At 67.7% G+C, this 450,799-nt stretch carries 428 protein-coding genes, 3 tRNA genes, 2 pseudogenes and 3 riboswitches (2 of these 436 running past the window's edge); of the genes and pseudogenes, 255 read left to right on the top strand and 178 right to left on the bottom strand.

Going from position 1 to position 450,799, the window contains the following annotated elements; genetic code table 11:
• Positions 1 to 1,286, bottom strand: the 5' portion of a protein-coding gene (gene pabB / locus J3367_RS07280; protein ID WP_024349441.1) for an aminodeoxychorismate synthase component I. The gene continues 118 nt to the left of window position 1, outside the view; the window shows 1,286 of its 1,404 coding nt (coding positions 1-1,286); the start codon lies at positions 1,284 to 1,286; the stop codon falls past the left edge of the window.
• A gap of 161 nt (positions 1,287 to 1,447) precedes the next feature.
• Between pabB and J3367_RS07285 the strand changes: the two genes are divergently transcribed.
• From J3367_RS07285 to J3367_RS07295, 3 genes are all read left to right on the top strand, one after another.
• On the top strand, positions 1,448 to 1,741 hold the full coding sequence (locus J3367_RS07285) for a hypothetical protein (RefSeq protein ID WP_024349442.1): 294 nt from the start codon (positions 1,448 to 1,450) through the stop codon (positions 1,739 to 1,741).
• A gap of 114 nt (positions 1,742 to 1,855) precedes the next feature.
• On the top strand, positions 1,856 to 3,124 hold the full coding sequence (locus J3367_RS07290) for an NAD(P)/FAD-dependent oxidoreductase (RefSeq protein ID WP_024349443.1): 1,269 nt from the start codon (positions 1,856 to 1,858) through the stop codon (positions 3,122 to 3,124).
• Positions 3,125 to 3,143: 19 nt separating this feature from the next.
• Complete coding sequence (locus tag J3367_RS07295) at positions 3,144 to 4,145, top strand: 4-hydroxyproline epimerase (protein WP_024349444.1); 1,002 nt, start codon at positions 3,144 to 3,146, stop codon at positions 4,143 to 4,145.
• 73 nt (positions 4,146 to 4,218) lie between these two features.
• Here the strand turns inward: J3367_RS07295 and J3367_RS07300 are convergent, their stop codons facing one another.
• Positions 4,219 to 4,713 carry a ferritin-like domain-containing protein gene (locus J3367_RS07300; RefSeq protein ID WP_024349445.1) on the bottom strand — a complete coding sequence of 165 codons (495 nt, stop codon included), beginning with the start codon at positions 4,711 to 4,713 and terminating at the stop codon, positions 4,219 to 4,221.
• Between the two features lie 210 nt (positions 4,714 to 4,923).
• Here J3367_RS07300 and J3367_RS07305 point away from each other — a divergent pair, with 210 nt between their 5' ends.
• Positions 4,924 to 6,279, top strand: a complete 1,356-nt coding sequence (locus J3367_RS07305; RefSeq protein WP_024349446.1) for an ActS/PrrB/RegB family redox-sensitive histidine kinase — start codon at positions 4,924 to 4,926, stop codon at positions 6,277 to 6,279.
• A 134-nt stretch (positions 6,280 to 6,413) separates the two neighbouring features.
• Positions 6,414 to 6,989 carry an ActR/PrrA/RegA family redox response regulator transcription factor gene (locus tag J3367_RS07310; RefSeq protein WP_051141517.1) on the top strand — a complete coding sequence of 192 codons (576 nt, stop codon included), beginning with the start codon at positions 6,414 to 6,416 and terminating at the stop codon, positions 6,987 to 6,989.
• 21 nt (positions 6,990 to 7,010) lie between these two features.
• On the opposite strand, the gene J3367_RS07315 is transcribed toward J3367_RS07310, so the two are convergent.
• Complete coding sequence (locus J3367_RS07315; protein WP_188075199.1) at positions 7,011 to 7,520, bottom strand: MmcB family DNA repair protein; 510 nt, start codon at positions 7,518 to 7,520, stop codon at positions 7,011 to 7,013.
• A 121-nt stretch (positions 7,521 to 7,641) separates the two neighbouring features.
• Entirely contained in the window at positions 7,642 to 8,040 is a 399-nt protein-coding gene (gene cueR / locus J3367_RS07320) for a Cu(I)-responsive transcriptional regulator (RefSeq protein WP_009211101.1), read from the bottom strand.
• 234 nt (positions 8,041 to 8,274) lie between these two features.
• Between cueR and J3367_RS07325 the strand changes: the two genes are divergently transcribed.
• Complete coding sequence (locus J3367_RS07325; RefSeq protein WP_024349449.1) at positions 8,275 to 9,012, top strand: L,D-transpeptidase; 738 nt, start codon at positions 8,275 to 8,277, stop codon at positions 9,010 to 9,012.
• Between the two features lie 140 nt (positions 9,013 to 9,152).
• On the opposite strand, the gene J3367_RS07330 is transcribed toward J3367_RS07325, so the two are convergent.
• The 3 genes from J3367_RS07330 to J3367_RS07340 all read right to left on the bottom strand — a co-directional run bounded on the left by J3367_RS07330 (position 9,153) and on the right by J3367_RS07340 (position 10,810).
• The gene (locus J3367_RS07330; RefSeq protein WP_024349450.1) at positions 9,153 to 9,827 is read right to left on the bottom strand and encodes a ceramidase domain-containing protein; all 675 of its coding nucleotides are present in this window, start codon (positions 9,825 to 9,827) and stop codon (positions 9,153 to 9,155) included.
• Positions 9,828 to 9,848: 21 nt separating this feature from the next.
• Positions 9,849 to 10,259 (bottom strand): VOC family protein, encoded by a 411-nt coding sequence (locus tag J3367_RS07335; RefSeq protein WP_024349451.1) that lies wholly within the window; start codon positions 10,257 to 10,259, stop codon positions 9,849 to 9,851.
• A gap of 107 nt (positions 10,260 to 10,366) precedes the next feature.
• The gene (locus J3367_RS07340) at positions 10,367 to 10,810 is read right to left on the bottom strand and encodes a YqaA family protein (protein ID WP_024349452.1); all 444 of its coding nucleotides are present in this window, start codon (positions 10,808 to 10,810) and stop codon (positions 10,367 to 10,369) included.
• A 168-nt stretch (positions 10,811 to 10,978) separates the two neighbouring features.
• On the opposite strand from J3367_RS07340, the gene J3367_RS07345 reads away from it, so the two are divergent.
• The 8 genes from J3367_RS07345 (at position 10,979) to J3367_RS07380 (ending at position 18,014) form a co-directional block, all read left to right on the top strand.
• Positions 10,979 to 11,410, top strand: coding sequence for a DUF2852 domain-containing protein (locus J3367_RS07345; protein ID WP_024349453.1), 432 nt, complete (start codon positions 10,979 to 10,981; stop codon positions 11,408 to 11,410).
• A 144-nt stretch (positions 11,411 to 11,554) separates the two neighbouring features.
• Positions 11,555 to 12,307 (top strand): M48 family metallopeptidase, encoded by a 753-nt coding sequence (locus J3367_RS07350; RefSeq protein WP_029702782.1) that lies wholly within the window; start codon positions 11,555 to 11,557, stop codon positions 12,305 to 12,307.
• 89 nt (positions 12,308 to 12,396) lie between these two features.
• The gene (locus J3367_RS07355) at positions 12,397 to 13,083 is read left to right on the top strand and encodes a phosphoribosylanthranilate isomerase (RefSeq protein WP_024349455.1); all 687 of its coding nucleotides are present in this window, start codon (positions 12,397 to 12,399) and stop codon (positions 13,081 to 13,083) included.
• Positions 13,080 to 14,300, top strand: a complete 1,221-nt coding sequence (gene trpB, locus J3367_RS07360) for a tryptophan synthase subunit beta (protein ID WP_024349456.1) — start codon at positions 13,080 to 13,082, stop codon at positions 14,298 to 14,300. Before J3367_RS07355 ends, trpB begins: the two co-directional genes overlap by 4 nt.
• A 99-nt stretch (positions 14,301 to 14,399) precedes the next feature.
• Positions 14,400 to 14,720 carry a divalent-cation tolerance protein CutA gene (cutA, locus tag J3367_RS07365; RefSeq protein WP_024349457.1) on the top strand — a complete coding sequence of 107 codons (321 nt, stop codon included), beginning with the start codon at positions 14,400 to 14,402 and terminating at the stop codon, positions 14,718 to 14,720.
• 1 nt (position 14,721) lies between these two features.
• Positions 14,722 to 15,555, top strand: coding sequence for a tryptophan synthase subunit alpha (trpA, locus tag J3367_RS07370; protein WP_024349458.1), 834 nt, complete (start codon positions 14,722 to 14,724; stop codon positions 15,553 to 15,555).
• A gap of 135 nt (positions 15,556 to 15,690) precedes the next feature.
• Positions 15,691 to 16,635, top strand: coding sequence for an acetyl-CoA carboxylase, carboxyltransferase subunit beta (gene accD / locus J3367_RS07375; RefSeq protein ID WP_024349459.1), 945 nt, complete (start codon positions 15,691 to 15,693; stop codon positions 16,633 to 16,635).
• A gap of 44 nt (positions 16,636 to 16,679) precedes the next feature.
• On the top strand, positions 16,680 to 18,014 hold the full coding sequence (locus J3367_RS07380) for a bifunctional folylpolyglutamate synthase/dihydrofolate synthase (RefSeq protein WP_024349460.1): 1,335 nt from the start codon (positions 16,680 to 16,682) through the stop codon (positions 18,012 to 18,014).
• A gap of 95 nt (positions 18,015 to 18,109) precedes the next feature.
• Here J3367_RS07380 and trxA read toward each other — a convergent pair whose 3' ends face one another.
• The 8 genes from trxA to ahcY form a co-directional block, all read right to left on the bottom strand.
• Entirely contained in the window at positions 18,110 to 18,430 is a 321-nt protein-coding gene (gene trxA / locus J3367_RS07385) for a thioredoxin (RefSeq protein ID WP_009211089.1), read from the bottom strand.
• A gap of 54 nt (positions 18,431 to 18,484) precedes the next feature.
• Positions 18,485 to 22,114, bottom strand: a complete 3,630-nt coding sequence (gene addA, locus J3367_RS07390) for a double-strand break repair helicase AddA (RefSeq protein ID WP_024349461.1) — start codon at positions 22,112 to 22,114, stop codon at positions 18,485 to 18,487.
• The gene (addB, locus tag J3367_RS07395) at positions 22,111 to 25,242 is read right to left on the bottom strand and encodes a double-strand break repair protein AddB (RefSeq protein WP_024349462.1); all 3,132 of its coding nucleotides are present in this window, start codon (positions 25,240 to 25,242) and stop codon (positions 22,111 to 22,113) included. Before addB ends, addA begins: the two co-directional genes overlap by 4 nt.
• Positions 25,243 to 25,370: 128 nt before the next feature.
• On the bottom strand, positions 25,371 to 27,236 hold the full coding sequence (locus tag J3367_RS07400; RefSeq protein WP_029702785.1) for a putative bifunctional diguanylate cyclase/phosphodiesterase: 1,866 nt from the start codon (positions 27,234 to 27,236) through the stop codon (positions 25,371 to 25,373).
• A 153-nt stretch (positions 27,237 to 27,389) separates the two neighbouring features.
• A complete protein-coding gene (locus J3367_RS07405) occupies positions 27,390 to 28,133 on the bottom strand; it encodes a nucleotidyltransferase family protein (protein ID WP_024349464.1) in 744 nt (247 codons plus the stop codon).
• 17 nt (positions 28,134 to 28,150) lie between these two features.
• Positions 28,151 to 29,719 carry a tRNA (adenosine(37)-N6)-threonylcarbamoyltransferase complex ATPase subunit type 1 TsaE gene (gene tsaE, locus J3367_RS07410; protein WP_081651827.1) on the bottom strand — a complete coding sequence of 523 codons (1,569 nt, stop codon included), beginning with the start codon at positions 29,717 to 29,719 and terminating at the stop codon, positions 28,151 to 28,153.
• Positions 29,716 to 32,310, bottom strand: coding sequence for a PAS domain-containing sensor histidine kinase (locus J3367_RS07415; RefSeq protein WP_244495360.1), 2,595 nt, complete (start codon positions 32,308 to 32,310; stop codon positions 29,716 to 29,718). Before J3367_RS07415 ends, tsaE begins: the two co-directional genes overlap by 4 nt.
• Positions 32,311 to 32,702: 392 nt before the next feature.
• On the bottom strand, positions 32,703 to 34,103 hold the full coding sequence (gene ahcY, locus J3367_RS07420; protein WP_024349467.1) for an adenosylhomocysteinase: 1,401 nt from the start codon (positions 34,101 to 34,103) through the stop codon (positions 32,703 to 32,705).
• Positions 34,104 to 34,304: 201 nt separating this feature from the next.
• Here ahcY and J3367_RS07425 point away from each other — a divergent pair, with 201 nt between their 5' ends.
• Positions 34,305 to 36,128 (top strand): hypothetical protein, encoded by a 1,824-nt coding sequence (locus J3367_RS07425; protein ID WP_155898397.1) that lies wholly within the window; start codon positions 34,305 to 34,307, stop codon positions 36,126 to 36,128.
• 21 nt (positions 36,129 to 36,149) lie between these two features.
• On the opposite strand, the gene J3367_RS07430 is transcribed toward J3367_RS07425, so the two are convergent.
• The 6 genes from J3367_RS07430 to J3367_RS07455 all read right to left on the bottom strand — a co-directional run bounded on the left by J3367_RS07430 (position 36,150) and on the right by J3367_RS07455 (position 40,870).
• Entirely contained in the window at positions 36,150 to 36,437 is a 288-nt protein-coding gene (locus tag J3367_RS07430) for an HPr family phosphocarrier protein (RefSeq protein WP_024349469.1), read from the bottom strand.
• 68 nt (positions 36,438 to 36,505) lie between these two features.
• Entirely contained in the window at positions 36,506 to 36,907 is a 402-nt protein-coding gene (locus tag J3367_RS07435; RefSeq protein WP_009211079.1) for a PTS sugar transporter subunit IIA, read from the bottom strand.
• 187 nt (positions 36,908 to 37,094) lie between these two features.
• Positions 37,095 to 37,553: an HPr kinase/phosphorylase gene (locus tag J3367_RS07440; protein WP_024349470.1), complete on the bottom strand. Its 459-nt coding sequence runs from the start codon at positions 37,551 to 37,553 to the stop codon at positions 37,095 to 37,097.
• Positions 37,550 to 39,373: a sensor histidine kinase gene (locus tag J3367_RS07445; protein WP_024349471.1), complete on the bottom strand. Its 1,824-nt coding sequence runs from the start codon at positions 39,371 to 39,373 to the stop codon at positions 37,550 to 37,552. Before J3367_RS07445 ends, J3367_RS07440 begins: the two co-directional genes overlap by 4 nt.
• 19 nt (positions 39,374 to 39,392) lie before the next feature.
• Positions 39,393 to 40,094 carry a response regulator transcription factor gene (locus tag J3367_RS07450; protein ID WP_009211076.1) on the bottom strand — a complete coding sequence of 234 codons (702 nt, stop codon included), beginning with the start codon at positions 40,092 to 40,094 and terminating at the stop codon, positions 39,393 to 39,395.
• A gap of 296 nt (positions 40,095 to 40,390) precedes the next feature.
• Positions 40,391 to 40,870 (bottom strand): pyridoxamine 5'-phosphate oxidase family protein, encoded by a 480-nt coding sequence (locus tag J3367_RS07455; RefSeq protein WP_024349473.1) that lies wholly within the window; start codon positions 40,868 to 40,870, stop codon positions 40,391 to 40,393.
• Between the two features lie 363 nt (positions 40,871 to 41,233).
• Here J3367_RS07455 and J3367_RS07460 point away from each other — a divergent pair, with 363 nt between their 5' ends.
• The 6 genes from J3367_RS07460 (at position 41,234) to J3367_RS07485 (ending at position 45,864) form a co-directional block, all read left to right on the top strand.
• Complete coding sequence (locus J3367_RS07460) at positions 41,234 to 42,844, top strand: phosphoenolpyruvate carboxykinase (protein WP_187389933.1); 1,611 nt, start codon at positions 41,234 to 41,236, stop codon at positions 42,842 to 42,844.
• 158 nt (positions 42,845 to 43,002) lie between these two features.
• Complete coding sequence (gene arfB, locus J3367_RS07465) at positions 43,003 to 43,437, top strand: alternative ribosome rescue aminoacyl-tRNA hydrolase ArfB (RefSeq protein ID WP_009211073.1); 435 nt, start codon at positions 43,003 to 43,005, stop codon at positions 43,435 to 43,437.
• A gap of 171 nt (positions 43,438 to 43,608) precedes the next feature.
• Positions 43,609 to 44,181, top strand: a complete 573-nt coding sequence (locus tag J3367_RS07470) for a fasciclin domain-containing protein (RefSeq protein ID WP_009211072.1) — start codon at positions 43,609 to 43,611, stop codon at positions 44,179 to 44,181.
• Positions 44,182 to 44,405: 224 nt separating this feature from the next.
• The gene (msrB, locus tag J3367_RS07475) at positions 44,406 to 44,912 is read left to right on the top strand and encodes a peptide-methionine (R)-S-oxide reductase MsrB (protein WP_024349476.1); all 507 of its coding nucleotides are present in this window, start codon (positions 44,406 to 44,408) and stop codon (positions 44,910 to 44,912) included.
• Between the two features lie 224 nt (positions 44,913 to 45,136).
• Positions 45,137 to 45,571, top strand: coding sequence for an Hsp20 family protein (locus J3367_RS07480; RefSeq protein WP_024349477.1), 435 nt, complete (start codon positions 45,137 to 45,139; stop codon positions 45,569 to 45,571).
• A gap of 38 nt (positions 45,572 to 45,609) precedes the next feature.
• The gene (locus tag J3367_RS07485) at positions 45,610 to 45,864 is read left to right on the top strand and encodes a DUF1150 family protein (RefSeq protein ID WP_024349478.1); all 255 of its coding nucleotides are present in this window, start codon (positions 45,610 to 45,612) and stop codon (positions 45,862 to 45,864) included.
• A 92-nt stretch (positions 45,865 to 45,956) separates the two neighbouring features.
• Here J3367_RS07485 and ptsN read toward each other — a convergent pair whose 3' ends face one another.
• The 6 genes from ptsN to lptC form a co-directional block, all read right to left on the bottom strand.
• The gene (ptsN, locus tag J3367_RS07490; protein WP_009211069.1) at positions 45,957 to 46,421 is read right to left on the bottom strand and encodes a PTS IIA-like nitrogen regulatory protein PtsN; all 465 of its coding nucleotides are present in this window, start codon (positions 46,419 to 46,421) and stop codon (positions 45,957 to 45,959) included.
• Positions 46,422 to 46,480: 59 nt separating this feature from the next.
• Complete coding sequence (gene hpf, locus J3367_RS07495) at positions 46,481 to 47,056, bottom strand: ribosome hibernation-promoting factor, HPF/YfiA family (RefSeq protein ID WP_024349479.1); 576 nt, start codon at positions 47,054 to 47,056, stop codon at positions 46,481 to 46,483.
• 250 nt (positions 47,057 to 47,306) lie between these two features.
• A complete protein-coding gene (gene rpoN, locus J3367_RS07500) occupies positions 47,307 to 48,818 on the bottom strand; it encodes an RNA polymerase factor sigma-54 (RefSeq protein WP_024349480.1) in 1,512 nt (503 codons plus the stop codon).
• Positions 48,819 to 49,080: 262 nt separating this feature from the next.
• Complete coding sequence (gene lptB, locus J3367_RS07505; RefSeq protein WP_024349481.1) at positions 49,081 to 49,839, bottom strand: LPS export ABC transporter ATP-binding protein; 759 nt, start codon at positions 49,837 to 49,839, stop codon at positions 49,081 to 49,083.
• A 95-nt stretch (positions 49,840 to 49,934) separates the two neighbouring features.
• Entirely contained in the window at positions 49,935 to 50,552 is a 618-nt protein-coding gene (locus J3367_RS07510; RefSeq protein WP_024349482.1) for an LptA/OstA family protein, read from the bottom strand.
• A gap of 3 nt (positions 50,553 to 50,555) precedes the next feature.
• Positions 50,556 to 51,338 (bottom strand): LPS export ABC transporter periplasmic protein LptC, encoded by a 783-nt coding sequence (gene lptC / locus J3367_RS07515; protein ID WP_029702790.1) that lies wholly within the window; start codon positions 51,336 to 51,338, stop codon positions 50,556 to 50,558.
• Between the two features lie 239 nt (positions 51,339 to 51,577).
• Between lptC and sppA the strand changes: the two genes are divergently transcribed.
• The 3 genes from sppA (at position 51,578) to J3367_RS07530 (ending at position 53,564) form a co-directional block, all read left to right on the top strand.
• Positions 51,578 to 52,555 (top strand): signal peptide peptidase SppA, encoded by a 978-nt coding sequence (gene sppA / locus J3367_RS07520; RefSeq protein ID WP_024349484.1) that lies wholly within the window; start codon positions 51,578 to 51,580, stop codon positions 52,553 to 52,555.
• Between the two features lie 97 nt (positions 52,556 to 52,652).
• On the top strand, positions 52,653 to 52,934 hold the full coding sequence (locus J3367_RS07525; protein ID WP_009211062.1) for an integration host factor subunit beta: 282 nt from the start codon (positions 52,653 to 52,655) through the stop codon (positions 52,932 to 52,934).
• A gap of 261 nt (positions 52,935 to 53,195) precedes the next feature.
• A complete protein-coding gene (locus J3367_RS07530) occupies positions 53,196 to 53,564 on the top strand; it encodes a lipopolysaccharide assembly protein LapA domain-containing protein (protein ID WP_051141518.1) in 369 nt (122 codons plus the stop codon).
• Between the two features lie 83 nt (positions 53,565 to 53,647).
• On the opposite strand, the gene J3367_RS07535 is transcribed toward J3367_RS07530, so the two are convergent.
• Positions 53,648 to 54,124 carry an SRPBCC family protein gene (locus J3367_RS07535; protein ID WP_009211061.1) on the bottom strand — a complete coding sequence of 159 codons (477 nt, stop codon included), beginning with the start codon at positions 54,122 to 54,124 and terminating at the stop codon, positions 53,648 to 53,650.
• Positions 54,125 to 54,286: 162 nt separating this feature from the next.
• On the opposite strand from J3367_RS07535, the gene J3367_RS07540 reads away from it, so the two are divergent.
• From J3367_RS07540 to J3367_RS07560, 5 genes are all read left to right on the top strand, one after another.
• Complete coding sequence (locus tag J3367_RS07540; protein ID WP_024349486.1) at positions 54,287 to 55,372, top strand: class I SAM-dependent methyltransferase; 1,086 nt, start codon at positions 54,287 to 54,289, stop codon at positions 55,370 to 55,372.
• Entirely contained in the window at positions 55,365 to 56,240 is an 876-nt protein-coding gene (locus J3367_RS07545; protein WP_024349487.1) for a TrmH family RNA methyltransferase, read from the top strand. Before J3367_RS07540 ends, J3367_RS07545 begins: the two co-directional genes overlap by 8 nt.
• On the top strand, positions 56,237 to 56,743 hold the full coding sequence (lspA, locus tag J3367_RS07550; RefSeq protein ID WP_024349488.1) for a signal peptidase II: 507 nt from the start codon (positions 56,237 to 56,239) through the stop codon (positions 56,741 to 56,743). The genes J3367_RS07545 and lspA overlap by 4 nt, the downstream gene beginning before the upstream one ends.
• A gap of 69 nt (positions 56,744 to 56,812) precedes the next feature.
• Positions 56,813 to 57,805: an MDR family oxidoreductase gene (locus J3367_RS07555; protein WP_024349489.1), complete on the top strand. Its 993-nt coding sequence runs from the start codon at positions 56,813 to 56,815 to the stop codon at positions 57,803 to 57,805.
• A gap of 219 nt (positions 57,806 to 58,024) precedes the next feature.
• Positions 58,025 to 58,951, top strand: coding sequence for a GNAT family N-acetyltransferase (locus tag J3367_RS07560; protein ID WP_024349490.1), 927 nt, complete (start codon positions 58,025 to 58,027; stop codon positions 58,949 to 58,951).
• A 51-nt stretch (positions 58,952 to 59,002) separates the two neighbouring features.
• Here the strand turns inward: J3367_RS07560 and J3367_RS07565 are convergent, their stop codons facing one another.
• Positions 59,003 to 59,284: a hypothetical protein gene (locus tag J3367_RS07565; RefSeq protein WP_024349491.1), complete on the bottom strand. Its 282-nt coding sequence runs from the start codon at positions 59,282 to 59,284 to the stop codon at positions 59,003 to 59,005.
• A gap of 283 nt (positions 59,285 to 59,567) precedes the next feature.
• Complete coding sequence (locus J3367_RS07570; RefSeq protein ID WP_024349492.1) at positions 59,568 to 61,847, bottom strand: NADP-dependent malic enzyme; 2,280 nt, start codon at positions 61,845 to 61,847, stop codon at positions 59,568 to 59,570.
• Between the two features lie 166 nt (positions 61,848 to 62,013).
• Between J3367_RS07570 and mutS the strand changes: the two genes are divergently transcribed.
• The 28 genes and pseudogenes from mutS to J3367_RS07710 all read left to right on the top strand — a co-directional run bounded on the left by mutS (position 62,014) and on the right by J3367_RS07710 (position 97,189).
• Positions 62,014 to 64,713, top strand: a complete 2,700-nt coding sequence (gene mutS / locus J3367_RS07575) for a DNA mismatch repair protein MutS (protein ID WP_051141519.1) — start codon at positions 62,014 to 62,016, stop codon at positions 64,711 to 64,713.
• Between the two features lie 292 nt (positions 64,714 to 65,005).
• Entirely contained in the window at positions 65,006 to 65,425 is a 420-nt protein-coding gene (locus J3367_RS07580) for a hypothetical protein (protein WP_024349494.1), read from the top strand.
• A gap of 281 nt (positions 65,426 to 65,706) precedes the next feature.
• Positions 65,707 to 66,003, top strand: a complete 297-nt coding sequence (locus tag J3367_RS07585) for a hypothetical protein (protein WP_024349495.1) — start codon at positions 65,707 to 65,709, stop codon at positions 66,001 to 66,003.
• A 188-nt stretch (positions 66,004 to 66,191) separates the two neighbouring features.
• Entirely contained in the window at positions 66,192 to 69,050 is a 2,859-nt protein-coding gene (locus J3367_RS07590) for a [protein-PII] uridylyltransferase (RefSeq protein WP_244495362.1), read from the top strand.
• Positions 69,047 to 70,672, top strand: a complete 1,626-nt coding sequence (murJ, locus tag J3367_RS07595; protein WP_024349497.1) for a murein biosynthesis integral membrane protein MurJ — start codon at positions 69,047 to 69,049, stop codon at positions 70,670 to 70,672. The genes J3367_RS07590 and murJ overlap by 4 nt, the downstream gene beginning before the upstream one ends.
• Positions 70,673 to 70,761: 89 nt before the next feature.
• On the top strand, positions 70,762 to 71,829 hold the full coding sequence (gene trpS, locus J3367_RS07600; protein ID WP_024349498.1) for a tryptophan--tRNA ligase: 1,068 nt from the start codon (positions 70,762 to 70,764) through the stop codon (positions 71,827 to 71,829).
• A gap of 84 nt (positions 71,830 to 71,913) precedes the next feature.
• Complete coding sequence (locus tag J3367_RS07605; protein ID WP_024349499.1) at positions 71,914 to 72,405, top strand: universal stress protein; 492 nt, start codon at positions 71,914 to 71,916, stop codon at positions 72,403 to 72,405.
• Between the two features lie 138 nt (positions 72,406 to 72,543).
• Positions 72,544 to 73,119, top strand: coding sequence for a NifU family protein (locus tag J3367_RS07610; RefSeq protein ID WP_024349500.1), 576 nt, complete (start codon positions 72,544 to 72,546; stop codon positions 73,117 to 73,119).
• 30 nt (positions 73,120 to 73,149) lie between these two features.
• Positions 73,150 to 73,860, top strand: a complete 711-nt coding sequence (gene tsaB / locus J3367_RS07615; protein ID WP_029702794.1) for a tRNA (adenosine(37)-N6)-threonylcarbamoyltransferase complex dimerization subunit type 1 TsaB — start codon at positions 73,150 to 73,152, stop codon at positions 73,858 to 73,860.
• A 93-nt stretch (positions 73,861 to 73,953) separates the two neighbouring features.
• Positions 73,954 to 74,478, top strand: a complete 525-nt coding sequence (locus J3367_RS07620) for a GNAT family N-acetyltransferase (protein ID WP_024349502.1) — start codon at positions 73,954 to 73,956, stop codon at positions 74,476 to 74,478.
• Positions 74,479 to 74,535: 57 nt separating this feature from the next.
• On the top strand, positions 74,536 to 75,408 hold the full coding sequence (locus J3367_RS07625) for a lysophospholipid acyltransferase family protein (RefSeq protein ID WP_024349503.1): 873 nt from the start codon (positions 74,536 to 74,538) through the stop codon (positions 75,406 to 75,408).
• 57 nt (positions 75,409 to 75,465) lie between these two features.
• A complete protein-coding gene (miaB, locus tag J3367_RS07630; protein ID WP_024349504.1) occupies positions 75,466 to 76,917 on the top strand; it encodes a tRNA (N6-isopentenyl adenosine(37)-C2)-methylthiotransferase MiaB in 1,452 nt (483 codons plus the stop codon).
• Positions 76,918 to 76,961: 44 nt separating this feature from the next.
• A complete protein-coding gene (locus tag J3367_RS07635) occupies positions 76,962 to 77,960 on the top strand; it encodes a PhoH family protein (RefSeq protein WP_024349505.1) in 999 nt (332 codons plus the stop codon).
• Entirely contained in the window at positions 77,960 to 78,571 is a 612-nt protein-coding gene (gene ybeY / locus J3367_RS07640; protein WP_024349506.1) for an rRNA maturation RNase YbeY, read from the top strand. The genes J3367_RS07635 and ybeY overlap by 1 nt, the downstream gene beginning before the upstream one ends.
• A complete protein-coding gene (locus tag J3367_RS07645) occupies positions 78,543 to 79,607 on the top strand; it encodes a hemolysin family protein (protein ID WP_024349507.1) in 1,065 nt (354 codons plus the stop codon). Before ybeY ends, J3367_RS07645 begins: the two co-directional genes overlap by 29 nt.
• Before the next feature lie 209 nt (positions 79,608 to 79,816).
• Positions 79,817 to 81,412 (top strand): apolipoprotein N-acyltransferase, encoded by a 1,596-nt coding sequence (gene lnt, locus J3367_RS07650; protein ID WP_421460823.1) that lies wholly within the window; start codon positions 79,817 to 79,819, stop codon positions 81,410 to 81,412.
• Between the two features lie 149 nt (positions 81,413 to 81,561).
• Positions 81,562 to 81,981: a helix-turn-helix domain-containing protein gene (locus tag J3367_RS07655; protein WP_009211039.1), complete on the top strand. Its 420-nt coding sequence runs from the start codon at positions 81,562 to 81,564 to the stop codon at positions 81,979 to 81,981.
• A 184-nt stretch (positions 81,982 to 82,165) separates the two neighbouring features.
• On the top strand, positions 82,166 to 83,422 hold the full coding sequence (gene metK / locus J3367_RS07660) for a methionine adenosyltransferase (protein WP_024349509.1): 1,257 nt from the start codon (positions 82,166 to 82,168) through the stop codon (positions 83,420 to 83,422).
• Positions 83,423 to 83,425: 3 nt separating this feature from the next.
• The gene (gene trmB / locus J3367_RS07665; RefSeq protein ID WP_024349510.1) at positions 83,426 to 84,127 is read left to right on the top strand and encodes a tRNA (guanine(46)-N(7))-methyltransferase TrmB; all 702 of its coding nucleotides are present in this window, start codon (positions 83,426 to 83,428) and stop codon (positions 84,125 to 84,127) included.
• A 245-nt stretch (positions 84,128 to 84,372) separates the two neighbouring features.
• Entirely contained in the window at positions 84,373 to 84,981 is a 609-nt protein-coding gene (rimP, locus tag J3367_RS07670; RefSeq protein WP_024349511.1) for a ribosome maturation factor RimP, read from the top strand.
• A gap of 188 nt (positions 84,982 to 85,169) precedes the next feature.
• On the top strand, positions 85,170 to 86,780 hold the full coding sequence (nusA, locus tag J3367_RS07675; RefSeq protein WP_421460605.1) for a transcription termination factor NusA: 1,611 nt from the start codon (positions 85,170 to 85,172) through the stop codon (positions 86,778 to 86,780).
• A gap of 25 nt (positions 86,781 to 86,805) precedes the next feature.
• Positions 86,806 to 87,438, top strand: a pseudogene (locus J3367_RS07680) (RNA-binding protein); the annotation flags it as partial.
• A 129-nt stretch (positions 87,439 to 87,567) separates the two neighbouring features.
• Complete coding sequence (infB, locus tag J3367_RS07685) at positions 87,568 to 90,669, top strand: translation initiation factor IF-2 (RefSeq protein ID WP_024349514.1); 3,102 nt, start codon at positions 87,568 to 87,570, stop codon at positions 90,667 to 90,669.
• A 132-nt stretch (positions 90,670 to 90,801) separates the two neighbouring features.
• On the top strand, positions 90,802 to 91,215 hold the full coding sequence (rbfA, locus tag J3367_RS07690; RefSeq protein ID WP_024349515.1) for a 30S ribosome-binding factor RbfA: 414 nt from the start codon (positions 90,802 to 90,804) through the stop codon (positions 91,213 to 91,215).
• The gene (gene truB, locus J3367_RS07695; RefSeq protein ID WP_024349516.1) at positions 91,215 to 92,201 is read left to right on the top strand and encodes a tRNA pseudouridine(55) synthase TruB; all 987 of its coding nucleotides are present in this window, start codon (positions 91,215 to 91,217) and stop codon (positions 92,199 to 92,201) included. Before rbfA ends, truB begins: the two co-directional genes overlap by 1 nt.
• Before the next feature lie 172 nt (positions 92,202 to 92,373).
• Positions 92,374 to 93,408, top strand: a complete 1,035-nt coding sequence (gene corA / locus J3367_RS07700; RefSeq protein WP_421460610.1) for a magnesium/cobalt transporter CorA — start codon at positions 92,374 to 92,376, stop codon at positions 93,406 to 93,408.
• Positions 93,409 to 93,410: 2 nt separating this feature from the next.
• Entirely contained in the window at positions 93,411 to 94,340 is a 930-nt protein-coding gene (locus tag J3367_RS07705) for an alpha/beta hydrolase (protein ID WP_024349518.1), read from the top strand.
• A 626-nt stretch (positions 94,341 to 94,966) separates the two neighbouring features.
• Positions 94,967 to 97,189 carry an ATP-binding protein gene (locus J3367_RS07710; RefSeq protein WP_421460614.1) on the top strand — a complete coding sequence of 741 codons (2,223 nt, stop codon included), beginning with the start codon at positions 94,967 to 94,969 and terminating at the stop codon, positions 97,187 to 97,189.
• Positions 97,190 to 97,386: 197 nt separating this feature from the next.
• On the opposite strand, the gene J3367_RS07715 is transcribed toward J3367_RS07710, so the two are convergent.
• Both J3367_RS07715 and J3367_RS07720 read right to left on the bottom strand, forming a co-directional pair.
• Complete coding sequence (locus J3367_RS07715; protein WP_024349520.1) at positions 97,387 to 98,277, bottom strand: hypothetical protein; 891 nt, start codon at positions 98,275 to 98,277, stop codon at positions 97,387 to 97,389.
• A complete protein-coding gene (locus J3367_RS07720; RefSeq protein ID WP_421460618.1) occupies positions 98,278 to 99,396 on the bottom strand; it encodes a GNAT family N-acetyltransferase in 1,119 nt (372 codons plus the stop codon).
• Positions 99,397 to 99,607: 211 nt separating this feature from the next.
• Here J3367_RS07720 and rpsO point away from each other — a divergent pair, with 211 nt between their 5' ends.
• A complete protein-coding gene (gene rpsO, locus J3367_RS07725; protein WP_276324913.1) occupies positions 99,608 to 99,961 on the top strand; it encodes a 30S ribosomal protein S15 in 354 nt (117 codons plus the stop codon).
• A 298-nt stretch (positions 99,962 to 100,259) separates the two neighbouring features.
• Positions 100,260 to 102,392 carry a polyribonucleotide nucleotidyltransferase gene (gene pnp, locus J3367_RS07730; RefSeq protein ID WP_024349522.1) on the top strand — a complete coding sequence of 711 codons (2,133 nt, stop codon included), beginning with the start codon at positions 100,260 to 100,262 and terminating at the stop codon, positions 102,390 to 102,392.
• 103 nt (positions 102,393 to 102,495) lie between these two features.
• Here the strand turns inward: pnp and J3367_RS07735 are convergent, their stop codons facing one another.
• On the bottom strand, positions 102,496 to 102,792 hold the full coding sequence (locus J3367_RS07735; RefSeq protein ID WP_024349523.1) for a hypothetical protein: 297 nt from the start codon (positions 102,790 to 102,792) through the stop codon (positions 102,496 to 102,498).
• A 106-nt stretch (positions 102,793 to 102,898) separates the two neighbouring features.
• Here J3367_RS07735 and J3367_RS07740 point away from each other — a divergent pair, with 106 nt between their 5' ends.
• The 6 genes from J3367_RS07740 to J3367_RS07765 all read left to right on the top strand — a co-directional run bounded on the left by J3367_RS07740 (position 102,899) and on the right by J3367_RS07765 (position 107,448).
• Entirely contained in the window at positions 102,899 to 103,792 is an 894-nt protein-coding gene (locus J3367_RS07740) for a LysR substrate-binding domain-containing protein (protein WP_024349524.1), read from the top strand.
• A 125-nt stretch (positions 103,793 to 103,917) separates the two neighbouring features.
• The gene (locus J3367_RS07745; RefSeq protein WP_024349525.1) at positions 103,918 to 104,430 is read left to right on the top strand and encodes a DUF2937 family protein; all 513 of its coding nucleotides are present in this window, start codon (positions 103,918 to 103,920) and stop codon (positions 104,428 to 104,430) included.
• 60 nt (positions 104,431 to 104,490) lie between these two features.
• A riboswitch (TPP riboswitch) is annotated at positions 104,491 to 104,616 on the top strand.
• A gap of 150 nt (positions 104,617 to 104,766) precedes the next feature.
• Positions 104,767 to 105,744: a glycine oxidase ThiO gene (gene thiO, locus J3367_RS07750; RefSeq protein WP_024349526.1), complete on the top strand. Its 978-nt coding sequence runs from the start codon at positions 104,767 to 104,769 to the stop codon at positions 105,742 to 105,744.
• A complete protein-coding gene (thiS, locus tag J3367_RS07755; protein ID WP_024349527.1) occupies positions 105,741 to 105,938 on the top strand; it encodes a sulfur carrier protein ThiS in 198 nt (65 codons plus the stop codon). Before thiO ends, thiS begins: the two co-directional genes overlap by 4 nt.
• Positions 105,939 to 105,982: 44 nt before the next feature.
• Positions 105,983 to 106,780, top strand: coding sequence for a thiazole synthase (locus J3367_RS07760; RefSeq protein ID WP_024349528.1), 798 nt, complete (start codon positions 105,983 to 105,985; stop codon positions 106,778 to 106,780).
• Between the two features lie 59 nt (positions 106,781 to 106,839).
• The gene (locus tag J3367_RS07765) at positions 106,840 to 107,448 is read left to right on the top strand and encodes a thiamine phosphate synthase (RefSeq protein WP_024349529.1); all 609 of its coding nucleotides are present in this window, start codon (positions 106,840 to 106,842) and stop codon (positions 107,446 to 107,448) included.
• Positions 107,449 to 107,475: 27 nt separating this feature from the next.
• Here the strand turns inward: J3367_RS07765 and fabI are convergent, their stop codons facing one another.
• From fabI to fabA, 3 genes are read right to left on the bottom strand one after another with little or no spacing between them, the layout of a single operon-like run.
• Positions 107,476 to 108,321: an enoyl-ACP reductase FabI gene (gene fabI, locus J3367_RS07770; RefSeq protein WP_024349530.1), complete on the bottom strand. Its 846-nt coding sequence runs from the start codon at positions 108,319 to 108,321 to the stop codon at positions 107,476 to 107,478.
• A gap of 13 nt (positions 108,322 to 108,334) precedes the next feature.
• On the bottom strand, positions 108,335 to 109,552 hold the full coding sequence (fabB, locus tag J3367_RS07775; RefSeq protein WP_024349531.1) for a beta-ketoacyl-ACP synthase I: 1,218 nt from the start codon (positions 109,550 to 109,552) through the stop codon (positions 108,335 to 108,337).
• A gap of 37 nt (positions 109,553 to 109,589) precedes the next feature.
• Positions 109,590 to 110,120 carry a 3-hydroxyacyl-[acyl-carrier-protein] dehydratase FabA gene (gene fabA, locus J3367_RS07780; protein ID WP_024349532.1) on the bottom strand — a complete coding sequence of 177 codons (531 nt, stop codon included), beginning with the start codon at positions 110,118 to 110,120 and terminating at the stop codon, positions 109,590 to 109,592.
• 252 nt (positions 110,121 to 110,372) lie between these two features.
• Between fabA and J3367_RS07785 the strand changes: the two genes are divergently transcribed.
• Both J3367_RS07785 and irrA read left to right on the top strand, forming a co-directional pair.
• Positions 110,373 to 110,840 (top strand): hypothetical protein, encoded by a 468-nt coding sequence (locus tag J3367_RS07785; RefSeq protein WP_024349533.1) that lies wholly within the window; start codon positions 110,373 to 110,375, stop codon positions 110,838 to 110,840.
• Between the two features lie 142 nt (positions 110,841 to 110,982).
• Positions 110,983 to 111,429: an iron response transcriptional regulator IrrA gene (irrA, locus tag J3367_RS07790; protein WP_009211012.1), complete on the top strand. Its 447-nt coding sequence runs from the start codon at positions 110,983 to 110,985 to the stop codon at positions 111,427 to 111,429.
• Between the two features lie 115 nt (positions 111,430 to 111,544).
• Here the strand turns inward: irrA and J3367_RS07795 are convergent, their stop codons facing one another.
• Positions 111,545 to 112,090, bottom strand: coding sequence for an SH3 domain-containing protein (locus tag J3367_RS07795; RefSeq protein WP_024349534.1), 546 nt, complete (start codon positions 112,088 to 112,090; stop codon positions 111,545 to 111,547).
• 193 nt (positions 112,091 to 112,283) lie between these two features.
• Between J3367_RS07795 and J3367_RS07800 the strand changes: the two genes are divergently transcribed.
• From J3367_RS07800 to J3367_RS07815, 4 genes are all read left to right on the top strand, one after another.
• Positions 112,284 to 113,285, top strand: a complete 1,002-nt coding sequence (locus J3367_RS07800; protein ID WP_024349535.1) for a 2-hydroxyacid dehydrogenase — start codon at positions 112,284 to 112,286, stop codon at positions 113,283 to 113,285.
• 141 nt (positions 113,286 to 113,426) lie between these two features.
• Positions 113,427 to 115,253 (top strand): NAD(P)/FAD-dependent oxidoreductase, encoded by a 1,827-nt coding sequence (locus tag J3367_RS07805; protein ID WP_024349536.1) that lies wholly within the window; start codon positions 113,427 to 113,429, stop codon positions 115,251 to 115,253.
• A 135-nt stretch (positions 115,254 to 115,388) separates the two neighbouring features.
• Complete coding sequence (locus J3367_RS07810; RefSeq protein WP_024349537.1) at positions 115,389 to 115,559, top strand: DUF1328 domain-containing protein; 171 nt, start codon at positions 115,389 to 115,391, stop codon at positions 115,557 to 115,559.
• Between the two features lie 185 nt (positions 115,560 to 115,744).
• Positions 115,745 to 117,139, top strand: coding sequence for a uracil-xanthine permease family protein (locus J3367_RS07815; RefSeq protein WP_421460627.1), 1,395 nt, complete (start codon positions 115,745 to 115,747; stop codon positions 117,137 to 117,139).
• Positions 117,140 to 117,160: 21 nt separating this feature from the next.
• Here the strand turns inward: J3367_RS07815 and J3367_RS07820 are convergent, their stop codons facing one another.
• The 7 genes from J3367_RS07820 to mutM all read right to left on the bottom strand — a co-directional run bounded on the left by J3367_RS07820 (position 117,161) and on the right by mutM (position 124,579).
• Positions 117,161 to 117,925, bottom strand: a complete 765-nt coding sequence (locus J3367_RS07820) for a molybdopterin-synthase adenylyltransferase MoeB (protein ID WP_029702802.1) — start codon at positions 117,923 to 117,925, stop codon at positions 117,161 to 117,163.
• A complete protein-coding gene (gene recF / locus J3367_RS07825) occupies positions 117,922 to 119,145 on the bottom strand; it encodes a DNA replication/repair protein RecF (RefSeq protein WP_024349540.1) in 1,224 nt (407 codons plus the stop codon). Before recF ends, J3367_RS07820 begins: the two co-directional genes overlap by 4 nt.
• 14 nt (positions 119,146 to 119,159) lie before the next feature.
• Positions 119,160 to 120,284: a DNA polymerase III subunit beta gene (dnaN, locus tag J3367_RS07830; RefSeq protein WP_024349541.1), complete on the bottom strand. Its 1,125-nt coding sequence runs from the start codon at positions 120,282 to 120,284 to the stop codon at positions 119,160 to 119,162.
• Positions 120,285 to 120,460: 176 nt separating this feature from the next.
• The gene (dnaA, locus tag J3367_RS07835; protein WP_373279270.1) at positions 120,461 to 122,044 is read right to left on the bottom strand and encodes a chromosomal replication initiator protein DnaA; all 1,584 of its coding nucleotides are present in this window, start codon (positions 122,042 to 122,044) and stop codon (positions 120,461 to 120,463) included.
• Complete coding sequence (locus J3367_RS07840; RefSeq protein ID WP_024349543.1) at positions 122,044 to 122,478, bottom strand: rhodanese-like domain-containing protein; 435 nt, start codon at positions 122,476 to 122,478, stop codon at positions 122,044 to 122,046. The genes dnaA and J3367_RS07840 overlap by 1 nt, the downstream gene beginning before the upstream one ends.
• A gap of 712 nt (positions 122,479 to 123,190) precedes the next feature.
• A complete protein-coding gene (rpsT, locus tag J3367_RS07845) occupies positions 123,191 to 123,460 on the bottom strand; it encodes a 30S ribosomal protein S20 (RefSeq protein WP_024349544.1) in 270 nt (89 codons plus the stop codon).
• A 225-nt stretch (positions 123,461 to 123,685) separates the two neighbouring features.
• A complete protein-coding gene (gene mutM, locus J3367_RS07850; RefSeq protein ID WP_024349545.1) occupies positions 123,686 to 124,579 on the bottom strand; it encodes a bifunctional DNA-formamidopyrimidine glycosylase/DNA-(apurinic or apyrimidinic site) lyase in 894 nt (297 codons plus the stop codon).
• A gap of 144 nt (positions 124,580 to 124,723) precedes the next feature.
• Between mutM and ubiE the strand changes: the two genes are divergently transcribed.
• From ubiE to dut, 4 genes are all read left to right on the top strand, one after another.
• The gene (gene ubiE, locus J3367_RS07855; protein WP_024349546.1) at positions 124,724 to 125,503 is read left to right on the top strand and encodes a bifunctional demethylmenaquinone methyltransferase/2-methoxy-6-polyprenyl-1,4-benzoquinol methylase UbiE; all 780 of its coding nucleotides are present in this window, start codon (positions 124,724 to 124,726) and stop codon (positions 125,501 to 125,503) included.
• A gap of 21 nt (positions 125,504 to 125,524) precedes the next feature.
• Complete coding sequence (gene ubiB / locus J3367_RS07860; protein ID WP_024349547.1) at positions 125,525 to 127,111, top strand: 2-polyprenylphenol 6-hydroxylase; 1,587 nt, start codon at positions 125,525 to 125,527, stop codon at positions 127,109 to 127,111.
• 142 nt (positions 127,112 to 127,253) lie between these two features.
• Positions 127,254 to 128,471: a bifunctional phosphopantothenoylcysteine decarboxylase/phosphopantothenate--cysteine ligase CoaBC gene (coaBC, locus tag J3367_RS07865; RefSeq protein WP_024349548.1), complete on the top strand. Its 1,218-nt coding sequence runs from the start codon at positions 127,254 to 127,256 to the stop codon at positions 128,469 to 128,471.
• Positions 128,468 to 128,920, top strand: coding sequence for a dUTP diphosphatase (dut, locus tag J3367_RS07870; protein ID WP_024349549.1), 453 nt, complete (start codon positions 128,468 to 128,470; stop codon positions 128,918 to 128,920). Before coaBC ends, dut begins: the two co-directional genes overlap by 4 nt.
• Positions 128,921 to 128,936: 16 nt before the next feature.
• Here the strand turns inward: dut and J3367_RS07875 are convergent, their stop codons facing one another.
• A complete protein-coding gene (locus J3367_RS07875) occupies positions 128,937 to 129,758 on the bottom strand; it encodes a GGDEF domain-containing protein (RefSeq protein ID WP_024349550.1) in 822 nt (273 codons plus the stop codon).
• 256 nt (positions 129,759 to 130,014) lie between these two features.
• Here J3367_RS07875 and cysK point away from each other — a divergent pair, with 256 nt between their 5' ends.
• Together cysK and J3367_RS07885 are read left to right on the top strand one after the other, a co-directional pair.
• Entirely contained in the window at positions 130,015 to 131,016 is a 1,002-nt protein-coding gene (cysK, locus tag J3367_RS07880; protein ID WP_024349551.1) for a cysteine synthase A, read from the top strand.
• 40 nt (positions 131,017 to 131,056) lie between these two features.
• On the top strand, positions 131,057 to 131,611 hold the full coding sequence (locus J3367_RS07885) for a DUF6653 family protein (protein WP_024349552.1): 555 nt from the start codon (positions 131,057 to 131,059) through the stop codon (positions 131,609 to 131,611).
• Positions 131,612 to 131,688: 77 nt separating this feature from the next.
• On the opposite strand, the gene rpsU is transcribed toward J3367_RS07885, so the two are convergent.
• The 5 genes from rpsU to J3367_RS07910 form a co-directional block, all read right to left on the bottom strand.
• Complete coding sequence (gene rpsU / locus J3367_RS07890; RefSeq protein ID WP_024349553.1) at positions 131,689 to 132,012, bottom strand: 30S ribosomal protein S21; 324 nt, start codon at positions 132,010 to 132,012, stop codon at positions 131,689 to 131,691.
• 109 nt (positions 132,013 to 132,121) lie between these two features.
• Positions 132,122 to 132,370 (bottom strand): hypothetical protein, encoded by a 249-nt coding sequence (locus tag J3367_RS07895; RefSeq protein WP_024349554.1) that lies wholly within the window; start codon positions 132,368 to 132,370, stop codon positions 132,122 to 132,124.
• Between the two features lie 98 nt (positions 132,371 to 132,468).
• Positions 132,469 to 132,681, bottom strand: a complete 213-nt coding sequence (locus tag J3367_RS07900) for a cold-shock protein (protein WP_024349555.1) — start codon at positions 132,679 to 132,681, stop codon at positions 132,469 to 132,471.
• A gap of 375 nt (positions 132,682 to 133,056) precedes the next feature.
• On the bottom strand, positions 133,057 to 134,478 hold the full coding sequence (locus J3367_RS07905; protein ID WP_024349556.1) for a cytochrome P450: 1,422 nt from the start codon (positions 134,476 to 134,478) through the stop codon (positions 133,057 to 133,059).
• A 141-nt stretch (positions 134,479 to 134,619) separates the two neighbouring features.
• On the bottom strand, positions 134,620 to 135,057 hold the full coding sequence (locus tag J3367_RS07910) for an acyl-CoA thioesterase (RefSeq protein ID WP_024349557.1): 438 nt from the start codon (positions 135,055 to 135,057) through the stop codon (positions 134,620 to 134,622).
• A gap of 213 nt (positions 135,058 to 135,270) precedes the next feature.
• Between J3367_RS07910 and gyrB the strand changes: the two genes are divergently transcribed.
• The 6 genes from gyrB (at position 135,271) to gndA (ending at position 142,119) form a co-directional block, all read left to right on the top strand.
• Positions 135,271 to 137,706, top strand: coding sequence for a DNA topoisomerase (ATP-hydrolyzing) subunit B (gyrB, locus tag J3367_RS07915; RefSeq protein WP_024349558.1), 2,436 nt, complete (start codon positions 135,271 to 135,273; stop codon positions 137,704 to 137,706).
• A 170-nt stretch (positions 137,707 to 137,876) separates the two neighbouring features.
• Positions 137,877 to 138,353: a GreA/GreB family elongation factor gene (locus tag J3367_RS07920; RefSeq protein WP_024349559.1), complete on the top strand. Its 477-nt coding sequence runs from the start codon at positions 137,877 to 137,879 to the stop codon at positions 138,351 to 138,353.
• 147 nt (positions 138,354 to 138,500) lie between these two features.
• Complete coding sequence (locus J3367_RS07925; protein ID WP_081651831.1) at positions 138,501 to 138,659, top strand: DUF3563 family protein; 159 nt, start codon at positions 138,501 to 138,503, stop codon at positions 138,657 to 138,659.
• 263 nt (positions 138,660 to 138,922) lie between these two features.
• The gene (locus J3367_RS07930; RefSeq protein ID WP_009210988.1) at positions 138,923 to 139,849 is read left to right on the top strand and encodes an ABC transporter ATP-binding protein; all 927 of its coding nucleotides are present in this window, start codon (positions 138,923 to 138,925) and stop codon (positions 139,847 to 139,849) included.
• On the top strand, positions 139,846 to 140,607 hold the full coding sequence (locus J3367_RS07935; protein WP_024349560.1) for an ABC transporter permease: 762 nt from the start codon (positions 139,846 to 139,848) through the stop codon (positions 140,605 to 140,607). Before J3367_RS07930 ends, J3367_RS07935 begins: the two co-directional genes overlap by 4 nt.
• 87 nt (positions 140,608 to 140,694) lie before the next feature.
• Entirely contained in the window at positions 140,695 to 142,119 is a 1,425-nt protein-coding gene (gndA, locus tag J3367_RS07940) for an NADP-dependent phosphogluconate dehydrogenase (RefSeq protein ID WP_024349561.1), read from the top strand.
• Positions 142,120 to 142,125: 6 nt separating this feature from the next.
• Here the strand turns inward: gndA and J3367_RS07945 are convergent, their stop codons facing one another.
• The 6 genes from J3367_RS07945 to J3367_RS07970 all read right to left on the bottom strand — a co-directional run bounded on the left by J3367_RS07945 (position 142,126) and on the right by J3367_RS07970 (position 146,425).
• The gene (locus J3367_RS07945; RefSeq protein ID WP_024349562.1) at positions 142,126 to 143,433 is read right to left on the bottom strand and encodes an arsenic transporter; all 1,308 of its coding nucleotides are present in this window, start codon (positions 143,431 to 143,433) and stop codon (positions 142,126 to 142,128) included.
• A 31-nt stretch (positions 143,434 to 143,464) separates the two neighbouring features.
• Complete coding sequence (gene arsH / locus J3367_RS07950; protein ID WP_024349563.1) at positions 143,465 to 144,196, bottom strand: arsenical resistance protein ArsH; 732 nt, start codon at positions 144,194 to 144,196, stop codon at positions 143,465 to 143,467.
• A complete protein-coding gene (gene arsC, locus J3367_RS07955) occupies positions 144,186 to 144,611 on the bottom strand; it encodes an arsenate reductase (glutaredoxin) (RefSeq protein ID WP_024349564.1) in 426 nt (141 codons plus the stop codon). Before arsC ends, arsH begins: the two co-directional genes overlap by 11 nt.
• The gene (locus J3367_RS07960; RefSeq protein ID WP_024349565.1) at positions 144,608 to 145,147 is read right to left on the bottom strand and encodes an arsenate reductase ArsC; all 540 of its coding nucleotides are present in this window, start codon (positions 145,145 to 145,147) and stop codon (positions 144,608 to 144,610) included. The genes arsC and J3367_RS07960 overlap by 4 nt, the downstream gene beginning before the upstream one ends.
• Positions 145,144 to 145,494 carry an ArsR/SmtB family transcription factor gene (locus J3367_RS07965; protein WP_009210981.1) on the bottom strand — a complete coding sequence of 117 codons (351 nt, stop codon included), beginning with the start codon at positions 145,492 to 145,494 and terminating at the stop codon, positions 145,144 to 145,146. Before J3367_RS07965 ends, J3367_RS07960 begins: the two co-directional genes overlap by 4 nt.
• 112 nt (positions 145,495 to 145,606) lie before the next feature.
• Positions 145,607 to 146,425: a potassium channel family protein gene (locus J3367_RS07970; RefSeq protein ID WP_024349566.1), complete on the bottom strand. Its 819-nt coding sequence runs from the start codon at positions 146,423 to 146,425 to the stop codon at positions 145,607 to 145,609.
• A gap of 97 nt (positions 146,426 to 146,522) precedes the next feature.
• Here J3367_RS07970 and J3367_RS07975 point away from each other — a divergent pair, with 97 nt between their 5' ends.
• Positions 146,523 to 146,810 carry a SelT/SelW/SelH family protein gene (locus tag J3367_RS07975; RefSeq protein ID WP_024349567.1) on the top strand — a complete coding sequence of 96 codons (288 nt, stop codon included), beginning with the start codon at positions 146,523 to 146,525 and terminating at the stop codon, positions 146,808 to 146,810.
• Positions 146,811 to 146,859: 49 nt separating this feature from the next.
• Here J3367_RS07975 and J3367_RS07980 read toward each other — a convergent pair whose 3' ends face one another.
• Both J3367_RS07980 and J3367_RS07985 read right to left on the bottom strand, forming a co-directional pair.
• Complete coding sequence (locus J3367_RS07980) at positions 146,860 to 147,225, bottom strand: DUF427 domain-containing protein (protein ID WP_051141521.1); 366 nt, start codon at positions 147,223 to 147,225, stop codon at positions 146,860 to 146,862.
• A 128-nt stretch (positions 147,226 to 147,353) separates the two neighbouring features.
• Complete coding sequence (locus J3367_RS07985) at positions 147,354 to 147,785, bottom strand: glyoxalase superfamily protein (RefSeq protein WP_024349569.1); 432 nt, start codon at positions 147,783 to 147,785, stop codon at positions 147,354 to 147,356.
• Positions 147,786 to 148,076: 291 nt separating this feature from the next.
• Between J3367_RS07985 and betB the strand changes: the two genes are divergently transcribed.
• The 3 genes from betB to J3367_RS08000 all read left to right on the top strand — a co-directional run bounded on the left by betB (position 148,077) and on the right by J3367_RS08000 (position 150,937).
• Positions 148,077 to 149,540: a betaine-aldehyde dehydrogenase gene (gene betB / locus J3367_RS07990; protein ID WP_024349570.1), complete on the top strand. Its 1,464-nt coding sequence runs from the start codon at positions 148,077 to 148,079 to the stop codon at positions 149,538 to 149,540.
• 144 nt (positions 149,541 to 149,684) lie between these two features.
• On the top strand, positions 149,685 to 150,212 hold the full coding sequence (locus tag J3367_RS07995) for a sigma-70 family RNA polymerase sigma factor (protein WP_244495365.1): 528 nt from the start codon (positions 149,685 to 149,687) through the stop codon (positions 150,210 to 150,212).
• On the top strand, positions 150,209 to 150,937 hold the full coding sequence (locus tag J3367_RS08000; protein ID WP_024349572.1) for an anti-sigma factor: 729 nt from the start codon (positions 150,209 to 150,211) through the stop codon (positions 150,935 to 150,937). Before J3367_RS07995 ends, J3367_RS08000 begins: the two co-directional genes overlap by 4 nt.
• A 148-nt stretch (positions 150,938 to 151,085) precedes the next feature.
• On the opposite strand, the gene J3367_RS08005 is transcribed toward J3367_RS08000, so the two are convergent.
• Positions 151,086 to 153,308, bottom strand: coding sequence for a methyl-accepting chemotaxis protein (locus tag J3367_RS08005; RefSeq protein ID WP_029702810.1), 2,223 nt, complete (start codon positions 153,306 to 153,308; stop codon positions 151,086 to 151,088).
• A 237-nt stretch (positions 153,309 to 153,545) separates the two neighbouring features.
• Between J3367_RS08005 and J3367_RS08010 the strand changes: the two genes are divergently transcribed.
• The 9 genes from J3367_RS08010 to yacG all read left to right on the top strand — a co-directional run bounded on the left by J3367_RS08010 (position 153,546) and on the right by yacG (position 161,605).
• Positions 153,546 to 153,704: a hypothetical protein gene (locus J3367_RS08010; RefSeq protein WP_169513616.1), complete on the top strand. Its 159-nt coding sequence runs from the start codon at positions 153,546 to 153,548 to the stop codon at positions 153,702 to 153,704.
• A gap of 63 nt (positions 153,705 to 153,767) precedes the next feature.
• Positions 153,768 to 155,054, top strand: a complete 1,287-nt coding sequence (locus J3367_RS08015) for a 3-methyl-2-oxobutanoate dehydrogenase (2-methylpropanoyl-transferring) subunit alpha (protein ID WP_373279268.1) — start codon at positions 153,768 to 153,770, stop codon at positions 155,052 to 155,054.
• 69 nt (positions 155,055 to 155,123) lie between these two features.
• Complete coding sequence (locus J3367_RS08020; RefSeq protein ID WP_024349575.1) at positions 155,124 to 156,137, top strand: alpha-ketoacid dehydrogenase subunit beta; 1,014 nt, start codon at positions 155,124 to 155,126, stop codon at positions 156,135 to 156,137.
• A gap of 2 nt (positions 156,138 to 156,139) precedes the next feature.
• Positions 156,140 to 157,531, top strand: coding sequence for a dihydrolipoamide acetyltransferase family protein (locus J3367_RS08025; RefSeq protein WP_024349576.1), 1,392 nt, complete (start codon positions 156,140 to 156,142; stop codon positions 157,529 to 157,531).
• Positions 157,528 to 158,925: a dihydrolipoyl dehydrogenase gene (lpdA, locus tag J3367_RS08030; RefSeq protein WP_024349577.1), complete on the top strand. Its 1,398-nt coding sequence runs from the start codon at positions 157,528 to 157,530 to the stop codon at positions 158,923 to 158,925. Before J3367_RS08025 ends, lpdA begins: the two co-directional genes overlap by 4 nt.
• A 101-nt stretch (positions 158,926 to 159,026) precedes the next feature.
• A complete protein-coding gene (gene murA / locus J3367_RS08035) occupies positions 159,027 to 160,319 on the top strand; it encodes a UDP-N-acetylglucosamine 1-carboxyvinyltransferase (RefSeq protein ID WP_024349578.1) in 1,293 nt (430 codons plus the stop codon).
• A 204-nt stretch (positions 160,320 to 160,523) separates the two neighbouring features.
• Positions 160,524 to 160,742, top strand: coding sequence for a translation initiation factor IF-1 (gene infA / locus J3367_RS08040; protein ID WP_024349579.1), 219 nt, complete (start codon positions 160,524 to 160,526; stop codon positions 160,740 to 160,742).
• Positions 160,743 to 160,754: 12 nt separating this feature from the next.
• On the top strand, positions 160,755 to 161,405 hold the full coding sequence (locus J3367_RS08045) for a Maf-like protein (RefSeq protein WP_029702811.1): 651 nt from the start codon (positions 160,755 to 160,757) through the stop codon (positions 161,403 to 161,405).
• Positions 161,402 to 161,605, top strand: a complete 204-nt coding sequence (gene yacG, locus J3367_RS08050; RefSeq protein WP_024349581.1) for a DNA gyrase inhibitor YacG — start codon at positions 161,402 to 161,404, stop codon at positions 161,603 to 161,605. Before J3367_RS08045 ends, yacG begins: the two co-directional genes overlap by 4 nt.
• A 57-nt stretch (positions 161,606 to 161,662) precedes the next feature.
• On the opposite strand, the gene J3367_RS08055 is transcribed toward yacG, so the two are convergent.
• Together J3367_RS08055 and J3367_RS08060 are read right to left on the bottom strand one after the other, a co-directional pair.
• Positions 161,663 to 162,229, bottom strand: coding sequence for a transglutaminase-like cysteine peptidase (locus tag J3367_RS08055; RefSeq protein WP_244495366.1), 567 nt, complete (start codon positions 162,227 to 162,229; stop codon positions 161,663 to 161,665).
• A 351-nt stretch (positions 162,230 to 162,580) separates the two neighbouring features.
• Complete coding sequence (locus J3367_RS08060) at positions 162,581 to 163,381, bottom strand: alpha/beta fold hydrolase (RefSeq protein WP_024349583.1); 801 nt, start codon at positions 163,379 to 163,381, stop codon at positions 162,581 to 162,583.
• Between the two features lie 238 nt (positions 163,382 to 163,619).
• On the opposite strand from J3367_RS08060, the gene infC reads away from it, so the two are divergent.
• Positions 163,620 to 164,159, top strand: a complete 540-nt coding sequence (infC, locus tag J3367_RS08065; RefSeq protein ID WP_024349584.1) for a translation initiation factor IF-3 — start codon at positions 163,620 to 163,622, stop codon at positions 164,157 to 164,159.
• A 113-nt stretch (positions 164,160 to 164,272) separates the two neighbouring features.
• On the opposite strand, the gene J3367_RS08070 is transcribed toward infC, so the two are convergent.
• Entirely contained in the window at positions 164,273 to 165,175 is a 903-nt protein-coding gene (locus J3367_RS08070) for a hypothetical protein (RefSeq protein WP_421460652.1), read from the bottom strand.
• A gap of 346 nt (positions 165,176 to 165,521) precedes the next feature.
• Here J3367_RS08070 and rpmI point away from each other — a divergent pair, with 346 nt between their 5' ends.
• From rpmI to pheT, 5 genes are all read left to right on the top strand, one after another.
• The gene (rpmI, locus tag J3367_RS08075) at positions 165,522 to 165,722 is read left to right on the top strand and encodes a 50S ribosomal protein L35 (protein WP_009210962.1); all 201 of its coding nucleotides are present in this window, start codon (positions 165,522 to 165,524) and stop codon (positions 165,720 to 165,722) included.
• A gap of 38 nt (positions 165,723 to 165,760) precedes the next feature.
• Positions 165,761 to 166,180 (top strand): 50S ribosomal protein L20, encoded by a 420-nt coding sequence (gene rplT, locus J3367_RS08080; protein WP_009210961.1) that lies wholly within the window; start codon positions 165,761 to 165,763, stop codon positions 166,178 to 166,180.
• A 157-nt stretch (positions 166,181 to 166,337) separates the two neighbouring features.
• Positions 166,338 to 167,423, top strand: a complete 1,086-nt coding sequence (pheS, locus tag J3367_RS08085; RefSeq protein WP_024349586.1) for a phenylalanine--tRNA ligase subunit alpha — start codon at positions 166,338 to 166,340, stop codon at positions 167,421 to 167,423.
• 85 nt (positions 167,424 to 167,508) lie between these two features.
• Positions 167,509 to 167,922, top strand: coding sequence for a hypothetical protein (locus J3367_RS08090; protein ID WP_024349587.1), 414 nt, complete (start codon positions 167,509 to 167,511; stop codon positions 167,920 to 167,922).
• A gap of 120 nt (positions 167,923 to 168,042) precedes the next feature.
• Positions 168,043 to 170,457 (top strand): phenylalanine--tRNA ligase subunit beta, encoded by a 2,415-nt coding sequence (gene pheT / locus J3367_RS08095; protein ID WP_024349588.1) that lies wholly within the window; start codon positions 168,043 to 168,045, stop codon positions 170,455 to 170,457.
• A gap of 313 nt (positions 170,458 to 170,770) precedes the next feature.
• On the opposite strand, the gene J3367_RS08100 is transcribed toward pheT, so the two are convergent.
• From J3367_RS08100 to J3367_RS08110, 3 genes are all read right to left on the bottom strand, one after another.
• Positions 170,771 to 171,373 carry a class I SAM-dependent methyltransferase gene (locus tag J3367_RS08100; protein WP_024349589.1) on the bottom strand — a complete coding sequence of 201 codons (603 nt, stop codon included), beginning with the start codon at positions 171,371 to 171,373 and terminating at the stop codon, positions 170,771 to 170,773.
• A 7-nt stretch (positions 171,374 to 171,380) separates the two neighbouring features.
• Complete coding sequence (locus J3367_RS08105) at positions 171,381 to 172,913, bottom strand: YifB family Mg chelatase-like AAA ATPase (protein ID WP_024349590.1); 1,533 nt, start codon at positions 172,911 to 172,913, stop codon at positions 171,381 to 171,383.
• Between the two features lie 190 nt (positions 172,914 to 173,103).
• A complete protein-coding gene (locus J3367_RS08110) occupies positions 173,104 to 174,486 on the bottom strand; it encodes a hypothetical protein (RefSeq protein ID WP_029702813.1) in 1,383 nt (460 codons plus the stop codon).
• A gap of 175 nt (positions 174,487 to 174,661) precedes the next feature.
• Here J3367_RS08110 and J3367_RS08115 point away from each other — a divergent pair, with 175 nt between their 5' ends.
• Positions 174,662 to 175,549, top strand: a complete 888-nt coding sequence (locus J3367_RS08115; protein WP_024349592.1) for a rhodanese-related sulfurtransferase — start codon at positions 174,662 to 174,664, stop codon at positions 175,547 to 175,549.
• A 15-nt stretch (positions 175,550 to 175,564) separates the two neighbouring features.
• Here the strand turns inward: J3367_RS08115 and pobA are convergent, their stop codons facing one another.
• The 6 genes from pobA to pcaC are packed head-to-tail and all read right to left on the bottom strand — an operon-like array spanning position 175,565 to position 180,152.
• The gene (pobA, locus tag J3367_RS08120; RefSeq protein ID WP_024349593.1) at positions 175,565 to 176,746 is read right to left on the bottom strand and encodes a 4-hydroxybenzoate 3-monooxygenase; all 1,182 of its coding nucleotides are present in this window, start codon (positions 176,744 to 176,746) and stop codon (positions 175,565 to 175,567) included.
• The gene (locus tag J3367_RS08125; protein ID WP_024349594.1) at positions 176,743 to 177,525 is read right to left on the bottom strand and encodes a CoA-transferase subunit beta; all 783 of its coding nucleotides are present in this window, start codon (positions 177,523 to 177,525) and stop codon (positions 176,743 to 176,745) included. Before J3367_RS08125 ends, pobA begins: the two co-directional genes overlap by 4 nt.
• On the bottom strand, positions 177,525 to 178,382 hold the full coding sequence (locus J3367_RS08130) for a CoA transferase subunit A (RefSeq protein ID WP_024349595.1): 858 nt from the start codon (positions 178,380 to 178,382) through the stop codon (positions 177,525 to 177,527). Before J3367_RS08130 ends, J3367_RS08125 begins: the two co-directional genes overlap by 1 nt.
• 17 nt (positions 178,383 to 178,399) lie before the next feature.
• Complete coding sequence (gene pcaG, locus J3367_RS08135) at positions 178,400 to 179,026, bottom strand: protocatechuate 3,4-dioxygenase subunit alpha (RefSeq protein WP_024349596.1); 627 nt, start codon at positions 179,024 to 179,026, stop codon at positions 178,400 to 178,402.
• On the bottom strand, positions 179,026 to 179,748 hold the full coding sequence (pcaH, locus tag J3367_RS08140; protein ID WP_009210950.1) for a protocatechuate 3,4-dioxygenase subunit beta: 723 nt from the start codon (positions 179,746 to 179,748) through the stop codon (positions 179,026 to 179,028). Before pcaH ends, pcaG begins: the two co-directional genes overlap by 1 nt.
• The gene (gene pcaC / locus J3367_RS08145; protein ID WP_024349597.1) at positions 179,745 to 180,152 is read right to left on the bottom strand and encodes a 4-carboxymuconolactone decarboxylase; all 408 of its coding nucleotides are present in this window, start codon (positions 180,150 to 180,152) and stop codon (positions 179,745 to 179,747) included. Before pcaC ends, pcaH begins: the two co-directional genes overlap by 4 nt.
• Positions 180,153 to 180,250: 98 nt before the next feature.
• Here pcaC and pcaQ point away from each other — a divergent pair, with 98 nt between their 5' ends.
• Complete coding sequence (pcaQ, locus tag J3367_RS08150; RefSeq protein WP_024349598.1) at positions 180,251 to 181,174, top strand: pca operon transcription factor PcaQ; 924 nt, start codon at positions 180,251 to 180,253, stop codon at positions 181,172 to 181,174.
• A gap of 117 nt (positions 181,175 to 181,291) precedes the next feature.
• A complete protein-coding gene (locus tag J3367_RS08155) occupies positions 181,292 to 181,906 on the top strand; it encodes a hypothetical protein (protein WP_024349599.1) in 615 nt (204 codons plus the stop codon).
• Here J3367_RS08155 and J3367_RS08160 read toward each other — a convergent pair.
• The 4 genes from J3367_RS08160 to queF form a co-directional block, all read right to left on the bottom strand.
• Complete coding sequence (locus J3367_RS08160) at positions 181,887 to 182,306, bottom strand: hypothetical protein (RefSeq protein WP_024349600.1); 420 nt, start codon at positions 182,304 to 182,306, stop codon at positions 181,887 to 181,889. The genes J3367_RS08155 and J3367_RS08160 overlap by 20 nt on opposite strands.
• Positions 182,307 to 182,378: 72 nt before the next feature.
• A complete protein-coding gene (locus J3367_RS08165; RefSeq protein WP_024349601.1) occupies positions 182,379 to 182,684 on the bottom strand; it encodes a hypothetical protein in 306 nt (101 codons plus the stop codon).
• A gap of 300 nt (positions 182,685 to 182,984) precedes the next feature.
• On the bottom strand, positions 182,985 to 184,112 hold the full coding sequence (gene ribB / locus J3367_RS08170) for a 3,4-dihydroxy-2-butanone-4-phosphate synthase (protein ID WP_024349602.1): 1,128 nt from the start codon (positions 184,110 to 184,112) through the stop codon (positions 182,985 to 182,987).
• A gap of 165 nt (positions 184,113 to 184,277) precedes the next feature.
• Entirely contained in the window at positions 184,278 to 184,739 is a 462-nt protein-coding gene (queF, locus tag J3367_RS08175; protein ID WP_024349603.1) for a preQ(1) synthase, read from the bottom strand.
• A 108-nt stretch (positions 184,740 to 184,847) separates the two neighbouring features.
• Between queF and J3367_RS08180 the strand changes: the two genes are divergently transcribed.
• From J3367_RS08180 to J3367_RS08190, 3 genes are all read left to right on the top strand, one after another.
• Positions 184,848 to 185,732, top strand: coding sequence for a LysR family transcriptional regulator (locus tag J3367_RS08180; RefSeq protein ID WP_024349604.1), 885 nt, complete (start codon positions 184,848 to 184,850; stop codon positions 185,730 to 185,732).
• Between the two features lie 106 nt (positions 185,733 to 185,838).
• The gene (gene fdhD / locus J3367_RS08185) at positions 185,839 to 186,699 is read left to right on the top strand and encodes a formate dehydrogenase accessory sulfurtransferase FdhD (protein WP_035694634.1); all 861 of its coding nucleotides are present in this window, start codon (positions 185,839 to 185,841) and stop codon (positions 186,697 to 186,699) included.
• Between the two features lie 94 nt (positions 186,700 to 186,793).
• Positions 186,794 to 187,654, top strand: coding sequence for a polysaccharide deacetylase family protein (locus J3367_RS08190; protein WP_024349606.1), 861 nt, complete (start codon positions 186,794 to 186,796; stop codon positions 187,652 to 187,654).
• 21 nt (positions 187,655 to 187,675) lie between these two features.
• On the opposite strand, the gene J3367_RS08195 is transcribed toward J3367_RS08190, so the two are convergent.
• The 10 genes from J3367_RS08195 to J3367_RS08240 all read right to left on the bottom strand — a co-directional run bounded on the left by J3367_RS08195 (position 187,676) and on the right by J3367_RS08240 (position 197,857).
• Entirely contained in the window at positions 187,676 to 188,110 is a 435-nt protein-coding gene (locus J3367_RS08195; protein ID WP_155898402.1) for a hypothetical protein, read from the bottom strand.
• Positions 188,111 to 188,213: 103 nt separating this feature from the next.
• A complete protein-coding gene (locus J3367_RS08200; protein WP_024349608.1) occupies positions 188,214 to 189,368 on the bottom strand; it encodes an osmoprotectant NAGGN system M42 family peptidase in 1,155 nt (384 codons plus the stop codon).
• The gene (gene ngg / locus J3367_RS08205; RefSeq protein WP_024349609.1) at positions 189,368 to 191,179 is read right to left on the bottom strand and encodes an N-acetylglutaminylglutamine synthetase; all 1,812 of its coding nucleotides are present in this window, start codon (positions 191,177 to 191,179) and stop codon (positions 189,368 to 189,370) included. The genes J3367_RS08200 and ngg overlap by 1 nt, the downstream gene beginning before the upstream one ends.
• A 7-nt stretch (positions 191,180 to 191,186) precedes the next feature.
• Entirely contained in the window at positions 191,187 to 192,962 is a 1,776-nt protein-coding gene (locus J3367_RS08210) for an N-acetylglutaminylglutamine amidotransferase (protein WP_024349610.1), read from the bottom strand.
• A 156-nt stretch (positions 192,963 to 193,118) separates the two neighbouring features.
• Positions 193,119 to 194,165, bottom strand: coding sequence for an alcohol dehydrogenase catalytic domain-containing protein (locus tag J3367_RS08215; protein WP_024349611.1), 1,047 nt, complete (start codon positions 194,163 to 194,165; stop codon positions 193,119 to 193,121).
• A 78-nt stretch (positions 194,166 to 194,243) separates the two neighbouring features.
• Complete coding sequence (locus J3367_RS08220; protein WP_024349612.1) at positions 194,244 to 195,212, bottom strand: NADPH:quinone oxidoreductase family protein; 969 nt, start codon at positions 195,210 to 195,212, stop codon at positions 194,244 to 194,246.
• A gap of 81 nt (positions 195,213 to 195,293) precedes the next feature.
• Positions 195,294 to 195,509, bottom strand: a complete 216-nt coding sequence (brnA, locus tag J3367_RS08225; protein ID WP_024349613.1) for a type II toxin-antitoxin system BrnA family antitoxin — start codon at positions 195,507 to 195,509, stop codon at positions 195,294 to 195,296.
• Positions 195,496 to 195,759, bottom strand: coding sequence for a BrnT family toxin (locus J3367_RS08230; RefSeq protein WP_024349614.1), 264 nt, complete (start codon positions 195,757 to 195,759; stop codon positions 195,496 to 195,498). The genes brnA and J3367_RS08230 overlap by 14 nt, the downstream gene beginning before the upstream one ends.
• Before the next feature lie 92 nt (positions 195,760 to 195,851).
• Positions 195,852 to 197,081, bottom strand: a complete 1,230-nt coding sequence (locus J3367_RS08235) for an acyl-CoA dehydrogenase family protein (protein ID WP_051141541.1) — start codon at positions 197,079 to 197,081, stop codon at positions 195,852 to 195,854.
• 17 nt (positions 197,082 to 197,098) lie between these two features.
• Positions 197,099 to 197,857: a TetR/AcrR family transcriptional regulator gene (locus J3367_RS08240; RefSeq protein WP_024349616.1), complete on the bottom strand. Its 759-nt coding sequence runs from the start codon at positions 197,855 to 197,857 to the stop codon at positions 197,099 to 197,101.
• A 117-nt stretch (positions 197,858 to 197,974) separates the two neighbouring features.
• On the opposite strand from J3367_RS08240, the gene J3367_RS08245 reads away from it, so the two are divergent.
• From J3367_RS08245 to J3367_RS08280, 8 genes are all read left to right on the top strand, one after another.
• Positions 197,975 to 198,793 carry an SDR family oxidoreductase gene (locus J3367_RS08245; protein ID WP_421460828.1) on the top strand — a complete coding sequence of 273 codons (819 nt, stop codon included), beginning with the start codon at positions 197,975 to 197,977 and terminating at the stop codon, positions 198,791 to 198,793.
• Positions 198,794 to 198,849: 56 nt separating this feature from the next.
• Entirely contained in the window at positions 198,850 to 199,305 is a 456-nt protein-coding gene (locus J3367_RS08250) for a MaoC family dehydratase (RefSeq protein ID WP_035694700.1), read from the top strand.
• Positions 199,306 to 199,355: 50 nt separating this feature from the next.
• Positions 199,356 to 200,558 (top strand): acetyl-CoA C-acyltransferase, encoded by a 1,203-nt coding sequence (locus J3367_RS08255; protein ID WP_024349619.1) that lies wholly within the window; start codon positions 199,356 to 199,358, stop codon positions 200,556 to 200,558.
• A 10-nt stretch (positions 200,559 to 200,568) separates the two neighbouring features.
• Positions 200,569 to 201,615, top strand: a complete 1,047-nt coding sequence (locus J3367_RS08260; RefSeq protein ID WP_024349620.1) for a phosphotransferase — start codon at positions 200,569 to 200,571, stop codon at positions 201,613 to 201,615.
• The gene (locus tag J3367_RS08265) at positions 201,615 to 202,400 is read left to right on the top strand and encodes an SDR family NAD(P)-dependent oxidoreductase (protein ID WP_024349621.1); all 786 of its coding nucleotides are present in this window, start codon (positions 201,615 to 201,617) and stop codon (positions 202,398 to 202,400) included. Before J3367_RS08260 ends, J3367_RS08265 begins: the two co-directional genes overlap by 1 nt.
• An 83-nt stretch (positions 202,401 to 202,483) precedes the next feature.
• The gene (locus J3367_RS08270; RefSeq protein ID WP_024349622.1) at positions 202,484 to 203,041 is read left to right on the top strand and encodes a thioredoxin family protein; all 558 of its coding nucleotides are present in this window, start codon (positions 202,484 to 202,486) and stop codon (positions 203,039 to 203,041) included.
• Entirely contained in the window at positions 203,041 to 203,727 is a 687-nt protein-coding gene (gene gph / locus J3367_RS08275; RefSeq protein WP_051141522.1) for a phosphoglycolate phosphatase, read from the top strand. The genes J3367_RS08270 and gph overlap by 1 nt, the downstream gene beginning before the upstream one ends.
• 274 nt (positions 203,728 to 204,001) lie before the next feature.
• The gene (locus J3367_RS08280) at positions 204,002 to 204,361 is read left to right on the top strand and encodes a DUF2934 domain-containing protein (protein ID WP_051141523.1); all 360 of its coding nucleotides are present in this window, start codon (positions 204,002 to 204,004) and stop codon (positions 204,359 to 204,361) included.
• Positions 204,362 to 204,499: 138 nt separating this feature from the next.
• Here J3367_RS08280 and J3367_RS08285 read toward each other — a convergent pair whose 3' ends face one another.
• The 3 genes from J3367_RS08285 to J3367_RS08295 all read right to left on the bottom strand — a co-directional run bounded on the left by J3367_RS08285 (position 204,500) and on the right by J3367_RS08295 (position 207,074).
• Positions 204,500 to 205,666, bottom strand: coding sequence for a diguanylate cyclase domain-containing protein (locus J3367_RS08285; protein WP_421460672.1), 1,167 nt, complete (start codon positions 205,664 to 205,666; stop codon positions 204,500 to 204,502).
• A gap of 233 nt (positions 205,667 to 205,899) precedes the next feature.
• Positions 205,900 to 205,975 (bottom strand) — tRNA-Thr (locus tag J3367_RS08290).
• A gap of 142 nt (positions 205,976 to 206,117) precedes the next feature.
• On the bottom strand, positions 206,118 to 207,074 hold the full coding sequence (locus tag J3367_RS08295) for an NAD(P)H-dependent flavin oxidoreductase (RefSeq protein WP_024349667.1): 957 nt from the start codon (positions 207,072 to 207,074) through the stop codon (positions 206,118 to 206,120).
• Positions 207,075 to 207,270: 196 nt separating this feature from the next.
• On the opposite strand from J3367_RS08295, the gene J3367_RS08300 reads away from it, so the two are divergent.
• From J3367_RS08300 to J3367_RS08310, 3 genes are all read left to right on the top strand, one after another.
• Entirely contained in the window at positions 207,271 to 208,074 is an 804-nt protein-coding gene (locus tag J3367_RS08300) for an exonuclease domain-containing protein (protein ID WP_024349668.1), read from the top strand.
• A gap of 100 nt (positions 208,075 to 208,174) precedes the next feature.
• The gene (locus J3367_RS08305) at positions 208,175 to 209,851 is read left to right on the top strand and encodes a cisplatin damage response ATP-dependent DNA ligase (protein ID WP_024349669.1); all 1,677 of its coding nucleotides are present in this window, start codon (positions 208,175 to 208,177) and stop codon (positions 209,849 to 209,851) included.
• Between the two features lie 114 nt (positions 209,852 to 209,965).
• Positions 209,966 to 210,235, top strand: a complete 270-nt coding sequence (locus J3367_RS08310) for a DUF6460 domain-containing protein (RefSeq protein WP_024349670.1) — start codon at positions 209,966 to 209,968, stop codon at positions 210,233 to 210,235.
• 103 nt (positions 210,236 to 210,338) lie between these two features.
• Here J3367_RS08310 and J3367_RS08315 read toward each other — a convergent pair whose 3' ends face one another.
• Both J3367_RS08315 and J3367_RS08320 read right to left on the bottom strand, forming a co-directional pair.
• Entirely contained in the window at positions 210,339 to 210,806 is a 468-nt protein-coding gene (locus J3367_RS08315) for a hypothetical protein (protein WP_421460674.1), read from the bottom strand.
• Between the two features lie 118 nt (positions 210,807 to 210,924).
• Positions 210,925 to 211,827: a histone deacetylase gene (locus J3367_RS08320; protein ID WP_024349672.1), complete on the bottom strand. Its 903-nt coding sequence runs from the start codon at positions 211,825 to 211,827 to the stop codon at positions 210,925 to 210,927.
• Positions 211,828 to 211,923: 96 nt separating this feature from the next.
• On the opposite strand from J3367_RS08320, the gene J3367_RS08325 reads away from it, so the two are divergent.
• The 3 genes from J3367_RS08325 to J3367_RS08335 all read left to right on the top strand — a co-directional run bounded on the left by J3367_RS08325 (position 211,924) and on the right by J3367_RS08335 (position 215,037).
• The gene (locus J3367_RS08325) at positions 211,924 to 213,345 is read left to right on the top strand and encodes an MATE family efflux transporter (protein ID WP_051141542.1); all 1,422 of its coding nucleotides are present in this window, start codon (positions 211,924 to 211,926) and stop codon (positions 213,343 to 213,345) included.
• Positions 213,346 to 213,475: 130 nt separating this feature from the next.
• On the top strand, positions 213,476 to 214,597 hold the full coding sequence (locus J3367_RS08330; protein ID WP_024349674.1) for a PAS domain-containing protein: 1,122 nt from the start codon (positions 213,476 to 213,478) through the stop codon (positions 214,595 to 214,597).
• A gap of 2 nt (positions 214,598 to 214,599) precedes the next feature.
• Positions 214,600 to 215,037: a response regulator gene (locus J3367_RS08335; protein ID WP_024349675.1), complete on the top strand. Its 438-nt coding sequence runs from the start codon at positions 214,600 to 214,602 to the stop codon at positions 215,035 to 215,037.
• A gap of 38 nt (positions 215,038 to 215,075) precedes the next feature.
• On the opposite strand, the gene J3367_RS08340 is transcribed toward J3367_RS08335, so the two are convergent.
• Both J3367_RS08340 and J3367_RS08345 read right to left on the bottom strand, forming a co-directional pair.
• Positions 215,076 to 216,173, bottom strand: a complete 1,098-nt coding sequence (locus J3367_RS08340; RefSeq protein ID WP_024349676.1) for a quinone-dependent dihydroorotate dehydrogenase — start codon at positions 216,171 to 216,173, stop codon at positions 215,076 to 215,078.
• On the bottom strand, positions 216,170 to 216,517 hold the full coding sequence (locus J3367_RS08345) for a DUF952 domain-containing protein (protein WP_024349677.1): 348 nt from the start codon (positions 216,515 to 216,517) through the stop codon (positions 216,170 to 216,172). Before J3367_RS08345 ends, J3367_RS08340 begins: the two co-directional genes overlap by 4 nt.
• A 143-nt stretch (positions 216,518 to 216,660) precedes the next feature.
• Between J3367_RS08345 and J3367_RS08350 the strand changes: the two genes are divergently transcribed.
• Complete coding sequence (locus J3367_RS08350; RefSeq protein ID WP_421460677.1) at positions 216,661 to 217,116, top strand: hypothetical protein; 456 nt, start codon at positions 216,661 to 216,663, stop codon at positions 217,114 to 217,116.
• A gap of 26 nt (positions 217,117 to 217,142) precedes the next feature.
• On the opposite strand, the gene J3367_RS08355 is transcribed toward J3367_RS08350, so the two are convergent.
• Positions 217,143 to 218,123, bottom strand: a complete 981-nt coding sequence (locus J3367_RS08355; RefSeq protein ID WP_029702830.1) for an alpha/beta hydrolase — start codon at positions 218,121 to 218,123, stop codon at positions 217,143 to 217,145.
• A 110-nt stretch (positions 218,124 to 218,233) separates the two neighbouring features.
• On the opposite strand from J3367_RS08355, the gene J3367_RS08360 reads away from it, so the two are divergent.
• Both J3367_RS08360 and J3367_RS08365 read left to right on the top strand, forming a co-directional pair.
• Entirely contained in the window at positions 218,234 to 218,656 is a 423-nt protein-coding gene (locus J3367_RS08360) for a secondary thiamine-phosphate synthase enzyme YjbQ (protein ID WP_024349680.1), read from the top strand.
• Between the two features lie 117 nt (positions 218,657 to 218,773).
• Positions 218,774 to 219,430 carry a response regulator gene (locus J3367_RS08365; RefSeq protein WP_024349681.1) on the top strand — a complete coding sequence of 219 codons (657 nt, stop codon included), beginning with the start codon at positions 218,774 to 218,776 and terminating at the stop codon, positions 219,428 to 219,430.
• A gap of 65 nt (positions 219,431 to 219,495) precedes the next feature.
• On the opposite strand, the gene J3367_RS08370 is transcribed toward J3367_RS08365, so the two are convergent.
• Positions 219,496 to 222,969: an ATP-binding protein gene (locus J3367_RS08370; RefSeq protein WP_421460679.1), complete on the bottom strand. Its 3,474-nt coding sequence runs from the start codon at positions 222,967 to 222,969 to the stop codon at positions 219,496 to 219,498.
• A gap of 228 nt (positions 222,970 to 223,197) precedes the next feature.
• Here J3367_RS08370 and mscL point away from each other — a divergent pair, with 228 nt between their 5' ends.
• The 3 genes from mscL to J3367_RS08385 all read left to right on the top strand — a co-directional run bounded on the left by mscL (position 223,198) and on the right by J3367_RS08385 (position 226,033).
• Complete coding sequence (mscL, locus tag J3367_RS08375; protein WP_024349683.1) at positions 223,198 to 223,635, top strand: large conductance mechanosensitive channel protein MscL; 438 nt, start codon at positions 223,198 to 223,200, stop codon at positions 223,633 to 223,635.
• Positions 223,636 to 223,766: 131 nt separating this feature from the next.
• A complete protein-coding gene (locus J3367_RS08380) occupies positions 223,767 to 224,936 on the top strand; it encodes a pyridoxal phosphate-dependent aminotransferase (protein WP_024349684.1) in 1,170 nt (389 codons plus the stop codon).
• A complete protein-coding gene (locus J3367_RS08385) occupies positions 224,933 to 226,033 on the top strand; it encodes an AbrB family transcriptional regulator (RefSeq protein WP_024349685.1) in 1,101 nt (366 codons plus the stop codon). The genes J3367_RS08380 and J3367_RS08385 overlap by 4 nt, the downstream gene beginning before the upstream one ends.
• Here the strand turns inward: J3367_RS08385 and J3367_RS08390 are convergent.
• From J3367_RS08390 to J3367_RS08405, 4 genes are all read right to left on the bottom strand, one after another.
• A complete protein-coding gene (locus J3367_RS08390) occupies positions 226,001 to 226,378 on the bottom strand; it encodes a cupin domain-containing protein (protein ID WP_024349686.1) in 378 nt (125 codons plus the stop codon). The two genes, J3367_RS08385 and J3367_RS08390, sit on opposite strands and share 33 nt — an antisense overlap.
• Positions 226,379 to 226,441: 63 nt before the next feature.
• The gene (gene hemA, locus J3367_RS08395; RefSeq protein ID WP_024349687.1) at positions 226,442 to 227,719 is read right to left on the bottom strand and encodes a 5-aminolevulinate synthase; all 1,278 of its coding nucleotides are present in this window, start codon (positions 227,717 to 227,719) and stop codon (positions 226,442 to 226,444) included.
• 273 nt (positions 227,720 to 227,992) lie between these two features.
• Positions 227,993 to 228,169, bottom strand: coding sequence for a hypothetical protein (locus J3367_RS08400; protein ID WP_169513617.1), 177 nt, complete (start codon positions 228,167 to 228,169; stop codon positions 227,993 to 227,995).
• Positions 228,170 to 228,255: 86 nt separating this feature from the next.
• Positions 228,256 to 229,182 (bottom strand): NAD-dependent epimerase/dehydratase family protein, encoded by a 927-nt coding sequence (locus J3367_RS08405; RefSeq protein ID WP_024349688.1) that lies wholly within the window; start codon positions 229,180 to 229,182, stop codon positions 228,256 to 228,258.
• Between the two features lie 118 nt (positions 229,183 to 229,300).
• Between J3367_RS08405 and J3367_RS08410 the strand changes: the two genes are divergently transcribed.
• From J3367_RS08410 to J3367_RS08420, 3 genes are all read left to right on the top strand, one after another.
• Positions 229,301 to 229,855 (top strand): sugar transferase, encoded by a 555-nt coding sequence (locus J3367_RS08410; protein WP_421460683.1) that lies wholly within the window; start codon positions 229,301 to 229,303, stop codon positions 229,853 to 229,855.
• A 113-nt stretch (positions 229,856 to 229,968) separates the two neighbouring features.
• Entirely contained in the window at positions 229,969 to 231,285 is a 1,317-nt protein-coding gene (locus J3367_RS08415) for an NAD(P)H-dependent oxidoreductase (RefSeq protein ID WP_024349690.1), read from the top strand.
• Complete coding sequence (locus J3367_RS08420; RefSeq protein ID WP_162142649.1) at positions 231,266 to 232,012, top strand: endonuclease/exonuclease/phosphatase family protein; 747 nt, start codon at positions 231,266 to 231,268, stop codon at positions 232,010 to 232,012. The genes J3367_RS08415 and J3367_RS08420 overlap by 20 nt, the downstream gene beginning before the upstream one ends.
• Before the next feature lie 10 nt (positions 232,013 to 232,022).
• Here J3367_RS08420 and J3367_RS08425 read toward each other — a convergent pair whose 3' ends face one another.
• The 3 genes from J3367_RS08425 to J3367_RS08435 form a co-directional block, all read right to left on the bottom strand.
• Positions 232,023 to 232,463, bottom strand: coding sequence for a MarR family winged helix-turn-helix transcriptional regulator (locus tag J3367_RS08425; RefSeq protein WP_024349692.1), 441 nt, complete (start codon positions 232,461 to 232,463; stop codon positions 232,023 to 232,025).
• 341 nt (positions 232,464 to 232,804) lie between these two features.
• Positions 232,805 to 233,530 (bottom strand): class I SAM-dependent methyltransferase, encoded by a 726-nt coding sequence (locus J3367_RS08430; RefSeq protein ID WP_029702836.1) that lies wholly within the window; start codon positions 233,528 to 233,530, stop codon positions 232,805 to 232,807.
• Positions 233,531 to 233,640: 110 nt separating this feature from the next.
• Entirely contained in the window at positions 233,641 to 234,318 is a 678-nt protein-coding gene (locus tag J3367_RS08435) for a glutathione S-transferase family protein (protein WP_024349694.1), read from the bottom strand.
• Between the two features lie 257 nt (positions 234,319 to 234,575).
• Here J3367_RS08435 and pncB point away from each other — a divergent pair, with 257 nt between their 5' ends.
• Positions 234,576 to 235,880 (top strand): nicotinate phosphoribosyltransferase, encoded by a 1,305-nt coding sequence (gene pncB / locus J3367_RS08440; protein WP_024349695.1) that lies wholly within the window; start codon positions 234,576 to 234,578, stop codon positions 235,878 to 235,880.
• Positions 235,881 to 236,028: 148 nt separating this feature from the next.
• On the opposite strand, the gene J3367_RS08445 is transcribed toward pncB, so the two are convergent.
• Positions 236,029 to 236,925, bottom strand: a complete 897-nt coding sequence (locus tag J3367_RS08445) for a LysR family transcriptional regulator (protein ID WP_024349696.1) — start codon at positions 236,923 to 236,925, stop codon at positions 236,029 to 236,031.
• Positions 236,926 to 237,028: 103 nt separating this feature from the next.
• Between J3367_RS08445 and J3367_RS08450 the strand changes: the two genes are divergently transcribed.
• The 3 genes from J3367_RS08450 (at position 237,029) to J3367_RS08460 (ending at position 239,548) form a co-directional block, all read left to right on the top strand.
• Entirely contained in the window at positions 237,029 to 237,526 is a 498-nt protein-coding gene (locus tag J3367_RS08450; protein WP_024349697.1) for a lactoylglutathione lyase family protein, read from the top strand.
• Between the two features lie 288 nt (positions 237,527 to 237,814).
• Entirely contained in the window at positions 237,815 to 238,846 is a 1,032-nt protein-coding gene (locus J3367_RS08455) for an NADP-dependent oxidoreductase (protein WP_421460687.1), read from the top strand.
• Positions 238,847 to 238,873: 27 nt separating this feature from the next.
• A complete protein-coding gene (locus J3367_RS08460) occupies positions 238,874 to 239,548 on the top strand; it encodes a type 1 glutamine amidotransferase domain-containing protein (protein ID WP_024349699.1) in 675 nt (224 codons plus the stop codon).
• Between the two features lie 119 nt (positions 239,549 to 239,667).
• Here J3367_RS08460 and J3367_RS08465 read toward each other — a convergent pair whose 3' ends face one another.
• The gene (locus tag J3367_RS08465) at positions 239,668 to 241,452 is read right to left on the bottom strand and encodes an adenylate/guanylate cyclase domain-containing protein (RefSeq protein WP_024349700.1); all 1,785 of its coding nucleotides are present in this window, start codon (positions 241,450 to 241,452) and stop codon (positions 239,668 to 239,670) included.
• 130 nt (positions 241,453 to 241,582) lie between these two features.
• On the bottom strand, positions 241,583 to 243,349 hold the full coding sequence (ggt, locus tag J3367_RS08470) for a gamma-glutamyltransferase (RefSeq protein ID WP_024349701.1): 1,767 nt from the start codon (positions 243,347 to 243,349) through the stop codon (positions 241,583 to 241,585).
• Positions 243,350 to 243,629: 280 nt separating this feature from the next.
• Between ggt and J3367_RS08475 the strand changes: the two genes are divergently transcribed.
• Together J3367_RS08475 and J3367_RS08480 are read left to right on the top strand one after the other, a co-directional pair.
• A complete protein-coding gene (locus J3367_RS08475; RefSeq protein WP_169513618.1) occupies positions 243,630 to 244,124 on the top strand; it encodes a BrnT family toxin in 495 nt (164 codons plus the stop codon).
• The gene (locus J3367_RS08480) at positions 244,075 to 244,365 is read left to right on the top strand and encodes a BrnA antitoxin family protein (RefSeq protein WP_024349703.1); all 291 of its coding nucleotides are present in this window, start codon (positions 244,075 to 244,077) and stop codon (positions 244,363 to 244,365) included. Before J3367_RS08475 ends, J3367_RS08480 begins: the two co-directional genes overlap by 50 nt.
• Before the next feature lie 5 nt (positions 244,366 to 244,370).
• On the opposite strand, the gene J3367_RS08485 is transcribed toward J3367_RS08480, so the two are convergent.
• Together J3367_RS08485 and pimC are read right to left on the bottom strand one after the other, a co-directional pair.
• Positions 244,371 to 245,519, bottom strand: a complete 1,149-nt coding sequence (locus J3367_RS08485; RefSeq protein ID WP_024349704.1) for an acyl-CoA dehydrogenase family protein — start codon at positions 245,517 to 245,519, stop codon at positions 244,371 to 244,373.
• Positions 245,520 to 245,620: 101 nt separating this feature from the next.
• On the bottom strand, positions 245,621 to 246,826 hold the full coding sequence (gene pimC / locus J3367_RS08490) for a pimeloyl-CoA dehydrogenase large subunit (RefSeq protein ID WP_024349705.1): 1,206 nt from the start codon (positions 246,824 to 246,826) through the stop codon (positions 245,621 to 245,623).
• 273 nt (positions 246,827 to 247,099) lie between these two features.
• Here pimC and J3367_RS08495 point away from each other — a divergent pair, with 273 nt between their 5' ends.
• The 6 genes from J3367_RS08495 (at position 247,100) to J3367_RS08520 (ending at position 252,471) form a co-directional block, all read left to right on the top strand.
• Complete coding sequence (locus tag J3367_RS08495) at positions 247,100 to 249,175, top strand: 3-hydroxyacyl-CoA dehydrogenase NAD-binding domain-containing protein (RefSeq protein WP_024349706.1); 2,076 nt, start codon at positions 247,100 to 247,102, stop codon at positions 249,173 to 249,175.
• Positions 249,176 to 249,257: 82 nt separating this feature from the next.
• Positions 249,258 to 250,004 (top strand): IclR family transcriptional regulator, encoded by a 747-nt coding sequence (locus tag J3367_RS08500; protein ID WP_244495371.1) that lies wholly within the window; start codon positions 249,258 to 249,260, stop codon positions 250,002 to 250,004.
• Positions 250,005 to 250,160: 156 nt separating this feature from the next.
• Positions 250,161 to 250,700, top strand: a complete 540-nt coding sequence (locus tag J3367_RS08505) for an SRPBCC family protein (protein ID WP_029702838.1) — start codon at positions 250,161 to 250,163, stop codon at positions 250,698 to 250,700.
• Positions 250,700 to 251,662, top strand: coding sequence for a beta-propeller fold lactonase family protein (locus J3367_RS08510; protein WP_024349709.1), 963 nt, complete (start codon positions 250,700 to 250,702; stop codon positions 251,660 to 251,662). Before J3367_RS08505 ends, J3367_RS08510 begins: the two co-directional genes overlap by 1 nt.
• A gap of 57 nt (positions 251,663 to 251,719) precedes the next feature.
• Entirely contained in the window at positions 251,720 to 251,881 is a 162-nt protein-coding gene (locus J3367_RS08515; RefSeq protein WP_085931402.1) for a hypothetical protein, read from the top strand.
• 143 nt (positions 251,882 to 252,024) lie between these two features.
• Positions 252,025 to 252,471 carry a hypothetical protein gene (locus J3367_RS08520; RefSeq protein ID WP_024349710.1) on the top strand — a complete coding sequence of 149 codons (447 nt, stop codon included), beginning with the start codon at positions 252,025 to 252,027 and terminating at the stop codon, positions 252,469 to 252,471.
• Between the two features lie 76 nt (positions 252,472 to 252,547).
• Here J3367_RS08520 and J3367_RS08525 read toward each other — a convergent pair whose 3' ends face one another.
• A complete protein-coding gene (locus J3367_RS08525) occupies positions 252,548 to 253,438 on the bottom strand; it encodes a quinoprotein dehydrogenase-associated SoxYZ-like carrier (protein ID WP_024349711.1) in 891 nt (296 codons plus the stop codon).
• 121 nt (positions 253,439 to 253,559) lie between these two features.
• On the bottom strand, positions 253,560 to 254,528 hold the full coding sequence (locus J3367_RS08530) for a quinoprotein relay system zinc metallohydrolase 2 (RefSeq protein ID WP_421460693.1): 969 nt from the start codon (positions 254,526 to 254,528) through the stop codon (positions 253,560 to 253,562).
• Positions 254,529 to 255,175: 647 nt separating this feature from the next.
• Here J3367_RS08530 and J3367_RS08535 point away from each other — a divergent pair.
• From J3367_RS08535 to J3367_RS08550, 4 genes are all read left to right on the top strand, one after another.
• The gene (locus tag J3367_RS08535) at positions 255,176 to 257,023 is read left to right on the top strand and encodes a methanol/ethanol family PQQ-dependent dehydrogenase (RefSeq protein WP_029702842.1); all 1,848 of its coding nucleotides are present in this window, start codon (positions 255,176 to 255,178) and stop codon (positions 257,021 to 257,023) included.
• Positions 257,024 to 257,203: 180 nt separating this feature from the next.
• Positions 257,204 to 257,938, top strand: coding sequence for a c-type cytochrome (locus J3367_RS08540; RefSeq protein WP_024349714.1), 735 nt, complete (start codon positions 257,204 to 257,206; stop codon positions 257,936 to 257,938).
• A gap of 3 nt (positions 257,939 to 257,941) precedes the next feature.
• Positions 257,942 to 258,904 carry a substrate-binding domain-containing protein gene (locus tag J3367_RS08545; protein WP_024349715.1) on the top strand — a complete coding sequence of 321 codons (963 nt, stop codon included), beginning with the start codon at positions 257,942 to 257,944 and terminating at the stop codon, positions 258,902 to 258,904.
• Positions 258,905 to 258,921: 17 nt separating this feature from the next.
• Positions 258,922 to 259,524, top strand: a complete 603-nt coding sequence (locus J3367_RS08550) for a rhodanese-like domain-containing protein (protein WP_155898412.1) — start codon at positions 258,922 to 258,924, stop codon at positions 259,522 to 259,524.
• Between the two features lie 36 nt (positions 259,525 to 259,560).
• On the opposite strand, the gene J3367_RS08555 is transcribed toward J3367_RS08550, so the two are convergent.
• The 4 genes from J3367_RS08555 to J3367_RS08570 form a co-directional block, all read right to left on the bottom strand.
• Positions 259,561 to 259,737 carry a hypothetical protein gene (locus J3367_RS08555; RefSeq protein WP_169513619.1) on the bottom strand — a complete coding sequence of 59 codons (177 nt, stop codon included), beginning with the start codon at positions 259,735 to 259,737 and terminating at the stop codon, positions 259,561 to 259,563.
• Between the two features lie 96 nt (positions 259,738 to 259,833).
• Positions 259,834 to 260,463, bottom strand: coding sequence for a response regulator transcription factor (locus J3367_RS08560; RefSeq protein ID WP_009210883.1), 630 nt, complete (start codon positions 260,461 to 260,463; stop codon positions 259,834 to 259,836).
• Positions 260,460 to 261,824 carry a sensor histidine kinase gene (locus J3367_RS08565; protein WP_024349717.1) on the bottom strand — a complete coding sequence of 455 codons (1,365 nt, stop codon included), beginning with the start codon at positions 261,822 to 261,824 and terminating at the stop codon, positions 260,460 to 260,462. Before J3367_RS08565 ends, J3367_RS08560 begins: the two co-directional genes overlap by 4 nt.
• A 127-nt stretch (positions 261,825 to 261,951) precedes the next feature.
• Positions 261,952 to 263,148 carry an ABC transporter substrate-binding protein gene (locus J3367_RS08570; RefSeq protein ID WP_051141545.1) on the bottom strand — a complete coding sequence of 399 codons (1,197 nt, stop codon included), beginning with the start codon at positions 263,146 to 263,148 and terminating at the stop codon, positions 261,952 to 261,954.
• Positions 263,149 to 263,340: 192 nt separating this feature from the next.
• Between J3367_RS08570 and J3367_RS08575 the strand changes: the two genes are divergently transcribed.
• The 8 genes from J3367_RS08575 (at position 263,341) to J3367_RS08610 (ending at position 271,683) form a co-directional block, all read left to right on the top strand.
• Complete coding sequence (locus J3367_RS08575; protein ID WP_244495372.1) at positions 263,341 to 263,889, top strand: DUF3280 domain-containing protein; 549 nt, start codon at positions 263,341 to 263,343, stop codon at positions 263,887 to 263,889.
• Positions 263,886 to 264,950, top strand: coding sequence for a (5-formylfuran-3-yl)methyl phosphate synthase (locus J3367_RS08580; RefSeq protein WP_024349720.1), 1,065 nt, complete (start codon positions 263,886 to 263,888; stop codon positions 264,948 to 264,950). The genes J3367_RS08575 and J3367_RS08580 overlap by 4 nt, the downstream gene beginning before the upstream one ends.
• Positions 264,951 to 265,051: 101 nt before the next feature.
• On the top strand, positions 265,052 to 265,693 hold the full coding sequence (locus J3367_RS08585; protein ID WP_035694729.1) for an amino acid kinase: 642 nt from the start codon (positions 265,052 to 265,054) through the stop codon (positions 265,691 to 265,693).
• Between the two features lie 91 nt (positions 265,694 to 265,784).
• Positions 265,785 to 267,191, top strand: a complete 1,407-nt coding sequence (locus J3367_RS08590; protein ID WP_421460697.1) for a DUF6513 domain-containing protein — start codon at positions 265,785 to 265,787, stop codon at positions 267,189 to 267,191.
• A gap of 34 nt (positions 267,192 to 267,225) precedes the next feature.
• Positions 267,226 to 267,801: a DUF447 domain-containing protein gene (locus tag J3367_RS08595; protein WP_024349723.1), complete on the top strand. Its 576-nt coding sequence runs from the start codon at positions 267,226 to 267,228 to the stop codon at positions 267,799 to 267,801.
• Between the two features lie 122 nt (positions 267,802 to 267,923).
• A complete protein-coding gene (locus tag J3367_RS08600) occupies positions 267,924 to 268,478 on the top strand; it encodes a 2Fe-2S iron-sulfur cluster-binding protein (RefSeq protein ID WP_370192659.1) in 555 nt (184 codons plus the stop codon).
• Positions 268,475 to 269,449 (top strand): FAD binding domain-containing protein, encoded by a 975-nt coding sequence (locus J3367_RS08605; protein WP_024349725.1) that lies wholly within the window; start codon positions 268,475 to 268,477, stop codon positions 269,447 to 269,449. The genes J3367_RS08600 and J3367_RS08605 overlap by 4 nt, the downstream gene beginning before the upstream one ends.
• Positions 269,446 to 271,683: a xanthine dehydrogenase family protein molybdopterin-binding subunit gene (locus J3367_RS08610; protein ID WP_081651841.1), complete on the top strand. Its 2,238-nt coding sequence runs from the start codon at positions 269,446 to 269,448 to the stop codon at positions 271,681 to 271,683. Before J3367_RS08605 ends, J3367_RS08610 begins: the two co-directional genes overlap by 4 nt.
• A gap of 66 nt (positions 271,684 to 271,749) precedes the next feature.
• Here J3367_RS08610 and J3367_RS08615 read toward each other — a convergent pair whose 3' ends face one another.
• On the bottom strand, positions 271,750 to 272,778 hold the full coding sequence (locus J3367_RS08615) for a hydantoinase/oxoprolinase family protein (RefSeq protein ID WP_024349727.1): 1,029 nt from the start codon (positions 272,776 to 272,778) through the stop codon (positions 271,750 to 271,752).
• A gap of 73 nt (positions 272,779 to 272,851) precedes the next feature.
• Here J3367_RS08615 and J3367_RS08620 point away from each other — a divergent pair, with 73 nt between their 5' ends.
• Positions 272,852 to 273,547, top strand: a complete 696-nt coding sequence (locus tag J3367_RS08620; protein WP_024349728.1) for a HisA/HisF-related TIM barrel protein — start codon at positions 272,852 to 272,854, stop codon at positions 273,545 to 273,547.
• 198 nt (positions 273,548 to 273,745) lie between these two features.
• Here J3367_RS08620 and fae read toward each other — a convergent pair whose 3' ends face one another.
• The 7 genes from fae to J3367_RS08655 form a co-directional block, all read right to left on the bottom strand.
• Positions 273,746 to 274,255, bottom strand: a complete 510-nt coding sequence (gene fae, locus J3367_RS08625; RefSeq protein ID WP_009210870.1) for a formaldehyde-activating enzyme — start codon at positions 274,253 to 274,255, stop codon at positions 273,746 to 273,748.
• Between the two features lie 238 nt (positions 274,256 to 274,493).
• Positions 274,494 to 275,354, bottom strand: coding sequence for a triphosphoribosyl-dephospho-CoA synthase (locus J3367_RS08630; RefSeq protein ID WP_024349729.1), 861 nt, complete (start codon positions 275,352 to 275,354; stop codon positions 274,494 to 274,496).
• Complete coding sequence (locus J3367_RS08635) at positions 275,351 to 276,307, bottom strand: RimK family alpha-L-glutamate ligase (protein WP_029702846.1); 957 nt, start codon at positions 276,305 to 276,307, stop codon at positions 275,351 to 275,353. Before J3367_RS08635 ends, J3367_RS08630 begins: the two co-directional genes overlap by 4 nt.
• Positions 276,300 to 277,271: a methenyltetrahydromethanopterin cyclohydrolase gene (gene mch, locus J3367_RS08640; RefSeq protein WP_024349731.1), complete on the bottom strand. Its 972-nt coding sequence runs from the start codon at positions 277,269 to 277,271 to the stop codon at positions 276,300 to 276,302. The genes J3367_RS08635 and mch overlap by 8 nt, the downstream gene beginning before the upstream one ends.
• On the bottom strand, positions 277,268 to 278,386 hold the full coding sequence (locus J3367_RS08645; protein WP_024349732.1) for an ATP-grasp domain-containing protein: 1,119 nt from the start codon (positions 278,384 to 278,386) through the stop codon (positions 277,268 to 277,270). Before J3367_RS08645 ends, mch begins: the two co-directional genes overlap by 4 nt.
• A gap of 4 nt (positions 278,387 to 278,390) precedes the next feature.
• Positions 278,391 to 279,287, bottom strand: coding sequence for an NAD(P)-dependent methylenetetrahydromethanopterin dehydrogenase (locus tag J3367_RS08650; protein ID WP_024349733.1), 897 nt, complete (start codon positions 279,285 to 279,287; stop codon positions 278,391 to 278,393).
• Between the two features lie 69 nt (positions 279,288 to 279,356).
• Entirely contained in the window at positions 279,357 to 280,328 is a 972-nt protein-coding gene (locus J3367_RS08655; RefSeq protein WP_024349734.1) for a beta-ribofuranosylaminobenzene 5'-phosphate synthase family protein, read from the bottom strand.
• A 79-nt stretch (positions 280,329 to 280,407) separates the two neighbouring features.
• Here J3367_RS08655 and J3367_RS08660 point away from each other — a divergent pair, with 79 nt between their 5' ends.
• From J3367_RS08660 to J3367_RS08725, 14 genes are all read left to right on the top strand, one after another.
• On the top strand, positions 280,408 to 280,779 hold the full coding sequence (locus J3367_RS08660; RefSeq protein ID WP_024349735.1) for a 4a-hydroxytetrahydrobiopterin dehydratase: 372 nt from the start codon (positions 280,408 to 280,410) through the stop codon (positions 280,777 to 280,779).
• A gap of 121 nt (positions 280,780 to 280,900) precedes the next feature.
• Entirely contained in the window at positions 280,901 to 281,992 is a 1,092-nt protein-coding gene (locus tag J3367_RS08665) for a hypothetical protein (protein WP_024349736.1), read from the top strand.
• Between the two features lie 25 nt (positions 281,993 to 282,017).
• On the top strand, positions 282,018 to 283,658 hold the full coding sequence (locus J3367_RS08670; protein ID WP_024349737.1) for a formylmethanofuran dehydrogenase subunit A: 1,641 nt from the start codon (positions 282,018 to 282,020) through the stop codon (positions 283,656 to 283,658).
• Positions 283,659 to 283,681: 23 nt separating this feature from the next.
• Positions 283,682 to 284,581, top strand: coding sequence for a formylmethanofuran--tetrahydromethanopterin N-formyltransferase (gene fhcD, locus J3367_RS08675; protein ID WP_024349738.1), 900 nt, complete (start codon positions 283,682 to 283,684; stop codon positions 284,579 to 284,581).
• The gene (locus J3367_RS08680) at positions 284,578 to 285,387 is read left to right on the top strand and encodes a formylmethanofuran dehydrogenase subunit C (protein ID WP_421460701.1); all 810 of its coding nucleotides are present in this window, start codon (positions 284,578 to 284,580) and stop codon (positions 285,385 to 285,387) included. Before fhcD ends, J3367_RS08680 begins: the two co-directional genes overlap by 4 nt.
• 168 nt (positions 285,388 to 285,555) lie before the next feature.
• The gene (locus J3367_RS08685; protein WP_024349740.1) at positions 285,556 to 285,762 is read left to right on the top strand and encodes a hypothetical protein; all 207 of its coding nucleotides are present in this window, start codon (positions 285,556 to 285,558) and stop codon (positions 285,760 to 285,762) included.
• A gap of 238 nt (positions 285,763 to 286,000) precedes the next feature.
• On the top strand, positions 286,001 to 287,314 hold the full coding sequence (urtA, locus tag J3367_RS08690; RefSeq protein WP_024349741.1) for an urea ABC transporter substrate-binding protein: 1,314 nt from the start codon (positions 286,001 to 286,003) through the stop codon (positions 287,312 to 287,314).
• Positions 287,315 to 287,407: 93 nt separating this feature from the next.
• Positions 287,408 to 289,054 carry an urea ABC transporter permease subunit UrtB gene (gene urtB, locus J3367_RS08695; RefSeq protein WP_029702849.1) on the top strand — a complete coding sequence of 549 codons (1,647 nt, stop codon included), beginning with the start codon at positions 287,408 to 287,410 and terminating at the stop codon, positions 289,052 to 289,054.
• A complete protein-coding gene (gene urtC, locus J3367_RS08700; RefSeq protein WP_024349743.1) occupies positions 289,051 to 290,214 on the top strand; it encodes an urea ABC transporter permease subunit UrtC in 1,164 nt (387 codons plus the stop codon). The genes urtB and urtC overlap by 4 nt, the downstream gene beginning before the upstream one ends.
• A gap of 14 nt (positions 290,215 to 290,228) precedes the next feature.
• Positions 290,229 to 291,128, top strand: a complete 900-nt coding sequence (urtD, locus tag J3367_RS08705) for an urea ABC transporter ATP-binding protein UrtD (RefSeq protein ID WP_421460832.1) — start codon at positions 290,229 to 290,231, stop codon at positions 291,126 to 291,128.
• A 117-nt stretch (positions 291,129 to 291,245) separates the two neighbouring features.
• Complete coding sequence (gene urtE / locus J3367_RS08710; protein ID WP_024349745.1) at positions 291,246 to 291,941, top strand: urea ABC transporter ATP-binding subunit UrtE; 696 nt, start codon at positions 291,246 to 291,248, stop codon at positions 291,939 to 291,941.
• A 129-nt stretch (positions 291,942 to 292,070) separates the two neighbouring features.
• Positions 292,071 to 292,526: a YbjN domain-containing protein gene (locus J3367_RS08715; protein WP_024349746.1), complete on the top strand. Its 456-nt coding sequence runs from the start codon at positions 292,071 to 292,073 to the stop codon at positions 292,524 to 292,526.
• A 192-nt stretch (positions 292,527 to 292,718) separates the two neighbouring features.
• On the top strand, positions 292,719 to 293,561 hold the full coding sequence (locus J3367_RS08720) for an urease accessory protein UreD (protein WP_024349747.1): 843 nt from the start codon (positions 292,719 to 292,721) through the stop codon (positions 293,559 to 293,561).
• A gap of 22 nt (positions 293,562 to 293,583) precedes the next feature.
• Positions 293,584 to 293,886: an urease subunit gamma gene (locus J3367_RS08725; RefSeq protein WP_009210852.1), complete on the top strand. Its 303-nt coding sequence runs from the start codon at positions 293,584 to 293,586 to the stop codon at positions 293,884 to 293,886.
• A gap of 45 nt (positions 293,887 to 293,931) precedes the next feature.
• Here the strand turns inward: J3367_RS08725 and J3367_RS08730 are convergent, their stop codons facing one another.
• A complete protein-coding gene (locus tag J3367_RS08730) occupies positions 293,932 to 294,195 on the bottom strand; it encodes a hypothetical protein (protein WP_024349748.1) in 264 nt (87 codons plus the stop codon).
• Between the two features lie 394 nt (positions 294,196 to 294,589).
• Here J3367_RS08730 and J3367_RS08735 point away from each other — a divergent pair, with 394 nt between their 5' ends.
• The 5 genes from J3367_RS08735 (at position 294,590) to J3367_RS08755 (ending at position 297,037) form a co-directional block, all read left to right on the top strand.
• Positions 294,590 to 295,165: a HupE/UreJ family protein gene (locus J3367_RS08735; RefSeq protein ID WP_024349749.1), complete on the top strand. Its 576-nt coding sequence runs from the start codon at positions 294,590 to 294,592 to the stop codon at positions 295,163 to 295,165.
• Positions 295,166 to 295,246: 81 nt separating this feature from the next.
• Complete coding sequence (locus tag J3367_RS08740) at positions 295,247 to 295,369, top strand: hypothetical protein (RefSeq protein WP_266102048.1); 123 nt, start codon at positions 295,247 to 295,249, stop codon at positions 295,367 to 295,369.
• Positions 295,366 to 295,671, top strand: coding sequence for an urease subunit beta (locus J3367_RS08745; RefSeq protein WP_024349750.1), 306 nt, complete (start codon positions 295,366 to 295,368; stop codon positions 295,669 to 295,671). Before J3367_RS08740 ends, J3367_RS08745 begins: the two co-directional genes overlap by 4 nt.
• Positions 295,672 to 295,793: 122 nt before the next feature.
• Entirely contained in the window at positions 295,794 to 296,627 is an 834-nt protein-coding gene (locus J3367_RS08750) for a cyclase family protein (protein WP_024349751.1), read from the top strand.
• An 11-nt stretch (positions 296,628 to 296,638) separates the two neighbouring features.
• Entirely contained in the window at positions 296,639 to 297,037 is a 399-nt protein-coding gene (locus J3367_RS08755) for a carboxymuconolactone decarboxylase family protein (protein ID WP_024349752.1), read from the top strand.
• Positions 297,038 to 297,064: 27 nt separating this feature from the next.
• On the opposite strand, the gene J3367_RS08760 is transcribed toward J3367_RS08755, so the two are convergent.
• Together J3367_RS08760 and J3367_RS08765 are read right to left on the bottom strand one after the other, a co-directional pair.
• Entirely contained in the window at positions 297,065 to 297,607 is a 543-nt protein-coding gene (locus tag J3367_RS08760; RefSeq protein ID WP_024349753.1) for a hypothetical protein, read from the bottom strand.
• A gap of 116 nt (positions 297,608 to 297,723) precedes the next feature.
• Positions 297,724 to 298,134 carry a hypothetical protein gene (locus J3367_RS08765; protein ID WP_024349754.1) on the bottom strand — a complete coding sequence of 137 codons (411 nt, stop codon included), beginning with the start codon at positions 298,132 to 298,134 and terminating at the stop codon, positions 297,724 to 297,726.
• Between the two features lie 188 nt (positions 298,135 to 298,322).
• On the opposite strand from J3367_RS08765, the gene ureC reads away from it, so the two are divergent.
• Both ureC and J3367_RS08775 read left to right on the top strand, forming a co-directional pair.
• Positions 298,323 to 300,035, top strand: coding sequence for an urease subunit alpha (ureC, locus tag J3367_RS08770; protein WP_024349755.1), 1,713 nt, complete (start codon positions 298,323 to 298,325; stop codon positions 300,033 to 300,035).
• 68 nt (positions 300,036 to 300,103) lie between these two features.
• Complete coding sequence (locus J3367_RS08775; protein ID WP_024349756.1) at positions 300,104 to 300,511, top strand: MliC family protein; 408 nt, start codon at positions 300,104 to 300,106, stop codon at positions 300,509 to 300,511.
• A 13-nt stretch (positions 300,512 to 300,524) separates the two neighbouring features.
• On the opposite strand, the gene J3367_RS08780 is transcribed toward J3367_RS08775, so the two are convergent.
• The gene (locus J3367_RS08780) at positions 300,525 to 301,157 is read right to left on the bottom strand and encodes a hypothetical protein (RefSeq protein ID WP_024349757.1); all 633 of its coding nucleotides are present in this window, start codon (positions 301,155 to 301,157) and stop codon (positions 300,525 to 300,527) included.
• A 140-nt stretch (positions 301,158 to 301,297) separates the two neighbouring features.
• On the opposite strand from J3367_RS08780, the gene J3367_RS08785 reads away from it, so the two are divergent.
• The 4 genes from J3367_RS08785 to J3367_RS08800 are packed head-to-tail and all read left to right on the top strand — an operon-like array spanning position 301,298 to position 304,441.
• The gene (locus tag J3367_RS08785; RefSeq protein WP_024349758.1) at positions 301,298 to 301,762 is read left to right on the top strand and encodes an urease accessory protein UreE; all 465 of its coding nucleotides are present in this window, start codon (positions 301,298 to 301,300) and stop codon (positions 301,760 to 301,762) included.
• Positions 301,759 to 302,478 carry an urease accessory protein UreF gene (locus tag J3367_RS08790; protein ID WP_373279272.1) on the top strand — a complete coding sequence of 240 codons (720 nt, stop codon included), beginning with the start codon at positions 301,759 to 301,761 and terminating at the stop codon, positions 302,476 to 302,478. The genes J3367_RS08785 and J3367_RS08790 overlap by 4 nt, the downstream gene beginning before the upstream one ends.
• Positions 302,475 to 303,107, top strand: a complete 633-nt coding sequence (gene ureG / locus J3367_RS08795) for an urease accessory protein UreG (RefSeq protein WP_024349760.1) — start codon at positions 302,475 to 302,477, stop codon at positions 303,105 to 303,107. The genes J3367_RS08790 and ureG overlap by 4 nt, the downstream gene beginning before the upstream one ends.
• Positions 303,104 to 304,441: an 8-oxoguanine deaminase gene (locus tag J3367_RS08800; protein ID WP_024349761.1), complete on the top strand. Its 1,338-nt coding sequence runs from the start codon at positions 303,104 to 303,106 to the stop codon at positions 304,439 to 304,441. The genes ureG and J3367_RS08800 overlap by 4 nt, the downstream gene beginning before the upstream one ends.
• Positions 304,442 to 304,480: 39 nt before the next feature.
• Here the strand turns inward: J3367_RS08800 and J3367_RS08805 are convergent, their stop codons facing one another.
• From J3367_RS08805 to J3367_RS08825, 5 genes are all read right to left on the bottom strand, one after another.
• Entirely contained in the window at positions 304,481 to 307,111 is a 2,631-nt protein-coding gene (locus J3367_RS08805) for a glucose/quinate/shikimate family membrane-bound PQQ-dependent dehydrogenase (protein ID WP_024349762.1), read from the bottom strand.
• A 180-nt stretch (positions 307,112 to 307,291) separates the two neighbouring features.
• Positions 307,292 to 307,798, bottom strand: coding sequence for an ureidoglycolate lyase (locus J3367_RS08810; protein ID WP_024349763.1), 507 nt, complete (start codon positions 307,796 to 307,798; stop codon positions 307,292 to 307,294).
• The gene (gene alc / locus J3367_RS08815; protein WP_024349764.1) at positions 307,795 to 308,817 is read right to left on the bottom strand and encodes an allantoicase; all 1,023 of its coding nucleotides are present in this window, start codon (positions 308,815 to 308,817) and stop codon (positions 307,795 to 307,797) included. Before alc ends, J3367_RS08810 begins: the two co-directional genes overlap by 4 nt.
• On the bottom strand, positions 308,814 to 310,259 hold the full coding sequence (puuE, locus tag J3367_RS08820) for an allantoinase PuuE (RefSeq protein ID WP_024349765.1): 1,446 nt from the start codon (positions 310,257 to 310,259) through the stop codon (positions 308,814 to 308,816). Before puuE ends, alc begins: the two co-directional genes overlap by 4 nt.
• Positions 310,260 to 310,338: 79 nt before the next feature.
• Complete coding sequence (locus J3367_RS08825; RefSeq protein WP_024349766.1) at positions 310,339 to 311,013, bottom strand: HAD family hydrolase; 675 nt, start codon at positions 311,011 to 311,013, stop codon at positions 310,339 to 310,341.
• Between the two features lie 170 nt (positions 311,014 to 311,183).
• Here J3367_RS08825 and uraH point away from each other — a divergent pair, with 170 nt between their 5' ends.
• From uraH to thiD, 15 genes are all read left to right on the top strand, one after another.
• Positions 311,184 to 311,552 (top strand): hydroxyisourate hydrolase, encoded by a 369-nt coding sequence (gene uraH, locus J3367_RS08830; RefSeq protein WP_024349767.1) that lies wholly within the window; start codon positions 311,184 to 311,186, stop codon positions 311,550 to 311,552.
• The gene (gene xdhA / locus J3367_RS08835; RefSeq protein ID WP_024349768.1) at positions 311,552 to 313,054 is read left to right on the top strand and encodes a xanthine dehydrogenase small subunit; all 1,503 of its coding nucleotides are present in this window, start codon (positions 311,552 to 311,554) and stop codon (positions 313,052 to 313,054) included. Before uraH ends, xdhA begins: the two co-directional genes overlap by 1 nt.
• On the top strand, positions 313,051 to 315,477 hold the full coding sequence (xdhB, locus tag J3367_RS08840) for a xanthine dehydrogenase molybdopterin binding subunit (protein WP_029702855.1): 2,427 nt from the start codon (positions 313,051 to 313,053) through the stop codon (positions 315,475 to 315,477). The genes xdhA and xdhB overlap by 4 nt, the downstream gene beginning before the upstream one ends.
• On the top strand, positions 315,474 to 316,349 hold the full coding sequence (gene xdhC / locus J3367_RS08845) for a xanthine dehydrogenase accessory protein XdhC (RefSeq protein WP_024349770.1): 876 nt from the start codon (positions 315,474 to 315,476) through the stop codon (positions 316,347 to 316,349). The genes xdhB and xdhC overlap by 4 nt, the downstream gene beginning before the upstream one ends.
• Positions 316,350 to 316,360: 11 nt before the next feature.
• Complete coding sequence (locus tag J3367_RS08850) at positions 316,361 to 317,902, top strand: ABC transporter ATP-binding protein (RefSeq protein ID WP_024349771.1); 1,542 nt, start codon at positions 316,361 to 316,363, stop codon at positions 317,900 to 317,902.
• A complete protein-coding gene (locus tag J3367_RS08855; RefSeq protein ID WP_009210829.1) occupies positions 317,902 to 319,032 on the top strand; it encodes an ABC transporter permease in 1,131 nt (376 codons plus the stop codon). The genes J3367_RS08850 and J3367_RS08855 overlap by 1 nt, the downstream gene beginning before the upstream one ends.
• Positions 319,029 to 319,955 (top strand): ABC transporter permease, encoded by a 927-nt coding sequence (locus J3367_RS08860; RefSeq protein WP_421460709.1) that lies wholly within the window; start codon positions 319,029 to 319,031, stop codon positions 319,953 to 319,955. The genes J3367_RS08855 and J3367_RS08860 overlap by 4 nt, the downstream gene beginning before the upstream one ends.
• 31 nt (positions 319,956 to 319,986) lie before the next feature.
• A complete protein-coding gene (locus tag J3367_RS08865) occupies positions 319,987 to 321,075 on the top strand; it encodes a BMP family ABC transporter substrate-binding protein (protein WP_024349773.1) in 1,089 nt (362 codons plus the stop codon).
• 114 nt (positions 321,076 to 321,189) lie between these two features.
• On the top strand, positions 321,190 to 322,452 hold the full coding sequence (locus tag J3367_RS08870; protein ID WP_024349774.1) for a urate hydroxylase PuuD: 1,263 nt from the start codon (positions 321,190 to 321,192) through the stop codon (positions 322,450 to 322,452).
• A complete protein-coding gene (gene guaD / locus J3367_RS08875) occupies positions 322,449 to 323,840 on the top strand; it encodes a guanine deaminase (RefSeq protein WP_024349775.1) in 1,392 nt (463 codons plus the stop codon). Before J3367_RS08870 ends, guaD begins: the two co-directional genes overlap by 4 nt.
• A gap of 142 nt (positions 323,841 to 323,982) precedes the next feature.
• On the top strand, positions 323,983 to 324,831 hold the full coding sequence (locus tag J3367_RS08880; RefSeq protein ID WP_024349776.1) for a fumarylacetoacetate hydrolase family protein: 849 nt from the start codon (positions 323,983 to 323,985) through the stop codon (positions 324,829 to 324,831).
• A gap of 214 nt (positions 324,832 to 325,045) precedes the next feature.
• The gene (locus J3367_RS08885; RefSeq protein WP_244495375.1) at positions 325,046 to 327,085 is read left to right on the top strand and encodes an alpha-1,4-glucan--maltose-1-phosphate maltosyltransferase; all 2,040 of its coding nucleotides are present in this window, start codon (positions 325,046 to 325,048) and stop codon (positions 327,083 to 327,085) included.
• 28 nt (positions 327,086 to 327,113) lie between these two features.
• On the top strand, positions 327,114 to 330,437 hold the full coding sequence (gene treS / locus J3367_RS08890; protein WP_024349778.1) for a maltose alpha-D-glucosyltransferase: 3,324 nt from the start codon (positions 327,114 to 327,116) through the stop codon (positions 330,435 to 330,437).
• The gene (gene glgB / locus J3367_RS08895; protein WP_024349779.1) at positions 330,434 to 332,662 is read left to right on the top strand and encodes a 1,4-alpha-glucan branching protein GlgB; all 2,229 of its coding nucleotides are present in this window, start codon (positions 330,434 to 330,436) and stop codon (positions 332,660 to 332,662) included. Before treS ends, glgB begins: the two co-directional genes overlap by 4 nt.
• An 84-nt stretch (positions 332,663 to 332,746) precedes the next feature.
• Positions 332,747 to 332,845: riboswitch (TPP riboswitch) on the top strand.
• 43 nt (positions 332,846 to 332,888) lie between these two features.
• Positions 332,889 to 333,701, top strand: a complete 813-nt coding sequence (gene thiD / locus J3367_RS08900; protein WP_029702856.1) for a bifunctional hydroxymethylpyrimidine kinase/phosphomethylpyrimidine kinase — start codon at positions 332,889 to 332,891, stop codon at positions 333,699 to 333,701.
• Between the two features lie 13 nt (positions 333,702 to 333,714).
• Here the strand turns inward: thiD and J3367_RS08905 are convergent, their stop codons facing one another.
• The 3 genes from J3367_RS08905 to J3367_RS08915 form a co-directional block, all read right to left on the bottom strand.
• Positions 333,715 to 334,902, bottom strand: coding sequence for a GGDEF domain-containing protein (locus J3367_RS08905; protein ID WP_081651845.1), 1,188 nt, complete (start codon positions 334,900 to 334,902; stop codon positions 333,715 to 333,717).
• A 92-nt stretch (positions 334,903 to 334,994) separates the two neighbouring features.
• Positions 334,995 to 335,891, bottom strand: coding sequence for a transglutaminase family protein (locus tag J3367_RS08910; RefSeq protein ID WP_421460712.1), 897 nt, complete (start codon positions 335,889 to 335,891; stop codon positions 334,995 to 334,997).
• Positions 335,888 to 338,281 carry a circularly permuted type 2 ATP-grasp protein gene (locus tag J3367_RS08915; protein ID WP_024349783.1) on the bottom strand — a complete coding sequence of 798 codons (2,394 nt, stop codon included), beginning with the start codon at positions 338,279 to 338,281 and terminating at the stop codon, positions 335,888 to 335,890. The genes J3367_RS08910 and J3367_RS08915 overlap by 4 nt, the downstream gene beginning before the upstream one ends.
• 75 nt (positions 338,282 to 338,356) lie before the next feature.
• Between J3367_RS08915 and J3367_RS08920 the strand changes: the two genes are divergently transcribed.
• Positions 338,357 to 339,145: an ion transporter gene (locus tag J3367_RS08920; protein WP_024349784.1), complete on the top strand. Its 789-nt coding sequence runs from the start codon at positions 338,357 to 338,359 to the stop codon at positions 339,143 to 339,145.
• Positions 339,146 to 339,215: 70 nt separating this feature from the next.
• Here J3367_RS08920 and J3367_RS08925 read toward each other — a convergent pair whose 3' ends face one another.
• Positions 339,216 to 342,617 carry a DUF2126 domain-containing protein gene (locus J3367_RS08925; RefSeq protein ID WP_421460713.1) on the bottom strand — a complete coding sequence of 1,134 codons (3,402 nt, stop codon included), beginning with the start codon at positions 342,615 to 342,617 and terminating at the stop codon, positions 339,216 to 339,218.
• Between the two features lie 223 nt (positions 342,618 to 342,840).
• On the opposite strand from J3367_RS08925, the gene J3367_RS08930 reads away from it, so the two are divergent.
• The 7 genes from J3367_RS08930 (at position 342,841) to J3367_RS08960 (ending at position 354,816) form a co-directional block, all read left to right on the top strand.
• Positions 342,841 to 343,938 (top strand): zinc-binding metallopeptidase family protein, encoded by a 1,098-nt coding sequence (locus tag J3367_RS08930; protein WP_024349786.1) that lies wholly within the window; start codon positions 342,841 to 342,843, stop codon positions 343,936 to 343,938.
• 197 nt (positions 343,939 to 344,135) lie between these two features.
• The gene (gene treZ, locus J3367_RS08935; RefSeq protein ID WP_024349787.1) at positions 344,136 to 346,016 is read left to right on the top strand and encodes a malto-oligosyltrehalose trehalohydrolase; all 1,881 of its coding nucleotides are present in this window, start codon (positions 344,136 to 344,138) and stop codon (positions 346,014 to 346,016) included.
• The gene (malQ, locus tag J3367_RS08940) at positions 346,013 to 347,869 is read left to right on the top strand and encodes a 4-alpha-glucanotransferase (RefSeq protein ID WP_024349788.1); all 1,857 of its coding nucleotides are present in this window, start codon (positions 346,013 to 346,015) and stop codon (positions 347,867 to 347,869) included. The genes treZ and malQ overlap by 4 nt, the downstream gene beginning before the upstream one ends.
• Positions 347,869 to 350,577, top strand: coding sequence for a malto-oligosyltrehalose synthase (treY, locus tag J3367_RS08945; protein WP_024349789.1), 2,709 nt, complete (start codon positions 347,869 to 347,871; stop codon positions 350,575 to 350,577). The genes malQ and treY overlap by 1 nt, the downstream gene beginning before the upstream one ends.
• Positions 350,578 to 350,658: 81 nt before the next feature.
• Complete coding sequence (locus tag J3367_RS08950; RefSeq protein ID WP_024349790.1) at positions 350,659 to 351,444, top strand: ThuA domain-containing protein; 786 nt, start codon at positions 350,659 to 350,661, stop codon at positions 351,442 to 351,444.
• Positions 351,441 to 352,532, top strand: a complete 1,092-nt coding sequence (locus J3367_RS08955; protein ID WP_024349791.1) for a Gfo/Idh/MocA family protein — start codon at positions 351,441 to 351,443, stop codon at positions 352,530 to 352,532. The genes J3367_RS08950 and J3367_RS08955 overlap by 4 nt, the downstream gene beginning before the upstream one ends.
• A gap of 136 nt (positions 352,533 to 352,668) precedes the next feature.
• Positions 352,669 to 354,816 carry a DUF1217 domain-containing protein gene (locus J3367_RS08960; RefSeq protein WP_024349792.1) on the top strand — a complete coding sequence of 716 codons (2,148 nt, stop codon included), beginning with the start codon at positions 352,669 to 352,671 and terminating at the stop codon, positions 354,814 to 354,816.
• 135 nt (positions 354,817 to 354,951) lie between these two features.
• Here the strand turns inward: J3367_RS08960 and J3367_RS08965 are convergent, their stop codons facing one another.
• From J3367_RS08965 to J3367_RS08980, 4 genes are all read right to left on the bottom strand, one after another.
• On the bottom strand, positions 354,952 to 355,305 hold the full coding sequence (locus J3367_RS08965; RefSeq protein WP_228239353.1) for a PepSY domain-containing protein: 354 nt from the start codon (positions 355,303 to 355,305) through the stop codon (positions 354,952 to 354,954).
• Positions 355,306 to 355,492: 187 nt separating this feature from the next.
• Positions 355,493 to 356,218, bottom strand: a complete 726-nt coding sequence (gene phbB / locus J3367_RS08970; RefSeq protein ID WP_024349794.1) for an acetoacetyl-CoA reductase — start codon at positions 356,216 to 356,218, stop codon at positions 355,493 to 355,495.
• An 18-nt stretch (positions 356,219 to 356,236) separates the two neighbouring features.
• A complete protein-coding gene (locus J3367_RS08975; RefSeq protein ID WP_024349795.1) occupies positions 356,237 to 357,139 on the bottom strand; it encodes a patatin-like phospholipase family protein in 903 nt (300 codons plus the stop codon).
• Between the two features lie 27 nt (positions 357,140 to 357,166).
• The gene (locus tag J3367_RS08980; RefSeq protein WP_024349796.1) at positions 357,167 to 358,351 is read right to left on the bottom strand and encodes an acetyl-CoA C-acetyltransferase; all 1,185 of its coding nucleotides are present in this window, start codon (positions 358,349 to 358,351) and stop codon (positions 357,167 to 357,169) included.
• Positions 358,352 to 358,644: 293 nt separating this feature from the next.
• Here J3367_RS08980 and phaR point away from each other — a divergent pair, with 293 nt between their 5' ends.
• Positions 358,645 to 359,274, top strand: coding sequence for a polyhydroxyalkanoate synthesis repressor PhaR (phaR, locus tag J3367_RS08985; protein WP_024349797.1), 630 nt, complete (start codon positions 358,645 to 358,647; stop codon positions 359,272 to 359,274).
• Positions 359,275 to 359,429: 155 nt separating this feature from the next.
• Here phaR and rpmF read toward each other — a convergent pair whose 3' ends face one another.
• Together rpmF and mtgA are read right to left on the bottom strand one after the other, a co-directional pair.
• The gene (gene rpmF / locus J3367_RS08990; protein WP_024349798.1) at positions 359,430 to 359,615 is read right to left on the bottom strand and encodes a 50S ribosomal protein L32; all 186 of its coding nucleotides are present in this window, start codon (positions 359,613 to 359,615) and stop codon (positions 359,430 to 359,432) included.
• Between the two features lie 223 nt (positions 359,616 to 359,838).
• A complete protein-coding gene (mtgA, locus tag J3367_RS08995; protein WP_024349799.1) occupies positions 359,839 to 360,519 on the bottom strand; it encodes a monofunctional biosynthetic peptidoglycan transglycosylase in 681 nt (226 codons plus the stop codon).
• 226 nt (positions 360,520 to 360,745) lie between these two features.
• Between mtgA and J3367_RS09000 the strand changes: the two genes are divergently transcribed.
• The 4 genes from J3367_RS09000 (at position 360,746) to J3367_RS09015 (ending at position 367,553) form a co-directional block, all read left to right on the top strand.
• On the top strand, positions 360,746 to 361,648 hold the full coding sequence (locus J3367_RS09000) for a polyprenyl synthetase family protein (protein WP_024349800.1): 903 nt from the start codon (positions 360,746 to 360,748) through the stop codon (positions 361,646 to 361,648).
• A 204-nt stretch (positions 361,649 to 361,852) separates the two neighbouring features.
• Positions 361,853 to 365,317, top strand: coding sequence for a pyruvate carboxylase (pyc, locus tag J3367_RS09005; protein WP_024349801.1), 3,465 nt, complete (start codon positions 361,853 to 361,855; stop codon positions 365,315 to 365,317).
• 151 nt (positions 365,318 to 365,468) lie between these two features.
• Positions 365,469 to 366,245, top strand: a complete 777-nt coding sequence (locus J3367_RS09010) for a DeoR/GlpR family DNA-binding transcription regulator (RefSeq protein WP_024349802.1) — start codon at positions 365,469 to 365,471, stop codon at positions 366,243 to 366,245.
• A gap of 51 nt (positions 366,246 to 366,296) precedes the next feature.
• Positions 366,297 to 367,553, top strand: a complete 1,257-nt coding sequence (locus J3367_RS09015; protein ID WP_421460718.1) for an MFS transporter — start codon at positions 366,297 to 366,299, stop codon at positions 367,551 to 367,553.
• A gap of 42 nt (positions 367,554 to 367,595) precedes the next feature.
• Here the strand turns inward: J3367_RS09015 and J3367_RS09020 are convergent, their stop codons facing one another.
• Positions 367,596 to 367,754, bottom strand: a complete 159-nt coding sequence (locus J3367_RS09020; RefSeq protein ID WP_035694650.1) for a DUF3309 family protein — start codon at positions 367,752 to 367,754, stop codon at positions 367,596 to 367,598.
• 91 nt (positions 367,755 to 367,845) lie between these two features.
• Positions 367,846 to 368,019, bottom strand: coding sequence for a DUF3309 family protein (locus tag J3367_RS09025; RefSeq protein WP_035694651.1), 174 nt, complete (start codon positions 368,017 to 368,019; stop codon positions 367,846 to 367,848).
• A 200-nt stretch (positions 368,020 to 368,219) separates the two neighbouring features.
• Here J3367_RS09025 and ispG point away from each other — a divergent pair, with 200 nt between their 5' ends.
• Entirely contained in the window at positions 368,220 to 369,494 is a 1,275-nt protein-coding gene (gene ispG / locus J3367_RS09030; protein ID WP_024349804.1) for a flavodoxin-dependent (E)-4-hydroxy-3-methylbut-2-enyl-diphosphate synthase, read from the top strand.
• A gap of 48 nt (positions 369,495 to 369,542) precedes the next feature.
• A complete protein-coding gene (locus J3367_RS09035; protein WP_024349805.1) occupies positions 369,543 to 370,517 on the top strand; it encodes a lytic transglycosylase domain-containing protein in 975 nt (324 codons plus the stop codon).
• Positions 370,518 to 370,527: 10 nt separating this feature from the next.
• On the opposite strand, the gene J3367_RS09040 is transcribed toward J3367_RS09035, so the two are convergent.
• Positions 370,528 to 371,412, bottom strand: a complete 885-nt coding sequence (locus J3367_RS09040) for a DMT family transporter (RefSeq protein WP_024349806.1) — start codon at positions 371,410 to 371,412, stop codon at positions 370,528 to 370,530.
• Between the two features lie 360 nt (positions 371,413 to 371,772).
• Between J3367_RS09040 and J3367_RS09045 the strand changes: the two genes are divergently transcribed.
• Together J3367_RS09045 and J3367_RS09050 are read left to right on the top strand one after the other, a co-directional pair.
• On the top strand, positions 371,773 to 375,048 hold the full coding sequence (locus tag J3367_RS09045; RefSeq protein ID WP_024349807.1) for a helicase-related protein: 3,276 nt from the start codon (positions 371,773 to 371,775) through the stop codon (positions 375,046 to 375,048).
• Between the two features lie 16 nt (positions 375,049 to 375,064).
• Positions 375,065 to 375,469 carry an RNA-binding S4 domain-containing protein gene (locus tag J3367_RS09050; RefSeq protein WP_029702864.1) on the top strand — a complete coding sequence of 135 codons (405 nt, stop codon included), beginning with the start codon at positions 375,065 to 375,067 and terminating at the stop codon, positions 375,467 to 375,469.
• A gap of 34 nt (positions 375,470 to 375,503) precedes the next feature.
• Here J3367_RS09050 and fdxA read toward each other — a convergent pair whose 3' ends face one another.
• Positions 375,504 to 375,842: a ferredoxin FdxA gene (fdxA, locus tag J3367_RS09055; protein WP_024349809.1), complete on the bottom strand. Its 339-nt coding sequence runs from the start codon at positions 375,840 to 375,842 to the stop codon at positions 375,504 to 375,506.
• Positions 375,843 to 376,332: 490 nt separating this feature from the next.
• Between fdxA and cysG the strand changes: the two genes are divergently transcribed.
• Positions 376,333 to 377,775 (top strand): siroheme synthase CysG, encoded by a 1,443-nt coding sequence (cysG, locus tag J3367_RS09060; protein WP_024349810.1) that lies wholly within the window; start codon positions 376,333 to 376,335, stop codon positions 377,773 to 377,775.
• A gap of 36 nt (positions 377,776 to 377,811) precedes the next feature.
• Here cysG and J3367_RS09065 read toward each other — a convergent pair whose 3' ends face one another.
• Entirely contained in the window at positions 377,812 to 378,285 is a 474-nt protein-coding gene (locus J3367_RS09065; protein ID WP_009210791.1) for an Lrp/AsnC family transcriptional regulator, read from the bottom strand.
• 132 nt (positions 378,286 to 378,417) lie between these two features.
• Here J3367_RS09065 and ald point away from each other — a divergent pair, with 132 nt between their 5' ends.
• Entirely contained in the window at positions 378,418 to 379,533 is a 1,116-nt protein-coding gene (gene ald, locus J3367_RS09070; protein ID WP_024349812.1) for an alanine dehydrogenase, read from the top strand.
• A gap of 93 nt (positions 379,534 to 379,626) precedes the next feature.
• On the opposite strand, the gene J3367_RS09075 is transcribed toward ald, so the two are convergent.
• The 3 genes from J3367_RS09075 to J3367_RS09085 all read right to left on the bottom strand — a co-directional run bounded on the left by J3367_RS09075 (position 379,627) and on the right by J3367_RS09085 (position 380,592).
• On the bottom strand, positions 379,627 to 379,908 hold the full coding sequence (locus J3367_RS09075; protein WP_024349813.1) for a hypothetical protein: 282 nt from the start codon (positions 379,906 to 379,908) through the stop codon (positions 379,627 to 379,629).
• Positions 379,909 to 379,964: 56 nt separating this feature from the next.
• The gene (locus tag J3367_RS09080; protein ID WP_169513620.1) at positions 379,965 to 380,132 is read right to left on the bottom strand and encodes a hypothetical protein; all 168 of its coding nucleotides are present in this window, start codon (positions 380,130 to 380,132) and stop codon (positions 379,965 to 379,967) included.
• Positions 380,133 to 380,259: 127 nt separating this feature from the next.
• Positions 380,260 to 380,592: a YkgJ family cysteine cluster protein gene (locus J3367_RS09085; protein ID WP_024349814.1), complete on the bottom strand. Its 333-nt coding sequence runs from the start codon at positions 380,590 to 380,592 to the stop codon at positions 380,260 to 380,262.
• A gap of 164 nt (positions 380,593 to 380,756) precedes the next feature.
• On the opposite strand from J3367_RS09085, the gene J3367_RS09090 reads away from it, so the two are divergent.
• Positions 380,757 to 382,520, top strand: a complete 1,764-nt coding sequence (locus J3367_RS09090; RefSeq protein ID WP_421460723.1) for a pilus assembly protein TadG-related protein — start codon at positions 380,757 to 380,759, stop codon at positions 382,518 to 382,520.
• Positions 382,521 to 382,548: 28 nt separating this feature from the next.
• On the opposite strand, the gene J3367_RS09095 is transcribed toward J3367_RS09090, so the two are convergent.
• Positions 382,549 to 382,956 (bottom strand): hypothetical protein, encoded by a 408-nt coding sequence (locus J3367_RS09095; RefSeq protein WP_024349816.1) that lies wholly within the window; start codon positions 382,954 to 382,956, stop codon positions 382,549 to 382,551.
• A gap of 203 nt (positions 382,957 to 383,159) precedes the next feature.
• On the opposite strand from J3367_RS09095, the gene J3367_RS09100 reads away from it, so the two are divergent.
• On the top strand, positions 383,160 to 384,242 hold the full coding sequence (locus J3367_RS09100; RefSeq protein WP_244495376.1) for a GGDEF domain-containing protein: 1,083 nt from the start codon (positions 383,160 to 383,162) through the stop codon (positions 384,240 to 384,242).
• Positions 384,243 to 385,371: 1,129 nt separating this feature from the next.
• Here the strand turns inward: J3367_RS09100 and J3367_RS09105 are convergent.
• Both J3367_RS09105 and J3367_RS09110 read right to left on the bottom strand, forming a co-directional pair.
• A tRNA-Arg gene (locus J3367_RS09105) sits at positions 385,372 to 385,448 on the bottom strand.
• A gap of 76 nt (positions 385,449 to 385,524) precedes the next feature.
• Complete coding sequence (locus tag J3367_RS09110) at positions 385,525 to 386,166, bottom strand: thiamine diphosphokinase (RefSeq protein WP_024349819.1); 642 nt, start codon at positions 386,164 to 386,166, stop codon at positions 385,525 to 385,527.
• A gap of 211 nt (positions 386,167 to 386,377) precedes the next feature.
• Positions 386,378 to 386,474, top strand: a riboswitch (TPP riboswitch).
• A gap of 50 nt (positions 386,475 to 386,524) precedes the next feature.
• Here J3367_RS09110 and thiB point away from each other — a divergent pair.
• From thiB to J3367_RS09130, 4 genes are all read left to right on the top strand, one after another.
• Positions 386,525 to 387,559: a thiamine ABC transporter substrate binding subunit gene (gene thiB, locus J3367_RS09115; protein ID WP_024349820.1), complete on the top strand. Its 1,035-nt coding sequence runs from the start codon at positions 386,525 to 386,527 to the stop codon at positions 387,557 to 387,559.
• 30 nt (positions 387,560 to 387,589) lie between these two features.
• Positions 387,590 to 389,218 carry a thiamine/thiamine pyrophosphate ABC transporter permease gene (thiP, locus tag J3367_RS09120; protein WP_024349821.1) on the top strand — a complete coding sequence of 543 codons (1,629 nt, stop codon included), beginning with the start codon at positions 387,590 to 387,592 and terminating at the stop codon, positions 389,216 to 389,218.
• A complete protein-coding gene (gene thiQ / locus J3367_RS09125; protein ID WP_024349822.1) occupies positions 389,215 to 389,949 on the top strand; it encodes a thiamine ABC transporter ATP-binding protein in 735 nt (244 codons plus the stop codon). The genes thiP and thiQ overlap by 4 nt, the downstream gene beginning before the upstream one ends.
• Positions 389,950 to 390,162: 213 nt before the next feature.
• The gene (locus tag J3367_RS09130; RefSeq protein ID WP_051141551.1) at positions 390,163 to 391,686 is read left to right on the top strand and encodes a M48 family metalloprotease; all 1,524 of its coding nucleotides are present in this window, start codon (positions 390,163 to 390,165) and stop codon (positions 391,684 to 391,686) included.
• An 88-nt stretch (positions 391,687 to 391,774) separates the two neighbouring features.
• Here the strand turns inward: J3367_RS09130 and J3367_RS09135 are convergent, their stop codons facing one another.
• The 3 genes from J3367_RS09135 to J3367_RS09145 form a co-directional block, all read right to left on the bottom strand.
• Positions 391,775 to 392,644, bottom strand: a complete 870-nt coding sequence (locus J3367_RS09135) for an RNA polymerase factor sigma-32 (protein WP_009210780.1) — start codon at positions 392,642 to 392,644, stop codon at positions 391,775 to 391,777.
• Between the two features lie 352 nt (positions 392,645 to 392,996).
• Positions 392,997 to 393,614 carry a CarD family transcriptional regulator gene (locus J3367_RS09140; RefSeq protein ID WP_024349824.1) on the bottom strand — a complete coding sequence of 206 codons (618 nt, stop codon included), beginning with the start codon at positions 393,612 to 393,614 and terminating at the stop codon, positions 392,997 to 392,999.
• A gap of 428 nt (positions 393,615 to 394,042) precedes the next feature.
• Positions 394,043 to 394,948: a Crp/Fnr family transcriptional regulator gene (locus tag J3367_RS09145; RefSeq protein WP_244495377.1), complete on the bottom strand. Its 906-nt coding sequence runs from the start codon at positions 394,946 to 394,948 to the stop codon at positions 394,043 to 394,045.
• 174 nt (positions 394,949 to 395,122) lie between these two features.
• Here J3367_RS09145 and J3367_RS09150 point away from each other — a divergent pair, with 174 nt between their 5' ends.
• Positions 395,123 to 396,223 (top strand): GGDEF domain-containing protein, encoded by a 1,101-nt coding sequence (locus tag J3367_RS09150; protein WP_155898414.1) that lies wholly within the window; start codon positions 395,123 to 395,125, stop codon positions 396,221 to 396,223.
• Between the two features lie 43 nt (positions 396,224 to 396,266).
• Here J3367_RS09150 and J3367_RS09155 read toward each other — a convergent pair whose 3' ends face one another.
• Positions 396,267 to 397,436 (bottom strand): M20 aminoacylase family protein, encoded by a 1,170-nt coding sequence (locus J3367_RS09155; protein WP_024349827.1) that lies wholly within the window; start codon positions 397,434 to 397,436, stop codon positions 396,267 to 396,269.
• 311 nt (positions 397,437 to 397,747) lie between these two features.
• Here J3367_RS09155 and J3367_RS09160 point away from each other — a divergent pair, with 311 nt between their 5' ends.
• The 4 genes from J3367_RS09160 (at position 397,748) to J3367_RS09175 (ending at position 402,297) form a co-directional block, all read left to right on the top strand.
• Entirely contained in the window at positions 397,748 to 399,040 is a 1,293-nt protein-coding gene (locus J3367_RS09160; protein WP_244495378.1) for a D-alanyl-D-alanine carboxypeptidase family protein, read from the top strand.
• Between the two features lie 71 nt (positions 399,041 to 399,111).
• Positions 399,112 to 400,203 carry a CobW family GTP-binding protein gene (locus tag J3367_RS09165; RefSeq protein WP_421460835.1) on the top strand — a complete coding sequence of 364 codons (1,092 nt, stop codon included), beginning with the start codon at positions 399,112 to 399,114 and terminating at the stop codon, positions 400,201 to 400,203.
• A gap of 136 nt (positions 400,204 to 400,339) precedes the next feature.
• The gene (locus tag J3367_RS09170; RefSeq protein WP_024349830.1) at positions 400,340 to 400,891 is read left to right on the top strand and encodes a DUF924 family protein; all 552 of its coding nucleotides are present in this window, start codon (positions 400,340 to 400,342) and stop codon (positions 400,889 to 400,891) included.
• A gap of 128 nt (positions 400,892 to 401,019) precedes the next feature.
• Positions 401,020 to 402,297 (top strand): GNAT family N-acetyltransferase, encoded by a 1,278-nt coding sequence (locus J3367_RS09175; RefSeq protein ID WP_024349831.1) that lies wholly within the window; start codon positions 401,020 to 401,022, stop codon positions 402,295 to 402,297.
• Between the two features lie 7 nt (positions 402,298 to 402,304).
• Here J3367_RS09175 and J3367_RS09180 read toward each other — a convergent pair whose 3' ends face one another.
• Positions 402,305 to 403,957 carry an AMP-binding protein gene (locus tag J3367_RS09180; RefSeq protein ID WP_421460729.1) on the bottom strand — a complete coding sequence of 551 codons (1,653 nt, stop codon included), beginning with the start codon at positions 403,955 to 403,957 and terminating at the stop codon, positions 402,305 to 402,307.
• A gap of 26 nt (positions 403,958 to 403,983) precedes the next feature.
• Positions 403,984 to 404,068, bottom strand: a tRNA-Leu gene (locus J3367_RS09185).
• A 154-nt stretch (positions 404,069 to 404,222) separates the two neighbouring features.
• Here J3367_RS09185 and J3367_RS09190 point away from each other — a divergent pair.
• From J3367_RS09190 to J3367_RS09200, 3 genes are read left to right on the top strand one after another with little or no spacing between them, the layout of a single operon-like run.
• Positions 404,223 to 404,804, top strand: a complete 582-nt coding sequence (locus tag J3367_RS09190) for a YqaA family protein (RefSeq protein ID WP_024349833.1) — start codon at positions 404,223 to 404,225, stop codon at positions 404,802 to 404,804.
• An 11-nt stretch (positions 404,805 to 404,815) separates the two neighbouring features.
• Positions 404,816 to 405,349, top strand: a complete 534-nt coding sequence (locus tag J3367_RS09195; protein ID WP_009210769.1) for a disulfide bond formation protein B — start codon at positions 404,816 to 404,818, stop codon at positions 405,347 to 405,349.
• 46 nt (positions 405,350 to 405,395) lie between these two features.
• A complete protein-coding gene (locus J3367_RS09200; RefSeq protein WP_024349834.1) occupies positions 405,396 to 406,301 on the top strand; it encodes an AEC family transporter in 906 nt (301 codons plus the stop codon).
• Here J3367_RS09200 and J3367_RS09205 read toward each other — a convergent pair.
• The 3 genes from J3367_RS09205 to J3367_RS09215 form a co-directional block, all read right to left on the bottom strand.
• Positions 406,294 to 407,508 (bottom strand): DUF3095 domain-containing protein, encoded by a 1,215-nt coding sequence (locus tag J3367_RS09205; RefSeq protein WP_024349835.1) that lies wholly within the window; start codon positions 407,506 to 407,508, stop codon positions 406,294 to 406,296. The two genes, J3367_RS09200 and J3367_RS09205, sit on opposite strands and share 8 nt — an antisense overlap.
• A gap of 167 nt (positions 407,509 to 407,675) precedes the next feature.
• Positions 407,676 to 408,236, bottom strand: coding sequence for an HNH endonuclease (locus tag J3367_RS09210; protein ID WP_009210766.1), 561 nt, complete (start codon positions 408,234 to 408,236; stop codon positions 407,676 to 407,678).
• Positions 408,237 to 408,414: 178 nt separating this feature from the next.
• On the bottom strand, positions 408,415 to 409,086 hold the full coding sequence (locus J3367_RS09215) for a DNA-3-methyladenine glycosylase family protein (protein ID WP_155898415.1): 672 nt from the start codon (positions 409,084 to 409,086) through the stop codon (positions 408,415 to 408,417).
• A gap of 74 nt (positions 409,087 to 409,160) precedes the next feature.
• Here J3367_RS09215 and gluQRS point away from each other — a divergent pair, with 74 nt between their 5' ends.
• From gluQRS to J3367_RS09230, 3 genes are all read left to right on the top strand, one after another.
• Positions 409,161 to 410,093 (top strand): tRNA glutamyl-Q(34) synthetase GluQRS, encoded by a 933-nt coding sequence (gluQRS, locus tag J3367_RS09220; protein WP_024349837.1) that lies wholly within the window; start codon positions 409,161 to 409,163, stop codon positions 410,091 to 410,093.
• Positions 410,094 to 410,259: 166 nt separating this feature from the next.
• Positions 410,260 to 411,150, top strand: coding sequence for a DMT family transporter (locus J3367_RS09225; RefSeq protein WP_024349838.1), 891 nt, complete (start codon positions 410,260 to 410,262; stop codon positions 411,148 to 411,150).
• Positions 411,151 to 411,313: 163 nt separating this feature from the next.
• On the top strand, positions 411,314 to 411,502 hold the full coding sequence (locus tag J3367_RS09230) for a twin transmembrane helix small protein (RefSeq protein ID WP_024349839.1): 189 nt from the start codon (positions 411,314 to 411,316) through the stop codon (positions 411,500 to 411,502).
• Between the two features lie 484 nt (positions 411,503 to 411,986).
• On the opposite strand, the gene J3367_RS09235 is transcribed toward J3367_RS09230, so the two are convergent.
• A complete protein-coding gene (locus J3367_RS09235) occupies positions 411,987 to 414,272 on the bottom strand; it encodes a restriction endonuclease (protein WP_421460734.1) in 2,286 nt (761 codons plus the stop codon).
• Between the two features lie 295 nt (positions 414,273 to 414,567).
• Between J3367_RS09235 and J3367_RS09240 the strand changes: the two genes are divergently transcribed.
• The 5 genes from J3367_RS09240 (at position 414,568) to J3367_RS09260 (ending at position 419,053) form a co-directional block, all read left to right on the top strand.
• Positions 414,568 to 415,140 carry a cob(I)yrinic acid a,c-diamide adenosyltransferase gene (locus J3367_RS09240; RefSeq protein ID WP_024349842.1) on the top strand — a complete coding sequence of 191 codons (573 nt, stop codon included), beginning with the start codon at positions 414,568 to 414,570 and terminating at the stop codon, positions 415,138 to 415,140.
• A gap of 251 nt (positions 415,141 to 415,391) precedes the next feature.
• Positions 415,392 to 416,129 carry a rhomboid family intramembrane serine protease gene (locus J3367_RS09245; protein ID WP_024349843.1) on the top strand — a complete coding sequence of 246 codons (738 nt, stop codon included), beginning with the start codon at positions 415,392 to 415,394 and terminating at the stop codon, positions 416,127 to 416,129.
• Positions 416,130 to 416,329: 200 nt separating this feature from the next.
• Positions 416,330 to 417,079, top strand: coding sequence for an electron transfer flavoprotein subunit beta/FixA family protein (locus J3367_RS09250; RefSeq protein WP_024349844.1), 750 nt, complete (start codon positions 416,330 to 416,332; stop codon positions 417,077 to 417,079).
• Between the two features lie 83 nt (positions 417,080 to 417,162).
• A complete protein-coding gene (locus J3367_RS09255) occupies positions 417,163 to 418,092 on the top strand; it encodes an electron transfer flavoprotein subunit alpha/FixB family protein (RefSeq protein WP_024349845.1) in 930 nt (309 codons plus the stop codon).
• Positions 418,093 to 418,171: 79 nt separating this feature from the next.
• On the top strand, positions 418,172 to 419,053 hold the full coding sequence (locus J3367_RS09260) for a 3-hydroxybutyryl-CoA dehydrogenase (protein WP_024349846.1): 882 nt from the start codon (positions 418,172 to 418,174) through the stop codon (positions 419,051 to 419,053).
• Positions 419,054 to 419,062: 9 nt separating this feature from the next.
• On the opposite strand, the gene J3367_RS09265 is transcribed toward J3367_RS09260, so the two are convergent.
• The 5 genes and pseudogenes from J3367_RS09265 to J3367_RS09285 form a co-directional block, all read right to left on the bottom strand.
• Complete coding sequence (locus J3367_RS09265; protein ID WP_024349847.1) at positions 419,063 to 419,320, bottom strand: AbrB/MazE/SpoVT family DNA-binding domain-containing protein; 258 nt, start codon at positions 419,318 to 419,320, stop codon at positions 419,063 to 419,065.
• A gap of 157 nt (positions 419,321 to 419,477) precedes the next feature.
• Positions 419,478 to 419,681 (bottom strand): hypothetical protein, encoded by a 204-nt coding sequence (locus J3367_RS09270; protein ID WP_024349848.1) that lies wholly within the window; start codon positions 419,679 to 419,681, stop codon positions 419,478 to 419,480.
• Between the two features lie 479 nt (positions 419,682 to 420,160).
• The gene (locus tag J3367_RS09275; RefSeq protein WP_024349849.1) at positions 420,161 to 420,439 is read right to left on the bottom strand and encodes a hypothetical protein; all 279 of its coding nucleotides are present in this window, start codon (positions 420,437 to 420,439) and stop codon (positions 420,161 to 420,163) included.
• 89 nt (positions 420,440 to 420,528) lie between these two features.
• Positions 420,529 to 420,689, bottom strand: a pseudogene (locus J3367_RS09280) (TlpA family protein disulfide reductase); the annotation flags it as partial.
• 50 nt (positions 420,690 to 420,739) lie between these two features.
• Positions 420,740 to 421,648, bottom strand: coding sequence for a LysR family transcriptional regulator (locus J3367_RS09285; RefSeq protein WP_024349850.1), 909 nt, complete (start codon positions 421,646 to 421,648; stop codon positions 420,740 to 420,742).
• 99 nt (positions 421,649 to 421,747) lie between these two features.
• On the opposite strand from J3367_RS09285, the gene J3367_RS09290 reads away from it, so the two are divergent.
• Positions 421,748 to 422,935 (top strand): MFS transporter, encoded by a 1,188-nt coding sequence (locus J3367_RS09290; protein WP_024349851.1) that lies wholly within the window; start codon positions 421,748 to 421,750, stop codon positions 422,933 to 422,935.
• Positions 422,936 to 422,974: 39 nt separating this feature from the next.
• Here J3367_RS09290 and tlpA read toward each other — a convergent pair whose 3' ends face one another.
• Positions 422,975 to 423,646, bottom strand: a complete 672-nt coding sequence (gene tlpA / locus J3367_RS09295) for a thiol:disulfide interchange protein TlpA (protein ID WP_024349852.1) — start codon at positions 423,644 to 423,646, stop codon at positions 422,975 to 422,977.
• Positions 423,647 to 423,672: 26 nt separating this feature from the next.
• Between tlpA and argH the strand changes: the two genes are divergently transcribed.
• From argH to J3367_RS09315, 4 genes are all read left to right on the top strand, one after another.
• Complete coding sequence (gene argH / locus J3367_RS09300) at positions 423,673 to 425,094, top strand: argininosuccinate lyase (protein ID WP_024349853.1); 1,422 nt, start codon at positions 423,673 to 423,675, stop codon at positions 425,092 to 425,094.
• 88 nt (positions 425,095 to 425,182) lie between these two features.
• Positions 425,183 to 425,485, top strand: a complete 303-nt coding sequence (locus tag J3367_RS09305) for a hypothetical protein (protein WP_024349854.1) — start codon at positions 425,183 to 425,185, stop codon at positions 425,483 to 425,485.
• 39 nt (positions 425,486 to 425,524) lie between these two features.
• On the top strand, positions 425,525 to 426,799 hold the full coding sequence (gene lysA, locus J3367_RS09310; protein WP_024349855.1) for a diaminopimelate decarboxylase: 1,275 nt from the start codon (positions 425,525 to 425,527) through the stop codon (positions 426,797 to 426,799).
• Between the two features lie 94 nt (positions 426,800 to 426,893).
• The gene (locus J3367_RS09315; RefSeq protein WP_024349856.1) at positions 426,894 to 429,503 is read left to right on the top strand and encodes a TIGR02302 family protein; all 2,610 of its coding nucleotides are present in this window, start codon (positions 426,894 to 426,896) and stop codon (positions 429,501 to 429,503) included.
• Positions 429,504 to 429,607: 104 nt separating this feature from the next.
• On the opposite strand, the gene J3367_RS09320 is transcribed toward J3367_RS09315, so the two are convergent.
• From J3367_RS09320 to J3367_RS09330, 3 genes are all read right to left on the bottom strand, one after another.
• Positions 429,608 to 430,036, bottom strand: coding sequence for a response regulator (locus J3367_RS09320; RefSeq protein WP_024349857.1), 429 nt, complete (start codon positions 430,034 to 430,036; stop codon positions 429,608 to 429,610).
• 151 nt (positions 430,037 to 430,187) lie between these two features.
• Positions 430,188 to 430,724 carry a hypoxanthine phosphoribosyltransferase gene (gene hpt / locus J3367_RS09325; protein WP_421460741.1) on the bottom strand — a complete coding sequence of 179 codons (537 nt, stop codon included), beginning with the start codon at positions 430,722 to 430,724 and terminating at the stop codon, positions 430,188 to 430,190.
• The gene (locus J3367_RS09330; RefSeq protein ID WP_024349858.1) at positions 430,721 to 431,473 is read right to left on the bottom strand and encodes a hypothetical protein; all 753 of its coding nucleotides are present in this window, start codon (positions 431,471 to 431,473) and stop codon (positions 430,721 to 430,723) included. Before J3367_RS09330 ends, hpt begins: the two co-directional genes overlap by 4 nt.
• Positions 431,474 to 431,643: 170 nt before the next feature.
• Here J3367_RS09330 and ftsE point away from each other — a divergent pair, with 170 nt between their 5' ends.
• From ftsE to J3367_RS09350, 4 genes are all read left to right on the top strand, one after another.
• Positions 431,644 to 432,303 carry a cell division ATP-binding protein FtsE gene (gene ftsE / locus J3367_RS09335; RefSeq protein ID WP_024349859.1) on the top strand — a complete coding sequence of 220 codons (660 nt, stop codon included), beginning with the start codon at positions 431,644 to 431,646 and terminating at the stop codon, positions 432,301 to 432,303.
• Positions 432,296 to 433,285, top strand: coding sequence for a cell division protein FtsX (locus J3367_RS09340; RefSeq protein ID WP_024349860.1), 990 nt, complete (start codon positions 432,296 to 432,298; stop codon positions 433,283 to 433,285). Before ftsE ends, J3367_RS09340 begins: the two co-directional genes overlap by 8 nt.
• A gap of 88 nt (positions 433,286 to 433,373) precedes the next feature.
• Complete coding sequence (locus J3367_RS09345) at positions 433,374 to 434,108, top strand: YdcF family protein (RefSeq protein ID WP_009210742.1); 735 nt, start codon at positions 433,374 to 433,376, stop codon at positions 434,106 to 434,108.
• 121 nt (positions 434,109 to 434,229) lie between these two features.
• Positions 434,230 to 434,991: a lysophospholipid acyltransferase family protein gene (locus J3367_RS09350; protein WP_024349861.1), complete on the top strand. Its 762-nt coding sequence runs from the start codon at positions 434,230 to 434,232 to the stop codon at positions 434,989 to 434,991.
• Positions 434,992 to 435,007: 16 nt separating this feature from the next.
• Here the strand turns inward: J3367_RS09350 and J3367_RS09355 are convergent, their stop codons facing one another.
• The gene (locus J3367_RS09355; RefSeq protein ID WP_081651870.1) at positions 435,008 to 435,586 is read right to left on the bottom strand and encodes a gamma-glutamylcyclotransferase; all 579 of its coding nucleotides are present in this window, start codon (positions 435,584 to 435,586) and stop codon (positions 435,008 to 435,010) included.
• On the opposite strand from J3367_RS09355, the gene J3367_RS09360 reads away from it, so the two are divergent.
• Positions 435,585 to 436,604 (top strand): DUF2125 domain-containing protein, encoded by a 1,020-nt coding sequence (locus J3367_RS09360; RefSeq protein WP_024349863.1) that lies wholly within the window; start codon positions 435,585 to 435,587, stop codon positions 436,602 to 436,604. The two genes, J3367_RS09355 and J3367_RS09360, sit on opposite strands and share 2 nt — an antisense overlap.
• On the opposite strand, the gene J3367_RS09365 is transcribed toward J3367_RS09360, so the two are convergent.
• From J3367_RS09365 to pheA, 3 genes are all read right to left on the bottom strand, one after another.
• Complete coding sequence (locus J3367_RS09365; RefSeq protein WP_024349864.1) at positions 436,605 to 437,561, bottom strand: prephenate/arogenate dehydrogenase family protein; 957 nt, start codon at positions 437,559 to 437,561, stop codon at positions 436,605 to 436,607.
• Positions 437,558 to 438,655, bottom strand: coding sequence for a histidinol-phosphate transaminase (gene hisC / locus J3367_RS09370; protein ID WP_029702876.1), 1,098 nt, complete (start codon positions 438,653 to 438,655; stop codon positions 437,558 to 437,560). The genes J3367_RS09365 and hisC overlap by 4 nt, the downstream gene beginning before the upstream one ends.
• 164 nt (positions 438,656 to 438,819) lie before the next feature.
• Positions 438,820 to 439,617, bottom strand: a complete 798-nt coding sequence (pheA, locus tag J3367_RS09375) for a chorismate mutase (RefSeq protein WP_024349866.1) — start codon at positions 439,615 to 439,617, stop codon at positions 438,820 to 438,822.
• A 256-nt stretch (positions 439,618 to 439,873) separates the two neighbouring features.
• Here pheA and metX point away from each other — a divergent pair, with 256 nt between their 5' ends.
• The 3 genes from metX to J3367_RS09390 are packed head-to-tail and all read left to right on the top strand — an operon-like array spanning position 439,874 to position 442,427.
• On the top strand, positions 439,874 to 441,055 hold the full coding sequence (gene metX, locus J3367_RS09380; RefSeq protein WP_024349867.1) for a homoserine O-acetyltransferase MetX: 1,182 nt from the start codon (positions 439,874 to 439,876) through the stop codon (positions 441,053 to 441,055).
• 2 nt (positions 441,056 to 441,057) lie between these two features.
• Complete coding sequence (metW, locus tag J3367_RS09385; RefSeq protein WP_155898416.1) at positions 441,058 to 441,711, top strand: methionine biosynthesis protein MetW; 654 nt, start codon at positions 441,058 to 441,060, stop codon at positions 441,709 to 441,711.
• Positions 441,712 to 441,758: 47 nt separating this feature from the next.
• Positions 441,759 to 442,427, top strand: coding sequence for a YoaK family protein (locus J3367_RS09390; RefSeq protein WP_024349869.1), 669 nt, complete (start codon positions 441,759 to 441,761; stop codon positions 442,425 to 442,427).
• A gap of 65 nt (positions 442,428 to 442,492) precedes the next feature.
• Here J3367_RS09390 and J3367_RS09395 read toward each other — a convergent pair whose 3' ends face one another.
• The gene (locus tag J3367_RS09395; protein WP_024349870.1) at positions 442,493 to 443,542 is read right to left on the bottom strand and encodes an alpha/beta hydrolase family protein; all 1,050 of its coding nucleotides are present in this window, start codon (positions 443,540 to 443,542) and stop codon (positions 442,493 to 442,495) included.
• Positions 443,543 to 443,676: 134 nt separating this feature from the next.
• Between J3367_RS09395 and J3367_RS09400 the strand changes: the two genes are divergently transcribed.
• Positions 443,677 to 444,717, top strand: coding sequence for a helix-turn-helix domain-containing protein (locus J3367_RS09400; protein ID WP_024349871.1), 1,041 nt, complete (start codon positions 443,677 to 443,679; stop codon positions 444,715 to 444,717).
• An 18-nt stretch (positions 444,718 to 444,735) separates the two neighbouring features.
• Here the strand turns inward: J3367_RS09400 and J3367_RS09405 are convergent, their stop codons facing one another.
• On the bottom strand, positions 444,736 to 445,617 hold the full coding sequence (locus J3367_RS09405) for a class I SAM-dependent methyltransferase (RefSeq protein ID WP_024349872.1): 882 nt from the start codon (positions 445,615 to 445,617) through the stop codon (positions 444,736 to 444,738).
• 56 nt (positions 445,618 to 445,673) lie between these two features.
• Between J3367_RS09405 and gloB the strand changes: the two genes are divergently transcribed.
• Both gloB and J3367_RS09415 read left to right on the top strand, forming a co-directional pair.
• Complete coding sequence (gloB, locus tag J3367_RS09410; protein ID WP_421460747.1) at positions 445,674 to 446,444, top strand: hydroxyacylglutathione hydrolase; 771 nt, start codon at positions 445,674 to 445,676, stop codon at positions 446,442 to 446,444.
• Complete coding sequence (locus J3367_RS09415; RefSeq protein ID WP_024349874.1) at positions 446,444 to 446,896, top strand: cupin domain-containing protein; 453 nt, start codon at positions 446,444 to 446,446, stop codon at positions 446,894 to 446,896. The genes gloB and J3367_RS09415 overlap by 1 nt, the downstream gene beginning before the upstream one ends.
• Here J3367_RS09415 and J3367_RS09420 read toward each other — a convergent pair.
• Both J3367_RS09420 and J3367_RS09425 read right to left on the bottom strand, forming a co-directional pair.
• Positions 446,893 to 447,777 (bottom strand): DMT family transporter, encoded by an 885-nt coding sequence (locus tag J3367_RS09420; protein WP_024349875.1) that lies wholly within the window; start codon positions 447,775 to 447,777, stop codon positions 446,893 to 446,895. The genes J3367_RS09415 and J3367_RS09420 overlap by 4 nt on opposite strands.
• A 131-nt stretch (positions 447,778 to 447,908) precedes the next feature.
• Positions 447,909 to 448,691, bottom strand: coding sequence for a DUF3108 domain-containing protein (locus tag J3367_RS09425; RefSeq protein WP_024349876.1), 783 nt, complete (start codon positions 448,689 to 448,691; stop codon positions 447,909 to 447,911).
• A 232-nt stretch (positions 448,692 to 448,923) separates the two neighbouring features.
• Here J3367_RS09425 and rpmB point away from each other — a divergent pair, with 232 nt between their 5' ends.
• Positions 448,924 to 449,220: a 50S ribosomal protein L28 gene (gene rpmB / locus J3367_RS09430; protein ID WP_009210727.1), complete on the top strand. Its 297-nt coding sequence runs from the start codon at positions 448,924 to 448,926 to the stop codon at positions 449,218 to 449,220.
• 108 nt (positions 449,221 to 449,328) lie between these two features.
• A complete protein-coding gene (locus tag J3367_RS09435; RefSeq protein ID WP_024349877.1) occupies positions 449,329 to 450,021 on the top strand; it encodes a queuosine precursor transporter in 693 nt (230 codons plus the stop codon).
• A gap of 6 nt (positions 450,022 to 450,027) precedes the next feature.
• Here the strand turns inward: J3367_RS09435 and J3367_RS09440 are convergent, their stop codons facing one another.
• A protein-coding gene (locus J3367_RS09440) for an esterase-like activity of phytase family protein (protein ID WP_024349878.1) crosses the window boundary here: on the bottom strand, positions 450,028 to 450,799 show its 3' portion. Its footprint extends 251 nt past the window's final position; 772 of the gene's 1,023 nt are visible here — the last part of the coding sequence; its start codon lies beyond the right edge, outside the window; it ends in the stop codon at positions 450,028 to 450,030.

The following is a 450,799-nucleotide window of genomic DNA, read 5'->3' on the forward strand; positions in this document are numbered from 1 at the left end:
CCGCCACCGGCCGACAGCCGCGCCGTGCCGGCCTCGAAGCTGACGGTGCGGATGGCGATGTTGAGGTCCATCGCCCCGTCGAAGCCGAGATAGCCGATGGCGCCGCAATAGGGGCCACGGGCGGTGTTCTCGATCTCGGTGATGATGTCCATGGCCCGGATTTTCGGCGCGCCGGTGATCGAGCCGCCCGGAAAGGTCGCCGCAATGAGGTCGCCGGCGGACCGGCCCGGCCGAAGTGTTCCGGTCACCACCGAAACGAGGTGATGGACCGAAGCATAGCTTTCGAGGCCGCACAGCACCGGCACCTCCACGGATTCGGCCGTGCAGACGCGGGAGATGTCGTTGCGCAGGAGATCGACGATCATGACGTTCTCGGCCCGGTCCTTCTCCGAGGCCAGCAACGCCTCTGCCAGGGCGCGGTCTTCCTCCGGGTCAGCGGAGCGCTTCGCCGTGCCCTTGATCGGGCGGGTTTCCACCGTGTCACCGTCGCGTTTCAGGAAGCGCTCCGGCGAGGAGGACGCGATGGCGAGGCCCTCATGCTCCAGATAGGCGCCGAAGGGCGCGGCATTGGTCCGGCGCAGCCGCAGATAAAGGGCGAAGGGATCGAAGGCGTCGGGGAGCCCGGCGGTGAAGGTCTGGGCGACATTGGCCTGGTAGATGTCGCCGGCCAGGATGTAGTCGCGCACCTTCTGGATCGCCGCCCGGTAGTCGTCGGCAAAGAAATTGGAGCGCCAGTCGAGGCCGCCCGGCCGTGCGCCTGTGCCGAGCGCCGGCGCCTCGGTCTCCAGCGCGGCCCGGAAGCGGGCGATGCGCGCCCGGGCCGGGGCGTCGTCGCTTTCGCCGGCCCGGCGCGCGCCGATCACGAAGGCGCGGTCGGCTTCGTGGTCGAAGGCGAGAACCGTATCGTAGAGATCGAAGCGCAGGCTGGGCTTGGCTGGGTCGAGATCGGCCGGCGCGGCGAGCGTTTCCAGATGCCGGGCGAATTCGTAACCGATGAAGCCGATGGCACCGCCCTGGAAAGGCGGCAGATCGGGATGCGTTTCCTGGCGATGCGCGGCGAGGACCGCGTCGAGTGCCGCCAGGGGCGGGCCGTCGAGGCGGTGCCCATCGAGCATCGCACCGCCCGCATCCACCGTGAACGCGGCGAAGGGCGCGGCGGCGACATAGGAATAGCGCCCCAGCGTTTCGTGGCGCATGGCGCTGTCGAGAAACGCCAGGCCGCCGAGGGACCTCAGCCGGGCCGCTGCGATCTGCGGCGCAAGGGGAGCGATCTCGTCATACACCATCCCCGGCAGATGCCCTGATCTCCGGCGCGCCGTCAAACCGGTTTCGCGGCCTCGACCCGGCCGCCCTGTCGCAGCTCGTCCGGCTTCGGACCGGGCCACTGGCGCGGCGGCCCATCGGCGCCATCTATCCGGCCAGCTTGCCTCTGATTCGGAGATCCAGGATGCGATCCGCCCTTCTTCTGGTTGCCGTCCTTGCCGGCATTGCCGGCTGCAACAGCACCGCCCCCTATCCCAACGGCTCGCCCATCGTCGGCGCGCGGGTGTCGGCCAATGAGAACCCCCGCGGTTCCGAAGCCTTCTGCCGCCAGTATGCCCGTCAGACCGCCGGCAACAGCTACGAGAACCGCATCGATCGCGGGGAGGACGGGTTCGGCGTGCGCGCGCTGACCCGCCAGCGGGCGCTCGACCAGGGCGAGGCCGCCTATCGCCGCTGCCGGGCCGGCCGCACGGACTGACAACGGTCGCGCCGCCGTCCCGACGGAACGGCGTGTGGAGGCCGTCCGCCGCGCCCCTTGTGCATCGGTCGTTCTTGCGGCATCGCTGCGAGGAACCAGTGGCGGGGACAGGCGATGGCGTCCACCAGTGACGGCAGGACAATCGACGCGGATGTCGCGATCGTCGGCGCGGGCATCGTCGGCATCACCGCCGCCTTCGCCCTGCAGGAGCGCGGGCAAAGCGTCGTCCTGATCGAGCGGGGCGAGGTCGCCCACGGCGCCAGCTTCGGCAATGCCGGGGCCTTCGCGTTCAGCGACGTCATGCCGCTGGCCTCGCCAGGCATCCTGCGCAAGGCACCGCGCTGGCTGCTCGATCCGCTGGGTCCCTTGAGCGTGCCGCCGGCCTATCTGCCGACCATTGCGCCGTGGCTGTTCCGGTTCTGGCGCGCCAGCCGGCCCGCCGCCTTCGCGACCAGCTTCGCCGCCCAGGTGGCGATGATGGAACTGGCGAGCACCGAGACCCGCCGGCTGATCGCGGCGGCAGGGCTCGACGCGATGCTGCGCTCCGACGGTGCGCTGGAACTCTACGAAAGCCGCGCCGAGTTCGAGGCGTCGCTGGAGGCCTGGCAGGCGCGCGAGGCCGCCGGCATCGCCTGTCGCCATCTGGACGCCGCCGGCATCGCGCAATTGCAACCGGGCCTGTCGCCGCGCTTCACCCACGGGACCTTCGTGCCCGGATGGCAGTCGATCGCCGATCCCTATGATTATGCCAAGGCATTGGCCGACCGCGTCGCCGAGCGGGGCGGGCGGATCGTCCACGCCGAGGTGCGTGGCCTGGCGCCGGCCCGCGACGCGGTGTGCCTGAAGCTGGCGGGCGGGTCGGACCTTCTGGCACGACATGCCATCGTTGCGGGCGGCGCATGGTCGAAGCCGCTGGCAGCCGCCCTCGGCGACACCCTGCCGCTGGAGACCGAGCGGGGCTACAACACCACCCTGCCGCCGGGCGCCTTCGACCTGAAGCGGCAACTGACCTTTCCCGGCCACGGCTTCGTGGTAAGCCGGCTGACATCCGGCATCCGGGTGGGCGGCGCCGTCGAGCTCGGCGGCCTGCACCGCCCGCCGGACTATCGCCGGTCGGCGACCATGCTGGAGAAGGCGAAACGCTTCCTGCCCGCACTCGACATCACGGGCGGCCGGCAGTGGATGGGGTTTCGGCCGTCCATGCCGGACTCGCTCCCGGTCATCGGTCCCGCGTCCACGACCGACCGCGTGTTCTATGCCTTCGGCCACGGCCATCTCGGCCTGACCCAGTCGGCGGCGACGGCGCGTATTCTCGCCGATCTCGTCACCGGCACGCCGGCGCCGATCAATCTCGCGGCGTTCTCGCCACGCCGTTTCGCCTGACCTGCCACCGGAGATCCACATGGCACGCCACAGCTTCTTCTGCCTCGACGGTCACACCTGCGGAAATCCCGTCCGCCTCGTTGCCGGCGGCGGCCCATTCCTCGACGGGGCGACGATGATCGAGAAGCGGGCGCATTTCATGGCCGAATACGACTGGATCCGCACCGGGCTGATGTTCGAGCCGCGCGGCCACGACATGATGTCCGGCGCGATCCTCTACCCGCCGACCCGCGACGATTGCGACGTGGCCGTGCTCTACATCGAGACCTCCGGCTGCCTGCCCATGTGCGGCCACGGCACCATCGGCACGGTGACCATGGCGCTGGAGCACGGGCTCGTCCGGCCGAAGGAGCCCGGGATCCTGCGGCTCGACACGCCGGCCGGCGTGGTCACCTGCCGCTATCGCAAGGAGAACGGCTTCGTCGAGGAGGTCCGGCTGACCAATGTGCCGGCCTTCCTGCACGCTGAAGGCATCGCGGTGGACTGCCCCGGTCTCGGCGCGCTCACGGTCGACATCGCCTATGGCGGCAATTTCTACGCCATCGTCGATCCGCAGCCGAACTTCCGCGACATGGCCGACTTCACCGCTTCCCAGCTTGTCGCCCTGTCCGGCCCCTTACGCGCGGCGCTGAACGACGCCCATGAGTTCGTGCACCCGGAGACCCCGGCGATCCGCGGCCTGCGCCATGTGCTGTGGGCCGGCGAGCCGACGATGGAGGGGGCCACGGCCCGCAATGCGGTGTTCTATGGCGACAAGGCGATCGACCGCAGCCCCTGCGGTACCGGCACGTCGGCGCGCATGGCGCAATGGGCGGCCAAGGGGCGCCTCGCGCCCGGCGACGACTTCGTCCACGAGAGCATCATCGGCTCGCTGTTCCACGGCCGGGTCGAAGCCGCGGCCGAGATCGGTGGCAAGTCGGCGATCGTGCCGTCCATCGCCGGCTGGGCGCGGCTGACCGGCATCAACACGATCTTCATCGACGACCGCGACCCGTTCCGGCACGGTTTCCAGGTGCTGTAGGCTGAAGCGCCGCACGAAAAAGACCGCCGGCGCGGATGCGCCGACGGCCCTGATACCGGCTCTGTCGCGATGCTTACGCGGCGGCCTTGTTGATGCCGCCGGTGGCGATCTGCGTCATCGTCTTGTCACCGTGATAGGTGGCGTCCAGGCACTTCTGCAGCTTCTGGGCATCATCCTTCAGGTCGAGACGCTTGGCGAAGGCTTCCAGGCAGCCATAGCCGGCGATCGCGTAATGGGCCATGCGCTGATACTGGGTGATGATCATCGCATCGCGGGCGTCGGGATCGGTGATGTCCTCCTCGATGCCGTGCGAACGGGCTTCCTTGACGAGGCCTTCCATGCCCTTGCAGAATTCTCCCGAGGGATCGGCGCCATGGGCGGTGATGATCTCCTTCAGCGTGGCGATGCCGTCCTCGATGCCGGCGACGCCGGCGTCCAGCGCGCTCTTCAGGTCGCCGTCGGTGGCGACGCCGGCGAGCTCGCGGGTGACCTTGGCGGACTGGTTGCAGGCGCTGTGAATGTCCTGCAGCTGATCGATATAGATGTCCTTGAGATTGGCGAGAGCCATGATGCGTCCCTTCCGTCTTGATCCTGTGCGCCTTGGCGCTTCGGGACGGTAAAGGGCAAAGGACGGCCGGGTGTTCCATGACGGGAACCGGCGCGGCACTTGGTCCCGGCTGCCCGGACACCCCGCGCGGCTTTGACCACTTTCGGCGATGCGGATGACGGGCTAGACGGTAAGTCTCCGATTTCCTTTCAAGAATAGTTGAAGCCGATCATGGACCAGGCGACCCGTTCCAGTTTCGACCTCCGCCTGCCGGCCTTCGTGACCATGATGCGCGAGAGCCAGCGGCTGCGCCTGGCGACGCTGGTGCGGCTGCGCTGGCTTTCCGTCGCCGGCCAGACCGCGGCCTGCGTCTTCGTGGCCTGGGGGCTGTGGTGGCCGTTTCCGATCGGCACCTGCCTTGCGCTGATCGCCGCCTCTGTGGCGCTGAACATCTATCTGTCGATCAGCTTCCCGGCGAGCCGGCGGCTGTCCTCGACGGCGGCGGCCGGCGTGCTGACCTTCGACATCCTGCAGCCGACGGGCCTCCTGTTCCTCACCGGCGGCATCGAGAACCCATTCACGGTGTTCCTCGTGGTGCCCTCGATCATCGCCTCGGCGACGCAGCCGCCGCTGACGACGGTGGGGGTGGGGCTCCTGGCGGTGGTCTGCACGACGGCGCTGGCCTTCTTCCACATGCCGGTGCCCTGGCCCCACGGCATGTCGCTGGAACTGCCGATCTCCTATGTCGGCGGCCTGTGGTTCGCGATCGTCACGACCCTCGTCTTCTCCTCGATCTACATCTACCGCGTGGCGGCGGAATCGCGGGCGCTCGCCGATGCGCTGAGCGCCACCGAACTCGTCCTGCAGCGCGAGCAGCATCTGTCGGCGCTCGACGGGCTGGCCGCCGCCGCCGCCCATGAGCTCGGCACGCCGCTCGCCACCATCGCCCTCGTCGCCAAGGAAATGGGTCGTTCGGTGCCGGCCGACGATCCGCAGCGCGAGGACGTGGATCTGCTGGTCGAGCAATCGGAGCGCTGCCGCACGATCCTGCGCCAGCTCAGCTCCCTGTCCTCGTCCAGCGAGACCCATCTGGCACGTCTGTCAGTGATGTCGCTGATCGACGAGGTGGCCGAGCCGCACCGCAATTTCGGTGTCGCGCTGAAGGTCGAGACGGTCGAGCGCGACGGCGCCGAGCCGGTCGCCCGCCGCAATGCCGGCATCGTCTACGGCCTCGGCAACATCGTCGAGAACGCGGTGGACTTTGCCGATGGCGAGGTGATCATCCGCGCCGGCTGGAGCGAGAGCCAGGTCTATATCGAGGTGCTGGACGACGGGCCGGGCTTTGCGCCCGAAATCCTCGACCGGATCGGCGACCCTTACATGTCGGACCGCGATTCGACGGAGCGCAATACCGGCGGCGGTCTCGGCCTCGGCCTGTTCATCGCCAAGACGCTGCTCGAACGCTCGGGCGCCTCGATCAGTTTCGCCAACCGGGCAAGCCGCGGCCGCGTCGCCAATGGCGCGGTGGTGGTGATCTCCTGGCCGCGGGACGTCTTCCTGTCGAACCGGCCCGCCAATCGCGACTGACGCAGCGGCAGAGCAGAGGCAGCGAACGCCGGATGCGTACTTCGGTCGCATGCCGATTGCCGGTTCTGGCGGGTGCAAGCCGTTGAAGGCGTCTGCCCGGCGCTCCATTTCCCGGACAAAGGAAAGGAACGCCGATGTTGACCGAAACTGTAGGGACTGCTCCTGAGCAGTCGTTTCTGCCGCAGGGTGATCGATCGCTGCTTCTGGTCGATGACGACCGCCCGTTCCTGCAGCGCATGAGCCGGGCGCTCGAGCAGCGCGGTTTCGATGTGGTGACCGCCGAAAGCGTCGAGGAAGGGCTTGCCGCCCTGAAACGCTCGGCACCGGCCTGCGCCGTCGTCGACATGCGGCTGGCCGACGGCAATGGGCTCGACGTGATCGAGGCGCTGCAGCGGGCCCGCGAGGATGCCCGGGTCGTGGTGCTGACCGGCTACGGCAACATCGCCACCGCCGTGACCGCCGTGAAGCTTGGCGCCATCGACTATCTCGCCAAGCCCGCCGATGCCGACGAAGTGATCGCCGCGCTCAGCCGCAAGGCGGGTGACCGCGCCGCGCCGCCGGAGAATCCGATGTCGGCCGACCGGGTCCGCTGGGAGCATATCCAGCGCGTCTATGAATTGTGCGATCGCAACGTCTCCGAGACTGCCCGCCGGCTGTCGATGCACCGCCGGACCCTGCAGCGGATCCTCGCCAAGCGCGCACCGCGCTGAGGTCGCACCCCGCGGCGGCGGTCAGTCCGCCTCCGTCTCTCCCGCCATCCCGGTCATGAACGGATTGGCCGCCCATTCCGCCTGTACCAGGCGGTCGGCGGCCAACCGCGCGAAACGCAGCGTCATCGCTTTTCGCGTGGCTGGCGCGATCCGGTCTTCCGGCGCTTCGCGCAGGATTTCGGCGCCGTAGCCATCCGACACGATCAGCCCGCAGCTTTCGGGAAAGATGTCCGCCGGCACGCCGGGATGGGTGGCGAAGAACAGCCGGTCGCAATGCTGCAGATAATCCGGCCACTTCCGGTCCACCCGGAAATCCTCGATCGAGGTCTTGATCTCGATGATGGTGATCTCGCCCTTTTCCGACAGGCAGACGAGGTCGGCCCGGCGGCCGGACGCCAGCGCCATTTCCGGCAGCAGCGACACCTTGCGCGCCAGCATCAGGCGCTGCACGCCCCGGCGCACCATCATGGCGCGCTCGGACTGGCGGCCGTCGACCAGCGGGTCGACGCGGAAGGGGGATACGATCGGCATGGTCGAGACCTAGCCGAGCCGCGGCGCTTTCGGCAAGCAAAAACGCGAACAAACCAGAAACGCGGCAGAACGTCGCAACCGCGCGCCGCGGTACCGATACGCCGACGATGCGAAGGCGTGGTCAGCGGCCGGTGCGGTCCCCGGAGATCTCCTCGAGGATCGGGCAGTCCGGGCCGTCGTCGCCGTGGCAGCGCTCGCTGAGATCGGCGAGGGCGCGTTTCAGCGATTGCAGCTCGGCGATCTTGCGGTCGATCTCGGCCATGCGGGAACTGGCCATGGACTTCACGTCCTCGCTGCGCCGCCCCTCGTCCTCGTAGAGCGAGATCAGCCGCCGCGCTTCCTCGATGGTGAAGCCGAGCGAGCGCGAGCGCTGGAGGAACCGCAGGAGATGCACATCGCGATCGCCGTAATTGCGATAGCCGTTGATGGCCCGGGAGGGTTTGACCAGCCCGACTTCCTCGTAATAGCGGATCGTCTTGGGGGGGAGGCCGGACAGCCGGGCCGCCTCTCCGATGTTCATCAAAAAGCCCTCGTAGCTCAGGTTGCGAACGTCCCAGAGTGCGCCTGAGATGTCGCGGCGGCCGCCGCCGTCAACTGTCACCAAGCGGCAACAAAGCCTTCGTTAACCAACACCGTGCTTCCATCCCGTATTGCCTGACGGATGGACGCGGACTAACGAGGAGACGGCTACAGATGGTCGGCGCTCCTCCGGTGCGCGGTTCGTTCGGCGAACTGATCCCATCCCACCCCGAACATGGCATTTTCGATGACGAGCAAACGTTCCCTTCTCCTTGGTGCTGCGGTCCTTTCGCTGGCCGTGGCTGCCGGTTGCGCGAGTAACCAGCGCGCATCGTTGGCGCCGTCCGGGGTCTCTGCCTACACCGCACCGACCAACCTGCCGAACGAAGGCAGCCTCGGCGCCACTTCGGCGCTCGGCTATTCGGCCGTCGTCGATGACGGCTATGCGCTGCCGGCGATTCCGACCGAGAAGATCGATCCGCAGTATCTGCGCCAGCGCGTGTCCTTCCCGGAAGGCCGCGAATACGAGCTGGGCACGGTCGTGGTCGATACGCCGAACCGCTTCCTCTACGTGGTCGAGGCCGACGGCATGGCGATGCGCTACGGCATCGGTGTCGGCCGCGCCGGCTTCTCCTGGGCTGGCGACGCCAACATCCGCGCCAAGCGCTCCTGGCCGAAATGGTTTCCGCCGGCCGAGATGATCGACCGCAAGCCGGATCTCGAGCCCTATCGCGACGGCATGGAGCCCGGCCTGACCAATCCGCTCGGCGCCCGCGCGCTGTATCTCTACCAGAACGGCAAGGACACGCTGTTCCGCCTGCACGGCACGCCGGAATGGTGGACCATCGGCACCGCCGCCTCGTCGGGCTGCATCCGTCTGATGAACCAGGACATCATCGACCTGTACGAGCGCGTTCCGATGGATGCGCGCGTCGTGGTCAAGCAGGGCAAGGAGCGCCTCGCCGCTCGCTGAGCAGAGGCGCTGTCTCCGGCGATCTGTCGCCGGACACCAGTTTACAGGGCGGGGGACCGCCAGGGCCGGATGCTTCGGGGGAGGCGTCCGGCCTTTTTTTGTCCTGCGTTATCGAGCTGGATGATCGATCCCGCCGCGCCTCAGCCTGCGCTCGCTCTTGCGGCCTCGGTCTCCGGTTGGCGGCCTCTCAAGGCGGCGGCTAGCAGCAGTCCCAGGGTCACCGCGTTGAGCACATGCCAGAGGAAGTGCGTGCCGAGCGGCCAGTCCGCACAGAGCGGGGCGTCCGCCATGCGCAGGCCCAGCGAGAGGGCAAAGACCGTTCCCGCCGCAAGAACCGCGGGACCTGCGCGGTGGCCGGCCGCGAGCAGGTAGCCGCCGATGCCGAGCATGGCGAGAAGCGCTGGCACGTAGCCCGCCGAGGATCCGACCATTCCTGCGAAGAGCGGCTCCGAGAGGATCGAGGCGCCCAGGAAGGCGGCCGTGCCGAGGCCCGCCGCCCAGCGGCCGAGCCCGACGAGGCGATGCAGCGCCAGGAAGAAATAGGCGTAGATGAACAGCGCGATCGGCAGGACGTCGGCAAGGCTCGACCAGCGGTTGGCGAAGGTGTGGAACAGGAACGAGCCGATGCCGATGATGGCGACGAGGCCGGCGAGCAGGCACACCGGCCGGTCCCGTCCGCCGGCCCGGCGCCACAGCGCGAAGCCGGCTGCGGCCGCGACGAGGAAGGCGAGATTCGAGATCGCGTTTAGCGGCTCGGCCCAGAAGCCGGCTCCCAGTCGCTCGCAATAGGCGTCGATCGGTTGCGTCCAGTCCATGACCGCGCCGTTGCGCCGGGGCTACTGTCCGGTGCGCCAGGGATCGTAGGTGCCGAAGTTCCAGAGTTGGCCCTCCGGATCGCGGCAGGCGAATTCCTTCGAGCCGTAGCTCTTCTCCTGCAGATCCACGACGATGGTCGCGCCGGCCGCCTGCACCGCCTCGTAGAGATGGTCGACATCCTTGACGACGAGATAGGGGCTCTGGGACACGGGCGCGCCGGCCTTCGCCGTGGTCTGCAAGGCGCCGAACGCGTCGTCCCGGGCGTCGCCGACCATCACCATGCCGTCGCCATGGACGAGTTCGGCATGCAGGATACTGCCGTCTGTATCCTCGTGGACGGCGTGGCGGCTGAAGCCGAGTGTATCGCAGAGCCAGGTGATCATCTTGCGGCAATTCTCGTAGCGAATGGTGGGAATGACGGTCGATGGCATCGCGGCTCCTCCCTTGCGACGAGGATAGCATCGTAATCGCGTTTCGCGATCCGGGTCATCAAAACTTCACACCCCTCGACGCGATGCCGCGGCCGAGCGCTCCGGTGTCAGAGCCCGGGCCAGGCGAGCGTTGCGCCGGCGACCACCGCGTAGCGGGCGAACTTGCCGATCGCGACGAGGATGGTGAAGCGCAGGAGCGGCACCCGCAGCACGCCGGCGATCACCGTCAGCGCGTCGCCGCCGAGCGGCCACCACGCAAGCAGCAGCGTCCAGACGCCGTAGCGGTTGAAGAACCCCGTGGCCCTGTCGAGATGGCGCGGCGGCACCGGAAACCATCGGCGGTCGGCATAGTGCAGGAGGAAGCGGCCGCACACCCAGTTGACCACCGAGCCGAGCGTGTTGCCGACACCGGCGACGACGACCAGCAGCCAGGGCTCGCCGATGCCTTCGGCAAGCAGCGCGACCAGCACGATCTCCGAGGCGCCGGGCAGGAGCGTCGCGGCGAGGAAGGCACTCCAGAACAGGCCCGCACAGGCGGCGAACAGCGTCATCGCGGGGCCGCCGGGCGAACCGAAAAACGCTCGCACCGGCCAATTTTCGCGCGCGGGAGATTGAACGCCGTTTCGCCAGTCACCATGTTGTGGATACTGCAGCAAGACATGTCGAAGCCCCCGCGATGCCTCAGCGTCGCGGCCATTTTCGAAAGGAACGTGACTGCGATGACTTCGCGAGCTTTGATTCGTCCGGCATGGACGCCGGCCACGATTGCCCTGATGGTTGGCGGTTTCATGATCTTCTGGCCTCTCGGCCTGGCGATGCTGGCCTACATCCTCTGGGGTGACCGTTTGGACGGCTTCAAGCGGGACGTCAATGAGACGACGGACCGCCTGTTCGGCGGCCTGAAGCGCGCCGGCGGGGGCAGCCCCTTCGGCGCCCCGCGGACCGGCAATGTCGCCTTCGACGACTGGCGGGAGAAGGAACTCAGCCGCCTCGACGAGGAGCGCCGCCGCCTGCACGAGGCCGAGGCCGAATTCGCCGCCTATGCGCGCGAACTGCGCCGGGCCAAGGACCAGCAGGAGTTCGACCGCTTCATGGCCGAGCGCGGCAAGCGCCGCGACGATGGCCCGGTGGTCGACGGCCAGCCGGCCTGACTGTGACGACGGCGCCCGGCCTGGGGCCGGGCACCCATGAAAAAGGCGGCGGCGTCCCCCGGGCGTCGCCGTTTTTCGTGTCTTGAGGGTGTAGACTGCGATTCGAACGGCGGCGTATCGCCGCCCATCCCTATCCGGCTGCCGATGTCCTTCCTCTTTCCCCATGCCAAGCCGCGCGTCTCGGCGATCCCCGAACGGCTCGATCTCGCCGGCGGCCCGGTCGCCGTGACGGTCCGGCGCAACCCCCGCGCCAAGCGCATGATCCTGCGGCTGGCCCCCGGCGCCTCGGGCGTTGTGGTGACCGCGCCGCGCCAGGTGTCGGGCCGGGCGATCGCCGAATTCCTGGAGCGTCATCGCGGCTGGGTCGAGGAGCGCGTGGCGCGGGCGCCGGGGCAGGTGGTCGTCGCCGACGGCGCGACCATTCCGTTTCGCGGCGGCACGCTGCGCCTCGTGTCGGCGCCGGAGCGCCGGGCGTCGCGCTTCGAGACGGTCGATGGGGAGGCGTGCCTGGTGGTCGGCGGCGCGCCGGAGCACTTCGTGCGCCGTGTCGTCGATACGCTGAAGCGCGAGGCGCGGCAGGATCTGCAGGCGGCGGTGGATCGCCATGCGGCGACTGTCGGCCTGCGTCCGCGTTCGATGGCGCTGAAGGACACCCGCAGCCGCTGGGGCTCCTGCACCATTGACCGGCGACTGGCCTTTTCCTGGCGCATCGTCATGGCGCCGCCGGAGGTGCTCGACTATCTCGCCGCCCATGAGGTGGCGCATTTTCGCGAGATGAACCACGGCGCGTCGTTCTGGGCGCTCTGCCGCGAGCTCTGCCCGGGCATGGACCACGGCCGCGACTGGCTGAAGCGCCACGGGGCGGGCCTCCACGCCATCGATTGTTCCGGCGCCTGACCCGCGGTTTTGCCGCATCCTTTACAGGCCGGGGCGAGAGGCGCGATAAGGGCGCCAAGAGTGCGATCCGACCTTCGGGAGTACGGCTTTTGCGAGCCTTCGACGTCAAGATCTGCGGACTGTCCACGCCCGAGACCCTCGCGGTGGCGCTGGAGCGTGGCGCAAGCCATGTCGGCTTCGTGCATTTCGCGAAAAGCCCGCGGCATATGGACGTGGAGCCGATGGCCGACCTCGTCGCAAAGGTCGAAGGCCGCGCCGAGACCGTGATCGTCACCGTCGATCCCGATGATGCGCTGCTTGACCGTTTCGCCAGCGACGTGAAGCCGGATTGGCTGCAGCTGCATGGCCGCGAGACGCCGGAGCGGGTGCGCGACATCCAGGCGCGCACCGGGCTGAAGGTGATGAAGGCGCTGCCGATTTCTGCCGCCGAGGATCTCGCCGCGGTCGCGCCCTATGCCGGCGTCGCCGACCGCATCCTGCTCGATTCCAAGCGCCCCAAGGGCTCCGATCTGCCGGGAGGAAACGGCGTCTCCTTCGACTGGACGCTGCTTTCGGCCGCCGGGTCGGGCCTTGACCCGCAAATGGCCTATATGCTCTCCGGAGGGATCGACGCCGACAACGTCGCCGAGGCCGTCAGGATCGCCGATCCGTCCGGCATCGACGTGTCGTCGGGCGTCGAGAGCGCCCCCGGCGTCAAGGATGCCGGCCGCATGCACAGCTTCTTCGATGCGCTGGATCGCCTGGGCGAGCCGGCGAGAAAGGCACGAGTCTCGTGAACCAGCCGCTGACCCCGAATTCCTTCCGCGCCGGCCCCGACGAGGAAGGCCGCTTCGGCATCTTCGGCGGCCGCTTCGTCGCCGAAACGCTGATGCCGCTGATCCTCGACCTGCAGGAAGCCTGGGAGACGGCCCGCGTCGATCCGGCGTTCAAGGCCGAGCTAGACGGGCTGAACACCCATTACACCGGACGGCCGTCGCCGCTCTATTTCGCCGAGCGGCTGACCGAGAAGCTCGGCGGCGCCAAGATCTACTTCAAGCGCGACGAGCTGAACCACACCGGCTCGCACAAGATCAACAACTGCCTCGGCCAGATCCTGCTCGCCCGCAAGATGGGCAAGACCCGGATCATCGCCGAGACCGGCGCCGGCCAGCATGGCGTGGCGACCGCCACGGTCTGCGCCCGCTTCGGCCTGCCCTGCGTCATCTACATGGGCGCGACCGACGTCGAGCGGCAGTCGCCCAACGTCTTCCGCATGAAGCTTCTCGGCGCCGAGATCGTGCCGGTCACCGCCGGCCACGGTACGCTGAAGGACGCCATGAACGAGGCGCTGCGCGACTGGGTGACGAATGTCGATTCCACCTATTACCTGATCGGCACCGCCGCCGGCCCGCATCCCTATCCGGAGCTGGTGCGCGAGTTCCAGTCGGTGATCGGCAAGGAAACCCGCGAGCAGATGATGGCCGCCGAAGGGCGCCTGCCGGACATGCTGGTGGCGGCCGTCGGCGGCGGCTCCAACGCCATCGGCCTGTTCCATCCGTTCCTCGACGACAAGGATGTCGCCATCGTCGGCGTCGAGGCGGGCGGCAAGGGCCTTGAGGGCGAGGAGCATTGTGCCTCGCTGACCGCAGGCTCCCCCGGCGTTCTCCACGGCAACCGCACCTATCTGCTCCAGGACGATGACGGCCAGATCAAGGAAGGCCATTCGATCTCGGCCGGCCTCGACTATCCGGGCATCGGGCCGGAGCATTCCTGGCTGAAGGATTCAGGCCGGGTCGAATATGTGCCGATCATGGATACCGAAGCGCTCGAGGCTTTCCAGCTCCTGACCCGCACCGAGGGCATCATCCCGGCGCTGGAGCCGGCCCATGCGCTGGCCGAAGTGGTCAAGCGCGCCCCGACCATGGGCAAGGACCAGATCATCGTTATGAATCTCTGCGGGCGCGGCGACAAGGACGTCTTCACCGCCGCCAAGCATCTCGGGGTCGAGCTCTAGACTGCCGGATGGGCCGCAGCGATTGGCGGCCCGGGAAGCGGAATGTCCGAAAAACCAAGCTGACAACGCTGGAGAAGCCAGCGAGCGAAGCGAGCCTGCATGACCGACATCGTCGAAATCCACGTCACCTGCCCGTCGCTCGATGAAGCGCGGGAACTGTCGCATGTCCTGATCGACGGTCGCTTTGCGGCCTGCGTCAATATCGGCAAGGAAGTCGACAGCCGCTATGTCTGGCAGGGCAGCAAGGAGCGCCACGACGAGTGGCCGCTGACGATCAAGACCACGGCGGACCGGTTCGACGCCTGCGCGGCGGCGATCCGCGAACACCATCCCTATGACACGCCCGCGATCTTCGGCTTCAAGGTCGATCACGTGGACGCGGCGACCGCAGACTGGGTCGCCGAGGTGACGAAAGCCTGACATGACGACACGCATCGAAGACCGGTTCCGCGCGCTGAAGGAAGAGGGTCGCCCCGCCTTCGTGACCTTCGTCATGGCCGGCGATCCCGACCACGAGACGGCGCTGGAGATCGCCCGGGCGCTGCCGGCGGCCGGCGCCGACATCATCGAACTCGGCATGCCCTTCTCCGATCCCATGGCCGACGGGCCGGCGATCCAGAAGGCCGGTCTGCGGGCGCTGCAGGCGGGCGCCAGCCTGAAGAAGACCCTGTCGCTGGTCCGCGCCTTCCGCGAGGGCGACCAGACGACGCCGATCGTGCTGATGGGCTATTTCAACCCGATCTACATCTACGGCGTCGAGGCCTTCGTCGCCGATGCGCTGGAGGCCGGCGTCGACGGGCTGATCGTCGTCGATCTGCCCCCGGAGATGGATGACGAGCTCTGCCTGCCGGCGCTCGACAAGGGACTGAACTTCATCCGCCTGGCCACCCCGACGACTGACGACAAGCGCCTGCCGGCAGTGCTGAAGAACACCTCCGGCTTCGTCTATTACGTCTCGATCACCGGCATCACCGGCTCGGCCGCTCCCGATGCGGACAAGGTCGCCGCCGCGGTCGGCCGCATCAAGAAGCACACCGACCTGCCGGTCTGCGTCGGCTTCGGCGTCACCTCTGCCGACCAGGCGCGCGAGATCGGCAAGGGCGCCGACGGCGTCGTCGTCGGCTCGGCGATCGTCAAGGCGATCGAGCAGTCGTTGGAGAACGGCCGCGCCACCGCCCGCACGGTGAGCGACGTGCGCGACCTCGTCGGCGAGATCGCCGGCGGCGTGCGTGCCGCCCATCTTGCCAAGTCCTGAGCGGGCGACCATGTCCGGGGCGTGACGCGTCCCGTCGACGGGGATGCGTGACCGCCTAATTCCTGCGGCAGCGATTGCGCTGCCGCCCCTCGCCGGCACCGGCTGCCGGACCGATTTTGCCACGGGACAAGTGCCTTGAACTGGATCACCAACTACGTTCGCCCGAAGATCTCGAGCCTCCTCGCCACGCGCGAAGTGCCCGAAAACCTCTGGATCAAATGTCCAGAGACCGGCGAGATGGTCTTCCACAAGGATCTGGAAGCCAATCAGTGGGTGGTGCCGTCCTCCGGCTTCCACATGCGCATCCGGGCACGCGACCGGCTGAAGGCGTTCTTCGATGACGGCGCCTTCGAGACGATCGAACTGCCGAAGGTCGCGGTCGATCCGCTGAAGTTCCGCGACTCCAAGCGCTATGTCGACCGGCTGAAGGAATACAAGGCGAAGGCCGAGATGGACGACGCCGTGCTGGCGGCGCGCGGCAGCCTCGAGGGCGTGCCGGTGATGGCCATCGTCCAGGATTTCGCCTTCATGGGCGGCTCGCTCGGCATGGCCGCCGGCGAGGCGATCATCAAGGGCTTCGAGACCGCCATCGCCGAGCGACGCCCGGTGGTACTGTTCGCGGCCTCCGGCGGCGCGCGCATGCAGGAGGGCATCCTGTCGCTGATGCAGCTGCCGCGCACCACGGTGGCGGTTGAGATGCTCAAGGAGGCGGGACTGCCCTATATGGTCGTCCTGACCAATCCGACGGCCGGCGGCGTGTCGGCTTCCTATGCGATGCTGGGCGATGTCCACATTGCCGAGCCGGGCGCGGTGATCGGTTTTGCCGGCGCCCGCGTCATCGAGCAGACGATCCGCGAAAAGCTGCCCGAGGGCTTCCAGCGCGCCGAGTATCTGATGGCCCATGGCATGGTCGACATGGTCGTGCATCGCCACGAATTGCGCCCGACCATCGCCAATCTCCTGAAGCTGCTGACCAGGCAGCCGGCCGAGGCCGTCGAGGAGGAGGCGGTCGTGGCCGAGCCGGTCGAGGCCATGGGGTCCGAGCCAGTCCAGGCGCCGGAATCGCAGGCCGCGGGCTGAGCGACCTTTTTGCATCGCTCCCCGCACTGGCGTAATTCTTTCCGATGACAACGACCTCGCTGGCCGCCGCCGAAATCGACGCCCTGATGCTGAAGCATCCGAAGGGCTTCGACCTGTCGCTCGACCGCATCCGCCGGCTTCTGACCGAACTCGGTGAGCCGCAGCGCAAGCTGCCGCCTCAGATCCACATTGCCGGCACCAACGGCAAGGGCTCCGTCACGGCGTTCTGCCGGGCCATTCTGGAGGCCGACGGGCAGGCGGTCCACGCCCATACCTCGCCGCATCTCGTCAACTGGCACGAGCGCTACCGCATCGGCCGCAAGGGCGAGCCCGGGGCCCTGGTCGACGACGCGATGCTGGCCGAGGCCGTGGCCCGCGCGGCGAAGGCCAATGCCGGTGCGCCGATCACCGTATTCGAGATTCTCACCGCGGTGACGTTCCTGCTGTTTTCGGAAAATCCCGCCGACGCGGTGCTTCTGGAAGTCGGGCTGGGCGGTCGCTTCGACGCCACCAACGTCATCGAGAGGCCGGCCGTCACGGTCATCACCGCGATCTCGCTCGATCACCAGTCCTATCTCGGCGACCGCGTGGAACTGATCGCGGCGGAGAAGGGCGGCATCATCAAGCGCGGCGTGCCGGTGGTGCTGGGCCAGCAGAACGAGTCGATCGCGCTGGAAGTGCTGACCTCCATGGCCGACCGCGCCGGGGCGCCGCTGCTGGTCTACGGCCAGGACTTCTTCGCCTACGAGGAACATGGACGGCTGGTCTATCAGGACGAATCCGGCCTGCTCGACCTGCCGATGCCGCGACTGCCGGGACGCCATCAGCTGACCAATGCCGCGACCGCCATCGCCGCTTTGCGCCATGGGGGCTTCGCGCCGGCCGACAAGGCGATCGAGGCGGGTCTTTCCCATGTCGAATGGCCGGGACGGATGCAGCAGATCGCCTCGGGTCCGCTCTACCGGGCGGCGTTTCCGGGCTCCGAGCTGTGGCTCGACGGCGGCCACAATCCCGGTGCGGGCGCCGCCATCGCCGAGACGCTGGCCGATCTGGAGGAGCGGGTCTCGCGGCCGCTGTTCCTCATCGTCGGAATGATCAACACCAAGGATCCGACCGGCTTCTTCGCATCCTTTGCCGGCATTGCGCGGCATGTCTTCACCGTGCCCGTCGGCTCGTCGGACGCGGGCATCGACCCCGACGATCTGGCCGAGGCGGCGATCGACGCGGGTCTCGACGCCGAGCCCTGCGACAGTGTCGAGGAGGCGATCCGGCTGGTCTCCAGCAGCTGGGACGACAGCCGCGCGCCGCGCTTCCTGATCTGCGGTTCGCTCTACCTGGTCGGCGACGTGCTCTCCAGCAGCGGTCTCGCCCCGCGCTGAACTCCTGCGTGCTTTAAGGCCATCACAAGAAAAAGGCCCGGGCGATCGACCCGGGCCTTTTCAATTCATCGCGATGACGCTGGACGCTGAGCCGTTCAGGCAGCGCCCTTGTTGATCCAGTCGACGAGCTTCGACTTGGACTGCGCGCCGACCATCGTGTCGGCATGCTCGCCATTCTTGAAGATCATCAGCGTCGGGATCGAACGCACGCCGAACTGGGCGGCGATGTCCGGGTTCTCGTCGATATTCACCTTGGCGATCCGGACATTATCCATCTCGTTGGAGATTTCCTCGAGGCTTGGCGCGATCATCTTGCAGGGCCCGCACCACTCGGCCCAGAAATCGACGACGACGGGCTTGTCGCTGCCGAGGACGTCGGTCTGGAAATTGCTGGTGTCGATCTTTGTCGTGGCCATGGTCGGCTCCTAAATCCTGTTCGTCTCGTTACGTAGAAGTCGCTTGGCGCCAAATCAAGCGACGGCGCCGTTCTCTTGACGCTCCGTTGCCGATTGGGTGGACGCCCGGCGGCGCGCGACCGCTTGCTCCATCACTGCTTCCGACAGGGCGATCAGCCGCGGCGCTTCGGTGAACAGCAGCGCCGCCTCGATCGGCCGGTCCGGATAGAGCGGCTTCAGCATCTCGCGGTAGAGCGCCAGCTGCATGATGTAGGCCGGCGACACCTCCGCCAGCGAGGCGGGCGGTGGCCGGTTGGTCTTGTAGTCGACGATCAGCACCCGCGTTGCGGTGACCGCGAGACGGTCGATCGTGCCGTTGACGCGGTAGCTGCGGCCCGCAAGCGTGATCTCGCCGGCGACCGGCACCTCGGCCCGGCTGCCGGCGGCGAAGATCGGGGCGAAGGCCGGATCGTCCATGACGGCCAGCGCCGAGGCCACCAGCGCATCGTGATCGCCCGGACGCATCTCCGGCGCGGCCGTCGCCAGATAGCGCCGTGCGGCCGCCTCTCGTGCGTCCGCGGCCATCTCCGGCAAGACCTGCAGGAGCTTGTGGACCGCAAGGCCGCGCCGGATGGCGAAGGACGGATCGCCCGTCTGGCTGAGCACCGGCGAGACGAAGGCCGGGGCGGCCTCGGGCGGGATCGCGTCGTCTTCGGCGATCTCGGTGCCCTCGCCGGCAGAGGACGGCGACAGCGGCCGCGGCGGCAGGATTTCCGGCGGCAGCGGCGACAGATCGAGCGGCGCGGGCGCGTCGGGCTGCGGCTGGATCGCGGCAGCCAGCTTGTCGCCCCTCCCGGCCGCGCCGAAGCGCCAGGCGATGGTCGCGCCGTCGGAGTCGGTCACCGGCTGGCACTCTGCCGACAGGGCAAGTTGGGCCCGCTGCAGCCAGGAATTCTCGTTCGGGCCGCGCACGCCCGAGACGCCGCACACGACCAGCCGGTCGGCGGCGCGGGTCATGCCGACATAGAGCAGCCGGCGATACTCCTCCTCGGCCCGCGCCTTCTCCGCCTCCTTGAGGGCGGCGATGGCGTCGTTCTCCAGATCCTTGGCGGCACGCCACAGGAAGCCCGGCGACATGCCGGGCACGAGACCGGGCATGTCGGGCCATTCCATCAGTCGGGCGCCATGGGCGTGGCTGAACGGGGCCGAACCGGGATCGACGAGGAAGACGACCGGCGCCTCCAGCCCCTTGGAGGCGTGGGTGGTCATGATCCGCACCTCGCCGCGGCCCTGCTCCATCTCGCGTTTGATCGAGGGCGGGGCGGCGGCCAGCCGCGCGAGGAAGGCGTCGAGGCCGGGCTCGCCCGCTTCCTCGTCGGCCAGCGCCAGATCGAGGAAGGCATCGATCACCTCGCCGGAATCCGAGCCGAGCCGGCGCGTCAGCCGGGCCCGTCCCCCCTCGGGGCCGAGAATGCGGGCATAGAAGGCGAAGATGGTCTCGAAGCCCGAACGGGCACGCAATTCGTCGAGCCGCGTCAGCGCGTAGCGGCATTTGGCCAGAAACGCCTCGGTCGTTTCGTCGGGCACGAATTCCGGCACGCGGGCGAGACCCTCCGGCCCGCAGATCCGCCGCAGGCCGAGCGACAGCGGCTCATGGCGCTCGCGGGACAGGGCCAGCCCCATGAGGTCGTCGTCGGTGAAATCGAAGAAGGGGGACTTCAGGACGGCGGCGAAGGACAGATCGTCCTCGAAATTGGCCACCGTCCGGCCGAGCGCCATCAGGTCCTTCACCGCGATATGGTCGGTGATGACCAGCCGGTCGGCGCCGGCGACCGGGATGCCGGCGTCGCGCAGCGCCTTGGCCATGGCGGCGACGAAGCCGGAGCGCTTGCGCACCAGGACGATGACGTCACCCGCCGCAAGCGGGCGCACCTCGCCCTTGTGGGCGATGGGGTCGCCGATCCAGTCGCCGATCTGGGCGGCGATCCGCCGTGCCAGCCGGTTGGCCGGGGAATTGGCCGGCTCGTAGTCGATTGCCTGCAGCCAGTCGCGCGACTGCGGCTGCTCCTCGGCCTGGTAGACCGGCCAGATCTCTACGAGGCCCGGCGCCTCGCCCCGCGCGGTTTGGTGCGCCGGCGGCTCGTCGCCCGACGACAGGCCCTTGCGGTTCTCGGCGTCGGCAAAGACGGTGTCCACCGCCCGCAGGACGTCGGCGGCGGTGCGGAAGGACTGGGTCAGCCGCACCTCTTCGAAACGCGCCTCGGCGGCCTCGGCACGCTGCCGCATGGCCCGCTGCTCGTCGGCGAACATGCGCGGCGAGGCGCCCTGGAAGGAGTAGATCGACTGCTTCTCGTCGCCGACGGCGAAGACCGTGCGGGTGACGTCGCGGGCTCCGGCCCCGGCGAAGAACTCCTCTACCAGCTGGCGCATCACCTGCCATTGCCGCGGACTGGTGTCCTGCGCCTCGTCGATCAGCACATGATCGATGCCCTGGTCGAGCTTGTAATGGACCCAGGCGGAGGCGGCCGAGCGGGTCAGGAGCTCGGCGGTCCGCACGATCAGATCCTCGAAATCCAGCCGCCCGCGCCGGCGCTTGAGGATGGCGTAGTCGCGCTCGAAGGCGTCGGCGATCACCAGCGCCGCGGCGCTGGCGCGGAACAGCCGCAGGCTGGCCAGGCGCTCGTCGATCGCCTGGACGTGGTCGGCCAGCTGCTGCAGCCGCTCGGGGAAGTCGGGCAGGGCGTCGGCCACCGCCTTGGTGGCTACGCTCGATGGCTTGTAGGGCGTGCCCTTGGCCGTCAGGCACAGCGCCTTCAACGCGGCGAGCCGCGCGTCGGGCGTCCCGGCGTCCCGGAGGGCCTGCAGGCGGTCGTGGAACTTGGCGTCGGTCGGCTTGGAACTGGCGGCGGCAAGGCTCATGGCGCTGTCGCAGAAGGCCGAGTCGAAGCCGGGCGCATCGTCTGCCGCAGCGACGATCGCGGCCTCGTCCTCGCCGGGCTCCAGCCCGAGGGCGTGGCGCAGAAGCGCGACCGCCGCATCGATCCCGCCGGCCTCGTCGAGATGCCGCCGTATGGCGTCGCGCCGGTTGACGATTTCGCCGATGAGCTGGTCGAGGCCCCATTCGCCGGCCAGCGTGAGGGCCGAGGCAAAGGCCTCCGCCAGCGCCGAGGCGGCTTCGCCCGGTGCCTTCCGCGCCGCGCCGGTAATCAGCAGGCGGCGGGCTTCGGCCAGCAACGCCATGCTCTCGGCGTCGTCCAGAACCTCGAAATGCCCCGGAACGTTCGCTTCCAGCGGAAACTGGTGGAGGATCGCCTCGCAGAAGGCGTGGATGGTCTGGATCTTCAGCCCGCCCGGCGTCTCCAGCGCTTCCGCGAAAAGCCGGCGCGCGACGATCATCCGCTCCGGCGTAGGCGGCCTGTCGTCGAGCCGTGCGATCTCCGCCGCGAGATCGGCATCCTCGGCGGTCGCCCATTTCGCCAGCCGTGCAAAGACGCGGCCCGACATTTCGGCCGCGGCCGCCTTGGTGTAGGTCAGGCAGAGGATCTTCGACGGCTCCACCTTCGACAGGAGCAGCCGCACGACGCGTTCGGTCAGGACATGGGTCTTGCCGGAGCCGGCATTGGCCGACACGAAGACCGAGCGCTCCGGATCGGCGGCGATGGCCTGCAGCCGCGTCGTTTCGGCAATGCCGGTAAAGCCGCTCATGCCGCGCTCCCTTCGCTGCCGTCGCCGCCCTCGTCGGCGCCAATCGACCATTCCTGCGCCCGGGCCAGATGATCGTAGGCGCCGGAGAAATCGCCGGCGACAAAGGGCCGTGTGCGCGAGCGGAACGGGGTCGCCGCGTTGCGGAAATTCGCCACCAGGCCGCGGAACTTGGACAGGGCTTCATCGCTGAGCGCGTCGGGATCGACGGGCTCGCCCTTGCGGCCGCCGTCGCTGGCGAGATGGTCCTCATAGAGCGTGCGTTCGCGCAGGCGGACATAGACGAGGTCGGAAATCGCCGAGGCGGTGCCGGCGTCGGCAAAGGCGCCGAGCTTGGCCATGGCGCCTTCCAGCGGCAGCTGCGGGGCCAGCAGCGCGCGGGCCTGCGAGACCGAGGGCGTCGTGCCGGTCTTGAAGTCGAGAATCTCGGTCGAGCCGTCGGTCATGACGTCGACGCGGTCAGCCCGGCCGCGCAGCGTCGTCGCCAGGTCGGTGAAGTCGTAAGCGCCGCCGATCTCGGCATGGCGCGCGGCCACACGGGACCCGCGCTCGCGCTCCCAGGCAATGAAGTTGGCGCACAGCGCTTCGGCGCGCGGCCACCACACCGCCTCGATGTCCGGCGGCAGCATCTCCTCGTCGAAGCGCTCGCGGGCGATGGCGAGGATCTCCGCTTCGGCATCGCCCGCGTCGGGATCGTGGCCACGCTGGACGAAGCGGCCGAGAATGTCGTGGAAGAGATTGCCGCGTTCGGCGGCGTGCGGATCGCGCATCAGCTCGGGCAGCGGTTCGAGATTCATGATCTTGCGGGCATGGATCGCGTAGGGATCGCGGATCAGCGTCTCGACGTCGGTAATCGAATAGGAGGTCGGCCGGCGCTCCAGTGGCGGGCGCGGCTCGGGGCGGGCCGCGCGAATGTCCGGTCCGGCATCGGCGGGCGCGTCGTCGAGCCGGCGGGCATGGTCGAGATAGGTCTGGCCGGCGGCCCGCAGGTGGGCCGTGCCGTCCTCGCCGGCCAGCGTCGTCAGCCGTTGCAGCCAGCGCGAGGCGATCGCCGGGGCGCCGCCGGCCCGCCGCGAACGGGTGATGACGACCTTGCGGGCGCCCATCGCCATCCAGAAATCGTGGGCGGCCAGGCCGATGCGTCGCTCCGGCGGGTCGAGGGCGATCTCGCGGCGCATCAGCCGCGACAGGAAGGCGCCGCTCCTGGTGCCGCCGGGCCATGTGCCTTCGTTGAGGCCGCCAAGGATCGCCATGTCGACGCTCTGCAGCCGCGCCTCCAGCGTGCCCCAGACGAAGGCCCGGGCGGAGAGGCCGCCGCGCGGCTTGACCGTGACGCCGGCGACCAGCGCGTCGATGACGTCGCCGAGTTCGCGGGACGCGAAGCCAAAGCCGGTGTCGGGCGCCCGCACGATGTCGCTCAGGAACTCGACCATCGCCCGGCCGGCCTCCTCGGCATAGACCTCGGAGGCGTCCCCGTCGGCATCCGCCGCCACGGCTTCGAGACAGCGTGTCAGCGCAGTCGCATAGGCCGCGATCTCGCGTTCGGTCCCGTCGCGCAGGGCCGACAGCGGCTCCAATGCGACCTCCAGACGGTCGGCCATGGTCTGGGCCAGTTCGCGCTCGGCCTCGGGCAGGATGCGGACAGGCCGCGGCATGTGGGTCGCGGTTTCCAGCGTCCTGCGCCGCTCGGCGACGATGGTCCCGAGGCGGGCGCCGTCGGGAATGCCGACCGAACCGCGCAGGGCCAGCATCTCGATGGCGCGGGCGGCGCGGCGGGCCTCGGCGGCCGGCATGCCGAGCCGGGTCAGCGGATGCTTCAGAAGCGCGATCAGCGCGATCGGATCGCCCGGCTGCAGGGCAACGGCGGCGAGGGTGGTCAGCAGCGTGCCGGGCGGCGTGGCCGCCAGCGGCCGGCCGCCGGAATCATTGGCGGCGATGCCGAAGCGCGCGAGTTCCGAGACGACCCGGCGGGCGAGATTGCGGTCCGGGGTGATCAGCGCCGTCGTCGCATCCGGATCGGCCAGCGCCGCGCGCATCGCGCAGGCGATCGCGAGGGCCTCCTCGCGTTCGTCGTTCGCCTCGACGAGAGCGAGGCCGTCCAGGGCCTCTGCGCCGTGATCGCGCGCCGTCTCGCGCCAGCGATGGGTGGTTTCGGCCGGGCGCAGCGCATCGGCGACGAAGGCCTCGCGGGCGGTGAGGACAGGCTCTTCGTTCGGGGCCAGATGCGACACCGCCTCCGGTGGCAGGGCGAAGCGGGCAAGGATGGTCTTCAGGCCGTATTGCGGATGGCCGGGCGCCGAGATCGCCCCCTCGCGAGAGATTGCGGCGAAGGCCTCCGGATCGAGATGCCGGTCGAGACCGGGCAGCACCAGGGCGCCATGCTCGAGATGGGCGATGGCGTGCATCAGTTCGATGGTCGCGGGGGCGGTGGCGGTGGAACCGGCGAGGATCACCGGGCCGGTGCCGGGATCGCGCCGCAGCCGCTCGCCCTCGGCCCGCAACCAGACATTCTTGGCCGTCGCCTCGCTGACCCGGCCGGCCTCGGCCAGCGCCTGCGGCCAGGTCTCCGTGACGATCGACAGGAAGGTGACGGTGAGCTGCCACCAGTCGGACAGGGCATCGGGAGCAAGGCCGGCGAGCTTGCCGAGGCTGGTGCCCTCGGTCTCGACCTCGTCGAGCAGCGCGCCGAGATCGGCGGCGAGCCACAGCGCGTCGGCGGCGGAGGCCGGCAACACGGCCTCTTCGCCGATCAGCGCCTCGAATTCACGGCCGCGCGTGACCGAGCGCCATTGCCGGGCGAGGCGCGCGAGCTGCAGACGCCGTTCCAGTTCGCCCATGGTCGGTTCCAGCGACGGCCGCTCGCCCTCGGGCGCGAACTGGCTGGCCTCGTCGCTTTCGCCAATCGGCCGAATGGCCGGAAGAATGGCGCTGCCGGTACCCAGAAGCCGGGCGAATTCGCCGGCGAGCGCGCGCGCGGCGCGTCGGGTCGGCACGTAGATCGTCGCGCCGGCCAAGGCCATTGGATCTCCCGTGTAGCGGAAGGACGGCACGATGCGACCCTCGAGCAGGCCTTCGGCAAGCGTGGCAAGGAAGGGCCGTCCCGGCGGGATCGAAAACAGGTTGGCGGTCATGGACCGAGTCTAGGCCAAGCCCTGACGATTCGCACGGGCCAGTTGCCGGCGCGGCGCGAATACGCGTGGGAATTCGCAGCGGGGCGAGCGGCGTTCGCGGCGGTTCCTTGCGGCGCGTGGTGCCCGCTTCAGGACGCCTCGGCCCAGCCCTTCGCGACGACCGGCGATTGCGACTGGCGCTGGGCGAAGAGCTGCAAGAGGTCGGTGGTGCTGTTGAAATCGGCGGGGCGGGCGAAATGGTAGCCTTGGCCGAGAACATAGCCGAGCTCGTTCAGCCGTTCGGCCTGCCCGGCATTCTCGATCCCCTCGGCCACGACCCGCATCCCCAGCTTGTTGGCGATGCCCATCAGCCCCTCGACGATCGCGCTGCTCGGCGCATCGGTGAGCATCTGGTCAACGAAGGAGCGGTCGATCTTGATGATGTCGACGGGCAGCTTGAGCAGGTGGGTGAGGGAGGCAAAGCCGGTGCCGAAATCGTCCAGCGAGACAAGGATGCCGAGGTTGCGAAGCCGCGCCAGGCTTTTGGCGACATCCTCGCCGAGCCCGTCGAGGAAGACGTTCTCGGTCACCTCGACGACGAGGTGATGATACGGCACGCCGGCCGCCTTGAAGGGAGCGAGGAACCGCGCTTCCAGATCGCCGGATTCGAAATCGGCCGGGGCGAGATTGATGCCGACATGCTGGATCGGCAGGCCGCGGGCGATCCACGTCGCCAGATCGCGGGCGATCTGCGCGAACATGCGCTCGCTGATGCGCGAGGCGACCTTGTTGTCGGAGAAGGCCGCCGAGAAGGCGCCCGCGGCGACGATCCGCCCATCGGGCATGACCATGCGCGCCAGCGCTTCGAGACCGACGATCTCGGCCGTGTCGAGCCGGACGACGGGCTGGTAGTAGGTCAGGATCCGGTCTTCAGACAGCGCCTGGTCCACCTCGCGGATGGTTTCGACCCGCTGCATGATCGTCGTCCGCAAGCCGGCGTCGAAGGCGACGTAGCTGCCGCGGTTGGTCTCCTTGGCATGGTAGAGCGCGAAATCGGCGTTCTGCCGCAGCGTTTCGGCGTCGCTTCCGTCCGGACCGTAGACGACGCCGCCGAGCGTCACCTGCGGCACCATCATGTTGCCGTTGCACTCGAAGGGCGCGCTCATGCGCTGGCGGATCGTATGGGCGATCTGCGCGAGTTCGTCATGGTCCCGGCAGCGATCGCAGACCACCGCGAACTCGTCGCCGCTTAGCCGGTAGGCGGCACTGACGCCCGCGGAGTCGCTGTCACGCAGGCGCTGGGCGACCTCGCGGATCAGCCGATCGCCGACCATGTGGCCCATGGAATCGTTGATCGACTTCAGATGGTCGATATCGACGAGGATCAGCGCAAAGCTCGGCGCGGCGCCGAGCGCCAGCGTGGTGATCGCCTCGTCGAAACAGCGGCGGTTGGGCAGGTTCGTCAGCTGGTCGAAATAGGCAAGGTGATGGTTGTGCTGCTGCATCTGCGTGTGGGCGATGGAGATCGTGCACAAATGCACGCAGGCATCGACGATCTGGCGCTCGAACGCGCTCGGTCCGCGCTGGACCGGATAATAGAAGGCGAAGGTCGCGGCCACGCGGCCGGAGGAATCCGAGATCGGGCTCGACCAGCAGGCCCTCAGGCCCAGCGGCAGGGCAAGCCGGGCAAAGCTGGACCAGAGCGGATCGGTGGCGATGTCGGTGACCTCGACCGGCTCGCCCCTGAACGCAGCGCTGCCGCAGGAGCCGACGCCGGGCCCGATCTCCAGGCCGTTCAGCGCCTTGCAGTAATGCGCCGGCAGCGACGGAGCGGCCAGCGAGTGCAGCCGGCGGTTCTCATCGACGAGGAGAATGGAGCAGGTCACGCCGGGCGCCAGACTCTCGACGCGCGTGCACAGCAGATTGGCGATGACGTCGAATTGCGAACCCAGGGCAATCGCCTCGAGGATTTCGGTCTGCAACTGCTGCAGCGCGAAATGACCGTCTGTCCGCATCGAGTCCACCCGTCCTGTGCTCAGACAGCACACTGCGGGCCGGTGCGTTAGAAAAGGCTCAACGGCAGACCTCGCAATGCAAACACAAATAAGTGTTCAGCGAGGCGATCTGTTTGTTTTGCAACGGTAAACCGCTGATGACTGCGCACGTTGTCAGGCGGCGGCGCTGGCGATGAAGGCGGCCTCCGCAAGCGGGATGGCGCCGGGCGTTCCGACCGTGATCCACAGGCCGCCGAGCCTTACGCCATAGAGGCGGTCGGCGTCGATCAGATCGTCGAAAACGCGGTTCAGCGAGAATTTCTCCGGCTTCATGCCGGCGAAGATCTCGGGCTTCATGATCGCGACGCCGGCATAGATGAAGGGCGACATGTCGCGCTCCTCGACGCGGGTCAGCCGGCCCTCGACATCCATGACGAAATCGCCCTTGCCGTCGTAGCCGGTGGCCTGCTGCATGTCGGCGATCAGCAGCGACATGTCCATGCGCGCCGGGTTCCACAGATGCGCCATCAGGTCGAGATTGTCGCGGTAGCCGTCGATCCAGAACGTGTCGGAATTGATCACGTAGAAGGGCTCGGATCCGAGCTCCGGCAGGGCCTTGACGATGCCGCCGCCCGAATCCAGCAACTCGTCCTGCTCGTCGGAGACGATGATCTCCATGTCCTTGCGCTTGCGCAGATGCGCCCGCATCAGATCGGCCATGTAATGCACGTTGACGACGACGCGCTCGACGCCGTTGCGGGCCAGCGCGTCGAGCCCGTAATCGATCAGCGCCTTGCCCCGGATCTCGACGAGGGGCTTGGGAATGGTCGAGGTGATCGGCCGCATGCGCTTGCCGAGGCCGGCGGCCAGAACCATGGCGGTCTTGGGCTTGAAGGACGGGGTGGTCGACAGGGTCATGCGGCTCTTGTCCGGGCTCAAAGGGGGCGCTGCGTCGGTGCCTCGTCGAGGACGCCCCAGTCTTGGTACAGATCGCGCAGGGCTGTCAGGGACGGGTGGTCGAGCGTGCGCGCCAGATAGGCTTTAATCCGTGGGATGTGACGGAGATATTGCGGCTTGCCATCGCGTTCCAGCAATCGCACGAAAATACCGAGGATCTTGGATCCGCGCTGGGCCGCCATGATGGCATAGGCGCGCTCGAAACCGGCTGCGTCGAAACCCGCGTCTCCGGCGCGCAGCGAGAGATAGTGCGCGGTGAGCCGCGCCTCGAGTTCGGCCGGTACGTCGACGCGGGCATCCTGCGCCAGGGAGGCGAGATCGTAGGCGGCCGGGCCGATCAGCGCGTCCTGGAAGTCGATGAGCCCGATCCGGGCGAGACCCTCTTCAGCCGGGCGCCAGATGATGTTTGGCGAATGGAAGTCGCGCAGCACCAGACTGGTCTCGGCGCTGTCCAGCGCATCGAAGAGGCCGTTCCAGATCTGCGCGAAGCGCGCCGTCTCGTCGGGACTGGCCGATCGATGCCGGGCGTGGGGCAGATACCAGTCGGGCAGGAGGTCGACTTCCATGCGCATGGCACGGCGATCATAGGGTGGCACCGTGTGACGAACGCCAACCGTCACCGGCATGACCGGGTCCCAGCGGGTCCCGTGCAGGGCAGCGAGCGCGGCTGCCGCAGCCTCGTAGCGTTCGGGGACCGGATGCCCATCGGCGTCGAGCAGGGTCTCGCTACCCAGATGCTCGATCAGCAGGAGGCCGGCGTCCAGATCGGCACGGTGGATCCGCGGCGCCGCGAAGCCCACAGCGGACAGCGCATTGGCCACGGCCACGAAAGGCGCCACGTCCTCGGCGAGATGGGCGATGCGGCTGTAGGGCAGGCCGTCGCGGATGGGCGGGCCGTCGGGCTGGCGCGGAGCGTCCATGACCACCAGCGTCTCGCCGTCCCTGTCCACCGTCTCGTAGCGGCGGCTGGAGGCATCGCCGCTGAAGCGGCGGCGGGGCTGTTCGGCGCAGCCGGCTTCGGCGAGGAAGCTGCGGATTGCCAGCGAACGCAGGATGCGGGGCGCCGCCTCGGCATCGGCGCTCACATGGGCGGTCCGGCCGCCGCCGGGGGCATTGTCCAGCGTGACTGTCACCGAGGCCGCGGCCAGCGCCGACGGCGCGTTCTGCGGCCATTCGACGAAGACGATGCCGTCCCGCGCCATCTCCTCGAAGCCGAGCTCGTCCAGTTCGTCGTCGCCCGACAGGCGGTAGAGATCGAGATGCGCCGCCGGCGGGCTCGTCTCGTAGGGCTGCACCAGCGTGTAGGTCGGCGACGGCACCTCGAGCTCCGGGTCGTCGGCCAGGGTGCGGATCGCGGCGCGTGCCAGCGTCGACTTGCCGGCGCCCAGATCACCGATCAACGCGACCACGTCGCCCGCCGCCAGCGCCAGCGCCAGGTCGCCGCCGAGCCGCAGCGTGGCGGCTTCGTCGGCAAGCGGAATACGGGCGATCTCCACGAGCGCGTCCGGCGCGTCGCTCGCGATCGTTGCCGGGCGTGTGGCGCTCATTCGGCGGCGTCCTCGAAGGCCTGATCGTCGCCATCGTGGCGCAGCGGGGCGGCCGGGTCGAGCGGGAAGTCGCAGATCACCGTCGTTCCCTCGTCCGGCGCGGACTGGATGCAGATCGTGCCGCGATGCAGTTCGACGAAGCTCTTGACGATGGACAGGCCCAGCCCGGCGCCGGAATGGCGCCCGCCGGCCGGATTGGATTCGAAGCGCTCGAAGACCCGGTCGATCTGGTCCGCCGGAATGCCGGGGCCGCGATCGGTGACGGCAAAGGAGATGGCGCGTGGGCCGCGGGTGGCGACGACGTCGACGGCGGTCCCGGCCGGTGCGAAATTCGCCGCGTTCGACAGGAGGTTGAAGAGGATCTGGGTGAGCCGGTGGCTGTCGGCCATGAAGGTCTCGCCGGCCTTGTCGAGGTCGATCCGCAGCGTGACCTCGGCCTCCTCCAGCCGCTCCCTGATGCCGTCGGCCGCGTGCTCGACGGTGCTGACGATGTCCACTTCGGACAGGTCGAGCTCCATGATGCCGGCATCGACCGTGGCGAGGTCCAGAATGTCGTTGACGATGGTCAGGAGCGAGCTGGTGGAGACGGCGATGTAGTCGAGATACTCGCTCTGGCGTTCGTTGAGCGGCCCGGTCTCAGTGGAGCGCAGCAGCGCCGAGAAGCCGATGATGTTGGTCAGCGGCGAACGCAGCTCGTAGTTCACGTGCTGGACGAAGTCGTTCTTGATCTGGTTGGCCTGTTCCAGGGCCTCGTTCTTCTCGCGCAGCATCCGTTCGGCCTGACGCGCGTCGGAGATGTCGGAGAAGGTCAGCATGGTCTGGCCGTTGGGCAGCGGCACGATGGCGAAGGCGATGGTGCGGCCGGAGGACAGGGTCATCTCGCCGGTCTCGGTATCGCGGCGGGTTTCGTCGAAGGCGGTGACCGACTGGCAGAACAGCGGCCAGCCGCCGACGGCGGACGCCGTGCCATCGGTGTCGGCGGAGGAGATCGTGCGGCGGATCGCGACGCTGGCGAGATCCGACAGGGTGTGGATGCGCGGCCGCGACAGGAGATAGTCCGGCTTGAGCCCGAACAGCTCGGCGAAGGACGGGTTGGACAGCCGCAGGCGACCATCGCTGCCGAACACCGCGACGGCCTCCGACAGATAGTCGATGGTCTCGCGCTGCAGCTGGACCGTGGCCTTCACCTGGCTTTCCAGATCGAGCTTCTCGGTGATGTCCTCGAAGATCCAGGTGGCGCCGCCCTGGGGCTGCGGCGTGGCGATGACGCGCAGCGTGCGGGCATCGGCGAGGTGCCACATCGTCTCGGTCGGCTCGGTCGCCCGGTAGGCGGCGAGGTCCTGGTCCTGGATCTCGCTGCGGAACAGCTTCTCCACCGGCAGGATGCCGCGGGTGCGCAGATGGTCGAGCAGCGCCAGATGGTCGGGCTCCGATTCCAGATAGGAATTGGTCAGGTCGAACAGGCGCTGGAAGGCGGCGTTGTGATAGGTGAGGCGCGTCTTGTCGTCGAAGCGAGCGACCGCCGTGGTCAGCTGGTCGAGGGTCTCGGACTGGCTGTTGATCGTCTGGCGCAGCTCCATGCGGACCTGCTCGGTCTCCGACACGTCGATGGCAAGGCCGGCCGAGCCGAGCGGGCCGGTGGCTTCCACCACCGCGAAATTGCGGCGGTCGGCCGCGACCACGGTCGAGAGCTTGTCGGAGAAGACGGCCTGTTCCGACAGGCGCGCGGCGATCGTCAGGCGATCCTGCTCCGACAGGAACTCCACCTGCCGCTCCAGCGTGTCGGCAGCTTCCTTTGCGTCGACCGAAGCTGCATAGGCGTTGTTCACCCAGCCGAGGCGGCCGTTGCGGTCGCGCAGCCAGACCGGGATCGGCGCGGCATTGAACAGATTCTGCATCGTCTCGATCATCGCGAGCGCATCGGCGCTGGCGATCTCGGCCTCGCGGACGCGCTCGCGCAGGCCCTCCAGGGCGACGAAGCGGACGACGGCAAGGCCGCCGATGGTCTTGCCCGAGGCTTCGATCAGGCGGCCATGGGGCAGGTCGATCTCGATGCTGAAGGGCTCGGCGTCATGGCGCAGCGCGGTGATGGCGGTCTGCAGCCGCAGCGCGACGTCGGCGGCCATCCAGTCGCCGAAGGACAGGAAGCGCTTTTCCTCGACCGGGGCGCCGGCAGGACCGGGCAGGGCACCGAGGATTTCCGGTGCGCCGGGGCCGGAATAGACCAGAAGCCGCTCTTCGCCGGCGGTCAGGAGCATGGTGCGGGCTTCGGCCTCGGCCCGGCTTTCGGCGAGGCTGGCGCGCAGCATGTCGTTCTCTGTGGCGGTCGCGGCGCGCTGGCGGATCAGAAAGACCGCGCTCAGCATCGAGGCGCCGATCAGCATGGCGACGAGGGCCAGGTAGAGAATGTCGGCCGGTCCCAGCATGGTATCGACGCCGCCCGCCAGCGACAGGAGCTGGGCCGAGGCCGGCGTGGGAGCCAGTGCCAGGATTGCGAGGCCGGAGCCGATGGCCCGCCGCCGGGATGGCGATGCGGGTGTGTGCGCGTGCCGGTCTGCCGTTGCGGTACGGCGCCCGTCGCAAGAATCCATTCGTGTCCGGAAAGCGCCGCCGCGCCCGGATCCACACCCCTCGTTCATTCCGTCAGTCCCCGTTCGTGTCAGCCAGCGTATCCCGGCGTCCTTGTCCCGGCCGCAGGCGCCATACCGCACGCACCGCCGCTGCCGGTGGCCCGGAATGGCAGTGCGAATGTCGGATTCGCAGTCAGCCGGGGCCGAAGCCAGAACACCGGAAGTGCCCTGACGAGACGCAAAGAAACGCTGACGCAGCGACCGGTCCACCCACCGGCAGCCGCGATTCGGACATAGTAGCCACTGCGGAATCCTGCGCAATCCACAACAACGCGGCGGGCGGAAAAGAAAAACCGCCGGGACGGCTTGCGCCCCGGCGGTTCGTCTGATTCGGGCCCGGTGTCCGGACGGGATCAGTAGCGGTAATGCTCGGGCTTGTATGGGCCCTGCTGTTCCACGCCGATGTAGGAGGCCTGCTCGGCGGACAGCTCGCTCAGCCTTGCGCCAAGCTTGGCGAGATGCAGACGGGCAACACGCTCGTCGAGATGCTTCGGCAGGACATAGACCTCGTTGCCGTACTTCTCGCCCTTGGTGAACAGCTCGATCTGCGCCAGCACCTGGTTGGTGAAGGACGCCGACATCACGAAGGACGGGTGGCCGGTGGCGTTGCCGAGGTTCAGCAGACGGCCTTCCGACAGCAGCAGCATGCGGTTGCCCTTGGCGAACTCGATCATGTCGACCTGCGGCTTGATGTTCGTCCACTTGAGATTCTTCAGCGCGTCGATCTGAATCTCGTTGTCGAAGTGGCCGATGTTGCCGACGATCGCCATGTCCTTCATCTCGCGCATGTGCTCGATGCGGATGACGTCCTTGTTGCCGGTCGTCGTGATGAAGATGTCGGCGCTGGAGACGACGTCCTCGAGCTGAACGACCTCGAAGCCGTCCATAGCGGCCTGCAGCGCGCAGATCGGGTCGACTTCCGTGACCTTCACGCGGGCGCCGGCGCCCTGCAGCGAGGCGGCCGAGCCCTTGCCGACGTCACCGTAACCGCAGACGACGGCGACCTTGCCAGCCATCATCACGTCGGTGGCGCGACGGATGCCGTCGACCAGCGATTCCTTGCAGCCATACTTGTTGTCGAACTTCGACTTGGTGACCGAGTCGTTGACGTTGATCGCCGGGAAGGGCAGCAGGCCCTTCTTCTGCAGCTGGTACAGGCGGTTGACGCCCGTCGTGGTCTCTTCGGTCACGCCCTTGATGGCGTCGCGCTGCTTGGTGAAGAAGCCCGGGGTGGCGGCCATGCGCTTCTTGATCTGCGCGAAGAGGATCTGCTCCTCCTCGTTGCCCGGGTTGGACAGCACGTCCTCGCCGGCTTCGGCGCGGGCGCCGAGCAGGATGTACATCGTGGCGTCGCCGCCATCGTCGAGGATCATGTTGGACGGCTCACCATCCGGCCACTGGAAGATGGCGTCGGTGTAGGTCCAGTATTCCTCGAGGCTCTCGCCCTTGATGGCGAAGACCGGGATGCCGGCCTCGGCGATCGCCGCGGCGGCATGGTCCTGGGTCGAGAAGATGTTGCAGGAAGCCCAGCGCAGGTCGGCGCCGAGATCGCGCAGCGTCTCGATGAGGACGGCGGTCTGGATCGTCATGTGGAGCGAGCCGGTGATGCGCGCGCCCTTGAGCGGCTTGTCGTTGCCGAACTCCTCGCGGCAGGCCATCAGGCCCGGCATCTCGGTCTCGGCGATGTCGAGTTCCTTGCGGCCGTAGGCGGCGAGGGAGATATCCTTGACAACGTAATCCTGTGCGTTGGCCATGTGCAATCCATTCGTACGGTGGGAAATTGGGTGGTCGGCCGGGGTTTCCCCCGGTCGCATTAGCAGCGATCTACCAGTCTTGCGCCTTTCGGACAAGGGGACATAAACATTTGCTTATGTCTTGATTGGATGCGCCGCGCTTTGCCCGCGCCGGTTTTGGGGATAGCCTGCCGCGGCAATGCGCGGGAGGAGGAGACGGTGATGGGCCTGAGGTGTGGCATGCTGGCTGCGGGCCTGTGCGGGCTCCTTGTGGCGAACGGCCCCGCCGAGGCGGCCGGTGGCAGCGAGGGCGCGCTTGCGGGCAGCCTGTTCGAGTTCGCGCTGCCCTATTCGCCCTATCTGTTCGACCTCGCCCTCTATGCGGGCCGGGGCGTCGCCGAGATTACCTACGACGCGCGCCGTTACGACGATGTGACACAGGCGCTGATCGTGACCGGTCTGAAGATCCGCCGTGACGATTTCACCGCGGAAATCGGCCAGATGCGCCTGTCGGCCGAACAGGCGGTCTATGAATCCGTCGCCGTCGACACACGCGCCCTGCCGCTCGACCCGCCCGTGCGGGCTGTCCTGCAGCAGCTCGTCCGGGAAGTCCTGACCGGCGACATCGTCGTGGCCGGCCGCACCGACGTCGCGGCAGCCGACTACGACCTGCAGGCGTCGGTCGCGATCGACGGCGTGGGAACCCTCGACCTGTCCGCCGACCTTCGCGGCTTCCACATCCTCCTACCCCTGGACGACTTCGAGGGGGGCACGGGAAGCGACGATCCGGTGCTGGCAGGCCGCCTGCAATCGGCGGAAGCGAGCTTTACCGACGCCGGGCTGGTGGAGGCGCTCTACCATGTCGTCGGCGCGATGCAGGGCATGACCGCCGATCAGGCCCGCGGCACCGCCGGCATGATGGCCGGCATCGGCGTCGCGGCGGTGTTTGCCGACATGCCGGGTGCGCCCGATCCGCAGCTGCAGGCCATGGCCCGCGAGTGGTCGGCAAGCGTGCAGGCGTTCCTGGCAAAGCCGGACCGGCTGAGCCTGCGGCTGCAGCCCGCCGCGCCCTTCGATCTCGCCCGCCTGACCGGGGATGCACCGGTGGGCGCCGCCGAGATCGTGGCGCTCGCACCGTCGGTCGCCGCCGGGCCGGCGCCGGCCATCGCGCTCCTCGATCCCGATACCCTCGTGTCGGGACCCGATGCGGACCTCGCCGCGGTGCTGACGACGGCTGACGCTCTGATCGCCGGCCGCGGCGTGCCACAGGACATCGTGCGGGCGGTGACGATCCTCCTGCCGGCGGTGGAAAAGGATAACCGGGCGGCCATCGGGCTCCTCGCCCGTGCGCTGGCACTGAACCCGCGCGTCGCGATTCCGCAGGACGGACTGCGCGGTGCCTATGTGGCGCTGCTGCTGGCGCGGGCCGACGGGATCGCCATCGCCGACGACAGTCTCGCGGCGGTCCAGGGGCGTCTCAGCCCGGAAGAGGTGGCAGCCGCCGAGGACGATGCACAGCTGCGCTGGCGCCGGACGCCCGCCGGCGAAGCCCGTCACGCGGCGGAAGTCGCCGCCTTCGGCCAGCGTGACTGGGCGGCGATCCGGCGGCTGGCCTTCGGCTACTATGAAGGCATCGAGACGCCGCGCAACGGCATGCGTGCCTATGGCTGGGCGACCATCGCGGCGGCCGGCGGCGACCGCATTGCCGCGGGCCTGCGTGACGATCTCGTGGCGGCGGTGAATTCCGGCCGCTTCATCCTGCCGATGGAGCGCGCCAAGGCCGCCACCGCCGATCTGTGGAAGCTGCTGATTGCCGAGGCACCAGATGCCGCAGGCGCCGAACCGGCGCCGGACAGCGGCGAAGCGACCGGGACGGAGGGCGCGGAGATGCCCGCTGCTCCCCCGGAGGCCGGTCAGGCCGGAAACGGAGACGCTGAAGAAGGCAGCACGGGCGAAGAGGGCACGAACGCTGTCCCCAGGCCGGACACCCGCGAGGAAGACACAGCCGCGAGCGCGCCCGGCAACGCAGTGCCGCCGGCCGACTGACCGGGCGCAGGGGCAACGCGGCTAGCTGTCCTCGCCGAAACGGTTGGCGACGAGGTTCTCGATCGCATCGAGCGCGGCGTCCGCGTCATTGCCGGTGGCGGCGACCTCGATGGTCGTGCCCTTGCTGGCCGCCAGCATCATCAGCCCCATGATCGACTGGCCGCCGACGGTCATGCCGTCGCGCGAGATCGTCAGCTCGGCATCGAACGCCTCGGCCGTCTGCACGAAACGCGCCGAGGCGCGGGCATGCAGGCCGCGCTTGTTGACGATGGTCAGGGTGCGGGGTGGCGGGGTGGCGGACCGGGTCATCAGGCTGGGCCTGCCGGCATCGGCCGGGGCAGGGCAATTGGTATCGCTCGGAGTGCCGGCATTGGTGCTCACTTGCCGCTCAGCACCCGGCTGGCGACGTTGATGTATTTGCGGCCGGCTTCCTGCGCCTCGACGAGGGCGACCGCCAGCGGTTTTTCCTCGCGCACACTGGCCAGCTTGATCAGCATCGGCAGGTTGACGCCGGCCAGGACGTCGACGCGATTGCCGTCCATGACGGAGATGGCGAGGTTGGAGGGCGTTCCACCGAACATGTCGGTGAGAATGATCACGCCGGCGCCGCGTTCCGCCCGGGCGACGGCCTCGACGATATCGACGCGTCGCTGCTCCATGTCGTCCTCGGGGCCGATCGAGATTGTCTCGAAGGCGTCCTGCGGGCCGACGACGTGCTCGACCGCGTGACGGAATTCATCGGCAAGCCGGCCATGGGTCACGAGTACCAGACCGATCATACGCCGTCCCTCACGCTAGTCTGGCCCGGCATCGCGGCGGCCTCCCTGAACTGCTGGGCCGTTCGGCCGCATATCTGCTGCGGGAGATGCGGCAAAGCCGACCTCCACGGGCGCGCATCCTCGCCATCCTTCGGCGGATACGCAAGTTAAATGATCACGCGCTGCGTACTTGCCGGTCACCATTGTCTCAGACGTCGTTGACGGGCGGTGAAAGCACCAGCGAGGCAAGGATGTCGGCGCCGAAACCGGCCTCGCGTGCCGGCAGTTCCACCCGCCGGATCGCCTGCCCGAGAATCTCGGCCGTCCGGGGCTCCGGCAACCGTTCGATGCCGGCCGGATCGACCAGATCGACGACGAGGCCGAGGCGGGCGGAGGCCGCGAAAGGCTCCCGCAGGATGCCGATGCCGGAGACCTCGATCAGCCCGGCGAGCGTGGCCGGCGCCGACATCGAGACGGCGTTGCCGCCTTCCTGTGCGACGACGACGCGGTCGTCGGCCACCAGCAGCGCTTCGAGGTTCAACGCACTGCAGCGGCGCAAAGTCGACAGCGCCAGGGAGGACTTGCCGCTGCGCGCCGGGCCGCGGATCAGAATGCCGAGATCGCCGATCCGGATCGCGCAGCCGTGGAGATTGGCCGGTTCGCTCATTCGGCCGGGAAGGACACGATGAACCGCGCACCCGCGACGCCGTTCGGCGCGTCGCTGTCGGCGATGTTCTCCGCCCGGATCGTCCCGCCATGGGCTTCGACGATCTGCCGGCTGATCGACAGGCCGAGGCCTGAATTCTGGCCGAAGGCCTCGGCCGAGGGCCGGTCGGTATAGAAGCGCTCGAAGATCCGGTCGATGATCTCGGCCTGGATGCCGGGGCCGTTGTCCTCGACCACAATGACGACGCGGCTGTTGCGGCGGCGCAGGAGGACGTCGATGCGGCCGTTGGTTTCGGGGACGAAGGAGCGGGCGTTCTCGATCAGGTTGGTGAAGACCTGGCTCAGCCGCAGATCGTGGCCGGTCACCACGTAGCCGTCCTTGATCGAGCCGGGCAGCGCCTGCTTGTCGAAGGTGATCGAGACCTGCCGGTCGGGCTTGGACTGGCTGCGGGCGCCCTCCACCACGGCGCGCAGGAGCTGGGAGAGGTCAACCTTGCTGGCGATCTGGCGGGCGAGCTCCGCATCGAGGCGCGAGGCGTCCGAAATGTCGGTGATCAGCCGGTCGAGCCGGCGCACATCGTGCTGGATGATGTCGAGCAGGCGCTCGCGCGAGGCGTCGGTGCGGGCCAGCGGCAGCGTCTCGACGGCGCTCCGCAACGAGGTCAGCGGGTTCTTCAGCTCGTGGCTGACATCGGCGGCGAAGGTCTCGATCGCGTCCATCCGGGCATAGAGCGAATTGGTCATGTCGCGCAGCGCGGTGGCCAGATTGCCGACCTCGTCGGCACGGTCGCCGAAATCGGGGATCGCGGTGCGTTCGTTGACGCCGCGCCGCACCCGGATCGCGGCCGCCGACAGCCGCCGCAATGGTGTCGCAATGGTCGAGGCGAGCAGGATCGACAGGACGATGGTCACCAGCGAGGCGACGGCGAAGGTCCGCACGATGGCGGTCCGCTCGGCCTGCACGATCTTGTCGATGTCGCCGCCCTGGGTGGACAGCATCAGAACGCCGAGCACCGCCCGGAAGCGCTGGATCGGCACGGCGACGGAGACGATGAGCTCGCCGCCCTCGGTCGCCCGCACCACCGTGGCCGGGCCGCCGGTCAGGGCGTTCATCACCTCCGGATAGGCGGCGCCCGAGCCGCCCGGCGTCTCGCGATAGACCGGCAGGTCGCGGCGCTGGAACAATTGCTGGAACCAGTCGGCCAGCATCTCGCCGAAGCCGGGCTCCTCATCGACCGCGACCGGCGGCAGGTCGTAGCGCAGGATCTGGCCGCGCGAATACAGATGCCGGGAATCGAGGATGAGATTGGCGTCGCGGTCGTAAAGACGCGCCCGGGTGCGGGTCGGGGAGATCAATCGTCTGAGCAGCGGGGCGACCCGCTCCGGATTGATCGGAAAGTCGAGGCTGTCGGTGGAATCGGCACTCGGCGCCAGCGTGTCGCCGGCCTGGAGCTCCAGGAGACGCTCCGGATCGAGGGTGATCGAGTTGGTCTCCACCGTCGCCGACGAGGCGATGGCGCTGGCGATGATCTCGCCCTGGGTCAGGAGGCTCTCCACCCGGGCGTCGATCAGCCCGGCGCGGAACTGGTTGAGATACAGGATGCCCGAGACGAGGACGATCAGCGCGACGAGATTGAGGAAGACGATGCGCCGCGTCAGCGACGAGAAGATCGTGTGCCCGAGCAGCCAGCGCGTGCGGTAGAGCACCCGGCGGATGAACGGCAGCCGACGCAGGCGGCCGCGCACGATCGCCTCGCGCCGCCGTCGGTTGCGCCGCTCCGAACCGCCATCGCCGGCTTCTGTTTCGCTGATGGACACCATCGACCTTTCTAGGGCCCGCTCACGCTTCCCGGAAGCGGTAGCCGACCCCGTAGAGGGTCTCGATCATGTCGAAGTCGTCGTCGATCGCCTTGAACTTCTTGCGCAGCCGCTTGATGTGGCTGTCGATGGTGCGGTCGTCGACATAGACCTGCTCGTCATAGGCCGCGTCCATCAGGGCGTCACGGCTCTTCACCACGCCGGGCCGCTGGGCGAGGGAGTGCAGGATGAGGAACTCGGTGACGGTCAGCGTCACGGGATGGCCGGTCCAGGTGCAGGTGTGGCGTTCCTGGTCCATCACGAGCTGGCCCCGCTCCAGCGAGGATTCGGGCACCGGGCCGCCGGGCTTTGCCGCCTCGCGCGGCGCGCCGCGCCGCAGGATCGCCCGCACCCGCTCGACCAGCAGGCGCTGCGAGAACGGTTTGCGGATATAATCGTCGGCCCCCATCTTCAGGCCGAACAATTCGTCGATCTCCTCGTCCTTGGAGGTGAGGAAGATGACCGGAATATCGGATTTCTGGCGCAGGCGCCGCAGCAGCTCCATCCCGTCCATGCGCGGCATCTTGATGTCGAAGATGGCGAGATTCGGCGGTCGGGACTGCAGGCCCTCCAGCGCGGACGCGCCGTCGGTGTAGGTCTCGACCCGGTAGCCCTCATTCTCCAGCGCGATCGAGACCGACGCGAGAATGTTCCTGTCGTCGTCGACAAGGGCGATGGTTGGCATTGCGATCTTCTCCAGTTTCCGTCCCTCGCAGCGACGTGCGTGTCGCGAGAGGGGCTCGGCCGCGCCCGGCAGGATCACTGGTCGCGGCCGTCGAGGCAGATGTCCCTTCTGCTGATGCGTTCCGCAACAGGGAACGCGCCATCGGCAGCGCCAATCAGCGATAAATGTGGCGGGATTGGAAAATTACAAAGACGTAGCGGAAGTTTTCGGCCGGCCGGCATCCCGCGCGGCGGCTTCGTCCTGTGTCCGGCACCATCCCGGGGACCTGCCGGTCGCGGGGTGGTGGCTCGGCGGCTCTAGAGATCGACCTTGCGCTGCTCGCCGATCTGCGGCCGCTCCTTGCCGCCGACATAGGCCCTGGCGAACTCCCAGGCCTGAGTGATCTTGCTGGCTTTCACATCCCAGATTTCCGCCGAGTCCGGATCGACGACGAGAACGACCACGTCGGGATCGTTCTTGCCCTCCGGCAGCCACGCTTCGGCGGAGGCATCCCACAGATCGGCGACGAGCGACCGGTCGCCCACCACTTCCGCGCGTCCCGACAGCGACATGTACTGCCCATGCTTGGAGAAGGTGCAGGCGACATCGTCGTCGAGCGCGATCTCCTCGACTTTGTGAGTCATGCGCTCGGTCAGGAAATAGAGCTTCCGGTCGTCGCCGCGCAGGCGCAGCGCCATGGGGCGCGCCCGCATCCGGCCGCCGTCGCGCGTCACCACCATGCAGGTGTCGAAATTGCCGATCGTCTCCCAGAACTTGTCGGTGTCGCTGGTGGTCATGGCGTTCTCCTGTCGCATTCTTCCTGCACCGGAACCGGTGCTCTCCAATGGGACAATGCAGCGGACCGGGAAAGGTGCCAGCGCGATCGCGGCGGTCGCGCTGATCATGCGAGCCCGGAAGAGGCGTCCGGACGGACAGGTCCGCCATGCCGCCGCGACCGCGCCATGGCGCCGCTCTCCCGCCGCGATTTAAATCGATCATATCGGGAGGCGTCCGGATTTAATCGATTAAGTGACTGTTCTGATTGTCGATTTTCCGCCCGGAGGGCTTGCTTGTTGGAAGCCGCTGGGTAGTTAGTGGACGCGCGGCAAACATGGTGGGCGCTGGCCTGGCAGACGCGGGCTTCCGGCAAGGAGACGACAGTGGACGAGATCGGCACGAGAAATCCTGACTGCGGAATCGAGACGACCGGGCTCGATGGCCTGTCCTCCGTGCGCTGGAACCTCGGCGAAGCGGAACTGATCGAAACCGCTATCCGCCGTGGCGAAGGCCGGCTTACGGCGCATGGCGCCTTCGTGGCGACCACCGGCAAGCACACCGGCCGCTCGGCCAAGGACAAGTTCATCGTCCGCGACGAGATGACCGACCCGGCCGTCTGGTGGGACAACAACGCCGCCATGGAGCCCGAGGCCTTCGAACGGCTGCGCGAGGATTTTCAGGCCGCGGCCGCCGGCCGTGATCTGTTCGTGCAGGATCTGATCGGCGGCGCGGACCCCGAGAACGCCATCCGGGTGCGCGTCGTCACGGAATATGCCTGGCACTCGCTGTTCATCCGCAATCTCCTGATCCGGCCGTCGCAGGACGAGCTGCGCGACTTCGTGCCGGAGATGACCATCATCGACCTGCCGTCCTTCCGCGCCGATCCCGAGCGCCACGGCTGCCGCACCGAGACCGTCATCGGCGTCGATCTGTCCCGCAAGATCGTGTTGATCGGCGGCACCTCCTATGCCGGCGAGATGAAGAAGTCGGTGTTCACCGCGCTAAACTTCATCCTGCCGGAGAAGGGCGTGATGCCGATGCACTGCTCGGCCAATGTCGGGCCGGACGGCGATGGCGCCGTGTTCTTCGGCCTGTCAGGCACGGGCAAGACCACGCTCTCCGCCGACCCGCGTCGCACGCTGATCGGCGACGACGAGCATGGCTGGGGCGAAAACGGCATCTTCAACTTCGAGGGCGGCTGCTACGCCAAGACCATCCGCCTGTCGCCCGAAGCCGAGCCGGAAATCTTCGCGACCACCCGCCGCTTCGGCACCGTCCTGGAGAACGTCGTTCTCGACGAGAACCGCGTGCCCGATTTCGACGACGGATCGCTGACCGAGAACACCCGCGCCGCCTATCCGCTGCACTTCATCCCCAATGCCAGCGACACCGGCGTCGACGGCCATCCGCGCAACATCATCATGCTGACGGCAGACGCCTTCGGCGTGCTGCCGCCGATCGCCCGGCTGACCCCGGCCGAGGCCATGTACCACTTCCTGTCGGGCTACACCGCCAAGGTGGCGGGCACCGAAAAGGGCGTGACCGAGCCGGAGGCGACCTTCTCGACCTGCTTCGGTGCGCCGTTCATGCCGCGCCATCCCGCCGAATACGGCAATCTGCTCCGCGACCTCATCGCCCAGCATCAGGTCGATTGCTGGCTGGTCAACACCGGCTGGACCGGCGGCGCCTACGGCACCGGCCACCGCATGCCGATCAAGGTGACCCGCGCACTGCTCTCGGCGGCGCTCGACGGCAGCCTGAAGGATGCCGAGTTCCGCGCCGATCCGAATTTCGGCTTCCAGGTGCCGGTCGCGGTGGAGGGGGTCGATACGACCATTCTCGACCCGCGCGCCACCTGGACGGACAAGGCCGCCTATGACGCGCAGGCCGCACGGCTGGTGTCGATGTTCCGGTCGAACTTCGCCAAGTTCGAGGATCACGTCGATGTCGAAGTGATGCAGGCGGCCCCGGCCCAGGCGCTCGCCGCCGAATAGCACCGTCGTTCCCTACCGGCGCCGCCAGACTGCGCGGCGCCGGCGGGCCTCCACCGACCTTCCGGAACCCATTCGCGCGCCGCCGCATTGCCGCCCGGAGCCGGCAGCGCTATCGATGCCCATCGGGACGCGGCCGCCGGTCGCAGACGGGGCAGGGCATGGCCGGCGATCACGATCTGATCATCAACGAGCGCGTGACGATTTCCGGCGGGGATCTGCAGGAGCAGTTCATCCGTGCCGGCGGACCGGGCGGACAGAACGTCAACAAGGTCTCGACCGCGGTCCAGCTGCGCTTTGCCGCCGCCCAGTCGGCCGCGCTCTATCCCGATACGTTGCGCCGGTTGCTGCGGCTTGCCGGACAACGGGCGACCAAGGACGGCGACGTCCTGATCGAGGCGTCACGCTTCCGCAGCCAGGAGCGCAACCGCGAGGATGCGCGCGAGCGGCTGGCCGCGCTCATCCGCGAAGCCCTGAAGCCGCCCCTGCCGCCGCGGCGCAAGACCCGCCCGACCAAGGGCTCGGTCGAGCGGCGCCTGAAGGCCAAGAAGGGCCGCTCCCAGATCAAGAACCTGCGCGGACGGGTCGACGACTGAACCGGCGAAACCCGGGGCGGACCGGCCGTCTGCCGGTCAAGTTCGACTGACGCAGCCGTGATCGCATCTTTCGAAGCCGCGCGGCCCGACCCTTCGTATCTCCCGTATCCTCCTGACCGGGAGGAACCGAGATTTCCGCGGAAATCCAAGTTTCACTGGGAGACTATTGATATGATCAAGACCCTTATCCGTTCGGCCGCCATCGCCTCGCTCGTTGCAGCAGGCACCGTCGGCTTCAGCGCCGGCAGCTTCGCGCAGGACATGCCGATGGTCGGCGGCGCCGAGATGAGCCCGGAAAAGACCATCGTCGAGAACGCTTCCGCCGCCTCCAACCTGACGACGCTGGTCGCCGCCGTGAAGGCCGCCGGTCTGGCCGAGACGCTCTCCGGCGAAGGCCCGTTCACCGTCTTTGCGCCGACCAACGAGGCTTTCGAGAAGCTTCCCGACGGCACCGTCGATGATCTCCTGAAGCCGGAGAACAAGGAAAAGCTGGCCAAGATCCTGACCTATCACGTGGTCCCGGCCAAGGCGTCGTCGGAAGCGGCGATGAAGATGATCGAGGATGATGGCGGCAAGCACCCGGCACCGACCGTCGCCGGCGAGAACATCACGCTCGGCATGGACGGCGACAACATCGTCGTCATGGACGCCGCCGGCAACACCGCAACGGTGATCCAGGCCGACGTCATGCAGTCGAACGGCGTCGTGCACGTTATCGACACGGTCCTGATGCCGTCCATGTAATCGGCTCCGGCGGGCCGCCGACCTTCCCCGATTGCGGCGGTCCCGCCAACCGATCTCCCGCGCCGTCACCGGCGCGGGATACGTCGTTTGTCACTTCTGCGTAACAAGCTGGCATGCGGCAGCGAAGCAAGCCATATCCGGTGAATGGCGGCGATCGGCAAGGGATCGCTGCGGCGCGCCCGCCGCGCGGATCACATCAGCCGGCCCACAGAAGGAGATGTCCCATGCGCAGACGAAACTTCCTGGCAAGCACGGCCGCCCTGGCAGTGACGGCGATCGGCGGAAGCCTGTTCTTTCGCGCCGGCGCCCACGCCAAGGACGAAACCTTCCCCGTTACCAGGACCGAGGAGGAGTGGCGCAAGCTGCTGACCCCGGACCAGTTCGCAGTGCTGCGCGAGGAGGCGACCGAGCGGCCCTTCTCCAGCCAGCTCAACGACAACAAGAAATCCGGTCTCTACGCCTGCGCCGGCTGCGACACGCCGGCCTATTCGTCCGAGACCAAGTTCGATTCCGGTACCGGCTGGCCGAGTTTCTGGGCGCCGCTGTCCGACGACGTGATCGGCACCCGCGAGGATTTCCGGCTGATCTACACGCGGACCGAAGTCCATTGCGCCACCTGCGGCGGTCATTTCGGCCATATCTTCGACGATGGCCCCGCACCGACCGGCAAGCGGCATTGCCTGAACGGCGTGGCGCTGAACTTCCGACCCGGTCCGACCACGGCCTCCTGACCGGTTCGTGGCGGATTGACGGAACGGCGGTTCGCGCGAGCGGGCCGCCGTTTTTCGTTTGGCAAGGAAGCGGTGCGACGATGCGCGTCAACCGGCGAACCGGATGCGGAACGGCGAACGATTGAATGGAGCGGGGGGCGACGCCATATGGAGTGCATTGGCCGGAGCGGTGCCTGTCAGGGCCGCTGCCACCGAAAGTCGCTTTCCGAAGGACTTCACGACCGATGAGCCGAATGACGCCGTTTTCCAGCCCGTTGCTGCTTGGCTTCGACAGTGTCGAAAAGACGCTGGAGAGGATTGCCAAGGGCGGCGACGGATATCCGCCCTACAACATCGAACGCATCCGTCCGAAGCCGACCGACGCCAAGAGCGAGGACCTGATCCGCATCACCCTGGCGGTGGCGGGGTTCAGCCCCGAGGATCTGGAGGTCACGACGGAAGAGAACCAGTTGATGATCCGCGGTCGTCAGACCGACGATGCGGAGCGCGAATATCTGCATCGCGGCATCGCGGCGCGGCAGTTCCAGAAATGCTTCCTGCTCGCAGACGGCATGCGGATCACCGGCGCAACCCTGAAGAACGGCCTCCTGCTCGTGGATCTGGCCAAGCCGGAACCCGAGCGAGTCGTCAAGAAGATCCAGATCGCGGTCGCCGACTGACCCGAACTGCCTACGTTTGCCTAGAAAGGAGACGTCCCATGACCCATGACATCGCTTCGACCATGAGCGAGACCGACCTAGCGGCCGTTGGCGAGGGACACCTCGCCTATCTGCGCCGCATGTCCTCCGACGACATGCGCGCCCGTTTCCCTGCTGCCAAGTCGATCGAGCCGGGCCTGAACCTGTGGGCGCTGTTCTCCGCCGACGGCACGCCGCTGGCAGTCTCCGACGACCGCGGCAGCATCCTGGCGAGCGCCGACGAGAACGAGCTGCAGACCGTCAGCACCCACTGACAGCAGCGCGTCACGCTGAAAACCAAAAAGGCGGGTCTGCATGTGCAGGCCCGCCTTTTCGTTGTCGAGGATAAAAGCCGGACCTGTCCGCTTCAGGCGGCGTTCTGGGTGGCCGCCGCCGTCATCAGCGAATAGATCGAGCCGGCATCCCGCGAGCCGCGGATATTGGCCACGGTGTCCGGATTGCGCAGCAGCCGGGCCACCTTGGACAGGGCCTTCAGATGGTCGGCGCCCGAACCCTCGGGTGCCAGAAGCAGGAAGACGAGGTCCACCGGCTGATCGTCGAGAGCATCGAACTCCACCGGACGGCTGAGGCGCGCGAACACCCCCACGATCCGGTCGAGCGTCGGCAGCTTGCCATGCGGGATGGCGATGCCGTTGCCGACGCCCGTCGAGCCCAGCTTCTCGCGCTGCAGGATCGTCTCGAAGATCTCACGCTCGGTGAGTCCGGTGATCTCCGCGGCCTTCTCGGCCAATTCCTGAAGCACCTGCTTCTTGGAATTGGCTCGCAAGCCGGGCAGAATCGCCGCCGGTTCGATGAGCGTTTCGAAGTCCATCGCTGCGATGCCTTATCCTGCGTAGCGCGTGAATGTGAGCGCCGAACCTTGTGTGGCGCTCACGCCCGCTCTGCGTAGGTCGACGGATCAACCCAGCCGTAATTGCCGTCCGCACGCCTGAACACGAGATTCAGGTCGCCGGACTTGGCATTGCGGAACACCACCACCGGGCTGTCCTGGCGGTCGAGTTCCATCACCGCGCCGGCGACCGACAGGGTGCCGACCTTCAGCGTGGTTTCGGCGATGATCGCCGGGGAGAAATCCTCGGGAAGTTCCTCTTCCTCTTCCGGGATCGCCGCCATCACCGAATAGGCCATGTCGCGATGCTCGGTCGAGGACGCCTTGTGGTCCTTCAGGCGCCGCTTGTAGCGGCGCAGCCGCTTCTCGATCCGCTCGGCGGCCTCGGCGAAGCTGACATCGGGCTCGTGGGCCTGGCCCGCGGCCTGGAAGACGACACCGGTATCGAGATGCACCACGCAATCGGTCGAGAAACGCGAACCGTTCTTCGACACGACGACCGTGCCGGAAAAATTTCCGTCGAAATATTTGTCGACCGCTTCGTTCAGACGATCACCGATCCGCGTGCGGAACGCGTCGCCGATGTCCATGTGCTTTCCCGAAATACGCAGTGTCATGGCTGGAAACTCCCTTGCAATGACAGTTGACCCGGTTTCGTGAACCGGTCGACAGAAACGCGCCGGGCCGGAGTTGGATGCCGTCCGGTCGTCGCAATTGCGGGATGAGCGGGCATCTTGCCCTCCGGGCTCAAGAAGTGGCGCCTTCTAGGGAGGATCGCCTGGAGTGTCAACGCAGCCCCCACGGACCCGTCGCAGGCACCTGCGCAGGGGTCTCGTCGGGCCGCTGAGTCCGGGGGGCGAACCGCCATCAGGAGGCCAGCCGCCGTGCGTTCATCTCGCGTCGACGCTGGATCGAAGAGGGAATGCCCAGCGCCTCGCGATACTTGGCCACGGTGCGGCGTGCCAGATCGATGCCTTCCTTCTTCAGGATGGCGGCGATGTCGTCGTCGGACATCACCTTGCCTTGGCTCTCGGCATCGATCAGCAGCTTGATGCGGTGCTTCACGCTTTCGGCCGAATGGGCGTCGCCGCCATTGGCCGAGGCGATCGCCACCGTGAAGAAGAAGCGCATCTCGAAGGTGCCGCGGGGCGTGGCGATGAACTTGGTCGCCGTCACCCGGCTGACGGTCGATTCGTGCATGCCGATCGCCTCGGCGACGGCCATCAGCGTCATCGGCTTCAATCCGCCGATGCCGTGGGTCAGGAAGCCGTCCTGCCGCCGCACGATCTCGCTGGCGACCTTGACGATGGTCTTGGCCCGCTGGTCGAGCGCCCGCACCAGCCAGTTGGCCGATTGCTGGCATTCGCCGATGAAGGCGCGGTCGTCGTCGGACAGGCCGCCGCTGCGCACCGTGCGCAGATAATTGTTGTCGACGAGCACCCGGGGCAGGGCGTCGGGATTGAGCTCCACCTGCCAGCCGCCGTCCGGCGCTTCGGTGACGAGGACGTCGGGCACGATCGACTCGAAGCCCTCGTGGTCGAAGGCATGGCCGGGCTTGGGGTCAAGGCCGCGGATCTCGGCCAGGATGTCCATCAGGCCGGATTCGTCCTCGCCGGTCAGCCGCCTGAGCGCGGCGAAGTCCCGCCGCGCGAGAAGGTCGAGATTGTCGATCACGGCGGCGATGATCGGGTCGAAGCGGTTGCGGCGGCGCAGCTGGATGGCAAGGCATTCGGCAAGGTCGCGGGCGAAGAGGCCCGCCGGCGTCGCCTCGCTCTGGATGGTCGTCAGCACCGCCTCGACCTCGGCGACCGTCACGCCGAGATCGGTGGCAAGCTGGTCGCAGGACAGGCGCAGATAGCCGCTCTCGTCGAGATGCTCGACCATCGCTTCGCCGATCTTCTGGGCGGGGCCGGCCGACACTGCGTCGCGCACCTCCGAAAGGGCATGGGCGTTGAGCGACGGCCGCCGCTCGGCCAGATCCTCGACGCTGAAATCATGATCGGACGCTGCGATGCGGCCTTCGCCGCGGGCAATCGGGGCGGTTCGCTCAGGCCGGTCGCCGGCGTCCTCGCGCCCGGCGAAGCCGCTCTCGAAGGCCGCGCTGTCGCTTTCCGATCCGGTGATCTGCGTGCCGGCGGCCGCTTCCTCGCGAGGCTGGAGCGGCACGGGCGAATCGGTCGGTGTGTCCATCTCCGCCGCCGGGCGCCCGGAGGCCTCCGCGGTGCCCGCGGCAAGCAGCGGATTGCGCTCCATCTCGCCGTCGACATAGGCCGCCAGCTCGACATTGGAGTACTGCAGCAGCCGAATCGATTGCAGCAGCTGGGGCGTCATCACCAGCGATTGCGATTGCCGCATCTGCAGTTTGGCGGAAAGAGCCATGGACGCCGAGACACTCCCCAGTGCGGACTGCTGGCGGGGACGATTGGCGCCCCCGGTCGGGACCGCATCGATCACGCGGCCCGTTACCGGCCATCAAAGCGGCTTGCCGCATTCGTTGTCAATGTGAGTTCGATCGCGCCATGGCGTCGCGCGGCGCGGTTGCGGCGTGCGATTGCGCGCGTCCCGGTGGTTCCGGAATCGACGGCCCGCCGCCCGGCGCAATCGCCGGGAGGCGGTTGCGCAGAGATTGTGCAGGGACCGGCTAGAAGCTGAATTCGTCGCCGAGATAGAACCGGCGTACATCCGGATTGTCGACGATTTCCTGCGGCTTGCCGTGGGTCAGCACCGCGCCGGCATGCATGATGTAGGCGCGGTCGATCAGACCCAGCGTCTCGCGCACATTGTGGTCGGTGACGAGCACGCCGATGCCGCGTTTGGTCAGATGCCGGACCAGTTGCTGGATGTCGGAGACGGCGATCGGATCGACGCCGGCGAAAGGCTCGTCCAGCAGCATGAAGGTGGGTTTCGAGGCGAGCGCCCGGGCGATCTCGCAGCGCCGCCGCTCGCCGCCCGACAGCGAGGTCGAGGCCTGCTTGCGCAGATGGTCGATGTGAAACTCGCTGAGCAGCGCCGTCAGTTCCTCTTCGCGCACGTCGCGATCCGGCTCCACCACCTCGAGCACGGCGCGGATGTTGTCCTCGACCGACAGGCCGCGGAAGATCGACGCTTCCTGGGGCAGATAGCCGATGCCGAGACGCGAGCGCCGATACATCGGCACGGTGGTGATGTCGTGGCCGTCGAGCATGATGCGGCCCTGATCGACGGGGACGAGCCCGGTGATCATGTAGAAGCAGGTGGTCTTGCCGGCGCCGTTCGGGCCGAGCAGGCCGACCGCCTCGCCGCGCCGGACCAGCAGGCCGACATCGTCGACGACCCGCCGGCCGCGATAGCTCTTGGTCAGGCCGGCGGCCGCCAGCGTGCCCTCGGCCGCATCCGGATGGAGACCTTCAAGGTCGCCCATCCCGTGCGGCAGGCCATAGGTCGGCGCGGCCGGATGCGGGCCCGGCTCGGCATTGGCCATGGCCGCGGCGGCGGGCTGCCGTTTCAACGCCAGCCTCAATTCGTTGCCTGCCCGGCGCCGGGCGTCAGCATCAGCCGCACGCGGCCGCCGGTCTCGGCGCCGCCGTCGCAGGCGCTTTCCAGCCGGGCGAGCCCGGTGTCCATCTGGATGGTGAGCCGGCAACCCTCGGCGACGTTCTGGCCCTGGGTGAGAACGACATTGCCGCGCATCACCACGACCTGTGTTCCCATGTCGAAATCGGCCTGGTCGGCCGTGGCGACCTGATCGGCCGACTTCACATAGACCTTCTCGCTGGCTTCCAGCCGCTCGATCTGGTTCGAGCCGCCCGGCAGGCCGCCGCCACCGGCGGGCTGGCTGCCGCCGGTCTCGTCCTTCTTGTAGGTGACGACGAGGCGGCCGGTGCGCAGCTCCGTCTCGCCCTGTTCGACCTGGACATTGCCGGTGAAGGTCGCGACCGCCTTCGCGTCGTCGACGACGAGCTGGTTCGATTCGATGGAGATCGGCTGGTCGCCATCGACCTGCAGGCCACCGAAACTCTTGCCGAGGCCGGGCTCGGTCTGCTGTGCCTGCGCGGGGGCCAGCGCACCGAGCGCAAGCCCGACGAGGAGGACGGCGCCGGCGATGTTCGCGCTGCGGGGAATGATGCTTGGCATGAACTACTCGCTGGTTGACGCTTGTTGCAGGGCTTGCGACGACTTGTCCGGGCGCAGCAACATCTTCACCCGTCCGCCGAAGGTAATGACGTCGCCGCCATTTGTCAGGTTCAGGGAGCTCGCCTCGATGGTCTGTTCCGGGGTTTCGATCCGGACCGGGCCCTTGCCTTGCAGAGCGCCGCTGGCAATGTCGATGTCGGCCGCCGCCAGGCTGATGGTGATCCCGTTGGTGGTCTCGACCCGCACGCCGCCGTCAAGGGCGAGGGTTTCCGCGTTCGGATCGTATTTGCCGGAGGCGGCCTCGATATTGGCCGACGTCTCGTCGTCGATGGCGATCTTGGCCGCGATCGTCTCCAGATCGACTCCGCCGCCACCCAGTGCCTGGATCGCCCGTTCTGCGACCAGTTCATAGGGGCGGTTCTTGCCGTCGATTCCCGACATCCGCGGATCCTGCATGACGATGCGACCGTCCTCGATGGAGGTGCCGGTGACGGAGAAATCCTCCGGCAGGCTGCGCGCCACCCAGGTCACGGCAATGCCGCCGACGACGATGATCGCGGCGAGGGCCGGCAAACCGATCTTCAGAATGCGCACGAGCCGCGAATGCCGCCGGGCCCGCGCGAATTCGTGCAAGGCCCGTGACGCGGGAGGTGTGCGGGCGCGATCCCCGAGCTGGGCCGCACGCAACTGGGGATGGTCGCTGTCTACCATCGATTTCGTCCTCTGCGTGCCATCGCTCCCTGCCTGCCGTTGCGGCGCCGCGAGGGCGGTTCGCGCATCCTGCACAGCAATACGGGGTTTTTGCGTCCGGCCGAGATACGCGTCCAGCAGTATCCGTAAAATGTGAATTGTTCGTATGCCGGGACGCCGGTCGCCGCCATATGGGGACGGTCCGGCGGGCCGTCGAGGCATACCCCGGTCGCCGGACAGCAGCTTTGCGCCCGGAAAACCGATTCCATCTTCACAAGTGATGCTGTAACCCTCGCGGCGCGGGCGACTGGGCGTCCGCTCGCACGGAGAGCACCATGTCCGCGATCGAGGATCTGATCGACCGTCGCCGGCTGCGCCGCAAGCTTAGTTTCTGGCGCGTCGCCGCCATCGTGATCGTCGCCATTGCCATCGCTGCGGGCGCCTACGCCCTGTCGGCCGACCGCATGGCAAGCTCCAAGGACCAGATTGCCCGCGTCTCGATCGAGGGAATGATCCTCGAGGACCAAAAGCTGCTCGACCTTCTCGATCGGCTGAAGGACGAGGACGCCGTGAAGGCGGTGGTCCTGCGCATCGATTCCCCGGGCGGTACGACGGTCGGCGGCGAATCCATCTACGAGGCGGTGCGGGCCATCGCCGAAGTGAAGCCCGTGGCGGCCGAAGTCGGCACGCTGGCGGCCTCGGCCGGCTACATGATCGCCTCGGGCGCCGATCACATCGTGGCCCGTCGCACCTCCATCGTCGGCTCGATCGGCGTCATCTTCCAGTATGTCGATGCTTCGCAGCTGCTCGAGACGGTCGGGGTCGAGGTCAACGCCATCAAGTCGGCGCCGCTGAAGGCGGAACCCTCGCCCTTCGCTCCCGCGCCGGAGGCGGCCAAGGAGATGATCAACCGGCTGGTGATGGACACCTATGAGTGGTTCGTCGCGCTGGTCGCCGAACGCCGCGACATGAGCATGGCGGAGGCGAAGGCCCTCGCCGACGGTTCGATCTTCAGCGGCCAGCAGGGCCTGAAGAACCGGCTGGTCGACGCGCTGGGCGGCGAGAACGAGGTGCGCCGCTGGTTCGAAGAGGATCGCGGCATTGCCAGGGATCTGGTCATCGTCGACCGCGAGCCCAAGGATGACGGTTTCGACTTCTCGATGTTCGCCGGTGCCCGTGCAGCGATCTACGGCGTTTTCGGCCTCGATCCCCGGTCGGGCTCGCTGACCACCGCCGTGCTTCGCAAGGCTGGTCACCTTGACGGTCTCGTGTCGCTCTGGCAGCCTTTGGGCGGTGCGTCCTCGCTGCGTTAAGTGGCGGAAACAACTGGATTGTCGCGCACTGCCCACCGTTCCGATTGGGGTCGAGCGGAGACGGGCATCTCAAATCGTGCTCAGGGGGAGCAGTCGCTTGATCAAGTCGGAACTCGTGCAGGCCATCGCCACGCGTAATCCACATCTCTACCAGCGCGACGTGGAAACGATCGTCAACGCGATCTTCGACGAGATCACCGGTGCGCTGTGCGAATCCAACCGGGTCGAGCTGCGCGGCTTCGGCGCCTTCTCGGTCAAGCATCGCCCGCCGCGCTCGGGCCGCAATCCGCGCACCGGCGAAGCCGTCGCCGTCGAAGAGAAATGGGTGCCGTTCTTCAAGGCCGGCAAGGAACTGCGCGAGCGCCTCAACGCCGACTGATGCGGCGTTCGGTCGGCGGAACCTCGTGGGGGCGAGGGCGATCCGCCAGGCCGAAACTGTCGAAGGTCAGACTAGGCGATCCGTGTCTCGCGGCCGCGACGGGTCTGGTGAGGCCTCTCTCGGCATGCGGCGAGCCTTTTCGGTGATTGACGCGACCGGGCCGCGGCCCATCTTCAGTCACTGGCAATGGCCTGCGTCGGACGGGAGATCGATTCCGTTCGATCCGGGCGCACGACAAAACAGCATCTGGGGCGACGTCTGATGATCTCGAAAATCCTGTCCTTCATCATTCTCGTGCCGATCGCGATCGTGCTGATCGTCTTCTGCGTGGCCAATCGACAGGCGGTTCCGGTCTCGCTCGACCCGATCGGCACGCTGCCGCAGCTCGCCTTCTCGGCGCCGCTCTTCATCCTGCTTCTGGGCGCGGTGATCCTCGGCGTGGTGCTCGGCGGCATCGGCACCTGGCTGACCCAGTCCCATTACCGGCGCAAATCCTGGAAACGGAAATACGAGGTCGAGCGGCTGCGCCGTGAGGCGAGCGAGAACGAGGCCAAGCTGCGGCATCTTCAGGACGAGCGCGCCAGGGCCTCCGGCACGTCGACCTCGCTGGTCACCTCCCGCGCCGCCTGATCGGGCGGCGACCGCCGGCGCATGCGAGGCCGATCGAGATCAGCCTCGCTATTGTCCCGTGCAAATACGGGCCCGGTCCGCCCTCAGACGGCCTCGGTCGTGCCTTCCGCGGAACTGGCGCCACCTGACACCTTCTCGGCGAAGCAGTCGAAGAACTGGCCGGCCAACTTCTTGGCGGTGGAATCGATCAGCCGGCCACCGAGCTGGGCGATCTTGCCGCCCACCTGCGCCTTGACGTCGTAGGTCAGGATCGTCTCGTCGCCGTCTTCGGCAAGATGCACGTCGGCACCGCCCTTGGCGAAGCCGGCGATCCCGCCCTTGCCTTCGCCGACGATCGAATAGCTCTGCGGAGCCTCGATGTTCTCGAGGCGGACCTGACCCTCGAACTTCGCCTTCACCGGGCCGATCTTGGTCACCACCGTCGCGGCCATTTCGTTCTCGCCGGTCATTTCCAGGCTCTGGCAGCCGGGAATGCAGTCGCGCAGAACGTCGGTGTCGTTCAGCGCCGCCCACACCGCTTCGCGCCGGGCCGGGAGCCGGTATTCGCCCTTGAGATCCATCGACAGTTCCTCCCTGGTGGGTGGGGCGTGCGAAGGCCCCGTCAGCTTGATGCCGTCCTTAACGACCACGTTTTGCATCGCTTTGCCAAGATGGGGCGGAACCGCTAAGGAGCGCGTTTACACAAACAGGCAGGGAGGCTCGTCTTGGCGCGAGCACGGCGGATGGGCCGCAAGGCCGCGGCAAAATCGGGCTCCGCGCAGGTCAAGGACACCGGCGCCGGACGGCAGCGCACGCGCGCGCCATCGCCCGACGGCCAGACGGCCGAGACTAAGGCCCCGCGCGTCGAGCCGCCTGCGGTGGCCCGGCTGGACCTGCCGGCGCCGACCGGCGAACGGCCGCCGGAATCCGGCCCGCTGATCCTGACGGTGGCGGCGACGCCGGACTATGCGCTGCTGGATTCGGGGCGCGGCGAGAAGCTCGAGCGCTACGGGCCGCTGCTGGTGCGCCGTCCGGAGAACCAGGCGATCTGGGAGCCGCGCGACCCGGCCCGGTGGCAGGATGCCGACGCCGAGTTCACCGGCGACACGGACGAGGAAGGCACCGGCCGCTGGCGTTTCCCCAAGGAGCCGCTCGGCGAGACATGGCCGCTGACCTATGACGGGCTGTCCTATCAGGGCCGCTTCACCTCGTTCCGCCATGTCGGCGTGTTTCCCGAGCAGGCGGCCCATTGGTCCTTCGCCGAGGACGCGATCCGCAAGGCCAACCGTGCGCGCCAGACGCCGGTCCGGCTGCTCAACATGTTCGGCTATACCGGCGTCGCCTCGCTGGTGGCGGCCCGGGCCGGGGCCGATGTGACCCATGTCGACGCCTCCAAGAAGGCGATCGGCTGGGCGCGCGAGAACCAGGAGATGGCCGGGCTCGGCGACAAGCCGGTCCGCTGGATCTGCGAGGACGCCGTCCGCTATGCCGAGCGCGAGATCAAGCGCGGCAGCCAGTACGACGCGATCCTGCTCGATCCGCCGAAATTCGGCCGCGGTCCCAAGGGCGAGGTCTGGCAGCTCTTCGAGGATCTGCCGTATCTTCTGTCGCTGACCCGGGCGCTTCTGTCCGACAAGCCGCTCTTCGTGATCCTGACCGCCTATTCCATCCGCGCCTCGTTCTATTCCCTGTCGGCGCTGATGGGAGAGACCATGCGCGGTCTCGGCGGCGACCTCGCATCCGGCGAACTCGTCATTCGCGAGGACGGCGCCGAGCCGCGGGTCCTGTCCACATCCCTGTTTTCCCGCTGGAGTGCCCCCGATGTCTGACCGCTCGCGCCCGCCCGAGACCGGTGACGGCCGGCACTTTGCCCCGACCCGCGCCCCCGGCCGGGTCAAGGAGGTGTCCAGCGTCTCCAACCCCATCGTCAAGGACATCCGAGCGCTGGCCCAGAAGCGCCATCGCGACGAGACCGGCCTGTTCCTCGCCGAAGGGCTGAAGCTCGTCGGCGACGCGCTCGACGCGGGCTGGGAGATCCAGACGCTGGTCATCGCCCGTGCCGCCGCCGGGCACGAATTCCTGGAGAAGACCGCCGCGCGGACCGTATCGCTGGGCGGCGACGTCCTTGAAGCCAACGCCAAGGTGCTGGAGGCGATCACCCGCCGCGACAACCCGCAGAATGCCGTCGGCGTGTTCCGTCGCCGGCTGACGCCGCTGGCCAAGCTCGACGTGTCGGGCCGCAATGTCATCGTCGCGCTCGACCGCGTCCGCGATCCGGGCAATCTCGGCACAGTCCTGCGGACCGCCGATGCCGCGGGGGCGTCGGGCGTCGTCCTGATCGGCGAGACGGTCGATCCGTTCTCGCTGGAAACCGTGCGGGCGACCATGGGCTCGATCTTCGCCGTGCCGCTGGCCAAGGCGAGCGAGGCCGAGTTCCTGGAATGGCGCAAGGGCTTTTCCGGCCTCGTCGCCGGCACCCACATGGAAGGCGCCGTCGACTACCGCAAACCCGAATACGGCGCCCAGCCGACGATCCTGCTGATGGGCAACGAGCAGGCCGGCCTGACGCCGTCGCTCGCGCGCAGCTGCGACGTGCTGGTGCGCATTCCCCAGTCCGGCCGCGCCGACAGCCTCAACCTGGCGGTCGCGACGGGTGTGATGCTGTTCGAGGCACGGCGTGGAGCGCTGACGCTGTGAGCCGCAATCTCGTTCTGTTCAACATCCTGATCGTCGTGCTGGCCGTCATGGCGGACCAGATGATCAAGGCGCTGGTGGTCGCCAATATGGCCCTCGGCGAGGCGATCGAGTTGCTGCCGTTCCTGGCGATCTACCACGCCCGCAACGATGGCATCGCCTTCTCGATGTTCTCCGGGGTGGGCGATGTCGGGCTCGCCGCTCTGGCCGGCGTGGTTCTGGTCGTGGTGATGATCCTCTGGATCAAAACCCCGGCGGACCGGCGGCTGACCCATTTCGGCCTCGCCATCATCGTCGGCGGCGCGATCGGCAATCTCATCGACCGCGTCCTGCTCGGCTATGTGGTCGACTACGTCTATTTCCACACGCCGGTCTGGGCCTTCGCCATCTTCAACCTGGCGGATGCCTGCATCACCGTCGGCGCGATGGTGATCCTCTTTGACGAGTTCGTGCTGCAGCCGCGCCGCGATCGGGCGAAGGCTGGGACGGATGGCGCCGCCGATTGACAACCCCGACGTGCGCCCTTTGTCAGATAAGGCAGGGCGGGCGATCACAGGGAACGGAAAGAGCGCAGGATGAGCGAGACATTCCGGGCGATCCGCGTATCGCGGGACGAGGCAAAGAAGCAGTCGGTCGATATCGTCGAGATGTCGATGGACGAGTTGATGGACGGCGACGTGGACGTCGCGGTCGAGGCCACGACGGTCAATTACAAGGACGGGCTGGCAATCACCGGCCGGGGCCCGGTGGTTCGCCGCTGGCCCCTGATCCCCGGAATCGACCTCGCCGGGAGCGTGCTGCGCTCCACCCATGCCGACTGGAAGGAGGGCGACAAGGTCGTCCTCAACGGCTGGGGTGTCGGCGAAACCCATCACGGCGCCTTTGCCGGGCGCGCACGGCTAAACGGCGACTGGCTGGTGCCGCTGCCCGAGAACTTCTCGGCCAAGGACGCCATGGCCATCGGCACCGCCGGCTACACCGCCATGCTGTCGGTGATGGCGCTGGAAGATGCGGGCCTGCGCCCCGAGGCCGGGCCGGTGGTCGTCACCGGTGCCTCCGGAGGAGTGGGCTCGGTCGCGGTTGCGCTGCTGTCAAAGCTCGGCTGGACCGTCATCGCCTCGACCGGTCGCCCCGAGGAAGCCGGCTGGCTGCGCGATCTGGGCGCGAGCGAGATCATCGACCGCGCCGAACTGTCTGAGCCGGGCAAGCCGCTTGCCAAGGAGCGCTGGGCTGGCGGCGTCGATGCGGTCGGCAGCCACACCCTCGCCAACGTCCTGGCGGCGACCCGTTACGGCGGCGTCGTCACCTGTTGCGGCCTTGCCCAGGGAATGGATCTGCCGGCATCGGTCGCGCCGTTCATCCTGCGCGGGGTTTCGCTGCTCGGCATCGATTCCGTCATGGCGCCGAAACCACGGCGGATGCAGGCCTGGAAGCGGCTGGCCGAAGATCTCGATCCGGCCAAACTGCGAGCGATCGCGACCGACATCGACTTTGATGGTATCGTGGACGCCGCCGGGAAGATCATCGACGGCCAGATCCGCGGGCGTGTCGTCGTCGACATGAGTTGATAAGAGCCCGCGGCGACGCCATTTTCGCGGATCGCCGCGCCGTTGGTGGTCCGACGGCAGAGGCAACGGGTGACCGGAACCCGTGCGATTTGTCCCGGGAGGGTACCTTCGGGCGTCTCTCCAAGGCGCGAGAGAGGTGACGGGCGAGGGCGCCGGTCATCAAAACGTCGCCGAAGCTTTGTACCGCGTGAATGGCATGGGGATCGAGGGAGAGTTGCGATGACCGTGGACGGGACCCGACATGTATCCGCCGTGACCCCGCGTCCTGCGGCGTTCGATTTCGGCAATGTGGCCCTGCGGTTCGTACCCGCCAAGATGCGCCGGGTGCCGATCAGCTTCGACCCAGCGACCCCGATCCTCGGCCGCATCGGCGAGCTTGAGGTGCGGCTCGCGCGCAGCTCGGCCGAGGTCAAGGCAGCCCAGCAGCTGCGCTATCGCGTCTTCTACGAGGAGATGAGCGCCCAGCCGTCGAAATTCCAGAAGATGACGCGGCGCGACAGCGACGGTTTCGATCGCTATTGCGACCATCTCCTGGTGATCGATCACAAGCGCGGCGGCTCGACGACCAATCGGATCGTCGGCACCTACCGCCTGATGCGGGCGGAGATGGCGGAACTCGCCGGTGGTTTCTACACGGCGCAGGAATTCGACATCGCGCCGATGATCGCCCGCCATTCCGGCAAGCGCTTTCTCGAACTCGGACGCTCCTGCGTCCTCAAGGACTATCGCGGCAAGCGCACGGTCGAACTGCTCTGGCAGGGGATCTGGAGCTATGTCCTCGCCCACGACATCGACGTGTTGTTCGGCTGCGCCTCGCTGGCCGGCACCGACACCGAGGCGCTGGCGCTGCCGCTGGCCTTCCTGAAGCAGAACGCCCCGGCCCCGGCCGAATGGGCCGTGCGCGCCCATGCCCATCGCGGCACGTTCTTCCCGGACATGGGCGAGATCGCCGACATGCGATCGGCGCTGGCGCAGATGCCGCCGCTCCTGAAGGGCTATCTCCGCCTCGGGGGCTATATCGGGGAAGGGGCGGTGGTCGACCACCAGTTCGGCACCACCGACGTGCTCGTCGTGTTGCCGCGCGAACGGATCAATCCGCGCTATATCGGCCATTACGGCGCCGATGCGGGCCGCTTCGCCGCCTGAGCGGCGACCCGGGCCCTGGTGTCTTCCCGCCGCGTTTCGACGGGGGCGCTGCTACTCGCCGATGCGCACGATGCTGCGCGTCTTCAGGTCGACGATGACCGGCTGGCCGGCATAGTAGAAATAGGCAAAGCTCGTATTGCCGTTGGCCTGCTGCAGGTTGACGCTTGCCGGCACGGAATCGCCAAGCGCCGGGGGGCGCTGCATCTGGGCGTTGTCCGACGGATGCGACAGCGCGTATTGTAGCACATTGACCTTTTCGTCACTGCCCTGCGCGGCGGCGCCCAGCGTCATCGCCAGGAGAGCTGCGACTGCGATCTGCATGGTGTTCGGCATGACTCGACTTCCTCAGGCGATGGCCTGCCGGGTACGATCGGCAGGTGAACGGCATTGTCACGGAGCGGCAGCGCCCGCAGGCGCCGTTCCGTTCCCCGTCAGCCGACGGTGACATCTTCGGCCGAGTAATCTCCGCCTGCAAGATGCCCGAACTAGCATGCCTTCGATGAACGCAGGCTGACAATCCGCAAATGGCCCGAACCGGTCGGCTGTACAACGCGCCAAGGGGTGAACGCATTGGTGCCGGGGCCGCATCCGGTCCGCCCCCGGCCCGTGGCGGCGATCAGCCGATCGCGTCATAGGCGGCGATGGCCGCCATGTTGACGATGTCGGAGTCGCGGGCGCCGAGCGAGACGATCTGCACCGGCCGCTCGAGCCCGACCAGCAGCGGTCCGATCACCTTGGAGCCGCCGAGCTCCTGCAGCATCTTCGTGGCGATCGAGGCCGAGTGGAAGGCCGGCATGACCAGGACATTGGCCGGGCCGGACAGGCGGCAGAACGGGTACTGCTCCATAAGCTCGGCATTCAGCGCCACGTCGGCGTTCATTTCGCCGTCATACTCGAAATCGACATTCCGGCTGTCGAGGATGCGGACCGCGTCCTGCACCTTCTGCGCCCGGTCTCCCGGCGGATTGCCGAAGGTCGAATAGGCCAGCATCGCCACCCGCGGCTCGTAGCCCATCTTGCGGGCCATGGCCGCGGCCTCCACCGCGATGTCGGCGAGTTCCTCGGCATTCGGCATGTCATGCACCGCCGTGTCGGCGACCAGCACGGTGCGCCCGCGGCACAGGGCGATGGAGACGCCGATCATGCAATGGCCCGGCTCGACGTCGAGGACGCGGGTCACGTCCGCAAGCACCGTCTGGTAGTTGCGCGTCACGCCCGAGACCATCGCGTCGGCATCGCCGGTGGCGACCATGGCGCTGGCGAAATGGTTGCGGTCGTTGCGCATCATCCGCACGCAGTCGCGATGCAGATAGCCCTTGCGCTGCAGCCGGCTGTAGAGAAGGTCGGTATAGGCCTCCACCCGGTTGGACAGCCGCGCATTGATGATCTCCAGCCCCGGCCGCTCCAGGTCGATGCCGGCCTCGCGGGCGGTCTCGCGCATCTCGGCCTCGCGGCCGAGCAGGATGGCGGTGCCCAGATTCTGGTTCACATAGGCAAGGGCGGCCCGCATCACCTGCGGCTCCTCGCCCTCGGCGAAGACGACGCGCTTGGGGTCCCGGCGCACGCCGTCATAGATGCGCTGCAGGGTTGAGACGATCGGGTCGCGGCGCGAGCGCAGCTCCTTGTCATAGGCCTCGAAGTCGCCGATCGCGCGGCGGGCGACGCCGGTGTCCATGGCGGCCTTCGCCACGGCCTGGGGGATCGCCGAGATCAGCCGCGGATCGAACGGCACCGGGATGATGTAGCGCGGCCCGAATTGCGGGCGCTGGCCGCGATAGGCCGCCACCACGTCGTCGGGCACGTCCTCGCGGGCAAGCGCCGCCAGCGCTTCGGCCGCCGCGACCTTCATCTCCTCGTTGATAGTGGTGGCCCGCACGTCCAGCGCGCCGCGGAAGATGTAGGGAAAGCCGAGGACGTTGTTGACCTGGTTGGGATAGTCGGACCGGCCCGTCGCCATGATCGCGTCGGAGCGGATCTCGGCGACCTCCTCGGGGGTGATCTCCGGATCGGGGTTGGCCATGGCAAAGATCACCGGGTTCTTGGCCATCGAGGCGACCATCGCCGGCGTCAGCGCGCCCTTGGCCGACAGGCCGAACACCACATCGGCCCCGTCCATCGCCTCGGCGAGGGTGCGCAGGTCGGTGTCCACCGCATGGGCCGATTTCCACTGGTTCATGCCGCTTTCGCGACCGCGATGGATGACGCCCTTGGTGTCGCAGACGATGATGTTGCGGGCGGCAAAGCCCATCGCCTTCAAAAGGTCGACGCAGGCGATCGCGGCCGAGCCGGCGCCGTTGACCACCAGCCGGGTGGAGGTCAGGTCGCGACCGGTCAGGTGCAGCGCGTTGATCAGGCCGGCGGCGGCGATGATCGCGGTGCCGTGCTGGTCGTCATGGAACACCGGGATGTCCATGAGCTCGCGCAGCCGCTCCTCGATGACGAAGCAGTCGGGCGCCCGGATGTCTTCCAGATTGATGCCGCCGAAGGACGGCCCCAAAAGCCGCACGCAATTGATGAACTCCTCGACATTCTCCGTGTCCACCTCCAGGTCGATGGAATCGACGTCGGCGAAGCGCTTGAACAGCACGGCCTTGCCTTCCATCACCGGCTTGGAGGCCAGCGCGCCGAGATTGCCGAGGCCGAGAATCGCCGTGCCGTTGGAGATGACGGCGACCATGTTGCCGCGGGCCGTGTAGTCGAAGGCCGTTTCCGGGTCTTCGGCGATCTTGCGGACCGGAACCGCGACGCCGGGCGAATAGGCCAGCGACAGGTCGCGCTGGGTCGCCATCGGCTTGGTCGGGTTGATCTCGAGCTTGCCGGGACGGCCTTGCGAGTGGAAGTCCAGGGCTTCCTGATCGGTCACGGATGGCGGACGCTGGCCCGGTTTATCAAGCATGCTGGTGCCCCTCCCTTTGGGATTGTTGGTGTCTCCTCTTCCATCGCGATACCCGCAAAGCTATGCCAAGGGAAGCTTGGCGGCCGGCGCGGGACGTGTTCCCGCGCCCCAGACGGCCCCTCTGCCACCGACCGGACGACAAGGACGCAAGAGAACGATCGAAGCGATGACAGCGCAAACGGACGCCGCGGCGACCCCGCCTCCGACGCCGATGATGGCGCAGTACATCGAGATCAAGTCGGCCAATCCCGACTGTCTCCTGTTCTACCGGATGGGCGATTTCTACGAGCTGTTTTTCGACGACGCCGTCGAGGCATCGCGCGCCCTCGGCATCACGCTGACCAAGCGCGGCAAGCATCTGGGCGACGACATTCCGATGGCCGGCGTCCCGGTGGTCTCGGCCGACGACTATCTCCACAAGCTGATTGCCCTCGGCCACCGGGTCGCCGTCTGCGAACAGGTTGAGGACCCGGCCGAGGCGCGCAAGCGCGGCGCCAAGTCCGTCGTGCGGCGCGACGTGGTGCGGCTGGTCACCCCCGGCACGATCACCGAGGAGACGCTGCTCGAGCCCGGCCGGCCGAATTACCTGATGGCACTGGCGCGGCTCGGTGGCTCCGGACCGGGCGCGACCTTCGCTTTGGCCTGGACGGACCTGTCCACCGGCAGCTTTCGCCTGGCCGAGACCGACATGGCGCGGCTGTCCACGGACATCGCCGCCATCGAGCCGAGCGAACTGGTCGTCGCCGATCCCGTGTTCCACGACGAGGCCCTGCAGCCGCTGCTGCGCCGCTTCGGCCGCACGGCCCGGCCCGAGCCCCAGGCGCTATTCGATGGCGCCACGGCCGAAGAGCGACTGTGCAGGTTCTTCGGCGTGGCGACGCTGGAAGGTTTCGGCGGTTTCTCGCGGGTCGAGCTGGCCGCCGGCGCGGCGCTGATCGCCTATCTCGGCAAGACCCAGCTGGCGGCGCGCCCCGCCCTGCAGCGGCCCGAGCGCATCGCGCCCGGCTCGCTCATGCAGATCGATCCGGCGACCCGCGCCTCGCTGGAGCTCACCCGCACCATTTCGGGCAAGCGGCAGGGCAGTCTTCTCGCCACCATCGACCGGACGGTGACCGGGGCCGGCGGGCGGCTTCTTGCCGGACGCCTGGCCGGGCCGCTGACCGATCCGGCGGCGATCCGCGAGCGCCAGGCCTCGGTGGCGCATTTCATCGCCGACATGACCGCCCGCCAGCGCCTGCGCGCGACGTTGGGCGGACTGCCGGACACGGAACGGGCGCTGTCCCGGCTGTCGCTGGGCCGCGGCGGTCCGCGCGACCTTGCCGCGATCCGCGACGGGCTGGAGGCGGGACTGGCGATCGCCGCCAGCCTCGACAGCGATCTGCCGGCCGAACTTGCCCGCGCCACCGCCGCGCTGGCGGCGCTGCCGCGCCACTGCCTGGAGCCGCTGGCCGCGACGCTGGCCGACGATATGCCGCTTCTCAAGCGCGACGGTGGCTTCGTGCGCGAGGGCGCCATTGCCGAACTCGACGAGGCCCGCGCCCTGCGCGAGAATTCCCGCCGGGTGATCGCCGAACTGCAGGGGCGCTACGCCGCCGAGACCGGGGTCCGCAATCTGCGGATCAAGCACAACAACGTACTCGGCTATTTCGTCGAGGTCAGCGACGGACAGGCGAAGGCCCTCACCGAAGGCGAGGGCGTCGCCCGCTTTATCCACCGCCAGACCATGGCCTCCGCCATGCGCTTCACGACGACCGAGCTGTCGGAGCTCGAAAGCCGGATCGCGGGCGCGGCCTCCGAGGCGCTGCGCATCGAACTGGCGACCTTCGACCGTCTCGCCGACACCGTCGTCGGCTGCGCCGAGGCGATCCAGCGCGGCGCCGAGGCGCTGGCGGTGCTCGACGTCTCCGCGGCTCTCGCGGAGCTTGCGGTGGCCGAAGACTGGACCGCGCCGCTCGTCGACGACAGCCTGGCGTTTCACGTCGAATGCGGCCGGCATCCGGTGGTCGAGGCTGCGCTGAAGGCGGGAAGCGGCGACCCGTTCGTCGCCAATGACTGCGATCTGTCGCCGCCCGACGATGCCGACGCCGGCGCGATCTGGCTGCTGACCGGGCCGAACATGGGCGGCAAGTCGACCTTCCTGCGCCAGAACGCCCTCGTGGCCGTTCTCGCCCAGATCGGTTCCTACGTACCGGCGACCCGTGCCCATATCGGGATCGTCGACCGGCTGTTCAGCCGGGTGGGGGCTTCCGACGATCTCGCCGAAGGGCGCTCGACCTTCATGGTCGAGATGGTCGAGACGGCAGCGATCCTCAACCAGTCCGGCGAACGGGCTCTGGTCATCCTCGACGAGATCGGCCGTGGCACGGCGACCTATGACGGCCTGTCCATCGCATTTGCCGCCGTCGAGCACCTGCACGAGGTCAATCGCTGCCGGGCGCTCTTCGCCACCCATTTCCACGAGATGACGGCCCTGGCGGCCCGGCTTGGCCGGATGAAGAATGCCACCATGCGGGTGAAGGAGTGGGAAGGGGAGGTCATCTTCCTGCACGAGGTGAAGCCCGGCGTTGCCGACCGCTCCTACGGCATCCAGGTGGCCAAGCTCGCCGGACTGCCGACGCAGGCGGTGGAGCGGGCACGGCAGGTGCTGATCCAGCTCGAGCGCGGCGAGCAGGGCGAGAAGCGCAGTGCCTTCGTCGACGACCTGCCGCTGTTCTCGGCGGTCGTGCGCCGGAGCGAGCCGCCGGAGCGGCCGGCCGATACGGCCCTGCGTGACGCCCTGGCCGAGGTCGACCCGGACAGCCTGTCGCCCCGCGAGGCGTTGGAAGAGCTTTACCGGCTGAAGGGATTGGCGAAGCCGCAAGGCTGAGTTCGCCTGTTGCATGACAGATTGACGCATGGGGCCATGGCTCAGGCAGCCCCGTGCCTCCGGGTGCAGAGCTGCGGGAGACCCCGTGCGCCCCGACCCAGCGGGCGTTCGGCCCGCTGCACCCACCCGTCGCTCATGACAGCCTCATCTCATCTTCGTGATCCGGGTCCAGGCGGGTCTGTCGATTTATGTGGAACCAGCAGGGATGGGCGCCGTTGTTGTGCCGATCGTGAATTTACCGGCGCCATCGTCGGATGTGTTCACAATGATACTCATACGAAAGGCATTTCTTATGAAGACGACTGCTATCTTTACCGCCGCCCTTCTTGGTACCTCGGTGTTCAGCTTTGGTGCACTAGCGCAGGACGCCACGCCGAAGATCCCCGGTTCGGAAACCGTGATCGAGCAGAACAACGCTGCCGAGCGCAACGACGTCGCCGAGAGCGACGGCATGACCGGCATGGCGCCGGAAGCCAACGACACCCAGGCCACCATCGTGCCGGGTAGCGAGACGCAGTCCGAGACGGCCGAAGCGCAGGAGCGCAACGATGTCGCCGAGGACAACGGCATGACCACGTCGTCCACCACGCCGGAGAACGGCGATGATGTGCTGATCCCGGGTTCGGGCGCGACCTTCTCGCCCGAGGAAGGTGCCAAGACCCAGAAGGGTGAGGCGCTGCAGGACGGTTCGAACACCAACGTCATCAAGTAATCTGCTTCGTCCGCACTCTGGCGGGCAGCACATTGAAAGGGTCGTCCCGAAAGGGGCGGCCCTTTTCTGCGTTCCGCAGGCTCGTCAGGTCATTCGTTCACACCGGCGTGACAAAGATCGGGTTCCATTTCATTGGGCATGATTTTCGACCACGGACTGTTCACAATCCGGCACTTTTGTCGAGCCATGCAGTGCTTACATCGGGATCAATCGGCGCCACGGGATATTTCTTGTATCCGGCGACGCAGAGAATTGAAATCATCTAAGTGAACGGTAATACAATGAAGAATGTAATCGCTATTTCGGCAGCAGTCATCGGTCTTTCGATCGCCGCTCCGGCTGTCGCACAGTCGATCATCCCGGGTTCGGAATTCTACGAGACCCGCAACGAGGAAGCCCAGCGCCAGGTCACCGCTGACGGCGGCGTCGCCGCTGCCACCACGCAGACCGACGCGCGTGCCTATGGCTATGCCCAGGGCAACACGACCGCGGCAACCAACGACACGTCGGTTGTTCCGGGCAGCGACTTCTATCGCACCGAGGCAAACGAAGCCGAGCGTGGCGCCACCCAGCGCTAATCCGGTATTGCACGGGGCGGAGTTCATCTTCCGCCGATCAAGGGTCGTCCCGCGGGGCGGCCCTTTTTTTATGCGCCTGACCCCTCGCACGCTTCCTGCACGTGATGATCTGCCGGCTTTCTCGCTTCGCGCTGGCGAATGGGATATAGCCTGCCGCCGAACGCGAATTCGATCGATCAGGATTGCCGATGACGATGCTGGAGGCCTCCGCCGCCTTGTCGAGCCCCGCTTCCCTGCCCAAGGGGGAAAGCCTTGTCGGCATCCTCGACCTGGATGGCCTGCGCGCGAGGCTGGCCGCGATCGCCGAGAAAGACAGCGCTGGCGGGGCCTCGAACACGGCGCGCAGCGAGGTTCTGGCGCTGGTGCGGGACATGATTCGCGACGGCCGCGCCACCATCGAGGAAATGCTGTTCGAGGATGGCAGCGGCAGCCTGTGCGCGCGTCGTCTCGCCCGGCTGCAGGACGCGGTGATCCACGCGATCCACGATTACGCCCTGCGCTTCGTCTTCAATGCCGCCAACCTGTCGGCCGGCGAGCGCATGACGGTCCTGGCGGTCGGCGGCTATGGCCGCGGCACCCTGGCGCCGGGCTCCGACATCGATCTCCTGTTTCTCCTCCCCTACAAGCAGTCGGCGCTTGGCGAGCAGGTGGTGGAATATCTCCTGTATCTCCTGTGGGATCTGGGCTTCAAGGTCGGTCACGCGTCCCGCACCGTCGACGAATGCATCAAGCTGGCGCGCGCCGACTTCACCATCCGCACCGCGATTCTCGAACGCTGGCTCATCGCCGGTGACGAGGAGCTTCTGGCCGAGCTCGACACACGCTTCGAGGCCGAAGTGGTGGCCGGAACGAGTGAGGCCTTCATCGCCGCCAAGCTCGAGGAGCGGTCCGCGCGCCACGCCAAGACCGGCAACACGCGCTATCTGGTCGAGCCCAACATCAAGGAGGGCAAGGGCGGTCTGCGCGACCTCAACACCTTGTTCTGGATCGCCAAGTACCATTACCGGGTGAACACGACCGAGGCGCTGGTCGAAGCCGGCGTGTTCTCCCGGCGCGAAGCCAAGCTCTTTGCCAAGGCCGAGGACTTCCTCTGGGCCGTGCGCTGCCACATGCATTTCGCCACCGGCAAGGCCGAGGAGCGGCTGTCCTTCGACCTGCAGCCGGAGATCGCCAAGCGGCTCGGCTACAATGCCCATCCGGGCCTGAAGGACGTCGAGCGCTTCATGAAGCACTACTTCCTGATCGCCAAGGATGTCGGCGATCTGACGCGCATCTTCTGCGCGGCGCTGGAAGAGCAGCATGCCAAGGACGCCCCCGGCATCCGCGGCTTCGTGCGCACCCTGCGCGCCCGGGCCAAGAAGATCCCCGGCACGCTCGATTTCCACATCGACAACAACCGCATCAATATCAGCCGTGCCACCGTCTTCCGCGACGATCCGGTCAATCTGATCCGCATCTTCCGCCTCGCCGCGCTGCACGAGCTGGAATACCACCCCGATGCGCTGAAGCTGATCCGCCGGTCCCTGCGCCTGGTCGATGCCGAATTGCGGGACAATCCGGAGGCCAACAGCCTCTTCATCGACGTTCTGACCGATCGCAAGGACCCCGAGCTGCATCTGCGGCGGATGAACGAGGCCGGCGTCCTCGGTCGCTTCATCCCCGATTTCGGTCGGATCGTCGCGATGATGCAGTTCAACATGTACCACCACTACACGGTGGACGAGCACCTGCTGCGGTCGATCTCGACGCTGTCGCGCATCGAGCATGGCGAGCTGGTCGAGGAGGTGCCGCTGTCGAGCGGCTTCATGCCGCTCCAGAAGGACCGGGTGCCGCTCTACCTGGCGCTGCTCCTGCACGACATCGCCAAGGGCCGGCCGGTGGACCATTCCATCGCCGGCGCCGAGATTGCCCGCGAACTGTGCCCGCGCTTCGGCCTCGACGAGCGCGAGACCGATCTCGTCGCATGGCTGGTCGAGGACCATCTCGTCATGTCGATGACGGCGCAGCAGCGTGACCTCACCGACCGCAAGACCATTCTCGACTTCGCCGAACGCGTGCGCACGCTCGACCGCCTGAAGCTCCTGACGATCCTGACCGTCTGCGACATCCGCGCGGTCGGTCCCGGCGTCTGGAACGGCTGGAAGGGCCAGCTCATCCGGACCCTCTACATGGAGACCGAGCCGACCCTGACCGGCGGCTTCACCCAGACCTCGCGCAGCGAGCGCATCGGGCAGGCGCGCGAGCGTCTCGCCGAGCGGCTGGGCGCTTGGCCGGAAGCCGAGCGCACCGGCTATCTCGACCTGCATTATCCGAACTATTTCCTCACCGCGCCGCTGGACGACCAGCTTCGCCACGCGGAGTTCATCCGCGAATCGCGCGATGCCGGCGCCCTGGCGACGCAGACGCGCACCGACCGCTTCCGCGAAGTGACGGAGATCATGGTGTTGGCGCCCGACCATCCGCGGCTTCTGTCGCTGATTGCCGGAGCCTGCGCCGGCACCGGCGCCAACATCGCCGACGCCCAGATCTTCACCATGTCGGACGGCCGTGCGCTGGACGTGATGCTGCTCAACCGCGAGTTCGAATCCGACGAGGACGAGCTCCGCCGCGCCGAGCGCATCTGTGCCAATATCGGCAAGCTGCTGCAGGGCCGCGAGATGCCGGCCAGCCTCCTGGCCAATCGCCGGCCGCCACGCAGTACCGAACTCTTCGCCGTCAAGCCGCGTGTCAGCGTCGACAACACCCTGTCGAACCAGTTGACCGTCATCGAGGTGGAGGGGCTCGACCGGCCCGGCCTCCTGTCGGACGTCACCGGTGCGATCTCCGACCTCAATCTCGACATCCGCTCGGCCCACATCTCGACCTATGGCGAGAAGGTCGTCGACGTCTTCTACGTGACCGACCTGATCGGCACGAAGATCACCAGCGAGACCCGCATCGAGCGGATCGAGGTCCGGCTGAAGCGCGTCTTCGAGAGCCCGGAGGGCGAAATGTCCTCACCTGTCGTCATGTCCTCGCAGCGCGCATTCGGCATCCCCCATCGATGAGCCTCCTGTCCAAGTTCGCCACGGTCGGCGGGGCGACGCTGGTCTCCCGCATCTTCGGTTTCGGCCGCGAAATGATGATGGCCTCGGCGCTGGGCGTCGGACCGGTGGCCGACGCCTTCAACCTGGCGTTCCGCTTTCCGAACCTGTTCCGGCGGCTCTTTGCCGAGGGCGCGTTCAACGCCGCCTTCATTCCGCTGTTCTCGCGCTCGCTGGAAGAGGAGGGTGAAGAGGGCGCCCGGCGTTTCGCCAACGAGATCTTCTCGACGCTGTTCACCGCGCTCGTCGTCCTGACGGTGCTGGCGCTGGTGTTCATGCCGGTGCTGGTCAAGACGATCATCGCGCCGGGCCTTGCCGTATGCGTCGACGACCCGTCGGCGGGCGGTGACGTGATCTCCTGCGCGGCGCGCTACGACATCACAGTCACCTTCTCGCGCATCATGTTCCCCTATCTCGCCTGCATGTCCCTGATGGCGATGGTTTGCGGCATCCTCAACGCCTTCCGCCGCTTCTTCGCGGCGGCTGCCGCGCCGACGCTGCTCAACTTCATCCTCATCGGTGTCCTGTCCTGGTGCCTGTGGACCGAGGCCGACAAGCCGACCATCGGTTTCCTGATGAGTTGGGGCGTGATGATCGCCGGGCTGGCGCAGCTCGCCATGGTGGTCGTCGCCATGCGCATGGCCGGCTTCGGCGTCGCGCTCAGGCGTCCGCGCTGGACCAAGGGCCTGAAGCGGCTCCTGGTGCTGGCCGGGCCGGCCGCCCTGATCGGCGGCATCACCCAGATCAACCTCTTCGTCGGCCAGGCCATCGCCTCCTTCAAGCCGGGGGCGGTATCGATCCTGCAATATGCCGACCGGCCCTATCAGCTGCCGCTCGGCATGATCGGCGTGGCGATCGGCGTCGTGCTCCTGCCCGAACTCGCTCGCGCCCTGAAGGCGGGCCATCTGCGCGAGGCCCAGCACACCCAGAACCGCAGCCTGGAATTCGCCCTGTTCCTGACGCTGCCCGCCGCGGTCGCTCTGTTCATCATTCCCGAGCCGATCATCCGGGTGATCTACGAGCGCGGCGCCTTCGATCCGTCGGTGACGCCCGTCGTCGCCTCCGTCCTCGGCCTCTACGCCCTCGGGCTGCCGGCCTTCGTGATGATCAAGGTGTTCTCGCCCGGCTATTTCGCCCGCGAGGACACCAAGACGCCGATGAAGGCGACGCTCGCCTCCGCCGGGGCGAACATCGTCCTGTCGCTGATCCTGTTCTGGCTGATCGCCGAGCGGGGCATCGCGCTGGCGACGACGCTGGCCGGCTGGCTGAATGCCGGCCTGCTGTTTGCCGGCCTCTACCGCAAGGGCCAGTGGCAGATCGATCGGGAGCTGTTGAAGCGGACCGCGCTGGTGCTCGTCTGCTCGCTCCTGATGGGCGGCGTCCTGATCCTCGAGATGATCGAGCTCGGCGACTGGCTGCAGCCGTCGAGCGCGTTGACGACGCAGATCCTGGCGATCGGCATTCTCGTCGCCTCCGCCATGGCGATCTATTTCGCCTTGGCGCTGGCCACCGGGGCCGCTGATCGCAGGCTGTTCCTCGCCGTCCTGAAGCGCAAGCGACCGCCGCCGCCGCCCGCTGCATCCTGAGCCGGGGCAGGGCGCTTGATCGTGCCCGTGCCCTCGGCCATAACGCGCGGCAATTCCCGCCCGCGCTGCCAATTCCGGAGCCGCCGACCATGAGCGACATCACCCCCCGCGTCTTTTCCGGCGTGCAGCCCACGGGCAATCTGCATCTCGGCAATTATCTCGGCGCGATCCGCAAGTTCGTGGCCCTGCAGGAGAGCCACGACTGCATCTACTGCGTCGTCGACCTGCACTCGATCACGGCCCAGCTCGTCCATGACGACCTGCGGGAGCAGACCCGGTCGATCACCGCCGCGTTCCTGGCTGCCGGCATCGACCCGAAGCAGCACATCGTCTTCAACCAGAGCCGCGTTCCGGGCCACGCCGAGCTGGCCTGGGTGTTCAACTGCGTCGCGCGCATCGGCTGGATGAACCGCATGACGCAGTTCAAGGAAAAGGCCGGCAAGGACCGCGAGAACGCCTCGCTGGGCCTGCTCGCCTATCCGAGCCTCATGGCAGCCGACATCCTGCTCTACCGGGCGACCCACGTCCCCGTCGGCGACGACCAGAAGCAGCATCTGGAACTGACCCGCGACATCGCCGCCAAGTTCAATAACGACTTCTCCGACAAGATCGCCGCCGCCGGGCTCGGGCAGGCGATCCAGATGGGCGACGAGACGGTGAACGGCTATTTCCCGATCACCGAGCCGCTGATCGAGGGGCCGGCGACCCGGGTGATGAGCCTGAAGGACGGCTCTAAGAAGATGTCGAAATCCGATCCGTCGGACCTGTCGCGCATCAACCTGACCGACGACGCCGACGCGATCTCGCGCAAGATCCGCAAGGCGCGCACCGACCCGGACGCCCTGCCGTCCGAGGTCGGCGGGCTGACGGGCCGGCCGGAGGCCGACAATCTGATCGGCATCTACGCCGCGCTCGCCGAGCGGTCCAAGGCCGAGATCCTCGCCGAGTTCGGTGGCCGGCAGTTCTCCGAGTTCAAGCCGGCCATGGCCGAGCTGGCGGTGGAGAAGCTCGCCCCGGTCAGCGGCGAGATGCGGCGCCTGCTGGCGGCACCCGATCATATCGACGCGGTTCTGAAGGATGGCGGCGAGCGCGCCGGCGCCATTGCCGCGACGACGATGAACGACGTCAAGGACATCATCGGCCTGCTGCGGGACTGATTCTGCAACGGTTTATGGCGAAGCGGCGGTGACAGTGCGTCCCGTCACCTTGTCGCGGGGCACCGCCGCTGCCATCTTGCCGCCATGGTATCGAAACGCATCGGTCGGGACGCCGGCGGCAAACGCAAGTTCCTCGCGATTATCGACGACACGCCCGAGTGCATGCGCGCTGCGGCCTATGCGGCGCAGCGCGCCAAGGCAAGCGGCGGCGGCGCTGTGCTCTTGTATGTCATCGAGCCCGGCGACTTCCAGCACTGGCTCGGCGTCGAGAAGATCATGCGGGCCGAGGCCAACGAGGAAGCCGAGGCGCGGCTCGGCAAGGTCGCCGACGAATTGCGCGAGGCCGTCGGCATCGAGCCCGAGGGCGTCGTCCGCGAGGGCACTGTCATCGAGCAGATCCACGCCCTGATCGAGGCCGACCGCGAGATCGCGATCCTGGTGCTGGCGGCTGGCGAGGCCAATGAAGGTCCCGGCCCGCTGGTCTCCGCGGTGGCGGGCAAGGGCGCGGCCTTTCCGATCCCGGTCACCATCGTCCCGGCGACCCTCACCGACGAGGATATCCAGAGCCTCTGCTGACGCGCGACGACCGACCGTCACGGCAGGCCCTGTCGCCCCGGCGGCAGACCCCTTATGTTGCCCCGATCGTCGTTCTGAGATAAGTTTAGAACGATTCCAGATTATGCGCGACCCCGAGGTCGCAAGAGAGGATGCGAGATGTTCATCCAGACCGAAGTCACCCCGAACCCCGCCACGCTGAAGTTTCTGCCCGGCCGTGTCGTGCTGGAGAGTGGCACCGAAGAGTTCCTGTCCAAGGAAGACGCCGCCAACCGTTCGCCGCTGGCCGCAAGGCTGATGGACGTGCCGGGCGTGACCGGCGTCTTCTTCGGCTATGATTTCGTCACCGTCAGCAAGGACGGGCCGGACTGGCAGCACCTCAAGCCGGCGATCCTTGCCGGCCTGATGGAGCACTTCATGGGCAATGAGCCGGTGATGACGGCGCAGGGCTCCAACGCCGCGATGCCGGACGGCGAAGAGTTCTTCGAGGCCGGCGACGAGGGCACTGTCGCCACCATCAAGGAACTGCTCGAGACCCGCGTGCGCCCGGCCGTGGCCCAGGACGGTGGCGACATCACCTTCCGCGGCTACCGTGACGGCACCGTCTATCTGAACATGCGCGGCGCCTGCGCCGGTTGCCCGTCGTCCACGGCGACGCTGAAGCACGGCATCCAGAACCTGCTGCGCCATTTCGTGCCCGAGGTCGAGGCGGTGGAAGCGGTCGAGGCCGCCTGATGCCGCTGAGCGCCGGGCCTGTCTGAGCCGATGGTTGGACTGCTTCTGGCCGTCGACACCGCCTTTGCGCGGTGCTCGGTGGGGCTCTTCGACATGGATGCCGGCGTCATGCTGGCACGGGACGAGCCGGAGATCGGCAAGGGCCATGCCGAGCAGCTGTTCGGCATCATCGACGACGTCCTGAACGCAGCCGGTGCCGATTACGGTTCGCTGCGCAGGATCGCCGTCACGGTCGGGCCGGGCTCGTTCACCGGTCTCCGGGTCGGTGTGTCGGCGGTGCGCGGTCTGGCGCTGACGCTCGGGGTACCCGCCATCGGCGTCACGACGCTGGAGGTGCTCGCAGCCCCGCATCTTGCCACCGACCGGGCGGTTCTCAGCGTTCTCGACGCCAAGCGCGGGGAGGTCTATGCGGCCCTCTACGGTGCCGACGGCACCGCGCTGACGGAGCCAGTGGCCTTGGCGCCCGACGACCTCCTCGGCGTCGTGGCGCACGCGCCGAAAGGCGCGTCACTCGCAGTCGTTGGAACCGGTGCCCTGATCGCCCGCCAGGCGCTGGCCGGGCGCGATGTCGCCATCCTGTCCGAGATGGCCGCACCCGACATTGCGACGCTGTGTCGTCTGGCCGCCGGCCGCGCGACCGGCGAGGCTCCGCGCCCGCTCTATCTGCGGGGCGCCGACGCCAAACCGGCAGCCGCGACCGGACTATTTGCCATTCCCGGCGAAAGCGCTCCGCAAGCCTAGCGGAATAGGGTTAGGATCGAGGGTGGTCGGCTCTGGTCTTCCTGCAGGGCCGAGATACACCGATCGTCGGCACGCTGGAGCGAGTGAGGGCTCATGTACTGGTTTCTGCCCTGGGTCTGGACCGTCTCATTTCTCGAAGGCCTCTTCGGCGGCCAGGAAGTGGTCGCTGCGCCGCTGTCCGAGGGGGACATCGACGCCGCGGCCGAGATTCACAGCCAGGCCTTCGATCAGGCATGGACGGGCGACGAACTGGCCGCGATCCTCGCGCAGGATGGCACCTTCGGCGTAGTCGCCCGCCGGATCGGCTTGCCCGATGATCCGCCGCTGGGCTTCGTGCTGGCACGCAACACCGAAGGCGAAGCGGAGATCCTCACCATCGCTGTTGCCAAGCGCGCCCGCGGCGCCGGCGTCGGCCGTCTTCTGATGGACGAGATCCTGCAACTCCTCCACGCTGCCCGGGCCGAATCCCTCTTCCTCGAAGTCGACGAGGAGAACACGGCGGCGCGCAAGCTCTATGGGCGCCTGCGGTTCGAGGAAGTCGGACGACGGCCGGCCTATTACCGCCACCCGGAAGGTCACCGGACGAGCGCATTGACGCTGAAGCGGGCGCTCCGCTAGGCGCATGATCATGCGGAGCAAGCAGATGCAGGCGTGCCCGGCCCGGGTGGCGCGGCCATGATCGGAACGCTGCGCGTCGCGGCCGTCAGCGTCATTCTCGTCGCACTGACCCTGATCCTGTGGCCGGTTCAGGCTGTCGCCATCGCCCGTGGATGGTCCCTGGCAAGGACCTTGCCGGTGCTGTGGCACCGGATCGCCTGCCGGGTGGTGGGCTTGCGGGTGCGCATCGTCGGCCAGCCATGCTCCGACCATCCCTTGTTGATCGCCGCCAACCACCAGTCCTGGTCGGACATCATGGTGCTCGGCCGGGTCATGCCCCTGTCCTTCATCGCCAAGTCGGAGGTCGAGGGCTGGCCTGCCTTCGGGCTTCTGGCAAAGCTGCAGCGCACGGTCTTCGTCGAACGCGGCGCCCGCCACCGCACCGGCCATCAGGCCGGCGCGATCGCCCAGCGGTTGAGCGAAGGCGACGCCATGGTGCTGTTTGCGGAAGGCACGACCTCGGACGGCAACGAGGTGCTGCCGTTCAAGACGGCGCTGTTCGGCGCGGCCCAGGCGGCGCTCGTCTCGTCGCATACGGCGCAGGTCCGGGTTCAGCCGGTGGCAATCGCCTATACCCATGCCAACGGCGTGCCGCTGGGCCGGCGGTTCCGCCCGCTCGTGGCCTGGCCGGGGGACGTGGCGCTGGGGCCGCATCTGCTCGGCGTCCTGAAGGAAGGGGCCATCGACGTCGAGATCTCGTTCGGCGAGCCGATCGTCTTCGCCGCCGATTCCAACCGCAAGCATGTCGCGCGGGCCGCCGAGGACAGCGTTCGGGCGATGCTGGCGGCGAGCCTTTGCGGCCACAATCTGCCTGCAAAGCAGGCGGCTGTGGTATCGCGACGCGAGCCGACGCTTGCACCGCGTCACGATGCTGTCGATATAGAGGGATAGGTCACTCGTTTCCGGCGGCGCGCGCCGGCAGCACACGAGGGCCGATCAGAAGGGCGCATGACCGACACGACTGCAGCAACACGACCGGACGAGACCGGCATCAATACCCGCAAGGTCTTCATCAAGACCTATGGCTGCCAGATGAACGTCTACGATTCGCAGCGTATGGGCGATGCCTTGGCGCGCGATGGCTACGAGCCGACCGAAGTGATCGAGGACGCCGATCTCGTTCTGCTCAACACCTGTCATATCCGCGAGCGGGCCGCCGAGAAGATCTATTCCGAGCTGGGCCGCATCAAGCTGCTGAAGGCCGAAAAGGCCGAGCGGGGTGTCGAGATGCGCGTCGCCGTGGCCGGCTGCGTCGCCCAGGCAGAGGGCCAGGAGATCATCGACCGCGCGCCGGTCGTCGATCTCGTCATCGGACCGCAGACCTATCACCGGCTGCCCGAGGCGCTGGCCCGGGTCGCGCGCGGCGACAAGGTCGTGGAGACCGACTACGCCGTCGAGGACAAGTTCCGGCATCTGCCGAAGGTGACGGCGCCGCAGATCCGGACGCGCGGCGTGACCGCTTTCCTCACCGTGCAGGAAGGCTGCGACAAGTTCTGCACCTTCTGCGTGGTGCCCTATACGCGTGGCTCCGAAGTCTCGCGTCCGCTGGCCCAGATCATGGGCGAGGCCCGCGCGCTGGCGGCGGCCGGCGTGCGCGAGGTCACGCTGCTCGGCCAGAACGTCAATGCCTGGTCTGGGCAGGACGAGGCGGGCCGTGACATCGGCCTCGGTGGATTGTTGCGGGCGCTGGCGGAGATCCCCGGCTTCGCGCGTCTGCGCTACACCACCTCTCATCCCCGCGACATGGACGATGACCTGATCGCCGCTCATCGCGATCTGCCGGCGCTGATGCCCTATCTGCATCTCCCGGTGCAGTCGGGCTCCGACCGCATTCTCAAGGCGATGAACCGTCGCCATACGGGCGCCGACTATCTGCGGCTTCTCGACCGCATTCGTCAGGCACGCCCCGATATCGCCCTGTCCGGCGACTTCATCGTCGGCTTTCCCGGCGAGACGGACGCCGATTTCGAGGACACCATGAAACTGGTCTCCGAGGTGCGCTACGCCTCGGCCTTCAGCTTCAAGTACTCGGCCCGTCCAGGCACGCCTGGCGCGACGATGGATGATCACGTGGACGAAGCGGTGAAGTCGGAGCGTCTGCAGCGGCTGCAGGCCTTGCTTCGCGAGCATCAGGTCGATTTCGCCGAAAGCCTCGTCGGCCGTGACATCGACGTTCTGGTCGAAAAGCCGGGGCGCTATCCCCACCAGCGGGTCGGACGCTCGCCGTTCCTGCAGCCCGTTGTGTTGGACGCGGCCGCCGGCGAGATCGGCGATATCGTGACCGTGCGGATCGAATCGACCCTGCCGAATTCGCTGCTGGCGACCGGCGGTGCCGTTCCGGCCGCCGAGGCGCGGCATCGCAACGCAGTGCCTGCCGAACCGATAAGGAAGATCGCTTGAGGACGGAGCGTAGTACCGCAGCCCCTGCGTCGGGTGCATCCGACATGGCTCACATCGTCCTGACCTTCGAGGATAACCGCCTGGCCGGCTCGCTCTTCGGCCAGTTCGACGAGCACCTCGCACTGCTCGAGCAGAAGCTGAAGGTCGATGCGCGGGCGCGCGGCAACAAGGTCGAGATCCGCGGCGATTCGGCGAGCTGCGAGCAGGCTCGGCGGGCGCTGGACTATCTGTATGAGCGGCTGCAGGCCGGCACCGAGATCGGCATCAAGGATGTCGAGGGCGCCATCCGCATGGCGATCGCGGCGGACGACCAGCTCTATCTGCCGACGCTGGAGAAGAAGGGCCGCATGTCGCTCGCGCAGATTTCGACGCGGCGCCGGACCATCCATGCCCGCACGCCGACGCAGGACGCCTATATGCGGGCGCTGGAGCGCTCCGAGCTCGTCTTCGGCGTCGGGCCGGCCGGCACCGGCAAGACCTATCTCGCCGTTGCCCATGCCGCGATGCTGCTGGAGCGCGGGCAGGTCGAGCGGATCATCCTGTCGCGTCCGGCCGTCGAGGCCGGCGAGCGGCTCGGCTTCCTGCCCGGCGACATGAAGGAAAAGGTCGATCCCTATCTGCGGCCGCTCTACGACGCGCTCTACGACATGATCCCGGCCGAGAAGGTCGAACGGGCGCTGGCCGCGGGCGCCATCGAGATCGCGCCGCTGGCCTTCATGCGTGGCCGGACGCTGGCGAATGCGGCGGTGATCCTCGACGAGGCGCAGAACACCACCACCATGCAGATGAAGATGTTCCTGACCCGCCTGGGCGAGAATGCCCGGATGGTGGTGACCGGGGACCCGTCCCAAGTCGATCTGCCGCCCGGTCAGAAATCCGGTCTCGTCGAGGCGATGCGCATTCTGGAGACGGTGCCGCAGGCCGTGACGGTTCGCTTTGCCGCCAAGGACGTCGTCCGCCATCCGCTGGTCCAGGCGATCGTCGAGGCCTATGAGGAGGATGCGACGCGCGCCCGTGCGCCGGGCATCCCCGCGGCCCGGTAATGTCTGGATCGCAACCGCGTGCCGCCTTCGGCATGCCGACCTATGATGGCCTGACCGTCGCCCTGACCGTCGAGGATCCGCGCTGGGACGATGCCGGCCTTGGCGACATTCCGGCGATGGCGGTGGAGACCTTTTCGGTCGCGGCGGCGCGGCTGGGCCTGCCCGGCGATCTCGTCAGCGAGATATCCCTGACGCTGGCCGACGACGAGACGGTACGCGCCGTCAACGCCGAATGGCGGAACAAGGACAAGCCGACCAACATTCTGTCCTTCCCCATGGCCGATCTGGCGTCGGGCGAACGGCCGGGCCCGCTTCTGGGCGATCTCCTGGTCGCCTTCGAAACGGTCGCGCGCGAGGCGGATGAGGAGGCCAAGGCCTTTGCGGACCATTTCCGCCATCTTCTCGTGCACGGCTTCCTGCATCTGATGGGCCTCGATCACATGGTCGACACCGAGGCCGACGACATGGAGGCGGCGGAGATCGCCATTCTTGCCGAGTTTGGTATCGCCGATCCCTATGGCGACGAACCCGGTCCCTTGAACGAAGCCGAACAGGATGTTCCGGCGAACCAAGAGCGAGACGATGACCTTCGACACAGACGCGGCGGCTGACGGCAACCGCGGACCGGCCGGCGCCGAGAATGGCGACGACCACGCAGCCGGCGACGACCGAAGTCGGCGCGGCGCAAACCGCAGTGACGGCTTCTTTGGCGGCCTGATCCAGCGGGTGCGTCCGCGCATGCCCCGCCTGATGCGCGAGGACCTGACCCAGGCCCTCCTGCATCACGATCCCGGCGAGGGGGCCTTCTCGCCCGAGGAACGCGCGATGCTCAACAACATCCTGCGGCTGCGCGAACTGCGCGTCGAGGATGTGATGGTGCCACGCGCCGACATCCAGGCCGTCGACATCACCACCACCCTCGGCGAACTGATGAAGCAGTTCGAATCGAGCGGCCATTCGCGCATGCCGGTCTATGGCGAAAGCCTCGACGACCCGCGCGGCATGATCCACATCCGCGACGTCGTCGGCCACATCACCCGCGTCGCGCGACCGGCCAACGGGCAGGGCGCCAAGGAGCCGGCCGCGCGGACCCGGGCCGGCCTCGACCTGCGCCAGATCAACCTGGCGCGGAAGGTTTCCGACCTCGGTATCATCCGAAAGGTTCTCTTTGTGCCGCCCTCGATGCTCGCGACCGATCTGATGGCGCGCATGCAGGCCACCCGCACCCAGATGGCGCTGGTGATCGACGAATACGGCGGCACCGACGGACTGGTGTCGCTGGAGGACATCATCGAGATGGTCGTCGGCAACATCGAGGACGAGCACGACGACGACGCCCCGATGATCACCGAAAGCGGCGACGGCATCTATTACGCCGACGCCCGCGCCGACCTCGACGAGGTCCGCAAGCTGGTCGGCGAGGATTTCGACATCAGCGAATACGAGGACGAGGCCGACACGATCGGCGGTCTCCTGTTCTCCGAGCTGGGCCGTGTACCCGCGCGCGGCGAGGTGGTGCAGGCTGTTCCCGGCTTCGAGTTCCAGGTACTGGATGCCGACCCGCGCCGGGTTCGCCGTGTCCGGATTGTCCGCTTCCGCCAGGGCGAGAAGCGCCGCCGCTTCGTGGAAGGACTGGCCGACGCCTGAGGGGGCGTCGGTGACCGCTGGCCGTCTTCGGCAGCCGCAGTCGCGGGAATGTTCTGCATATCATCGGCGCCCGGCGTAGGATGCCGGCCCGACCGAATCCTGCAGGGGGCCCTGTGAGCGTTATTTCCCGCGGCGACGACCGCATCCGCGACGACAATATTCTCGACCGGATTGCTGGTTGGGTGTCGCTCGCCGAAGGCTGGCGCCGCATGGTGCTGACGCTGTCGGCGGGGGCGATCTGTACCTTCGCCCTGCCGCCCTACAATTTCCCCGCCGTCGGCTTCATCGGTTTCCCGCTGCTCGTCTGGCTCCTTGACGGCGCGGCCGCCGAGCCGGGCCGCTCGGCCCTGCGCCGCATGGCGCCGGCCTTCGTCACGGGCTGGCTGTTCGGCTTCGGCTATTTCGTCGCCGGCCTGTGGTGGCTGGGCGCCGCCATGATGGTCGACGCGGCGAGCTTTGCGATCTTCATCCCGCTCGCGGTGCTCGGCCTGCCGGCGATCCTCGCCATCTATTTCGGGCTGGCGGCCGCGCTGGCGCGTTGCGTGTGGACCGACAGCGCGTATCGAATCCTGGCGCTGGCCGGCTCGCTGGCGCTGTTCGAATATCTGCGCGAAATCCTGTTCACGGGCTTTCCCTGGAACGAGATCGGCGTCATGGCCGCGCCGCTGCCGCTGTTGATGCAGACGAGCAGCCTCGTCGGCGTGCACGGGCTGACGCTTCTGGCCGTCATCGTCTTTGCCAGCCCGGCTGTCCTTGTCGACCGGCGGGGGCGGGCGGCAATGCTGGCGACCGCGGCGACCCTGCTCGTCCTGCATGTGGGATACGGGGCCTGGCGGCTGCAGGCCCATCCGACCGAACTGGTCGAGAATGTCCGGGTCCGGGTGGTGCAGCCCAATATCCTGCAATCGCTGAAATGGGACGAGAACGAAGCGGAGCGGATCTTCGAGCGCCACCTGTCGCTGACCGGAGCCGACTCCGTCGCGGCGAGCGTCGATCCCTCGGCAGCCGGAGGTGCTGCCCCGGATGCTCCCGCCGACCCTGCGACGCGCACCCTTGTCGTCTGGCCCGAATCCGCCTTTCCGTTCCTGTTGACCGAGCGACCCGACGCCATCGCGCGAATCGCCGAGGCGCTGCAGCCCGGCGAGACGCTGATCGCTGGCGCGGCACGGCTCGAAGGCACCGATATCACCTCTTCGCGTGTGTATAACTCGGTCTACGTCATCGACGACGAAGGCCAGATCGTGGATGCGCGGGACAAGACGCATCTGGTCCCCTTCGGCGAATATCTGCCGTTCCAGGAATTTCTCGAAGGGTTCGGTCTGTCGCAACTCGCCGAGATGCCCGGCGGCTTCTCGGCAGGCACCGTGCGCAGTCCGGTTCCGCTCAAAGGCGCACCGTCCTTCCTGCCGCTGATCTGCTACGAAATCATCTTTCCTTCCGAGATCGAGGCCGGCGCGCCCGACGACCGTCCGGGCTTTTTCGTGAACGATACCAATGACGCATGGTATGGCGACACGCCCGGCCCCTACCAGCATCTGCGGCTGGCCGAACTGACGTCGGTCGCCTTCGGACTGCCGCTCGTGCGCAGCGCCAACACCGGCATCTCGGTCGTCACGGACGCCTATGGACGGCGGCTCGACGGGCTGGCGCTCGGGGCGACGGGAAGCATCGAGACACCGCTGCCCAAGGCCGCCCCCGCCACGATCTACGCCCGCTGGGGCAACACCCCATTCTGGATTGCATTTTTCATAATATGGATGATCCCGATAGCAATGCGGTTAAAGATGCGCGCTCTGATTGATTGACATGCGCGACACGCGCTGCCTAACCCGAAGGCCGAAATTGATTGCGACAATTTTCTGGGGCCCGGAGGCGCACCGCCGATGGGGATGACGGCCCGCCGCATCGGATGGAAGTTGCGATGTCGATGATGCTGAGAGAAGAGGCACCCGCCATGGTCGACAACAAGAAGAAGCCCAATCCGGTGGATATCCACGTCGGGTCGCGGGTTCGTCTTCGTCGGACCATGCTCGGCATGAGCCAGGAAAAATTGGGCGAAAGCCTCGGGATCACCTTTCAGCAGATCCAGAAATACGAGAAGGGCACCAACCGGATCGGTGCCAGCCGGTTGCAGCGGATTTCAGAAGTGATGACCGTCCCGGTGTCCTTCTTCTTCGAGGACGCGCCCACGGGCATGACCGGCAGCGAAAGTCTGCAGGAACCATCGAGCCCGGACTATGTCGTCGACTTCCTTTCTTCTTCCGAAGGCCTGCAACTGAACCGGGCCTTCGTGCGCATCTCCGATCCGAAGGTCCGCCGCCGCGTCATCGATCTGGTCCGCACCCTGGCCGACTCGGGCGAGACCGACAGCTAGGTTCTGAGCGACTCGCGTCAGACGTGAGCCCCGGGCGCACTTGACGCCGCGCTGCCATTGCCCCAAACCGCATTCCGCAAGATTCAAGCCGGGCGTAAGTTCCTGTTGTGGTGCTCAACGGCACGACAAGCTCTCGCGTCTGACTGCCCCGAGCGGGATTCTCCAGAAACGGAAAGAGGAATCGATGGCGCGTTCTGACTATGTCTTCACCAGCGAAAGCGTGTCGGAGGGCCATCCCGACAAGGTCTGCGACCGGATCTCCGATGAGATCGTCGATCTGATCTATCGAGAGGCCAAGAAGACTGGCGTTGACCCTTGGTCGGTTCGCATCGCCTGCGAGACCCTGGCGACCACGAATCGCGTCGTCATCGCCGGCGAGGTTCGCCTGCCGGCCAGCCTGATGAAGACCGACAAGAACGGCAACGAAGTCATCAATGCCGGTCGTTTCCGGTCTGCCGCGCGTCGCGCGATCCGCGATATCGGCTACGAGCAGGACGGCTTCCACTGGAAGAACGCCAAGGTCGACATCCTGCTGCATTCGCAGTCGGCCGACATCGCCCAGGGCGTGGACAAGGCGTCTGACGCCGAGGACGGCGCCAACCAGGCCGAAGGCGCGGGCGATCAGGGCATCATGTTCGGCTACGCCTGCCGCGAGACGCCGGACCTGATGCCGGCGCCGATCTTCTATGCGCACAAGATCCTCGAGATCCTGGCGGCCGCCCGCAAGAAGGGCGAGGGCGATGCGGCGCATCTCGGCCCGGACGCCAAGAGCCAGGTGACCGTGCGTTACAAGGACGGCATGCCATTCGAAGTTAGCTCGATCGTCCTGTCCACCCAGCACACAGATGACAGCTGGGATTCCGCCAAGGTGCGGACGGTCGTCGAGCCCTATATCCGCGAAGCCCTGAGCGATATCGCGATCGCCGACGATTGCGCTTGGTACATCAACCCGACCGGCAAGTTCGTCATTGGCGGCCCGGACGGCGACGCCGGCCTCACCGGCCGCAAGATCATCGTCGACACCTATGGCGGTGCGGCGCCCCACGGCGGTGGCGCGTTCTCCGGCAAGGACACGACCAAGGTCGACCGTTCTGCCGCCTATGCCGCGCGCTACCTCGCCAAGAATGTCGTGGCGGCCAAGCTCGCCGACCGCTGCACGATCCAGCTCGCCTACGCGATCGGCATCGCCCAGCCGCTGGCGGTCTATGTCGACCTCCACGAGACCGGCAAGAATGTCGACGAAGTGGCCATCGAGAAGGCGATCCGCGCGGTGATGGATCTGTCGCCGACGGGCATCCGTCGTCATCTCGACCTCAACAAGCCGATCTATGCCAAGACCGCAGCCTACGGGCATTTCGGCCGCAAGCCCGGCCGTGACGGTTCCTTCTCCTGGGAGAAGACCGATCTCGCGCCGAAGCTGAAGGCCGCGCTGGCCAGCTGATCGATGACGGCCGAAGGACATCCCGAGCGCTCGCGCGAGGCGTTCTTCGGCCGGCTCAAGGGGCCGAAGCTCCGGCCCGGCCAGACCGCATTGATCGAAGAGGTTCTGCCGCAGTTGCGGCCGGACCTCACCCAGCCTGCCCCCGAATCTCTGGCCGATCTGTTTCCGGTGCCCGTCGAGGCGGTGCGGCTGGAGATCGGCTTTGGCGGCGGCGAGCATCTCCTGCACGAAAGCGGACGCTTTCCGAACGTCGGCTTCATCGGTGTCGAGCCCTTCGTCAACGGCATGGCGAAGCTGCTCAGCGCTATCCAGGATGCGCCGCGGCCCAACCTCAGGCTCTACGATGACGACGCCACCCGTCTCCTCGACTGGCTGCCTGCGGCAAGCCTTGCCGGCGTCGATCTGTTCTATCCCGACCCCTGGCCCAAGCGCCGCCATTTCAAGCGGCGGTTCGTCAATGCGCGCAATCTGGACCGGATCGCGCGGGTGCTGGCGCCCGGATCGAGCTTTCGCTTCGCGTCCGACATCGACACCTATGTCGACTGGACGCTGCGCCACTGCCGCGATCATGCCGAATTCGAATGGACGGCCGAGCGCGCGGCCGACTGGCACACACCCTATGAGGCGTGGCCCGGCACCCGCTACGAGGCGAAGGCGATCCGCGAGGGACGCCCGCCGGCCTACCTGACTTTCCGTCGCCGCTGAGGCGGTTTTGCCGCGGCGTGGCCGGGGCCGACGTGAAGATGCTTGAAGGATCGGGCAAAACGGCGTATACCCCTCCCAAATTCTCTGCGATGTGGTCGAGAGAGTGGGTCCTGCCGGTCCCGCTCTTTTTTGTTACCGGGGGTACGGTATCTCCAGTGATCACGCGTCAAGGCGCCGATCCATGTCGCGGATCGATCAATTGGGCCGGGTCGGACGCCGGCCCGCAACACTTCTCTCGGAGTACCGTGACGACCGCTACAGACCGCATCGTGAAGGAACAGGGCCTGGAAGGCCGCGTCGCTGAGATCGTCGAGCCGGCGATCGAGCAGATCGGCTACCGGTTGGTGCGCGTGCGCACATCGGGCCTCAACGGCATGACGCTGCAGATCATGGCGGAGCGGCCGGACGGCACGATGACCGTCGAGGATTGCGAAGCGGTGTCGCGCGCGGTCTCTCCGGTTCTCGATGTCGACGATCCGATCGACAAGGCGTATCATCTGGAAGTGTCCTCGCCGGGCATCGACCGTCCCCTCGTGCGCAAGGGCGACTTCGAGACCTGGGCCGGTTTCCTGATGAAGCTCGAGACCAACCGGCTGATCAACGAGCGCAAGCGTTATCGCGGCAAGATCGTGGCCGTCGGCGACGAGGCGATCACCGTCGAACGCGACCAGCCTGCCGAAGGCGAGCCGGGCGCGGTCGAGATTCCCTTCGATGCCATCGGCGAAGCGCGGCTGATCCTGACCGACGATCTGATCGCCGCGGCCCTGAAGGCCGACAAGGCTGCCCGCAAGGCGCGCGGCGACGTCGATCCGGATGCCGGCGACGACGACGAGGCGGGAGCCTCCGAGCACTAGAATGGCGCAGCGGGCGCCAGCGCCCGCCGCCTTATGACGAACGACAAGCCGGACGCTGCGGTGTGACCCGGTCGGTAAGCCGACTGGACGCCAGGCGCCACAAGCCACCTCAAGGGTGGACGGCCGGAAGCGATGATGGGACCGACTGCGGCTGAGCGGCGGACGGTTCGAAGTCAGGAGAAGAGACAATGGCAGTCAGTGCGAACCGGCTGGAGCTTCTGCAGATTGCGGACGCTGTCGCGCGGGAAAAGTCGATCGATCGGGAGATCGTCATCGGGGCGATGGCCGACGCCATCCAGAAGGCGGCACGTTCGCGCTACGGCCAGGAAACCAACATCCGCGTCGACATCAACCAGAAGACCGGTGAGATGAAGCTGCAGCGGCTGCTCGAGGTCGTCGACGAGGTCGAGGATCCGAACACCCAGATCTATCTCGACCTTGCCCGGGACAAGAACCCCGACGCCGAGCCGGGCGACTTCATCGCCGAGCAACTGCCGCCGATGGATTTCGGTCGCATCGCGGCCCAGTCCGCCAAGCAGGTCATCGTCCAGAAGGTGCGCGACGCAGAGCGCGACCGCCAGTATGACGAATACAAGGACCGCGTCGGCGAGATCGTCAACGGCACCGTCAAGCGGGTCGAATACGGCAACGTCATCGTCGATCTCGGCCGCGGCGAGGGCATCATCCGCCGCGACGAGCAGATCCCGCGGGAGCTGTTCCGCTATGGCGATCGCGTCCGCGCCTTCGTCTACGATGTGCGCCGCGAGCAGCGCGGTCCGCAGATCTTCCTGTCGCGCACCCATCCGCAGTTCATGGCGAAGCTCTTCACCATGGAAGTGCCGGAGATCTACGACGGCATCATCACCATCAAGGCCGTCGCCCGTGACCCGGGTTCGCGCGCCAAGATCGCGGTGACCTCGAGCGATTCCTCCGTCGATCCGGTCGGCGCCTGCGTCGGCATGCGCGGTTCGCGCGTGCAGGCTGTGGTCGGCGAGCTGCAGGGCGAAAAGATCGACATCATCCCCTGGTCGCCGGAAGCCGCATCCTTCCTCGTCAACGCGCTGCAGCCGGCGGAAGTCGCCAAGGTGGTGCTCGACGAGGACGCCGAGCGTATTGAAGTCGTGGTCCCCGATGACCAATTGTCATTGGCGATCGGTCGTCGCGGACAGAATGTCCGGCTTGCCTCGCAGCTCACCGGCTGGGACATCGACATCCTGACCGAGCAGGAAGAATCCGAGCGGCGCCAGAAGGAATTCGCCGAGCGTTCGGAGACCTTCATGAACGCCCTGAATGTCGACGAGATGGTCGGTCAGGTGTTGGCGTCGGAAGGCTTCGCCACCGTCGAGGAAATCGCCTATGTCGACCAGGACGAGGTCGCCGCGATCGAAGGCTTCGACGACGAGACGGCTTCCGAGATCCAGGAGCGCGCACGCGAATTCCTGGAGCGCCGCGAGGCGGAGTTCGACGCCAAGCGCGTCGAGTTGGGCGTCAGCGACGATCTGCGCCAGATCAACGGCGTGACCACGCCGATGCTGGTGGCGCTGGGCGAGGACGGCGTGAAGACGATGGAAGACTTCGCCGGCTGCGCCGCCGACGATCTGATCGGCTGGACCGAGCGCAAGAACGGCGAGACGACGCGTTTCCCGGGGGCACTGTCTGCCTTCGAGGTGTCGCGTGCCGACGCCGACCAGATGGTGCTGCAGGCGCGTCTGATTGCCGGCTGGATCACCGAAGCGGATCTTGCCGGACCGGAAGAGGAAGAGATGACCGACGAGGCCGAGGAAGGCCAGGCGGTCTGAGTCGAAGGACGGGCCGGGAATCGGCATGACGGAGGACGCGGGCGACGAAGCGGAGGTTGAATTGAACGATCGTACGTGCATCGTTTCACGTCGGACGTGCGATCCTGCCGATCTCATCCGCTTCGTGCGTGGCCCCGACGGGGCCGTCGTGCCGGATCTGCGGCGTCGACTTCCCGGTCGGGGAGCCCATGTCTCCCTCGACCGGACGCTGGTCGACGAGGCGGTTCGCCGCAAGCTCTTCGCCCGGGCGTTCCGGGCGCAGGTCACCGGACCCGCCGATCTCGGCGATCAGGTGGACGGGCTTCTGGCCAAGGCTGCACTGGGCGCCCTCGGGCTGGCTCGCAAGGCCGGACAATTGGTGACCGGCGCGACCAAGGTGGATACGGCCATCCGGTCGGGACGCGCGCTCATGGTGATCCATGCCAGCGATGCGGCGCCGGACGGGATACGCAAGCTGGACGCCGCACGACGCGCGGTCGCGGCGACCGGCGGAACTGAGATTTCATCCCTGCGTCTGCTCGATGCGGACGAATTGGGTTTGGCCTTTGGCCAGGGGAATGTGATACATGCAGCGATCCTTGCCGGTGGCGCGGGCTCGGCTGCGGCGACGTGCCTTCGAGCACTCGCGACATATCGGGGCGAAGGCTCCGGATCGGTTTCAGGCGCGCCCGCAGGGTCCGCCGGCCACGTGACCGATACTGGGAACGACATGGGAGCGCCTTTACAGCGACGCTCCGGGCAAGATGAAGGGCGCGGGCTCGATCCCGCGCAGGAAGCGGAAGCGTAGATGAGCGATACCAAGTCCGGCGACGACAAGACGCTGAGCGTCAGCACGAAGAAGACCCTGACCCTGAAGCGGAGCGGCGTCGAGCAGTCGACGGTGCGCCAGAGTTTCTCGCATGGGCGCACCAACAACGTCGTTGTCGAGACCAAGAAGCGGCGCATCGCCAAGCCGGAGGAGCGCGAGGCATCGCCTGCGGTCGCCGCCGGCCTGAAGCCGCGTGCGCCGCAGCCGGCTGCACCCGCCAAGCCGGCCGAAACGCCGGCAGAGGCGACGTCGCCACGCGTCGCGCCGACAACGCCGCCGCCGACCCCGCCCCAGGCCGGCGGTCGGCCGCAGCAGATTCAGCTCGGTCCCAAGCCCGGCGAGGAGCCGGCTGCCAAGGCACCGGCACCGAGCGAGCCGGAAGCTCCGGTCGCGGCGAAGGCCGAAGCGACCGCTCCGGCTGCGCCCGAGATACCGGCCGCGGAAGTACCGGCACCGGAGGCCCCCGCGGCCAAGCCGGATGCGCCGAAGGTTGACGCTGCGGCCCCCGCTGCAGAGAAGCCTGCCGCCGAGAAACCGGCTGCCGCAAAGCCGGCCGCGCCGGTCGCCAGCACGCCTGCCGCGCCGACTGCACGTCCGGCTGCCGGCCGTACGGGTGCCGCACCGCAGGGCCGTCCCGGCCAGGCTGGTGCTGGTGGTCGTCCGGCGCAGGGTGGTGGACGACCGGGCGGTCGCGACGAGCGTCGTCCCGCGGCACCGGCCACGGGTCGGCAGCCACGCGGCGCCGTTCTCAGCGACCTGTCATCGCGTGAGATGGATGCCCGCCGCCGTGCGCTCGAACTCGCCAAGCAGCGCGAGGCCGAAGACCGTCGCCTGTTCCAGGAGCAGGAAGCCCGCCGCATTGCCGAGGACGAGCGCCGTCAGCGCGAGCGTGAGGAATCCGAGCGCCGTCAGGCCGAGGAGAACGCCCGGCTCGAGCTCGAGGCCGAGGCCCGCCGCAAGGCCGAGGCCGATGCGGAACGCCGCGCTCCGCAGGGCAAGGCCGACGCCAACGCGCCGGCGCCGAGCCCAGCCGACGCAGAGGCGGCGGAAGCTGCCGCTGCACGTGGTCGCGGTGACGCCCGTCGCCGGCCCGGCGAGGAAGACGATGCGCGCGCCCGTCCGGGCGTCCGTCGTCCGGTCAAGGGGGCCGAGGCGCCGAAGCCGGCCCGTCCGGATCGCGATGCCGGGCGCCGTCGCGGCAAGTTGACGCTCGACAAGGCGCTGACCGCCGATGATGGCGCACGGGGCCGGTCCCTGTCGTCGATCCGGCGCCGCCAGGAGAAGTTCAAACGCTCGCAGCAGAATACGCCGCGGGAGAAAATTGCACGCGAAGTGACCATTCCAGAGACGATCAGCATTCAGGAACTCGCCAACCGCATGTCGGAGCGTTCCGTCGACGTCATCAAGTTCCTCATGCAGCAGGGACAGATGATGAAGCCGGGCGACATCATCGAAGCGGATCTGGCCGAGCTCATCGCGTCGGAATTCGGACACACGGTTCGCCGCGTGGCGGAATCCGACGTCGAGGAAGGCATCTTCAACGTCGAGGATAATGTCGAGAAGCTGCAGTCGCGCCCTCCGGTCGTGACGATCATGGGCCATGTCGATCACGGCAAGACCTCGCTGCTCGACGCGATCCGCAAGACGTCCGTGGTGTCCGGCGAGTCCGGCGGCATCACCCAGCATATCGGCGCCTACCAGGTCGAGCAGGATGGTCAGAAGATCACCTTCATCGACACGCCGGGCCACGCCGCCTTCACGGCGATGCGTGCCCGTGGCGCCGAAGCGACCGACATTGCCGTTCTGGTGGTGGCGGCCGACGACAGCGTCATGCCGCAGACGATCGAATCCATCAATCACGCCAAGTCGGCGGGTGTCCCGATCATCGTGGCGATCAACAAGATCGACAAGCCGGGCGCCGATGCCTCGAAGGTCCGCACGGGCCTCCTGCAGCACGAGGTCTTCGTGGAATCCATGGGCGGTGAGGTCCTCGACGTCGAGGTCTCGGCCACCAAGGGGCTCAACCTCGACAAGCTGCTCGAGGCGATCCTGCTGCAGGCCGAACTGCTCGACCTGAAGGCCGACCCGGAGCGCACCGCCGAGGGTTCCGTCATCGAGGCGCAGCTCGACAAGGGCCGCGGTCCGGTCGCGACCGTTCTCGTCCAGACCGGCACGCTCAAGATCGGCGACATTGTCGTCGCCGGCGACGAATGGGGCCGCGTGCGCGCCCTGATCAACGACAAGGGCGAGCAGATCAAGGAAGCCGCGCCGTCGACGCCCGTCGAGGTGCTGGGCATGCAGGGAACGCCGCTTGCCGGCGACCGCATGGCCGTCGTCGAGAACGAGGGCAAGGCCCGCGAGATCGCCGACTACCGCCAGCGCGTGGCCCGCGAGAAGCAGGTCGCCAAGAATGCCGGCCAGCGCGGTTCGCTCGAGCAGATGATGTCGCAGCTTCAGGATACGGGGCTCAAGGAGTTCCCGCTGCTGATCAAGGGCGACGTGCAGGGCTCGATCGAAGCCATTGTCGGCGCGCTCGACGCACTGGGCACCGACGAGGTTCGTGCCCGGATCGTCCATTCGGGCGCCGGTGCGATCACCGAGTCGGACGTGGCGCTCGCCGCGGCATCCAATGCCGCGATCATCGGCTTCAATGTCCGCGCCAACAAGCAGGCCCGCGACGCCTCGGCCCGCGACGGGATCGAGATCCGCTACTACAACATCATCTACGACCTCGTGGATGACGTGAAGGATGCGATGTCCGGCCTGCTGTCGCCGGAGCGTCGCGAGACCTTCCTCGGCAATGCCGAGATCCGGGAAGTGTTCAACATCACCAAGATCGGCAAGGTCGCGGGTTGTCTCGTCACCGAGGGCGAAGTCGAGCGCGGTGCCGGCGTGCGCCTTATCCGCGACAACGTCGTCATCCACGAAGGCACGCTCAAGACGCTTAAGCGCTTCAAGGACGAAGTGCCGAAGGTCATCAGCGGCCAGGAATGCGGTATGGCCTTCGAGCGCTACGAGGACATTCGCCAGGGCGACGTCATCGAGTGCTTCCGCGTCGAGCACGTGGCCCGCACGCTCTAGGGCGACGCGGAAACAACAGGGCTCAATCGGCGGGCGGGGAGCGATCCTCGCCCGCCGAGCCTTGCGCGTCACGCTGGCCGGAAACGGCGAGCACCCTTTGCCCATCCACCGATATGACGGGACGATTCGGATATGGCCCGAACCTCATCCTCCGGACCCTCGCAGCGCCAGTTGAGCGTCGGCGAGAAGGTCAGGCACGCCCTTACCGAGGTGATGCAGCGCGGCGAGATCAACGATCCGATGCTGGAGAAGGCGCTCGTCTCGGTGACCGAGGTGCGCATGTCGTCGGATCTCAAACTCGCGACGGCCTATGTGACGATCCTCGGTCAGACCGAGACCAAGCCCTTCGTCGACGCGCTGAACCGCAATGCCCGCTTCATCCGCGGCCGGCTGACGCCGGCGCTGCGACAGATGAAATACATGCCGGAGGTGCGGTTTCGCACCGATACCTCCTTCGACAATTTCGCGCGCATCGACGCGCTCCTCAAATCGCCGGAGGTCGCGCGCGACCTCGATGACGAGGACGACGACAAGGACAACGGCTGATGGCACGCCGTGGCAAGAAGCCCAAGGGTCGGCCGATCAATGGCTGGATCATCTTCGACAAGCCCAAGGGCATGGGCTCCACCGAGGCCGTGTCGAAGATGAAATGGATGTTCTTCGCCCAGAAGGCCGGCCATGCGGGCACGCTGGACCCGCTGGCCTCCGGCATGCTGCCGATCGCGCTGGGCGACGCGACCAAGACCGTTCCCTTCGTCATGGACGGCCGCAAGGTCTACCGCTTCAGCGTCCGTTGGGGCGCCGAGACGACGACCGACGACACCGAGGGGCCGGTGGTCAATTCTTCCGAAGCGCGCCCGTCGCGGGCCGACATCGAGGACCTGCTGGCCGACTATACCGGCGAGATCACCCAGGTGCCGCCGAACTTCTCGGCCATCAAGATCGCCGGCGAGCGGGCCTATGACCTGGCGCGCGAGGGGGAGACCGTGGAGATCGCTCCGCGCACGGTCTCCGTTCATCGCCTCGACATCGTCGAGATGCCCGATGCCGAGACGACGGTCTTCGAGGCCGAGTGCGGCAAGGGCACCTATGTGCGCGCCATCGCCCGCGACCTCGGCCGCGATCTGGGCTGTTACGGCCATGTGGTCGAGCTGCGCCGGGTTTCCGTCGGCGCCTTCGGGGAAGATGATCTGGTGCCGCTGAGCGAGCTGGAGGCGGCGGCCGAGGAGGGCATGGAAGAGCTCGACGCCGAGGCGATCGAATCCGGTGCCAAACCGCGCGTCGTCGATTTCGAGCCGCTGGACGAATATCTCGTCAGCCCGGAATCGGCCCTGTCGGATCTCTACGAGGTGATGCTCAGCGACGAGCAGGCGAGCCGCGTTCTCTCCGGCAATCCGGTGCTGCTGCGCGGGCGCGATGCGCCGGCCTTCTGCGACGAGGCCTATGCCACCGGCCATGGCCGGCTGATCGCGCTGGGTTCGGTCGAAGAGGGCTCCTTCCGTCCCAAGCGGGTGTTCGGCGGCAAGGGCTGAACCACCGCTGATCCCGTTCGCGCCTGTCGATCCTGTCGGCGCGCCTTATCTCGCTGCGAGTGAGCCGCCCGGATAAACCTCCGGATGGCAGCAGGGCATCAGGGGCGCGATGAGACTGGCGAGCATACCCGGAAAGAAGCGGCGGGCACGGCGCAAGGAGAAGGCGCGGCGTTTGGCCGTTGGTGCGCCGCCCGGAACCCTCGAGGCCGACCCGCAGGCCGCCCCCACCGTCATCAGCGTCGTCGCCATCGGCGGCGGCGAGAGCCTGCGCCAGACCGGCGTGACGGTCGAAGTCGCCCTGGCGCTGCGCGAGGCGTGGCCGCTCGTCTGGATCGACTGTTCGGGCCTTGCCGACATCGAGGCGATCCGCGCCATCGGCGCTGCCTTCGGCCTGCATCCGCTGGCGCTGGAAGACGTGCTCGATACCGCCCAGCGGCCGAAATGCGAGGTGCAGGCGGATCACGCCTTCGTCGTCATGCGGATGCTCGACCGCGAGGGCGGCAGCGAGCAGCTGTCGCTGTTCTTCGGCGAGGGCTTCGTCCTGACCTTCCAGGAGCGTGGCGGCGACAGTTTCGAGCCGGTGCGCGAGCGCATCGCCAAGGGCGCGCCGCGGCTCCTGGCCGGCCATGCCGACTATCTCGCCTATGCCCTGATCGATGCGGTGATCGACGCCTATTTCCCGGTGGTGGACGCCCAGATCGCGAGGATCGAGCAGCTCGAGGACGACATCCTGGCCGGCGTCGACGGCGACCAGGTGCACGATCTGCATGGCCTGCGCCGCGAGCTCCTCGGCCTGAAGCGCTGGCTGCGGCCGACCCGCGACGCGCTGGGCGTCATCCTGCGGCTCGACCGGCCGTGGCTGCGGGCCGAGACGCGGGTCTATTTCACCGACGTGCAGGACCATGCCGACCAGCTGATTGACACCAACGAGACCTATCGCGACACCGCCTCGGGGCTGATCGATCTGCACATGACCCTGTCGGCGGCCAAGACGAGCGAGGTGATCAACCTTTTGACCATCATCTCGACCATCTTCATTCCGCTCGGCTTTCTCGCCGGTCTCTGGGGCATGAATTTCAACCCGGAGATCTCCGACTGGAACATGCCGCTGACCCAGCATCCGCTCGGCTACCCGATCGCGCTCGCCTTCATGCTGGCGCTGGCGCTGGGCCTGCTGGTCTATTTCCGCAAACGGCGCTGGATCTGATCATGCTCGACCCTGAAGCCAAGGCCGTTCTCGCCGATCTGGCGCGCAAGGCCGCCGTGCAGGTGGCGCCGCGCGATGCCGCCCAGAAGCTCGCCCAGGCCCGCGCCATGACCGGCGCCATGGCGGATTATTCCGGCGAGGCGCCCGTCGGCGTCGGCGCCCGCGACATCGACGTGCCGGGCCCGGCCGGGCCGATCCGCGTGCGCCTGACCCGGCCAGACGGCGCAGCATCGCCGCCGCTGATGGTCTGGTATCACGGCGGCGGCGCCATGGCGGGCTCGCTGGAGGGCCACGACGTGCCGCTGCGCCAGCTGACCGCAGCGACCGGCTGGGCGATCGCCTCGGTCGATTACCGGCTGGCGCCCGAACATCCCCATCCCGCACCCCAGGACGATTGCCTCGCCGCCACGCGCGCCCTGCGCGATGCGGCCAAAACGCTCGGCTGCGACCCGGCGCGCCTTGCCATCGGCGGCGATTCCATCGGTGGGCTGTTTGCCGCCGACGTGGCGCTGGCGCTGCGCGAGGCGGGCGAGCGGGCCCCCGAAGCGATGGTGCTGGTCTATCCCAACACCGATCTGCGGCCGGACCGCCCATGGCCGTCGCTTGGCACCGAGAGCGGCCATGTGATGACGCGAGGCTCGCTCGCCTATGAGAACGACCTCTTCGTGCCCGATGTCGCCGAGCGCCACACGCCGCGCGCCTCGCCCTTTCTGGCGGCGGACCTCGCCGACCTGCCGCGGGCGCTGGTGATCACCTGCGAGCACGATCCGCTGCGCGACGAGGGCGAGGGGTTTGCCGCGCGCCTCGGCGAAGCCGGCGTCGCGGTCACCGCCCATCGCGAGGCGGGCATGATCCACGCATTCCTGCAGATGGATGGCTGGATCGCCCGCGCCGCCGATCTGCGCGCCCGCATCGCGGATTTCCTCGGCTAGGCGCGCGGCCGCGCCCGGCGGCGCGATGCGCCCCGGCTGTGGCCCGTTCCGCGCCGGGCCTGCCCCGGCGGATCTCGTCCGGCTGCCGATGGGCAGCGGAGCGCCGGAGGCGAACCTTCCGACTGTTTTGTATATCGGCTCGCCTCCGGCGCTCCGCACGGCGTCTAGCGAATGCGTTTCACCCGCCCGTTTGCCGGCGCCGCATTGGCGCGGTGCTGGCATCGGGGTGGGTGGCTGCCGGCTCGGTGCGGGTTGCCCCGCATGCGGACCGTTCCGCGCCGCCTCCTAGTGGGCAGGGTCCGGCGGGGCCACGCATCCGTCCGGGCCGCCCGACCCTCCGGAAGGGCCAGGCGTCGCGGACGCCGCCCGCCTCCCCGAACGATCCCGGCGATCGTCCGTCCCGTCGGGGACGCGGTGAGGGCAGTGTGCAGGCGGTGGCGAGGGGCGGGGATAAGTTTTCGGACTGTGAGGCTCTTACCGCACGTGAGACGACGATCGACGGTTCTTACATACCTGAGCGGTCACGTGTTATTTCGTAGTCAATTATCTACGGCGTGCGCGCTGCCATAGAATTGTAAGCGAATAAGCTGCATACATGGAGTAGCGGCGATTCTTAGGGGTTTGTGTTGATTCCGGAGGCTAAAATCAGGGCAGCTGCCCTCGTCATATACATTGCAGGCTTACTTATTGTTCAAGGCGTGATTGTAGACACGGGGTTGTGGCCGAACGAGAACGCAGTTTGGTTGTATGGCGGAGTAGCGAGCCTCCTTTTCGGCAGTCGCATCCTTAATCCATACTTCACACCGCCATCCGGCGCACTTATAAACGGTGTCACGGCATTGCTGGCGTTGTTATCCGCGTTGCCGGTGGTGACCCCGTGGACTACCGATGCATATGTGCTCGGCGCAACGATAGGATTTTGCGCGACTATCGCGTTTGTCTCGATCCTTCTCCTTATTTTGCGCCCGCCTCTGGGGGAGGAGCCGTCAACTGCATGGCGATTGGCCGAGCGGGCGGTGGTTGGCTTGGGTAGTCCTAACATTCTTTTCGGAGTGGTTATTACCGCGGCGGTCTGGTTATTTCACAGGGATACACCTGTAGAAGTGTTTTCTATTTTAGCTACGTTCACCGTCATTACGGTATTCCAGCCTTTAGAAGCGCTAGCTAAATACATACTATTCTTCCTAGACATGCCGAAGCCCATCAGTCGAGACGATCTCATCGGTTCGGTAGTCGCGCATCAATCACCCGGAATCGTCCTTGTCCGACAAGCCGAAGCGAAGAATATTGCTAGAGGCACTCCGATGGTGATTTCAGATGAGCATGGCCCGCCGTTGCTCGGTGTGGCACTCAACTATGTAGGACGTGACGAAGGCAATCTGTTGCGGGTCCTTACAGCATCGTTGCCGAAGCGACTGGCGTCAAACCTTGATAGCAGTGCGAAAGCAACGAGCGGCGTGGCTATCTCGATTGCCGTCACGGAGGAGGATAAGGCCGACATTCGAGCCCTTCAATGGATCGACCGATTGTGCGGTATCGTCGATACGGAGACCAGTCCGGAATATCTGCAATTCGAAGTCATTAACGAAGCCGGACTAGCCGAAGGTTCGCTTGCTGAGGTACGGGTGGGGGACAGCCAGCGGGTCATCTACCAAGTAGTAGATGGCGTGACCCGAGACGAGATTGTTCAGCAGAAAAACAAGTACGGCTACGCGCGCGCTAAGGCTCGCAAGATAGGCATGTGGGATGATGGCGATCGTAGATTCCGCCCGGTCCCTTGGATGCCTCGAATGAACGCGCCGGTGTTTTTGCTCGAGAAGCTAGAGGACGGCCCGGGCGACGACTGCATTGGGCATTTCCCGGCCACGCCGTATGGCGTCCGCCTGGATCCATCGGAGTGCGTTACGCACAATACTGCGATCTTAGGAATTCTGGGGGTCGGAAAAAGCTACCTTGCTATTGAACTGGTCGAACGGATGATTGCACAGGGTATAAAGGTCCTGTGCCTCGACCTCACTAACCAATACGAAACTCTCCTAGGTGATTTCCTAGATCCGGCATTCGAGGACGCGAGGAAAGCGGAATTGATGGCTGCTGGTGCAGGTGGAAATGCACATCAGAACAAGGAGCATGGTGGTTCACGAAATAATTTTGTTAACGCCGTTGTCGACCAGTTGAGGGCGTTTCTCGAGGAAGATGATGACCACTATCTCAGGATATACAACCCAGCGCAATTTCGCGTTACAAAACAGGTGTCGGGTTGGAACGCGGATACGGCAGCGTTTCTTAGGCTTACTGCTTCGGAAATAACGGCGATATTTTCGGACGCTGCACTGCTCATTTGTCAGGAGCGCGGTATGACCGACCACGCACGCCTTTGTCTCGTATACGAAGAGGCGCATACACTTGTTCCCGAGTGGAATAGCGTGGCGGCCGAGGGAGACAAGGTGGCCACGGCGAAAAGCGCCCGGGCCATCCTTCAGGGGAGAAAATATGGCCTTGGCTGCCTTCTCATTACGCAGCGTACAGCTAATGTGACCAAGACCATCCTGAACCAGTGCAATACGATTTTCGCTATGCGAACATTCGATGACCCAGGAAAGGATTTCCTCGGCAATTACATCGGTTCAGATTATGCTGCCATTCTATCTTCGATGCAGCCTCGGCACGCGGTCGTGTTCGGGAAGGCTTCTTCTTCAGAGAATCCCGTTTTGATTCGGCTGAACGACCAAGATAACTTCCGAGCTCGGTTTCGACCCAACAACCCTCCGCGGCGACCGAATACGGTCCAGCCTCCTGACGTCGCGAATAATGTCAGAGGCGCCGATGCCGTTCCCTTGGGCGATTAGGAGTCGCTGATTCATCTGCAGCGAACGAAGCCGCAGCCGCTGTTTGTCGGCGTGCCAAGCGCCATCCGGGCCATGGCGGCCAGACTCTTCCGTTATATTAGGCGAGGGAGTCCGTTATCGATCACACTTCCGCGCAAGCCGAACGGCTTTGTTTCGTCCGCGCAGCTTGCCGATGGCAGCAACCGGAGCCGTCCCCCCTACCACAGCTCCGCCAGGGCTGCGCCGGCGAGGGCGGAGAGGATGAGGGCGGAGGAGGTCTTGAGGGGCAGGGGCTTGCGGGGCGCGGTTTCGCCGCTGAAGAAGTTGAGCGGCATCAGGCGGTTCTGGTTGCCGCCGGCCTCGCCGCGGGGCGCCTCGATGTAGCATTCGTCGTCGAACCAGGCCCAGTCGTCGGTCCAGGTCCAGCAATCATGCTCGCGGTAAACGTCGGCGATCGCCTCGGCCAGCGCCTTGTCGGTCGGCAGCCGCACATAGGGCGCCGGGTCCGAGCGCAGATAGCGCATGGCCAGCGGCAGCGAGCGCTCGGTGCAGTAGTTCGACATCCACAAAGTGAAGCCGATCCTGCGGCGCAGATGATCGAGGGCGCGGAAGACCTGGACATGGTCCTCATGGCCGTATTCGCCCCAGGGATTGTGGGTGAAGACGTTCATGTCGGGGGTCAGCATCGGCGCCAGCGCGTCGCAGATGCGGGTGAAATTGTCCCGGTAGGTCTGGTCGACCCGCTCGGGCGAGGTGACCGGCGACAGCGGCGAGACCTTGCCGAGGGCGCGCTTGGCCAGGCGCGTGACCTCGCGGCGGGTCTCCTCGGGCCCGAGCCGCATGCCGTAATCGGTCAGCACCGGGTTCTGCCAGTCGGCGCAGCCATAGCTGCCGGGCTCGGCGATGTTGAGGCAGGTGACGTCGCGCAGAGGCAGCGCCGCCATGGCCGCCGCCCGCGCCGGGCCGAGCCGGGGCGCGGCCCAGAAGTCTCGAAACACGATGACGACCTTGTCCACCTTGCCGACGATGGCGTTGAACCACAGCATCTCGTCGTCGGGATGCGCGCCGATGATCATGGAATTGGTCAGGAAGTCGGGCCTGGCAGGCATTTATGTCTCGCTGGTCTTCGTCGATACTGTGCGGCGCAGCATGACCCCGCGCAGACGGCGAAGTTTTTCGCGTATCGCAAAGACTAGCCGGGCGGCCCGTCCCAGTACAGTGGGTGTGCCGGTGAGGATGAACATCGGTGTCGGCGCGGTGCCGAAATCGGCCTTGAAGTCTTCGTCGCCGATGGTGAAGTCGAAGATGCGGCCGCCGCGCGCCAGCCAGTCCTCCATCATCAGGTCGTAGAGGACGAGGCCGGGGGAATGGCGGCCGAAATTGTCGTAGTCGGCGCCGATCAGCAGGTAGAGCAGCCGCTCGCCTTGGGTGAGGGCGAAGACATAGGCGATGGGCGTGTCGCCCTCCGACAGGCGGTAGAGGGCGCAGAAGCCGGCGCCGCTGCCGCGCTCGGCGATGGCGGCGTAGAACCGGGCGACGTCCGGCGTCTGGATCGGGTCGCCGTCGAAGCGGCCGCTGCGCAAATCGCGCAGCCGGTGGACGGCTTCGGCGGCGGCGGCGCCCTCCAGTCTGTCGAGCCGCACCGCCGGGTTCTTCAGCAGGCGTTTCTTGCGGCGGTCGAGATATTTCTGGAAGCTGCGCGAAAAGGCCGTCCGGCGCCAGTCGGCATAGGGCGCCGTCAGGGTGGCGGCATGGGCGCTGAAATCGGCGGGCTGCGGTTCGGCGGCCAGGAACAGCCGCCAGTCGGCGACGGATTCGGGCCGGACCGGGCGCAGGCGCAGCATGTCGTGGCCCGGCAGGACGGCGCGGATGCGGGCGGTAAGCCGCGTGTCGGCGGCAAGCGCCGGGCGGCTCGCCGGGTCGATCACCGGCGCGGCGTAGTCGCTGACGCCGAGATCGGTGGCTTCCAGGAGCCGGATGCCCTGAACGCGGCGCAGGATCAGCGGCAAGACGAAGACGAGGCGGCCGTTTGGCTGGCGGCCGGTGACGATGACGGGCGCCGCGCCCCGCGCCGGCGCCAGCATCGCGTAGAATGTGCCCAGCCAGAGCGGATGGGCGAAGGCGCCGGTGGCCGCGGCTTCGAAGAGACGGGCATAGTCCGGGCCAGAAAAGTCGAAGCTCTTCTCGCAGGCGATACGCAGGTCGTGATCGTCTGATGCTGCTGGCATGGGATCAGGGTCGCCCGTTTCGTGCAGCATTGTTACCGGTTACCCTGTTGATATTCGGTTGACGCGATCGTGATGGCGCAATGCTTGCTTAGCCGGCAATGTATATGAGGTCAGATCGACGGCGGCGGCGGCGCGAAACGGGCGCTGGCCGGTCGCGGCTAGCATTGTGGGCCGAGATCGCGTATATGCGCCGCAGCGCCGGGCGGTTTGCCTGCCCCGCGCTGTTCATGGCCCTCGCTGGACGACATCCCGGCCAGGGCGACCAACCCTCACATTTTCCAAGAAAGGGAATCCGATGTCGATTACGCTTGAGCGCAAGGCCGAGCTCATGAAGGAATACGCCACCAAGGACGGCGACACCGGTTCGCCGGAAGTCCAGGTTGCGATCCTGACCGAGCGGATCACCAACCTTACCGAGCATTTCAAGGACCACAAGAAGGACAACCACTCGCGTCGTGGCCTTCTGAAGATGGTCTCCCAGCGCCGCCGCCTCCTCGACTATCTGAAGTCCAAGGAAGAGCAGCGCTACACGACCCTGATCGGCCGTCTCGGACTGCGCCGCTAGTCAGTTTTCCGGCGGGCCGGGGGCGATACGCTTCCGGCCCGCCGCTTATGCCGCTTCCGCACGTCGGAGGCGGTCATGCCCCGGTATCCGGCGCGCCCGCAAGGCTCGCAGGTCCGACCCTTCGAACGGTCACGGGGCAGGATTGCCGGATGCTTCCGGTGCGAATGCGGGTCGCCCCGCCGCGTGCCACAAGCGAAGCCTCCCGTCGTCTTGCCCGTGATGCGTTTCGGCACCGCAACGCGCGCCGCCCATGACCACGAGAAAGCGGTTTCGGCGCGCAGGATGAAAAGGCAAGAACATGTTCGATACCCATAAGGTGGAAATCGACTGGGCGGGACGTCCGCTCACCCTCGAGACCGGCAAGATCGCCCGTCAGGCCGACGGCGCCGTGCTGGCGACCTACGGCGAGACCGTCGTTCTGGCGACCGTCGTGTCGGCCAAGCAGCCCAAGCCGGGCCTCGACTTCTTCCCGCTGACCGTGAACTACCAGGAAAAGACCTTCGCCGCCGGCAAGATCCCGGGTGGCTTCTTCAAGCGCGAAGGCCGTCCGAGCGAGAAGGAGACGCTGGTCTCCCGCCTGATCGACCGTCCGATCCGCCCGCTCTTCGCCCAGGGCTACAAGAACGAGACCCAGGTCGTCGTCACCGTCCTGCAGCATGACCTGGAGAACGATCCGGACGTGCTGGCGATGGTCGCCGCTTCGGCCGCGCTGACCCTGTCGGGCGTGCCCTTCATGGGCCCGATCGGCGGCGCGCGCGTCGGCTACATCAACGGCGAGTACAAGCTGAACCCGCATGTCGACGAGATGGCCGAGTCGCAGCTCGACCTGGTCGTCGCCGGCACCGAGGGCGCCGTCCTGATGGTGGAATCGGAAGCTCACGAGCTGGCCGAAGACATCATGCTGGGCGCCGTCATGTTCGGCCATCGCGGCTTCCAGCCGGTGATCGACGCGATCATCAAGCTGGCCGAGCACGCCGCCAAGGAGCCGCGCGAGCACGTCGTCGCCGACTATTCGGCGCTCGAGGCCGAGATGCTGCAGCTGGTCGAGGGCGAGCTGCGCGACGCCTACAAGATCACCGACAAGACCGAGCGCTACAACGCCGTCGACGCGGTGAAGGCCAAGGTCACCGCGCACTTCCTGCCGGAAGGCGTCGAGGACACCAAGTATTCCAAGGAGCAGGTCGGCACCGTCTTCAAGTCGCTGCAGGCCAAGATCGTCCGCTGGAACATCCTCGACACCGGCGGCCGCATCGACGGCCGTGACCTGAAGACGGTCCGCAAGATCGTCTCGGAGGCCGGCATCCTGCCGCGCGCCCACGGTTCGGCGCTGTTCACCCGCGGCGAGACCCAGGCGCTGGTCGTCGCCACGCTCGGCACCGGCGAGGACGAGCAGTTCGTCGACGCCCTGACCGGCACCTACAAGGAGCGCTTCCTGCTCCATTACAACTTCCCTCCCTACTCGGTCGGCGAGACCGGCCGCATGGGTTCGCCCGGTCGCCGCGAGATCGGCCACGGCAAGCTGGCATGGCGCGCCCTGCGTCCGATGCTGCCGGCACCGGAGCAGTTCCCCTACACGATCCGTGCCGTCTCCGAGGTCACCGAGTCGAACGGCTCGTCCTCGATGGCGACCGTCTGCGGCACCTCGCTGGCGCTGATGGATGCGGGCGTTCCGCTGAAGCGTTCGGTGGCGGGTATCGCCATGGGCCTGATCAAGGAAGACGAGCGCTTCGCGGTGCTGTCGGACATCCTTGGCGACGAGGACCATCTCGGCGACATGGATTTCAAGGTCGCCGGCACCTCCGAGGGCATCACCTCGCTGCAGATGGACATCAAGATCCAGGGCATCACCGAGGAGATCATGCAGATCGCCCTCGACCAGGCCAAGGGCGGCCGCCTGCACATCCTGCAGGAGATGGGCCAGGCGCTGTCGGAAAGCCGCGCCGAGCTGGGCGAGTTCGCCCCGCGCATCGAGGTCATGCAGATCCCGACCGACAAGATCCGCGACGTCATCGGCGCCGGCGGCAAGATCATCCGTGAGATCGTCGAGAAGACCGGCGCCAAGATCAACATCGAGGATGACGGCACGGTGAAGATCGCGTCGTCCTCCGGCAAGGAGATCGAGGCGGCCAAGAAGTGGATCCACTCGATCGTGGCCGAGCCGGAAGTCGGCGAAGTCTACGAGGGTACGGTCGTCAAGACCGTCGAGTTCGGCGCCTTCGTGAACTTCTTCGGTTCGCGTGACGGTCTCGTCCACATCTCGCAGCTCGCCGCCGATCGCGTCGCCAAGACGACCGACATCGTCAAGGAAGGCGACAAGGTCTGGGTCAAGCTGATGGGCTTCGACGAGCGCGGCAAGGTTCGCCTGTCGATGAAGGTCGTCGACCAGGAGACCGGCCAGGAGATCAAGAAGGGCGAGGAAGACGCCGCCTGATCAGGCCGTCTCTTCGCTGACAGAAAGAAAGGCGCGTCCCTCGGGGCGCGCCTTTTTCGTTGGGGTGAGGCCGGGGCTCTGGCTCCCGGTCGGTACGTGCGCGTCAGACGGACCGCTGGCGCGGGCGTCGCGACGAACGCTTCTGCAGCCGGGCGATCGCGTCGAGCGCGTCCACCGTGAGCGGCAGCCGCGCGACCTCCTCGACCTGCGGACGGGTCAGGCCGGTGACGTCTTCCAGGATGTGGTCGTCGACGCGCAAAAGGGTGTTGAAGGCGTCGCGGCAAAGCCGCTGCCGGCGCTTCTCCACCGTCCAGTTATGCAGCCAGCCGACAAGGCCGGGCTGACTGTGGTGTGCTTCGTCGAGCCGGATGGGCTGGGGCAGGGCCGAATGATGCAGCATGAGAACCTCCAATTGCCGATAGACAAAATGTGAGGGTTTCTCATTGATGAGACAAACGAGAAGGAGTAAGCCTAGCGGCAAGTTTCGCTAACAGGAGGCTCCGCCTGTGCTGACGCCCACTCTGCCCAATCTCGACATGGACCTCGCCCGCACGATGGTGGCGATTGCCGACACCGGCAATTTCTCGCGCGCCGCCGAGCGGGTGCATCGCAGCGCGTCGGCGATCAGCCTTCAGGTGAAGAAGCTGGAAGACATGGTCGGCCGCGACCTGTTCCGCCGCGATGCGCGCAGCGTGGCGCTGACCGCCGATGGCGAGATCTTCCTCGGCTATGCCCGTCGCCTTTTGAAGCTGAACGACGAGGCCTTCTCGCGCTTCCTGTCGCCCTGCTGCGAGGGTAGCGTGCGGTTGGGCGTGCCCAACGACAATGGCGTGGTCGCCATGCCGGAAATCCTCCGGCGCTTCGCGCGGACCCATCCCAAGGTCGAGGTGGAGGTGCGGCTGGACCGCACCGAGGAATTGCGGCGGCGCTGCTGGTCCGGGGAGCTCGATCTCGCCGTGTACAGTCACGACGAACGCCTCGACGGGCCGGACTACATCCATTCCGAGCCGCTGGTCTGGGTGGGGGCGCGCGGCGGGCTCGCCGTCGCCGAGACGCCGCTGCCGCTCGCCCTTGCAGATGCCGGCTGCGCCTGGCGCGGCATGGCGCTGGCGGCGCTGGACGCTCGCGATATCGACTATCGCGTCGCCTATACCAGCGAGTTCTGCACCGGCCAGCTTGCGGCCGTCGCCGCCGACCTCGCCATCGCGCCGCTGCCGATCAGCGTCGTGTCGGACGACATCGTGCAGCTGGGCGCCGAACGCGGCCTGCCGCCGCTGGGCAATTACCGCATGACGCTGGCCCGCCGCGACGGCGCCGGCCCGGTCGCCGATGCGCTGGCCGCCCATGTGACCGCCAGCTTCTGCGCCATCGCCGAACGCGGCACCCGCCTGTTCGCCTGACGGACGCGGGGACTGGTATGATCAGGCAGCAGGCGTATCGTGGCCGGGGGCGCGTCGTCTGACGCGAGGCCGGCGATCGTCTGTGCGACCGGTGCGCCGGAGAAGCCTTGAGGGAGGATGAGGGAATGCCGGGGCTGATCATCCGCGTCGTGGCGGCGCTGTTTCTCGGGCTCGTCTCCAGCCAGTCGCTGGAATTCACCCAGCAATATCTGCAGCGTCTCGGCGGCGCCGTCGACGAATTGCGCAAGGTCGTGGAGCGTTTCGACGCCAGCGCGGCGGCCTCCGACCTGTCGCGCAGCGAGGCGGTGGCGCGGTTGCGCGAGAACCGCGACGCCTTCGTCGCGCGCCAGGGGGCGGATGCCGAACAGACCATTGCCCGCTATGACGCGGTGGAGCGGCGCTATCGCAGCGTTGCCGAATCGGCGCCCCTGTTCCGGCCCTTCGTCGCGGCGGGCGATCCGGACTGGGAGATCGCCGAGCGCGCCGCCGCCGACTATCGCCCGGCCCTGCCGATCACCGTCGAGGGATTGCTCCTGGCCGTTGCGGGTTTCGCCCTCGGCTGGGCGATCGGGGCCGGCGGCCATGGCGCCGCGCGCATGCGCCGGCGTCGCCGCGAGCGTCGGCTGGCGTCGAGCTGAGCCGGCGCGCGCGATCTTGGCGCGGCGGCGTTGACAGGGCCGCCCGGGAAGCACAGATTCCGTCCATCCAAGGGGAGTTCCGGCAGGGAACTGAGAGGCCATCGGCCGCCGAAAGGCGTGAGCGCGTGGCGACCCTTCGAACCTGATCCGGTTGAGACCGGCGGAGGGATGGAATGCGGGGGCCCTTGGCCTGCGGCTCACCGCAGGCGAGCGCCGCGCCGCCGATCTTTCCCCTGTCCATCAGCCGGATCTCCGAGACGCGTCGAGGAGGATCGAGACAATGGCCGACCGGGCCGCCTGTTTGCACCCCGCCTGCCGCATCGGCGGGGCCTGACCATGCGGGTTGCCGTCATCGGGGCCGGCGTTGCCGGGCTCGTCACCGCGCTGGAACTCGCCAAGCGGGGCGCCGACGTCGCGCTGTACGAGGCCGCACCGGAACTGGGCGTGGCCGCGGCGTCGTGGCTGGCCGGCGGCATGCTGGCGCCGCGCTGCGAGGCCGAGAGCGCCGATCCGGCCATCGTCGCGCCGGGTCTGGCGGGGATCGACTGGTGGTCGCGGCATGTGCCGGACGTCGCGCGCCACGGTACGCTGGTGCTGGCGCCTTGGCGCGACCGCGCGGACCTTGCCCGCTTCGCCCGCCGCACGCGCGGCCACAAGCGGCTCGACGCCGAGCGGATCGCGGCGCTGGAGCCCGATCTCGCCGGCCGCTTCGCCGAGGGCCTGTTCTTTGCCGAGGAAGCCCATCTCGATCCGCGCCGGACGCTGGAGGCGCTGGCCGAACGGCTGCGCGAACGCGGCGTCACGCTGCATTTCGGCCGGCGCGTCACGGCCGCCGATCTCGACCATGATCGCATCGTCGATGCGCGCGGCATCGCGGCACGACCGGAGCTGCCGCGGCTGCGCGCGGTGCGCGGCGAGATGGTGTTGCTGCGCACAAGGGAGGTGTCGCTGGCGCGGCCGGTGCGGCTCCTGCATCCGCGCTCGCCGATCTATGTCGTGCCGCGCGCGGACGGGCTGTTCATGGTGGGGGCGACCATGCTGGAAAGCGACGACGATCGCGGCATCACCCTGCGCGGCACCGTCGAGCTGCTCAACGCCGCCTATGCGCTGCATCCGGCCTTTGCCGAGGCGGAGCTGGTGGAGACCGGCGCCGGCCTGCGGCCCTCCTATGCCGACAATCTGCCAAAGGTGACGCGGAACGGCCGGGTGGTCAGCCTGAACGGGCTGTACCGCCACGGCTTCCTGCTGTCGCCGGCCATGGCGGCGGAGGCCGCCGCCGAAATCTTCGCAGAGACGCTGAAGGACGCATCATGAGAATTTCCGTCAATGGCGAGGAGCGCAGCGTCGAGGCCGCCACCCTCGACCGGGCGCTCATCGAACTGGGTTACGAGGGCGCCGTGGTCGCCACGGCCCTGAACCGCGACTTCGTGCCGAAGGCCGAACGCGGGACGGTGCGCCTCGCCGAAGGCGACGCCATCGAGATCATCGCCCCGATGAAGGGAGGCTGAGCATGGACACGATCGACACCGACACGGCGAACGCCGTGACCGGCATGGACATCTATGGCCGCCGCATCGCCTCGCGGCTGATGCTCGGCACCTCGCTCTATCCCTCGCCGCAGATGATGACCGACGCGATCAAGGCCTCCGGGGCCGGCATCGTCACCGTCTCGCTGCGCCGTGAATCCGGCGAGGCGCGGGCCGGCCAGGCCTTCTGGGAGCTGATCCAAGGCCTCGGCCTCGACATCCTGCCCAACACGGCCGGCTGCCATACGGCCCGCGAGGCGGCGACGACGGCGCAGATGGCCCGCGAGATCTTCGGCACGGACTGGATCAAGCTGGAGGTGGTGCGCGATGCCGAGACGCTGCAGCCCGACGTGTTCGGCTTGGTGGAGGCGGCCCGCATCCTGACCGGCGAGGGCTTCAAGGTGTTGCCCTATACGGTGGAGGATCTGTCGGTGGCCGACCGGCTGGTCGAGGCCGGCTGCCGGGTGCTGATGCCCTGGGGCGCGCCGATCGGCTCGGGGCTCGGGCTGAACAATCGCTACGGCCTGCGCCAGCTGCGAGCGCATTTTCCCGACGTGACGCTGGTGGTCGATGCCGGGCTCGGCCTGCCGTCGCAGGCGGCCGCCGCCATGGAGCTCGGCTATGACGGCGTGCTCCTGAACACGGCGGTCGCCAAGGCCGGCGACCCGGTGGCGATGGCGCGGGGCTTTGCCCTGGCGGTCGAGGCCGGCCGGCTGGCCTTCGAGGCGGACCCGATGGCGCCGCGCGACATGGCCGCGCCCTCGACCCCGATGCTGGGGCAGGCGATGCTCGGTGATGTCGGCGGACCGGGAGGTTCGCGATGAGCCGGGCGGAGGGACATTGGAGTGGGGAGCGCGGTGCCGAGGAGCGGCCGGGGACGGGGCTGCGGCTCGATCCGTTCTACCTGATCGTCGACGATGCCGAGATGGCGGAGCGGCTGGTGCCGGTCGGGGTGAAGCTCCTGCAATTGCGCGCCAAGGACATGGACGCGGCGAGACTGCGGCAGGAAATCCGCCGCACGCGCGATGTCTGCGCCGCCCATGGCTGCCTGCTGGTGATCAATGATTTCTGGCGTCTGGCGATCGAGGAGGGCTGCGATGTCGTCCATCTGGGGCAGGAGGACCTGGCCGCGGCGGACCGGGTCGCGATCAAAGCTGCCGGCCTGAAGCTCGGCATCAGCACCCATGACAGCGCCGAGCTCGCCGTGGCGCTGGCCGCCGAGCCGGATTACGTCGCGCTGGGGCCGGTCTGGCAGACCAAGCTGAAGGTGATGAAATGGGCACCGCAGACGCCCGAGCGTCTCGGCGTCTGGCGCCAGCGTATCGGCGATCTGCCGCTGGTGGCGATCGGCGGCATCACCGTGGAGCGGCTGCCGCAGGTCTTCGCGCAGGGCGCCGACAGCGCCGCGGTGGTCACGGACGTGACACGGGCCGCGGATCCGGAGGCGCGGGCGCGCGAATGGCTCGCGGCGACTGCGCCCTACCGGCGATAGGCTTTGAGGCTGTGAGCGGGAGGGCGGCTACTTGCCGCCGCTCTCGTCCTCGCCCTCGACCACCGCCTTGCGGTGTTCCTGGGCCTTCAGCTCTTCGAGCGAGGGCATCGACATGATGTTGTAGCCCGAATCCACATAGTGGATCTCGCCGGTGACGCCGTTCGACAGCTCCGACATCAGGTAGAGCACCGCGCCGCCGACTTCCTCGATCGAGGTGTTGCGGCGCATCGGCGCGTTGCGGCGCTGGAAGTTGAACATCAGCCGCGCGTCGGAGACGCCGGCGCCGGCCAGCGTGCGCACCGGTCCGGCCGAGACGCTGTTCACCCGGATGTTGCGCGGCCCGAAATCGGCGGCGAGATAGCGCACCGAGGCTTCGAGCGCGGCCTTGGCGACGCCCATGACATTGTAGTTCGGCATGACCCGCACGGCGCCGCCGTAGCTCATGGTCACCATGGAGCCGCCATTGGTCATGATCTCCGCCGCGCGCTTGGCGACCTCCGTGAAGGAGAAGCAGGAGATCAGCATGGTGCGGGTGAAGTTCTCCCGCGTCGTGTCGGCGTAGAGGCCCTTCAGCTCGCTCTTGTCGGAGAACGCGATGGCGTGGAGGACGAAGTCGATCGTGCCCCATTCTTCCTTCAGCGTCGCGAAGACCTGGTCGAGCGATTCGGTGTCCTCGACATCGCAGGGAATGACCAGCTTGCTGCCGATCTCCTCGGCAAGCGGGCGCACGCGCCGTCCGAAGGCCTCGCCCTGATAGGTCAGCGCGATCTCCGCGCCCTGGGCCGCCAGCGCCTTGGCGGCGCCCCATGCGATGGAATTGTGGTTCGCGACGCCCATGATGAGCCCGCGTTTGCCTTTCATCAGATCGGTCATGTGCCCTTCAACCTCAATCCGTCACGCGTTGGAAGGCGAGGCAGGCATTGGTGCCACCGAAGCCGAAGGAATTCGACAGGACCCGGTCGATCTTCGCATCGTCGACCCGCTCGCGCAGGATCGGCATGCCCTCGAACTCGGGATCGAGTTCGTCGATATGGGCGCTTTTGGCGAGGAAGCCGTGCTTCATCATCAGGAGCGAGTAGATCGCCTCGTGCACGCCGGTGGCGCCCTGGCTGTGGCCGGTCAGCGACTTGGTGCCGGAGATCGGCGGGATGTTGTCGCCGAAGACCTCGCGGATCGCCTGGACCTCCATGCGGTCGCCGACCGGGGTCGAGGTGGCATGGGGGTTGATGTAGTCGATCGGGCCGTCGAGATGGCCGATCGCCTGGCGCATGCAGCGCACCGCGCCCTCGCCGGACGGGGCGACCATGTCGGCGCCGTCGGAGGTGGCGCCGTAGCCGACCAGCTCGGCGACGATGTTGGCGCCGCGCGCCTTGGCCCGCTCGTATTCCTCCAGCACCAGGACACCAGCGCCGCCAGCGATGACGAAGCCGTCGCGGGCGTTGTCATAGGCGCGCGAGGCGATCTCCGGGCGGTCGTTGAAGTCCGAGGACAGGGCGCCCATCGCGTCGAACAGCACCGACAGGGTCCAGTGCAGATCCTCGCAGCCGCCGGCGAACATCACATCCTGCTTGCCCATCTGGATGGTCTCGTAGGCATTGCCGATGCAATGGCTCGAGGTCGAGCAGGCCGACGAGATCGAGTAGTTGACGCCCTTGATCTTGAACCAGGTGGCCAGCGTCGCCGAGGCGGTGGAGGACATCGCCTTCGGCACGGCCGTCGGTCCGATGCGCTTCGGGCCCTTTTCGCGGGCGGTCTCGGCCGCCTGGACGATGGTCTGGGTCGAGGCGCCCCCCGAGCCCATGATGATGCCGGTGCGCTCGTTGGAGATGTCGGCGGCCTCGAGGCCCGCATCGGCGATCGCCTGGTCCATGGCGATGTGGTTCCAGGCCGTGCCGCCGCCATGGAAGCGCATGGCGCGCCGGTCGAGAATGGTCGTGGGGTCCAGCGTCGGCTTGCCGTGGACGTGGCTGCGGAACCCCAGTTCCTTGTATTCCTCGGCAAAGCTGATGCCCGAGCGCGCATCCCTCAGAGAGGCGGTCACCTCGTCGACATTGTTGCCGATCGAGGACACGATCCCCATACCCGTCACGACGACCCGCTTCATCGTCCGCTCCTTCCAGATTCCAGGATCCGCGCCGTCATCAGACGGCGGCCTGAGCCGCTTCCTCGTCGGTGAACAGGCCAACGCGCAGATCGCTGGCCTTGTAGATGACCTCGCCATCGGCCTTCATCCAGCCATTGGCGATGCCGAGCTTCAGGCGCGAGCGCATCACGCGGCGGAACTCCACGCCGTATTCGACCAGCTTGACCTTCGGCGTCACCTGGCCGCTGAACTTGACCTCGCCGACGCCGAGCGCCCGGCCGCGGCCGGGTTCGCCCAGCCAGCCGAGATAGAAGCCGGTAAGCTGCCACAGCGCATCGAGGCCGAGGCAGCCCGGCATCACCGGATCGCCTTCGAAATGGCAATCGAAGAACCACAGGTCCGGGTTCACGTCGAACTCGGCCCGGATGATGCCCTTGCCGTTCTCGCCGCCCGTCTCGTCGACCTCGGTAATGCGGTTGAACATCAGCATCGGCGGCAGCGGCAATTGCGCATTGCCGGCGCCGAACAACTGGCCATGACCGCAGGCGATGAGGTCGTCGTAATCGTAGGAGGTCTTCTTCGTCGCCATGATCGCTTGTGTCCGCCCTGTTCTCCCGACCCTGCCATGGGCCCTTGTCGGCTGCGCCCATACCACGCCACCCGCACAGGTGAAACCGTTTGGCTGGGCCCGGCGTATCCGGCGCGCCAGGATGGCGACCGGCAATCGCCGTCCTCGCCAGCCTATCTGTGGTACATGGCGCGCAATTTCGATAGCACCGGGCGAAGGAAGCCGCCTCAGCGCGCACCGTGACCGCCGCCCTCGACAGGATGCAGCACCGCCTTGACCGCCGTTTTCACCCCTTCGCGCTGCAGCGCTCTCGCCCTGTGGGGTGCCGCCGCGCTGCTGCTCGCCGCGGCCGCGCCGGCCCTTGGACAGTCCTGGCGCAGCGACGGCGCGGTCGCGGGCTTCACGGCGGGGTCGGGATTTACCGGGCTGACCTTCCGCTGCGCGAGTGCCGGCCGCGTGACGATGCGTTTTTCCGGCTTTCCGGGACGGCTGCAGGCGGGCCAGCCCCATACGGTGGTGGCGACGGTCGACGACACGGCCTTCGTGCTGGACACGATCGCGCGCGACGCCGGCAGCGGTTCGATTCTGGTGGCGGAGGGCACGCTGGCGGCCCGCGCCGGCTTCATCGAGGCCCTGCGCAAGGGCCGCAGCGTAGAGGTGGCGGGGCCGGTCGGGCGCTACAGCCTGCCGCTGACAGGGTCGGGCGACGCGCTGGCGGCCTTCACCAAGGGCTGCGGCTAGGCCCTGCCATCAACCGTTATGGCGGGTTCTGCGGGGCGGCATTTGTGACCGCGATGCCGATGACGTATATTGCGGTCGTGCAGGCCCTTCGGTAAGCCTGCGGACACTTATCGCACGAACAAGAGACTGGTGGCATTCAGCAATGGAAAACCGGACGCGCGCCCAGAGCTTCTGTGTATTCGAGCGCCTTCGCTCGGTGGGTCTGCGCCCGACGCGGCAGCGGGTGGCCCTGTGCAACCTGATGTTCGGCGCCGGCGACCGCCATCTCTCGGCCGAGGAACTGCACGAGGAAGCCCACAAGGCCGGTGATCCCGTCTCGCTGGCGACCGTGTACAACACGCTGCACCAGTTCACCGATGCGGGCCTTGTGCGGCCGCTCTCGGCAGAGGGCCAGCGCACCTATTTCGACACCAACACCTCCGATCATCATCACTTCTTCGTCGAGGACGACAATTCGATGATCGACATTCCCGATGGCGGGCTGCGGCTCGACCGGCTGCCGGAGGCGCCGGAGGGCATGGAGATCGTCAATGTCGACGTGGTGGTGCGCCTGCGCCGCAAGAAGGCGCTGGACCAGGCCGCCGAATAGGCGCCGACGACAGGTCCATCCCCAGTAACGACAAAAGCCCGGATCGCGGTCGCGATCCGGGCTTTTTTGATGTCTGGCGCCGGCCGCAGCCGGCGCTGACGCAAGAGGATTGCTGCTACTCGAAGCGCTCGTCCGGATAGACGCCCCAGATCTCCTGCTGGCGGACATAGCCGTCGCGGTCGGCGACCTTGAGTTCGCACCAGCCGGCCGTGCAGGTCTTCACGCCCGCGACGACGCCCGGTTCGATCCGTGCCACCAGCGGCGCATCGGTGGCGGGGCTGTTGTGAATGTCGATCATCGTCGCCTTGCCGCGCAGCCAGGGGGCGGCGATCGAGGTGCGGTCGCCGGACAGGAGCGAGTGATAGACCCAGCCCTCGGTGCCCTCGGAATCGCGGATGCGGCGCCACAGCTCGTATTCCTGGATGACCTCCACCGGCAGGCCTTCCTTGAGATACAGCCAGGTCACCGGATAGTCGCGTCCCGGACCGATCCGCAGATTCACGCGGCTGGCCTTGAGGCTGACATAACGCGGCAGCGGCAGCTTGGAGACCGGCCCCAGCTCGACGGCATGGGCAACGGGCAGGGGGGCGGCGCCGGTGAAGAGCACGGCGGCGCCGGCAAGCGCCAGCAGCGGACGGCGAAAACGGGCGAAGAACGGCATCGCAAACTCCAGACGACAAGATGCACGGGGCGCGCGCGGTCAGGCGGCGCCGGGGTCTTCCAACGGCCGGGACCCCGGCAGGCGCAGCGCTTTGTTTTCGCCTGCCGCCTTGCTAGGGAGGGCCCTCGGCTCCGGGGTCGAATGATCGTTCGTTTCGGTTAATATCGTCTTGATTTGGGGAGGAGCGCGGCCGATGGCGTCACGCGAAAAGCCGCTTGTGATCATTACCCGCAAATTGCCGGCGCCGATCGAACGGCGCATGGCCGAGCTGTTCGACGTGCGGTTCAACGAGACCGACCGGCCGATGGAGCAGCCGGCCCTCGTCGCCGCCGTGCGCGAGGCCGACGTCCTGGTACCGACCGTCACCGACCGCATCGACCGGGCGGTGATCGAGCAGGCCGGCCCGCGGCTGAAGATGATCGCCAACTACGGCAACGGCGTCGACAATATCGACATCCAGGCGGCGCTGAACCGCAATCTCCTCGTCACCAACACGCCCAACGTCCTCAACGAGGACACCGCCGACATGACCATGGCGCTGATCCTGGCGGTGCCGCGGCGGCTGGTGGAAGGCGGCATGCGGCTCCTGGGCGACGAGAAATGGCCGGGCTGGTCGCCGACATGGATGCTGGGAAGCCGCATCTCCGGCAAGAAGCTCGGCATTCTCGGCATGGGCCGGATCGGCACCGCCGTCGCCCGGCGGGCCAAGGCTTTCGGGCTGGAGATCCACTATCACAATCGCGGCCGGGTGAGCCCCAAGACCGAAGCCGAGTTCGGCGCCACCTACTGGGAGAGCCTCGACCAGATGCTGGCCCGCATGGACATCATCTCGGTCAACTGCCCCTACACGCCGGCGACCTATCATCTCCTGTCGGCGCGGCGGCTGGCGCTGATCCAGCCGCATGCCTTCATCGTCAACACCGCCCGCGGCGAGATCATCGACGAGAAGGCGCTGGTGAAGCTGATCGAACAGGAGCGCATTGCCGGCGCCGGGCTCGACGTCTTCGAGGAGGAGCCGGCCGTCGACCGCAAGCTGATGAAGCTGGCCCGCGACAACAAGGTCGTGCTGCTGCCCCATATGGGATCGGCCACGATCGAGGCGCGCATCGAGATGGGCGAGAAGGTGATCATCAACATCCGCACGCTGATGGACGGCCACCGCCCGCCGGACCGCATCCTGCCCGGCCAAATCTGACGGCAATTGGCTGCATCGCACGCGGTCGAAAGTCGGTACGGAACTGCGGTTTTTGCTGCGCCTGCGTTTCGCAGCCGCATGATGGACAAGCCGGGGTCGCGCGGCAATCCTCTCCTCGAGCACCGCGCAAGGGGAGGAACCATGAGCGAGACCATTGAACGGCCGGTGACGGCCGAACCGAGCGTTGCCCGTGCCGCCGCCGAAGGCTGGCTGTCGGCCTTCGAGACGGCCCTGTCGGCGGGCGACATCGACGCCGCCGCCAAGCTGTTCGCCGAAACCAGCTTCTGGCGCGACCTCGTCACCTTCACCTGGAACATCAAGACGGTGGAGGGGCCGGCGGGCGTGCGCGACATGCTGGCCACGCAGCTGGATGCGACCGGCCCGCGCGGCTTCACCCTGTCGGAGGAGCCGACCGAGGACGGCGGCGTGACCACCGCCTGGTTCGTCTTCGAGACCGAGGTCGCCCGCGGCGAGGGCGTCTTGCGGCTGAAGGACGGCAAGGCCTGGACACTGCTGACCGCGATGACCGAGCTGAAGGGCTTCGAGGAGCCGTCCCACGAGCGCCGGCCGGCCGGCGCCGAGCACGGGGCGGCGAAGAACCGCAAGAGCTGGCTGGAAAAGCGCGAGGAGGAAGCGCGCACGCTGGGCTACGAGACCCAGCCCTATGCGGTGATCGTCGGCGGCGGCCAGGGCGGTATCGCGCTCGGCGCGCGGCTGCGCCAGCTCGGCGTGCCGACCATCATCGTCGAGAAAAACGACCGGCCCGGCGACAGCTGGCGCAAGCGCTACAAGTCGCTCTGCCTGCACGATCCGGTCTGGTACGACCACCTGCCCTATATCGACTTTCCGAAGAACTGGCCGGTCTTCGCGCCGAAGGACAAGATCGGCGACTGGCTGGAAATGTACACCAAGGTCATGGAGCTCAATTACTGGGCGAAGACCACGGCCAGGAGCGCCCGCTACGACGCGGCGAAGGGCGAGTGGGAGCTGGTCGTCGACCGCGACGGCGAGGAAGTGACGCTGCGGCCCCGGCAGCTGATCATGGCGACCGGCATGTCGGGCAAGGCGAATGTGCCGAAGTTCAAGGGCATGGAGCGGTTTCGCGGCGAGCAGCACCATTCCTCGCAGCATCCGGGCCCCGACGCCTACAAGGACCGCAAGGTCGTCGTCATCGGCTCCAACAATTCGGCCCACGACATCTGCGCGGCCCTCTGGGAGGCCGGCGCCGACGTCACCATGGTGCAGCGCTCGACCACCCATATCGTGCGCTCCGATCCGCTGATGGAGCATGGCCTCGGGGCGCTCTATTCCGAACAGGCGGTGGCCAACGGCATCACAACCCACAAGGCGGACATGATCTTCGCCTCGCTGCCCTACCGGATCCTGCACGAGTTCCAGATCCCCATCTACGACAAGATCCGGGAGGTCGATGCCGACTTCTACCGGGATCTGGAGAAGGCCGGGTTCCAGCTCGATTTCGGCGCCGACGAATCCGGCCTGTTCATGAAATATCTGCGCCGCGGCTCGGGCTATTACATCGATGTCGGCGCCTCGCAGCTGATCATCGACGGCAAGATCAAGCTGAAGGCCGGGCAGGTGGAGGAGATCACCGAGACCGGCGTGAAGCTCGACGACGGCAGCGAACTGCCGGCCGACCTGATCGTCTATGCCACCGGCTACGGCTCGATGAACGGTTGGGCCGCCGACCTGATCAGCCTGGAGGTGGCCGACAAGGTCGGCAAGGTCTGGGGCCTGGGCTCCGACACGCCCAAGGACCCGGGTCCCTGGGAGGGCGAGCAGCGCAACATGTGGAAGCCGACCCAGGTGGAGAACCTGTGGTTCCACGGCGGCAATCTGCACCAGTCGCGGCATTATTCGCTGTATCTGGCGCTGCAGATCAAGGCCCGGCAGGAGGGCATTCCGACGCCGGTCTACGGGCTGCAGGAGGTTCACCATCTCGGCCGCTGAGCGCATCTGGCACGGCGAGCGGGAGTGACGGGCAGAAGGAAGGCTTAACCCTCCGGCGATGGCGGCTGCGACGCGCCGAACTTTTTCGGTCGATCCGCGTTAGTAAGCCAGGCAAACATCAAAGGAGTGCCAGCCATGCTGGGTTGGGCTGTTACGTTTCTCATCATCGCGCTGATCGCCGCCGTTCTGGGCTTTGGTGGCATCGCCGGCACCGCGATGGGCATCGCGAAGATCATCTTCTTCATCGCGATCGTGCTCTTCGTCCTGTCGCTGATCTTCGGCGGCTTCCGCCGACGTTCGATCTAGACCCGCCGCGCCACAAGGCGCCGGCATCCATCGATCTGAAAGGGCGGTGTCCGTGACGGGCGCCGCCCTTTCTGCGTCTAGGCCATGGGCCTTGCGCCGCGCCCGTGGCATGCTTCCTGCATTGCTCTCCCCATGCCCCTCGGCACTGTTGCGGGAGACAGGGGAATGATGACCGGAGCAGCGCGATGACGCAGAAAACGGCAGCCCCTCTTTCAGGCATGATCTACCGGCTGGAGGACCGGCCGCCGAACGGCCCGGCCATCCTCGCCGCCATCCAGCATATCCTCGCCTCGATCGTCGGCATCGTCACGCCGGCGCTGATCATCGGCGGCGTCCTCGGCCTGGGCGAGCACATCCCCTATCTCGTCGCCATGTCGCTGTTCGTGTCGGGCGTCGCCACCTTCATCCAGTGCCGCCGCTTCGGCCCGGTCGGCTCGGGGCTCCTGTCGGTGCAGGGCACCAGCTTCGCCTTCGTCGGCGCGATCCTGGCGGCCGGCTTCGCGGTGAAGGGGCGGGGCGGCACGCCGGAAGACATCCTGGCGATGATCTTCGGCCTGTGCCTCGTCGGCTGCCTGGTCGAGATCGGCCTCAGCCAGTTCGTCGGCCGGCTGCGGCGCATCATCACCCCGACGGTAACCGGCATCGTCATCACCATCATCGGCCTCAGCCTGGTCAAGGTCGGCTTCACCGACTTTGCCGGCGGCGCGACGGCCGGCGAAGCGCTGGGCGAGCCGGTCAATCTGCTGCTCGGCTTCATTGTCGTCGCCGCGATCCTCGTTTTGACGTTCCAGCGCAATCCGACCGTGCGGATCTCGGCGATCATGGCCGGGCTCGTCATCGGCTTCGTCGTCGCCGCGCTGCTGGGCAAGGTGGACTTCTCCAGCGCCGGCAGCGGGCCGCTGATCGCCCTGCCGATCCCGTTTCGCTACGGCATCGACTTCGACCTGGCGCTGTTCCTGCCGATCGCCTTCATCTACCTGATCACCGCCATCGAGACGACGGGCGACCTGACCGCCAATTCGATCATCGCCGGCGAGCCGGTGCGCGGCGATCTCTACATGGCGCGGATCAAGGGCGGCATCCTGGCCGACGGCGTCAATTCCGGCCTTGCGGCGGTGTTCAACACCTTTCCCAACACGACCTTCTCTCAGAATAACGGCGTCATCCAGATGACCGGCGTCGCCAGCCGCCACGTCGGCATGATCATCGCCGTGATCCTGATTGTCCTGGGGTTCTTCCCGGTGATCGGCAACGCCTTCCTGCTGGTGCCGAAACCCGTTTTGGGTGGGGCGACGCTGGTGCTGTTCGGCACCATCGCCGTGGCCGGCATCCGCATCCTCGCCTCCGAGCCGATCGACCGGCGCAAGGCCTACATCATGGCCGTGTCCTTCGGGCTCGGCCTCGGCGTGACGCTGGTGCCGGACGCGACCCAGCACCTGCCGGACTTCATCCGCCAGGTCTTCGCGACGCCGATCACGCTGAGCGGCCTGTCGGCGATCATCCTGTCGCTGGTGATCCCGGAAGGGGACGACGCGGTGGCGGAGCCCTCCACCGCAGAAAGCCCGGTGCAGCCGGCCTGAGGCCGGCCCGGATCGGCAGGCTCAGCCGGATTTCGGCCGGCGGTAGCGGATTTCCTCGATCCGCATGGTCAGGAGATCGACCATCAAGAAGCGGCCGACCAGCGGCTCGCCCATGCCGCAGATCAGCTTGATCGCTTCGGAAGCGGCGAGGGTGCCGAGGACGCCGGTGGTGACGCCGAGAATGCCGGCCTCGGCGCAGGAGGGCACCATGCCGGCCGGCGGGGCCTCGGGGAAGAGATCGCGATAGCCCGGATGGCGGCGCCCGTCCGCGCCGGTCTCATACGGCTTCAGCACGGTCAGCGAGCCGGAAAAGCGGTTCACCGCCGCCGTGACGAGCGGGGTTGCCGCCGCCTCGCAGAGATCGGCCATGGCGTAGCGGGTGGCGAAATTGTCGGAGCCGTCGATGACGAGATCGTAGCCGGCAACGATCGCCGGGCCATTCGCCATGTCGAGGCGCAGCGCATGGGGCACGACCGTGACATGCGGATTGATCGCCGCCACGGCGTCCGCGGCGCTGTCGAGCTTGGAGCGGCCGACATCGGCGGTGCCGTGCAGCACCTGCCGCTGCAGATTGGACAGCGAGACCGTGTCGTCGTCGGCAATGCCGATGGTGCCGACACCCGCGGCAGCCAGATAGAGGATGATCGGCGAGCCGAGGCCGCCGGCGCCGATCACCAGCACTCTGGCGCGCTTCAGCGCCTGCTGGCCGGCACCGCCGACTTCCGGCAGCACGATGTGGCGGGCGTAGCGTTCCAGCTCTTCGGGGGCGAGGGGAGCCTGGCTCATGGCGACGTCTCCGGTGATGCGCCTTCGATGCGTGCGGGATCGGCCGGGCGGACCGTGGCGCCCGACACTTCCATGATCTGGGCCCGATCGCCCAGGGCCGCAAACAGGCTGGCGTCGGTCCCGGTCATGAAGGCCTGCACGCCGAGCTCGGCGATCAGGTCGAACAGGGCGGCGCGGCGGCCGGGATCGAGATGCGCCGCGATCTCGTCGAGGAGCAGCAGCGGCGGCAGCGACGACATGGCCGCGACCAGCCGCGCATGGGCCAGGACGAGGCCGATCAGCAGCGCCTTCTGCTCGCCGGTGGAGGACAGGGCCGCCGGCATCGCCTTGGCGAGATGGGTGACGGAGAGCTCGGCCCGGTGGGCGCCCTCCAGCGTGCGGCCGGCGGCCCGGTCGCCGTAGCGGGCCGACCGCAGCCGCATGCGCGCCTCGTCCTCGACATCGGCCGAGGGACGGGCAAGGTCGAGACCGTCATAGCCCGACGTCAGCTCGAGCCCGGCACTGGGGAAGGGCGAGCCGGCGCCGGTCCGGGCGATCATGCCGGCCAGCATGCCGACGAGTTCGGAGCGGGCCAGCGCCATGGCGATGCCGAGTTCGGCCATCTGCGCCTCGATGCCCGACAGCCAGGGATCATCCAGCCGGTTGTCGGCGAGGAGGCGGTTGCGCGAGCGCATGGCGCGCTCGTAATCGGCGGCCCGGCGGCCATGGGTCGGATCGACGGCCAGCACCATGCGGTCGAGGAAGCGGCGCCGGTCGCCGGCCGGGCCGGTGAAGAGCCCGTCCATGGCCGGCGTCAGCCACAGAATGCGCAGGAGATCGAGCAGTTCGTCGGCCGATTTCGCCGCGGTCTCGTCGATCCGCACGCTGCGGGCCGCCGCGCCCGTCGGGTCGGGCATCATCTTGGTGGAGACGATGGTCTCGACGCCGTGGGAGACGGCGCTGGCGCGGACGGAGAAGCCGCCGCTGCCGCCCTTGCGCGCGACGTCCTGATAGGGCGCGCGGCGCAGGCCGCGGCCGGGCGTCAGCAGCGAGATGGCTTCCAGGAGATTGGTCTTGCCGGCACCATTGTCGCCGACGAAGACGACGAATCCGCGGGTGAAGCGCAGCGACAGCGTCTCGTAATTGCGGAAATCGGCCAGACGCAGTTCGTCGAGCCGCACCGCGGGCGGCGTCCGGCTGTCGGTGGAGGGGGAAACGGCGGCGTCCGGGCTCTGGTCCAAGCGCGTTGCGGCGGTCAGACCCGCATCGGCATCAGGACGTAGAGCGTCGCATCGTCGCCGCCGTCCTTGATGAGGGTCGGGGAGCCCGGATCGGCGAGCATGAAGACGGTCTCGTCGCCCGACAGCTGGTTGGTGATGTCGAGGAGATATTTGGCGTTGAAGCCGATCTCGATCTCGTCCGAATCGTAGCCGACGGCCAGTTCCTCGGTCGCCGTGCCGGAATCCGGCGAGTTGACGGTCAGCACCAGCTGCGAATCGGCGACGGCGAGCTTCACCGCCCGGCCGCGTTCCGACGAGATGGTGGAGACGCGGTCGACGGCGGCCGAGAAGGTCTGCCGGTCCAGCGTCAGCGCCTTGTCGTTGTTCTGCGGAATGACCCGCTGATAGTCCGGGAAGGTGCCGTCGATCAGCTTGGAGGTCATCACCACCGCGCCGATGGTGAAGCGGATCTTGGCGTCCGACAGCTCGACCGAGATCTCGGCCTCGTCGTCGCTGTCGCCGAGGAGCTTCTGCAACTCGCCGACGGTCTTGCGCGGAATGATGATGCCCGGCATGCCTTCCGAGCCGGCCGGGGCCTTCTGGTCGGCCCGTGCCAGCCGGTGGCCGTCGGTGGCGACGGCGCGCAGCTGCAGGTCGCCGTCGGCCTCGATCGTGTGCAGGTAGATGCCATTCAGATAATAGCGCGTCTCCTCGGTGGAGATGGCGAACTGGGTGCGCTCGATCAGCCGGCCGAGCTCGGCGGCCTTGAGCTTGAAGGCATGGCTGAGGGTGCCGGCGGTGATGTCGGGGAAGTCCGATTCCGGCAGGCACTGCAGCCGGAAGTTCGAGCGGCCCGACGAGACCGTCATCTGGGTGCCTTCGGCATTGGTGGCCAGGCTCACCTCGGCCCCGTCCGGCAGCTTGCGGACGATGTCGTAGAGCAGATGCGCCGGCACCGTCGTCGCGCCCTCCTGCTCGCCCGTCGCCGGTGCGCTCTCGGTGATCTCAAGGTCGAGATCGGTCGCCTTCAGCCGCAGGCCTTCGCCTTCCGTCTTCAACAGGACGTTGGAGAGGATCGGGATGGTGTTGCGGCGTTCCACGACACGATGAACGTGCGCCAGGGACTTGAGGAGGTTCGAACGTTCGATGATGATGCGCATGACGAAGCCGTTTGGTTCGGGCAGGCGCCGCAGGACACGGCACCCGTTCCGGGGTCCGATGGTCTTAGAGATTTGGAGGCCGCTTGGAAAGGCCGGACCGCGCGAGGCTGGGCGAGCCACGGCGGGAGAGGCCCGCCGACCGGCGGCGCCGCTTGACGGCGCCGCGCCGGGGCGGCCTACTCCTCGATCATACGCCGGATGATGTCGAGCTCCTCGGACAGCTTGTCGTCCTTGGCCCGCTCGCCCTCAATTTTGCGAACGGCATGAAGCACCGTCGTGTGGTCGCGGCCGCCGAAGCGCCGGCCGATTTCCGGCAGCGAGCGGGGCGTCATGGTCTTGGCCAGATACATCGCGATCTGGCGGGGCCGCACGATGGTCCGCGTACGCCGGGCCGACAGGATGTCCGTGCGCGTCACGTTGTAGTGGCGCGAGACGAATTTGAGGATGTCCTCGATACGCACCCGACGCTCGCTGTTGGCGCGGGTGAGCTGGCTGAGGAGATCGTCCAGATGCTCGGCCGACAGCGGCTGGCCGAGTGAATGGCGGAAGGCGATCTGGTTGAAAGCGCCTTCCAGGTCGCGGCCCGAACCGGCGACGCGCTGGGCGATCGTGTCGATGACGCCGTCGGGCATGTCGAAGGAGGAATCCTCGGCCCGCATGGCCGCGGCGCGGGTGCGGATGATCGAGCGGCGCATCTCGTAGTCCGGCGCCGCCAGTTCCAGCGTGATGCCGTTGGACAGGCGCGAGCGGACCCGCGGATCCAGCGATTCCAGCTCCATGGCCGGGCGATCGGCGGCGCAGATCACCTGCTTGGCGGAATCGATCAGCGCGTTGAGGAGATGGCAGAACTCCTGCTGGATCGACTTGCCCTGCAGGAACTGGGTGTCGTCGATGATCAGGATGTCGATGCCGCGCAGGGTCTCCTTGAGGTCGAGCGCGCGGTTGTCGCGGATCGCGGTGGCGAAGCGCCACATGAAATATTCTGCCGTCAGATAGACGACGCGCGGCTTGTCCTCGCGGCGGATCGCGGCGTTGGCGATTGCCTGCAGGAGATGCGTCTTGCCCAGGCCCACGGCGGCGTGGATGAACAGCGGGTTGAAGCGCACCGACTGGGGGCCGTTCTCGGCGATGGCGCGGCCGGCGGCGAGGGCGACGCGGTTGGAGCTGCCCTCGACGAGGGTGTCGAAGACATAGCGCGGGTCGAGGGGCGAGCCGAAGGTGGGCGTCGGGGCGGGCGCCGCATCGAACATCTGCCGGGCTTCGGCCGGGGCGGCGCTGCGCGCGGCGCGGCTTTCGCCGATCTGCGCGGCGGGACGGGCGGAGACCACGCTGGCCGGCACGCTCTCCGGCTCGGCGACACGGGGCTGGCGGATGGTCACGCCGCCGCCGCGCACGGCGCTGCGCACGGCGATGTCGACGCGCAGGGTGCCCGGCACTTCCTCGCGGAAGATCTCGGTCAGGAGCTCATGATAGTGCGACTGGATCCAGCTGCGCAGGAAGGCGGTCGGCACGGTGATGCGGCAGACGCCCTTGCCCGGCGCCTCGAGCTTCATGCGCTGGAACCAGCTGGCGAAGATGTCCTGCCCAAGCTGCGCCTTCAGACGGGCATTCACCCGCTCCATGATGTCCGCAGTACCTGTGCCGCCGCTCGCCATGCCGCCCCCGAAATCGTTCGTGTTGTCTTTCGTCACCCGGGCGGCGTCATGCCGTCCGGACCAGATCGGCAGCGTGTCCGCCGATCGTCCTGCGCCCTGCTGCATCACTTCTGCACCCACGGGAGACCCTCCGCTTTCCAGCCGGCCTTGCGTCCGCGATGGGCTTCCTCGTCCGGCGGGCCCTCGAAGCCGTCCAGGACGTTGAAGCAGTTGCTGTAGCCCGCCCCGGTCAGCGCCACGGCGCTGGCGATGGAGCGGACGCCCGAACGGCAGAGAAAGAAGACCGGCGTGTCGCGGGTTCCGCCTTCGCTCTCGATGCGCCGGGCGAGCTTGGCGGCGAAATCCGGATCGACGGCCATGGAGGGGAAGCTCTGCCATTCCTGCAGGATCGCCGCCTTGCCGAGGGGAGCGAGCTGCGGGACGCCGACATAGCTCCATTCGGCCACCGTGCGCACATCGACCAGGACCGCGTCCGGCGTGTCGGCGAGCGTCGCCCAGCATTCCTTCGGCGTGACATCGCCCTTGTATTCACCGTTCATGCAAAAGCTCTCCTGCGCTCCGGCCCATGCTTGGGCAGAAGTCAGCCGCACCCGCGGCGTGGGAGCGCCGGGATCGACTACGAATAAATTGTGGAAGGACGGATTTAGACTCTAGGCGAGATGGGGCCGCGCCGCTGGCAACTCGAACCGTGACCGAATGTTCTGGATAAGTTCGGTTGTCCCCGCACTTCGTCTTTCCCCGCACTTGTTTCGAGGAGGAAAATACGAAACGCGACAGCTTCGGGCAAGGCTCGCAAACCGTGAATCGCAATGCGAGCACCCCCAGTGTGGCAGACTCGTCCCGCGTGAATCATTGCCCGTCAGGGTAAACACCAGTGGTTCTGGTGACTTGGCTCCCAAGCAGCTTTTGAGCGCATTGGGCAAAAGATAAAAATGAAAAAAATAAGGCGGTCCGCTTGACTCAAGGGCCGCTGAAACCGGCCTTAGCCGGCTGTTTTATGATGCTCACTGACCTTCTGCAAGTCACTGGAATCATTCGCCAAAACCACACGATGGAATCGCGGCGGGCGATCGGGAGGTTTGCGTGTGTCGAATCGATGACGGGCTCGCCGAAGGTCCTGCAAAGGCGCCGGGAATCACCCCGGGTCGCCATGGCGGGGCGCGGAATCAAAAAGGCCCGGCGGTTAAGCCAGGCCTTTCAAAAGGGTCTGAACGGGGCGCGATGCGCCCCTGTCAGTGGATCGAGCGAGCCTCAGGCTTCGCCGAGGGCCTTCACGCGATGCGACAGACGGGAGATCTTCCGCGATGCCGTATTCTTGTGGAAGATCCCCTTCGAGGTCGCGCTCATCATCACCGGCTCGGCGGCGAGGAAGGCGGTCATCGCGGCGGTCTTGTCGCCCGATGCGATGGCTTCCTCGACGCGGCGCAGATAGGTGCGGACCCGGCTGCGGCGAGCGGTGTTGACGGCAGTGCGTCGCGCGATCTTCCGCGCCGCTTTCTTGGCCGAAGGGGTGTTGGCCATGTTCGTCTCTCTCTGTCTGTCGCGACGATGCGCTTGTGTCGGTAAACTGCGGTTTGATCGTGCCGGGCGGCAAGAGGTGCACGCTGCAGCACGAAGAAACGGGCCGCACCATGGGTGCCGCCGAATTCAGAGCCTCTATAGGCAAGAGCGTTCGGCGCGTCAAGACAAAGTGCGGGCCCCGTCGGGCATTCCTCTTCGCGCCGCCGCACCGTTACGGACGCGGTCCTAGCGTTGGCAGGCCGGGCAGAAGAAGGTCGAGCGTCCCGACTGGACGATCCGCCGGATGACTCCGCGGCAGCCCGCATGCCGGCACGGCTCGTGCTCGCGGTCATAGGCGGCGAAGCTGTGCTGGAAATAGCCGAGCGAGCCATCGGCCTGCCGGTAGTCGCGCAGCGACGAACCGCCGGCGGCGATGGCGTCGGCAATGGTCTCGCGGATGTTGAGCGCCAGGAGGTCGAGGCGCTGGCTCGGGCGGCCGTCCTTCTTCACCAGCGTTCCCGCCGCGCGCCGCGGCGACAGGCGCGAGCGCCACAGCGCCTCGCAGACATAGATATTGCCGAGCCCGGCGATGATGCGCTGATCGAGGAGCACCGCCTTGAGCGGCGCCGCGCGCCCGGCGAAGGCCGGGGCCAGCGCCGCGCCGGACAGGCTATTGCCCGTCGGCTCGATGCCGAGGCCGGAAAAATGCGGATGGGTCTCCATCTCGGCCCGCGCGATCAGCGTCATGTAGCCGAAGCGCCGCGGGTCGTTGTAGATCACCGCGGCCGGCTGGCCGTCTCCGGTCGTGACCTCGAAACGCACGTGATCGTGGAGGCGGGCGGTGGAGCGTGGATGCTGGAAGACGCCCGGCAGGCTGTCGCCGTCCGGACCCTCGATGCGGAACGAGCCGGACATGCCCAGATGCATGGCGAGGAGGAGGTCGCCCTCCAGCTCGGCAACGAGATATTTCGCCCGCCGGCCGAGGGCCGTGATGCGCCGGCCGGTGACCCGTTCGGCGAAGCGTTCGGGCAGCGCAAACCGTAAATCCGGCCGCGCCAGATGCAGATGGGTGATGCGCGCACCTTCCAGGACGGGCTGCAGGCCGCGGCGGACCGTCTCTACCTCTGGCAATTCCGGCATATTCGATTAAGTCCCGAACCGTTGGGCCATCCGAGCGATGCGCCCGGCGAACCCAGCCTGCTTCGCGGAGGACGCGTCGCATGCCGGGATCGTCCGTCCCTATATCCGCATCGAAGCGATGCGATGCAATGAAGGTGCCGCCCCATGTCGCGAACGCGTGTGACCGGAGCCGAAGCGATGGAGACGGCCTACGGCTTTTCCACGGTCACCGGCCGGGAAGAGAAGCAGGCCCGGGTCAATGACGTCTTCCATCGGGTCGCCGAGCGCTACGACCTGATGAACGACCTGATGTCGGGCGGCCTCCACCGCGTCTGGAAGAGCGCCATGGTGTCCTGGCTGTCGCCGCCGCACCGGGCCGGCTGGAACTTCATCGACGTGGCCGGCGGCACCGGCGACGTCGCCTTCCGCATCACCGAGGCCTCGCGCCGGCGGGCCACCGGCACGGTTCTCGACATCAATGCCTCGATGCTGGGCGTCGGCGCCGAGCGGGCGGTCAAGCGCGGCCTCGACGAGAATCTCGTCTTCGTGGAGGGCAATGCCGAGGAGCTGAAGCTGCCCGACGCCAGCTTCGACGCCTATACGATCGCCTTCGGCATCCGCAACGTGCCGCGCATCGACGCGGCGCTGTCGGAGGCCTACCGGGTGCTCAAGCCGGGCGGGCGCTTCATGTGCCTGGAATTCTCGGAAGTCGACATGCCGATCCTCGATAAGATCTACGAGCAATGGTCGTTCAAGGTCATTCCGCGCATCGGCGAGACCGTCGCGCGCGACCGCGAATCCTACGAATATCTGGTCGAGTCGATCCGCCGCTTCCCGAACCAGGCCAATTTCGCCTCCGCGATCCGCGCGGCCGGCTTCGAGCGTGTCTCCTATCGCAACCTGTCGGGCGGCATCGCGGCCATCCATTCCGGCTGGAAGCTCTGATCTGAACGAACGGAGCCTCTCTTGGCCAATCCCGTCACCGGCACCCTTGCGCTTATCCGGGCCGTCTATGTTCTGGCCCGCGAAGGCGTCGTCGGCTCGTTTCCGGGCGAGGGCCTGCCGCCCGGCCCGGCGCTGCTGCACCGCTTCGCTCGGCTGATCGAGCGCGGCTCGGCCGAGAACCGTCCGCGCTCCGACAACTTGTCGCGGGCCCTGAACCGGCTCGGCCCCTCCTACGTCAAGCTCGGCCAGTTCCTGGCGACGCGGCCCGACCTCGTGGGGGCGGCGACGGCCCAGGAACTCGGCCAGTTGCAGGACAAGGTGCCGCCGTTCCCGCGCGACCAGGCCGTCGCGGAGATCGAGACGACCCTCGGCCGGCGGATCGACGACCTGTTCATCGATCTCGGCGAGGTGGTGGGCGCCGCCTCGATCGCGCAGGTCTACAAGGCCCGCATCCGCAACGAGGACGGCAGCGAGCGCTTCGCCGCGGTCAAGGTGGTGCGGCCGGGCGTGCGCATCCGCTTCCTGCGCCAGCTCGAGACCTTCGCCTTCATCGCCCAGTTCCTGGAGCGCTACGTGCGCTCGTCGCGCCGGCTGCGGCCGGTCGCCGTGGTCGAGACGCTGGCCCAGTCCACCCGCATCGAGATGGACCTGCGGCTGGAGGCGGCGGCCTCGTCCGAAATGGCCGAGAACACCGCCGACGATCCCGGCTTCCGCGTGCCGCGCATCGACTGGGAGCGCACCGGCCGCGACGTCCTTACGATGGAATGGATCGACGGCATCAAGATGAGCGATGTCGCCGGCATCGTCGAGGCCGGCCACGACACCAAGCAGCTCGGCGTGCTTATCGTGCAGTCCTTCCTGCGCCACGCCATGCGCGACGGCTTTTTTCATGCCGACATGCACCAGGGAAACCTGTTCGTGGCGCCGGACGGCGCCGTCGTCGCCGTCGACATGGGCATCGTCGGGCGCCTGTCGGACGAGTCCAAGCGGTTCCTCGCCGAAATCCTCTACGGCTTCATCCGGCGCGACTATCGCCGCGTCGCCGAGCTGCATTTCGAGGCGGGCTACGTGCCGCGCGGCCAGGACGTGGCGAGCTTCGCCCAGGCGCTGCGGGCGATCGGCGAGCCGATCTACGGCCAGCCGGCCGAGACCATCTCCATGGGCCATCTCCTGTCGCTGCTGTTCGAGGTGACCGAGCTCTTCGACATGCGGGCGCGTCCGGAACTCGTGCTTCTGCAGAAGACCATGGTGGTGGTCGAGGGCGTCGCGCGCTCCTTCGATCCGAAGTTCAACATGTGGGTGGCGGCCGAGCCGGTCGTGTCGGAATACATCCTCACCGAGCTCGGGCCCGCGGCCAAGCTGCGCGAGGCGCGCCGCGGCGTCGATTCGCTGTTCCATCTCCTGCGGCGCACGCCGGAGTTTGCCGGCGGGCTGGAAATCCTCGCCCGGCAGATGCCGGACCTCATCGAGAAGGGCATCCGCCTCGACGACGAGACGCTGAACAACCTGGCGACGGACAAGCGCTCCAGCGTGATCCTGCGCCTGATCGCCCAGTGGATCATCGCCTTGTCGCTGATGACCATCGCGCTCGGCTACACCTTCGGCTGAGACCGGCACGCCGGGATCTCGCCCGGCGGCGCCTTTGTTGCTCCGGTAAGCGGCGGCCGCTAGACACGGGGCCGTGGAACAGCGTCTTTCGCGAGGCAGGCATGGCGACCGCGACGATCGGGATCATTCAGGCGGAGCCGGCATGAGCGGCCTTTCGGGCAAACGGGTACTGCTGATCATCGGCGGCGGCATCGCGGCCTACAAGTCGCTCGACCTGATCCGCCGCCTGCGCGAGCGCGGCGCCGCGGTGACGCCGGTGATGACCGCGTCTGCCGGCGAATTCGTTACCCCGCTCGCCGTCGGGGCCTTGGCCGCCGCCAAGGTCTTCTCCGATCTCTTCGACCGCGAGGACGAGCACGATGTCGGCCATATCCGGCTCGCCCGAGAGGCCGATGCGATCCTCGTCGCGCCGGCCACGGCCAATCTGATGGCCCGCGCCGCCAACGGGCTTGTTGACGATCTGGCGACGGCGATCCTGCTCGCCGCCCGCGCGCCGATCCTGATGGCGCCGGCGATGAACCCGGCCATGTGGAACCACGCCGCGACCCGCCGCAATCATGCGACGCTGATCGCCGACGGCGTGCGCTTCGTCGGGCCGAATGCCGGCGAGATGGCCGAAGCAGGCGAGGCCGGCACCGGCCGCATGGCCGAGCCGACCGAGATCGCCGACGCGCTGGAAGCCATGCTGGACGCCGGGCCGAAGCCGCTGGCCGGCCGGCGGATCGTCGTCACCTCCGGGCCAACCCACGAGCCGATCGACCCCGTCCGCTACATCGCCAACCGTTCCTCGGGACGCCAGGGCCACGCCATTGCCGCGGCGCTGGCCGAACTGGGCGCCGAGGTGACGCTGGTCAGCGGCCCGGTGACGCTTCCCGATCCGGCCGGCGTGAGCGTTGCCCATGTCGAGACCGCCCGCGAGATGCTGGGCGCGGTCGAGGCCGCGCTGCCCGCCGATGCGGCGATCTTCGTGGCCGCCGTCGCCGACTGGCGGGCCGAGGCCGAGACGGCGCGCAAGATCAAGAAGACCGGTGGTGGACCGCCGGCGCTTGCCCTGACCGAGAACCCGGACATCCTGGCGACCATCGGCCATGCGCCGGATCGGCCGAAGCTGGTCGTCGGCTTTGCCGCCGAGACCGACGATCTCCTCGCCAATGCCCGCGGCAAGCTCGCCCGCAAGGGTGCCGACGCGATCGTCGCCAACGACGTGTCGGCCGGGACCGGCGTCATGGGCGGCAGCGCCAATACGGTCCACATCGTGACGGCGGCAGGTGTCGAGGAATGGCCGAAAATGGACAAGACGGAAGTGGCGAGGCGCCTGGCCGCTTGGGTGGCCGACCGCCTGACGGGAGCGGCCTCATGAGCGTGCCGGCCATCGCGATCCTGCGCCTGCCCCACAATCCCGATCTGCCGCTGCCGGCCTATGAGAGCGCCGGGGCGGCGGGCGCCGACCTGCGCGCGGCGGTGACGGGGGAACTGGTGCTGGGGCCGGGCGAACGCCGGCTGGTGCCGACGGGCCTCGCCTTCGAGATTCCCGAAGGGTTCGAAGTGCAGATCCGGCCGCGCTCCGGTCTCGCTGTGAAGCACGGCGTCACCGTGCTGAACACGCCGGGCACGATCGACAGCGACTATCGCGGCGAGGTGCAGGTGGTGCTGGTCAATCTGGGCAGCGAAGCCTTCGCCATCGCGCGGGGCGACCGGATTGCCCAGATGGTCGTCGCGCCGGTGGTGCAGGCGACCTTCACCGAACAGGCGAGCCTGTCGGACAGCGCCCGCGGCGCCGGCGGCTTCGGCTCGACCGGCCGCAGCTAGGTGGGGCGGGTCAGCGTCAGCGGGCGGGCAGGGCGGTCAGCCGGGCGGCCTGCTGGTTCTGCTGCTGCCCGTCGGCCTGCAGATAGCGGCGGCCATGGGCGGCGACCGAGGTGATGGTCGTGCGGTTCCGGCCGGTGCGCTTCGAATGATAGAGATTGACGTCGGCCGCGCCATAGACCCGGTCGAAGAGCTGCGGCGTCGTATAGAAGGCGCCGCCGATGCTGACCGACAGGCGGGCGCTCTGCTTGCCGTCGCTGACACTCAGCTTGCCGATGCTCAGCCGCAGGCGCTCGGCGACGGCCTTGCCCTGTTCGAGGCTGGTGCAGGGGAAGGAGATGGCGAATTCCTCGCCGCCCAGACGCCCGACCGCATCGGAGCCGCGCATCGACCGCTTCAGCGCCCCTGCGATGGCCTTCAGCGCCTTGTCGCCGGTCGGATGGCCGAGGCGGTCGTTGATCCGCTTGAAATGGTCGGCATCGACGATGAGCAGCATCAGGCCCGCATACTGGTGGTCGCCGAGGGCGGCCATGTGCCGGCGGATGACAGTGTCGAAGCCCGGACGGTTCAGGACGCCGGTGAGACGATCGGTCGTCGCGGCGCGCTGCAGGCCGTCATTGTGCTGCATCAGCCCGGTCAGGCGGACGACGAAATAGATCGCATAGGGCACGGCGCTCAGCATCGGCACCACGACGGCAAAGCCCAGCGCACGGTTCAGCGCGGCCTGGCCGACACCGTCGAAGATGTGGAAGGCGGCGACCACCGACAGCAGCGTCATGGCCAGGAGCAACAGGACGAACTCGCCGAAAATGGTGCGAATGTGCTGGAAGGAGCGTGCCATGCGCAATCTCGTTTCGTGCAAAGGGCGCGAGGGACCCGCCGTGATCCGCCATACTGGTGGGGGCGGCCTAAGAGAGGGTAAAGAATTGGTTGCAAATTGCATGGATCGGCCGGCGCCGGCCTAGCAAGCTATTCCAGCCAGACCGCCGGCTTTGGATTGTCAGACCTCAAAACCGCGACCGATCCGGCATAGGTTAGGAACGATGACCGGGCGCGAAATGAATGAACGCCGGGCCGCGACAGGGAAGGAGACCATCATGGACAAGGTAGTGAAAGAGGGCGCCGCACGGACCCACGGGCGTGGACGCATCTACGATTCCATCGCCGACACCATCGGTGACACGCCGATCGTCCGGCTGGACAAGCTGGCGAAGGAAAAGGGCGTGAAGGCCAACCTTCTCGCCAAGCTCGAATTCTTCAACCCGATCGCCAGCGTCAAGGACCGCATCGGCGTCGCCATGATCGAGAAGCTCGAGGCCGACGGCCGGATCACGCCGGGCAAGACGACGCTGATCGAGCCGACATCGGGCAACACCGGCATCGGGCTCGCCTTTGCGGCCGCTGCCAAGGGCTACCGCCTGATCCTGACCATGCCGGAGACCATGTCGATCGAGCGCCGCAAGATGCTGCGCCTGCTCGGCGCGGACCTGGTGCTCACCGAGGGCGCCAAGGGCATGAAGGGCGCCATCGCCAAGGCCGGCGAGCTGGTGGCCGAGATCCCCGATGCGGTGATGCCGCAGCAGTTCGAGAACCCGGCCAACCCGGAAATCCACCGCGTCACCACCGCCGAGGAAATCTGGAACGACACCAAGGGCGAAATCGACGTGCTGGTGTCCGGCATCGGCACCGGCGGCACGATCACCGGCGCCGGCCAGGTGCTGAAGCAGCGCAAGCCCGGCGTCCGCATCGTCGCGGTCGAGCCGGAAGCCTCGCATGTCCTGTCGGGCGGCGATCCCGGCCCGCACAAGATCCAGGGCATCGGTGCGGGCTTCGCCCCGGCGATCCTCGACCGCGAGGTCTATGACGAGGTCGTGCAGGTCACCAATGACGACGCCTTCGAGATCGCCCGTCTCGTCGCCCGCATCGAGGGCGTGCCGGTGGGCATTTCCTCGGGTGCGGCGCTCTCGGCGGCGATCGCGGTCGGCCAGCGCCCGGAGATGGCGGGCAAGAACATCGTGGTGATCATCCCGTCCTTCGCCGAGCGCTATCTGTCGACGGCGCTGTTCGACGGCCTGGGCGACGAGGACGGCGCGAAATAGCGCCGGACTTCTCCGGCCGTTCGGTCGACGGGAGGGCGCCATGGATGTCTTCGCGCTGGCCGAGCGGGCGATGCGCATGGACGAGGAGAGCTGGGCCCGCCATGCCAATCCCTGGAGCGTCTGGACCCGGGCGGCGATCCTGCCGCTCCTGGTTCTGGCGATCTGGAGCCGCTTCTGGATCGGCTGGTGGGCGCTCGCGCCGGTCGCGGCCCTCATGGTCTTCGCCATGGTCAATCCACGGCTGTTTCCGCCGCCCCGCAATCCCGACAATTGGGCGTCGCGGGCGACCTTCGGCGAGCGGGTCTATCTGAACCGGAAGGCGGTGCCGGTCCCGGACCACCATCGCCGCGCCGCGACGATCCTCACCTTGGTCACCGCCATCGGGGTCGCCGTCCTGGCCTATGGCCTGATCCGGGGCGAGGCGACCGCCACGGTTGCGGGACTGATCATTGCGGAGGGCGGCAAGATCTGGTTCGTCGACCGCATGGTCTGGCTCTATGCCGACATGTGCGAGGTCTCTGATGAATACCGCCGCTGGTTGGAGCCGAAGCCCGACGGGCGGCCGCCACAGTCCGGTGACCTGTCAGGCAGCTGAGGCGGCCCAGACACGAAAAAGCCCGGCGGATCGGATCCGCCGGGCTTTTTCTGCTCTCGAGGAGCGAATGGGTCGTATCAGTACTGCGAGGTCGCGGAAGCCGGACGCGGTGCACCGGCTGCGCCGTTGGCACTGGCGCCTGTGCTCGGTGCGCCCGGGCGAGGTGCGCCGGGACGGATCTTGCGCTTCGGACCGGGCACGAGGCCTTCGCGCTGCGCTTGCTTGCGAGCAAGCTTGCGGGAGCGGCGGATCGCCTCCTGCTTCTGCCGAGCGCGTCGCTCGGACGGCTTCTCGTAGGCGCGACGCGCCTTCATCTCACGGAAGACGCCTTCGCGCTGCAATTTCTTCTTCAGCGCCCGCAGGGCCTGATCGACATTGTTGTCTCTGACGTCGACTTTCAAAACGACTCCTTCCATCAGTTGATGGGCCACGGGCCATTTCCCTGCCTTGCGGGGCAGGTGGTGGCCGGGCCTCGGAATTGATTGGCGACCGAGTCGGTCTGCCAACCGGCTATTTAGCGCGCGCCGTCGGCTTTGTCGTCTTGGCCTTCGCCTTCGACGCCTTCGCCTCTGCCTTGGTCGGCTCAGGCGCTTCGGCCGCATCCCGCTCCATGCGGAGCTTCTTCAATCGTGCCGTCTTTTCCTGGACGGCCAGGCTTTCGGCGGCGATGATTCCAATCGCGGAGCCCTTGGCCGGTCGTTCCGGCGGTCCGGACAGTGCCGCTTCGGCGCGTTCACGCGCCTTCCTGGAATTTTCCATCGTCACCTTCTTCCGCCGTTGTTCGCCACCAAACGCCGCGAACCCATGCGAAACAGTAGAGACCGGCAGGCCAGAAGCCCGCCGGTCACATCATGCAATCAGGCGCGCTGAACGTTGACAGCCTTCGGGCCCTTGCCGCGGGTGTCCGGCTCGGTGTCGAAGCTGATCTTGTCGCCTTCGTTCAGGGAGGAGATGCCCGCGCGCTCGAGAGCGGAGACGTGAAGGAAGACATCCTTCGCGCCGCCTTCCGGGGTGACAAATCCGAAACCCTTGGCTTCGTTGAAGAACTTTACGGTGCCGGTCTGGCTCATGGTATTACCTTTCGTCGCTGCCCTGTGGGCGATCGTCTGAAGTGTTCTCGCGACGCGATTGACTTCTTGAGTGGTGTGGACACGGCATGCCGCCGCGGCCGGAGATTCGGAACTTCACAAGGGTTACGGCGAAAGGTTTGGTTCTCGTCGCGCTGGTCGCGTTAATGCGCTACCAAGCGAACCGCCGTTTTACGGTGGCGGAACGTCTGCCAGACTCCGGGTCTGCAAATACCCGAACTGATAGTATGGGCTTTCACGCGCCCGAACGCAAGCGCACTGTCGCCCGAATGGGCCTGCACCGCCCCGTCGGCAGCCCGCAAGCCCCTGCGAGGCAGGCCTCCGCGACCGGAATCGTCCCGGCCGCAACTTGTCCCGTCAGCCCGCCAGGGGCGCCGGCGTCCGGCGGCTGACCCTGAGCGGCAGCCCGCCATTCGGCTGCACGGTGATGCGCTGGACCACCTCCGGAGGCGCGGCCTCCTCATAGTCGAAACGCAGCCCCCGCAGGAGGCAGGCGAGGGCGATGACGCCCTCCATCAGGGCGAAGCTGGCCCCGATGCAGACCCGCGGGCCGACCCCGAAGGGCAGATACTGATAGCGGTCGAGCGCCTCGCGATTGCCCGGCAGGAACCGGCTCGGAATGAAATGGTCGGGCCGGTCCCAGAGCATCTCGTGGCGATGGATCAGCCAGGGCATGACCAGCACCGTCGCGCCGGCGGGAATCGCCACGTCGCCGACCCGGTCCGGCGCCAGCGCGGTGCGGTTCAGCGACGGCGCCGGCGGATAGAGCCGCAGCGATTCCTCGAAGACGGCCCGCGTGTAGGGCAGGCGCTCCAGCCATTCGCTGGGGTGCGACAGGGTCGGCAGGATCGTGTCGAGCTCGGCCTCGACGGCGGCGCGCTCGGCGGGCGCCTGGCTGAGGAGATACAGGGTCCAGGCCAGCGACCGCGCGGTGGTCTCGTGGCCGGCGCCGATGAAGGTGATGATGTTGTCCTCGATCTCGCTGGCCGACAGGCCGTCGGTCTTGACCAGGAGGGTCAGGAGATCGTTCGGCGCGCCGTCGGGATCGCGGGCGATCTGCTCGCGGCGGCGGGTGATGGTGCGGGCGATGAGGCCGCGGAAATAATCCATCGACTTGCGGCCGCGCATCCGGCGCAGGCGCGGCAGGAAGGCCGGCGCGCCGAGAAGGTCGAGCGGATCGACCCGGCCCATGGAGCCGAGGAAGTCGCGGGTCGAGCGGGCGAATGTCTCGCCGTCATCGGCGATGTCGTCGGTGAACAGGGTCGCCTGCAGGATGTCGAAGGTCAGCAGCGTCATCTCGTGGCTGCCGTCCACCATGCCGCCGGCCCGGGCGGCGAGCCCGTCGGCGAAGCGTTCCGACCGGTCCTGCATGGTTTCGGAGAAGCCGGCCGTGTGGCGCGGCGTGAACACCGGCGCGATGGCCTTGCGGGTGCGGCGCCACAGGGCGCCCTCGGCGGTCAGCAGCCCGTCGCGCAGGAGCGGCCGCAGAATGCGCTGGCGCAGCGGCTGCATGACGTAGTTTTTCGCGTTCTCCACCAGACAGTGCCGGACGCCGGCCGGATCGTTGATGACGATGTTCGGCACGCCCAGCCACTTGCCGACGATATAGGGCTCCTTGAACGCTCGCGTGCCCCAGATCTCGATGGGATTGCGCGAGGCCGTCGTCAGGAAGCCGAAGAAGCCGAGCGGCGTCGCGTTGGGCACCGGGGCCGGGGCGCGGAACGGCCGCACGGGCGTGGCGGACGCGGCCTGGGCTGGAGCGGTCAGTGTATCGGACATGAAATGCGACTCGCCGCAGGAGAGGAACCGCGATTCCATATGGGTGGCGAGGATTGCCGCGTCGAGCGGCGCAATCGTCGCGGGTGGCGTCGGGCGCCGTTGCCCTGCCACCGGCGGCTGCCGGCAAGGCAGGGCGTCCGGTCAGGCCTCGGCGGGGCTCGACCGGACATGGGCCGCGAGCCGGCCGCGCATGTCGTCGGGCAGCGGCGTCGAGCGGCGGGTGGTCTCGTCCATCAGGACGATCACCGCGGCGGCGCTGGCGCACAGGACGCCATTCTGGAACACGGCCTGGCGCAGGCGGATCGAGCTGTTGCCCAGGCCCTCGACCGCCGTGCCGATCTCCACCTCGCCCGGCCAGTTCATCTCGCGCCGGAAGTCGATGGTGATCTGCGCCAGGACGAAGGCGGTTCCGGCCGGTGGCGGCGCCTCGCCGGCATGCAGCACTTCCACCCGGCCGGTCTCGAAGAAGGTCGCATAGACGGCGTTGTTCACATGGCCCTGACGGTCGGTGTCGCCGTAGCGCAGCTTGTCGCGGGTCCAGAACGGGAAGTCGTCCCGAGTCGGGTCGTTGGAAGGCATGGATCGGTCTCTCACGGCGAAAATTGCAGCGGAAGCGGAGGCGCGGCACGGGTCGCGCGGCCGGCCAGGCGTTGCGTTCGCGCCGCATTCCGGCCCGCTGCTGGGGGTAGGGCCGGCAGGCGCTTTCGTCAATGAAGGAGAGACCCTATATAAAAGAGTGAATTTTGGCCGATTCGCCCTCCCCGGGTGCTCGGCCCGAGACCAAGGACCATCATGTCAGCTATCCCCGAGACCGATCCGCTTGCCAATCCCGAATATGGTGCCGACTCGATCAAGGTCCTGAAGGGGCTGGACGCCGTGCGCAAGCGTCCCGGCATGTATATCGGCGACACCGATGACGGCTCGGGCCTGCACCACATGGTCTACGAGGTGGTGGACAACGCCATCGACGAGGCGCTGGCCGGGCACGCCACCCATGTCACCGTGACGCTGAACCCGGACGGTTCGTGCACCGTCACCGACAATGGCCGCGGCATCCCGACCGACATCCACACCGGCGAGGGCGTCTCGGCGGCCGAGGTCATCATGACCCAGCTGCATGCCGGCGGTAAGTTCGACCAGAATTCCTACAAGGTCTCAGGCGGCCTGCACGGCGTCGGCGTCTCGGTAGTCAACGCGCTGTCGGTCAAGCTGTCGATGAAGATCCGGCGCAAGGGCAAGATCCACGAGATGTCCTTCACCCACGGCGTGCCGGACGGCTCGCTGGAGGTGACCGGGGACGCCGGCGACGAGACCGGCACGGCGATCACCTTCCTGCCGTCGACCGACACCTTCCAGGGCGTCACCGAGTTCGACTACGGCACGCTGGAGCACCGGCTGCGCGAGCTGGCCTTCCTGAATTCCGGCGTGCGGATCATCCTCACCGACAAGCGCCATGCCGACGAGAAGGTCACCGAGCTGTTCTACGAGGGCGGTCTGGAAGCCTTCGTCCGCTATCTCGACCGCGCCCGCAAGCCGCTGATCCCCGAGCCGATCGTGCTGCATGGCGAGAAGGACGGCATCGTCGTCGAGGCGGCGCTGTGGTGGAACGACAGCTACAATGAATCCGTCCTCTGCTTCACCAACAACATCCCGCAGCGCGACGGCGGCACGCATATGGCGGGCTTCCGCGGCGGCCTGACCCGGCAGGTGACCGGCTATGCGGAGACCTCCGGCGCGCTGAAGCGCGAGAAGGTGACGCTGACCGGCGACGATTGCCGCGAGGGCCTGTCCTGTGTTTTGTCGGTGAAGGTGCCGGACCCGAAATTCTCGTCGCAGACCAAGGACAAGCTGGTCTCCTCCGAGGTGCGACCGGTGGTCGAGGGCCTCGTCAACGAGACCCTCTCGACCTGGTTCGAGGAGCATCCGCAGGAAGCCAAGATCGTCATCGCCAAGGTGGTGGAAGCCGCCTCGGCCCGCGAGGCCGCCCGCAAGGCGCGCGACCTGACCCGGCGCAAGGGCGCCCTGGACATCACCTCGCTGCCCGGCAAGCTGGCCGACTGCCAGGAGCGCGATCCGGCGAAATCCGAGATCTTCATCGTCGAGGGCGACTCGGCCGGCGGCTCGGCCAAGGGCGCGCGCTCGCGCAAGAACCAGGCGATCCTGCCCCTGCGCGGCAAGATCCTGAATGTCGAGCGCGCCCGCTTCGACCGCATGCTGGGCTCCGACCAGATCGGCACGCTGATCACGGCGCTGGGCACGTCCATCGGCAAGGACGAGTTCAACATCGAGAAGCTGCGCTACCACAAGATCATCATCATGACGGACGCCGACGTCGACGGCGCCCATATCCGCACCCTCCTGCTGACCTTCTTCTTCCGGCAGATGCCGGAGCTGATCGAGCGCGGCTACATCTACATCGCCCAGCCGCCGCTCTATAAGGTGACGCGCGGCAAGCAGAGCCAGTATCTGAAGGACGAGAAGGCGCTCGAGAACTATCTGATCGAGGGTGGTCTCGACGATGCCGGGCTGACCCTCGCCCATGGCGAGGTCCGCACCGGCCGCGATCTGCGCGGCGTCGTCGAGGACGCGCTGCAGGTGCGCCAGGTGATGAGCAGCCTACATTCGCGCTACGATCGCAGCGTCATCGAGCAGGCGGCCGTCGTCGGCGCCCTGTCGCCGGAGATGGCCGACGACGCGGCCAAGGGCCCGCAGATGGCCCAGCGGATCGCCGAGCGACTGGACGACGTCGCCGAGGAAACCGAGCGCGGCTGGTCCGGCGAGGCGGTCGATGGCGGCTATCGCCTGATGCGCACCGTGCGCGGCGTTTCCGAGGTGCAGACGATCGACGCGGCGCTGATCAATTCCGGCGACGGCCTGCAGCTCAACCGCCTCGCGGGACGGCTGGCCGAGATCTATCAGGGCCTGCCGGTGCTGCGCCGGCGCGACACCGAGCGCGAGCTCACCGGCCCGCTGGAGCTTCTGACCGCGGTCTTCGAGGTCGGCCGCAAGGGCCTGACCCTGCAGCGCTACAAGGGGCTGGGCGAGATGAACCCGGAGCAGCTCTGGGAAACCACGCTGGACCCGGAAGCCCGCACCCTGGTGATGGTCAAGATCAACGACGCCACCGACGCCGACCAGCTGTTCTCGCGGCTGATGGGCGACGAGGTCGAGCCGCGCCGCGAGTTCATCCAGGAACACGCTTTGCAGGTTGCCAACCTGGATATCTGAGGGTCCGCGGACCGGTGTTGCACCGGTCGCGTTTCGCGTCTGATGGTTTCCATGGAACAGACCGCTCGGCGGGGTGGGCGTCCGTTTGTCGGATGCGCCCGCCTTGCCGGGCCGGTTGAGCGCGTCGTCGGCGACCCTACATCCCTTGTACAACAACAGGATGTCGTCCGATGAGTGTCGCTTTCGTCAAGGAACCCAATGACGACCAGGTCGAGGTGCTGCCGGATCGCGATCTGGGCACCGAGCCCAATCTCGTCACGCCGCGCGGGCTGTCGCTGATCGATGCCGAGGTCGCCGCGCTGAACGAGCGCAAGGAGGCGGCGCGGCAGGCCGACGACAAGATCGCCATCGCGAACATCAATCGCGATCTGCGCTACTGGAATGCCCGGCGGGCGACCGCCGAGTTGATCCGGCCGCGCGACACCGGCGGCACCGCCCAGTTCGGCAGCGTCGTGTCGATCGAGCGCGAGGATGGCCGCACCCAGCAATTCACCATTGTCGGGATCGACGAGGCCGATCCGTCCGCCGGGCTGATCTCCTATCTGTCGCCGCTGGCCCGCAGCCTGATCGGCCGGACCGTCGGTGACGTCGTGCGCGCCGGCACGGCCGATGCCGAGATCGTGGCGATTTCCGAGGAAGCCGCCTGAGCCGCATCCCGGTCGGCTGAGGCTGCGGGCCGGGATCGTTAACGAATCCTTTCCGCCGCCGTGCCGCCACGGCATGGCTGCCTTGCATCGCGCGGCATTGCTGCATTGCGGCAAAGCTTCCATCTAAGGGCGGAAAGGAGACCGATCATGAACATCACCGACAAGATCCGCGGCGCCTTCCGCCGCAACCGCGAGCAGGAGCGGGTTCGGGCCTATCTGGACCAGTCCGTGTCCATGTCCGACCTGGAGCGCCGTCTCCGCGAGGTCGACCAGGGCCGTTTCTCGGCACGTAGCTACCCCTTCTGACAGGGCGCGGGAGGCTTCTCCCGCCTCGATCTGCCCGGCGCAGGCACGGCCTGCGCGCGACGGGCCGGATTCACCGCCCGCAAACGACGCGCCAGCTTCCCGCTGCCCCGTCGTTTGCGGGCGTTCTCGTCTGCGGGTATGCCGGTTGACGATCCGTCCGTCCGACTGCCTCTGGCCAAAGCTGGCCGAACGGCTATGTCGGGTGGAAATGCCCGGCGACATTCGCTCGCTCCGGCCGTCTCCTGCAGCGGTAGCATCTCTCCATGGCACCGATCCTCTCCGTCCAGAACGTCTCGAAGACCTATGCGGGCGGCTTCCAGGCGCTGAAGAACATCGACCTGTCCATCGACAAGGGCGAGATCTTCGCGCTGCTCGGCCCCAACGGCGCCGGCAAGACGACGCTGATTTCGATCATCTGCGGCATTGCCGGCCTGACCGAGGGCTCGATCTCGGTCGGCGGCCACGACATCGACCGCGACTTCCGCGCCGCCCGCTCGATGATCGGCCTGGTCCCGCAGGAGCTGACCACCGACGCCTTCGAGAGCGTCTGGGCGACCGTCTCCTTCTCGCGCGGGCTGTTCGGCAAGAAGCGCAATCCGGCCCATATCGAGAAGGTGCTGCGCGACCTGTCGCTGTGGGACAAGCGCGACAGCAAGATCATGACCCTGTCGGGCGGCATGAAGCGCCGCGTCCTGATCGCCAAGGCGCTGTCGCACGAGCCGGAGGTGCTGTTCCTCGACGAGCCGACGGCCGGCGTCGATGTCGGCCTGCGCCGCGAGATGTGGGAAGTCGTGCGCAAGCTGCGCGAATCCGGCGTCACCATCATCCTGACCACCCACTATATCGAGGAAGCCGAGATGATGGCCGACCGTATCGGCGTCATCTCGCGCGGCGAGCTGATCCTGGTCGAGGACAAGGCCGAGCTGATGCGCAAGCTCGGCCACAAGGAACTGACCCTGCATCTGCAGGAGCCGATCCAGCGCCTGCCGGACGGGCTCGACGACTACGACATCACGCTGGCGCCGGACGGGGAGAGCCTGACCTACAGCTACGACACCACGGCCGAGCGCACCGGCATCGCCACGCTGATGAGCCGCCTGTCGGACGCCGGCATCCGCTTCCGCGACCTGTCGACCAAACAGTCCACGCTGGAGGAAATCTTCGTGAACCTGGTGAGGGACGAGGCATGAATTTCGCTGCGGTCCGCGCAATCTACAAGTTCGAGATGGCCCGCACCTGGCGGACCATCATGCAGAGCGTGATCTCGCCGGTCATCTCGACCTCGCTCTATTTCGTCGTCTTCGGCGCGGCCATCGGCTCGCGTATCGAGGAGATCGACGGCGTCTCCTACGGCGCCTTCATCGTGCCCGGCCTGATCATGCTGTCGCTGTTGCAGCAGAGCCTGACCAATGCCGCCTTCGGCATCTATTTCCCCAAATTCGTAGGCACGATCTACGAGATCCTGTCGGCGCCGATCTCGGCCTTCGAGATCGTGCTCGGCTATGTCGGCGCGGCGGCCACCAAATCGGCCATGCTCGGCCTGATCATCCTCGCCACCGCCTGGTTCTTCGTCGATCTGCGGATCGAGCATCCGATCTGGATGCTCTCCTTCCTCGTCCTGACGGCGATCACCTTCTCGCTGTTCGGCTTCATCATCGGCATCTGGGCCGACGGCTTCGAGAAACTGCAGCTCGTGCCGCTGCTGATCATCACCCCACTGGCCTTTCTGGGAGGCAGCTTCTATTCCATCAAGATGCTGCCGGAGTTCTGGCAGGACGTCAGCCTGGTCAATCCGGTCGTCTATCTGATCAGCGGCTTTCGCTGGGCCTTCTACGGCACGTCGGACGTGTCGATCGGGGTGAGCCTTGCCATGACGCTGGTCTTTCTGGTGGCCAGCCTGCTGGTCATCGGCTGGATCTTCCGCACCGGCTGGCGGCTGAAGAGCTGACACGCGCGGCGACCGCCGCGAAACGCAATTCGACGGACCGTCCGGCGTGGCGCATCGCCCGAGGCGGGGGAAGACAGGAGAAGTCAGATGGTTGATCGGCCGGCCGATATCGGGGTCTATGGTCTCGGGACGATGGGCGCCAATCTCGCGCTCAACATCGCCGAGAAGGGCTTCAGGGTGGCGGTCTTCAACCGCACCGTCGAGAAGGGCTTTGCCCTGCGCGACGACAATCCGGGCATCGGCGACAATGTCGTGCCGGCCTCCACGCTGAAGGAATTCGTCGCCTCGCTGAAGAGCCCGCGGCTGGTGCTGTTCATGGTCCCGGCCGGCAAGATCGTCGATGACGAGATGGCCGAGGTGGCGCCGCTGCTGTCGCCCGGCGACGTAATGATCGACGCCGGCAATGCCGATTTCAACGACACGGTTCGCCGCTCCAGGGACGTCGAGGGCACCGGCCTCAACTTCGTCGGCATGGGCGTATCGGGCGGCGAGCTCGGTGCGCGCCACGGCCCCTCGATCATGGTCGGCGGCGCCAAGGACACCTATCCGCAGCTCGAGCCGATCCTGACCAAGATCGCGGCGAAATACGAGGGCGCGCCCTGCGTCGCCTGGCTCGGCCCGGACGGAGCCGGCCATTTCGTCAAGACCATCCACAACGGCATCGAATATGCCGACATGCAGATGATCGCCGAGATCTACGGCATCATGCGCGACGGCATGGGGATGCAGGCGGACGCCATGGCGGCGATCTTCGCCGAGTGGAACAAGGGCGGCCTGTCCTCCTATCTGATCGAGATCACCGCGGTGAATCTCGCCGAGAAGGACCCGGAGACGGGCAAGCCGCTGGTCGACCTGATCGTCGACGAGGCCGGCCAGAAGGGCACCGGCCGCTGGGCGGTCATCGAGGCGCAGAAGCTGGGCGTCGGCGCCACCACCATCGAGGCCGCGGTCTCGGCGCGTGGCGTCTCCTCGCGCCGCTCCGAGCGGGCCGAGGCGAGCCGTCTCTATGCCGGCATCGCCACCGAGGCGGCGGATTTCTCCGGCGAGGCCGCCGGCATCGCCGAGCTGGAGCAGGCGCTGGAGACCGCCAAGATCATCGCCTACGCCCAGGGCTATGCCACCATGGCCTCGGCTTCGGAGGAGTTCGGCTGGAACCTGCCGCTCGGCACCATCGCCGAGATTTGGCGCGCCGGCTGCATCATCCGCTCGCAGTTCCTCGACGACATCGCCGGCGCCTACGAGACCGGCGGCGTGGTCAATTTGTTGCAGTCGCCGGCCTTCATCGGCCGGGTCGAGGCGGGGCAGACGGCGCTGCGCAAGGTCGTCGCCAAGGCGTCCATGGCCGGCATCCCGGTGCCGGCGCTGTCGGCGGCGCTCGCCTATTTCGACGATTATCGCCGGGCGCGCGGCACCACCAATCTGACCCAGGCGCAGCGCGACCTGTTCGGGGCCCACACCTTCCACCGGCTCGACCGCGACGGTGTCTTCCACCATCGCTGGCCGGCGGTCTGATCCGGCCTAGCTGCCGTTCACCAGAGGCAGCCAGACGACCAGCGCGAGAAGCGTCGCCAGGAGCACTGGCGGCGTGATGACCAGCCCGACCTTCATGTACTGGCCCCAGGTGATGCGATGTCCCTTGGTGGCCAGGACATGCAGCCAGAGCAGCGTGGCGAGGCTGCCGATCGGGGTGAATTTCGGCCCGAGATCGTTGCCGATGACGTTGGCGTAGATCATCAGCTCCTGGGTCAGCGGCGCGACGTCCGCCCGGTCGATGGCCAGCGCCCCGACCAGCGTCGCCGGCATGTTGTTCATCACCGAGGCGAGGATGGCGGCGGCAAAGCCGCTGCCGACGGTCGCCACGAGATTGCCCTGCTGGCCGAGCCAGACCAGGAGGCCGGCGGCCAGATCCGTCAGGCCGGCATTGCCGAGGCCGTAGACCACCAGATACATGCCGACCGAGAACAGGACGATCTGCCAGGGCGCATTGCGCAGGACCCGGCCGATCGGCACCACCGCCGCGCCCTTGCCGATCCAGCGGCCGGCGATGGCCAGCAGCAGCAAGGCCGCGGCGCCGGTGACGAAGGCGATCGGCACGTCGAACGGGCCGGTGACGAAATAGGCGACCAGCAGGAGGCCGAGCAGCGGGAAGGCGGCGCGGAACACCAGCGGGTCGCGGATCGCCGAACGCGGCGCTTCCAGTTCCTCCACCGGATAGGCCGCCGGGATCGCCCGGCCGTAATAGACCCACAGCACCGCCAGCGTCGCCGCCAGCGCGACGAGGTCGACCGGCACCATGACCAGCGCGTAGCGGTTGAAGCTGATGTCGAAATAATTCGCCGAGACGATGTTCACGAGATTGGAGATGACCAGCGGCAGGCTGGTCGTGTCGGCGACGAAGCCGGTGGCGACGATGAAGGCCAGCGCCGCCTCGGGCCGGAAGTCGAGCCGCAGGAGGATCGCCAGCACGATCGGCGTCAGAAGCAGCGCCGCGCCGTCATTGGCGAAGAAGGCCGCGATCACCGCGCCGAGCAGCACGACGAGCGGGAACAGCCGCCGTCCGTTGCCGCCGCCCCAGCGCGCTACATGCAACGCCGCCCAGTGGAAGAAGCCCGCCTCGTCGAGGATCAGCGAGATGACGATCAGCCCGACAAAGGTGAAGGTCGCGTCCCAGACGATATCCCAGACGACGCCGAGATCGGTGAAATCGACCACCCCGACGGCCATTGCCACCGCCGCGCCGCCCAGCGCGCTCCAGCCGATGCCAAGGCCCTTCGGCTGCCAGATGACGAGGATCAGGGTGGCGAGGAAGATCGCGAAGGCGAGCATGGCAATGTCCGGGACGGGGAGGCAAGAAAGCTCAGATCGAGCGCTGGTTGACCCTGAGGGAGACGGCTTCCGCGCTCTCCACGCGCTCGGAATAGCGATCGGTCAGATAGTCCGACCGGCCGCGCACGAGATGGGTGAACTTCACCAGCTCCTCGCAGACATCGACGATGCGGTTGTAATAGGCGGACGGCTTCATCCGCCCGGCCTCGTCGAATTCGTTGAAGGCCTTGGCCACCGACGACTGGTTGGGGATGGTGACCATGCGCATCCAGCGGCCGAGAATGCGCATCTGGTTGACGGCGTTGAAGGATTGCGAGCCGCCGGACACCTGCATGACCGCCAGCGTCTTGCCCTGGGTCGGCCGCACGCCGCCGAGCGACAGCGGCAGCCAGTCGATCTGCGCCTTCATGATCGCCGTCATCGCGCCGTGGCGCTCCGGGCTGACCCAGACCATGCCCTCGGCCCACATGGTGAGATCGCGCAGCTCCTTCACCTTCGGATGGGAGGGCTCGGCACCGTCGGGCAGCGGCAGGTCGCGCGGATCGAAGGTCTTCACCTCGCAGCCGAACCAGCGCAGCAGCCGGCCTGCTTCCTCCGAGGCGAGGCGCGAATAGGAGCGTTCGCGGATCGAGCCGTAGAGGACCAGGATCCGCGGCGCATGGGCCGGACCGTCCGACCCGGCCAGCGCCGCGACATCGGGCCGTTCCAGCTGGTCGGCGGCGATGTTCGGCAGGTCGAACGGCGTTGCAGGCTCATCCGTCATGGTAGTGTTCGCTTCCTTCGATCACCACTTCGCCATCCTCCTTGGTGAACAGGCCGATCTCGGGATCCGGCAGGATCTCCAGCACGGTCTCCGACGGACGGCACAGCCGGGCGCCCTTGTCGGTCACCACGATCGGGCGGTTGATCAGGATCGGGTGCTGCATCATCGCGGCGAGGATCTCCTCGTCCGACAGCTTCGGATCATCGAGGCCGAGCTCGGCATAGGGCGTGCCCTTTTCGCGCAGCAGGTCGCGCGGCTTCATCTGCATCATGTTGAGAAGCTCGATCAGCGTCTCGCGGCTGGGCGGGTTCCTCAGATATTCGATGACCTGCGGCTCCTCGCCGGACTGGCGGATCATGGCGAGGGTGTTGCGCGAAGTGCCGCAGTCGGGGTTGTGATAGATCGTGACGGTCATGGGGCCTCTGCTGGCTGGGGAGCGGTCGCCGTCGTCCCCTCCAACCGGCCAATGGCACGGATCTCGGCGGTCAGGCTGCTGCGCTCGAGCGTTTCAATCGGCAACGCCGTGAAGACGGCGATGCGATTGCGCATGTAATGCAGCGCACGCAGAAAGGCAGCGCGCTGCCACATTCCGCCGCGTGTTTCCGCCGCCGGATCCTCGATGCCCCAATGCCCGGTCATCGGCTGGCCCGGCCAGACCGGGCAGGATTCGCCGGCCGCGTCGTCGCAGACGGTGAAGACGAAATCCATCTTCGGCGCGCCCGGCTCGGCGAACTCGTCCCAGGTCTTCGACCGCAGCCCCTCGGTCGGATAGCCATGCTCGGCCAGGAGCTCGAGGCTCATCGGGTGGACGTCGGGCCTGGGGAAGCTGCCCGCCGAAAAGGCGTTGAAGCGCCCGCCGCCCTCCTTGCGCAGGATGGCTTCGGCGAGGATCGAGCGGGCGGAATTGCCCGTACACAGGAACAGCACGTTGAACGGATCGGACCGGGTCATCGGCAGGCCTCCTCTGTCCCGCAGGCGGGCACCAGCGCGGCAAGATCGCCGCAAAGCTCGGGCCGGCCGCCGCAGCAATCCTCGGTGAGGAAGCCCAGCAGGCCGCGCATCTCGTCGTAGCGGACGGCATAGAGGATGCGCCGTCCGTCCCGCCGCGAGCCGATCAGCCCGCCGCGCTCGAGGGCGGCGAGATGAAAGCTCATCCGGGTGGGGGCCGCGCCGAGACGCTCCGCGATCACGCCGGAGGGCAGTCCCTCGGGGCCGGCCTGCACGAGGGCGCGGAAGGCGGCGAGGCGGTCGGCATGGGCAAGGGCGGCGAGCGCCGCGACGGCTCTGTCTTCATCCATGCTGCAATACTACAAGGATATTTGTAGTATGCAAGTGCGGCGATGCCGCCGCCCGGCGCGCGGTGCCCGTCACGGCGTCGTCCGGAGACGGCCGTTTGCGGCGGCAGTCCGGTCAGTCGCCGGGGTCGGGAATCTTCAGGAGCTGGCCGCAGGCCTTGCAGTGGACGGCGTCGGGGTCGTGGCGCTGCAGGCCGCAATTGGGGCAGGGGTAATCCACCTTGCGCGGCCGGAAGATCGCCTGCGCCAGCCGCACGAACAGCGAGATGCCGATGATCATGATGACCACCGAGGTCAGCTTGCCCCAGCTGCCCGGCAGGGTGATGTCGCCGTAGCCCGTCGTCGTCACCGAGGCGACGGTGAAATAGAGGGCGTCGAGATAGCCTTCGAGGCCGGAGCCCTTGCGGAAGAAGGTCGTGTAGACGAAGCCCGTCGCCAGGAAGAGGAAGGTGATCAGATTCACCACCGCGCGGGCGAGCTGTTCCCAGTCCTTGTGGCCCCAGCGCCGCAGCGGCCGCCACAGGACGCCGCTCTGGGAGATCGACCACAGGCGGACGATCCGCAGGAAGCCGAAATTGATGAAGGTGTAGGGAAACAGCAGCGTCGCCAGGATCACCAGGTCGAGCAGCACGAAGGGCTGGCGCAGCCATTTGAGCGGGTTGCGGGCGGCAAAGCACCGGGCGGCGACGTCGGCGGCCAGGATCGCGGCGACCGAGTAGTCGACGAAGAGGAAGGACGGGTCGTCGCGCAGGATCGGGCTGAAGACGAAGAAGGCGATGATCGCCATGTCGACGAGGAGCACCGCCATCTGGAAGCGCAGGGCGTTGCGGGTGTGGCCGTGATAGAGCCGGCGCAGGCGGACCCTGGCGCGGGCGATCCGGGTCTTGAGCCGGCGGCGGTGCCTGCCATGTGCAGGACGGGCGGATTGCAGCATTGCGGCCGATCGTTGGGTCCGGGAGGGCGCGTCGCGGATCGGCCGGAATGCCGCTCCGATGTCCGAGGTAGCGCGGCAGGCTTCAGGAGTACAGGCAATGAGCGACGACGTGGCGGCCCCGAGGATCGCGATCACCTATTGCACCCAGTGCCAGTGGCTGCTGCGGGCGGCCTGGATGGCGCAGGAGCTGCTCTCGACGTTCGGCCCGGATCTGGGCGAGGTGGCGCTGGTGCCGGGCACCGGCGGCGTCTTCGAGATCCGCTATGAGGGCGAGACGATCTGGGAGCGCAAGGCCGATGGCGGTTTTCCCGAGGCCAAGGTCCTGAAGCAGCGGGTGCGCGACCGGCTCGATCCGGCTCGCGACCTCGGCCACAACGACCGCTGACGCGGCGGGGCCGCTGCCGGCCCCGCGCAGGATGAAAGGCCCGGCCGGATCAATCGACGGCGACGGTCACCTTGCTCGGATCGAAGGCGACATGGCCGGCGATCTCGCCGACGCCGGCATGGGGCGTGTCATAGGCCCAGACCGCATCGTCGGCCGCCTGCGCCTCGGCGGTGATCGACCAGTAGCGGGCCTCGCCCTTGAACGGGCAGGTCGTGCGCCGGTCGCTCTCGCGCAGATAGGCCATCTCCACCCGGTCCTTCGGGATGTAGTAGACCGGGTCGTAGCCGGTCTCGTGCAGCACCAGAGCCTCATTGGTGGAGGCGAGGATCGCGCCATGGAAATTGACGATCACCGGGCCGGTTGCCGGCTCGATGCGAATCCGTTCGCGGGTGCGCTGTTCCATGTCTGTGGTCATCGGGCTTCTCCAATTGCAGTGATTGGCAAGGGAAAGGGGACCGTGGCCAAGCTGTTCCCCGGCTGCGGCGAAGCGTCCGGATCGCTGCCGTGCCGGGACGGGCGCCCGGCACGGAGTTTTGGCCGCGCCTAGAGCGCGAGTTGCAGATGTGGCCGGCCGTCCGAGGTCTTCTCGGCCGTTGCGCCGGTCGCATCCACGGTGACGGTCACCCGCCGCCGGAACGCCGAGAAACTGTCGAAGGAGACGACGTCCACCGGGGTGTCGAACTGGATCGAGGCCCGGTAGCGCCCGCTCTTGGACAGAGCGTGCAACGCGACGAGTTCGCCGGTGAAGTCGTGGCCGAGATAGCGGCCGGCCACCGTCGAGCCGATGGTGAGATCGGCGACGGAGCGACCGCGTGCGGCCAGCGCATTCAGCGTGTTCCAGTCGCGCACGCCATGCTGGCGCGCCACCAGTTCCAGGGCGGCGCTGTGGGTGAGGTCGTGGCCCGTGTCCGCCAGTCCGGCGCGCAGGCGCCTGGCCTGGGCCTTGTAGTCGGTGGCGGTCTGGGTGTGGGGCATGCCGGTCATCTGCTGAACCTTTCGAGGTCGTCGCATGCGGCGTCTTGAAGTCGGGGCTCGCGATTGCCGTCAGGCCGCATGCCAACACGATTGGCGTCACGGATGATCGGAAAGGGGATTCACCACGGCTTTCGCCCGCGAGCGGCAGGCTCCCTCGGCCCGCAGCACAGATGGAGGGTTGCGGTCGCAACGTCAAGCGCGGCGGTGTCGGCGGCATCGGCGGACCCGCCATGGTGGCGCGCGGCGGCCGGCGGCGTTACAGAAGCGGCAACGAAGGAAGAGGACGAAGCCATGCGCGCCCAGCCCAACGGATCCCATTACATCGACGGCGGCTATGTCGAGGACGAGAGCGGCGAGGCCTTCGCCAGCATCTATCCGGCCACCGGCGAGACCATCGCCGAACTGCATGCGGCCACCCCGGCCCTGATCGAGCGCGCCATTGCCGCGGCGCAGAAGGGGCAGGCCGTCTGGGCGGCAATGACCGGCGCCGAGCGCGGCCGCATCCTGCGCCGGGCCGCGGCGATCATGCGCGACCGCAACGAGGCGCTGTCGGAGCTGGAGACGCTGGACACCGGCAAGGCGCTGTCCGAGACGCTGGTGGCGGATGCCGCCTCGGGCGCCGACGCGCTGGAATATTTCGGCGCGCTGGCCGCCGACATCACCGGCGACTACATCGATCTCGGCGGCTCCTTCGCCTATACGCGCCGCGAACCGCTGGGCGTCTGCGCCGGCATCGGCGCCTGGAACTACCCGATCCAGATCGCATCCTGGAAGGCCGCGCCGGCGCTGGCCTGCGGCAATGCGATGATCTTCAAGCCCTCTGAAGTGACGCCGCTGACGGCGCTGAAACTCGCCGAGATCCTGTCCGAGGCGGGCCTGCCGGCCGGCGTCTTCAACGTCGTGCAGGGCATGGGCCCGGTCGGTGCGGCACTCGCCGGGCATCCGCAGATCGCCAAGGTGTCGGTCACCGGCTCGGTGCCGACCGGCGCGCGGGTGATGCAGGCGGCGTCGCAGACGACCAAGCACGTGACCCTGGAGCTCGGCGGCAAGTCGCCGATCGTGGTCTTCGCCGATGCCGATCTCGATGCGGCGGTTTCCGGCGCGATCCTCGGCAATTTCTACTCCACCGGCCAGATCTGCTCGAACGGCACCCGCGTCTTCGTCGAGCGCTCGGTGCGGGCCGCCTTCGTCGAGAAGCTGGTGGCGCGCACCAGGGCGATCACCCTCGGCGACCCGATGCGGGTGACCACCGATCTCGGCCCGCTGGTCTCGCGCGCCCAGTACGAGAAGGTGCTCTCCTATCTGGAGATCGGCCGGCAGGAAGGCGCGACGGTCGCCTGCGGCGGCGGCAGTGCGAAGGTCGACGGCTTTCCCGACGGCGTCTTCGTCGAGCCGACGGTCTTCACCGACGTGACCGACGACATGCGCATCGCCGGCGAGGAGATCTTCGGCCCGGTCATGTGCGTCCTCGATTTCGACGACGAGGAGGAGGCGATCGCCCGGGCCAATGCCAGCGAGTTCGGCTTGGCGGCGGGCGTCTACACCCGCGACATCCAGCGCGGCCACCGGGTCGTGGCGAAGCTGCAGGCCGGCACCTGCTGGATCAACGCCTACAATCTGACCCCAGTGGAAATGCCCTTCGGCGGCTTCAAGCGCTCCGGCATCGGGCGAGAGAACGGACGGGCGGCGCTGGAGCACTACAGCCAGGTCAAGTCCGTCTATGTCGAGATGGGCACCAGCGAAGCGCCCTACTGACGTGGTGGGGGCCGGTCACGGGACCGTCAGGGTGCAGGCGTTGACTTTCGCCCGCCGCCATTGTTCGGCTGTCTGCATGTGCGGCGAAGCAGCGAGAACCCGGCCCTGATGGCGACAAGTGCGGAGGAAGGCCGGGCTGTGCTCGTGGAACGCCTGCGCGCCGTCGCCGCGGGCGACCGCGGGGCCCTGCAGGCCGTCTATGATCTGACATCGGCGAAGCTTTTCGGCATCTGCCTGCGTATCTTGGGGGACCGCGAGGAAGCCGAGGACGTGTTGCAGGATGTGTATCTGATCATATGGCGCAAGGCCGAGAGCTTCGATGCGGGGCGGGCGAGCCCGATCACCTGGCTGGCGACGATCGCCCGCAACCGGTCGATCGACCGGCTGCGCCAGGTCGGCCCCCGCCGCGCCGACCGGCCGGTGGACGCTGCGCTGGATCTTGCCGATGGCACGCCCGACGCCTTCGAGCTGCTGCATCGCGCGCAGGAGGGGCAGCAACTCGCCGTATGCCTGGACACGCTGGAGGAGCGCGCCCGCAGTGCGATCACCGCGGCCTTTTTCGGCGGCGCCACCTATGAAACGCTGGCCGGACATGCCGGGGTGCCGCTCGGCACCATGAAGAGCCTGATCCGGCGCGGACTGCAGAAACTGAAGGGATGCCTGTCGCAATGACCGCGGCGCAAGACCACGAACGGGACGATGCGGATCTGGCCGCCGAGTATGTGCTCGGCGTCCTGGATGGCGCGGAGCGTCGTGCGGTCGAGCGCCGGGCGGCGACGGATGCCGCCTTCGCGCAGGAGATCGATGCCTGGGCCGAGCGCCTCGGACCTTTGGCGCAGACGGTGCCGGCGGTGGTGCCGCCCGCCAGCGTCTGGTCCCGCATTGCCGGTGAGATCGACTGGACGACGCGCCGTGCCGCGACCCCGGCGGCGCCGCGCGGCCGCAGGGTGTCGCCGATCTGGCAATGGCTGGGGCTCGGCGGCATGGGGCTCGCCGTCACCAGCCTGGCCATGCTCATTCTGGTCGCCGGGCGCGACCTCGCCGCACCGCCCCAGGCGCCGGGCGGGACGCTGACCGCGACGCTCAGCGCCGATGACGGCACGCCGCTCCTGACGGTGGTGATCGATACCGGCACTGCCGAGGCGACGCTGATCCCCGTCGTCGCGGCGCAGGAGGCGGGCCGGGTGCCCGAGCTCTGGCTGGTGCCGCCGGCCGGCGGTGCGCCGCGCTCGCTCGGCCTGATCGACATGACTCATCCGCTGCGGCTGGTTCTCAGCGATCCCGAATATGGCGCCACCGATGCCGCGCTCGCGGTTTCCATGGAGCCCGAGGGTGGTTCACCCACCGGCCTGCCGACGGGACCCGTCGTCGCCTCCGGCCCGCTGCATTCGATCTGATCGCCTGACAGGAACGGAACAGGCCGGTCGACCTCGCGAGAGATCGACCGGCCTGTCTGCATGTGATCGGAAGCGTCGGACCGTTGGTTTCCCGGCTCAGTCAGTCGGTCCGGTGGCCGGGCACGCGAACGCGCCGGGCTATTGTTTCTCAGAACTCGTCCCAGCTGTCGGCGACCGGCTTCGGTGCCGCACCGCCGTCGATGGTCCGCAGCTGCGTGACGCCGCGCGACGGCGCCCCGTGGCGATGCGAGGCCTGAGGCGCCGGCGAACCGCGGCGGGCGCCGGCATTGCCGGCACTGGTGCTGAACTTGGCCATGGCATGGGCCAACTCGTCGGTCTCGTTGGCCAGCGTCTGGCTGGCCGCCGTCGCTTCCTCGACCATCGCGGCGTTCTGCTGGGTCACCTTGTCCATCTGGTCGGCGGCCCCCGAGACTTCCCGCAGGCTCGTCGCCTGTTCACGGGCGCTCGATGCAATGGTCGAGATCACTTCGGCCATGGCGCTGACCTCGGTGACGATCTCCTCCAGCGACTTGCCGGACGCGGTGACCAGCTCGACGCCGGTGCCGACCTGCTCGCGGGACGTGGCGATCAGCGTCTTGATCTCCTTGGCGGCTTCCGCCGAGCGCTGGGCGAGCCCGCGCACTTCCTGGGCGACGACCGCAAAGCCCTTGCCCGCCTCGCCGGCCCGTGCCGCCTCGACACCGGCATTCAGGGCAAGCAGGTTGGTCTGGAAGGCGATCTCGTCGATGACGGAAATGATCGAGTTGATCTTCTCGGACGACTGCTCGATCTGGCCCATGGCCGCGACCGCCTTGCCGACGACCTCGCCGCCCTTCTGCGCCTTCTCGCGGGCCCCCGACGCCACCTGCTGGGCCTTGCCGGCACCCTCGGCGGTCTCGTTGACCGCCTGGGTGACTTCGCCAAGGGCTGCAACAGTCTCTTCGAGGCTGGCCGCCTGCTGTTCGGTGCGATGCGCCAGATCGTTCGACGCGGTGTTGATCTCACCGAGACCGGTACGGATCGAGGCGATGGAGGTCACGACATGGCCGATGGCCTCTTCCAGCGAGGCGACGCTGGCGTTGAACTTGGCGCGGATCGGCTCGAACTCCTCGGCCACCCTGTCCTGCATGCGCACGGTCAGGTCGCCGGCCGACAGACGCTCGAAGCCCACCTCGACGACGCCGACAAAGGCCCGCAGATCCTCAGCCTTGGCGTTGTCGAGGGCCGCCTGACGCTTCTTGGCCTCTTCCTGGCTGATGCGGGTGGCCTCGGCTTCCTCCTCCAGACGCTCCTGGTCGATGGCGGTCTGCTTGAAGACCTGCACGGCGCGGGCCATCGCGCCGATCTCGTCGGCGCGTTCCTGGCCGTGGACCTCGACCGAATGGTCGCCGGTCGCCAGCGTGCCCATGGTCGCGGTCAGGCGCTGGATGGCGCCGCCGAGGGAACGGGCGAACAGCATGAAGCCGAGAAGCGACAGGAGCGACACGACCAGCGTGCCGACGATGGTGGACCAGAGCGCGGCGCTGCGGCCCGCGGCCATGGCGCTGACGTCGGAGGCGACTTCCAAGACGCCGATATTGGTGCCGGAATAGTTCGTCAGCGGGATCGCGGTGGCCGCATAGCTGACATTGCCGACATCGGCGATCTTCTCCACCGTGGTGCCGCCATAGACCGTCTGCACTTCCGACAGGTCGAGCAGGCCTTCCGACGCCATGGTCGAAGCCTGGGTGACGAAGCCCTCGTCGGTGAAGATCTTGACGGTGAGCGCGGCGTTGCGGCTCTCGGCAAGGCGCGCGAAATACTGCTCGGTCAGCTTGGTGCCGATATCGACGATACCGACGACGACGCCGTTGCGGATCACCGGAGCCGAGGCGAACATGCTGACGGCGGTGCGGCCCGGCTCGATGCCGGCCGTCATCTGGCCGCCGGCGATCGCCGCTTCCACCATCTTGCGCCGGCCGGCGAGCTTGTCGCCGAACTTGCCGGGCTCGTGGATGCGCGCCACGACGGTAGTATCGGCCTGGCTGAAGGTGATGAGCTGCATCGCGCCCTTTTCGACGATCTCTTCGTAATTGCCGCCGTAGCGCGCCAGCAGCGCATCGCGGTCGTTCGCCATCACGAGGTCGGCGACGCCGGGATCGGCAGCCAGCGCCAGCGCAAGGGCCGAGGCGGCGCGCTTCTGGGCCTCGATGTCGGCCATCACGAAGGACAGATCATTGGCCATCTCGGCATGGATATTGGCGTCGTTCATCACCGCCTGGCGATACCAGGCGAGGCCACCGATCATGCAGCTGGCAAACAGGACGGCGGCAAACCCGTAGGCGGTAATGCGGATCCAGAGCGGTCGTGCGACCTCGGCCTTGGTCTTCATCGTCTCGAACTTCTTTCGCGGGTCTGACGCCTGCCGGTAGTGTCGCGGCGTCGGGAAATGATCATCGGCACACAGGAATTTGATCAACAGCACTTAACAATGTGCGAACGCGCCGCGGTTGCTTTCGATTTGCCCGGAGCCTGACGCAAGGTTGGCGCGGCGGGCGCTGTTCGCGGTCTTTGTAAGCCGGTCGATCAGCCATGGCGCGGGGTCGGCCGATGCGGTAACGCTGCCCCGATGAGCAAGCTCTTTTCCGTCATCTTCCTGCTTTTGATGATCGCCCATCTGATCCGGCCCTTCGGCGTGCCGGGGCTGCGCAAGCGCGGCGATTTCTGGAAGCTGGCGCTTCTGGGCATCTTCGCCTTCATGGCGACGGTGCTGATCCGGCCGCAATAGTCGCGCCGCGCCGGCAGACCCCCGGCAGACAAACGCGGCCGTCCCCACACGCCACCTTGACGGATGCCTCGGCGCGGTCGCAACGTCGCGCATGTATCGCGACGAAGGGGGTGGACCTTGCCGGACGATCAGCCGCTCAGCCTGCATGTGCCCGAGCCCGAGGTCCGGCCCGGCGGAACCCCCGATTTCAGCGGCGTGAAGATCGCCCGGGCCGGCACGGTGCGCCGCCCGCCGGTCGACGTCGATCCGGCCGAGATCCGCGATCTCGCCTATTCGATCATCCGCGTCCTCAACCGCTCCGGCGAGGCGGTGGGCGAATGGGCCGGCACGCTGAGCGACGAGGAGGTCCTGGCCGGGCTGAAGACGATGATGCGGGTGCGCGCCTTCGACCGCCGCATGCTGATGGCCCAGCGCCAGGGCAAGACCTCGTTCTACATGCAGTGCCTCGGCGAGGAGGCGATCGCCTGCGCCTTCCGCAAGGCGCTCGGCCCCGGCGACATGAACTTTCCGACCTATCGCCAGCAGGGGCTGCTGATCGCCGACGATTATCCGCTCGTCGACATGATGTGCCAGATCTATTCCAACCGCCGCGACCCGCTGAAGGGCCGCCAGCTGCCGATCATGTATTCGTCGAAGGAACACGGCTTCTTCTCGATCTCGGGCAATCTGGCGACCCAGTTCGTGCAAGGCGTCGGCTGGGCGATGGCCTCGGCGATCAAGGGCGATCACCGCATCGCCGCGGCCTGGATCGGCGACGGCTCGACGGCTGAGAGCGACTTCCACTCGGCCATGGTCTTCGCCTCGACCTACAAGGCGCCGGTGGTCCTCAATATCGTCAACAACCAATGGGCCATCTCGACCTATCAGGGCATTGCCCGCGGCGGCTCGGGCACCTTTGCGGCCCGCGGTCTCGGTTTCGGCATTCCCTCGCTGCGGGTCGACGGCAACGACTATCTGGCCGTCCACGCGGCGTCCAAATGGGCCGTCGAGCGGGCCCGCCGCAATCTCGGCCCGACGCTGATCGAATGGGTCACCTATCGCGCCGCCGCCCATTCCACCTCGGACGATCCCTCCGCCTATCGTCCCAAGGAGGAGAGCGACGCCTGGCCGCTTGGCGATCCGGTGAAGCGGCTGAAGAATCATCTGATCCTAAAAGAGGTCTGGAGCGAGGAGCGCCACGTCCAGGCCGAGGCCGAGATCGACGCCGAGATCCTCGCCGCCCAGCGCGAGGCCGAGACCCACGGCACGCTCCACACCGGTCCGCGGCCCTCGGTGCGCGACATGTTCGAGGGCGTCTACGAGGAGATGCCGCCGCATCTGCGCCGCCAGCGCCAGCAGGCGGGGTACTGACGATGCGCACGGCAGGGCGGAACGGCCGGGCAGGCCCCGGCGGCGAACGCAGGAAAGGTTGCTGACGCCATGGCGCGCATGACCATGATCGAGGCGATCCGCGACGCCCATGCGGTGAAGATGGCGGAGGACGACAATGTCGTCGTCTTCGGCGAGGACGTCGGCTATTTCGGCGGCGTCTTCCGCTGCACCGCCGGGCTGCAGGAGCGCTTCGGCAAGAACCGCTGCTTCGACGCGCCGATCAACGAGAGCGGCATCGTCGGCACCGCCATCGGCATGGCCGCCTATGGCTTGCGGCCGGTCGTGGAGATGCAGTTCGCCGATTACGTCTATCCGGCCTACGACCAGATCGTCTCGGAGGCGGCGCGGCTGCGCTATCGCTCGGCCAGCGACTTCACCGCGCCGATGGTGGTGCGCATGCCGACCGGCGGCGGCATCTTCGGCGGCCAGACCCACTCCCAGTCGCCCGAGGCGCTGTTCACCCATGTCGCCGGCCTGAAGACGGTGGTGCCGTCCAACCCCTACGACGCCAAGGGCCTGCTGATCGCCGCCATCGAGGACAACGACCCGGTGATCTTCCTGGAGCCCAAGCGGCTCTATAACGGCCCCTTCGACGGCCATCACGACCGGCCGGTGACGCCCTGGTCGAAGCACCCGCTGGGCGAGGTGCCGGAGGGCCGCTACACCGTGCCGCTCGGCAAGGGCGTGGTGCGCCGCGAGGGCGCCGGGGTCACCGTTCTGGCCTATGGGACCATGGTGCATGTCGCCATCGCGGCGGCCGAAATGGTCGGCGTCGATGCCGAGATCCTCGACCTGCGCACCCTCGTGCCCCTCGATCTCGACCTGATCCGGCAATCGGTGGAAAAGACCGGCCGCTGCGTCGTCGTCCACGAGGCGACGCTGACCTCGGGCTTCGGCGCCGAGCTCTGCGCCCTCGTCGAGGAGAATTGCTTCTATCACCTCGAGGCGCCGATCCTCAGGGTCGCCGGCTGGGACACGCCCTATCCGCACGCCCAGGAATGGGACTATTTTCCCGGTCCGGCGCGGGTCGGGGCGGCCCTCAGACAGGTCATGGAGGGCTGATCATGGGCACCTACACGATCAAGCTGCCGGATGTGGGCGAGGGCGTCGCCGAGGCCGAGCTCGTCGAATGGCACGTGAAGATCGGCGATGTGGTGCGCGAGGACGCGGTCCTTGCCGCCGTGATGACCGACAAGGCGACGGTCGACATTCCCTCGCCGGTGGACGGCACCGTCGCCTGGATGGGCGGCGAGATCGGCGAGACGCTGGCCGTCGGATCGCCGCTGGTGAAGCTCACCGTCGACGGGGAGGGCGGCACCAACGAGCCCGATGAGAACCCCGACGAATTGGTCGCGACAAGCGAGGACGCGCCGCGTTCGCCCTCGGCCGAACGGGCGCCCGGACCGGCCGACCGCAAGGCCGCGACCAGCGACGACGATGCCGCCAAAGCGAACGAAGTGTCCGCAGATAAGCCGGCAAAGCCGTTGAGTAGCGGTTCCTCTGGCGCATCGCCGGCTACCCCGGCCCGGCCGAAGGCGCAACGACCCGCGTCCGCCTCGCCGGCGCGCAAGCCGGGCGAGCGTCCGCTGGCCTCGCCGGCGGTGCGGCGCCGGGCCATGGAGGCCGGAATCGATCTGCGCCGGGTCGCCGGCAGCGGTCCGGCGGGCCGGATCGGCCAGGACGATCTCGATGCCTATCTCGACGGTGGCGCCGCCGAGCCGTCCGCGGGCGGCGGACTGCAGGCCGACAGTTCGGTCACCGAGATCAAGGTGGTCGGCCTCAGGCGGCGCATCGCCGAGAAGATGGCGCTGGCCAAGAGCCGCATCGCCCACATCACCTATGTCGAGGAGATCGACGTCGAGGCGCTGGAGGATCTGCGCGCCGCGATGAACCGCGACCGCCGCGACGACCGGCCGAAACTGACGCTTCTGCCCTTCCTGATGCGGGCCATGGTCATCGCCATCCGCGAGCAGCCGGCGCTGAACGCGCTCTATGACGACGAGGCCAACATCCTGCACCAGCATGGCGGCGTGCATATCGGCATCGCGGCCCAGACCGGCGCCGGGCTGGTCGTGCCGGTGGTCCGCCATGCCGAGGCGCGCGACCTGTGGAACTGCGCCGGCGAACTGGGCCGGCTCGGCGAGGCGGCGAAGTCCGGCACCGCCAAGCGCGAGGAACTGTCCGGCTCGACCATCACCATCACCTCCCTCGGGGCCATGGGCGGCATCGTCACGACTCCGGTGATCAACCATCCGGAAGTCGCCATCGTCGGCGTCAACAAGATCGAAATCCGTCCGGTCTGGGACGGCACCCGCTTCGTGCCGCGCCGGCGCATGAATCTCTCCTCCAGCTTCGACCACCGGGTGATCGACGGCTGGGACGCCGCCCGCTTCGTCCAGCGCATCAAGGCACTTCTGGAAACCCCCGCGATGATCTTCGTCGAGGAGCGGCCATGACCGACATTTCCTGCCAGCTCCTGGTGATCGGCGCCGGCCCCGGCGGCTATGTCGCCGCCATCCGCGCCGGCCAGCTCGGCCTCGACACGGTGATCGTCGACGACCGCAAGCCCGGCGGCACCTGCCTGAATATCGGCTGCATCCCGTCCAAGGCGCTGATCCATGCCGCCGACGAATATTTCCTGCTGCGCGAGGCGGCCCGTGGCGTCGCGATCCCCGGCATCACGGCCGCCGAGCCGGGCCTCGACTGGGGCGAGATCGTCGACTGGAAGGACGGCATCGTCAACCGCCTGAACAACGGCGTCACCGGCCTCCTGAAGCGGGCCAAGGTGAAGCTCGTTTCCGGCCGCGCCCGCTTTCTCGACGGCAAGACGGTCGAGGTGACGGGCGAGACGGGCACCCAGCGGATCGCCGCCGAGAATGTCGTCATCGCCACCGGCTCGGTGCCGGTCGAACTGCCCTCGCTGCCTTTCGGCGGCAAGGTGATCTCCTCGGCCGAGGCGCTGAGTCTCGCCGCGCCGCCGGAGCGTCTGGTGGTGGTCGGCGGCGGCTATATCGGCGTCGAACTCGGCACCGCCTTCGCCAAGGCCGGCTCGACTGTGACCATCGTCGAGGCGACGGCGCAGATCCTGCCGCTCTACGATGCCGAGCTCGTCCGGCCGGTGCGGGCGCGGCTCGAGGCGCTCGGCGTCGAGATCCTGACCGAGGCGAAAGCCATGGGGCTGGCCGGCGAGGGGGGCGACCTCCTCGTGGAAGGTGCCGATGGCAGCGAGCGCCGGCTTGCCGCCGACCGGGTGCTCGTCACGGTCGGGCGCAGGCCGCTCACCGACGGCTGGGGCCGCGAGGAACTGGTGCTGGAGATGGACGGGCCCTTCCTGCGGGTCGACGAACAGCGCCGCACCGCCATGCGCGGCGTCTATGCCATCGGCGATGTCTGCGGCGAGCCGATGCTGGCCCACAAGGCGATGGCCGAGGGCGAGATGGTCGCCGAGATCGTCGCCGGCGCGCGGCTCGCCTGGGACAAGCGCGCCATCCCGGCGATTTGCTTCACCGATCCGGAGATCGTCACCGTCGGCCTGTCGCCGGAAGAGGCGAAGCGGCAGGGCCATGAGACCAAGATCGGGCTCTTCCCCTTCCAGGCCAATGGCCGGGCGATGACCCTTGCCCGCGACGACGGCTTCGTGCGGGTGGTGGCGCGGGCCGACAATCACCTGGTGCTCGGCATTCAGGCCGTCGGCGCCGGTATCTCCGAATTGTCGGCCGCCTTTGCGCTGGCGCTGGAGATGGGCGCCTGCCTCGAAGACATCGCCGGGACAATTCACGCCCATCCGACCCAAGGGGAAGGATTTCAGGAGGCCGCCTTCAAGGCGCTGGGCCACGCCATCCACATCTGAGCGGGGCCGGGCGGGCCGGCTCTGCGTGCCGCTGTTTGATACCGGGTGCCGGCTGGTGTAGAGACCCGCCTTCGGGACGATAGCAGGCAAGGCCGGACATCATGGATCGCATTCGCATTCGCGGCGGCAACGAGCTCAACGGGACGATACCCATCTCGGGCGCCAAGAACGCGGCGTTGCCGCTGATGATCGCGTCGCTGCTCACCGACGACACGCTGACGCTGGAAAACGTGCCGCATCTCGCCGATGTCGAGCAGCTGATCCGCATTCTCGGCAATCACGGCGTCGATTATTCGGTGATCGGCAAGCGCTTCCGGCAGCAGCCGGGTCTCGGCCGCACCATCCATTTCGACGCGCGCAACATCGTCGACACCACCGCGCCCTACGAACTCGTCTCCAAGATGCGGGCAAGCTTCTGGGTCATCGGCCCGCTTCTGGCGCGCATGCACAAGGCCAAGGTCTCGCTGCCGGGCGGCTGCGCCATCGGCACACGGCCGGTCGACCTGTTCATCGACGGCCTGCGGGCGCTCGGCGCCACCATCGACATCGATGCCGGCTATGCCGTGGCCGAGGCCAAGGGCGGCCTTGTCGGCGCGCGCTATGTCTTCCCGAAGGTCTCGGTCGGCGCGACCCACGTCCTGTTGATGGCCGCGACGCTCGCCAAGGGTCAGACGGTTCTGGAAAACGCCGCGCGCGAGCCGGAAGTCGTCGACCTCGCCACCTGCCTCTCGGCCATGGGCGCCAGGATCGAGGGCGCCGGCACCGGCACCATCACCATCGAGGGCGTGCCGGCCCTGTCGGGCGCCCGCCACCGGGTGCTGCCGGACCGCATCGAGACCGGCACCTATGCCATGGCCGTGGCGATGACCGGCGGCGACGTGACCCTGACCGGCACCAATGCCCAGCTCCTGCAGACCGCGCTCGGCAGCCTGAAGGGCGCCGGCGTCACCGTCGATCCGGTTGAGGACGGCATCCGGGTCTATCGCAATGGCGGCGGCATCGCGCCGGTCGACGTCGTCACCGACCCCTATCCGGGCTTCCCGACCGATCTGCAGGCGCAGATGATGGCGCTGATGACCCGCGCCGAGGGCACCTCGCACATCACCGAGACGATCTTCGAGAACCGCTTCATGCATGTGCAGGAACTGGTCCGGCTCGGCGCCCGGATCACCTTGTCCGGGCAGGTCGCGACGATCGAGGGCGTCAACCGCCTCGTCGGCGCACCGGTCATGGCGACAGATCTGCGCGCCTCCGTGTCGCTGGTGATCGCCGGCCTCGTCGCCGAGGGCGAGACGACGATCAACCGCGTCTATCATCTGGATCGCGGCTTCGAGCGGCTGGAAGAAAAGCTGAGCGCCTGCGGCGCCGACATCGAACGCGTCTCGGCCGGTTGAGGATCGGGGGCCGGGCGAGGGTCGATCCGACGCCGTCGGCGGTCCCCTTGGCGGCCGTCCTCGACCGGCGCATATTGCTTTTTTTCGCGTTTGCCCCGATCTAAGGCACCGATCCCCATTCCGTCGCCGCGTCAGTGCGGCGGTTCGTCTCGTCGCGAAGCCTGACGCTTCGCGCCCTCACACACGATCAAGGCACGACATCATATGGCAAAAGAAGAAGTTCTCGAGTTTCCGGGCACGGTGACAGAGCTGTTACCCAACGCGACGTTCCGGATCAAACTCGAGAACGAGCACGAGATCATCGCCCATACGGCGGGCCGTATGCGCAAGAACCGCATTCGCGTCCTGACCGGCGACAAGGTGCTCGTCGAGATGACGCCCTACGACCTGACCAAGGGTCGCATCACCTACCGCTTCAAGTAAGTCGGCAAGGGCATGAGTACCAAAGCGGCGCGCCCCGTGCTCGTTCTCGCCTCGGGTTCGCCCCGGCGGCTGGAGCTGCTTGCGCAGGCCGGTATCGAGCCGGACCGCCTGCTGCCGGCCGATATGGACGAGTCGCCGCTGCGCAACGAGCATCCGCGTTCGCTGGCCAAGCGCCTGGCCAAGGCGAAGGCCGAACTGGCCGTGCGCGCCCTGCGCGAGCTCGACGTGCCCGGTCCGCGCTTCGTCCTGGCGGCCGACACGGTGGTGTCGGTGGGCCGGCAGATCATGCCCAAGGCCGAACTGGCCGACGACGCGATCGCCAATCTGCGCACGCTGTCGGGACGCACGCACCGCGTCTATACCGGCGTTGCGCTGGTCGGCCCGAGCGGCTCGCTGCGCCAGCGCCTGATCGAGACGCGCGTCCGCTTCAAGCGGCTGTCGCGCGAGGACATCGATTGCTACATCGCCTCGGATGAATGGCGCGGCAAGGCCGGTGGCTATGCCATCCAGGGTCTGGCCGGCAGCTTCGTGGTGCGCCTGATCGGCTCCTACACCAGCGTCGTCGGCCTGCCGCTCTACGAGACGCTCGCGCTGCTCGCCGGCGAAGGCTACGACATCCACAACCGGTGGAAGGCCGCAGCGGGCCAGACGGAAACGGCATGAACGCGATCGGTGCGAAGGTGACGCCGCTTCGTCCCAAGCGGCAATGCCCCGAATGCGGCAATCCGTCTGATCGGGCGAGCTATCCGTTCTGCTCGCCGCGCTGCAAGGCGATCGACCTCAATCGCTGGCTGAGCGGCAGCTACGTGATCCCAGGGACCGAGGAAGAGCCCTCGGCGCCGGATACCGGCGAAGAGAACTGACGGCGGCGCGCGTCGCCGTGACGATGGCCGAAGCCGGACGGAACGGGCCGGCGATCCCTAGTCCTTGACCGATCCCACCAGCACGGCATTGCCGTCCTCGACGCGGTTCCAGCGGCCGGGATCGGCAACGCTCTGGCGCTTCAGGAAGCGGTAGGGCGTGTCCCGCCAGGCCACGACCCGGCGATCGAGATTGTCGAGGATGAACTCGCCGCGCTGGGTCCTGAGCGTCAGGATGGCGTGGCCTTCGCCATCGCGCTTGCGCACGACGGTGAGGAGCAGATTGCCCAGATCGATCCCCGTGCGCTCGTGCAGGATCTTGCGCTTCAACAGGGCGTAGTCCTCGCAGTCGCCCTCGTTGCTCTCCGGGGGATAGGTCCAGCGCTCTTCGACACCGTAGAGCTCGTGATCCGACTTGGCGGTGATGCGGCGGTTGATCTCGGCATTGGTCTCGGCCACGGCGCTGATCAGCTCGGGGGTCAGCTTGACCGGCTCGACGGTCTGGCCGGCCACACGGTCGCTGGCGGGTCGGCATTCGTCGGGATGGGTATGGCAGAACAGCCGGTGTCCGACCGGCGGCGTCGTGGTGACCCCGACCACCATGAACGGCCCGCGTGCTTCCGCCATGACCGATCCGGTCTGTACTGTCAGGCAAAGCAGTATCGTGGCGCCAATTGCGCGTATAGACCCCATCCGTACCCCGCTCGGACGAACAACCCTCTCTGGTCTTGATGGTGTTGGGGATGCGGAAAACTGTCAACGCGACCGGCGTTGCTGCGGCGCATCATTTTCCAGCCACGCACAAGCTGCGGCCGGTTTCCGCATGGAAACGACAGCACGAACAGGCATTTGGGTGCGACCCGTAGCAGGCTAATCGACGGAAACCATGGGAGTTTCTCGATCCGGCCGCTGGCTTTGTGACAAATTCACAACAGCCGGGAGGCGAACGCCTTCGCGGGTGCAGAATCGGTGGAACCTTTACGCGCCGTCGCGGAATGCGGTCACGAGATCGGACACCGCGCGGCCGATCAGCGCCAGATCCTGCGGCCGGGACAGGCGGTGATCGCCGTCCTTGACCAGCGTCATGATCGTTCCGGAGAAGGGTAGGTGGGTGACCAGCTCCATCGCATGGGAGAACGGCACGTCCTTGTCGGCCATGCCCTGGATGATGGTCACCGGGCAGCCCGTCTCGATCAGGTCGGTCATCACGAGATTGTCCCGGCCGTCCTCGAACAGGGCGCGGGTGTAGAGGTCGGGCTCGGGTGAATAGTCGGACGGCTTGGTCAGCACACCGTCGCGCGCCAGCGCCTCGCGCTGGGCGGCGTCGAGCTTCGGCATCATCAGCTTCTCGGTGAAGTCGGGGGCCGGGGCCAGCAGCAGCAACCCGGCGATCCGTTTGCGGTCGCCGGCCGCTCGCGCCATCTGCGTCAGCCGCAGGGCGACCCATGCCCCCATGGACGAGCCGACGAGGATGGCCGGCCCGTCGACCGCGGCGTCGATCACCGCCTTCGCGTCCTCGACCCAGCGGCTGATCGTGCCGTCCTCGAAGCGACCGCCGGATTCGCCATGGCCGGAATAGTCGAGCCGGCAGAAGCCGAGACCCTCGCGCTGCGCCAGTTCGGCGAGATACTCTGCCTTCGTGCCGCGCATGTCGGAACGGTAGCCGCCGAGCCAGACGAGGGTGGGCCCCGCGCCGGCCTGGGTGCGGTAGGCGATGCGCCGCGCGTCCGTGCCGACGGTCAGGGTCCGGGGCGTGTCGGCAGAGGGTTCGGCGCGCATGAAGATGATCCGTTCTGGTGACTCTACGGCGCCCGACGCGCCCGTTTGGGGCCCCCGGCGCATTTTCTCGACCCGCGGGGCGTGCCAATTGGCCCCGCCGATGCTATATACGCCCCACTGAAGGACCCGCATCGTGGGTGATCGTTGATCGGTTCCGCCGTTCGTTCGAGGAACCCGATCCGACGCCGCGTGTTGTCCCAGAGCCGTCTTGCGTCGTCAACAACAGGAGTCAACGACCATTCGCAGACCATTCCGTGCACCACCGACCCAGAACACGGGACCGCGTTCCAACAAGGATATTCGCGTTCCTCAGGTCCAGTTGATCGACGCCGACGGTGAAAACCGCGGCCCGACCGCGACCTCTGAAGCGCTTGCCATGGCTGAGGAAGCCGGCCTCGATCTCGTCGAGATCGTGCCGACGGCCAACCCGCCTGTCTGCAAGATTCTCGACCTGGGCAAGCTGAAATACGAGACCCAGAAGAAGTCGGCCGAGGCGCGCAGGCGCCAGAAGACCATCGAGGTCAAAGAGATCAAGATGCGGCCGAACATCGACGAGCACGATTACGAGACCAAGATGAAGTCGGTCCGCCGCTTCTTCGACGAGGGCGACAAGGTGAAGGTCACCCTGCGCTTCCGGGGTCGCGAAATGGCGCACCAGGAACTGGGCATGCGTCTGCTCAACCGGGTTCGCGAAGAGACCGGCGAGATCGCCAAGGTCGAGGCCGAGCCCAAGCTCGAAGGCCGGCAGATGATGATGGTTCTCGCCCCGCGCGGCTGAGATCGATCGTCGATCGGTAGACATGCAGAAAGCCGGCATCCCTCGGGGGAGCCGGCTTTTTCTTTGCGCCGTCAGGAATCCGGCCCGTATGTCGTCGACGCGTGCCGTGCGCCTCAGCCGCCACAGCAGCCGGCGCTCAGATCGTGCTGGCTCTTGCCGATGACGGCGATCAGCCGGTCGAGACGGCTTGGCGGCGGTGCCCCGCACGGTTCGAGCCCGTTGCCGTGGCCGCAGGGCAGAAGCGTAATCGGCAATGGCGCGCCGTGGCGCAGGCCGTGAAGGCCGAGGGCCTCGCTGTCGCTGTCGCCGCCGACGACGCGTTCGACCGCGCGGTAGAGCTGGCGTCGATCCCGCATTGTCGCGGGGCGCAGGGTATCGGTGTCACCGGGCGGCACGAAGAAGCGGCGCGTCGAGATCATGTCCTCCGCGGCCGTGTTGGCGGCAAGGATGGTGCGGCGGTCGGACAGGAGCGCGATCCCGAAGGGCAGCGGGTCCCAGCTTGCCTCGATCGTCTCCCGGTCCGGCTCGTCCGGGGTGCCGAGGCAGTGGGACACCAGGAAGGTGCGCCGCAGATCGTCGGCATTGCGGCGCAGCAGCGTGTGGATGGCCGTCGCATTGCGTTCTGTCGGGGTGTCGGGGCTTTCGACGAGGAGGAGCCAGGTCCATGGCGCGCCGTGGTGGAGGACCAGTCCGGTCGCCCATGGGACCTGTGATCGGGGCATTCCGAAAGGTTCGATCTGGCGGCTGTCGAACACCGCGCCCGCAATGAGTTTCGGCGTGCCGGGAGGCGGGCCGGTTTCACCAAAGCGGAAGACGGCCTGTTGCCCGCCGAACGGCAGGGCGAGTTCGAGGCGCTCGGTGCATTGGGTCGCCACCCGAAGGAGCGTCGTCCGCGCGCCGGCGAACATCGCGTCGATGGCCTGTGTGACCCCGGCCCAGTTTTCCCGGCTGAAAGCGGCACATGGGAGTTGTTTGCGCAGCGTGTCGATACCGTGCGGAAACCGTATGAGGGTCATTGCCGTCCATTTCCATGCCCACCGGATGATTCCATCGTGTCCGGGATCTGGCAAGTAACTCAGTGAGGAAATAGCCGGAGTCAAGAATATTCCGTAGGGAGAGGCGGGCGGCCCGCCGGCTGTCCCGGTCGGTTGCGGGGCGGATCCGGGGCTGTGGGGAACCCCGTTGCGGCGTCTTGCGCGGCGACGTGGATTTGCCTATAAGCGCGACGTTCAGATGCGAACCGGCCGGCAGGGCATGCCGTGGCGGTTCTCAATGCTGTCGCGACATCGTCACAGAGGCGACCCGGCAATCGGGAGTTCCGATTGCCCGCGGATTGTCGCGATCCTCACCAAGGAGAGCAAAATGCCCAAGATGAAGACCAAGGCCAGCGCCAAGAAGCGCTTCCGGATGACGGCCAATGGCCGCGTCAAGGCAGGCGCCGCCGGCAAGCGCCACGGCATGATCAAACGCTCCAACGACTTCCTGCGCGATGCGCGCGGCACGATGATCCTGTCCAAGCCCGACGAGCGGATCGTCAAGATCTACATGCCCTACAACCGCTAAGCGGCCCGGGCTTTTTAGAGAATTCAGGAGTTTAGATCATGGCACGAGTGAAACGGGGCGTTACGTCCCACGCCAAGCACAAGAAGATTCTGAAGCAGGCCGCCGGTTTCTACGGTCGCCGCAAGAACACTATCCGCGCCGCCAAGGCCGCCGTCGACCGGTCGAAGCAGTATGCGACCCGCGATCGCCGGGTGAAGAAGCGGAATTTCCGCGCCTTGTGGATCCAGCGCATCAACGCCGCCGTCCGCGAGCATGGCATGACCTATGGCCGCTTCATCGACGGCCTGAACAAGGCCGGCATCGAGGTCGACCGCAAGGTCCTGTCCGACATCGCCATCCACGAGCCCGAGGCATTCGGTGCGCTGTGCGAGCAGGCCAAGTCGGCGCTTGCCTATCTCAAGGAAAGCGAATTTGACGGTGCCTACGAGCGCGCCGTTGGCGAGACGCGCGCGGCCTGAGGCCAGCGCAACTCTTGACGCTTACGGGCCCGCGCCGCACTGCCGCGCGGGCCTTTTCATGTCGGCGGGTCCGATCGGGCCGCGGTCCGGGCGCGTGTCGCGCGGGGACCTTCGGCGCACGGTCGTCCGGCTTTCGCAAGCAGTATGGGAGCAACGGATGAGCGATCTTCAGGCACTGGAAGCCCATCTCTCCGAACAGGTCGCGGCCGCCGCCGACGAGGCGCAGCTCGAGGCGATCCGCGTCGCCGAGCTCGGCAAGAAGGGCCGCATCTCCGAGCTCCTGAAGGGTCTCGGCAAGATGAGCCCCGACGAGCGCCGCGTCGAAGGCCCGAAGCTGAACGGCCTGCGCGATCGCGCCCAGGCGCTGATCAACGCCCGCCGCGAGGAACTCGCCGACGCCGCGATCGCCGTGCGCCTCGCCGCCGAGCGGGTCGACGTGACCCTGCCGGTGCGCCCCAGCCCCGCCGCCCGCGGCCGCATTCACCCGATCAGCCAGGTCATCGACGAGATCACCGCGATCTTCGCCGATATGGGCTTTGCCATCGCCGAAGGGCCGGACATCGAGACCGACCACTACAATTTTACGGCGCTGAACTTTCCCGAGGGCCATCCGGCCCGCGAGATGCACGACACCTTCTTCCTGAAGCCGGACGCCGCTGGCGAGCGCAAGGTGCTGCGCACCCACACCTCGCCGGTGCAGATCCGCACCATGGAAACGACGAAGCCGCCGCTGCGCATCGTCATTCCCGGCCGCACCTACCGGCAGGATTCCGACGCGACCCATTCGCCGATGTTCCACCAGGTCGAGGGTCTCGTCATCGACAAGACCGCCAATGTGGCGAACATGAAATGGGTGCTGGAGGAGTTCTGCAAGGCGTTCTTCGAGGTGCCGTCGCTGAACATGCGGTTCCGGCCGTCCTACTTCCCCTTCACCGAGCCGAGCCTCGAGGTCGACATCCAGTGCGACCGGTCGAACCCGGGCGAGGTGCGCTTCGGCGAGGGCTCGGACTGGATGGAGATCCTGGGCTGCGGCATGGTGCATCCGAACGTGCTGCGCCATGGCGGGCTCGACCCGGACGAGTATCAGGGCTTTGCCTGGGGCATGGGTATCGACCGCATCGCCATGCTGAAATACGGCATGCCGGATCTGCGCGCCTTCTTCGATTCCGACGTGCGCTGGCTGGAGCATTACGGCTTCCGCCCGCTCGACATGCCGACCCTGTTCGGCGGCCTATCGACGTGACATTGATGACCGCCGCCGTGTCCTTTTCGGACCTGCGGCGCGTCGTTCCGAGTTGACTGTCCACCCGCAAGCAGGAGCCTTCGCCATGTCGGCACGCATGACCGTCCTCGAAGTGATTGCCGTCGTGGCCGGCGCGGTCATCGGCCTTCTGGCGCTCGATTTCGCCAGCTGGCTGTTTGCCGACACCAGCTTCTTCGCGCTGCTGGCCTCGCCCGGCCGCATCGTCGTGGCGCTGGTGACGGTCGGCCTTTTCGCCTTCTACTACCGCTCCATGTCCCAGACCCCGGCGGCGCTGGCCTCGTTCTTCACCGGCGTCGGCCTGCCGGCGATCCTCGACCGCTTCGGCTTCGATTCGCTGCTGCCCTGGGGCACGCTGCTCGTCCTCTACGTCGTCTTTGCCATCGTCGCCCTGCTGACCTATCGCTTCGTCCATGCCACGGCGCTGGCGCAGGGCGTCGCCGACGACATCGCCGGGCCGAAGCGGCGCGACGATTTCTGAGCCCCGTGGCCGGAGCGCCCGCGGGCGCCCCGGCGAAGACACGCGCGCCGCGGCCCCGCAGCCATCCGGCGCATTTCCCACGGCCGATCGGCCCGTCCGCAACGAGACTGAACCGAACCGATGAAATTCACGCTTTCCTGGCTCAAGGACCATCTCGACACCGACGCCTCGCTGGCCGAGATCTGCGAACGCCTGACCATGATCGGCCTCGAGGTCGAGGCGGTGGACGACCGCGCCGTCTTCGCGCCCTTCCGCATCGCGCGGGTGCTGAGCGCCGAGCGCCACCCGGACGCCGACAAGCTGCAGGTGCTGAGCGTCGACGCCGGCCCCGAGGTCAATGACGGCAAGCCGCTGCAGGTGGTCTGCGGCGCCCCCAACGCGCGGGCCGGGATGGTCGGCGTTCTGGCGATGCCGGGCACCTATGTGCCGGGCATCGACACGACCCTGTCGATCGGCCGCATCCGGGGTGTCGAATCCCACGGCATGATGTGCTCGGAGCGCGAGCTGGAACTCTCCGACAGCCATGACGGCATCATCGATCTCGCCGCGGACGCGCCGGTGGGCACGCGCTTTGCCGATTACGCGGACCTCGCCGACCCGGTCATCGAGATCAACCTGACGCCGAACCGGCCCGACGCCACCGGTGTGGCCGGCATCGCCCGCGATCTCGCCGCCTCGGGCATGGGCAGGCTGAAGACCGCCGCGCCCGAGCGCATCGAGGGCGAGGGCGACTGCCCCGTCGCCCTGTCGGTGGAGAGCGCGACCTGCACCGGCTTTGCCCTGCGCAAGGTGTCGGGCGTCGCCAATGGCGCCTCGCCGGAATGGATGCAGAAGCGGCTGAAGGCGATCGGCCTGCGCCCGATCAACGCGCTCGTCGACATCACCAATTACGTCACCTTCGACCGCGGCCGGCCGCTGCACGTCTTCGATGCCGCCAAGGTCGCCGGCGGCCTCGTCGTGCGCGATGCCCGCGACGGCGAGGAGGTGCTGGCCCTCGACGAACGGACCTACACCCTGTCGGCCGGCATGTGCGTCATCGCCGACGACAACGGCGTCGAATCCATCGCCGGTATCATGGGCGGCGAGCATTCGGGCTGCGATGCGGCGACGACCGACGTCCTGATCGAATCGGCGTTGTGGGACCCGCGCGCCATCGCCCGCACCGGCCGCAGCCTCGGTATCATCACCGATGCCCGCTACCGCTTCGAGCGCGGCGTCGATCCCGACTTCATGGAGCCGGGCCTCGATCTGGCGACGCATCTCGTCCTCGATCTGTGCGGCGGCACGCCGTCGCGCCGCGTGGTTGTGGAGAGCACCACGCCGGCTCCGGCGCCCATCGTCCTGCCCTTCACCGAGACCGAGCGCCTGACCGGCATCCAGGTGGAGCGCGACCGGCAGGTCGCCATTCTGGAGAGCCTCGGCTTTGCCGTGTCGCCGGACGGCGAGACCGCCAGCGTCGTCAGCCCGAGCTGGCGGCCGGATATCGACGGCAAGGCCGATCTCGTCGAGGAAGTCATGCGCCTCGTCGGCGTCGACACCATCGCGCCACAGCCGCTGCCTTCGGCGGGCGCCGTCGGCGGACGTATCCTCACCGTGCCGCAAATCCGCGATCGCGCCGCGCGCCGGGCGCTGGCCGCCCGCGGCATGGTGGAGACGGTGAGCTACAGCTTCATCGCCGAGAGCCATGCGGCGGCCTTCGGCGGCGGCGCGGCCGCGCTGAAGCTGGAAAACCCGATTTCGGCCGACATGTCGGACATGCGGCCCTCGCTGCTGCCGGGCCTGATCGCGGCGGCGGCGCGCAACGCCGCCCGCGGCCATGGCGATACGGCGCTGTTCGAGGTGGCGGCGATCTACCGCTCGGACGAGCCGGACGGCCAGTTGCGCGTCGCCGGCGGCCTGCGCCGCGGCACCGCCATCATGTCCGGCGGCGGCCGGTCGTGGAACGGCAATGCCTCCGCCGTCTCGGTGTACGACGCCAAGGCCGACGCCCTCGCGGCGCTGGAGGCGGCCGGCGCGCCGGTCGACCGGCTGATGATCGAGGCGCCGGCGAGCGACTGGTACCATCCGGGCCGCTCCGGCCGGATCAAGCTGGGGCCCAAGGTGGTGTTGGCGGAGTTCGGTGAATTCCACCCCAAGACGCTGAAAACCCTGGACGCATCGGGACCGCATTGCGGCTTCGAGGTGTTCCTCGATGCGATCCCGACGCCCAAGCGCAAGGCGACCCGCACCAAGCCGGTGCTGGCCCTGTCGGCCTTCCAGCCGGTGCGCCGCGACTTCGCCTTCGTCGTCGATAGCGACGTGGACGCGCTGAAGCTGGTGCGCGCCGCCGAGGGCGCCGACCGCAAGCTGGTCGGGGAGGTTCGCGTCTTCGACGTCTTCACCGGCGCGGCGCTCGGCGAGAACCGCAAGTCGGTGGCGCTGGAAGTCACCCTCAATCCGGTCGAGCGGACCCTGACCGAAGAGGATCTGGAGGCGGTGTCCGCCAAGATCGTCGCCCAGGTCGAGAAGGCCACCGGCGGCACGCTGCGGGCGTAACGGCCCGGGCATCCGGCGGGCGTACTCGGCGCGCGTTGCTGCCTAATGGTGGCGTGTGGTTCTGCTGCGGAGCGGGCCGCATCGGCGCTGAGGCATGGGTCCTCGGGTTGAACCCGAGGATGACGCGCGTTGATGGAGCGGGTAGCCTGTCGAGGGGGGCACATCGTCCCGGAACAGAAGCGCGTGCCGTCCGCCACTGTGCGGGCGGGTAAGTGGGGCCGCCTGATGGCGTGGCGGCTTTGTGGCCGCGGCTGTGGTGTTGCGGCCGCCTCGCGGGTGCCAATGGCCCTGCGCGAACAAACCTCGGACTGCGTCAATTCTTCTGTGCCATCCAGACCTTGTGGATGGCACCCTGCGGCTCGTCGAAGACGGCCATGCGCACGGTGAAGCCGGCCTCTGCCAGGAGCACCCGGTAGCCGGTGTCGCTGTAGCTGGCGTAGGCGAAGGGCACGTCGAACATCGTATCGCGAACGCTCGAATGGGACGGCCCGCTGGTGAACAGCAGCCAGCCGCCGGGGCGCAGCCAGGCGGCGAAGCGGCCCAGCATCGCCGTCTGGTCGCCATGGTCCAGATGGAAGAAGCTGTCCCAGGCGATGATTGCATCGAAGGACACGGCCGGGAGATAGGCCCGCATGTCGCACAGGATGGTCCGCACCTGCGGGTAGGCCCGCTGGAAATGCGCCAGCATGGCGGCCGAGCCGTCCAGCGCGGTGATCGAGATCCCGGCCTCCACGAGATGCGCCAGCCCCGCGTGACCGGTGCCGCAGCCGCAATCCAGGAGCCGCGCCCCGGACGGCAGCGCCGCCGCCAGTTGCACGTAGAAGGGCGGCTCCCAGGGCTTCAGCCGGCGCGCGGCCTCGAAGCGGTCGGCGATGAGGTCGTAGCCCGCAACGGCGGGGTGAAGCTCCGCGCTCATCTTGCCGTCACGCCGCGGCGGCCAGCCGCTCGCCGGCCATGCGGTAGGAGATCGCTTCGGCCAGATGGATGCGCCGGACCATGTCGTCGCCGTCGAGATCGGCGAGGGTACGCGCGACCTTGAGGATGCGGTGATAGGCGCGGGCGGAGAAGCGCATCTGCTCGGCCGCCTCCTGCAGCAGTGTCCGGCCCTCCCGGTCGGGCTCGGCGACGCTTTCGATCAGGGCGGCCGGACAATGGGAATTGCGGGTCGAGCCGGGCAGGCCGAGGCTCTCGTAACGCTCCGTCTGCAGGGCGTGGGCGGCAGCGACGCGCGCCATGACGTCGGCTGAGGATTCCGCCGGCTGCGGCCTGATCAGATCGGCGGCCGTGACCGCCGGCACATCGACGCGGATGTCGATCCGGTCCATCAGCGGGCCGGAGATGCGGGCCTGGTAGTCGGCGGCGCAGCGCGGGCCGCGGGCACAGCTGCGGCCGGGCTCGCCGGCCATGCCGCACCGGCAGGGATTCATCGCGGCGACGAGCTGCATCTTGGCCGGGTAGGTGACCCGGTGATTGGCCCGGGCGATGACGCTTTCGCCGGCCTCCAGCGGCTGGCGCAGGGAATCCAGCACGACCGGCGAGAATTCGGGGAACTCGTCGAGGAACAGGATGCCGCGATGGGCGAGCGAGACCTCGCCGGGTCGCGCCCGCAGGCCCCCGCCGACCATCGCCGCCATCGAGGCCGAATGATGCGGCGCCCGGAACGGCCGGCGATCCGACAGCTTGCCGCCGGACAATTCCCCGGCGATCGAGGCGATCATCGAGACTTCGAGCAATTCACGCGGTGTCAGCGCCGGCAGGATCGATGGCAGGCGCTGCGCCAGCATCGACTTGCCCGAGCCGGGCGGGCCGACCATCAAGAGGTTGTGGCCGCCCGCTGCGCTGATCTCCAGCGCCCGCTTGGCGACGATCTGGCCCTTGATCTCGGCAAGGTCCGGCAGGTCGGACGGCGCGGCCCGGATGGCCGGCTCCGGCCGGGCGATGATCTGCGTGCCGCGGAAATGGTTGGCGATCTGGATCAGGCTGCGGGCGGCGACGATGTCCATGTCCTGGCTCGCCCAGGCCGCCTCCGCCCCGCTCTCGGCCGGGCAGATCAGGCCGAGGCCGATGGCGTTGGCGCCCATTGCCGCCGGCAGTGCCCCGGCGACCGCGGTGGTCATGCCGTCGAGGGAAAGTTCGCCCAAGACGACATAGCCGGCCAGCGCATCGGACGGGATCGCGCCGAGTGCCGCCATCAGGCCGAGGGCGATCGGCAGGTCGTAATGGCTGCCCTCCTTGGGCAGGTCGGCGGGGGCGAGATTGACGGTCACCTTCTTCGGCGGCATCGACAGGCCGGAGGCATGCAGGGCGGCCTGGACGCGCTCGCGGCTTTCGGCCACCGCCTTGTCCGGCAGGCCGACGATCTGGATGCCGACCTTGCCCGGCGCCACCATCACCTGCACGTCGACGGGAATCGCCTCGATGCCCTGAAACGCCACCGTCTTGACCCGCGATACCATGCCACCACCCCTCGTGATGAACTCCGGCTCACCCATTTGCCGGAAAGCGACGTTAGGTAAGCATGGAAATCGGAATGAAACAAGAACAGGACAGAAACAAATCGGCGCCAGAGTGAGTCGCGGTCCAGCGACGACTCGATGGTTAAGCCGTCGTTAACGCGTCAAGCAGATGTCGCACGCCGCGCGCGGCTCAAAGCTGGGCTATCAGGAAGATTGTAGCCGACAGGGCCAGCAGGCCGGCCACCATGAAGCCGCCGTTCCAGACCACCCCGACGCGGAAGGCGCTGGTATGGCCGAGGCGGCCGATCAGCAGCGTCGTCGCCGTGAAGGGCGAGGAGGCGCCGGTGAGCGCCCAGCCGGCGGTCAGCGCGACGACCACGACATTCGGCGACACGCCCATGGCGGCCGCCGACGGCAGCAGGGGCGCCAGCAGCGACACCGACAGGATCGGGTTCATGCCGAGCTGGCCGAGCAGCGGGATGATCCAGACGATGGCGACGAGGATCACCGAGACCGGGATGGCGTCCAGCGCCAGGGCCTGATCGGCGATCAGCGGCTGCAGCAACTCGCCGCCGGTGGCGCCGATAAAGCCGGCCATGACCAGAAGGATCAGCTCGGACTGGAAGGAGGGGATGTCGATGAGGGCGAGCCGCTTCAGCCGCGTGGCGGTGCGCGCCGCCGTTCCGGTCTCGCCGCGGGACTGGATGACGATCCAGCCGATGGCGATGGTCGGCACCAGCAGCATCACCACGGCAATCACCCGCAGCCCGGTCAGGAGCTCCAGCACCGCAACGCCCGAAAAGAGCAGGACGAGCAGCGCCAGAAGCGGCTTCAGGTCGCGCCAGCCGCCGATCGGGTCGCGCCGTGCCGGTGCCGGCTGGGTCAGCTTCGGCTTGAAGTAGGTGTCCAGCGCCCAGCCGATGAAGGTGACGAGAGCCGCGTTGAAGATCGCGAAGACGGCGGCCCCGCTCCATGACGAGCCGGGAATGACCGAGGTGGAGATCGCCATGGCGAAGGCCAGCGGCGACCAGGTGAGCGAGGCGACGAAGCCGCGCTGGATCGCCAGCAGCATGCGCCGGTTGCGGATCTCGCGGATTTCGGCGTTGGGCTCGCGGCTGGCGATGCTTTCGGTCAGCCCGCCTAAAAGCGAGATCGCGCCGTAGCTGAGGATCAGCGCGAAGAGATGGCCGCCGGTGGTCAGCGCCAGATAGCGTTTGCCGGGCGGCTGGCTGGCGAGATACTGCCCGCATCGCTCGATGGCCGGCGAGGCGGCGGCGGGGCCGCGTAGCGAGGCGAGCGCGATGAAGAAGGCCGCGATGAAGCCGCCCTGTTCGAGCCCCTTCACCGTGATGGCGAGCCAGTCGGCACGGGTGAAGAGGGCGATGGCGACGAGGCCGAGGCCGAGCGCCACGAAGGCTTGGCGCGACCAGGGCGCCCGCGGCGTGGCGAGGACCAGGAAGACGAGGATGCCACCGGCCGCGACCAGCCCGGCGCCCGCGCTGCCCACCCATTCGCGCAGAAGGATGGCGACGCCCGTGACGATCAGAACGACACCGATGAGACGGTCGATCAACGCTTGCGAACTCCGCGGAGGGACAAGGCGGCGGGAAACTCTCTCTGTCTTAGCATTCCCGGGCGGCGCGTCACGTCTCGCCGGCGAGATTTGCACCGGATCGTCGCCTGGGGATCGGTGAGCGGCGCAGGGCGCGGGGGTTTGTCAGGCGGGCAGACCGGCGGTATGACGCGCCATGCCCCTGACCGTCGCCACCTTCTATCGTTTTGTCACGCTCGACGACCTTCCCGCGCTGAAGGCCGAGCTTGCCGCCTTGTGCGCCGACACCGGCACGCGCGGCACGATCCTCATTGCCCCGGAGGGGATCAACGGCACGCTGGCGGGCCCGCGGGACGGCGTGGCGACGATGGTCGCGCATCTCGACCGGCGCTGCGGCATCGGTCGCGGCGAGTTGAAATTCTCGGCGGCCGAGGACTGGCCTTTCGCCCGCACCAAGGTGCGCATCCGGCCCGAGATCATCACCATGCGGGCGCCCGAGGCCGATCCCTCCCGGCGCGTCGGCACCTATGTCGCCCCTTCCGACTGGAACGCCCTGATCGACGATCCGGAGGTGCTCGTCCTCGACACCCGCAACCGCTACGAGACCAAGGTCGGCGGCTTTGCCGGGGCGGTGGATCCGGCGATCGACAGCTTCACTGACTTCAAGGCCTATGTGGAGACCGCGCTCGATCCGGCCGAACACCGCAAGGTGGCGATGTTCTGCACCGGCGGCATCCGCTGCGAGAAGGCCTCGGCCTACATGCTGTCCAAGGGGTTCGAGAGCGTCTTCCACCTCAAGGGCGGCATCCTGCAATATCTCGAGGACGTGCCGCAGGAAGACAGCCGCTGGGAGGGCGACTGCTACGTCTTCGACGGCCGCGTCGCCGTCGGCCACGGGCTGGCCCGGACGGACTGGACCGCCTGTTATGGCTGCGGCCAGCCGCTGTCGCCGGAAGAGCGCGCTGACCCGGCCTTCGAGGAGGGGGTCTCCTGCGCCCATTGCATCGACAGGCTGACCGAGGAGAAGGCCGCGTCGCTGCGCGAGCGCCAGCGCCAGATCATGCGGGAGGCGGGACGCGACTGAGCGGCCCGCCGTCCGTCAGAAGGGCAGCCCCACATAATTCTCGGCGAGCGATCTCTGCGCTGCCTCGGAATCGGCCAGATAGTCGAATTCCGCCTCCTGGATCCGCTGCGAAAAGGCGCCGTGCTCCTCGAAGCGGTGGATCATGGAGGTGAACCACCAGGAGAAGCGCTCGGCCTTCCACACCCGCGCCAGCGCGGTCTCCGAATAGGCTTCGAGAAGGCCGTCGTCCTTGTCGAGATAATTGGCGATCAGGGCGCGCGACAAATAGTGGATGTCGGAGACCGCCAGGTTGAGCCCCTTCGCGCCGGTCGGCGGCACGATATGGGCGGCGTCGCCGGCAAGGAACATCCGGCCGTAGCGCATCGGCTCGGCAACGAAGGAGCGGAGCGGCGCCAGCGACTTCTCGATCGACGGCCCGCGCACCAGATTGCCGGCGACCGCGGAAGGCAGCCGCGCCTGCAGTTCGTCGAAGAAGCGTTCGTCCGGCCAGTTGGCGACGTCGTCGTCGGCGTCGCACTGGATGTAGTAGCGCGAGAGCTGCGGATTGCGCAGCGAGCACAGCGCGAAGCCGCGGCTGTGATTGGCGTAGATCAGCTCCTCCTGGATCGGCGGCGTGCGGGACAGGACACCGAGCCAGGCGAAGGGATAGACCCGCTCGAAGGTCTCGATGCTGGATGCTGGGATCGCCTGCCGGCAGACGCCGTGGAAGCCGTCGCAGCCGGCGATGAAGTCGCATTCCAGCCGCTGTTCGCCGTCGCGCGTGCGGTAGGTGACGAAGGGCGCGCTGCCAGTGATGTCCTGCGGCGCGACGTCCTCGACCTCGTGGATGACTGGCACGCCGGCCGCGTCGAGGGCGTCGTAGAGATCGTGGGTCACCTCGGTCTGGCCATAGACCGTGACGGTCTTGCCGCCGGTCAGTTCGCGCAGGTCGACATGCAGCATCTCGCCGCGCCAGGCGATGTCGAAGCCGTCATGGACGAGGCCCTCGCGGTCCATCCGCGCGCCGAGGCCGACGGTGCGCAGGAGATCGGTGGTGCCCTGTTCGAGGACGCCGGCGCGGATGCGCGAAAGGACGTAGTCGCGGCTCTTGCGCTCCAGGACGACGCTTTCGATCCCGGCGCGGTGCAGGATGAGTGCGAGCAGCAGGCCGGCGGGGCCACCGCCAATGATGGCGACGCGGGTGCGGGTCGTCGTCACGCGGCGTTCCGCCGATGTGCGGCCGCGGTGCGAGCCTTGATGGCTCGCAGGGTGGAGAGCTCCAGTTCGGTCGGCGGCAGCGTCTCGCCGACATCGGCCGCATAGACCACGTCCCAGTCGCAGCTTGCCGCGATCGCCTCGCGCGAGGCACCCGGATGGATGGAATTGACCTCGAATTCCTTGGTCTGCGGGTTCGGCCGCCAGACCGCCATGTCGGTGACCAGCAGCGTCGGTCCCTTGGTGGTGATGCCGAGATCCTGGCGGTCCGAGCCGCCCTTGCCGTGACCGAAGGAGGTGAAGAAGTCGATCGCCTTCACCATGCCGCGCTTGGTCTGCTTCATGGTGATGAACACCTCGCCGCAGGACGAGGCGATCTCCGGCGCGCCGCCGCCGCCGGGCAAGCGGGTCTTCGGATGGGCGTAGTCGCCGATCACCGTGGTGTTGATGTTGCCGAAGGGATCGAGCTGCGCCGCGCCGAGGAAGCCGATGGAGATGCGGCCGCCCTGCAGCCAGTAGCGGAACATCTCCGGCACCGAGACGGTGGTGAGCGCGGTCTCGCAGAGTTCGCCGTCGCCGATGGACAGGGGCAGGACGCTCGGCGCCGTGGCGATGGTGCCGCTCTCGTAGATCAGCGTAATGTCCGGCGCATGGGTGAGCCGGGCGACGTTGCAGGCGGCCGAGGGCGCGCCGATGCCGACGAAGCAGACGTCGTCGTTCGACAGCGCCCGCGCGGCGGCGATGGTCATCATCTCGTCGGGCGTGAAGTCCGCGTTCGCCATCACATCTTCCCCTTCAGCGTCTCGACGCGGCCGGCGAAATCCTCCGGCCCGGCCTGCATGACATGGGTGTCGATCCAGGCCCTGAACCGGTCCATGTCGGCGGCGATCTCGTCCCATTCGACATAGGCCGCATTGTCCCGGCCGTAATAGCCCCGCGCATAGGACGGATGGGCGCCGCCGGGCACATGGGCAATCGCGCTGATCGTCCAGTGCGGCAGGATGGTCAGGTTCGGATGGGCGTCGTCGAAATCGTCGACGATCTCCTCCACGGTGATGACGGCGCGCCTGGCCGCCAGCACCGCCTCCTTCTGGACGCCGAGAATGCCCTCGATCAGGACATTGCCCTTCCGGTCGGCCTTCTGGGCATGGATGAAGGTGACGTCCGGCCGGATCGCCGGAACGGCAGCCAGTTCCTCGCCGGTGAAGGGGCAGGTGACCGAGCGGATGTTCGCATTGACCGCCTTCAGCCCGGCGCCCTTGTAGCCGCGGAACACCGCCATCGGCAGGCCGGCGGCGCCCGCCTCATAGGCATTGGCGAGGGCGGCGTGGGAGTGTTCCTCCAGTTCCAGCGGCTGCGGCACGCCGTTCTCCACTGCGTCGCGCACGCGCCGCAGGAGGCCGACGCCGGGATTGCCGAGATAGGAGAAGATCATCTTCTTCACGAGGCCGCAGCCGACGAGCTGGTCGTAGACGAGGTCGGGCGTCAGCCGCACGAGGGTCAGCTCGCCGATCCCCTGGCGGATCACCTCGTGGGCGGCCGCATGGGGAATGAGATGGGTGAAGCCCTCGAAGGCCGCGATGTCGCCGGGCCGCAGATTGTCGGCGACGGCGTCTTTCAGTGTCTTGAACTGTGCCATGGATCTCTTTGCAGCCGTCAGATGTCGAAGAAGATCGTCTCGTTCTCGCCCTGCAGGTGGATGTCGAACCGGTAGGTCGGCACGTCGCCCTCCTGCGTGCGCGGCGCGATCAGCGTCTGGACCCGCGCACGGTGCTCGATGCGCGCCAGCACCGGATCGGCCGCGTTGGCTGTCTCCTCGTCGCCGAAATACATGCGGGTGTGAAGCCCGAGATTGATGCCGCGCGCCACGATCCAGACCGTCACATGCGGCGCCTGGGGGCGGCCGTCCTTGAACGGGACCGGGCCCGGCTTGATCGTCTCGAAGACGAACTCGCCGGTGGTCATGTCGCCGGGCGAGCGGCCGAAGCCGGAAAAATGCGGATCGGCGGTACCGCGGGTCTCGGACGGGCCGGGATAGAGCCCTTGCGCATCGGCCTGCCAGATTTCGACCAGGGCGTCCTTCAGCGCGGTGCCGACGCCGTCGAAGACGCGGCCGACGATGCGGATGCGCTCGCCTTGCGTCTGCGCATCGACCATGCGGGCGCCGAGATCCTCGGCATAGACGCCCTCGATGCCGCTGTAGTTCGGCGTGCAGCCGATATGGACGTAAGGTCCGGCGGTCTGCGACGGCGATTCCTTCAGATAGGGAAGCGGCTGGACCATCAATTGCCCTCCGTCCGGTTCTCGAAAAGGGTCGACCGGCGCCCGCGCAGGACGATGTCGAAGCGATAGGCGCGGCTGTCCATCGGCACGGCATTGTTCATGTCGAGCGGCGCGATCAGCCGTTCGACCGCGGCCCGGTCGGGGATCGTGGCGACGATCGGGCAGCGCCAGATCAGCGGGTCGCCCTCGAAATACATCTGGGTGATCAGCCGCTGGGCAAAGCCGTGGCCGAAGACCGAGAAATGGATATGGGCCGGCCGCCAGTCATTGACGCCGTTCGGCCAGGGATAGGCGCCGGGCTTGATGGTACGCAGGCGGTAGCTGCCGTCGGCATCGGTGAGGGTGCGTCCGCAGCCGCCGAAATTCGGATCGAGCGGTGCCAGATAGGTTTCCTTCTTGTGCCGGTAGCGCCCGCCGGCATTGGCCTGCCAGAATTCCAGCAGCGCGCCGGGAACGCCCCTGCCGGTCTCGTCGAGCACCCGGCCATGGACGATGATGCGCTGGCCGATCGGCTCGCCGCCATGGGCGAAATTGCGCAGCAGGTCGTTGTCGGTCTCGCCGATCAGATCATGGCCGAAGACCGGGCCGGTCATCTCCGAGACGGTGTTGTCGAGCGAGATCGGCGCCTTCTGCGGCGAGCGCGTCACGCTCGTCTTGTAGCCGGGCGTATAGGCGGCCGGGTGCCAGTTGCGGTCGCGCTGGAAGAAGGATCCGCCGCTCATGCGGGGCCTGCCTCCGCGGCCTTGTCGATCTCGGCATAGACCGACTTGGCGATCTTGATGGCGTGGTTGGCGGCCGGCACGCCGGCATAGACGGCGACGTGCAGCAGCGCTTCCAGGACGTCCTCGCGGGTCGCGCCGGTATTGGCCGTGGCGCGCACATGCATGGCGACCTCGTCGTCCTGGCCGAGCGCGGCCAGCAGCGCGATGGTGACGATGGAGCGTTCGCGATGGGTGAAATGCGGCCGCGACCAGACGGTGCCCCAGGCGCCCTCGGTGATGAAGCTCTGGAAGGGGGCGTCGAACCCGTCGCTCTGGCGCTGGGCGCGATCGACATGGGCGTCGCCGAGCACGGCACGGCGCACCGTCATGCCCGCCTGGTAGCGCTCGCTGGGGTCCTGCTGCATGGTTCCTCCCGGTCTCCGTCAGCTCAACCCGGTCACTATCAGCCGCCTGAAAACTCATGTAAAATGAATTCCAGCGCAGTTCGCATAACCGTGAGATTATGGAAATCGACCCACGGGTTCGTCTGAGACATCTGAAGACCTTTATCGAGGTAGCCCGCTCCGCCAGTCTCGGCAAGGCGGCGGTGCGGCTGAACGTATCGCAGCCCGCCGTCTCCAAGACCCTGTCCGAACTCGAGGAGATGCTGGGCGCACGCCTCGTCCGCCGCGGGCGGGGCGGGGCGACGCTGACGCCGGTGGGGCGGATGTTCCATTCCTATGCCTCGGCCAGCCTTGCGGCGCTCAGCCAGGGGATCGAGGGCGTCGCCGAGACGCTGGCCGCATCGCAGCTGCGCCTGGCCATCGGCGCGCTGCCGAGCGTCGCCGCGCGCATCGTGCCGGATGCGGCGATCGAGATGACGCGGACCGCCCCGGAGGCGGGGCTAACCATCGTTTCCGGGCCCAACGCCTATCTCCTGTCGCAGCTTGCCTCCGGCGCCCTCGACCTGGTGATCGGCCGGCTCGGACAGCCCGATGCGATGGCCGGCTTCAGCTTCGCTCAGCTCTATTCCGAGCGGGTCAGTCTCGTCGTGCGCCCCGGCCATCCGCTGCTGACCGCTGCCGATCCCGGGTCGATCGCCGCCTATCCGCTGATCTTTCCCGATGCCGATGCCGCCATCCGGACGATCGCCGAGCGCTACTTCATCGCCCACGGCCTGACCCGCCGCCGCGACCGCATCGAGACCGTCGTCGACAGTTTCGGCCGCGCCTATGTCCGCAAGACCGATGCGGTCTGGTTCATTTCGTCGGGCGTGGTGGCGCTGGACGTGGCCGACGGCATGCTGGCCGAACTGCCGGTCGACATGGCCGAGACGCTGGGGCCGGTCGGCCTGACCATGCGCGGGGAGGGCGATCCGTCGCCGGCGCTCCGGCTGTTCATCGCCGCGATCCGCGCCACGGTGGCCGCGCACGGGCTGGCTCGCTGACGCGGCAGCGGGATCGGCCTCGCACGCGGGCGGTCCGACGCGGTCTTCGGGATGGCCCAAGCCGCCATTAACGGCCCGCTAACCATAAATGTGGAAGGTCGCAGCGAGGGACACCCGATGCGACCAGCTCTGCCACTCCTGTTCACGCTCGCCATCGTCGGCGGATGCACCAGCATCCCCTCGCGCTGCTATGTGACGCTCGACAATGGCGGCGGCCCGACCGCCGAGGCCTGCGAGACCGGGCCGGAACTCATCGTGCGGCCGATCACCCCGACCAACGCCGCCTATTACGTCCCGCCCTATGTCATCGCGGCCCTGTCCTATGAGGGATTCCTGGTGCCCCGGGAGCCGGCCGTCGACGCGGATGCGGACGGGGAGCCTGCCGGTCCGGACGCGGATTGGGAAGCGCCGGCAGATGGCGCGGCCGACGCCGCCGTGACGCCCGCCTGGCCGCTGCCGGCCGCCGGCCAGACACCCTGGCGGCAGACGGTCACCGGGACGGAAGGCCTCGCCATCGCCTTTGCCGACGACGAGGACGGCGTGACGGCGGACGATCTCGAACGCTTCTGGGATGCCGGATTGATGGTGACGCCGACGCGCACGGCGCCGCCCGTCGGCGCGCCGGAGAACCGGCTGCCGCAGGCCTATACGATCGACGGCGAAATCCGCTATCGCCGACCGGACGCGTTTGACGGGATGAGCTTCCCGATCTCTAGCGCGCTGTCTCCATGAGCAGCGGAATGCCGTTCAGGATGGCGTGGCCGGGGGGCAGGATCTTGACCCGTCGCGACGGCTTGGTGTCGGAGGATTCGACGACGATCGCCGTGCCCTCGGTCTCGAAAACGTAATTCACCCCGTCGCAACGCACGGGGCTCCCGAACAGGCCTTCGGAAAAGGACTCGATGTCGATGGCATCGCACCGGTTGATGGTGGTGCTCTCCACCTTGCGGGTGGCGCGATCCTGGACGAGGGCGTTCAGCGTATAGCCACGCTCCTCTTCGACGAATTCAAAGGCGAGCCCGTATTCCGGCAGCGGAGCGGGCGCGGTGGCGGGGGGAGATTTCTCCCCGAAGGGAATGGTCAGGCCGGCGGCCAGGACGAGTGCTGCCGTGAAGCTGGCGGTGACGGTCATCGGCGTCCGCTCCTTCCGTGGCAAGGGTGAAGGGGGAGCGGGCACATCGGCTCGCTCCCCCTTCGTGCGATGTCAGCAGGCGCCTTCGACGAGCGTGTAGTGATCCTGCTCGACGAGCTTCCGCGTGGTCTTGTACACGGCCGGATTGCGGCGCTTGACGATGGTGGCGCCGTCGACGAAGTCGCCGACCCAGGAGCGGCTCTCGCCGACGACCTTCTTGCCACGGGTATTGTAGATGTAGGTGGAAGGCACGTACTCGACGCAATATGCCTTCTCGTTGTTTTCGGCGATGTGCCGCTTGTATGTTTTGGCTTCGACGGTCGCCGAAAACGCGAGCACCGCAGCGATAGCGGAAATGCTAAGCAGGACCTTGCGCATGGAAAAACGCCTCCGTTGTTTTGATGTAGCGCAAGGGGAGGATTGAATCATATCTGACGAATATCAACAGGATTATGATGACTTAGGGGAAGTTTTTGCTTCGCCGCGCGAGTTGTGCCAAGTTGAGACAAAATCTGTGCTGTTATGGCGCGACGGACGGCGCATCTGACCCATGTTGTTCATAAGGCAGAGGAAATCCGCGCATGTTCCTCTGCGGTATGCCCTGTGGTTGCCGTCGGGTTGCGACAGAGCGGCAGCCGCCATGCGCGGCACGCTGCCAGCGGGTGACGCCGCCCGGTCTCAGTCCTCGACGAGAATGGTCCCGGCGACCTCGATGCCGAAGCCGGTGAGGCCGACATAGGCGCGCTCATGCGTCGCCACGACCGAGATCGAGCGCACGCCGAGATCGCGCAGGATCTGTGCCCCGACGCCGATCTCGCGCCAGCGCTGCTGGCGCTTCAGGGCACTGCCGTGGCGTTCGCCGTCGGCATGGTCGGCAATCGTCTCGCCGGTCTCGAAATCGTCGACATTGGGGGTGCGCAGCAGCATCAGGACACCGGAGCCGTGGCTCTTCAGCCGGTCGACCGCGATCTCCACCCAGGTCTTGGTCTCCCGTGTGCGGCCGAACAGGTCGAGCACCGGCTGCTCGCGATGGATGCGGGTCGGCACCTTCTCACCGTCGCGCACGTCGCCGAACACCGCCACCACGTGCTGCATCTGGTCGAAGGGCGTCTCGTAGATGCGCAGCATGGCATCCACGCCGCCGACCTTCATCGGCTCCTCGCGCACGCAGGTGACGAAGGATTCGCGCCGGATGCGGTGGGAGATCAGATCCTCGATGGAGATGATCTTCAGGCCGTGCTCGCGGGCAAAGACCAGCAGCTCCGGCAGCCGTTTCACCGTGCCGTCGTCATTGACGATCTCGGCCAGGACGCCGGCCGGCTCCAGGCCGGCCAGCTTGGCGAGATCGGTGCCCGCCTCGGTGTGGCCGGAGCGGGTGAGGACGCCGCCATCGCGGGCGATCAGCGGAAAGATGTGGCCCGGCTTCAGGAAGTCGCTGCCCGAGCAATTGTCGTTGGCCAGCGCCCGCACCGTATTGGTGCGTTCCTCGGCGGAAATGCCGGTGGTCATGCCGACCTTGTAGTCGACGGAGACGGTGAAGGCGGTGCGCATCGGGTCGAGATTGTTGGCGACCATCGGCGGCAGGTTCAGCCGGTCGGCGCGGTCGGCGGTCATCGGCACGCAGATGATGCCGCTGGTGTGGCGGATCATGAAGGCCATCTTTTCCGGCGTCGCCTTCGACGCGGCCATGATCAGGTCGCCCTCGTTCTCGCGGTCGGTGTCGTCGACGACGACGACGAGCTCGCCCTCGGCGATGGCCGCGATGGCCGATTCGATGCTGTCGAGCTGCGTGTCCTGGTCCGTCATGTCCGTCCGCTCCGATTGCAGGTCATGCGCCCCGGCATGCCGCCTCGTCTCCGCGACCCCGGCCGGCCGAGCCGCAAGGGCCGTCGCCGCGCCGTCGCGCTTGCTTCCTCGATGCTTTAGGCGCGGGGCGCCCGGCGATCAATGCGGCCGCTCCGAACGCAGTGGTCAGCCGCGACCGCGATAGGGCGGTACGCCGGTCTCCGGGACCCAGGCGCCCTCGGGGGCGGGGCCGGTCTGCCAGAACACGTCGATCGGGATGCCGCCGCGCGGATACCAGTATCCGCCGATGCGCAGCCACAGGGGCTTGGTCGCGGCGACGATGCGCCGGCCGACCGAGACCGTGCAATCCTCGTGGAAGGCGCCGTGATTGCGGAAGCTCGTCAGGAACAGCTTCAGCGACTTCGATTCCACCAGCCGCTCGTCCGGCGCGTAGTCGATGACGAGATGGGCGAAGTCGGGCTGGCCGGTCACCGGGCAGAGCGAGGTGAATTCCGGGCAGGTGAAGCGCACGATGGCCGGGGCGCCGTCGCCGCGCGTGTAGGGCACCGTTTCCAGCACCGCCTCTTCGGGCGAGGCGGCGGGACGAGCGTCGCGGCCGAGTTGGGAGAGATCGTCGGGAGAAACCATGGAAGCGTCCGTAAAGCCGTCGGAAGGACTGCGCCGCTTCCTGGGGACAGCGGCGGCGCGAAGCCGATGCATGTAGGAGCGTGGTCCGGCGATTGATAGGGTGCCGCGATGATCGACAAGCTCGAATATCTCATCATGCTGGCCGGCGAGAAGCATTTCGGCCGCGCCGCCGAACGGCTGGGCATCACCCAGCCGACCCTGTCGGCGGGCCTCCGCCAGCTGGAGGAGCGGCTCGAGGTGACGCTGGTCAATCGCGGCTCGCGGTTCCAGGGCATGACCGAGGAGGGCGAACGCGTCCTCGTCTGGGCGCGGCGGATCACCGACGATTTGCGCACCATGCGCGAAGAGATCCGCACCGTCCGGTCCGGCCTTTCCGGCCATCTGCGGATCGGCGCGGTGCCGACGGCGCTGCCGGTGGTGGCGCGGCTGACGACGCCCTTCCTGGCGCGGCACGCCGATGTGTCCTTCGAGGTCATGTCCCACACCTCGACCGAGATCGTGCAGGGCGTCGAGAATTTCGAGATCGACGTCGCCCTGACCTATCTCGACGACGAGCGCCTGCGCCGGCTGGATACACGGCCGCTCTATGCCGAGCGCTACTGCCTGGTGACGACCCGCGGCAGCCGCCTGGCCGACAAGGCGAGCGTGACCTGGGAGGAGGCGGCCTCGATCCCGCTCTGCCTCCTGTCGGGCGACATGCAGAACCGGCAGATCCTCAACCGGCATCTTGGGGCCGAGGGGCGGGCGTTCCGGGCGGTGATGGAATCGAACTCGATGATCGCGCTCTTGGCGCAGGTGCGGGCCGCGGACCTGGCGACGATCATGCCCTGTCCCTTTGCCGATACGCTGGGGCTGGCAGAGCCGATGGTGGCGATCCCCATCACCGATGGCGACGTCAGCTACCGCATCGGGCTGGTCACGGCCCGGCGCGATCCGCGTCCGCCGATCCTGACCGCCTTCTGGGAGGAAAGCGCGCTGCCGGACGAGGCTTGAAGACGTCGTTGCGACGAGGGCGCTTGCGGCGACGCCGGTCTGCTCCACTTGGCCAGGGACCGGCGTGGACGACGATCCGCGCCGCCTGCCGCAAGAAGGATCTGGCATGACCCGCAACCCGTCGACGGGCACGCAGAGCATCGTCTTTCGGGATGGCGCCTTCGCATCGGTGACGCGCCAGGTGCCGGCGGAGACCGCCGTCGCGATCTCGGTCAACGGCTCGACCCATGCGGTGATGATGGCGACGCCCTCCCATATCCGGGACCTCGGCATCGGCCTGGCCCTGAACGAGCGCATCGTCACCCGTCCCGACGAGATCGAACGGATGGAGATCGTCGACAGCGACCTCGGCATCGACTGCCGGCTATGGCTGAGCGAGGCCCGCGCCGCGACCTACACCGCCCGCCGACGCCAGATGACCGGGCCGGTGGGCTGCGGTCTCTGCGGCGTGGAATCGCTGGAGCTCGCCGGCCGCGACCTGCCGACAGTCGAAGCGGCAGGATTCTCCGTCGCGCCCGCCGAACTGACCGAGGCGGTGGCGGCGATGGCGCGGCAGCAGGAGCTGACGCGGCTGACGCGGGCCGTCCACGCGGCGGCGTTTCACCAGCCGGGTGGTGACATGGTGGTGCTGCGCGAGGATGTCGGCCGGCACAATGCGCTGGACAAGGTGGCCGGTCATCTGGCCGGGGCCGGCATAGAGCCCGCCGCCGGCTTCCTGACCATCACCAGCCGGGTCTCGGTGGAGCTGATCCAGAAGGCGGCGGTAATGGGCTGCGGTCTGATCGCGGCGATCTCGGCTCCCACGGAGCTTGCCATCGCGGAGGCGCAGGCCACCGGCATCACGCTGGTGGCGGTGGTGCGCGGCGAGGGTTTCGAGATATTCACCCATCCGGCGCGCATCGCGGGCGCCGACGCGGCATTGGGTAAGCATCGCGCAGGTGGCGAGGCCCGGCCCCGGAGCGCCTGATCCCGGCCGGCGGATCGAAACGGGCAAGGCGCGCAACCGGGCGTTAACCATGGCGCGATACAACCGGAGCGTCGAAACTCTCCGGATCGCTGTCATGAAACTGTTTCGTGCCGGGGCCGCCATTCTGGCGCTCGCCCTCATTGCCGGCTGCGGCCACAACGAGGCGAGAAGCCTTGCGATGAAGGGCCCGACCGCCACGACTTCGGTCGCCGCGCTCGGTTTCGCGCCCGATGCTTCAGACGGCGCCTTCCCGCTGTTCCAGTCCTTCGCGCCGGTCTCGTCCTCGCCGCTGAACGGTCGCACGCTGGAAGTCAGCCACATCTCCGACATCGTGCTGCAACCCAAGGAGGTGGTCCTCACCTTCGATGACGGCCCAATTCCGGGGAAGACCCACAAGATCCTGCGCGCTCTCGACGAATACGGCGTCGGCGCGACCTTCCTGATGGTCGGCCAGATGGCCCGCGCCTATCCGAAGATCGCCCAGGACGTGGCGCTGCACGGCCACACGATCGGCACCCACACCGAGGGCCACGCCAATCTGCGCACCCTCAGCGCCGACGCGGCCATCGCCGAGATCCATCGCGGCCAGCGCAGCGTCTCGGCGGCGCTCGCGCCGATCGGCCGGCGCCCGGCGCCGTTCTTCCGCTTTCCCTATCTGGCCGATACGCGGCCGCTGCGCGAGCGCCTGTCGGGCGAGGGCGTCGTGGCGATCGACGTCGACATCGACTCCAAGGACTATTTCCGCGACGCGCCGTCGATCGTGCGCGACCGCACCCTTCTGTCGCTGGAAAAGCACGGCCGCGGCATCGTGCTGTTCCACGACATCCAGTCGCGCACGGCGGCGATGCTGCCGGACTTCCTGCAGGCGCTGCAGGAGCGCGGCTTCAAGGTGGTGCGGCTGGTGCCGGCGGGCCGTCCGTCGGGACCGATGCTCCTGTCCGACGCGAGCTTCTGACGGAAGGCGAGGCGCCGGGGCTCAGGCCCCGAATGTCTCGCTCGGCCCCGGAGGCAGCGTCTCGCGCCGGCCGCCGGCGGCCTGGCGCCACCGCACCTCGCCATCATAGAGCTCCTGGAGTTCGGCCTCGCGGGCCTGCGACTGGCGCAGCCGGTCCCGCGTGTCGCGCAGCCGCACGCGCAGGGCCATGGCGACCAGCGAGACCGCGAGGATCACGGCCAGGCACCCATAGGCCAGGACCTTGCGCTGCAGCGGATCGTCCACCGGCGCGGTGGCGAGGACGGCGGTCAGGGCGAGAAACACCGCCGCCAGGAAGATGACGACGCTGCGCGTCAGGATCAGCGACAGCAGCGCCAGCGCCAGTCCCGCGGCGGTGATGACCGGCTGGCGCACCGCGATCGCGATCCACGCATCCGACCATTCCATCGCGATCGCCATCGATGCCTGCGCCGTCACGCTGTTCCCCCGTCGTGCCGCTCCTGTGCGGGCAGGATCATCCTAGCCCGCTAGAGGGGGCGAGGGGAGGGGATTCGACGGCCGCCCGGACTGTCCGCCCGGGTCATTCCGCCGGTTCGGAATCCTCGGCCAGTTCCTGTTCCGCCTCGATCGCCGGCTGGCGGGTGAAGCCCTTGATGCCGGCATGCTGATTGCGGTCGCGCTCGATCTCCACCGGCGAGGTGGCATAGGCGGTGATCAGCTCCGACAGCGAGCGCAGCGCGTGCATGTGGATGCGCTCGTAGCCGTGCGAGGCATCGACGCCGAAGGTGATGAGGGCGGTGCGCACGTCGTGGCCGGCCTCGATCGCCGAGGCCGAATCCGAGCGGTAGAACTTGAAGATGTCCTTCTGGTAGCTGATGTCCTCGTCGATGCAGAGCCGCACCAGCTTCTTGGTCAGATGGAAGTCGAACGGGCCGGACTGGTCGGACATGCCGATGGTCACGCCGAATTCCGACGAGTTCTGGCCGGGCGCCGAGGTGCCGTTGTCGACGGCGATCATCGAGGCGACGTCGGGGGTGAGGATCGAGGCGGCGCCGACGCCCACCTCCTCGGCGATGGTGAACAGCCAGTGGATGTCCACCGGCGTCGACACGCCCTCGCGCTCCATCGCCTCGATCGCCGCCAGCATCACCGCGACGCCGGCCTTGTTGTCGAGATGGCGGGAGACGATGAAGCCGTTTTCCATGAATTCGGGCTGCGGATCGATGGCGACCGTGTCGCCGATCTCGATCTTCAGCTTGTCGAGCTCCTCGCGATTGCGCGACAGCGCGTCGACGCGCATTTCGACATAGTCCCAGCCCACCGGCATGGTGTCGATTTCCATGTTGTAGGTATGGCCCGAGGCCTTCAGCGGCAGGATGGTGCCGCGATAGGTGCCGGCCTCTGTGAACAGCGTCGCGCGGGCGCCTTCGGCAAAGCGCGCCGACCACATGCCGATCGGCACCAGTTCCAGCCGGCCATTGTCCTTGAGCTGCTTCACCTGGGCGCCGAGCGTGTCGAGATGGCTGACGATGGCGCGGGCCGAGGCCCGGCGCGAGCCCTGGCGGACGGCCGAGATGGCGCCGCGGCGGGTCAGCTCGGCGGTCAGGCCGAGGCGCTCCAGCTCCTTGGCGACATGGCGCACGATGGTGTCCGTGTAACCGGTCGGACTGGGGATGGTGAGCAGCGCCTTGAGCTGGTCCGTCAGATACTGGGCATCGATGGCAAGCCGCGGCACTATTCGTCCTTCCGTGATTTCTGCTGCTGATTCCTGGCTGCGCGCACTGAAAACGGTATCGACAGGGGAAACAAGAGGTCGATGAAACGCTCGGCCGTCGGCTGCGGCTCGTGATTGGCCAGACCCGGCCGCTCATTGGCCTCGATGAAGACGTAGTCGGGGCGGCGCGGATCCTTGACCATCAGGTCGATGCCGGTCACCGGGATCTCGATCGCGCGGGCCGCCGCGATGGCCGCCTGGACCAGCGTCGGATGCACCTCGCCGGTGACGTCGTGGATGGTCCCGCCAGTGTGCAGATTGGCCGTCTTGCGCACGGCGATCCATTCGCCCTTGGGCAGGACGGAATCCATGTCGTAGCCGGCATTCTTCACGCAGCGCGCCGTCTCGGCGTCGTCGGGAATGCGGCTTTCGCCGCCGGTGGCGGCCGCGCGGCGTCGCGACAGATGCTCGATCAGCTCGCGCACGCTGGAGCGGCCGTCGCCGGTGATGTGCGGCGGCCGGCGCAGCGCGGCGGCCACCAGCCGGTAGTCGATGACGATGAGCCGCAGATCCTCGCCGTTGAAGCAGGCCTCCAGCAGCACCCGGTCGGATTGCTGGCGGGCCGCCGCTATGGCGGTCTTCGCGTCCTCCAGATTGTCGATGCCGACGGCGATGCCACGGCCCTGTTCGCCGCGCGCCGGCTTCACCACGATGCTGCTATGGGTCTCGATGAAGGCGGCGATGGCCTCGTCGCCGACATCCGCGTCCATCTGTTCGGGCACCTTGACGCCGGCCGCCTCGACGGTGCGCCGGGTGACCGACTTGTCGTCGCAGATCGACATGGCGATGGCGGAGGTGAGCTCCGACAGGCTCTCGCGGCAATGGATCGTGCGACCGCCCTGGGTCAGGCGGAAGAAGCCGCCCGGCGCGTCGGTGACCTCGGCATGGATGCCGCGCCGCCGGGCCTCGTCGACGATGATCCGGGCGTAGGGATTGAGATGGTCGTAATCGTCGTCGGTGCCGGTGAACAGCTTCTCGTTGATCTCGTTCTTGCGCTTCACGGCGAAATACGGGACCCGGTAGAAGCCGAGCTTGTCGTAGAGGGCGATCGCCTTGTCGTTGTCGTGCATCACCGACAGATCCATGAAGGCGCATTCGCGCGCCTGGAAATGCTCGGCGAGGCGCCGCACCAGCGCTTCGCCGATGCCGGGCTGGGTGGCCTGCGGATCGACGGCCAGGCACCAGAGCGAGGAGCCGTTCTCCGGGTCGTTGAACGCGCGGCGATTGTGGACGCCGGTGACGGTGCCGATGATCGCGCCGGTGGTCTCGTCCTCTGCAACGAAATAGGTCAGCGCCCGGTTGTCGCGGTTCGACCAGAAGAAGCCGGGATGCACCTGCACCATGCCGCGGCTCTGGTAGATGCGGTTGACCTCGTTGGCATCCTGTTCCGACGACATGCGGCGGATGAAATAGCCGCGCGGCCGGCGCGGATCGCTGCGATAGGTCGCGAGATCCAGCCGGTAGGTGTGGGACGGGTCGAGAAAGATCTCCTGCGGCGCGTGGCTGAGCAGGACATGGGGATCGCGCACATAGAAGGCGATGTCGCGCCGCGCCGTGCCTTCCTCGCGCAGGCTGCTGACCAGTTCCTTGGGATCGTCGAAGGTCTGGCCGAAGACCAGCCGGCCCCAGCCGCAATCGAGAATGGCGTTTTCCTGCGCCTGGTAGGCGGCACCGCCCGGCTGGTTGATCGGCGGTTTCATGCCGTCGCGATGCATCCGCCGCAGGCGGTGCTTGTCGACCCCGTGCTGCTGCTTGTCTCTCATGTCGGCCATGGCGCGATCACAGCTCCTGCTGCTGAAGCCACATTTCCAGAAGCGCGACCTGCCAGAGTTCCGAGCCGCGCAGCGGCGTGATGTGGTCCGCCGGATTGGCGAACAGCGTGTCGAGATAGTCGTCGCGGAACAGGCCGCGCGAACGGGCGCTGTCGGAGCGCAGCGTGTCCTGCACCATGTCGAGATAGGGGCCGGAGATGTATTTGAGCTGCGGGACCGGGAAATAGCCCTTCTTGCGGTCGATCACCTCGGACGGGACGACCTGCCGGGCGACTTCCTTGAGGACGCCCTTGCCCTCCTGCTTGAGCTTCTCCTCGGCCGGCACGCGCGCGGCCAGCTCGACCAGCTCGTGGTCGAGGAACGGCACCCGCGCCTCCAGGCCCCAGGCCATGGTCATGTTGTCGACGCGCTTGACCGGATCGTCCACCAGCATGATGTGGGCGTCGACCCGCAGCGCCTTGTCGACCGGGTTGGTGGCGCCGGCCATGGCGAAATGGCGCTCGACGAATTCGCGGCTGACGTCGCTCTCGGCGTGCCATTCCGGCGAGATTTGCCGGCGCAGCGTCTCGTCGGAGCGGTCGAAGAAGGCGCGGCTGTAGGCGGCCAGCGGATCCTTGGCGCCGACCATCGGCGGGTACCAGTGATAGCCGCCGAAGATCTCGTCGGCGCCCTGGCCCGACTGGACCACCTTGATGTGCTTGGAGACCTCGCGCGACAGGAGGTAGAAGCCAACATTGTCGTAGGAGACCATCGGCTCCGACATCGCGGCGATGGTGCCGGGCAGATGCTCCATCAGCTCCGAGCCCGGCACGAAGATCTTGTGGTGCTCGGTGCCGTAGTGATTGGCGATCAGGTCGGAGAACTCGAACTCGTTGCCGACTTCGCCATTGGCGTCCTCGAAGCCGATCGAGAAGGTGTTGAGGTCCTTCTGGCCGGCCTCGGCGAGGAGCCCGACGATCAGCGAGGAATCGACGCCGCCCGACAGCAGCACGCCGACCGGCACGTCGGCGACCATGCGGCGCGCGACGGCGGTCTTCAGCGACTCCATGACGAGGTCGCGCCAGTCGTTGGAGGACAGCTTCTCGTCGCCCGGCAGGGGTGCGAAGTTCGGCGCCCAGAACATCTCGTCGCTGTAGCTGCCGTCGGCCTCGATCAGCCGCGTCGTCGCCGGCGGCAGCTTGCGCACGCCCTTGACGATGGTCAGCGGCGGCGGCACCACCGCGTGAAACGTCATGTAGTGGTGCAGCGCCTCGCGGTCGATCGAGGTGTCGACGTCGCCGGTGCGCAGGATCGCCTGCAGCGACGAGCCGACATAGAGGCGCTTGTCGTTCTGCGAGAGATAGAGCGGCTTGATGCCGAAGCGGTCGCGGGCGAGCAGCACCCGGCCGGTCTCGCGCTCGTGCAGGACGAAGGCGAACATGCCGTGGAAGCGCTTGACGCAGTCGCGGCCCCAGGCGTGGTACGCCTTCAGGATCACCTCGGTGTCGCCATGGGAGAAGAAGCGGTAGCCCTTGCCCTCCAGCTCCTGGCGCAGTTCCGGATAATTGTAGATGCAGCCGTTGAAGGCGATGGTCAGGCCGAGATCGGGGTCGACCATCGGCTGCTCGGCCTTCTCGCTCAGATCGATGATCTTCAGCCGGCGGTGGCCGAGGCCGACCCGACCGCGCACCACCTGGCCGGAGCCGTCGGGGCCGCGGCGCTCGAGGCAGGCGGACATTCTGGAAATGCGTTCCGGCGACGCCGAATTTCCGTCAAACCGGATCTCACCGCAAATTCCGCACATGTCGCCTCCAGAGCCTGTCTCGTCGTCGTGGCGCCCGCCTGCGATGCGGCCGGACGCTCGGGTGAAACGGGCATATAGGCCGCGCCGGCCGGACATGAACCGAAGCGGCCGAGTTTTTGCCGCGGTGCAGCGAGATCGCGCCGCGGCAGGCCGCCCTCAGGGCCGCAGGAAGACCTTGCCGCGGTTCATGCCTTCGAGAGCCCCGGCGAGCCGGTCCGGCGCCTCGGCGAGCGGAATGGTCTCGGCGACATCGGTCTTCCAGGCACCGCTGATGAAGCGTTTCTGCACTTCGGTGAAGGCTTCGACGCGCTGCTCGGGCGTCGCGCGGCCGAGCCATTCGGTCAGCCAGAAGCCCTCGATGACCTTCTTCATGAAGACCATCTGGCCCAGCGCCGGCAGGCGGGGCGCCTCCTGCGAGAGCTTGCCGTAGATCACCCAGTGCGACCCGGCCGGCATGGCCGAGAAGATCGTTGCCGAGTGATTGTCCGCCACGGCGTCCAGCAGCATCTTCGGCTGGTTCTGCTTCATCGCCTGCAGGAGCATGTCCTCGAAATCCTCCCGGGCGGTGTTGAGCACCGTGCCCGCGCCGAGGCCTTCCAGCGTGCTGCGATGCTCCTCGCGTCGCACGACCGCGATGGCGTGCATGCCCAGGTCGCGGGCAAGCGAGGCCATCAGCTTGCAAAGCTGGCTGGCGCCGGCGGTCATCACGAAGGAATTCGCACCGTGCTCCTTGGCCAGATGCACCATGGCCCAGGCGCTGAGCGGATTGACGATCAGCGCCGCGGCATCCTCGTCGCGCATCTGCGGGGCCAGCGGCACGACCGCACCGGCATCGGTGAGGGCATATTGCGCCCAGGCGCCGGTCCCGGTGCGCGCCACCGAGACGGCGACACGCTGGCCGACCAGCTTGGCCGCCGCCGGGTCCTCGCCGGCCGCCACGACCTCGCCCATCGCCTCGAAGCCGGCGGCGACACCCTTGCGCCGCGGCTGTCCGTATTCGCCCTTGATGTAGTGGAGATCGGACGGGTTGATGTTGGCAAGGCCGATGCGGACCAGCGCCTGCCGGCCTTCCGGCTTCGGCACGGCGATCTCCTCCAGCGAGACCCAGTCCTTCAGGTCCTCGATGGTCGGGCCTTCGGCGGTGCCGGAATAGCCGTCATATTTGAGGACGAGCGCCTGCATCGTATCGGGAATGGCGGACATGGATGTCTCCGGAAACGGGATGTCTCGTGTGCGAACGCGTGACCGGGCCGTCGGTTTCGGCCCGGCGGAGGCTGCATCTTACGGAACGAGGACGATCTTGCCGGTGGTCTGGCGGTCGTGCATGCGGCGCAGGACATCGGCGGCATCGGCGAGCTTCGCCCGTTCCGAGACATGCGGGCGGACGCTGCCGTTGACGGCCCAGCCCATCAGCTCGCGCATATTGTCGGCGAAGACCTCCGGCTCCTTGCGGGTGAAGGAGCCCCAGAACACGCCGACGAGGCTGTAGCCCTTCACCAGGGCAAGATTGACCGGGAGTTTCGGGATGGTGCCGGAGGCAAAGCCAATGACCAGTAACCGGCCGTTCCAGGCCATCGACCGGGCCAGCGCGTCGAAGGCCTCGCCGCCGACGGGGTCGAAGGCGACATCGACGCCGGCGCCGTCTGTCAGCCGCTTGATGTCGCCGCGCAGATCCTCGTAGCCGATCGCCTCGTCGGCACCCTCGGCCCTGGCCAGCGCCTGCTTTTCGGCCGACGAGGCGACGGCGATCACCCGCGCGCCCATGGTCTTGCCGATCTGGATGGCGGCAAGGCCCGTGGCGCCGGCCGCGCCGAGGACGAGCAGCGTCTCGCCGGGTTTGAGGTCGGCACGCTGCTTCAGCGCGTGATGGGCGGTGCCGTAGCCGCAGACGAGGGCGCAGGCGATTTCGGCATCGAACCCGTCGGGCAGGGGCATGGCCGCGGCCTCGTCCACGGCGACCCTTTCGGCAAAGGCGCCGAGCTGCATCGAGGCGACGACCCGGTCGCCGACCTTCAGCCGCGTCACGTCGGGGCCGACCGCGACGACGGTGCCAGCGCTTTCCATACCCGGGATGAACGGCACATCGGGCTTGGCCTGATACAGTCCCTGGACGAGCAGGCCGTCCGGATAGTTCACGCCGACCGCCTCGGCCTCGATGACGACCTCCCGGCCCGTGGGCGACGGTTCGTCGACATCCTTGTAGACGAGGTTTTCGATCGGACCGAAGTCTTCGCAGACGATGGCTTTCATGGAAGTTCCTAAGGGCTTGCGGCCGGCGCCGTCACGGCATCGCGGTTGCGCGAGGGCTGCGCAGACGGGGCCGGCAGGGTTTCAGGACAGGCGTTCGGCGATCCACAGCTTGATCAGCGCCTGGCGGGTCACGCCGAGGCGCCGGGCCTGCTGGTCGAGACCCGTCACGACCCAGGCGGGGAAGTCGACATTGACGCGCCGGGTTTCGACATTGGGCCGCCGGGCCTTCGACCAGTCGATCTGGTCGCTCACATCCTCGCCGGCGTCGAATGCCGCATCGAGATCATGCGCTTTCATAGAATGCGACCTCCTGTTGTCTGGCCCGCCGCACGGAAATCAGCCGGACCCTGCCGGTGCGAACGGCATAGATGGCCGCCCAGTGTTTCTCGCCGATCCGGCCAATCGCCAGGAAGCGGGGTTCGTCATCGGTGCGGGCTGGCGCCTCGATCATCCACGGATCGTCCCAGATGCGCTGAGCGTCCTCGAAGTCGATACCGTGCTTGGCCTTGTTCGCCGTGCTCTTGTTCGGATCGTACTCGAACTGCATGGGTCATATTGGTATGGAAACGGCGCAATTTCCATACCTTTCCACCATGCTGACCGAGGCGGCCTGACCGCCCCGGTCTCGCTGATCCGGCGTTAGACCTTCTGTTGGGTGTGCTTGGCCAGTTCCCAGCGCGCCACCTGACGGCGGTGCACGGCGTCGGGGCCGTCGGCAAGCCGCAGGGTGCGGACATGGGTCCACATGCGGGCCAGCGGCGTGTCCTGGGAAATGCCTTCGCCGCCGAACATCTGCACCGCCTCGTCGATCACCGACAGGGCGACGTTGGGGGCGACGACCTTGATCTGGCTGATCCAGGGCGCGGCGGCCCGCTGGTCGCCCTGGTCCATCATCCAGGCCGCCTTCAGGCAGAGCAGGCGTGCCATCTCGATGTCCATGCGGCACTTGGCGATGATGTCGTAATTGGCGCCGAGCTGGGCCAGCGGCTTGCCAAAGGCCTCGCGGCGCAGCGACCGGGCGCACATCATCTCCAGCGCCGCCTCGGCATGGCCGATGGCGCGCATGCAATGGTGGATGCGGCCGGGTCCGAGCCGGCCCTGGGCCACTTCGAAACCGCGGCCTTCCTCCAGGATCATTGCCGATTTCGGCACCCGCACGTCGGTGAAGCGGATATGCATGTGGCCATGCGGCGCGTCGTCGTCGCCATAGACGGTCATGGCGCGCAGGATCTCGATGCCCGGCGTGTCGGCCGGCACCAGGATCATCGAATGGCGCTTGTGCTTGGGCAGCTCGTCGCCGCCGGTCTTGACCATGACGATGTAGATCTCGCAGCGCGGATCGCCGGCGCCGGACGACCACCATTTCTCGCCGTTCAGCACGTAATCGTCGCCGTCGGCGACGCAGGGCATCGACACGTTGGTTGCGTCGGAGGAGGCGACATCCGGCTCGGTCATCAGATAGGCCGAGCGGATCTCGCCATCGAGCAGGCGGGGCAGCCACGGCGCCTGCTGCTCGGGCGTGCAATAGCGCTCGAAGACTTCCATGTTGCCGGTGTCGGGGGCCGAGCAGTTGAAGGTCTCGGCGCCCAGATGCGTCTTGCCCATCTCCTCGGCGAGATAGGCGTATTCGACGGTGGACAGGCCGTAGCCGCGCTCGGAATCCGTCAGCCAGAAATTCCACAGCTTGCGGCTCTTGGCCGTCGCCTTCAGCCCTTCGAGGATTTCCTTCTGGCGCGCCGTATAGACCCAGCGGCCTTCCTTCGGCACCTCGGCGAGGAATTCCTCGCCGGCCGGCGTGATCTCGTTGCGCACCATGTCGCGCACCGCCGCATGGATCGGCTTCAGCCGCTCGGTCATGCCCAGCGCCATCGCGCCGTTCTGTTGGTTCATCGGTCGAATTCCTCCTCAAGAATGCTGTCGTCGGCACCGGCGCCGCGCAATGCAAAGAATGCCAGGTCGCGGGCGATGGTCCGGCGATCGTCCGCCGTCTCGCCGTCCCGCTCCCGATACCAGAAGACCGGCGAGTTGATCACCGCCAGGAATGTCTTGCCCGCCAGGGAGATGTCGCTCGTCGCCGGCAGGTCGCCCTGGGTCCGCGCCTCGGCGATCACCCCGCGGAACAGTGCCTCGTAGCGGTCCCGCTCGGCGATCAGCGTGTCGAGCGACGCCTTGTCCTCCGGCGTCGTCGGGTTGTTGAGATGCCGCGAGACGCCCTGCAGGATCACCAGCTGGAAATGGACCTCGTGCATCATCGTCATGATGTGGGCCTCGGCCATGGCCCGCAGCCGCGTCACCGCCCGGTCGCGCGACTGGGCATGCGGGGTGACGGCGGCGAAATCCAGCGCCATGCCGTGCTGGCAGACGTCGAAGAACAGATCGTTCTTCGAGCGGTAGTAATGATAGACGATGCCCTTGGTCGCGCCCATGCGGCGGGCGACGTCGTCGATGGACGCCGCCGCATAGCCGCTTTCGCCGAAAGCCCGGGCCGCGGCGGCCAGGATCGCCGCCCGCACGCCGTCCGGATCGCCATCGCCGCCGCGCGCCGCCACGAAGTCCCGGTCGCGCCGCGAGCGCGACGGCGCCGCCGCCCGGCGCGGCCGGGCCCCGGTCTCCTGAGTGTCGCCTGTGGTTCTCGCGCTCGTCATCCTGTCGCCACTGGACATACTCGCGAGTATGATGTCAATTGCGGCACGAAGGATTTCGCGTCGCGCCGTCGCCGGACGGGCGCCGACGCAAGCGACCGGGAGGGACCGCCGATGACCATGCCGATGCTGGAACGCCTGTTTTCCGTCGAGGGCAAGACCGCCCTCGTGACCGGCGGTGCGACGGGCATCGGCCGGATGGTCGCGACGGCGCTGGCCGGCGGCGGCGCGCGGGTTCTCATCGCCTCCCGCAAGGCCGAGGCCTGCGAGGCGACGGCGGCCGAGATCAATGCCGAGGGCCATCCGGGCGCGGTCGAGGGCTTTGCCGGCGATGTGTCCAGCGAGGCCGGTGTCGCGGCGCTGGCCGAAGCGGTGCAGGCCCGCACCGACCGGCTCGACATCCTGTTCAACAATGCCGGCGTCTCCTGGGGCGCGCCGCTGGAAGAGTTTCCCTACAGCGCCTGGGCGAAGGTCATGGGGGTGAATGTCGCCGGCCTCTTCACCGTGACCCAGCGGCTGCTGCCGCTGCTGGAGAAGTCCGCCAGCGCCGAGGACCCGGCCCGGATCGTCAATCTCGGCTCGGTGATGGGCGCCGCGCCCCTGGCCGAGAACGTCTATTCCTATGCGGCCTCCAAGGCGGCGGTGCATCATCTGACGCGCTGCCTCGCTAAGGAATTCGCCGCGCGCCACATCACCGTCAACGCCTTTGCGCCGGGTCCCTTCCAGTCGAAGATGACGGCCTTCGCGACGGGCACGGACGAAAAGGCCGCCGCAGTCGGGCGCGGCGTTCCGATGGGCCGGATCGGCGCGCCGGACGATATTGCCGGGGCGGCCCTGTTCCTTTGCGGCCGCGGCGGCGCATATACCACGGGCGCGATCCTGCCGCTGGACGGCGGCATCGGGGTCGAGACCGGTCACGAACTGTTCGAGGAGCACTGATGGAACTGGATTCGGTCGCCGCGACCGAGGCGGCCCTGAAGGCCCGCCTGGTCTCGATGGAGGCCTATCGCGCCCATCTCGATGGCGCGCCGCTCACCTCCGACTGGATGACCGTCGACCAGACGATGATCGACGGCTTTGCGGCTGCGACGCGCGACTATCAGTTCATCCATGTGGACCCGGAGCGGGCGAAGGCCGAAACGCCCTTCGGCGGCACGATCGCCCATGGCTTCCTGACCATCTCGCTGCTGTCGCCGCTCGCCTATGACGCGCTGCCCGGTGTGAAGACCACCCGGATGGGCATCAATTACGGCTTCGATCGCGTGCGCTTTCTCAATCCGGTCAAGGCCGGGGCGCGGGTGCGCGGCGTCTTCAAGATGGTCGCGCTCGCCGAGCGCGCGGTCAGCCTGCAGACCACCTGGGACGCCTCGATCGAGATCGAGGGCGCCACCAAGCCGGCCCTGACCGCGCAGTGGATCACCCTGGCGGTGCTGGAACCGCCGACCGACTGAGCCGACGCCCACCGCCATACGCGCGCACCAACCGAGGGAACACCTAACCCATGAGAGAAGCGGTCATCGTCTCGACGGCCCGCACGCCGATCGGCAAGGCCTATCGCGGCGCCTTCAACGACACCCAGGCCCAGGCGCTGGGCGGGCATGCCATCCGCCACGCGGTCGAGCGCGCCGGCGTCGATCCGGCCGAGATCGAGGACGTGGTGATGGGCGCGGCCCTGCAGCAGGGCTCCACCGGCACCAACATCGCCCGCCAGTGCGCGCTGCGCGCCGGCCTGCCGACCCAGGTCGCCGGCATGTCGGTCGACCGGCAATGCGCCTCCGGCCTGATGGGCATCGCCATCGCCGCCAAGCAGATCGTCCAGGACAACATGACCGTGGCGGTCGGCGGCGGGCTGGAATCGGTGTCGCTGGTCCAGAACGACAAGATGAACATGTTCCGCGCCGCCGATCCCTGGCTGCGCGAGCACCGGCCCGACCTCTACATGTCGATGCTGGAGACCGCCGAGATCGTCGCCGACCGCTATGGCATCTCGCGCGAGGACCAGGACGCCTTCGCGCTGCAGTCGCAGCAGCGCACGGCCGCCGCGCAGCAGGCCGGCCGCTACGACAACGAGATCGTGCCGATGACCGTGACCATGAAGGTCAAGGATCGCGAGACCGGCGAGATCTCCGACCGCGAGGTCACCATCGACCGCGACGAGGGCAACCGGCCGCAGACGACGCTCGCCGATCTTCAGAAGCTGAACCCGGTCTTCAAGGACGGCCAGGAGGTCGCCGAAGGGCGCTTCATCACCGCAGGCAACGCCTCGCAGCTCTCCGACGGCGCCTCCGCCGCGGTGCTGATGGAAGCGCGCGACGCCGAGCGCCGCGGCCTGCAGCCGCTTGGCCGCTATGCCGGCATCGCGGTGGCCGGCTGCGATCCCGACGAGATGGGCATCGGCCCGGTCTTCGCGGTGCCGAAATTGCTGGAAAAGAACGGCCTGAAGATCGGCGACATCGGCCTGTGGGAGCTGAACGAGGCCTTCGCCTCCCAGGCGATCTATTGCCGCGACCGGCTCGGTATCTCCGGCGAGATCCTCAATGTCGATGGCGGCGCGATCTCGATCGGCCATCCCTACGGCATGTCCGGCGCCCGCATGGCCGGCCACGCCCTCATCGAGGGGAAGCGGCGCGGCGTGCGCTGGGTCGTCGTGACCATGTGCGTCGGCGGCGGCATGGGCGCGGCCGGCCTCTTCGAGGTCCTGTGAAAGGCGCACGATGACGACTGACGGCGACGACCGGACGATCGACGAAGCGGCGCTCGGCCAGTATCTGGAAGAGCATGTGGAGGGCTTCCACGGGCTCGAACGCATGGTCAAGTTCCAGGCGGGGCAGTCGAACCCCACCTGGCGGCTCGATGCCGAGAGCGGCACCTATGTCCTGCGCGCCAAGCCGCCGGGCGAACTGCTGAAATCCGCCCACCAGGTGGACCGGGAGTTCCGCGTCATGCAGGCGCTCGCCGGCAGCGACGTGCCGGTGCCGCGCATGCTGCATCTGGCGAGCGAGAGCCAGTCGCCGCTTGGCCGGACCTTCTTCGTCATGGAACATTGCGACGGCCGCATCTTCTGGGACCCGGCCCTGCCGGAAATCGCCACTCCTGAGGAACGCGGGGCGATCTACGACGCCATGAACGCCGCGCTGGCGGCGCTGCATTCGGTGGATGTGGATTCGGTGGGTCTGGCCGATTTCGGCCGGCCGGGAAGCTATTTCGAGCGCCAGCTCTCGCGCTGGACAGAGCAGTACCGGCAGTCGAAGATCGACCCGATCCCGGCGATGGACGAACTGATCGCGTGGCTGGAGAAGAACCTGCCGCCCGATGATGGCGCGTCCGGCCTCGTCCATGGCGATTTCCGCCTCGACAACATGATCTTCGCCAAGAAGGAGCCGACGATCCTGGCGGTCCTGGACTGGGAATTGTCGACTCTCGGCCATCCGCTGGCCGATCTCTCCTACCAGTGCATGCAGTGGCGCCTGCCCAATGCCGGCTCCTTCAAGGGGCTGGGCGACCTCGACCGGGCCGCCCTCGGCATTCCGACCGAGGAGCAGTATGTGGCGCGCTATTGCGAGCGGCGCGGCATCGACGGCATCGACCACTGGCCGTTCTATGTCGCCTTCTCCTTCTTCCGGCTCGCGGCGATCCTGCAGGGCGTCTTCAAGCGCTACACCCAGGGCAACGCCTCCAATCCGGAGAAGGCCAAGGTCTATGGCCGCAACGTGCCGGTCCTGGCGCAGCTCGCCATCGACCTGATCGAGAAGGAAGCCTGATGGCGCGCTTTGCGGGGAGGGCGGTTCTCGTTTCGGGAGCAGCCGGCGGTTTCGGCCGGGCGATTGCCACGGCGCTCGCCGCCGAAGGGGCGCGGCTGGTCCTCACCGACCGGGACGAGGGCTCGCTGGAAGCCCTCGCCGCCGAACTGACTGGCACGGAGATTGCGACACTGGCCGGCGACGTCTCGCGCGAAGCGACCGCCTCCGCACTGGTGGATCTGGCGACCGAGCACTTCGGCGGCCTCGACATCGCCATCAACAATGCCGGCATTGCCCATGACTACAAGCGCCTGCAGGAGATCAGCGCCGAAGAGGCCGAGCGGGTGATCGCCGTCGACCTGATGGGCGTGTTCTTCGCCATGAAGCACCAGATCGCGGCGATGAATGCGCGCTTTGCCCGCGACGGCACCAAGGCGGCGATCGTCAATGTCGCTTCGGTCGCAGGGCTCGGCGGGGCGCCGCTTCTGTCGGTCTATGCCGCCGCCAAGCACGGGGTGATCGGCCTGACGAAATCCGCCGCCGCCGAGAACGCCCGCCGCGGCCTGCGCATCAACGCCGTCTGCCCGTCCTTTGCCCGCACCGCCATGGTGCTGGGCGCGCCGGGTTCGCTGGCCGGGGCCACGGAGGCGAGCGAGGCCGAGCAGAAGATCGTCCGCGGCATTCCGATGCGCCGGCTTGCCGAGATCGACGAGGTGGTGACGGCCGTGCTGTTTGCGGCCGATCCGGCCAACGGCTTCATGACCGGCGCGGCCATTCCCGTCGATGGCGGCCTGACGGCGATCTGAACCGCGGGGAGGCGGTCCGGCTCGATTTTCCGGCGCGTTTCCCCTAGGTCTCGGGCGGGCGCCCGAAGCGAGAAGGACGAACCATGGCCGCACAGCCACCGATCTGCGACTTCGGCTGGAAGGCGATCGACGCCGAACTCACCGGCGTCGACGGCAAGCAGCACCGCATCTTCGACCACAAGCGCGAGAACGGCCTGCTGGTGGCCTTCATCTGCAATCACTGCCCCTATGTGAAGGCGATGATCGAGCGGCTGGTCCGCGACGCGGCCGAACTGGCGGAGCTGGGCATCGGCACGGTGGCGATCTCATCCAACGACGCCGAGCGCTTCCCGGAGGATTCCTTCGAGCGGATGCAGGATTTCGCGCGCCAGCACGCATTCCCGTTCCCGTATCTCTACGACGAGGACCAGAGCGTCGCCCGGGCCTATGGCGCGGTCTGCACGCCCGATTTTTTCGGCTTCAACGGCGATCTCGGCCTGCAATATCGCGGCCGCATCGATGCCTCGCGCAAGGTCGTCGCGCCCGAGGGCACGGCGCGCGACCTCTTCGACGCCATGCGCCAGGTCGCCGAGACCGGCAAGGGGCCGGCCGAGCAGATCCCCTCCATCGGCTGTTCGATCAAATGGAAGGAAACCGCCTGATGGCCGGCAACTGGCCGCAGGCGGTCCTCTTCGATCTCGACGGCACCCTCGTCGATTCCGCCCCCGACATCCACGCCGCGCTGAACGAGACGCTGGCAAGCTATGGCGAGCCGCCCTTCACGCTGGAGGCGGTGACCCGCATGGTCGGCCGCGGCGTGCCGGTGCTCATCGAGCGCGCCTGGGAGGGTCTCGGCAAGAGCATCGACCCGGCCGAGCGCGACCGCATGGTCGCGCGCTTCCTGGCGATCTACGAGCCCCGCGCCACCGAACTGACGACACTCACCGCCGGCGCCAGCGAGGCGACCCGCGCGCTGGTCGACGCCGGCATCCCGATCGGCGTCGTCACCAACAAGCCCGAGGCCGCAACGCGCGAGATCCTCAGCCATTTCGGTCTGTCGGAGCTGATGCAGGTGGTGGCCGGCGGCGATGCCGGCCCGGCGAAGAAGCCCGAGCCGGGCCTTCTGCTCCTCGCCTGCGAGCGCCTGGGCCTTGCCGTCGATCAGGTCGTCTTCGTCGGCGACAGCGAGAACGACGTGGCCGCCGCCAAGGCCGCCGGCATGGCGGTCGTCGTGCTGCGGGGCGGCTATACGAGCATCGCCGCCGACGATCTCGGTGCGGATGCGGTCATCGACCGGCTCGACGGGCTGGGCGCCGCCGTCTCGACCCTGCGGTCCGCCCCGGCCTGACACCGCTCTCCCGAGAAACGGGATGCACGCCTGACCGCGCAGGGATCCTGCGCGGCCGCGCTTCCCGGCGACATTCGCGACCCTATCTTGGTTCTATCGGCGACCGCGCGTCGAACCCTTTGTGGGTCCGGCGGTCCCGGGACGTTTCGACGGATGTTGCAGGTTCCGCGTCGCAGGTCGGATGAATGTGCGGCTAACGTCATTTCCCCGTCGCAGTCTCCTGCCTCGCCGAATGCGAATCCTAGTTCCGTTTCAAAGTGTTTGGAGACGAGACATGGTCAGGATCGACGACGCGGAGGCCGTGCGCAGGCTGGCCTACGAAATCTGGGAACGCGAGGGTCGCCCGACCGGCCGCGAGCATGAGCACTGGGCCGAGGCCAACCGGATCATGGCCGCGCGCAACCCGGTGACGGCGGCGGAGCCCGCGGACGAACCCCGCTGGAACCGCATCGAGGCCGAGCGCGCCGAAGCCGACGCCCTGCGCCGTGCGCTGTGGACGCCGGAACCCTTCTCCACCGAATTGTTCGGCCAGCGGCTGGCCAACCCCAAGCCCCGCAGCTGGTCGCGCCGTGCCCAGCCGTCCCCGGTGCCCGTGGTCGAGGGTCGGCCGGCCGGCGGCGGTGCGCGGGGCTGATCGTCCCGCGCGGGTGATGACCTGCGTTGAACTTGAAAAGGCCTGTGGCGGTCTTTCTGGCAGGCCATGAGATGGACGCGGCCCGTGATCGCGCGACCCCAAGCCTGTAGAACATGGGTCTGCGTGAGCGGGGCTCCGTCAGGCCGTCGCGACCGCCTGCGGTCCGGCCGCCATGGCGTCGGTCGGCAAGGTCTTCGGCGTGTCGCGGGAGCCCTTGCGATGTGGGCGAAACCCTCCGCCGTCCCGCTTGACCGCGTAGGAGGTCGCATCGGCGTCGCGAAGCAGCGCGTCGAGGGACGCCGTGTCGGACGATGCGATACTGTAGCCGAGGCTGAGGCCGACGCGGATCTCCTGCCCGTCATCGATCTCATAGACTTCGCTCAGGCCGGCGTGAATGCGCTGGGCGAGCCTGTCCGGGGCGGCCGGATCCGCGATACCCGGCTGGACGACCACGAACTCGTCGCCGCCGATGCGGGCGACGATGTCTCCCGGTCCGACGATCCGGCGCAGGCGGCCCGCCACCTCCTCGAGAAGTCGGTCCCCGACGCCATGCCCGAAGGTGTCGTTCACCGCCTTGAAGCCGTCGAGGTCGAAGACGTGGACGGCGACCCGGCTGCGATCCTCCCGGGGCAGTGCGTCGAACGCCTTGCGCAGGCCCAGACGGTTGAAGAGTTCGGTCAGCGGATCGCGCCGCGCCAACGTCGCCATCTGCAGGCGCATGGTGATCAGGCGGCAGGCACTGCGATGGAGATGCGCGATGGTTTCCAGCGCGCTGATCAGGAACACCAGGAACACGGCGCCGGTGAGAAGCCTCGCATCCTCGATGTAGAACGCCGCGGACACGATCGCCGGTCCCGCCGCGAGGAGAACCGCCCCCGTCGCGATCCGCGGACGCACCGAGATCCGGGTGGCGACGCCGGCGCAATAGCCGAACAGCAGCGCCGTCGCCACGATATGCAGCGACAGGTCCGGCTGCGAGAACAGGAACGCGCCCAGCGCGCCCATCGGCGCCGCCATGCACCAGCTCGTGATCGCGTGTCCGGCTTCGACCTTGCGGAAGTCAGCCGGCGCGGGCGTCGGCCCGGCGATGGTCCGGCGATGGACAAGGATGAACAGCGCCTTGCCGATCGAGGCCGCGACCCCGAAGACCGTGATGGCGAGCGCCGCGACCGCACCGGTTTCAAGATAGGCGTAGAACCCGATGATGAAGAAGGTCACGCCGATCGAAGCGGTGGGCAGAAGATTGTCGGCCAGCGCCGAGACCAGAGCTTTGTAGACCTCGACGGGCTCGGTGTGACGCAGCATCAGCCATTCTGATCGTTGTGACGAAGACAGTTCGATATCACAACAGTCGTTTACGGGACGTTGCAGCGCGGGAGCGGATTGCCGTGGCGGGACAGCGGCATCAATGACATGCGGGGTGCCGCGAGGGGGTGCGCTGTGTGGGAGCGCCGAGGCGCCGATGCCGGACAGCGGCTTGCTGCGGCGCGAGCAGCACCGTCGGCACATCAGGCATCATCGATGTCGAAGGAAAGAAATGGTGCCGCTTGCGTGACTCGAACACGCGACCCCGTCATTACGAATGACGTGCTCTACCAACTGAGCTAAAGCGGCACGGTCCGGATCGGATCGAAATCCGCGGACGGCGCCCTGATAGCGGGAAACGCGGTCGGGTTCAAGCGGGAAAGCGACATGGAACGGCGGCGCGGCACGATTGTGCGATGCGCCGCCGGCCGGTGGGGTGTGGCGGGCTGCGTCAGCCGCAGATGCGGCGCCTGGCGGCCTCGTATTCGGCCGCGAGGCGATCGACCAGGGCGCTGGCCGGCCCCACCGAGCGCACCGCGCCGATGCCCTGGCCCGAGCCCCAGATCTCCTTCCAGGCCTTGGGCTTGGCGCTGCCGCCGAAATCCATCTGGCTGGGATCGCTGCCGGGCAGGGCGTCCGGGTCGAGGCCGGCGGCGACGATGGATTCGCGCAGGTAATTGCCGTGGATGCCGGTGAAGAGATCGGTATAGACGATGTCGCTGGCCCGGCCGCGGGCGATGCCCTGCTTGTAGTCCTCGGCGGCGCGCGCCTCGTCGGTGGCGATGAAGGCCGAGCCGATATAGCCGCCATCGGCCCCCATGGCCTCGGCCGCGAGCACCGCATCGCCGGTGGCGATCGCCCCGGACAGGAACACCGGCCCGTCGAACCATTCGCGGATTTCCTGGATCAGCGCGAAGGGCGACAGCGTGCCGGCATGGCCGCCGGCGCCGGCCGCCACCGCGATCAGGCCGTCGGCGCCCTTCTCGATCGCCTTGCGGGCGAAGCGGTCGTTGATCACGTCGTGCAGCACGATGCCGCCATAGGAATGCACAGCCTCGTTCACTTCCGGCCGCGCGCCCAGCGAGGTGATGACGATCGGCACCTTGTGCTTGACGCAGACCGCCAGATCCTCCTCCAGCCGCGTATTGGAGCGGTGGACGATCTGGTTGACGGCGAAGGGCGCGGCCGGCCGCTCGGGATGCGCGCGGTCGTGGGCGGCCAGCGCTTCCGCGATCTCGCAGAGCCATTCGTCGAGCTGGGCCGCCGGCCGGGCGTTCAGCGCCGGGAAGGCACCGACGATGCCGGCTTTGGCCTGGGCGATGACCAGCGCCGGATGCGAAATGATGAACAGCGGCGCGGCGATGACCGGCAGCCGCAGGCGACCTTCGAGAAGCGTGGGGAGGGCCAGGATCACACCTATGATTTTGACGTAAACGTAAGAGTAGGGGGTCGTAGCAGATCGCTCGGGCCCTGCAAAGATCGGCCGCCGCGCCATGGCCCGGCGCGTGTTCGATAGCGCCATCGGTCGGGCAGGGCGCCGCTTTCCCGGACAGGCGGTCGCACCATCTTGCGCGCCGGACCGCGACGACCGATCTTGGCAGGCGATGTCCGACCTGTTCCCGCCCGTGCCCATTACGCGCTCGCTCTTCGCCGAGCCCGGGCCCACGACCGTCCGCGTCATCGACGTAGAGACGGCGGGCCACCGGCTGGACGAGGACGCCGTGATCGAGATCGGCTCGATCGATGTGGATCTGGCAACCGGTGCGATCGGCAACCCGCTGCAGACCTTGTGCGATCCCGCCGGCGTCGCGATCAATCCGCATGCCCGCAAGGTCCACCAGATCAGCGACGCCATGCTGGAAGGCGCGCCGCCATTCGTGGAGGCGGTCCGGCCCTTCGCGTCGGCCGGGCTCTATGCTGCCCAGCGCGCCAGCTTCGATCGCTCGCGCCTGCGGCTGACCGGGCGCTGGCTGTGCACCTACAAGCTGGCGCTGCGGGCCTTTCCGCAGGTGCGGGCGCACGGCCTGCAGAGCCTTGTCAAATACGTGCCGCTTGACCTGTCCGAAGTGCGACCGATGCTGGAGGGGCTGCATCCGCACCGGGCGCTCTACGATGCGGTCTGCACGGCGGTGCTGCTGCGGACCATCGCGGCGACGCTGATGCCGCGCTGCCACGACGTGGACGATTTTCTGGAGCGGGCCGAGCGGGTCTCGAACGAACCGGCGCTGCTGGCACGGTTGCGCTTCGGCCGCCACAAGGGCGTCGCCCTGGCCGAAGTACCGGACGCCTATCTGGAATGGCTGCTGCGCGAACCCGGTATGGAAGCCGACGCCGTCTTCACCGCCCGCCATCATCTGCGGCTGCGCAGCGTGCGCGGCGCCCGCCAGATGCCGGCTGCCGCCGTCTGAGCCGAGCCTAGGCGCGTGCGCTGCCTCAGGGGGACGATGCGGCCCGGCGTCCGCGCCCTATGTGCCCCGCATCGCCGATCCGCAGCCGTTCCGGGACCCCATGAAGCGCTTTGCCGAACTCCTCGACCGCCTGGTCCTGACCCCGTCGCGCAACGGCAAGCTGCGCCTGATGGTGGATTTCTTCCGCCATGTGCCCGATCCCGTGCGTGGCTATGCGCTGGCGGCGATCACCGGCGATCTCGACGTGCGCAGCGTCAAGCCGGCCATGCTGCGCGAATTGATGGCGAGCCGCATGGACGAGGTCCTGTTCGGCTATTCCTACGATTATGTCGGCGATCTGGCCGAGACCATAGCCCTGGTCTGGCCGTCGCCGCTGGACGGCGCAGCCCGGCCGGCCGATCCGCCGACGCTGGCGGAGGTGGTGGAGACGCTGGACGCCGCGACCCGCAAGGACGGCCCGGCACTCGTCGAGGCCTGGCTCGACCGGCTGGATTCCTCGGGCCGCTACGCGCTGCTGAAGCTCGTCACCGGCGCCATGCGCATCGGCGTCTCCTCGCGCCTCGCCAAGCAGGCGCTGGCCGAATTCGGCGACCGGCCGGTTGCCGAGATCGAGGAGCTCTGGCACGGGCTGGAACTACCCTATCAAAGCCTGTTCGCCTGGCTGGAGGGCCGCGACGCCAAGCCGGTCTCGGCGGCGGCCTCGCCGTTCCGCCCGGTGATGCTGTCGCAGGCGCTGGAGGAGCCGGATTACGGCCGCATCGATCCCGAGACCTATGCGGCCGAGTGGAAATGGGACGGCATCCGCGTCCAGGCGACGGCCGAGAACGGCACCCGGCGGCTGTATTCGCGCACCGGCGACGACATCTCCAACGCCTTTCCCGACCTTCTCGACTTCATGACCTATGAGGGCGCGCTTGACGGCGAGTTGCTGGTCGCCACGCCGCAGTCCCAGAGTGGCGGCACGCCGAAGGTGGAGGCGCATGAGGGGGCGCCACGCGACGACATCGTCGTCGGCACCTTCTCAGATTTGCAGCAACGCCTGAACCGCAAGACGGTCTCGGCGGCCGTCCTGAAGCGCTATCCGGTGTTCCTGCGGACCTACGATCTGCTGCAGGACGGCGACGAGGATCTGCGGGCGCTGCCCTTTGCCGAGCGCCGCAAGCGGCTGGACCGCTTTGTCGCCGGCCTCGAGCCGACCCGCTTCGACGTATCGCCTTTCCTGGCCTTTTCCGATTTCGACGAACTCGCACGCCTGCGGGCCGGCCCGCCCCATCCGGTGATCGAGGGCGTGATGCTGAAGCGCTGGGACTCCACCTATGTGCCGGGCCGGCCGAAGGGCCCGTGGTTCAAGTGGAAGCAGGACCCGCATCTGGTCGACGCGGTGCTGATGTATGCCCAGCGCGGCCACGGCAAACGGTCGAGCTTCTATTCCGACTACACGTTCGGCGTCTGGACCGGGCCGATGGACGATCCCGAACTGGTGCCGGTCGGCAAGGCCTATTTCGGCTTCACCGACGAGGAGCTGAAGCAGCTCGACAAATATGTCCGCGACAACACGATCGAGCGCTTCGGTCCGGTGCGCTCGGTGCGGGCCGAGCCCGATCACGGCCTCGTCCTGGAAGTCGCCTTCGAGGGGCTGGCCCGGTCGAGCCGCCACAAGAGCGGCGTCGCCATGCGCTTCCCGCGCGTCTCGCGACTGAGATGGGACAAGCCGGCCTTCGAGGCGGACCGGCTGGAAACGCTGCAGGCGATGCTGCCCGAGCCGATGCCGGAATAGGGCGCCGGAGGGCTGCCGGGGAAGGGCCGTGCACCGGCTGGCCAGTGCTGCGGGCTTGTGCCGCGCGGCGCGACCGCCTACCTGCCGGGCAGGGACGCAGCGGAGCAGTGCAACATGTCGGAACGGGTGAACAGGTTTCTCGGTGGCTCGCCGCTCGGCGTGATCATGCGGCTGATCCTGCTGTCGATCGTCGTAGGCGTGATCCTGTCCTGGCTGTCCTGGAGCCCTGCCGACGTGGTCGACTGGTTCGTCAGCCTGTTCGACTGGCTCTGGTACAACATCTTCGGCTCGCTCGACCGGGCGCTGGACTATTTCCTGCTCGGCGCGGCCATCGTCATCCCGATCTTCATCATCTCGCGCCTGCTGACCATCGGCCGCCGCTAGGCGGTTCGACGCGAAGCATCCGGAGCGGGCGGGGTCAGACCGCCGCTGCGGCCTTCTGCGCCTTAGCGCGCTTCTTGACCGCCGCGGCGCTCTCGGAGATCGCCTACATGATCTGGTGGATCGGTTCGGCGCCGCCCGACAACAGGGCGCCGACGAGCACGATGTCGGCCAGACGCAGGATCACGCTCATGTCGGCTTTGGCCGGTAGCAGGGCGCCGAGGATGCTGACGCCGGCCAGACCGATGAAAAGCCCCAGAATGAGCGAGAAGATCGTGGTGCGAAACTTGATCGCTTCGCTGTCCATCGCTGTTTCCGCAAGTGGTCCGACGAAGTTCGCCTTGGGCTGGTAGGGCTCGAGAAACACCGCCACATAGACCTCGGTCGCCCGCTCCACGAACAAGGCCAGCACGACGAAGATGCCGAGCCGTTCGAGGATGGCGACGATCGTGCCCGTTTCGATGGGGGCCAGCGGGAAATAGTCTGGTTTATTCTTCAAAAACCACGCAGTCAGCGCGACCAGAGCCAAAGCTGAGAGGAATGCGGTGTACTTCAGGAAGGTTGAACCATACATGGCGAGGGCACCTCGGGCGGAGGATATTCCGTAAGGGAATATCTGGCATCATGCCTGCCTGCTGTCGTGCCGACAAGAGATCGGCTTGGCGCTTTCGTGATCGCGGGACACGGATCGCTCAGGCGAACTCCCAGGCCACCCGGTGCAGGATCGAATGGCGGCGGGCCAGCGCGTCGATGTCGCGGGAATAGCCGCCGCCGATGACGCAGGCGACGGGGATGCCGGCGTCGCGGCAGGTTCCGATCACCGTGCGGTCGCGCTGGGCTAGACCGGCATCGCTCAGCGCCAGACGGCCGAGCCGGTCGTTTTCGTGCGGGTCGACGCCGGCATTGTAGAAGACGATATCGGGCAGCGAGCGGCGGAGACCTTCGGCCAGCGCCGGCACGAGGGCGTCCAGATAGTCGGCGTCGCCGGTGCCGTCGGCCAGCGGCACGTCGAGATCGGACTGCGCCTTGCGCACCGGATAGTTTTTCGCGCCATGCAGCGACAGGGTGAAGACCCGCCGCTCGTTCTCGAAGATACGGGCCGTGCCGTCACCTTGGTGGACGTCGCAATCGACGATCAGGACGCGGCCGGCATCGCCGTCGGCCAGGAGCAGCGACGCCGCCACCGCCACGTCGTTGAACACCGAGAAGCCGGCGCCACCGTCCCGCGCCGCATGATGGCTGCCGCCGGCCGTGTTGCAGGCAAGCCCCTCGACGAGCGCCAGATGGGCGGTCAGCACCGTTCCGCCGGTCGCGCAGCGCGAGCGCAGCGCCACCTTCTCGTCGACCCGGAAGCCGATCGCCTTCTCCATCTCCGGCGGCACGGCCGAAAACAGCACCTGGTCGACATAGAGCGGGTCATGCGCCAGCCGCAGCCAGTCCTGCGGCGCCGGGGCCGGTTCATGGTAGCCGCCGGGCGCGACGAGCCCGTCCTCCACCAGGATTTCGGCGAGCCGCAAGAACTTCGACATCGGAAACCGGTGCGCGGCGTCGAAATCCGCGTCGAAGGCGGGGTGATGGATGATCGGAAGGGGCATTCGGCGACAAGCTAGGGCGGCCTCGCCGGGATTCACCGCGGCAAGGTTTCGCTTGCGTGCCTGCGATGCCGGTGCAACCTGCCGCCCATGCACGAGATGATCGATCAGGACGACAGACGCGGCGGCGGCAGCGGCGCGGAGCCGGGCGGGCAGGTGCCACGCTCGCGCCCCTTCACGGTCACCCATCGCGATGTCTGGAAGATCACCCTGCCGATGACGCTGGCCTTCCTGACCACGCCGCTGATCGGGCTGACCGATACGGCGGTAGTCGGGCGGATCGGCGATGCGACGGCACTCGGCGGGCTGGCGGTCGGCGCGCTGATCTTCGATTTCGCCTTCGCCACCTTCAATTTCCTGCGCTCCGGCACGACCGGGCTGACGGCGCAGGCGGCCGGCGAGGAGAACGGCCGCGAGGTGCAGGCGGTGTTCTGGCGCTCGGTGGTGCTGTCGCTGCTGATCGGCGCCGGGCTGATCGCCGCCGAGCCGCTGATCACCGGGCTCGGCCTTCTGGCCATCGCGCCGGGGCCGGGGGTCGTTGCCGCGACCGGGCTCTACGTCTTCGTGCGGATGTTCTCGGCGCCCTTCGCCTTTCTCAACTACGCCATTCTCGGCCATGTGCTGGGCTGCGGCCGGGGCGGGCTGGGGCTCGCGCTGCAATTCGTCGTCAACGGGACCAACATCGCCCTGTCGATCCTGTTCGGCCTGGTGATGGAATACGGCATTGCCGGTGTTGCCGTCGGCACGGTCTGCGGCGAGGCGATCGGCGCCCTTGTCGGCTTCCTCGTCGTCTTGCGGCGTTTCGGCGCCGCCGACCGGCCGTCCCGTGCGCGGGTCTTCGAGCGGGCCGGCTTCGTGCGGATGATCGCGGTCAATCGCGACATCATGATCCGCTCCTTCTGCCTGCTCGGCGCCTTCATGCTGTTCGCGCGGCTCGGCGCCCAGTTCGGCACGCTGGTGCTGGCGGCCAACGGCATCCTGATGAACTTCTTCGCGGTCGGCAGCTATTTTCTCGACGGGCTGGCGACGGCCACCGAGCAACTGGTCGGGCGCTCGGTCGGCGCGCGCTACCGGCCGGCCTTCGACCGCGCCGTCCGCCTCACCATCCTATGGGGCATGGCCGTGTCGCTGGTGGTCTCGGCGGTGTTCCTCTTCGCCGGCGAGGCGCTGATCGCCGGACTGACGACGGACCCGGCGGTGCGGCAGATGGCCACGGACTATCTGCCGTTCGCGGCGCTGACGCCGGTTGCCGGCGCGCTGGCCTTCATCATGGACGGCGTGTTCATCGGCGCCACATGGTCGCGGACCATGCGCAACATGATGATCGCGGCCTTCCTCGTTTTCGCGGCCGCCGCCTACGCGCTGACGCCGTTCTACGGCAATACGGGCCTGTGGCTGGCGCTCCTCGCCTTTCTCGGCTTTCGCGGCTTCAGCCTGCTGGCGCTGGTGCCGCGGCGGCGCGCCGAGACCTTCGCCGCGCCGTCATGGCCGGGCGGACGCGAAGGCGCTGCAGTGCGGTAACGTTGTCCACAGACAAGACGAAAGTTCGACGGAACGGAAACCGCGACTTGCCGTTAGCTGACCATCTTTACCCACCCTCAGGTTGCGCCTCGCCGCCGACCGGACTTACGGGAACCGACGGCAGCAGGACATGAGACAGCGCGACGACTGGCACCTTACCGAGATCATCGGCCACGAGCAGGGCCGGGGCGATCCCTTCGCGGCGGCCATTCGCGGAACCCGCATGCCGATGATCATCACCGATCCGCGGCAGCCCGACAATCCGATCGTCTTCGCCAACAAGGCCTTCCAGGATCTCACCGGCTACGCGCGTGACGAGATCATCGGCCGCAACTGCCGGTTCCTGCAGGGGCCTGACACCGATCCCGCCGAGGTGGATCGCCTGCGCCAGGCCGTGGCGCGCGAAGAGGCGGTGAACGTCCAGTTGCGCAATTACCGCAAGGACGGCAGCGCCTTCTGGAATTCGCTCTATGTCAGTCCGGTGCGGGGCGAGGACGGCGACGTCCAGTTCTTCTTCGCCTCGCAGCTCGACATGACCGATCGGGTCGAGGCCGAGCAGGCGCTCGCCCGCCGCAAGGAGGATGTCGAGGCGCAGGTCCATGCCCGCACCCGCGATCTGCAGGCGGCGCTGGAAGCCAAGACGCTGCTGCTCAACGAGGTCGACCACCGGGTCAAGAACAACCTGACCATGATCGGCTCGCTGCTGCGGCTCCAGATGCGCTCGATCCCCGATCCGAAGTTCCGCGAGACGCTGGAGACCATGCTGGAGCGCATCGACGCGCTGGCAGCCGTCCATCGCCGGCTCTACCAGGCCGACGACGTGACCCGGTTCGACGTGGGCGCCTTCGCCGACAGCCTCGCCTCGGACGTGCTGGGCGCCAGCGGTCGCGAGGACATCCGTTTGAACAGCCAGTGCGAGGCCGTCGCAATCGCCGCCAGCAAGGCGGCACCGGTCGGGCTGATCCTCAACGAGCTGATCACCAATGCCGTCAAGCACGCCTATGCCGACGGACGGAGCGGCGAATTGCGCCTCGAGGTCCGGCAGCTCGACGGCCACGCCATGATCGATCTGCGCGACGACGGTCCGGGGTTCGACGCGGACCGGATCACCACCGGCTCGGTGGGCCGCTCGCTGATCGCGCGTCTGTCGCGCCAGATCGGCGCCGAAACCGAGTGGAACGGCGCCGCCTCCGGAACCCATGTGTCCATCCGCTTCCCGCTGCACCAGCCGGACGAAGCAGGAGCTGCCTGAACATGCCCGCGCTCAAGTTCCTGATCGTCGAAGACGAAGCGCTCCTCGCCATGGACATGGAAGCCATGATCGAGGATGCGGGCTACGAGGTGGCCGGCGAATGCGCGTCGCTGCGCGAGGTGCAGGCGCTGCCCCGCGATCTGACGCCGGACGTCGCCTTCGTCGACCTGCATCTGGCCGAGAATTCGAGCGGCATCGATGTCTGCACCCATATCCGCAGCATCTGGCCCGAGACGATGGTGGTCTTCGTGACCGGCAATCCGCGCAAGCTGCCTGAGGATTTTGCCGGTGGACATGGCGTCCTGCCCAAGCCCTTCGTGCGCCATGACGTCTTCCGGATCATGCAGTATCTGCAGGAGGGGATGTCCAACCCGCCGCCGCACTGCAAGCCGCCGGCGAGCTTCCACGCCTCGCCGGGCCTCGCTTTCGCCTGGGCCTGAGCCCGCGACGTCGCCCTACGCTGTGAAGCGCTTGCCGCTCAGTTCGCAGGCGGATCGGCCAGAACGGCATCGACGCTGCGGTCGCGCAACTCGCGCAGGCTGTCGATCCCCGCGCGGTCGAGATAGCGCAGGATTCCCCTGAGAATGGCGCCCGGCAGCTCGGGGCCATGATAGACCAGCGCCGTGTAGAGCTGCACGAGGTCGGCGCCCGCCTCGATCCGCCGGATCGCCTCCGCCGCGCTGTCGATCCCGCCAACGCCGATCAGCGGCATGTCGGGGCCGAGCGCCTTGCGGAACCGCGCCAGAACATAGGTCGCGCGCGCCGCCAGCGGTGCTCCCGACAGGCCGCCCGCCTCGGTGGCGTCCGGCAGCCCCGTGACCCCCTCGCGCGACAGGGTGGTGTTGGAGACGATCATGCCGTCGATGCCGCGCCGCGTGACCTCGCCGGCGATCTCCTCGATCTGCTCCTCGGTCAGATCCGGCGCCACCTTCAGGAACAGCGGCGTCTTCGCCGTGCCCGACAGGGCGGCGTAGCCGTCCCGCGCCGCCACGGCCGAGCGCAGCAGCCGGTCGAGTTCCGAGCCGCTCTGCAGCGCGCGCAGGCCCGGCGTGTTGGGCGAGGAAATGTTGATCGTCAGGTAGCTGGCCACCGGGGCGAAGACGTTGATGCCCTCGACATAGTCGGCGACCCGGTCGATCGCGTCCTTGTTGGCCCCGACATTGACGCCGACGATGCCCGGCTTGCGGGCGCGGGCGGACAGCCGCGCGAAGGCTTCGGCATGGCCCTGGTTGTTGAAGCCGAGGCGGTTGATGATCGCCTCTTTCGTCGTGATGCGGAAGACCCGGGGCCTGGGGTTGCCCTCCTGCGGCTTCGGCGTGATCGTGCCGACCTCGGCAAAGCCGAAGCCGAGCCGCAGCGCGGCGTCGGGCACCTCGGCATTCTTGTCGTAACCGGCGGCGAGGCCGAGCGGATTGGGAAAGCCGATGCCGGCGACCGCTACGCGCAGACGATTGTCCACCGGGGTGTCGGCGCGCGGCACGAGGCCGCTCTTCAGGGCGGCGATCGACAGGCCATGGCTGCGCTCCGGATCGAGACGGAAGATGGCCGGGCGTGCCAGCCGGTAGAGGCGTCTCACCTGACGGAGCCGGGGAACTGGTGATTGCCGTCGGCGCCGAGCGGCAGGTCCTCGACCCACAGCACCGCGTCCAGCGGCAGCGGACCGTAGAGATGCGGGAACAGCGCGCCACCGCGCGACGGCTCGAAGCGCAGGGCCTCGCCGAGCCGGGCCGGATCCACCGCAATCAGCAGGAGATCGTCCTGGCGGGCGAAGTGCCGGGCCGCCGTCTCGCGTGCCTGCTGGCCGGTCGAGAAATGGATGTAGCCATCCGCCTCGTCCACCGGTGCGCCGTCGAAGCGGCCCTTGGCCTTCGCGGCCTCCCAAAGCGCCCGCGGCGCGATCTTGTATATCGGCTCAACCATGTTTCATCGGTTGCCAGAGGCACCGGCAAAAAGCAATCGCGCCGAATGGCCGTCTGCCGCCACGAGGTGGTCACGTCCCCGGTCTAGCGTCGCCGAAAGGGCCGGAGTGTGCCGGCCATCCACCCAAGCAACGGGAGGCCGCCATGGCCGGATATGCACTGACGATCCTGACCGCAACCGCGCTGCTGGCAACGCCGGCGGCCGCCCAGTCGCTCATCGACACGGCCGGCGGACGCTACGAGATGCAACCCATCGATGGCGGTGTCGCGCGGCTCGACACGGTGACCGGCGAAGTCGAGTTCTGCCGGGTCGCGGGCGACGCCATCGTCTGCACCGATGCGACACTCGGCGGGGGCAGCGGCGCCAGCGGTGACGGCGAACTCGCCGCCCGCCTCGACGATCTCGAAGCCCGGGTGGAAGAACTGGAAGAGGGCCGCCGGGCGCTGATCGACAGCGACGATGCCGATCGGGCCGTCAACCAGATGCAGAAGCTGTTTCGCGGCTTCGCCGACATCGTCAGGGAGCTCGACGAGGACATTCGCGGCGAGACCCCGTCGGATGATGCGGACGCCGAGACGGACATGCCCCGCCGGACCTGACGCGCCACGGAAGGGACGGGCTGGCGTCAGACCGGGAAGCTGACCCGCCGCCTCAGATAGGCTTCCATCGTGTCGAGGGAGCGCTCGCCGGCGGCCGTCGGAAACACTTCGAAGACATGGCAGCCGCCATTGGTCAGCGACACCTCCGTCTCGATCCCGCTGCCCATCCAGCGCATCGCCATGAACAGCGTGTCGTCGATCAAAAGGTCCCGCGTGCCGCAGCTGAACAGGGCCGGCGGCAGGCCGGTCAGGTCGGCATGGAGCGGCGAGACCGCCGGGTCCTTGAGCGAGACGCTCTCCGGCACCAGGCGCATGACGAATTCCATGACGTCGTCGGTGTTGAGGACGAGCCGCTCCTTGCCCCAGTTGCGCACGCTCGGGGTCAGTGAGAGGTCGTAGCAGCCGGCGACCAGATTGGCGGCGCGGAACGGCGTCAGGCCGTATTCGTCGCGCAGCCGCAGCATCGTCAGGACCGCGAGATGCGCCCCGGCCGATTCCCCGCCGATCGCCAGGAAGCCGCGCGGCAGGTCGAGATGGCCGTTGGCCAGCGCCACCGCAATGTCGGTGCAGTCGTGCAGGGCCGCCGGATGCGGGAACTCCGGCGCCAGCCGGTATTCGACCGAGGCGACGGTCAGCCCGGTATTGTCGGCCATCCGGCGCAGGCGCGGATCGGCCTCGTCGGCGGCGCCGAACACCCAGCCACCGCCATGGATATGCAGGAAGGTGCCGCGGGTCTGCCCGTCGCGCGGGCGGAACACCCGCACCGGGATTTCGCGGCCGGCGCCGCCGATATGGATGATCTCCTCGGCGTTCTTCTCGCGCGGTCCGATCGGCAGGATGCCGCGGCCCTCGCGCCGCGCCTTGCGGACCGTCTCCACCGGCAGCGACCAGGGATCTGGCAGCGCCTTCTGATCCCTGATGATCTTCTCGTTCAGGGCGACCAGCTCGGGGTCCGCCTGCGCCGGGTCGAATGCTGCGGGGTCGATGGTCAGTCGCGTCTTGGTCATTGCCGTTTCCCTGTTTGCGCCGGAGAAGCTAGGACATGGCCTCCACAGGTGTAGGGCGCGGCGTGTGGCAAAGGCTCGGGGCCGCATCCAACGACAACGGGGCAAGGGCGATGGACCAGCATATCGAAACCCTCAGCGTTGCCACGAAGGGGCGCTCGATGACCGACATCAGCGCCGCGATCGCCGAACGGCTGATTGCGGCGGGCGCCCGCGAGGGGCTGCTGACGGTGTTCATCCGCCATACCTCGGCGTCGCTGACCATCCAGGAGAATGCCGATCCCGACGTCCAGCACGACCTCTTGAACGCCCTCGACCGGCTGGCGCCCGCCGATGCGCCCTATGTCCATACGATGGAGGGCCCGGACGACATGCCGGCCCACATCAAGACCGTGCTGACGGGAACCAGCGTCGCCGTGCCGGTGTCGGGCGGTCGCATGATGCTGGGCACCTGGCAGGGCATCTATGTCGTCGAGCATCGGGCACGCCCGCATTCGCGCGAGATCGTGCTGCACTTTTCCGGTACGCTGGGCTGAGGCCGGAACGACCGCGGGTTGATCCCGCCGGGCAGCCGGGCCAAGAAGGGCCGCGACGAAGTGGGAGCGCGTCGCAGCCGGTATCCGGTTGAAAAGGCAGGGGGGGAGAACAGGGGCATGCGCTACGTCTTCATCGTGGCCGACGATCATCCGCTGTTTCGCGGCGCGCTGCGGGAGATCCTGACGTCGCTGCCGGACACGGCCGAGATCGTCGAGGCGGCGGATTTCGACCAGGCGGCGGCGGCGCTGGCGGCCAATCCCGAGGCCGATCTGATGCTGCTCGACCTGAACATGCCGGGAACCAGCGGCCTGTCGGGCATGGCGCTCCTGCGCGCCGACCATCCCTCGGTGCCCATCGCCATCGTCTCGGGCAGCGAGGACGCGCCGATCGTGGCGCGCGCCCTCGATCTCGGCGCCTCCGGTTTCATCCCGAAATCCTCCGGCTTTGCCGAGATCCGCGAGGCGATCCTGGCGCTTCTGGCCGGCGAGGTCTTCCTGCCGCCGGACATCTCGCTGGAATCGGAGCGCGACCCGGAGGTCACCGAGCTGATCCAGCGCATCCGCACCCTGACGCCGCAGCAGACGCGGGTCTTGACCATGCTGGGACGCGGGCTTCTGAACAAGCAGATCGCCTACGAGCTCGGCATCTCCGAAGCCACCATCAAGGCGCATGTCTCGGCGGTGCTCCTGAAGCTGGGCGTCGACAGCCGCACCCAGGCGGTGATCCGCCTGTCGCGGCTCGGCATCGATCTGGAAAGCGGCCTCGCCGGCTGAGCCGCGCGCCGCGGACGCATCTCATCCAGGACACGCGCCATAAAGCGGCGCTGCTGCCGGGCCGCCTATTCCGCGGCTTCGCGGCGGCCATGCTTGCGGCCCATGGCGGCGCGCAGCGAGGCCGGCTTCAGCGGCTTGGTCAGGATGTCCACTTCCATTCCCGCCGCCTGCTCGCGCAGACCCGGCGACCGGTCGGCGGTGACGAGGATCACCGGCAGCTCGGGGCCGAACACCCGGCGCAGCGCCGTCACCGCGTCGAGGCCGGTCCCTTCATCGAGATGATAGTCGACGAGGGCGATGTCGGGCACGATGCCGCGTCGCCCGAGATCGGGGATCGCCTCCGACGCGGACCCATAGGCCTCGACCTCGCAGCCCCAGCCGGCCAGGAGCACCCGCATGCCCTCGCGGATGGCCACCTCGTTGTCGATGCACAGGACCCGCGTTCCGGCCAGCGCCAGCCCGGCCCGCGCGGGCAGCAGCGCGGTCTGGGGCGCGGTGACGGGCGTCACGTCGGCCACCGGCAGCGTCACCCGGAAGCGGGTGCCGCGGCCATGCTCCGACGTCGCCTCGATCGGATGGTCGAGCACCCGGGCGATGCGATCGACGATGGACAGGCCGAGACCCAGCCCGCGGGCGGTCCGGCTGCCTTCGTCGAGACGGACGAACTCGTGATAGATCGCCTCCAGCTTGTCGGCCGGAATGCCGATGCCGCTGTCGGCGATCTCCACGTCGATCCGGCCGCCGGAACGGTGGCGCACGCCGACCACGACCTTGCCGGCACGCGTGTATTTGATGGCGTTGGAGACGAGGTTCTGGATCAGCCGGCGCAGCAGATTGCGGTCCGAGCGGACCGACACGCCGGTGCGCACGAAGCGCAGCGCGATGGCCTTTTCGTCGGCCAGCGGCTTCATGTCGGTTTCGATCTGGCGCAGCAGCCGGTCGAGCGGGAAATCCTCGATCTTGGCCTGCATGCCGCCGGCTTCCAGCCGCGAGATGTCGAGCACCGCACCGATGATCGCTTCGACGGCCTCCAGCGACGAGCCGATATTGGCGGCGATCTCGGTCTCCTGGCCGCCGAGGCTGCGCTCTTCCAGCGCCGCGGCGTAGAGCCGGGCGGCATTGAGCGGCTGCAGGATGTCGTGGCCGGCGGCGGCCAGGAAGCGCGTCTTGCCAAGATTGGCCGCGTCGGCCGCCAGCCGTGCCTTGCCGAGCTCTTCGTTGGCCGTCGTCAGCTCGCCGGTGCGCATGCGCACCCGCTCTTCCAGGCTCTCGTTCATCTCGCGCAGGGCGGCGGCGCGGCGCACCCGCTCGGTCATGTCCGAGACGGTGGCGACGAGGCCGCCTTCCGGCATGCGGTTGGAGCGGAATTCCAGCACGCGGCCGGAGCGCCGCAGGCTGATCTGGCGCAGCGCCGGCGGCCGGGTCAGCACCTCGAAGCTGGTGTCGTATTCCGGCCGGTCGATCTCGCCGGCCTCGATCAGCTCGTCGAGGACGACGGTCATCGGCGTGCCGATCTGGCCGAATTCCGAGGACAGGCCGACGAGATCGCGGAACTGCCGGTTCCAGAAGGTCAGGCGGTAGTCGGCATCGAAGATGGCGAGGCCCTGGTCGACCTGTTCGAGCGCGATCCGCAGGAGATCGCGATTGTATTGCAGCGCCTCGGAGGCGTCGTCGAGAAGCTGCAGCGCCGAGCGGCTGGAATCGGCGTGGCGCTGGAACAGCAGCGACAGAACGAGCCGCGACGAGGCCGAGCCGATGGCCGCCGCCAGGAGCTGCTCGGAAAAGCGGATCGTGGCGGAATCGGCCGTGTCGTCGTCGTCGATGGTCCGGTGCTCGGCCTCGGCGAAGCTGCGGAACGAGCGCTCGGTGCGGTCCGAGCCGAGATAGCGGGCGATGGTCGCCTTGAGTTCGCGGATGCTGACCCCGGCGCGGGTGCGCCGCACACCGGCTGCGGGACCGACGTCGCTGGAGGCGAAGACCGCCGCCTGGATGCGCTCCAGCGGCGTCGCCTTGCGGCTGAGCGAGCCGACGACGAGGAAGAAGATATTGGCCGACAGGCTGACGAGACAGCCATAGAGCAGCGGATCGAGCAGCGGCGCGGCGGCGGAACCGGCACCGGCGGTGACCGCCGTCGCGTCGATGGCCTGGCCACGTAGGAGCGCCGGCATCAGCAGCGTCCAGGCCCAGCCGATGATGCCGGCGATGAGGCCCGCCGTGGCGCCGCGGGCATTGGCGCCCTTCCAGTACAGCCCGGCGAGGAAGGGCGGCGCGAGCTGGGCGATGGCGGCGAAGGACAGGAGCCCGATCGAGGCGAGACCGCTGCCGGCCCCGGCGTAGCGGTAATAGCCGTAGCCGAGAAACACGACGACAAAGATCGCCGAGCGCCGGACATTGAGGATCAGCCGGGTCTCGTCGCGGGTGGGGTCGACCGCATGGTCGCGGCGCTTCAGCAGCCACGGCAGGACCAGGTCGTTGGAGATCATGATCGACAGGGCGACGCTGGCGACGATCACCATGGCGGTGGCGGCCGACAGGCCGCCGATGAAGGCGACCAGCGACAGCGCGTCCTGGCCCTGCGACAGCGGCAGCGACAGGACGTAGAGATCGGCATCGACGCTGGGGCCGAGGGTGATCAGCCCGGCCACGGCGATCGGCACGACGAAGAGGTTGATGACGACGAGATAGAGCGGGAACAGCCAGCGGGCGCGGCGGATCTCGTGGCGGGTGCGGTTTTCCACCACGGTCATGTGGAACTGCCGCGGCAGGAGCAGGATCACCAGCGCGCTGAGGCCGAGCGAGGCGATGAAATGACCGCCGATGCCGCCCTGGAAGGAGGCGAGGACGCGCGGGCTGGCGAGCGCGGCATTCCACAATTCGCCCGGCTCGAACAGGACGAAGGTCGCCCACAGGCCGACCGCCAGGAAGGCGGTGAGCTTGACCAGCGATTCCATGGCGACGGCGAGAACGAGGCCGTCCTGATGCTCGGTGGCGTCGGCGTGGCGGGTGCCGAACAGCACCGCGAAGATGCCGAGGACGGTGGCGACGAGCAGCGCCAGGTCGCTGAACAGCGGCGGCATTTCCAGCGTCGCGCTGTAATGGGCGACGAGGCTGGCGACGCTGGTGGAAATCGCCTTCAGCTGCAGGGCGATGTACGGCACCGTGCCGACGATGGCGATGACGGTGGCGAGCGCCGCGACGGACGGGTTCTTGCCGTAGCGCGAGCCGATGAAGTCGGCGACGGTGGTGATGCGTTCGGCCTTGGCGTGGCGGATCAGCCGCTCGATGAAGCCCGGTGCGAAGACGAAGACGAGGATCGGGCCGAGATAGATCGCCAGGAAGGACAGGCCGTCGCGCGCCGCCACGCCGACCGAGCCGAAAAATGTCCAGGAGGTGCAATAGACGGCGAGGCTGAGCGCATAGACGCCCGGCCGGCTGATGCGCGCCCGGCCGGCCGCCGCCCGGCGGTCTCCCCACCAGGCCACGGCGAACAGCAGCAACAGATAGACGATCGCCGTGAAGACGATGATCCCGCTATGCAATTCTCATCCTCCCGGCGGCCTGACGGGAGCGGAGCGGCGCCCCTGCGGGTCAGGTGAGCCGGGATGCCGCTTCAGGCCGCAGCGTGTTCGACACAACCATCGGTGTCCGCGCAAGTCCAGATCGCGACACCGCCAGCGGCCGCGGGCGCCGGTTTTCCGCGTGTGGCGCGATTGTGCCCCTGCCGCGCAACTGTAGAGTGGACACCCCATCGTCAGAGGAATCATGAGATGCTCAAGGAATTCAAGGAATTTGCCCTGAAGGGCAACATGGTCGATCTGGCGATCGGCATCATCATCGGCGCGGCGTTTTCCGGCCTCGTCAATTCGGTGGTGAAGGACCTGTTCATGCCGGTCATCGCCGCGATCTCGGGCGGCGTCGACTTCACCAACAAGTTCGTCGGTCTCGACGACGGCGTCACCGCCACCAGCCTGGAAGCGGCGCGCGAGCAGGGACCGGTGCTCGCCTATGGCCAGTTCGTCACCCTGTCGATCAACTTCCTGATCGTCGCCTTCATCCTGTTCATGGTGGTCAAGGCGATGAACCGGCTGAAGCGCAAGGAAGAGGCCAAGCCGCCGGAGGTGTCCGAGGTGCCGCGCAACGAGAAGCTGCTGGAGGAAATCCGCGACCTGCTGGCCAGCGCCTCGAACCGCGAAACCCGGGTCTGACGCCTCACTGAACCGATGACGACGCCCGCCGCCGAGAGCGGCGGGCTTGCATTTTCCGGGACGAAGCGCGATGCCGGGCACGGCGTCAGGCGACGCCGTTTTCGTTCGAGTCTCCCCCGGAAGGCACCCTGATGAGCGACAGATTTCGGCTCAGCCGCGAGGCTGTGGAAGCGCCGGCGAGCGGCATTGTCGCCGTCATCGACTATGCCCGCGGCCATGAGGGGGTGATCCCGCTCTGGGCCGGCGAGGGCGACCTGCCGACGCCGGGCTTCATCGCAGACGCGGTGACCGCGAGCCTTTCGGCGGGCGAGACCTTCTACACCTATCAGCGCGGCCTGCCGGAACTGCGCCAGGCGCTGAGCGACTACACCGCCCGGCTTTACGGCATCGAATCCTCGCCGGAACGCTTCTTCGTCACCGGTTCGGGCATGCAGGCGATCCAGATCTCGATCGCGGCGAGCGCCTCGCCCGGCGACGAGCTGATCTATTTCGGCCCGGCCTGGCCGAACTTCGCCGCCGCCTGCGGCGTGCGCGGCGCCGTGCCCCGCGAGGTCGCGCTCGACTGGACCGATGCCGGATGGCAGCTCGACCTCGACAAGGTCGCCGCCGCCATCGGTCCGAAGACCCGCACGATCTTCGTCAACACGCCGGCGAACCCGACCGGCTGGACTGCCGACCACGCGACGCTGAAGGCACTGCTGGCGCTGGCCCGCCAGCACGGCCTGACGATCATCGCCGACGAGATCTACAGCCGCTTCTACTACGCCGCCGACCGGGCGCCGTCCTTCCACGACATCATGGAGCCGGACGACGCGATCCTGTTCGTCAATTCCTTCTCCAAGAACTGGGCGATGACCGGCTGGCGGGTCGGCTGGATCGAGACCACCCCGGCCATCGGCACCGTCATCGCCAATCTCACCCAGTATTCGACCTCGGGCGTCGCCCCTTTCATGCAGCGCGGCGCGATTGCCGCGATCACCGAGGGCGAGCCCTTCGTGGCGATGCAGGTGGAGCGGGCCCACAAGGCGCGCGACATCTTCACCGAGCGGCTGGCGGCGACCAACCGGGTCGCCATCGTCCAGCCGGCGGGCGCCTTCTATTCCTTCTTCGCCATCGACGGCATCACCGAGACCCGCGAGACGGCCTTCCGCATCGTCGACGAGGCCAAGGTCGGTCTTGCGCCCGGCACCGCCTTCGGGCCGGTCTCGCCGGGCTCGTTCCGGGCCTGCTTCCATCGCCGGCTCGACGAGGTGGAGATGGCGGCGGATCGCCTGGCCGACTGGATCGGCCGTTCGGCGTGACAGGCTGGGACCGGCGCCGGGTCGGCAATCTCGCCGCCACGCTGGCACTGGCCACCCTCGGCGGGGGCGTGGCGGCGGTGTTCGGCCTGCCGGTCGCCTGGCTGCTCGGCCCGGTTCTCGCCGTTTCGGCGGCCAGCGTCGCCGGTCTCGATACGCGGCTGCCGCAGGCGCTGCGGACACTGGCCTTCTTCATTCTCGGGATGCAGGCCGGTTCCGGCGTGACGCCCGCTGTCCTCGACCAGATGGCGATCTGGCCGCTCTCCTTCGCCGTCCAGATGCTCGGCGTTCTGGGCGTCATCGTCGTGACGCGCGCGTTCCTGCGCCACGGCCTCGGCTGGGACCGGGACACCGCCCTGTTCGCCTCGCTGCCGGGGGCGCTGTCCTTCGTCTTGGCGGCGGCCTCGGAAACAAGGGCCGACCTGCCGCGGGTGACCATCGTCCAGAGCGTGCGGCTGCTGATCCTGATCGGCGCGCTGACGCCGGTGCTGGGCTGGTTCGAAGGCGGCGAGGACGTGGTGGCGGTCGCGCGCGGCACCGACGGGCCGCTGACGGAATATCTGCTGCTGCTGTTCGTCTGCATCGCGGCGGCGGCGCTCGGCCATCTGGTGCGGCTGCCGGGCGGCATGATGTTGGGCGCGCTGATCGGCAGCGCCTTCATGCATGTCGGCGAATTCGCCACCGTCGCCATTCCGCCGGTTCTCGCCGTGCCGAGCCTGATCCTTCTGGGGGCGCTGATCGGGTCGCGGCTGCAGGGGCTGGACCGCAGGGGCGTCTTCGCGCTGCTGCCCGCGGCGATCGGCTCGTTTGCCATCGGCATCGTGGTCTCGGCGATCTCGGTCGCCGTGGCGGTGCTGGTGCTGGAGATCTCGATCGGGAAGGTGGCGCTGGCCTATGCGCCGGGCGCGCTGGAAGCGCTGACCGTTCTGGCGTTCCAGTTCGACGTCGATCCGGCCTATGTCGCGGCCCACCACGTCGTGCGCTTCGTCTGCATCGCCCTGATGGTGCCGCTTCTGGCCAAGCACATTGCGCGGCCGGGCGACACCGTGGCGGTGCCGCCGGAGGAATCAGGCGTCGATGGCGGCGAAGACCGACGGTGACGGGGCGGGCGCCTCGCCGCCCTCCGGTCCCCAGAAGATCACCCAGGTGACGAAATCGTCCGACATGTCGGTGAAGCGGTGGTCCTGTCCGGCGCGCACGAACAGCGCGTCGCCCGCCGCCACGTCGTCGGTCTGGCCCTCGCGCCAGAAGGCGGCCCGGCCCGACACGACGATGTAGAGCTCGTCCTGCAGATGCGGGCGCTGGTGGTCTGTGCCGCGCGGCGCGAACACTTCCAGCGACATGGTACCGTGGGAGATGGCCTCGGCGGCGAAGACGCCGTCCGGCCATTGCTCGGTCGCGGGCAGGGGAAATCTGTCCAGAAGCTGCGCCAGCGAAATCTTCATGGAGCGCTCCTTTCGACGCGGGTCGTCACCCGGCCGCGTCGTGCGCGGCCGGTGTGGGACGTGTCAGCCGCCGGCCTGCGACACGACCAGCGGGGTCACCTTGGTGGACCGCTCGGCCTGGGCCGGCTGCTGGCTGGCGAAGGGAATGCCGATGGCGTTCCAGGTCTCGACCAGGGCATCCTTCAGCGTGTCGATCAGCGCGTCGTCGTGCAGCGGAGTCGGCGTGATGCGCAGGCGCTCGGTGCCGCGCGGCACGGTCGGGTAGTTGATCGGCTGGATGTAGATGCCGTGGGCGTGGAGGAGGTGGTCGCTGGCCTTCTTGCACAGGTCCGGATCGCCGACGAGCACCGGCACGATGTGGGTCTCGGACGGCATCACCGGCAAATCGGCCTCGCCGAACACCAGCTTCGCCTGCGCCGCCTGGCGCTGCTGCGCGTCGCGCTCGGCCTGGCTGGTCTTCAGGTGGCGGATGGAGGCGACCGCCGCGGCGGCCAGAGCCGGCGGCAGGGCGGTGGTGAAGATGAAGCCCGGCGCATAGGAGCGGACCGCATCGATCAGCGCCCGGGTGCCGGTGATGTAGCCGCCGAGGACGCCGAAGGCCTTGGCCAGCGTGCCCTCGATCACGTCGATCCGGTGCGCGACGTCGTCGCGCTCGCAGATGCCGCCGCCGCGCGCGCCGTACATGCCGACCGCATGGACCTCGTCGATATAGGTCATGGCATTGTAGCGCTCGGCCAGATCGGCGATCTCGGCGATCGGCGCGATGTCGCCATCCATGGAATAGACGCTCTCGAAGACGATCAGCTTCGGCCGGTTCGGCTCGGCCGCCTTCAACAGCTCTTCCAGATGGGCGAGGTCATTGTGGCGGAACACCTGCTTCTTGACGCCGGACTTGCGCACGCCCTCGATCATCGAGGCGTGGTTCAGCTCGTCGGACAGGATCAGGCAGTCGGGCAGCAGCTTGGCGATGGTCGAGATCGACGCCTCGTTGGAGACGAAGCCGGAGGTGAAGACCAGCGCGGCTTCCTTGCCGTGCAGATCCGCCAGTTCCTTCTCCAGTTCCACCAGCGGGTGGTTGGTGCCGGAAATGTTGCGGGTGCCGCCGGCGCCCGAGCCCATGGCCGAGACGGTCGAGGTCATCGCCGAGATGACATCCGCGTGCTGGCCCATGCCGAGATAGTCGTTGGAGCACCACACGGTGATCTCGGTGGCTTCGCCGTCATGGCGCCAGATGGCCTTCGGAAACCGGCCGGCAATGCGCTCGAGATCGGCAAAGACCCGGTAGCGTTTCTCGGCATGCAAAGCCTCGATCGCAGACTCGAACTGGCCCTGATAATCGATCATCCCATACTCCTTGTCAGAACCTTTCTAAGAGCCGTTCCAGTCAAAGTCCATCTTCGGCCGGGCATTCGGGCACCATGCGTTCAATTGTCGTTTTGCCGGGAAGCGAAGCGCGAACAGGGACTTCGCCGCCGCTGCGCAGATGGGGATCGCAGCGGCGCGATGCGCGGCGGTTTCGCGGCCCAGCGGAAATGTCGCAGGGCGCGGCGATAACGCCGCCTCTGCCGACCGTGCCGTCGCGCTTCCATGGTGACCGGATCGGCGGGTCCCCGGTCAGTCGTCGCCCGCTCCTGCCGGGTCCGCGTTGTCGTCCGTCTGCGATGCCTGCGCACTCTGCCGGCGGGCGCGGGCCTGTTCCTTGCGCTTGCGCAAATTCTCCCGCAATTGCGCCTCCAGCCGTTCCTGCCGGCTGAGTTTGGGCGGAGGGCTTCCGGTGTCGTCCTGGCTCATCTGTCTGCACCTTGTTCGCGATCGTTGCGGCGATCGGCAGGCTGGCTTGGTCAATCGATCCGCGGCGTGACGGTTCCGTCGGGGCCTCAGCGCGCGTCAGTCGTCATGGCGGCAAGCGCGTCCGGCGTCGACCGGGCCGGCGCCCAGCCGAGCGTGTGTCGCAGATGCCCGGCATCCACGACGAAGGGCGTGTCGAGGGTCGCCACCATCGCCTCGCGCCCGGCCAGTCCGGCGAGCTTTCGCAGCAAGGCGGGCGGCACCCGGATCAGGCGAGGGGGGCGGCCGAGCCCGTGGCGGAGGGCCGTCACGATCGCGGCGGTCGACAGCGGCGGATCGCCGGCGACGAGGAAGGTCTCGCTGGCGGCCTGTTCCTCCGTGAGCGCCAGCACGATCGCCTGCACGAGATCGTTGACGGCCACGAGGCTGCGGGGCGCCGCAAACCCGCCCAGCGGCAGCGGCGCCGGCGTGCGGGCCAGTTTCGCCAGCGCGGCGATGCCGCCCCGCCCTCCGGCGCCGAACACCGGCACCGGTCGCAGCACGCAGCCCGTCGTCGCACTGCCGGACAGCGCCTGCCAGAAGGCGCGCTCGCCCTCGTGCTTGGAGCGCGCATAGGCGCTCTGGGGCGCGATCGGGGATGCCTCGTCGACCGGGTCGGGGGAGGCGGCGTGGACATTCGCCGTACTGACGAAGACCATCCGCCGGACACGCTCTTGCGCCGCACGGCGGGCCAGCGCGGCGGTGCCGTCGCGATTGACCGCCGCAAGGGCCGAGGCATCGGCGGCGTCGGCCGTGCCCCGCTCGGGATTGGCGGCGGCCAGATGCGCGACGGCGTCGATGCCCCGGGGCCAGTCCGCCGCCGTCTCGATGTCGGCAAGGTTGGCCGGCGCGGCGAAGACGCCATCGCCGCCCGGCCCGCCGCGGCGCAGGACGACGATGTCGTGGCCGTCAGCCGCGAGCGCGGCCTCAAGGTGGCGCCCGACGAAACCGCTGCTGCCTGTCAGAAGGATGCGCAAGGCGAGGACACTCCGTGGAACTGTTCGAACCGGTTCTGGCGAAGCCGCGGCCCATGCGCAACGCCGGCGGGGCGAAAACCGATTTGCCAATCGCGGGCGATGCTGTAGCGGAAGGGCCATGAAGCGCCTCTTCGATTTCACCGCCAGCCTCGTCGGCCTTGTCTGTCTGGGCTGGCTGATCGGCCTTCTCGCGATCCTGGTGAGGCGGGACAGCGACGGCCCCGGCATCTATGCCCAGCCGCGTATCGGCCGCGATGGCGCGGTCTTCACCTGCTACAAGCTGCGCACCATGCACCGGACCACCGTGTCGGCCGCCTCGCACGAGACGCCGGCCTCGGCGGTGACCGGGCTGGGTCGCAGGCTGCGCGCCCTGAAGCTCGACGAGTTGCCGCAGCTCTGGAACGTCCTGAAGGGCGAGATGAGCTTTGTCGGCCCGCGGCCCTGCCTGCCGTCGCAGACCGTGCTGATCGAGGAGCGCGGCCGGCGCGGCGTCCTTTCGGTGCGCCCCGGCATCACCGGGGAGGCGCAAGTGCAGGGTGTCGACATGTCCGACCCGGTGCGCCTCGCCGAGATCGACGCGCACTATGTGAACAACCGCAGCTTCCTCGGCGATCTGAAGCTGATCCTGCAGACGGTGGCCGGCGGCGGTCGCGGCGACCGGGTGCGCGGCTGAGGCCGGCGGCTTACAACCACGCTGAAATCCGCTAGGTGTCCGGCGCGGAGCGGGGAGGGCTTCAATCCGTCCCGCCGCATGCGCGTCACCAGCAATCCGAGGATGCCAGCTCCATGATCGAACGCGTCGGCTTCGCCGCCGAACTCGCCGCCTATACCGACCGGCATGGTCCGGTGACCATCGGTCTCGCCGGTGCCGGCCAGATGGGCACGGACATCGTCGTGCAGGTGGCGCTGATGACCGGCGTGCGGATCGGGGCGATTGCCGCCAACAGCCCGCGACGTCCGACCGAAGCGATCGCCATGGCGGGCCATTCCGCCGACCATGGCAGCTTCGCCGCGAACGCCTCCGACATCGACCGGACCATCGAGGCGGGCCGCATCGCCGTCACCGACGATCTCGGGGCGCTCTGCGCCGCCGGACGCATCGACGTCGTGGTCGACGCGACGGGAAGCCCGGAAGTGGGCACCTTCCTCGCGCTGGAGGCGATCCGCAACGGCAAGCATATCGTCATGCTGAATGTCGAGGCGGACATCACCGTCGGCCGCCTCCTGGCCCGCAAGGCGAAGGAAGCCGGCCTCGTCTATACGGGCTCGGCCGGCGACGAGCCGGCCTCGACGCTGGAGCTCATCGCCTTCGCCCAGAGCCTCGGCATGGAGATCGTCGCGGCGGGCAAGGGCAAGAACAACCCGCTGCGTCATTCCGCCATTCCCGAGGAATACGAGGAGGAGGCCCGCGCGCGGAACATGAATGCCCGCATGCTGGTCGAGTTCATCGACGGCTCCAAGACCATGGTCGAGATGACCGCCATCGCCAATTGCACCGGTCTGACGCCGGATGTCGCGGGCATGCACGGACCCGAGGCGACCAGCGAGAATCTGGGGCAGGTGCTCTGCACCACCGAGGATGGCGGAATCCTGTCGCGGTCGGGCTGCGTCGACTACACGATCGGCAAGGGCGTGGCCCCCGGCGTCTTCTGCGTGGTCAAGCCGCGCCATCCCCGCGCCATCGAGCGCATGGCCGATCTGAAGGTCGGTCCTGGCCCCTGTTTCGGCCTGATCCGGCCGTTCCACCTGACCAGCCTGGAGACCCCGCTCTCGGCGGTGCGTGCGGTCATCCACCTGCGGCCCGACATGGTGCCGATCGACCGCCCCGTCGGCGAATGCGGCGCGCTGGCCAAGCGCGGCCTGACGCCCGGCGAGACGCTCGGCCGGATCGGCGAGGCCGACTATCGCGGCTATGCCATGACCTGGGAGGACGGGCGCACGCGCCGGGCGCTGCCGATCGGGCTCGTCGAAAAGGCGAAGGTGGTGCAGCCGATCAGGGCCGGCGAGCTTCTGACCCACGACAATTGCGCCCCCGACGAGAGCCTGCTCGTCACCCGGATGCGGGCCGAACTCGATGCTGCCGATGGCCGCTTCGCAGCCTGAACCGGAAACCTCCGAACGCGGCGTCATCCGGGCGGTCACCTGGAACTGCCACGGCTCGATCGGCGCCGATCGGCGCTGCGACCCGGAGCGCACCCTTGCGACCATCGCGCGGCTCGGCCCGGATATTCTGGCACTGCAGGAGGTCGACGGCCGTTCGCATCTCGGCCGCCGGCAGCGCGCCTTCGAGACGCTGGGGCAGGAGCTTCTGAAGACGGCGGGATCGCAGATCGTCGAAGCGCGCACCGTTCCGCGCGAGGATCGCGACTATGGCCATCTGCTGTGGTCGCGCTGGCCGATCGTCAGCGCGACGATCCATGCCCTGCCCGAACCCGGGGTCGAGCCGCGCGCTGCCATCGAGGCCGTGATCGCCGCGCCGTCGGGGCACCTGCGCGTGCTGGCCTTCCATCTCGGTCTGCTGCGGCGCCAGCGGCTGGCGCAGGCGCAGTTCCTCGCCGAGCGCGTCGACGCGGGAGACATGCCGACGCTGGCGATGGGGGACGGCAACGATCTGAGGCTGGGGGGCGCGCTGCATGGCGCGCTGGCGCCGCGGCTGCCGGTGCACACCGCGCCGCGCTCGTTTCCGGCGCGCTGGCCGATGCTCCGGCTGGACCGGATCTACGCCTCGGAAGGGTTCTCGCTGGTCACGCATGGACCGGGGCACGCCTCGCGGCCCGCGTCCGATCATCTGGCGGTCACGGCGGATCTCGCCTGGCCGGAGAGGGTCTGAAGGCGCGGGGCTAGCCGGACGGCTCGGTCTTGTCCGCCGCCTGATCGGGGCGGGTCGAGCGGATGACGATGTCAAGACCTTCGGCAAGGCACTTGCGACTGTCTTCGTCGAGCGGCTCGAGGGCCTCGCAGATGCGCTGCAAGGGGTCCTTCTTCAGCAGCGCGCGACCGCGGTCGGTCAGGCCCAGCTCCTCGGCGCGGCCGCGTCCGACGCTGCCCAGCTTGGTGACGTAGCCCTTGGTGATCAGCGTGCGCACGGTGCGGGCCACGGCGCCCGAGGCGAGACCCTGGAAGCGGGCGAGATCGATGGCCGTGCGCAACGGCACGGGCGCGGAATGGATGTAGCGCAGGGCCGCCCATTGCGCCGGGAACAGCTTGGACGCGTATCCCTGCGAGTGAAGACGCCGGGCAATCTGCTCCAGCTGGCTGGCCAGATCCGTCGTGGGTATCATCGAAATTCCGCTGTCTTCCTGAGAACCCCGTCCGCATGCCTGCCTGCATCGAACCTTGCTGGGCGTGCATATATGAGGATCGACGAAGTTTATCCAATCATGCCTGCTTGCAGTCCTAAGAAGCCGTGCAGGCAGTATTTAGAATTGTAAGTATCTCATGCGTCAGATCGTGGCGGGACTTGGTTTCGGACACGTGCCGTGCGTCCTGTCGTGGATAGAATGGCTCAGTCGCGCTTGCATCGAGGACGGCTGCGACCCGACCGCACGCAGATGTGCCTGCTCAATCCGGCGAGATTGAGGACGCCCCTGGGCGGCCGGTGCGCATGACGGCGCCCGCGGCCTCAGCCGGTTGTGCGCAGCCAGTAGACGCGGAGCGGCTGGGCCAGGACGCGCATGCCGTCCTCGGTCTCGGCTTCAGCCTCGAAGCGGGCTTCCACCGCGCTGCGATTGTCCGCAACGGCAGCCGCGCGCAGCGGATCGACGGCTTCCAGCCGCTCGATGAACTGGGCGACGTCGCGGAAGCGTTCGCTGCGCTGATAGACGACGTTGCCGCGCAGGACGAAGCTGCCGTTGCGCACCGCATCGGCCACCGCGACGCCGGCTGCCTCGCGGATCTCGCTCTCGTCCTCGACCGGGCGCATCGCCTCGAAATACGGGCCTTCCGCCAGGGGCTCGACGATCAGCACCGTGCCGGCCGGCTTCGTGACGCGCGCAGCTTCCGCAAGCGCCGTCGCCATGGCGGCGACCGGCACGTGGTGCAGGGCGTTGAGGATCACGGCGGCATCGAAGCCGGAATCGTCGAAGGGGAGGGCTTCGGCCGCCGCCACTTCGAAACGGGCCTCGGGGACGTTGTCGCGGGCCGCGGCGATGGCCGCCTCGCTGGGGTCGATCCCGGTCACGGCGAAGCCGCGCTTCACGAGGCTGCGGGCAAGCGCACCGCGTCCGCAGCCGATGTCGAGCACCGAGCCGGCGGCTTCCCCGGCCAGCACCTCGCCGATGACGGCGGCGGTGTCGCCGGCCGTAAAGGCGGTGTTCAGGGCGCTCTGGAGGGTCTTCGGATCGCTCATGGCCGGTTCCTGCAGCATGCGGGACAGGACGATTCCCACCCCGGCGCGACGATAACGGCCAGGAGCCGGCGAGCAAGGGCCGGAGCGCCGGGGCGCTCCGGCGGACCGGATCAGCCGGCCGGGTAGTTCTGCGGGAACAGCGCCCGCAGGGCGGCTTCGTCGCGCTCCGACTTGAAGCCGACATCGCTGCCCACCTTGCGGGCCTCGGCCACGGCCGGCCGGGCATCGATGGCCGCGAACCAGCGCGACAGGTTCGGGTAATTGGCGAGTTCGCCTTCGCCCAGCACCATCTTCGCGCGGTCGATCCAGCCCCAGGCCGCCATGTCGACGATGGTGTAGTCGTCGCCGACGAAGAATTCGCGGCCGGCCAGATGGTCGTCCAGCACCTGGTAGTGCCGCTGGGCCTCGCGCAGATAGCGGTTGGCGGCATAGTCGGACTTGTCCTTGCCGACCGTGCGGAAATGCACCGACTGGCCGGAATAGGGGCCGACACCGGTGGCGATGAACATCAGCCAAGACAGGAGCTCGCCGCGATCCTCGGCCTTGCCGGCGAACTTGCCGTGCTTGTCGGCGAGATAGAGCAGGATGGCGTTGGAATCGAAGACGCGCTTGCCGTCGTCCTCGATCGCCGGCAGCTTGCCGTTGGGATTGATCTTCCGGAACGCGGCCTCGTGCTGTTCGCCCTTCAGCGTGTCGACCGGCGCAAGCTCGAAATCGAGGCCGGCTTCCTTGAGGAAGAGCGCGACCTTCATCGGGTTCGGCGTCGGGTGGAAGTAGAATTTCAGCATCTGTGCGAGGTCCCCCATTGGCAGATTGTCGACCGCATATGCTGTGACAGAGGGGGCCGAAGGCAAGGACGACGCTGCGTTCATCGTTGGCCGCCGACGCGATGCCGAGCCGTCGCCAGTGAGCGGCCGGGCGGCAGGCGCTTCATCCGCACGCTTTATCCCGATGGGCAAGTCATGTAACGGCTTGGCGATGGACCCGCACGGAGGGGGTGCCGCAGGCATGGGCGGCGGCATCCGGGAACTTTGAGGAGGCCGGCATGGTGGCCACGGATATCGCAACCCGGGTCTGGAGCCACACGTTCAAGCTCGACCCGATCGTGCGCAGCCTGCTCGACACGGATTTCTACAAGCTCCTGATGCTGCAGATGATCCGGGGGCAGCACCCGGACGTGCAGGCGACCTTCTCGCTGAACAACCGCTCGAAGCATGTGCGCCTCGCCGAGATCGTCGACGAGCAGGAGCTGCGCGAAAACCTCGACTATGTGCGCACGCTCTCCTTCACCAAGCGGGAGATGATCTGGCTCGCCGGCAACACCTTCTACGGGACGCGGCAGATCTTCCGGCCGGACTTCCTCGAATGGCTGGAGGATTTCCGCCTGCCGGAATACGAGCTGCGCCGGGTCGACGGCCAGTTCGAGCTGGATTTCCACGGTCCCTGGACCCACACCATGATGTGGGAGATCCCGGCGCTGGCGATCATCAACGAGCTGCGCTCGCGCGCCGCGATGAAGGATCTCGGCCGCTTCGAGCTCGACGTGCTCTATGCCCGCGCCAAGGCCAAGATGTGGGGCAAGGTCGAGCGCTTGCAGGCCCTGCCGAATCTGCGCATTTCCGATTTCGGCACGCGCCGGCGGCACTCCTTCCTGTGGCAGCGCTGGTGCGTGGAGGCCCTGAAGGAAGGGCTCGGCGACCGCTTCCTCGGCTCCTCCAACGTGCTCCTGGCCATGGAAACGGATCTGGAGGCCATCGGCACCAACGCCCATGAACTGCCCATGGTGATGGGGGCGCTCGCCGGCAGCGACGCCGAACTGCGCCAGGCGCCCTACGAGGTGCTGCGCGAGTGGCAGAGCTACTATGGCGGCAACCTGCTGATCGTCCTGCCCGATACCTTCGGCACCTCCGCCTTCCTGCAGAATGCGCCGGAATGGCTGGCCTCCTGGACCGGCTTCCGGCCGGATTCCGCGCCCCCCATCGAGGGCGGCGAGGAGATCATCGCCTGGTGGAAGCGCATGGGGCAGGACCCCAAGGACAAGCTGCTGGTGTTCTCGGACGGCATGGATTCCGACACGATCGAGCGGACCTACCGGCATTTCGAGGGCCGGGTGCGCATGAGCTTCGGCTGGGGCACCAATCTGACCAACGATTTCCGCGGCGCCTCGCCCGAGCCGAGCACCGGGCTCGACCCGATCTCGCTGGTCTGCAAGGTGACGTCCGCCAATGGCCGGCCGGCGGTGAAGCTTTCCGATAATCCGGCCAAGACCAGCGGCGATCCCGAGGCTGTGGCGCGCTACCACCGGGTCTTCGGCGAAGCCGCCTATGCCGAGCGCGCGCTGGCGGTCTGAACAGGCCGGCATGACCGGTCGATAACCCTGTCGCCGATGGCGGCGGGGAAATCCGTGTCGACGGCCGTGCTATGAATTGCTTATCATAAGCAGGGTTATTAGACCGCCGGCGCTGCATCGACACAGGGACGCCTGTCCAGGCTGCGCGTCAGCCGCCCGAGAGGCTGGCGGCGGTCGCCCGGATCTGGCCGGCGACCGCACTGACCCGCGCCGGCAGCACCCGGCCGCGGCGCTGGATCAGCCAGAGATCGTGGTGGCGGGGCTGCGGCAGCATCACGATGCGCAGCCTGTCGCGGCCGGGATAGGCCTCGACACCGCTGCGCGGCAGAAGCGTGTAGCCGATGCCTGCCGCAACCGGTGCCGGGATCTGGTTGATCTGGTTCACATGCGCCCGGACCTTGAGGCGATCGGCGCCCTTGAAGGCCTCCGGAAAGTTCAGCGCGAACAATTCGTCGGCATAGGCGAAGCCGTCGGGATGGGCGATGAAGCCACGCGCGTCCAGATCGGCGAAACTGACGGGACGGTTCTCCGTGGCCGCCGGCAGGACGAGGCACAGCTCCTCGCGGCCCAGATGCTCCGCGGCGAGGCGCGCATGCCCCGGCGGATGATCGACAATGCCGAGATCGACGGCGCCGTCGGCAACGCCCGAAAGGACCCGCTCCTGGGGCGCGGCCTCCAGCCGGATCGTCAGTTGCGGCGCCGCTGCCATGCGCGGCAGAAGCTGCGGGAAGAGCCGCATGGCGAAGCTGCCCGAACAGGCGATCGCCACCGCTCCGACATCGGCATCGTCGCGCAGGATGGCCGCGCGCAAGGCCTGTTCCTCGGCGCGCCGCGCCCGCCCCATGGCTAGGACGACCTCGCCCGCCGGGGTCAGGCTGAAACTCTTGCCGTCACGGGTGATCAGCCTCTGACCGAGCTGCTCTTCCAGCTTGCGCAGATGCTGGGACACGCCCGGCTGGGTCATGGCGAGCCGACTGGCCGTCCGGGTGAAATGGCCGGTCTCGCAAAGCGTGGTGAAGGTCTCGAGCCATTGGGCGTTCAGCATGGCTCATTGTGAAATGTTATGGAAAACCGTTCAAACGATAATTTCACGCAAGGACAGCAAAGGCCTATCTCGGGATCAGCCAATTCCAGCGAAGGATCGCACGATGCTCCCGACACCCCGCAGCTTTTCCCATATCGGCCTGTCCGTCCCCGACCTCGACGCGGCCGTGACATTCTACACGGAGGTCATGGGCTTCTACACGATCATGGCGCCGACCACGGTGACCGAGGATGACAGCGACATCGGCCAGATGTGCACCGACGTCTTCGGCCCCGGCTGGCGGTCGCTGCGCATCGCCCATCTGGCGACGGCCGACCGCATCGGCTTCGAGCTGTTCGAATTCGACGGCAACGAGGCGCCCGACGACAATCTGCCGTTCCGCCGGCACGGCATGTTCCATTTCGCCATCCAGGACCCCGATCTGGAGGGGCTTCTGGCAAAGATCGTCGCGGCGGGCGGTCGCCAGCGCATGCCGGTGCGCGAATATTTCCCCGGCGAGAAGCCCTACCGGATGGTCTATGTCGAGGACCCCTTCGGCATCGTCTTCGAGATCTACAGCCACAGCTACGAGCTGACCTATTCGGCGGGTGCCTACGCCTGATCCGGCCGATCCCCGGGCCCTACGGCACGAGCAGGCCGGCATCGTCTCCGGCGGTGCCGGCCTGTGCCGTTAGGGCGCGCCAGCCGGGCGCCTGTCCGCCTGCCGATGAACGGTGCGTCGGGATTGCATTCGACGACCGGGACCACAGCTTAGGCGCATCACGGGACGCGGGACGTCCCGACCGACATTGCCGATGCCGGCCGACGCCGTGGTTCGCCACCGTCGGCCGTTGTCGTCGGCGGTCGCGGGCGAGAGCCCCGACCGATCCACATTATCCGGAAGGACACCATGACCCAGTCGACCGAAGTCAATCGCCGCTATGTGCTGGCCGAACGCCCCAGGGGCGAGCCGAATGACGACACGCTGCGCCTGGAAACGGTCGAGCGGCCGGAAGCCGGCGCCGGGCAGATGCTCCTGCGCAACGAATACCTCTCCCTCGACCCCTATATGCGCGGCCGCATGAGCGACGCGCCGTCCTATGCCGCGCCGGTGGAGATCGGCGAGGTCATGGTGGGTGGCACCGTCGCGCAGGTCGTCACCTCGAATGTCGACGGCTTTGGCGAGGGTGACTGGGTGGTCGCCTTCGGCGGCTGGCAGGATTACGCCCTGTCCGACGGCAAGGGCGTCATCAACATGGGCAGGAATCCCGAGAACCCGTCCTGGGCGCTCGGCGTCCTCGGCATGCCGGGCCTGACGGCCTGGGCCGGCCTGACGCAGATCGGCGCCCCGAAGCCGGGTGAGACGCTGGTCGTCGCCGGTGCCAGCGGCCCGGTCGGCGCCACCGTCGGGCAGATCGGCAAGATCCTCGGCTGCCGCGTCGTCGGCATTGCCGGCGGAGCGGAGAAATGCGCCCATGTGGTGGAGACGCTCGGCTTCGACGCCTGCGTCGACTACAAGGCCGACGGCTTCGCCGACGCCCTGAAGGACGCGGCGCCCGACGGCATCGACATCTATTTCGAGAATGTCGGCGGGGCGGTCTTCGACGCGGTGCTGCCGCTGCTCAACCCCTCGGCCCGCATCCCGGTGTGCGGCCTGATCTCCCAGTACAACGCCACCTCGCTGCCCGACGGCCCGGACCGGATGAACTATCTGATGGGCCAGATCCTGCGCAAGCGCATGACCATGCGCGGCTTCATCGTCTTCGACGATTTCGGCCATCTCTACCCGCAATTCGCCGAACAGATGGGCGCCTGGGTGAAGGACGGGAAGATCCACTACCGCGAGGAGATGATCTCCGGGCTGGAACAGGCGCCGGGCGCGTTCATTGGCCTCCTGAAGGGTGAAGCGTTCGGCAAGCGCGTCATCCACCTCGCTGACTGAAACCGACACATTCGAAGGGTACCAACCATGAAAATTCTGATGGTTCTGACGTCGCATGACCAGCTCGGCGACACCGGCAAGAAGACCGGCTTCTGGCTCGAGGAATTCGCTGCACCCTATTACGTCTTCAAGGACGCGGGCGCCGACGTCGCACTGGCCTCGCCGAAGGGCGGCCAGCCGCCGCTCGATCCGATGAGCGATTCCGAAGACGCGCAGACCGACGCGACCAAGCGCTTCAAGCTCGACAAGGCGGCGCAGCAGGATCTGGCGAGCACCCAGGTTCTCTCCTCGGTCGATGCCGACGGCTTCGACGCGATCTTCTTTCCCGGCGGCCACGGCCCGCTCTGGGATCTTGCCGAGGACGCCGACAGCCTCCGGCTGATCGAGACCTTCGCGCGAAGCGATCGTCCGGTGGGCGCGGTCTGCCACGCCCCGGCCGTCTTTCGTCACACCCAGACCGCCGACGGCAAGCCGCTGGTCGCGGGCCGCACCGTGACCGGCTTCACCAACACCGAGGAAGAGGGCGTCGGCCTGACCGACGTCGTGCCGTTCCTCGTCCAGGACATGCTGACCGCCAATGGCGGCGACTACCAGAAGGGCGACGACTGGGCGTCCTTCGTGGTCACCGACGGCAAGCTGGTCACCGGCCAGAACCCGGCCTCCTCGGAAGAAGCCGCGCGCAAGCTGCTGACCTTCCTCTGAGCCTGAAGGAAGCGCCCTGCGGCGCTCCGAGACGTTGAAGCAAGGCGGAGGCAGCCCCGGTTGCCTCCGCCTTTTGCTGTCCGCTGCCTTTAAGTCGTACGTCGACCGAAAGGTCTAGGTCACGTCGCGGCGCGCAGCCTGATATCCTCGCGTTCGTCCAGTCCCGCGGCCGCAAGCCCGGCGCAATAGCGATCGAGAAGCGCCCCGTTCATGAAGCGCAGCGCATCGCGCACGGTCGCGATGCTCGTGCCGGCACGGCTGGCGGTGAAGCGGTCCAGCGCCAGGCGCGCATCCGCCTCCTGGCCGCAGGCGCCGAGAAAGGCCGCCAGATCGCGATGCGGCCAGGTCATGCCCGGCTTTTCCGCCAGCGCCCGCCGCGTCCAGCGGGCAGCCTCATCGGGCCGGTCGGAGGCGAAATGCGCCAGGCCGATGCCGATGAACGAGTTGAAGGCGAACGGGTCGAGCGGCGACAGCCGCAGCGACCGCTCGAAACAGGCGAAGGCGTCGTCCGGCTGGCCGGCATAGACGCGGGCGAAACCCCGCCGCGTCCATGCCCAGGCATGATTGACGTCGAGATCCAGCGCCCGGTCCAACAGCGCGTTCGCCCGCTCCAGATCCGCCTCGATCAGCATGGTGGCGGTGGCCACGGCGGTGAGGGCCAGGGGGTCGTCGTCGATGCGGCCCGGCGTGCGGTCCAGGAGCGCCCGTCCGCGGGTTCGCTGCTCGCCGATATCGTTCGCCCAGTTATAGGCGATGTGCTGGGCATGGGCCCAGGCGCCGATCGCCGCCGCGCGCCCGTTGTCCGGCTCCAGTGTCAGGGCCTCGTCGATCAGCCCGATGGCGAGGTCGTTCTCGTCGTGGCGATGCGCCCACAGATGCGGCAGCGCCCGCATGACGAGGTCGTAGGCGACGAGATTGTCCGGCGGCCGGCGCCGGGCGCGTTCGATCTCGGCGCGGCGGATGGTCGGATGCAGGGCGCCGGAGACCGTCTCGGCGATGTAGTCCTGGACCTGGAAGAGATCGTCGATCTCCGCGTCGATCCGTTCGCTCCAGATCTGCAGCGCGGTCTCGCCATCCACCAGATTCAGCGACACGCGCATGCGCCGGTCGGAAAAGCGCACGCTGCCCTGCAGGATGTAGCGCACGCCGAGCTCGGCCGCGATTTCCTTCGCTCCCAGGGACTTGCCCCGGTAGGTGGCGGCGGACTGGCGGGCGATGACAAGGAACTCGCGGACCCGGGCAAGGCTGGCGGTGACCTCCTCCACCATGCCGTCGATGAAATTGTCGCGTCCCGGATCGCCGCTGAGATTGTCGAAGGGCATGACCGCCACCGACGGCTGGGTGTGCGGGTCGGGGACCGCGATGCGGCGTGCCCGGCTGGCGCTGATCACCTTGGGCGTCCACACCCAGATCGGCTCGTGCCGGGCGTAGCCCTTCAGTTCGCAGGGGCCGATGCCGGTGAAATAGAGATCGGTCTTGCCCTGCAGATATTCGAACACGCCGCGGCTGATGGCCATGCCGCCGGCCGGCGAGATCTGCTGCACGCGGGTTGCCAGCACCACGCCTTCGCCGAAGCGGTCGTGCTCGGTGACGACGACGTCGCCGATAACGATGCCGATCCGCACCGGCAGCGCCGGCCTGTGCTGCTGGCGGTCGGCGAGCAGCGCTCGCTGGAAGCGCGCTGCCCACTGGACGGCGTTGACGGCGCTGCCGAATTCGATGAGCACGCCGTCGCCGCTGGTCTTGAAGATGTCGCCGCCGAACTCGCCGACGGTGGGGCGCACGAACCGCTTGTAGGCGCGTTCGACCGCGGCGAGGGCTGCGGTTTCGTCAGCCTCGACCAGACCGGAAAAGCCTTCGACATCCAGTGACAGGATGGCTGCAAGCCGGCGCAGGGGCGTCATGGTCGACGCGTTTCCTATTGGAGCGAACGGCTGGGTTTTACCAGACTTGCGGAAGGCCGGCCAATGGAAAACTCAGCCGGCTGACGGCCAGCCGAACCGGGCACGCCGGTGCCGCCCGGCCCGCGAAATCTCAGTCGCCAACCGCCACGCCCTCGCGGCGTGGATCGGCTCCGCCTTCCAGCCCGTTGGCCGTGATGACGATGCCGTGCAGGCCGGAATCGAGATCGGTCTCGTTCACCTCGAAGCCGAGATCGCGCAGCGGGGCGGCCAGCGCCGTGGCGCCGGTGCCGGCCTCCACGTCGAAGGTGCCGAAGCGATTGACCAGATGCGGCATGGCGATCGCCTGCTGCACGTCCATCTCCCAGTCGAGCATGGCGATCAGCGCCTGCGCCACATAGCCGATGATGCGGCTGCCGCCGGGCGAGCCGATGGCGATCACCGGCGCGCCGTCGCGCATGACGATGGTCGGCGCCATGGACGAGCGGGGCCGCTTGCCCGGCGCCACGGCATTGGCGATGACATGCCCCTCCGCGTCATGGGTGGCGAAGGAAAAGTCGGTCAGTTCGTTGTTCAGCAGGAAGCCGCCGGTCATCAGCCGCGATCCGAAGCCGTTCTCGATGGTCGTCGTTATGGAGACGACGTTGCCGTCCGGATCGACGATGGCGAAATGGCTGGTGGACGGCAGCTCGATGGCCGTGTCGTCGCCGAGCAGCATGGCGTGGTCCCAGGGCGGCATGCCGGGGGCGACCGCATCGTCCGCCAGCGCGCTATCGCCGGACAGGAGCGCGGACCGCCCGGAGAGATAATCGGGATCGAGCAGGCCCCGCTGCGGCATCGGCACGAAGTCGCTGTCGGCCATGTAGCGGCCGCGATCGGCGAAGGCGAGGCGCGAGGCGTCGCCGATCAGCCGCCAGGCTTCGGCGCTGTCGGGCCCGAGGGCGGCCATGTCGTGCGGCGCCAGCACGCCGAGGATCTGGCCGATGGTCAGCGCGCCGGAGGAGGGCGGCCCCATGCCGCAGACATCGACGCTGCGATAGACGACGCAGACCGGCTCGCGCTCGACGATGGCGTAGTTGGCGAGATCGGAAAGCGCGAGCACGCCGGGATTGCCCGGGGCGTTGCGCACCGTATCGACGATGCCCTGCGCCACCGGGCCGGCGTAGAAGCCGCCCGCGCCCTTCTCGGCGATCGCCGCCAGCGTGTCGGCATAGGCGGCATTCGTCAGGATGGTCCCGATCGGCAATGGCGCGCCGTCGGCGCCGAAGAAATAGCCTTTCGTGCCGGGATAGCGCGACAGCCGCTCGGCATCCTCGGCGATCAGCTCGTGGAGCCGCGGCGAGACGGCGAAGCCCTTGCGGGCGAGGTCGATCGCCGGCTGCACGATGGCAGCCCACGGAAGCCTGCCGTAGCGCTCATGGGTGTCGAACAGCAGCCGCACCGTGCCGGGCGTGCCGACCGAGCGGCCGCCGACGACGGCATCGTAGAAGGCGAGCGGCTCGCCGGCCGCGTCGAGGAAGAGTTTCGGCGTCGCCGCCGCCGGCGCGGTCTCGCGGCCATCAAAAGTGGTCAGCCGGCCCGCCTCGGCGTCGAAATAGACCAGGAAGGCGCCGCCGCCGATCCCAGAGGATTGCGGCTCGACCAGGCCGAGCACGAGCTGCGTCGTCACCATGGCGTCGATGGCGTTGCCGCCGTCGCGCAGGATGGCGAGACCGGCTTTTGCCGCCAGCGGATTGGCCGCCGCCACCATCTGCCGCTCGGCCCGCACCAGCGCCTTGTCGGACGCCTCGGTCGCGATCTCCGGCTGGACGCGATCGGCGGCCTGCTCCTGGGCGAAGGCCGATCCGGTGATGGCAAGACAGACGCCGAGCCACAGCCCGGCAAGCGGTAAACGACGCATGGCGCGATCCTCCCGATGGTGTCGAAAGCTAGCGCGCGACGGGGCGGGGTGGAAGGTGGGTGTGGGAGGTGGCGCGGGATGGGGGCGACGTCGCGTAGTGCGAGGGCGAGGTCGGAGGGGGCGACGGTATCCACACGTCGGCAGCGGTGGCGGCGATTTGGCATGGGTCCTCGGGTCAAGCCCGAGGATGACGACCTTGTTTGATGGGGGTGCCTTATCGCAAATGCCGTTGCTTGGTGTCCGACTGCGATGGCGACCGCAGCGATGCCTGGTGAAGGCAATGCCAGATGACGGCGATGCCGTTGAAGGACGGTGGCGACGTTGCCAGCAAGCCGCCATCATCCCAACGCGCGTCATCCTCGGGCTTGACCCGAGGACCCATGCCTCCGCGTTCAAATCGTGCGACTGCGAACGGAAATTTCCGCAACCACGTCGATCATCGACGCCGCTCCGGACGTTGCTCGTGCGAATAAACGTCGCTACATTAATTCATGTGGAGATCAGCTGCGACCCGGCGAAACGCGCGCGGACACTTCGCGAACGCGGCCTCGATTTCTACGACGCGGCGCAGGCTTTCGCAGGGCGAACGCTGACGCTCGCCGACGACCGGCGCGACTACGGCGAAGCCCGGTTCCAGACCTACGGTATTCTGGACGACCGGATCGTGATGATCGTCTGGACGCCGCGCGGCGAGATGCGCCACGTGATTTCGATGAGGCATTGCCATGACCGTGAAGCCCGAAGAGTCCGCAGCCGTCTGGAACGACCCCGATGATGCGCCGGAATGGTCCGATGACATGCTGGACCGTGCCGAACTCGCCGACGGCGAGCGGGTGATCCGACCCGCAGCCGGCACCGTCACGCGCGGCCGCGGCCGTCCGCCGTCCCGCGACCCCAAGACCCGGCTGACGCTCAGGCTCGATCCCGAGATCGTCCGACACTTCCGCGCGACGGGGCCCGGATGGCAATCCCGGATCAACGCCGCATTGAAAGAGGTCGTGCGCCGAGACGGCTGAGCCCGCTACAGCGCGGCGAGGCCGCCGTTTTCGCCAAGCCGCTCCAGATGGTGGTCGGCGTCGCCGAAGGCGAGGTCGATCATGGCGAGGCGCTTCATGTGGTGGCCGACCTCGTATTCCATGGTGACGCCGACGCCGCCATGGAGCTGCACGGCGCTTTCGCGGATGAACTTGGCCGACCGGCCGATCTGCACCTTGGCGGCGGAGATCGCCTCGCGCCGGGTGGCGGCGTCGGGCTCGGAGGCGTTCATCGTGGCGTAGAGCATCATCGAGCGGGCCTGCTCCAGCGCCATGTACATCTCGGCGCCGCGATGCTGCAGCACCTGGAAGCCGCCGATCGGCACGCCGAACTGCTTGCGCTCCTTCAGATAGGCGATGGTCAGCTCGTGCATGCGCTGCATCGACCCGACGGCCTCGGCACAGAGCGCGGCGATGGTCTCGTCGATCACCCGCTCGACCACCGGCAACGCGCCCGCCGGATCGCCGAGGACATTGTCGGCGGGCACAGACACGCCGTCGAAGGTCAGCTCGGCGGCCCGCATGCCGTCCTGCGTCGGGTAGCCCCGGCGCGACAGGCCCGGCGCATCGGCGGGGACGAGGAACAGGCCGAGGCCCGAGCGGTCGCCGGCGGACCCGCCGGTGCGCGCGAGGACGACGAAGCCGTCGGCGCTGTCGCCGTGCAGCACCAGCGACTTCTCGCCGGTCAGCGTGTGGCCGTCCCCGGACGCCGTCGCCGCCATGGCCGCGGCGGCCGGATCGTAGCGCATGCTCCGCTCGGCAAAGGCAAAGGCGAGGCGGGTCGAGCCGTCGGCAAGGCCCGGCACCCATGCTGCGCGCTGCGCGTCCGATCCGGCATGGCGGATCGCGCCGCCGGCCATGACCACCGAGGCGAGATAGGGCTCAACCACGAGGCCGCGACCGAAGGCCTCCATGACGATCATCGTCTCGACCGGGCCGCCGCCGAAGCCGCCATCGTCCTCGGCGAAGGGCACCGCCGTCAGGCCGAGCTCGGCGAAGGCGGACCACATGGCCGGGCTGAAGCCGGGCTCCTCGGCGCGGTAGCGCCCGCGCTGTTCGAAGCCGTAGCGGTCCTGGATCAGCCGCTCGACCGAATCGCGGATCATGGTCTGTTCGTCGGAAAGGTCGAAATCCATTGCAAGGCGTCCTGCTGCTGGCGGGGCCGGCGGCGCGATTGCGCGCCTGAGCCGGCGAATGAGGGAAGGGCGAAGGACCGACGCGGCGGGCGCCGGCGCGATCAGAGGCCGAGGATCGCCTTGGCGATGATGCTCTTCTGGATCTCGTTGGAGCCGCCGTAGATCGACACCTTGCGGTAGTTGAAATAGGCGGGCGCCAGCGAGGCGGCGTAGTCCGGTCCGATCGGCGGCTCGTTGCGGCCGTCCTCGCGCTCCGCCTCGTAGGGCAGGGCATAGGGGCCGATCGCCTCCATCAGGAGCTCGGTCGTCGCCTGCTGCAGCTCCGATCCCTTGATCTTCAGGATCGAGGAGGCGGGGTCGGGCTTGCCGTCATGGCCGCGCTTGGCCTCGGCCGAAACGACGCGCAGCTGGGTCATCTCCAGCGCCTTCAGCTCGACCTCGACGGCGGCCACCTTCTCGCGGAACCGGCGGTTCTCCCAGACCGGTATCTGGCCGGCAAACTCCAGCCGGGCGATCTCCTTCAGGCGGCGGATCCGCTCCTTCGAGCCGCCGACCCGGGCGATGCCGACGCGCTCGTGGCCGAGCAGGAACTTGGCGTAGTCCCAGCCCTTGTTCTCCTCGCCGACGAGATTCTCGACCGGTACGCGCACGTCGTCGAAGAACACCTCGTTGACCTCGTGGCCGCCGTCGATGGTCTGGATCGGCCGGACGGTGACGCCGGGCGTCGTCATGTCGATGAGCAGGAAGGAGATGCCCATCTGCTTCTTCGGCGCGTCGGGATCGGTGCGCACCAGGCAGAAGATCCAGTCGGCATGCTGGCCCAGGGTCGTCCAGGTCTTCTGGCCGTTGACGACGTAATGGTCGCCGTCGCGCACGGCGCGGGTCGTCAGGCTGGCGAGGTCGGAGCCGGCACCCGGCTCGGAGAAGCCCTGGCACCACCAGTCGTCCAGATTGGCGATGCGCGGCAGGTACTTCGCCTTCTGGGCGTCGTTGCCGAAGGTGTAGATCACCGGGGCGACCATGTTGTGGCCGAAGGGCAGCATCTGCGGCGCCGGCGCCTGCTGCATCTCGTCCTGGAAGATGTATTGCTGGATCGGCGACCAACCGGTGCCGCCATGCTCCACTGGCCAGTGGGGCACAGACCAGCCCTTGGCGTTGAGGATGCGGGTCCAGCGCACCATGCCGTCCTTCGACACGTGGCGCCCGTCGCGCAGCGCCGCCGTCACGTCGGCGGGCACGTTCTCGCGGATGAAGCTGCGGACCTCGTTGCGGAACGCGACCTCTTCGTCGGTGAAGCGAAGGTCCATCTGTGTCCATCCTTGTCGGTGAAGGGCGATGCGGGGGCAGGCGGACCCGCCGCGGGCTTCGCTTCCGGTCCCTCGTGGAGCAGAAGTGGCCCTGCGATCCGCGCCCCGGATTCCGCATCGTGGAATTCGGTTTTGCAATTGCCGCAAGGTAGAAATCGCCCTAGCCTCTGTCAACGACGACGCGGCGCTCCCGTCCGGGCAGTTTGCCGCCCCCCGCAACCCCGGCTGCCTTCTCCGCAGGGCCCGGCCCGCCAGCTAATCCAGGACCGTTTCATGACGACAATCAATCCCGCCACGACGCTGGACGTCGAGGGAGAGATCGCAGTGCTGACGCTCGACAACCCGCCGGTCAACGCGCTGTCGCACATCCTGCGCGAAGGCGTCGCGGCAGGGCTGGAGGCAGCCGCCGCGGACCCGGCGGTCCGGGCCATCGTCCTGATCTGCGCTGGCCGCACCTTCATCGCCGGGGCCGACATCAAGGAGTTCGGCAAGCCGATCGCGGCGCCCACGCTGCAGGATCTGCAGGACCAGATCGAGGCCCTCGACAAGCCGGTGATCGCGGCGCTGCACGGCACGGCGCTCGGCGGCGGGCTGGAGCTGGCGCTCGCCTGCCATTACCGGATCGCCTCGCCCTCGGCCAAGGTCGGCCTGCCCGAGATCAAGCTGGGCATCATCCCCGGCGCCGGCGGCACCCAGCGTCTGCCGCGGCTGGTCGGCCTGCCCCGCGCCCTCGACATGATCCTCACCGGCACGCCGGTCGGCGCGGCGAGCGCGGTGACCCTCGGCATCGTCGACGAGCTGGCGGCCGGCGACCTGCGCGCCGAGGCGCTGCGCTTCGCCAAGGCGATCGTCGCCGAAGGCCGGCCGTTGCGCCGGATCCGGGACGAGGCGCAGCGTCTCGACGGCGAGGATGTGGACGCCGCGCTGGCGGATGCGCGCGAGCGCCATGGCCGCAAGATGCGCGGCTTCGAAAGCTTCGAGAAGGCGATGGACGCCGTCGCCAATGCCGCGCGTCTGCCCTTCGACGAAGGGCTGGCCCGCGAGCGCGAGATCTTCGTCGAACTGCTGGGCGGCACCCAGTCCAAGGCCCAGCGCTACGTCTTCGGCGCCACCCGCGCCGTTGCCAAGATCGCCGACATTCCCGCCGACACGCCAACGCGCAAGATCGGCCGCGTCGGCATCATCGGCGCCGGCACCATGGGCGGCGGCATCGCCATGAACTTCCTGTCGGCGGGCATTCCCGTCACCATCGTCGAGCAGGCCCAGGCGGCGCTCGACCGCGGCACCGGCACCCTCGCCAAGAACTACGCCGCCTCGGTCCGGCGGGGCCGCATCCGCGCGGAGGACGCCGAAAAGGCCAACGCCCTCCTGACGCCGTCGCTGGAATTCGACGATCTCGCCGATTGCGACCTGATCATCGAGGCCGCCTTCGAGGAGATGGAGGTGAAGAAGGAGATCTTCACGCGCCTCGACGCGATCGCCAGGGACGGCGCGATCCTCGCCTCCAACACCTCCTATCTCGACATCGACGAGATCGCGTCGGTGACGAAGCGGCCGGCAGACGTGCTCGGCATGCACTTCTTCTCGCCCGCCAACATCATGAAGCTGCTGGAGGTCGTGCGCGGCGGGGAGACGGCGAAGGACGTCATCGCCACGGCGATGAAGATCGGCCGCGACATCGGCAAGACCGCGGTGCTCGTCGGCGTCTGCCATGGCTTCGTCGGCAACCGCATGCTGTCGGCCCGCCAGCGCGAGGCCAACAAGCTGATCCTGGAAGGGGCGATGCCCTGGGACGTCGACCGGGTGCTGACCGATTTCGGCCTGCCGATGGGGCCGTTCCAGATGGCCGATCTCGCCGGGCTCGATCTCGGCTGGAACCGTGAGACGTCGAGGGGCGAGACCATCCGCGAACGGCTCTGCGAGGCCGATCGCCGTGGCCAGAAGACCTCAGCCGGGTTCTATGACTATGACGAGAACCGCAAGGGCTCGCCCTCGGCCATGGTCGAGGAGATCATCCTTGAAAAGTCGCGCGAGGAGGGCTTCGAGCGCCGGGCCATCGGTGACGACGAGATCCTGGAACGGCTGGTCTATCCGATGATCAACGAGGGCGCGAAGATCCTCGAGGAGGGGATCGCCCAGCGCGCCTCGGATATCGATGTGGTCTGGATCAACGGCTATGGCTGGCCGGTCTATCGCGGCGGGCCGATGTTCACCGCCGACACGATCGGACCCGACGTGATCCTCGAAAAGATGCGCGAATTTGAGGCGCGCTTCGGCGAGGACTTCGCGCCGGCGCCGATGCTGGAGCGGATCGTGCGCGAGGGCGGCTCCTTCACCGGCGCCGCCTGAGAACGCGGCGGAGGGCCCGGCGATGCGCAGGCGGGACGCGGACGCAACGGCAGAGGGACCAGCGCCGGAGGATGATCCCGGCATGGTCACCGCGCTGGTGCGCGGCCTCGACGTCCTGCGCTCGTTCCGCCGCGACGACGGCGCGCTCGGCAATCAGGAGATCGCCCGGCGCACCGGCCTGCCCAAGGCGACCGTGTCGCGCCTCACCTACACGCTGAGCCGCCTCGGCTATCTCGTGCATCTGCCCGAATCGGCGAATTACCGGCTGGGGCCGGGCGCGCTCGCCCTCGGCTTCGCCACGCTCGGCTCGCTCGGGGTGCGCGACGTGGCGCGGCCCTTCATGCAGGCGCTGGCCGACGAGACCCAGTGCTCGGTCGCCCTGGCGACCCGCGACGGCATGGCGATGCTCTATGTCGAGGCCTGCCGGGGATCGAGCGCCATCCGGGTCGATCTCGACGTCGGCAGCCATCTGAAGCTCGCAACCTCGGCCATCGGGCGAGCCTATCTCGCCGGCCTTCCGGACCGCGATCGCGCCGATCTGATGGCGAAGCTGGCGAGCCGCGAGGGCGAGGCCTGGCCGGCGATGGAGGCGGGGATCACCGCGGCGCTCGAGGATTTCCGGGCGCTGGGCTTCGTCGTCTCGGCCGGCGACTGGAAGCGCGAGGTCAACGCCGTCGGCGTGCCGCTGGCCATCGGTACCGGCGGTCTCGCCTTTGCGCTGAATTGCGGCGGCCCGGCCTTCGCGCTGCCGGCCGAGCGGCTGCGCAGCGACGTCGGGCCGAAGCTGAAGCGCACGGCTGAAGCGGTGCGCGGCGCGCTGGGACTGTAGCCGCGCCGCGCCGCCGGCTTTCGCGATGCGCATAGGAAAATCGTCGCGCATGGGACGAAGTCCCTTTTCCTTCCAGCGCGATGGCAATAGGTTTCGCCGCAATCCGCGTCGGTTTTGGGCACCGGACCGGTCGGTCACACTCAATGGGAGACCCCGATCGTGGCAGCACGCATCATCAGCTTCATCGTCGCGCTTTTCGTCCTGCCGGGACTGGCCCTCGCGCATGGCCCGACCCGCCAGAAGGCGAGCGAAACCGTCACGATCGACGCAGCGCCGGACAAGGTCTGGGCCAAGATCGCCGAGTTCGGCGACATGTCCTGGCATCCGCGTATCGCCATGACCGACGCCCCCAAGGGCAACGAGAAGGGCTCGATCCGCACCCTCGGCTTCACCGACGGCGGCATGATGGAGGAGGAGCTGTCGAAATACGACGCCACCAAGATGAGCTACTCGACCTTCATCGGCCATGTGAATGTCGATCTGCTGCCGGCGACGAACTATTCCTCCACCATCACCGTCAAGCCGGCCAAGGACGGCGCCGGGTCCGAGGTGCAGTGGCGCGCCGCCTTCTATCGCGGCTATCCGAACAATGATCCGCCGGCCGAGCTGAACGACGAAGCCGCCGTGGAAGGGGTCACCGCCTATATCCGCGAGGGTCTCGACAATCTGAAGGCGACCGTCGAATCGGGCTCCTGATGCGGCGCGTCGCAGCGAGCGGGGCGAAGGCGGCCTTCGTCGCCGCGCTGCTCTGGTCGCTGCCGGCCGCGGCCGGCGACATCGCCTATGTCACCAGCCAGGAGGCGGGAGAACTCGCCTTCGTCGATCTCGACGCCATGGCCGTGACGAAGACCATCGCCGTGACCGGCAAGCCGGCGGGGATCGCGGTTTCCAGCGATGGCCGCCGCGCCTATGTCTCGCGGCCCGAGGACAAGGCGATCAGCATCGTCGACACCGCAAGCGGCGAGACGATCGGCGAGATCGCCACCGGCGGCGGGCCGCTCGGCATCGCGGTGCATCCGTCCGGCGCACCGGTCTATGTCGCCGACTGGTTTTCCCATTCGCTGCTGGTTCTCGATCCCGGGACGCGCAAGGTGGTGGGGTCCTTCGAGACCGGGGAATCGCCTTCCGGCGTCGCCGTCAGCGCCGACGGCAAGATGGTCGTCACCGCCGACCGCGATTCCAACCAGGTCTCCTTCATCGACACGGCGACCGGCGCGGCCATCGCCCGCGTTGCGGTCGGCGAACGGCCCTTCGGCGTGACCATCTCGCCGGATGGCAAGAGGGTCTATGCCGCCAATGTCGGCAGCGACGACGTGAGCATCATCGATGTGGCGACCCATGCGGTCACGTCCACGGTCCCGGTCGGCTCGCACCCCTATGCGGTGGCCGAAAGCCGCGGCAAGGTGTTCGTCACCGACCAGTATGGCAGCACCGTCACCGTCTTCGATGCGGCGACCGGCACGCGTCTGGAGCAACTGGAAACCGGCGAATATCCCGAAGGCATCGATGTCGGCAGCGACGGGCGCTTCGTCTATGTCGCCAACTGGTTCGACAACACGCTGTCGAAGATCGATGCCGGCACGCTGGAGGTGGTCGGCAGCGTCGAGGTCGGCGACGGCCCGCGCGCCTTCGGGGAGTTCATCGGCAAGGCGCCCTGACGATATCACATCATGGCCAGACTCTTGCGCCAGATTCCCGCGCGAAGGAGACATGCCATGACGGACAATCGCTATGGCGGCATCGCTTTCGGTGCCGCAATCGGAACCGGATTGGGGGCGCTGCTCGGCGCCTTCGTCCTGGACAATGTGGCGCTCGGCATCGCCGTCGGGATCGCGATCGGGGCCGGCTTCGGCAATACGATCGGGCGGCATTTCTAGCCGGTCGCGGTGCTGCGACGCCGGGCCGGCAAGGGCGACCGGGAGGGCGCCCATGCGGCATCGGACGGCACAAGGCTGCATAAGGCAGGCGAGAGCTCGGTCCCGCCTGCCGGGTAGGGAACGGAAAATCGGGAGGAGCCAAGATGGGACGAATCAACGCGCTGGGGCTGACGATGGCAGTGGTCGCCGCCGGCCTTGCGGCGCTCGCCACCCTGCCGGCCGCCGCACAGTCGCCGCAGCCGCCCCAGGTGATCGTCGGCGAAGCCGGGTCGGCCAAGGTGCCGGTCACCGGCAGCGTGCCGAACGCCGCCACCGCGGACTACCCGACGACCGCGACGGCCGACTACGTGTTCGGCTGCATGTCCAGCAACGGCAACACCCGCACCGCGCTGGAGCAGTGTTCCTGCTCCTTCGACGTGGTCGCAACGCTGCTGCCCTATCAGCGCTATGTCGACGCCTCGACCTATCTGTCGATGGGCCAGGTCACCGGCGAGAAGGGGGTGTTGTTCCGCTCCAGCGCGGACGCCAAGGCGACGGTCGCCGACCTGCGCCGCGCCCAGGCCGAAGCCGAGATCCGCTGCTTCAACTGACGGCGACGCCTGCCTTCACCCGTCGGCCAGGCGGTCCAGCAAGACCGGCGCGTCAAGCGCCGCGTTCAGGTCGTGATCAGGACTGGCCGGCGGTGAAGGTCTGTTCGAAGATATTGCCCTCGGTGTCGGTGGCCTTCGCATGGAAGGGCAGTGCCGGAGCGCCCGCATAGTCGAAGCGGAAGCTCGGATCTTCCGAGATCGAGATGCCGCCGGTCATCGAGAACAGCGGCTCGCCACCGTGGGTGACGGCCAGCTCCGACACGAAATGCGCCGGGATGTAGAGCAGCGTCACCTGGTCCTTCTGCAGCCCGGAATTGTTCGGGTGCCGGATCATCAGCTGCGCCTCGTTGCGGGCGGTGTCGGCTGCGTCCTCCGCCGCCGCGAACTGCCGCAGCTTCATCTGGCCCATCTGGCGGGCCGCGACTTCCGGATCCTTGGCCGCCGGCGCGGCACAGCCGCCCGCCGCCTTCACGAACTGCTTCGTCACATAGAGCGTGCCGTCCGCCGCCTCGGCCACGGCGTGGATGTCGGTATAGGCATTCACCCGCACGCGGGTGGACAGCTCGGTGAGACCCGCGCCCGGCGCGATCTCGAAGGTCGCCGCCACCGGGGCGGGATTTTCGTCGATGACCAGGGTGACGCGGCGGATGTCGCGGGCCGGATCGAGCGTCACCTTGATCGGCACGATGGCCGGGTCGGTCGCCCGGGCCGGCGCGTCCAGCGCGATCGCGTCGCTGCCCTCGACCAGTTCGCGGTCGCCGAAGAGGTCGCCCTTCAGGCCGGGCCAGGCCGAATCCGCCGCTGCCGCGATCTCTTCCGGCGATGCCGCCCACGCAGTGCTGCCGGCGGAAAAGGCGCCGAAGGCCGCGGCCAGTCCGAGCGTCACGACGCCGCCGAGCCGGGCCGCGCGGCCCGCTCTGGTCGCCGATGTCGAATGCGGCAGCGCCCCGAATAGAGCCTTCGGCATGAGAACCTCCCGGTTATGTCCTGCGAGTGCCCGTTCGCTTGCGGTCAATCTGACCGCCGGTGGCTTCGACGGCAAGGCCGGCACCGATCAACACTTGACGATCAGCGCCCGCCGGGCGCCGTCACTCCCATTCGAGTTCGGCAAAGCCGGCCGTGGCGTTGCGGGCATTGAAGGCGTCGAACACCTGCCATCGGTCGGCCTCGCCCGCGCCCGCCGTCTCCACCGCCTCGGACAGCGGCACGCCGGCGGCGATGGCCGCCCGCAGGTCGGCGGCCAGGGCCTCAAGATAGGCCGTCTCGGCCTCGAGTGCCTGCGGCCACGGCGCGCTGGCGGGGCCATGGCCGGGCACCACCCGCTCGGCGGGCAGGTCGCGAAGGTCGGCGATCCGGGCGAGCCAGCCCTTCAGCGAGCCATCCAGCACCGGCACATGCGCGATGAACACCAGGTCGCCGGCAAATAGCGTGCCGGTCTGTTCGTCGAAGACGGTCAGGTCGTTGTCCGTATGGGCGGTCGGCCAGGCGCGCAGTTCGATGATGCGTCCGCCGAGATCGAGGCGGCGCGTGTCGGCCACCGTCTCGTCGGGCAGGGTGACCGCCACCGCCTCGGCGGCTTCGGGGCCGAGCTGTTCGCGCATCGACATCTTGTAGTGCTCGGCGCGGGCCCCGAGGGCGGCCGGCAGCTTGGCATGACCGATGATCGTCGCGCCCGCGGCCGCGAAGACCTGATTTCCGAACACATGGTCGGGATGCATGTGGGTATTGATCAGATAGCGGACCGGCTTGTCGGTCACGGCGCGGATCGCCGCCAGCGCGGCCTCGCCATCGGCGATGCTGCCGCCGCTGTCGATCATCGCGACGGAATCCGCGCCGACGATAAAGCCGAGATTGGCGATGGCGCCGTGATTGTCTGGCGTGGTTTCGGCAACGAGCCCGGCCCGCACATGAATGCCCGGCGCGATCTCCTCGAAGCCGGGTGCCGATTCGCCGGCAGCAGGCAGCGCCGCGCCGAGGAGCAGCATCGAAGCGAGCAGCGCCGCCGGCAGCCGGCGCAGGGTGGAGGGCGAGGTCCAGATCATCCCGGTATCAGGCACGCGGCGATGCCGCAGGGCAAGCGCGCCGCTGCTTCAACTGGACGTGACGGGGAGGGCTTCGTCCGGCCGTTCGACGACCGCGCGGTCGACAAACCTTGCCCATGCGCCGTTGATCGCAGCGCCGAGCGAGATGATTCCGGCGTTTCGACCATTGGCTGTCCTGCCACTTTAGTATCACGCGTGAATTGCCGACGGCGCGCGGGGTCATTCCCCGATCGGGTTGCAGAACATCCGGGCAGTCCTGCGGCGCCTCGTCGCGACTTTCGGCGCTTCGGACAGTATATCTCGCAAAAACAACGGTATTTTGTCGGCTTATGTGCCGGATAGCGAGATGAATGCAGCGCTTCCACTGCACTGCACCCAGGAAATGCTGCAGCGCACACAGGAAAAGTGGCATTCGGCGCTTGCGCAGGAAAATTTCCCGAACTAGCATCCTTCCATGGTTTCCGGCTTCAAGGTCGCAGTGTTGGGAGCGCTGCGAATCTCGAAGGCCACGGTAGGGCGTTGATCAACGGTGCCCACCAAGACCCCTATTGGCGGTCGTGACACGCTGCCGGAAACCTTCCCCCGACGCTACCGATGGTTCGACGTATGTCGGCAATCCTGCCGCCAGCCGTCGCCGGCACAGTTCCTTGGGAGGACAGTGAATGTTGAAGCTCATCACGAAGGCTGCACTTGCATCCAGCCTGCTCGTTGGTATCGGGGGCACCGCCTCCGCCAACGATAAACTGCAGGAACTGCAGGGCGATGCCGCGCAGTGGGTCATGCCGACCGGCAACTACGCCAACCAGCGCTATTCGACGCTCGACAAGATCAACAAGGACAATGTCGGCGACATGGTCCCGGCCTGGACCTTCTCGACCGGCGTGCTGCGCGGTCACGAGGGCAACCCGCTGGTCGTCGGCGACATGATGTATGTCCACACGCCGTTCCCCAACATGGTCTACGCCCTCGATCTGTCCGACGACGGCTCGATCTCGTGGAAGTATGAGCCGAAGCAGGACCCCAACGTCATCCCGGTGATGTGCTGCGACACCGTCAACCGCGGCGTCGCCTATGCCCCGGCGCAGGGTGACGGCGGCAAGGACCTGGTCATCCTCCACCAGGCCGACACCACCGTCGTGGCGCTCGACGCCAAGACCGGCGAGCAGGTCTGGTCCGTCCAGAACGGCGACCCGTCCAAGGGCGAGACCGGCACGGCCGCGCCGATGGTCTTCAAGGACAAGGTGCTGATCGGCATTTCCGGCGGCGAGTTCGGCGTACGTGGCTCGGTCACCGCCTACAATCTCTCCGACGGCAAGCAGGCATGGCGTGCCTACTCGACCGGTCCGGACGACGAGATGCTGTTCGACCCCGAGAAGACCATGGCTCTCGGCGAGCCGGTGGGCGCCGATTCCTCGCTCAACAGCTGGGAAGGCGACCAGTGGCAGATCGGTGGCGGCACCACCTGGGGCTGGTTCGCCTATGATCCGGACCTGAACCTGATCTACTACGGCACCGGCAACCCCTCGACCTGGAACCCGGCCCAGCGCCCGGGCGACAACAAATGGTCGATGACCATCATGGCCCGCGATGCCGACAGCGGCATGGCCAAGTGGGTCTACCAGATGACCCCGCATGACGAGTGGGACTTCGACGGCGTCAACGAGATGATCCTCGCGGACATCGATGTCGACGGTTCCGAGCGCAAGGCGCTCGTCCACTTCGACCGCAACGGCTTCGCCTACACCCTCGACCGCGAGACCGGCGAACTCCTGGTGGCCAAGAAGTACGACCCGGCCGTCAACTGGGCGACGGAAGTCGTCATGGACAAGGAGTCCGATCAGTACGGCCGTCCGCAGGTGGTCGCCGAATACTCGACCGAGCAGAACGGCGAAGACGTGAACTCGACCGGCATCTGCCCGGCCGCGCTCGGCACCAAGGACCAGCAGCCGGCGGCCTATTCGCCGGAGACCAAGCTGTTCTACGTGCCGACCAACCACGTCTGCATGGACTACGAGCCGTTCCGCGTGGCCTACACCGCCGGACAGCCTTACGTCGGTGCGACCCTGTCGATGTACCCGGCGCCGAACAGCCATGGCGGCATGGGCAACTTCATCGCCTGGGACGCCGGCAAGGGTGAGATCGTCTGGTCGCTGCCCGAGCAGTTCTCGGTGTGGTCCGGCGCTCTGGCGACCGCAGGCGACATCGTCTTCTACGGCACGCTCGAGGGTTACCTGAAGGCGGTGAACGCGCAGACGGGCGAGGAACTCTACAAGTTCAAGACCCCGTCGGGCATCATCGGCAACGTGATGACCTACGAGAACGACGGCAAGCAGTATGTCGGCATCCTGTCCGGCATCGGCGGCTGGGCCGGCATCGGCCTGGCGGCAGGCCTCACCGATCCCAACGCCGGTCTCGGCGCGGTCGGCGGCTATGCAGCCCTGTCCAAGTACACCGCGCTCGGTGGTCAGCTGACGGTCTTCACCGTCCCGGACCAGACCGCGAGCAAGTAAGCTGACAAGGGGCCTCGCTCTGAACAGGGCGGGGCCCTCCGCATGACTGGAGGGCCCGTCGTCAGGCATCGACCTCGACCTCGGGCCTTCGCTTTTGGGAGGGGAGGGTGCGCGCCATCCGCGCGCATCGTCCGAAGCTCGGGCCGCTTGAGTGGCCCGGTTGTCAACATGAGGCCTTGAATGAACAGCAAGTTGATCGCGATCATGGGCGCCGCCCTCCTGTCGGCCAGCACCCTGGCCATCGCGCAGGACAGTGGCACCACGGTCGTTCCCGCCGGCGAAGCGGCGCCTGCCGCAGCAGCGCCGGCCGCGGAGACAGGCGGTGCCGCCGCGGCGACCGCAACGGCTGCGCCCGCCGCCGCCGACAAGGCCCCCGAGGCGGCTGCCGCCGAGACGGCCCCGGCCAGCGGCGATGCCGAAATGGCATCCGCCGAGCACATGAAGCCCGACGCCCATCCGTCCAAGGATACGGCCACCGAAGGCAATGCGCCGACGGAAGGCGATCTCGGCAAGAATGCCGATCCGGCCGGCAACCCGACCTATGTCGTCGCACCCGATGGCAAGGTCGATTGGTACGCCTGGCGCGGCTACAAGAAATACATGGCCAATTGCATGCAGTGTCACGGCCCGGACGGCATGGGCTCGTCCTTCGCCCCCAATCTGGCGGAGTCCCTGCAGGACCTGACCTATTACGATTATGCCGGCATCGTCGTCGGCGGCCAGCAGAACAAGTGGAGCGCCGGCAACTCCATCATGCCGGCCTGGGGCGAGGATCCCAACGTGATGTGCTCGCTGGACTCGATCTACATCTACCTGCGGGGCCGCGCAGACGGCACCATCGGGCGGGGCGAGCCCAAGCGGATCGCCAACAACAAGGAGGCCCAGCAGGAAGAGTACGACTGTCTGGGATTTTAAGGCATGACAGCAGTGTCGAGGACATCTGCCGGCATCGCGAGCGTTCTGGCGCTCGCGATGTCGTTTCCGGCGGCAGCGCAGGATCGCGAGTTCGGCGGCGAGATCGAACTCGTCGATCCGAACGTCCTGCGGGTCTGCGCCGACCCGAACAACATGCCCTTCTCCAACCAGGCCGAACAGGGCATGGAGCAGGCAATCGCCGAGCTTCTGGCCGACAAGCTCGACCGCGAGTCCGTGAGCTATTCCTACTTCCCGCAGGCCACCGGCTTCGTGCGGATGACGCTCGGCTCCAATCTCTGCGACGTGATCATCAGCTACCCGCAGGGTGACGAACTCGTCCAGAATACCAATGCCTATTACCGCACCTCCTACGCGCTGGTTTATCCGGAGGATGGCGCCCTCGCCGGGGTAACGACGATCGCCGACCCCAAGCTCAAGGACAAGCGGATCGGCATCGTCGCGGGCACGCCGCCGGCAACCTATCTGGCCCGCGCCGGGCTGATCGGCCGGGCCAAGCCCTACCAGCTGATGATCGACACGCGGGTCGACAATTCCGCCAAGTCGATGATCGACGATCTCGGCACCGGCGACATCGACGCGGCCGTGCTCTGGGGCCCGATGGCCGGCTATTACGCCAAGCTCGCCGATGCCGATTACACCGTCGTGCCGCTGGTGGCTGAAGGTCCGGGCCCGGCCCTCGCCTATCGCATCACCATGGGGGTGCGGGCCTCCGACCAGGAATGGAAGCGCACGCTCAACCGGGCGATCCGCGACTATCAGGGCGAGATCAACGAGATCCTGCTGGCCTATGGCGTGCCGCTGCTCGACGAGGCGGACCAGCCGATCCTGTCGCAATCGGGCAAGACCGCCCAGGACCTGCCGTTGCCGCAGAAGGCGCAGGCTACCGACGTGACGGCTCCGGCCGACGCGACGGATACCGCGGCCAGCCCCGAGCCGAAGGGGTGACCCGCCCGGGCCCGGCCATGCGGCGGATCATCCCGGCGCTGGCCTGGCTGGCGCTGGCGGTCGGCGGTGTGGTCTTCCCAGGCCAAGGGCCGGGCGGTTTCACCGCCCAGGCGCAGACGGCGGCAGTGGACAACGTCGCGGTTCCGGAGCCCGAAGACTACCGCACCGAAGCCTACCGGGCACCGGTGCCCGCCACCCTTGCCGGCGGCACCGTCATCGATACGGAGACGGCGGAGCGCCTGCATGGCGAGGGTGTCGCCTTCGTCGACGTGCTGCCGCGTCCGCCACGGCCGGACCTGCCGGCCAGCACCTTGTGGCGCGAACGACCCCGCAACGACATTCCGGGCTCGCTCTGGCTGGTGGATACCGGCTATGGCGCGCTGACGCCGGCAATGGAGGCCTATCTCCTCGACGGCCTCGCCACGGCGACCGGTGGCGACAAGAGCCGCCCGCTCGTCATCTATTGCGATCGCGATTGCTGGATGAGCTACAACGCCGCCAAACGCGCGATCCGCGCCGGCTATGAGGCCGTTTACTGGTATCCCGACGGTGTCCAGGGCTGGGCAGAGGCGGGCAACGATCTGGCCGCCAACCGGCCGGAGCCGCGACCGGACGAGTAACGCCGGTCAGCGAGGCTCGCCGGAACGAACGACCGGTCAGAAGCGCCGGCGCGTGCGCCGTACGAAGATGTAGCCGGCGACCCCCGCCGCAACGATCGCGACGACCACGAACAGGACCAGCATCGCCGCCGCGCCGAGAAGCGCGCCGAACGTGTCCCAGAAACCGATCTGGGCAATCAGGATGGCGATCAGGACGATCAGCAGGAGCGGCATGGCGGTTCCTTCTTCGGCAGCGGCAAGGGGCCGGTCCAAGGACTGCCCCGCGCGTTCCGATGCGTCAAGCGGTCGTCGGCGTTTCGCGTCCGCCGGTCAGCGATTGAGCATCCGGCCGCCCTTGGTCTCGATGGCGAAGCGGACGAGATCGGACGTCCGTTCGACGCCGAGCTTTTCCTTGATCCGCGTCGAAGTGTTGGCGATCGTCTTGTAGGCGACGCCCAACCCCTCGGCGATCTCGGTCAGGCTCTTGCCTTCGCCCAGCATGTGCAGGATCTGCAATTCGCGCCGCGTCAGGTCGTCGGGGCCGGCGCCGCGGCCCGCATGGGTCGCCATCAGCGCCGCCGTCTCGCTGTCGACATAGGGCTCGTTCTTCAGCGCCATCTCGATCGCCTCGACCAGTTCGTCCGACGGCGCGCTCTTGGCGACGTAGCCGAGCGCGCCCTCGCGCCGCGCCGAGGCGGCATAGACGATGTCGGAATACATGGAGAACACGACGATCCGGGCTTTCGGATCGTCGGCGCGCAGCCGTCGCAGGACGTCGAGGCCGCTGCCGTTCTTCAGGTTGATGTCGAGGACGACGACGTCGGGCCGCAGGCGGCGGAACTCGGCCAGCGCCTCGGACGGGGTTTCGGCCTCGCCGATCTCGCTGACCTCCAGCGTTTCCACGAGGCGCCGGACGCCGTCCCGCACCACCGTATGATCGTCGACGATCAGTATCTTCATGACGTCTCCTGCCTGTCGTCGCCGTCGATATGGGGGCCGGTTCCGCGCGGCAGCGGCACCCAGCCTTCGAGCCGGACCCCCGGCGGCAGGGGCACCTGCGCGATGTCGAGACGCCCGCCGACCGCCTCGACCCGCTCGCGCATGCCGATCAGCCCGAAGCCGCCGGCCGTGCCCGTTGCGGGCAGGCCGCCGCCATCGTCGACCACCGAAAATTCCAGCCGTCGTGCGCGGGTCTCCAGCCGGATGGCGATGCGGCTCGGGTGACCATGGCGAAGCGCATTGTGCACCGCTTCGCGCACCGCGCGCAGCACCAGGACCTCCAGCGTGCCGCCCCAGTCGCCGTCTTCCAGCGCCGCGGTGATGGCGATGTCGGGATGGCGGCGGGACAGGTCGGCGACGAGATCCTCGATCGATGCCTTGAGGCCGAGGCCGGGCATAAGGCCGGGCCGCAGATCGGTGAGGATGCGGCGCACCTCCTGGCGGGCGCGATGGGCCGCCGACTTGATGTCCTCGGCCCGCGACGCGATCGTTTCGCCGCCATCGAGCTTGGCCGACGCCCGGCGGATCGCCGAGGCGTCGACGTCGATGACGAAGAGCAGCGGGCCGATCTCGTCGTGCAGATCGCGCGCCAGTTCGGCGCGTTCCTCGTCCTGCAGCAGCAGCAATTGCTCGGAGAGCCGGCGGTTGCGCGCCGAAATCTCGTCGAGCCGCCTCGCCATGTCGTTGCAGCCGGCGGCCAGCGCCCGCATCTCCGGCGGGCCGGCGGGAGCCAGATCGATATCGTAGTCGCCGCCGCCGATCCGGGCGAAGGCCGCCTGGATGTCGGCGAGGGGGCGCAGGGCCCGGTCGGCGACGACCCAGATCGCGGCGAAGGCGATCAGGAGGAAGGCGATCAGGATGGCGAGGCTGGTGGCGAGGTCCATCCAGCTGCTGGCCAGTTCGTTGCGCGGGTCGATGGAGACGACCGCCGCCGTCATCGGCAGGGCGCTGCCCGACAACGGCATGATGATGGTCGAGGGCGGCGGCGCCAGGAAATCGACGAACCATTCGGGCAGGCCGCCATAGGCCTCGGCGGGTTGCGAGGCGGCGCGCACGGCACCGGTGGCATCGATCAGCATCATCTGGACATGGCGGTCGCCGTTGAAGGCGCGCACGAAGCTGGCCAGCTCGCCCTGCGTGTCGCGGGAGGCGGGCAGTTCGGCGATCAGCTGGGCAACGCGATTCGATGCGACGGTGCGCGCCGCGGTCAGTTCGGCTTCGATGTTGGACGAGGCCTGCCGAAAGCCCAGAAGGCCGCCGATCACCAGAATGGCGAGGAAGGCGGCGGTGAGCGTGGCGGCAAGGCGGGCTTTCAGGGACAAGGCGGCCGATCGTTGCGGTGACGGGAAGGCGGGCCCGGCGGCTGTGCGTCCGCGGCCCGGATCGCGTTCATTCAGACGCGCTGGCGTGGTCGCCCGTCAAGGGCGGCCGCGCCGATGATCCGTCGCGCTATCCGCCGAAATCGCAGGCCGTCTCCGGCTCGTCGATACCCAGCGTGTCGAGTTCGGAGACCTGGTGCAGGAAGCCTTCCTGCGGCGACGACGACACCACCGAGGCCTCGGTGCCGAGCAGCACCGGCTGGCGCAGCTGCCAGTCCCAGTCGCGGAAGGTCAGGCGCTGGCCCTTGAAGGCGGCGACGGTGAAGTCGGGGCTCTTGATGAAGGCATCGATCGTCGCTGGATCGACCGACTGGGTGCGCGAGGCGGCTTCGCCGATGACCCGCACCGCCGTCCAGGCCTGCATGTCCTTGGATTCCATCCGCCGGCCGGCGGCGTCCACGAAGCGGTTCTGGATCTGCGCCCCGCCCCATTGCTCGCTGGCCGGATGCCAGGAGCCCGGCGTCAGGCCCGCCGTGCCGGCGACGGGACGGGGGATCCAGTTGCGCCATGGCACATAGCTGCCGAACACCTCGCTTTCGTCGGCGACCAGCAGCACGTCGTGATCGGGCAGATCCTGCAGGAAGACCGGGATCTGGCGCTGCACCAGCGCCTGGCCGGAATCGGTCGCCCGGGCGCCGCCCTTGTCCTCGAACAGCTTCTCGGCGACGATCTTGCCGCCGAACTTGGTGGCCGAACGCTTCAGCGCGTCGGCGAATGTCTGGTCGTCGGGATGTTCGCCGGCCACCAGCGCCCATTCGCGCCACTGCTTCCACATCAGATATTGCGCCAGACCGTCGGTCAGCATGGCCCGCGAGGGGGCGGTGTGCAGCATGTTGGGACGGCAGTCCGCGCCGCGCAGGCTGTCGTCCGTGGCGCCGGCGTTCAAGACCAGCGCATCGGCCGCGGCCGCCAGCTCGGCCACCGCCAGCGTGTCGGGGCCGGACAGGTCGGTGACGATGTAATGGACGCCGGCCTCCAGCATGGTCCGGGCCGCCGCGGCCACGTCCTCGCCCGGCTTCAGCGTCACCACGTCCATGGTGAAGTTCTGACCCATGAAGGAGCCGGTTGTGTTGTTGTCGGCGATCCCCACCTCGGCGCCGGCGACGCCGATATCCTCCGGCGGAATGTTCAGCACCGAGAGGGCGAGGGTCGGCTCCCAGGTCCTGAGATAGCCGAGCTTGACGGTCTGCGCCGCTTCGGTTGCCGGAGCCGCAGCCTCCGTGCCCGGCTCGGCAGCCGGTTCCTGCGCCTGTCCCGCGCCGACCATCACCAGCATCAGGGCCGCGGCCCCCGTCAGCGCGCGTGCCATCGCCGTCTTCGACATGATCTGCCTCCCATTCCCCCGGCGGGCTCCCACCCGCCTCCCGCGCACCCCCCGCGAAAATCGTTTGCTCCACAGGCTCAGGGCGTTAGTTCTAGCGCCAGCGCGGTGGGCATCGCGTTCCACGGAGAAGCGAGAGTGTTCGTCCTACCATTGTTTCCCCAAGGCCGCGCGCCAAGGCAAGGCAGAGTTTTTCCCGTTGTCGCCTTCCTTCTGGCGCTGGCACTGCCCGCCGCAGCCGCCGACAGGACCGTCGCCATCTTCGACTTCGAACTGATCGATTCCAGCCTCGAAGGCTCGATGATGGGTGAGAACGCCGACGAGCAGGCCCGGCTCGACCGCCTGGCACCGGACCTGCGCGAGGCAATCGCGGCGCTGCCCGGCTACAGCGTCGTCGACATTGCGCCGGTGCGCGAACGGGCGAAGAAGCAGTATCTGCAGAGTTGCGGGAATTGCAGCCAGACCTTCGCCCGCGAGATCGGCGCCGACATCGCCGTCACCGGCACGGTGCAGAAGGTCTCCAACCTGATCCTCAACATCAACGCCTATGCCTTCGATGCCGAGACCGGCGAGGCGATCGCCCGCGGCAGCGCCGACATTCGCTCCAACACCGACCAGAGCTGGCAGCGCGGCATCGACTACCTCTGGGAAAACGTCCTCGAGACGCAGTTCGAGGCCGCGCGTTGATCAGGCTTCTGGCGAGCGTCACCGGGCCGCACGAAGCCGGCATCGTCCTCGAGGGCGGCGCCGATCTCGTCGATCTGAAGGACCCGGCGAAGGGCGCACTCGGCGCCGTCTCGCCGCAGGTGCTTGCGGAGACGATGGACATGGTAGCCGGCCGCAAGCCGGTGTCGGCCGTCGCCGGCGACCTGCCCATGCTGCCGGACACGGTGCGCGAGGCGGTCGAAGCCCGTGTCGCCGCCGATTTCGTCAAGATCGGGCTGTTTCCGGCCAGCCGCGACGCGCGCCTCGCGGTGATCGAGGCGCTGCGGTCGCTGGCGGACCGCACCGGGCTCATCGCCGTGTTCTTCGCCGATGGCGACCCGGATTTCAGCCTGTTGCCGGTGCTGGCGGAGGCCGGCTTCAGGGGCGCGATGATCGACACGATCGGCAAGTCGAGCGGCCGGCTGATGGCGCATCTGTCCATGACCGCGCTCGGCGACTTCGTGCGGAACGCACGCGATCTCGGCCTGATGAGTGGTCTGGCCGGATCGCTGGAGCCGCCAGACGTGCCGCGCCTTGCCGTCCTGCGGCCCGACTATCTCGGCTTTCGCGGCGCGCTGACGACGGGCGCCCGCGACGCGCCGGTGGATCTTGGCGCCGTGCGCACGATCCGCGCGCTGCTGCCGGCAACCGAGGATTCCGACCATGGAATCGAGCCCGTCGCCGGGCGCGGCGACCGCATCCTGGTGCGCGATTTCACCGTGCCGATGGAGATCGGCGCCTATGATCACGAGCGCGGCCGGACCCAGAAGGTGTGCTTTTCGGTCGAGGCCGAGATCGCTCCGATCGGCGCCGATGCGCGGTCGATGGCCGACATCTATTCCTACGATCTGATCCTCGACGCCATCCGCGCGCTCGCCGCCCGCGGCCACACCGATCTGGTCGAGACGCTGGCGGTGGAACTCGCCGAAATGGTGCTCGCCGACGCCCGCATTCGGGAGGTGACGGTGCGCGTCGAGAAGCTCGAACTCGGGCCCGAGGCCGTCGGCATCGAACTGACGCGCCGCCGCGCCGGCGGACGCTGAACCGGGCTCCGATCCAAGAATCTCGCGGGGCGGGTGGCATGGCCGGGCGCGCCGTGACACGGTGGCCGCGTGAATGGCAGAGCGTTGCAGGGGGCAGCTTCGTGGACAACATCCTGGTCGTGAAGTTCGGAGGCAGCTATGCGACCACGCCCGATCTCCTGCGCTGGCTGAAGGCGATCGAGGCGACCCGGATGCCGGTGGTGATCGTGCCGGGCGGTGGCCCCTTCGCCGAGGCGGTGCGGCGCTACCAGCCGCGCATCGGCTTCGACGACGCGACCGCCCACGAGATGGCGATCCTGGCCATGGAGCAGTTCGGGCTGGCGCTGGTCGGCCTCGGCAGCCGTCTGGTGCGGGCGAGCGACGATGCCGGCATCGCGGCGGCGCTGGAGCGCGGCGACATCCCGGTCTGGATGCCGCGGCAGATGGCGCTGGCGGCGCCGGAGATCGACCGGGACTGGTCCGTGACCTCCGACAGTCTCGCCGCCTGGCTCGCCGGGCATATCTCCGGCGCGCGGCTCTGCCTGATCAAGCAGATCGACCTGCCGGACGATTCCACCCTCGCGGCCCTGGCCGGCGCCGAAATCGTCGACGAGGCGTTTTCGCGGGTCCTGGGCGAGGCGACGGACCTCTATGTCGCCGGTCCCGCCGACCTGTCGGCGGCCGGCATCAATCTCGGCGAGGGGACGATCCCCGGACGCCGGATCCTGCGGCAGCCGGCGCCGGCCGCCTCGGCCCCGGCCTGAGACGACGCCCATGTCACGATCCATGGCGTCTGCGTCGCATGCGTTGCTTCGGCGCTTCCCATCGCTCCCGCACTGGCCGACATAACCGGCCATGGCGAAGGAAACCCTGCTCTTTCTGACTGGTCATCTGGCGCGTCCGCGGCTCGAACGCGTGCTGACGGGGCTCGGCGAGACCGATTTCGACTGGGCGATTGCCGATATCGGCGTGAAGGTCGCGGCGCTGGCCACCGGCGACATCATCGAGCGTCGCCTCGCGCGACCCGTTGCGGCCGACAGGGTGATCCTGCCGGGGCGCTGCCGCGCCGATCTCGATCGCCTGTCGGAGAGCTTCGGCGTGCCATTCCAGCGCGGTCCCGACGAGCTGGCCGACCTGCCGGCCTTTCTCGGCCGCAAGGGCACGCCGCCGGATCTGTCGCGCCACGACATGCGGATCTTCGCCGAGATCGTCGATGCCTCGGCGCTGACCGTCGAGGACATCGTCGGGCGCGCCGAGGCGATGCGTGCGGCCGGGGCCGACGTGATCGATCTCGGCTGCCTGCCCGACACGCCCTTCGATCATCTGGAGACGGCCGTTCGCGCGTTGAAGGCGGCCGGCCACCGGGTGAGCGTCGATTCCGCCAATCCCGACGAACTCGCCCGGGCCACGCGTGCCGGCGCCGACTTCCTTCTGAGCCTCACCGAAGAGACCCTCGACATCGCCCGCGAAGGCGAGGCCGTGCCGATCCTGGTGCCGGCAAGGCCTCATGATTTCGCCTCGCTGGAACGCGCCATCGACCGCGCCCGCGAGATGGGCATCGCCTTTATCGCCGATCCGATCCTCGACCCGATCCATTTCGGCTTCGCTGCCTCGCTGGTGCGCTATCACCGGCTGCGCGAAGCTTATCCCGATGTCGAGATCCTGATGGGGACGGGCAATCTCACCGAACTGACCGACGCCGATACCTCGGGCATCACAGCAACCCTGCTCGGCATCTGTTCGGAACTGGCGATCCGCAACCTTCTGGTCGTGCATGTCAGCCCGCATACGCGGCGCACGGTCGAGGAGCACGACGCGGCGCGGCGGATGATGTTTGCCGCCCGCGCCGACGGCGCCCTGCCACGCGGCTATTCCGGCGCGTTGCTGCAGGTCCACGACGTGAAGCCCCATGCCGCGACGCCTGAGGAACTGGCCGAGCAGGCGGCGACGATCCGCGACCGCAATTACCGCATCGAGACGGCGGCAGATGGCGTCCATCTCTACAATCGCGACACCCATGTCGTTCAGACCGACGCCTTCGAGTTCTTTCCCGAACTGGAGGTGGCGGGCGACACGGGCCACGCCTTCTATCTTGGCGCCGAACTGCAGAAGGCCGAGATCGCCTGGCGGCTCGGCAAGCGCTATGCGCAGGACACGCCGCTCGACTTCGGCTGTGCTGCGCCGCGGCGCGAGGAGGACCGCACCCGGCTGGAGGAAGCCGGCCATACGCTGAAGGCGAAGAAGCAGACCCCGTCCGGCTGACGGGCCGACAGAGACAACGCGCGAGAGACCGACGATGCCCTATATCCGCGAGACGATCCTGACCACGGCTTCGGCCGACGGCGTGGTGCATATCGCGCCGCTCGGCATCATCCAGGATAGCGACGGCTGGGTGATCGCGCCGTTCCGGCCCTCAACCACCCTTGCCAATATCGAGGCGACGGGCGTCGCCATCGTCAATTACACCGACGAGGCGAAGATCTTTGCCGGCTGCCTGACCGGCCGGCGCGACTGGCCGCTGGCGCCGGTGGAGGGCTGCGCCGTGCCGCGGCTTGAGGCCGCCCTCAGCCACGACGTGCTCGAAGTCGTCTCGGTGACCGGCGACGACATCCGCCCGCGCTTCCACTGCCGCGTCGCCTCGTCGGGCCAGCATCGGCCGTTCCTCGGCATGAACCGCGCCAAGGCCGCCGTGCTGGAGGCTGCCATTCTTGTCAGCCGGCTCAAGATGTTGCCGACCGAGAAGATCGAGGACGAGATCGCCTATCTGAAGATCGCCATCGACAAGACGGCGGGACCCGACGAGGAGCAGGCCTGGTACTGGCTGCTGGAGAAGGTCATCGCCCATCTGGCCGAGGTCGAGCCGACCGCCTGAGCCTTGCCCGGCCGACAGAAATGACGCGGCTCCACTGAACAGACTGTCGCAGCGGCGAACCAATTCGCCTCTCGCGTCGTTCCCTTCTCGATTTCGAACCATTCCAACCTGCAGCGGCCGGGATCGCGCAGGCGGGGCGAAGCGAAGGGACCTTCACCTTGATCAATCTGACCATCAACGGAACCGAGCATCAGCTCGAGGCCGACGTGCGGACGTCGCTGCTCGACGCGCTGCGCGACCACCTTGCCATGACCGGCACCAAGAAGGGCTGTGACCACGGCCAGTGCGGCGCCTGCACCGTGCTCGTCAACGGCCGACGCATCAATTCCTGCCTGACCCTCGCCGTCATGCACGAGGGCGACGATGTGACCACCATCGAGGGACTGGGCGAGCCCGGCAATCTCGACACCATGCAGGAAAGCTTCCTGCATCATGACGGCTACCAGTGCGGCTATTGCACGCCGGGCCAGATCATGTCGGCCACCGGCATGCTGGGCGAGGTCAAGGATGGCTGGCCAAGCCATGTGACCGACAAGCTCGACGGCCAGGTCGAACTGACCGATGCCGAGATTTCCGAGCGCATGAGCGGCAATATCTGCCGCTGCTCGGCCTATCCGAACATCGTCGACGCGATCCGCACCGCCAGCACCAAGAACAACTCGGGAGGCCCGGCATGAAGCCGTTCGAATATTCCCGCGTCTCCGAGGTTGCAGAAGCCGGTCAGGTTGCCGGCCGGTTCATCGCCGGCGGCACCAATCTGCTCGACCTGATGAAGCTGGAAGTCGAGGCGCCGGACCGGCTCGTCGACATCACCCGGCTGCCGCTGAAGGACATCGAGGAAACCGAGGATGGCGGCCTGCGCATCGGCGCGCTGGTCACCAATGCCGATCTGGCCGCCGATCCGCGCATCCGCCGCGACTACGCGGTGCTGTCGCGAGCGCTGCTCGCCGGCGCCTCCGGCCAGCTCCGCAACAAGGCGTCCACCGGCGGCAATCTCCTGCAGCGCACCCGGTGCTATTATTTCTATGACACCACGTCGCCCTGCAACAAGCGCGAGCCGGGCTCCGGCTGCGGTGCCATCGGCGGCTTCAACCGCATCCACGCCATTCTCGGCGCCAGCGACAAGTGCATCGCCACCCATCCCTCCGACATGGCGGTCGCTATGCGCGCCCTCGGCGCCATGGTCGAGACGGTGTTGCCGGACGGTTCGACCCGTGAGCTCGATTTCGACGGCCTCTACCGCCTGCCGGGCGACACGCCCGAGATCGAGACCAATCTGGAGCCGGGCGAGCTGATCACCGCGGTGCGCCTGCCCAGGCCCGCCGGCGGCGTCCATGTCTACCGCAAGGTCCGCGACCGTGCGTCCTACGCCTTCGCGCTCGTCTCGGTCGCGGCCGTGATCACCGTCGAGAACGGCACGATCTCGGCGGCGCGTCTCGCCTTCGGCGGGCTCGCCCACATGCCGTGGCGCGACGAGGCCGTCGAGGCTGCGCTGATTGGCCAGGCGCCGTCGAAGGACCTCTTCGCCAAGGCTGCCGACATCCTCCTGAAGGATGCCCGGGGGCAGGGCGGCAATGACTTCAAGATCCCGCTGGCGCGCCGCACGCTGTCCGCCGTGCTGGCCGAGGCGACGAAGGGAGACGCATGATGAACACCCATGTCATGGACAAGGAGATCGGCGAAACGCGGCTCGACCGCGAGACGCAGGGCGTCATCGGCAAACCCGTCGACCGCTACGAAGGCCCGCTGAAGGTCTCCGGCAAGGCGACCTATGCCTATGAGTATCTGGCCGACGACAAGAACGTCGCCTACGGCTTCATCGTCACCGCCAGCATCGGCAAGGGCAAGATCGTCAAGGTCGACGGCTCCAAGGCACTCTCGGCGCCGGGCGTTCTCGCCGTGGTCGACGGCGACAAGATCCTGCGGGCCTCCTCGCAGCCGATGGCGCCGGCCGCCCAGACGATCGACGGCGAGGTCTTCCATTACGGCCAGCCGGTCGCGGTCGTCGTCGCCACGAGCTTCGAGGCGGCGCGTCACGGCGCCAAGCTGGTCGAGGTCGAGTACGCTCCGGCGAGCGGCGGCCGCTACTCTCTCGAGCAGGTCAAGGATCAGGGCCGCGCCTCGGACCAGGGCGTGATGCCGGCCGACACGGAGCGCGGCGATTTCGAGACGGCGTTTGCCAAGGCCGAGATCCAGTTCGACCAGACCTACACGACGCCGAGCCACCATTCCTCCGCCATGGAGCCCCATGCGAGCGTGGCGAAGTGGGACGGCGACAAGCTGACCGTCTGGTCGTCCTGCCAGCTGCTGGAGACCAACGTCCAGCAGATCGCCAACGGTGTCGGCGTGCCGGTCGAGAATGTTCGTCTGCTCAGCCCCTATATCGGCGGCGGCTTCGGCTCCAAGCTCGGCATCGGCCCGGACGCCGTGCTGTCGGCTCTCGCCGCCCGCGCGGCCGGTCGCCCGGTCAAGCTGGCGCTGAGCCGGCCGCACGTCTTCCAGACGACGTCGCGGCGGTCCGAGACCATCCAGCGCATCCGCATCGGCACGACGAAGGACGGCCACATCACCGCCTTTTCCCACGAGACCTTCGCGGCCAATTCGCCGGGCAACGGCTTCTTCGAGCCGGCTGGCATCTCCAGCGTGTTCCTCTATGCCGGCAAGGACCGCAGCGTCACTCATCGCCTGTCCGAGACCGACGTCCTGATGACCTCGGCCGTGCGCGCGCCGGGCGAGGCCGTCGGCATGCTGGCGCTGGAAAATGCCATGGACGAGATGGCCGAGAAGCTCGGCCTCGATCCGCTCGAGTTCCGCAAGCTGAACGAGCCGGAGGTGGCCCCGCAGGACGACCTGCCGTTCTCCTCGCGCAAGCTGGTGGAATGCTACGAGGAAGGCGCCCGCCGCTTCGGCTGGGATAAGCGTCCGGCCAAGCCGGGCAGCGTCCGCGAGGGCGAATGGCTGATCGGCTACGGCATGGCCGCGGCCTCGCGCGCCAACTCGCTGATGAAGTCCTCGGCCGAGGTGGAGATGACGCCGGACGGCCGGGCGGTTGTGCGCACCGCCATGACCGATATCGGCACCGGCACCTACACGATCCTGCAGCAGATCGCCGGCGAGATGCTGGGCCTGCCGCTGGACCGCATCGATGTCGAGCTGGGTGATACGTCGTTGCCGTCCTCGTCCGGTTCCGGCGGCTCCTGGGGCGCCAACAGCGCCGGCTCGTCGGTCTATGTCGCCTGCGAAGCGCTGATCGGGGAGATCGCCCAGCGTCTCGGCGTCGAGCCGGACGGGCTGACCCTGAAGGATGGCCACGCCATCGCCAACAACCGGCAGGTGCCGTTCACCGAGATCCTTGACGGCAAGAGCCTGATGAAGCTCGGCACTATCAAGCCGGGCGAGACGTCGCAGAACTACAATCAGGCGAGCTACGGCGCGCATTTCTGCGAGGTCGCGGTCAATGCCGTGACCGGCGAGACGCGTGTCCGCCGGCTTCTGACGGTGGCCGCGGCGGGCCGGATTCTCAACGAGAAGACGGCGACGTCGCAGTGCTATGGCGGCCAGATCTGGGGCATCGGTTCTGCCCTGACCGAGGAACTCGTCACCGACGAGCGCACCGGCCTCCTGGTGAACCACGATCTCGCCGAATACCACGTGCCGGTGAATGCCGACGTGCCGCAGCTCGATGTCGTGCTGCTGCCCGAGCGCGATCCCCATGCCAGCCCGCTGGCCGGCAAGGGAATCGGCGAGCTGGCGCTGGCCGGTGTCGGCGCGGCGGTGACCAACGCGATCTACAATGCCTGCGGCGCCCGCGTCCGCGACTATCCGATGACGCTGGACAAGGTGCTCGCCGGCATGTCGCCGGAGATCGACGCGGCCGCATAGGCCACGCAAAGGCGGAGAAGAAAGACAGGGGTCGGCATCGCGCCGGCCCCTTTTTCGTACGGGGCGCTATGCGCGCTTCGCCGCCAGCAGTGCCAGCGCCGCGGCGGGCGCGGCGCGGCAGACGGCGTCGCGCATTTCGCCGGGGCAGTCGAATAAATCGGAGAAGTCGACGACGCCCCGGTCGAGCCGGGCGGCGAGGCGGCGCAGCACCGGGCGGCCGGCGCCGGCGACGACCACGGGCGCATCGTCCGACACGTCCTCGCGCGACAGCACCTGCAGCGCCGCGTCGTGGACATGGCGAACCTGCGCTTCGGCAAAGGCATGGGCCAGCCATTCCCAGGCGCCGTCGCCGGCATCGGCGGCGTCCATGCCGACCATCCGCGCCAGGCGCCGGCGCGAGGCCTCCAGCGTCTTCTCATGGCCATCGGCGGCCGGGTGCAGATCATCCGCCTCGTCGAGCGTGCCGACGATGCGCTGGACGTCGGCCATGGTCGCAAAGAACTCGTTCATCACCGGGATCGAACGCCCGGCGAAGGGGACGCGGTTTTCCACGGCCATCAGCGCCGTGCGGGTGTAGCCCTGATAGACCAGTTCGCCCTCGACCAGCCGCTGCCGGTCGGTGAAGCCGCGGGCCTTGGCCGTGCCGCCGGCGAGCGGCACGAGGTCGGTCGTCGTCGAGCCCATGTCGAGGAACAGGGCTTCCTCGATGGCGGTCGCGGCCAGCGCCGCGCTCGCATGCCAGTTCGCCGAGGCGATGGCGTCGGCATGGCCCCGGGCGTCGCCGGGGGAGAGAAAGCCGGACGCGCCGGCATAGATCAGCACGTCGCCGCTCAGGCGCTCGGCGAAGATCCGGGTGAGCTGCGCCACACCGTCCCGGCGCGATTCGAAGACGTCCGACAATTCGCCGGTCATCGTCACGGCATGCCGGTCCACCTCCGGCATACCCTCCAGTATGGTCGTCAGCGCGCGATCCAGATGCTCCAGCCCCTGCCAGATCGGGCTCGGCTCCTGCCAGACCTTGAGGACACGCTCTCCCTCCGCCAGCACCGCCTTCAGATGCGCGCCACCGACGTCCCAACCCAGCGTTCTCGTCATGCCATGTCCGCTCGTTTCTGATACGGGGCATCCTATACCACCGAACAGCGCGGCGGCGCGAGCCGAGGGCCCCATGCAGATCATCCCGGTACTCGACCTCAAGGACGGCCGCGTCGTGCGCGGCGTCATGGGGGATCGCGCCAACTATCGGCCGATCGAGACGCCGCTGGCGGATAGTGCCGATCCGGTGGCGGTGGCGCGGGGGCTGATGACGCTGGCGCCGTTCCGCAGCCTCTACATCGCCGATCTCGACGCCATCGAGGGACGGCCCACCAACGACTCAGCCATCGCCCGGCTCGGGGCGGCGTTTCCGGCGACGGAGATCTGGATCGATGCCGGCGTCCACACGACGGCGGATGCGCAGCGCGTTCTGGCCGGGCCCCGCCATGTCGCGGTGGTCGGCTCGGAATCGATCGACGGCGCCGGCGTTGCCCGCGAGCTTGCGGACGAGACACGGGCGGTGCTGTCACTGGATTTTCGCGGCGACGACTTTCTCGGGCCGGCGGAGCTTCTGACGGATGCATCCCTCTGGCCGCGGCGCCTGATCGTCATGACCCTGGCGCGGGTGGGCAGCGGCGCCGGTCCGGATCTGGAGCGGCTGGCGAGCGTGGCGGCGCGGGCCGGGGATCGGGCGATCTTTGCCGCCGGCGGCGTGCGCGGCGTGAACGACGTCGCCGTCCTGGCGAAGGCAGGGATCGCCGGTGCGCTGGTGTCGACGGCCCTGCATGACGGCCGGCTGGCCCCGGCGGACCTGCAGCGCCTCGTCTGATCTCGAAACGCTGCGGCCGGCGTGTTGTCGCCCGGTCAAACGCGCAAGAAAAAAGGGGCCGCAAGGGCCCCTTTTCCGTCTGTCGTCCTCGTTCCCGCGGGAACTGGCTTCCTATTGGAAACCGAACTTGGCGGCCAATCGCCGGAGGAGGCCGGCGGGCATCGCCGGCTTGTCGTCTCCCCCGGGATGGTTCCTTGTCTAAGCGCCGGCGAACGGGTGAGCCGCCGAGCCTTTCTTGGAGACCACTTCCGCGGCGGTCGGCGTGCCCTTGATGGCGCGCTCGATGGATTCCATCGTCGCCTGGTAGTTGTAGTCGCGGATCTTGGCGTCGTCCTCGGCTTCCCAGTGGATGAAGACACCGACGCAGATGAACAAATCGTCGGCTTCGGCCTGCGGGATGATGCCCTTCTCGACCGAATCGGCGACGGCGCGCGCAACGGCGGTCTGCGCCGGCCCGAACATCTGGACGGCCTGCTTGGCGCCCTTGATGGTGACCTTGTTGAACATGACCGTGTTCGGCTTGCACGGCAGGTTCGGCGCGACGACGGCGAGCAGCGTCGTAAAGCCGTCCTTGTTGTTGGTCAGCGAGTTACAGAACGCCGACTCGGCGGCGGACCCGCGGGGTCCGATGATGAGATCGATATGGGCGACTTCGTTGCCTTCGCCGACGAGCGACTCGCCGACCATGACCTTGTTGATTGTTGCCATGAGCAATTCCTCCAAATGTGCCAACCTGACGCGGCTTGCCGCCGGCCCGGCTCTAAGAACTTACGATCCCGAAAGGCATGTTCGGCAGCGCCCTCCAATAGTGCGCGACCGCGTCTCCCTCCCGGTCACCGGACGGCCTCCCGACCGGCATACGTCTATCCTTGTTAGCGGCGTCCCCCGCGGGACCGGTTAGCCAGATAGTCAAGGTGTCACATGGACCCTTACGGCCGACAGTCAATCACTCCCGTTGCGCTTCCGCAAGGTTCTGCGCGAAAAGGCTGGCCACCGTCAGATCGGCCGATGTGCCGGGATTGCGGCCGTCGCGCTTGAGCGCGGCATCGAGGCGAAGCGCCAGGGCGAGACGGGCGTCCGGATCCCGCGTGCGGGCGAGATCGCCGGCGAGATCGGCCATCTGCCGGCGCACCGTCTCGGCGACCTCCAGCCGGTATTTGCGCTGGAGATGACTGTCGGGAAAGACCGATGCGAAGGCGAGATAGGCGGCGAGCGCCGGGCCGGTTCCCGGCGCCTGCACTGCGGTGTCCGGAGCGGCGAGGGCCGGCAGGCCGATCTCGAAGATCTCGCGAAACCCGTCGGCATATTGCCGGGCGACGAGGTCCCGGTCGGCGGCAAGCCGCATGGCTTCGACGAGGCCGATGGTCGGCGGCGAGCGCACGTCCTGTTCGGCGGCCTCGCCGAGCCCGCCGGGCGTCGCCAGCGCGATGGCTGCGAAGGTGTCATGCGCGTCCTGCGCATCGAGGCGGGCGAGGACATCCGCCACCGCCTCGCGCAGATCGAGGCCGCCAGCTGCGTGATGCTCGGCGGCCGCCGCCAGGGGCGCGCAGAGGAGGACGATGCCGAGATTGGCGTTCAGGCCGACGGCCTCCCAGCTGGCGCGTGTCGCGCCGAGGATGCGGGCGCCGACGCCGAGATCGTGCCGGGCGATCCACGGCGCGGTCGCCCTTGCGGCGGCCTCGAAGGTGTCGGCGTGCATGCCGTGGCCGCCGGCAAAGCGGTGGACATTGCCGGGCTTGGCCGCGTCGAGCTCGGCCCGGCAGGCGGCGAGGAAGGCCGCGGCGATCCGGTCGGGTGGCAGGCTCATACGGCGTGAGGCAGCGGCTGCGACAGGAGCTGACGGCGGCGGGCCTCGGCCAGCGCCACCACGTCGCGGGCGCGGATGGCTGCGATGTCGCTGCCGGTGGCCCGCTGCAGTCCGGTCCAGGCGGGCATGGAATTGACCTCGATGATCGCGGCGCGGCCGCTCTCGTCGCGCAGCAGGTCGACGCCGCAGAAATCCCCCTCGACGGCGGCCGTGGCGGCGATCGCGAGCTCTTCCATCTCGCGGTCGGCCGGCATGGCGACGGCGTTGGCGCCCTGCTTGACGTTGGTGATCCAGTTCGCCGCCTCGCGCCGCATCGAAGCGACGGCGCGGCCGGCCGAGACGAGCACCCTGACGTCGCTCCAGCGCCCGCCGGTCTCGACCCCGGCATAACGCTGCAGATAATAGACGCCGCCTGCGATCTCGCCGGCAGGCGGCAGGTCGTCCGCGCCGCGTACCAGCTTCAGCCCCTTGCCCTGCGCCCCGAACAGCGGCTTCAGCACCATCGGGCCGGGCTCGGCGGCGAGGATGCGCGCGGCCTCGGCGCGGCTCTCGACTGCGTAGCTGCGCGGGCTTGGCAGGCCCGCCCGGTGAAGGAGGAAGCTGGTCATCGACTTGTCGACGCAGTTCTCGACGGCGCGCGGGCCGTTTGAAACCGGCACGCCGCTGCGCGCCAGGGCGTGGAGGACGCCGAGCCGTCGGGTCACCTGCTCGAAGCTGCCCGCATCCATCGTGCGCAGGCAGACCGCGTCCGGCAGTTCGTCGCCGAATTGCGGAATGCGCAGGCCGCTTGCCGCGCCGGTGTCGAAGCCGATCTCCGACAGGCCGGCCAGCACGACCGTCGCGCCAAGTGCACCGAAGGCCGCGATCAGGTCGCGGGCATGCCGGTCCCGGTCGGCCGAGACCAGGAGAATGCGCGGAGCGCCGGATGCGCCGGGAGCCGCCGGTTCAGCCAAAGGAGGCGTCGATCAGCTCGGGATCGACCGCACCGCCGCGGAAGGTCTCGCCGGTCTCCAGCGCCACGACCGCCACTTCGGCGGGCGAGAACAGCATCGGGTCGATCTTGTAGAAATCGCCCTCGTAGCGGCGGAAGATCTCGGCAAAGGGCGTGCCGTAGTCATTGGCGGTCGAGCTCGGCAGCTTCTCGGCCAGCGCTTTGGCGTCGGCGGCCGGGCCGGTGACGTGCAGGAGAATGCGCCCGCCATAGATGACGGCGTCGTTGGTGCGGCCCATGGCGGTGATGAAGTCGGGATGCGGCGGGCTGAGCGGCGCCGTGCCGGTGCCCTCGACGATGCGCGACAGGTCGAATTTCAGCTCATGCGCCTTATGCAGCGCCACCTCGACCACGCGGCCGACGATCTGCACCGAGCCGGCAAGACTCTGGGTCGGCGCGTAGATGATGGTCAGCGCCTCGGGCGCCACACCGCAATCGGCGGCGATCTGCCGGACGAGGTCTTCCGGCGGCGGACTGCCGGATTCCAGCACCAGCGTCGCCGTGTCGCTTTGATCGGCATAGGCGATGTCCTTGAACAGCGCCTCCTTGCCGGCCAGCGCCCGGCCGGGGCCCGAGCCCATGGCGAAATAGGCTGCGTCGCCTTCGCCGCTGGTCAGCTGCCAGCCGGCATACTGGCTTCCGAGGCAGGCGACGACCGGCTGCGAGGTGCGCGTCGTCAGGGTGAACGGCCAGTTGGGCAGGTAGGGCGACGAGCCGAGCGTCACCTCGCCGAGCCCGCCAAGGCAAATCTCGGTCATCAGCCGGCCGGCCTCGAGGCTGCCGGTGACCGAGGCGCCGGCATCGATCAGGGTTTCGCCGGCCGGTCCGGTGGAAACGCCGATCCGCAGTTCCGCCGCGCGACGCTGCAGGGTCTCGATCAGGGGGAGAACGCCTCCGTTGACCGACAATTGCGATGCACGGCTCATGCGGCCATCCTCCCGGTTCGTTCATGCAGTGCGTCCACGCGGGCGTGGAACAGGGCCTCGGCGGCCGCAGCGTCGGCCGCTTCGGCAACGACTGTGCACAGCGGCTGACCGGGACCGAACGCGGCCGGCGGATGGGTGCGGTCGCAGCTCCATTCCGGCCAGTCGAAGTCGGCCGGCAGGGTTACAGCGACGTCGGTCCAGGCAAGGCCCGAGGCGCGGACGGTGCCGGCGGGCGGAATGCTCGTTGGCAGGCGCCCCCGGCACGCGTCGAGATGCAGCGCCAGGAGCGGGGCGTCGTCGCGGTCATAGATGTCGACGGTCGCGCCGAAACGGGCGTTGATTTCGAGCAGCACCGGCCCGTCCGGCGTCAGCACGAAATCGCCGCTGGCGATGCCGGCGAGCGGCACCTCGCGCGCCAGCCGCTCCAGCGCCGCGACCATGGCCGGGGCGCTGTCGCCGGGCGGGTCCAGCGGGCCCACCGCGCCGCCATAGCGGAACGGCTCGTCGGCCGAGGGCGCCGCCCATTGCCGGGTGAAGCCGAGCATCGCGATCCGGCCACCCGCCGCGAGGAAGGCCGCCGACCATTTCTCGCCCGTCACCCTGCGCTGGACATAGCGATCGGCGTCGGGCGCCGTGCCGTCTGCCGGGCGGACATGGCTGCCGCCAGCGCCGCCGATCTTCTTGGACACCCAGCCGGCGGGATCGCCGACAACGCTGCGCCGGGTCTCGGGGTGGGCGATTTCGGCCTTTACGCAGAGCGCGGCGAAGGCCTCGGGGTCTTTGAGCAGGCGGGTCGTGGCAGCGTCGGTCCCGAGGATCGGCCAGCGCGCGCCGATCCGCTCCAAGAGTTCGGTGCGGTCCTCGAAGCCGGCGCCCGGAACGAAGCCGATCGGCGCATGGCCGTCGGCCAGGCGGCCGAGGATCGCCAGCAGTTCCTCGCCGTCGAAGCCGTCGGGATAGTCGCCATGCAGCACCTCGGCCGCCCGCGCCGACTGCTTCAGGTCGAGGTCGCCGAAGAAGTCGACCGCCAGCGCGTCGATGCCGGAGCGGCGGGCGCTCTCGGCGATCTGACGCGCCGAAAAGGCGGCACAGAGAATGCTGGGGCGCGATGCCATCGGGTTACGAGACCAGGGTGCGGGCCAGCGCGAAGGCATCGCGGAAGTCGAGCACCTGCGGCTCCTCCGCCTCGATCATGCGCTGCAGGAGGCCGGATTCGGTCTTCGACTTCAACGGGCCGACCGCCAGCGCGCCGATGCCGAAGGCCTCGGTGCCGTCGATCTGCTCCTCGTCGTCCATCACGTCGATGCCCTCGAGGCCGAGCGGCGGCACCGCATTGGCGTCGGCGGCGACGAGAAGCTTCGGCGCGCCCTGGATCTGGTCCTTGCCGAGCACCTGCACGCCGGCCTTGGCGGCGGCGATGATGACGTGGACGTCCTCGATGATCGCGGTGTTCTTGTCGTCTGACGAGCCGTCGACCGGCTCGACCTCGACGCCGAAGCGCTCCTTCATCTCGGCCGCGCGCTTGGAGATCCGCTCGATCCCGTCATAGCCGACCACTTTCACCGTGGCGCCCTCCAGCGCGGCGATGACGGCGGCGCAATAGCCGACGACGCCGGTGGCGCCGAAGACGGCGATGGTAACGTCCTTCAGCGCCGTCTGCTTGCGGTTCTTCAGGGTGCGCTCGATGCAGGCGACCATGGCGGCGGCCGTGGTGAAGGAGCCCGAGGGATCGGCCATGATGTTGCAGCCGAAGGGCGGCACGAGCGCGTCCTTGGCCGCCGCGATCATGTCCAGCGCCAGCACCGAATCATTGCCGCCGAAGAACACCGCCGAGCGCACGCCGCGATCCGGCGGGCGCGAGAAGATCACGTCCTGCACCAGGTCGGCGACCTCCGCCATCTCGACGCTCTCATAGGGCAGCACCGCATCGTAGCCGGCGTCGAGCGCCATGTTCACGTCGAAGGGGCTGATGTGCTTCTGCGGCGTGATCATGTGCAGGATGTTCTTGTGCGCCATGGAAAGTCTCCGGTCTGCATGTGCGTTCGCCGGGCCGGTCGGCCGCGACGGTGCCAGGGCTTGTCGCCGCTAGCCGGTGCCCGTCAGTCGGAACCCGCGACGTTCGACGCCGGCTCCATGATTGCGTCCCGCAAGGATGCGGATGTCGAGCCCCGCGGCGGCCTCGCCGATCGCCGTGACGAGACGCCGGGCTTCCGGAGCCGAGGGGGCGAAGGCGAAGCCGGTCGGGCCCCAAGAGCTCTGGCCGATGCCATGGGCTCCGGCCGCCGCCAGCGCCTCACAGGCCCCGGCCACCGCCGGGCTGGTGAAGACGCCGCCCTGGGCGGGGGCGAAATGCTCGCCGACCATCTGCTGGATGGTGGCGATGGCGGCGCCGAAGCCGGCAATGTCGGTCTCGGCCAGCGAGGGCAGCGCCTGCATCAGCACCAGCCGGCAGATTTCCGCGATCTGCGCCTCGGGAAAGGCCGGCAGCGTCGCGAAGGCGGCGACTTCGTCGGCGCCGTGAAAGCCCGTATCGCTCGGGTCGAGGACGAGGATGACGCGCCAGTCGTGCGGAAACGGCAGCCGCGCGATCAGCGGCGGCGGCAGGTCGCTGTCGCCCTTGCCGCCGTCCACCGCCACGCCGCCGCCGGTGACGAAGGCGGCGCCGAGGCCCGACCGGTTGCCGCGGCCGAGCCGCGCGGCGTCGCCGGCGACGTCGGCTGGCAGCCCCTCCAGGGCACGCAGAGCGGTCGCCACGGCCAGCGCCAGCTGGGTGCCCGATCCGAGGCCCGAATGGGCCGGAATCGCCTCCGAAATCGTCAGCTCGTGGCGGACGCCGATGCCCAGATGCCGGCGCATGTCGTCGAGATAGGCGGCTGCGCGACCCGCTTCCGGACCGTCGACATGGTCCTGCCGGGCCCGCCGGATGGAAAGCCGCGTTGCTGGTTCTTCCAGCGCCATGCCGATTCCGCCGAACCGGCGCGCGGACTGGCCGCCGGGATCGAGAAATCCCAGATGCAGGCGAGCGGGCGCCGAGACGTTGACGACGTCGTCTGTCACTTTGTCCCCTGAACTTGCGTGCCCGCACCCTATTATTGCGGCGAATACCGATGGGGCAAGCGTAGTGGAGGAGAAAACCATGGCAGCGAAGACCTATTCCGACGCCGAGGTGACCAAGCGACTGGAAGCGGAGCTGCCCACATGGCGGCTCGAGGACGGCTGGATTCGCCGCACCTACAAGACCGCGGGCTGGAAGGGCACGCTGATGGTGATCAATGCCGTCGGCCATCTCGCCGAGGCCGCATTCCACCATCCCGACATCACTGCCTCCTATGCCTGGGTCGAGGTGCGGCTGGTGAATCACGCCGCCAAGGGGATCACCGATTCGGACTTCGCCCTGGCGAAGATGATCGAGCAGGTGGTCATGTGGCAGCCGGGCAAGGAGGACGGGCCGCTGTCGGGCACGCCGGACGATCCGCGCTTCGCCTATATCAAATACGACAAGAGCTGAGACCTGCCGGCGGGGATTTGATCTTCGCCGCCAAGGCTGTAGTTTGCATCACGGGCACAGAAAGCGAATGGTTTTGCAGAACGCATGGATCGACGGGAAACCGGCGTCCACACAGGAGGCTGTGTCCGCAGCGGCGGAGCTGATCGGCCGAAGCCGCCTGCCTCTCGTGACCGGACTTTCGACCGATGTCGCAGGCATCAAGGCCGCGGTCGCCCTGGCGCAGATCGCCGGCGGGGCGATCGATCATGCCGCCTCGAACGGCATCTATCCGCTGATCTCGGCGATGCGCGACAGCGGCATGATGCTGGCCGCACCGTCCGAGATCCGGCGCCGTGCCGACCGCGTGCTGGTGGTCGGTGACGACGCGTTCGAAGACGCGCCGGACATGCCGGATTACCTGTTCTACGAGACGCCCGATCTCGGCGAAGCGACCCGCGGCGTCGAGCGACAGGTCCTGTGGCTGGGCGCCGGCGACGACATGCCGGACCTTCCGGAATCGGTCGCGCTGCACGGCATCGACTGCGCCGGCGACGATCTCCTCGACGCGCTGTCGGCGATCCGCGCCGAGTTGGCCGGGCACCAGCACGGCGCCGGGCCGCTGCCCGCGCCAACCGTGCAATTCGTCGCCGAATGGCTGAAGGAGGCGGCGTTCGGCTGCGCCATCTTTGCACCCGCCAACCTCGACAGCCTCACCATCGAGATGCTCGCCGGCCTGGTCTTCGACCTGAATGCCGAGACCCGTTTCACCAGCCTGCCGATGTTGCGCGCCGACCAGGCCTTTGCCGCGGCGCAGGCGACCACCTGGACGACCGGCTTTCCGCTGCGCAGCGGTTTCGGCCGCGGCTATCCCGACCATGATCCGCATCTGTATCGCGGCGAGCGGCTGATCGCCGACGGCGAGGCGGATCTGGCGGTGCATGTCGCCGCGCTGGACGGCCAGGACGAAATCGAGCCGGAGTGGTCGGCGACGGTGCCGGTCGTCGCCTTGTGCGGCGAGGCGACCGACTGGAGCCATCCGCCGAAGATCGCCTTCGCCGTGGCGACGGCCGGCCGCGATCACGACAGCGTCCTCTACGACAACCGCTTCGGCGGCTTCGTCCCGGTCGCGGCGTCGCAGGCGGGCGAGGACGCCGGCGGGCGCATGACGGCGGCGGCCGTCCTTGCGGCGATCGCCGCGCATCTGGGACAGACGACGACGGAAGCGACGGCATGATCGTCGGACGGAAAGGGGCGTCTGCATGCTGACGCATTTGAAGAACGGCCATGTCGTCGACCCGGCCAACGACCGGGATGGCGTGGCGGATCTGTATCTCGCCGACGGCGTCGTCGTCGATGCGCCGACGGACGGGCGCCGGCCCGACGAGACGATCGACTGCAAGGGGCTGATCGTCATGGCGGGCGCCATCGACATTCATTCCCACATCGCCAGCGGTCACGTGAACACGGCGCGGCTGCTGCTGCCGGAATATCACCGGGCCTTCCAGTCACGGCCGGGCTCGACCGGCCTGTCCAAGGTCGGCTGGACCACCGAGGAAACCGGCCTGCGCTACGCCGAAATGGGGTTCACCACCGTGGTCGAGCCCGCCATGGCGCCGTCCTCGGCGCTGCATTCCCATCTCGAACTCGCCGACATCCCGATCATCGACAAGGCAACGCTCGTCGTCCTTGGCAATGACGATTTCCTGATGGCGATGATCCGCGACGGCGAGAGCGAGAGCGCCATCGCCGACTATGTCGCCTGGACGGTCTCGGCGTCGCGGGCGCTCGGCGTCAAATGCATCAATGCCGGCGGCTCCGCGGCCTTCAAGGAGAATGTCCGCAAGTTCGACTTCGATGACATCGTGCCCGATTACGGCGTGTCGTCGCGCAAGATCGTCAAGACGCTGCAGGGCGCCGTGAACGGGCTCAGCATCCCGCATCCGCTGCATGTCCATTGCAACAATCTCGGCGTGCCCGGCGATTCCGCCTCGTCGGCCGAGGCGACCATCGGCGCGGCCGAGGGCCTGCCGATGCATCTCGCCCACATCCAGTTCTACGGCTACGGCACCGAGGGCAAGCGCGGCTTTTCCTCGGTCGGGCAGCGGCTGGCCGACCTCGTCAACCGGACGCCGGAGGTCACGGTCGATATCGGCCAGGTGATGTTCGGCCAGACCGTGACGATCTCCTCGGACGAGATGCGCCAGTTTGCCGGTCGGCCGCAGGCCAGCCCCGGCAAGACGATCATCTTCGACCACGAGGCCAATGGCGGCGGCGTGGTGCCGATGGAATACAAGCAGAAGAGCTTCTTCAACGCGCTCCAATGGGCGATCGGGCTGGAGCTGTTCCTCCTGATCGAGGACCCCTCGCAGGTGTTCTTCACCACCGACCATCCCAATGGCGCGCCGTTCACCAGCTACCCCGACATCTTCGCGCTGCTGATGGACCGCGGCGTGCGCCAGCTATGGCTCGACGCGCTGCCGAAATCGGTGGTGCGGATGACCAGCCTGCCGGAGATCACCCGCGAATACACGCTGCGGGAGATCGCGACGATGACCCGCGCCGCCCCGGCCCGCCTGCTCGGCACGTCCGATCGCGGCCATCTGGGGGCGGGGGCCGTGGGCGACGTGGCGATCTATCGTCCCGGCCACGACAAGGCCGAGATGTTCGGCCGCGCAGCCTATGTCTTCAAGGACGGGACGCTGGTGGTGAAGGACGGCACCGTCGTCAACCGCACCAAGGGCCGCACGCTGACGGTCCGGCCCGAGGCGGACAAGGCGATGGCGAAACGCCTCGACCGCTATTTCGACGAACGCTTCGGTCTGCCGTCGCGCTGGTTCGAGGTGCCGGACTTTGCCATCGGCCAAGAGGATCCGTTCAAGGTGATGCCATGCCGGACGTGACACAGGACGCGCCGTCCACGGCGATGACCCGCAATGGCGTCGTCATTGACGACACCTTCGCCGAAGCGTTTCCGATGAGCGGAACGGCCATCCAGGTCACCGCCGATTCCGAGAAATGGGCGATGGAGGCCGCGCGCTCCTTCACCGGCTTTGCCACCTCGGTGATCGCCTGCGGCTGCGAGGCCGGCATCGACCGCGTTGTGCCCGCCAGCGAGACCCGCGACGGGCGGCCGGGCGTGCGCATTCTCCTGTTCTCGATGGACAAGGACGGGCTCGCCAAGCAGCTCGGCACCCGGCTCGGCCAGTGCATTCTCACCAGCCCGTCCTCGGCCTGCTACGCCGATTTCGACAGCGAGACGCAGATCGATCTCGGCTCGGCCATCCGCTATTTCGCCGATGGCTGGCAGATATCGAAGAAATTCGCCGGCCGGCATTTCTGGCGCATGCCGGTGATGGAGGGCGAATTCCTCTGCGAGGCGACGACCGGCATGACCGGCGACGGCGTCGGCGGCGGCAATCTCCTGTTCATGGCTCGCACCAGCGCACAGGCGCTGGCGGCTGCCGAGGCGGCGCTCGAGGCGATGCGTGAGGTGCCCGGTGCGATCATGCCGTTTCCCGGCGGGATCGTGCGCTCCGGTTCCAAGGTCGGCGGCAAGTACAAGGGCATGATGGCCTCCACCAACGATGCCTATTGCCCGACCCTGAAGGGCGTCACCCCATCGGCTCTGACGCCCGATATCGGTTCGGTGCTGGAGATCGTCATCGACGGCCTGTCGAAGGAGGCGGTCGCCGATGCCATGCGCGCCGGGCTGAAGGCGGCGGTCGATCTCGGACCCGACAAGGGCGCCCTGCGGATCGGCGCCGGCAATTACGGCGGCAATCTCGGACCGCATCACTTCCATCTGAAGGAGCTGGCGCCATGAGCGGGCTCACCTTCCGCAAGCGGGCCGAACCGGATCAGCGCATCGACCTGTCGGCCCTGATCCCGTCGCGCCTTGCCGGCCTCACCATTGCGCAGATCGCCTCCCTGCCGGTCGGCACGACCCGCTGGCTGGTCACGGTCGGCGACCTCTTCGACGTGTCGGGCGGCGATCCTGCGCAATTGCGCTTCGAGGGTGGCTCGCACCGCTTCGACCGGATCGGCGAAGGGCTCGATGGCGGTGAGATCCATGTCGAGGGCAATGCCGGCTGGCGGACCGGCCGGGTGATGAGCGCCGGACGGCTGACGGTGACGGGCTCGGCCGGCGGCTTCGCCGGTTCGGCCATGAGCGGCGGCGAGCTGCACATCGAGGGCGATGCGGGCGATTTTCTCGGCGGTCCGCTGGCCGGCGAGATGGCGGGCATGTCGGGTGGCACGATCCGCGTCGGCGGCGCGGCCGGCGAACGGGCGGCCGATCGCATGCGGCGTGGCACCATCGTCGTCGCGGGCACGCTCGGCGCCAACGCCGCCAGCCGGATGATCGCCGGCACGCTGATTGCCGGCGGCCGCGCCGCGGGCGTGCCCGGCCGCCTGATGAAGCGCGGCACGCTGATCCTGCCCGGCGGGGTCGAGCGCCTGACGCCGACCTTCCTCGACAACGGCCCGGCCGACCTCCTGATCCTGAAGCTGATGGCCCGGGATATCGCCGCGGGGCCCGCCGGCCCGGTGCCCTTCGATGGCGCGCCCATGCGCCGGTTCGGCGGCGACACGGCGGTGCTCGGCATGGGCGAGATCTTCCTGCCGTTGTAAGGCGGCGAGACTGCACAATTGCCATGCGACACGGCGCCGCCGCTCTGCTGACTTGCCGGAGGGCGCCGCTAGTTCTGCATCCGGATGCAGCATCGCTGCGTATGTGAAGAGCGTATCCCAGTTCGACCGGGCACCGTCTGATCCCCCAGGAAGGAAACGGCCGAGACGATGATTGACCTGATTTTGACCGTCTGCATGGTGAGCGACCCGTCGAACTGCCGGGAAGAGCGGCTGACCTACCAGAGCCGCGGCTCGCTGGCGCAATGCATGATGCTGTCGACGCCCTATGTCGCGGCCTGGGCCGGCGATCATCCGCAATGGACGATCAAGAGCTGGAAGTGCCACTGGCCGGAAGATCGCAAGGAAGCGATCTGAGCGGACAGCACCGTCTGCTGCCGCGCTGCTCACTGCGGTGAAAAACTAGGCATTGAACAAAATACAGGCAGATTTGATCTGACCCAGGGTCAGGGTAGTCGCGCAACCGGTGGCTTCACCCGCCGGATGGCCGCGTTCCCCGCCAGTCCTTCGCGCATCGCCAGTCTGGCACGGGGATTGCTCCCTGTGTGACCGGAGCCCGTCGCTGAGAGCGGGACCTGTCAACTGGAGAGCGTGAATGACATCACCTATCAATTGGCTTCGTGGCGCCGTCGCCGCGACCGCGATGAGCGGCGTCGCACTGACCGGTGCCGTGGCGCAGGACGCGCCGTCCGGCGATCCGATCAAGGTCGGCATCCTGCATTCGCTGTCGGGCACGATGGCGATTTCCGAGACCACCCTGAAGGACGCCATGCTGATGCTCATCGAGGAGCAGAACGCCAAGGGCGGTCTGCTCGGGCGTCCGCTCGAAGGTGTCGTGGTCGATCCGGCCTCCGACTGGCCGCTCTTCGCCGAGAAGATGCGCGACCTCGTCTCGGCCCAGGACGTCGCGGCGGTGTTCTGTTGCTGGACCTCGGTGTCGCGCAAGTCGATCCTGCCGGTGGCCGAAGAGCTCAACACGGTCGTCTTCTACCCGGTCCAGTACGAGGGTGAGGAATCCTCGCGCAACATCTTCTACACCGGTGCCGCGCCCAACCAGCAGGCAATCCCCGCCGTCGACTATCTGATGGAGGAAGGCGTCGAGCGCTGGGTGCTGGAAGGCACCGACTACGTCTATCCGCGCACCACCAACAAGATCCTCGAGCAGTATCTCAAGGACAAGGGCGTCGCCGCCGAGGACATCAAGGTCAACTACACGCCCTTCGGCTTCTCCGACTGGCAGACCGAGGTGTCGGCCATCAAGGAATTCGGTTCGACCGGCAAGAAGACCGCCGTTGTCTCGACCGTGAACGGCGACGCCAACGTGCCGTTCTACAAGGAGCTCGCCAACCAGGGCATCGCCGCGACCGACATTCCGGTCGTCGCCTTCTCCGTCGGCGAGGAAGAACTGGCCGGCATCGACACCGGCCCGCTGGTCGGCCATCTCGCCGCCTGGAACTATTTCCAGTCGGTCGATACGCCCGAGAATGCCGAGTTCATCGAGAAGTGGAAGACCTTCATCGGTGACGACAAGCGCGTCACCAATGACCCGATGGAAGCCCACTATATCGGCTTCAACATGTGGGTGAAGGCGGTCGAGGCCGCTGGCACGACCGAGGCCGACGCGGTCATCGCCGCCCTGCCGGGCGTCGAGGTGCCGAACCTCACCGGCGGCATGTCAACCATGCTGGCCAACCACCACATCACCAAGCCCGTGCTGATCGGCGAGATCAACGACGAGGGCCAGTTCGACATCGTCTCGGAGACCGAGGAACTGGTGCCGGGCGACGCCTGGTCCGACTTCCTGCCGGAATCCAAGAAGCTGACCGCCGACTGGACCGACCCGATCAATTGCGGGAACTACAACACCGAGACCGAGACCTGCGGCGGTGCTTCGGCGGAAGCCAAGTAAGCGGGTCCGACAGCTTCGTCCTCCCAAGACGAACCCGACGGGGGCGGTCCCAGGCGACCGTCCCCGTCCCCAGCGGCCCTCAGGTGGGATGTGATGCAACAGTTCTTCGAGCGATGCCGGACCGGTCTCATGCTGGTCGCGGGTCTCCTGCTGGCGGCGGGACTTCTGGCGGCGCAGCCTGCATGGGCCCAGGGCGCCGACCCGGCCACGATCGTCCAGAAATTCGGCGGCAAGCAGAGCTTCAGCGAAACCGAGGCGGTGATCGCGGAAGCGGCGGCCAGCGGCGATGCCGCCCTGGCGCCCGCCCTCAAGGCCCTGCGTGACGGCGACCTCTACTGGCGCAAGAGCGACGAGGCCGTCTTCGTCGGCGCGGCGCGCGGCGACGAGATGGTCCTCACCGATCCGATCACCGGCGAGGCTGCCGGTATAGTCGCCAAGGCGGACGTCACCAAGGTCCGCATCAAGAATTCGATCCGCAACGCGGTCACCGCCGCCCTCGGCACCCTGACCCTGCGCGCCGCCGATCCGGCCCAGCGGCTGCGGGCCGCCAGCACTGTGTTTTCCGACGCCGACCCCGAGATGATTGCCCCGCTGGAAGCGGCGATTGCCGCCGAGACCGACGCCGGCGTCCTGGCCCGGCTGGAAGAGGCGCGCGCTGCCGCGATCCTCGCCTCCGACCGTCCGGCCGCCGAGAAGGCCGAGGCCGCCAAGGCGCTGCAGACGCGCGGCGACCGCGAGGCGCTGAACATGCTGCGCATCTTCGCCGATGCCACCGACGATCCGGTGGCCCGCGAGGCGGCGCGCGAATCCATCGCCGGCATCGAGGCCAACATCGCCTTCTGGAACCAGATGCAGAATGTCTGGTACGGCCTGTCGCTCGGCTCGGTGCTGCTGCTCGCGGCCATCGGGCTGGCCATCACCTTCGGTGTGATGGGCGTCATCAACATGGCCCATGGCGAGATGGTCATGCTGGGCGCCTACACGACCTTCGTGGTGCAGGAGGCGATCCGCGGTTCGGCGCCCTGGCTGTTTCCCTGGTCGCTGACCATCGCCCTGCCGCTGGCCTTCCTCGTCTCCGGCTTCGTCGGTCTCGTCATGGAGCGCGGCCTGATCCGCTTTCTCTACGGCCGGCCGCTGGAAACGCTGCTGGCGACCTTCGGCGTCTCGCTGATCCTGCAGCAGGCGGTGCGCACCGTCTTCGGCCCGACCAATCGCGAGGTCGGCAATCCCGACTGGATGTCCGGCGCCTTCGATGTCGGGTTGATGTCGATCACCTGGAACCGGCTGTGGATCATCGTCTTCGCGCTGGTCGTCTTCCTGGCCTTGCTCGCCGTCCTCAACCGCACACCGCTCGGCCTGCAGATGCGCGCCGTCACCCAGAACCGCAAGATGGCCTCGGCCATGGGCATCCGTACCCCCTGGGTCGATGCCATGACCTTCGCACTCGGCTCGGGCATAGCCGGTGTCGCCGGTGTCGCGCTCAGCCAGATCGACAATGTCTCGCCGAGCCTCGGCCAGGGCTACATCATCGACAGCTTCATGGTCGTGGTGTTCGGCGGGGTCGGCAATCTGTGGGGCACGCTGGTCGGGGCGATGAGCCTCGGCGTGCTCAACAAGTTCCTCGAACCCTATGCCGGCGCCGTCCTCGGCAAGATCATCGTGCTCGTCCTGATCATCCTCTTCATCCAGAAACGACCGCGCGGCCTGTTCGCCCAGAAGGGGAGGTTCGTCGACGCATGATTCTCGCGCGCTTCCTCGGTCCCCGCATCTTCATCCTCGTCGCTGTGATCCTGGCGGCGGCAATCCTCGTGCCGCTGGCCAATCTCTGGCTGCCGGCGGGCCATCCGCTGCATGTGCCGTCCTATGCGGTGCCGCTCTTCGGCAAATATGTCTGCTACGCGCTCTTGGCGCTCGCCCTCGATCTGGTCTGGGGCTATGTCGGCATCCTGTCGCTCGGCCACGGCGCCTTCTTCGCCCTCGGCGGCTACGCCATGGGCATGTATCTGATGCGCCAGATCGGTTCGCGCGGGGTCTATGGCGACCCGGTGCTGCCGGACTTCATGGTGTTCCTGAACTGGCAGGAACTGCCCTGGTACTGGTACGGCTTCGACCAGTTCTGGTTCGCCGCGCTGATGGTCGTGCTGGCCCCCGGCATCCTCGCCTTCGTCTTCGGCTATTTCGCCTTCCGCAGCCGCGTCACCGGCGTCTATCTGTCGATCATCACCCAGGCGATGACCTATGCGCTGCTGCTGGCCTTCTTTCGCAACGACATGGGGTTCGGCGGAAATAACGGCCTGACCGACTTCAAGGAGCTGCTCGGCTTCTCGCTGCAGGCCGACACCACCCGCGCCGGCCTCTTTGCCGCCAGCTGCATCGCGCTGGCGGTGGCCGTGGTCATCGTCGGCTGGATCACCCGCTCGCGGCTCGGCAAGCTGATGGTCGCCGTGCGCGACGCCGAAAGCCGCACCCGCTTCATCGGCTGGCGGCCCGAACATGTGAAGCTCTTCGCCTTCACCGTCTCGGCGGTGATGGCCGGCATTGCCGGCGCCCTCTACGTGCCGCAGGTCGGTATCATCAATCCCGGCGAGTTCGCCCCGGTCAATTCGATCGAGATCGTCGTCTGGGCGGCGGTCGGCGGCCGCGGCACGCTGATCGGCCCGGTCATCGGGGCGCTGCTGGTGAATTTCGGCAAGAGCACCTTCACCGCCATCGCGCCGGAATTCTGGCTCTTCGTCCTCGGCAGCCTGTTCGTCTTCGTCACCCTGTTCCTGCCCCGCGGCATCGTCGGCACCATCGACCATGGCTGGAACGCCTGGCGTGCCCGGCGCGGCGATGCCGACCGCGAAAAGGGCGAGGCGGTCGACAAGACGCCCGTGCCGGCGCCGGGGCCGGCGGAATGACCATGATGGACCAGATGACCGACGCCCCCGACAAGACCATGGCCACGGCAGGCGGGCCGGCCGCGCCCGCCGGCGATACGGACGCCGCACCGGCGCCGCCGATCGTCTCGCCGCACCCCTATGCCACCCAGCGTGCCGCCCTGCTGGCCGAGCGCGAAGCCCTCGGGCAGGCGCGGCGCGACACGCTGCTCTATCTCGACGGCGTCACCAAGAGCTTCGACGGCTTCAAGGCGATCAACAATCTCTCGCTGGTCATCCAGAAGGGCGAGATGCGGGCGATCATCGGCCCGAACGGCGCCGGCAAGACCACCATGATGGACATCATCACTGGCAAGACCCGGCCCGACGAGGGCGAGGTCTATTTCGCCGGCGATGTCGACCTGACCAAGCAGGACGAGGCCGCGATTGCCAATATGGGCATCGGCCGAAAATTCCAGAAGCCGACCGTCTTCGAGAGCCACACGGTGGCCGACAACATCCGCATGTCGATGGCCGGCTCGCGCTCGATCTTCGCCGCGCTGCTGCACCGCGACAGTGCGGGCGAGCGCCAGACGGTCGCCGACATTCTGGAGACGACGCGCCTGACCACCAAAGCGGGCACGCTGGCGGCCGATCTCAGCCATGGCCAGAAGCAGTGGCTGGAGATCGGCATGCTGCTGGCGCAGGATCCCGAACTCCTGCTGGTGGACGAACCGGTGGCCGGCATGACCGACGCCGAGACCAAGGAGACGGCGCGGCTCCTGCGCGAGATCGCCCGCACCCGGTCGGTGGTCGTCGTCGAACACGACATGCATTTCGTCCGCGCCCTCGACGTCAAGGTCACCTGCCTCCACGAGGGCTCGGTGCTGTCCGAAGGTACGCTCGACCATGTCTCCGCCGATCCGCGCGTCGTCGAGGTGTATCTTGGCCGCTGAGATGCACCACACGAGCCGAGACCTGGCCACGATGCGGTCCGGGGAGGGCGGAACGCGCCGCTTTGCCGGTTCGCGCGCGGCCCATCCAACATTCCCTGCAGGAGCGCCGAACGCCCCATGCTGACCGTTTCGAACGTCGATCTCTATTACGGTGCGGCGCAGGCGCTGCGCGGCGTGTCGCTGAATGCCAGGAAGGGCGAGATCACCTGCGTCCTCGGCCGCAACGGCGTCGGGAAGACCTCGCTGCTGCGCGCCATCGTCGGCCAGCAGCCGATCCGCGCCGGCCAGATCGCCCTCGACGGCGACAATCTCGGCCGCGAGGCGCCCTATACGCGGGCCCGACGCGGCATCGGCTTCGTGCCCCAGGGCCGCGAGATCTTCCCGCTTTTGACGGTGAAGGAGAATCTCCAGACCGGCTTCGCGCCGCTGAAGGGTGCCGACCGGACCATCCCCGACCATGTCTTCGAGCTCTTCCCTGTGCTCGCCGACATGCTCGGCCGGCGTGGCGGTGACCTGTCCGGCGGCCAGCAGCAGCAGCTGGCGATCGGCCGGGCGCTGGTGACACGGCCGCAGCTTCTCGTCCTCGACGAGCCGACCGAGGGCATCCAGCCCTCGATCATCAAGGATATCGGCCGGGCCATCCGCTATCTGAAGGACCAGTCCGGTCTCGCCATCCTGCTGGTCGAGCAATATCTGGATTTCTGCCGCGAGCTCGCCGATCAGGTCTACATCATGGATCGCGGCGAGATCGTCTTCGACGGTCCCGCCGAGGGTCTCGACGATCCCGAGGTGCGCCGGCATCTGACGGTGTGACTCCGATCTCCGCGATGATTGCCCTCGCTTCAGTCTTCCCGAACGGCATGTTAGAAAGGATGACACGGTCGCGGCCGATGTTCCTCGATCTGCGGCACGTGGTGCGCTCCGCTTTTGGGAGGATACCCAGTGCGCTTCATCGCGACGCTTCTTGCCTGCCTTTGCCTTGCCGGTGCCAGTCAGGCGCAAACGCTGGTCAAGCCTGGCGAGATCGATCAGATCGTCGACATCGCCCGCGGCTTCGGCTCCGGGACCTTGGAAAAGGACGAGACCGAATATGTCCGGGGGCGCATCGATGGCACGCTCTACGTGATCTTCTTCAACGACTGCAATTCCGACAGGAGCGAGTGCCAGAGCCTTCAGTTCTATGCCTCCTGGGACGGCGTCCCTGTCGATCAGGCCGTCATCAACGGCTGGAACCGGGACAAGCGCTTTGCCAAGGCTTATATCGACGCCGAGAACGATCCGGTGCTGGAGATGGACGTCAATCTGCGCCACGGAGTCACCCGCGGCAATCTCGAGGATACCTTCGACTGGTGGCGTCTGTCCCTGAGAGAGTTCAAGTCGGGCATCCTCAAGCTTTAGGGCCACTCGCGGCTTCCGGTGGCCAGCCGTGGGGCTGGAATTCGCGCCCGGTCGCACTCTTGCCGTTCATGCCGGGACCTGCGAGCCTCGCGCCATCTCCACGCATCCCCTCGGACAGATCATCATGAGAGACGCAGCCGGCGCCCCGTCGGATCAAGCCGCTTTGCCGCGCGTCCGCGCCGGCCTGCCCGCATGAGCGCGGTGCGCGACCTGCCGGTGACGGACCAGCCGGTTCCGCGCCGCATGCAGCGCTCGGAAGGGTCGGCGTCGGCGCAGTTCCGCGTCGTCGACAAGCGAACCCGCCTGCAGCGGTTGCACCAGTCCGGCTGCCTCAAGCTGCGGTTTCCGCGGCTGCCGCGCCAGCAGGCCGAGGCGATCCTCATCAACAGTTCGGGCGGCCTAACCGGCGGCGACCGGCTGGCGCAGGATTTCACCGTGGCGGCCGGGGCCGATCTCACCGTCACCACCCAGGCCTGTGAACGCATCTACCGCGCCTCCGGCGGCGATACTGCCCATGTGACGACGCGCGCTACGCTGGAAGCGAAGGCACGGCTCGCCTGGTTGCCGCAGGAAACGATCCTCTTCGATGGCGGCCGGGTGCGACGCACGCTCGAGGTCGAGGCCGCGCCGGATGCGCGCTTTCTCCTGTGCGAATCGCTGATCCTCGGCCGCGAGCTCATGGGCGAGAGCGTGACCGCGGGCCATTTCCACGATCGCTGGCGGGTGCGGCTCGGCGGCCGGCTGGTCTTTGCCGACGACCTGCAGCTGTCCGGTGACATCGCCGCGGCGATGGCGGAGCCCGCCTCGCTCGGCCCGAACCGCGCGCTGGCGACGGTGGTGGCTCATCTGCCCGACGCCGAGGCCCGCCTCGACGGGCTGCGCGCTGCGATCGGCGAAGACGGCGGCGCCAGTCTCGTTGGTGGTCTTCTCGTCGCCCGCATCCGGGCCGCGTCCGGCTTTCATCTGCGCCAGCGGCTCGTGCCGGTGCTTTCGGGTCTGGCGGACGGGCCGTTGCCGCTTGTATGGTCGCTATGACGCATCTGCGAAGGAACCCGGCATGCAACTGACCCCGCGCGAAAAGGACAAGCTGCTCGTCTCGATGGCCGCCATGGTGGCGCGCCGCCGGCTGGAACGCGGCGTGAAGCTGAACCATCCCGAGGCGATCGCGCTGATCACCGATTATGTGGTGGAAGGTGCGCGCGACGGCCGCAGCGTCGCCGACCTGATGGAGGCCGGCGCCCATGTGATCACGCGTGACCAGGTGATGGAGGGGATTGCCGAGATGATCCACGACGTCCAGGTCGAGGCGACCTTTCCCGACGGCACCAAGCTGGTGACGGTGCACGAACCGATCCGCTGATCCGGGCGATCTGCGGCCTGGGGCCTGCGCTACCGGACGCGTTGCCTATCGCCGTTCCGTTGCCGGGGCCTCGGCCAGTGTGTCCGCCTTCGCGGCGGGTTCGAGGGAGGACACGGTGATGTCCGGCTCGTCGGCTGCGACAGCGACGGGCGCGTCTCCGACGAATCGGAACCCCTGTTCGATGACGGAATAATAGGCGGGACCGGTGACGGGACCGATGGTGACAGTGCGGACCATCAGGGGCTGCGCCGGTCCGACGGGACCGAGGAGCAGACCGAGAAACGCCGCGATCAGAAGCGACCTCAGCATGTGAACTCCAACCTGTTGTGCGGTTGCGCGGTCCGATCGTTCGATGCCGGACCTTTGCCTTCTTCCGCAACGTCATTATGCGACGTTTCGTTCCGCGCGCCAGCTCTTTTTGCCCAAAGCCGTTAACGCGGAGCCGAGACATAACCCGCGAAAGTTTCATGAGTTCTTGCCGGCGCAACCATCGTTGTCGGTAGGCTTTCCGAAATCCTACAGGCCGTCCCGCCGCTCTTCGCATCTGCGAGATCAGCGCCAGAAAGCCTTTGACACCGGGTCGGCCGGCTTCCATGATCGCGCCCGAACCCGCCGTGCCGGGTGCCCCTTTTGGGCGGTGCCGACGGCGGGCTGGACGCGACCCATATCGGGGCGCCCGTCGACCAATCTGAGGGACATCCGCATGCTCACACGCTTCGCCATTGCCGCCGCAACCCTGGCCGCCGCAACAGTGCCCGCCTTCGCCCATCTCGATCCGGTTGCGCATGGCTCGCTGGCCGCCGGCGCGTCGCATCCGCTGCTCGGCTGGGACCACGTCCTGGTCATGGTGGCCGTGGGCCTGTGGGCTGCAACGCTCGGCGGCCGTGCGCGCTTTGCCGTTCCCGCTGCTTTCGTCGGCGCCATGGGCGCCGGCTTCGTGCTGGCCCTGAACGGTCTGTCGCTGCCCTTCGTCGAGCCGGTGGTCATGGCGTCGGTCGTCGCCCTCGGCCTTTTGGTCGCCGCCGCTGTCCGCCTGCCGGTTCCGGCCGCGGCCGCAGCCGTCGGCGCCTTCGCCCTGTTCCATGGTTCGGCCCATGGCGCCGAGCTCGGCTCGGCCGGCGCTTTCTCCTTCGGCCTCGGTTTCGTGGTGGCGACGGCCGCGCTGCATGGTGTCGGCCTGGCGCTCGGCCATTCGCTGACCGCCGGCCGCCAGCCGCTGATCGTCCGCGCGCTCGGCGCGGCCTCGGCGCTCGCCGGCCTCTACATGATCGCGGCCTGAGCCGCGTGACGCATCCGGGCCCTGGCCCGCAGAAGACAGGGCTCGCCCGGAGACGGGCGCGCCTGAGAGAAGAGCAACGGCGTGCCTGAGTTCATCCGGGCGCCGCAGCCTGTCGGCGAATACGACCTGATGGCGATCGGCCCCGTGCTGCTGGTGGTTCTGGCGATCATCGCCATTCGCAAGCTCTGGAGGAATGGATCATGATCCCCGGCGAAATCCTCACCCCCGACGGCGATATCGTCCTCAATGACGGCGCCGAGCCGATCACGCTGATGGTCGGCAATACGGGCGACCGGCCGGTCCAGGTCGGCAGCCATTTCCATTTCGCCGAGACCAATCCCGCACTCACCTTCGATCGCGACGCCGCGCGCGGCATGCGGCTGGATCTGGCCGCCGGTACCGCCGTGCGCTTCGAGCCCGGCCAGACCCGCGAGGTCACGCTTGTGCCGCTCGGCGGCGCGCGCAAGGTCTATGGCTTCAACGGCAAGGTGATGGGCGCGCTCTGACCGGCGCGACGCCGGCGCCGCTGAGGCGCCACCCCTGATTCCCGGCCGTGAGGACGATGGCTGCAAGCCTGGCAGATGGCACAGGCGCGGCTTGGTGCGTGCTGGAAAAGGGGGACAGGCGAATGTGCGACCATTGCGTGATCGACAGCGTGAAAAGCCGGATGCTGAGCCGGCGTGGGCTCTTGGGCGGCGGGCTCGCCGCGGCCGCGGCGGGGATCGCCAGCCCGGCCTTTGCGCAGGACGTCGCCAGGCCCGCGGCAGCCGCCGCGATGCCGGCCAATTCCATCGCCGACCTGACCCATGAGCTCTATCCGGAGTTCCCGACCTTCTTCGGCGACCAGCAATTCTTCATGGAGCGGAAATTCTCCTACGCCGAGCACAAGTTCAACCTGTTCGAGCTGCGGGTGAACGAGCACACCGGCACCCATGTCGACGCGCCGCTGCATTTCTCCGCCGACGGCCAGTCGGTGGCGGAGATCCCCGTCGACAAGCTGATGGCGCCGCTGGTCGTGGTCGACATCCGCGAGAAGGCGGAGAAGGACGCGGACGCGCAGGTCACGCCCGACGATCTGAAGGCCTGGATCGCGGCCCATGGCGACATGCCGGAAAATTGCTGCGTGGCGATGAATTCCGGCTGGGCCCGGCATCTGGACACCGACAAGTTCCGCAATGCCGACCAGGACGGCACGATGCATTTCCCCGGCTTCCATGTGGAGGCGGTGCAGATGCTGCTGGAGGGCTCGGCGGTCGGCATCGCCGTCGACACGCTGTCGCTCGACTTCGGCATGTCGCCGGACTTCGCCGTGCATTACGCCTGGCTGCCGGAAGGCCGCTGGGGGCTGGAGTGCATCGCCGGGCTCGACGACATGCCGGCGACGGGGGCGACGCTGATCGTCGGCGCGCCGAAGCATCGCGGCGGCTCGGGCGGTCCGGCCCGCGTCTTCGCACTCACCTGAGGGGACAGGCCATGGCAACGGCACCGCTGGTTTCGGATGCACAGGCCAGCCCCGAGGTGCGCGCCGTCTTCGACGACATCCGCGCGACCCGCGGCTCGGACTTCGTCAACAATTTCTGGCGCGTGCTGGCCGCCGATCCGGCGACGCTGAAGCGGACATGGGAGGAGGTGAAGGCGGTGATGGGGGCACCGGGCGCGCTCGATCCGCTGACCCGGGAGATGCTCTATATCGCCGTTTCGACCACCAATGGCTGCAGCTATTGCGTCCATTCCCACACGGCCGCGGCGCGTGCGAAGGGGATGACCGATGCGCAATATGGCGAGTTGCTGGCCGTCGTCGGCCTTGCCGCCAGGACCAATCAGCTGGCGCAGGCGCTGCAGGTGCCCGTGGACGACGCCTTCGAGTTCTGATCGCCTTCTCAGGAGACGAGGCGTGGCTCAGTCGCCATTGGCCTTGGGAATGGCGCTCGGAGCGTTCGACAGGCCGCGACGAATGGAGCCCAGATCGACGGCGACGGTCGGCTTGGTAATCCGGTAGGCGCGGTCGGACCCGGCGCCGGGCGTGCCGATCGTGTCGCTGGTGCCGAAACTGGTGACCGACGAGGTGCCGGCGCCATCCTCGGAGCGTGCCAGCCCTTCGGCATTGAGGCTGTTGATCGTCGACGAACCCTCGCTCGCCAGCCCCTCGGTGGTGTTGGCGCCGAGACCGGTGCTGCCGGAACTTGCGCCCGGTGCAATCGGGTCGGTGAGGGTGGGCGATGCGCCCGTATCCGACAGGCTGGACCCCGATCCGACGCCGCCCGTGCTGCCGATGCCGCTGGCGCCGGAGCCGGTGACGACACCGCTGCCCGCCGATCCGCCGATGCCGGACGAGCCCCCGGCACCTGAAGAGCCGCCGACGCCGCCGGAGAGCTGGGCCAGTGCGGGAGCCGCGGTCAGCACCGCCGCAATTGCGATCAGGGGGGTGAGGGATCTGCGCATGGCCTCTGCCTTCCGGTTTCACGGCGCGGGTCGGTGGGTGTCGGCGGCCCGCTGCCTCTGATCACCAACTCCGCGCGCTTCCGACCGGTTCCCGAACGCGGGCAGCGCCGCGCAGCCTACCGCCGGATGATGGCGCGGTGGGAGCCGACCGAACGGCCGCGGGTCACCGCGCTGCCGCCGGCGGCACCGGGGCCCTGCCGCGCGAAGCTGCCGGCATTGATGCCGTTGAGGTCCGACCGGCCTTCGACCGCGCGTTCTGCGGTGCTCGGCTGGGCAGCGCGGCTGCGGGGCACCTTCGGCTTCAGATAACTGTCGTCGAAATTCTTGCCGTAGGCCCGCTCGGTGACCGTGTCGCCGAAGACGTCGGCGCCGCGAATGCGGGGACCGCCCGGTGCTGCGGGCGAACCGCCGATGCGCATGCCCGACGCGGACGAGCCCGGCACGTCGCCCATCGGCCCCGGATCATAGGCCTGGGCGAGGGCGGCGCCGGGCAGAAGCAGCGCGGCGAGGAGGGCGAGGCGGATCATCTGGGCTCCTGAATCGGGGGCGCGCGGCCACGGCCGGCATGCGCGCCGCAGCGGCCGAATTGCGGCCAGTCTCGCGCCGATCGACAAAACCGGGAAGACAAGCTTTCGCGACCGACATATGGTCGCTGATGGTGCGCCGCAACGAGAGCGGCCGCGTCCTTAGAATTCGACCCGTCTGGAGATCGCCCATGCCCGCCCGGATCGCTCGCTCTTCCTATGCCGCCATGTTCGGCCCGACGACCGGCGACAAGGTGCGCCTGGCCGACACCGAACTGTTCATCGAGGTGGAAAAGGACTTCACCACCTATGGCGAGGAGGTGAAGTTCGGCGGCGGCAAGGTGATCCGCGACGGCATGGGCCAGTCCCAGCATTCGCGGGCCGAGGGCGCGGTCGACACGGTGATCACCAACGCGCTGGTTCTCGATCATACCGGCATCTACAAGGCCGATATCGGCCTGCGCGACGGTCGCATCTGCGCCATCGGCAAGGCCGGCAATCCCGACACACAGGGCGGCGTCGACATCATTATCGGCCCGGGCACCGAGGCGATCGCCGCCGAGGGCAAGATCGTCACCGCCGGCGGCTTCGACAGCCACATCCACTTCATCTGCCCGCAGCAGATCGAGGAGGCGCTGTTTTCCGGCGTCACCACCATGATGGGCGGCGGCACCGGGCCGGCGCACGGCACGCTGGCGACGACCTGCACCCCCGGGCCCTGGCACCTGGCGCGCATGCTGCAGGCCACTGACGCCATGCCGATGAATATCGGCTTCTCGGGCAAGGGCAACGCCTCGCTGCCGGCCGCGCTGGAGGAGATGGTGCGGGGCGGCGCCTGCGCCCTGAAGCTGCACGAGGACTGGGGCACGACGCCCGCCGCCATCGATTGCTGCCTGTCGGTGGCCGACGATCACGACGTGCAGGTGATGATCCACACCGACACGCTGAACGAGAGCGGCTTCGTCGAGAACACCGTGGACGCCTTCAAGGGCCGCACCATCCACGCCTTCCATACCGAGGGCGCCGGCGGCGGCCACGCGCCGGACATCATCAAGGTCTGCGGCCTGCCCAACGTGATCCCGTCCTCGACCAATCCGACGCGGCCCTACACCACCAACACGCTGGAAGAGCATCTCGACATGCTGATGGTCTGCCACCATCTCGACGCGTCGATTCCCGAGGACATCGCCTTCGCCGAAAGCCGCATCCGCAAGGAGACCATCGCGGCGGAGGACATTCTCCACGATCTCGGCGCCTTCTCGATCATCGCCTCCGATTCCCAGGCCATGGGCCGGGTCGGCGAGGTGATCGTGCGGACCTGGCAGACCGCCGACAAGATGAAGCGGCAGCGCGGGCGGCTCGCCGGCGAGACCGGCGACAACGACAATCTGCGCGCCCGCCGCTATGTCGCGAAATACACGATCAACCCAGCCATCGCGCAGGGCATGTCGAAGGAGATCGGCTCGATCGAGGTCGGCAAGCGCGCCGACATCGTGCTGTGGGACCCGGCCTTCTTCGGCGTGAAGCCGATGATGGTGCTGATTGGCGGCACCATCGTGGCGGCCCCGATGGGCGACCCCAACGCCTCGATCCCGACGCCGCAGCCGGTGCATTACCGGCCGATGTTCGGCGCCTTCGGCAAGGCCGTCAGCAATTCCGCGATCTCCTTCGTCTCCGGCGCGGCGATGGCCGACGGGCTGCGCGAAAAGATCGGCTGCGAGAAGGCGTTCCTGGCGGTGGAGAACACCCGCGGTGGCATCTCCAAGGCGTCGATGCGCCTCAACGACGCGACGCCCCATATCGAGGTCGATCCGGAAACCTACGAGGTGCGCGCTGACGGCGAATTGCTGACCTGCGAGCCCGCCTCGGTGCTGCCGATGGCGCAGCGCTACTTCCTGTTCTAGGCTTTCCCGAAGAACGGCGGGGGCGACCTGAGGACGATCGGACCCGCCGCGGCCAATGGGGAGGAGCCATGATGCACCGCAATGACGTTTCGATCGCCGCACGGATCAGGGCGCTTGCGCTCGGCCTGGCGCTGGCCGCCATTGGTGCCGTCCCCGCGTTCGCGCAGGACGGAGAGCCGCTGACCCTCGATCTAGAGGGACCGGCCGAGCGCACCACCGTCACCTATCTCTGCCGGGACGCGGAGGAGGCCGAACCGGTGGAAATGGCTGTCGAATACATCAACCTGCCGTCCAACTCGCTCGCAATCCTGCCGGTAGACGGCCGCCAGACATTGTTCGTCGATGTCATGTCCGGCTCGGGCGCGAAATACGCGGCCGGCGCGATGGTCTGGTGGACCAAGGGACGGCGCGGCGACCTCTACAGCGAGATGCGCAGCGACCCGAGCCAGACGACGGTCTGCGAAGTGCGCCGCTGATCGGGACGGGGGCTCAGTCGCCATCCAGCGCCGCCGCACTGGCGTGCAGGGCCGGGTGATAGCCGGCCGCGATCGCCGCGACGCTCGGCAGCGGCGTTGCCACGGTGACCAGCCCCTCCGGCATCTCCCGCACGGCATCGTAGCCCGCCGGCGTCCAGCGCAGGAGGCGATTGTGCAGAACGAGCCAGGGCTGTCCCGCGACGATGACGAAGACGCCGTCGGGCAGTTCGCGTCCGACGCGCTCCGCCCGGCGCTGATGGCGTGTGCCCGTGACGATGCGCGCGCCATGCAGAAGGCTGTCGATCTCGCGGCTCGACGGGGTGTTCTCCAGCCCATTGCCTTCGGCGAAGGCGGAACGGTAGGCGAGGGCGGCCACGCGGCGACATTCCCAGCAGGGCCGGTGGCCGGCGGCAAGCGCCGTCGCCTCGTCGAGGAAGAACAATTCGGTGTAGCGGCCCGGCGCCATGATCTCGCGCTTGCGGCTTTTGAACGCCAGCGTGCAGACGATCCACGCCTTGTGCTTCCAGCGGCTGACGCCGAGGCGGCGCGCGCCGTCATGCAGGATGCCGCGATTGCCCATGAAATCGCCCCTGGCCCGGTCGGCAACGATCTCGCCCAGCGGGGTGACGCGGTTCTGCAGAGCCATGCTGCGTCCCCTTGCCCATCTGCCGACGCATTCCGCGCCATGGTTGTGCCGGCCGAAGGGCTGGTCCGGAGCCACGGGGCACCGTATCCTCGCGGCACGCACAGTGAAACGGGCATGGCCCTTCAGAAAGAGACAGCGGGATGATCGTCGGCGATACCATCAAGCGGGCTGGAGAATGGACCACGGCGGCGGACACGATCACGCTGGACGAATCGGCGCGCCATCGCCGCCGCATGGCGATGGTCAGCGACGATGGCATCGCCTTCCTGCTCGACCTGCCGGAGGCGCTGCTGCTGGTCGAGGGTGACGCCATACTCCTGGACGATGGTCGGCTGATCGCCGTGAAGGCCAAGCCCGAGGAGCTCTACGAGATCCGCGGCCGCGACGCCCGCCACCTGCTGGCGCTGGCCTGGCAGATCGGCAACCGGCATCTGGCGGCGCAATTGCTGGACGACCGCATCCTGATCCGCCGGGACGCCGTGGTGCGCACCATGCTGGAGGGGCTGGGCGCCGAGATCGCCGAAACCGAGGCGGCGTTCGATCCAGAAGGCGGCGCCTACGAGCCGTCGGGCCATCACCATCCGGTCGAGACGGCCCCGCTTTGAGCCGGCTGACCGACGCAGGCCCGGTGTCGAAGGCGGCATCGGTCGCTTCTCCGCATCTGGCCGAACTCCTGACCCTGTTCTCGCCGGCCTTCCCGATCGGCGCCTTCGCCTGGTCGCATGGGCTGGAAACGGCGGTGGCCGAGCGCGTCCTGACGGATGGGGCTTCGGTCGAGGCCTGGGTGCGGGTGCTGCTCGATCGCGGTAGCGCCTGGAACGACGCCGTGCTGCTGGTCGAGGCCTACGCCGCGCATCAGGCAGGCGACGCGACCCGCTTCGCGGCCGTCGCGGAGCTCGCCGAGGCGCTGGCCGGCAGTGCCGAACGCCGCGCCGAGACGCTGGCGCTGGGCGCTGCCTTCGCTGAAGCCTCGCAGCCCTGGGCGGCAACAGGCGAGGCGGAGGGCTGGGAAGGCGCCGACGCCATCGCCTATCCGGTCGCGGTCGGGCGGCTCGCCGCCGATGCGGGCTTCGGGCTCGACGAGACGCTGCTGGCCTTCGTGCACGGCTTTGCCGCGTCACTGGTGTCGGCGGCGGTGCGGCTGGTGCCGCTGGCCCAGAGCGAGGCGGTGCGGATATTGCGGCGGCTGGAGCCAGATATCCGCGCCCTGGTTGAGCGCGCGGGCCGCTCGACTCTGGACGATCTCGGCTCGGCGGCGCTAGGGTCGGACATTGCCGCACTGCGGCACGAAACCCTTCCCACGAGGCTCTTCCGCTCATGATGTCCAAGAACGGTCCCCTGCGCGTCGGCATCGGCGGCCCCGTCGGCTCGGGCAAGACGACCCTGGTCGAAAAGCTCTGCAAGGCGGCGCGCGACAGCTGGTCGATCGGCGTCGTCACCAACGACATCTACACCCGCGAGGACGCCGAGGCGCTGGTCCGGCTGCAGGCGCTGCCCTCCGACCGGATCATCGGCGTCGAGACCGGCGGCTGTCCCCATACGGCGATCCGCGAGGATGCCTCGATCAACATCGCGGCGATCCGCGATCTCAACGCACGCCATCCCGGCCTCGACCTGGTGCTGGTGGAATCGGGCGGCGACAATCTGGCGGCGACCTTCTCGCCGGACCTCGTGGATCTGTCGATCTACGTCATTTCGGTCTGCCAGGGCGACGACATCCCGCGCAAGGGCGGGCCGGCGATCACCCGCTCTGACCTCCTGGTGGTCAACAAGACCGATCTTGCCCCCCATGTCGGGGCCGATCTGGAGCGGATGCGCAGCGATGCCGCGAAGGGCCGTGGCGACGGCCCGACGATCTTCGCCGATCTGTCGCACGCCAAGGGGATCGGCGACATCCTCGCCTTCCTGTCCGAACGCGGCGGCATGCGAGCGGTGGAGAGCGCCGCGTGACACGGCTCTGGCTGAAGACGCCGCTGGCGATCCTCGCGGAGGGGGCCGACGGCGGCATCGTCGTGGAAGACGGCCGCATCGTCGAACTGGTGCCGTCGGGTGGTGAGCCGCAGGTGGCGGCGGACGAGGTCTTCGACGCCGCCCGCCACGTCGTTTTGCCAGGCCTCGTCAACACCCACCACCATTTCTACCAGACGCTGACGCGGGCCCATCCGCAGGCGATCGACAAGGAGCTGTTTCCCTGGCTCCAGAGCCTCTACCCGATCTGGGCGCAGCTCGATCCGGACAGTTTCCGCCTGTCGGTGCGGCTGGCCCTGACCGAATTGCTGATGTCCGGCTGCACCACGGCGGCCGACCACCACTATCTGTTTCCCAAGGGGCTCGAGGACGCCATCGACATCGAGGCCGAGGAGGCGGCGGCGCTCGGCATCCGGGTGACGCTGACCCGCGGCTCGATGAATCTCAGCCAGAAGGATGGCGGCCTGCCGCCGGATTCGGTGGTCCAGGACGAGGACGAGATCCTCGCCGACAGCGAGCGGCTGATCGGCCGCTGGCATGACCGCAGCGACGGCGCGATGACGCAGATCGCGCTGGCGCCGTGCTCGCCCTTCTCGGTGACGAAGAGCCTGATGATGGCGAGCGCCGAGCTTGCCGACAGGCACGATTGCCGCCTGCACACCCATCTCGGCGAAACCGAGGACGAGAACCGCTTCTGTGTCGAGAGCTTCGGCTGCCGTCCGGTCGATTATCTGGAGGATGTCGGCTGGCTCGGGCCGCGCACCTGGCTGGCCCACGGCATCCATTTCACCACCGACGAATGCCGCCGGCTCGGCGCCCACAAGGTCGGCGTCTGCCATTGCCCGGCGTCGAATGCGGTGCTCGCTTCCGGCTTCTGCCCGGTGAACGAATTGCGCGCGGCAGGCTCGCCTGTCGGCCTCGGCGTCGACGGTTCGGCGTCGAACGATGCGTCGAATCTCATCGAGGCGGCGCGCCATGCGCTGATGGTGGGGCGGCTGAACTATCGCTCCGCCGAGGCGGTCACCGCCCGCGACGTGCTGGCCATGGGCACCGAAGGCTCGGCGGCCTGTCTCGGCCGGACGGACATCGGCCGGATTGCCGTCGGCATGCAGGCCGATCTCGCCCTCTTCACGCTGGACGAGCTGCGCTTCTCGGGCGCGCACGATCCGATCGCCGCGCTCGTCCTGTGCGGCGCGACCCGTGCGGACCGGGTGATGGTGAAGGGCGAGTGGCGGGTCGAGGACGGCATGCCCGTCGGCCTCGATATCGGCCAACTGCGGGCCGCGCACGGCGCGGCGGCCCTGCGCTTTGCCTGATCCCTCCGGGGCCGACTGGCGGCCCCGGAAGCAGGTGTCCTATTCGGCGGCTGCGGCCCCGTCCGGCAGCGCATAGGCGATCACGCTGTCGCCGCGCTTGGTGCCGAGCGAGCCGTGCCCGCCCGCCGCGACCAGCACATACTGCCGCCCGTCTGCGCCCTCGTAGGACATCGGCGTCGACTGGCCGCCGGCCGGCAGCCGGGCGCGCCAGAGCTGTTTGCCCGTCGTCACGTCGAAGCCGCGCACGTAATAGTCGAGCGTGCCGGAAATGAAGGCGACGCCGCCGGCGGTGATGACCGGACCGCCGAGATCCGGCACGCCCATCTCGAAGGGCAGGGGGATCGGCGAGGAATCGCGCACCGTGCCGTTCTTGTGCATCCAAACGGTCTCGCCGGTGGCAAGGTCGGAGCCGGCGACATAGCCCCAGGGCGGCGACTGGCAGGGCAGGCCGAGCACCGAGGTGAAGGGCGACAGCTCGACCGCATAGGGCGCGCCGAAATTCTCGTTCAGCGCCGGCAGGGCGCCTTCCGGCTGCGACTTGTTGACGACGAGGTCGCTGTCATTGTCGCGCGGCACCAGCTTCGAAACGAAGGCCAGATAGGCCGGCGTCGAGAACATCACGTCGCGCACCGGGTCGATGGCGACGCCGCCCCAGTTGAACACCCCGAAATTGCCCGGATAGACCAGCGAGCCTTCCAGTGACGGCGGCGTGTAGCGGCCCTCGTAGCGATAGTTATGGAAGGCGATGCGGCAGGCGAGCTGGTCGAACAGGGTGGCGCCCCACATGTCGGTCTCGCGGATCGCCGGCGGATCGAAGGACAGCGCCGAAACCGGCTGGGTCGGCGCGGTGAAGTCCGGTTTGACGGCACCGCCGGGGACCGGGCTCTCGACCACCGGCAGGGCCGGCTCGCCGGTGCGCCGGTCGAGGACGTAGACCTCGCCCTGCTTGGTCGGCTGCACGAGCACGGGCACGCTCTCGCCCCTGATGGTCAGGTCGAGCAGCGAGGGCTGCGACGGCACGTCGTAATCCCACAGATCGTGGTGGACGGTCTGGAACACCCAGCGCACTTCGCCGGTGGCGATGTCGAGCGCGACGACCGAGGAGGAGAAGCGCTCGACGGCATCGGAGCGGTTCGCGCCCCACTGGTCCGGGGGCTGGTTGCCGAGCGGCACATAGACCATGCCGAGCGCCTCGTCGGCCGCGGAGATCGACCAGGAATTGGGCGAGTTCGGCGTGTAGGTCTGACCTTCCGGCAGCGGCGCGGTCTGGTCCGGATTGCCCGAATCCCAGGCCCAGACGAGATCGCCCGTCTCGATGTCGTAGCCGCGGATGACGCCCGAGGCCTCGTTGGTGGAAACATTGTCGAGGACCGTGCCGCCGACGATGACGATATCCTGCGTCACGACGACCGGCGAGGTCGAGTAATAGGACCCCGGATTGACGTTCGGCATCTTCCGCCAGAGGTCGATCTGGCCGTCACCGCCACCAAAGCCGGCGCAGACGGCACCGGTGTCGAGGTTGAGGGCGATCAGCCGGCCGTCGGCGGTCGGCATGAACAGCTTGCCGTTACAGGTTTCGCTGGTGCGCGCGGCGGTCGCCGCCGCCACCGGCTGGTTGCTGGTGGGCGTCCCGCCCGGCGCGGCCGGTGCGGTCGTGGCGTCACCCGCCGCTGCCGGCTGGCCGTCGGTCTGGGGCGCGGCGAGCTGGCCGCTCTGCGCAAGCGCGGTGGCCGTGCCGGTGGGCGCGTCGGAGGCCGGCGACGTCGTATCCTCGGCCGGCGCGGCGGCCGCGTCGGCACTCGCCTGATCGGCCGTGCCCGGCGCCTGATAGGCGAGGCCCCGGCAGGTCAGGTGCTGCAGGGCGAGCTCGCCCTGGATCTGCGGATCGTAGCGCCAGATCTCCTCGCCGGTCGTGGCATCGAGGGCGATGACGTTCTGATGCGGCGTGCACAGATACAGCCGCTCGCCGATCTTCAGCGGGGTGACCTCAAAGGTGGTCTCCACCGGGTCGCCCGGCTGGGTCTCGTCGCCCGTATGGTACTCCCAGGCCACCTGGAGCCGGTCGACATTGTCCGGGGTGATCTGGTCCAGCGGCGCATAGCGCTGGCCGTAATTGGTGCGGCCGTACTGGTGCCATTCGCCGGGCGGCACGCCGAGATCGTTCGACGCGGTCTGGCGCTCCGGCAGCCGGCCCTCGACCGAGTGCAGATCGGTGAACCAGGAGATGCCGGCCACGACGAGGGCGATGACGAGGGCACCGGACAGCGCGAGACCCGATCCGCGCCGCGCCGACGGCGTCACGACGACGCCGTCCAGTGCCTGGGCCACATTGCGGCGACCGAGGCGCCGGGTGATCCACGGCAGGAGCAGGACGAGGCCGAGGATGAAGATGACGCCGCCGCGCGCTGCCAGCGGCCACCAGTCGAAGCCGACCTCCCAGATCGCCCAGACCAGCGTGCCGACGACGAGCGCGGCGTAGAGCGACAGCGCTTCAGGACGGCGGAACTGCAGGAGCAGCGCGGTCGCCAGCATGACGAGGCCGGCGATCAGATAGTACCAGGAACCGCCCGCGACGATCAGCCAGAGGCCGCCGCCGGTGAGGAACAGGCCGGCCAGGGCCAGGATCGCGATCGTGATGAGGGAGATGATCGAGCCGGGACCGGAGCGCATCGGACGTCCTTTCGCTGTGCAGCATGTCGGACCGACCTATCGCCCTCGGCCGGCATGTCCAGCCTTTGGCGCTTTTGGCAATGCAAAATGGACGGGCTACCGGTCACAGGTGCTCTCGCCGGCTCCCGCCCGTGCGGCCCGTGCTTCGGTTGCCGGGACTAGCCCGCCCGGGGGACGCGGCTACCGCTCCCCCAGCACCGAATAGGGGGCCGGGTAGGTCTGCTCCTCGAGGTTCGGCTGCTCGCCGCCGCGATCGACGACGACGAAGTCGCTGGTCTGGGAGAGCGACACGAGCGGATGGTGCCAGACATTGCGGGCATAGTTCACGCCCTGGCCTAGTGCGGCGAGGAAGGCCTCGGGCTCGCCGGGCTGGCCGTTCCGATCCGGCGCCACGACGATGAGGAACGGGACAGGCTGAAGCGGCACGAAGGCCTGGCTGCCCAGCGGGTGGCGCTCCATCATCCGGATCTCCACCGGGAAGGCGAAGGCCTGGCCGCGAAAGATGGAGATCAGCGGACGGCCGCCCTCCGTCGCGACATCCACATGGGCGAGATCGTGAAAGCGGGTGGTGGTGCCGCCATTGATCGCGAAATGCGCAGCGCCATCGGTCTCGATGACGTTGCCGAAGGGAGCGAAGGCTTCTTTCGTGAGCGGGCGCGCGAAAAGGGTCCGGTCGGTCGCGCTCATGATGCCTTGGTACCGTAGAGGCGCAGGCGCGACACGCCGCCATCGGGGAAGATGTCGAGGCGGACATGGGTCACCGGACCAAGATCATTCACGTCGTCGAAGGTCCGCTCTTCGTCGGCCGCCAGCCTGGTTTCGTCGAGGAGCAGCGGCCATGCGGCACTTTCCGCCTCGATGGAATCGGGCGCGGGATCGGCCTCCAGCCGCGCGGCGCGCAGGCTGAAACGGTCGGGGAAATTGCCCTTGAAGTGACGGGTATCGATCAGGAGGTTGGAGATGGCGCCCGCGGTGCCGAGCTTGAGGACGCACCAGTCGTTGCCGGGTCGGCGGCGGCGGGCGGTCTCCCAGCCATCGGCCATTACCGGCGCGCGGCCCGGCGCCAGCATGTTGGCGGGTGCGCCGTAGTGGGCGTCGTTCCATGCGATGGCGGTGCCGCCATTGGTGAGCGCGGCGAGATCGACCACCTCGTCGGCGCCGACCTCGGACCAGTCCTTGGCGATGGTGCCGTAGACCCGCAGGCGCGCAACGCCGCCATCGGGGTAGATGTGCAGGCGCAGCCAGCGGAACGGGCCGGCAGCGTCGCTGGCAACGATGTTGTGGCTGTCGCCCTTCAGATCCATACGCGGCACGATGGTCTGCCAGTCGTCCTCGCCCGGCGCGTCCACCGTGTCGGCCGCTTCGAGCGCGGCTTCCGGCGGGAAATTGCCGGTGAAGAAGGCGGTGTCGATGTCGATGGCGGCGATGGTGCCGCGCTGGCCGAGGCGGATGATCGCATGGTCGTGGCCGGGCGTGCGCTTGCGGCGCGATTCCCAGCCATCCATCCACTTGCCGTGGTCGTCGAAGCGGTCCGGGAAGAAGACCGGCGCCTCGGGCGCGATCATCCGGCTCTTGTCGGCAAAGAAGTCGTCGGTCGCGAAGGTGACCTCGGTGCCGAGCCGCGGATGGGCGAGATCCACATAGCGCTTCAGGAGGTCGTCGGCCTCCGGAGCGGGTTCGGCGGTGATGAAGCGTTCGGAGCTCATGCTGCGTCCTCGAAAATCTGGGCGATGCGCAGGCGGGCGATGCGCTCGACCTGCCGGCATGCGGTGGCGAATTCGGTGGCCTGGTCGTTGTCGACCCGCGCCTCGAAGGCGGCGAGGATGTCGTCTTTGGTTAGGCCTTTCACGGCGATGATGAAGGGAAAGCCGAAGCGCGCGACATAGCGCGTATTGAGATCGGTGAAGCGGGCGAGCTCCGCCTCGCTCAGCCGGTCGAGGCCGGCGCCGGCCTGTTCGGATTTCGACTGCTCGGTCAGGTCGCCGGCCAGCGCCAGCTTGCCGGCGAGATCGGGATGCGCCTTGAGGATGCCCAGCCGCTCGTCCCAGGAGGCGAGGCGGAAGGTCTGGATCATCGCGGCCGCAAGGCCTTCCGCCGTGTCGTTGGCGGCGCCGAGACCACGCGTCAGGGTGCGCTCGGCGATGAAGGGCGAATGCTCGAAGACCGAGCCAAACACGTCCACGAAGGCCGTTTTCGACAATCGGCTCGGCCGCCAGGGCGCGGCATGCGGAAAGCGCTCGCGCCAGTGGCGGGCAATGTCGATCCGCCGCGCGACCCAGACGTCGGGCTTCGACTGGACATAGTCGAGGAAGCGGGCCAGCGCCGCGGCGCGGCCGGGCCGCCCGACCAGCCGGCAGTGCAGGCCGATATTCAGCATCTTCGCCTGGCCGGCCTCGCCCTCCGCATAGAGGACGTCGAAGGCATCCTTCAGATAGGCGAAGAACTGGTCGCCGGAATTGAACCCCTGCGGGGTGGCGAAACGCATGTCGTTGGTGTCGAGCGTGTAGGGAACGACCAGAAGCGGCCCGGACTCTGTCTCCTGCCAGTAGGGCAGGTCGTCGGCATAGGCGTCGGAGGCGTAGAGGAAGCCGCCCTCTTCGGCGGCCAGCTCCAGCGTGTGCTGCGAGGAGCGGCCGGTGTACCAGCCGAGCGGGCGTTCGCCGGTGATCGCCGCATGCAGCGCGATGGCGTCCTGCATGTCCCGGCGCTCGTCCTCGCGGTCGTAGTCCTTGTATTCCACCCATTTCAGGCCGTGCGAGGCGATCTCCCAATCGGCCTCCTGCATCGCCGCGACCACGTCCGGGTTGCGCGCGAGCGCGGTGGCCACGCCATAGACCGTGACCGGCATGGCCCGTTCGGTGAACATGCGCCAGAGCCGCCAGAAGCCGGCGCGCGAACCGTATTCGTAGATCGATTCCATGTTCATGTGGCGCATGCCCGGCCAGGGCTGGGCGCCGACGATCTCCGACAGGAACGCCTCCGAGGCCGCGTCGCCGTGGAGGACGGAGTTCTCGCCGCCCTCCTCGTAATTGACGATGAACTGGACGCAGATCCTGGCGTCGCCACTGCCGCCCGGATTGGGCCATGCCGGGGCGGGGGGCGTGCGGCCGTAGCCGAGAAGGTCGCGCGGGTAGCGGGGTGATGTCATGCAGGCTCCGTCAGTCTGCACAAGAGATAGCCCGAACCCGGTCGTCTCTGGAAGCGTCGGTGAGAGACGCCGCGAAGGGTCAGCGGCGACCGCCCACCTCGTCGATATGCAGCAGCATGTCGGCGGGGTCCTCGTAGACCCGGAAGGCGCCGGCCCGCTCCAACTCGTTGGTGCCGTAGCCGCCGGACAGCAGCCCGACGCCGAGCGCCCGGCAGCGCTGCGCGGCCAGCATGTCCCAGATCGAATCGCCGACGACGATGGTGGTGTCGGTCGCAACGCCCAGCTTCTCGGCCGCGGCGATGAACAGGTCGGGATCGGGCTTGGCGTATTTGACCAGGTCGCGGGTGATCACCGGCACCTTGTCCGGATCGACGCCGAGCCGGTCGAGATTGTGCCGCGCGGTCTCCATCCGGCCGCTGGTGGCGATCGCCCATTTGACGCCCGCCTCGGTCAGCGCCGCCAGGAGCTCTTTCGCGCCGGGCAGCGGGCGCACCATGTGGGCGTGCCGGCCATAGGCCTCCGCATGGAGCTTGCGCAGGCGCTCCGAGGTCTCCTCGGTGATCTCGCGGTCGGTCTCGCGCAGCAGCTGGTTGGTGAACAGCCCGCCGCTCATGCCGATCTTGCGGTGAATGCGCCAGACCGACAGGGCGATGCCCTCCGAATCGAGCGCCTCCTGCCAGGCGATGACATGCTGGTAGACGCTGTCGACGAGGGTACCGTCGAGGTCGAAGAGGAAGGCCGGTCCGTCACGCATGTTCTGGCTCCATTGGTGTCGGCCATCCCCGCGGAACGGCTGTCACGGGGGATGTGTGGCGCCAAGGCGCTGCGGCGAGTGGATTATTGTGCAGCGCCCCGCTTTACGGCTCCGCACCGGGCGGTGCAGGATGCTGACCGGATGGTCAAAAAAGCAATGGAACGGCCTCGATGGGCGAAGCAGATCAGGCGCGGCTGACAACGCATGTGCTCGATACGAGTCTCGGTCGTCCCGGCTCCGGCATCGCCGTGGCGCTGACCCGGCTCGGCCCGGACGGCAGCCGCACGCTGGTCGCCGAGGCCGTGACCAATGCCGACGGGCGCTGTGACGCGCCGCTGATGGCGGGCGACGCCTTCGCGATCGGCGAATACGAGCTGGTCTTCGCGGCCGGCGCCTATTTCGACGCCATGGGCATCGACCTGCAGGAGCCGAAATTCCTCGGCGACGTGGTGCTGCGCTTCGGCATCGCCGAACGCACCCATTATCACGTGCCGCTGCTGCTCTCGCCCTTCGGCTATTCGACCTATCGGGGGAGCTGATGACGGCGATCTCCGCCCGGCCGATCCGCTTCGTCCTCAACGGCGAGGAACGCACCGTCCAGGGCGTCGCGACGACGACGACGCTGCTGGAATATCTGCGCCGCACCGAGCGGCTGACCGGCACCAAGGAAGGCTGCGCAGAGGGCGATTGCGGCGCCTGCACGGTGCTTCTGGCCGAATCCGACGGGGCGGGCGGCCTGCATCGCCGGGCCGTGAACGCCTGCATCCAGTTTCTGCCGGCAATGAACGGCCGCGCCATCGAGACCGTGGAGCATATCGGACGCGACGGGCCGCATCCGGTGCAGACCGCGATGGTCGAGCGTCACGGCAGCCAGTGCGGCTTCTGCACGCCGGGCTTCGTCATGCAGCTTCATGCGGGCTGGCTGACCGGCGCGATCTCGGACCGGGCATCGGTGAAGGACATGATCGCCGGCAATCTGTGCCGCTGCACCGGCTACGGTCCGATCATCGATGCCGGTCTCGATCTGGCCGCCGAGCCCGTGCCCGACAGGCGGGCAGAGGACGCGGTCCTCTCCCGCCGCCTGCGCGTCATCGAGGGCGACGCGGTCTTTGCCTATGAGAAGGATGGGGGCCGCTGGTTCGCGCCGACCAATGTCGACGATCTCGCCGACCTCTATGCCGAGCATCCCAACGCCGTGCTGGTCGCCGGAGCGACCGATGTCGGCCTCTGGGTCACCAAGCAGCATCGTGAGCTGCCGACCCTGATCGATGTCAGCCATGTCCGCGACCTGCGGGTGATCGAGGAAGCCGGCGGTCGGGTCTATTTCGGCGCGGCGGTCACCCATCGCGAAGCCCGCGACATCCTCGCCGACATTCATCCGGATCTCGGCGAGATGCTCCGCCGCTTTGCCGGCTACCAGATCCGCAATGCCGGCACGGTCGGCGGCAACATCGCCAACGGTTCGCCCATCGGCGATCTGCCACCCTGCCTGATCGCGCTCGGCGCGGTGCTGCATCTGCGCAAGGGCGACGATTTCCGCCAGGTGCCGCTGGAAGACTTCTTCCTCGAATATGGAAGGCAGGACCGCGCCAAGGGCGAGTTCGTCATCGCCGTCGAAGTGCCGCGACTCGAGGACGGCCAGCGCTTCTTCGCCCACAAGATCTCCAAGCGGCTGGATTCCGACATTTCGGCGGTCATGGCCGCCTTCCGCCTGACGGTCGAAGGCGAGGGGCCGGGCGCGCCGGTCACCGAAGCGCGGCTGGCCTTTGGCGGCATGGCGGGCGTTCCCAAGCGCGCCGCGCGGGCCGAGGCGATACTGGTCGGGCGACCGCTTGTCCCCGACGCCATCGAAGCCGCCGTCGCCGCGCTGGCGGAGGATTTCACGCCGCTGACCGACATGCGGGCCTCGGCCGGATACCGTCTGAAGACCGCGCAGAACCTGTTGCGGCGCTTCCTTTCTCAGGAAGGGGACGCGCCGCGCATGGGGCTGGCCGAAATTCTGCCGGAAGCGGTTGGCGAAACGGTCGGTGCGGCATCATGATCGATGAAACCCGCATCCAGGATCGCGGTGCGGCCGGCGAGCCGGCGCCCGCCGAACTCGGCGAGCAGCCGCCGGGCGAGGCCCGCGCCATTCGGGGCGGCGTCAGCGCGGCGCTCGCCCATGACAGCGGCGCCAAGCATGTCTCCGGCGCCGCCCGCTATATCGACGACGATCCGGAACTGCCGGGCACGCTTCATATCTTCATCGCCATGTCCGAGCGCGCCCATGCCCGCATCCTCTCGATGGATCTCGATGCGGTGCGCGCCGCACCGGGCGTTGTGGCGGTGCTGACGGCAGCCGACATTCCCGGCCAGAACGACTATTCGCCGGTCTTCGGCGACGATCCGATCTTCCCGCCGCTCGAAGGCGAGGGCGCCGTCGTCCAGTATGTCGGCCAGCCGATCTTCGCCGTCGCCGCCGAGACTGTCGCGGCGGCAAGGGCCGCGGCGAAATGCGCGACGATCGCCTATGAGGATCTGCCGGCGGCGATCGATCTCGACGCGGCGATCGCCATGGCCGACGAGGCCGGCGAGGATCTGCTGCCGCCGCACGAGATGCGGCTCGGCGATGCCGAGGCGGTGCTCAACACGGCCGATCAGCGCCTGCGCGGCCGGATCGAGATCGGCGGCCAGGACCATTTCTATCTGGAAGGTCAGATCGCCTCGGCGATCCCGGGCGAGGACGGCGACGTCCTGGTGCGCTCATCGACCCAGCATCCCTCGGAGGTCCAGCACAACGTTGCCAAGATGCTCGGGATTCCCGACCATGCGGTGACCGTCGAGGTGCGGCGCATGGGCGGCGGCTTCGGCGGCAAGGAAAGCCAGCCGGCACTGTTCGCCGCCGTCGCGGCGCTGGTGGCGGTGAAGACCGGCCGGCCGGCCAAATGCCGGCTCGACCGCGACGACGACATGGTCATGACCGGCAAGCGCCACGAGGTGCGGATCGAGTACGATCTCGGCTTCGACGCCGATGGGCGGATCGAAGCCGTCGATTTCGCCCATTTCGTGCGCTGCGGCTATTCCAAGGACCTGTCCGCGGCGATTGCCGACCGGGCGATGTTCCACGCCGACAACGCCTATGCGCTGCCCGCCGCGCGCATCCATTCGCGGCGGCTGAAGACGCATACGGTCTCCAACACGGCGTTTCGCGGCTTCGGCGGTCCGCAGGGCATGGTCGGCATCGAGCGCGCCATGGACCGGATCGCCTTTGCCACCGGCCTCGATCCGCTCGACGTGCGCAAGCGCAATGTCTATCCGGCGCCCGGCAGCGGGACCGGCCCGGCGTCGACCCCCTACCACATGCCGGTGACCGATTCGGTCATCGGCGAGATCCTCGAGGAACTGGAGGCGAGCTGCGCCTATCGAGCCCGGCGCGAAAAGATCGCGGCCTTCAACGCCGCCAATCCGGTACTGAAGAAGGGGCTTGCCCTGACGCCGGTGAAGTTCGGCATCTCCTTCACCACCAGCCATCTCAACCAGGCCGGCGCCCTCGTCCATGTCTACAAGGACGGCTCGGTGACGCTGAACCATGGCGGCACCGAGATGGGGCAGGGGCTGTTCACCAAGGTGGCGCAGGTCGTCGCCGAGGAATTCCAGATCGACATCGACCGGGTGAAGATCACCGGCACCACCACAGGCAAGGTCCCCAATACCTCGGCAACCGCCGCCTCGTCCGGCTCGGATCTCAACGGCATGGCAGCGCAGGCGGCCGCGCGCACCATCAAGGACCGGCTGATCGACTATGCCGTGGAGCGCTATCACGTGCCCCGCGACCAGGTCGTGTTCGAGGCCAACCGGGTGCGGATCGGCAATGCCGAGAAACGCTTCTCCGATCTCGTCGGCGAGGCCTATCTGGCGCGCATCTCCCTGTCCTCGACTGGCTTCTACGCCACGCCGGGCATCAGCTACGATCGCGACAATGCCCGCGGCACGCCCTTCTATTACTTCGCCTATGGGGCGGCCTGTTCGGAAGTCGTGATCGATACGCTGACCGGCGAGTACCGGCTCTTGCGCACCGACATTCTCCACGATGTCGGCCGGTCGCTGAACCCGGCCATCGACCGGGGCCAGATCGAGGGCGGCTTCATCCAGGGCATGGGCTGGCTGACCATGGAAGAGCTCTGGTGGGACGAAGCCGGACGGCTCAGGACCCATGCGCCCTCGACCTACAAGATCCCGACGGCCAACGACCGGCCGGACGATTTCCGCCTGGCGATCTGGGAGAAGGGCGAGAACCGTTCCGAGACGATCTATCGCTCCAAAGCCGTCGGCGAACCGCCCTTCATGCTGGCGATCTCGGTGTTCTCGGCCCTGACCGATGCGATCATCGCGGCGGGTGACGGCCGGGCCTTCCCCGATCTCGACGTGCCGGCGACGCCCGAGCGGGTGCTGGCGGCCGTAGACAGCGTGCGGGGCGCCGCATGAGCGTCGCGGCCGCCCTGCGCGCGGCGCTTGCCGCGGGTGATCCAGCCGTCCTCGTCACGGTGACGGAGGTTCGCGGCTCGACCCCGCGCGAAGCCGGCGCGGCGATGCTGGTCACGGCGGACGGCATGGCCGGCACGATCGGCGGCGGGCGGCTGGAATTCGAGGCCATCGAACGCGCCCGCATGATGCTGGAGGCCGGTGAGGACACGGCTCAGATGGACGTGCCCCTCGGCCCCGAGATCGGCCAGTGCTGCGGCGGCCGCGTCCGGCTCGACCTTGCCCCCGCCGACGATGCCGCGCTGCAGGCCTTGACGAGGGACGACGAAGTCCGGCGCGCAGCCCAGCCGACCGTGCTGATCTTCGGTGCGGGCCATACCGGGCGCGCGCTGGCGACGGCGCTGGCGCTGCTGCCCTTCTCGGTGCGGCTCGTCGACAGCCGGCCGGAGACGCTGCACGGCCTGCCCGACACCGTCACGACGGTCGCCGCCGCGCTGCCCGAGGCCGAAGTGGACGCCGCACCCCCGGGCGCCGCCTATGTGGTGATGACCCACGAGCACTCGCTTGACTTCCTCATCGCCGGCGCGGCGCTGGCGCGCGGCGATGCCGCCTATGTCGGTATGATCGGCTCGGCGACCAAGCGCGAGCGGCTGCGCCGCGATCTGGAAGCCGCCGGATGTGGCGGCGACATCGATCGGCTGACCTTGCCGATCGGCGGTGCTGCGGTGCGGGACAAGCGGCCCGAAGTGATCGCCGCGCTGACGGCTGCCGAGCTGGCGACCTGCCTGCTTTCCAGTCAACAGGAAATAGTGATCGATCGCTTTGCAGCTGCGTCTGCGCGGTGCAATAGTGCGCCAGTCCGATCAACGAGGTGACCCGCTCCGCCATGGCGCCACGGCTGCAGCTTTCCGGTATCACGAAGCGCTTTCCGGGCGTCGTCGCCAACGAGGCGGTGTCGTTTTCCGTGGCGCCCGGAGAGATTCACGCCCTCCTGGGTGAGAACGGCGCCGGCAAGTCGACCCTCGTCAAGATCATCTACGGTGTCCAGAAGGCCGATGAGGGCGAGATCGCCTTCGACGGCCACGCGGTGTCCATCGACTCGCCGCGCGAGGCGCGGGCCCTCGGCATCGGCATGGTGTTCCAGCATTTCTCGCTGTTCGAGGCGATGACGGTGCTGGAGAACATCGCGCTGGGCATGGACAACCCCCCGCCGCGCCGCGAGCTGGAGGCCGCTGTCCGCGACGTCCTCGAGACCTACAAGCTCACCCTCGACCCGCACCGCTACGTCCACACCCTGTCGGTGGGCGAGCGCCAGCGCATCGAGATCGTGCGGGCTCTGTTGCAGCGCCCGAAGCTGCTGATCATGGACGAGCCCACCTCGGTGCTCACGCCCCAGGAGGTGGAGCAGCTCTTCGACACGCTGCGGCGCCTCGCCTCCGAGGGCTGCTCGATCCTCTACATTTCCCACAAGCTGCACGAGATCAAGGAACTCTGCGGATCGGCGACCATCCTGCGCGGCGGCAAGGTGGTCGCCACCTGCGATCCGCGCGCCGAATCGGCGCGCTCCATGGCCGAGCTGATGATCGGCGGCAGCCTGAAGGATCTGGCGCCGCGCGAAGGCGAATGCTCCGGCGCCAACCGGCTGGTGGTCGAGGCGCTGTCGATGGCCGGCGAGCCGCCCTTCGGCACCAGCCTCGCCGACGTCTCCTTCGCGGTGCGGGCCGGCGAGATCTTCGGCATTGCCGGCGTCGCGGGCAACGGCCAGAACGAGCTTCTCTCGGCACTGTCGGGCGAGCGCGCCGACTATGAGGGCGGGGCGATCACCCTCGACGATACGCCGATCACCCACCTCTCGGTGACCGGGCGCCGTGTCGCCGGCCTGGCGACCCTGCCGGAGGAACGCAACGGCCACGCCGCCGTGCCGGGGCTTTCGCTCGCCGAGAACGCCATCCTGTCGGCGCGCCGACGCAAGGGGCTGGTGTCGGGCGGCATCATCCGCGCCGGGGCCGCACGCCGCTTTGCCGCCGCGGTCATCGACGCCTTTTCGGTGAAGGCCACCGGTCCGGCGGCCTCGGCCGCCAGCCTGTCGGGTGGCAATCTGCAGAAATTCGTCATGGGCCGGGAGATCATGCAGGAGCCGGCGGTACTGGTCGTCTCGCAGCCGACCTGGGGTGTCGATGCCGGCGCGGCCTCCTTCATCCGCCAGGCGATGGTCGATCTGGCCGGCAAGGGCACGGCGATCGTCGTGGTCAGCCAGGACCTCGACGAGCTTCTGGAATTCTGCGACCGCATGGCGGTCATCAATGGGGGACATCTGTCGGATGCGATGGAGGTGAAGGGCATTTCGGTCGAACGGGTCGGGCTGCTGATGGGCGGTGTCCATGGCGAGGCCGATCAGCCGCCGGCCACCGCGGAGCGGGCCGCCTGATGGCCTTCGTTCTCGAACCGCGGCGTGAGCCGAGCCGGGCCATGATGCTGGCCGCCCCGGTGATCGCGGTCGCCCTTACCCTCGTCGTCGGTGCGCTGCTGTTCACGCTGCTCGGCCATAACGGCGCGCTGGCGGTCTACGAGATCTTCGTGCGGCCGCTGTTCAATCCCTATCGCTGGCAGGATCTGCTGGTGAAGGCCGCGCCGCTGGCGATCATCGCCACGGGCCTCGCCATCGGCTTTCGCGCCAATGTCTGGAACATCGGCGCCGAGGGGCAGTACATTCTGGGCGGCCTCGCCGGCACCGGCATCGCGCTCGCCACGCTCGATCTCGACGGCGGCTGGGTCCTGCCGCTGATGGTCGTCGCCGGCATCCTCGGCGGCATGGCCTGGGCGGCGGTGCCGGCCTTTCTCAAGACGCGGATGAACGTCAACGAGATCCTGTCGAGCCTGATGCTCAACTACGTGGCGATCCAGCTCCTGTATTATCTGATGCGCGGGCCGTGGAAGGACCCGATGGGCTTCAACTTCCCGCAGACGGCGATGTTCTCGGCGGCGCAGACGCTGCCCGTCGCCGTGCCGGGTACGCTGATCCATCTCGGCATCCCGATCGCCGCGGCGTTGGCGCTGACCGCCTGGTTCCTGATCGCCCGCTCGATAACCGGCTTCCAGATCCGCGTCGTCGGCCTTGCCCCGCGCGCGGCGCGCTATGGCGGCTTCCGGCAATCCTCCACCGTCTGGCTGGCGCTGATGGTCGGCGGCGGCATGGCCGGGCTTGCCGGCATCCTCGAGGCCAGCGGTCCCTTCGGGCAGATGGTCCCGCAATTTCCCACCGGCTACGGCTACACGGCGATCATCGTCGCCTTTCTCGGCCGGCTCAATCCGCTTGGCATCCTGCTCGCCGCACTCGTGCTGGCGCTGACCTATGTCGGCGGCGAAAGCGCCCAGACGGCGCTCGGCCTGCCATCGGCGGCCGCGGGCGTCTTCCAGGCAATGATGCTGTTCTTCCTGCTGGCGACGGACATTCTGGTGCGCTACCGGCTGGCGTGGCGCCGGCCGGCCGCCGGCCATCCGCTGCCGGCGGCCGGCCAGGGCGCAACCAAGACCCGCGCGGAGGCCGCGACCGCATGACCCTTGCGCTGTTCATCACCATCCTGATGACGGTCGCCGCCGCCGCGACCCCGCTGTTGATCGCGGCGCTCGGCGAACTCGTCGTCGAGAAGTCCGGCGTCCTCAATCTCGGCGTCGAGGGCATGATGCTGATCGGCGCGGTCACCGGTTTTGCCGTGGCGTCGGTCACCGGCGTGCCGGCGGTCGGCGCAATCGCCGCCATGGGCGCAGGCGCGCTCGCGGCCCTGATCTTCGCCGTCCTGACCCTGAGCCTGATGGCCAACCAGGTCGCGACCGGACTGGCGCTGACGATCTTCGGCACCGGCGTCTCGGCGCTGCTCGGCGCACCCTATGTCGGCATCACCACGACGCCCCTCGGCCCGGTCTTTCCGGACGCGCTGGCGGCCGACCCGATCTGGCGGATACTCTTCGGTCATTCGCCGCTGGTCTATGCGGGGCTTCTCCTGACGCTCGGCGTGTGGTGGTTCCTGAAACACAGCCGGCCGGGGCTGATCCTGCGCGCCGTCGGCGAGAGCGACAGCGCCGCCCATTCGATCGGCTATCCGGTGCTGAAGATCCGTTATCTGGCGGTGCTGTTCGGCGGCGCCATGGCCGGTCTCGGCGGCTGCTATTATTCGCTGGTGCTGACGCCGATGTGGGCCGAGCGACTGACCGCCGGGCGCGGCTGGATCGCCATCGCGCTGGTGGTCTTCGCCTCCTGGCGACCGGGCCGGGTGCTCGCCGGGGCGTATCTCTTCGGCGCGGTGATCACGCTGGAGCTGCAGGCCAAGGCGGCCGGGCTCAATTTCTTCGCGCCCGAGCTTCTGGCGAGCCTTCCCTATCTGGCGACGGTGCTCGTCCTGGCAATCATTTCCGCCGGCCGGCGCGGGGCCGGTACGGCGGCGCCGGCCTGTCTCGGCCAACCCTTCAGGGCCAGTGCCTGAACCCGTTCACGAACACGAAAAGGAGTCCCAGATGTTCGACACCACCAGACGCCGACTGATGGCCGGAGCCGTCGGGCTCGCCGCCACCGCAACCTTCGCCCTGCCGGCCTTCGCGCAGGACGGCAAGGACACCGTCAAGGCCGCCTTCGTCTATGTCGGTCCGATCGGCGATTTCGGCTGGACCTACGCCCACGACCAGGGCCGCAAATATCTCGAGGAGAAGCTCGGCGACAAGGTCGAGACCTCCTATGTCGAGAACGTCGCAGAAGGCCCGGACGCCGAGCGCGTCATCCGCCAGCTCGCCCAGGAAGGCAACGACATCATCTTCACGACGTCGTTCGGCTTCATGAACCCGACCATCAAGGTGGCCAAGCAGTTCCCGGACGTGAAGTTCGAGCACGCGACCGGCTACCAGACCGGCTCGGACAACATGGGCCTGTACAATTCGCGCTTCTATCAGGGCCGCGCCGTGCTCGGCACGATCGCCGGCATGATGTCGGAGACGGGCAAGGCCGGCTACATCGCCTCCTTCCCGATCCCCGAGGTGGTGATGGGCATCAACGCCTTCACCCTGGCGGCCCGCAAGGTCAATCCGGAGTTCACCACCCAGGTCGTCTGGGTCTCGTCCTGGTACGACCCGGCCAAGGAAGCCGACGCCGCCAAGGCGCTGCTGAGCCAGGGTGCCGACGTCATCACCCAGCACACCGACTCGCCGGCTCCGCTGCAGGCCGCCGAAGAGGCCGGCGCCATCGCCTTCGGCCAGGCCTGGGACATGACCAGCTTCGCGCCGAACGCCCACATGACCGCGATCGTCGACCAGTGGGGTCCCTATTACGTCAAGCGGGTCGAGGCGCTGCTGGACGGCACCTGGGAAGCCGACAATGTCTGGCTCGGCATGGCCGAGGGCGAGGTCGAGATGGGCCCGTTCAACGACAAGATGCCCGATGATGTGAAGGCCGCCGCCCAGAAGATCGTCGACGAGACCAAGGCCGGCAATTACGAGATCTTCACCGGACCGATCAAGGATCAGGCCGGCGAGGAGCGCGCTGCCGAGGGTGAGGTCATCCCCGACGGCGACCTCCTCAAGATGGATTGGTATGTCGAGGGCGTGCAGAACTGATCACGCCTTGAGTTGCGGAGCGGTCCCGTCGCGGACCGTTCCGGCCAGCCTGTCGGCGGCGGAGCGTCCCTCTGGACCTTTCGCCGCCGTTTTCACGTAAGGGACGTTTCGCCGATGTGGACCTATTTTGCCGAATGGCTGGGCTTCGCCGTGCGTTGGGTGCATGTGATCACCGCCATCGCGTGGATCGGCTCGTCCTTCTATTTCATCGCCCTCGATCTCGGCCTCAGGCGCTCGCGGCAACTGCCGGAAGGCGTCGGCGGCGAGGCCTGGCAGGTGCATGGCGGCGGCTTCTACCATGTGCAGAAATACATGGTCGCGCCGGGCCACATGCCCGAGGATCTGACCTGGTTCAAATGGGAGAGCTACGCCACCTGGCTGTCGGGGGCGGCCCTCCTGTTCCTGGTCTATTACGTCGGGGCCGAGCTCTATCTGATCGACCCGAGCCGCGCCGACCTGCCGGTCTGGGGCGCGACGGCCATCGGTATCGGCGGACTGGCGCTTGGCTGGCTGGTCTATGACGGGCTCTGCAAGTCGCCGCTGAAGAACAACGACACGGCGCTGCTGGCGGCGCTGTTCGTCTATGTGGTGCTGGCGAGCTATCTCTTCGCGCAGGTGTTTTCCGGCCGCGGCGCCATGCTCCACACCGGCGCGATGATCGCGACGATCATGACCGCCAACGTCTTCCTGACCATCATCCCGAACCAGACCATCGTCGTCGCCGACCTCAAGGCCGGGCGCACGCCGGAGGCGCGGCTTGGCAAGGAGGCCAAGCAGCGCTCGCTGCACAACAACTACCTGACCCTGCCGGTCATCTTCCTGATGCTGTCGAACCACTACCCGCTGGCCTTCGCCACCGAGTGGAACTGGGCGATCGCCGGGCTGGTGCTCCTCATCGGTGCGGTGATCCGGCATTTCTTCAACACCATGCATGCGACCGGCCGGCAGCTCTGGTGGTGCTGGGCCGTCGCCGGCGTGCTGTTTGCCGCCGTCATCACTTTGTCCGGTGCGCCCGGCTGGAGCAACGAACCCGCTGCCGCCGAGGAGGGCGCCGGCCGCCGCTGGGACGGCGACCCGCAGCTGGCGCTGGCGGCCTCGCCCCATTTCGAGGACGCGCAGGCCATCGTCATGGCGCGCTGCTCCATGTGCCATGCCGACGAACCGCTCTGGCCCGGCATCGGCCACGCGCCCGGCAATGTGCGGCTGGAGACGGCCGACGAGATCATCCACTTCGCGCCGCTGATCGAGCGGCAGGCGGTGCGCAGCCATGCCATGCCGCCCGGCAACGTCACCGGTCTCGAGCCGGCCGAGCGCGAGACGCTGGCGGCCTGGATCGCCTCGGGTTCCGGCCTCTACGTGGCAGGAGCCTCACGGTGAAGCGCCCCGGTGGCGGCACCGCGCTCCGGGCGCGGCTTCTGTGGTTCGACGCCGATCCGGCCGAGGAGGGCGAGGCGCGTGCCGTGCGCTATGTCGCGGACGGCATCGTCGTCGTAGAGAACGGCGTCATCCGCGAGGTGGGCGAGGCAGCCGATATCCTGCGCCGGTTGTCGCCCGACACGACCCTCGTCGACCACCGTCCGCATCTGCTGATGCCGGGCTTCATCGACCCGCACCTGCACATGCCCCAGACCCAGGTCATCGCCTCCTATGGCACCGAACTGATGGAATGGCTGGCGAAATACACCTTCCCGGAGGAAAGCCGCTACGGCGATCCGGTCGTCGCCGAGGCCGCCTCGCGCTTCCTCTTCGACGAATTGCTGGCCAACGGCACCACCACCGCCGGGGTCTATTGCACCAGCCATCCCGAAAGCGTCGACGCCTTCTTCGCCGAGGCCGGGCGGCGCGGCATGCGCATGGTCGCCGGCAAGGTGATGATGGACCGCAACGCCCCCGCGGCGCTGCTCGACACGGCCGAGACCGGCTACCAGCAGTCCAAGGCGCTGATCGAGCGCTGGCATGGCAAGGGCCGGCTCGACTATGCCATCACGCCGCGCTTCGCGCCGACCTCCACCGAGGCGCAGCTGGAAGCCTGCGAGACGCTGGCGGGCGAGTATCCCGAGCTGCATATCCAGACGCATTTGTCCGAGAACGCCGCCGAGATCGCCTTCGTGCGCGAGGCGTTCGCCTGGTCGAAGGACTATACCGAGGTCTACGAGCGCTACGGCCTCGTGCGGCCCAAGGCGATGTTCGGCCATTGCATCCATCTGTCCGAGCGCGAACGCGGCGCCCTGGCGGCGGGCGGGGCGACGGCGGTGTTCTGCCCGACCTCGAACCTGTTCCTTGGCTCCGGCCTGTTCGATCTCGCCGGCATGCGCGAGGCCGGTATCCTTTCCGGCATCGCGACCGATATCGGCGGCGGCACCAGCTATTCCATGCTGCGGACCGCATCCGAAGGCTACAAGGTGCTCGCCCTTGCCGGCCAGCGTCTGCCGGCCTTCGACGCCTTCCATATGCTGACCGCCGGCAATGCGGCCGCCATGGGCCTCGACAATCGCATCGGCCGGATCGCGCCGGGCATGGAGGCCGATTTCGTCGTTCTCGACAGCCACGCGACCGCCGCCATGCGCCGGCGCATGGAGCGGGTCGAGACGCTGGAGGAGGAGCTCTTCGCGCTGATCGTGCTCGGCGACGACCGGGCGACGGTGGCGACCTATGTCGAGGGTCGCCGCGCCTATGACCGGGCGCTGCCCGCACGCACCCTACCGCCGCGCGCCGATCCGGCGCTGATGCCCGCAACCGGCAGCCAGGGCGAGGCACCACAGTGAGCGCATGGTTCGGGGGCCGCGCAACCGGCTGAAATTGCTGGCTGCACCATAAAAGTCGCTGCAATGCCGCGACATGACGCCATTGCCGTCTATCTCTTCTCCAGACCATGCCGCCCGGGCGGCGCTGGAGAAGGAACATCGGATGCGACTAGTACGATACGGCGAGGCCGGCAACGAGAAGCCGGGACTGATCGACGACGATCACGTGCTGCGGGATCTGTCGGAGGATGTCGGCGACATCGCCGGCGAATTCCTCGGCCGGGCCCAGATGGAGCGAATCCGGGCGATTGATCCCAAGAGCCTCGCCAAGGCCGACCCGTCGCACCGCATCGGCTCGCCCGTCGGCCGCGTCGGCAATTTCATCGCGGTCGGGCTCAACTACAGCGACCACGCCAAGGAGACCGGCGCCGACATCCCGAAGGAGCCGATCCTTTTCAACAAGGCACCCTCCTGCATCGTCGGTCCCCATGACGACGTCGTCGTGCCGCGCGGCTCCGACAAGCTCGACTGGGAGGTCGAGATCGCCGTCGTGATCGGCGACGAGGCCAGCTACGTCTCGGAGGCCGATGCGATGGATCACGTCGCCGGCTTCTGCCTCTGCCACGACGTTTCCGAGCGCAGCTTCCAGATCGAGCGCGGCGGCCAGTGGATGAAGGGCAAGAGTGCCCCGACCTTCGGCCCGCTCGGCCCCTGGCTGGTGACGCCCGACACGCTGGGCGACCCGCAGGCCGTCGATCTCTGGCTCGACGTCAATGGCGAGCGCATGCAGACCGGCTCCACCGCGACGATGATCTTCGGGGTCCGCACGCTGGTCTCGTACATCTCGCAGTTCATGCGGCTGATGCCCGGCGACGTCATCACCACCGGCACGCCGCCCGGTGTCGGCATGGGAATGAAGCCGCCGGTCTTCCTGAAGCCGGGCGATATCGTCACCCTGGGCGGCACCCATCTGGGCGAGCAGCGTCAGACCGTCCGCGCCGCCACCGCCTGAGCGGACCGTCCCGCCTGCAACGGATGCGGGGCGGGACGGAACATTGCGCCTGCGGGCGGCTTTCTTCTTCGACGGCGGCGCTGCCCGGTCGCTTTGCCGTCACCGCGAAAGGAACCGCGGAAGAGGGGATCGATACCGCACCGGGCGCGTTTGTCGACTTCGATGCCGCCCTGACGTTCCGGGGAACGGCTTTCCGATCTGGGGAAGGATTTTCATGGCCAAGGCAGTCCAGCCCGCGCGCGCATCCCGTACGTCCCGCAAGGCGGCAGAGGCTCCGACCGGCGAGGCGGCCCTCCTGGCGCTCGCGCAGAACCGCATCGCGATCGAGACGGTCACCCCGGAAATCGATGGCGGGCGTTTCGCGGTGAAGCGGCTGGAAGGCGAACCGCTGGTCGTCGAGGCAGACGTCTTTTCCGATGGCCATGACAAGATCGCCGCTGCCGTCATCTACGGGCCGGCCGATGCCGAGGACTGGGACGAGACCCCGCTGATCTTCGTCGAGAACGATCGCTGGTCGGCCGAGATCGTCTTCGAGAAGCCGGGCCCGTATCGCTTCTCGGTCATTGCCTGGCGCGATCTGCACGCGACGTGGCGCGACGAGGCGAAGAAGAAGCGCGATGCCGGCAAGCTGACCGATCTGGAACTGACCGAGGGGCGCGAACTGGTTCGCGCGGCCCGCGAGTCCGGCCGGGGCACCGGGGCGCAGCAGGACGGGATCTTGCGGCTGCACGAGAAGCTTGAAGCGTTGCAGGCCAAGGGCGACGCCGACGGCCAGTATCATCTGCTGCAGGACCCCGAGACGATCGCGCTGCTGGCCGTCGCCGGACAGCGCACCAACCTCTCGCGCTATCCGGGCAACGTCCCGGTCTGGGTGGATCGCACGGCGGCGGGCTTTTCCGCCTGGTACGAGCTGTTCCCGCGCTCCCAGTCCGGCGATGTCGATCGCCACGGGACCTTCGACGACGTCATCGACCGGCTGCCCGACATTCAGGAAATGGGCTTCGACGTCCTCTATTTCCCGCCGATCCATCCCATTGGCACCGCCAACCGCAAGGGTCGCAACAACACCCTGACGCCCAGCCCCACCGATCCCGGCAGCCCATATGCCATCGGTTCGCCCGAGGGCGGCCACGACGCGATCCACCCGGAGCTCGGCAATTTCGAGGATTTCGCCCGGCTGGTCTCGCGGGCGCGCGACCACGGGCTTGAGGTCGCCATCGACTTCGCCATCCAGTGCTCGCCCGACCATCCATGGATCAGGGAGCATCCGGAGTGGTTCGACTGGCGGCCGGACGGGACGATCAAATACGCCGAGAACCCGCCGAAGAAGTACGAGGACATCGTCAACGTCCATTTCTACCGCGGCGCGCTGCCGTCGATCTGGTACGCCCTGCGCGACATCGTGCTGTTCTGGCTGGACAAGGGCGTGCGGATCTTCCGCGTCGACAATCCGCACACCAAGCCGTTTCCCTTCTGGGAGTGGATGATCGCCGAGGTGCGCCGTGTCGATCCCGGCGCGATCTTCCTCGCCGAGGCCTTCACCCGGCCCAAGGTGATGAAGCGGCTTGCCAAGGTCGGCTACAACCAGTCCTATTCCTACTTCACCTGGCGCAACACCAAGGCGGAGCTGGCCGAATATCTGACCGAACTGACGCAGGAAGAATGCGCCGAGTACATGCGGCCAAATTTCTTCGTCAACACGCCGGACATCAACCCGGTCTATCTGCAGGTCAGCGGCCGCCCCGGCTTCCAGATCCGGCTGGCGCTGGCGGCTTCGCTCGGCGGCAATTACGGCGTCTATTCCGGCTTCGAGCTGTGCGAATTCCTGCCCGTGCCGGGCAAGGAAGAATATCTCAACTCCGAGAAATACGAGATCCGCGCCTTCGACTGGAAGGCCGAGGGCAACATCCGCGAGGACATCGCCTTCTTCAACCGGATCCGCCGCGAGGAGCCGGCGCTGCAGGATTTCCGCAGCCTCGCCTTCTACAATTTCTGGAACGACCAGGTCCTCTATTACGGCAAGCGGACGCAGGATCGCTCCTCCTTCCTGCTGTTCCTCGTCAATCTCGATCCGCATTCGGCGCAGGGCGGTCATTTCGAGGTGCCGATGTGGGAGCTCGGATTGCCCGACGACGGCACGGTCCGGGTCACCGACATGGTCGACGGACGCGAGTTCGCCTGGCACGGCAAGATCCAGCACTGGTGGCTGAATCCGCAGGAACGGCCTTACGCGGTCTTCAAGATCTCACGCTGACACCAATCTTTCGGGAAGCAGCCTCTCCATGAACGAACAAGTTTCCGTCCAGCCGACCGATCACGCCACCGGACCCGATCCGGATGCCGCGGACTGGTACAAGGACGCGATCATCTACCAGCTCCACGTGAAGACCTATCTCGATTCCAACGGGGACGGGATCGGCGACTTCGCGGGTCTGCTGGAGAAGCTGGACTATATCCAGGCGCTGGGCGTGACGGCGATCTGGCTGCTGCCGTTCTATCCCTCGCCGCTGCGCGACGACGGCTACGACATCTCCGACTACCGCTCGGTCAATCCGTCCTACGGCAATATCGAGGACGTGGAGCGGCTGATCGCCGAGGCGCATCACCGCGGCATGCGGGTGATCACCGAGCTGGTCATCAACCACACCTCCGACCAGCATCCCTGGTTCCAGGCCGCCCGCAACGCGCCCAAGGGTTCGCCCGAGCGCGACTTCTATGTCTGGGCGGACGACGACAAGGGTTACGATCTCACCCGGATCATCTTCACCGACACCGAGACGTCGAACTGGACCTGGGACCCGGTCGCCAAGCAGTATTTCTGGCACCGCTTCTTCTCCCACCAGCCGGACCTGAACTTCGACAATCCGAAGGTTCTGGAGGAAGTGCTGTCGGTCATGCATTTCTGGCTGGACAAGGGCGTCGACGGGCTGCGGCTCGACGCGATCCCCTATCTGGTCGAGCGGGAAGGGACCAACAACGAGAACCTGCCGGAGACCCACGACGTCCTGAAGGCGATCCGCGCCAATCTGGACAAGCACTATCCCGACCGCATGCTCCTGGCCGAGGCCAATCAGTGGCCGGAGGACACCCGTCCCTATTTCGGCGACGGCGACGAGTGCCACATGGCGTTCCACTTCCCGCTGATGCCGCGCATGTACATGGCGGTGGCGCAGGAGGACCGGCACCCGATCACCGACATCATGCGGCAGACGCCGGAGATCCCGGCCAACTGCCAGTGGGCGATCTTCCTGCGCAACCATGACGAGCTGACGCTGGAAATGGTCACCGAGGAAGAGCGCGACTATCTCTGGTCGACCTATGCGGCCGACACCCGCGCCCGGATCAATCTCGGCATCCGCCGCCGGCTCGCCCCGCTGATGGGCAATGATCGCCGCAAGGTCGAGCTTCTCAATGCGCTGCTGATGTCGATGCCCGGCACGCCGACCGTCTATTACGGCGACGAGATCGGCATGGGCGACAACTACTATCTCGGTGATCGCGACGGCGTGCGCACGCCGATGCAGTGGTCGGCCGACCGCAATGGCGGGTTCTCCCGCTCCGATCCGCAGCGGCTCTATCTGCCGGTGATCCAGGACCCGGTCTATGGCTACCAGGCCGTCAATGTCGAGGCGCAGTCGAACAATCCGGCCTCACAGCTCAACTGGATGCGGCGCCTGATCCAGGTCCGCCGCACCAAGGAAGCCTTCGGCCGCGGCACGGTGAAGTTCCTCTATCCATCGAACCGCAAGATTCTCGCCTATCTGCGCGAATATGGCGACGAGCGCATCCTGTGCGTCGCCAATCTCTCCTCCTCGGCGCAGGCGGTCGAGCTGGAACTCGCCGATTTCGCCGGCGCCATGCCGGTGGAGATGCTCGGCCTGTCGACCTTCCCGCAGATTGGCACGGGCACCTACATGCTGACCCTGCCGGCCTTCGGCTTTTTCTGGTTCGACCTCGCCGCGACCGCGACAAGGGCGCCCGAGCCGACGCCGCTGCCCGCCTTCTCGACCCTGGTCGTCTCCGGCGACCTGAAGGGCACGATCAATGCGCGCAATCAGCATGAACTGGAATCGGTGCTGCCGGAATTCGTCGGCGGCCAGCGCTGGTTCGCCGCCAAGGCCGAGGGCCAGCGCAGCGTCTCGCTGGAAGTGCTCGGACCGCCGACGCCGAACTCCCGCCGCCATCTCTTCAACGAGATCGTCGTGGAGGCCGAGGACGGCCAGCACCGCTACTTCATGCCGCTCAGCGCCAAATGGGGCGAAGAGAATCTTAGCTCGCAAGCCCCGCTGCTGCCCTACACCCTGACCAAGATCCGGCAGGGCCCGCGCATCGGTGCCGTCGTCGACGGCACGCGGGACCCGGATCTCGCCAAGCTCGTGGTCTCGCTGATCGCGGCCGGTGTCGATATCGATCTGGGCGGTGCGTCCCTGCACGTTGCCGCGTCCGAGACCGAGCACGACGGGCTGGCGCGGGCCCTGCTCGTCGAGCCGGAACAGATCCATGCGATCGCCGGCGAGCAGTCCAACACCTCCGTCCTTGTCGGGGACGAGGCGATTCTGAAGTTCTATCGCCGCCTGCGCGACGGCGTGCAGCCGGAACTCGAGATCACCCGTTTCCTCACCGAGAAGACCGATTTCGAGGCGGCGCCCGCGCTGCTCGGCTCGATCGAACTGGTGCGCGAGGATGGCAGCCGCACGGCGATCGCGGCGCTGTTCGAGCAGGTCCGCAACCAGGGCGACGCCTGGACCGTCGTCACCGATGCGCTGGCGCGCTATCTGCGCGATCACGCCTATTCCAACGAGCCGGCCACGGAAGACGGTGCCGAGATCGCGCCGATGAGCGATCTCAAGCTCGCCATCCAGATCGATGTCGGCGACGTGCTGGGCACGCGGACCGGCGAGATGCACGCGGCGCTGGCGACGGTCACCGGCGATCCGGCCTTCGATCCGGAGCCGATCGACACGGCTTCGCTGGCGGAGATGCTGGCCGAAGCCAAGCGCGAGGCGACGGATGCGCTGACCGTGCTGCGCCGCATGCGCGACAATGCCGGTGACGGCATCGGCCTGGACGTCGATCGCCTGCTCGGGGCCGAGAAGGACATCCTGACCTGGTTCGACGGCTTCATGAAGCTGACGGTCAATTCGCACCGCACCCGGATCCACGGCGACTACCATCTGGGCCAGGTTCTGGTGGCCAAGAACGACGTGGCGATCCTCGATTTCGAGGGCGAGCCGGGCCGCGATCTGGAAGAGCGACGGCGCAAATCCTCGCCGCTGCGGGACGTGGCCGGCATGATCCGTTCCTTCGACTACGCCGCCTTCTCCGCTCGTGACAAGGCGGGCCCCGCCGACGAGGGCACCGTCGAGCGGCTGCGCGAAATGGCCGAGAGCTGGCGCGACGAGGTCACCGAGACCTTCCTTGCGCGCTGGAGCGAGGCTTCCGGCATGTCGCTTGCCGACCCGGCGACCGGGCAGTTGCTGGATCTCTTCGTGCTCCAGAAGGCTTTCTATGAACTGCGCTACGAAGCGACGATGCGCCCCGCATGGCTGTCGATCCCGCTGCGGGGAATCGTGGCGCTCCTCGAGAAACGACAGGTTTTGAAATGACGCTGACGAGTTCCTCATCGCGCGGAGCGGCCGCTTCGACCGACCATCGCGCCGACGCGCATCAGATCGATGCCATCGGCCGCGGCATCCACGGCGATCCCTTCGGCGTGCTTGGGCCGCGCAAGGCCGACGGCGGCACCATTGTGCGCGTCTTCCGGCCGGGCGCCGAGACGGCCGCGGTCGTGGACAGGACGGGCAAGCTCCTGGGCGAGCTGGAAGCGGGCGGTGCCGACGGCTTCCATTCCGGCTACGTGTCCGGCCTGAAACCGGACGACGCCTATCGCCTGCAGTTCACGCATGGCGGCGAACGCTGGCAGGAAGAGGACACCTATCGCTTCGGCACGGTGCTGGGCGAGCAGGACGTCTATCTCCTGGCGGAAGGCAATCACTACCGCCTCTATGAAAAGCTCGGCGCCCATCCGACCGTCATGGACGGCGTCGAGGGCACGGCTTTCGCGGTGCTGGCGCCGGCCGCCCGGCGCGTGTCCGTGGTCGGCAATTTCAATTCCTGGGATGGCCGCCGCCATGTCATGCGCAAGCGCCACGAGTGCGGCGTGTGGGAATTGTTCATCCCCGCCGTCGGGCGCGGCGAGGTCTACAAATACGAGATCATCGGCGCCGACGGAAACCTTTTGCCGCTGAAGACCGATCCGGTCGGCTTCCTTCAGGAGATGGCGCCGTCGACCGGCTCCATCGTCGACGGTCTCGTCGAGCACGAATGGAAGGACGACGAGTTCCAGGCCCATGCGGCCGACTGGCAGGATCGCGAGAAGCCAATCTCGATCTACGAGGTGCATCTGGGGTCCTGGCGGCGGGGTCCCGACAACGCCTATCTCGACTATGACGAACTGGCCGCCGAGCTCGTACCCTATGTGCGCGACATGGGCTTCACCCATGTCGAGTTGCTGCCGGTTTCCGAGCATCCCTTCTACGGGTCCTGGGGCTACCAGCCGATCGGCCTCTACGCGCCGACCTCGCGCTTCGGATCGCCCGCGGGCTTCGCACGCCTCGTCGATGCGCTGCATCAGGCCGGCATCGGGGTGCTCCTCGACTGGGTTCCGGGGCATTTCCCGACAGACACCCATGGCCTCGGCCAGTTCGACGGCACCGCGCTGTACGAGCATCCCGATCCGCGTCGCGGCTTCCACAAGGACTGGAACACGCTGATCTACGATTACGGCCGGCCGGAAGTGGAGAACTTCCTGGTCGCCAACGGCCTCTACTGGCTCGACCGCTTCCACATTGACGGCCTGCGCGTCGATGCGGTCGCCTCGATGCTGTATCTCGACTATTCGCGCGAGCACGGCGAATGGGAGCCCAACATCCATGGCGGGCGCGAGAATCTCGAGGCCATGGCGTTCCTCAAGGACACCAACGAGCGGGTCGGCGAGTACTATCCCAAGGCGACCACCCATGCCGAGGAATCGACCGCCTTCCCGGACGTGTCACGCCCGACCTTCGCCGGCGGCCTCGGCTTCCACTTCAAGTGGAACATGGGCTGGATGCACGACACCCTGCATTACATGCAGGAAGACCCGATCAACCGGCGCTACCACCACCACCACATGACCTTCGGCATGGTCTACGCCTATTCGGAGAACTTCGTCCTGCCGCTGAGCCATGACGAGGTGGTCTACGGAAAGGGCTCGCTGCTCGGCAAGATGCCGGGCGACGAGTGGCAGAAATTCGCCAATCTGCGCGCCTATTTCGGCTTCATGTGGACCCATCCCGGCAAGAAGCTGATCTTCATGGGCGGCGAGTTCGGCCAGGTCGGCGAGTGGAACCACGACCGCTCCCTCGACTGGCATCTCCTGGAGCAGCCCGGTCACGAGGGCATGCGCCGCCTCGTGCGCGATCTCAACACCATGTATCGCGAGATCCCGGCGCTCTACGAACTCGACTGCGATCCGGCCGGCTTCGAATGGGTCGACACGTCGAATGTCGAGCAGAGCGTCATCGCTTTCATGCGCAAGGACCGCGCGGGCAACCCGGTGCTGATCGTGTCGAACTTCACGCCGGTGCCGCGCCATGAATACCGCATCGGCGTGCCGCTGCCCGGCCGCTGGGTCGAGCGCCTGAACACCGATTCGGAGATCTACGGCGGCTCCAATGTCGGCAATATGGGCGGCAAGGACGCCGAGGAGGTGTCGGTGCACGGCCGGCCCTACTCGATTCCCCTGTCGCTGCCGCCGCTCGGCACCATCGTCCTCGTGCAGGAAGGCTGAGCCGCCGGAAGGCTGGACGGCGGCCGGTCGCCGCCGTCCCGTCGCGGACGCTGCTGACATGAGGGCGGCGACCGCGTAGAACCGAATGCGTGACGGGGGCGCCCGCCGGAAACGGCGGGCTGAGATGCACCCTTCGAACCTGACCCGGATAATGCCGGCGGAGGGAGTCGCGGCGGGGTCTCTCACATGCTCCGTCGGGCCCGTCGTCGGCCAGGAGCCGACCGCGATGCCAAGCCAGTCCACCATCCGCAATGTTCTCTCGATCGCCGGCTCGGACCCCTCCGGCGGGGCCGGCATCCAGGCCGATCTGAAGACCTTCGCGGCGAACGGCGTCTACGGCATGGCCGTGATCACCGCGCTGACCGCCCAGAACACGCGGGGCGTCAGCGGCGTCGAACTGGTCTCGCCCGACTTCGTCACCCGCCAGATCGATGCGGTCTTCGCCGATATCCGCGTCGATGCGGTGAAGATCGGCATGATCGCCACGGCCGAAATCGCCCATGCTGTCGCCGATGCGCTGAAGCGGCACCAGGCGCGGAACGTCGTTCTCGACCCGGTCATGGTCGCGAAGGGCGGCGATCGCCTGCTGGCCGAGGAGGCCGTGGCGGCATTACGCAGCGAACTCGTACCCCTTGCCGACATGATCACGCCGAACCTGCCGGAAGCCGCCGTGCTGCTCGATGTTGCGGAAGCCACCGACCGGGACGAAATGGAGGCGACCGCGACCCGCCTGCAGGCGCTGGGCTGCGGCTCGGCGCTGTTGAAGGGCGGCCATCTGAGCGGCGACGACAGCCCGGATCTGCTGGTGACGGCAACGCAGCGCGAATGGTTCGAGGGCGTGCGCCTCCAAACCCGCAACACCCATGGCACCGGCTGCACCCTGTCCTCGGCGCTGGCGGCGCAGCTCGCGCTGACCGGCGACGCGTTCGCGGCGGTGAGGGTCGCCAAGGCCTATGTCGCGGGCGCCATCGGCGCGGCGGACCGGCTGGGCGTCGGATCGGGGCACGGTCCGACGCACCATTTCCACCGTCACTGGTAGCCGGGCGCTTGGCTCAGGTGGCCTGCAGCAGGGCGTCGTCCGCGGGCGGTCCATCCACCGGGGCGTCTACCACGACGGCCTCGACGCGGTCGCGGCCCATGGATTTCGCCCGGTAGAGCGCCTGGTCGGCGGCAGTGAGCAGGCCGTTCAGGTCGCGGTTCGCCTCGTTGGTGGCCACGCCGGCACTGACGGTGGCCGCGATCGACCGGCCGCCGACCGTGCGGGCCTGGTTGGCAAATCCGCGCACGATCGCCCTTGCGATGACCGCCGGCTCGTGCTTGTCGCGTCGCCGGACGAGGGCGGCGAACTCCTCGCCCCCGAGACGGGCGAAGACGTCGGTCGGACGCAGATGGTCGGCGGTGCTGTCGACGAACAGCTTGATGACCTCGTCGCCGCAGCCGTGCCCGTGATCGTCGTTGATCTTCTTGAAGCGGTCGAGATCGAACAGCAGCAGGGCGACGTCGCCGGCATCGGCGTCGTTGAGAAGCGCGGTCGCCTTGGTCGTGAAGGCCCGGCGGTTGTCGATGCCGGTCAGGAAGTCGGTTTCCGACAGGCGGCGAAGAGACTGCTCATGCCGCCCGCGCACCATGGCAATGACGAGATAGGTGCTCACGCCGATCATCAGGATGGCCTGGGTCATCACCAGCGTGAACAGGAAGCCGGTCATCAATTGCTGGTCAGCTATGGCGGCTGGCAGGCCAACCAGCACCACGCGCAGGGCGCAGAACAGACCATGGGCACCGAAGGCCGCGCTGAGGATCAGCGCCGGCCCGCTGCGGGCCGTCGGGTTGAGCAGGGTCAGCGCGATGGCCAGCGAATAGAAGGCGGCGATGGTCGAGATCACGGCGACCCGGGCCTCGATGCTCTCTGCCGCCGGGGACAGCCCGTAGAACAGCAGCCAGACGACCGGCCCGGCATACCACCAGAGGCTGGTTTTCACATCGCAGAACCGGGCGAAGCCGACATAGAGCAGCGCATAGCCTGCGAGCAGCAGCGCATTGGCCCCGCCGATGGCCACCGCATAGAATTCGAACACCCGCAGCGGCGCCGTGGCCGCAGCCAGCGCGATCAGGCCCATGCCGGCGCTCCAGTACAGCAGCGCCGTCTCGCGCAGATTCCGCCACTCGACCAGATGGCAGAGGCTGGCGCTGAGACAGAGCGCGCTCAGGACAAGGAGCATCGTGGGGGTATGGATCTGCATGTGCCCGCGAAAAACGAAGATGACGTAGGGATACTAGCGCGAAAGATGTCGACGCTTCGTTACGACTTGCAACGATGAGTCCGCAATAAGTCTCAGTCGCTCGCGGCGGTGGCGCCTTCCAGCGGGACCACGTCGACGGCATGCGAGGTCTGCTGGTGGCCCGCGGTCACAACGACACCCGCGATTGGGGCGACATCGTCATAGTCACGGCCCATGGCCACGATGATGTGGCCCCGTTCCACCGCGACGCCGTTGGTCGGGTCGAACCCGACCCAGCCGGCATCCGGGCCGAGCCACGCGGCGGCCCAGGCATGCATGGAATCGGCGCCTTCGAGGCGCGGCTGCCCCGGCGGCGGCTCGGTGCGCAGGAAGCCGCTGACATAGGCCGCGGGAATGCCGGCGCCGCGCAGGCCCGCCACCATCACATGAGCAAAGTCCTGGCAGACGCCGCGGCGGCGCGCAAAGGCTTCGGCGATGCCGGTGCGCACGTCCGTCGCGCCGGGCTCGTAGGCGAAGTCGTCCTGGATGCGCCGCGCCAGCGCGAGGACGCCGGGTCCCGCCTGCGGCGACTCGTCGAGGCTCGAAGCGGCATAGGCGGTGATGTCGCCGGCCGGCACGATGCGGCGACTGCGGCCGAGAAAATGGATCGGCGACAGCGCGTCGCTGCCGCGCCAGGTGATCGCGGCGTCGGCGATGGCATCGGCCGTCGGCGTTGCCGCTAGGTCCACCGGTGCGCGGTCGACCCGCACGCGGGCGCGCATATCGACCGCCAGTTCGCCATGCGGTCGGCGGAACGCCACGTCCTCGACCGGATTGCCGAAGAAATCATGCTCGTGATGATGCTCGTCGGGATCGGGCGAGACGGCGACCGTCGAGGTGAGGACGCGCTGGCCGCTGTCGTCGCGGGGCCGCACATAGAGGAGATGGCGGGCATCGGCGACGGCGGAGGGATAGGCGCAGCCGATCTGCAGGCGGATGTCGTAGATCATTCCGGGCCGCCCCCGTCGGTCGGGGTGGCCGGGCCGGCCATCAGATAGCGGCGTCCGATCAGGTCCGACAAAAGGCCGAGATCGCCGGCGACACGTTCGAGGAAGGCGGTGTCCACTTCCGCCGCCTCGGCGGTTTCCAGCCGGACCTTGAGGCGCGCCACACGGCGAAACAGCATGTCCGGCGTCTCGCCGGACTTCACGCCCGGCAGTTCCACCAGCCGCGCCTCCAGATCGTTCACCTGGAAGGCGAGCGAACGCGGATTGAGCGGATCGAGAAGCGTGAGGTCGACCACCGTCTCCTGCGACAGATCCACCGAATAGCGGCGGCGATAGGTGACGCGGCTGTCGGTGAATTCGAGGAGGGCTTCCAGTGCGCCCTCGGGCGGCGCGTCCCGCATCAGTGTCGCCGCGATCAGCGCCGACATCTGGCCGCGCTCGATCCGCCGGCCGCATTGCATGAAGCGCCAGCCGGTGAACTGGTACATGTTCTCGCGCACGAGGCCCGTGAAGCCCGACAGCCGCGTCAGGATCTGGCTGGTCAGCGCCACGATGTCCCCGTCATCGTCGGCGATGGCCTGTTCGATCAGCTCGACGATCTCGTTCAGGCTGCGCCAGCCATCGGGCGAAAACCGGTCGCGGATGCGCGAGGCGGTGCTGGCGGCCTGGCGGGCCAGCATCAGGAGGCCCGTTGCCGGGTCTGCCGGCGGGATCGAGACGCCGAGCCCTGACAGAAGCGTTGCGACACTGGCCTCCACCTCGGCCAGCCGCTGGCCTTCACCGGCCCGCGCCGCGTAGAGCCGCAGAAGCCGGGTGGCAACCTCGCAGCGTTCGGCATAGCGGCCGAGCCAGTAGAGATTGTCGGCGGCCCTTGCCGGCAGAGCCCCCGGCAGCCGCCGCAGGAAACGATCGCCCGAGCCGAGCAGCGTGACCGGGCTCGCCGGCGTTTCGGAAGGGATCCAGACGTCGGTGGAACGGCCACCCTTCTGCATGGAGACGACGCGGGCGTCGCGGGAATCGGCGATGCGGGCAAAGCCGCCCGGCATGACGTGCCAGCCATCCTCGTCGCGGGCGAGAAAGACCCGCAGGGTCACCGGTCGTGGTTCCAGCACACCATCGACGAAGGCGGGCGCGGTGGACAGGCGGGCGATCTCCTGGCCGACCAGCCGGAACCCCTCCGCAACGAGGCGCGATCCGCTGTCGCCGGTGTCGAAGGCCGGTCCGGCATCGCCGGTCGCAGCCGATGGCGGGAACGCGTCGGCCAGTTGCAGCCGGTCGCGATGCGCCGCGACATGGGCCCGCTCCGCCTCCTGGCCGCACCACCATGTCGCAACCGTCGGCAGCGCCAGCCGGTGGCCGATCAGCGCCTCGGCCAGCGGTTCCTGGAACGCCATCAAGGCGCGGCTCTCCAGAATGCCCGAGCCCGGCGCGTTGACCATCGCCAGCGTCCCGGCACGGACCGCGCGCAGCAGGCCGGGCGTGCCGATCCGCGAGCCGGCGAACAGCTCCAGCGGGTCGCAGAAATCGGCGTCGAGCCGGCGCCACAGGACGCGGATGGCGCGGGTGCCGTCGACGGTCCGCACGTCGACGCGGTCGCCATGCACGACGAGGTCGCCGCCTTCCAGCAACAGGAGACCAAGATAGCGGGCGAGATAGGCCTGTTCGTAATAGGTGTCGTTGTGGGGCCCGGGGGTCAGGAGACCGATGCGCGAGGCGTCGGGACCGGCCAGCCTGTAGAGGCTGTCGCGGAAACGCTGGAAGAAGCCGGCCAGCCGCTCGACATTCATGTCGCGGGTGAGTTCGGGGAAGGCCTTGGCCGTGGCGACGCGGTTTTCCAGCGCGAAGCCGGCGCCGGACGGCGCCTGGGTGCGGTCGCCCAACACCCACCAGCGCCCGTCGGGGCCGCGGCCGAGATCCATGGCGATGAAGCGGATCAGCGGTTCGCCGGACAGTCCCTGGTCGGCGACGGGCCGCAGGAATTCCGGGTTCTGGCCGAGGATCGGGCCGGGCAGGGTGCCCTCGGTGATCAGCCGGCGCTCCCCGTAGAGGTCGGCCAGCAGCCGTTCCAGGAAGTCGGCACGCTCGACCAGACCGTCCGACAGGCTCTGCCACTCCGCCGGATCGAGCACCAGCGGCGGCTGCGACAGCGGCCAGTCGCGCTCCACCTCGCTGGCGTCGCCATAGACCCGGTGGAAGACGCCGGCTTCGCTGAGATATTGCCGGGCGCTGCGGAATCGCGCGTCGCGCTCGCCATCCGCCATGCTCCCCAGGGCATCGATCAGCGGCCGGTAATGCGGGCGCACCGAGCCGTCCCGCGCCAGCATCTCGTCATGGCCGGTGCCGACAAGGGCGGCGTAGCGGGCGAGAACGGACGCGGGATCACGGAACTGCATGCTTTTTCGTAAAACTCCTGACCAGATGGGCTATAGCCGCATTCGCTCTCTGGACCTAGCAAGAGATTGGACACCATGCGCGCACACCTCGCCAGCCTGCTGCGCTCGCGCCGCTGGGAATACTTCATCATCACCGTCATCGTGATCAACGCGATCACGCTCGGCCTCGAGACCGATCCCTGGATGATGGCGACCTTCGGCTCGCTCCTGGTGGCGCTCGACCAGACGATCGTCGTCGTCTTCGTGATCGAGATCTGCCTGCGCATCTACGCCTTCGGGTGGCGGTTCTTCCGCGATCCCTGGAGCCTGTTCGACTTCGCCATCGTCGCGATCGCGCTGATGCCGGCGACCGGACCGCTGACGGTGCTGCGTGCCCTGCGCATCCTGCGGGTGATGCGGCTGATCTCGGTGGTGCCGTCGCTGCGCCGGGTCATCGGCGGGCTGATCGCTGCGCTGCCCGGCATGGGCTCGATCGTCGTCCTCCTGCTTCTGGTCTTCTACGTCTTCTCGGTGATGGCGACCAAGCTCTACGGCGCGACCTTCCCCGAATGGTTCGGCAGCATCGGCGCGTCGATCTACACGCTGTTCCAGGTGATGACGCTGGAGAGCTGGTCGATGGGCATCGTGCGGCCGGTGATGGAAGCGCACCCCCATGCCTGGCTGTTCTTCGTGCCGTTCATCCTGTCGACGACCTATGCCGTCCTGAACCTGTTCATCGGTGTCATCGTCTCGGCCATGCAGGAGGAGCATCAGGCCGTCGTCGAGGCCGAACAGGAGCAGGTGCACGACGAGAACATGCAGGTGCTTGCCGAGTTGCGAGCCCTGCGCAGCGAGCTTGCGGAGATCAAGACGCGGCTCACCTGAAACGGCGGGCCGATCCGGCAGGCCCGCCCGTGGTGTGCGGTAGGCCTGCCGGTATCAGGGTGATCGCGACCTAGGCAAGGCCGGCGGGACGCCGCAGGTCCAGCGTCGTTGGGAAGGTCGCGTTGGGCCGCTCGCCGATCGGCTCGTAGGTGCCGGGCGTGTGGCCGATTTCCTCGAAGCGGGCGAGACGCCGGGCCTCGGCCTCGTAGGAATTGACCGGAAACGTATCGTAGTTGCGACCGCCCGGATGGGCGACGTGATAGACGCAGCCGCCCAGCGAGCGCTTCGACCATCGATCGTAGATGTCGAAGGTCAGCGGCGCGTCGACGGGCAGGGTCGGATGCAGCCCCGAGGCCGGCTGCCACGCCTTGAAGCGCACGCCCGCTACCGCATCCTTGCCGCTGCCGGTCGGCGTCATCGGTACTTCGCGGCCGTTGCAGGTGAGCATGTGGCGCGCCGGGTCGAAGCCGCTCATCTTCGCCTGCAGCCGCTCGACCGAGGAATCGACGAAGCGCACCGTGCCGCCGATGGCGCCCGTCTCGCCCATCACATGCCAGGGCTCCAGCGCCTGGCGCAGTTCCAGCGTGACACCGCTGCGCTCGATCCGGCCGCAGAAGGGGAAGCGGAACTCGGCCTGCGCCTCGAACCACTCGGCCCGCATCGGATAGCCGGCCGCGCCGAGATCGGCGAGGACGTCGGTAAAGTCCTGCCAGACGAATTCCGGCAGCATGAAGCGGTCGTGCAGGGTGGTGCCCCAGCGCACGAAGCGGCCGGTCTCCGGCGTCTTCCAGAACTTGGCGATCAGCGCCCGGATGAGGAGCTGCTGGGCCAAGCTCATCCGCGCGTCCGGCGGCATCTCGAAGCCGCGGAATTCGACGAGGCCGAGGCGGCCCGTCGGACCGTCGGGGGAGAACAGTTTGTCGATGCAGATCTCGGCTCGGTGGGTGTTGCCGGTCACGTCGATCAGGAGGTTGCGGAACAGCCGGTCGGTCATCCATGGCGCCACGGAGGTGGAATCCTCCGGGATCTGCGCCATGGCGATCTCGAGCTCGTAAAGCTGGTCGTGGCGCGCCTCGTCGATGCGGGGCGCCTGGCTCGTCGGTCCGATGAACAGGCCGGAGAACAGATAGGACAGCGACGGATGGCGCTGCCAGTAGAGGACCAGCGACTTCAGGAGGTCCGGCCGCCGCAGGAAGGGCGAATCCAGCGGCGTGGCGCCGCCGACGACCACATGGTTGCCGCCGCCGGTGCCGGCATGCTTGCCGTCGATCATGAACTTGTCGGTGCCCAGCCGCGACTGCCGCGCCTCCTCGTAGACGGCCGTGGTGATGTCGACGCTCTCGCGCCATGACGCGGCGGGATGGACATTGACCTCGATGACGCCCGGGTCGGGTGCGACGCGGATGACGTTGAGCCGCGGATCGGCCGGCGGGGCATAGCCCTCGATCTGGATCGGCAGGTTTTCCGCTTCCGCCACCTCCTCGACTGCGCCGAGAAGGTCGAGATAGGCCTCGGCGGTCTCCAGCGGCGGCATGAACACGCATAATTTGCCGTCGCGCGGCTCGATGGCGATGGCGGTACGCACCGCGCCCAGAATGGCATTGGGGCTCGGCTCGGCCGGGGCCGCCGGCGCTGCGGTGCCAGAAGTCGACGTCATGCCGGCGCTGCCCGCCGACTGGCGCATCGTGCCGGCAGGGCCGTCCATTGCCTGCTCGGCCGTGTCGTCCCGCTGGCTCTGCATCTCGACGCGGCCGTACTGGGTGCGGTTTTGCGGCGGCAGCGGCGGGAAGGGCTGCATCGGGTCGGCCGGGTGGATGTAGGGATAGTCCTTCGGCTCCAGATGCGGGATCGCGCCGAGCGGCAGGCGATAGCCCAGCGCACTGTCGCCGGGGGCGAGGAACAGATGCCCGCGCCGGGTCGTCCAGCGCTCCGACTGCCAGCGCAGGGCGCGCTCGCCGCGTCCCTGCCACGCCTGCACCGGCAGGACATAGCCGGTCGGCTTGGACAGGCCGCGCGAGAACACCGTCGCCAGACGGGCGCGCTCCTCCGGGTCCTCGAGCTTGGAATCGGTCGGCTCGACATTTTCGGGAAGCTGCGCCTCGCGGGCGAGCCAGTAGGCGGAGTCCTCATAGGCCGGCGCGGCGTAGTCGGGCGACACGCCGATCGCCTCGGCGACCTTGCGCGACAGGCGCTCGGCCTCTTCGGGCCCGACCGGGCGCGCCTCGGTCTCACGCGCCACCAGTTCGGCGTTCTTCCAGACCGGCACGCCGTCCTTGCGCCAGTAGAGCGAGAAGGTCCAGCGCGGAAGGGTCTCGCCTGGATACCACTTGCCCTGGCCGTAATGCAGGAAGCCGCCGGGCGCGAACCGGTCGCGCAGGCGCCGGATCAGGTCGTCAGCGAGGCCCCGCTTCATCGGGCCGGTCGCGTCGGCGTTCCATTCCGGCGACTCGAACTCGTCGATCGAGACGAAGGTCGGCTCGCCGCCCATGGTCAGGCGGACGTCGTTCTCCACCAGTTCGCGGTCCACCTTTTCGCCGAGCGCGTCCAGCGCCTGCCAGCTCTCCTCGGAGAAGGGGTAGGACACGCGCGGCCGCTCGGAGATGCGGTCGACGGTCATTTCGAAGTCGAATTCGACCTCGGCGAAGCTGACGACGCCCGAGATCGGCGCGGCCGAGCGGTAATGCGGCGTCGCGGCCAAAGGCACATGGCTCTCGCCGGTCATCAGGCCGGAGGTTGGGTCGAGGCCGATCCAGCCGGCTCCGGGCAGATAGACCTCGGCCCAGGCGTGCAGGTCGGTGAAATCGACATCGGTGCCCGTGGGACCGTCGAGGGCGACCTGGTCGGGCTTCAACTGGATCAGATAGCCGGAGACGAAGCGGGCGGCGAAGCCGAGATGACGCAGGACCTGGACCAGCAGCCAAGACGTGTCGCGGCACGAGCCCGAGCGGTTCTGCAGCGTTTCGTCCGGCGTCTGAACGCCCGGCTCCATGCGCACCAGATAGGTGATCTCCTGCTGCAGCGTCCGGTTGAGGTCGACGAGGAAATCCACCGTATGGGTTTCGCTGCGGTCGAGCTCTTCCAGATAGCGGGTCAGCAGCGGACCGGCCGGCTCGGCGCCGAGATAGGCGGAGAGGTCGGTCTTCAGCGGCTCCTCGTACTGGAACGGCCAGGCCTCGGCCGCTTCCTCGACGAAGAAGTCGAACGGATTATAGACCGTCATGTCGGCCAGGAGATCGACCTCGATGCGGAATTCCGTGGCTTCTTCCGGGAACACCAGACGCGCGAGGTAGTTGCCGAATGGATCCTGTTGCCAGTTGATGAAGTGGTTTTCGGGCAGGATCTTCAGCGCGTAGGACGGCACCCTGGTGCGCGAATGCGGTGCCGGCCGCAGCCGGATGACCTGCGGGCCGAGCCTGACGGGGCGGTCGTAGCGGTAATGGGTGACATGGTGCAGGGCTGCTAGGATCGACATCGGAACTTTCGTGCAGGTCACTCGGAACGCGGCGGGGCGGATGCTGCAGACGTTCCTTGACCATAAGGCCGGGACGGTTCCCGGCAAGCTCTCCCATCCCCCTGCAGGGGATGCGGACCGATTTATTTGCCTCCGGCGCCACAAAGCCGGAACCTGCCGCCCATCGGCGCATTGATGCGCGCTGGCTGCTAACGCCACGTCAGGCGCCGCAAAGGTATTGAAGATGAAGCTGTTTTCCTGTCCGTCCTGCTCGCACACCGTGTTCTTCGAAAACACCGTCTGCGAGCGCTGCAATCACGCGCTCGGCTACGAGCCGCAGGCCAACCATATCCTGGCGCTGGAGGCCGACGACGGGATCTGGAAGTCGGTCGGCGCCTACAGTGATGCCGGCCGCTGGAAATACTGCCAGAACAGCGAATACGGCGTCTGCAACTGGCTGATCCCCGGCGACAGCGCCGACAGCCTGTGCGCCGCCTGCCGGCACAATGTCACGGTGCCCGACCTCGGCGATACCGAGAAGGTCGATCTGTGGCGCAGCATGGAGATCGCCAAGCACCGGATGATCTACACGGCGATGCGGCTCGGCCTGCCGCTGGTGACCCGCGACGAGGACGATGAGGGCCTGGGCTTCGACTTCCTGTCGAACGATCCCGGCACCAACGAATCGGTGATGACCGGCCACGACGACGGGCTGATCACCATCGCGCTGGTCGAGGCGAACGATGCCGAGCGCGAGAAGCGCCGGACATCGATGGGCGAGCCCTACCGCACGCTGCTAGGTCATTTCCGCCACGAGGTCGGCCACTGGTACTGGGACCGGCTGGTCCGCGACGGCGGTGCGCTGGACGCCTGCCGGGCGATCTTCGGCGACGACACGGTGGATTACGGCGACGCGCTGCAGACCCACTACGCCAACGGCCCGAAGCCGAACTGGCAGGACGAATATGTCTCGTCCTATGCCGGTGCCCATGCCTGGGAAGATTTCGCCGAGACCTGGGCGCATTACTTCCACATTGTCGATACGCTGGAGACCGGCCGCAGCTGGGGCGTCATCGTCAATCCGCGGGTCGACGAGGCCGGGCTCCTCAGCACCCGGATCGATTTCGACGTCTTCGCGGAAGGTGTCACGACGCAGGAAATCGCCGGGGCGTGGCTGCCGCTGTCGGCGGCACTGAACTCGTTCAACCGCTCGATGGGGCATCAGGATCTCTATCCCTTCGTGCTCTCCGAAACGGTGATCGGCAAGCTCGGCTTCATCCACGATCTGGTCCATGGCCGGATCGGCAACGCGACGGGCAAGGCCGGCGCGCACCGCGGCTGACGAGCAGGTCGCGACCATCGAAATTACCGGGCGCGGACCGGTCCGGCGGTGGCACAAATGCCATTCGCGTGAGTTAGGCTGATGCGGGCCGGAGACGGAAGCAGCGTTGGTCGGCAAGGCGGTCGCAGCGACACGACCAGCCACCGCGTGCAGCGCGGCCGGACCGCATCGGCCCATGGAATTGACGGGACAGGCATATGACAGGCGGCAATCGTTTCTCCTTCGACACGTCCTGGGGCACACGGCACGGGGATGACGGGACCGTCTTCCGGCTCTGGGCGCCCGGCGCCGGACATGTCGATCTCGTCATTGGACGCCAAGGCGGTGAGAACGACTTCCTTGCAATGGAGAAGGACGCCGCCGGCTGGTGGCGGGTCACGACCGATCAGGTTGCCGTCGGTGGCGGCTACGGTTTCCGCGTCGATGACGGCATAGTCGTTCCCGACCCCGCGGCGCGCGCCCAGATGGGCGACGTGCACGGCCTGTCGAAACTGGTCGATCCACGATCCTATGCCTGGAAGACTGCCGACTGGGCCGGCCGGCCCTGGGAAGAGGTGGTCTTCTACGAACTCCACACCGGCACCTTCACCGAGGCCGGCACCTTCGAGGCGATGATCGAGCGGCTCGACTATCTGCGGGACCTCGGGATCACCGCGGTCGAGCTGATGCCCGTCGCCCAGTTCGGCGGCCGCCGCGGCTGGGGCTATGACGGCGTGCTGCTCTACTGCCCGCACGAGGTCTATGGCGGCGTCGACGGTCTCAAGCGGCTGGTCGACGCGGCGCATGAGCGCGGCCTGATGGTCTTCCTCGACGTCGTCTACAACCATTTCGGACCCGACGGGAACTACATCGGCTCCTATGCGCCGGAGTTCTTCCACGAGGAGATCCACACCCCCTGGGGCGCGGCGATCGCCTATGACGAAGCGCCGGTGCGCGAGTTCATGATCGACAATGCGCTCTACTGGCTCGAGGAATACCGGATCGACGGCCTGCGCCTCGACGCGATCGACTCAATCAAGGACACCACCGACACCCCGCTGGTGAAGGAACTGGCCGCGCGGGTCCGGGCGGCCTTTCCCGATCGCCACGTGCATCTGACCACAGAGGACGACCGCAACATCACCTGGCATGTCGCCCGCGACGAGGCCGGGCAGCCGGCGCTGGTCTCGGGCGAATGGAACGACGATTTCCATCATTGCGCCCATGTCATCGCGACCCATGAATACGACAATTACTACGCCGACTATGTCGGCCACAGCGTCGAGCAGATGGCCAAGTGCCTGGCCACCGGCTTCGTCTTCCAGGGCGAGTATTCCGAGCATCGCGGCCACGAGGTGGGCGAGAATTCGGCGCATCTGCCACCGACGGCCTTTGTCAATTTCGTCCAGAACCACGACCAGATCGGCAATCGCGCCTTCGGCGACCGGCTGACGGATCTCGGCTCGCGCCGCGCGGTCGAATGCCTGCAGACCATCCTGCTTCTGTCGCCGCAGATCCCGCTGATGTTCATGGGCGAGGAGTTCGGCGACACCCATCCGTTCAGCTTCTTCACCGATTTCGACGGCGAACTCGGCACCGCGGTGCGCGAGGGCCGGCGCAACGAATTCGCCAAGTTCGGGGCGTTCCAGGACGAGGAAGCGCGGCAGCTGATCCCCGATCCGAACGAGGAAAGCACCTTCCACAATTCGCGGGTCGATTGGACCATGCCCGAGCGCCCGACCTATCGGCGCCGGCTGGAGCTGACGCGGCAATTGCTGGCCAAGCGCCAGTCCGCGATCGTCCCGCTTTTGAAGGGCATTGGCGGTAATGGCGGTACGTGGTTCGCGTCGGACGCGTCCAAGGCCTTCGTCGTGGCCTGGGAACTGGCCGGCGGGACGGTGCTGCACCTCTTCGCCAATCTCGACGACGAGCCGTGGCCGATCCCCGACACGGTCGCCAAGAGCGATCTGACCTGCGGGACGCTGGTGCACGCCTATCCGAAGGGCGCCGACGAGCAGCTGAAGAGCGGCATTCTGCCGGGTACCTCCGTGGTGTTCCGCCTCGAAAACCAGAACCTGATCGCGGGGCCGGTCTCTTGAGCCGCGCCCTGCAGGACCTCGCGGAAAGCCACGGCATCCAGGTCGAATACACGTCCGAGATGGGCGAGCCGGTCCGCATTTCCGATGCGGCGGTGCACAGCCTGCTGGGGGCGCTCGGCGTCGATCCGGACACCGGCGCGAAGGGCAGCTTTGCCGAAGCCCATCACACCCCCGAACGCGCCTGCGCGCTGCCGGCAACGGTGAAGGGGCAGCGTCGCTGGGGCGTTGCCTGCCAGCTCTACGGCCTGCGCTCGGCGCGCAATCTCGGCCTTGGCGACTTCACCGATCTCTCCGATCTGGCGGTGACCGCGGCACGCGAGGGCGCCTCCTTCGTCGGCGTCAATCCGCTGCATGCCCTGTTCATGGCCGATGCCGGCCGCTTCAGCCCCTATTCGCCCTCGACCCGCAGTTTCCTCAATCCGCTCTACATCGCCATCGATCGCCTCGACGGCGGCGACGGGGTGGTGGCCGCATTGCGCCGGGAAAGCCCGGAATTGTTCGATGCGCTCGACGGCGACCTCGTCGATTATCCGGCCGTCGGCCGGGTGAAGCGGCAGGCGCTGGAGCGGGTCTTTGCAGCGAACCGCGCCGACATCGAGGCCTCCGAAGCCTTCGCCCGGTTCCGGGCGGCCGGCGGCGAGGCGCTGGCGGGTTTCGCCCTGTTCGAGGCGATCTCGGAAGCGCAGGTGGCCGATGGCGGCCATGCGGGCTGGCACAACTGGCCGCAGGAACTGCAGGACCGCACGAGCCCGGCGGTTGCTGAATTCGCCGCCGCCCATGCCGACCGGCTGACCTTCCATGCGTGGCTGCAGTTCACCGCCGAAGCGCAGCTGGCGGCGGCACAGGCGACGGCCCGGTCCGCCGGCATGACGATCGGTCTCTATCTCGATCTCGCCGTCGGCGTTGCGCCAGACGGCGCCGAGACCTGGAGCGATCCGTCGCTGACGGTCAATGCGGCCCGGGTCGGTTCGCCGCCGGACATGTTCAACAGCCAGGGCCAGGACTGGGGCCTCGCGCCGCTGTCGCCCAAGGTGCTGGCCGAGCGCGACTACCGGCCGCTGCGCGCCTCCTTCGAGGCGCTGACCCGCCATGCCGGCGCCGTTCGCATCGATCACGCCATGGGTCTGGCGCGGCTGTGGTGGATCCCGCAGGATGCCGGCTCCTCGGGCGGCGGCTATGTCCGCTATCCGCTCGGCGCCATGGTCGACGCCGTGGCCGAAGCGTCCGAGGCCAATGAATGCCTGGTCATCGGCGAGGATCTGGGCACGGTTCCGGAAGGCTTTCGCGGCACGATGGAGGACGCCAACATCCTGTCCTACCGCGTGCTCTATTTCGAGCGGCAGGACGACCGTTTCGTGGAGCCCCAGGACTATCCCGAACTGGCACTGGCCTGCGTCTCCACCCACGATCTGGCGACGCTCGCCGGTTGGTGGACCGGCGCCGACGTGCAGCTGCGCGCCGAGGCCGGCACCCAGGACGAGGCCGCGACCGAGCGCGATCTCGCCGCGCGCCGCCATGATCGCGTGGCATTGCTGGCGGCGCTCGCCAAGGCGAAGCTGCTGCCGAAGGACATGGAGGCGCTGACCCTTGCGGGCGGTGCCGATCTGCCCGAGGCGCTGCCGGCGGAGATCGCCGTCGCCGTCCATCGCTATGTCGCGCGCACGCCGTCGCTGCTCCTGACCGTGCAGCTCGAGGACATGGTGGGGCAGGAGCGCCAGCCGAACCTGCCCGGCACCACCGACCAGTATCCCAATTGGCGCATCCGATCCGACGTGCCCCTCGAGGGGCTGATCGACCACGAACGCTTCCGGGCCATGGCCAGAGCCATGCGCGAAGAAAGGCCGAACGCATAATGAGCCGCCAACTCGTCGCCACCTATCGCCTGCAGTTTCGCGAGGGCACCGATTTCGCGGTCGCCGCAGATCTCGCCGCCTATGTCGGCAAGCTGGGCGCCAGCCATCTCTACGCCTCGCCGATCTTCGCCGCCTCGCCGGGCTCCACCCATGGCTACGACGTCACCGACTACAATTCCTTCGAGGAGGATCTGGGCGGAGTCGCCGGCTTCACCAAGATGAGCGACGCGCTGGTGAAGGCCGATCTCGGCCTGATCCTCGACTTCGTGCCGAACCACATGGGCGTCTCGCCAACCAACCACTGGTGGGAGGACGTGCTGCGCTGGGGCCGCGAAAGCCGCTATGCCGGCACCTTCGACATCTCCTGGGAAGCCGAGAAGATCCTCGTGCCGGTGCTGGCCAAGCCCTATGGCGAGGCCCTGGCCGACGGCGACCTGTCCGTCGTCTTCGACGAGCCGACGTCGAGCCTGCGCTTCGACGCCTCCGGCTACGGCCTGCCGATCGATCCGCGCACCTATGGCCACATCTTCGGCCTGATGGATCATCCGGACAAGGACCGGCTGATCCGCCGCTTCGCGGTTTCGACGCCGACCGAGGCCGACGAGATGACCGAGCGGTTCCACGAGCATCTGGCCGATCCGGCCTTCCGCTCGGCGCTGGACAAGGCGTTGGCGACGATCCGGGGCGATGAGGCTGCGCTGCACGATCTGCACGAGGCGCAGGCCTGGCGGCTCGCCTGGTGGCGTACGGCCCGCGAGAAGCTGACCTATCGGCGGTTCTTCGAGATCGCCGACCTGATCGGCGTGCGCCAGGAATCGCGCCGGGTCTTCCGCGAATCCCACCAGATGATCATGCGGCTGGCGCGCGAACGGCGGCTCGACGGTATCCGCATCGACCATGTCGACGGCCTCGCCGATCCGAAGGGCTATCTGGAGGATCTGCGCCAGGCGTTTCATTCGGTCCGCCGCTCGCCCTCGATCCATGTCGAGAAGATCCTGACCGGCGACGAGCGCCTGCGGACGTCCTGGGAGATCGCCGGCACGACCGGCTACGAATTCATCACCGCCCTGTCGGGGCTTTACGTCGACGCCGCCCGCGAGGCGCCGATGACCGACGCCTATCACGACTTCCTCGGCGAGGAGGAAGACCTGCGGGCCATGATCACCCGGCAGAAGCGGGCGATCTTCCAGCGCAACCTGGCCGGTGAACTGTCCTATCTGACGGGCCTGGCCCTGTCGGTGGCGGGGCGCGGCCTTGCGACCCGCGATCTGGGCGCCGACACCATGGCCCGCGCCATCGTCGAGGTGGCGACGGCGCTGCCGGTCTATCGCACCTATGTCTCGGTCGACGGCGTGCCGCGCCGCGATATCGCGATCATCGACGACGCCGTCGATCTGGCCATGACTGGTCGCGAGGTCGAGGCGGACGAGCCGATCCAGTTCATCGGCCGGCTCCTGAAGCTCGATTTCGAGGACGGCGCCGACGTCGCCGGCGCCCTCGACTTCACCCGCCGCCTGCAGCAGACCACCGGCGCGGTGATGGCCAAGGCCGTCGAGGACACGGTCTTCTACCGCTACAACCGGCTGATCGCGCTGAACGAGGTGGGCGGCGAGCCGGATCATTACGGCGCCGATGTCGATCTCTTCCACGAGGCAATGCAGATCCGGGTCGAGGATCAGCCGGAAGGCATGCTGGCGACCTCGACCCACGACACCAAGCGCGGCGAGGACGCCCGGGCGCGGCTCTATACCCTCTCGGAAGCGCCGGAGCACTGGCAGTCGCTGGTTCGCGGATATGCCGAGCAGCTCGCGCCGTTCCGCCATTCCATCGACGGCGGCCAGAGGGAAGCCCCCGAGCCGGCGACGGAATGGGGTCTCTACCAGTCGCTGCTCGGCGTCCTGCCGACCGATTTCGACCCGGCCGACACCGAAGCCTGCGCCGCGATCGCCGAACGCCTGGCCGCCTATGCCGAGAAGGCGGTGCGCGAGGCCAAGCGCTGGACCAGCTGGACCTCGCCGGCTGAAGCCTACGAAGCCGGCGTGCAGGACTTCGTCCATGCGCTGCTCGACCCGAAGAAGACCGGCGATTTCCTTTCCGGTTTCTGGGCAGCGGCGCAGCCCTTCGTGGCTGCCGGTGCGCTGAACTCGCTGTCCCAGACGGCGATCAAGATGGCAGCGCCCGGCGTGCCCGACATCTACCAGGGCACCGAGTTCTACGATTTCTCCCTGGTCGATCCGGACAACCGGCGGACCGTCGACTTCGCGTCGATCTCCGCCGCGCTGGCCGAAGCGGGCGATCCGGCGGACGCGCTGGCCGACTGGCGCAGCGGCCATCTGAAGGCGATGATCGTCGCGCGCGGACTGGCGATGCGCCAGCGTGCGCCGGCGCTGTTCACCTCGGGGGCCTATGTGCCGCTGGCCGTCGAGGGCACGATGGCGGCGCATGTCGTCGCCTTTGCCCGCACCGACGAGGCCGGACACGCCGCGATCACCATCGCGCCGCGGCTCTGCCTGACCCTGCTCGACGGGCGCGAGGCGATCGACGTGCCGGCCGAGCGCTGGCAGGAGACGTCGATCCGCCTGCCGGAGGGGCTCGCCGGACGCACCTATCGCGACGTGGTCACCGGGCAGGAGCATGAACTGCCCGCCGACCTCTCCCTGGCGACGGTGCTGGCTCAGCTTCCCTTCGCGCTGCTCGAGGCCATCTGATCGGCTTGCATCCGGGGCGATGGGAACCTTCGCCCTGGATGCAGGCAAGGCACCCTGCAGTTGCGCCTATCGGAGACCGTCATGGCAATCCGCACCGTCGTCTGGAACGAGTTCGTCCACGAGCGCGAAGAAGCCGAGGTCCGTGCGATCTATCCGGACGGCATCCACGAGACGATCGCCGCCGCCTTGCGGCAGGACCCGGAGATCGACGTCTCGACGGCAACGATGGACGCGCCCGAGCACGGCCTGCCGCAGGAACGGCTCGACAAAACGGACGTGCTCCTCTGGTGGGGGCACAAGGCGCATGGCCAAGTCAGCGACGAGACGGTCGACCGCGTCGCCGAGCGGGTGCATCAGGGCATGGGCCTGATCGTCCTGCATTCGGGGCACTTCTCGAAGATCTTCAAGCGGCTGATGGGCACGCCCTGCTCGCTGCGCTGGCGCGAGGCGGGCGAGCGCGAACGGCTGTGGGCGATCAATCGCTCGCATCCGATCGCGCAGGGGCTCGGACCGTCGATCGAGCTGCCCCAGGCGGAGATGTATGGCGAACCGTTCCTGGTGCCCGAGCCGCTGGAGACGGTGTTCATCTCCTGGTTCGAGGGCGGCGAGGTGTTCCGCTCCGGCCTGACCTACCGGCGCGGGGCGGGCAACATCTTCTATTTCAGCCCCGGCCACGAGACCTATCCGATCTATCACGAGCCGGCCGTGCAGACCGTGCTGCGCAACGCGGTGCACTGGGCGTACAACCCGGTTCCGGCCTGGTCCGACGTGTCGAATGCGCCGAACGTGCCGGTCGACAAGGCACCCGAGCCGATCGAGCAACGCGGCGCCTCGCTCCACAAGGATGGCGAGGCGGGCTTTCGATGACCGGCGGGGCGACCTCGCAGTCTGGGGCCGCGGCGGGTGCGAAGCGCATCCTGATCCTCGGCACCGGCAGCATCGCCCATCGCCATGCCGAGCATTTCGGCTCGATCCCCGGCTGCACGGTCGTCGCGGCCTGTGACACCAATGCCGAACGGGCCCGGGCCTTCGCCGCCCTGCACGGCATCCCGCATGCGTTCGACAATCTCGACGCCGCGCTGGCCTGGGGTGGTTTCGAGGCCGTGGTCAACGCGACGCCGGACCAAATCCACAAGCCGACGACGTTGCAGGTCCTCGAACACGGCAAGGCGGTGTTCTGCGAGAAGCCGCTGGCGGTCCATGCGGCCGACGCCTTCGAGATGGTCGCGGCGGCGGAAGCGGCCGGCGTGATCAACATGGTCAACCTGACCTACCGCAACGCCCATGCCATCCAGATGGCGCGGCGGATGATCGAGGCGGGCGAGATCGGCGACATCCGGCACGTTGCCGCGAGCTATCTGCAAAGCTGGCTGACGGCGCGCCACTGGGGCGACTGGCGGACCGACGAGCGATGGCTGTGGCGGCTGTCGACGGCCCATGGCTCGGGCGGCGTCCTCGGCGATATCGGCATCCACATCCTCGACTTCGTCACCTTCGGCACCGGTCTCGACATCGCCGCGCTGGGGGCGCGGCTGAAGACCTTCGACAAGGCCGAGGGCGGTGCGATCGGCGACTACGGCCTCGACGCCAACGATTCCTGCGCGATGACGGTGGAATTCGACGACGGGGCGCTGGGCGTCGTCCATATGAGCCGCTCGGCGACCGGCAGGGAGAACGATCTCGACCTGACCATTCACGGCGAAAAGGGCGCCCTGAAGATCTGGTCCAACACGACCGACTCGACGCTGTCCGCCTGTCTCGGGCCGGATATCGAGACGCAGACCTGGAAGGTGCTCGACTGCCCGCCGACGCCGCGCAACGCAGACCGCTTCGTGCTGGCGCTCCTGTCGGGGGTGAACGGCCAGCCGGATTTCCGCCACGCGGCGCAGGTGCAGACACTGCTCGACCTCGCCATCCGCTCGGACGCGCAGGGCCGGATGCTGACGGTCGATTGAGCAAAAGGCGCGGCGAATCGCTTTTTCGGGGGCGTATCCAGTCCCGGTTAAGGATTTGCCCGGTAAGCTGCCGCCCATGTGCCGCCTTCCGCGGCCGTAGTGTCACGTGCGGTCCGCACGGCCAGGAAACGCCGGCATGCTCTCCAATACGCTCTCGTACCAGCTCTACACCCGCGACATGACCCGCACGCTCGACCGCATCGCGGCCGACCCCGTGGTCAAGCGCGAGGCGGAATACTACCGGACGAACATCCATTCGGTCTCGACGATCGACGAGTTCATGGCGGATTACCGGCTCTATTCCTACGCCATGAAGGCGCATGGGCTGGAAGAGCAGATCGGTTCGATGGCGCTGATCAAGAAGGTGCTGGAAAGCGATCTCAGCGATTCCACGAGCCTTGCCAACAAGCTGTCGGACGAGCGCTACCGGACCTTCGCCAAGGCCTTCAGCTTCATCAGCACCGCCGAGCCGCCGGTTCTGGTGGCCCAGACGGTCGGGCAGACCGATCTCGTCGTCGAGGCCTATTCGGACTACCGCACCCGCGCCGGCCAGGTGCATGCGACGGCCGCCAAGGCCTACATGGACGGCATCGGCGTCATCTCCAATGTCGACGAGTTCCTGAACAGCACGCACCTCTTCAACGTCTCGCTGGCCTCGGTCGGCATCGACCCGTCGATCGCGTCGCGCTCTTTCATCCGCGATGTCCTGACCGGCAACGCCGCTGACGGCCCGGCCGCCAATGGCGACAACCGCTATGCCGATCTTGCCGCCATGCTGGCCTTCGAGCCGGACGGCTCGATCCCCGCCGGCGGCCTGCAGAGCGAGAAGGAGGCCAACAACACGGTCTTCGAATATTTCGCCAAGAAGGGTCTCGCCACCAGCGAGCAGGCGGCGGCCTATCAGGTCAGCTACTACGAATCCGAGATCGCCAAGATCCGTACTGCGGACGAACTGGTCAACGATCCCCGCCTGTTCGGCATGGCGCTCAGTTCGGTAGGCCTCAGCGATTCAGAGATGCCGTCCTATGCGTGGACGCTGATCACCAGCGATCCGGACGACCCGAACAGCGACCTGAACCAGATGCCGGAGGACACGCCGGCCTCGCTCGCCCGCAAGGAGAAGTACAAGCTTCTCAATGAGCGGTTCAATTTCGACACCCAGGGCAATCTCGCTGTCGGGCAAGACGCCCAGAGCGACGCGGCGCGCGAGGCGACGGTCGACGGCTATTTCGCCAATTACCGCACCGCCACCGCCGGCAACGACAAGATCGCCACCAGCCTGTTCCGCGTGGCGGTGAGCGGCATGTCGACCGTGCGCCAGTTCGTCTCGAGCTCGGCGGTCTACGACTACGCCCTGAAGGCCTTCGGCCTCGATCCGGCCACGGAGAGCCGCAGCAGCATCATGCGGGTGCTGCGCAGCGACCCCTCCGACCCGTCGTCCTATGCCAATTCGTTGAATGACGATCGCTACGTGAAGCTCGCCGCGGCGTTCAACTTCGACGACAGTGGCAAGATCGCGGCCCAGCGGATTGCCCAGACCGAAGCCAACCAGATCGACACCGCGACGCGCTACGCGGAATCCTTCGGCGACGCGCCGACCACGGCCGAAAGCAAGGCGATCACCGAGGCCACCACGGCCTACAAAAAGGCGCTCCTGTCGATCGTCTCCGTCAACGACTTCGTCAGCAACAAGACCGTCGTGGACTTCGCGCTGAAGGCCTATGGGCTGGAGGCCGATCGCCTGTCGCAGAAGGATCTCGTCTCGATCCTGACCAGCGATCCGTCCGATCCCGAGAGCTTCGTCAACAAGTCGGGCGATCGCCGTCTGATCGAGTTCGCGGCCGCCTACGCCTTCACGCCGGATGGCGGTATCGAGCGCGGCGTCCACGAGATCCAGAGCGCCAGCGACTTCCTGTCGACGCAGGATTTCTACCTGCGCCAGACCATGGAAGAAGAGGCCGGCGCCGACAACGAGTCGGTGCGCCTGGCCCTCTATTTCCGTCGGCTGGCGCCAGAACTGACGTCGATCTACGAGATCCTTGCCGATCCGGCGCTGCTGACCGTGGTGCAGACCGCGGTGGGACTGCCGGCCGAATCGAGCCAGAGCAATCTCGATCTGCAGAAGCGGACCATCGAGAAGAAACTGGATCTGGAAACGCTGAAGGACCCGAAGGGGCTGGAGCGGTTCATCAGCCGCTATCTCGCCCTGCAGGAAGCCCAGTCGACGAGCACGGCGACGTCGCCGGCCCTGGCGATCCTCGGCAGTTCCGGCGGCATCCTGTAACCACCTGCGATACGCGACACGACGAAGGCCCCGGCGGATACGCTCCACCAGGGCCTTCGTCGTTCGGGTCCATCATCGATGGGCGCGGGCCGCACGGCCAGTCACCTGCCGCGCGACGCGAGTACTCCCGTCAGGTCAGCGGACCGACAGGACCTCGCCACTGCGACGGTCGATCTCGACCCGCATCTGGCGCTTGCGCCGGTCGGAGCCCTCGACGCGGTAGGCGCCGCGGCTGCTCGTGACGACATGCACCTGCCGCATGCCCTGGCGCTTGGCGATGCGGACCGCATCGCGCTCGGACACGTCGCGGCGGGCTTCCTCGCGCCGGTCGCGGCGATCGTGGTCGCGCCGGTCGTGATCGCGCATCTGTTCCTGGGGGACGATACGGATTCCGTCGCGACCGATCTGGACGCTCTGGGACAGCACCGGCGTGGCCGCGGTCATCGCCGCGACGGCCACCACTGCGTAAAGGGATTTCCTGCTGATCACGGCTCGACTCCTCACCCGAAAATAGCGCGGCCGGAAACAACTCCAGCGCGTGCGCGGACCCCAAACCGGCAACGAGGTTGTTTGGTTCCGTGACTATCAGGGAAGCGGTCAGCCGCGGGTGCGGCGAATACGACAACGGCGCCGGATGGGCGCCGTTGTCTGTGCTGTCAAAAGCCGACGGGGCGCGTCAGTGCAGGTACTGGCCGCCATTCGCCGAGAGCGTCGAGCCGGTGACGAAGCCGGCATCGTCCGAGGCGAGGAACACCACGCAGCGGGCGATCTCTTCGGCCTCGCCGAGACGGCCGACCGGAATCTGCGGCAGGATGTGCTTCTGCATCACGTCGTCGGAGATCGTCGCCATCATCTCGGTGTTGATGTAGCCGGGGCAGATCGTGTTGACGGTGATGCCCTTCTTGGCGCCTTCCTGGGCCAGCGCCTTGGAGAAGCCGATGTCGCCGGCCTTGGCGGCGGAATAGTTCGCCTGGCCGGCTTGGCCCTTCTGGCCGTTGATCGACGAGATGTTGATGATCCGGCCGAAATTGCGCGACCGCATGCCCTCCCAGACCGGCCGCGTCATGTTGAACAGGCCGTTGAGATTGGTGCCGATGACCTCCTGCCATTGCTCGGGCGTCATCTTGTGGAACATGGCGTCCCGGGTGATGCCGGCATTGTTGACCAGGATTTCCACCGGGCCGTGCTCGGCCTCGACCTTGGCGATGCCTTCCGCGCATGCCTCGTAGGAAGAGACGTCCCATTTGTAGACGGCGATGCCGGTGGCGTCCTTGAAGGCGTTGGCCTTCTCGTCATTGCCGGCATAGGTCGCCGCCACCGTGTAGCCGGCCTCCTTCAGCGCCTTGGAGATGGCCGCGCCGATACCCCGCGTGCCGCCGGTGACGATTGCAACTCTTCCCATGTCTTCCTCCCGTTTGGATTATCCCGACGCGTGAGCGTCGCGCGTTCCGTGTGTCTTGTCATGTGCGAAGGCCGGCGCGTCGGTTCCCAGCCCGTGCCGAAGCAGAAAGGCCTTGCCGTCGCTGGCGCCCTGTCGCCAGGTGTCCTCGATCTTCCTGCGATTGGTGAAATCGATCTTGTCGGCCGGCACCGCTTCGGACGGCTCGACATAGAGGCAACTCTCCGATTGCGGCAGGTGACGGAACCGGCGGGTGAGCAGGATGAGCGTCCGGCCTTCGTTCGGATCGGGCATAGGCGCCTTCGACGTCATCCCGCCGTCGATGACCGGGCGGCCGTTCCAGCCCTCGATGTTGAACACCGGCGGGATCACGGCGGCACTGCAGACCAGGTCGATCAGGCGCCCGTCGCGGGCCGCCTGCCTTGCGTCGACGAGGATCTGGTCGGTGCCCAGCGCCGTCGGCAGCACGACCTTCGGGGTCGAGCGGACGGCGAGATCGAGGAGATAGGCCGCCATCAGCGGGAAGGTCGACCATTTCGGCAGACGCCGGGTCGGCGGATGGGCCAGCAACACCTGAAAGGACGGGCCGTCGGCAATCGCCGCGATGGCCTGCCGGTCGAGCGTCTCAGCGACGATCTCCCGGTACATGCGCTGGTGCGGCGTCAGCCCGTCGGCCTGCACCTCGTTCCAGCTTGTGGCGATGTTCTGCGACCGGCGGTCGAAGGTCGCGCCCATCACCTCCAGCAGGGTTTCGTCACGACCGGCGATGAAGCAGCTCGCCGACAGCGCGCCGCCGGAGACGCCGGCGATGCGTGCCGGCGTCAGGGCCAGCGGCCGGCGGACCGTCTCCAGGAAACCGCCGTGCCAGAAGCAGCGTGTTCCGCCGCCCGAGAACACGAGCTGTTCGAAGTTCAGGTCCGTCATGCCGCTGCGCCGTTTACGACGGCGCCGTTACGGGCGCTCGAAGCACATGGCGACGCCCATGCCGCCGCCGATGCACAGGGTGGCGAGACCCTTCTTGGCGTCGCGCCGGATCATCTCGTGGATCAGCGTGTTGAGAACGCGGGTGCCGGATGCGCCGATCGGGTGGCCGATGGCAATGGCGCCGCCATTGACGTTGACGATGTCCGGGTTCCAGCCGAGGTCCTTGTTCACCGCGCAGGCCTGGGCGGCGAAGGCCTCGTTGGCCTCGACGAGATCGAGATCCTCGACGCTCCAGCCGGCCTTTTCGAGGGCCTTGCGCGACGCCGGGATCGGGCCGGTGCCCATGATCGACGGATCGACGCCGGCGGTCGCCCAGGAGGCGATGCGCACCAGCGGCGTCAGGCCACGCCGCTCGGCCTCGGCCTCGCTCATCAGCACCGTGGCGCCGGCGCCGTCATTGATGCCCGAGGCGTTGGCCGCCGTGACCGAGCCTTCCTTGTCGAAGGCCGGGCGCAGCTTCTGCACCTTCTCCAGCGTCGTGCCGTGCTTGATGTATTCGTCCTCCTCGACCACCGTGTCGCCCTTGCGGCCCTTCACGGTGAAGGGGACGATCTCGTCCTTGAAGCGACCCGCCTTCTGGGCGGCCTCGGCCTTGTTCTGCGAGGCGACGGCGAACTCGTCCTGCATCTCGCGGGTGATCTGCCACTGGCGCGAGACGTTCTCGGCCGTGTTGCCCATGTGGTAGCCGTTGAAGGCGTCGATCAGGCCGTCCTTCAGCATGGTGTCGACCATCTTCAGGTCGCCCATCTTCTGGCCCTGGCGCAGATGCGCGGCATGCGGGGCCATGGACATGGATTCCTGGCCGCCGGCGACGATGATGCTGGCGTCGCCGAGGGCGATCTGCTGCATGCCGATGGCGACGGTGCGCAGGCCCGAGCCGCAGAGCTGGTTCAGCGCCCAGGCGGTGGTCTCCTTCGGGCAGCCGGCCGCCATGGCCGCCTGGCGGGCCGGGTTCTGGCCCTCGGCGGCGGTCAGGATCTGGCCCATGATGACCTCGTCGACATCGCCGGCGTCGACCTTGGCGCGGGCCAGCGCCTCGCGGATGGCCGCGGCGCCCAGCTCATGGGCCGGCACGTTGGCGAAGGCGCCGTTGAAGGAGCCGACCGGGGTGCGCGCCGCGCCGACGATGACGACCGATTGTCCGTTGCTCATGACCTGTGTCTCCCTGCGGGCTGCCCGCGATCCGAGGAATTCCGTGCGCCGACAGATAGGGTGCCGCGACCGGGTTCCCATCGGTTGTCGCAGAGCCGCTTTGCGACTGTCAACGCGATCCCCGGCGTTGCGCCCCGCGCCGGCGGGCGCTGCAATGCGGTAGGCGCCCCCGGCCGGCCACGGGGAATGGTTTGAGTACCGCCGGGTTTTGTGCCTATCATTTATGCGGCGCAACGAAGCAGTCGCACAAACCGACGACGTTGACGCCGGAACAGCGGGCTAGGGGGTGAGGAATGGCCAAGAATTCGGATGTGACGGTCATCAAGAAATACGCCAATCGCCGGCTCTACAACACCGGTACCAGCACGTATGTGACGCTGGAAAACCTGGCGGCGATGGTCAAGAAGAACGAGGAATTCGAGGTTCAGGACGCCAAGACCGGCGAGGACATCACCCATTCGGTGCTGACCCAGATCATCTTCGAGCAGGAGAACAAGGGCGGCCAGAACCTGATGCCGATCGCCTTCCTGCGCCAGCTCATCCGATTCTACGGCGACCAGATGCAGATGGTCATTCCGGCCTATCTGGAACAGTCGATGAGCGCGTTCTCGCGCGAACAGGAAGGCTTCCGCGACAAGCTGCCGAGCGCGATGGCGCAGACGCCGATCAAGCTGATGGAGGAGCAGGTTCGCCGCAACACCGAGATGTTCCGGCAGGCCATGACCGTGTTCAATCCGTTTGCCGCAGGAGCCATGGGCAATGCGGCCGATCCGGCTTCGCGTGACAGCGAAGCGGCCGCGCCGCGCCGCAACGAGCGGCCGGCCGACGACGATCTGAAGGCGATGCGCGAGCAGCTGGTGGAGATGCAGAAGCGCATCGAGGCGCTGGATGCCCGCAAGACCGACACCAAGAAGGCCGACTGATCACGACCGGCGCTGTCCGCTGCCCGGGGGAGGACCGGGCCGCGGGCGCTACGGCGTGGCGACAGCAGTGCAGACAACGCGAAAAGGGCCAGTCCTGCCGGACCGGCCCTTTTTCATGCTGATCGATCCGGCCGCCGAAGCAGCCGGGAAAGGGCTTACGCCTTTTCCTTGACCGTCAGGATCTGGCGACCGCGATACATGCCGGTCTTCAGGTCGACGTGATGCGGACGGCGCAGCTCGCCCGAATCCTTGTCTTCGATGTAGGTCGGTGCCTTGAGGGCGTCCGCCGAACGGCGCATGCCGCGCTTCGACGGGGACGTTTTGCGTTTGGGTACGGCCATGTCTTGCTCCGTTCGGGCTGTCGGGGGATGCCGCAATGCGGCATCATCGACGTCTGTCTGATCTCGTTCTGCGCCGGCTCTCGGAGCTCCGCGCATTCACGTCGGCGTCGCCCGCGATCCCATGCAGATCGCCGCAGAACTTCGCCATGACGGGAATTCGAGGCTGCCCATAGCAAAGACCCGGCTGGTTGGGAAGGGGGCGGCGACGATTCCGTCGCCGTCCTCATGCCGGCTTCACGCAGCCGACATAGTCGCCCGAGCTTTTCGCCATGCGCTGCACCCGGTCGGCGAGGCGGTTGAGCCCGCGCCCGGGATTGGCCGGATTGCGTTCGATCGGATTGGGCAGTGTGACCGCCAGAAGCGCGGCCTGGCGAGCGGTGAGCCTGGCCGCGGACCGGCCGAAATAGTGCTGCGCAGCCGCCTCGATGCCGTAGACGCCGCGGTCCCACTCCACGACGTTGAGATAGATCTCCATGATCCGCCGCTTCGACAGGACGAGGTCCAGATACAGGGCGAGCGGCGCCTCGATCGCCTTACGCACATAGGAGCGGCCGCCCCACAGGAAGAGATTCTTCACCGTCTGCATGGGAATCGTCGATGCGCCGCGGGTTTCCTCGCCGGCCAGCGCTTCCTCGACCACGGCGCGCATTTCGCCCCAGTCGATGCCGTCATGCCGGCAGAACTGGCCGTCCTCCGACATCACCACCGAATAGACCATCACCGGGGCGATGGCGTCGATATCGACCCATTCGCGCTGCATCGAACGGAAGCCGAAGTGGTCGGCCAGCATCAGCGTCGAGACCGGATGCACGGCGCGCAGGGCATAGAGCGGCGTCAGGACGAGGGGAATCGCCACCAGCACGAGAATCACGAGAGCGGCGATCGCCGCGATACGCCGGATCATCGTGCGATGCCTGCACGGCCGGCGGAGGCCGGCTGGCTGTTGTTCGAAGGGCAGGGGCGGGAACGCGCGTTCATCCGCCGGTCTTACCGGTGACGCCGCATGGCCGCAACGCTGCGCCGTGTCGATCGCCGTGGGGTCTCGATGGCGGACCTGCCGCACAGCCGCCTTGACCCGGGCCGCGGCTTCGGCAAAGCCGGACGCGCACTGACAGGAGAGCGACGCCGCCATGAGCCAGACCCCGTTTCAAGCCCGGCTGTCGGAAGCCGCCGACCTGACCGAAGCGCGGCTCGCGGACTGCCTTGCCGGTACGGACGGTTCAGTCGCGGGCGCGCCAACGCGTCTGCTGGCGGCCATGCGCCATGGCGCGCTCGGCGGGGGCAAGCGGCTGCGGCCCTTCCTGGTGATCGAGAGCGCGCGCCTGTTCGGCGCCGACCCGCAGACTGCGATCGGCACGGCGACGGCGCTGGAATGCATCCACTGCTATTCGCTGGTCCATGACGATCTGCCGTCGATGGACGACGACGATCTGAGGCGCGGCAAGCCCACCGTCCACCGGGCCTATGACGAGGCGACGGCGATCCTGGCGGGCGACGGCCTCCTGACCCTGGCCTTCGGTCTCGTGGCGGGCGAGGCGTCCCTGTCGCCGGAGGCCCGCGTCGCGCTCGTCGCGCTGCTGGCGCGCGATGCCGGTGCCGCAGGCATGGTCGGCGGGCAGGTGCTGGATCTTGCCGCCGAGAACGCCGTCCTGTCCGAGGACGAGATCGCCCGGATGCAGGCGATGAAGACCGGCGCGCTGATCGCCTTCGCCTGCGAGGCGGGGGCCATCGTCGCCGATGCCGGTGCGGCCGAACGCGCCCGCCTGCGCCGCTTCGGCGAGATCGTCGGCCTCGCCTTTCAACTCGCCGACGATCTCCTCGACGAGACGGCGGATGCCGCAGTGCTGGGGAAGGCCGCTGGCAAGGACCGCGAGCGGGGCAAGAAGACGCTGCCCGCTCTCAACGGGATCGACTGGACCCGCAAGCGTCTCGACCGGCTGGTGGCCGAGGCGGAAGCGGAACTTGCGCCCTTTGGCGACAATGGAGCGGTGCTGATCGAGGCGGCGCGGTTCGTGGCGAACCGGTCGAGCTGAGGCCGGGGGCGACGGTGGCTTAGAAGGCCCGGGGCCTGTCCGGCCATGAGGTCCGATGGCCGATCGCGCAGCGATCCGGCCCGTTCTCCCGCCGCCGCATCGAGCTGCTTCTCTTCGCGCTTGCGAAACGTCCCGCGCCGCCGCAATCTTGAGTGCCGGCTGCAAGCGGGATAAGTCCGGCATCCTGTACAGGAGGAGCGTTCCTTGGCCATTCGCAAGATTCTCGTCGCCAACCGATCCGAAATCGCCATTCGCGTGTTCCGCGCTGCGAACGAGCTCGATATCCGGACCGTGGCGATCTGGGCCGAGGAAGACAAGCTGGCCCTGCACCGCTTCAAGGCGGACGAGAGCTACCAGGTCGGCCGCGGCCCGCATCTGTCCAAGGACATGGGGCCGATCGAGAGCTATCTGGCGATCGAGGAAGTGATCCGGGTCGCGAAGCTCTCGGGCGCCGACGCCATTCATCCGGGCTATGGCCTCCTGTCGGAAAGCCCCGAATTCGTCGATGCCTGCGTCGAGGCGGGGATCACCTTCATCGGCCCGTCCGCCGACACCATGCGCCGGCTCGGCAACAAGGTCGCGGCGCGCAATCTCGCGCTCGAAGTCGGGGTGCCGGTGGTGCCGGCCACCGTCCCGCTGCCCGACGATATGGACGAGGTGCGCCGCATGGCGGCCGAGGTCGGTTATCCGGTGATGCTGAAGGCGTCCTGGGGTGGTGGCGGCCGCGGCATGCGCGCCATCCGCGACGAGAAGGACCTGGAACGCGAGGTCATCGAGGGCAAGCGCGAGGCCCGCGCCGCCTTCGGCAAGGATGAGGTCTATCTCGAGAAGCTGATCGAGCGCGCCCGCCATGTCGAGGTGCAGATCCTCGGCGACACTCATGGCAACGTCGTCGACCTGTTCGAGCGCGACTGTTCGATCCAGCGCCGCAACCAGAAGGTCGTCGAGCGCGCCCCGGCGCCGTATCTCGACGACGCCCAGCGCGCCGAGATCGCTGGCTATGCCCGCAAGCTCGCCGACGCCACCGACTATGTCGGCGCCGGCACCGTCGAGTTCCTGATGGATGCCGACAGCGGCAAGTTCTACTTCATCGAGGTCAATCCGCGCATCCAGGTCGAGCATACGGTGACCGAGGAAGTCACCGGCATCGATATCGTCAAGGCGCAGATCCACATTCTGGACGGCCATGCCATCGGCACGCCGGAATCGGGCGTTCCGCCCCAGAGCGAGATCCGCCTCAACGGCCATGCCATGCAGTGCCGGATCACCACGGAAGACCCCGAGCAGAACTTCATTCCCGATTACGGTCGCATCACCGCCTATCGCGGCGCGACGGGCTTCGGCATCCGGCTCGATGGCGGCACCGCCTATTCCGGCGCGGTCATCACCCGCTTCTACGATCCGCTGCTGGAGAAGGTCACCGCCTGGGCGCCGAGCCCGGAGGAAGTGATCGCACGCATGGACCGGGCGCTGCGCGAATTCCGTATCCGCGGTGTCGCCACCAATCTGACCTTCCTCGAAGCGATCATCTCGCATCCGAAATTCCGCGACAATTCCTACACGACCAAGTTCATCGACCAGACGCCGGCCCTGTTCGACCAGGTCAAGCGCCGCGACCGCGCGACCAAGCTTTTGACCTATCTCGCCGACGTCACCGTCAACGGCCATCCCGAGACCAAGAACCGGCCGCGCCCCTCGGCCAAGCACGCTTTGCCGATCCCGCCGCTGTTCAAGGCGCCGATCGTCGACGGCACGCGCCAGAAACTGGACGAACTCGGCCCCCGCGGCTTTGCCGACTGGATGCTGGCCCAGCCGCAGGTGCTGGTCACCGACACGACCATGCGCGACGGCCACCAGTCGCTGCTGGCGACCCGCGTGCGCACCCACGACATCGTCGCGGTGGCCGATGCCTATGCCCGCGGCCTGCCGCAGCTGCTGAGCCTCGAATGCTGGGGCGGGGCGACCTTCGACGTGGCCATGCGCTTCCTGACCGAGGATCCGTGGGAGCGCCTGGCGCTGGTCCGCGAGCGCGCGCCCAACATCCTGTTGCAGATGCTGCTGCGCGGCTCCAACGGCGTCGGCTACACCAATTATCCCGACAATGTCGTCAAGCGCTTCGTCGCCGAGGCGGCCCGCGGCGGCGTCGACCTGTTCCGCGTCTTCGACTGCCTGAACTGGGTCGAGAACATGCGCGTCTCCATGGACGCGGTGTGCGAGGCCGACAAATTGTGCGAGGGTGCGATCTGCTACACGGGCGACCTGTTCGACCCGGATCGCGCCAAATACGACCTGAAATACTATGTTTCCCTCGCCAAGGAGATGGAGGCCGCCGGCGCCCACATTCTCGGCGTCAAGGACATGGCGGGCCTCCTGAAGCCCGCGGCGGCGCGCGTCCTGTTCAAGGCGCTGAAGGAAGAGGTCGGGCTGCCGATCCACTTTCATACCCACGACACGTCGGGCATCTCGGCGGCGACCGTGCTGGCCGCGATCGATTCCGGCGTCGATGCAGTGGATGCGGCCATGGATGCCTTCTCCGGCAACACGGCGCAGCCCTGCCTTGGCTCCATCGTCGAGGCGCTGAAGGGCACCGAGCGCGATTCCGGCCTGTCGGCCGAGGCGATCCGACGGATCTCCTTCTACTGGGAGGCCGTGCGCAACCAGTATGCGGCCTTCGAGAGCGACCTGAAGGGGCCAGCCTCCGAGGTCTATCTGCACGAGATGCCGGGCGGCCAGTTCACCAATCTGAAGGAACAGGCCCGTTCGCTGGGTCTGGAGACGCGCTGGCACCAGGTGGCCCAGACCTATTCCGACGTGAACCGGATGTTCGGCGACATCGTCAAGGTGACGCCGTCCTCCAAGGTGGTGGGCGACATGGCGCTGATGATGGTCAGTCAGGATCTGACCGTGGCCGACGTCATGGACCCGAAAAAGGATCTGGCCTTTCCCGATTCCGTCGTGTCGATGATGCATGGCGATCTCGGCCAGCCGCCCCAGGGCTGGCCCGCCGACATCCAGAAGAAGGTGCTGAAGGGCGAGACGCCGATCACCGTGCGGCCGGGCTCGCTGCTCGCCGACGCCGATCTGGACGCCGAGCAGGCGAAGCTGGAGGAGAAGCTGGAGCGCGACGCCAGCGCGCAGGAATTCGCCTCCTACCTGATGTATCCGAAGGTCTTCATCGACTTCGCCGCGGCCCAGGAGCTCTACGGCCCGGTCTCGATGCTGCCGACGCCGTCCTATTTCTACGGCATTGCCCAGGACGAGGAAGTGCTGATCGATCTGGAGCGCGGCAAGACGCTGGTGGTCCGCTGCCTCGGCTTCGGCGAGACCGACGAGAAGGGCATGCGGACGGTGTTCTTCGAGCTGAACGGCCAGCCGCGGCGCATCAAGGTGCCGGACCGGGCGCATGGCGCGGCCGGCGGCGCCGTGCGGCCGAAGGCGGAAGCCGGCAATGCCAACCATGTCGGCGCGCCGATGCCGGGTGTCGTCTCGACCCTTGCCGTGGCTGCCGGCCAGACGGTGCGCAGCGGCGATGTGCTCCTGTCCATCGAGGCGATGAAGATGGAGACAGCCATCCACGCCGAGCGTGACGGCACCATCGAGGCCGTGCATGTCACAGCCGGCGCGCAGATTGACGCCAAGGACCTGCTGGTGGTGTACGCCGCCGCGTAGGAACCCGCCCGAAGCGCAAGACAGAGAGAAATGCCGTCGGAGACCCCGGCGGCATTCTGCAGTTCGGGCCCCTGGTGCCGGGCTGCTTGACGATCTCGGCGGAATCGTGCAGAAACGTGCATCACCATGAACGAAGCGGAAGGCGCAGCGAATGTCGACGTCCCTTCTGACCGGGCAGCGCCAGGCTGCCATTCGCGAGCGGCTGGCTAGTGACGGTCGGGTGATCGCCGCCACCATGGCGCGGGAATTCGCAGTCTCGGAGGATACGATCCGTCGCGATTTGCGCGAAATGGCGGCGGCCGGGCTCTGCGAGCGGGTCTATGGCGGGGCCTTGCCGCTCGCCCCCAGCGGCGCGCCGCTGGCCAGCCGCCAGGCTGAGGCTGGTCCGGCAAAGGCGGAGCTTGCCAGGGTCGCGGCGGGCGTCCTGCCGCGTGACGCCACGATCTTCATCGATGCCGGCTCGACCAACATTGCGCTTGCGCGGCAGATCGCACCGGACTTGCGCGCCACCATCGTCACCAATTCTCCGGCCGTCGCGCTGGCCGTGCCGGAGGCGCCCGGCTTGCGGGTGGTTCTCGTCGGCGGGCAGTTCGATCCCCACACCGGCGCCTGTCTCGGCGCCAAGGCGGTGAGCGACGCCGAGCGCTTGTGCCCGGATCTGGTGGTGCTGGGCGCCTGCGGCGTCGACCCGGTCGAGGGCGTTACCGCCTTCAGCCAGGAAGAGGCGGAGTTCAAGCGGCGCATGGCCCTGTCCGGACGCAGCGTCATGGTGATCGCGACGGCGGACAAGCTGGGCACGGTGGCGCCTTTCCGGGTCATTGCCGCGTCGCAAATGACCCGGATGGTGACCGAGGACGATGCCGAGGCCGCCATCCTCGCCGCCTTTGCCGACGGGGGAACCGATGTCGTCCGTGTGCCCATTCGCTAGCCGAAAATCCCCTTCGCTGCGTTGCCCGCGCCGCTGTTGCTGGAGTCCCCCATGTCCGTAGCGCAGACCCGGCCGCCCACGCCGCAGACGGTCATCTTTCCGCCGACGCGGATTGCCGTGGCGCTGGCCTTCTTCGTCAACGGGCTCGTTCTCGGCTCGTGGACCCCGCAGGTGCCGGTGCTCGCGGCGCGCCTCGGGATCGGCGAATCCACCCTCGGCCTGTTCATCCTGGTGCTGGGCCTCGGGGCGATCACGGCCATGCCGCTCATCGGCGGCGTTCTGGCGACGCGCGGTTCGCGGCGGCCGGTTCTGGTGACCCAGGCACTGCTCGCGTTCGCGCTGCCGCTGCTGGTGCTGGCGCCGACGCCGGTCTTCGCCGCAATCGCCATCTTTGCCTTCGGCGCGATGATGGGCGGCATGGATGTCGCGATCAACGCCAATGCCGTGGCCGTCGAGCGCCGGCTCGGTCGGGCGATCATGTCGTCCTGTCACGGCTTCTGGTCGGTCGGCGGCTTCGTCGGCGCGGCACTGGGCGGGCCGCTGATCGAAGCGATCGGCGCGCCGGCCCATGCACTGGCGATCGGCGGGATCACGCTCGTCCTGATCCTGCCGGTTCGCCGCAGCATGTTTGACGACGGGCAGGTCATGGCCGGAACGAGCGAGGGCACCGGCGGCCTCGGCGCCATCCGGGCCGCGGCGAGGCGCAACCGGCCGGCGCTGCTCAAGGGACTGGCCATCGGCATTCTGGCGCTGTTTGCCATGGTGCCCGAAGGCGCGGCGATCGACTGGAGCGCGATCTATCTGCGCCAGGATCTGGGCGCCACGATTTCCAGTTCGGGCTTCGCCTTCGCGGCGTTCTCGGTGGCGATGGCGGTGTTCCGCTTTGCCGGCGACAGTATCCGCGACCGGCTGGGCGCAGTGCGCACTGTGCGGCTGTCACTCGTGGCGGGGATCGGGGGCCTGTGCGCCGTCGGGCTGGCGCCGAGCCTCGGCTGGGCGATTGCCGGCTTCGCGCTGCTCGGTGTGGGCCTGTCGAACATCGTGCCGGTCACCTTCTCGGCGGCGGGCAACATCGCCGGGCTGCGGCCGGGGGTCGGTCTCGCGATCGCGACGACGCTCGGCTATTCGGGCATTCTGATCGCGCCGTCGATCATCGGGTTCATCGCCGAGCATCTCGGCTTTCCGGTGGTCTTTTTCGGCATGTCGGGGCTGCTGGTCGTCATTCTGGCGATGTCGGCGCTGCTGGCCGGCGCGGATGATCGCTCGGTGGATGCGCCGGTCGCAGTCTCTGATCCGGCGCCGTCCTGAAACGAAAGGTCCCCGAAGCCGGACAGCTTCGGGGACGGTGGGTCAGATCTTCCCGAGCAGCAGCAGGATGATCAGGATGACCAGGAGCACGCCGACGATGCCCGACGGGCCATAGCCCCAGCCGCCGGAATAGCCCCAGGTCGGAAGCGCCCCGACCAGGATCAGGATAAGGATGATGAGAAGGATCGTGCCGACACTCATGGGACTGGTTCCTGATTGTTCGTGAGACTTGCCATCACAAACCTTTGAACCGGGTTTCAGTTCCCAGCATCGGCGCCGTGCCGATCGGCGCTCAGGCGGGACCGAACCCGCCAATGGCGACGAAGACGGCCACCATCATGAAGATGATCGCCAGCACCATGGTCGGCCGGTATCCCCACTGGCGGGAATAGGGCCATGTCGGCATCGCCGCGATCAGGAGCAGGAACGCGATGATGACGATGATCGGGCCGTATCCGACGGACATGGGGAAACTCCTTCGCGCGATTGCCGGTATCGCCATAGGGCAGGACGCCGCCCTGCTTCAAGGGTGGCGCGGCGGGTGTCGTGCGCCGGGAAAGCACGGTCCGTTCCCGTGATCGGCACCGCATGCAACCCGCTCTGAATTGACAAGCCGGCGCGAAGGCGCCACCTCGACGGCAGCGAACATCCACCCGAGGCCTTGCCATGACCGTTCATTCGCCGATCGACCCGGCCGCCACGATCGACGCCGATCCGGCGCCGCGCCGATCCACCGTCGGCGTGGGCGTCGGCAACATCATGGTCGGCGGGGGCGCGCCGGTCGTCGTCCAGTCGATGACCAACACCGACACGGCCGACATCGACGCGACGGTCGCTCAGGTGGCGGCGCTCGCCAAGGCCGGCTCGGAGATCGTCCGCATCACCGTTGACCGTGACGAATCCGCCGCGGCCGTGCCGAAGGTCCGCGAACGTCTCGACCGGCTGGGCGTCGACGTGCCGCTGGTCGGCGACTTCCACTATATCGGCCACAAGCTGCTCGCCGATCACCCGGCCTGTGCCGCGGCCCTGGCGAAATATCGCATCAATCCCGGTAATGTCGGCTTCAAGGACAAGAAGGACCGGCAGTTCGGCGCCATCGTCGAGACCGCGATCCGCTACGACAAGCCGGTGCGTATCGGCGTCAACTGGGGCTCGCTGGACCAGGAACTGCTGACCCGGCTGATGGATGCCAACAACGAACTGCCGCAGCCGCGCTCGGCCCGGGCTGTGACGCGCGAGGCGATCATCCAGTCGGCGCTGCTGTCGGCGGAGCTGGCCGAGGAGATCGGCCTCGGCCGCGACCGCATCATCCTGTCGGCCAAGGTCAGCCAGGTGCAGGATCTGATCGCCGTCTATCGCGACCTGTCGCGGCGCACCAACCACGCGCTGCATCTCGGCCTGACCGAGGCGGGCATGGGCTCGAAGGGCATCGTCGCGTCCTCGGCGGCGATGGGCATTCTCCTGCAGGAAGGCATCGGCGATACGATCCGCGTCTCGCTGACGCCGGAGCCTAACGGTGACCGGACCCGCGAGGTGCAGGTCGCGCAGGAACTCCTGCAGACCATGGGCTTCCGCCAGTTCCTGCCGGTCGTCGCCGCCTGTCCGGGTTGCGGACGCACGACCTCGACGGTGTTCCAGGAACTGGCCCAGAAGATCCAGTCCGACATCCGCATCAACATGCCGGTGTGGCGCGAGAAATATCCGGGCGTCGAGGCGCTGAACGTCGCGGTGATGGGCTGCATCGTCAACGGACCGGGCGAATCCAAGCATGCCGACATCGGCATCTCGTTGCCCGGGACCGGCGAAACGCCGGCCGCTCCGGTATTCGTCGACGGCAAGAAGAGCGTGACCCTGCGCGGCCCCGACATCGCCGCGGACTTCCAGGTGATGGTCGCCGAATATATCGAGCGCCGCTTCGGTTCGGGCCAGACGTCCGAGTAGCATTTTCGGCCGTCCTGTGCATTCCTGCCGACCATGGCGACATGCGCGATGACAGCCTCCAAGCCGGTTCTGCGGCGCGCCCTGGGCGTTGGCGCAGCCTGCGGGCTGGCGCTTGCCGTCCTGGCCCCGGCGGCAGCGGGCGCGCAGGTTGCCGACAAGGGCGCGATCGTCCTGCCGGCACTGGCCTTCCCCCCGAGCCCGCCCAATCTTTCCGAGCGTGCGAAAGAGGCGGACGCGAGCGCGGACCAGCCCCTGTCCGCCGCAGCCATCTGCGGCATGATCGCCCGCAACGCCGACGCGGTCGGCATGTCGCCGGACTTCTTCGCGCGGCTGATCTGGAAGGAAAGCCGCTTCGATGCCGGCGCCGTCTCGCCTGTCGGAGCGCGCGGCATCGCCCAGTTCATGCCCTACACGGCGAAGGAGCGCGGCCTCGACGATCCCTATGATGCCCGTCAGGCGCTGCGGCATTCGGCCCTCTACCTGGCCGATCTGCGCGCGGAGCTCGGCAATTGGGGCCTTGCGGCCGCCGCCTACAATGGCGGCATCAACCGGGTGAAGCGCTGGCTCGTCAGCGGCGGATCGCTGCCCTACGAGACCGAGGACTACGTCAACGCCATCACCTTTCGGCCGGCGGACTGGTTTCGCGAGGACGGGCGCGAGCTGGAGCCGCGACCGCTCGATGCGGACCGGGATTTCGACGAGAGCTGTGCCCGACTGCCGATCATGAAGACGCGCGCGGTCTTTGCCGCTTTCGAGGGGGTCGAGAGCGCGCCGATGCGGCCCTGGGGGGTGCAGGTCGCGGGCCATGCCCGGCAGGCCGTCGCCATGAAGATGTTCCGGCGGGTGCAATCGCGCTTCGGAGCCATCCTGAAGGACCGGGACCCGCTGGTGATCCGGGGCCGCAATGGCGCGCGCCAGCGCATCTATGCGGTGCGCATCGGCGCCGATACCCGCAGCGAAGCCGACGCGCTGTGCGGACGGTTGCGCGGGGCCGGCGGGTCCTGCGTCGTCCTGAAGAACTGACGGCTATATTCTACCGGTTGCGGATCAGCAGTACGCGGCTCGGCCACCGGGTGCGCTCGGTCTCGCGCACGAAGGTGAAGAGGCCGGAGGCTGCCACCAGCACCATGCCGATGATCGCGATCAGGTCGGGAAACTCGGAGAAGAAGCTGGCGCCGATGATCGTCGCCCAGACGATCTGGCTGTACTGCGTCGGCGCGACCCGCGCCGCCGGGGCGAGGCGCGTTGCGAAGACGATCAGCAGATGCCCCATGCCGGCGCAAAGCCCGGCAAGAATCATGATCGGCCACAGATCGTTGGCCGGGATCTCGAAGTCCGGGACCATCAAGACGCCGTTGACCACGATGGCCGCCACCAAGACGGCGCCGATCAGCGTGATCCGCCGCTCCGAAGGGCCTAGAACCCGCAGGACAATGACGGTGATCGCGCCGCAGATGGCGACGCCGATGGCCGCGAAATGGCCCGGCAGGATCTCGCGGAAGCCGGGGCGCACCACGAGGAGCACGCCGACGAGGCCGCCGAACACGGCCAGCCAGCGGCGCCAGCCGATCGGCTCCTTCAAAACGACGAAGGAGAACACCGTGACGAAGATCGGCAGGAGGAAGATCAGCGCATAGGCTTCGGCGAGCGGCAGGCTGGTGAAGGCGACGACGCCGAGAATGCCGCCGAGCGTGCCGCTGGCCATGCGCAGCGCCACGAGACCGGGGCGATTGGGCACGAAGACGTTGCCCCAATTATCCTCGGGCCGCTTGGTGAAGAGCGCCGGAAGCAAAGCGAAGATCGAGACGAAGAAGCCGATCTCGAAGATCGGCAGCCGGTCGCCGATCGCCTTCAGCGAGGCATCGCCGCAGGCAAAGGCAAAATAGGACGCGAAGGCGAGGAGAATGCCGGCCTGCATGGGAGCACGCTTCGTCTGGGGTGCGGGAACCTGTCGCTAGGCCAGGGCACGGGCGCAATGCAAACGAATTCTCGCGGATCTCTGCGCGTTCGGCAGGGCGGGGGAAAATGCGGACCCCAGACGCGAAAAAAGGCAGCGAGGGGGAGCTGCCTTTTTCCGTCTGCTTCTTTGCGATCGAGGGGGATGATCGCTTGGGGGTGCTTGAAGAATGCGGGACCTCGGAAAGGGTTCCGAAAAAATTTCGCGGTCGGACGATTTTTTTGCCGCTAGGCGGAACCGGCCCGCTAAGTGACGCTCGGACCTTGCGAATCGGGCTAGAACCTTTTCCAACCGATATATCTTCCCACATGAGCGGGACGCATGACCGACCATCGCCCCGCCCGAGAAAGCATCCGTTTCGACGGATCCAATGTCACCGCTGTTCTCGGCCCGACCAATACCGGCAAGACCTATCTCGCCATCGAGCGCATGGTCGCCCATTCCTCGGGGACCATCGGCCTGCCGCTGCGCCTCTTGGCGCGCGAGGTCTACCAGAAGGTCTGCGACCGCGTCGGGGTGGGCGCCGTCGCGCTGATCACCGGCGAGGAAAAGATCAAGCCGCCCAATGCGCGCTATTCGGTCTGTACCGTCGAGGCGATGCCGCGCACCCCGAACACCGCCTTCGTCGCCATCGACGAGGTGCAGCTCGCCAGCGACCTGGAGCGCGGTCACGTCTTCACCGACCGCATCCTGCATGCCCGCGGTCGCGAGGAAACGCTGCTGCTCGGCTCGTCGACCATGCAGGGCGTGCTGCAGCGGCTGCTCAGCGGTTCCCATGCGACGACGCGGCCGCGCCTGTCGAACCTCGTCTATGCCGGGTCCAAGAAGATCACCCGCCTGCCGCGGCGCACCGCCATCGTCGCCTTCTCGGCCGACGAGGTCTATGCGATCGCCGAGCTGATCCGCCGCCAGCGGGGCGGAGCGGCCGTCGTTCTCGGCGCGCTGTCGCCGCGCACCCGCAACGCCCAGGTGGAACTCTACCAGTCCGGCGACGTCGATTTCTTGATCGCCACCGATGCCATCGGCATGGGCCTCAATCTCGACGTGGATCACGTCGCCTTCGCCCAGGACTGGAAATTCGACGGTTTCCAGTACCGCCAACTGACGCCATCCGAATTCGGCCAGATTGCCGGCCGCGCCGGGCGGCATCTGCGCGACGGCACGTTCGGTGTCACCGGCAAGGTCGATCCGCTGGCCCCGGAACTCGCCGAAGCGCTGGAAGCGCATTCCTTCGCGCCGGTGAAGGTGCTGCAATGGCGCTCGCGCGCCTTCGACTTCGCTTCGATCGACGCGCTGAAGGAGAGCCTGGAGGCGCCGCCGCCGAGCGACGCCCTGGCCCGCGCGCTGCCGGCCGTCGATCAGCGGGCGCTGGAATTCCTGTCGCGCGACCCGGCCGTCAAGGATCGCGCCACCAGCCCGGCAGCGGTCGAATTGTTGTGGGAAGCCTGCAAGCTGCCGGACTATCGACGCATCGCGCCGGCCCAGCATGCGGAGATCATCGCCACCATCTATGCCGACCTCGCGTCGGACGGCCACGTCGCCGAAGACTACATGGCCAGCCAGGTCCGGCGTGCCGACCGCACCGAGGGCGACATCGATACGCTGTCCCAGCGGATCGCGGAAATCCGCACCTGGACCTATATCTCACACCGTCCGGACTGGCTGGCCGATCCGACACACTGGCAGGAAAAGACTCGCGAGATCGAGGACCGTCTTTCCGACGCTCTTCACGACAGGTTGACGAAACGCTTCGTAGACCGCAGGACAAGCGTCTTGATGAGGCGGCTGAGAGAGAACGCGTTCATGGAAGCTGAGATCGGCGGCGACGGCACGGTAGTGGTCGAGGGCCACCCGGTAGGCGAGCTGCAGGGGTTCAGGTTCACGCCCGACGGCAAGGCCGAGGGGCCGGATGGCCGTGCGGTGCGTGCCGCCGCCCAGAAGGCGTTGGCCGGCGAGTTCGAGAAGCGGGCGGAACGCTTCGCCAATTCACCCAATGGCGACATCGCGCTGGGCTCGGACGGGCTCGTGCGCTGGCTCGGTGCGCCGGTGGCGGTGCTGTCGGCCGGCGACGATCCGCTGAAGCCGAAGACCGTGCTGCTCGCCGACGAGCAGCTGACCGGCGTGGCGCGCGACAAGGTCGCGGCGCGGGCCGAGCGTTCGGTCACCTACCAGATCACCACGGTCCTCAAGCCGCTGCTCGATCTGCAGGCCTCCGAAGGTCTGGAGGGCGTCGCCAAGGGGCTCGCCTACCGGCTCTACGAGAATTACGGCCTGATCCAGCGCCGCGAGATCTCCGAGGACGTGCGGTCGCTCGACCAGGAATCGCGCGCGGCCCTGCGCCGCTGCGGTGTCCGCTTCGGCGCCTACCACATCTTCGTTCCGGCGCTGATCAAGCCCGCGCCGGCGGCCCTTCTGACGCTGCTCTGGGCCATCCACAACGATGGCCGCGACAAGCCGGGCTATGGCGAGGTCACCCATCTTCTGGCGACCGGTCGCACCTCGGCAGTGGCCGATGCCTCCTTCGATCCGGTGTTCTGGGGACTGGCCGGCTACCGGCTGCTCGGTCGCCGGGCCGTGCGCGTCGACATTCTCGAGCGCCTCGCCGACCTGATCCGCCCGGCGCTCGGCTGGAAGCCGGGCACCGGCAAGCGGCCGGAAGGCGCCTATGACGGGTCGCAGTTCCTCGTCACGCCAGGGATGATGTCGATTCTCGGCGCGACCTCGGAAGACATGGAAGAGGTTCTCAAGGGCCTCGGCTATCGCGGCGAGCCGGTCGAGCAGACCAAGGTCGAGGCCGAACTCGCACGGCTGGACGAAGCGAGCCGCGCCGCCGAAGAGGCATCGCGCGCCGAAGCGGCCAGGAAGGCCGCCGAGGCGGCTGCGACTTCGGATGCACCACAGCCGGCAGTGGAAGCTGCGGACGAGGCCAGCACCGCGACGGACACGGTCGATACTGCCGCCGCCGAGTCACCAGTTGTCGAGACGCCGACCGAAACCGCAGATGCAGGCGAGACTGCCGAGGCATCCGACACGCCGGTCGCACCGGTCGAAGCCACGGAAACCGGTGGCCTGGCCGAAGCCGGGAAGGCCGCTGCGGCCGCCCTTGGCGAAGCCACCGACGGCGAAGCGGCTGCAACGCCGGCCGAAACCGCCGAGGCGTCCACCACTGATACACCGGCGGCGGAAACGACCGAAGCCGTGGCCGCTGATGCAGCCGCCGGCGAGGGCGGCGAGACCGCTGAACCCGAGGCGCCCAAGCTCGTGCAGGTCTGGCGCCCGCAGCGCGGCGCCGGCCGTGGCGGTGCCCGTCATGGCCAGGGCCAGCGTGGTCGCGGCCGTGGCCCGCAGGGTGCCGGAGAGGGCGAGGAGCGCGCGCCGCGCTTCGGCAAGGGTGCCCCGCGCGGCAAGGGCCGTGATGGCGGCGACCGCGCTGACAAGGGCGAGGGCAAGGGCCGGGGTGATCGCCCCGAGCGTGGCCGGCGCTTCGACAAGCCGCAGGGGGGCAAGCCGCCCGTGCAGCCGGCACGCCCGCAGCGCATCGATCCCGATTCGCCCTTCGCCAAACTCGCTGCGCTGAAGGACAAGCTTGGCAAGTAAGCGCCATGCGGAGCCGATGGCTCCGGCAGCACCCGCGGGGCAGCGCATCGACAAATGGCTGTTCTTCGCGCGGATCGTGAAGTCGCGAAGCCTTGCCCAGAAGCTGGTCCAGGCCGGCGGCGTTCGCATCAACGGCGACAAGACCGACAACGCTGCGCGGGCCGTGCGCCCGGGCGACACGCTGACGATCACACGCCGGGACGATGTCCTCGTCCTGAAGATCGTCGATCCGGGGGAACGGCGCGGACCGGCCAGCGAGGCGGCGACCCTCTACGAGGATCTGTCACCGACGCGGGAAGCTATCGCGGAACAGAAGGAAGCGGCCAAGGGCAAGGCCGCACCGGGCTATCAGCCCTCGGCGCGGCCGCCGACTAAGAAGGAGCGCCGCGCCCATGAGCGCCTGCGCTGGGACAGCGCCTGACCGGCGACGTGCATCTTGAACAAGCTGAAAGAGCTCAGTCGCCCTGGCCGGGCTCGGCCGAGAAGTATTTCTCGAACTTGCCGTCTTCGCCGTCGAACTTTTCCGCATCCGCAGGCGCATCACGCTTGACGGTGATGTTCGGCCATTTCTCGGCGTATTCGGTGTTGATCTTCAGCCATTTGTCGAGATTGGGCTCGGTGTCCGGCTTGATCGCCTCGGCGGGGCATTCCGGCTCGCAGACGCCGCAATCGATGCACTCATCCGGATGGATGACGAGCATGTTGTCGCCTTCGTAGAAGCAGTCGACCGGACAGACCTCGACGCAATCCATGTACTTGCAGCGAATGCAATTGTCGGTCACCAGATAGGTCATGTCTGATCCTTGGCCTGTTCGGGCCCGTACGAAGGGCCCCGTCATTCGTGCGAGCAGCAACGGCGATCGCCGGCGTGTCTCGCCTGTCGTGGCGACGTAACCCCTCTCTTGAAGACAGACAAGAGCAAAGCATGTCGTGCCACCGCGGCAATCCGGGAATGGTTTTCCATCAAGGCGGATGGGTTGCCGATGAGTTGGAGATCAAGCGACGTTGCGCCAGCACGCGTGGCCCTGCGGCATCTGTTCGTTGGGTTTGCCGGCCGCCGGAACGACCATGCTCTGCAAGCCGGCCCCGCGCGAAGGACGATCCCGGTGGGCGTATCGGGACGCAAAATTACGCCTCGCCCTGTGACCGCCCCGGACGCTATGTCACAAGAGAGTGACGAGTAGGACGACCGAGGACGGATCCATGGCCGAGCGCCCGATTCTGGTGAGCGACGACAGCCTCGACGAGGCCGATGCCAATGGCGCGCGGCAGCGCTCGCAGCGCATGGGGCCGCTGGCGAGCCTGCCGGTGTTCTTCGATCTGGCGGGCAAGCGCGTCGTCATGGCCGGCGGTGGGCCGGGGGCGGCTTGGAAGGCCGAGCTTCTGGCCTCGGCGGGCGCCCATGTCGATCTCTATGTCCCGGCCGACGGGATCGATGGCGAGATGGCCGAGCTTCTCGCCGTGCCGCCGGAATCCGGCGTCATCGTTCATCACGACCGGCCCTGGGCGACCGATGTCTTCGCCGGGGCGGCGATCGCCGTCGGCGATACAGAGAGCCTCGCCGAGGGCCAGGCTTTCGCCTGCGCGGCGCGGGCAGCCGGCGTGCCGGTCAACGTCGTCGACAAGCCGTCCTATTGCGATTTCCGCTTCGGCACGATCGTCAATCGCTCGCCGGTGGTCATCGGCATTTCCACCGACGGCGCCGCCCCGATCCTCGGCCAGGCGATCCGCCGCCGCATCGAGACCCTGCTGCCGCCGGCGCTCAGCCAGTGGGCGGCCCTGGCCGCCAGAGTCCGCGGCGCGGTGATGGAGCGGCTGGCGCCGGGCCCGCTGCGCCGTGCCTTCTGGGAACGCTTCGCCGACAGCGCCTTCACCACGAAGCTGCCGGATGCCGCGGCCGAGGCAGCGGCCGGCGGCTTCATCGACGATCTGGCGCGCTCGCCCCAGGCCGGCGGCCGCGTGACCCTGGTCGGGGCGGGGCCCGGCGAAGCCGAACTCCTGACCCTAAAGGCGGTGCGCGCTTTGCAGGCGGCCGACGTGATCCTGTTCGACGACCTCGTCTCCGACGAGATCCTCGAGCTCGCCCGCCGCGAGGCCCGGCGCATGCTGGTCGGCAAGCGCGCCGCCCGCGACAGTTGCCGACAGGAAGACATCAACGCCATGATGGTCAGCTTCGCCAAGGCGGGCAAGCACGTGGTGCGGCTGAAATCCGGCGACGTATCGGTGTTCGGCCGGGCCGGCGAGGAACTGGACGAGCTGGCGCGCGAAAACATTCCGGTCGCCATCGTGCCGGGCATCACCGCCGCCTCGGCGCTGGCGGCGAGCTTCGGCGTGTCGCTGACCCATCGCGACCGGGCCCAGCAGCTGCGCTTCGTCACCGGTCATTCCAAGAAGGGCGGCCTGCCGGACGACCTCGACTGGCATGCGCTGGCCGACGATCACGCCACCACCGTCTTCTACATGGGCGGCCGGATGGCGGCGAAGATCGCCGAACGCCTGATCCATCACGGCCTGCCGGCCGCGACCCCGGTCGCCGTCGCCGCCAATCTGTCGCGCGACGACGAGACCCGCGCCGCCGGCACCCTCGCCGACCTCGGCGCCATCGTCGCCCGGATCGGCGTCGACCGTCCGATCCTGATCGGTGTCGGCCGGGTCTTCACCGAGCATGCCCGTGCCGCCTCCGCCGATCCGTTCATGGTCGATGCCGGACGGACGGCCGTCGGCTGAGCCGGCGACAGACCGTTCGGCCGGCACGGCGCGCTGTCACAGGTTCGGATCGATGCCGACCGTGGTTCGGTCCAGCACTTCGCGCAGGGCGAAGGACGAATTGATCCGCACGACATGCGGAAACGACGACAGATAGGTCTTGTGGATGCGCTCGTAGTCTTCGAGATCGCGGGCCGCGACCCGCAGGAGATAGTCGTACTCCCCCGACATCAGGAAGCAGACCAGGACGTTCGGGCAGCCCTTTGCCGCGGCCTCGAACTCGGCGAGTTGCCGCTCGGTCTGACCGGACAGGCCGATATTGACGATCACCGTGATGGTGTGACCGAGCGTCCGGTTGGACAGCTTGGCATGATAGCCGCGGATCGCACCGCTTGCCTCCAGCCGGTCGAGCCGCCGTGAGCAGGCCGAAGCAGACAGACCCACCCGCTCGGCCAGCGCCGCGTTCGACAGCCGGCCCTCCCTTTGCAGGGTGCGCATGATCTGCAGATCGAAGCGGTCGATCGTCTCCATCCGCAGAAGTTTGCGCAAGACGGCACCCAAACGCAAGAAAACATCGATCCTCGCGGTTCTGGCAGGCGAAAACGCGGGGACATTGCGCCGGAACCACGTTTCAATCCAGATGCCCACAGATGGAGGAAACGGATGCGCGTCGGCTGCCCGAAGGAGATCAAGAACAACGAATACCGCGTCGGCCTGACGCCGTCGGCGACGCGCGAATATGTCGGTCACGGTCACCACGTGATCATCGAGACCGGCGCCGGTGCCGGCATCGACGCCAGCGACGCCGATTACGAGGCGGCGGGCGCCACCATCGCGGCGGACGCCGCGGAGGTCTTCAAGACGGCCGACATGGTGGTGAAGGTCAAGGAACCGCAGCCCGCCGAATGGGCGCAGCTGCGCGAGGGTCAGATCCTCTACACCTATCTGCATCTCGCGCCCGATCCGAAACAGACCGAGGGTCTGATCGCCTCCGGCGTCACCGCCGTCGCCTACGAGACGGTGACCGACGGACGCGGCGGTCTGCCGCTGCTCGCACCGATGTCCGAGGTCGCGGGCCGCCTGTCGATCCAGGCCGCGGCCCACGCACTGGAAAAGGCCCATGGTGGCCGCGGGGTTCTGCTCGGCGGCGTTCCCGGCGTGGCCTGCGGCAAGGTGGTGATCATCGGCGGCGGCGTGGTCGGCAAGGAAGCCGCCAAGATGGCGATCGGCCTCGGCGCGGATGTCACCATCCTCGACCGCTCGATCGCCCGGCTGCGCGAGCTCGACGATCTCTTCGCTGGCCGGGTGCAGACGCGCTATTCCACCAGTACGGCGATCGAGGAAGAGGTCTTCGCCGCCGACGCGGTCATCGGCGCGGTGCTGATCCCCGGCGCCTCGGCGCCAAAGCTGGTGACGCGGGCCATGCTGCCCGGCATGAAGAAGGGCGCGGTGCTGGTGGATGTCGCCATCGACCAGGGCGGCTGCTTCGAGACATCGCGCGCCACCACCCATGCCGAGCCGACCTTCGAGATCGATGGCGTGGTCCATTATTGCGTTGCCAACATGCCCGGCGCTGTCCCGATCACCTCGGCGCACGCCCTCAACAATGCCACGCTCCCCTTCGGGCTGGCCCTGGCGGACAACGGTCTGAAGGCGCTGTCGGACGACCCGCATCTATTGCACGGGCTGAATGTCCATCGCGGCCTGATCACCAACCGGGCCGTCGCGCAGTCGCTCGGCCGCGAGATGGTCGACGCCTATGAGGCGCTTGCGGCCTGACCCGCGCGTCCGGCGGGCAGACATGAAAAGGGGCGGCCGGTCGAACCCGACCGCCGCCCCTTTGCAAACCTTCGGCATCGAATGCCGGCGGCGTCAGACCTCGACGATGAGGCCGTTCGCCACGAGCTTGGAAATATCCACCTCGCGCAGCTTCTGGGTCCGGCCGAGCTTGCCGCCGAAACCCTTCACTTCCTCGGCCGACAGCGGCAGCACGAAGCGCTGGCTGACGATCCGCGGCGGTCCGTTGACCTGTGCGAACTCCGTCCATTGCAGGCGTCCGGAATAGGTCCCCACCGGGAGGATCAGACCGTCGCCGAGATCGACCGGTTCGGTCACCTTGTAGGTCCGGTCTTCATGGGCTGCCCTGGCTGCCATCTGTGTCCTCGTTTCTTCAAGAATGGTCGGGATGCGGTGCATGCCGAGCCGTGTTGTCAGGCGTCGCCAACGATTTCGGCGATACGCCCGGTGCCTTTGCATTCCGGGCAGGGCTCGCCATCGACGGTCCCCGATCCACCACATCTGCGGCAGAGATTTTCCGCCGTCTGCGGCGCGTTGTCATTGCCTTCGTCGCCGGGTCTTGCGGCGGGCGGGGTCGACATGGGCGCCTCCTGAATGCGGTCGTGGCACGGGGTCGGGTCAAAACCCGAACCTGCCTGTCAGGAGTATATGTGCCAGTCGGCCGAGATTTCACGCCGGCATGATCGCCGGTAAGCGGGGGCTGTCGTCCTAGACTGCCTCGCCCGTTGCCGGCAGCATATCACAGTCGAGCCCGAAACGCTGCCGCGCCATCCGGCAATCCTCGCCCCCGGGAACGCATTCGCGGCAGACCTGCGGCCGCAGCCCATAGATCGTGCAACCCGTGCCGGTGCCCACCACGCCGGAAAGCGCGGCGCAGCGGTCGTTCTCGCAGCGCATGCCGCTGAGATCGCTCGCCACCAGCGCGGCGGGAATCAGATCGAGCGCGGCGTCGCTCTCGATGGAAAAGCGGGGCCAGTCGGCCGAATAGGCGCAGCAGGCGCCGCAGGCCTGGCAGTCGAAGACGGCATCGGACGGGGTCATTGCGGGTGTTCTTGCAGCCTCGGCCGGGGCGGTCAATGCGTCCGGCATGCGGGAGGCCTGGACATGGGCCATCCGGCGGATTGTCGGCTGTCGCGAAACCATATGGAAACGGACCATAGGTAAGGTTTGCGCGCCAGGAATGGGCCGTTGGGGAGATCGATCTCGTGAAAAGCGCATCAGGCAAGCGGTTCTGGACGGCGGAATCCGGGAATGTGGCGGTCGTCTTCGGACTGACCCTGCCGATCCTCGCCTGCTGCATGGGCGCTGCGGTGGACATCTCCGGGATCTACGCGTCGAAACGCAACCTCCAGCATTCGGTCGATATCGCAGCGCTGGCCGCCGGTCGGGAATATTCCAACAACCAGCAGGATTCCCACCTGTCGAAGATCGCGGAAGGCTATTTCTTCGAGAACGCCGGGGCCGATGCGCGCGCGAACACCGACTTCAGCTATGACGGCATCTTCAACGAGGACGGCTCGACGGTTCTGCAGGTGTCGGCCGCCCGCCGGCATCCGACCATCTTCGGCGACCTCCTCTCCTTCGTGACCGCCGGCGAACTCGACTGGCGCGCGTTTCCGCTGGCGGCCCGAAGCCAGATCGTCGTCCAGAACCAGTCCATCGAACTGGTCATGGTGCTCGACAATTCCGGCTCGATGACCGGCCGGCCGAAATCCGGTGGCGGCAAGCGCAAGATCGACACCATCAAGGAAGCCGCCATCGGTCTCACCGATCAGTTCCTGAAGGGCGCCGCGTCCTCGACCCTGAAGCTGCCGGTCCAGTTCGGCGTCGTCCCCTTCGCCGCAGCGGTCAATATCGGGCCGGACAATCACGACGCGAAATGGATGGACACCAAGGGACGATCCTCGATCCACAACGAATATCTCGACTGGGCCAATTGGAAGACGAGCCGCGGTGTCAATCTGGCGGAGCGAAGCCCGACAGGCGACTACTGGCAGGAGATTTCCTCGAAGACGCCGCTGACGCGGTTCTTCGTCTATGAGAACGCGCACCACAAGAACGAATTGGGGCCCTGGTTGGGCTGCGTGGAATCGCGACCGAATGGGCTGGCGATCACCGACGCGGAACCCAACTACGCCAATCCCGACACGCTGTTTGTGCCAAGCTTCGGACCGGACGAATACGATGGCAACAAGGGCGACAACGACTATCTGGAAGATGACGGCAGCCGCTCGATGCGGGCCGAAGCGGCAATGTCGGTCCAGTCGAAGGTCGCAAAATATTTCGACGGCAGCAACTTGCAGCGTGGCAAACACCCTGGCCCGAACCGTGGCTGCCGGTCGACACCCATCACGCCGCTGACCGACAACCAGACCACGATCAATGCGGCGATCAACGCCATGGATGCGGATGGCGAAACCAACATTCCTGAAGGCATCGCCTGGGGCTGGCGGCTGTTGTCGGCCCGCGAACCCTTCACCCAGGGCCGAGCCAACGATGCCAAGGACAATCTGAAGGTCCTTGTGCTGATGACCGACGGCGACAACAATTACGGCAGCGACGAGAACGACTACAACGAATCCGGCTACGGCACCTTCGGCTATGCCAGTACCTACGACGCCTATGGCAATCATAGTTGGGGGCGGATCTTCGATGACACCAGCACGACCAGCAAGCGGGCGAACCGATCGAGCTTCGTCTCCGCGATGAACGAGAAGGTCGCGGCGATCTGCCAGAACATCAAGGATGACGGGCGCAAGGCCACCGGCGAGGACGGGATCGTCATCTTCACGATCGCCTTCGATCTCAACAATGGCTCCTCGGTGAAGAAGCTGATGGAGCAGTGCGCGTCCTACGGCATCACCGATCCGACGAAGAAGCTCTATTACGACGCCAAGAGCTCGAGCGACCTGATGGCGGCGTTCGATTCGATCACCGAACAGGTGTCGAGCCTGCGCATCGCAAAATAGCCTGCAGCCTCCCGGGGGGGAGGGGACGCTATTGCGTATCGAGCGTCAGTTCGAAGCGTTCGACGACGCTCGGCTGGATTACCCGGGCGGTCATCGTGACCAGCACGATCTGGGCGTCGAGGCTGTCCCCGGCCTCCATGGCGCGTTCGATCCGCTCGCCGACCCGCAGCGCCAGATCGACGTCGTTGGCGCCGGCAAAGCCTTCCGCGCCGATCATGCAATAGCCGAGGATCTCGGCCGCGGCACGGTAGGCTTGCGGCGCGGGAAACGCCCCGATCGCATGATCCTGCATCAGCCTGACCACCGTCAGCTTCACTGCCTCCGGCACCATCCGGGGATGCAGGTCGACGGAGCGCAGAGCGCTGTCGAGCTGTTTCAGATCCTCGGATCGCCCGAAGACACCGAACAGGCCGAGGGACGATCGTTGTCTGGTCATGGCGCGATCCTGCATCGACGGCATTGTACGGTCACGGGAGCGGTCGCACGGCAGCGAAGAAGGCCCCGGCCAACCGGTCTCTCCGCGGGCCCGAATTTCTTCTGCGGCCGATAGCCGTGTCGTTCCCGGTGTTTGTGGCTTCGTAACCCGTCGCGGCTATTGCAGATAGAGGCGGCAGGATCGGAGCCAGAACTTTGCCAAATATGGGTTTCTTTCTCGGCGTCGTGAACGGCCTCGGCATCTTCGCGCTGGTGACGATGATGTATGGCTGGGCCCTGCGCAAAGCCGAGCCGGGGCTTGGGCGAAGCCTTGCACTGGGCCTCTTGTTCGGTGTCGGGGCATCGCTGTCGATCGCCAATGCGGTCGAACTGGCGCCGGGCCTGCGGATTGACCCGCGGGCGGTCATGCTGGTCCTGGCGGCCCCATTCGGCGGACCGGGAGCCGCGACGGTGGCCGCGCTGGTCACCAGTCTTTTCCGGCTGCATCTCGGCGGCTCGGGTACGATGAGCGGGATCGCGAACATCGTGGCCATCGCGGCCATCGGTGCCTATTTCGCTCATTTCGTTTTCGAGAAGATGCAGCCGGCCCGCACCCGCGACCTCCTCGTGCTCGGCCTTCTCTGCAATGTGCCGTTTCTCTTCATCCTGACGGTGCCCGTCGACAGCGCGTCGCAGATCTTCCTGCGGACCATCGGTCCGATGACGGTTGCCGACGTGATCGGGGTTCTCGTCCTCGGTCGCTTTCTCTGCAGCGAGCGCAAGGCTTTCGTCTTTGGCCGGGCGCTGGAGGCGGAGGCGTCGACCGATCCGCTGACCCTTCTGCCCAATCGCCGCCATCTGGAGCGTCGCACCAGCGAGATGGTGGAGGTGGCACGGCGCAATGGCCGGCCGATCTCGGTGCTCGTCATCGACATCGACCGGTTCAAGCAGGTCAATGACACATATGGCCACGATGTCGGGGACACGATCCTCTTGAAGGTGGCGGATGTGGTCCGGGCCAATGTCCGCAAATCCGATGCGGTTGCCCGCTTCGGCGGCGAGGAGATCGTTGTGGCGATGGCGGATGCCACCCCGGCAGCGGCCCTGCAGACCGCCGAACGGATCCGGCTTTCCGTGGACGACAAGGTCTTCCATGGCGACCAGGAGAACGGCAACGTGACCGTCAGTGTCGGCGTCGCCACGCAGGAGGGGGAAGACCTGTCCTTCAAGCGCCTCTTCAAGGCCGCCGACGAAGCGCTCTTCCTCGCCAAGGACCGCGGCCGCAACCGCGTGGAAGTCGCGATATAAGGAAAGCCGGCGGCGGGCAGAGGGAGTGTACCAGTTCCGACACCGGCGACGGGGTGGCATGAGGATGCGGCACAGGTTTGACCAGTGCGTCCGGTCGGGTCCGCCACCAACTCGCCGAGGTCTTCTGAAGAGATTAGAAAAGTAAACCGATTAATGACGATAACGCGCTCCAGACCGCCCAGAGCATAACGCCGGTCGTGAGTACCAGTAACGTCGTTGCGAGCAAGCAGCCTTTCAGGAAGTCGTAATCCCAGGTGACGCTCACAATATCATGCGGCCGCCGGGCAGTCCTCTCCGCCGGGCGTTGGAGCGCCTTCTGCGTTGCTGACGAATTCTCAACATTGGTTTTGGCCGACATGAGGATGCGAGAACGATTCTGGACCCCTCGCTGTATTAGCGTCGGAGCAGACGTGGCCGTTAGCGGGCGAAGATCAAAAGGCGAGCGGCGCAGGTCGATACTAATGGGGATCCAGTGATGCCACGCAAAGATCCGTCTCATGAAGTCCATGAATGTATGCATGTATTTTGGATTGGTTCTTTCTGGCTCATCCATCCTGAGTGGATGACCTCACTGTTTGGACTGGTCCTTGATCTACGACGCAGGCGGATGGACCACATAAGGAGAGAGCGTCAATTCCAGGGACGGATGCTTCCGGCGAACTCCGGCTGTAAGCAACACGATTGTTGGCCGCGACCTAGTGCTCTCCACTCCGCCGATACCCCGAGACAATTATGGTGCAACATCACCGGTTGGCCTGCATCTCACGTCATAGACAGATTCGCGTTGTATTTCTGAGGGCACACATCCCATCCCCTCACTGCAGATGCAAGTGGCCTTGTTTGGATAGAGTGTTAGATGACCCCTGCTTACTAAAATACTTAACGGTCACGGGGAGTTCACGGTGAACCGGTGCGTTGAAGGCGCGCTGGCGGGGCGTTGCATCGTGCCGAAGTGTACGAGGGCCAGCGTCAGCACTAGCAATCGAAGCAACGCTTCGGGAGAATCGGCACATTAACAGACTGGGATCAGCGGCTGCTCAACGCGATGTATTCGGTTGTCGCTTGTATATCCCCGTGCATGGGTACGCGGCGAGGAGCCGCGTGGCCCTGCCGCAGGGCGCAAAGCAATTGGTGATCCCGACTGGATTCGAACCAGTGACCCTCAGATTAGGAATCTGATGCTCTATCCTGCTGAGCTACGGGACCGACCGCGCGCAACCTAGTCGAAGGCGCAGGGTTCGCCAAGTCTGCTCGCGAAGCTCTTGTGCGGCGATATTGCGGATCAGCGGACCTTGGGATCGGCCTGGGCGACGAGCAGCGCCGTGCCTTGGCGGATCGTCACGGCGATCGGCCCCAGCGCTTCGTTCGACTGGGTGAGGATCGAGTGGAATGGCAGGTCGACACCGTCGAGCGGCCATTTCGCGCCGGAGATCGTCAGCCCCGAAAGATCCGAGAATTTCAGGATCGAGAACTGCGTGCCGGGCGCAAGATCGAAGGCGCGGCGGTCCGGTCCCAGTGGCCAGGCGCGTTCGATACCGTCGAACAACTCCACGTCGATGCCGCGGGCGGCATAGCGCAGGGCCAGGATCAGATGTGCAAAGGCGTGGTCGCTGCGCGGGCCGCCGAGCGCGCCGACCAGAAGCAGGCCGGTCGCGCCACGCGTCAGCGCCGCCTCGATGGCGATCTCGCCGTCGGTCATCGCCTTGTCGCGGGGATAGGGTTCGCGGGGCAGGCTGGTCAGTTCGATCGCCGGTCGCGGCGGGCTGGAATCGAAATCGCCGACCCAGAGTTCCGGCGTAACCTGCAGTTCCGCAGCATGGCGCAGGCCATCATCCGCGGCGATGACCCGCGTGCCCTCCACCGCATTGATCAGCGCAGGGGTCGGGGCGATATGGCCGGCAAGGAGAATGGAAAAGCGCGACATCGCGGCTCGCCTACAGCATCGGGCCGCAAACGCCAATCGGCTGCTTCGACCTCGTAAGGAGATTGCCGGCCAGGGCATCGTCTGCTCGCAACGTCGGCGCGCAGCCTGGCAGTCTGACGCGAGAGCTCGGCACCGGGGCAGGGCAGAGCTGTCCCTTGGCTCAGGGGCGCGGCCGCCCTTGCCGGCAAGCGGCGTGGCCTCTAAGTCTTCCCATGCTCACACGGGGTGCCTTCGGGCTGAGAGGCGCATGCCGACCCGTCGAACCTGATCCGGCTCATACCGGCGGAGGGATGCGGGCGTCGGCGGGTGTCTCGCGGATGCTTTCGTTTCGAAAGCCGCCGTCTCGAAAGGCACCATCATGGCCCGACCCGTCTTCCTCCTGCCGCTGTCCGTTCGCCATCTCGGCGTTTGCGCCGCCGCCCTTCTGGCCGGCGTGACCGGAGCGGTCGCCCAGGCCGACAAGCCGGTGCTCACCGTCTACACCTATGAGAGCTTCACGCCCGAATGGGGGCCGGGCCCGAAGATCGAGGCGGGTTTTGAAGTGGTGTGCGCCTGCGATCTGCAGTTCGTTGGGCTCGAGGACGGCGTCGCGATCCTCAATCGTCTCAAGCTCGAAGGCCCCTCGACCGAAGCCGATGTCGTCCTCGGCCTGACCACCGATCTCATCCCCGAGGCCAAGGCGACCGGCATGTTCGCGCCGAGCGGGGCGGATCTCTCGGGTCTCGACGTGCCGACCGGCTTCTCGGACGACATCTTCGTCCCTTACGACTATTCCTATCTCGCCTTCGTCTACGACAGCGAAGCGATCGCCGAACCACCGGCGAGCCTCGACGATCTGGTCAATGGCGATCCCGAGGTGAAGATCGCCATCGAGGACGCGCGGACCTCGACGCCCGGCCTCGGCATGATGCTGTGGATGAAGAAGATCTATGGCGACGAGGCCGCCGCCAAATGGGCGCAGCTGTCGAAGCGCATCCTGACCGTGACGCCCGGCTGGAGCGAGGCCTATGGCCTGTTCACTAGCGGCGAGGTGCCGATGGTTCTCAGCTACACGACATCGCCCGCCTACCACATGATCGAGGAAGACACCGACCGCTATCAGGCCGCGGCCTTCGCGGAGGGCCACTACCTGCAGATCGAGGTGGCGGCGATGCTGAAGACGACCGAAACCGCCGAACTGGCGACCCGCTTCCTCGACTACATGCTGACCGCCGAGGTGCAGTCGCTGATCCCCACCACCAACTGGACGTTGCCGGTCGCGGACGGCATCGATCTGCCTGAAGCGTTTGGCCGCCTGGTGCAGGTGGAGACGCCGCTGATGATCGATCCGGAAACCGTGGCGGCGAACCGCAAGGCATGGACGCAGGAATGGCTCGAAGCGATCGGCCGCTGACGATCGAGCGCGCGTCCCGGTGAGGCGTTCATGACCGGTGCTGCGGATCGTGCCTGGCGGATCGGCCTCGGCCTCGGCGCTGCCGGTATCCTCGTCGGCTTCCTCGCCGGTGCCTTCGTCGTGCTTCTCTTTGCGACCGGCGCCGTACCCGATTTTCGGGCGGTGGCCGGCGATCGCTATCTCCTCGGCGTCGTCCTGTTCACCCTCGAGCAGGCGGTGCTGTCGACCCTCCTGTCGGTGGTGGGCGCCATCCCGCTGGCACTGGCCCTGCATCGTGCCCGCTTTCCCGGTCGCCGTGCGGTGCTGCGCCTGTTTCTCCTGCCGCAGGTGCTGCCCGTGCTGGTCGGCGCGCTGGCGATCCTCACCATCTGGGGCCGCAACGGTCTCGTCTCCGATGCTTTCGCGGCGATCGGACTGGCGCGGCTCGACATCTATGGTCTCTCCGGCATCCTGATCGCCCATGTCTTCTTCAACCTGCCGCTGGCCGCCCGGCTGATGCTGGCCGGGCTCGATCGCGTGCCGGCCGAAAGCTGGAAGCTCGCCGGGCAATTGTCGCTGAGCCCGCTGGCCACGTTCCGGCTTGTCGAATGGCCGGCCCTGCGCGGTGCACTGCCGGCGGCCGCAAGCCTGATCTTCATGCTCTGCGTCACCAGCTTCACTCTGGTTCTGGTGCTGGGGGGCGGGCCCGGCGCCACGACGCTGGAAGTCGCGATCTACCAGTCGCTGCGCTACGACTTCGATCCCGGCCGTGCGATCACGCTGTCGCTCGTCCAGATCGGCCTGACAGCGATCGTCCTGTGGCTGGCGACCCGTCTCGGCGGCGATGTCGCCGCCGGTTTCGGCCTTGGCGGCCGCGCGCTGCGCTACGATCGCCGCAGTCCTGCGCGGGCCGCGGTGGACGCGCTCGTGCTGCTCCTCGGCATCGGCTTCGTCCTGGCGCCCTTCGTCGCGGTGGTGGTGCGCGGCCTGGAAGCGGACCTGGCGCGATTGCTGGCCGATCCGGCGGTCCATCGTGCGGCGATCACCAGCATCGTCATCGCGACGGCCGCCGCGCTTCTTGCGATGGCCGTCTCGCTGGCCATCGTCCTTGCCGTCGAGGCGCTGCGCAACGCGCCGGAGGACCGGCTGTCCCCACGCAGGCAGGCGCTCGGTGACGGGTTGGAGACGACGGCCAGTCTCGTGCTCGTTGTTCCCCCCATCGTGGTCGGGGCCGGCTGGTTCCTCGCGCTGCGGCAGGTCACCGACGTCTTTGCCGCTGCGCCCTATGTCGTGGTCGCCACCAACGCCGCCATGGCCGTGCCTTTCATCGTGCGCATCGTCGGGCCGGCGCTGGCGGCGGCCAACCAGGCGACTGGCCGGTTGGCCGACAGCCTCGGCCTTGCAGGTCTGTCGCGACTGCGGGTGGTGGACTGGCCGGTCTTGCGCGCGCCGGTTGCCCTCGGCTTTGCCTTCGCCCTGGCGATCTCGCTCGGCGATCTCGGCGCCATCGCCCTGTTCGGCAGCCAGGACCTGGTGACCTTGCCCTATCTCCTGCTGCAGCGCATGGGCAGCTATCGCACGGCCGACGCGGCCGGACTGGCGCTGCTCCTTGGCATCCTGTGCCTGTCGCTGATGGCCCTGGCCGAGCGCGGACTGACACGAAGGGACCATCCGGCATGAAGAAGGCCCTCGTCCTCGATGACGTCCGCTTTGCCCATGGCGGCAGCGAGATGCGCTTCGATCTTGCGGTGGAGGCTGGCGAATGGCTGGCGGTCATCGGTCCGAGCGGCGCCGGCAAGTCGACGCTGCTTGACCTCGTAGCGGGGTTCGCTGCGCCCTCCGCGGGCACGATCGCCGTCGACGGACGCGCGATGGCTGGTGTCGCGCCGGCGGAACGCCCGCTCAGCATCGTCTTCCAGGACAACAATCTGTTTCCCCATCTCGACGTCTTCCGCAATGTCGCCCTCGGCATCGCGCCCGATCTCCGGGTGGCTGCCGCGGACAGACGCCGCGTCGAGGCGGCTCTGGACGCGGTCGGGCTGGCGGGCTTCGGCAAGCGGCGCCCGGCCGAGATGTCGGGCGGCGAAAGGCAACGCGTGGCCTTGGCGCGGGTCTTTCTGCGCGATCGGCCGCTTCTCCTTCTCGACGAGCCCTTCGCCGCCCTTGGCCCTGCTCTTCGCCGCGAGATGCTGGCGATCCTGACCGAATTGCGGGTAGGGCGCGCGGATCCGCCGGCGATCGTCATGGTCACGCACCATCCCGAGGATGCTGTCGGCCACGCCGACCGGACGGCATTTCTCGACGCCGGCGAGATCGCGGCGATCGGGCCGACGCGCGCCCTGTTGGCCGGAGACGGCGATCCGCGGGTGGCGCGCTATCTCGGCACCGTCGCGCCTAGGGAACGACCTTGACCCCGACCGACAAGGGACCGGCCCGCTAACTTCGTGACTGACGTATTTCCGGCGGATTTTCCCGGTAGCGGACAGGGAAGGCACGAGGCAAGCGGCGGCGCTTTTTCGAAATCTGTTGCTGATCGATCCTAACCCGTGTGACAGCGGTTCGGATAAGCCTTGAGTCTCGGGAAGCGAAGCGGTTCTGTGGGGGCGACGATCGCAGCGATGGCAATGAACTCCGGTCCTGGTCGTGCGGGACGCCTTGTGCGCCGCATGATCGGCGGTGTCGCGCTCGGCGCGTTGCTGGCGACCGGCGCCTGCACCACGATCGAAGCGGGGCTGGATGGCCTGTCGCCTGCCAGCAGCAGCGTGCAGGCGGGATATGCTGCGACGCGTCGTCCGATTACCTTCGAAAACGTCCAGCGCAGCGATCCGCAATCGGTCATCGGACGCTCCCAGCACCCCAAAATCCTGGCGGCCTATGGCGGCGCCTATTCCGATCCCAAGCTGGAGCGCACGCTCGCCACCATCGTCGGCAAGCTGGCTGCCCAGACCGACGATCCGAACCGCGCCTACCGCATCACCATCCTGAACTCGCCCAACGTCAATGCCTTCGCGCTGCCGGGCGGCTACGTCTACATCACCCGTGGTCTCGTCGCCCTGGCCAACGATTCGGCCGAGGTGGCTGCGGTGATCGGCCACGAGATGGCGCATATTACCGCCAATCACGGCATCGAGCGCCAGCAGCGCGAGCAGGCCGCCGAGATTGCCAGCCGGGTCGTCAGCGAAGTGCTGGCGGGCGAGCCGGCCGGGCAGGTCGCCCTGGCGCGCGGCAAGCTGAGCCTTGCCCAGTTCTCGCGCCAGCAGGAGCTGCAGGCCGACATTCTCGGCATTCGCCACATCGCCAAGGCCGGTTTCGATCCGTTCGCCGCCGCGCGCTTCCTGCAGGCGATGGATTCCTATGCCAAGATCCGCACGGCCTTCCAGGCCGGCGATCCCGAGCTGGACTTCCTCTCTTCGCATCCGTCGGCGCCGCAACGCATCGATCTCGCCAACCGGCATGCGCGGGAATACGGCCAGCCGGGCACGGGGGCGACGGATCGCGATCGCTATCTGGCGGGCATCGACGGCATGCTGTTCGGCGATTCCGCCGTCGAAGGCTATGTCCGCGAGCAGCGCTTCTACCATCCCGGTCTCGGCATCACCTTCGAAGTGCCGAAGGGCTTCGTCATCGACAACACCGCCGAGGCCGTGCTGGCGAGCGGCCCCAACGACACCGCGATCCGGTTCGATGGCGTCGCATTGCCCAAGACCACCGGCCTCGTCGACTACGTCAACAGCGGCTGGATCGGCGGGCTCGACCCGTCGAGCATCCAGGCCTTCAAGATCGGCAATCTCGACGCGGTGTCGGCCCGGGCTGAGGGCGGCGAATATGTCTTCGACGTCACCGTGGTGCGGGTCGGCGGACAGGTCTATCGCTTTCTGACGGCCGTGCAGGCAAGTTCCGCGGGCACGGCGGCCGGGATCGCAGGGAAGGTGGCGAACTCGTTCCGGCTTCTCTCGACGGCCGAGAAGGAGAGCCTGAAGCCGCTGCGCATCCGGATCGTCACGGCATCGGCCGGCGACAGTACGGCTTCGCTGGCCGCCCGCATGGTTGGGGTTGAGGGCAAGACGGCGATGTTCCGGCTGCTCAACGATCTCGATGCGAATGAGAACGTGAAGCCCGGTACGCGGTACAAGATCGTCGCCGAGTAACCGGTCTCCCCCTGGCGCCAGACTGCGATCCAACGAAAAAGGGGCGCCCGATCGGGAGCCCCTTTTTCGTTGGAAGTGATGCTGGCGATCAGCTCACATAGGCACTGCGGTCGGCGTTGGTCTCGAGCAGCGCAGCGCGCAGCTTTTCCAGCGCACGGGTCTCGATCTGGCGCACCCGCTCCTTGGAGATGCCGAGCTTGGTGCCCAGCGCTTCCAGGGTGGCACCGTCGTCCTGCAGGCGGCGCTCGCGGATGATCTTCAGCTCGCGCTCGGACAGAACGTCGAGGGCACTGTGCAGCCAGGTGACGCGACGCTCGTCGTCGATCGACACGGAGACCATCTCGTCCGGCAGGGGCGAGTTCGACACGAGGAAATCCTGTCGGTCGGCGCTGCCAGATTCGTCTTCCATCAGGGGGGCGTTGAGGGAGGAATCAGGGCCGGACAGACGGGAATCCATCAGCGCCACGTCGCCTTCCGACACCTTCAGTGCCGTCGCGATTTCCTTGTACATGGCGCTGCCGGTCACGCCGCCGTCGGCGCCCTGGCTGAGCCGTGCCCGCAGCCGGCGCAGATTGAAGAAGAGAGCCTTCTGGGCCGAAGAGGTGCCGCCGCGAACGATCGACCAGTTGCGCAGGATGTAGTCCTGGATTGATGCCCGGATCCACCACGTCGCATAGGTGGAGAAGCGCACTTCCCGCTCCGGCTCGAACCGTGCCGCTGCCTCCAGAAGACCGACATGGCCTTCCTGGATGAGGTCGTTCATAGCGAGGCCGAAATGGCGGAACTTGGCGGCCATCGAGATGACGAGGCGCATATGGGCGGAGGTAATCTTGTGAAGGGCTTCCTGGTCGCGCTTTTCCTTCCAGCGCACCGCCAGTTCGTACTCTTCTTCGCGCTGCAGGTACGGGGCGGACATGGCCGCGCGGATCAGCGTACGGCGAGCGGACTGTGACTTCATCGGTTACCCTCCGGTCAAGCTTATGAGGCGCTGTGGCCTACCGAGCGAGGCTGCTTGCGGGTTCACGCGTCGGTGTTCATGAAACACGGATTGGCCGCAAACGTTCCCGGAGGGGAAAACTTTTTTGGCTTAGGTAGCGGGGGTGCCGTATTCGGCAAGGGAACCGGGCCGATGGCGGCCGGCGCGCAAGATCGCGCAAAGGCGATCAGGATCGCCGTGTGTGAAGCCTATGCCAGTTTGCACGCAGAGGCAACGATGGCGCTCGGGGCCCGGCGCCACAAGAAAGGCCGGCGCACCTTGCGGTGGCCGGCCCGGCTTCGTCCGTGGACGATAGTCATGTTCGAAGGCGGCCTCAGGCCGCCTTTTCCTGCTCGTCGGTCTCGCCGGTGGCAGCCGCCGGTGCATCGGCCTCGCCTTCGGCTTCCGCTTCTTCCTCACCCTTGGCGACGCGCTTCGGGCCCTTGTTGAGGTTGAGCTCGATCAGCTGCACCGCCTCGGTCTCGGAGACCTCGTTGACGGCCGCGAGTTCGCGGGCCATGCGGCCGAGCGCGGCTTCGTAGAGCTGGCGTTCGGAATAGGACTGCTCGGGCTGGCTGTCGGCGCGATAGAGGTCGCGGACCACTTCGGCGATCTGGATCAGGTCGCCCGAATTGATCTTGGCATCGTATTCCTGGGCGCGGCGGCTCCACATGGTCTTCTTCACGCGGGCGCGGCCCTGCACGACCTTCAGCGAGCGCTCGACGAAGTCCGTTTCAGAGAGTTTGCGCATGCCGACGGATTCGGCCTTGGCGACCGGGACCTTCAAGCGCATCTTGTCTTTCTCGAAGTCGATGACGAAGAGCTCGAGCTTCATGCCCGCTACTTCCTGCTCCTCGATCGCTACGATCTGGCCGACGCCATGAGCCGGATAGACGATGCTCTCTCCGGTCTTGAAACCCTGGCGGTTGGAAGCCTTCTTCTGACTGCTCATACGCTTTTTTAAACTCCCTGTTGTGCCTGGCCGCGGCAGCCGCTAGACACGGGTGGCGGCGCAGGCGCCGCCGTTTGCTTGGGGCCCGGTGGTACTTGCCGGACCGCAGTCGATCGGTGTAATCGCCTCCCGTGTTCCCGCATGAGCGCCGCATGGACCGAGCGGTCGCAAGCGGACGGACATTCTTCTCGGTAGGGGAAGCATCCTTTTCGGACAGGCCCGAGAGCGCTGGACGGCGTCAAGAGCTGGCCATGAGGCCGACTGTGTGACGACCCTACACCAATCTGACGAAAAATTCAAGGTTTCTGCCACTTAGGCGGTCGTTCGTCGCGGCGCAGCATCCGCGCGGCGCGATTCGCGGCGTGCCACGTCGTACGGGTTCCATCCACCTGTCTGCGACGCAGGCAATCAGCGGGTGGGCGCGGCCTTCAGTTCCCCTTCGGCGAACCCGGTACCATGTGCACCTCCTGGCGAAAGTGCAGGTATTGCGGATCGAAGTCGCCGACATGGGCAAAGGCGGACCAGTCCTTGATCGTCATGCGGGAACGCTCCCGCTCGATCAGGTTCTCCGCTTTGAATTCCTGCAGCACCCGGTTCACCGTCACGACGGTGAGGCCAAGCGCATCGGCCAGTTCGTGCTGGGTCAACGGCAGATGATAGACGAGGTCCGGCGCAAGCTGCACGGCCCGTAACCTGACCGCGAGTTCGCAGAGAAGATGCGCCGTGCGGCTCTTGCCGGACAGGCGGCCGAGCCCGACGATCCATTCACGGAAGATCGCGCCGTCGATGAGTGTTTCGAGCCACAGGGCGGCGGCGACATTGGGCCGCTCCCGGCAGAGGTTCCAGACGGCCTTGTGAGACACGAACCCCACGCGCGACGGGGTGGTGGCCGCAAAACTGTGGTCCATCCGGCGGATATGCAAGCTGTGTAGGTCCGGAATATCACCCGGGACGTTGAAGGCGATGATCTGCCGGCGGCCATCGCGAATGTTGCGATAGCGATAGGTGAAGCCTTCGATGAGGATACAGCAATGGGAGACCGTCTCGCCCTCGCTGACGATATCCGTGTCGGCGGCGACGTCACGAACGGCGATGGGCAGGGCCGACAGCGCGGCGCGATCCTCGTCGTTCAATTCCGCGATCATGTCGAGGCGGGTGATCAGCTTTCGATGGGCGTCAGTCGCCAATGCACATCCTTCCATTCCGTCGAGAGTGAAGACGATGGCATTCCGCGCCACAGCCCCATTCCGCTTGACCGACACCTTCGGCATGACAGGCAAATGGTTTGCCTGCAAGACACGGCGCCCGCTGCCTGGGATGGTTGCATCATGCAATGGTGATGACGTGCGATCTACCCGTCTAGAGTAGGCAAATTGTTGCCCGGATACCGGACATTAACCGTTTCGAACAAAATTGCCGGCATAGTCGAACGAGTTCAATGATCCGATTGACCGAGCGCTGTGGCCCATCTTGACCTCATCCTAGTGCTGCTGAACGGGCTTGGCCTGATGGCGCTGATCGCTCTGGCGTTCGGTACCATCGAGCGCCTGATGTCGGACCCGGCGCTGAAGCGGTGGCTGCATGCGCCTGTGTTCGCGATGGGCACCGTCGCTTCGATGCTCTCTCCGGCGCATCTCGCCGACGGCATCATCGTCGATACGCGCTGCGTCATCGTCGCCTTGGCAGGAGCGTTCGTCGGCTGGCCCGCGGCGCTGGTGGCAGGTCTCGCCGGCGCGATCTACCGGATGGGGCTAGGCGGTGCCGGTGCGCCCGTCGGCGTCGCCACGATCGTGCTGGCCGCCGGCGTTGGGCTGATCTGGGGCCGACTGTACCGGCATGGCCAGACCGCGCGGCGTCGTCATCTCGTCGTGCTCGGCCTGCTCGTATCAGCTCATATCGGACTGTTCGTCCTGCTGCCGTTGCCAGATCCGCTGGGTTTCACCTTGAACCTGATCCCCTTCGTGGTGCCGACCTATGTCGCGGGCGTCTTCGTGATGGGGTCGATGATGCAGCGGGAGACCCGCATGATGCGGCGCGAACAGAGCCTCGAGGTGGATGCCTTCACCGATGCCCTGACTGGCCTTGCGAACCGTCGGGCCTACGACGCGCTGATCGCCGAGGAACTGGCACAAGGTCGCGGCGCGGATATCGGCGTGACGCTGCTCGTCGTGGATTTCGATCACTTCAAGCAGGTCAACGATACTTATGGACACGAGACCGGCGACGAGGCGTTGAAGGCCGTCAGCCGTATCCTGCGGTCCTGCGTACGCGAAGGCGACTATGTCTGCCGCCATGGCGGCGAGGAATTTACCGTGATCCTGCCGCAGACCGGACTGCCGCAAGGCCGGCGCACGGCCGAGCGCATTCGGCACGCCATCGAAGCGGCTCCGCTGATCGCCGGCGACCGGAACCTGTCGCTGACGGTCAGCATCGGCGTTGCCGGAGCGCCGCAGCATGGCGACGATCCGAACACGCTGTATCGTTGCGCCGATGCGGCGCTCTACGAAGCGAAAAGCGCAGGACGCGACCAGGTGGTTGTGTATGGGCGCCCTCAACTGCGCGAGATCGTGTCGCTCGACGAAACTAAGGTGCTGGCGCTCGCCAGCTGACGCATTCTCCTACTGACCACGGCCGGAAACGCGCGCGGACCCCTCAGCTTCGGGCGAGGGCGGCCTCGGCGAGGCGCTGCCAATAGCTGGCGCCGAAGACGAGAGCGTCGTCGGCGAAGTCATAGCTGGCGCTGTGCAGGCTGGCGCTGTCGCCATTGCCGATGAAAACATAGGCTCCGGGGCATTTCTCCAGCATGTAGGAAAAATCCTCGCCGGCCATCAACGGCGCCGCCGCTGAATCCACCGCATCGGCCCCGGCGATGTCGGCGGCGATCCCGGCGCAGAACTCGGCCTCCGCCGGATCGTTGATGGTGATCGGGTAATTGCGATCGTAGTCGACCCGCACATGCGCGCCATGGGCGGTGGCGATCCCCTGCGCGATCTCGCGGATCCGGGCTTCGGCGAGTTCCCGCAGTTCGAGCGACAGGGCCCGGACCGTTCCCGACACGACGGCCTCGTCCGGGATCACATTGTGGGCGAAGCCGGCATGGAACTGGGTGACGGAGACGACCAGCGACTGCAGCGGATCGGCATTTCGCGCGACGATCGCCTGCAGCCCCTGGACAATGGCCGCGCCGACGACGATCGGGTCGACTGCGCGATGGGGGAGGGCGGCATGGCCGCCGCGCCCGTCGACGGTGATCACGAACTCGTCCGTCGAGGCCATGATCGGGCCGCCCCGCATGCCGAACCGGCCGATCGGCATGCCCGGCAGATTGTGCATGCCGTAGACGCGGCTGAGCGGCAGCCGCTCGAACAGCCCGTCATCGATCATCGCCTTGGCCCCGGCGCCGCCTTCCTCTGCAGGCTGGAAGATCAGCGCCACGGTTCCGTCGAAGGCGCGTGTCTCGCAAAGGCTGCGGCCGGCGGCGAGCAGCATCGTCGTATGGCCGTCATGGCCGCAGGCATGCATCATGCCGGGCACCTTGGACGCGTAGGCGACGCCCGTCTCCTCGGTGATCGGTAGCGCGTCCATGTCGGCGCGAAGGCCGATCATCGGCCCGCCCGCACCGCTTCGGCCATGCACCAGACCCACGATACCCGTCCGGCCCATTCCGGTGATCACCTCGTCGCAGCCGAAGTCGCGCAGCTTGCCGGCAACGAACGCCGCGGTCTCGTGGACCTCGTAGAGCAGTTCGGGACGCTGGTGCAGGTGCTGGCGCCAGCCGGCGATCTCCGGTTGAGCATCCGCGATTCGGTTGTTGACAGGCATGGGCGACTTTCCGACTCTCTGGTTCGGACCTACAAGGGAATGTGAGGTCGATGCGTCAACCCGGCATTGCCATGCTTGGGACACAGCCCAAGCTTAGGCGCCCGTCTGCTTTATCGGATCGACGAAAAACGGCAGCCTGACCGCAATCAATGAAGGAATCCAGCGTGAAGACGCGCGCGTCCCGACCATTTCCCGTTTTTCCCCTCGTTTGCCTTCTGGCGCTTGTTTTTGCTGTCGTGCCCCTGGCCGGCGGGCCCGCACTGGCCCAGGCAGCGAAGGCCGACGCAGCCGCGACGGATACGGCGCCGCCAATGGCCTCGATCGTCGTGGACGTGGCGACGGGCAAGGTCCTGTCGCAGCAGCATGCGTCCGAACGGCGCTATCCGGCTTCGACGACGAAGCTGATGACGGCCTATCTGGCGCTGAAGGCGCTTCGCGAATCCCGGCTGTCCCTCGACTCGCCGGTGATCGTCACGCGCCGCTCCGCTGCTGAAGCTCCCAGCAAGATGGGATTCAAGCCGGGCTCGGTGATCCGTCTGGACTTCGCCCTGCGGATGATGCTCGTGAAGTCGGCCAACGACATTGCCTATGCCATCGGCGAGACGGTTGGCGGATCGATGGAAGAGTTCGTCACGATGATGAACGATGCCGCCGCGCAACTCGGCATGCAGGACACCCGTTTCATCAACGCCAATGGCCTGCCGGGGGAAGGGCAACATACCTCCGCCAAGGATCTCGCCATTCTGGGTGTTGCGATCCGCCGCGAATTTCCAGCCTTCGCCGATTATTTCGGTACGGAGGCGATCTCCAACGGCACTGCGATCCTGAAGAACGGCAACAAGTTGCTCGGTCGCTTCGACGGCGCCGATGGCATGAAGACCGGTTACATCTGCGCCTCGGGCTTTAATCTCGTGTCGTCTGCGACCCGCAACGGCCGCACGCTCGTGGCGGTGGTGATCGGCGCGAACGGCACCATTCCGCGCGAGCGGTTGTCGGCCGAAATCCTCGAGGCGGGCTTTGCAACCGATCCCGCCTCCGTCGACATTCGGGTGGACGAATTGCCGGTCGCATCCAGCACCGAGCCGCTGGATGTCTCCGATTACATCTGCTCGGCGGAAGGTCGTACGGCGCGGGCCAACGAGCGTGTGGAGGAACGCGACCGCGAGCAGACCTTCGGCTCGCCCTACCTGCGTGATCTTGACCGCTCGCCGGTGGTCTTCCGAGTCGCCCTCGGTGGCGCCGCCGGCAACGCTATTGCCGAGCCCGGCATCTCGATCATCTCCGCCTATGGCATTCCGCTGCCGACCCCACGCCCCGACTATACGCCGGCGCCGGCCGCCGAAGTCGATGCGACGCCGCAAGTGCCGGCACCGACCGATGCGCCCGTGCCAGCGGCACCCTCCGGGGAGGCAGTCGAGACGGAGGAAAAGGAAGTAGTCGTCGAAGCCACCGGCTCGGGGGATGTCGACGGGCGCGCCACGGATCTGGGCATCGATCGGGACGGCAAGACCTCACGGCTCGCCATCCGGCGCGACGACGCTGGCGATCTGCGCAAGGCGACGACGGCGCCGGTGCCGAGCGCCGCAGAACGGCCGGCAAACTGACCCGCGCCCCGATCCGCCTCACCGTCCTCACCGGCTTCCTCGGTTCCGGCAAGACGACGCTACTCAACCGCCTGCTTGCCGAGCCGGCGGTCACGAACACGGCCGTCGTGGTCAACGAATTCGGCGAGGCGGGCATCGACCAGCTTCTGATCGAGACCGAGTCCAGCGATGGTGTGATCGAACTGTCGGACGGATGCCTGTGCTGCAGCGTGCGCGGCGAACTCGTCGAGACCCTCATCCAACTGGCGGAGCGTCCCCGATCCGACCGAGAACCGCCTCTTGAGCGGGTGATCGTCGAGACGACGGGGCTTGCGGACCCGGCACCGATCCTGGCGTCGCTGATGGCGCAGCCGGCGCTCCTTAAGGCTTACGTTCTCGATGGCGTGATCGCAGTGGTGGATTGCCTTGCCGGAAGCCGCAATCTTGCCGAGCGCAGTGAAGCGCGCCGGCAGGTCGCCATCGCCGACCGCGTCGTCGTCACCAAGGCCGACCTTGCCGACCAGGGCGCACGGTCCGCACTCGATGCGGCCGTGCGGGGGCTGAATTCCGGAGCCGGACTGGTCGAGGCCGGCGATGGCCTGCCCCTGGCCGACCGGCTCTTGCATTGCGGCCTCTACGATCCGTCCACCGGCGTGGTGGATGCAAGGCGCTGGCTGGGGCTCGCAGATGATGCCGAAGCCCGGTCGGAGGCGAATTGTGATGGCGTGCACGCGGACCATGCACACCACGCAGGGCATCACCACCATGGCCCAGGTCACGAACATGCGGGCGACAGCCATCACCATGGCAGCGTCCGGTCGTTTTCGCTGGTGGAATCAAACCCCGTCGCCTGGGAAGCGGTCGAGGCGTTTCTCGACCTGCTGCGCGCCACGCAGGGCGAGCATATCCTTCGGATGAAGGCGATCGTCCATCTGCGCGAAGCCTCGGATCGCCCCGTCGTCCTGCATGGTGTTCGCGAGTACCAGCATCCCCCGGCGCAACTTGCCGCCTGGCCGCAGGGGACCCGCCGCGAGACGCGCATCGTGCTCATCGGTGATGCGTTGCCCGAAAATTATGTCCGCGATCTCTTCGCCGCCTTCACCGGCGGCGCGCGCGTCGACGCGCCCGACCGCACGGCCCTGGAAGACAACCCGCTGGCGGTGCCGGGCTACAGCTTTCCCTGAGTGGCTCGTTCACCAACCACCTTGCAGCGGAAGCGGCTGTGCAGGGAAGCCAAGCCGGTCCGATCTTCTTTCGCGGTGGCCGCGATCCTATCTGGGGGCGGTGCCTGAAACCCCGTCCCTGCAATGAAGGTCCGACATGAGCGAGTATGCGATCGATCCCCAGATCATCGTCGATTTCTGGCGAGACGCCGGGCCTGAGCGGTGGTTCGCCAAGAGCGATGCCTTCGATGCGACGATCCGGCAGCGTTTTGGCGATATCTACGAGCAGGCGGCAGCGGGCGACCGCGATGCCTGGATCGAAGAGCCTACTGGGGCTTTGGCGCTGGTCATTCTGCTGGACCAGTTTCCGCGCAACATCTTCCGCAATTCGCCGCAGGCCTTCGCCACCGATGCCAAGGCGCTGGCGATCTCCCGAACGGCGCTTGCCCGTGGCGACGACCGGATTGTGGGCGAGGATCTGAACGCGTTCCTCGCGATGCCGCTGATGCATTCGGAGAATCTCGCGGATCAGGAAGCCTGCGTGGAGTGGATGGAAACCATCGGCGGGGCGGGCAACCGCAAGGCCGCTGCCGAGCATCGCGACATCATCGCGCGTTTCGGCCGATTTCCGCACCGAAATGCCGTCCTGGGGCGCCAATCCACCCCCGAAGAGCTCGAGTTTCTTGCCTCCGGAGGATTTTCCGGCTGATTCCGGGTGAAGTCCGTACTTTTTTAAAGTCCTCGGCATATGCCTTGTTAAGCCCCTCCCGCTACTTTGTAGCCGACTACGCATGATGCGTGGCCAGCGGATCAGGCAGGGGCTGCTGAAGGTGACCCATGGTAGCCAAACCCTCGATGAGTGATCTCATCGGCGGACTCCCGCCGATGGCCTCGGTCGTGCCGCTGCACGAGGGCCCGGTGAATGCGACTCCCGAACTCGATCTGACGGTTCCGTTCGGCCGCGTCTCGCGCCATTTGTCGATCTATGCACCGAATGCAGTTTTCGGCCTGATCGACGAACTGGCCCATCTGTCGCGGCGCGCGATCGAAGCCAACGTGTTCTTCGACCCGCAGTTTCTCGCACCGGCCATGCCGCGTCTCGACGACCGCAAGGTGCGTCTCATGGTCGTGCGCGACGAGAAGGGCAGCCGCAGCCGGCTTCGCCTGCTGATGCCTTTCTCGGTCGAACGGTCGGCCTTTATTGGCGGCGTCGCGACGATCCGTGCCTGGACGCATCCCTTCGGTCCTCTGGGAACGCTGCCGGTGGACGGCGACGATCCCGCCGGCACGCTGTCGAATTTCCTGTCCACCCTGACCGCCCCCGAACTCGGCCTGCCCGACGTGCTCGTCATTCCGGACGTGCGCATCGACGGATCAATGGCGACGACACTGCTCGCCGCCGCCGCGAAAGCTGGTCTGCCGACGGCCGTCGCCAACCGCGTGTCCCGCGCAGCGCTGATCAAGAGCGCCGATACCGTTCGGCCAAGTCCGCTCTCCGGCCGCCGCCGCCGGGAACTCGCCCGCCAGACCCGTCGTCTGTCGGCAACCGGTCCGGTGTCGCTGGAGACTGCCCGGCAACCCGACGACGTGCGGCTGGCGCTGGAGGATTTCTTCTCGCTCGAGGCAAGCGGATGGAAGGGCCGTGCGCGGACTGCGCTGATCATCGACCGCTACCGGTCCGCCTTCGCCCGCGAGGCGATCAACGCGCTCGCACAGGACGACCGAGTCAGGATCTATACGCTGAAGACAGGCAGTCGCCCCGTGGCGAGCCTCGTCGTGCTCGTCGACCGCGGACAGGCCTACACCTGGAAGACCGCTTATGACGAGGCTTTCGCCGCCACGTCTCCGGGCCAGCAGATCGTCGCCGCCGCGACGCAGGCATTGCTCGCCGATCCCGCCGTTGAGCGTGCCGATTCCTGCACCGTCCCCGACCATTTCGTGATGAACCGCTTCTGGCCCGATCGCATCGCGGTGGGCACGATCGTCGTTGGCTTGACCCAGGAAACCGGGGGGCGTGTCGACAAGGTCGCCCGGGGGTTGGCCTCCATGCGCCGCTCGCGCAATCTCGCGCGCATCATGCGCCAGCGCGTGCAGGGGATGCTGTCCTTCCGCTGACCGGCCTTCAGGCTGCGCTCGCCTTCGCCGCGCCCTGCGCTTCGCGCGCGGCACGATCGCGGAATTCACGCCGCACGATCTTGCCGCTGGTCGTCAGCGGCATCGCGTCGACGAAGGCGATTTCCCGGGGATATTCGTGGGCTGACAGCCGCTCGCGCACATGGAGCTGGATCGTACGGGCGAGATCGTCGCCGGGCTCATGGCCGTCCGCGGGAACGATGTAGGCCTTCACGATCTCGGTGCGCAGCGGATCCGGCTTTCCCACGACGGCTGCCATGTGGACGGCCGGATGGGCGAGCAGGCAATTCTCGACCTCTCCCGGTCCGATCCGGTAGCCGGCGGAGGTGATGATGTCGTCGTCGCGCCCGACGAATTCGACATAGCCGTCCGCGTCCATCTGTCCCTGATCGCCGGTCAGGAGCCAGTCTCCGCGAAATTTCTCGCTCGTCGCCTTCGGGTTTTGCCAGTAGCCGAGAAACATGACCGGGTCGGGCGCGGCGATCGCAATCGTGCCGGTGACGCCACGGGGCACTTCCCGGCCGTCCGCATCGACGATCGCCACCTTGTGGCCGGGCACTGGCTTGCCGATGGCCCCGGCGCGGGAGACGCCGAAGGCGGCCGCCGATCCCAGCACCATGTTGCACTCGGTCTGGCCGTAGAATTCATTGACGGTAACACCGAGAACGTCACGCGCCCAGACGAAGGTGTCGGCGGGCAGCGTCTCGCCGGCCGAGCCGACCGTGCGCAGATCGAGCCCGGCGAGCGCCTCAGCATTTGCAGCGCCCTTCATCATCCGCAGCGCCGTCGCCGGCAGGAACGCGTTGCGCACCTTCTGTCGGACCATCAGCGTGAAGGCCGCGGCCGGGTCGAAGCGTTCGCGCGAATAGACGACCGGTACGCCGAGCAGCAGGGACGGGAGCAGCGCGTTGAGAAGACCGCCGGCCCAGGCCCAGTCGGCGGGCGTCCACATCCGGTCGCCGGCCTGCGGCATGTTCTCATGGTGAAAGCGCATGCCCGGCAAATGGCCGAGAAGCACCCGGTGCCCGTGCAAGGCGCCCTTCGGGGAGCCGGTTGTGCCGGAGGTGAAGATGATCATCGCCGGATCGTCCGGTGTGGTCTCGGCAATGGCCGCCATGCCCGCCGCCGCGCGTTCGAGATCGCCGAGTTCAGGCAGCTCGCCTCGGGTCGCCCCGACGGTGACGATGTCGGTGAGATCGGGCAGGGCCCCGGTGATCTCCTCCAGGACCGGCAGGCCGTTCGCGTCGATCACCACCAGCTTCGCGCTGCTGGCACGCAGCCGGAACTCCAGCGCCTCGGGTCCGAAGCGCAGCGCCAGCGGCACGGCGATGGCGCCGAGGCGGTAGACGGCCAGATGGACAATCACCGTCTCGAAGCTCTGCGGCAGGACGATCGCCACTCGGTCGCCGCGCGTCACGCCGCGCGCTGCGAAGGCGGCGGCCAGCCGCGCCGAGCGCCGCGCCAACTCGCCATAGCTCATCGTCGCCGCCGGCTCGGCACCGCGATCCTCGATCAGGCAGATTCGATCCGGTTCGTCGCGGGCCCAGGCATCGGCACAGGCCTCGGCGATGTTGAACCTGGCCGGCAAGTCCCAGTGGAACCCGGAATACAGAAGATCGTAGGGGGTGTCGGTGGTCGTCATGGCGTTCCGAGACTGTGCCGGAACATTGGTGCCCCTGGCCGGGATCGAACCAGCACTCCTTGCGGAACGCGATTTTGAGTCGCGCGCGTCTACCAATTCCGCCACAGGGGCGAACGGTTCAGATCCGTTCGTTGGCGGACTATAGCCGCGGCGCCCTTCGGGTCAATGGTCCGCGCATCGGCTTTCGCTGTCCGTTGCGTTCGCCTGCCGATCGTCCTATGCGGGCGACAGGGTCAGCCCCGTTTTGCTTCCACGGACATCCGCCATGCTCCGCCGCCTCTATGACTGGGTCATGTCGCTTGCCGCGACCCGCCATGCCGAGCGCGGCCTGGCCGCCGTCTCCTTCATCGAAAGCTCCGTTTTCCCGATCCCCCCGGATGCGCTGCTGATTCCGATGGTCATCGCCCGGCCACGCAGCTGGGTGCGGATCGGGCTCATCTGCACCGTCGCATCGGTGCTGGGCGCGTTTCTCGGCTATGCCATAGGCGCCCTGTTCTTCGACCTGATCGGCCAGCCCATTCTGGAGATCTATGGCAAGGCCGACGCCTTCGCCGAACTCAGCGCCCGCTACAACGCATGGGGCGGCTGGGCCGTGCTCTTCGCAGCGCTGACGCCGTTTCCCTACAAGGTGCTGACCATCTTCTCCGGCGTCACCGGGCTGAACCTCGTCACCTTCACGATCGTCTCGATTGTCGGTCGCGGCCTCCGTTTCTTCTTCGTGGCCTGGCTGTTGCAGCGCTTCGGCGCCCCAATTCAGGGCTTCATTGAGAAGAATCTCGGGCTGCTCTTTACCCTCTTCATGATCCTTCTGTTCGGTGGCTTCGTCGCCGTTCGCTATATGATGTAACGGATGATGGCATGGCACTGACTGACCGCTTCCAGCGCCCGACCGGCTTTCGACAGACGCTGGCTTCCGGCTTCCTCCTCGCCGGGACCGCGATCACGGTCGGCACGGCGCTGCTGTTCCAGTATGTCGGCGGCTACATTCCCTGCGCGCTGTGCCTGCAGCAGCGCATTCCCTACTATGTGGCGATCCCGCTGGCGCTGGTCGCCTTCGTGGCGGCTGCGGGCCGCGCACCGGCGCTGCTGACCCGGCTGCTTCTCCTGGCGATCGGCGTGATCATGCTGGTGTCGCTGTATCTCGGCGTCTTCCATGCCGGTGTCGAATGGGGCTACTGGCCCGGCCCGACGGACTGCGCGCAGGTTGGCGGCGGTGATCTGGGCGGCGGGGACCTCCTGTCGGCGATCGACGCCATCCGGCCGCCGTCCTGCGACGAGGCGGCGGGACGCTTCCTCGGCCTGTCCTTCGCCGGCTGGAATGCCATTGCCTCGGCCCTCTTTGCCGCCGTCGCGCTGCGCAGCGCGGTTGCCAAGGCCGATCGCTTCGCTTGAAGCATCCGCCGGGCCTGGCGGACCGGCGCTCCCCTGAAAGCGAAGCATGTCGACGCTGTTCCTCACCCTGTGGCCGCTCTTTGCCCTGATCCTGGCGGGCCTGGGCTTCCGCCGCTCCGGCTTTCCGGGCGAGGGCTTCTGGCCCGCCGCCGAGAAGCTCAACTACTTCGTGCTGTTTCCGGCGCTGCTGTTCTCCAGTCTCGCCAACGCACCGCTGGCCGATCCGTCGATCCTCAAGCTGGCCGGCGCGATCTTCGCGGTGCTGGTCGCCGCATCGCTTGTCATGCTCGCCTTGCGCCGGGTCTTCGCCTGGCCAGCCGCGCGCTACGGGCCGATCGTCCAGGGCATCACTCGGTTCAATACATATCTCGGCCTTGCCATGGTCGCGAGCCTCTATGGTCCCGACGGCTTGGCCCGTGCTGCGGTCATCCTCGCGGTCATGGTGCCGACGGTGAACGTCCTCTCGGTGATTGCGCTGACATCGGAGCGCCATACCAGCGCGCGCGAACTGGTCATGCCGGTCCTCCGCAATCCGCTGATCCTCGCCTGCCTCGCCGGCGCGGTCGTGGCGGCGCTCGGCCTCGGCATGCCCTTCGGTATCGATCGGCTGCTCGGTCTCATGTCTGCGGCCAGCCTGCCGCTCGGCCTGCTTTGCGTGGGGGCTGCCCTCAAGTTGAAGGCCGCGCGGGCCGAGACGACCATCCTGACCGTCAACAGTCTGGCACGACTGATCGCCATGCCGCTGCTGGCCTTCGCCGTCGCCCGGCTGATGGCGCTGCCGCCCCTCGACGGCGCGCTCCTGGTGATCTTCTTTGCCCTGCCGACCGCGCCGACGTCCTACGTGCTGACGACCCAGCTGAAGGGCGACGCGACGCTGATGGCGGGGCTGGTCACGTTGCAGACGCTGCTTGCCGCCGCCAGCCTGCCGCTGGTCCTGGCGCTGCTCATCTGACCGGGCCGGCCGTTCTGCCGGCCATGTCGGCCGTGGCCATTGCCGCCGCCGCCGCATAGCCGCCTGCCGCGCCGTCGACGAAATGGACGTGGTCGCTGCGGCTTGCGGAGGGGACGAAGCAGGTCATCAGCGCCGCGGCTTGACGATGCGTTCCGGTCCGCGCGAGCCCCGCCGCACGGGCATCACGCAGCCGCGCCTCGATCCGATCGGCCACTGCGGCGGTGCAGTCGAGGGTCATGCGCAAGCCGTCGTCGAATTTGCGGAAATCGCTGTTGCGCGCCAGTTCCGACCGATAGCGCGCCGGATCGAAGGCCCCGACCCGCGTGCCGGTCACGAAGCTGAGATGCGACAGCAACGTGCGGATGCCGACGGAGAGCCGGGACGCCCAGAGCGGAAGCCCGGTCATCGCCTTGCGCACTTCCGCCTCGATGGGAAGTCCCGCTGGCGGCCAGTGCAGTTCCGGCCCCTCCGGCGGCACGGGATTGCCGTCATGCCCCTCTTCGACGCCGAGCTCCAGGATGTTGCGCGCGAGAGCCGCGAAGGCATCGGGGGACGCATCCGGTCTCGGCAACAGAACCACCGACAGGATGAGGTCCCGGCGCGCCGGAATCTCGGAGAAGCGGCAGGACAGGCCGGCGAGGTCCGGGCGGGCCGTCGCCCCGTCTTCCGGTTCGATCCGGAATGCCCCGGCCTTCATCTGCCGTTCGGCCCAGGCGAGCCCACCGCCGGCGAACATCGCATAGGACACGTCGGGCGAGGGGGCGAAGCGGGCGATCTGCACGTCACGGCCGTTGTCGCGGATCGTCGCGACCGGCACCATCGCCACCCGCAAGGAGAGGCCAAAGGCACTCTGCGCCCAGCCCGCGACGGATGCGAGCGCGGCCCTGCCGATCTCGGCCTGTGCGGCAGGCAGGGCGAAGCCGGCACCGTCGCCGCCGAAGACGAAGGGGAATTCGCGGCCATGAAGGCCGTTCGCCACCGCCGCGATCACCGCCGCCGCGACCGTGTTCACGCGCTTGTAGCCGCCCGAACTGACGGCGTCGGTCGAGCGGACGATGTCGGCAACGCCGACGACCCAGTCTACCGGGAGAGGGCGATAGGCGCTGGCATCGCCGAGGCCGAGAATGCTGCTGGAAACGGGAAGGGCTTCGTAGAAGGCAAGGTCGGTGGACGCTGTGCCGCCGTCATCTGGTCCCGTCGCGCCCATCCCGATTCCTTGCCCCTTCCCACGGGGCTGCTGCCCGTCAGGCAATCATCTAGGGCGCAGTGACCAGAGCCGTCCACGACCGCGCGCGCAAAACCGCGTGACGGGATGGCCGCGAACGTTTGGGTCGGCGGTCCGCCTTCGGCAGTGCGCAGTCGCCGGCGAGCGGCCTATTCGGGATCGAGCTCGGAATCCCAGTAGAGATAGTCGAGCCAGCTCTCGTGCAGGAAGTTCGGAGGGAACAGCCGGCCATTGTTGTGCAGGTCGTGGACGCTCGGCTGGAAGGGCGTCTGGTGAGGGAACATCCGGGCGGCTTTCGGCATCAGGCCGCCCTTCTTCAGATTGCAGGGCGAACAGGCCGCCACGACGTTTTCCCAGGTGGTCAGGCCGCCGCGCGAACGCGGAATGACGTGGTCGAAGGTGAGTTCGTGGGGCGAGCCGCAATACTGGCACTGGAAGCGGTCGCGCAGGAAGACGTTGAAGCGGGTGAAGGCCGGATAGCGTGCCGGCTTGATGTAGGTCTTGAGGCAGACGACCGAGGGCAGGCGCATCGAATAGGTCGGGCTATGCACCGCACGATCGTATTCGGCGAGGATGGTCACCCTGTCGAGAAACACCGCCTTCACCGCGTCCTGCCAGGACCAGAGGGACAGAGGATAATAGCTGAGCGGCCGGAAGTCGGCGTTCAGAACGAGGGTGGGGGATAAGTCCTGAGTAACCGCGATCGTCACAGGTAGTCTTCCTACCTCCCATCGAGAAAAACCAAGCTGGTGCGAGTATCGTGCGCCATCGTGTCGGGTTTGTGAAGCCTCGTCCCGCAGGGGACGGCGGCGTCGTCAGGCCGGCATTGCAGCCCCTTGCCGGCGGACGCGACGGAAGATCTGTGGATAAATGCCGCAGCGCGTTACGTCAGCTGGTGGGCGCCGCCTCGCGCCGGGTGATCGCCGCGTAATAGGCCCAGAACAGCCGCGCTGCGACCGAGCGCCACGGCGCCCAGGGCAGGGCGAGCTCAGCCGATTGCCGGGCGCTCGGGCGGGTGTCGTGTTTGAAGGCGTGCGCCAGGGCCACCTGCAGCGCCAGGTCGCCCGAGGGGAAGATGTCGGGATGGCCGGCGCAGAAGAGGAGGTAGCATTCGGCCGTCCAGGGGCCGATGCCGCTGACCGCCACCAGCTCGGCGATCGCGGCGGCGGCCGGCGCGGCGTCCAGCCGGGCGAAGTCGAGGACGCCGCCATGGACTGCTTCGGCGACGGTCCGCATCGTCCGCTGCTTGGGACGTGACAGGCCGGCGCGGCGGTAGGCCGCGTCGTCGGCCGACAGGAAGGCCTGCGGATCGGCGATGTCGAACGCGCTCTCCAGCCGGGCGAAGATCGCCTCGGCGCTGGCGCGGGATACCTGCTGGGCGACGACGATGCGGGCAAGACCCGGCAGGCCGCCGGGATCGCGGCGCAGCGGCAGCGGTCCGGCGACCGCGGCAATGGCGCCGAGCCGCGGATCGGCGCACAGCAACGCGGCCAGACCCGCTGCGACATCGGCGTCGCTGCGAATGATCCCTGCCTTGCCTGGCACATCCTGCGGCCGCATGGTCTCGCCCGTCTGTCATGGTGCTTGCCAAAAGCGACCGTAGAAGTCGCGCCAGACGAGAGGAAGCCGATTCGATGCAGCCAGCGCCAGCCGTTTTCCGATTTGCCCCGAGCCCGAATGGCGAGCTGCATCTCGGCCATGCCTATTCGGTGCTGGTCAATCACCAGATGGCGCGGGAAGCGGGCGGCGAGTTCCTGCTGCGCATCGAGGATATCGACCAGGCCCGCTGCACCCGCGAATACGAACGCCAGATCGAAGACGACCTCGCCTTTCTGGGCGTCGACTGGGACGCGCCGCCGCGCCGCCAGTCGGAGCATTTTGCCGACTACGCCGCCGCGCTGGAAGCGCTGGCCGATGCCGAGCTGATCTATCCGGGCTTCATGTCGCGCGGCGAGATCCGGGCCTTTGCCCAGCGCTACGAAGACGACGAAGCGACGCCCTGGCCGCGCGATCCGGACGGGGCGCCGCTCTATCCGGCGCTCGACCGTGACCTGTCGAGCCGCCAGCGCGAGCGGAAAATGCGCGACGGCGAGCGCTTTGCCTGGCGGCTGGACACGGCCAAGGCGGTCGCCACGCTGGGCACGCTGACCTTCGCGGAAACCGGCCTTGCGCCTGAAGCGGGTGGCGGCGAAGTCGTGGCGCAGCCGCTGGAATGGGGCGACGTGGTGCTCGGCCGCGTGGAGACGCCGACGAGCTACCATCTGTCGGTGGTGGTCGACGACGCGGTTCAGGGCGTGACCCATGTGGTGCGCGGCCGCGACCTGTTCCCGGCGACCAGCATCCACCGCCTCTTGCAGGCGCTGCTCGGCCTGCCGGTGCCGCGCTACCACCATCACGAGCTGATCCTGGGGCCCGACGGGCGCAAGCTGTCGAAAAGCGCCGGCGACACCGCGATCCGCGCCTTGCGCGAGGCCGGGCTCGGCGCCGAGGACATTCGCCGCATGGTCGGCCTGCCGGCTGCGCCGCCGGCCCATGACGTCGGCCGGTCGGCCAGACGCTCCGGCTAGCGGCCCCGCGCTTGCCGGCCCGCGGACATCCCGGCGCTGCGTCGGCGCCCGAGCGCAAACACCGCCGGCGCGATTTCGTCATCCCGCCTGACGGTTCCGCCTTTCGGCGCGACCGTGGCCCTGCTAACCAGTGGCCGATCCCCATGACAAGAAGGCCGACCCGCCCGTGCAAAGGCTGCTTCCATTCTTTCCGGTCGTCTTCGTCCTGCTCTGGTCGACCGGCTTCATCGGCGCGCGCTATGCGATGCCCTATGCCGAGCCCTTCACCTTTCTGAGCCTGCGCTATGCGCTGGCGCTGGCGATCCTCGGCACGCTGGTGGTCGCCATGCGGGCACCCTGGCCGGGCCGCTGGCCGGCCATGCACGCGATGATCGCCGGCAGCCTGATCCACGGCGTCTATCTCGGCGGCGTATTCTTCGCCGTTCGCCATGGCCTGAACGCCGGCATCGCGGCGCTGATCGTCGGGCTGCAGCCGATCCTGACGACGATCCTGGCCGCCAGCTTCCTCGGCGAGCGGGTCCGGCCGCGCCACATTATGGGCCTCGGCCTCGGCCTTCTCGGCGTCGCGCTGGTGATCCTGCCCAAGCTCGACGGCGACGGCGCCTATGGCGTCCTGACGCTCGGCCCGGTGTTCCTGTCGGCGATCGCCATCTCGGTCGGCTCGGTCTGGCAAAAGCGCTTCGTCGGCGGCGTCGACCTTCGCACCGGCACGGCCCTGCAATATCTCGGCGCCTTCGTGCCGACGCTGATCCTCGCCATGACCGTCGAGACCATGGACGTGACATGGTCGGGCGAACTGGTCTTCGCGCTGGCCTGGCTGACCATCGTCCTGTCGATCGGGGCGGTGTTCCTGCTGCTCTTCCTGATCCGCGAGGGCGCCGTCTCCTCGGTCGCCTCGCTGATGTATCTGGTGCCGGGCGTCACGGCGGTGACGGCCTGGCTCCTGTTCGGCGAGACGCTGACGGCGATCCAGCTCGCCGGGCTGGTGCTGGCCGGCGTCGGCGTCGCCGCCGCCACCCGCGGCGGGCGGGCCCGGGCGATTTCCAAGAGCGTCTGAGACGCCTGAGGCGCGCACGGCCCGAAGCGCCCGCACAAACCGGCCCGGCCCAACCGGCCCGGAGGCTGCGACCGATCGCCGGGGCCGCCGCCCTTCGCCTCGGCGGGCGGCATGCCTATATGAGACCCGCACACACGCAAACCGAACCGCCACAAGGGCCGGCATGTCCGACTTCCTCACCTATATCGCCCTGGCCGTCATGATCGCGACGGCCGGCGTCCTGATCGCCGGCCTGTTCAACATGATGAAGGGCGGCGACGGCAATCGCTCGCAACGGCTGATGCGCGCCCGCGTCATGCTGCAGGGCGTCGCCGTGATCCTCATCGTCGGCGTGCTGCTGCTCGCCCGCTAGCCGCTCCCATCGCCAGGCAGCAATCCCCGGACGGACGCACGCGCCCCGGCCGCTGTTGCCCCGCGCCCATGCGGCCGCGGCCTCGCGCCCGGACGGGCCGAAGGGATGGAGCAGGCAACGGGACGCCGGAGGCGAACCCCTCGACGGTTTAATGTCATGCGGTTCGCCTCCGGCATCCCGCGCGGCGTCTTGAGCAACCCTTCGGCACGGGACCCGCAAGGGCGATCCGTGGCTGCCGGCTCTTCACGCCCGAAGGCGCTCAAGCGGACCGTTCCGCAGCCCCCTCGTAATGGGGGACGGTCCGGCGGTGCGAAGGGCCGTCCGGGCCGGGGCTTCTCCGGAAGAAGCCCCGTCGCGGACGCCGCCCGCCAGCCCCCGAACGATCCCGGTGATCATTCGCGCCCGTTCCGCGGGCCAGCGGTCAGGGCAGTATGGGGGAGGGGCGAGGGGTGGGGATAAGTTTGGTCCTCAGCAGTTAAAACTGCTAACTCGACTTCTTCAGCGACGAGAACATCGACTGAAGGTCATCGTTGGTAAATGATCCGCTCGAGATTGGTCGCTGGCTTTGAAAATCCGCTCCTGTTTGCGGACGGACATCTTCTTCCCATTGGCTTCTGAGATCTTCTTCGTATTGTATAGCTGAAATCCGCTCCTCAAACTCACTTTCCTTTAAGTAATCTACTGGCGCTGAGGTGAAGCTTTTGATGCTTGCGATGTGTTCCAGCCATCCTCCGATTACCTCCTCTGGATCGTCGTCGTGACCAATAGCGTCCATGTCGAGTATATCCACCGCATCAACAGCAGCTTGCACGAAATTATCAAATAACACTTCCGGAATTTCTATTTGAGAAGATTGGAGGTAGGACGCGAGTGTCGCGAGCTCTTCAAGCTCGATTTCGTGATTCCGTTCGGGGTCTAGGTACCTAGAAAGCTCCATACGGAGGTATCTGGCATAGGCCCGCGCGTGGGGCAGATACCTAAATTTCCCCTCCTCAAATGCTTCGATCAGAGAAGGGAGATAGGGCTCATTAATCCAGAAAAGACTTCTAATATCTGACACGCGAATGCGCTCACAAAAATGATCGCCACCAGTTGCTCCGACAAGTTGACCACAAAAATCGGCAATTTCGTCGAGCGGAAGACGTCCGTCAATGCGACCCGCGATCAAGCTTTCTAGCAACTCGTTTGCTATTTGCACGCGGACTACGTTATCAACGCTCGTTCTGACGTTATTCCAGAACGAGACGGCGGTAGCTAACGTAGGAACACAGCGCGCGAGCGTTAGGAGTACGGTTGCATCGGAGGTCTCGCGAGAAAGATAATCCTGTATTGATGGATTGATGAAGTTGGCTATATTGCAATCAATAATTACAAATGAAGACTTCACCTCGCGAACTGTCTCGTCGAAGATCGCAGAACGCATTTGCTCCTGGGCGATAATATTGAATCCGACCATAGACTTTTCGAAGAAGATCCGGAGTTTATTTAGATTTACGCCGGTTACTGGGTATATATCACGTTCGCAGAAGAAAAGGCAATAAAGCAGAACCTGGGCGCCTGTAGTTATGTGTTTTTTGAATGCCTTATCCCAAATCTTATCCGGATAATTGAGCGTCTGAAGGAATGCGTTTGGATATTCCGCTGGTGGAGTATCGCGTTGCCTCAATTCGTCGGTCATCCATTGTATTATGCGCGGCATGTAGTTGCTATGATCAACGATCCTGCGAACAGTATCTCCATCTAAAAGGCTCTGTATAGATTTCTCATCAATCTCTGAATGGTAGAGGTGATTGTATAAGATTCTTGCCTTCAGCTCCCTAGTGTAGGTTGCGAGGTTGAGAACCATTTCTGAAAGCTCAACCTCTCTGTCATCAAGCGCTTCTGACTGGGTGCGAGCTGCGTGAAGGATGTAGGAGCGTGTCGTGAGAACGAATTTCTTTCGTTTGTCCTTATGTACCTTAGACATAAACTTGACGATTTTACTGTCGGCTCTGCCCAGCGACACGGGGTCGAGTCTGATTTTTCCAAGGAAGTCGTCGAACACAAAGATTTGGGATTTTTCACGGTGAAACGCGCGAAAACCTTCATCTATTTTCGAAATCGCAACTAATTCCCAACCCGCTTCAATGTATCGCGCGGCGATAAACTGGGCCAGTGTTGTTTTCCCTACGCCAGGCGGGCCAGATACAATCAAGTTGTGTGTCGCTTTGAGAATCTCTTCTGATCTCTGGAGGCTCGGGTTGACTACAAATATCTTGAGTATTCTCTCAATTTCGTCCGCGGTCGCTTCCGTAAACACGGCAATTTCGTTTGTCAAAAGCCTCTCGAGTACGGTAGCGCTGGACAGCCAAAGCTTGATATTCCGCCTCTCAACATCAGCATGAGCGGTAATGTATGCGTTCATTTCTGACCGCCCCCAAACGTTCGGGGCCGTCACAGATGGGTGGTCCAGCAAGGAAACTATAGTAGATTTCCTTGCCACCGTAAGCGGCTGAGATGTTACGAAATAATATTCGGTCGGGTACAGTGTGTGGACATTTTTCTTCTCTAGCTTCACGGCTTTCTTTAGATCGGACCATGTACTGTTTTTATAGTGCTTAGCTTGTAAGACTATTTCATCACTCGCTCGGCTATGTCGGCCGTCAACTCCGCCGTCAGCTCCGACAGAAAATCTTTCGAACCTGAGGCCAGTTTCTGCGGAAACGAGATCAACACAGAGGCCTTCGAATTCAATCGGTGACAAGTTGGCGAAATCGTAACGGTCAGACATCGAAAACTACTCCCAAGCGAGGAAGCGTAATGCTACCGATAAAGGTGGAACAATCCACCATTTCCTGGTCATTTCGGTGCTTGGGCTCATAGGTTCTGCAGCCGGATTGGCGATAGTGGCGCTTCAGAGGTCGTCGTTGACTCAAGTCGCGTTCCGGTGACGCCAATTTCGAGCGTGTGCGATTGCGTTAAAAGATTCCGTCGGCGGTACGTTAATTATTGCTGCTTTAAGTCCTTCTTTGCCCCCCTGTCCTCCGCCCCTCCATCCCCTATGATGTCGCCAAACCGGAGACATCATGGTCAAGCTGAACAAGATCTACACGCGCACCGGCGATGCCGGGGAGACGGGGCTCGGCAGTGGCGAGCGGCGGTTGAAGAGTGATCTGCGGGTCGAGACCTACGGCACGATCGACGAGCTCAACGCCGTTCTCGGGCTGGTGCGGCTGCATGCCGAGGGCGAGCTCGACGCCATGCTGGCGCGCATCCAGAACGAATTGTTCGATCTCGGCGCGGAACTGGCGACGCCGGAGACCGGCGAGCCTCTGCCCTACGAGCCGCTGAAGATCGTCGCCTCGCAGGTCGATGCGCTGGAGCGCGAGATCGACGCCATGAACGCGCGGCTGGAGCCGCTGAAGAGCTTCGTCTTGCCGGCCGGCTCGCCCGCCGCCACCCATCTGCACCATGCCCGCACCGTGGCGCGGCGGGCCGAGCGGCTGATGGTCGCTTTGGCGAAGAAGGACGGCGAGACGGTCGCCGAGGTGGCGCTGCGCTACGTCAACCGCCTGTCCGACCATCTGTTCGTCGCCGGCCGCATTGCCAATGACGACGGCAGGGCGGATGTTCTGTGGGTGCCCGGCGCCAGCCGCTGAGGCGGCGGGATCGCCGACGCGGGGCGCACGGCCGGGACGGTTCGCGGCCCGGCGGCGTCTCCGGGTGAGGGGGCTGGCGTGGCGCGGCGGGCCGGGCGTCGGCGGTGACAGGGGGGCGCGGACGGTCGCGGGCGCAGTGGTTTCGGCTTGCGCTTTGGTCGGGAGCCCCGGCCTGGAGCCCTCCGGTCGAAAGCCGTTGGCCAAAAGCCCCCGGCCAAAAGTCCCCCGGCCAAGAGCCTGAAAGGTCCACCGTGTTCGTCCCCTTCTACGACGCCAACCGCCTGCGTCATATCCGCTTCCAGTATGTGACGGTGGGGCTGATCGCGGCCAATGCGCTGGTCTATCTGTTGGCCAAGGCGAGCGGCGAGACCGGGGCGTTCCTGTCGGCCTTCGAGATCTCCTACGGCTTCATCCCGGCGGTGGTGAACGGCTATGCCGAGCTGCCGCCGGCCTATGTGGCGGTGCCGGGCTGGCTGAACTTCCTGACCTATTCCTTCCTGCATCTCGACATCTGGCATATCGGCGGCAACATGCTGTTCCTCTGGGTGTTCGGCGACAATGTCGAGGACGCCTTCGGCCATGTGAAGTTCCTCGTCTTCTATCTCGCCTGCGCGGCGGCGGGGGCGGGGCTGCATGCGCTGATGTTTCCCGGCTCGGAGGCGACGCTGATCGGCGCGTCCGGGGCGGTGTCGGGCGTCGCGGCGGCCTATCTGATGCTGCATCCAAGGGTCTGGGTCTGGGTGCTGGCCTTCGGGCGCATTCCGCTGAACCTGCCGGCCTGGCTGCTGCTGATGGTGTGGATCGGCCTGCAGTTCGTGCTGTTCGCGTCGGGCGCCGAGGACGTGTCCTATGCCGCCCATGCCGGCGGCATCCTGGCCGGGGCGGCACTGACGCTGGTGCTGCGCCGGCGCGGCGTGGTGCTGTTCGACCGGCAGATCCAGACGCCGCGGGCGGTGGAGCTGGAGCCCAGCGACACCGGGCGATCGTGACCCGGCACTTGCAAGATCGGCGCGGGAACCGCACAAGGCCGCTACGAGACCGCGAAATTTTGACCATTACGTAAAAGTCAGATATCGCTCGCGGCCAATCGGCTCCGGTCGCCTGCGCGGATATCGCGACGGCGACGCCGGGCCGGGCAGGACATGAGGCTTTCGGGCGCTCGGCGCCCAAAAAGGGAGAGACACGACCGATGAAGGTTCTCGTCGCAGTCAAGCGCGTCGTCGACTACAACGTGAAGATCCGGGTCAAGCCGGACGGCACGGGCGTCGACCTCGCCAACGTCAAGATGAGCATGAACCCCTTCGACGAGATTGCCGTCGAGGAGGCGATCCGCCTGAAGGAAGCCGGCACGGTGACGGAGATCGTCGCGGTGTCCGTCGGCCCGCAGCAGGCGCAGGAGACGATCCGCACGGCGCTCGCCATGGGCGCCGACCGCGGCATCCTGGTCAAGACCGACCAGCCGACCGAGCCGCTGGCCGTCGCCAAGATCCTCAAGGGCGTCGTCGAGGCCGAGAGCCCGGACCTCGTCATTCTCGGCAAGCAGGCGATCGACGACGACTGCAACCAGACCGGCCAGATGCTGGCGGCGCTGCTCGGCTGGAGCCAGGGCACCTTCGCCAACAAGATCGAGCTGACCGACGGCAAGGCGACCGTGACCCGCGAGGTCGATGGCGGCCTGCAGACCGTGGCGCTGAAGATGCCGGCGATCGTGACGACCGACCTGCGCCTCAACGAGCCGCGCTACGCCTCGCTGCCGAACATCATGAAGGCCAAGAAGAAGCCGCTCGAGGAGAAGTCGCCGGACGATTTCGGCGTCGACATCGCGCCGCGGCTGGAAATCCTGAAGACCGCCGAGCCGGGCAAGCGCGAGGCCGGCATCAAGGTCGAGAGCGTCGACGTTTTGGTCGACAAGCTGAAGAACGAAGCCGGCGTGCTCTGAGCACGCGCCTTGAAGGATTGGATGCCGGCCGGCCGCGCGCGGAACGCGCAGGCGACCGCCGGATGCCAGGGAGACCCGCGATCATGACCACGCTTCTCATCGCCGAACACGACAACCAGACCCTGTCCGAGCAGACCGCCAAGGCGCTGACCGCCGCCGCCCAGATGGGCGGTGACGTGCATGTGCTCGTCGCCGGTTCAGGCTCGACCGCCGTCGCCGAGGCCGCCGGCCAGCTGGGCGGCGTCGCCAAGGTGCTGCATGCCGATGCCGAGGCTTATGCCCACGGCCTCGCCGAGCCGCTGGCCGACCTCGTCGTCAGGCTCGCCGAGGGCTACGACGCCATCGTCGCGCCGGCCACCACCGCCGGCAAGAACGTCGCGCCGCGCATCGCCGCGCTGCTCGACGTGATGCAGATCTCCGACGTCGTCGTCGTCGAGGGCGCCGACACCTTCCAGCGGCCGATCTATGCCGGCAACGCCATCCAGACGGTGAAGTCGACCGACGCCAAGAAGGTGATCACCGTGCGCACCTCCGGCTTCCAGGCCGCCGGCACCGGCGGTTCGGCAACTGTCGAGGCGGTTGACGCGGCCGGCGATCCGGGCCTGTCGACCTTCGTCGAGGAAAAGCTCGCCCACAGCGAGCGGCCGGAGCTGACCAGTGCCAAGATCATCCTGTCGGGTGGCCGCGCGCTGGGCTCCAAGGAGAAGTTCGACGAGGTGCTGCTGCCCGTCGCCGACAAGCTCGGCGCGGCGATCGGCGCCTCGCGGGCGGCGGTCGATGCCGGCTACGCCCCGAACGACTGGCAGGTCGGCCAGACCGGCAAGGTCGTGGCGCCCGATCTCTACATCGCCGTCGGCATCTCCGGCGCCATCCAGCACCTGGCCGGCATGAAGGATTCCAAGATCATCGTCGCCATCAACAAGGACGAGGAAGCGCCGATCTTCCAGGTCGCCGATTACGGCCTCGTCGGCGATCTGTTCCAGATCCTGCCCGAGCTGAAGGACAAGCTCTGAGCGTCCGGCGCGCGGCTTTGACGAAGCCGCGCGCCGCCGCTAGGTTCGCGACGCAACATCGAAGGTGAGCGAAGGCGCGATGGCGGACAGTATCAAGCACGTTGGCATCGTCGGCGCGGGGCAGATGGGCTCCGGCATCGCCCATGTCTCGGCCCTCGCCGGCTACGGCGTGACGCTCTACGACATCGCCGAGGACCGCACGAGCGCCGGCCGCGACAAGATCGCCGCCACCCTCGACCGCCAGCTCGCCTCGCAGAAGATCACGCCGGCCGACCGCGACGCGGCGATGGCGCGGATCACCACCACCACCGACACGGCGGCGCTCGGCACCGCCGATCTCGTCATCGAGGCGGCGACCGAGGACGAGACGGTCAAGCGCAAGATCTACCGCGAGATCTGCCCGCATCTGGCGCCCGGCGCGATCCTGGCCACCAACACCTCGTCGATCTCCATCACCCGGCTGGCCTCGGCCACCGACCGCCCCGAGCGGTTCATGGGCATCCACTTCATGAACCCGGTGCCGGTGATGAAGCTGGTCGAGCTGGTGCGCGGCATCGCCACCGAGGACGCGACCTTCGAATCGGCGCGCCACTACGTGACCGCCCTCGACAAGACGATCAGCGTCTCGGAGGATTTCCCGGCCTTCATCGTCAACCGCATCCTCCTGCCGATGATCAACGAGGCGATCTACGTGCTCTACGAGGGCGTCGGCTCGGTCGAATCCATCGACACCGCCATGAAGCTGGGCGCCAACCATCCGATGGGCCCGCTGCAGCTCGCCGATTTCATCGGCCTGGATACCTGCCTGTCGATCATGCAGGTGCTGCATGACGGGCTGGCCGATTCCAAATACCGGCCCTGTCCGCTGTTGGTGAAATATGTCGAGGCCGGCTGGCTCGGCCGCAAGGCCGGCCGCGGCTTCTACGACTATCGCGGCGAGACGCCGGTCCCGACACGGTAGGCGGCGCGGTCACGGTGCCGCAATCGCCTCGATCGTCAGGGGCGGACCGGCATGATGCGCGTTGAGCGTCCCGAACGTGTCTTCGAGACTGCCGAGCGGCCGACTGGGATCCGGGCGGGCTCCGGGCGCTGCGGCGCTGAGGCTGACCCTGCCTTTCGGATCGAGCTTCACGGCAAGACTTTCGCCAGGATTCACGCCGAGATGGTCGAGCACAGTCCGGTCGAGGGTGACCGCGCCTCTCTTCGTGACGGTCAGGAAGGTTGTCATCGCGCTTTCTCCCGGTAGTCCGGAAGCGTAAGCCGCCAGCATGTCAGGACAACAGGCTCGCGAGGATGCTGGTGTGGCCGGTCGCTATTGCGAGGGCGCAGCAGCCGAAGGGTGATGAACCGGGCGACCGGAAGAAGACCGCCCGGAACAATCAGGGCTAGGCTGCTCGTCGGCGCATCACCGCCTCGTCGTAGCTGCCTACGTGGGTCTTGTGGTTCTTGATCTCGCTTACCCGATCCTGGTCCACATCGAAGTGGGCTGCGATCCTGTTCAAGAACCAGCCATCCATAATCATGAGATGAATCTGGATGGCCCCCTCTCTCGTGATGGTACGAGAAGGTTTGTTGTGGTCATGCGTCATCGTTAGAGTTCCTTGACTCTTGCAACGATGCCGAGCTTGACGAGTTGGGACAATTGACTCACAAAGGAGTCGGCAACAGCCCACTACCCCGCGCGCGGCACCAACCACGCGGGCTAAATGAGAAGGCTCCGTAGCTTGCCGGCGCGGAGCCTTTTTCATTTCATCAAGCAAAGACGTAGCCGGAGTCCGGATGAGTTGGCAAGGCGCGCGGAGGCGCGCCCCCAACCTAGACCGGCGACGTTCGCATAACCTCTTGATACTCATAAAGGTTCGGTGGTTCCTCCCAGCCCAACCTGCTGTTGCGTCACGTGCAACAACGCTTCTTCATACGCCGGACCTGCCTGATTCGCCAGCCATGCTGCGACGCACCCGATTCGCGAGCGCACTCAGATTGATAGCCCCCTCCTGCGAGTTTGGGGTCAGTGAGGCTGACCATGGGGCAACCAATCGCCGGCGAAGACAGCAATTCGCGCTTCGACCTATCGCTGGGTCCAGATGGCATTTATCGCGTCGATGGGAGGGCGATCCCAAGTGGTGACTACCCCGCCTGCGGCGTCGATAACCGCGAGTTTGTCGTTGCCGTCCATCACAGCGATGATGTGGTTGTAAGCCGCTACGGGATCATAGGTGGTGTTGACGTAGAAAAGGGATAGCTGGAACTGGTGCCACTGTCCCAAGTCTTTGATGCGGGTTCGAACCTCATCATAGTTCTGCCCCGGCGTGTGCAAGTCGTAGGCGATGAACAGATTGAAGGCCATCCGCATCCTCCCGTTGTGAAGCGATCACTCTACGCGACATCCGTGTGGTGTGTGAAGTATAATACCGCCTCGATGTCATATGCTTTAGATCAAACTGTCCCCCCGCTGGCCTTCACCGCGTCGATCAGCCGGATTGCGTCTGGGCGAGCCCATTCGGCCGGACCGTTGATGGCGGCGCGGGCGCAGCCGTCGGGGCCGACGAGAGAGATCGGCAGGCCGAAGGCAACGCCGCGCGCTTCAGGTCGTCGAACATGCCCGTGGCATCCCGGCGGTGGATGAGTCAGCGCCGGTCTATCCGCTTCAGCTGACCTGTCCGTGCTCGGCCAGGAAGTCGAGCAGGGCGCGGGCGCGGGCGGGGAGGCTGGCGGACTGGCCGATGAAGACGGCGTGGAACGCCTCCTTGTCGCCCGGATTGGCGTCTTCGAGGAGCGGCACCAGCCGGCCTTCGGCGATGTCGGCGCGGATGGTGAAGGCCGCCAGCCGTGCCGGTCCGACGCCGGCGAGGGCCAGGCGCCGCAGGCCTTCGCCGTCATTGATCTGGACGCGGCCGAGCGTCGGCAGGGTGACGTCCTCGCCGGCGTCGCTCCTGAGCGGCCAGCCCTTCATCGCCCGCGCATAGCCGAAGCCCAGCCGTTCATGCGCTTCCAGATCCGCGATCGTGCGCGGCAGGCCGTGGCGGGCGACCCAGCCGGGCGCGGCAACGATCATCATGCGCGTCTGGCCGAGCTTGCGCGCCATCAGGTTGGAACTGGGCATGGGACCGGCGCGGATGGCGATGTCGGTGCGCTCGGCGACGAGGTCGACGACCTGATCGGTCTGCACGATGTCGAGGCCGATCTCGGGATAGCGGGCGAGGAAATCCGGCAGGATCGGCGCCAGGACATGGCTGATATAGGAGGCGCTGGAATTGAGCCGCACGCGCCCGGCGGGCCGTTCGCCGGCGCCCGCCGCCCGTTCGGCGTCGGAGAGATCGGCGAGGATCCCCACGGCCCGCTCGTAGAAGCCCTGGCCCTCCGGCGTGAGCTGGAAACGCCGGGTGGTGCGATGGACGAGCCGCGTTCCGAGCCGCGCTTCGAGGCGCGCGACGAGTTTCGAGACCGCCGAGGCCGACATGCCCGAGACCCGCGCCGCCGCCGAGAAGCCGCCGCGCTCGACCACCGTGGCGAACACCTCCATCTCGGCAAAGCGATTGGCGTCGGGACGCGGCATTTGTGACGTGAAGTCCTGAATGTTGTTCCTGGCGGCAGTCTACTTCATCAAAGCACAAGCTGTCATCTGACGGCCCTGTTCATCATCAGGGATTTCGTCATGCCTCTTGCTCTCTACGCGTTGACCGCCGGTGCCTTCGGCATCGGGGTCACCGAATTCGTCATCATGGGCCTGCTGCTCGATGTCGGCGCCGATCTCGGCGTCTCGACCAGCGCCGCCGGCTTCCTGATCTCCGGCTATGCCATCGGCGTCGTCGTCGGCGCGCCGCTCCTGACCATCCTGACCAGCCGCTGGCCGCGCAAGACCGTGCTCCTGGCGCTGATGGCGATCTTCATCGCCGGCAATGTCGCCTGTGCGCTGGCGCCCAGCTACGGCCTGCTCATGGGCGCGCGAGTGCTGACCGCCTTTGCCCACGGCACATTCTTCGGCGTCGGCTCGGTCGTCGCCACGAAGCTGGTGCCCGCCGACAAGCGCGCCTCGGCCATCGCGCTGATGTTCACCGGCCTGACCGTCGCCAACATCCTCGGCGTGCCGCTCGGCACCTGGCTCGGGCAGGCGGCCGGCTGGCGCGCCACCTTCTGGGCCGTCGCGATCGTCGGCATTCTCGCCGCGGCCGTCATCGCCTGGGCGGTGCCCCGGGACGGCAAGCCGGAGGCCGCCGACGACTGGCGCGCCGACCTCAAGGCGCTCGGCCGTCGCCCCGTGCTGCTCGGCCTGCTGACAACGGTTCTCGGCTATGCCGGCGTCTTCGCGGTCTTCACCTATATCGCGCCGCTCCTGACCGGCATCACCGGCTTCGGCGAGGCGGCGATCTCGCCGATCCTGCTGCTCTTCGGCGCCGGGCTGGTGGCCGGCAATCTGCTCGGCGGGCGTCTCGCCGACAAGGCACTGGTGCCCGCGATGATCGGCAGCCTCGTCGTCCTGTTCGTGGTGCTCGTCCTGATGGGACCGGCGCTGCAGGGGACGGTGACCGCACTCGTCGCCGTGACGCTCCTGGGGGCGGCGGCCTTTGCCACCGTGCCGCCGCTGCAGATGTGGGTGCTGTCCAAGGCGGACGGCGCCGGCGAAAGCCTCGCCTCGTCCTTCAACATCGCCGCCTTCAATCTCGGCAATGCCGTCGGCGCCTTCGCCGGTGGCCTGGTCATCGATTCCGGCCCGGGCCTCGGCTACGTCACCTGGACCGCGGCGCTGTTCCCGCTGGCAGCCCTGGCGGTGGCGCTCACCGCCGTCCGGCTGGACCGGGCGGCCCCGGAGCGGCAGCCGGCGCAGATGGGCTATGCCGGCTGAGGCGCCGGCCGACACCTGCCGGAAGGGACGTCGTGCCGATCAGGCCGACGTCCCGCTCGCCTTCACCGCCTCGATCAGGCGGATGGCGTCGGGGCTGGCCCATTCGGCCGGGCCGTTGATCGCGGCGCGGGCGCAGCCGTCGGGGCCGACGACGAGGGAGATCGGCAGGCCGAAGGCGACGCCGGCGCGCTTCAGGTCGTTGAACACCCCCATGGTCTCGTCGCGATAGAAGGGCAGGGCGGTCAGATCGGTCTCGGCGTAGAAAGTCTTCGGCTTCTCGATGTCGCCCATGTCGACATTGATCGGCACCACGGCGAAGTCGTCGCCGCCTTCCTGGCGCTCCAGCTCGTCCAGCGCCGGCATCTCCTGGCGGCACGGCACGCACCAGGTGGCCCACAGATTGACCAGCAGCGTCCTGCCGGAGAAGTCGGCCAGCGTCACGGCGGCGCCGTCGCCGTCGGAAAAGGCGATGGCCGAGACGTCGAAGGGCGTTTCCAGCGCCTGCACCGCGGCCACCTCGCCGCGCGCCTCGGCATCCACCGCCGCGGTGATCGCCGCATCGGCCGGACAGGCGCTGGCGGTTTCGTTGCCAGACCCGCTCTCGCTCACGTATAGGACGACACCACCCGCCGCGATGCCGCAGACCAGCGCGACCGCGGCGATGAGACCGAGCCGCCGCCCGTTCGAAGTCGATCGTTTTGCTTCGGACATGTCGTCAAGAGCCCTTTCGAGTGTCCATGAGCCAGAATCCCGACAACGTCCCCGGTGCCGCCAACGCGATGTGGGGCGGACGCTTCGCCTCGGGTCCCGACGCGATCATGGAAGAAATCAACGCGTCGATCGATTTCGATCGCCGGCTTTATGAAGAGGATATCGCCGGTTCGAAAGCCCATGCCGCCATGCTGGCGCAACAGGGCATCATCACGGCGGATGACGCAGAAAGTATCATTGCGGGTCTGGAGGAGATCCGCGGCGAGATACAGGCCGGCCGGTTCAATTTCTCGCGAGAGCGCGAGGACATTCACATGAACATCGAGGCGCGGCTGGCCGAACTGATCGGCCCCGCCGCCGGCCGCCTGCACACGGCGCGCTCGCGCAACGACCAGGTGGCGCTGGATTTCCGCCTGCACGTCAAGACCGCGTTCCTGTCCCTCGACCGGGCGCTCACCGGCTTCATCGACGCGCTGCTCGCCAAGGCAGAGGACCACGCCGACACGGTGATGCCGGGCTTCACCCATCTGCAGGTCGCCCAGCCGGTGACCTTCGGCCACCACTGCCTCGCCTATGTGGAGATGGCGGCGCGCGACCTGTCGCGCTGCCGCGACGCGGTGAACCGGCTGGACGAATGCCCGCTGGGCGCCGCCGCGCTGGCTGGCACCGGCTTCGACATCGACCGACACATGACGGCGAAGGCCCTCGGTTTTCGCGAGCCGACCCGCAATTCGCTGGATTCGGTGTCGGACCGCGACTTCGCGCTGGAGTTCCTGTCGGTGGCGGCGATCTGCGGCACGCATCTGTCGCGGCTGGCCGAGGAGATCGTCATCTGGTCGACGCCGCAATTCGGCTTCGTGCGCCTGTCCGACGCCTTCTCGACCGGCTCGTCGATCATGCCGCAGAAGAAGAACCCGGACGCCGCCGAACTGGTGCGCGCCAAGCCGGGCCGCATCAACGGCGCGCTGATCTCGCTGCTGACCGTGATGAAGGGCCTACCGCTCAGCTATTCCAAGGACATGCAGGAAGACAAGGAACAGGTCTTCGACGCCATCGATTCGCTGGCCCTGGCGCTGGCGGCGGCCACCGGCATGGTGCGCGACATGACCATCCAGACCGGGGCGATGCGCAAGGCCGCCGGCCACGGCTTCTCCACCGCGACGGACCTGGCCGACTGGCTGGTGCGCGAACTCGGCATGCCGTTCCGCGAGGCCCATCACGTCACCGGCCGGGCCGTTGCGCTGGCCGAAGCGCGCGGCGTCGGGCTGGAGGAACTGCCGCTGGACAGCCTGCGGGAGCTGGATGCGCGGATCGGCGAGGCGGTGTTCTCGGTGCTCGGCGTCGACGCCTCGGTCAACAGCCGCACCAGCTTCGGCGGAACCGCGCCGGCCAATGTGCGGGCGCAGGTCGCCTATTGGCGCGAGCGGATGGCGACCGACGCGCAATGACGATCGCGGCGGTGGTGATTTTCCGCCGGGAAATCGCTATGACCGCTGACGGGGAAGCTGACGCCGGGATGCGGCGAGGGGTGACGACATGACCATTCGATCGAGCCGGACCTATCTGCCGCTGCTGCTCGTCGCCGCATCGGCGATGCTGGCGGGCTGCGGCATCAAGAACAATCCGGTGGCGCCGTCCTCCGGGCAGACCGGGGCATCGGCCGGTGCCGACGCGGTCGCCGCCAACAACGCCAGCAGCGGCTTCGGCACGGCGGGCTCGGCGGCGGGCGCCGTGCGCGTCTCGCGCATCCAGGACGACACTGCCATCGGACCGGCCGAGGTGAGCCGTAACAAGGGCGCCACCAGCAGCGGCTTCATCCTCGATCCGCTGCTGAATTGAGCCGTTCCCGCCCCTCTACCGAGTGCCGTCTGACCTGCCATGAACCATTTCGAAATCCGCGACGGCGTCCTGCATGCCGAGGACGTTTCCGTCGAAACGATCGCCCATGACGTGGGCACGCCCTTCTACTGCTATTCGACCGCGACGCTGACGCGCCACTACACGGTGTTCGCCGAGGCCTTCGCCGACATCGACGCGCTGGTCTGCTACGCCATGAAGGCGAATTCCAACCAGGCGGTGCTGAAGACGCTGGCCGCGCTCGGCGCCGGCGCCGACGTCGTGTCGGGCGGCGAATTGCTGCGGGCGCTGCGGGCCGGCATCCCGGCCGAGAAGATCATGTTCTCGGGCGTCGGCAAGAGCGTGCCGGAGATCGACCTGGCGCTGGCCTCGGGCATCTTCTGCTTCAACATCGAATCGGAGCCGGAGCTCGAGATGATCTCCGCCCGCGCCGTGGCGGCCGGACGCACGGCGCATGTCTCGTTCCGCATCAATCCCGATGTCGATGCGCGCACCCACGCCAAGATCTCCACCGGCAAGAAGTCCGACAAGTTCGGCATCGCCTATGAGCGGGCCGAGGCCGTCTACGACCGGGCCCGCGCTTTGCCGGGCATCGCGGTGTCGGGCATCGACATGCATATCGGCAGCCAGATCGTCGAGCTGGAGCCCTTCGACCAGGCTTTCGAGCGGCTGGCGGGCCTGGTGCGGCGGCTGCGCGGCGCCGGCCACGACATCGCCCATGTCGATCTCGGCGGCGGCCTCGGCGTGCCCTACAGCCGCACCAACACCCCGCCGCCGGCCCCGCCGGCCTATGCCGAGATCGTCAAGCGCCATGTCCGCGACCTCGACTGCAAGGTGGTGTTCGAGCCCGGCCGGCTGATCGCCGCCAATGCCGGCATCCTGGTCACCCGGGTGGTCTATGTGAAGGAAGCCGAGGGCAAGACTTTCGTCATCGTCGACGCCGGCATGAACGACCTGATCCGCCCGACCCTCTACGATGCCTGGCACGACATCCATCCGGTGCTCGACGATCCGGACGCGCCGCGCCTCGTCGCCGACGTGGTCGGCCCGGTCTGCGAGAGCGGCGACTATTTCGCCCGCGCCCGCGACATTCCGGCGGTGAAGGCCGGCGACCTCGTCTATCTGTCCTCGGCCGGCGCCTACGGCGCGGTCCAGTCGGGCACCTACAATTCCCGGCCGCTGATCGCCGAGGTGCTGGTCAAGGGCGACGCCTTCCACGCCATCCGGCCGCGCCAGACCATCGACGAGATGATCGCGCTGGACCGTCTGCCGCCTTGGCTGGGCGGCGACGACTGAGGCCTTTGGCCGCTTCACAGCTGCGTCACCCGCCTCGTCTTCGCCGCAAAAACTGTTACGCTCGCTGAAACTTGCGACGAACGAGGCTGGCCCCATGGCGCGACACGAGCGGCAGAGCGACTGGACCGCGTCCGGGCGTGTCGCGGCGACGCGGCGCATGGCCTGGGCGGCACTGCTGATCGAGCGCGCCTGGCCCCTGGTGCTGGGGCTCGCCTGCCTCGTCGCGGTCTTCCTGATCCTCGCCTGGTTCGGCCTGTTCGCCGCGCTGCCCTTCCTGGCCCGCGTCGCGGTGATCGCGATTCTCGCCGGGCTCGGCCTTGCGGCACTGTGGCGCAACCGCGGCCTGCGGCTGCCGAGCGCGGCCGCAGTGGATGCGCGCATCGAGGGGGCGAGCCGGCTGGACCACCAGCCGCTGCAGGCGCAGGACCAGCGCCCCGTCGGCGCCGACCCGTTTGCCGCCGCGCTGTGGCGTGCCCATCAGCGCCGCATGGCCGAGCGGCTGCGCGATCTCAGCGGCGGCGCGCCGGCCACCCGCACCGAGCGGATCGACCCCTATGGCCTGCGCGCGCTGGTGGCGCTGCTGCTGGTCACCGCCTTCGCCTTTTCCTTCGGTCCGGGCGGCGGCCGCGTCGTCGATGCGCTGGCGCCGGACGCCGCCGACAGCGTCGCCTCGGCGCGGGTCGACGCCTGGGTGACGCCGCCGGCCTATACCGGCCGCGCGCCGATCTTCCTGACCGATGTCGGTGCCTCGGACGCGCCCGTCACCGTGCCCGAGGGCAGCGAGTTGGAGGTGCGGATTTCCGACGGCTCCAACGCCGAACTGAGCTTCACCCCGGCCGGCGCCGAGCCGATCGCCATCGCCCCGGTCACGGAGAACGAGGGCGAGGTCGCTGACGCCGCGGCCGGCGATGCCGAGACCGAGGCCGACGCCCCGGCCGGCCCGCGCGAATATGCCTATGCCCTCGACATGCCGGGCGAGGCGGCGCTGACCACCACCTTCACCACCCTCGGCCGCTGGCGCTTCGACGTGACGCCCGATCTCGACCCGGAGATCGCCTTCGAGGGCGAGCCGGGTGTGGCGCGCAATGGCGCGCTGCAGCTCACCTACAAGGTCACCGACGATTACGGCGTACGGCAGGCCAATGCCGCGATCGCCGTCACCGACGACATCGTGCCGGACGATGCGCGGCCGCTGATCGCGCCGCCGGAGATCCGGCTGGCGTTGCCGCGCCGCACCAAAGGCACGGCCGAGGGCCGCACCAGCGCCGACCTGACCGAAAGCCCCTATGCCGGGGCCGAGGTGGCGATGACCCTCGTCGCGGTGGACGATGCCGGGCAGGAGGGCCGCTCCGAGGCGCTGACCCTGACGCTGCCCGAGCGGCGCTTCTCCAACCCGCTGGCCCGCGCCGTGGTCGAGCAGCGGCGCATCCTGGCGCTGGACGCCGACAGCACGACCCGCGTCGTCCAGATGCTCGACGCGGTGACCCTGCGCGGCGACGAATTCATCGAGAGCCCGGCGACCTATCTGGCGCTGAAGGCCGTGCGCACCCGCATCGCCACCGCCTATGACGACGCGGCGCTGGTCTCGGCGGTGGACTTCATGTGGGAGATCGCGCTGGGCATCGAGGACGGCAATCTGTCGCTGGCCGAACGGCGGTTGCGCGATGCCCGCGAGCAGCTCTCCGAGGCGCTGGAGAACGGCGCGTCGGACGCCGAAATCGACCAGCTGATGCAGGAACTGCGCGAGGCGATGCAGGAATACATGCAGGCGCTGGCCGAGGCGATGCGCAATCAGCCGCCGATGAACCAGGACCAGATGCAGGCCGGCGACATGCAGGAGCTGCGGCCGCAGGATCTGCAGCGCATGATGGACCGCATCGAGGATCTGGCGAAGTCCGGGTCCAAGGAGGCGGCCCAGCAGCTTCTCTCCGAACTGCAGCAGATGATGGACAATCTGCAGGCCATGCGCCCCGGCCAGCCGCAGAATGGCGAACAGAACGCCATGCAGCAGCAGATGAACAAGATGGGCGAATTGCTGCAGCGCCAGCAGCAGCTGATGGACGAGACCTTCGATCTCGGCCGCCGCCAGATCGAGCGCGAGCAGCAGCAGGGGCAACAAGGGCAGCAAGGACAGGAAGGCCAACAGGGCCAGCAGGGCGAGCCGCTGACGGCCGAACAGCTACGCGAGATGATGAAGCAGCTGCAGGAGCAGCAGGGCCAGCTCCAGGAAGAGCTGCAGGCGCTGCAGGAGCAGATGCAGGGCATGGGCATGGAGCCGTCGGAAGGCTTCGGCGAGGCCGGCGAGGCGATGGGCAAGGCCGAGGGCGCGCTCGGCGAGGGCGAGGATGGCGAGGCGGTCGGCCAGCAGGGCCGCGCCATGGAAGCCATGCGCCGCGGTGCCCAGGACATGATGCAGCACATGCAGGAGGCCATGCAGCAGGGGCAGGGCCAGCCCGGCATGCAGGGACAGGGCGGCCAGATGGGACAGGGCTTCAACGGCGCCCAGCAGCGCTCCGGTCGCGATCCGCTGGGCCGCCAGCGCCAGACCCAGGGCCCCGATTTCGGGCAGGATGTCGGCGTGCCGGACGAGATCGACACCGAGCGGGCCCGCGAGATCCTCGACGCGATCCGCAACCGGCTCGGCGACGCGCTGTCGCCGCAGATGGAGCGGGACTATCTGGAGCGGCTGCTCGAGACGCCCTGAGGCGGACCGGCCGTCAGGCGACATCGCCGCTGCGACGCCTCAGCGTCGCGGCGGTATTTCTCATCGAATGTCAGGGATAGAGCCCGGCTGTATTCGCGGTAGCGTCAGGCGCAGCGGCGGATATGCGGTGCGGTGGGGGCGTCGGCGGCATCGCCCTTTTGTGCCGCGCGCTCGGCCAGTATGCGGGCGACCTCGCGGCGCAGTTCGGCGATCGAGAACGGCTTTTCCACCACGCCCTCGATGATCGCGGTCAGATCCTCTGCCGCTTCCATCTGCTCGGCATAGCCGGTCATCAGAAGCACCGGCAGATGCGGCCAGGATGCGGCGATCTCGTGGGCGAGCTCGATGCCGGTGAGGCAGGGCATGCGGATGTCGGACAGGACGAAGTCGAAGGCGCCGTCCCGTTCGACCAGGACGTCCAGCGCCATTTCGCCGTCTTCGGCGACGGTCACCTCGTGACCTTCCAGCCCGAGCGCCCGCGAAACCAGGAGGCGAACGCCGGCGTCGTCTTCCGCGATCAGAATCCTCGCCAAGAGGGGCCTCCCATCGTCTGCCTACGCAACACCAAATTGCGCTTCTAAGGCACAATCCTTGCGCAAAGCTTGCGTGTCGAGGCTTTCGATCGTCGCAGCCAGATGGCGGCGGCCGCTCGGGCGGTCGTGCGGCAGGCGATGGTAGGCGCCGTCAGTCGACGACGCGACCGACGAAAGGCAGTTCGCGAAAGGCGTGGCCGACATCCATGCCGTAGCCGACGACGAACTGGTCGGGACAGGAAAAGCCGACATAATCGGCCTCGATATCCGCCTTGCGGCGCATCGGCTTGTCGAGCAGGACCGCGATCGGCACCTCGGCGGCACCGCGCGACAGCATCAGGTCGCGGGCGAACTTCACCGTGCGGCCCGATTCAAGAATGTCGTCGATGAGCAGCACCGTGCGGCCGGCGACCTCGCTCTCCACGTCGCGCAGGACGCGGATTCCGCCGGGTTCGGTGCCGGCGCCGTAGCTCGACAGGGAGATGAACTCGACCTCGGGCGCAAGCCCGGCATGGTGCAGGGCGCGGATCAGGTCGGCGGCGAAGACGAAGGAGCCCTTCAGCACCGAGATGACCAGAAGGTCCTTGGCCGGCACGGCCGCGATCTCGCCGGCGACCCGGTCGACGGTCTTCGCGATTTCCTCGACGCTGTAGAGCGGCTCGATCTGTTTGCCGCGGACGGTAATCACCGGTCAGCCGCTCCTGTGTCTTCGAATTCGACCCTGATGTCGCCCGCTGTATCATCCGCGACCGCCAGTGCCGAGAGGAATCGCACCGATTGTCCCGCCGGCAGGGCGGAAATCTGCGCGTTCAGCGGCTTGCTGCGGGTGATGCCGCCGGCATCGGTCAGCGCGATGCGGAGCGTCGGAACGGTCAGCGGGCCGGCGGTGTCGTTGGCGATGACGCCGGCGACCGACAGGACGGCGCCGCTGCCGCGCGGCACGACGTTGGCATCGACATTGCGCAGGACGAGGCCGGAGGCGCTGGTGACCGCATAGGGCGCGGCGACCGGCGAATCGGGCATCGACAGGAGAAGGACCGGCGCAGCCAGAAGACCGACCAGGAAGCCGCCGACGACGAGGACGGCGCGGCCGGGACTGAGCCGGCGGGCGCGCGCGGCAAGCGACGAGCGGGCCGGGGCGTCCTGCGCGGGCCGCGAGGCGTGGCGCGACAGCAGGAACGCCTGGCGCAGCAGGTCGCGCTCCTCGGCGGCGGCGTCGGGAAAGCTGCCATGGCCATGACCGCTCGCCCGGCGTCCGAAGGGACGCCCGCTTGATGTGGGCATCGCTTCGCTTACCGTCGGCTCGTGGGCGATCTGGCGGAGCGTCGAGGCATGGCGCGGCAGCGACTGGCGGCCGACGATCTCGGCCTCGCCGTCGATGGTGATGACGCGGCGGGGAGCCCGGCGCGTGTCAGCGTTGGTGCGAAACTCGGTCATCGCATCCTCTGTGCTTCGGCGTTCAGCAATCGGTAAGGATTTATGCTTAACAAACCGTGAATCCGGCTGCGGGGTGGCCGTCGCGGCGCGCGCCGGTTAGGACGGCCAACATTCACCACAAGTCCGGTGCATCTGGACGATCGAGGGCGACAAGACGGGGGCTTTGCGCAGTGATTCGGTTCGAGAATGTCGGGCTTCGATACGACATGGGGCCGGAAGTGCTGCGCGATCTGTCCTTCGAGGTGAAGCGCCAGTCCTTCCAGTTCCTGACCGGGCCGTCGGGCGCCGGCAAGACCAGCTTGCTGCGCATGCTGTTTCTGGCGCTGAAGCCGACCCGCGGCCTGATCACGGTTCTCGGCCGCGACGCCTCGACCCTGTCGCGCACCGACCTGCCGTCGATCCGCCGGCGCATCGGCGTCGTCTTCCAGGATTTCCGCCTGCTGGAGCATCTGTCGACCTACGAGAACGTCGCGCTGCCGCTGCGGGTGCGCGGCCGCGAGGAGGCCTCCTACCGGCAGGACGTGATCGACCTGATCAAATGGGTCGGGCTCGGCGAACGGCTGCATGCCTCGCCGGTGGTGCTGTCGGGCGGCGAGAAGCAGCGCGCCGCCATCGCCCGGGCGCTGATCGACCAGCCGGACATCCTTCTGGCCGACGAGCCGACCGGCAATGTCGATCCGCCGCTCGCCCGCCGGCTGCTGCGCCTGTTCATGGAGCTCAACCGCACGGGCACCGCGGTGGTCATCGCCACCCACGATCTCGACCTGATGGAACAGGTGGCCGCGCGCCGCCTGGTCCTCTCGGACGGACGCCTCGACATCTATGATTGATCTCGCCGACCACTGGATCGACCTGCGCGAAACCGTGCTGCGGCTCGTCGGCCGGACCGGCGAGGACAGGCCGGCGCCGATCGTGCCGCGCGCCAATGTCGCAGGCCGCGCGCTGATGACGGTCATCGCCATCATGACCTTCCTGGCGAGCCTGACCGTCGGCGCGGTGACGCTGGTCTCGGACACGGCGTCCCAGTGGCAGAACGACATCTCCCGCGAGATCACCGTACAGGTGCTGCCCGACGACGGCGTTGACATGGCCGCGGCGCTGGCCGACGTGCGGCGCATCGCGCTGACGACGCCCGGGGTCACCGGCGCGACCATTCTCGACGACGCGGCCACCGGCCGGCTGCTGGAGCCCTGGCTGGGCGACGGGCTCAATCTCGACGACCTGCCGGTGCCGCGGCTGGTGATCATATCCATCGACCAGGATTCGCCGCCCGACTTCGTCGCCCTCGTGGCACGCCTGCAGAGCGAGGTGCCGGCCTCCGAGCTCGACGATCACCGCGCCTGGGTGTCGCGGCTGGTGACCATGGCGCGGGCGACGGTGCTGGTCGGCGTCGGCGTCCTGACGCTGGTGCTGGTGGCCACGACCCTGACCGTGGTCTTCGCCACCCGCGGGGCGATGTCCGGCAACCGCCACATCATCGAGGTGCTGCATTTCGTAGGCGCCCGCTCCTCCTTCATCGCCCGCGAGTTCGAGCGGCACTTCCTGCGGCTCGGCCTCGTCGGGGCGGTGATCGGCGGCGCGACGGCGCTCGTCCTCTTCGCGATGATGGGGTTCTGGACGGCGAGTAACACCGCGACGCCCGAGGCCGACCAGATCAGCGCCCTGTTCGGGTCCTTCTCGATCGGCTGGATCGGCTATGTCGGCGTCGTCGCCCTCGTTGCAACCGTGGGAGGGCTGACGGCGTTTACATCTCGCCTTACTGTGGTCCGTCATCTCGCGGAGATCGACATGATCTCGCCGGTCGAGCGGTAAGGTCCGGTTAACCCTGGACTGGAAAGACTGCGTCTCAGGACGAGGACACGGACAAAGCGATGTCGCATTCCGAGAGGAACATGATCCGATGATCCTAGCGTCATCGGCCCACCCCCATTCTTCCGGCCCCGGCCGCGACGCGCCCGGCGACAAACCGGTGCGCCGGTCGCATCGCTGGATGCCGAGGGGCGTACGGCGGCTGTGCCTTGCGGCGGTTCTCGTCGGCGTGCTTCTGGGCGGCTATCTGGCCGGCGGCTTCGTGCGCTTTGCCGAGGAGGTGAGCCTTCTCGCCAAGCCGGCGCCGATCGGCGCGGCGGACGGCATCGTGGTTTTGACCGGCGGCGCGCTGCGCATCGACCAGGCGATCGACCTGTTGAAGGAGGGGCGGGGCCGCCGGCTCCTGATCAGCGGCGTCAATCCGGGCACCAGCGCCGCGACGCTGGCCCGCATGACCGACACCGACCGCGATCTCTTCGCCTGCTGCGTCGATCTCGACTATGCCGCGCTGAACACGGTGGGCAATGCCGAGATCGCCCGCAACTGGGCGCGCGAGCAGGGCTTTCGCGACCTCATCCTGGTGACCAGCGACTATCACATGCCGCGCTCGCTGCGCGAATTCGACCGCATCGGCGAACTGCGCTCCGTGACCCCCTATGCCGTGCGCCGCGACGACCTGTGGTCGGCCGAGCTGATGCCCAACACCGCCGGGCTGCGCGTGCTCCTGACCGAATATGCCAAGCTGATCGCCGCCCGGGTGCGGCTGGTCTTCGGCGTCGCCCAGACCGACAGCGTCGCCACCGAACTTGCCGGTCTCGATCCCTGAGGCCGGCCGCCGACCAGCCCCTCGATTCTCGCCGCCCGACGTCGTATGGCGTCGGCACGTCGCCGGCCTGCAATCCTGTCCGTCCCTGCCGCGCCGACCCATGCCGGAGGCGCTTCCAGCCATGATCTTCATCCGCTCGCTCGCCTTCAACGTGCTGTTCTACGTCAATCTGATCGTCCAGATGATCGTGCTTGGCCCGCTGATGTTCTTCGGCTCGGAGGCGACGGGCTGGTGGGTCGTCAAGAACTGGGCGCGCTCCAGCGTCTGGCTGCTCGAGCATGTCGGCGGCGTGCGCTCGAAGATCACCGGTACCGAGCATGTGCCCGCGGGCCCGGCGATCATCGCCGCCAAGCACCAGTCCTTCTGGGACGTCTTCGCCATCATCCCCGATCTCGACCGGCCGACCTTCATCCTGAAGAAGGAGCTGATGCGCATTCCGCTGTTCGGCTGGCTGGCCGGCCATATGGGCATGATCCCGGTGGACCGGGCCAAGCGCGGCGGCGCCGTCGCCTCGATGATCGAGGGCGCCCGCAAGGCCGTCGCCGAGGGCCGTCAGATCGTCATCTTCCCCGAAGGCACGCGCACCGCCCCCGGCGCGATCGCCGATTATCGCCAGGGCGTCTTCCGGCTGTACGAGGATGTCGGCGTGCCGGTCGTTCCGGTGGCGCTGAATTCCGGCCTCTACTGGCCGCGCCACGCCTTCCTGCGCCGTCCCGGCACGATCCGGGCCGACTATCTGCCGCTCATCGAGCCGGGGCTGAACCGCGCCGACTTCCTCTCGCATCTGCGCGATTCCATCGAGACGCGCTCCGCCGATCTGATGGCGGAGGCCTATGCCAGCGACGGCCATCTGCCGGCGTCGCAGGGCCCGCGCGACGTCTGAGGCGCGCGTGGCGGGGCTAGCGATGGAGGTGCGCGACCACCTGTTCGAGCCAGGAATCCCGCAGCCCCATCTCGTGGATGTGGTCGAGGGCGCTCGTCACATAGTCGACATTGGCGCCGGACTGGCCGTGCGAGCGCTGCACCACCGTGGCGGCATGCTCCACCGTGACACGGCCGGCATACTGGCTGTGGCCGCGATCGACCACATAGGTCAGGGCGCGCACGCTGCGGCCGTCGGTGAGGCGGACCGGCAGGGTCATCTCGCGATAGACATGGGTGACCAGCTCGCGCTCGCGCAGATAGGCAATGGTGGGGTCCCGCTCGGCGGCCGGCACGCGGAACGCCATGCCGACGCAGGAGCCGCCGCGATCCAGGCCGAAGACCAGCCCCGGCTTTTCCGGCGTGCCGCGATGGACGTGGGAGCGCACGCACAGGGCCCGGTGATAGCCGCCGAGCCGCGCCTGCAGGCGTTCGGTGAAGTCGAAGCCCGGCCGCCAGATCAGCGAGCCGTAGCCAAATACCCACAAATCGTCCATTGCCCTCGAAATGCCCCGCCCGTCCGCGATATCGGTCGGGCCCTCAAAGGATAACGCCATGGCGACGTCAAGCGGCGGCCCCGGGAAAGCCGGTCGCGCCTATCTCTGGATCATCGCGATCGTCGTGCTTCTGGCGGCGGGCCTGTCGGGCGCCTGGTACTATCTGGCGAACCAGCTCGACACGCGCGTCGCCCGGGTGATCGAGGATGCGCGGGCGCGCGGCACCGCGATCGACTGCGCCAACCAGGCGGTCTTCGGCTATCCGTTCCGGCTCGGCCTGCGCTGCGACGCGGTGACGCTGGACGCGCCGCGCGACGGCGTGCGGGCGACCTCCGGCGCGTTGCGCACCGCCGCCCAGATCTACCAGCCCAACCGCGTCGTCGCCGAACTAGACGCGCCGCTGATCGTCGACACGGCGGACGCGCCGCCGCTGGAGCTGCGCTGGCAATTGGCGCAGGCGAGCGCGTCCTTCTGGACCGAGGGGCTGGACCGGGCGGCGCTGACCATCGAGGTGCCGGTGGTGGCGCTGACCCAGCCGGCTGCCGACCGCCTGCCGCTGGCCGAGGCCGCGCGGGTCGAGGCGCATCTGCGGCGCCGCGACGGCGATCTCGACGTCGCCCTGTCGAGCCGCGACACCCGCAGCCTGGCGCCGCAACTCTCAGAGGTGCCGCCGGGTACGGCGGGTCTCGACCTGACGATCCGCGGCGCGGCGGACTGGCTCGGCGGGCGGGCCGCCGGGGCGACGCTGGGCGAGCTCATGGCCGGCCGCGAGGGCGCGCTGCGGATGCTGTCGATCGATTTCGGCGACGCGGAAATGGCGCTGTCGGGCGAGTTCTCGGTGGGCGTCGACGGCCTGTTGAGCGGCGATTTCGAGCTCGCCGTGCAGGACCCCGCGCGCATCGCGGCGCTGGTCGCGGCGGCCGCGCCGGATCTGGCGTCGCCGGCCCAGACCATCGCCACGGCGCTGTCCTTTGCCGGGCGCAGCGAGAACGGCCGCAGCGTCATCGGCCTCAATGTGCGCAACGGCAATGTCGCCGCCGGCGTCGTGCCGCTCGGCCGGATCCCGCCGCTGCGGTGATCAGTCCTTCGGCGTCGGGGTGGGCGCTGCCGCCGGGGCCGGGGAATGGTCGCGGCCGAAATCGGGCTTGGCGGTGTCCTGTCCGGCCTCGATGACGCCGCGCCGGATCGCCCGGGTGCGGGTGAACAGGTCGAACAGCGTCTCGCCGTCGCCCCAGCGGATCGCCCGCTGCAGGGAGGCGAGGTCCTCGGAAAACCGCGCCAGCATCTCCAGCACCGCGTCGCGATTGGTCAGGAAGACATCGCGCCACATGGTCGGGTCGGAGGCGGCGATGCGGGTGAAGTCGCGAAAGCCCGAGGCCGAGAACTTCACCACTTCCGACTGGGTCACCGTCTCCAGATCGGCGGCGGTGCCGACGATATTGTAGGCGATGAGATGCGGCACGTGGCTGACGATCGCCAGCACCAGGTCGTGGTGCTCCGGCGTCATGATCTCGACGTCCGAGCCGCAGGCCTCCCAGAAGGCGCGCAGCCTGGCGACCGCGTCCGCGTCGGTGCCCTCGACCGGGGTGAGGATGCACCAGCGATTGTCGAACAATTCGAGGAAACCGGCATCCGGTCCCGACTGCTCGGTACCGGCGATGGGATGGGCCGGAACGAAATGCACATGGCTTGGCAGATGCGGCTGCATCTGCTGGACGATGGCGCCCTTCACCGAGCCGACATCGCTGACGATCGCGCCGGGCTTCAGCGCGCCGGCGATCTCCTTGGTGACCGCGCCGCAGGAGCCGACGGGCACGCACAGGATGACGAGATCGGCATCCCGGACCGCGTCCGAGGCGTCGAGATGGTAGCTGTCGCCCAGCCCCAGCTCCTCGGCCCGCGTGAGCGTCGCGGCGCGGCGGGTGGTGATCGCGACATGGCCGGCCAGCTTGCGGGCGCGGATATTGTGCGCCAGCGACGAGCCGATCAGGCCGATACCGATCAGCGCGACACGCTGAAACAGCGGCTCGCTCATGGCTGCCCCCGGCCGAGGAAATCGGCAAGGGCGGCGACGGCGCCGCGATTGGCCTCTTCGGTGCCGATGGTCATGCGCAGCGCATTCGGGAAGCCGTAACCGGCGACCCGGCGCAGGATGAAGCCCTTCGACGTCAGGAAGGCGTCGGCATCGGCGGCGGTGCGGCCGGCCTCGTCAGGGAAATGGACCAGGACGAAATTGCCGACGCTCGGCGTCACGGTGAGGCCGAGGCCTTCCAGCGCGCCGGTCGTCCATTCCAGCCAGCGGGCATTGTGGTCGACGGCGCTCTCGACGAAGGCGCGCTCGCGGATCGCCGCGGCGCCCGCGGCGATGGCGGCGGCGTTGAGGTTGAACGGTCCGCGCACCCGGTCCAGCGCATCGACGATCGCCTCGGGCCCGTACATCCAGCCGATCCGCAGACCCGCAAGGCCGTAGATCTTGGAGAAGGTGCGGGTCATCACGACGTTTTCGGACGACGAGACCAGCTCGATGCCGGCGCCGTAATCATTGCGCCGGACATATTCGGCATAGGCGGCGTCGAGGACGAGGATGACGTGGCCGGGCAGGCCGGCGTGCAGCCGCCGCACCTCGTCGAAGGGCAGATAGGTGCCGGTCGGATTGTTCGGATTGGCGAGGAAGACCAGCTTCGTCTTCTCGGTGACGGCGGCGAGGATCGCGTCGACATCGGCGGTGGCGTCGGTTTCCTTCACCGCGACCGGCGTCGCGCCGCGCGCCAGGATCTGGATGCGGTAGACCAGGAAGCCGTGCTCGGTGTGGATCGCCTCGTCGCCGGGCGACAGATAGCACTGGCACAGAAGCCCCAGCAGTTCGTCCGAACCATTGCCGCACAGGATATGGCGGCCGTCGAGACCGTGGACCTCGGCGATGGCGTCCTTGAGGGCGGAGGACTGGCCGTCGGGATAGACCTCGAGCTGCGCCAGCGCGGCCACGGCCGCCTCGCGCGCCGCCGGCGGCGGTCCGAGCGGCGTCTCGTTCGACGACAGCTTGTGCAGCGTCACGCCGGCCGGCGCCTTGCTCTTGCCGGGGACATAGGCCTCGATGTCGAGGACGCCCTTGGTCGGAACGGGTCTCATCGTCCGCACTCTTTCGCTGCGGCGTCGGCCCCTGGCGCCGGATCAGCTCCGGCGGGCCCGACGCGTCAATTCAACGACCCGGAGGACGCCCCGTCAGGAGGCGCCGCGATCCGGGGATCGGTCCGGCCGTCCCGGGCGGCCCGGGCGCGTGGGCGCGATGGTCGTCAGGATGGCAGCCGGAAAGGAGCCGCATAGCCCCCGACCGGCCGGATGTCGAGACCGTCGCCCATCGCCGCCTTCACCGCGTCCTCGCCGCCGGTCGTGGCGACCAGCGCGCTGAAGCGGTCGGCGCCGTAGGGCGCCTCGGCGATCACCGTCACCCCGTCGCCCGGCGTCGCCATGCCGGTCAGGCCGTCGACGCAGTAACAGGCGATTTCCGGCTGCACCGGATCGGCCAGCGGCGGCGCGACGACGAGGCAGGGCGTGCCGGCGGGACGGCCCGGCGCGTCGAAGAAGGGCAGCCGTGCGACGATCTGCGCCGAGCGGAAGCCCTGCCACCAGGGCCGGCCGGCCGCGCCGATCGGCACGATGCCGAGGCGGTCGCCGCCGTCCTCGATCGCCGCGATCACGTCCTGCCTGGAGCCACCGATGGTCATCGGCACCGAGAAGCCGAAATAGAAGCGCGCCGTCTCGACCGCCGCGACCAGGTCGCCCTCGTCGGCGACATGCACGGCGAACGGCGCCTGCAGGGCGGTGAAGGTGGAGATGATCTCGCGCCACAGATGCTCGATGGCGGTCAGCGGCAGATGGCCCTGGTGGCGGCCGGCCAGGCGGCGCATCATCTCGGCCTCGCGGCCGGGGCGGAAGGCCGCGCCGTTGCGGGCCGTGCCCTTCACCTCGATCAGCTCGTCGATGACGGTGGCACGCTGCATCAGAAGCCGGTGCACGGACTCGTCGATGGCGTCGATCTTGGCTCTCAGTTCGGCAAGCCGCGACGGGTCGGCCTTGGCGGGTCCGTTCATCTGTCTGGCACTCCCCTCCGGCGCCCCTCGCGCGCCATTCTCTACAGTCTGTCGGGCTTGTATCGGGCCGCTGCGCACTTGGCAAAGTCATCCCGCCACGGGCCGGCGACGGGCTAACGGGCACGGCCGCCGCGTCGCCGCGATTGCCGCGACGCCTCCCAGTGCGTATCTGTGGCAGCGAACGACGCGCCGGCACCACGAGACGTGCCGGACAGCCCGCCCTTTCGCGCCAGCGATCAAGCAGCCGGTAAGACCCATGAGCGCCGAACCTTCCCGCGAACAGCTCGACTATTCCCTCGGCAGCCGCGAGGCCAACGAACCCTCGAGCCCGGTCGCCCGCTTCGGCCCCGACGAGCCGCTGCATCTGGACGCCGGCCGCGACCTGTCGCCCTTCCAGATCGCCTACAACACTTACGGCACGCTGAACGCCGACAAGTCGAACGCCATCCTCGTCTGCCACGCTTTGACCGGCGACCATTATCCGGCCAGCCGCTCGCCGGTGACCGGCAAGCCCGGCTGGTGGTCCTCGATCATCGGCGAGGGCAAGCCGATCGACACGTCGAAATACTTCGTCATCTGCTCCAACGTGATCGGCGGCTGCATGGGCTCGACCGGCCCGGCCTCGATCGACCCGGCGACGGGCAAGCCCTACGGCCTCGGCCTGCCGGTGATCACCATCCGCGACATGGTGCGGGCGCAGGCGATGCTGGTGACGCGGCTGGGCATCGACACGCTGTTCGCCGTGATCGGCGGCTCGATGGGCGGCATGCAGGTGCTGCAATGGACGGTGAGCTATCCCGAGCGGGTCTTCGCCGCGCTGCCGATCGCCACCGGCGCGCGCCATTCCTCGCAGAACATCGCCTTCCACGAGGTCGGCCGGCAGGCGGTGATGGCCGATCCGGACTGGCAGGGCGGACGCTATTTCGAGTTCGGCAAGCGGCCGCACAAGGGGCTCGCCGTGGCGCGCATGACCGCCCATGTCACCTATCTGTCGGAGATGGCCCTGCAGCGGAAATTCGGCCGCAACTTGCAGGACCGCGACCAGCTCGGCTTCGGCTTCGACGCCGACTTCCAGATCGAGAGCTATCTGCGCCACCAGGGCATGACCTTCGTCGACCGCTTCGACGCCAATTCCTATCTCTACATGACCCGCGCCATGGATTATTTCGACATCGCCGGGGACTATGAGGGCCGGCTGGCCAACGCCTTCCGGGGGTCGAAGACAAGGTTCTGCATGGTCTCCTTCTCGTCCGACTGGCTGTTTCCGACCGAGGAGAACCGCGCCGTGGTGCATGCCCTGAACGCCGCCGCCGCCTCGGTCTCCTTCGTCGAGATCGACACCGACCGCGGCCACGACGCGTTCCTTCTGGACGAGCCGGAATTCTTCGCGGCCATCGACGGCTTCGTGTCGTCGGCCGCAACGGCGCGGGGACTTTGACCATGGCGCTTGCCGACGCACCCCTGCCGACCAGCGAGAGCGTGTCGAAGGACGCTGCGACGCGCGTCGATCTGGAGATCATCGCCGACCTCGTCACGCCGGGCAGCCGAGTGCTCGACATCGGTTGCGGCGACGGCGCGCTGCTGGCGCTTCTGGAGCAGCGCCGGCAGGTCGACGGCCGCGGCATGGAGTTGAGCCAGCCGGGCGTCAACGAATGCGTCGCGCGCGGCCTGTCGGTGATCCAGGGCGACGCCGACCGCGATCTCGTCCACTATCCGGACGACGCCTTCGACTATGTCATCCTGTCCCAGACCATCCAGGCGACGCGCAATCCCAAGCTGGTCCTGTCGGAGCTTCTGCGCATCGGCAACCGGGCGATCGTCTCCTTCCCGAATTTCGGCCACTGGTCGATCCGCTACTGGGTGGCGCTGCGCGGCCGCATGCCGGTGACCCGCAATCTGCACCAGGCCTGGTACGACACCTCCAACATCCATTTCTGCACCATCCGCGACTTCGTCGCCCTGGCCGAGGAGGTCGGCGCGACGGTGGAGACCGCCATGGCGCTGAACTCTACCGGCCAGCGCATCGGCATGAAGCTGCCCTGGGCGTTCTGGAACCTGTTCGGCCAGCAGGCGGTGTTCGTCCTGAAGCGCTAGGGTGAGGATGGGGGCCGGTCGATGGTGAGGCGGGGACAGGCAGGCGCATGACCCGTTACGATTCGCGCCGCTGGTTCCTGGCCGCCTGCCTTGCGGCGCTCGCCGGCTATGTCGACGCGATCGGCTTTCTGAAGCTCGGCGGCCTGTTCGTCTCCTTCATGAGCGGCAATTCGACCCGGCTGGCGGTGGGGCTCGCCGAGCTCTCCGGCATCGCCGGGCTGGCCCTGGCGATCGTCGCGGCCTTTGTCGGCGGCGTGGTCGCCGGGTCGCTGACGGCGCATGTGGCGGGGACGGCCCGCAAGGCCGCCGTGCTGATCCAGGTGGCGGTGCTCCTGGCGGTGGCGGCCGGCCTCGACGCGACGGTCGGGCGGCCTTACGCCTCGCTGACGCTGGCGGCGGCGATGGGCACGGTGAACTGCGTCTTCCAGCGCAATGGCGAGGTCAGCATCGGCGTCAGCTACATGACCGGTACGCTCGTGAAGCTGGGCCAGCACATCGCCAATGCCTGCCTTGGCGGCAAACGCTTCGGCTGGGTGCCGTATCTCCTGCTCTGGACCGGCCTTCTGGCGGGCGCCACGCTGGGCGCCCTGGCGCATGGCGCCTTCGAGGCGGTCAGCCTCGCTCCCGCCGTCGCCGTCGCCGCACTCCTCGCCTGGCTTGCCCATCGCATGGGGCCGGCGGAGCCGCTGCGCGACATGATCCGGCCGGCCGGCTGAGAGGCATCGCCGCGACGTCCGGAACCGGGGCGCCGTCCGGTTCCGGTGTCCTCGGGAAGACTGTCTCAGTTCGTGATGGCCGGCGGTGCGTCGGCGTCGAGACCGAGGAAGGCCGCGATGAAGGCGGCGATCTCGGCATGGGCGCCGGCCCGGTCGGTGCCGGCGGGTTCGTCGCAGATCGGGTCCTCGCCCTCGGCGATGAGCAGGGCCGGCGCCTCCGGCTTGCATTCGGCGAGGAAGGTGAAGTGGTTGCCCGGTGCGACCGCCGCATAGCTGGCGTCGGGCAGGCGGGCGACGAGGTCGCTGCCCGCGGCGCTGACGTCGATGGCGGGCCAGCGGGTCTCGTCGCCGAGATTGACCAGCAGCACCGGCAGGGTCATCGCGGCGATGCTGTCCGGCGTGATCGCGTAGCTCATGCCCGGATCGACGGCGACCGCAGCGGCGATCCGCGCGTCGCGCATGTCGCGCTCCCAGTCGTCGGGCAGGGCGGCGAGATCCACCCCGCCCTGGGCGAAGAACACGCAATCGGCCGCGCGGTCGCCGAGCCGGGCGCAATAGTCGCGATAGGCCCGGCGATCGAGCCGCGCGCCGGCCAGGTTCAGCGCCGTCGCGCCGCCGAGGGAAAAGCCCAGCGAAGCGATCCGGCCAGCGTCGACATGCGGTGCGAAGGCGGGATCGGCAAGAATGGCGTCGAGCGCGGCCGTCAAATCGGCGGCGCGTTCGCTGAGCCGGATCGACCGGCGCGGCGAGGAATCGCCGGTGGTGCTGCCGGGATGGTTGACCGCCAGCACCATGGCGCCGCGGGCGGCGAGCTGCGCCGACAGCCAGGACAGATTGTCCATGTTGCCGCCTGACCCGTGCGACAGGAGGACGAGGGGGAAGCGGCCCTTGGCAATGGCGGCGCCGACATAGGCTTCGGTGCCCTCGAATACCGCGTTCTCGCCGACGATGCCGCGATAGGTCGGGGTGCCGAGCGGGTACCAGAGCGAGGCGGCGAGCGGCGCCGGGCGATGCGGCGCCGCGACGGTCAGCCGGTCGTAGCCGGCCAGCGGTTCGGCGATGGCGGAACCGGTGAGGCCGGCAAGGAGGGCGGCGGCGATGAGCGATCGGGACATGGGGTGATCCTTTCGGGTTGGACTGACCCGTTCTGCATGGACGGCGCGCCCCCCGATCGGCGTCCGAAAACCGGTTTCAGGTCGAGCCGAACCGGTTTTTGGTCTAGGTCGCGGTGAACGGAGGTCGTTTCGCCATGCTCGTTCTGCCGATCCCGCTGATCGTCTCCCTGATCCTGGGCTTCCTGCTGCTGCACGCCGCCCTGAAGAAGGACCGGCCGTGGCTATTCCTGCTGCTTTTGGCCGCCTGCGCGCTGCAGGGAGTGGTGATCTCGCTGGCGCAATATTACGGGCTGACGGGTCTGCGCCTCGTCCAGCCGGTGACCGCGACGATCATCCCGCCGCTGGCCTTCGCCACCTTCCAGGCGACGGCGGTGCGGCGCTTCGATCCGGGGCGCGCGCTGCCGCATCTGGCGGGACCGGTCTTCACCGCTTTCTGCGTCGCCTTCGCGCCCGTCCTCCTCGATCTGGTCGTGCCGGGGCTCTTCTCGGCCTATGGCGTCGCGATCCTCGTTGCGGTGCGGGCCGGCGCCGACAGCCTGCCGCTAACCCGGCTGGAGACCGCCGACCGGCCGGGCCGCGTGTGGAGCGTCATCGCGCTGGCGCTGATCCTGTCCGCCGTCAGCGACGGGCTGATCGGGGTGCTGCAGCTGTCGGGCGCCGGATGGACGCAGCCGCTGATCATCAGCCTGTTCTCCTCGCTTTCGCTCGGCCTCGTCGGCGCCCTGTGCCTGTCGCAGAGCCTGGCAGGTGGCGATGCGGCGGCAGCGGCGGAGGAGAAGACGGCGGCCGAGCCGACATCGGAGGATGTCCGGCAGGATGCCGAGATCATGGCGCGGCTCGACGCGCTGGTCGCCGAGGGGGCGCTCTATCTCGACGCCGATCTCACCCTCGAGCGGCTGTCGCGGCGGCTGCTGGTGCCGGCCAAGCGGCTGTCGACGGCGATCAACCGGACCACCGGCGAGAACGTCTCGCGCTACGTCAACGGCTTCCGCATCCGCCATGCCTGCGCGCGCCTGACGGCCGGCGAGAGCGTGACCGCGGCCATGCTGGACAGCGGCTTCAACACCAAGTCGAACTTCAACCGCGAGTTCCTGCGGGTGACCGGGATGGCACCGGGGGCGTGGCAGGCGGCCAACGCGCCGGATGCGCCACGGCGCGTGACGGCGCCGGCCTGAGAGCGCGCGGCGTGGCGGCTAGCGGAACAGCCGGGCGCCCGCGCCGGCGCCGGCCGGCACCAGCACCGGCTTGATCGCCCGGCGGCGTTCTCTCGCCATCGAGGTCACCGGCACGCCGCGATAGAGCTGCTTGGTCGCCTCGATGATCACCGCGCCGGCAAAGACCGGCCACAGGTCGCGGCCGACCCGCTCCAGCGGCGTGGCGAAGCTCAGCATGGACCGCCGCTGGAAGGGCGGGAAGAGCAGCGCCTGCGACCAGGCGGTGGGCGTGAACATGGTGGCGCGCAGAAGGCGGGTCAGCTGGCCGCGCGACCACGGCCGGCCCGAGCCGAAGGGCGTATGCTCGAAGCGCGCCCAGATGCCGCGGCGGTGGGGGGCGACGATGACGATGCGCCCACCCGGCGCCAGCACCCGCCAGGCCTCGGCCAGCATCGCCTCCGGGCTCTCGGCGAATTCCAGCGCATGGACGATGAGGACCCGGTCGACCGAGGCGTCGCCCAGCGGCAGATCCTCGATGCCGATCAGCGCGGTCAGCGACGCAGCACCGGCCGGCCAGACCTGCGCCCCCTGGGCCCCCGGCATGAAGGCCAGCGCCCGCTCGGCGTCGGCGGCGAAGCGGTCGATATAGGGCACCGCATAGCCGAGGCCGACCAGCCGCTCCTGCGAGATCGGCCGCCACAAGGGCGTCAGCGCCAGCGAGACGGCCCGCGCGGCCGCCGCGCCCAGGGGCGAGGCGTAGAAGTCGCGCAGGTCGACGATGTCGGCATTGGTCGTCAGTGTGTGCTCTCCGGTTCGGCGTCCGTCCCGCCAGCGATCCTTACATAGAACGATTGCAAGCTGGCTCGAAACTCCCGTCGCGCAATCGGCGGGCGCGAGCGACCGCCGGATGGCGGCTGACATCGCGCCATGCTGCCCTAACTCGCAGGACAGCATCAATCAGAGGGGGACGAGTGCTTATGGCTTCGATCGAGATCCGCCAGTTCGGCTGCCGGAGCGACAATTTCGGCGTGCTGGTGCACGACGGGGGCACCGGCACCACGATCGCCATCGACGCGCCTGAGGAACAGCCGATCCTCGACGCGCTGGAGGCGGCCGGCTGGACGCTGACCCACATCCTGACGACCCACCATCACGGCGACCATGTCGAGGCGAATCAGGCCTTGAAGGCGCGCTTCCAGGTCGAGATCATCGGCCCGGCCAAGGAGCGCGACCGCATTCCCGGCATCGACCGAACGGCGTCCGGCGGCGACACGCTCGATGTCGGCGGCATCCGCGTCGAGGCGATCGACACGCCGGGCCACACGCTGGGCGAGGTCTCCTACTACATGCCCGACGCCAAGGCGCTGTTTGCCGCCGATGCGCTGTTCTCGCTCGGCTGCGGTCGCCTGTTCGAGGGCGATGCCGCGATGATGTGGGACTCGCTGCAGCGGCTGCGCGCCCTGCCGGACGACACGATGCTCTATTGCGGCCACGAATACACCGCCACCAACGCCCGCTGCGCCATCGACATCGATCCGCAGAACCTGGCGCTGCAGGAGCGGGTGAAGGAGGTCGAGCATCTGCGGGTCGAGGGCAAGCCGACCCTGCCGGTGTCGCTCGGACGCGAGAAGAAGACCAATCCGTTCCTGCGGGCCGACGATCCGGAGCTGAAGGCGGCCATGGGCATGGAAGACGCACAACCGGCGGAGGTCTTCGCGGCCATCCGCAAGAAGCGGGATGGTTACTGATGAGCCTGAAAGCGCTGCACCTCGTCCGCACGCTCGACCTGAAGCCGCATCCCGAGGGCGGCTGGTATCGCGAGACCTTTCGCGACGAGGCGACCGGGGAGGGCGGCCGGGCCGCCTCCACGGCGATCTACTATCTCCTGGAAGCCGGCGAGACCTCGGAATGGCACCGTGTGACCGATGCGGCCGAGGTCTGGCACTGGTATGGCGGCGCGCCGCTGGTGATCACCATCTCGCAGAACGGCCACGACGCCTCGGCGCACCGGCTGGGCCCCGATGTCGAGGCCGGCGAGCGGCCGCAATTCGTCGTGCCTGCCGGCTGCTGGCAGACCGCGACGAGCCTTGGCGAATACACCCTCGTCGGCTGCACCGTGGCGCCCGGCTTCGACTTCGCGTCCTTCGAGATGGCGCCGGAGAACTGGCGGCCGACGCCGCGCAAGGCCTCCGGGAACTAGCGCGCCACCGCTTCGCCGCGCCGTAGCAGCCGCCGGAACAGCGGCAGCGCGGCGAGGCAGGCCCCCAGCGTGATGAGGATCGCCGAGATGACGATGGTGCCCGACAGCGCCGCCTCGCCCGCCGCGATCAGCACCAGCGTCGACAGGAGCGGCGCGGCATAGCTCGCCGCGCCGATGACCTGGATGTCGCCGTGCTTGACCCCGTAGTCCCAGACATAGAAGGCGCCGCCGACCGGCAGCAGGCCGAGCAGCAGCACCGCGATCCACTCGCCACCCGTCTGCGGCCAGACCGTGGTCTCGAAGGCGAGATGGGCGAGGAGCGACAGCACCGCCGTCACCGCGCAGAAGCCGGTGACCACGTCGCTGGGCACGTCGCCGAAGCGCCGCGACAGCAGCGAGTAGCTCGACCATGTGAGGGCGCAGAGCCCGGCGAGGCCGTAGCCGAGCGCATAGTCGGGGGAGAAGGCCAGCGCCCCGCCTCCGGTGACGATCAGCGCTGCGCCGGCAAGGCCGCAGAGGGCGCCGAGGATGTGGAACCAGCGCAGGCGCTCGCCGGGCAGGGCGGCCGATCCGAGCACGATCAGCAGCGGCCAGAGATAGGCGATCAGGCCGGCCTGGGCCGCCGGGGCGTTGCGCAGGGCGGCGAAGTACAGGGCGTGGTAGCCGAACAGCCCGCCGACGCCGAGGAGCCACACGGCCGGCCGCTGGCGGAAGACCGCGAGGCCGCCGCCGCGCAGCTTGAGGGCGACGACGCCGATGATGGCGGCGATGGGGAAGGTCATGGCGGCCAGCTGGAACGGTGGGACCGCGCCGCTGCGCGCCGTCAGAAGCGCCAGGACAGCCCACATCAGGACCGCCGCAAAACCCAGTATCGTGCCCATGTCCACTCCTGCTGCCGCGGCGATCTATGCTCGCCCCGTGTGCGGCGGGTCAATGGCACGGGGGCGGATCTCGCCGGCGGTGCGGCTGTCGGCGGAACGGCGAGGCGCGGCGGGGCCGCGCCCGGCCCGTATCAATCGACGGAGACCGACAGGGCCGACAGGGTCAGCGGGCCGACGGTGGTGGGGATATGGGCATAGACCGGGACGTAGACGTCCTCGCGGGCGATCGGCGCGAACCAGAGTTCCAGCGTCTGGCCTTTCAGGAACTTCAGCCCCTTGGAGGATTTGTCATAGCCGCTGACCGGGTCGATCCGCAGCTTGCAGACCGCGGCATTGCCCGAAAAGCCGGGCATGTCGAAGCGCCGGGTGCCGGCCGGCGACAGCTTCAGGTCGAGGCGCGACCAGCCGTCATAGAGCGGCAGGGTCCGGCGGCACACCGAGGCGGCGTCGCCGGTCTTGATCATCAGCCCGCTCAGGGGATCGACCACCGAGCGCAGCTGGGCGCGCTGCACCGGCACGTAATCGGGCTTGGCCTTGGCGCGCTTCGGGCCGACCTTCGCCGAGGTCACGCGGCCGCCGCTGAAGGCGACGTCGCTCGACCAGCGCTTGGCGTCGCTGGTATAGTCGAGGCCGTAGCTTTCGGCCGCAAAGCCGCGGCTGGTGACCTTGCCGGCGACCCGGCTGGTGCCGCGGGTGTTGGAGACGAGGCTGCCGAGCCCGGCCGAGGACAGGGTGCCCTTCACCGAGAATCGGCTGCCGTCGATGGTGGTGTCGAAGCTCGCCTTGCCGACCGGCAGGCCGATGATCGAGACGCCGTAGCGCGTCGTAACCGTCTGCTCGGCCCGGACCGGAGCGAGGCCGGCGGCGAGCGTTGCCGCGACGGCGACAAGGGCGAGAATCGGTCTGGACATCATGGGGCGAAGGCCTCTCGCGGCGAAGGGGAACGGGCAGCTTTCGGGCAGACGGGACAAACGGTGCGAATTTGTGGCGATCGGACGGGCAGGTCGCCGCGTCGCGCGGCTTGACGCATCGTCCGGCCCGGACTATAGACCCGTTCGAATTTCCGGTCATACCCGATGTCGATGATCGCGCCTGTTGCGGTGGCGCGTCTCGGTCGGGCGTTACGTTAATCTGAAAGGTGATCCGATGTCACGCGCCTGCGAACTCACTGGCAAGGCTGTCCAGTCCGGCAACAATGTCAGCCACGCGAACAACAGGACGCGTCGCAAGTTTCTGCCGAATCTGTGCCAGGTCACGCTGATCTCCGACGCGATGGGCCAGCGCTATCGTCTGCGCATCTCGGCGCATGCGCTGCGTTCGGTCGAGCACCGCGGCGGTCTCGACGCGTTCCTGGCCAAGGCCGACGCGGCCGAGCTGTCGCAGCGCGCCCGTCTGCTGAAGCGCCAGATCGCCAAGAAGATCGCCGAGACGGCAGCCGCCTGATCAGGCCGTGCTGACGGGGGCGCGCCAGCGCCCCTGATATCCGACATATCCGGGCCGGTCGCCTTCGGGCGTCCGGCACAAACTGGTTCCATCACCCAGGTTAAAAAAATGCAGCTCCTGCGCATCTATCTGCTTCCCGTCATCGCCATGACGGCGATCGTGCTCGCGTCGAACGTCGCGGTGCAGTTCCCGGTCTTCGCCCAGATCGGCTCGCTGCAGCTGGCCGACATCCTGACCTACGGCGCCTTCACCTACGCCTTCGCGTTTCTCGTCACCGACCTGACCAACCGTCGCTATGGCCCGGCCATCGCCCGGCGCGTGGTCTATATCGGCTTTGCCGCCGCGGTCGCCTGCTCGATCGTCGTGCCGCCGGTGCTCTACGATCTCGGCTTCCTGGAATATGCGACGGCCGCCGAGCGGCTGCTGCGAATCGCCATCGCCTCGGGCGGGGCGTTCCTGGCCGCGCAGCTCCTCGACATCGCGGTGTTCAACCGCCTGCGCCAGGAAAGCTGGTGGCGGGCGCCGGCGGCGTCGTCGCTGTCGGGGTCGGTGGTCGACACGATCACCTTCTTCACCGTCGCCTTCGCGCCGTTCTTCCTGTTCCTCGGCCCCAATGACGGCTTCGCGCTGGAAAGCGCGCCGCTGCTCGGCCTGATGGCCGTGGAGGCACCGCGCTGGGTATCCTGGGCGATCGGCGATTTCACGGTGAAGCTGTTCATCGCGGTGTTCGCGCTGGTGCCCTACCGGATCATCATGCAGCATTTCATGCCGGTCCGGCCGGTGGCGGCCGCCGGCATCTGACACCCCTCAGTGGGTGCGCGCCTCGTCCTCGGCGAGGCGGAATTCCAGCACCATGTTGCGCTGGAAATACGAGCCGTTGTCGTCCGACATGAGCGTCAGCCGGGTCGCGCCGGTGTCGTCGGTCCAGGCGTCGATCGCTTCCATGTTGTCGATCTCCTGGCCGAGATCGAAGGACGCGATCACCGGGCCGTCGACGAGGGCGCCGGGACGGATGCCGTTTGACGCGACCCGCCGGATCCGGATGCCCAGCCCGCCGACCCAGCCATTGTAGCGCCGCTCCAGGAGCAGGAGGTCGCCGCCGGCGAGGAACGTGCCGTCCGAGACCTCCCAGTCGGTATCCTTGCGCACCGTGAAGAGACCCGATCGCGGACCGTCGAGGATTGCGGCGAAGAGATTGCCGGCGCGGTCGATGGAATGCTCGCTCACCGTCACCAGCGCACCGGCCAGCGGCCCCGAGGCCGGTGCGGCCGCCAGCATCTCCAGCCCCTTGTTGCCGCGCAATTCGCGCCGCGGGATCGGCAAAGCGAGCGGCGAAGGCCGGCTTGCCGCCATGCTGGGGGCGGCAGCGAAGGCGGCGATGCGGTGATCGCTCTCGAAGGACACGACGACCCTGTCGCCGTCGATCGCCAGCCCTTCGGCGTCGGCATCGCCCTTGCGGCGATGGGCCTGGCCGTCGGGGGCGAGGATCGGGTCGAGCGTCGCCTCGGCGATGCCCACCGGCCGGCCGTCGGCGTCACGCGCGATGCGCCCGCCCAGCCAGTAGCCGGTGTCGGAGACC

Source organism: Aurantimonas sp. NFXS3 (assembly GCF_049132005.1).
GTDB classification, from domain to species: Bacteria; Pseudomonadota; Alphaproteobacteria; order Rhizobiales; family Rhizobiaceae; genus Aurantimonas; species Aurantimonas coralicida.

Bases quoted from the DNA above. Each gene is read 5' to 3' on its own strand.
- J3367_RS08025 (WP_024349576.1), top strand. From the start codon at position 156,140: ATGGGCACCTACACGATCAAGCTGCCGGATGTGGGCGAGGGCGTCGCC.
- tsaB (WP_029702794.1), top strand. From the start codon at position 73,150: ATGGTTGGACTGCTTCTGGCCGTCGACACCGCCTTTGCGCGGTGCTCG.
- J3367_RS08745 (WP_024349750.1), top strand. From the start codon at position 295,366: ATGATCCCCGGCGAAATCCTCACCCCCGACGGCGATATCGTCCTCAAT.
- J3367_RS07315 (WP_188075199.1), bottom strand. From the start codon at position 7,520: ATGCCGATCGTATCCCCCTTCCGCGTCGACCCGCTGGTCGACGGCCGC.
- J3367_RS07910 (WP_024349557.1), bottom strand. From the start codon at position 135,057: ATGCCTTCCAACGACCCGACTCGGGACGACTTCCCGTTCTGGACCCGC.
- J3367_RS08730 (WP_024349748.1), bottom strand. From the start codon at position 294,195: ATGCTGAGGTCGCTTCTGATCGCGGCGTTTCTCGGTCTGCTCCTCGGT.
- arsC (WP_024349564.1), bottom strand. From the start codon at position 144,611: ATGACCGTCACGATCTATCACAACCCCGACTGCGGCACTTCGCGCAAC.
- cutA (WP_024349457.1), top strand. From the start codon at position 14,400: ATGACCGACATCGTCGAAATCCACGTCACCTGCCCGTCGCTCGATGAA.
- J3367_RS08515 (WP_085931402.1), top strand. From the start codon at position 251,720: ATGACGGACAATCGCTATGGCGGCATCGCTTTCGGTGCCGCAATCGGA.
- J3367_RS08805 (WP_024349762.1), bottom strand. From the start codon at position 307,111: ATGCGCTCCGGTCCCGGCTCGATCATCTCCCTCATCACGATCGCGATC.
- J3367_RS08620 (WP_024349728.1), top strand. From the start codon at position 272,852: ATGCAGATCATCCCGGTACTCGACCTCAAGGACGGCCGCGTCGTGCGC.
- J3367_RS08750 (WP_024349751.1), top strand. From the start codon at position 295,794: ATGTGCGACCATTGCGTGATCGACAGCGTGAAAAGCCGGATGCTGAGC.
- J3367_RS09435 (WP_024349877.1), top strand. From the start codon at position 449,329: ATGCAGCTCCTGCGCATCTATCTGCTTCCCGTCATCGCCATGACGGCG.
- J3367_RS08780 (WP_024349757.1), bottom strand. From the start codon at position 301,157: ATGGCTCTGCAGAACCGCGTCACCCCGCTGGGCGAGATCGTTGCCGAC.
- J3367_RS08330 (WP_024349674.1), top strand. From the start codon at position 213,476: ATGAGACAGCGCGACGACTGGCACCTTACCGAGATCATCGGCCACGAG.
- J3367_RS08645 (WP_024349732.1), bottom strand. From the start codon at position 278,386: ATGGCATCGCGCCCCAGCATTCTCTGTGCCGCCTTTTCGGCGCGTCAG.
- urtC (WP_024349743.1), top strand. From the start codon at position 289,051: ATGATTCTCGCGCGCTTCCTCGGTCCCCGCATCTTCATCCTCGTCGCT.
- thiQ (WP_024349822.1), top strand. From the start codon at position 389,215: ATGAAGAAGGCCCTCGTCCTCGATGACGTCCGCTTTGCCCATGGCGGC.
- J3367_RS08380 (WP_024349684.1), top strand. From the start codon at position 223,767: ATGAGCGACAGATTTCGGCTCAGCCGCGAGGCTGTGGAAGCGCCGGCG.
- J3367_RS08000 (WP_024349572.1), top strand. From the start codon at position 150,209: ATGACCGCGGCGCAAGACCACGAACGGGACGATGCGGATCTGGCCGCC.
- J3367_RS08595 (WP_024349723.1), top strand. From the start codon at position 267,226: ATGCCCTATATCCGCGAGACGATCCTGACCACGGCTTCGGCCGACGGC.
- J3367_RS08270 (WP_024349622.1), top strand. From the start codon at position 202,484: ATGGCCGCACAGCCACCGATCTGCGACTTCGGCTGGAAGGCGATCGAC.
- J3367_RS08345 (WP_024349677.1), bottom strand. From the start codon at position 216,517: ATGGTTGAGCCGATATACAAGATCGCGCCGCGGGCGCTTTGGGAGGCC.
- J3367_RS07970 (WP_024349566.1), bottom strand. From the start codon at position 146,425: ATGCTGCAATCCGCCCGTCCTGCACATGGCAGGCACCGCCGCCGGCTC.
- J3367_RS07705 (WP_024349518.1), top strand. From the start codon at position 93,411: ATGCTCGACCCTGAAGCCAAGGCCGTTCTCGCCGATCTGGCGCGCAAG.
- J3367_RS08010 (WP_169513616.1), top strand. From the start codon at position 153,546: ATGAGCAAGCTCTTTTCCGTCATCTTCCTGCTTTTGATGATCGCCCAT.
- J3367_RS07555 (WP_024349489.1), top strand. From the start codon at position 56,813: ATGAGCGAGACATTCCGGGCGATCCGCGTATCGCGGGACGAGGCAAAG.
- J3367_RS09050 (WP_029702864.1), top strand. From the start codon at position 375,065: ATGGCTCCGGCAGCACCCGCGGGGCAGCGCATCGACAAATGGCTGTTC.
- J3367_RS09235 (WP_421460734.1), bottom strand. From the start codon at position 414,272: ATGTCTGACCGTTACGATTTCGCCAACTTGTCACCGATTGAATTCGAA.
- J3367_RS08350 (WP_421460677.1), top strand. From the start codon at position 216,661: ATGGCCGGATATGCACTGACGATCCTGACCGCAACCGCGCTGCTGGCA.
- phbB (WP_024349794.1), bottom strand. From the start codon at position 356,218: ATGGGAAGAGTTGCAATCGTCACCGGCGGCACGCGGGGTATCGGCGCG.
- J3367_RS07935 (WP_024349560.1), top strand. From the start codon at position 139,846: ATGAATTTCGCTGCGGTCCGCGCAATCTACAAGTTCGAGATGGCCCGC.
- J3367_RS07945 (WP_024349562.1), bottom strand. From the start codon at position 143,433: ATGCTCGCCTTCGCGATCTTCCTCGCCACCCTGATCCTCGTCATCTGG.
- J3367_RS07745 (WP_024349525.1), top strand. From the start codon at position 103,918: ATGCCGGGGCTGATCATCCGCGTCGTGGCGGCGCTGTTTCTCGGGCTC.
- J3367_RS07920 (WP_024349559.1), top strand. From the start codon at position 137,877: ATGAGTGTCGCTTTCGTCAAGGAACCCAATGACGACCAGGTCGAGGTG.
- J3367_RS07720 (WP_421460618.1), bottom strand. From the start codon at position 99,396: ATGCCAGCAGCATCAGACGATCACGACCTGCGTATCGCCTGCGAGAAG.
- J3367_RS09350 (WP_024349861.1), top strand. From the start codon at position 434,230: ATGATCTTCATCCGCTCGCTCGCCTTCAACGTGCTGTTCTACGTCAAT.
- mscL (WP_024349683.1), top strand. From the start codon at position 223,198: ATGCTCAAGGAATTCAAGGAATTTGCCCTGAAGGGCAACATGGTCGAT.
- J3367_RS07820 (WP_029702802.1), bottom strand. From the start codon at position 117,925: ATGAGCCAGGCTCCCCTCGCCCCCGAAGAGCTGGAACGCTACGCCCGC.
- J3367_RS08855 (WP_009210829.1), top strand. From the start codon at position 317,902: ATGGCCTTCGTTCTCGAACCGCGGCGTGAGCCGAGCCGGGCCATGATG.
- cueR (WP_009211101.1), bottom strand. From the start codon at position 8,040: ATGAACATCGGAGAGGCGGCCCGGCTGTCCGGCCTCCCCCCCAAGACG.
- pnp (WP_024349522.1), top strand. From the start codon at position 100,260: ATGTTCGATACCCATAAGGTGGAAATCGACTGGGCGGGACGTCCGCTC.
- J3367_RS08520 (WP_024349710.1), top strand. From the start codon at position 252,025: ATGGGACGAATCAACGCGCTGGGGCTGACGATGGCAGTGGTCGCCGCC.
- J3367_RS09020 (WP_035694650.1), bottom strand. From the start codon at position 367,754: ATGAGTGTCGGCACGATCCTTCTCATCATCCTTATCCTGATCCTGGTC.
- J3367_RS08190 (WP_024349606.1), top strand. From the start codon at position 186,794: ATGAAACTGTTTCGTGCCGGGGCCGCCATTCTGGCGCTCGCCCTCATT.
- J3367_RS08950 (WP_024349790.1), top strand. From the start codon at position 350,659: ATGGCAATCCGCACCGTCGTCTGGAACGAGTTCGTCCACGAGCGCGAA.
- rpmI (WP_009210962.1), top strand. From the start codon at position 165,522: ATGCCCAAGATGAAGACCAAGGCCAGCGCCAAGAAGCGCTTCCGGATG.
- pimC (WP_024349705.1), bottom strand. From the start codon at position 246,826: ATGGACCTTCGCTTCACCGACGAAGAGGTCGCGTTCCGCAACGAGGTC.
- J3367_RS08615 (WP_024349727.1), bottom strand. From the start codon at position 272,778: ATGACGAGAACGCTGGGTTGGGACGTCGGTGGCGCGCATCTGAAGGCG.
- J3367_RS08005 (WP_029702810.1), bottom strand. From the start codon at position 153,308: ATGAAGACCAAGGCCGAGGTCGCACGACCGCTCTGGATCCGCATTACC.
- dnaN (WP_024349541.1), bottom strand. From the start codon at position 120,284: ATGCGCATCATCATCGAACGTTCGAACCTCCTCAAGTCCCTGGCGCAC.
- fdxA (WP_024349809.1), bottom strand. From the start codon at position 375,842: ATGACCTATCTGGTGACCGACAATTGCATTCGCTGCAAGTACATGGAT.
- J3367_RS07455 (WP_024349473.1), bottom strand. From the start codon at position 40,870: ATGACCACCAGCGACACCGACAAGTTCTGGGAGACGATCGGCAATTTC.
- J3367_RS09330 (WP_024349858.1), bottom strand. From the start codon at position 431,473: ATGACCGAGTTTCGCACCAACGCTGACACGCGCCGGGCTCCCCGCCGC.
- J3367_RS08775 (WP_024349756.1), top strand. From the start codon at position 300,104: ATGATGCACCGCAATGACGTTTCGATCGCCGCACGGATCAGGGCGCTT.
- J3367_RS07510 (WP_024349482.1), bottom strand. From the start codon at position 50,552: ATGCCAAGCATCATTCCCCGCAGCGCGAACATCGCCGGCGCCGTCCTC.
- xdhB (WP_029702855.1), top strand. From the start codon at position 313,051: ATGATCGATGAAACCCGCATCCAGGATCGCGGTGCGGCCGGCGAGCCG.
- J3367_RS07480 (WP_024349477.1), top strand. From the start codon at position 45,137: ATGAGCCGAATGACGCCGTTTTCCAGCCCGTTGCTGCTTGGCTTCGAC.
- urtE (WP_024349745.1), top strand. From the start codon at position 291,246: ATGCTGACCGTTTCGAACGTCGATCTCTATTACGGTGCGGCGCAGGCG.
- J3367_RS08230 (WP_024349614.1), bottom strand. From the start codon at position 195,759: ATGCAGTTCGAGTACGATCCGAACAAGAGCACGGCGAACAAGGCCAAG.
- J3367_RS07350 (WP_029702782.1), top strand. From the start codon at position 11,555: ATGTCCTTCCTCTTTCCCCATGCCAAGCCGCGCGTCTCGGCGATCCCC.
- J3367_RS09190 (WP_024349833.1), top strand. From the start codon at position 404,223: ATGCTCCGCCGCCTCTATGACTGGGTCATGTCGCTTGCCGCGACCCGC.
- J3367_RS09405 (WP_024349872.1), bottom strand. From the start codon at position 445,617: ATGTCAGCCGCCATCCGGCGGTCGCTCGCGCCCGCCGATTGCGCGACG.
- ureG (WP_024349760.1), top strand. From the start codon at position 302,475: ATGATGTCCAAGAACGGTCCCCTGCGCGTCGGCATCGGCGGCCCCGTC.
- J3367_RS08680 (WP_421460701.1), top strand. From the start codon at position 284,578: ATGAGCGGGCTCACCTTCCGCAAGCGGGCCGAACCGGATCAGCGCATC.
- fdhD (WP_035694634.1), top strand. From the start codon at position 185,839: ATGACCCGCAACCCGTCGACGGGCACGCAGAGCATCGTCTTTCGGGAT.
- J3367_RS07565 (WP_024349491.1), bottom strand. From the start codon at position 59,284: ATGCCGAACACCATGCAGATCGCAGTCGCAGCTCTCCTGGCGATGACG.
- alc (WP_024349764.1), bottom strand. From the start codon at position 308,817: ATGAGCTCCGAACGCTTCATCACCGCCGAACCCGCTCCGGAGGCCGAC.
- J3367_RS07735 (WP_024349523.1), bottom strand. From the start codon at position 102,792: ATGCTGCATCATTCGGCCCTGCCCCAGCCCATCCGGCTCGACGAAGCA.
- glgB (WP_024349779.1), top strand. From the start codon at position 330,434: ATGACGCTGACGAGTTCCTCATCGCGCGGAGCGGCCGCTTCGACCGAC.
- J3367_RS08975 (WP_024349795.1), bottom strand. From the start codon at position 357,139: ATGACGGACCTGAACTTCGAACAGCTCGTGTTCTCGGGCGGCGGAACA.
- ybeY (WP_024349506.1), top strand. From the start codon at position 77,960: ATGTCTGGATCGCAACCGCGTGCCGCCTTCGGCATGCCGACCTATGAT.
- trpS (WP_024349498.1), top strand. From the start codon at position 70,762: ATGAGCGACATCACCCCCCGCGTCTTTTCCGGCGTGCAGCCCACGGGC.
- J3367_RS09180 (WP_421460729.1), bottom strand. From the start codon at position 403,957: ATGACGACCACCGACACCCCCTACGATCTTCTGTATTCCGGGTTCCAC.
- J3367_RS07715 (WP_024349520.1), bottom strand. From the start codon at position 98,277: ATGCCTGCCAGGCCCGACTTCCTGACCAATTCCATGATCATCGGCGCG.
- J3367_RS08910 (WP_421460712.1), bottom strand. From the start codon at position 335,891: ATGATCTACGACATCCGCCTGCAGATCGGCTGCGCCTATCCCTCCGCC.
- J3367_RS07895 (WP_024349554.1), bottom strand. From the start codon at position 132,370: ATGGAAAATTCCAGGAAGGCGCGTGAACGCGCCGAAGCGGCACTGTCC.
- J3367_RS08765 (WP_024349754.1), bottom strand. From the start codon at position 298,134: ATGATCCGCCTCGCCCTCCTCGCCGCGCTGCTTCTGCCCGGCGCCGCC.
- gndA (WP_024349561.1), top strand. From the start codon at position 140,695: ATGGTTGATCGGCCGGCCGATATCGGGGTCTATGGTCTCGGGACGATG.
- J3367_RS07760 (WP_024349528.1), top strand. From the start codon at position 105,983: ATGGACATCTATGGCCGCCGCATCGCCTCGCGGCTGATGCTCGGCACC.
- mch (WP_024349731.1), bottom strand. From the start codon at position 277,271: ATGAGCCGTGCATCGCAATTGTCGGTCAACGGAGGCGTTCTCCCCCTG.
- J3367_RS07300 (WP_024349445.1), bottom strand. From the start codon at position 4,713: ATGGCTCTCGCCAATCTCAAGGACATCTATATCGATCAGCTGCAGGAC.
- sppA (WP_024349484.1), top strand. From the start codon at position 51,578: ATGTCCGCGATCGAGGATCTGATCGACCGTCGCCGGCTGCGCCGCAAG.
- J3367_RS07295 (WP_024349444.1), top strand. From the start codon at position 3,144: ATGGCACGCCACAGCTTCTTCTGCCTCGACGGTCACACCTGCGGAAAT.
- trpA (WP_024349458.1), top strand. From the start codon at position 14,722: ATGACGACACGCATCGAAGACCGGTTCCGCGCGCTGAAGGAAGAGGGT.
- gluQRS (WP_024349837.1), top strand. From the start codon at position 409,161: ATGCAGCCAGCGCCAGCCGTTTTCCGATTTGCCCCGAGCCCGAATGGC.
- J3367_RS09390 (WP_024349869.1), top strand. From the start codon at position 441,759: ATGACCCGTTACGATTCGCGCCGCTGGTTCCTGGCCGCCTGCCTTGCG.
- J3367_RS08980 (WP_024349796.1), bottom strand. From the start codon at position 358,351: ATGAGCAACGGACAATCGGTCGTCATCGTCGGCGCGGCGCGCACCCCG.
- J3367_RS07930 (WP_009210988.1), top strand. From the start codon at position 138,923: ATGGCACCGATCCTCTCCGTCCAGAACGTCTCGAAGACCTATGCGGGC.
- phaR (WP_024349797.1), top strand. From the start codon at position 358,645: ATGGCCAAGAATTCGGATGTGACGGTCATCAAGAAATACGCCAATCGC.
- lnt (WP_421460823.1), top strand. From the start codon at position 79,817: ATGGTGCTGACGCTGTCGGCGGGGGCGATCTGTACCTTCGCCCTGCCG.
- J3367_RS08885 (WP_244495375.1), top strand. From the start codon at position 325,046: ATGGCCAAGGCAGTCCAGCCCGCGCGCGCATCCCGTACGTCCCGCAAG.
- J3367_RS08265 (WP_024349621.1), top strand. From the start codon at position 201,615: ATGGCGCGCTTTGCGGGGAGGGCGGTTCTCGTTTCGGGAGCAGCCGGC.
- J3367_RS07325 (WP_024349449.1), top strand. From the start codon at position 8,275: ATGGCATTTTCGATGACGAGCAAACGTTCCCTTCTCCTTGGTGCTGCG.
- J3367_RS08915 (WP_024349783.1), bottom strand. From the start codon at position 338,281: ATGCAGTTCCGTGATCCCGCGTCCGTTCTCGCCCGCTACGCCGCCCTT.
- J3367_RS09285 (WP_024349850.1), bottom strand. From the start codon at position 421,648: ATGCCGCGTCCCGACGCCAATCGCTTTGCCGAGATGGAGGTGTTCGCC.
- J3367_RS08860 (WP_421460709.1), top strand. From the start codon at position 319,029: ATGACCCTTGCGCTGTTCATCACCATCCTGATGACGGTCGCCGCCGCC.
- J3367_RS08420 (WP_162142649.1), top strand. From the start codon at position 231,266: ATGGCCGCTTCGCAGCCTGAACCGGAAACCTCCGAACGCGGCGTCATC.
- J3367_RS08725 (WP_009210852.1), top strand. From the start codon at position 293,584: ATGCAACTGACCCCGCGCGAAAAGGACAAGCTGCTCGTCTCGATGGCC.
- urtD (WP_421460832.1), top strand. From the start codon at position 290,229: ATGACCGACGCCCCCGACAAGACCATGGCCACGGCAGGCGGGCCGGCC.
- ahcY (WP_024349467.1), bottom strand. From the start codon at position 34,103: ATGGCCAACGCACAGGATTACGTTGTCAAGGATATCTCCCTCGCCGCC.
- J3367_RS09240 (WP_024349842.1), top strand. From the start codon at position 414,568: ATGGTCAAGCTGAACAAGATCTACACGCGCACCGGCGATGCCGGGGAG.
- J3367_RS09040 (WP_024349806.1), bottom strand. From the start codon at position 371,412: ATGCAGGCCGGCATTCTCCTCGCCTTCGCGTCCTATTTTGCCTTTGCC.
- J3367_RS09250 (WP_024349844.1), top strand. From the start codon at position 416,330: ATGAAGGTTCTCGTCGCAGTCAAGCGCGTCGTCGACTACAACGTGAAG.
- dnaA (WP_373279270.1), bottom strand. From the start codon at position 122,044: ATGCAGCAGGGCGCAGGACGATCGGCGGACACGCTGCCGATCTGGTCC.
- treS (WP_024349778.1), top strand. From the start codon at position 327,114: ATGAACGAACAAGTTTCCGTCCAGCCGACCGATCACGCCACCGGACCC.
- fhcD (WP_024349738.1), top strand. From the start codon at position 283,682: ATGACCCGCAATGGCGTCGTCATTGACGACACCTTCGCCGAAGCGTTT.
- nusA (WP_421460605.1), top strand. From the start codon at position 85,170: ATGGCAGTCAGTGCGAACCGGCTGGAGCTTCTGCAGATTGCGGACGCT.
- J3367_RS07470 (WP_009211072.1), top strand. From the start codon at position 43,609: ATGATCAAGACCCTTATCCGTTCGGCCGCCATCGCCTCGCTCGTTGCA.
- J3367_RS08250 (WP_035694700.1), top strand. From the start codon at position 198,850: ATGGAGGCCTATCGCGCCCATCTCGATGGCGCGCCGCTCACCTCCGAC.
- J3367_RS09065 (WP_009210791.1), bottom strand. From the start codon at position 378,285: ATGGAGACGATCGACCGCTTCGATCTGCAGATCATGCGCACCCTGCAA.
- J3367_RS08155 (WP_024349599.1), top strand. From the start codon at position 181,292: ATGCGACCAGCTCTGCCACTCCTGTTCACGCTCGCCATCGTCGGCGGA.
- pheT (WP_024349588.1), top strand. From the start codon at position 168,043: ATGAAATTCACGCTTTCCTGGCTCAAGGACCATCTCGACACCGACGCC.
- J3367_RS08105 (WP_024349590.1), bottom strand. From the start codon at position 172,913: ATGGTATCGCGGGTCAAGACGGTGGCGTTTCAGGGCATCGAGGCGATT.
- J3367_RS07530 (WP_051141518.1), top strand. From the start codon at position 53,196: ATGATCTCGAAAATCCTGTCCTTCATCATTCTCGTGCCGATCGCGATC.
- J3367_RS08570 (WP_051141545.1), bottom strand. From the start codon at position 263,148: ATGGTCGGCGCGGGACAGGCGCAGGAACCGGCTGCCGAGCCGGGCACG.
- J3367_RS08305 (WP_024349669.1), top strand. From the start codon at position 208,175: ATGAAGCGCTTTGCCGAACTCCTCGACCGCCTGGTCCTGACCCCGTCG.
- J3367_RS08755 (WP_024349752.1), top strand. From the start codon at position 296,639: ATGGCAACGGCACCGCTGGTTTCGGATGCACAGGCCAGCCCCGAGGTG.
- arsH (WP_024349563.1), bottom strand. From the start codon at position 144,196: ATGACGGATGAGCCTGCAACGCCGTTCGACCTGCCGAACATCGCCGCC.
- addB (WP_024349462.1), bottom strand. From the start codon at position 25,242: ATGACCGCCAACCTGTTTTCGATCCCGCCGGGACGGCCCTTCCTTGCC.
- J3367_RS07330 (WP_024349450.1), bottom strand. From the start codon at position 9,827: ATGGACTGGACGCAACCGATCGACGCCTATTGCGAGCGACTGGGAGCC.
- J3367_RS07810 (WP_024349537.1), top strand. From the start codon at position 115,389: ATGCTGGGTTGGGCTGTTACGTTTCTCATCATCGCGCTGATCGCCGCC.
- J3367_RS08685 (WP_024349740.1), top strand. From the start codon at position 285,556: ATGATTGACCTGATTTTGACCGTCTGCATGGTGAGCGACCCGTCGAAC.
- J3367_RS08325 (WP_051141542.1), top strand. From the start codon at position 211,924: ATGATCGATCAGGACGACAGACGCGGCGGCGGCAGCGGCGCGGAGCCG.
- pcaC (WP_024349597.1), bottom strand. From the start codon at position 180,152: ATGCAGCAGGACCCCAGCGAGCGCTACCAGGCGGGCATGACGGTGCGC.
- J3367_RS07610 (WP_024349500.1), top strand. From the start codon at position 72,544: ATGTTCATCCAGACCGAAGTCACCCCGAACCCCGCCACGCTGAAGTTT.
- J3367_RS08315 (WP_421460674.1), bottom strand. From the start codon at position 210,806: ATGTATGGTTCAACCTTCCTGAAGTACACCGCATTCCTCTCAGCTTTG.
- J3367_RS09345 (WP_009210742.1), top strand. From the start codon at position 433,374: ATGATCCTAGCGTCATCGGCCCACCCCCATTCTTCCGGCCCCGGCCGC.
- mutS (WP_051141519.1), top strand. From the start codon at position 62,014: ATGACAGCGCAAACGGACGCCGCGGCGACCCCGCCTCCGACGCCGATG.
- J3367_RS07980 (WP_051141521.1), bottom strand. From the start codon at position 147,225: ATGACCACAGACATGGAACAGCGCACCCGCGAACGGATTCGCATCGAG.
- J3367_RS09355 (WP_081651870.1), bottom strand. From the start codon at position 435,586: ATGGCGTTATCCTTTGAGGGCCCGACCGATATCGCGGACGGGCGGGGC.
- J3367_RS08365 (WP_024349681.1), top strand. From the start codon at position 218,774: ATGCGCTACGTCTTCATCGTGGCCGACGATCATCCGCTGTTTCGCGGC.
- fabI (WP_024349530.1), bottom strand. From the start codon at position 108,321: ATGACCGATCTGATGAAAGGCAAACGCGGGCTCATCATGGGCGTCGCG.
- ggt (WP_024349701.1), bottom strand. From the start codon at position 243,349: ATGCGTCGTTTACCGCTTGCCGGGCTGTGGCTCGGCGTCTGTCTTGCC.
- J3367_RS07380 (WP_024349460.1), top strand. From the start codon at position 16,680: ATGACAACGACCTCGCTGGCCGCCGCCGAAATCGACGCCCTGATGCTG.
- J3367_RS08355 (WP_029702830.1), bottom strand. From the start codon at position 218,123: ATGACCAAGACGCGACTGACCATCGACCCCGCAGCATTCGACCCGGCG.
- J3367_RS07975 (WP_024349567.1), top strand. From the start codon at position 146,523: ATGAGCGACGACGTGGCGGCCCCGAGGATCGCGATCACCTATTGCACC.
- metW (WP_155898416.1), top strand. From the start codon at position 441,058: ATGGCGCTTGCCGACGCACCCCTGCCGACCAGCGAGAGCGTGTCGAAG.
- mutM (WP_024349545.1), bottom strand. From the start codon at position 124,579: ATGCCGGAATTGCCAGAGGTAGAGACGGTCCGCCGCGGCCTGCAGCCC.
- J3367_RS07540 (WP_024349486.1), top strand. From the start codon at position 54,287: ATGGGCCGCAAGGCCGCGGCAAAATCGGGCTCCGCGCAGGTCAAGGAC.
- J3367_RS07435 (WP_009211079.1), bottom strand. From the start codon at position 36,907: ATGATCGGTCTGGTACTCGTGACCCATGGCCGGCTTGCCGATGAATTC.
- J3367_RS09080 (WP_169513620.1), bottom strand. From the start codon at position 380,132: ATGTCGACCCCGCCCGCCGCAAGACCCGGCGACGAAGGCAATGACAAC.
- thiP (WP_024349821.1), top strand. From the start codon at position 387,590: ATGACCGGTGCTGCGGATCGTGCCTGGCGGATCGGCCTCGGCCTCGGC.
- pheS (WP_024349586.1), top strand. From the start codon at position 166,338: ATGAGCGATCTTCAGGCACTGGAAGCCCATCTCTCCGAACAGGTCGCG.
- J3367_RS08865 (WP_024349773.1), top strand. From the start codon at position 319,987: ATGTTCGACACCACCAGACGCCGACTGATGGCCGGAGCCGTCGGGCTC.
- gyrB (WP_024349558.1), top strand. From the start codon at position 135,271: ATGTCAGCTATCCCCGAGACCGATCCGCTTGCCAATCCCGAATATGGT.
- J3367_RS08090 (WP_024349587.1), top strand. From the start codon at position 167,509: ATGTCGGCACGCATGACCGTCCTCGAAGTGATTGCCGTCGTGGCCGGC.
- J3367_RS09275 (WP_024349849.1), bottom strand. From the start codon at position 420,439: ATGGCCTTCAATCTGTTCATCGCCTACGACTTGCACACGCCGGGGCAG.
- J3367_RS07900 (WP_024349555.1), bottom strand. From the start codon at position 132,681: ATGAGCCAGACCGGCACCGTAAAGTTCTTCAACGAAGCCAAGGGTTTC.
- dut (WP_024349549.1), top strand. From the start codon at position 128,468: ATGAGCGTGCCGGCCATCGCGATCCTGCGCCTGCCCCACAATCCCGAT.
- J3367_RS08455 (WP_421460687.1), top strand. From the start codon at position 237,815: ATGACCCAGTCGACCGAAGTCAATCGCCGCTATGTGCTGGCCGAACGC.
- betB (WP_024349570.1), top strand. From the start codon at position 148,077: ATGCGCGCCCAGCCCAACGGATCCCATTACATCGACGGCGGCTATGTC.
- J3367_RS08300 (WP_024349668.1), top strand. From the start codon at position 207,271: ATGTCCGACCTGTTCCCGCCCGTGCCCATTACGCGCTCGCTCTTCGCC.
- J3367_RS08020 (WP_024349575.1), top strand. From the start codon at position 155,124: ATGGCGCGCATGACCATGATCGAGGCGATCCGCGACGCCCATGCGGTG.
- ispG (WP_024349804.1), top strand. From the start codon at position 368,220: ATGACCGTTCATTCGCCGATCGACCCGGCCGCCACGATCGACGCCGAT.
- J3367_RS08245 (WP_421460828.1), top strand. From the start codon at position 197,975: ATGCCGATGCTGGAACGCCTGTTTTCCGTCGAGGGCAAGACCGCCCTC.
- J3367_RS08495 (WP_024349706.1), top strand. From the start codon at position 247,100: ATGACGACAATCAATCCCGCCACGACGCTGGACGTCGAGGGAGAGATC.
- J3367_RS08475 (WP_169513618.1), top strand. From the start codon at position 243,630: ATGCCAGATGACGGCGATGCCGTTGAAGGACGGTGGCGACGTTGCCAG.
- J3367_RS07430 (WP_024349469.1), bottom strand. From the start codon at position 36,437: ATGACCCGGTCCGCCACCCCGCCACCCCGCACCCTGACCATCGTCAAC.
- thiO (WP_024349526.1), top strand. From the start codon at position 104,767: ATGCGGGTTGCCGTCATCGGGGCCGGCGTTGCCGGGCTCGTCACCGCG.
- J3367_RS07645 (WP_024349507.1), top strand. From the start codon at position 78,543: ATGACCTTCGACACAGACGCGGCGGCTGACGGCAACCGCGGACCGGCC.
- J3367_RS07585 (WP_024349495.1), top strand. From the start codon at position 65,707: ATGAAGAATGTAATCGCTATTTCGGCAGCAGTCATCGGTCTTTCGATC.
- J3367_RS07885 (WP_024349552.1), top strand. From the start codon at position 131,057: ATGGATGTCTTCGCGCTGGCCGAGCGGGCGATGCGCATGGACGAGGAG.
- J3367_RS09100 (WP_244495376.1), top strand. From the start codon at position 383,160: ATGGGTTTCTTTCTCGGCGTCGTGAACGGCCTCGGCATCTTCGCGCTG.
- J3367_RS07805 (WP_024349536.1), top strand. From the start codon at position 113,427: ATGAGCGAGACCATTGAACGGCCGGTGACGGCCGAACCGAGCGTTGCC.
- J3367_RS09365 (WP_024349864.1), bottom strand. From the start codon at position 437,561: ATGAGCGAGCCGCTGTTTCAGCGTGTCGCGCTGATCGGTATCGGCCTG.
- infA (WP_024349579.1), top strand. From the start codon at position 160,524: ATGGCAAAAGAAGAAGTTCTCGAGTTTCCGGGCACGGTGACAGAGCTG.
- J3367_RS09015 (WP_421460718.1), top strand. From the start codon at position 366,297: ATGTCCGTAGCGCAGACCCGGCCGCCCACGCCGCAGACGGTCATCTTT.
- queF (WP_024349603.1), bottom strand. From the start codon at position 184,739: ATGGTTTCTCCCGACGATCTCTCCCAACTCGGCCGCGACGCTCGTCCC.
- mtgA (WP_024349799.1), bottom strand. From the start codon at position 360,519: ATGATCCGGCGTATCGCGGCGATCGCCGCTCTCGTGATTCTCGTGCTG.
- irrA (WP_009211012.1), top strand. From the start codon at position 110,983: ATGGAAAACCGGACGCGCGCCCAGAGCTTCTGTGTATTCGAGCGCCTT.
- J3367_RS09170 (WP_024349830.1), top strand. From the start codon at position 400,340: ATGAGCGAGTATGCGATCGATCCCCAGATCATCGTCGATTTCTGGCGA.
- J3367_RS07290 (WP_024349443.1), top strand. From the start codon at position 1,856: ATGGCGTCCACCAGTGACGGCAGGACAATCGACGCGGATGTCGCGATC.
- J3367_RS08590 (WP_421460697.1), top strand. From the start codon at position 265,785: ATGGCGAAGGAAACCCTGCTCTTTCTGACTGGTCATCTGGCGCGTCCG.
- pncB (WP_024349695.1), top strand. From the start codon at position 234,576: ATGGTGGCCACGGATATCGCAACCCGGGTCTGGAGCCACACGTTCAAG.
- J3367_RS08165 (WP_024349601.1), bottom strand. From the start codon at position 182,684: ATGCGCAAGGTCCTGCTTAGCATTTCCGCTATCGCTGCGGTGCTCGCG.
- J3367_RS08100 (WP_024349589.1), bottom strand. From the start codon at position 171,373: ATGAGCGCGGAGCTTCACCCCGCCGTTGCGGGCTACGACCTCATCGCC.
- J3367_RS08180 (WP_024349604.1), top strand. From the start codon at position 184,848: ATGATCGACAAGCTCGAATATCTCATCATGCTGGCCGGCGAGAAGCAT.
- hpf (WP_024349479.1), bottom strand. From the start codon at position 47,056: ATGACACTGCGTATTTCGGGAAAGCACATGGACATCGGCGACGCGTTC.
- J3367_RS09315 (WP_024349856.1), top strand. From the start codon at position 426,894: ATGGCGCGACACGAGCGGCAGAGCGACTGGACCGCGTCCGGGCGTGTC.
- J3367_RS07590 (WP_244495362.1), top strand. From the start codon at position 66,192: ATGACGATGCTGGAGGCCTCCGCCGCCTTGTCGAGCCCCGCTTCCCTG.
- tlpA (WP_024349852.1), bottom strand. From the start codon at position 423,646: ATGTCCGAAGCAAAACGATCGACTTCGAACGGGCGGCGGCTCGGTCTC.
- J3367_RS08610 (WP_081651841.1), top strand. From the start codon at position 269,446: ATGATGAACACCCATGTCATGGACAAGGAGATCGGCGAAACGCGGCTC.
- puuE (WP_024349765.1), bottom strand. From the start codon at position 310,259: ATGACATCACCCCGCTACCCGCGCGACCTTCTCGGCTACGGCCGCACG.
- coaBC (WP_024349548.1), top strand. From the start codon at position 127,254: ATGAGCGGCCTTTCGGGCAAACGGGTACTGCTGATCATCGGCGGCGGC.
- J3367_RS07580 (WP_024349494.1), top strand. From the start codon at position 65,006: ATGAAGACGACTGCTATCTTTACCGCCGCCCTTCTTGGTACCTCGGTG.
- J3367_RS07795 (WP_024349534.1), bottom strand. From the start codon at position 112,090: ATGCCGTTCTTCGCCCGTTTTCGCCGTCCGCTGCTGGCGCTTGCCGGC.
- J3367_RS08280 (WP_051141523.1), top strand. From the start codon at position 204,002: ATGGTCAGGATCGACGACGCGGAGGCCGTGCGCAGGCTGGCCTACGAA.
- J3367_RS08660 (WP_024349735.1), top strand. From the start codon at position 280,408: ATGGCAGCGAAGACCTATTCCGACGCCGAGGTGACCAAGCGACTGGAA.
- lptB (WP_024349481.1), bottom strand. From the start codon at position 49,839: ATGGGCGACCTTGAAGGTCTCCATCCGGATGCGGCCGAGGGCACGCTG.
- xdhA (WP_024349768.1), top strand. From the start codon at position 311,552: ATGACGGCGATCTCCGCCCGGCCGATCCGCTTCGTCCTCAACGGCGAG.
- gph (WP_051141522.1), top strand. From the start codon at position 203,041: ATGGCCGGCAACTGGCCGCAGGCGGTCCTCTTCGATCTCGACGGCACC.
- J3367_RS07545 (WP_024349487.1), top strand. From the start codon at position 55,365: ATGTCTGACCGCTCGCGCCCGCCCGAGACCGGTGACGGCCGGCACTTT.
- J3367_RS08060 (WP_024349583.1), bottom strand. From the start codon at position 163,381: ATGCGCGCCGAACCCTCTGCCGACACGCCCCGGACCCTGACCGTCGGC.
- J3367_RS09140 (WP_024349824.1), bottom strand. From the start codon at position 393,614: ATGAGCAGTCAGAAGAAGGCTTCCAACCGCCAGGGTTTCAAGACCGGA.
- J3367_RS08160 (WP_024349600.1), bottom strand. From the start codon at position 182,306: ATGACCGTCACCGCCAGCTTCACGGCAGCACTCGTCCTGGCCGCCGGC.
- rbfA (WP_024349515.1), top strand. From the start codon at position 90,802: ATGGCCCGAACCTCATCCTCCGGACCCTCGCAGCGCCAGTTGAGCGTC.
- J3367_RS08320 (WP_024349672.1), bottom strand. From the start codon at position 211,827: ATGCCCCTTCCGATCATCCATCACCCCGCCTTCGACGCGGATTTCGAC.
- J3367_RS07965 (WP_009210981.1), bottom strand. From the start codon at position 145,494: ATGGATGAAGACAGAGCCGTCGCGGCGCTCGCCGCCCTTGCCCATGCC.
- J3367_RS07560 (WP_024349490.1), top strand. From the start codon at position 58,025: ATGACCGTGGACGGGACCCGACATGTATCCGCCGTGACCCCGCGTCCT.
- J3367_RS08220 (WP_024349612.1), bottom strand. From the start codon at position 195,212: ATGAAAGCCATCGTCTGCGAAGACTTCGGTCCGATCGAAAACCTCGTC.
- J3367_RS09155 (WP_024349827.1), bottom strand. From the start codon at position 397,436: ATGCCTGTCAACAACCGAATCGCGGATGCTCAACCGGAGATCGCCGGC.
- fabB (WP_024349531.1), bottom strand. From the start codon at position 109,552: ATGAAGCGGGTCGTCGTGACGGGTATGGGGATCGTGTCCTCGATCGGC.
- J3367_RS08485 (WP_024349704.1), bottom strand. From the start codon at position 245,519: ATGGATTTCGACCTTTCCGACGAACAGACCATGATCCGCGATTCGGTC.
- J3367_RS09255 (WP_024349845.1), top strand. From the start codon at position 417,163: ATGACCACGCTTCTCATCGCCGAACACGACAACCAGACCCTGTCCGAG.
- J3367_RS07310 (WP_051141517.1), top strand. From the start codon at position 6,414: ATGTTGACCGAAACTGTAGGGACTGCTCCTGAGCAGTCGTTTCTGCCG.
- J3367_RS08870 (WP_024349774.1), top strand. From the start codon at position 321,190: ATGTGGACCTATTTTGCCGAATGGCTGGGCTTCGCCGTGCGTTGGGTG.
- J3367_RS08125 (WP_024349594.1), bottom strand. From the start codon at position 177,525: ATGGCGAACGCGGACTTCACGCCCGACGAGATGATGACCATCGCCGCC.
- J3367_RS07605 (WP_024349499.1), top strand. From the start codon at position 71,914: ATGGTATCGAAACGCATCGGTCGGGACGCCGGCGGCAAACGCAAGTTC.
- J3367_RS08960 (WP_024349792.1), top strand. From the start codon at position 352,669: ATGCTCTCCAATACGCTCTCGTACCAGCTCTACACCCGCGACATGACC.
- J3367_RS09200 (WP_024349834.1), top strand. From the start codon at position 405,396: ATGTCGACGCTGTTCCTCACCCTGTGGCCGCTCTTTGCCCTGATCCTG.
- lpdA (WP_024349577.1), top strand. From the start codon at position 157,528: ATGACCGACATTTCCTGCCAGCTCCTGGTGATCGGCGCCGGCCCCGGC.
- truB (WP_024349516.1), top strand. From the start codon at position 91,215: ATGGCACGCCGTGGCAAGAAGCCCAAGGGTCGGCCGATCAATGGCTGG.
- J3367_RS07425 (WP_155898397.1), top strand. From the start codon at position 34,305: ATGGGCCTGAGGTGTGGCATGCTGGCTGCGGGCCTGTGCGGGCTCCTT.
- pcaQ (WP_024349598.1), top strand. From the start codon at position 180,251: ATGGAAATCGACCCACGGGTTCGTCTGAGACATCTGAAGACCTTTATC.
- J3367_RS08335 (WP_024349675.1), top strand. From the start codon at position 214,600: ATGCCCGCGCTCAAGTTCCTGATCGTCGAAGACGAAGCGCTCCTCGCC.
- J3367_RS07620 (WP_024349502.1), top strand. From the start codon at position 73,954: ATGTACTGGTTTCTGCCCTGGGTCTGGACCGTCTCATTTCTCGAAGGC.
- metK (WP_024349509.1), top strand. From the start codon at position 82,166: ATGGCGCGTTCTGACTATGTCTTCACCAGCGAAAGCGTGTCGGAGGGC.
- urtA (WP_024349741.1), top strand. From the start codon at position 286,001: ATGACATCACCTATCAATTGGCTTCGTGGCGCCGTCGCCGCGACCGCG.
- ptsN (WP_009211069.1), bottom strand. From the start codon at position 46,421: ATGGACTTCGAAACGCTCATCGAACCGGCGGCGATTCTGCCCGGCTTG.
- J3367_RS08400 (WP_169513617.1), bottom strand. From the start codon at position 228,169: ATGAGCCAGGACGACACCGGAAGCCCTCCGCCCAAACTCAGCCGGCAG.
- J3367_RS09230 (WP_024349839.1), top strand. From the start codon at position 411,314: ATGTCCGACTTCCTCACCTATATCGCCCTGGCCGTCATGATCGCGACG.
- pcaG (WP_024349596.1), bottom strand. From the start codon at position 179,026: ATGGTCCAGCCGCTTCCCTATCTGAAGGAATCGCCGTCGCAGACCGCC.
- J3367_RS07840 (WP_024349543.1), bottom strand. From the start codon at position 122,478: ATGAACGGTGAATACAAGGGCGATGTCACGCCGAAGGAATGCTGGGCG.
- tsaE (WP_081651827.1), bottom strand. From the start codon at position 29,719: ATGAGCGCCACACGCCCGGCAACGATCGCGAGCGACGCGCCGGACGCG.
- J3367_RS08650 (WP_024349733.1), bottom strand. From the start codon at position 279,287: ATGGCGCACAAGAACATCCTGCACATGATCACGCCGCAGAAGCACATC.
- arfB (WP_009211073.1), top strand. From the start codon at position 43,003: ATGGCCGGCGATCACGATCTGATCATCAACGAGCGCGTGACGATTTCC.
- J3367_RS08285 (WP_421460672.1), bottom strand. From the start codon at position 205,666: ATGCTGCGTCACACCGAGCCCGTCGAGGTCTACAAAGCTCTGGTCTCG.
- J3367_RS07445 (WP_024349471.1), bottom strand. From the start codon at position 39,373: ATGGTGTCCATCAGCGAAACAGAAGCCGGCGATGGCGGTTCGGAGCGG.
- fae (WP_009210870.1), bottom strand. From the start codon at position 274,255: ATGGCAACAATCAACAAGGTCATGGTCGGCGAGTCGCTCGTCGGCGAA.
- msrB (WP_024349476.1), top strand. From the start codon at position 44,406: ATGCGCAGACGAAACTTCCTGGCAAGCACGGCCGCCCTGGCAGTGACG.
- J3367_RS08055 (WP_244495366.1), bottom strand. From the start codon at position 162,229: ATGGCGGAAGCACGCGGGCCGTTCATGGTGGTCGGGGTCACCACGACG.
- J3367_RS09135 (WP_009210780.1), bottom strand. From the start codon at position 392,644: ATGAAGTCACAGTCCGCTCGCCGTACGCTGATCCGCGCGGCCATGTCC.
- rpmB (WP_009210727.1), top strand. From the start codon at position 448,924: ATGTCACGCGCCTGCGAACTCACTGGCAAGGCTGTCCAGTCCGGCAAC.
- J3367_RS08735 (WP_024349749.1), top strand. From the start codon at position 294,590: ATGCTCACACGCTTCGCCATTGCCGCCGCAACCCTGGCCGCCGCAACA.
- J3367_RS09095 (WP_024349816.1), bottom strand. From the start codon at position 382,956: ATGACCAGACAACGATCGTCCCTCGGCCTGTTCGGTGTCTTCGGGCGA.
- J3367_RS07415 (WP_244495360.1), bottom strand. From the start codon at position 32,310: ATGGATTCTTGCGACGGGCGCCGTACCGCAACGGCAGACCGGCACGCG.
- J3367_RS08545 (WP_024349715.1), top strand. From the start codon at position 257,942: ATGACAGCAGTGTCGAGGACATCTGCCGGCATCGCGAGCGTTCTGGCG.
- murA (WP_024349578.1), top strand. From the start codon at position 159,027: ATGGATCGCATTCGCATTCGCGGCGGCAACGAGCTCAACGGGACGATA.
- J3367_RS08240 (WP_024349616.1), bottom strand. From the start codon at position 197,857: ATGACGAGCGCGAGAACCACAGGCGACACTCAGGAGACCGGGGCCCGG.
- urtB (WP_029702849.1), top strand. From the start codon at position 287,408: ATGCAACAGTTCTTCGAGCGATGCCGGACCGGTCTCATGCTGGTCGCG.
- J3367_RS09265 (WP_024349847.1), bottom strand. From the start codon at position 419,320: ATGACAACCTTCCTGACCGTCACGAAGAGAGGCGCGGTCACCCTCGAC.
- addA (WP_024349461.1), bottom strand. From the start codon at position 22,114: ATGAGCGGCTTTACCGGCATTGCCGAAACGACGCGGCTGCAGGCCATC.
- rplT (WP_009210961.1), top strand. From the start codon at position 165,761: ATGGCACGAGTGAAACGGGGCGTTACGTCCCACGCCAAGCACAAGAAG.
- J3367_RS07305 (WP_024349446.1), top strand. From the start codon at position 4,924: ATGGACCAGGCGACCCGTTCCAGTTTCGACCTCCGCCTGCCGGCCTTC.
- J3367_RS07285 (WP_024349442.1), top strand. From the start codon at position 1,448: ATGCGATCCGCCCTTCTTCTGGTTGCCGTCCTTGCCGGCATTGCCGGC.
- J3367_RS09085 (WP_024349814.1), bottom strand. From the start codon at position 380,592: ATGACCCCGTCCGATGCCGTCTTCGACTGCCAGGCCTGCGGCGCCTGC.
- J3367_RS09175 (WP_024349831.1), top strand. From the start codon at position 401,020: ATGGTAGCCAAACCCTCGATGAGTGATCTCATCGGCGGACTCCCGCCG.
- J3367_RS07655 (WP_009211039.1), top strand. From the start codon at position 81,562: ATGGTCGACAACAAGAAGAAGCCCAATCCGGTGGATATCCACGTCGGG.
- J3367_RS09205 (WP_024349835.1), bottom strand. From the start codon at position 407,508: ATGGGCGCGACGGGACCAGATGACGGCGGCACAGCGTCCACCGACCTT.
- J3367_RS08850 (WP_024349771.1), top strand. From the start codon at position 316,361: ATGGCGCCACGGCTGCAGCTTTCCGGTATCACGAAGCGCTTTCCGGGC.
- J3367_RS09420 (WP_024349875.1), bottom strand. From the start codon at position 447,777: ATGGGCACGATACTGGGTTTTGCGGCGGTCCTGATGTGGGCTGTCCTG.
- J3367_RS08550 (WP_155898412.1), top strand. From the start codon at position 258,922: ATGCGGCGGATCATCCCGGCGCTGGCCTGGCTGGCGCTGGCGGTCGGC.
- J3367_RS09160 (WP_244495378.1), top strand. From the start codon at position 397,748: ATGGCCTCGATCGTCGTGGACGTGGCGACGGGCAAGGTCCTGTCGCAG.
- metX (WP_024349867.1), top strand. From the start codon at position 439,874: ATGAGCGCCGAACCTTCCCGCGAACAGCTCGACTATTCCCTCGGCAGC.
- murJ (WP_024349497.1), top strand. From the start codon at position 69,047: ATGAGCCTCCTGTCCAAGTTCGCCACGGTCGGCGGGGCGACGCTGGTC.
- J3367_RS08500 (WP_244495371.1), top strand. From the start codon at position 249,258: ATGGTCACCGCGCTGGTGCGCGGCCTCGACGTCCTGCGCTCGTTCCGC.
- J3367_RS08810 (WP_024349763.1), bottom strand. From the start codon at position 307,798: ATGAGCGCGACCGACCGGACCCTTTTCGCGCGCCCGCTCACGAAAGAA.
- J3367_RS08630 (WP_024349729.1), bottom strand. From the start codon at position 275,354: ATGAGCCTGCCACCCGACCGGATCGCCGCGGCCTTCCTCGCCGCCTGC.
- J3367_RS08425 (WP_024349692.1), bottom strand. From the start codon at position 232,463: ATGATACCCACGACGGATCTGGCCAGCCAGCTGGAGCAGATTGCCCGG.
- J3367_RS08460 (WP_024349699.1), top strand. From the start codon at position 238,874: ATGAAAATTCTGATGGTTCTGACGTCGCATGACCAGCTCGGCGACACC.
- J3367_RS07345 (WP_024349453.1), top strand. From the start codon at position 10,979: ATGACTTCGCGAGCTTTGATTCGTCCGGCATGGACGCCGGCCACGATT.
- J3367_RS07905 (WP_024349556.1), bottom strand. From the start codon at position 134,478: ATGTCCGATACACTGACCGCTCCAGCCCAGGCCGCGTCCGCCACGCCC.
- J3367_RS08605 (WP_024349725.1), top strand. From the start codon at position 268,475: ATGAAGCCGTTCGAATATTCCCGCGTCTCCGAGGTTGCAGAAGCCGGT.
- J3367_RS08210 (WP_024349610.1), bottom strand. From the start codon at position 192,962: ATGTGCGGAATTTGCGGTGAGATCCGGTTTGACGGAAATTCGGCGTCG.
- trmB (WP_024349510.1), top strand. From the start codon at position 83,426: ATGACGGCCGAAGGACATCCCGAGCGCTCGCGCGAGGCGTTCTTCGGC.
- J3367_RS09270 (WP_024349848.1), bottom strand. From the start codon at position 419,681: ATGACGCATGACCACAACAAACCTTCTCGTACCATCACGAGAGAGGGG.
- J3367_RS09010 (WP_024349802.1), top strand. From the start codon at position 365,469: ATGTCGACGTCCCTTCTGACCGGGCAGCGCCAGGCTGCCATTCGCGAG.
- J3367_RS08905 (WP_081651845.1), bottom strand. From the start codon at position 334,902: ATGCAGATCCATACCCCCACGATGCTCCTTGTCCTGAGCGCGCTCTGT.
- J3367_RS08235 (WP_051141541.1), bottom strand. From the start codon at position 197,081: ATGGCGCTGGGCATGACCGAGCGGCTGAAGCCGATCCATGCGGCGGTG.
- J3367_RS08720 (WP_024349747.1), top strand. From the start codon at position 292,719: ATGAGCGCGGTGCGCGACCTGCCGGTGACGGACCAGCCGGTTCCGCGC.
- J3367_RS08215 (WP_024349611.1), bottom strand. From the start codon at position 194,165: ATGTCCGCCATTCCCGATACGATGCAGGCGCTCGTCCTCAAATATGAC.
- J3367_RS07440 (WP_024349470.1), bottom strand. From the start codon at position 37,553: ATGAGCGAACCGGCCAATCTCCACGGCTGCGCGATCCGGATCGGCGAT.
- trxA (WP_009211089.1), bottom strand. From the start codon at position 18,430: ATGGCCACGACAAAGATCGACACCAGCAATTTCCAGACCGACGTCCTC.
- J3367_RS08435 (WP_024349694.1), bottom strand. From the start codon at position 234,318: ATGCTGAAATTCTACTTCCACCCGACGCCGAACCCGATGAAGGTCGCG.
- J3367_RS09025 (WP_035694651.1), bottom strand. From the start codon at position 368,019: ATGTCCGTCGGATACGGCCCGATCATCGTCATCATCGCGTTCCTGCTC.
- J3367_RS07625 (WP_024349503.1), top strand. From the start codon at position 74,536: ATGATCGGAACGCTGCGCGTCGCGGCCGTCAGCGTCATTCTCGTCGCA.
- J3367_RS09340 (WP_024349860.1), top strand. From the start codon at position 432,296: ATGATTGATCTCGCCGACCACTGGATCGACCTGCGCGAAACCGTGCTG.
- thiS (WP_024349527.1), top strand. From the start codon at position 105,741: ATGAGAATTTCCGTCAATGGCGAGGAGCGCAGCGTCGAGGCCGCCACC.
- J3367_RS08925 (WP_421460713.1), bottom strand. From the start codon at position 342,617: ATGTCGATCCTAGCAGCCCTGCACCATGTCACCCATTACCGCTACGAC.
- ngg (WP_024349609.1), bottom strand. From the start codon at position 191,179: ATGGCCGACATGAGAGACAAGCAGCAGCACGGGGTCGACAAGCACCGC.
- J3367_RS08255 (WP_024349619.1), top strand. From the start codon at position 199,356: ATGAGAGAAGCGGTCATCGTCTCGACGGCCCGCACGCCGATCGGCAAG.
- J3367_RS08360 (WP_024349680.1), top strand. From the start codon at position 218,234: ATGGACCAGCATATCGAAACCCTCAGCGTTGCCACGAAGGGGCGCTCG.
- J3367_RS07405 (WP_024349464.1), bottom strand. From the start codon at position 28,133: ATGACCCTGTCGACCACCCCGTCCTTCAAGCCCAAGACCGCCATGGTT.
- J3367_RS08540 (WP_024349714.1), top strand. From the start codon at position 257,204: ATGAACAGCAAGTTGATCGCGATCATGGGCGCCGCCCTCCTGTCGGCC.
- cysK (WP_024349551.1), top strand. From the start codon at position 130,015: ATGGACAAGGTAGTGAAAGAGGGCGCCGCACGGACCCACGGGCGTGGA.
- J3367_RS07450 (WP_009211076.1), bottom strand. From the start codon at position 40,094: ATGCCAACCATCGCCCTTGTCGACGACGACAGGAACATTCTCGCGTCG.
- J3367_RS08070 (WP_421460652.1), bottom strand. From the start codon at position 165,175: ATGACCCTCATACGGTTTCCGCACGGTATCGACACGCTGCGCAAACAA.
- J3367_RS07635 (WP_024349505.1), top strand. From the start codon at position 76,962: ATGGCTCACATCGTCCTGACCTTCGAGGATAACCGCCTGGCCGGCTCG.
- thiB (WP_024349820.1), top strand. From the start codon at position 386,525: ATGGCCCGACCCGTCTTCCTCCTGCCGCTGTCCGTTCGCCATCTCGGC.
- J3367_RS09035 (WP_024349805.1), top strand. From the start codon at position 369,543: ATGACAGCCTCCAAGCCGGTTCTGCGGCGCGCCCTGGGCGTTGGCGCA.
- J3367_RS08445 (WP_024349696.1), bottom strand. From the start codon at position 236,925: ATGCTGAACGCCCAATGGCTCGAGACCTTCACCACGCTTTGCGAGACC.
- J3367_RS07485 (WP_024349478.1), top strand. From the start codon at position 45,610: ATGACCCATGACATCGCTTCGACCATGAGCGAGACCGACCTAGCGGCC.
- J3367_RS08560 (WP_009210883.1), bottom strand. From the start codon at position 260,463: ATGAAGATACTGATCGTCGACGATCATACGGTGGTGCGGGACGGCGTC.
- J3367_RS09360 (WP_024349863.1), top strand. From the start codon at position 435,585: ATGGCGACGTCAAGCGGCGGCCCCGGGAAAGCCGGTCGCGCCTATCTC.
- J3367_RS08390 (WP_024349686.1), bottom strand. From the start codon at position 226,378: ATGAAGATTTCGCTGGCGCAGCTTCTGGACAGATTTCCCCTGCCCGCG.
- J3367_RS08510 (WP_024349709.1), top strand. From the start codon at position 250,700: ATGCGGCGCGTCGCAGCGAGCGGGGCGAAGGCGGCCTTCGTCGCCGCG.
- ubiE (WP_024349546.1), top strand. From the start codon at position 124,724: ATGTCGCGAACGCGTGTGACCGGAGCCGAAGCGATGGAGACGGCCTAC.
- J3367_RS08525 (WP_024349711.1), bottom strand. From the start codon at position 253,438: ATGCCGAAGGCTCTATTCGGGGCGCTGCCGCATTCGACATCGGCGACC.
- J3367_RS08880 (WP_024349776.1), top strand. From the start codon at position 323,983: ATGCGACTAGTACGATACGGCGAGGCCGGCAACGAGAAGCCGGGACTG.
- J3367_RS09110 (WP_024349819.1), bottom strand. From the start codon at position 386,166: ATGTCGCGCTTTTCCATTCTCCTTGCCGGCCATATCGCCCCGACCCCT.
- J3367_RS08480 (WP_024349703.1), top strand. From the start codon at position 244,075: ATGACCGTGAAGCCCGAAGAGTCCGCAGCCGTCTGGAACGACCCCGAT.
- gloB (WP_421460747.1), top strand. From the start codon at position 445,674: ATGGCTTCGATCGAGATCCGCCAGTTCGGCTGCCGGAGCGACAATTTC.
- J3367_RS08430 (WP_029702836.1), bottom strand. From the start codon at position 233,530: ATGAGCGATCCGAAGACCCTCCAGAGCGCCCTGAACACCGCCTTTACG.
- J3367_RS07570 (WP_024349492.1), bottom strand. From the start codon at position 61,847: ATGCTTGATAAACCGGGCCAGCGTCCGCCATCCGTGACCGATCAGGAA.
- J3367_RS09130 (WP_051141551.1), top strand. From the start codon at position 390,163: ATGAACTCCGGTCCTGGTCGTGCGGGACGCCTTGTGCGCCGCATGATC.
- thiD (WP_029702856.1), top strand. From the start codon at position 332,889: ATGCCAAGCCAGTCCACCATCCGCAATGTTCTCTCGATCGCCGGCTCG.
- ureC (WP_024349755.1), top strand. From the start codon at position 298,323: ATGCCCGCCCGGATCGCTCGCTCTTCCTATGCCGCCATGTTCGGCCCG.
- lysA (WP_024349855.1), top strand. From the start codon at position 425,525: ATGAACCATTTCGAAATCCGCGACGGCGTCCTGCATGCCGAGGACGTT.
- J3367_RS07960 (WP_024349565.1), bottom strand. From the start codon at position 145,147: ATGACCCGGTCCGATCCGTTCAACGTGCTGTTCCTGTGTACGGGCAAT.
- J3367_RS07985 (WP_024349569.1), bottom strand. From the start codon at position 147,785: ATGCCCCACACCCAGACCGCCACCGACTACAAGGCCCAGGCCAGGCGC.
- J3367_RS08465 (WP_024349700.1), bottom strand. From the start codon at position 241,452: ATGACGCCCCTGCGCCGGCTTGCAGCCATCCTGTCACTGGATGTCGAA.
- J3367_RS07815 (WP_421460627.1), top strand. From the start codon at position 115,745: ATGACGCAGAAAACGGCAGCCCCTCTTTCAGGCATGATCTACCGGCTG.
- ald (WP_024349812.1), top strand. From the start codon at position 378,418: ATGCGCGTCGGCTGCCCGAAGGAGATCAAGAACAACGAATACCGCGTC.
- treZ (WP_024349787.1), top strand. From the start codon at position 344,136: ATGACAGGCGGCAATCGTTTCTCCTTCGACACGTCCTGGGGCACACGG.
- J3367_RS09395 (WP_024349870.1), bottom strand. From the start codon at position 443,542: ATGTCCCGATCGCTCATCGCCGCCGCCCTCCTTGCCGGCCTCACCGGT.
- J3367_RS08015 (WP_373279268.1), top strand. From the start codon at position 153,768: ATGCCTCGGCGCGGTCGCAACGTCGCGCATGTATCGCGACGAAGGGGG.
- J3367_RS08825 (WP_024349766.1), bottom strand. From the start codon at position 311,013: ATGCGTGACGGACCGGCCTTCCTCTTCGACCTCGACGGTACCCTCGTC.
- J3367_RS08555 (WP_169513619.1), bottom strand. From the start codon at position 259,737: ATGCCGCTCCTGCTGATCGTCCTGATCGCCATCCTGATTGCCCAGATC.
- J3367_RS08670 (WP_024349737.1), top strand. From the start codon at position 282,018: ATGCTGACGCATTTGAAGAACGGCCATGTCGTCGACCCGGCCAACGAC.
- J3367_RS08535 (WP_029702842.1), top strand. From the start codon at position 255,176: ATGTTGAAGCTCATCACGAAGGCTGCACTTGCATCCAGCCTGCTCGTT.
- J3367_RS08045 (WP_029702811.1), top strand. From the start codon at position 160,755: ATGAGTACCAAAGCGGCGCGCCCCGTGCTCGTTCTCGCCTCGGGTTCG.
- J3367_RS09195 (WP_009210769.1), top strand. From the start codon at position 404,816: ATGGCACTGACTGACCGCTTCCAGCGCCCGACCGGCTTTCGACAGACG.
- miaB (WP_024349504.1), top strand. From the start codon at position 75,466: ATGACCGACACGACTGCAGCAACACGACCGGACGAGACCGGCATCAAT.
- brnA (WP_024349613.1), bottom strand. From the start codon at position 195,509: ATGAAAGCGCATGATCTCGATGCGGCATTCGACGCCGGCGAGGATGTG.
- J3367_RS09260 (WP_024349846.1), top strand. From the start codon at position 418,172: ATGGCGGACAGTATCAAGCACGTTGGCATCGTCGGCGCGGGGCAGATG.
- uraH (WP_024349767.1), top strand. From the start codon at position 311,184: ATGGGCGAAGCAGATCAGGCGCGGCTGACAACGCATGTGCTCGATACG.
- fabA (WP_024349532.1), bottom strand. From the start codon at position 110,120: ATGGCGACGAAGAAGACCTCCTACGATTACGACGACCTCATCGCCTGC.
- J3367_RS07535 (WP_009211061.1), bottom strand. From the start codon at position 54,124: ATGGATCTCAAGGGCGAATACCGGCTCCCGGCCCGGCGCGAAGCGGTG.
- J3367_RS07925 (WP_081651831.1), top strand. From the start codon at position 138,501: ATGAACATCACCGACAAGATCCGCGGCGCCTTCCGCCGCAACCGCGAG.
- J3367_RS09045 (WP_024349807.1), top strand. From the start codon at position 371,773: ATGACCGACCATCGCCCCGCCCGAGAAAGCATCCGTTTCGACGGATCC.
- J3367_RS09425 (WP_024349876.1), bottom strand. From the start codon at position 448,691: ATGATGTCCAGACCGATTCTCGCCCTTGTCGCCGTCGCGGCAACGCTC.
- J3367_RS09150 (WP_155898414.1), top strand. From the start codon at position 395,123: ATGGCGCTGATCGCTCTGGCGTTCGGTACCATCGAGCGCCTGATGTCG.
- ribB (WP_024349602.1), bottom strand. From the start codon at position 184,112: ATGACGGACCAGGACACGCAGCTCGACAGCATCGAATCGGCCATCGCG.
- hisC (WP_029702876.1), bottom strand. From the start codon at position 438,655: ATGAGACCCGTTCCGACCAAGGGCGTCCTCGACATCGAGGCCTATGTC.
- pheA (WP_024349866.1), bottom strand. From the start codon at position 439,617: ATGAACGGACCCGCCAAGGCCGACCCGTCGCGGCTTGCCGAACTGAGA.
- J3367_RS08760 (WP_024349753.1), bottom strand. From the start codon at position 297,607: ATGCGCAGATCCCTCACCCCCCTGATCGCAATTGCGGCGGTGCTGACC.
- J3367_RS08955 (WP_024349791.1), top strand. From the start codon at position 351,441: ATGACCGGCGGGGCGACCTCGCAGTCTGGGGCCGCGGCGGGTGCGAAG.
- rpoN (WP_024349480.1), bottom strand. From the start codon at position 48,818: ATGGCTCTTTCCGCCAAACTGCAGATGCGGCAATCGCAATCGCTGGTG.
- J3367_RS09000 (WP_024349800.1), top strand. From the start codon at position 360,746: ATGAGCCAGACCCCGTTTCAAGCCCGGCTGTCGGAAGCCGCCGACCTG.
- yacG (WP_024349581.1), top strand. From the start codon at position 161,402: ATGAACGCGATCGGTGCGAAGGTGACGCCGCTTCGTCCCAAGCGGCAA.
- J3367_RS08260 (WP_024349620.1), top strand. From the start codon at position 200,569: ATGACGACTGACGGCGACGACCGGACGATCGACGAAGCGGCGCTCGGC.
- argH (WP_024349853.1), top strand. From the start codon at position 423,673: ATGAGCCAGAATCCCGACAACGTCCCCGGTGCCGCCAACGCGATGTGG.
- J3367_RS08785 (WP_024349758.1), top strand. From the start codon at position 301,298: ATGATCGTCGGCGATACCATCAAGCGGGCTGGAGAATGGACCACGGCG.
- J3367_RS08310 (WP_024349670.1), top strand. From the start codon at position 209,966: ATGTCGGAACGGGTGAACAGGTTTCTCGGTGGCTCGCCGCTCGGCGTG.
- J3367_RS09075 (WP_024349813.1), bottom strand. From the start codon at position 379,908: ATGGCAGCCAGGGCAGCCCATGAAGACCGGACCTACAAGGTGACCGAA.
- rpsT (WP_024349544.1), bottom strand. From the start codon at position 123,460: ATGGCCAACACCCCTTCGGCCAAGAAAGCGGCGCGGAAGATCGCGCGA.
- cysG (WP_024349810.1), top strand. From the start codon at position 376,333: ATGGGGCCGCTGGCGAGCCTGCCGGTGTTCTTCGATCTGGCGGGCAAG.
- J3367_RS08410 (WP_421460683.1), top strand. From the start codon at position 229,301: ATGAAGCGCCTCTTCGATTTCACCGCCAGCCTCGTCGGCCTTGTCTGT.
- J3367_RS07340 (WP_024349452.1), bottom strand. From the start codon at position 10,810: ATGACGCTGTTCGCCGCCTGTGCGGGCCTGTTCTGGAGTGCCTTCCTC.
- J3367_RS09215 (WP_155898415.1), bottom strand. From the start codon at position 409,086: ATGCGGCCGCAGGATGTGCCAGGCAAGGCAGGGATCATTCGCAGCGAC.
- pcaH (WP_009210950.1), bottom strand. From the start codon at position 179,748: ATGAGCGGCGGATCCTTCTTCCAGCGCGACCGCAACTGGCACCCGGCC.
- J3367_RS07875 (WP_024349550.1), bottom strand. From the start codon at position 129,758: ATGGCACGCTCCTTCCAGCACATTCGCACCATTTTCGGCGAGTTCGTC.
- infB (WP_024349514.1), top strand. From the start codon at position 87,568: ATGAGCGATACCAAGTCCGGCGACGACAAGACGCTGAGCGTCAGCACG.
- J3367_RS08450 (WP_024349697.1), top strand. From the start codon at position 237,029: ATGCTCCCGACACCCCGCAGCTTTTCCCATATCGGCCTGTCCGTCCCC.
- J3367_RS07800 (WP_024349535.1), top strand. From the start codon at position 112,284: ATGGCGTCACGCGAAAAGCCGCTTGTGATCATTACCCGCAAATTGCCG.
- J3367_RS09290 (WP_024349851.1), top strand. From the start codon at position 421,748: ATGCCTCTTGCTCTCTACGCGTTGACCGCCGGTGCCTTCGGCATCGGG.
- xdhC (WP_024349770.1), top strand. From the start codon at position 315,474: ATGAGCGTCGCGGCCGCCCTGCGCGCGGCGCTTGCCGCGGGTGATCCA.
- J3367_RS08920 (WP_024349784.1), top strand. From the start codon at position 338,357: ATGCGCGCACACCTCGCCAGCCTGCTGCGCTCGCGCCGCTGGGAATAC.
- J3367_RS09415 (WP_024349874.1), top strand. From the start codon at position 446,444: ATGAGCCTGAAAGCGCTGCACCTCGTCCGCACGCTCGACCTGAAGCCG.
- J3367_RS08115 (WP_024349592.1), top strand. From the start codon at position 174,662: ATGCCCCTGACCGTCGCCACCTTCTATCGTTTTGTCACGCTCGACGAC.
- J3367_RS08930 (WP_024349786.1), top strand. From the start codon at position 342,841: ATGAAGCTGTTTTCCTGTCCGTCCTGCTCGCACACCGTGTTCTTCGAA.
- J3367_RS09305 (WP_024349854.1), top strand. From the start codon at position 425,183: ATGACCATTCGATCGAGCCGGACCTATCTGCCGCTGCTGCTCGTCGCC.
- J3367_RS08415 (WP_024349690.1), top strand. From the start codon at position 229,969: ATGATCGAACGCGTCGGCTTCGCCGCCGAACTCGCCGCCTATACCGAC.
- J3367_RS08130 (WP_024349595.1), bottom strand. From the start codon at position 178,382: ATGGCACAGTTCAAGACACTGAAAGACGCCGTCGCCGACAATCTGCGG.
- treY (WP_024349789.1), top strand. From the start codon at position 347,869: ATGAGCCGCCAACTCGTCGCCACCTATCGCCTGCAGTTTCGCGAGGGC.
- J3367_RS09400 (WP_024349871.1), top strand. From the start codon at position 443,677: ATGCTCGTTCTGCCGATCCCGCTGATCGTCTCCCTGATCCTGGGCTTC.
- J3367_RS07400 (WP_029702785.1), bottom strand. From the start codon at position 27,236: ATGCGGACAGACGGTCATTTCGCGCTGCAGCAGTTGCAGACCGAAATC.
- rpmF (WP_024349798.1), bottom strand. From the start codon at position 359,615: ATGGCCGTACCCAAACGCAAAACGTCCCCGTCGAAGCGCGGCATGCGC.
- J3367_RS07335 (WP_024349451.1), bottom strand. From the start codon at position 10,259: ATGCCATCGACCGTCATTCCCACCATTCGCTACGAGAATTGCCGCAAG.